The following is a 461373-nucleotide window of genomic DNA, read 5'->3' as shown; positions in this document are numbered from 1 at the left end:
AGCCGCGCGGGTGGGGCGAAGGTCTGCACGAAGGTACGGGGGCGTTCGTCGGACGGCGCGTCGCAGTCGTCGACCCCGATGAGCCCGCTGCGGCCGGTGGTGAGGAGGTCGGCGACGTCGCGGTCGAGACGACGCCAGGCCGGCTGCGACGTCGCCGTGGCGAGGTACCAGTCGGTGTCGTCGGTGAGGGTCGTGGCCCACGAGATCGGTTCGTCGTCGTCGAGTGCGGCGACCATGCGGGTGAGGTGCCGACGGCGCTGGGCGGTCGGGGAAACCCGCTCGACGAGGACCTCGATCTGCCCTCCGCAGGTGAGGCCCGGCGCGGGGTCGTCGGGATCGTCGACGCCGTAGTGTTCGACCACGGCGACGCCGTCGGCCAGGACGTCGCGCGCGGTGTGCACGAGCGCGGATTCGACGCAGCCGCCGGACACCGACCCGATGACGGTGTCGTCCTCGGTCACGATCATCGCGGCGCCCAACTCGCGGGGAGCCGATCCCGTGGTGCCGACGACCCGGCAGAGCGCAACCGGCCGCGCGTCACCGGTGTCGAGGAGTTCGGTCAGGGACCGCAGGACGTCGCGCATGTACTCCAGTGGACCAGAAGATCACCGTCCCGACCAGGTGGCCGTGCTGCGAGTGCCGGCAAACCCACCCCTTTTCCGTAAACCCAGCGCCCGGTGTGGCGGTGAGTTTACGGAAAAGGGGTGGGTTTGCCATGTCGCGGTACGCGGGCTGATGTCTGTGCCCTAGTCGCCCAGCACTCGCCGCAGATAGTCGTTGGCGAACACGCGAGACGGGTCGTACCGGTCCCGCACGGAACGGAATTCGTCGAATCGCGGGTAGACCCCGCGGAGGTACTCGGCGTCGCGGGTGTGCATCTTGCCCCAGTGCGGTCGGCCACCGAAACCGGTGAGGATGGCTTCGACGTCGGCGAGATAAGCGTCGGAGTCGGCGGGGTCGTCGCGGTGGTAGCGGTGGACGGCGATGTAACCGCTGGTGCGGCCGGATGCGGTGGACAGCATCAGGTCGTCGGCGGCCGCGGCGCGGACCTCGATGGGGAAGCTCACCAGATACTCGCGCCGGTCGAGCAGTGCCCGGATCTCGCCCAGGGCCTCGGGAACGGCGTCGAGGTCGATGGCGTACTCCATCTCCCGGAACCGGACGTCACGGTCGGAGACGAACACCCCGGTGGAGGTGTCGGTGAACTCCCGCGCGGAGAGCGCGCGACCGGTGACACCGTTGATGGTCGGTACCAGCCGGGGGACGCGCGCACCGATCTCGCACAGCAGTCGGAGAGCCTTGTTGCTCAGGAGTTCGTCGTCGATGTAGCGCTTGATGCGTGACGGGCCGGTGAGCGGGGCGTCGGGCCCGACGCGGGTGTTCGTCTTGACCAGAGCGCAATTGGTGTGCGGGAAGATGTAGAACTCGTGGTGATCGGTGCTCGCGACGCGTTCGTGGAACGCGGCGATCGCCGCGTCGGCGGTCTCCGGCCCCTCCACGGCGTGCAACCGGAACTCGTCCACGCACTCGATGGTCAGTTCGACGACGACCCCGAGGGCGCCGAGGCCGAGCGCGACCGCCTGTAGGTCGGTGTCGTCGGAGGTCAGCGTGACGATGTCACCGGTGCCGGTGACGACTGTCGCGCCGACGATCTGGGTGCTGATGCCCCCGAAGGCCAGCCCGGTGCCGTGGGTTCCGGTGGAGGTGGCGCCCGCGATGGTCTGCCGGTCGACGTCGCCGAGATTCGTCATCGCGAGACCGAAAGGTGCCAGGAGCCCGGGGATCTCGTGGAGATGGGTACCGGCCCGCACGGTCACGCGATGGGCGTCGACCGACACGAGTCCGCGCAGGCCGGACAGCTCGAGTTGCACATCATCGGCAACGGCGATGGGGGAGAAGCTGTGTCCGGCGCCCACGGTCTTCACCGTGCCCTCGCGCGCCGCTGTCTCCCGGACGATGCCGGCGATCTCCTCGGCGCTCGACGGGCTGACGACGCGGTTCGGCGAGCAACCGGCGGTACCGCCCCAGTTGCGCCAGGCTTGCGTCGAACGCGCAGCGGTACCGCTCACAGGAAGCACTTGCCCTCTCCTCGGTAGGTCGGCACGACCTCGCTCACCGTGGCCCGCCCGGCGTCGTCCCGATCGATGATCGCGACCTCGCGAGCCCGCTCGCACACCTCGCCGGACTTGGTGTGGCGGAACCACACCCGGTCTCCGACGGCGATCCGATCGGCGGCCGCACCCCGCAGTGGGGTCTGCACCTCGCCGGCCGCCTCGGTGCCGACGAAGGCGAGTCCCTGCGGCCACACCGGTGACGGCAGCCGGTCGGCGGCCGGCGGGCCGGAGGCGATCCACCCGCCGCCCGCACAGGTCACGATGCCGGGGGCGGGGCGCCGGACGACGTCGAGCCCGAAGGCCAGTGCGGGCGCGGGCCGGAAGCGCTGATAACCGTCGAACAGGTGACCGCCGAACAGCCCACTGCCGGCCGCGATGTCGGTGACCGCGCGATCGCGTGCGGTCTCCTCGAGGGATCCGGTGCCGCCGCCGTTGACGAACTCCAGGTCCGCGATCTGACGCAGTTCCCCGATCACCTTGCTCCGACGACGGCGCAACTCGGCCATCGAACGATGCTGCATCGCCCGGACGGCGCGGTTCGCCAACGCCTTACCCGGGACGGCGTCGGCCACCCCGGCGACCTGCGCCTCATAGGACATGACTCCGACGAGGTCGAAGCCGGGACGGGCCACGACATCTCGTGCGAGCTCGAGTGCATCTCGACGTGAGTGCACCGGGGAGCGGCGCACGCCGATGTGGACCCGTCCGCCGAGCAAGCGGTACGACGCATCGAGGTCGATGGCGACTCGGATCGGCGGCCGGGCGCCGGCGGACACGACGGAATCGATGACGTCGAGCTGGTCGACGGAGTCCACGAGCACGCTCACCCGGCTCGTCGCGACCTCGTCGGCGATCAGGGCCGCCAGCGCATTCCGCCGCACGCTGGGATAACCCATCAGCACCTCGCCGATTCCCGACTGCGTGGCCAACCAGTGCGCCTCGGCCAGGTCGTAGGCGAGTACGCCGTGGAAACCGGGGCGACCGACGATGTCCTCGACGACCGAGCGGACGCGGACGGATTTGGTGGCCAGCCGGATGGGGGCACCCGCCGACCGTCGGGTGAGGTCGGCGACGTTGTGCTCCAGGGCGGCCCGGTCGAGTGCGAGGACGGGGGCGTCGAGTCCCGCGTCGGTGACCGCCTGATCGATTGCCGCCCAGTGGGATTCGGGGTCACTCAGCCAGGGGGTGGGCGTCGTCCCGCCGGCCGGGGACGCGTCGAGACCCTCACTCGAAGCTGACATAGGTCATGAGCTGGTCGGCGATCGAGCGGATGATCGCGTCGACGACCTTGTCGTCGGCGGTGCTGAGATAGACGAGTGTGATCGAGTTGGTCGCCGCGATGATGAGCGGACCGAGGTCCTCGACCGGCGTGGTCCACACGATGGGCGTCAGGTCGGCCATCGACCGCAGCCCCGCCGAGGCGACCCGGTAGAGCTGCTCGTACATGTACTTGCCGACCTGCTGCAGCTCCGGGTGATTGTGGGCGTAGATGCCGAGCGCGATGGTCGCCTGCATCCGTCCCGGGTCGGCTTTCAACAGGTCGTAGAACGCGTGGAATTGCCGCACCATGCTCGACCGGATCGTCTCCGGCCCGGGCTCCGATCCGTAGTCGGCGGCGGGCAGCACGGCGTGCAGCATGCGCTCGATGTCGGTGGGCACCGCCGTCTCCATCACCGCGCACAACAGTGCGGTGCGGCTCTCGAACGCGTAGTGGAAGCTCGCGAGCGGCATCCCGGCGTGGGCGCAGATGCGACGGGTCGTCGCGCCCTCGACCCCGTGATCGGCGATCACGCGGTACGCCGATTCGATGAGCGCGCTTCGACGTTGGTCGACGGACATCCGTGCCACTGCGGTGACTTCCTGACCGCATGCGCCGGCGCATGCTCGGTGGACAATGCTCGGTGGAGCCTATCAGTGCCGGTGAGGCACACAATGCGCTTCACGCACTACTGTGTGGACGTGACCTCCACGACCGGTAGAAAAGGCACGACCGACCTGCGCCACGATGTCCTCGCGCGCGTGGGTTCGGCAGGAGTGGCGGTGGCCGATGCCGTCGTCGGGCGGCTCGCGGCCGAGGGACTCGGCCCCGCCCGCGCGCTCGGCGCCTCCCGTACGGAGATCGCGCCGCATGTGCTCCACAGTCCGCACCAGCGCGATGGCGCCTTCGACAACCCGGAACCCCCGTCGATCGCCGACCCGAGCCTGCAGGTCCTCACCGACATGGCCCGGCGGCCCGGCCGGCCGCGCCGACCCGTCCTGGTGACGGTCCCGCGCTTCGACGCGCCGGCCGACCTCGCCGTCACCTGGCTCGGTCACGCCACCGCCGTCGTCGACATCGACGGCGCCCGTGTCATCACCGATCCCGTTCTGAGCCGTCGCTGTTCGCCGAGTCAGATCGTCGGTCCCGCACGCATGCACGCCGCGCCTCTGTCGGCGTCGCAGTTGCCGCCGCTCGACGTCGTCCTGATCAGTCACGATCACTACGACCACCTCGACATGGACACCGTCACCACCATCGCCGACACGCAGCCCGATGCGGTCTTCGTCACGACGATCGGGGTCGGTGCGCACCTCGCGTCGTGGGGGATCGCCGAAGACCGTATCCGGCAGGCGGATTGGTGGGAGGAGGTGGTGGTGCCGACCAGGGCGGGCGAGCTGCGCTTCACGTGCGGCCCGGCACGGCACTTCTCCGGGCGCTGGCTGGCACGCAATCTCACACAGTGGGGCAGCTGGGCGATCGCCGGCCGCGACCACAAGGTCTTCTTCTCCGGGGACACCGGACACAGCGAACGATTCGAGGACGTCGGCGCCCGCCTCGGCCCGTTCGACCTCACCCTCATCGCCGTCGGGGCCTACGACGTGATGTGGCCCGACATCCACGTGAACCCGGAGGAGGCCCTCTCGGTCCACCGGATGGTCTCGCCCGGTTCGGGTTCGGACTCGGTGTTCATCCCGATCCACTGGGGGACCTTCAACCTGGCGCGTCATCCGTGGGGCGAGCCCATCGCGCGGCTGCGGGCGGATTCGCGGCCGGACACGCCGACGATCCTGGTGCCGCAGCCCGGTGGCTCGATCGACCTGACCCACCGGACCGGTACCGGTGTGGCACAGCCCGGTTGGTGGGAGGCCTCCGCGTGAGCTCGTCGACGGGGATCGCCAGTCCCGGTCTCACCGCCGCCGAGGTGGCGCAGCGGGTCGCGGCCGGTCAGGTCAACGCCCTGCCCGACCGGTCCGGTCGCAGTGTCTCGGACATCGTGCGCGCGAACGTGTTCACGCGGATCAACGCGATCCTCGGGGTGCTGTTCGCGATCGTCGTGTTCACCGGCTCGCTGATCAACGGGCTGTTCGGGCTGCTGATCATCGCCAACTCGGGCATCGGCATCATCCAGGAGATCCGCGCCAAGTGGACCCTCGACAAGCTCGCGATCGTCGGTCAGACCCGACCACGGGTCCGGCGCGACGGCACGGTGACCGAGGTGCCGCCCGATGAGGTGGTGCTCGACGACATCATCGAGATCGGTGCGGGCGACCAGATCGTCGTCGACGGTGAGGTCGTCGAGGCGACCGCGCTCGACGTCGACGAGTCGCTGCTCACCGGCGAGGCCGACCCGATCGACAAGGACCCGGGAGCCGCCGTGCTGTCGGGCAGTTTCGTGGTGGCCGGCGGGGGCGCGTACCGCGCCACCAAGGTCGGCGCCGACGCGTACGCGGCGCAGCTCGCGGCCGAGGCGTCGAAGTTCACCCTCGTCTCCTCGGAACTGCGCTCCGGGATCGACCAGATCTTGCGGGTGATCACCTGGTTGCTGATCCCGGCCGGCGTGCTGACGATCATCAATCAGCTTTTCATCAGTGACAACGATCTGCGCAAGTCGCTGCTGGGCATGGTCGCCGCGTTGGTGCCGATGGTCCCGGAGGGGCTCGTCCTGATGACCTCGATCGCCTTCGCCGTCGGCGTCGTGCGACTGGGTCAACGGCAGTGTCTGGTGAACGAGCTACCGGCCATCGAGGGACTGGCGCGCGTCAACGTGGTCTGCGCCGACAAGACCGGCACCCTGACCGAGAACGGGATGCGACTGGCCGAGGTGCGAAACCTCGGGTCGGTACCACGCGAGACCGCGGACCAGGTCTTGGCCGCACTCGCCGCCCACGACCCGCGACCCAACGCCAGCATGGTCGCGGTCGCCGAGGCCCACCCGGTCGCGCCGGACTGGACGGTGACGGCCGTCAAACCGTTCACCTCCGCCACCAAGTGGAGCGGGATGTCGTTGCGCGGAAGCGGCTCCGGCCCGGATGCCGGAAGCGACGACGGGCACTGGCTCATCGGTGCGCCCGACGTCCTGCTCGACCCGGCGAGCGACACGGCCCGCCTCGCCTCCGACATCGGCGCCACCGGACTCCGCGTGCTGCTGCTCGCGTGCACCGACATCCCCGTCGACACCGACCCCGCACCGGGTCAGATCGCTCCGGGAACCGTGTCGCCGGTGGCGCTCGTGGTCCTCGAACAACGCGTGCGTTCCGACGCGCGCGACACGATCGACTACTTCGAACAGCAGCATGTCGCGGTGAAGGTCATCTCCGGCGACAACGCCCGGTCGGTGGGCGCGGTCGCCGCGTCGCTCGGCCTCGGGTCGGTCGACACCTCGGTCGACGCGCGCGAGTTACCCGCCGAGACAGGCGAACTCGCCGACGTCGTCGAACGCGGTGTGACGTTCGGCCGGGTGCGGCCCGACCAGAAACGCGCCATGGTGAAGGCGTTGCAGTCGCGGGACAACACCGTTGCCATGACCGGGGACGGCGTCAACGACGTCCTCGCGCTCAAGGACGCCGACATCGGCGTCGCGATGGGCTCGGGCAGCTCCGCGGCCCGGTCGGTGGCCCAGATCGTGTTGCTGGACAACAAGTTCGCCACTCTTCCCTACGTGGTGGGCGAGGGTCGTCGCGTCATCGGCAACATCGAGCGCGTCTCCAACCTGTTCCTCACCAAGACCGTGTACGCGGTGCTGCTGGCGCTGTTCGTCGGTGTGGGCGGACTCCTCGGGGCGGTGTTCGGGTCCGATCCGCTGAGCTATCCGTTCCAGCCGATCCACGTGACGATCTCGGCCTGGTTCACCATCGGCATACCGGCGTTCGTGCTGTCGCTGGCTCCCAACAACGAGCGAGCACGCCGTGGTTTCGTGCGCCGGGTGCTGCTCAGCGCGGTGCCCAACGGCGTCATCGTCGGTCTGTGCACTTTCGTGACCTACCTGATCGTCAACCCGGGCGGCGCCGGTGTCGAGGTGGGCGGGGACGCCGTCGAGCTGTCGCAGCCTCAGACGCAGGCCGCCACCGCGGCGCTGATGACGTTGATCGCGATCGCGGTCTATGTGCTCGCGGTGGTCGCCCGTCCGTACAACTGGTGGAAGGTCGTCCTGCTGGCGGTCTCGGCCGGCGCGTACGTGCTGATCTTCGCGTGGCCGTTCACCCAGGACCTGTTCCGGCTCGACTCCTCGAACTGGGGGATGAACTCGGTGGCCCTGATCTCGGCCGCGGTCGGAATCGTGTGCGTCGAGGTCGTCTCACGCGTGGCGCCGAGGTGGATCGCCACCCACGGGGACGAAGCGCAGCTCAGCGGGGCGCTCGTCTCCGACCGATAGAATCTGCGGCAAGTGGCCGGAAGATGTCCGGCACGTCGATCAGAGGAGACGCCATGGATCTCAAGGGACTCGTCAACAAGGCCAGAGCCACGCTGCAGAAGAACCCGAACCTGATCGAGAAGGGCGGCGACGCCATCGACAAGGTCACGAAGAACAAGTACTCGGGTCAGGTCGACAAGGCACAGGACGCCGTGCGCAAGGCCGTCGGCGCCCCTCACCAGAACCCGCCGCACCAGAACCCGGGGCAGCAGAACCCCGGACACCAGAATCCCGGACCGAACTCCGGGCACCAGAACCCGGGTAACCCCCAGCAGTAGAACGGTTCACGCGCCCGCCCGCGGATGTCGGCGATACGTCGACACCGTCGGGTCGCCGCCGATCCAGAATCGCCAGTCGAGGTCGGCGGCCCGACGGACGCCGACCCGTGGGCCGGCGACCACGCGTTCGCCGGCTCGGGGCGTCCCGGGTTCGAGGAGCACGGGGGTCGACGGGTCGGTGAGGTCGGTGTCGAGGTCGGCCATCGTGATCCCCAGAGCGCGGCACAGATTGCCCGGGCCGCTCGCGAGTCGGTCGTCGGAGACGGGCCCGACGCGGGTGACACCGCGCCGGGCGCGCGCGAGTTCGGTGCCGTCGATCACCTCGCCCGCGCGCAGCAACACGGCGGCCGCAGGACCCGGGCCGGCGACCACGACGTTCGCGCAGTGGTGGCCGTGGATGCGGTAGACGTACAGGCGGCCGGGCGGGCCGTACATGATCTCCGAGCGGGGTGTTCGGGTGTAGGCGTGGGACGCCGGATCGTCGGGACCGGCGTAGGCCTCGACCTCGGTCAGGCGGATCGTCACACCGTGCCCGGTCAGGTGCGAGCCCAGCAGCGAACGTGCCTGTTCGGCGGCGGAGGCGGGGGCACTACTCTCTTGGGTCATGGCGAAGACGAGCGACTCCATCGGCGTTGATCTGTCACCGGAAGATACCTGGGCCGCGGCTTCGGATCTCTCGCGGTACAGCGAATGGCTGGTGATCCACGAGACGTGGCGCAGCCCCCTCCCGGACGCCACCGAGCTGGGCAAGGGGACCGAGATCTCGTCGATCGTGAAGGTCAAGGGCACCCGCGTCCGCTTCGACTGGGTCGTCGAGAAGTTCGAGCCGGTGTCCCACGTACGCCTGAAGGGCAACGGCAAAGGCGGGGTCAAGGCCAAGCTGGATCTGGGCATCGCTCCCACGTCGACCGGATCGGAAGTAACCTTCACTGTTGATCTGGGTGGGCTGCCGCTGATCGGACCCGTGGGCAAGACCGCGGCGATGGCGGTTTCGGGGGATCTGCGTAAGTCGCTGCTGAAGTTCCGTGAGGTGTTCGGCTGAGCCACGCGTGAGCGCGCGGGCCGCGACCGCCGATGCGTCGATGCGTCGTGCGGCGGCCACGCGAGAGGCCGGCCTGCCGGCTGCCGTACGAGGGGAACGGGAAGAAGACAAATGGGGCGTCACAGCTCCGGTGCCGATCGCGCCGGAAACGAGTGGAACGGGAACGACCGGACGGGAGGGGCGGTCCCGCCGCGTGCGCAGTCTCCGTCGAACAGTGCCCGGTCGGACCGCGATGACGACTTCGGTTTCGAGCATCGCAACACCGACGGGGGCCGTCGCGGCGGATGGCTGTGGGCGGGTGCCGTTCTGCTGGTCGTCGTCGCCCTGGTCACCGGCGTCATCATCTGGCAGACCAGTTCGGGCGGCTGCGGTGAACGCACCCGGGTGGCGGTGGCGTCGGACTCGGCGATGACGGGGCCGCTGCGCGAGGTGGCGCGGCAGGCGTCCGCGGATTCGTGTTTCGACTACGACGTGCAGACGGCCGCGGGCGCGGACGTGCCCGGACTCCTCACGCAGGGTGCCGCGGCTCCTGATCTCTGGGTCGCGGACTCGCAGGTGCAGGCCCGCCGCGTGACCACCCAGGTGCGTCGTGAACTCGACCTGGTGTCGCCGTCGATCGCGTCGACCCCGGCCGTCGTCGCCGGTACCGACGTGCCCGAGCTGGGCACCTGGGTGGAGGTCATGAAGCTGCCGGACCTGCGCACCGGCAGCCCCGTGGACACCAGCACCGGGGACGCGCCGATCATCGGCGCTCTCGCGGCGGTCGACTCCGGCGAGCTCGCCGACGAGGACTTGACCGAGGCGATGACCATCCTCGCCATCCAGCAGAACAATGCGCGCCTCGCCAACGACAACGAGGGCACCCGGCTCAACCTCGCCAACACCTCCGGCGTCCCGGTGGTCACCACCGAGCAGCAGTTCGACCTCTTCATGCGTACCCATCCGGGCTCGAAGCTGACGTCGACGATTCCCGCGGCCGGGACCGTGATGCTCGACTACCCGCTGGTCAACACGGCACCCGCGGCACGTCAGCAGGCGTCCGCCGACGCGGGGGCGGCCCTGGTAGCCGCCCTGGGCACCGACGCGGGACGCGCCGCACTGGCCGACTCCGGATACCGGGACGCCGACGGGAACGGCGTCGGCCAGCCGGTGAAGGAGCTCGAACTCCGCGATCCGTCGTCCGTCGAGAAGGCGCTGCGCCAGTGGCAGGTGCTGGGTGTGCCGATCCGCTCGCTGGTCGTGCAGGACACCTCCGGATCGATGGAGACGCCGGCCGGCGGGACCACCCGGGCCGGCCTGCTCATCGACGCCTCCCAGACCGGCCTGAAACTCTTCCCCAACAACACGATGATCGGCGGCTGGGCGTTCAGCGTGAACAAGGGCGGGCCCGGGCAGGACTGGGAGGAACTCGCCCCGATCCGTCGCCTCGACGCCCGCTCGGGGAGCGGTACGCATCGCGACGCGCTCGGCCGGGCCGTCGAAGAGGGGCTGTCGGACCTCGGTGGCGGGACCGGTCTCTACGACACGACCCTCGCGGCGTTCAAGAAGGTGCAGGACACCTACGACCCGAACTACTCCAACAGCGTCATCATCATGACCGACGGGCAGAACGAGGATCCCGACAGCATCACGCTCGACGAACTGCTCGCCGAGTTGAAGCGCCTCGAGGACCCGGCGCGTCCGGTGCTGGTGCTGACGATCGGCATCTCCGACGACGCGGACTCCGACGCACTCAAGCAGATCGCGGAGGCGACGGGCGGCACCACCTACGTCGCGGAGAACGCGGCCGACATCCGCACCGTGTTCGTCGACGCCATCCAGGCGAGGGTCGCGGCCGCCGGACGCTGAGACCGGTTTCGCCGACGCCGCGGGCGTCGTCGGGACGAATGCGCGCGCGATCGGCACAATTGGTACATGACGTACACCCCAGAGACGCCCGAGACCCTCGAACCGCGCAGCACCGCCTCCTCCGAGTCCCCCCGTCCATCCCGGACTCTCCGGGGATCCACCGCCCTTGCTCGCACCGGCGGGGTGGTCGCCGCCATGGCGGCGGTCGGACTCGTCGCGGGCGCGTGCTCGTCCGGGGACTCCGGGTCGGGAGACTCGACCACCGCCACGACGGCGGACAGTTCGGCCGCCACCGAGGCGGCCGACGCCGGCTCCGGCGAATACAAGGACGGCGAGTACACCGCGCGCGGTGAGTACATCTCGCCCGGTGGCCCGCAGAGCGTCGGCGTGACCGTCACGCTGTCGAACTCGGTCATCACCGCGGTGTCGGTGGACACGAGCCAGACCAAGGGGCCGTCGCTGGAGTATCAGGGCAAGTTCGCCGGTGGCATCTCCGATGTCGTGGTGGGCAAGAACATCGACGAGATCGAGGTCGACAAGGTGTCCGGTTCGTCGCTCACCTCCGGTGGCTTCAACGAGGCGATCACCCAGATCAAGGAAGAGGCCCAGGCCTGACCGCACTCGGTGCCGCGCACCACTGGACCTTCGACGCGATCGGGACCCGATGGACGATCAGTACCCCGTCGCCGCTGCCCGTCGACGTGGTCGACGCGGTGGACGCCGAGATCGACCGGATCGATCGCGCGTGGTCCCGGTTCCGGGACGACTCGACGGTCGCGGACATGGCCAGGCAGGCGGGTCGGTACCCGATCGCCGACTCCGACCAGCCGCTCGTCGACTGGTATCGCCGTCTCTACGACCTCACCGGCGGCGCCGTGTCGCCGCTGGTGGGGCAGACGCTCGCCGACGCGGGTTATGACGCCGCCTACAGCCTGCGCGCGTCCACCCGGGTGCCGGCCGCCCCGGCATGGGACTCCGTGATCGGCGAGCACACGGGCGCACTGGAGATCCGCGAACCGGCGTTGCTCGACGTCGGCGCTGCCGGAAAGGGATTCGCGGTGGACCGGGTGGCGGCCATCGTCGGCGCGAGCGTCGACGACTTCGTGGTCGACGCCGGTGGCGACATGGTGGTCTCGCCCCGCTCCCGCGGACTGCGGGTGGCGTTGGAGCATCCGTCCGATACGACGAAGGCGATCGGTGTCGTGTCCGTCGCCGGTGGCGCGATCTGCGCATCGGCGAGCAATCGGCGGGTGTGGGCCGACTGGCATCACATCGTCGACCCGCGCACGGCCTCGCCCGCCCGAGAAGTCCTGGCGACCTGGGTGATCGCGCCGTCGGCGATGGAGGCGGACGGCTTGGCGACGGCGCTGTTCTTCACGCCGGCGGCGTTCCTGCGCGGCGACTTCGACCACCACCGCGAAGGTTTCCACCACGTGACCATCCGACGCAACGGGAGCGTCGAGCACACCGCGATCCCCGGATTGGAGTTGTTCCTGTGACAACGCTTCTGCCGCAGCTGCTCTCGCCGATCGATGCCGCCCGGCGACACCTGACCCCGTATCGGGCGGTGCTGTGCGGGTTGGTGGTGCTGGTCGCGGTGGCCTTCGTCGTGTCCGCGACCGACGCCGATTTCGGGTACGGCCCGGACGACCTCGCGGTGTGGCTGGTGGTCGCGGTCGGGGTGAGCGCGGTCGTCGGTTATGCCTGCGCCGGCGTGTTACGGGTGCCGCCCAACTCGGACTCCTGGCTGATCACCGGACTGATCCTGTTCTTCGTGTTGCCGGGCGGTTCCGAGGACACCGCGGTGGCGACCGTCGCGGTGGGCGCCGCCATCGCCGCGGCGTCGAAATATGTTCTCGCGTGGCGTCGTCGGCTGTTTGTCAATCCCGCGGTCGCGGGCGCGATCGGTTGCTATGCGCTGGCCTATGCCGGTGTCGAGGGCATCAGTTTTCCCTTCTGGTGGGTGGCCGCCGAACCGCTGCTCGTGCCGATGATCGTGGTCGGCGCCGTGGTGGTGACGCTGATCCGCGAGTGGCGGCTGGCCCTGGTGTTCATCGGTGCCTTGCTCGTCACGATCGGGGTCGTCGAGCTGGTGCGGGGTGGGCAGGACCTGTCGACGTGGGTCGTGTCGAGTCCGATGCTGTTCGTCGCGGCCATCATGCTGCCCGAGCCGCTCACGTCACCCGCCACCGAGATCCATCGGCTCGTCTATGCGGCCCTGGTGGGCGTGCTGATGCACTGCCAGTACACGATTGCGATCACCGACGCGTACACGTTGGCATTTGTGCCCGAGGTCGCGTTGCTCGTCGGATGTCTGTACGCCTTCGCGGTCCGCCTGGTGTCGGGGACCGCGCGCCGGGTGCCGCTCGACGTGGTGACCACCCCGGTTGCCGACCGGACCTACGCGGTGCGCGGTGAAGCGGTCGGTGCCCCCGCGTCGTTCCGGGCGGGCCAGTGGTCGAGTGTCAGTGTGCCCCGGTGGTCGGCACCGGTGTGGTCGGGTTCGCGGCGGGTCTTCTCGTTCGTGTCCGCGCCCCGGCAGCAACCGGTGGAGTTCGGTTTCACGGTTGCCGCGAAGCCGTCCGCGTACAAGGCGGCGCTGGTGGAGGGGACCGCGCGACGCGCCTACGTCGACGAGATCGGCGGCGACTTCGTTCTGCCGCGGGCGTTTCCGTCCAACGGTGCGGTGGTCTTGATCGCATCGGGGATCGGCATCACGCCGTTCGTGTCGATGGTTCGGGATCTGGTGCAGTCGGAGCCGGGTCGCGATCTGTCCGGACTGACCGTCGTGCACGTTCTGCGGGACCGACGACGCGCCGTGTACGACGATGACCTCGACAGCGCTCGGGCGGCCGGTGCACGTGTCGTGACCGTCGAAGCGCCGGACATCGCCGATGGGGTCGACGATGCTGACCGGGTCGCCGAAATGATCGGACCCCGAGCCGCGGGCACACATTACTACGTTTCCGGCACAACGGCGTTCGTCGAACGGACCTCGGCGACGATCCGTCGGCTCGACGGTTCCACGAGGACCCGGCCCTGGCGTGTTCACACCGACTCGTTCGCCGGTTACTGAATCCCGGCGAGATGGGGACAGCTTCTCCGAGTCACGAAATCGTTGACTGTGCGTAAGATTTGGTCGACTGTGCGTTGATTGTCGTTGACTATGCGCACCCCGATGTTCGGGTCGCCGCTGCCGGGGAGTTCGGGGTGTTGCGGGTCCATAGGTCGGGTCACCCGGCCAGCGCGCGCAGGAAGAAGCCGAGATTGGCCGGCCGCTCGGCGAGACGGCGGACGAGGTAGCCGTACCACTGTGCGCCGTAGGGGATGTACACGCGGACCCGGGCGCCGGCGTCGGCCAGACGACGCTGCTCGTCGACGCGAATGCCGTAGAGCATCTGGTGTTCCCAGGTGCCCGGGGCCCGTCCGAACTCGTCGGCGAGGATCGTGGCGGCGTCGATCATCGTGGGGTCGTGGGAGGCGACCATCGGGTATCCGCGCCCCTTCATCAGCGTCCGGAGGCAGCGGAGATAGTTGTCGTCGACCTGCCGGCGCTCGGTGAAGGCGACTGCGGCCGGTTCGGCATAGGCGCCCTTGCACAGGCGGATTCGAGCTCCCGACGCCGCGAACTCGGCGCAGTCGTCCTCGGTCCGGCGCAGGCCGGCCTGCAGCACGGTTCCGGTGTCCGGGAAGTCGTCGCGCAACGAGCGTACGATCGCCAGTCGCCGGTCGACGGTGGTGTGACTCTCGGCGTCCACGGTGACCAGGACGCCCCGGCCATCTGCGGCGTCGACGATCGTCCGCGCGTTCTCCTCGGCGATCTTCACGCCGTGCTCCGGCAGGCTCAGGCCGAGTGCGGTGAGCTTCACCGACACCTCGACCGACCCGGCAGGTGCCGACCGGAACATCGACAGTGCCTCGAGGAGTTCGAGATAGGCGCTCACCGTGGCGTCGGCCCGGGATTCGTCGACGGCGTCCTCACCCAGGTGGTCGACCGTGACGGCGAGTCCGTCATCGAGTTCGGCTCCGACGGCGGTCATGGCGTCGGCGAGTGATTCGCCCGGCACGAACCGGCGCACCACTCTCTCGGTCACCGGCCACCGCTCGGACATATCCTTGACGCGTTCGCTACGCGACACCGCGACGATCGCCGGACGCAGCACGGTGTCGAAGACGGTGCCCATCAGATCCCCGTCCAGTCGATGGCCATGTGCGGGTAGGTCGTCGTGGTGGGCGGGCTGAAGGTCTCCTTGATCGTGCGGGTCGACGTCCAGCGCATCAGGTTCTGCTTCGATCCGGCCTTGTCGTTGGTCCCCGACGCCCGGCCCCCGCCGAAGGGCTGCTGTCCGACGACCGCACCGGTCGGTTTGTCGTTGACGTAGAAGTTGCCCGCGGCGTTGCGCAATCGGTCGGACGCCAGTGTGACGGCCGCGACATCGGTGGCCATGATGGACCCGGTCAGTGCGTAGGTCGCCGTCGAATCCACCAGTCCGAGTATGTTCTCGTACTCCGCGTCGTCGTAGACGTGAACGGCGAGGATCGGACCGAAGTACTCGGTGGCGAACGCCTCGTCGGTCGGATCGTCGGACAACAGGACGGTGGGCCGGACGAAGAAACCCTCGGAGTCGTCGCAGTCGCCGCCGACCGCGACGGTGAGCGACGCCGACGACTTCGCGCGGTCGATTGCCGCCACCTGCTTGTCGAACGCGCGCCGATCGATCACCGCGCCACCGAAATTCGTCAGATCGCGAACGTCGCCATAGGTGAGTTCGGCGGCCTCGCCGAGGAACTCGTCGCCCATCCGATCCCACACCGACCGCGGGATGTAGGCGCGTGACGCCGCCGAGCACTTCTGTCCCTGGTACTCGAAGGCCCCGCGCGACAATGCCGTTCGCAGCGCGTGCGGCTCGGCCGAGGAATGCGCGACGATGAAGTCCTTGCCACCGGTCTCGCCGACGAGGCGGGGATAGTTCCGGTATCGCTCGATGTTGGCGCCGACCTCGCGCCAGAGATGCCGGAACGTGCGTGTCGACCCGGTGAAATGGATGCCGGCCAGATCCTGGTCGGCGAGTACGACATCCGAGACGGCCACGCCGTCGCCGTGGACGAGGTTGATCACACCGGGCGGCAAGCCGGCGGCCTCGAGAAGGGCCATGATCAACTGGGCCGAATACGCCTGGGTGGGTGAGGGCTTCCAGACGACGGTGTTGCCCATGAGCACCGGAGCCGTGGGTAGGTTCGCGGCGATCGCGGTGAAGTTGAACGGGGTCACGGCGTAGACGAAGCCGTCCAGCGGACGATGGTCGAGCCGATTCCACACCCCCGGTGACGACTCCGGTTGTTCGGCGAGGATCTCGCGGGCGAAGGCCACGTTGAACCGCCAGAAGTCGACGAGCTCGCACGGTGCGTCGATCTCGGCCTGCTGCACCGACTTCGACTGACCGAGCATCGTTGCGGCCGCGATCCGTTCGCGCCACGGCCCGGCCAGCAGTTCGGCGGCGCGCAGGATGACGGCCGCCCGGTCGTCGAAGCTCGTGTGCGCCCAGTCGTCGGCGGCGGCGCGAGCGGCGTCGACGGCGGCACGGGCGTCGTCGTGGGTGGCGTTGGTGATGAAGCCCAGGACCTCGCGGTGTGCGTGGGGCTGGACGACGTCGATCTCATCGCCGGCACCGAGGCTCAGATGGCCGCCGATGATGTGGGGGAACTCGCGCCGACCGGCGTGGGACTGCCGCGCCAACTCATCGACGATGCGCGCGCGCTCCGGCGAACCGGGGGCATAGCCGTGTACGGGTTCATTGGACGGTCGAGGGGGAGTGGTGATGGCATCCATGAGTCCAGTCCACCGCCCCTCCCGGCGCCGCGATATGGCCGATCGGCAAACATATCCGTCGTAGCCTTGTCCGTATGGACAAGACCGCGGGCATCGCTCTGGGACGGCTGGTCCTGGCCCTGGATCAGACCGTCGCGACCTTGGTCTCGTCCCCGCGCGGGCTCGACGCCCCGGTGTCGACGCTGGCGATGGTCGACACCGACGATCTCCACTACGGGCTCGGGCGTGCGGCGCGATCGGCCGATCTCTTCCTTCTCGTCGGACTCGGCGACGAGATCGGTGTCGAATGGCTCGGTGACCTCGGTGCGCATCGCCCGGTGGCCGTGCTGACCAAGAGCCCGACACCGGCGTTGATCGGGCTCGCCGAGCGGCTGGGGATCGCGGTCATCGCCATCGACCCGCACGCCCGCTGGGAACGGATCTACAACCTCGTCACCCGGGTGCTCGACGCTCGATCCCATCCGGCCGGGGACGGCGAGTCCATGGAGTCCGGGAGCACCGGCGACCTGTTCCAGCTCGCAGCCGAGGTCGCCCGGCGGACCGGAGGCCTGGTGAGCATCGAGGACGAGCATGCGCACGTCCTGGCCTACAGCTCGGCAGGTGACGAGGCCGATGAGTTGCGCCGGCTGTCGATCCTGGGCCGGGAGGGTCCGCCCGAGATGCTCGCCTGGTTGCGGGAGTGGGGCGTGATGGACGCGGTACGGCAGTCGTCCGGGGTCGTGACCGTCGACGCGCGTGCCGATCTGGGGTTGCAGCCGAGACGCGCGGTGGCGATCCGGCCGGCACCCACCGCCCGACCGAGCGGCTCCGGCGACGTCCTGCTGGGGGTCGTCTGGCTGCAGGAGGGATCTCGTCCGCCGGCCCGCGACACCGACGAGGTGCTCGTCGGAGCCGCAGCCGTTGCGGCACGGATCATCTCGCGGCGCCGCTCCGCCGGCTCCGACCACGATGAGCGGGTGCGGCGGCTCCTCGGTGTGGGCGGCGAACCCGTCGACACCGATCGTCTCGCCGCCCAGCTCGGCATCGCGCCGTCGGCGACCGTGACGATCGCCGGGTTCGCCACCCCCGACGGCATCCGCGGGGGACAGGTCTCGGCACTGATGTTGCACGCCAGCGCATTCAGTCCACTCTCGGTGACGGTCACCATCGGCGACCGCGCCTACGCCGTGCTGCCGGGGGTCGCGCTCGACGACGCCGTCACCTGGGCCCGGGTCGCCGTCGGCGCGGCCGACCGGCAGTTCGCGGTGCCGGCCCGCGCCGTGGTCGCCGGTCCCGACAGCATCTCCACCGCAACCGAGCTGCGCCACTCGATCGACCGCGTGCTCGATGCGGCCGGCCGGGAAGCCGACCTGATCGACGATGTCACCACGGTCGAGCGATCCCGCACCGGTGTGCTGCTCGGCGAGATCATCGGATTGCTCTCGGAGAACCCTGATCTCGTCGACGACCGGGTCACCGGCCTCGTCGATCTCGACGCCCGCAGCGGCAGTGCCTTCACCGCGTCACTGCGCGCCTACCTCGATCACTTCGGTGATGTCCGTGGGGCGGCCGCGGCACTGCATGTCCACCCGAACACGTTGCGCTATCGCCTACGTCGGATCCAGGCCCTCACCGGAATGGACTTCGACGATCCGGCGACGCGTCTCGTCGTGGCGCTGTCACTACGTGTCCGGTGAGGGCGGCGCAGCGAAGCCGAGTGTCACCCGCCCGGGACATCCGATGGGTACCGTGGCGCCCATGCCGTCCTCGTCGAAGTCCCTGTCCGACCTCGCCGGCCGGCGGGTGGTCGTCACCGGTGCGACGAACGGCATCGGGATGGCCACCGCCGCGGCGCTCGCCCGGGCCGGAGTGCGGGTGGTGTTGGCCGTCCGCGACACCGAACTCGGCGCACGACGCGCACGAGAATTCGGCGGCGAGTGCGAGGTGCTCCGACTCGATCTCGCCGACCTCGCCTCGGTGCGGGCCTTCGTCGCCGAACTCGACGGTCCGGTCGATGTGCTGGTCAACAACGCCGGGATGTTTCCGCACCAGCGCAGGACGACGCCGGACGGGTTCGAACTGGGCATCGGCACGAACTTCCTCGGCCCGTTCGCCCTGACGAACCTCCTGCTCCCGCGTATCCGACGGCAGGTCGTGTCGGTGGGATCCGAGGGGCACCGCCACGCCCGCATCGACCCCGCCGATCTCGACCACCGACACACCCGGTGGTCGGCACCCCGGGCCTACGCCGCGTCCAAGCTGGCGGTGATGCTGTGGGGCCTCGAACTCGACCGGCGATTGCGCGCGCTCGGGTCACCGGTGACCTCGATGCTCACGGACCCGGGCTGGGCCGCGTCGAACATCTCGAACAATCCGGGCCTGGGAGTCCTGCACCGGGCGGCCCAGGGTCTGGCTGGAGTGCTCGGCAACGATCTCACCGCCGGGGCGGCACCCACGCTGCACTGTCTGACCGAACCCATCCCGCCGGGCAGCTATGTGGGGGTCGACGGACTGTGGGGACTGCGCGGCCGGCCGGTGCTGTCGGGCCGCGCCCGCATCGCATGCGATTACGAACTGGCCGGCAGTCTGTGGAGCGAGGCCGAGAAGCGCACCGGCACCCGGTGGCCGTTGGGGTAGGGCTCGCGTCGCCCTGCCGGGTCACGCCAGATCGGTCAGTCGATCCGACAGCTGGGCGGTGAGTTCGTGCGCATAGTGCAGCTGCCGCTCCAGCTTCTCGCATGCAAGCCGGGCCCGCTGCCGGAACTCCGCGACCGCGTCGAGTGCCGCTCGCCGGTCCTCCGGTGCCGCGTCGCTGTCGTCGAGAACGCTCTCGGCGTGCAGGAGTTCACGCATGTCATCGAGCGTGAACCCGAGTGGTTTCATCCGCCGGATCACGAACAGCCGATCGATGTCGGCACGTGTGTACAACCGGAACCCCCCGGCCGAACGCGCGGACGGGACGACCAGGCCGACCTCGTCGTAGTGGCGGATGGTCTTGATGGACAACCCGGTTTCCGTCGCCACCGCGCCGATCTGCAGATGGCCGGTGGTCTCGGTCCCTCCGTGGGTCACGCCCCGCCCTCTCTACCGGTCAGCCTTCGCCGCCGAGCCGGCCACTGAGACGCCGATGGCGCTCGGCGCTGTGGCTGTCGAGGCCGACGATGGTGGCGGTCTTGCCCTTGGCTGCGTACTTGGTGGTGATCGCATCGAGGGTAGCGACCGTCGACGCGTCCCAGATGTGCGGCTCGCTCATGTCGATCACGACGTCGTCCGGGTCGCCGGCGTAGTCGAACTGGTAGACGAGGTCGTTGCTGGACGCGAAGAACAGTTCGCCCCGCACCGCATAGACCCGGGTTCCGGGTTCGGGGTCGGCGACCTCGACCACCTCGGTGACGTGTGCGACCCGGCGCGCGAACAGCACCATCGCCGTGAGGACACCCACGATCACGCCGTAGGCCAGATTGTGGGTCGCCACGGTGACGACGACGGTCGCGACCATCACCGCGGCCTCGCTCTTCGGCATGCGCCGCAACGTCTTCGGGTTGACGCTGTGCCAGTCCAGAGTGCCCACCGACACCATGATCATGACCGCGACGAGAGCCGCCATGGGGATCAGGGCGACGATGTCGCCCAGCCCGACGACCAGGATGAGCAGGAACAGTCCGGCCAGGAACGTCGAGATCCGGGTGCGCGCCCGGGACTCCTTGACGTTGATCATGGTCTGGCCGATCATCGCGCACCCGCCCATCCCGGCGCAGTGACTCACACACCTCGCCGGATCGTCGGCGGCGATGGCGACCGGGGCCGGCCCTACAGACGCGGAAACTCTACCCTTACGGGAGGGTAGATATCCACACCCGGTCGGTTGCGTGCCTAGAGGATCGTGAGCATCTCGTTGTAGGTCGGCAGGGGCCAGAGGTCGTCGGCGACGATGGATTCGAGGGTGTCGGCAACCTCGCGAACCGTGGCCATGGCCGGGATGAGGGTCTCCAGCGCGTACGTCGACTCGTCGAGTGTGGACTCGCCGTGCATCCCGGCGATTCCGGCATCCAGCGTCACCAACCCCTCGTGCAGCGCGCCGATCAGGCCGGTCAGCTCCTCGAGCAGCGGTGTGGGAGCGTCGATCCCGGCCATCTTGAGCGACGCCGCGGTGCCCGCGAGTTCACCCTGGTAACGGATCGCGGCCGGCATGATCATCGTCTTGGCGATCTCCGCGGTCTCCTTGGCTTCCACGAGGAGGGTCAGCGCGTAGTACTCGAAGATGACGTCTTCCCTGGCCTCGAGTTCGCGGGCCGACAGCACGCCGTACTTCTCGAAGATCTCGATGACCTCCGGCGAGGTGTACTCCGTCACCGCGTCGACCGTCGTCCGCAGGTTCTTGAGGCCGCGGGCGGCCGCCTCCTCCTGCCATTCGTCGGAGTAACCGTTGCCGTTGAAGATGACCGCCCCGTGCGAATTGACGATCTCCTGCAACACCTTCTGGACGGCGTCCGCGAGGTCGAGCCCGTCGGCGAGGAGCTTCTCGAGGTCGGCGGCGATCACATCGATCGAGTCGGCGAGGATCGTGTTGATGGCGACCATCGGGTCCGAGATCGACTGGTTGGAACCCGGTGCGCGGTACTCGAATCGGTTGCCGGTGAACGCGAACGGACTCGTGCGGTTGCGATCTCCCGGATCGGCCGTCAGCGGCGGGAGGGTGTCGACGCCGAGTTCGATGACGCCCGCGGCCTTGGAGCCGGTCGCACCGCCCTTGGCGATCTGCTCGAACACATCCATCAGCTGTTCGCCCAAGAAGATCGAGATGATCGCCGGCGGAGCCTCGTTGGCCCCCAGTCGATGGTCGTTCGAGGCGGACGCGACCGCGGCGCGCAACAGTCCGCCGTAGAGGTGGACCGCGCGGATGATCGCGCCGCAGAAGGTCAGGAACTGCATGTTCTCGTGCGGGGTGTCGCCCGGGTTCAGCAGATTGCCCTGGGTGGAGTTGCCGAGCGAGAAGTTCACGTGCTTGCCCGAACCGTTGACGCCGGAGAACGGCTTCTCGTGCAGCAGACACTTCATGCCGTACTTCTCGGCGACGGCCTTCATCGTGGTCATCATCAGTTGCTGGTGGTCGTGGGCGAGAACCGACCGTTCGAAGACCGGCGCGATCTCGAACTGGCCGGGCGCGACCTCGTTGTGTCGCGTCTTCGCCGGGATCCCCTGCTTGAACAGCTCGCGGTCGAGCTCGATCATGAAGGACAACACGCGCTCGGGGATGGCGCCGAAGTAGTGGTCGTCGAACTCCTGACCCTTCGACGGCGGTGCGCCGAACAGGGTCCGGTTGCAGGTCATGAGATCCGGTCGGGCATAGAAGAAGTGCTCGTCGATCAGGAAATACTCCTGTTCGGCGCCCGCGTACGAGACGACGGTGTCGACGTCGTCGTGACCGAACAACCGGAGCAGCCGCATCGCCTGCTTGCTCATCGCCTGCTGGCTGCGCAGCAGCGGGGTCTTCTTGTCGAGGGCCTCACCGGTCCACGAGATGAAGATCGTCGGGATGCAGAGCGTGTTGCCGTTCGGGTTCTCCAGGAGGTACGCGGGACTGGTGACATCCCAGCCCGTGTAACCGCGGGCCTCGAAGGTCCCGCGCAGGCCGCCGTTGGGGAAGCTCGACGCGTCGGGCTCGCCCTGCATCAGCGTCTTGCCCGCGAACTCGGCGAGAGATGCACCGGTGGAATCGGGTTCGAGGAACGAATCGTGCTTCTCGGCGGTGAAGCCGGTCAGCGGATAGAACACGTGGGCGTAGTGGGTGGCGCCCCTCTCGATGGCCCAGTCCTTCATCGCCACCGCGACGTAGTCGGCGAGGGTGGGGTCGAGCGCACAACCGGTGTCGACGGTCGCGGCGACCGCCTTGAAGACGTGCTTCGGCAGCCGCTTCTTCATCACCGACAGGCTGAACACATTGCGCCCGAACGTGTCTGCCAGCGGTTCGGTGAACCCCGGTGCCGAGCAGTCGTAGGTTGTCACGGCCTCGATCGCCTGTCGGCGGGACATGCTGCCACTCATGGTTACTCCTGGATGATCTCGGCCCCCACGTGCGCGGGGGTCGCACGACGACGTCGCCACGTCGTTGTCGCAGATGCGAGCGACTCGACGCTATGAGCTGGGTGTATGCGCTCGATTGCCCCCGTGTGACGCCGAGGAAAACTACTTGCCCCGGAACCGGTTGAGGCAGTGTCGAACCCGGAACGAGGCCAGGACGGGTCAGCGCAGGGTCGCGTCGTCTCCCATCACGGCACCTTCGCGACGCGGATCGGCGCCGCCGATCCAACCGCCGTCCTGCCGGAGCAACGCGCTGAGACCGCTCGACTGCTCCTCGATCGACACCTCGGCGCCGCGCTCCCGCAGGCCTCGGACCAGGGGATCTCCGGCGCCGTCGTCGGTGGTGTCGACCAGGGGGTGTTCACCGCCGACGTTCGAGGTCGGGGTGTTGGCCGAGCCGAAGTCGATCATCGACACGGCCTGCTGTGGGTCGAGTCCCCAGTCCAGCATCCCGACGATCGTCTTGATCACGAACTGGATGATCACCGACCCGCCGGGTGAGCCGAGGGCTGCGACCACCTCGGCGGGAGCGCCGTCGACGCCCGGTTGCAGGACGAGGGTGGGAGCCATCGACGACCGTGGCCGTTTGCCGGGCGACACCCGGTTGGCGAGCAGCGTGCCGCCGTCGTCGCGGGGCTCCGCGGAGAAGTCGGTCAGCTGATTGTTGAGCAGGAAGCCGTCGACCATGTGGTAGCTCCCGAACGCGGATTCGATCGTCGTCGTCATGGAGGCGACGTTCCCGTAGCGGTCGGCGACGGTGATGTGGCTGGTCCCGTGTTCGGAACCGGCATACGACCCCAGGGGCACCGGCCCGAGGTCGCCCGCCGGGGCCTCGCCGAGCGATGAGTCGGGCTTGATGAGTGCCGCGCGCGATCGGAGATAGGCCGGGTCGAGGATGGTCGCCACCCCTCGTCCGGGGAGGGGGACGAAGTCGGGGTCGGCCACGTATTTGTCGCGATCGGCGTAGCCGAGCCGCTCGGCCTCGGTGACGAGATGCACGGCGGCCGGGTCGGGGCGTCCGCCATCGGCGTCGACGTCGGTCGGGGGCATCGACGGGAGGTCGAAGTTCTCGAGGATGCCCAGCGCCGACGCCACGGCGATCCCGCCCGACGACGGCCCGGGCATGGCCACGATCTGGCGTCCGCGATACGTCGTCACGACCGGGTCCCGGACGAGTGCGCGATACCCGCGGAGATCCTGCACCGTCATCAGACTCGGCGTCATGCCGCCCGCGGTGGACCCGGCCTCGGCGACGATGGCCTCGGCGAGCGGCCCGTCGTACAGGGCCCCGGCGCCGTCGGCGGCCAGCGCGCCGAGCGTCTTCGCGTAGGCCGGGTTGACGAGCCTGGTGCCGGCCGCCTTGGGGGAGCCGTTGGCGGCGAGGAAGTACGCGCGCGCATCCTCGTCGACGGCGAGTTCGGCCGCCGACGCGGCGATCGCGGTCGCGAGCCGCGGGCTGATGTCGAAGCCGTTGTCTGCCAAGCGCACTGCGGGTTCGAACAGGTCACGCCAGGCGTGCCCGCCGAACTCGCCGTGGACCGTCTCCAGCATCCGCATCACGCCCGGCACCCCGATGGACCGGCCTGAGGCGCGGGCACTCGGCACGGGCGGCGCGGGATCGTCGGGGCTGATCCGGGTCAGGTAGGACTCCGTGGCGGCGGCCGGGGCCGTCTCGCGCCCGTCGAAGGCCCGAACACTCTTCGACGCCGCGTCGTAGTAGAGGGCGAAGGCGCCACCACCGATGCCGGACGACTGTGGTTCGACGAGGCCGAGAACCAGCTGCGCGGCGACCAGGGCATCGGCGGCCGTACCGCCGTCACGCAGGACCTCACAGGCGGCGCGGGTGGCGAGCGGATTCGCCGTTGCCGCCGCATATGTCGTGGTGACGACCGGCCTCATCCCGGTCCGGAACCCCGAGGCCACTTCAGGTCTGGTGGCGATGTCGGTCGGTGCGGCGGACACCGACCGGGCGTCGATCATCTCTCCGTTGGGGATCTCGGCGCATGTGATCGGATTCGCTTCCGGCGGGGCCGAATCCGTGCCGCACGCGGTCGCGATCAGGGCGGTGGCCAACGCCGCGGACAGCGCGCGCACGATGACAGGGACTCCGCGACGGGGCGTCATCGACCAAGCGTACTGGCGATCGGCCGTCCGCGAGGAGAACCGGGTCGGGTGGTTCAGGTGAGTCGGGGGGAGCGCATAGGGTCGAGGCGGTAGGGCCGCACCGGCACGGTCGGCCGAACGAGACGAACGGGGAGAATCGTGGGAGTGGTACGGCATCAGGCGCGGATCGACGGGCCGCGTGAGCGGGTGTTCGAGTACGTCGACGGGTATCAGAACGTCAGCGAGTACATGTTCGGGGTGACTCGCTTCGAACCCACCACCGAGCAGACGAGCGGACTGGGCGCGACCTTCGCGGTGACCATCGATGTCGGTCCCAAGGCGCTGAAGTCGATCGTCAAGTGCACCGAATACGTCGAGAACGAACTGATCGCACTGGAGGCGATCGAAGGGTTCGGGGCGAACACCAGGTGGCGATTCGCCGACGCGGACGGTGGGTCGGGAACAGATCTTGACGTCGAATTCTCCTACACACTTCCGGGCGGGATGGCAGGCAAACTCCTCGGCAAGATCATCGGCCCGTTCGCGGCCCAGGCCGTGCGCCACACCGAGGTGACCATCGGCAAGAAGGTCGGCGCCACCGGCTGACCGCCGGTTCAGGCCGCCTCCCGGTCGGCGGGCTCGGGTATCCGGTTCGGCAGGTGTCGCGAGAACAGCAACGCCAGGACGAGGAGACCGAACACGACGAACAGGGCCTGCTGCAGCGCCGCGATCTGCGAGTCCGCGTAGGCCTCGGACACCGCCTGTGCGGACTCCGACGAGCCGCCCGCATCGAGAACGAGGGTGCGGGCCTCGTCGGCGGAGATGATCGGTACGCCCGCGGCGTCGACCGTGCTGACGATCTGCTGCTGATCCGCCGCGGGGAGGTTCTCGGTGTCGTTGACCGCCGACACGAAGCCCGACGAGAGCATGAGGAGAAAGACCGAACCTGCCACCGCGGTGCCGAATGACGACCCCAGGTTCTGGAACGTGCCCTGGAGACCGCCGACCTCCGAGGTGTCCTTCTCCTCGACCGCGGACATGTTGACGTTACCCAGCTGCGAGGCGAGCAGTCCGAATCCCGCGCCCACCACGAACATTCCCGCGGCGAACACGGCGCTGCGCAGGTCGGTTCCCACCGACGCGATGACGAGGAGTGTCCCCAGCGCCATCGTGATCTGCCCGCCCCGGGCGATGAACCGCGCGGAACGTCGTGCGGTGAGCCAGGATCCGAGGATCGAGAACAAGATGAGACCGACCGAGAGCGGCAGGATCTTCACCCCGGTCTGCAGTGCGTCGCGCCCGAGCATCGTCTGCAGGTACACCGGGACCACGAAGAACAGGGCCGCGATCGCGAAGTACTGGGCGAGGAAACCGCCGAGTCCGCTACGCAGAGGGGCGATCCGGAACAACTCGACCCGTAGCAGCGGTTGTCGACCGGAGTCGGCGAGAGTACGTTGCCGCAGGACGAACAGCCAGAGCACGACGACTCCGAGGAGCAGCAGGTAGGCGACCGGCGAGACCCCGAGCGGGGCGATCGCGTCCCCGCCGATCTCCGGCGGGTGCTGCGGTTTCAGCCACCCCCAGGTCTTCGACTGGAGGACGCCGTAGACGATCAACGCCAGACCGCCGGCGGAGGCCACGACACTCAGCGGGTCGATGCGCACGTTCGCGTCCCGGGGGACGTCGCGGATCAGCTTGGCCGCGAACAGGACCGCCACCATCACCACCGTCTCGGCGACGAACACGTAGCGCCACGACAGGTAGGTGGTCATCACGCCACCCAGGAGCGGGCCGATGGCCGCGGCCAGCCCGGTGACCGCGCCCAGGATCGAGAATGCGGTGACACGCGCCTTGCCGGTGTAGTTGATGGCGGCCAGTGATGCGATCGCGGGGATCACCAGAACCGCGCCCAGCCCCTCGACGAGCGACCACCCGATCAGCAGGACGGTCAGGTTGGGACTCAGCGCCGTGGTCAGTGATCCGATGCCGTAGATGACCGCACCGATCTTGAAAGCTCGTGCGCGGCCCATCAAGTCGCCCAGCTTGCCGCCGGTCAACATGAACGCGGCCATCGTGAGCGCGTAGAAGGTGATCGCGGCCTGCATGCCGGTGATCGAGGTCCCCAGGTCGTCGGCCACCACCGAGATCGACACGTTCATCACGGTGCTGTCGAGCACCATGACGAACTGGGAGATGGCCAAGATGATGATCACAGACCAAGAGCGCATCGTCAGTCTCCTCAGATGTGGTGAGCGCTCTGATCTTTACAGGTTCGGGCCGTTATCGCGCGGGATTGAGCATCGGTACGAGGAACTGACGCGCGACGGTGGCGAGCTGCTCGTCGTCGGTGATGTCGACGACACGACTGGGCACGGTGAGGAACGACGCCGACATGCGGACCATCATCTCGGCCACGAGATCGACGTCCAGCTGATCGGAGATGTTGCCCGCCACTTGTTCTCGACGCAGCTGCGCGGCGACGAAATGCTGCACCGTCGCGAGCAGCATGCCGTCCCCGCCGATCATCGACTCGATGAGCATGCTCGGTTCGGCGTCGCTGATCTCGCCGATCAGCGGATTGCCGGAGATGGCGCGGAGTGAACCGACGAAGCCGAACACGACACGGTCGGCGACGGTTTCGGCACGGGGTATCTCCGCGCGGAAGCGGTCGAAGTACCGGCGGAACTCGCGCAGCACCACCTGGTCGACGAGTGCGTCCTTGGTGGCGAACTTCCGATACAGGGTCACCCGCGTGACACCCGCGCTCTTGGCGACCTTCTCCATCGGCGTGCGTTGGACGCCCAGTCGGCAGAACAGTTCGAAGGCCGCGTCGAGGAGGCGCTCGGCGGTCGGGTCGGCCGCTCCCTCGGACGGTGTCGAGGACTCGAGAAACGCGCGCTGGAGTAGTGAACTCGACAGTGAGGCGCCGGTCGGCTGCGTGGTCACCTGGTCACCCCCTTCGTCTCATGATGACCGCCTGGGCTTCCATGATCGCAAAAATCGCGAAACACATGTGTCCTGGACCACCCGGTGGTAACAATGATACAAGGATACGTTGTTTGTCACATTGATACATGGAAGTGATGGGACGGGGTCATGGAAGATCTGAACAGGCGGAATCTCATACGCGCCGGCGGTGTCGTCGGTGCGGCCGGCGCGGTGGCCGCGCTCTCGCAGACGACACCATGGACGTGGTCGCCGGCGAACTCGGTGCCCGGCCGAGGCCGCGGCGCGGATCCGCGGCAGCTGTGGGACGACGAGGCGGATCCGGTGATCGCCAAGGTCATCGACAGCGGACAGGTACACAAGGTCAACCGGCTGCTGCGCACGTGGCATCGTAACTCGCAGCCGCTGCCGGCCGGGCTGCCCTCGGAACTGCGCGACTTCATGGAGTACGCGCGCCAGCTGCCGTCGTGGACCGACCAGGCCAAGCTCGCCGACGCGGTCCGCTTCAACCAGAAACGCGGAACCTACCTCGGCGTCCTGTACGGCTTCGCCAGCGGCATGATGAGCACGGTCATCCCACGCGAGGCCCGGTCGGTGTACTACTCCAAGGGCGGGTGGGACCTCAAGGACCGGATCACCAAGACCGCCAAGCTCGGTTACGACATCGGCTCGTTGAACGCCTATCAGCCCGGCGGCGAGATGGTCGTGACGTGCGTCAAGACGCGCATGGCCCACGCGGGCGTGCGGCATCTCCTGCCGCAGTCGCCGCACTGGGTGCACGGGGCGACGGAGAAGAAGCCGATCAGCCAGGCCGACATCATGGTCACCTGGCACAGTCTGCCCACGACGGTCATGCGCAACTTCGACAAGTGGAACGTCCCCATCGCCGCCGACGAGTCCGCCGGGTTCCTGCACTCGTGGCAGATCAGCGCCTACATGCTGGGAGTGAAGGACGAGTACATCCCCGCCTCGTGGGACGCCGCCGACTCGCAGGCGCGGCAGGTCCTCGATCCGATCCTGGCGCCGACCCCGGAGGGCCGCAAGCTCGCCGACATGCTGCTGGATCTCGGCATGAACCTCGACCTCTCACTGATCTCGCGGGGCGTGCTGGGAGCGCTCACGAGATTCGTGCTCGGCGACCAGGTCGCCAACTGGTACCAGATCCCGCGCGAGCCCGTGTGGAGCCCGCTGCTCGAGACGGCGTGGGGTCCGTACGTGCAGATCCGCGAGGGCCTGCTGAACGTCGGCATGCCGCGGGAGGCGTACTGGCTGTTCGACGAATTCCTCCGCCAGTTCGTGCTCTTCTACATGTCCGAACTCCGGATGCCGATCAACATCGAGATCCCGGTGATCAACAACCCGAAGTACAAGTAGCCCACGCCTAGTCGGCGGACACCTGCGCAGCCCCCGCCGACTCGCCGACTTCCACCGCCCGGTCCTGCTCCTTCTTGTTCCGCTTCGGGAACAGGGGGATGCGGGGTCGGGCGGTCAGCCATTTGCTGAACGGCAGACGCAGGAGGAGGTCGACGAGTACCAGCGATGCCGCCAGCACCAAGGCGATCAAGATGATCGAGCGCAGGACCGCCGAGTGCGGGAACCAGTCGAAGAGCCCGCTGAGGAATCCCACGCGGCCCAGGATGTCGAGGATCAGCGGGTGGACCGCGAAAACCCCGAACGCGCGGAGCGTGGCCTGCGACACCAGCTTTCCGCCGGCCGGGCGGCCGGCGGCGCGTCGGTCATCCCAGACGAGACCGATCAGCCAGAGCAGGACGAAGCCGCCGACGAACCAGGGCAGCGACACCGGGTTCCAGGCCGTGTTGGCCTTCCACGGCACATTGCCCGGTGAGGTCGCCAGCAGGTAGCCGGCGATGGTGAACGCGGCGCAACCGGCCGCCACCAGGACGACCGTGGCCATGTGGTCGCGCAGCCAACGGTCGACGGCCTCGCGGTGCTGCGCGGCCAGGACACCCATCGCGACGAAGAGCGCGTACATCGGGAGCGTCTTCCACAGATGCTGGTACGCGACGTCCCATGCGTGACCGGAGGGTCGGGGGAGGTACTGGTAGACGACGAACACCAGGAGCTGGATCGCGGTCCCGCCGGCGAGCAACAGCCACGGGCGGGTGCGGCCGCGTTCGAAGACCCATGCGATCAGCGGGAAGAACAGGTAGATCTGCATCGAGATCAACAGGAAGTACAGCTGGTACTTGCCCTCGCCCACGAGCAGGTCGTGCGCAAGCCGGGGCAGCATCTCGCCGACGGGCGGGAAGGGGTTGTCGGCCAGGATGAGGTGGTCGGTGATCGTGTAGATCAGCGTCCAGGCGAGGTAGGGGCCGACGACCAGTCCGAAACGACGCCGCCAGAACTGCCACGGCGACATCTCCCGGCCCTGCATGCTCAGCACCAGGACGTACAGCGTGACCGCGACGAAGCCGTAGCGTGTCAGATGGCACAGGGTGCCGACCAGATTCGCGCCGCGGATCTCGTCGACCCCGCCGTTGATGGCATTGACGCTGTGGGCGACGACCACGAAGGTGAACAGCACGACGCGAATGAAATCGGCGGTGTGGGCGCGTCCGCGCGGCTTGGTCGCAGGCGGGCGAGGTGCCGAACCGGCAGGACGTGGTGATGCGGCGGAGTCCGGCGACTCGGCGGTGGTGGCCGTGGTCTCGTCGTCGTCGGCGGTGCGCGCCGATCCTGATGCCGCGTGCACCAACGAAAAGACCTCCCCGGGTGAAACGGTAGAACGTATGCGGTAGGCAGTGTACGGACACAAGCTGGCAGCAACCTCAACGCCGGGGTGTTCCGAGTGGCGACAATCACAACCGGAAATGTCCGTTTCGAGCGATGCCCCGACTATAGCGAGGATGTGCTCGGGAACGTTGGCGGAGAGGGTGCTGCCCGGGTGAGGCGCTGACGTAGACTGCCGGATGGCCGTGCCGCGGAACCGCGGCCACGGCATCGACAACCCCGCCTTCGTAGCTCAGGGGATAGAGCAACCCTCTCCTAAAGGGTAGGTCGCAGGTTCGAATCCTGCCGAGGGCACCACACCGGTTTCGGACGGCAGGTCCATCCGCTGAGCGGTCTCGGGCTATGCATCGGCGCCGGATTTCGCGAACCGCCGACGGTAGACGAGCGGCGAGACGCCGACACTCGCGGCGAAGTGATGGCGCAGCAGCGTCGCCGACGTGAACCCGACCCGCCGCGCCACCTCGTCGACGCTCGCGGTGGTCGACTCCAACAGGTTCTTCGCCGAGAGCACGCGCTGCTCGGTCAGCCAGCGACGAGGCGAGATCCCGACCTCGTCGACGAACCGTCGCGCAAAGGTCCGCCCCGACATGTGCATACGGGTCGCCATGTCGTCGATGCTGATGTCGCGGTCGAGGTTCGCGGTCATCCAGGCGAGCAACGCGCCGAATCCCTCGTCGGCGCACGCCGGCATCGGCGCCTCGACGAACTGGCGTTGGCCGCCGTCGCGATGCGGTGGCACGACCATCCGTCGCGCGATCCGGTTGGCGACCGCCGGCCCCCAGGACTCGCGGACGAGATGCAGTGACGCGTCGATCCCGGCGGCAGTGCCGGCGCTCGTGGTGATGGGGCCGTCGTCGACGAAGAGGACATCGGTGTCGACCTGCGCCTGGGGGAACATGCGCGCCAGATCGTCGCCGTACCGCCAGTGGGTGGTGCACCGGCGACCGTCGAGGAGTCCGGCGGCACCGGCGACGAACGCGCCCGAGCAGACGGTGAGGACGCGTCCGCCGTTGTCGACGACCGCACCGATGGTGTCCAGGATCTCGTCGGGGTAGTCGCCGCTGATGCTTCCGCCGGGGATCACCACGAGATCGACGTCCCGGCACTCCGGCAGGGTGTGTGACACCTGCAGCGAGACCCCGTTGCCCACCCCGAGCGAGGATCCCGGTTCGGGGGACGCGACGCGAAAGTCGAAGGCCGGGACCCCGTCGTCGGTGCGGTCCAGGCCGAACACCTCGTGGACGACCCCGAACTCGAACAGCGCGACGCGTCCGTAGAGGAGGACGCCGACGGATTTCAACACCGCACCAGTATGGCAGATAATTTGCGAACAATGGCTTTGCTGCCACTGTTGGCGGGAAAGCCGTGGGCGAATGATTACTGCCATGACACTCCTCTTCGTTCTCGCCCTTGTCGTCGTCGTCTCGGTCGCCTGCGCGACCGGAGTGCTGGCTCTCGCCGCGCGTCGTACCCCCGCCGGACAGCGGACGCCGGGCCAGCGGATCTCCGACTGGTTCACGCGGAATCCGCGGCGGCCCTATGGCCCCGACACCGAGCGGGTCGCGGCGGAACTCAGCATCCTCACCCGCCGGTACGACAAGCTCATCTGACGCCCGGTCCGCTGCGCTACCGTTGCGGTCGTGACTTCACAGACCGTCCTCGTGACCGGCGCGACCAGTGGCATCGGCGCCGAGGTCGCCCGTCAGTTCGTCGCGCGGGGGCACCGGGTGTACGGCACCACCCGCAACCCCGACTCCGTGCGCAACCCGCTGCCGGGCGTCACCTATGTCCGGCTCGACAACGCCGACTACGCCTCCGCCGAATCGTGCGCGGCCCTCGTCGGCGAGGTCGACATCCTGATCAACAACGCCGGCGAGTCCCAGGCCGGTGCGCTCGAGGACACGTCGATGTCCGCCGTCGAAGATCTGTTCCGGGTCAACGTCTTCGGACCCATCGCGCTGACCAAGGCGGTGTTGCCCGGGATGCGTCTGCGGCGTCGCGGCACGGTCGTGATGGTGGGGTCGATGTTGTCCAGCTTCCCGGTTGCCTTCCGGTCCAACTATGCCGCGACCAAGTCGGCGCTGAAGGCGTTCGCGCTCGCGTCCCGACGCGAGCTGGCGCCCTACGGTATCCGGATGATCAGCGTCGAGCCGGGCACGATCGCGACCGGGATCGGTGATCGCCGGAGCATCCACATCGGCGACGATTCGCCGTACCGCGCCGAGTACGAGACGCTCGCCGCCGCGACGCGTCGCAACGAGGACGCGGGAATCACCGCGGAGAGCATGGCCACCCAGATCGTCGACGCCGCTCTCGCCGACCATCCGAAGCCCTTCTATGCCAAGGGCAATCAGGCGGGCCTGGTCTTCCTCCTCCGACGCCTCGCGCCGAGGCAGCTCATCCTGGATATGACCGCCCGCAAGCACGGACTCCCCAAGGTGACGATCTGACCGTGCGAATCACACTGCGCGTCATCGGGATCGGACCCGGGGGCCCGCGTCAGATCACGCTGCAGGCCATCGACGCGATGGCCGACGTCGACGCCTTCCTCGCACTCGAGAAGGGTACCGCCAAGAGCGGTCTGCTCGACGCCCGCCGCGCGATCCTCGCCGAGCATGCGCGGCAGGGTCATTCGCTGGTGGAGATCCCCGACCCACCGCGCGATCGCGAACCGGAGGACTACGACGCCGAGGTCCGCCGCTGGCATGCTGCGCGCGCCGATCTGATCGCCGCCGCGCTACGCGACGAGGTCGGTGACGGCGGTGTGGCCGCCTTCCTGGTCTGGGGCGACCCCGCACTCTACGACAGCACGCTGCGCATCGTCGACGATCTCGCGGCCCGCGACGACCTCGAACTCGTCGTGGAGGTCATCCCCGGCGTGACCAGCGCGAGCGCGCTCACCGCGGCGCACGGCATCGTCGCCAACCGCGTCGGTGAACCGATCCACACGACGACCGGCCGGCGCCTGGCGGACACGCCCGTGGGCGCCGACGCCAACCAGGTCGTGATGCTCGACGCCGACCTCGCCTTCCGGCACACCGCCGACCCGGACGATCACATCTGGTGGGGTGCCTATGTCGGCACCGACGACGAGATCCTGATCAGCGGCCGGGTCGGCGAGGTCACGGACCGGATCGTCGAAGCGCGCGCCGCGGCCCGGGACCGGATCGGCTGGATCATGGACATCTATCTACTACGGAAAACGAGTCGGTAGTCGTCGTCACAGGTGTTCCCGCGCAACCAGTTCCACGGTGACGACCATGGCGATGGAACTCACCGCCAGCAGGGCGATCAGCACGAACAGCTGCATGGCCGCGGCCGCCCACACCGAGGCGCCGCCGAGGACCATCCCGACGAATGCGCCGGGGATGGTGACGAGGCCGACCGACCGCGTCTGATCGAGGCCGGGTATCAGGGCGGTGGCCGACGCCGGGCCGGCGATCTCCATCCGCGCGTCTCGCCGCTCGAAGCCCAGCGACAGTGCGGCCTCCACCTCACCCCGACGCACGCGCAGCTCGTCGTGTGCCCGTCGACCGGCGAGCGAGGCGGTCACCATGGCGCCGCCGAGCATGATCCCGGCGGTGGGGATCACGGCGATACCGCGACCGGGGAGCACCCCGGCCACGACGAGGGCGGTCACGATCACGATCGTCGGCGCGGCGACCGGCCCGGCGCACCAGATGACGTCGGCGAGTCGGGGACGCGCGGGACGGACACGTCGGGCGGAGGTCCACGCGGCCGCCGAGGCCATCGCCGCGACGAACAGCGCCGAGGCCCAGAGGTGCGGGACGACCGCGGCGAGCACGGCGGCCAGCGCAGCCAGTTGTACGGCGGCACGCAGCGTGGCGACGACGGTCTCCCGAGCCAACCCGCCTCGGCGGTTCACCATCACCGCGACGCCGGCCAGCAGCACGATGACCACCACCAGGGCGGGGCCGATGCGCACCACCGCGTCGCCGATTCCGTTCACCGATCCAGTTCACCAGGGCCGGGCACACACCGGCAGCGGAACGTCCTCTGCCCGCACCGATTCACCAGATCTGCTGCAGCGCGGCGAGCATCTCGTCGCGGATCTCGCTGCGGCAGATGACGAAGTCCGGCATGTACGGATGCCGGTTGTTGTACACGATCTCCGAACCGTCGAGTCGACTGCAGTGCAGGCCAGCCGCCAGCGCGACCCCCACCGGCGCGGCGTTGTCCCACTCGTACTGACCGCCGGCGTGGACGTAGGCGTCGGCATCCCCGCGGACGACGGCCATCGCCTTCGCCCCCGCCGAGCCGACCGGCACCATCTGCAGACCCAGTCGGTTCGCCACATGACTGGTCTCGTAGGAACCGCCCCATCGGGAGGTGACCAGGCGGCGGGTCAGTTCACCGGCGGGGCGCTCGACCGTGTCCGACCGAAACAGTTCACCCGTCGCGGGCAGCGACACCGACGCCTCGGTGACGATCCCGCCCTCGGTCAGGGCGACATGCACGGCCCAGTCCGCCGAACCGGCGGCGAATTCCCTTGTGCCGTCGAGCGGATCGATGATCCACACCCGAGCGGCGGTGGCCCGGTCGCCGACGTCGGCGGCCTCCTCGGACAGCACCGCGTCGCGTGGCCGGTGTTTGCGCAGCACCGTCGAGATCCAGGCCTGCGCAAGCGCATCGCCCACATCGCCGAGCATCGCGCCGCCCAGCAGGTCACCGGACCGGATTCCGAGAAGTACTTCGCCGGCTCCCTGCGCGATCCGGGCGGCCAGGTCGGCGTCGGAAAGTCGGGAGTTCATCCCACAACTAGAGCACACTGGTGGCATGCCTGAGCTCCCAGAGGTGGCCGCCATCGCCGACTACGTCGACGGTCGAGCGGCCGGACTCCCGATCCGTCGGGTCGACGTCGCGTCGCTGTCGGTGCTGAAGACGGCCGATCCGCCCTACACGGCGCTGATGGACCGGATCGTCGAATCCGTCGGACGTGTGGGGAAGTACCTGGTCATCCGGACCGTTCCCGGTTCGGCGGCCACCGCGTCAGAGCCGTTGTTGCAGCTGGTCATCCACCTGTCGCGCGCGGGCTGGGTGCGGTGGAGCGAGGACCTGTCGCCCAAACCCCTGCGGCCGGGCGGCAAGAGCCCGATCGCCCTGCGCGTGCATTGTGGACTACCCGGTGAGGGATTCGACGTCACCGAGGCCGGCACCCAGAAGCGGCTCGCCGTGTGGCTGGTCCGCGAACTCGCCGAGGTCGAACGCATCGCGGGCCTGGGACCCGATGCGCTCGAACTGACGGCCGAGGAATTCGCGGAGATCCTCGCCGGGACGACCGGCCGGATCAAGAACGTGCTCACCGACCAGCACATCATCGCCGGGATCGGCAATGCGTACTCCGACGAGATCCTGCACACCGCACGTCTGTCGCCGTTCGCCTCGTCGAAAACGCTGAAGCCTGACCAGGTCGCCACTCTCTACGACGCCATGCGCGGCGTGCTCACCGACGCGACGGGTCGACTGGAAGGCCAGGCCGTCGCGCGGCTGAAGTCCGAGAAGCGCACCGGCCTGCGCGTACACGCCCGCACCGGCCTGCCGTGCCCGGTGTGCGGCGACATCGTCCGCGAGGTGTCCTTCGCCGACCGGTCCTTCCAGTACTGCGCCACATGCCAGACGGGCGGGAAGGTGCTCGCCGATCGGCGGATGTCGCGATTGCTGAAGTAGCCGTCGCGGCCGGGCGGAGAACCCGGAACTTACCGGCCGGTAGCCTGGCGGTCGTGACGACACGACAGAGAATTCTCATCACGGGGGCCAGTTCGGGGCTGGGGGAGGGCATGGCCCGGCGCTTCGCCGCGCAAGGGCGTTCGCTCGCGCTCGCGGCCCGCCGACGCGACAAACTGGAGGCGCTGGCCGATGAGCTCCGGCCGTCCGCCGAACGTGTCGAGGTCGCGGCGCTCGACGTCACCGACGTCGAGGCCGTTCCCGAGGTCTTCGGGAGACTGGCCGACGGGCTTGGCGGTCTCGACCGGGTCATCGTCAACGCCGGACTCGGCAAGGGGGCGCCCCTCGGTACCGGCAAGGCCGCGGCGAACATCGAGACGGTGCAGACCAATCTGGTCGGCGCGCTCGCCCAGGCCGAGGCCGCACTGGAGATCTTCCGGGCGCAGAACGCCGGCCATCTGGTGCTCGTCAGCTCGATCTCGGGTGTCCGCGGCATGCCGAAGGCGCAGGCCGCGTACTCGGCGTCGAAAGCCGGGCTGACGGCGCTGGGGCAGGGGCTCCAAGCCGAGTTCGCCTCGTCGCCGATCACGGTGTCGGTGGTCGCGCCGGGCTACATCGAGACCGACATCAACCGGGGCGTGAAGACCTCCCTGATGGTCGAGACGGACAAGGGCGTCGATGCGCTGGTCAAGGCGATCGAGGCGGAGAAGGGGTGGGCGCCCGTACCCGCGTGGCCGTGGACGCCGATCGCCGCGGCGCTGAAGTTCCTGCCGGCGTCGGTCAGCCGCCGACTGGTCTGAGCGTTTCCGCCTCGAGCGGAACTCATTCACGCAGTGGACCTTTCATCGTGCACATGGCCGGAGGGGACTAGCGTGGCGGAATGACGCGCAACCGGTGGCGGTCCTGGTGGGTCGTAGTCGCCGCCGTGGTCGGTTGTGCCGGGCTGCTCGGTTGCGTGCCGTCGGCACCGGCCGGCCGGGTCCCGGCATCCTCGTCGGTGCACCCCTCATCGACGTCGCAGCCGACGAAGACGCTGACGACCGGCCCGCGCCGCGACATCGAGCCGGTGGCGGCGCGGTTCCCGGCGCTGGCCGACGCGACCGTCGACGGCTGGGCGGCAGGCACTCTCGGGACGAGCGCGACGGGTCGCGTACCCGGGCCGAGCACCTACTGGTTCGACGCGGTGATGAACGCCGGCGCCGATCAGGTCGCGCGGTGGGCGGCGGAGTACGAGGCGAAACCGGTGCCGGAGCCCCTGTCGCCGGTGAACGAGTTGCGCGAGTTCGTCCCGCCGGGCGAGCTGCTCGGCAGCCCGGAACTCGACCGGGCCTTCTCGTCGGCGCAGTGGCAGGCGCGGGTCTACCTGTCTCCGGCGTCGGGGCGCGTGGTCGTCCTCGGTGTCGACGACTGACCCTGCGTAAGGTGGCCGTCGTGGCGAACAAGCAGGGACAAGTGGTGGCGTCGGGCGCGTTTCAGGCGTTCGGCGCCCGGCAACGGGAGCAGGTCGGCGAACTGCTCGGCGAGATCTTCGACCGCACGGACATCGCGGCCATGGGCTCCGACTGGCGGGGCATCGTCTATTTCACCCTCACCGACGACGAGACGACCTCCGTCGACACGGTTCTGGGCTTCGATCCGTCGAGCGGGACCTCGGGCGAGCTGGCCACCGTCGACGAGGTGGCCGAGGCGATCCGCACCGGCGATGTCGCCGAGGCCGTGGACGTCGCGAGCTTCGATGCCTGGCGGGCGGCGACCGGCACCCGCGCGCTGGACATGGGCGCCTGCGTGCCGCCCACCCTGTACGAGTTCCTCGGCGGCGATCCCGCCGAACGTGACGTGGAGCCAACAGATCTCGTCACCTACGTGGCCACCGCGGCCGCGATCATGGGCCGCATCCAGTCCCTCGGCGTCGAACCCGGGGACGAGATCCCCGACGAGGTCTTCGACGAGGAGTACTGGACCTAACCGCCGGTTGAGCTTGTCGAAACCCCTCAGACCGCGCGGCCGCGGCGTTGCCGGTACCAGGTCACGAGGGCGTCGGTCGACGAATCGTCGTGGGTGTCAGGTGCTTCGGGTTGGACGAGGGTGCCGAGCAGTTCCTTGGCCTGGGTCTTGCCCAGTTCGACGCCCCACTGGTCGAAGGGGTTGATGCCCCAGATGGCGCCTTCGACGAAGACCTGGTGTTCGTAGAGCGCCACGAGCTGGCCGATCACCGACGGGGTGAGCTGGGGGGCGAGGATCGAGGTGGTGGGTCGGTTGCCCGGCATCACCTTGTGGGCCACGACGTGTGCGGGTACGCCCTCGGCGGCGATCTCGTCGGCGGTCTTGCCGAAGGCGAGCACCTTGGTCTGGGCGAAGAAGTTGCTCATCAACAGGTCGTGCATGGAGCCCGTCCCGTCGGCGGAGGTCGGTAGGTCGTCGGTGGGTTCGGCGAAGCCGATGAAGTCCGCGGGCACCATCCGGGTGCCCTGGTGCAGCAGTTGGTAGAAGGCGTGCTGACCGTTGGTTCCCGGTTCGCCCCAGAAGATCTCACCGGTGTCGGTGGTGACGTGGTGGCCGCCGGCGGTGACCGACTTGCCGTTGGACTCCATCGTCAGCTGCTGCAGGTAGGCGGCGAAGCGGGCCATGTCGTTGCTGTAGGGCAGTACCGCACGAACGCCGACGTCCCAGAAGTTGTTGTACCAGAGGCCGATCAGGCCGAGGATCACCGGCGCGTTGCGCTCGAGGGGCTGGGTGCGGAAGTGCTCGTCGACCTGGTGGAAGCCGTCGAGGAACTCGGCGAAGCGTTCCTTGCCGATCGCGGCCATCACCGACAGTCCGATCGCGGAGTCCACCGAGTAGCGGCCGCCGACCCAGTCCCAGAAGCCGAACATGTTGTCGGTGTCGATGCCGAACTCGGCGACTTCGGCGGCGTTGGTGCTGACGGCGACGAAATGCTTTGCCACGGCGTCGGAGTCGGCGCCGAGCGCCTGCAGGAGCCAGGTGCGTGCGGCGGCGGCGTTGGTGAGCGTCTCGAGGGTGGTGAAGGTCTTCGAGGCGATGATGAACAGTGTCGTCTCGGCGTCGAGGTCGGCGAGTGTGCCGACCATGTCGGCGGGGTCGACGTTGGAGACGAAGTGACAGCGGATTCCGGCGTCGACGTAGTGGCGCAGCGCCTGGTAGACCATGACCGGTCCCAGGTCGGAACCGCCGATGCCGATGTTGACCACATCGGTGATGGGTTTGCCGGTGTGTCCCTTCCACTCTCCGCTGCGGAGGCGGTCGGTGAACTCGCCCATCCGGGTCAGGACCTCGTGGACGTCGGCGACGACGTCCTGGCCGTCGACGGTCAGTGTCGCGTCGGCGGGCAGCCGCAGGGCGGTGTGCAGGACCGCGCGGTCCTCGGAGGTGTTGATGTGGGTTCCGGCGAACATGTCGTCGCGGATCTCCTCGAGACCGATCTCGCGGGCCAGGCTCATCAGCAGTTCGAGGGTCTCGCGCAGCACCCGGTGCTTGGAGTAGTCGATGTGCAGATCCCCGACGTCGACGGTCAGCTCGGTGCCGCGCGCGGGATCGATCGCGAACACCTCACGCAGATGCATGGCATACACGTGCGGCTGATGAGCCGCGAGCGCCTGCCAGGACTGCGTCGCGGTGATGTCGCCGTGGTCGGTGCCGGTGAAGTCGCTGCCAGGGGCCTGGGTGCTCATGACCCCTAACCCTATGTGCTCGGCGGCCGGGCCGCGACGGTCGTCACACGCGGCGAGAGCACGTCACCGGATCACCGCGCGGGCGGCGGGGTGCCGAGAGATCAGCGGCCCAGCGGTCCACGCCCCAGGCGCAGCAGCAGCATCGCGAGGGTGTGCCCCTCCTGGCCGAGGTCCTGGAAGCGCTCGAGCACCTTCACCTCGCGGCTGTGGACCAGGCGGGGTCCGCCGGAGGCCATCCGCGCGGCGCCGATCTTCTTCGACACCGCCGACCTGCGCTTGATCGCGGCGAGGATGACGGCGTCGAGCCGATCGATCTCGAGTCGCAGCTGGTCGATGTCGTCGGGCAGGTCGCCGACCTCGGACGAGAGCTGGTACTTGTCGAGGTCGATCGAGTTCTCGAAGGACGTGCCGCCGGACGGGCGGGGGTCCTGAGCGCCGGGGCTGGGGCTGCGATCGGTCACGCGCCCGATTTTGCCACGACGCCCCCCGATGACCCGCACGCGGCCGAGTCACCCGACCCGACCACGACGGCGCTCGGCGCACATGGAAACTGGAGCGCATGCCCAATGCGCGGATGGTGTCCCTCGTCGCCCTGTCCCTCATCGTGGGCCAGCTGATCGTCCGGGGCTGGCTCGTCGCGACCGGCAACTTCTACTGGGACGACCTGGTCCTCGTCGCGCGCGCGTCGTCGAACCCGATCCTGTCCTGGGAGTACCTGGGACACGGTCACGACGGCCACTTCATGCCCGCGGCCTTCCTGCTCGCCGGGGTGGCCACCTGGTTGGCGCCGCTGAACTGGGTGCTGCCGGCACTCATGCTGGTCGTGCTGCAGGGCATCGCCTCGGTGGCGGTGTGGCGGATGGTGCGGACCATCGCGCCGCGCGCCCGCATCGGTGCGCTCGTCGCGCTCGCGTTCTATCTGTTCAGTCCGATGACGGTGCCCGCCTTCGCCTGGTGGGCCGCGGGCCTCAACACCCTGCCCATGCAGGCGGCGATGGCGTGGATCGTCGCCGACGCGGTGCGCCTCGGTTGCGGTGACGTCGACGACGCGCGGCGCAGGCTGGTGTGGGTTCGCTCGACCATCGTCTTCGTGATCGCGCTGGCGTTCTTCGAGAAGTCGCTGTATATCCTGCCGGTCGCCCTGGTGGCCGCCGTCCTCGCGAACGGCGGTGTGCGCGCGACGATGCCGACGCTGCGGGCGGCCCGGGAGTTGTGGATCGCGCTGACCGTCACCGCCGCGCTGTGGATTGCCGTGTACTTCGTCACCACCGATCCGACGTCGGGTGACCATTCGGTGGCGCAGACCGCGCGTCTGGTCTGGCGATCGGTGACCGACGCGATCGTGCCCTCGCTCGTCGGCGGACCGTGGGAGTGGGAACGGTGGACACCGAGCCCCCCGACGGGTTTCCCGCAGATGTGGATGATCGTCGGCGGCTGGCTGGTGCTGGCCGCGGTGACCTGGTGGGCGGTGGCCCGCAGACGCGGTGGCGCGGTGATCGTCGCGTGCGCGGCCCTCTACGCGGTCGCGGCGCAGATCCCGGTGATGTGGAATCGGTCGAGCCCGCAGACCGCGATCGAACTCGCCCAGCACATGCGCTACCTCCCGGACACCGCGCTGGTGTTCAGCATCGCGCTGGCCCTGCTGTGTGCGGCGCCGGCCCGGAACGCCGAGGTGGGCGGGCGGCATGCGCGCACGTCCGACGCGGAGTCCGGGCTCGACGAGGAGCGGTCGGCCTTGCCCGCCTTCGCATCGGTCGTGGGTGCGCTCGTCGCGGTGTCCGCACTGGTCTCGCTGGTCTCGTTCTCGTCGTCGTGGCGGGACAACCCGACCGGCGACTACCTCGAGACGGCGACCGCGTCGCTGCACGATGCCGCGGCGCAGGGGCCGGATGGCCTGACCATGCTCGATCAGTCGGTGCCGCTGGAGATCTTGCAGCCGTTCGTCTACCCCGACAATCAGATCAGCCGCATCTTCGGTCGGGTGGATCCCCGGCCCGACTTCGGGGCGGCCACCGACCGGCTGTTCGTGCTCGACACCGCGGGAAACCTCGTGCCCGGCGGCGTGACCCAGCGACGCATCATCTACGCGGGTTCGGGCACCTGCCGCACCCCGGAGGTCGACGGGCCCTCCCGACTGCGACTCGACGGCCCGCTCTTCTCCTGGCCCTGGACGATCGCGCTGAGTTACTGCGCGACCCGGGACGGCGAGATCGAGATCGCCCTCGAGGACGGGGAAGCGGTCCGGGCGCCGGTCCGCGCGGGACTGGGGTCGGTGTACGTCCGGATCGACGGCGGCGGCGACCACGTGGACATACGTCCCCTGACCCCGGGGCTGCGGTTGCACACCGGCGCCGGTCGGGTGGGCGAGGCCGCCGAGGCGCGCTTCGCCGGCGGCTGAGCGCCCTCAGTCGTAGTAGAAGGCGGAGATGTTGTCGCTCTGGTTCTCCGCGGCGATCAGGGCCCGGAGGGCCGACGCGGTCTCCTCCTCGGCGACGAAGTAGACGACCTTTGCGTCCCCGGCCGCGGTGACCTGTTGCTGCATCTGCTCGCGGAGCACCTCGGTGCCCTCCCAGGACGGATCGAAGGTGCCGCCGACGATGTGCTCCCGATACCCGTCACCGAAGGTGACGTGCATGTTGCCGTCGGTGCCGATGCCGTCGAAGACGTAGTCGCCGCGCTTGATCGCGTAGTAGCTCGGCAGGCCGGTCACGCTGGCACCGAAGCGGGCCTGTTCCGGTTCCTTGTTTCCGGTACGGACATAGACGATCTCGGTGTTGGTCTGCTTCTCGTTGTTGTCGATGAGATCGTTCAGCTCGGTCTCGGTCGAGTCGATGAACGCGAGGTAGGTGAAGCTGTATCGCGACGCGATGTTGGTGTCCGGCGGGAGGTTGGTGGCCGCACACCGGGTGGTGCCGTTGCGACCGAAGTCCACCCGCAGGACCACCTTGCACTCACCGCCGAGCGCTCCGGGTGGTCGGTTGCCGACCGCGAAGTTGAGCGTCAGACCGTAGTTGAAGTGGCCGCGGACGTCGTCGGTGTAAGGGCTGCCCTGCACGGTGTAGTCGAAGGCGCACGACGAGGTGGTGCATGCACCGGTCTGCCGCGAGGACACCACCGGTTGCTTCATCCACAGCCCGGGCGCGGGTACCGACACGAGGTCCGAGACGAGTGCGCGCTGGTTGGCGAACACCTTCTGGGCCTGGTCGGCCGGCTGCAGGCTGACCGCCGCGTCGATGTCGTAGGTGACCGGGCCCTGCACACTCTGACCCTTGACGTTGGTGACGTTCTTCGTCTCCGGATCGAACGTGACCTCCCAGGCCCCGATCTTCACCTTGTCGTCACCGACGAACTCGATCGGCGGGTCGGTGGTCGGCCAGTGGCGGGCGTCGGGCGTGCCCTTGTTGGGTGCCGGGAGTTCGGCCCCCAGCTGCGGCGCGTCGCCGGCCTCGATGTTGCCGATGTCGCCGGCGAGATTGTCCGGGCCGAGGATCGTGCCCAGGCGCGGCATGCTCGTGAAGCGGGTCGAGGCCCACTTGTTGTCCAGGGGCCCGGTGTCGAGGTTCGTCTTCTCCGCGTCGACGAGGAGCTCGGTCCAGAGGGCGCCGGGCGCGCTGATGAACGGACTGTTGCCGATCTGGCGATACTCGCCCTGCTGCGCGCCGAGGGTGATCGTGCCCTCGGCGGTGTTCGACGTGGTGACGATCAGGTCGTCGAACTCGACCGTGCCCTCGCCGCGCTCGTCGTCGTATTTGTAGGTGACCCGGCCGGTGAACTTGGCCGCCGGGCTCGTGGCCATCTTGAACAGCACCTCGTCGAGGCTCTTCTGCGCACGGAAGGCGGGCGTGGGTTCGACGGTGCCCGCGCTGCTGAACGGCACGAACGACAGGACGAGCGCGATGACGAGGGCCAGTGCTCCGACACCGAGTGCGATGGCGGCGGGGACAATGGACGGTCTCTTCATGGGCGCCTCTTCCTGCTCGCCGGGGCGGCGTCGCCGCATGCGAGTTCGTTCGCAGACAGGGCACCCCGAGCCGGTGGTACGGCGTCATATTAGCCGCGGGCGACGACGATCGGGGCCTCAACCCACGGGGCCGGTCGACTGTTCGGTGGACCTCGTACCGGGGCCGAGCGGACCGGCCGACGGGGGTCTGTCGGCAGTGGCGGGTAACCTGGACAACCGATGAACAGCTCTTCTTCTGCCCCTCTTCTCGCCGGTCGCGCGGGCGCCGCCACCTCGGGTGCGGCCGCCGACGATCGGGTCGCGCGCCTGCTCGAAGGTCTCAACCCGCAACAGCGCGCCGCGGTGCTGCATGCCGGCGCACCGCTGTTGATCGTGGCGGGTGCCGGCTCGGGCAAGACGGCGGTGCTGACCCGCCGGATCGCCTACCTGCTGGCCGCGCGGGATGTCACACCCGGGCAGATCCTGGCCATCACGTTCACCAACAAGGCCGCCGCGGAGATGCGCGAGCGCGTCATCGATCTCGTCGGCCCCCGTGCCGCCTACATGTGGGTCTCGACGTTCCACTCCACGTGTGTGCGCATCCTGCGCGCGCAGTCGGGGTTGCTGGAGTCGATGAACTCCAACTTCTCCATCTACGACTCCGACGACTCGAAGCGGTTGTTCGGCATGGTGATCCGCGACCTCGACCTCGACCCCAAGAAGTTCAGCCCGCGCGGGGTGTCGGTGGCCGTCTCGAACTTCAAGAACGAGCTGATCTCGCCCGACGAGGCACTGGCCTCGGCGCCCGAGGACGATCCGACCTCGACGACGATCGCCCGGATCTACGCCGAGTACCAGCGTCGGCTGCGCGCCGCCAACGCCTTCGACTTCGACGACCTGATCGGCGAGACCGTCGCGCTGCTGCACCGGCACCCGCAGGTCGCCGAGTACTACCGGCGTCGGTTCCGTCACGTTCTGGTCGACGAATACCAGGACACCAACCACGCGCAGTACGTGCTCATCCGCGAGCTGGTGGGAGAGCAGACCACCGCGAGCGGTCTGGAACCGTCCGAACTGTGCGTGGTCGGCGATGCCGACCAGTCCATCTATGCGTTCCGCGGTGCCACGATCCGCAACATCGAGGAGTTCGAGCGCGACTTCCCGTCCGCCGAAACCGTTCTCCTCGAACAGAACTACCGGTCGACGCAAACGATCCTGTCGGCCGCCAACGCGGTCATCGCGCGCAACTCGAACCGGCGCGAGAAGCGGCTGTGGACCGACTCCGGCGAGGGTGAACTCATCGTCGGCTATGTCGCCGACTCCGACCGTGACGAGTCGACGTTCATCGCCAAGGAGATCGAGGAGCTCACCGATTACTCGATCGGCGGTTCGTCGAGCCACAAGTACTCCGACGTCGCGGTGTTCTACCGCACCAACACGGGGTCGCGTGCGATCGAGGAAGTGTTCGTCCGGCACGGGATTCCGTACAAGGTCGTCGGCGGTACCAAGTTCTACGAGCGCAAGGAGGTGCGCGACGTGGTGGCCTACCTGCGGGTGGTCGCCAACCCGGACGACTCGGTCAGCCTGCGCCGCATCCTCAACACCCCCCGGCGCGGCATCGGCGACCGCGCCGAGGCCTGCGTCGCCGTGCATTCGGAGAACACCGGCCGGAGCTTCTACGAGTCGCTGATGGACGCGGCCGAGGGCAAGGTCGCCCTGTTGAACACACGGGCCGTCAAGCAGATCGGCGGGTTCGTCGAACTCATCGAGGGCCTGCGTTCGGACTTCCTCACCCACTTCGGCGAGGCGGGCACCGAAGACGCCGACGTGGCCTTCCTCGATGCCACCGAGGAATCGGCGGACATCGGCGAACTCGTCGACGCGATCGTCGAACGCAGCGGCTACCGGGCCGAACTCGAGGCCTCCAACGATCCGCAGGATGGCGCCCGGCTCGACAACATCAACGAACTCGTCGCCGTGGCAAGAGAATTCAGTGCCGACGCGGCACAGGTCGACGCCGATGCCGACGACCCCGACATCGAGGTCGACCGCGAGGGTGAGCCCGAACCCGGTTCGCTCGCAGCGTTTCTCGAGCGCGTCTCGCTGGTCGCCGACGCCGATCAGGTGCCCGACGAGGGCGAGGGTGTGGTCACGATGATGACCCTGCACACCGCCAAGGGGCTGGAGTTCCCGGTCGTCTTCGTGACCGGTTGGGAGGACGGACATTTCCCGCACATGCGGGCGCTGGGCGATCCGGCCGAGTTGAGCGAGGAGCGACGCCTCGCGTACGTGGGCATCACCCGCGCCAAGCAGCGGCTGTATCTCACCCGTTCGGTCACCCGCGCCTCGTGGGGTCAGCCGGTGTCGAACCCGGAATCCCGTTTCCTGCAGGAGATCCCGCAACACCTCATCGACTGGCGTCGCACCGAACCCCGGCGCTCGGCACGGGGGTTCGGCGGGTCTTCGGGCGGAGTGTTCGGCCGCGACGGGGGATTCTCCGGCTCGGGCGGTTCGTCGTCGATGGGTCGCGGACGTTCGTCGTATTCCTCGGATCCGGCACGTGGTCGCAACAAGCAGGTCCTGCTCGACATCGGCGATCGGCACAACCACCCGAAGTACGGGATGGGCAAGGTCGTGGCCAAGGAAGGCAGCGGCGCCACCGAGCGCGTCACGATCGACTACGGCGGCAGCGCGGGTCGAGTCACTCTTCTCACCGCGGGCGGGATTCCCGGGGACAAGCTGTAGGGGTGCGCGGCGGGCCTCGCTCGGATTCGCCGGGCTCACTGATCTGAAAGAAGTGACCCCCACTGCTCCCTGAGGAGGCCGGAGCCAGCGGAGGCCGTCACGAAGGTCCTGGTGAGGTGCGTGGACGCGGAGTGGGACCCTCGCCAGCTCACTCCCCGGTTCGATTGGAAATTCTCGTCCGCCTCACCTTGGTCGAAGGGCAATGTGCCCTTCAATCATGCTGACATGGACGAGAATTCAACGTCAGTTCGCAATCCGGCCAGGTATCAATACCGGATGCGCAGCGTGAGCGCGCTGCAATGGCGCCACCAAGCAACAGGAGGCGACCTGTGGGGCCTTCTGCTAGCCGGTGTAACCGGAGAGCTTCACGCCCTTGGCCGCGAGCCACGGCACGGGATCGATCTTGGTGTTGCCGTTCTTCCACACCTCGAAGTGCAGGTGCGGCCCGAACGAGAAGCCCTCGTTGCCGACCAGGGCGATGACGTCGCCGGCGGTGACGCGCTGGCCTTCCTTGACGAGGACGCCCGAGGAGGCCATGTGGCCGTACATGGTGACCGTTCCGTCGGCCGCCTGGACCTGAACCCAGTGGCCGTATCCCGATGCGGGCTCGGCCTTGATCACGACGCCGTCGGTGGCCGCGTGGATCGGGGTCCCGAGCGGAGCGGCCATGTCGATGCCGCCGTGCATGGTGCCCCAGCGCATCGCGAAGGCCGAGGTGAAGTCGTAGCTGCCGAGCGGGATCGGCGAGGTGAAGAGCGGGCGGCGGGCCAGGGCCTCGCGGCGATCCTGGTCTGCGGCCATCTTGGCGCCGACACCGAGCTGGTTGGTGAAGACGTTCATCTGATCGGTCTGTGCTGTCGCAGCGGCCACTCCGGGGCCGAGTTCGACCGGTGCGGCGCCGGGCGCTGACGCGTCGTTGACGGCGGCGGCGTTCACCGGGGCGGGCGCTTCGTCGCCTGCGCCGACCTGGGCGACGGCGGCGACGGCGGCGCCGGCCGCCATGGCGATGAGGGCGGCGCGTCCGCCCTTGAGGGCGTTCGGGGGCGCAGCGATGCGGTGCTTGCCGCCACGGCGCACGCGCTGTCCGGCCGGATTGGTGCGGAAGGGGCGATTCTCGCCGTCGAGGGCGTCGTTGGCGACGGCGTCGAGTTCGCCTCCGTCGAAGACGTCGAGTTCGGCGCCGTCGACATCGAACGGCTCGTCGTGCTCGTACTGATCGAACTCGTGCTCGGGGATCAGGATGTCCTGAGTGATCTCCGAGCGGGTGGGGCGGTAGTAGCCCTGCCACGACGACGGGGTCCAGCCGGCGTCGGAGGACTCGCGGGTGGCGGCGGAGTCGGCGAAATCGAAGTCGTAGTCGCTGAGGTCGTATCCGGCGGCGTCGTCGGTGTCGACGATGGGGATGATCGTGGTCATCTCTTCCGCTGTGACGTCATCGATCAACCCGCCCGATCGGACGCGGCCCGATCCGCGTGAGACACCGAGTCCCGCCAAATCGTCCACCTCATCTCTTGCTGCCGCATCTCGTCGTTGGCGGATTCGAAGTTACCGTCCGTAATCCTTCTGTGACCAACCGCTGAGAGCCGACGGTAACGAAATGATTGCGGCAAGTCCAACCGTAGAAAGCGACAAACCGGCATAATGTGAGCTGAGTCACATGACTTGTGCGCCACGCTCGAAGTTGACGAATTTGCAGTTCACGATGGTGCATCGAACCTGTGAATCCGGCGAACGGATGTCGGCGCGTGTATGTGCTGCTCATGGACGCTCGGGGTGGGTGTCCCCCTCACTCGGCGCCGCCAATCCTGTGAGGGCCGACCGAGCGAGTGATCTGTCGCACAAGCGCAGGGTGCGCGCGGGGTGGCGATCTCCGACAGGTTTAAAGTCCGATATGGCCCGCATTACACCCTTGCGCGGGCAAATCTACGAGATGGTGAGCTGAATGGATCTCTTCGAATACCAGGCGAAGGAACTGTTCGCCAAGCACGGGGTTCCCACCACACCCGGTCGGGTGACCGATGATGCCGCCGACGCGCGGGCGATCGCCGAGGAAATCGGCAAGCCTGTGATGATCAAGGCGCAGGTCAAGACCGGCGGGCGTGGCAAGGCAGGCGGCGTGAAGTACGCCGCGACCCCGGACGACGCGCAGTCCCACGCTTCCAACATCCTTGGCCTCGACATCAAGGGCCATGTCGTCAAGAAGCTGCTGGTCGCCGAGGCCAGCGACATCGCGGAGGAGTACTACATCTCCTTCCTGCTCGATCGCACCAATCGCTCCTACCTGGCCATGTGCTCGGTCGAGGGCGGCATGGAGATCGAAGAGGTCGCCGCGACCAAGCCCGAGCGCCTCGCGAGGGTCGCCGTCGACGCCGTGAAGGGTGTCGATCTGGAGACCGCGCGCTCGATCGCCGAGCAGGGCCATCTGCCCGCCGAGGTGCTCGACGCCGCAGCGGTCACCATCTCGAAGCTGTGGGAGGTCTTCGTCAAGGAGGACGCCACCCTGGTCGAGGTCAACCCGCTCGTCCGCACTCCGGACGATCAGATCCTCGCCCTCGACGGCAAGGTCACCCTCGATGCCAACGCCGACTTCCGTCAGCCCGGCCACGAGGAGTTCGAGGATCGCGACGCCACCGATCCCCTGGAGCTCAAGGCCAAGGAGAACGACCTCAACTACGTCAAGCTCGACGGTGAGGTCGGCATCATCGGCAACGGTGCGGGCCTGGTCATGTCGACCCTCGACGTGGTCGCCTACGCCGGTGAGAAGCACAACAACGTGAAGCCCGCCAACTTCCTCGACATCGGCGGCGGCGCCTCGGCCGAGGTCATGGCGGCCGGTCTCGACGTCATCCTCGGCGACGAGCAGGTCAAGAGCGTCTTCGTGAACGTCTTCGGTGGCATCACCGCGTGTGACGCCGTCGCCAACGGCATCGTCGGTGCTCTGGAGAAGCTGGGGTCCGACGCCAACAAGCCGCTGGTCGTCCGCCTCGACGGCAACAAGGTCGACGAAGGCCGCAAGATCCTGGCCGATGCGAACCACCCGTTGGTCACGCTCGCCGAAACCATGGACTCGGGCGCCGACAAGGCCGCCGAGCTGGCGAGCAAGTAAGGGAGCCACGGAAATGTCGATCTTTCTGAACAAAGACAACAAGGTCATCGTCCAGGGCATCACCGGCGGTGAGGGCACCAAGCACACCGCCCTGATGCTCAAGGCCGGCACCAACGTCGTCGGCGGTGTCAACGCACGCAAGGCGGGCACCACCGTCTCGCACGTCGACGCCGACGGCAACAACGTCGAACTCCCGGTGTTCGCCTCGGTCGCCGAGGCCATGAAGGAGACCGGGGCCGACACCTCGATCGCCTTCGTGCCGCCGAAGTTCTCCAAGGACGCCATCATCGAGGCCATCGACGCGGAGATCCCGCTGCTCGTGGTCATCACCGAGGGCATCCCGGTGCAGGACTCCGCCTACGCGTGGGCCTACAACGTGGAGAAGGGCGAGAAGACCCGCATCATCGGCCCGAACTGCCCCGGCATCATCACCCCGGGTGAGGCGCTGGTGGGCATCACGCCGAACAACATCACCGGCAAGGGGCCGATCGGTCTGGTCTCCAAGTCGGGCACCCTGACCTACCAGATGATGTACGAGCTGCGCGATCTCGGCTTCTCGACCGCCATCGGCATCGGCGGCGACCCGGTCATCGGGACCACCCACATCGACGCCATCGAGGCGTTCGAGAAGGATCCCGAGACCAAGCTGATCGTCATGATCGGTGAGATCGGCGGCGACGCCGAGGAGAAGGCCGGCGAGTACATCAAGGCCAACGTGACCAAGCCGGTCGTCGGTTATGTCGCGGGCTTCACCGCTCCCGAGGGCAAGACCATGGGCCACGCCGGAGCCATCGTCTCCGACGGTGCGGGCACCGCCCAGGGCAAGAAGGAGGCCCTCGAGGCCGCGGGCGTCAAGGTCGGCAAGACGCCGTCCGAGACCGCCTCGCTGGCACGGGAACTCTACCAGGCCCTGTAAGCCTCGACGCCCACGGAAAAGCCCGAGCGGGAATCCTCCTCGCTCGGGCTTTTTCATGGGTCGACCCGCCACAGTCGCCGCGTGAGATAATCCGTCGGTGAACTCCCAGGCTCGACGCGGCGCGATTCCCCAGCTGGTGGGGGAGTCGGTGCGGTACGCCGGGGTGCTCGTGGGGGTTGCCGAACGGCTTCCGGTGGCGGGCGGGTTGATCGGGTCCGCACGGGCGCGGATCGCCACGATCACCGACGCCGCTGTGACGGTGGCGGTCTCGACGACGAGAGCCGTCCTGGGCGTCGTCATCCGGGAAGTGGTCGACGCGCTGGTCGAGGAGGTCGACCTCACCGACCTCGTCCTCACCCATGTCGACCTCAAGCGCCTCATCAGCGAGGTGCTCGCACTCATCGACATCGACGAGGTGATCACCACCGTGGATCTCGATCGTGCTGTGGCACAGGTGGACCTGAACGCGGCTATCGACCTCGTCGACCTCGACGCGGTGATCGGCAAGGTCGATCTCGATGCCGTCGCCACCGGAATCGACATCGACGCGATCGCCGCGCGGATTGACATCGACGCCATCCTCGGGCGGGTCGATCTGATCGGGCTCGCCGAGGAGATCATCGACGGCGTCGATCTCCCCGACATCATCCGCGAGGCGAGCACATCGGTGACCGCCGATGTGATGACCGATGTGCGCAGCACCAGTGAGCGCGCCGACGACGCGGTGGCCAATGCGGTCAACCGGTTTCTGCGCCGGCGTGGCGCCGCGGCCGTCGAGGCTGCGCCCGACGCCGAGGGGCCTCGATGACCGCTGAACCGAAACCGACCGGGCCGCTGAAGGATTCGACTCCGGCGTCGCCGCCGCCGACGACGCCCGGCCGGTCACCCACGCACAAGGCGCATGCGGTGCAGGACCGGGACAAGAACGCCGGCATCGTGAGTCGGGGTGTCGCCTCGTTCCTCGATCTCCTCGTCGTCTGGACGATCCTCGGCGCCTCCTACGCGGGACTGTCCCTGATGAAGTTCGTCATCTCGGTCGGCGAATTCTCGCTGCCGGAAGTCGATCTGATCTTCACCACGACCGGCTTCGTCCTCGTCGCGGTGCTGTATCTCGCGACGTGCTGGGAGATCTCCGGACGGACGCTCGGGTCGGTCGTGATGGGCCTGCGCGTGGTCAATTCGGAAGGGGCCCGCATCCGGCCGACCATCGCGGTGCTGCGCGCGCTGCTGTGCACCTTCTTCGCGATAGGCCTCGTGTGGGTGGTGATCGACCGGCGTCGTCGGTCGGTGGCCGACGTCCTCCTGCGGACCCGGGTCATCTACTCTCGGTGACCGCCTTGAGTCGGGTCAGCCCCTTCTCGAAGTCCTTGCCCAGCATCTTGTCGAAGATGCCGAAGAGTCCGGCGACGCGGCTGAACAGCGACTGCGGGCCCACCATCGTCCAGGACACCCGCGTGGCCCGACCCTGGGGAACGAGTTCGAAGGTGACGGTGTTGGTGGTCGTCATCGGCTTCTCGAACTCGAGGCGCACCTCGACCTCTCGGGGTTCGTCGACGCGCGTGATCTCCATGGCACCCCGTCCGGCCTTCTTGTTGCCCGACCACGCGTACTCGGCGCCGACACCGTGCTCCGCGCCGGAGTAGTCGCGCGTCATGTCCGGATCGACGCCCTCCCACGGGGACCAGTGCACCCACTGCCGGAAGTCGGTCAGGTACGGCAGTACCGCCTCGGGCGGTGCGTCGACGGTGATGGATCGGGTGATGCGGAACGTGTCGGACATGCGGGGTCTCCTGGCCGTCGGTCGACTGGTTCGAGGTGACGTGAGTATGACACCGGCGGGCAGCCGATACGGTGGCATCCATGGGTGAACGGGCACGGCTGAGCGCACCGGTCCTGCGCGACATGCTCGTCGACGAGGGAGCGTGGGAATCGTGGGACTCCCCGGTCGAGAGTCCGGCGTCCGCCTCGGACGGCGACGACGACGCCTACGCCGAGGAACTGGCGCGGTCCCGCGAGCGCACCGGGTCCGACGAATCGGTGATCACCGGCTCCGGTGTGATCGGCGGCCACCCGGTGGCCATGGTGGTCAGTGAGTTCGGCTTCCTCGGTGGGTCCATCGGACGCGACGCGGGTGCCAGGATCGTGACGGCGGTCCGGCACGCGACGCGTGAGCGGCTTCCGCTGCTGGCCCTCCCGGCTTCGGGGGGCACCCGGATGCAGGAGGGGACCGCGGCGTTCCTGCAGATGGTCGCGATCACCGGTGCCGTCACCGACCACAAGGCCGCGGGACTGCCCTATCTGGTGTACCTGCGCCACCCGACGACCGGCGGTGTGTTCGCCTCGTGGGGGTCGCTCGGGCACATCACCTGGGCGCAACCCGGAGCGCTCATCGGCTTTCTCGGACCGCGTGTGTACGAGGGCCTGCACGGTGAGCCATTCCCCGACGATGTCCAGACCGCCGAGAACCTGGTCCGCACAACGGTTGTCGACGACGTGGTCGCGCCCCTGGACCTCCGCGAGCGCCTATCGGCGGTACTGCGCCTCCTCGCCCGTCGGGGAGATGCGGTGGCGCCGCCCGACTCGATTCGGGTACGTCCGCGACGCACGCGTTCGGGGGAGCCGGACGACACCTGGGCGTGTGTCCGCGCGACCCGGGAGCCCGAGCGCGCGGGACTCGTCGAGTTCCTGGCGCACGGCGACTCCGCGCCGCTGTCGGATGCCGGGCCACTCCGATTCTCGCTGAGCGACTTCGACGGACACGTCGCACTGGTCGTCGGATATGACCGGACGTCACAGGCGGCCGGCGAGTTGCCGGGTCCCCGGCACCTGCGCGAAGCGCGCCGGGCACTCCTGACGGCCGGGGACCTGGGGCTCCCGGTGGTCACCGTGATCGACACCCCGGGCGCGGAATTGTCGGTCGTCGCCGAGGAGGGTGGCCTCGCGGCGCAGATAGCGCGCTGCACAGTCCAGTTGATCAGCGCCCCGGTGCCGACGGTCTCCGTGCTGTTGGGCCAGGGTGCGGGCGGTGCGGCGCTGGCGCTCTTCCCCGCCGACTTCCGCGTCGCGCGCGCCGATGCCTGGCTCTCGCCGTTGCCGCCCGAGGGAGCGAGCCTCATCGTGCACCGGGATCTCGACCACGCCGGTGAAATGGCCTCGCGGCAGGGCATTCTCGCCGGTCGCATGGCGGCTCAGGGGATGATCGACGTCGTCGTCGACGCCGGATCGGATGACGAAGCGATGTCGGCGCTCCGTGACTCGATCGCCCGGTACCTGGCCGCTTCGCCCGTTCCGGACAGCGAGGCGCGCACGCGCGTGCCGACGGCGGACGCCCGATGACCGACCGCGTGGTTGCCGTCGGCGCACTCATCACCGACGAGGACGGCCGAATCCTGTTGATACTGCGCCGCAACGAGCCGTCGGCCGGACACTGGAGCCTCCCCGGCGGCAAGGTCGAGCCCGGGGAATCGCTCGAAGAGGCGGTGGTGCGCGAGGTGGAAGAGGAAACCGGTCTTGCGGTGACGGTCGGTGAACCGGCCATCCAGCTCGAGATACCGGTCGGCGACGGACGGGTGTACGAGGTGCACGACTTCCGGGCCGAGATCCGCTCGGGGAAACTGCGTCCCGGTGACGACGCCGCCGACGCGGCCTTCTTCACACCGGCCCAGGTGCGCACGGCGAAAGTCACCAGCCGGCTGGTGGAGTATCTGGAACAGGCCGGTGCACTGCCACCGGAGTCGCCCTGACCGGTCATCGAGCCGAACCCGCGGACGGCAGTTCGCCGTGTGGGGGTGACGTGGTGCTCGAGAGCGGTTGTGTGCAGGATGGAGACATGACCGAACTACTGCCCCTGGACCCTGACCAACTCCTCACCACCACCCGCTCGGTGCGCAAGCGTCTCGACTTCGATCGTCCCGTGCCGCTCGACGTGGTCAAGGAGGCGCTCGAGGTCGCGTTGCAGGCGCCGACCGGCAGCAACAGTCAGACCTGGCACTGGATCGTGCTCACCGACCCCGAGCTGAAGCAGAAGGTCGCGGACTACTATGCGCAGTCGTTCGCGAAGTACTACTCGGGCCAGGCCCCGCGGGACGAGACCGGTAAGCGGGTCGCGTCCAGCGCCCAGTACCTCGCCGACACGATGGGTCAGGTCCCGGTGCTGGTCATCGGCGCCATCTACACCGGAGGGGACCTGCCGGCGGGTAATCAGGCCGGTGTGTGGGGTTCGTTGCTGCCGGGTGCCTGGAGCCTGCAGCTGGCCCTTCGTGCCCGTGGTCTCGGGTCGGCGTGGACGACGTTGCACATCAACTACGAGAAGGAGATCGCCGAACTCCTCGGCATCCCGGACAACATCCATCAGGGTGTGCTGCTGCCGGTGGCCTACAGCAAGGGCACCGACTTCAAGCCCGCACCGCGGAAGTCCCTCGATTCGGTCCTGCACATCGACGGCTGGTGATCAGGAGGTGCCGGGTCCCACCTGATCCGGCACCTCGCACCGCAGTGCAGCCAGCGCCATCGCGGTCAGAAGTCGACGCAGTCCGTTCTGGTCGAAAGCGGGCAGGCGCGGCGAGGAGTTGAGCAGCCCGAACATCGCGTGCACGCGCACGCGGGCCTCGGCGCGGTCGAGAGCCATGCCGGCCTCGTCGGTGACGGCGAGGAGCACATCCACCCACCGTTCCACGTAGCGGCGCTGCAACAGTCGAACCCGATGATTGGCGGCCGGGGTCATCGACGGCAGGTCGCGATCCTGCACGGTGATGAGGTCGGGGCGGGTGACGAGCACGTCGATGTGAAAGCCGATGAGCGCCACCAGCGTTTCCGACGGGGAGCCACCGCGGTCGGCGACCTCGCTGCCGCCGTCGTGCAGTCGCTGACTGATGTCGATGAGCATCTCGTCGAGCAGCTCGGTCTTGGAGGAGAAATGGCGGTACATCGCCGGTCCGCTCACCCCGACAGCCCGTCCGATGTCTTCCAGCCGTACCCCCGCGAACCCGCGCTCGGCCATCTGACGAGCGGCGGCGGACAGCAATTCGGCACGACGGGCCGCCTTGGCCTGGGTTCGGCGCGTCGGCGGACGATTCGTGGCTTCCGATTCGTCCTCGCGCGGTTCGTGCGTTGCGGACATCGATCCCGCACTCTACGCGTCCGTGCATGCGAACGAGATGCAGCCTGACCGACGTCGGTGGGCGGATCCCGGTGGCGGGTGACCCGGTCGAATGAAAACTGCGCCGGCCACCGCTTCCGGGGCCGGCGAGGGCTTAGTCTTGCGCATGGTCGCGCGCCGGACGGCGGGCGCAGGACAGTCCGGAAGGGCGGCGGGCCGAGTCCCGCATCAGCGACGAGGAGCGGATCGTGAATCCAGGCGAACCCCAGCACCCGGGCGGTCAGTGGTCAGGCGTTCCGCAGGGCCCGCCGCAGACCGGAGGCTTCGCCGGAAACCAGGACCAGACGGCCCACGTTCAGCACCCCGGCACCGGAGGTGTTCCCGGTCAGCAGTGGAACACCGGCGCGCAGTACCCGCCTCCCGGTTGGGGACAGCCGACCCGTGGCCCGCGTGCCGACCTGTCGGTGATCTTCGCGCTGGCCTCCGCGCTCGCCGGGATCGTCACCTACTTCATGGGTTTCCTCAGTTGGGTCTCGGTGTCGGCGGGCGCCGAGGAGGAACTCAACCGGTGGGGCACCGACTTCGAGGAGGGACAGGGTGGGATTCCCGCGTTCTTCTCCTACGAGATCGTCCTGAACCCCGGGAAGTTCTTCATCGCACTCGGGGTCGTGGGCATCGCGGCGACGTTCGTCCTGGTTCCTCGCTATCGCAGGGCGCTGCCGTTCCTGGCGGTCGTCGGGGTGGCCGCGTGGCTGGCGCTGTTCGCCTCGGCCCTCATCACACCGCCGTTCCTCGATCTGGGCGCCGGCGCGATCGTCGGACTGATCCTGGGCTTCCTGCAGGTGGCGCTGCTCGTCGCGGCCGCCTTCTTGTACGGTCTGAAGAAGGATGACGCGCACCACTCCTGACCACGGACCCGACGATCCGATCGTCGGTCTCCTGCGTCGTGCCGGGTGTGTCTTCGCCGAAGAGGAAGCCGCACTGCTTCGCGAGCAGGCCACCGGCGCAACCGAACTCGATGAACTGTGCGTACGCCGCGCGGCGGGGGAGCCGCTCGAACATCTCCTGGGATGGGTCCGCTTCGGCGACCTGCGGTTGTGTGTCGGCCCAGGAGTCTTCGTGCCGCGACAACGCTCACTGTTGCTGGCCCGCACCGCGGTCGCCGCGGCGCGGGCGCGACCGTCCCCGCTGGTGCTCGAGGCGTTCTGCGGCGTGGCACCCATCGCCGCGAGTGTCGCGGCCGCCGTCCCCGGTGTCGGTCTGCACGTCGTCGACACCGACGACACCGCGCTCGGCTTCGCGCGCCGAAACCTGCCGGACGGGACCGGGATTCATCGCGGTGCCGGACTCGACGCACTACCGGCGGCACTGCGCGGCCGTCTGGACGTGATCGCCGCTGTGCCGCCCTACGTACCCGACTCGGCGCTCGGTCTGCTGGCGCCGGAGGCGCGGGATCACGAACCACACCGGGCGCTGCTCGGCGGCCCAGACGGCCTCGACCACATCACGGTGCTGATCGCCGACGCCCGGACATGGCTCGCTGTCGGTGGCGAGTTGCTGATCGAGATGAACACCGCCCAGGCCGAGCAGGTGGTCCGGGGCGGCGGCGCGACTCACGAGTCCGACATCATTCTCGGGGGAGACGGGCAGACTGCTGTCATGTGTATTCGCCGGCCGGAACCCCCTAGATCCCCAGCGCGGCCCGTTGCCGTGCGACCGCCTCCCGGTACCGTTCGACGTTCGCCATCTTGACCCCCTCGTAGCCGCGGACCATGTCCGGCAGTTCCGCGAGGTCGACGACCGCGGGTAGCCGGTCCACACCGATGCGCCCACTGGCGAGCGCATCCAGGACGGCGTCGACGAGCTCCCGGTACTCGACGATCAGCGCACGTTCGGTGCGGCGGATCTCGCTGCGGCCGAACGGGTCCCACCGGGTTCCCCGGAGCCGCTTCATCGTTGCGAGTGCGCTCAGCGGGCGGTCGGCCCACGACCCGAGGGCAAGCTTCTCGCGCATGCCCATACTGCGCAGCGTCGGCGGATGCAGCCGCACTGCGACCTCGGCGTCGGCGCCGAACTCGTCGGCGATCCGCGCGGCGAACGTCGGGTCCTGCGTGAGCCGGGCGACCTCGTACTCGTCCTTGTAGGCCATCAGCTTGTACAGGTTCCGGGCGACGGCATCGGTCAGCGAGGAATCCGGTGCGACGCGCCGCACCCGGTCCACCGTGTCGAGGTACTCACGCGCGTACCGCTCGTCGGAGTGGGCGGTCAGTTCGTCGTACCGGATCGCGATGGTGCGCCGGAGTTCATCGTCGACGCCCTCGAGCCCGGCGACCACCCCGAGGGCATGGGGGCTCGGCTCGATCTCGGCGGCGGGACGGCCGTGCAGACCGTCGATGGTCTCGGATACCGAGCCCGGATCGGCCACGATCTGTCGGCCGCGTCGAAAGGCCTGCACGTTCGCGTCCACTGCGACGCCGTTGAGTTCGATCGCGCGCTCGATCGACGCCGCCGTGATGGCCAGGGAGCCGGCCTGATAGGCGGCACCCACCATCAGCATGTTGGCGAACTGTTCGTCGCCGAACAGTGCGGTCGACATCGCTCCCGAATCGAGGTACACCGCGCGCGTCACCCGGTCGTCGATCGCGGAATGGACGGCGGCGTCGGACGGGAAGCCGACGGAGGTGTCGATGACCATCAGGCCGGTCGGCACCTGCGTCGTCGACACGACCGCGATCGTCTTCTCGGGAGCGGCGACCTTGAGGTTGACCGGGTCGGTGCCGACGAGAGGATCGCACACGAGGTACAGGTCGCAGTCCTCGGACGCCACCTTCGCCGCCTGCTCCAGCGGATGCGGTGCCACCTTGATGTCGCTGACCACCGCGCCGCCCTTCTGGGCGAGTCCGGTCATGTCGACGGTCCGGGCCGAGTGCCCGTCGAGGACGGCCGCGGTGGCGAGGACCTGGGACACGGTCACCACCCCGGTACCGCCGACGCCCGTGACACGCAGCGAGAAGGTGTCGCCGATGGTGGGGACTGCGGGCGCCGGCAACACGGATTCCGCCAGATCTGCTGCGCGGGTGCGAATTCGATCCGTGCCGGGGGTGACGGTGACGAACGACGGGCAGTCACCCTGCAGGCAGGAGAAGTCGAGGTTGCAGGAACTCTGGTCGATCCTCGTCTTGCGTCCGAACTCGGTCTGCACCGGGTGTACCGAGAGGCAGTTCGACTTCTCGCCGCAGTCGCCGCAGCCCTCACAGATGCGTTCGTTGATCACCACCCGACGAGTGGGGGTCGGCATGGTGCCGCGCTTGCGCTTCCGGCGCTTCTCGGCGGCGCAGTGCTGGTCGTGGACGAGGACCGTGACGCCCGGGACGGCTGCGAGTTCGGTCTGCACGTCGGACAGATCATCGCGGTGTCGGACCGCCACCTGTCCGGGAAGGCCGAGTGTGCGAACGTGTTTCGGGTCGTCGGATGTGACCACGATCCGGCTCACGCCCTCGTCGAGCAGCAGCGACGTCAGCCGTGGCAGGGTCATGGCACCCACCGGGTCCTGCCCGCCGGTCATGGCCACGGTGCCGTTGTAGAGCAGCTTGTAGGTGATGTTCTCACCCGACGCGACAGCCGCTCGCAACGCCAGGGATCCAGAGTGCGAGAAGGTTCCGTCGCCGACGTTCTGCACGAAGTGGTTCGCGGAGACGAAGGGGGCCATGCCGATCCACTGCGCACCCTCGCCGCCCATCTGGGTGACGCCGGCGATGTCGCCGACCTGTCTGGGGTCCATCAGCAACACCATGGCGTGACAACCGATACCGGCGCCGACCAGGGTGTTCTCGGCGACCTTCGTCGAGCTGTTGTGCGGACAACCGGAGCAGAAGTACGGCGTGCGCACGGCCAGTGGGAGTTCGATGCGGGTGTGGCGAGCGGCTTTGCGGTCGAGCCAGATCTGTGCGGCGTCGACCCCGTGGCGGGCGAGCCGGTCGGCGAGACCACGGGTCACGGCGTCGACGTCGAGTTCGCCGAAGCGGGAGAAGAGGGTCGAGCCGTCCTCGTGGACCTTGCCGACGATGCGGGGGGCCCGCGGATGGCGGAACAGGATGTCGCGCATCATCGTCTCGATGAAATCGCGCTTCTCCTCGACGACGATGACCTCGTCGAGATCGCCGGTCGCGGTGTCGAACATGAACCGGTCGAGGATGTCCCGCTCGATCGGGTAGACCATGCCGAGTTTGAGGATGCGGATCCCGAGCCGCCGCAGATCGTCGTCGTCGATTCGCATCAGGCGCAATGCCTCCCGCAGGTCGAGGTAGGTCTTGCCTGCGGCCACGATGCCGATGCGGTCGTCGGGACTCGAGACCACGATCCGGTTGATGCCGTTGAGCCGGGCGTACTCCTGCGCGCGCGGAAGTCGGGTGGTGAGCTGATTCTGCTCGAGTTCCATCAGATGGGCGCCGAGCAGCCGTCCGCTGGGCACATGGGGACTCGTCCCGAGCTCGCCGAGGACGGGCACGATCCGGTCGGGGTCGACATGGGCAGTCGACGCGCCGTCGGCGACGTGCGCGGAGATCTTGAGCGAGGTCCAGAGCCCGCTGGTGCGGCTCATGATCGCCGCATGAACGCCGAGGTCCAGGATGTCCTGGGAATCGGCCGGGTAGAGGATCGGGATGTAGAGGTCGGCCAGGGCCATCTCGGACGCGCATGGAACGGTGGAGGACTTGGCGCCCGGGTCATCGCCGACGAGCGCGACGGCGCCGCCGGCGGAATGGGTTCCGATGAGGTTGGCATGGCGCAGCGCGTCCGTCGCGCGGTCGAGACCGGGGGCCTTGCCGTACCAGTATCCGACGACGCCGTCGCGGGGGTGCCCGGCCGCGGACGGTGCCAGGTCGCGACCGCCGCTGACCTGGGCGGCGAGTTGAGAACCCATCACCGATGTCGCGGCGAGCTCTTCGTTGAGGCCGGGCCGGTGGACGATGTCGTACGGGGCGAGATGCTCATGGCGCCGGGCGAGCTCGAGGTCGTATCCGGCGAGGGGAGAGCCCTCGTAGCCGGAGATGAACGAGGCGGTGCGGAGGCCGGATCTGCGGTCGACGCGAGCGCGGTCGCGGACCATGCGGACCAGGGCCTGGATTCCGGTGAGGTAGATGTCGCCGGCGTCGCGTGTGTAGCGGTCGTCGAGCGAGAACCCGGCGACTGCCGCCCCGGGCGGTCGCGTGTCGGGGGTCGGGATGTGCTCGAAGCGGGCACGATCGTCTGCGAGGGTCATGGGGTCACCTGGCCTTCTATGTGCGGTGGCCGATCCGGGGTTCCGGTTCGTCGGCGCATCGGTTGTGGCGGCCCGGGGGTGGTGGGCCTGCCACAACAGTACGAGATGACGTGACGCGCGTCACGTCACGCCGCCTGCGCCGGCCGGCGGGATTCCGGCCCGATCCGGGCGTGACATGGGCCACTGCATCGCGTACGATCACTTCAGTTAATTCCAACTAACTGAAGGGTCGACGGTGACCAGCACGCTCGACGGCTTCCGGGCCGCACACCAGCGCAATCTCGACCTGCTCGGCGAGCGCCTCCGAGACGTCTCCGCCGGCGGTGGGGCGAAGGCGCGCGAGCGTCACGTCGCCCGCGGCAAATTGCTTCCCCGGGACCGGGTCGACGGTCTCCTCGATGTCGGCTCGCCGTTCATCGAGGTCGCGCCGCTCGCGGCCTTCGGGATGTACGGCGACAAGGTGCCCGCCGCGGGGGTCATCGCGGGTGTCGGCCGGGTCGCCGGTCGCGAGTGCATGATCATCGCCAACGACGCCACCGTCTCGGGCGGGACGTACTACCCCGTCACGGTCAAGAAGCACCTGCGCGCGCAGGAGATCGCGGCCGCCAACCGGCTGCCCTGCATCTATCTCGTCGATTCGGGCGGCGCGATGCTGCTTCAGCAGGACGAGGTGTTCCCCGATCGCGATCACTTCGGCCGCATCTTCTACAACCAGGCGACGATGAGCGCGGCGGGAATCCCGCAGATCGCCGCCGTCCTCGGTTCTTCCACCGCCGGCGGGGCCTACGTCCCGGCCATGAGCGACGAGACGGTGATCGTGCGCAATCAGGGCACCATCTTCCTCGCGGGCCCGCCCCTGGTGAAGGCGGCGACCGGTGAGGACGTCTCCGCGGAGGACCTGGGCGGCGGTGCGATGCACTCGTCGGTGTCGGGCGTCACCGATCACCTCGTCGACAACGATCAGCAGGCCCTTGCCAAGGTCCGCGAGATCGTCGCGACCCTCGGACCCCGCGAGGCCGCCCAGTGGGAGACCGTCCCGGTCCGTGAGCCGCTGCGGCCGCAGACCGACATCTACGATGTGGTGCCCACCGACCCGCGAACTCCCTACGATGTCCGGTCGGTCATCGAGATCCTCTGCGACGGAGGCGAATACTCGGAATTCAAGGCGAACTACGGCACCAGCCTGGTGACCGCGTTCGCGCACCTGCATGGTCATCCGGTGGGGATCATCGCCAACAACGGTGTGCTGTTCAGTGAATCAGCCCTCAAGGGCGCTCATTTCATCGAACTGTGTGACCAGCGTCGAATCCCGTTGCTGTTCCTGCAGAACATCACCGGCTTCATGGTCGGCAGGGCCTACGAGCAGGGCGGCATCGCCAAGAACGGGGCCAAGATGGTCAACGCGGTGGCGTGCGCGCGGGTCCCCAAGTTCACCGTCATGGTCGGCGGGTCCTTCGGAGCGGGCAACTATTCGATGTGCGGGCGCGCATACTCGCCGAGGTTCCTGTGGATGTGGCCCAACGCCCGCATCTCGGTCATGGGTGGACCGCAGGCAGCGGACACGCTCGGAACGGTGCGGCGCAACCAGATCGAGCGGTCGGGTGACGAATGGACGGCCGACGACGAGGAAGCGTTCAAGGCCCCGATCCGCGAGCAGTTCGAACGACAGTCCGATGCCTACTACTCGACCGCGCGGCTGTGGGACGACGGCATCGTCGATCCCGCCCAGACCCGGACCCTGCTCGGCCTCGCGCTCGAGACCGCCCGCTACGCACCGCTCGCCGAACCGCGCTACGGCGTCTTCCGGATGTGACCCGACCGTGCCGAAGCCGCTCCCGCCTACCCCGAGGACCCCGACCGTGAGTACCAGAACCATTCGGCCCGCTCGCTCCGCTCCCGGCGCCAGACCCATTCGCAGTGTCCTGGTGGCCAACCGTGGTGAGATCGCCTGCCGCGTGATCGACACCCTGCGCCACATGGGAATCCGCAGCATCGCCGTCTACTCCGACGCCGACGCGCAGGCCCGCCATGTCCGCGAGGCCGACGTCGCCGTCCGCATCGGTCCGGCCGCGGCTGCCCAGAGCTATCTGGACATCGGGGCCGTGGTCGCCGCGGCGCGCGCCACCGGCGCCGACGCCGTCCACCCGGGCTACGGATTCCTCTCGGAGAACCAGAAGTTCGCGGCCGCTCTCGCAGAGGCGGGCATCGTCTTCATCGGGCCGCCCGCCGAGGCGATCGCCACCATGGGCGACAAGATCACGGCCCGCGCCGCGGTCACCGCCCGCGAGGTACCGGTGGTACCGGGTCTGTCGCGGCCCGGGCTCACCGACGACGATCTCATCGCCGCGGCACCCGACATCGGTTTCCCGGTTCTCATCAAGCCCAGCGCGGGTGGCGGCGGCAAGGGTATGCACCGCGTCGGGGAAGCGTCCGAACTGCCTGCGGCACTGCAACGAGCACGACGCGAGGCCGCCGCTGCCTTCGGCGACGATGCGTTGTTCCTCGAGCACTTCGTCGACACCCCGCGCCACATCGAGGTCCAGGTCCTCGCCGATGAGCACGGGAACGTGATCCACCTCGGCGAACGCGAGTGCTCGCTGCAACGGCGGCATCAGAAGGTGATCGAGGAGGCGCCGTCGGCGCTGCTCGATGCCGAGACCCGGGCACGTATCGGGGAGGCGGCCTGCGATGCCGCGCGCAGTGTCGGCTACACCGGCGCGGGGACGGTCGAGTTCATCGTGTCGGCGCACCGGCCGGACGAATTCTTCTTCATGGAGATGAACACCCGCCTACAGGTCGAGCACCCGGTGACCGAACTCGTCACCGGAGTCGACCTCGTGGAACAGCAGATCCGCGTCGCCCGCGGGGAGGTGCTGGGTCTCACGCAGGACGCGATCACCCTGCGCGGACACGCGATCGAGGCGCGCGTGTACGCCGAGGATCCCGCTCGCGGCTTCCTGCCCACCGGCGGCACGATCGAACATCTCGTCCATCCCGACACCTCGCCCGGCAGTGGGATCCGCGTCGACTCGGCCATGCTCGACGGACTGCGCGTCGGCAGCGACTACGACCCCATGCTGGCGAAGGTCATCGCCGTCGGCGCCGACCGCGAGGAGGCCCTCGAACGCCTCGATCAGGCCCTGGCCCACACCCGGGTCCTGGGCGTCGTCACCAACATCGACTTCTGCCGCTTCGTGTTGCGTCAGCAGTCCGTCGTCGACGCGGACCTCGACACCGAACTGCTCGACCGGCTCGTCGTCGACTACGCCGCGCCGGAACCCACCCCCGAGGCCCAGGTGCTCGTCGGACTCGCGCGGATCGGAGCCCGCGATGCGGGGGACGTCTGGTCCTCGGCGATCGGATGGCGTGTCGGACCGCCCGCCCCGGTCATCACCCGGCTGGTCGCAGGCGGACGGCACTCGACGGTCGCCATCCGGGTCGACGCCGCCGACGCGCGATCCCTCTCGGGAACCGCCACCGTCGTCGCCGACGACGACACCGAGGCGTCCTGGACCGGACACGTGGTCTACCAACCGGCGCAGCCCGGTGACGGACGCGAGTCGGACCGGCTGGTCGTCGACGGCGTGACGCAGTCGTGGTCGAGTGTCCGTGTCGGCGAGAGTTGGTGGGTGGCAGGGCCGTCGGGCACATGGATCCTCGAACTCGCGAAGCCCCTGCTCGACGAGGCCGCCGACGAACACGCCGGTGAGATCACCAGCCCGATGCCGGGCACCGTGGTCGCCGTGGCCTCCCGGACCGGCGACGACGTGTCCGCGGGCCAGTCGATCGTCGTCGTCGAGGCGATGAAGATGGAACACGCACTGACCGCCCCGGTCGACGGCACCGTGGACATCTCGGTGGCGGTGGGGGACAAGGTCGATGCGGGACAGATCCTCGCTGTCGTCGCCACCCCCGTAGCAACTGCCGATTCCCAGTAGAAGGATTCACATGGAACTCACCCAGGAGTACACCGACCTCATCGCAACGGTCCGCGACTTCGCGCAGACCGTGGTGGCGCCGGTGGCCGCGAAACACGATGCCGAGCACAGTTTTCCGTACGAGGTCGTCGCCCAGATGGGCAAGATGGGACTGTTCGGTCTCCCGTTCGAGGAAGAATACGGCGGTATGGGCGGCGACTACTTCGCCCTGTCGCTGGCGCTGGAGGAGCTCGGCAAGGTCGACCAGTCCGTCGCCATCACGCTCGAAGCCGGTGTGAGCCTGGGCGCCATGCCGATCTACCGCTTCGGTACCGAGGAGCAGAAGCAGCAGTATCTGCCCGAACTCACCGCCGGCACCGCACTCGCGGGATTCGGTCTCACCGAACCGGGTGCCGGGTCCGACGCCGGTGCCACCGCGACCACGGCTCGCGACGACGGCGACTCGTGGATCATCAACGGCGGCAAGCAGTTCATCACCAACTCCGGCACCGACATCACCTCGCTGGTGACCGTGACCGCGGTGACCGGTGTGAAGGACAACGGCAAGAAGGAGATCTCGACCATCATCGTGCCCACCGGGACACCGGGTTTCACCGCCGAGCCGGCCTACAACAAGGTCGGGTGGAACGCCTCGGACACGCATCCGCTGACCTTCACCGACGTACGCGTCCCCAAGGAGAACCTGCTGGGTGTGCGCGGACGGGGGTACGCCAACTTCCTGTCGATCCTCGACGAGGGGCGCATCGCGATCGCGGCCCTCGCGACCGGCGTAGCGCAGGGATGCGTCGACGAGAGCGTGAAGTACGCCAGGGAACGCCAGTCCTTCGGCAAGGCGATCGGCGAATACCAGTCGGTGTCCTTCGCCATCGCCCGGATGGAGGCCCGGGCCCATGTCGCCCGGACCGCGTACTACGACGCGGCGGCGAAGATGCTGGCGGGCAAGCCGTTCAAGAAGGAGGCCTCGATCGCGAAGATGATCGCCAGTGAGGCGGCGATGGACAACGCCCGGATGGCGACCCAGATCCACGGCGGCTACGGCTTCATGAACGACTATCCCGTCGCCCGGCATTACCGCGATTCGAAGATCCTCGAGATCGGCGAGGGCACCACCGAGGTGCAACTCATGCTGATCGCCCGCGAGCTGGGGTTCGCATGAGCGGCACGGCGGCGTCCGGATCGGACGCAAGCGGTGTCGCCGCGGGTCGTCGAATCGTGCAGCGGGGGCTGTGGTTCGAGGAGTTCGACGAGGGCACGATCTACGAGCACCGTCCCGGGCGCACCGTCACCGAGGCCGACAACGTGTTGTTCACGACGCTGACCATGAACACCCAGGCGCTGCATCTCGACGCCGCCTGGTCGGCGGAGCAGCCGGGTTTCGGCGGGCAGCGCCTGATCAATTCGATGTTCACCCTGTCGACGATCGTCGGCTTGTCGGTCTCGCAGCTCACCCAGGGCACCCTCGTGGCGAACCTGGGGTTCAGCGAGGTCGCGTTCCCGGCACCGCTGTTCGCGGGCGACACGCTCTACGCGGAGACCGAGTGCACCGGTAAACGCGAATCGCGGTCGCGCCCGGGCGAGGGCGTGGTGAACTTGACCCACATCGGACGCAACCAGCACGGCGAGGTCGTCGCCCGCGCCGCACGAGCAACGCTGGTGCGCAGGCAACGGACGGAGTGACGACGATGTTCTTCGAGGATCCACCCGGCGGCCCGGTCGCGGGTTCCGGACTGGCGGGGCAACTCACCAACGCGTGGTTGCCGCCCGGGCCGGCCCTGCTGTTCTGCCCGGCCGACCGTCCGGAGCGATACCAGAAGGCCCTCGACCGCGCCGACGTGGTCATCATCGACCTCGAGGACGCGGTGTCGCCGGCCAACCGCGCGGCAGCCCGGGAGGCACTCGTCGCCCATCCCGTGGACCCGGATCGCACCATCGTGCGGATCAACCCGGCCGGCACCGGCGACTACCGGCGCGATCTCGCGGCCGTGGCGGAGACGAACTACCGGGTGGTGATGCAGGCCAAGGCCGAGGACGTCGCCTCGATCCTGGACACCGCGTTCCAGACGATCGCGTTGATCGAGACGCCGCTCGGCGCGACCCGGGCCCGGGACATCGCGGCGACCTCCAACTGCATCGGACTGATGTGGGGGGCAGAGGATCTCGTCGCCGGCCTGGGCGGAACGTCGAGCCGGTTCGGTCCCGGCGAATCCCGCCCCGGCGAGTACCGGGACGTCGCGAGTTGGGTGCGCTCGATGGTCCGCATCGCGGCCGCCGCGCACGGCAAGTTCGCCGTCGATTCGGTGCACCTCGACATCGAGGACGTCGACGGACTCGTGGCCGAGGTCCGCGATGCGGTGGCACTGGGTTACACCGCCACCGCGTGTATCCACCCGTCTCAGGTCGATCACATCCGGGACGGTTACCGACCGTCCGACGAGGCGGTCGAATGGGCGCGCCGGATTCTCGACGGCGCCGCTGACCACGCGGGCGGGGTGTTCAGCCTCGACGGCCAGATGATCGACGGACCGGTTCTCCGCCAGGCCGAGGTCGTCCTCTCCCGCGTCAGCGATACGCGTCCCGATCCCGCCGGCGAGAACTGACCGAACATCCCCACCCCACCAGGGCAACACGCCCGACGACAGACCGGAGCAGAACATGAGCACCGAGGCTCACCCGAAGCCTGCACACACGCGCGGTGAGGAGACACCGGCACTGCTCGCCGAGACCATCGGCGCCACTCTGGCCCGCACCGTCGAGACCTACGGCGACCGAACCGCCCTGATCGATGCCGCGGCGCGACGGGAATGGCGGTATTCGGAGTTCCACCGAGACGTGCGTGCCGTCGCGGCCGGTCTGCTGCGACTGGGTGTGTCGGTCGGCGACCGAGTCGGACTGTGGTCGCCCAACCGGTTCGAATGGGTTCTGACGCAGTACGCCGCCGCCGAGATCGGTGCGATCCTGGTCAATCTCAACCCCGCCTATCGCCAGAACGAGATCGAGTACGCGCTGCAGCAGTCCGGGACGGGCGTCGTGCTGGCCGCCGAGAGTTTCAAGGACTCGGCGTACGCCTCGATGCTCGAGCAGGCGCGCCCGCGGTGTCCGGAACTGCGCGAGGTCGTGCTCTTCGACTCCCCGGGGTGGGACGCACTGTGCGCCGACGCGAGTGCCGACGAACTCGAACGTGTCGCCGAGATCGCCGCGTCGCTGTCGCCCGACGATCCGATCAACATCCAGTACACCTCGGGTACAACGGGATTCCCGAAGGGTGCGACACTGTCGCACCGAAACATCGGGAACAACGGGTATCTCGTCGGCGAACTGCTGAACTACACCGCCGACGACCGGATCTGTCTCCCCGTGCCCTTCTACCATTGCTTCGGCATGGTGATGGGCAATCTCGCGGCCACGAGTCACGGTGCGGCGATGGTCATCCCGGCGCCGGCATTCGACCCGCGCGCCACCCTCGACGCGGTTGCGGAGTACCGCTGCACCAGTCTCTACGGCGTACCCACCATGTTCATCGCCGAACTCGATCTGCTCGACGACGGGCTCGACATCGACCTGTCGAGCCTGCGTACCGGCATCATGGCGGGGTCGCCGTGCCCGGAGTACGTCATGCGGCAGGTGGTCGACCGCATGCACATGCGCGAGGTGTCGATCTGTTACGGCATGACCGAGACGTCGCCGGTGTCGACGCAGACGCGGGTCGACGATCCGCTGGAGTTGCGCGTCACCACCGTCGGCCGGGTCGGCCCGCACCTGGAGATCAAGATCGTCGACCCCGGCACCGGTGAGACCTCCGGACGCGGCGTGACGGGCGAATTGTGCACGCGCGGTTACTCGGTGATGACCGGATACTGGAACGAACCCGAGAAGACCACCGAGGCCATCGACGCCGACGGCTGGATGCACACCGGCGACCTCGCCGACATGGACGACAATGGATATGTCCGGATCACCGGGCGCATCAAGGACATGGTGATCCGCGGCGGGGAGAACATCTACCCGCGCGAGATCGAGGAGTTCCTCTACACCCATCCCGACATCCTCGACGCCCAGGTCATCGGCGTGCCCGACGAGAAGTACGGCGAAGAGCTGATGGCGTGGGTGCGCCTGCGCGACACCGCAACCGAATTCACCGCGGACGACCTGCGGGAGTTCGCCACCGGCAAGATCGCGCGACACAAGATCCCGCGGTATGTCCATGTGGTCGAGGAGTTCCCGATGACCGTCACCGGAAAGGTCCGCAAGGTGGCGATGCGGGACGAGGCGGTTTCGATTCTCGAGCAGCTGCGATGATGACCACCAGTGAGGCGGTGCGGACCGCGGACACTCAGATGAATCGCTTCGGGCGTTTCGTGCACGAGCGATTCGGGGTCGACACAAGCGAGTACGACACCCAATGGTCGTGGTCGGTGCGGCAACCGGCACAGTTCTGGCGTGCGGTCTGGGAATTCTTCGACCTCGACGCCCTCGCCGCGGAACCCCTCGATCCCGGGGACGAGGCGGTACTCGCCGACGACCGGATGCCCGGGGCCGTCTGGTTTCCGGACGTCCGCCTGAACTACGTCGATCAGATCCTGCGGCACGCCACTCTGCCCGGTGCCGCGATCGTCGGGATCGACGAGGCGGGGGAGCGTTCGGAGATCGCCTGGTCGGAGTTGCCGTCGCAGGTCGCCGGCCTGGCGTCGACACTCCGTGCGCACGGGGTGGGTCCCGGCGATGTGGTCGCCGCGTACCTGCCCGACATCCCCGAAGCCGTCATCGCCTTCCTCGCCACCGCGTCTCTCGGCGCGGTCTGGTCGGGATGCGGTCAGGACTATGCGCCGCAGGGCGCGGCCGGTCGCCTCGGTCAGCTCGCGCCGAAGGTGCTGTTCACCGCGGCCGGCTATCGCTACAACGGCAAGGTGGTCGACAAGCGCTCCGACAGTGCGGAGCTGGCGGGCCTCTTGCCGAACCTCGTCGCGCACATCACGATCGGAGCCATCGATCCGGGGTCGTCGACCGTCGACTACGCGCAGGCATGCAGCGGCGACCCCGGCGACTTCCGGCCGCTACAGGTGCCCTTCGACCATCCGTTGTGGGTGCTCTTCAGTTCCGGCACCACCGGACGGCCCAAGGGGATCGTCCACGGGCACGGCGGAGTTCTCCTCGAGCATCTGAAAGCCGGTGCCCTGCACGGTGATCTGTCTGCGGACGATGTGTTCTTCTGGCAGACGGCGCTCAGCTGGATGATGTGGAACTATCAGGTCGCCGGACTTCTCTGTGGTTCGCGGATCATCTGCTACAGCGGCTCGCCCCTGTACCCCGACGCCGACCGACTCTGGCAGATCGTCGACGACGAGCGGGTCACCTACTTCGGCACGAGTCCAGGTCAGTTGCAGGCGTCGCGAAAGGCGGGACTGGAGCCCGGGCGTCGGCACGATCTGAGCCGGCTGCGGACGCTCGGGAGCACCGGATCATCCCTCGCGGCAGATCTTTTCACCTGGGTCGACGACCACGTCCGGCCCGGCCTGCCCATCTCGTCGATCAGTGGCGGCACCGACATCGTCTCCGCGTTCGCCGGTGGCTCGACCGGCGAGCCGGTGGTGCCCGGTGAACTGTCGGTCCGTTACCTCGGTGTGGCGCTGGAGAGTTGGTCGCCCGCAGCCCGCCCGCTGGTGGGGGAGGTGGGCGAACTCGTCGTCACCGCCCCGATGCCGTCGATGCCGGTGAGCTTCTGGGACGATCCCGACGGTGCGCGATACCGCGCCGCGTACTTCGCCCACGAATGGGAGGGCGGGGCGTCGAAGCCGGTCTGGCGGCACGGCGACTGGGTGACCGTGACCGAACGCGGGTCGCTCGTGATCCACGGTCGTAGCGACGCGACGTTGAACCGTCACGGGATCCGGATGGGATCGGCCGACATCTACGAGGTCGTCGAAGCGCTCGACGAGATCGCGGAGGCGTTCGTGCTCGGTGTCGACGGACCGGGCGGCGCCTACTGGATGCCGCTGTTCGTCACCCTCGTCCCCGGCGCAACGCTCGACGATGACCTGATCGGCCGGATCGCGGCCTCGGTCCGCGACCGGCTCTCCAAACGCCATGTGCCCGACGAGGTCATCGAGGCCCCCGGAATCCCGCACACCCGGACGGGAAAGAAACTCGAGGTTCCGGTCACCGCGATTCTGGCCGGCCGATCCGAGGTCAACATCGACCCCAAGGCGGTCGACGACTATGCGCTGATCGACTGGTACGCCGAGCAGGGGCGCGCACACCGCTGGTGAGCACGGCCCATGGCCCGATGAGGGGGCCGCGTTGTGCAAGGGTCATGGGACCCGGCGGGCATGTGTACTAGCGTGGGGAACAGTTCTGCGCTCGTGGGGGGCGACGGCCGGACGCCGTCACCTCGACGCGACCCGCTGATCCAGACCGACCGACCCGACCCGACCAGGAGATCGCGATGACCTACCCACCCGGCGGCTACGGGCAACAGCAGCCCGAGTCCGGACAGTCCTACGGCCAGTACGGCAATCAATCCGGCTACCCGCAATCCGGCGCCCACAACACGGGTCCGCAGGCGAGCCCCGCGCCCGGCTCCGACCAGTACGGCCAGGCGCAGCAATACGGGGGCCAGCAGGGCTACGGCCAGCAGTACGGGCAGGCCGGCCAGTCCTACGGGCAGGGACAGCCCGGTTACGGACAGAGCCCTGCGCAGGGCTATGGCGACCAGGGTTACGGCCAGCAGGGTTACGGCCAACCCGGGTACGGCCAGCAGGGCCAGCAGGGCTACGGCCAGTACGGGTACTCCCAGCCGCCGGTCAAGCAGCCGAGCCAGGGACTCCCGGCCATCACCCCGGTGCTCCTCGCGGCCGCCATCGGCGCCTTCGGCCTCATCGTGCTCTTCAGCGGATTCCTGTCCGCGGCCGAGACCTATGACTTCGCGCTCAAGTTGTTCCAGACGCAGTACAACGCCCCGTACACGCTGATCAGCGTTGCCGGAATCCTCGCGCTCATCTCGCTGATCCCGGGCATCAAGGTGCCGGCGGCTCCGATCGTGGCGTCACTGGCGATCACCTCGTTCCTGATCACCCTGTTCCAGTTCCTCAACATCGACGACAACGGTGCCGGGGCGATCGTCCTGCTGATCTTCACCCTTCTGTCCGCGGTCCTCGCCGTCGTGTGGTTGCTCACCGATGCCGGCGTCATCAAGGTGGCACCCGCGGTGGGCGATGCCACCGCAGCCGTGGCCCCCGGCTCGTCCGCCGCGACGCAGTCCGACACCGGTGCGCATCAGCAGACGGGCGGATACGGCGACGCGCAGACCACTGCCTACGGCACCGGGAGCGCGCAGGCGCAGTACGGCCAGCAGGCATCGGCCAACTACGACCCGTCGGCCTACTCGCAGTCGTCGGGTGCGTCGACGACCGGTCAGAGCGGATACTCCGCCGGAACGGGGGAGTCGTCGGCGTCGGCCGCCGGTGCGGCCTCCGGACACGGCGAATCGGGCTACGGCGACTACCGCCCCGGCCAGTACGGGGCCGGCGCCTCGGGTGCATCCCCTTCCGCACCCGGCGCCTCCGCGAGCCCCGCGGGCACCGACACCCCGGCCGGAGACCACTCCACCACGGTCTTCCAGAAGCCGGAGCCGCCCACCGGAAGCGGCAACTGACCCCTCGCACTCGGTGCCCCGTCGACCATCGGTCGGCGGGGCACTGTGTTTCGCCGTCGGCCGAGCCGGCCCCGCCGGTCGGGCCGGTGCGAAGCCGCTCGGTGAGCTGCCTCCCTTTCGCGGCTCACTCGGCGCGTCTACGACGGCGTCGGCCGGGACCGTGTCAGGCTCATGACGATGCCTTCCCTCAAGCCGGACCCGACCACGGACAATCTGGCGTCGCAGCTTCGTAACCTGCGGCGATCGCGTCGTGCGCAGCGCACGGCGGCCGAGGGTTCGGCCCGCCAGCTCGCGGTGGTGGCGTTCACCGTTCCCGCGATCGCGCTGGTGACCCTGATCGTCGTCATGCTTGCGGTGCTGCTCTTGGCCGGCAGCGGCCTGACCGGACTCCCGAGCGCGATCGCCTCGGGTTGGTTGGCCATCCACCAGGTGCCGGTGACGATCAGCGGGGTCACCGTCGGCGTGCTGCCGCTGTTGCCGACACTGATCGTCGCCGCCGGTACGGCCCGGCTGACGGCTCGGGCCGTCTCGATCGGCACGAACTCGGCCGAACGCGATCGGCACGATCTGTTCGACCTGGGGGCCGTCGTCTTCTCGGCGGTGATCGGCCCGGTGCTGATCACCGCGATGTCGTTGGCCGTCGTGATGGACGGTGGATCGGTCCTGCCGATCCAGACGCCCAGCGCGCTCGTCGCGTTCCTGTACACGCTGGGCGTGCATGGTGGCGCCGCCCTGGCCGGGATCGTGTGGAGTCGACGCCGGGACTTCGCGGTCCGTGGGCGCGTCTCCCACGCCGATCGTCGAGGCTTCCGATACGGACTGGTCGCGGCACTGATGCTGCTCGTCGCCGGCGCCGTACTCGTGTGCCTGCGCATGCTGATGCGGCACGGGCAGATCGGTGAGCTGATCGAGACCGGTTACGACTTCGACGGATTCCTGGGACTCTGCCTGCTCTCGGTGCTGTATCTCCCGAACGTGATGGTCGCCGCGATGGCGGTGCTCGTCGGTTCCGACGTGCAGCTCGGCGCGATGACGGTCGATCTGTTCACGGTTCGCGGTGGCGCCGTGCCGCCGGTCCCGGTGCTCGCGGTCCTGCCCGACGGGCCGGGCGCCGGAGCCTGGGGATTCGTCGGTCTGCTCGTGCCGGCCGGCGTCGCGGGCTTCGTCGGCTGGCGATGCCGAGACCTCGATCCCATGGCTCATGTGCGTTTGGTGGGAGTCGCCGCGGCGGTGGGGGCCTCGGCGGTCGCCGTCCTGACCGTCGCGGCGGGCGGCACGCTCGGGGAGTTCGGCGACGTCGCCGTCACCGTGTCGGCGGCCGGGGTCTTCACGCTGGGCTGGATCGCGGTCGTCGGCCTGCTGATCGTGCTGGTGTACGCCTTCCTGCCGTCGACCCGCGCAGCCCGCCTCGCCGTCGGCGACGAGTACTTCGACGACCCGCTCGATCCCGGTTACGAGGACGAGTACGTCATCGTCACCGATCTGGACGAGGACGATGAGTACGCGGAGTACTCCGAGTTCGACGACGGTGACTACGAGGATGCCGATCACGACGGTTACGAGTACGACGACGAGCCCCGCGAGGACGAACCTCTCGACGATGCCGATGCACGCGACGACGGTTCCGTGGTCGCCGACTCTCCGTCCGGTTCCGAACCGGCGGCGAACCGCGTGTACGACGACGATCTCGATGAGACCGATCTCGCCGACGATGCGGACTACGACCTCTATCCCGGCTCGCACGGCACGTCCCGGCAACGCTGAGGCGAACCCCGCCGGCAGGGCGCCCCGGTGTGCGGCCGGCCCGACGGCGTCGCACCCGGCTCGGGTGGCGCAACGTGCGGCGATTAGTCTCGACGACGTGACATCCCCGACGGCACCCGGCCGCACCCCGCTGGTGGTGATGGCGTCGGGCACCGGTTCGCTGTTGGAGTCGCTGATCGCGCGCGGTGGCGCCGAGGATTCCCCGTTTCGGGTTGCGGCGATCGTCGTCGACCGTGTGTGCCGCGCGCAAGAGGTCGCGCAGCGCAACGAGATCCCGCTCATCACCTGCCGTGTCGCCGACCACGCCGACCGCGCGACGTGGGATCGTGCGCTGACCGAGCAGGTCGCCGCGATCGGACCGGAGTGGGTGGTGACCGCCGGGTTCATGAAGATCCTCGGCCCGGCCTTTCTCGGACGGTTCGGTGGACGTGTCGTCAACAGTCACCCGGCGCTGCTGCCCGCCTTCCCGGGCGCCCACGGTGTCGCCGAGGCACTCGACTACGGCGTCAAGGTCACCGGCGCGACGGTCCACCTGGTCGACGAGGGCGTGGACACCGGTCCGATCCTCGCCCAGCAGGTGGTCACCGTCGATGACGACGACACCGCCGACACCCTGCACGAGCGAATCAAGACGGTCGAGCGCGTGTTGCTCGCCGACGTGGTGGCCGCACTGGTCACCAGAGGAGTAGTCATCGATGGACGAAAGGCCCGCATCCCGTGAACGCACACAGCCCTGACAGTTCTCGTCGACCGATTCGGCGCGCGCTGGTGAGTGTCTACGACAAGAGCGGTCTCACCGATCTCGCGACGGCGCTCCATGCGGCCGGGGTGGAGATCGTGTCCACCGGATCGACCGCGAAGACCATCGCAGGCGCGGGTGTCCCGGTCGTCGAGGTGTCGACGCTGACCGGCTTCCCCGAATGTCTCGACGGGCGCGTCAAGACCTTGCACCCGAAGGTTCACGCAGGCATCCTCGCCGACACCCGAAAGTCCGATCATGTCGCGCAGCTCGACGAGTTGGGCGTCGCCGCATTCGATCTCGTCGTCGTCAACCTCTACCCGTTCACCGCGACGGTGGCCTCGGGCGCGACGCCGGACGAGTGCATCGAGCAGATCGACATCGGCGGTCCGTCGATGGTGCGCGGCGCAGCCAAGAACCATCCGTCGGTCGCCGTCGTGGTCGATCCCGAGGACTATGCACGGGTGGCCGAGGCCGTTGCCGCGGAGGGCTTCTCCCTCGCCGACCGGAAGAAGCTCGCGGCAAAGGCGTTCCGGCACACTGCCGACTACGACGTCGCGGTGGCGTCGTGGATGTCGAGCGTCGTTGCGCCCGAGGACGACTCGCAGTTCCCGGCGTGGGCCGGGGCGACCTGGACCCGCTCCGCGGTGCTGCGCTACGGCGAGAACCCGCACCAGGCGGCCGCGCTGTATGTCGGAAACGCCGGCGCCGGCGGGGTCGCGACCGCCGAGCAGCTCCACGGCAAGGAGATGAGCTACAACAACTACACCGACGCCGACGCCGCCTGGCGCGCCGCGTACGACTTCGATGCCCCGGCGGTCGCGATCATCAAACATGCGAACCCGTGCGGGATCGCCATCGGTGCCGACATCGCAGAGGCGCATCGGAAGGCGCATGCCTGCGATCCGATCAGCGCCTACGGCGGTGTCATCGCCGCGAATCGCGAGATCACCGTGGAGATGGCCGAGCAGGTCGCCGAGATCTTCACCGAGGTCATCGTCGCGCCCGGTTTCGCCGACGGCGCGCTCTCGGTCCTGACCCGGAAGAAGAACATCCGAGTCCTGGTGGCCACCCCGCCGGCGGCGACCGGGATCGAGACCAAGCCGGTGTCGGGCGGATTGCTGATGCAGCAGCGTGACGTCCTCGACGCCGACGGTGACAATCCGGCCAATTGGAACCTCGTGGCCGGACCGCCGGCCGACAACCAGACTCTCGCCGACCTCGAATTTGCTTGGCGGGCATGTCGTTCGGTCAAGTCCAATGCCATTCTGCTCGCCTCCGACGGTGCGTCGGTCGGGGTGGGCATGGGGCAGGTCAACCGCGTCGACTCCGCGCATCTCGCCGTGCAGCGCGCGGGTGACCGAGCGGCAGGCAGCGTCGGGGCGTCGGATGCGTTCTTCCCCTTCCCGGACGGACTGCAGGTACTGCTGTCGGCCGGGGTGAAAGCCGTTGCCCAGCCCGGTGGATCGATTCGCGACAACGAGGTGATCGAGGCGGCCGACGAGGCGGGCGTGACGCTCTACCTCACCGGGGCGCGCCATTTCGCTCACTGAGCTCGCTCTACTGGTCGTCGCCGGGTTCGGCGCAGGCCTGATCGGCTACATCACCGGGCTGGCCTCGATCGTCAGCTATCCCGCGCTGCTCGCCGTCGGGCTCAGTCCGATCGCCGCCAACGTCACGAACACGGTCGCGCTGGTCGCCGTCGGGGTGGGGAGCACCGCACAGTCGGGACGCTCCCTCCTCGACGGTGACCGGCGGCGTCTGATCATCGGCGCAGTAGCCTCGCTGATCGGTGGCACGGTCGGTGCGGTGCTGCTGCTCTCGACGCCGGCCGAGGCGTTCGAGGCCGTTGTGCCGTTCCTCGTGGCGATTGCCGCGGTCGCGCTACTCGTACAACCCGTCCTGCGACGTTGGGCGACCTCACACGTCGAACGCCCCTGGGTGTTCATCCTGGGATTGACGCTGATCTCGGTGTACGGCGGATACTTCGGCGCGGGGGCCGGGATCATGATCCTCGCGCTGATGCTCGTGGTGACCAGCGAACCACTGTGGCGCGCAGCATTGTCCAAATCGCTGTTCCTCGGCATCGCCAACACGGTCGCCGCCGTCGGATTCATGATCTGGGGACCCGTCGAGTGGTGGGCGGCGCTCGCCATGGCCGTCGGCTGCCTGGCCGGTGGATGGTGTGGTCCGCCCGTGGTGAAACGCCTACCGCCCGGACCACTTCGGATAGTGGTCGGAGTCTGCGGACTCGGCCTCGCGGGGTGGTTGGCGTTCAGCTGAGGCGTCGGCCTGGGGGACGACCGCAGCCGACAACCGCTGCCCCGCTGCTGCCTGATGCGGGAGAACCGCGGACTCGCCGGCACCCGCTGATGCTCCTGGTGGCGAGGACGGAGTAGCGACGAGAATTCGCAGTGCGGCCCGTTCCCGGCCGACGATTCGACCGGGAACGGAGCCGACTGTTGTGTCACTGTGCAGTTGTCAAAGGACGGATGCGGTCCCGAGCAAGCATCGGGTGCGGAAGGTGCTGCGCGAGGGTTCTGGTCGATTGGGAGTGTCAGGCGGCGTTGTCGAGTCGCATGGTGCGTCGGTTGTAGGCGTGGAGTGGTCGGCGTTGTGGGTCGATCGAGGCGGGTGGGATGAGCCATGGATGGCGGTCGTAGCCGATGACGATGTCCCACCCGTGGTGGTGGACTTGGGTGTGGCAGCGTTGGCAGAGCAGGCAGCCGTTGTCGAGGTCGGTGGGTCCGCCGTCGGCCCAGTGCTCGATGTGGTGCACCTGGGTGTGTGACGGTGGTGCACCGCATTTGATGCAGCACTGGTCTCGCACGATCATCGCTCGCCTTAGGTGTGGTGGGAACAGCCGGTGGGTGTGTCCCATCTGCAGGGGTACGCCTTCAGCATCGAGGACGATTTCGGTCAGCGACCCGTCGCATGACAGCTGTTTCGCTGTTGCATGGCTGACGGATCCGGTCCAGGGCAGGGTGGCTGGGTCGGCGCCGGTGGCGGGGATTGTGAGCATGAGTTGTGTCCGTGGGGAACCAACGGTGTCGAGGGTGGCTCCGAGTGCTGCTTGGTCGAGGATCAGCTCGAAGGCGTCGGCGCGGCGTTGTTCCGCGGTGCGTCGATCCTGGGCGCCGTCGGGTTCGGGGCGTGGGCAGGATCGTTCGTCGATCATGGCCAGGAACTTCTCGCCGACGACTTGTGTGAGGTCGGCGCGGATGTCGATGCGTCCGTCGTCGGTGGTGTGGGCGCTGACCGAGTTCAAGGATGAGTCGTCGGCGGTGGGGATGCCGGTGTCGTCGGCGTCGGTGAGGGTGTTGCCGATGGTGCGGGCGTGTTGGAGGACTTGTGTCGGCGTTGCCCCGGAGAGTGCTTGGCCGAGGAGCTCGATTTCGTGCGCCGTCTTGTCTTCGTCGGAAAGAGGTGCCGAGCACCGCTTTTCGATGTGGTTCACTCCGCGGATGATGGCGTCGACGATTTCGGCGGTGAGTCGTCCGTCGGCGGCGTGACGAGCAAGCGTGGGGAGGGTGGGTAGGGCGTCGACGCTGCGCATGACGCGGTGGGCCGAGCTCGGTGCGTGCCCTGATTCGATCAGCATCTTCTTGGTGGTGCTGCCGACCTTTTGTGCGACGCCGAGTTCGTCGAGTTGTGCTGTGTGGGTGACGATCTGGTGGTCGGCGATATTGCGTATGAGTCGAAGTGTGTTCAGTGCGTCGAATGTTGCTGCGCCGGTGGGGTCGTCGGTGGGCGGGGTGGTCTCGATGAGGTGGTCGAGGAGAGTGGCGAGCTCTGGCATGTCTCCACTGTACGGGAACATGCTTTCGATTTCGAGGAAATTCCACAACCGATATTCGCGAAATCATCTACTGTGCACCATATTTCGTCGACTGTGCGTCGTTTCCCGTTGACTATGCGTGGATCGTTCACATGGGTGAACTTCTGTCCCATCCGTCTCGGATTTGGCTCGCTGTCGAACAATTGAGTCCGAGATCTTTGGGCTGAACCCCGTTGCGAACCCTTCGAGGCTCGTCGCTTGCGCTCCTCGCACCTCAGGGGGCGGGGGAGGGCTCGTCGCTTGCGCTCCTCGCACCTCAGGGGGCGGGGGAGGGCTCGTCGCTTGCGTTCCTCGGGGCGCGGAGGTGTCTTGTCGCGCACCTCGGTCGCGAAGGGGGTTTGTCGTTTCGCGCGGCTGAGCGTTTGTGAGACCCTGACCGTTCGGGGGGGTGAATTGATGACGAACACCGAGACAGCTCGGCCGGGCGGAGGCGACGCCCGCGGTGAGACGCGGTTGAGACTCTTCGGTTTCGAGTACGACGGGTCCGGTTACTGCGCGGAGGTCCTCGACTATTCCGGATGCGATGTGACCACGGTGATCTCGGACGCCGATTACTTCTTCACCGATCAAGGGAAGTTGTGGTCGCTGGCTGTCGTCGAAAATCCGTCCGGTGGTGAGCGTCTGGAGTGGCTGTCGGGATACGACTATCGGCAGCCGGCTCGAACACAGGCCGCGCGGAGAAGACGATCCGATATGCAGATGCGATACCTCGCCTCCCGCGCCGCAGGGTCGCGACCGGTGGTGCTCCCCGACGGACTCCGGCTCATCCGCATGTTCCCCGAGTGGGGCGCGGGGCCGCTCTGGGAGAGCTTCACGGAGAACTATCCCGCCGACCCGTCGCGCTTGGGCCTCGACCCCGAGCTGGCAGCGGCGCTGACCCAGTGGAACGGCGCGTGGAACGCCCGACCACACGACGCCGACCTCGACGACGAACCGGCGTGGTCGGCCGCCGGACTGGCACTGCATGCTCGCGTCCAGTCCGCGCTGACCGGCGTTGCCGAGGTGGCCGCGCAGTTCGTGTTCTAGGCGATTCACACGGACGCGACCAGAGAAACCCCACGCCACAAGCACATCGCGCCGGATTTGTATGCATCCGGCGATAGTTTTCCTCTCGACGACGAAAACTCTGTTCGTGAGGGTTTGCGATGTCTAGACATGCACGGTGACCTTGTTTGTGGACATCACCCCGGAAGAAGCGGGTGGTGGGGCGGAGCGCACGTCGCCCGGTGGTTCTTCGCGCGTGCGATCACTGTTGACCCGGGTGGGACTCCCGCTGCTGTCGGTGGTGGTGTTCGCTGCGGTGTGGCAGCTCGTCGCCGTCAGCGGGATCTGGAGCGAGACCTTCGTGCCGCGTCTCGGCACGGTGTGGCGGGCCTTCGTCGACATGTCCACCACGCACGACGGCGTCCGCGGTTACGCCGACTACTACTGGTGGGAACACCTGTACATGACCCTGCGCCGGGTCTTCGCCGGCGTGGCCATCGGTGTGATCCTCGGAGTCCTGCTCGGACTGGCGATGGGAACGGTGGTGTCGCTCCGGCGACTGCTCGAACCGTGGCTGACGTTCCTGCGCGCACTGCCGCCGCTGGCCTACTTCTTCCTGCTGGTCATCTGGCTCGGCATCGACGAGGCTCCCAAGATCACGCTGCTGGCCCTGGCCGCGCTGCCGCCTGCCGCGGTGGCGACCACCGCCGCGGTCAGTGCCGCGCCGGTGGGTCTCATCGAGGCTGCCCGCGCGCTCGGTGCGTCGCGGTCCGAGGTGATCCGCGACGTCGTCGTGCCGTCGGCGCTGCCCGAGACCTTCACCGGTGTAAGGCTTTCGGTCGGCATCGCCTACTCCTCGGTGGTCGCGGCCGAGTTGTTCAACGGCATTCCCGGAATCGGTGGCGTGGTCAAGGACGCCAGCAACTACAACAACACACCCGTCGTACTGGTCGGCATCATCGCCATCGGTCTGTCCGGACTGATCATCGACGGGCTCCTTCGAACAATCGAGCACCGAGTGGTGCCGTGGCGCGGAAAGGTCTGAGGGACATGAGAATCACACGCAGGGGGACCGGCTCGAGCCGGCTCGGGCGATCGAACGGACTGCGCTCGCGGTTCGGTGCGGTGCTCGGGGTGATCGCCGCGATGACGCTGATACTCGCCGGGTGCTCGGTCGACAACTCCGGCGACGACAGCAAGCCGACGATCCGGCTCGCCTACCAGTCCTTCCCGAGCGGCGACCTCATCGTCAAGAACAACGGCTGGCTCGAAGAGGCCCTGCCGGACTACAACATCAAGTGGACCAAGTTCGACTCCGGTGCCGACATCAACACCGCGTTCGTCGCCAAAGAGGTCGACTTCGCCGCCATCGGCTCCAGTCCGGTGGCCCGCGGACTGTCCGCGCCCTTGAACATCCCGTACCAGGTGGCCTTCGTCCTCGATGTCGCGGGCGACAACGAGGCGCTCGTCGCGCGCAACGGAACCGGGATCAACACCGTCGCCGACCTCAAGGGCAAGCGGGTGGCTACGGCATTCGCCTCCACCGCCCACTACAGCCTGCTCGCCGCGCTCGACCAGGCCGGCGTGAACCCGAAAGACGTGGACCTGATCGACCTGCAACCGCAGGCCTCGCTGGCCGCCTGGCAACGCGGCGACATCGACGCGGTCTACACCTGGCTGCCCACCCTCGACGAATTGCGCCAGGACGGAAAGACTCTCATCGCCAGTCGACAGTTGGCCACCGCCGGCAAGCCCACGCTCGACCTCGGGGTGGTCTCCAGTGACTTCGCCGCGGCGAACCCCGACGTCGTGAACACCTGGCGTCAGGTCCAGGCCCGGGCGCTGACCCTCATCAAGGACGACCCGCAGGCCGCGGCCGACGCCATCGCCGCGCAACTGGGTACGACCCCGGAGGATGCGGCCAACCAGCTGAAGCAGGGCACCTACCTCACCGTCGCGGAGCTCACGAGTCCGACGTGGCTGGGCACGCAGGGCAACCCGGGCAATCTGTCCGAGAATCTGCACAGCGCAGCGGTGTTCCTCGCCGAGCAGCAGCAGATCCCCGCGGCCCCGCCGATCGAGACCTTCCGAGATGCCATCTACACAGAGGGATTGCCGGGTGTCCTCGAGCAGCAGTAGCCAGATCGTCGACACCGGACGCTCCGCGGGTGAGCGCGGCGCGATCCGCCTGCACAACGTGTCCCAGCGGTATGGGACGGGTGCGGACGCGGTGACCGCGGTCGGCCCGGTCGATCTCGACGTCCCGCCGGGGGAGTTCCTGGTGCTGGTGGGTGCATCCGGATGCGGCAAGTCCACCCTCCTGCGGCTGATCGCCGGGTTCGAGCCCGCGACGTCGGGTGAGGTGGTGGTCTCGGGCGCTGCCCCGGTGCCCGGGGTGTCCTCGGGTGTCGTGTTCCAGCAACCGCGTCTGTTCCCGTGGAAGACCGTGGGCGGCAACGTCGATCTCGCACTCAAGTATGCGAAGGTCCCGAAATCCGAACGGGCGGCGCGCCGGGACGAACTCCTCGAACGGGTCGGATTGGACGACACCGCCCACCGGCGCATCTGGGAGATCTCCGGCGGTCAGCAGCAGCGCGTCGCGATCGCCCGCGCGCTGGCGGCCGAGACCTCCCTGCTCCTGCTCGATGAGCCGTTCGCGGCGCTGGACGCACTGACGCGAGAACGGTTGCAGGAGGATGTGCGTGCGGTGAGTTCCGACAACGGACGCACCAACGTCTTCGTCACGCACAGCGCCGACGAGGCGGCCTTCCTGGGCAGCAGGATCGTCGTGCTCACCAAGCGTCCCGGACGTGTCGCGCTCGATCTCACCTCGCCGTTGCCGCGCACCGGCGTCGAACCCGAGGAGCTGCGGGGTTCGCCGGAGTACGCCGCGTTGCGCGCCGAGATCGGAGCCGCCGTGAAGGAAGCCGCAGTGGCCTGAGGCCCGCCCTTTTCCTCACCGTGGGCTCAACCCTGTCCGGCGGCGCGGCGGACGGATAGACAGTACGGGTGTCCACCACCACCGTTCCGCGCGCCACGAGGCCCGGTCGCTCATCGAGCGCTCCGGGGTCACATGGGGGTCCGGTCGGCGGTGGGAAGTGCACTCTCCATTCGATGAACTGGGCGGACGGCTCCCACCACGGTTCGCCGCCGGCGCACCCCGCTCCCACCCTCGCCTTCCTCGACCCGGAGAACGATCCTCATGACCACCACCGCACACCCCGTCGCCACCGCTTCCCGTACTGACGCCGGAACCATCTCCAGCGGAGTCGAATTCGACATCGACGAGTTCGGGCCGAGTTTCGGCGCCGAGATCCGCGGCGTCGACGTCGCATCCGCTTCCGATGCGCAGGTCGCCGCGCTTCGGCAGGCGCTGATCGACTACAAGGTCATCGTCCTGCGCGATCAGGATCTCGACGACGCGGCGCATATCCGATTCGGAAATCGATTGGGCGACCTCACCTTCGGGCACCCGGTGTGGAACAGCGGCGACGTCCCCAATGAGGTCTACTCGCTCGACAGCGCCGACAACGGATTCGCCGACGTCTGGCACACGGACGTCACCTTCATGCCGCGTCCGCCGATGGGCTCGATCCTCCGCCCAGTGGTGTTGCCGCGCAACGGTGGTGACACCAATTGGGCGGACGCCGAGCTCGCGTACCGGTCGCTGTCGGAGCCGATCCGCCGGATGATCGACGGACTCAGGGCCGTGCACGACGGCAACCGCGAGTTCGGTTACTACCTCAAGCAACGACGCAACGGCCGCGGTAACACGTGGGACGGCGAAGAGGTCACCGAGCTGGTGCCGGTCACCCACCCGGTGGTGCGCATCCACCCCGAGACCGGACGGAAGTCGTTGTTCGTCAATCCCGGCTTCACCTCGCACATCGACGGTGTCTCCGAGGCGGAGAGCCGCGGCATCCTCGACCTGCTCTACGCGCATCTCACCAAGCCCGAGCACATCGTCCGTCACCGCTGGCGTCTGGGCGACCTCGTGCTGTGGGACAACCGGAACACGCTGCACTACGCGAACCGCGACTACGGCGATGCCCGCAGGGTGATGCATCGGATCACCCTGCGTGGCGAGGCGCCCATCGGGCCCGCCTGACCGCACCCACCCTCGACAACTCCCACCCTCGGCCCACCGGCCGGTGGTGGGAGTTGTCGTTTGCGGGGCCCGGGGTTCTCTCCAAGCCGCCCCGGCGGTTATTCAACCAAGGGGTTGACAACGTCCCCGAAGGGGCGCACGATCGTATTCAACCAAACGGTTGAGGAGTTCGAATGGCAGACGAGTTGTCCAAGGTGTTCGCCGCACTCGCGGACCCCACCCGGCGTGACATGGTCGCGCGGCTGGCGGTCTCGGATGCGACGGTCAGCCGGCTCGCCGAGCCGTACGACGTCAGCATCCAGGCCGTCTCCAAGCATCTGAAGGTGCTCGAGGACGCCGGCATGGTGACCCGCACCCGGGAGGCCCAAACCCGTCCGGTCCATCTGGAAGCCGAGGTGTTCGACCTCATGACCAAGTGGATCGAGCGGTATCGGAAGCGGGCGGAGGAGCGCTACCAGCGTCTCGACGCGCTGCTCGCCGAGATGAACGACGGCCCCGAGGCCGACAATCCGACAGCGCCGGACCTCGAGGTCGAACAACCACTCCACAAGGAAGGAAAGGCGTCATGACCGCAACCCAGACCCGCTATCCCGAGGCCGCCATCGAAGCCGATCAGGAGGTGCCGCTGATCCGGATCACCCGCGACTTCCGCGGGACGCCCGCGCAGCTGATGAAGGCCCACACCGATCCCGAATTGTTCGTCCGGTGGGTAGGGCCGGAGGCGATCAGCAGCCGGATCGTCGAGTGGGACGTCCGTGACGGCGGCAGCTGGAGTTATGTCTCCACCCACGAGGGACAGGAGTTCGGATTCCGCGGCTGCTTCCACACCGTCGGCGAGGACAAGATCGTCCAGACGTTCACGTTCCTCGGCATGCCCGACGCGGTGTCGCTGGAGACCCTGTGGTTCGAGGACCTCGGTGACGGCACGACGCGACTCCACGCCCAATCCCTCTGCGACAGTTTCGAAGCCCGCGACGGCTGGCTCGCCTCCGGGATGGAGGTCGGCGTCAACGAGGGCTACGCCGCCCTCGACCGCATGCTGTCCGACGGCACGGTCTGAGTCCCCGGACATGACCATCGCAGACTTGGACGCCGCTGCGAGCCACCGTGACGTCGCCGCCGGTTTTGCGGACGTCGTCGCCGGCGTCACCGACTGGAACGCCCCGACGCCGGTCGACGGATGGGTGGCGCGCGACGTCGTCGCCCACCTCGTCGACTGGTTCACCGGGTTCCTCGCCGCCGGCGGCGTCGAGCTCCCGGCCGGCCCGACCGTCGCCGACGACCCGGCCGGGGCGTGGTCGGCGCATGCGTCGGGGGTTCAGGCCCTTCTCGACGGACCGTCGGCCGAGGACACATTCACCCACCCGATGGCAGGCGAACACCGCCTCGCCGACGCGGTCGACCAGTTCTACACCGCCGACGTGTTCATGCACACCTGGGATCTCGCGCGATCGCAGGGACTGACACCCGACCTCGACGCGGCATTCGCGCGACGCCTCCTCGACGGCATGGCGTCCATCGACGAGATGTTGCGCAGCTCGGGCCAGTACGGCCCGAAGGTCGAGGTGCCCGACGATGCCGACGTGGTGAGCCGGCTGATGGGCTTCATCGGACGCGACCCGGCCTGGACGCCCGCTCCTGCCGGGTAGGCGACCGCAACGGCGCAGACGCAGATCCCAACTCGGAGTAGCGTGGATCAGGTGCCAGAGGACAACGTCACCACCCATGGTTCTCAATCGACCGAAACCCGCCACCCGTCGCCCCGGACCCTCGGCGAACTCCGTGCCAGCGGCCACGTGCAGCGCAGCATCCGCGACGAGATCCGCAACAACCTGTTGTCGGCGCTCCGCGCGGGCCGCGACCCCTGGCCCGGCATCGTGGGCTTCGAGGCGACCGTCATCCCGCAACTCGAGCGTGCGCTGATCGCAGGCCACGACGTCGTGATGCTCGGCGAGCGCGGCCAGGGCAAAACGCGCATCCTGCGCACGCTCGTCGGCCTCCTCGACGAGTGGACGCCGGTGATCACGGGTTCGGAGCTGGGCGAGCACCCGTATGAGCCGATCACCCCGGGATCGATCCGGAAAGCTGCCAACCTCCTCGACGACCTGCCGATCGAATGGCGGCACCGTTCCCAGCGATACAGCGAGAAGCTGGCGACGCCGGACACCTCGGTCGCCGATCTCGTCGGCGACATCGACCCGATGAAGGTGGCCGAAGGGCGGAGTCTCGGCGACCCGGAGACCATCCACTTCGGGCTCATCCCGCGCGCACATCGCGGCATCGTCGCCATCAACGAGCTGCCCGACCTCGCCGAACGCATCCAGGTGTCCATGCTCAACGTGATGGAGGAGCGCGACATCCAGGTCCGCGGCTACACGCTGCGCCTGCCGCTCGACGTCCTCGTGATGGCCAGCGCCAACCCGGAGGACTACACCAACCGCGGTCGCATCATCACCCCGCTCAAGGACCGCTTCGGCGCCGAGATCCGCACGCACTACCCGCTCGAACTCGACGACGAGGTGTCGGTCATCGAGCAGGAGGCCGACCTCACCGCCAGCGTCCCGACGTTCATCACCGAGATCCTGGCGCGATTCACCCGCTACGCCCGCGATCATCCCTCGATCGACCAGCGCTCGGGGGTCTCGGCCCGATTCTCCATCGCCGGCGCCGAAACCGTTGCCGCGGCCGCACTTCACCGTGCGACCGTCACCGGGGAGGACCAGGCGGTCGCACGCGTCGTCGATCTGGAGTCGGTGATCGAGGTGCTGCGCGGCAAGATCGAGTTCGAGTCCGGTGAAGAGGGTCGTGAACTGGAGATCCTCGAACACCTGATGCGCAAGTCCATCGCCGACGCGGTGCGGGCACATCTGGGCGGAATCGACATGGCGCCGTTGGTCTCCGCGCTCGAAGAGGGCGAACCGGTCGTGACCGGCGATCGCGTGCGTGCGGGCGACCTGCTGGAGTCCATCCCGTCGCCCGACACCACTGCGGCAGTCCTCGACCAGATCGCCGATCGGCTGGAGGCCGACAGCGAGGGGGAGCGGGCCAGCGCTGTCGAATTGGCCCTCGAGGGCCTGTTCCTGGCTCGTCGCATCGGCAAAGAGGCCGACGAGACCGGACAGACGGTCTACGGCTGAACGCGCCGCTAGGACAACGAGGAGAACACATGGCGCGCAAGAGCTTCCATCGTTCGCGCTACCAGCGGTACACCGGCGGGCCCGACCCGCTGGCGCCGCCGGTCGATCTGCGCGAGGCGCTGGAGACGATCGGCGAGGACGTGATGGCCGGCGCGTCGCCGCAGCGTGCCCTGCGAGAGCTGCTGCGTCGCGGGACGCCGGACATGCGAGGACTCGACAAGCTGCGCGAACAGATCAACCGTCGCCGGCAGGAATTGCTGAAGAAGCGGAACCTCGACGGCACCTTCGCCGAGATCCGCGAACTCCTCGACCGCGCGGTTCTCGAAGAACGCAAACAGCTCGCGCGTGACCTCGACGACGACGCCCGGTTCGCCGAGATGCAGATCGGCAGTCTCCCGCCCTCGACCGCACAGGCCGTCGAGGAACTGTCGGAGTACGACTGGCGCAGCCCGCAGGCTCGCGAGGACTACGACAAGATCAAGGACCTGCTCGGCCGGGAACTGCTCGATCAACGTTTCGCGGGCATGAAGGAAGCGCTCGAGGGTGCGAACGAGCAGGATCGGCAACGGATCTCGGAGATGCTCGGGGATCTGAACAAGCTCCTCGAGGCGCACAACCGGGGTGAGGACACCGCGGAGGCGTTCGACGAGTTCATGGGGAAGCACGGCGAGTTCTTCCCGGAGAACCCGCGCAACACCGAAGAACTCATCGATTCGCTCGCCCAGCGGGCGGCCGCGGCGCAACAGTTCTACAACTCGCTGACCCCTGAGCAACGGGCCGAACTCGATCAGCTGGCGCAGCAGGCGTTCGGCTCGCCCGACCTGATGAACCAACTCGCGCAGATGGATTCGCAACTCCGGGCGGCCCGGCCCGGTCTCGACTGGGACAACGCGCAATCCTTCTCCGGCGATCAGCCGATGGGACTGGGTGAGGGCGCCGCCGCCCTGCGTGACATCTCCGAACTCGAAGCGCTCTCCGAGCAGTTGTCGCAGCAGTACGCGGGCGCGCAGATGGACGACATCGACCTGGATGCGCTCGCCCGCCAGCTCGGCGACGATGCGGCGGTCGACGCCCGGATGCTGGCCGAGCTCGAGAAAGCACTGTCCGAACAGGGATTCTTCGACCGCACCGCCGACGGGCAGCTGCGCCTGAGTCCCAAGGCGATGCGTCAGCTCGGTCAGTCGATCTTCCGGGACATCGCCGAACAGCTGTCGGGCCGCCGCGGCGACCGCCAGACCCGCCAGACCGGGCTGCTGGGTGAGCCGACCGGCGCCTCCCGTGAGTGGGAGTTCGGTGACACCGATCCCTGGGATGTCACCCGCACCGTCTCGAATGCGGTGCTGCGCACCGTCTCCGAGACCACCGAGCCGTCCTTGGCGACTTCGGAGATGGCGCGGTCGGGTGTGCGCATCGATGTCCGCGACGTCGAGGTCTCGGAGACCGAGAGCCGGACACAGGCGGCGGTCGTGCTCCTCGTCGACACATCGTTCTCGATGGAGATGGAGGGCCGGTGGACGCCGATGAAGCGCACCGCGATCGCCCTGAACCACCTGATCTCCACCCGTTTCCGCAGCGACGAGCTGCACCTCATCGCGTTCGGCAGGTATGCGCGCTCGATCGACATCGCCGAGCTGACCGGACTGCAGCCGCGCATGGAGCAGGGCACCAACCTGCACCACGCGCTGCTGCTCGCGCAGCGGCACCTCCGACGGTTCCCGAATGCTCAGCCGGTGGTCCTGGTGGTCACCGACGGTGAGCCGACCGCGCATCTCGACCCCAGCGGGGAACCGTTCTTCTTCTATCCACCGCACCCGCAGACCATCGCGTTGACCGTCCGCGAACTCGACCATGTCGCGCGAATCGGCGCCCAGGTCACGTTCTTCCGGCTCGGCGAGGATCCTGGGCTGGCGCATTTCATGGACCAGATCGCGCGCCGGATCGGCGGACGCGTGGTGGCACCGGATGTCGACGGTCTCGGTGCCGCCGTGGTCGGCGACTACCTACGGGCTCGAAAGGGACGCCGCCGCGGCTGACTTCGATCAGCCTCCGCCGCCGCCGCCGCGCGACGACGTACGACGGATGGCGTCGTCAAGCCGTCGTCGGTTTTCGGCCGGCGACGATCCAGAGCACGATGCCCACCAGCGCGAGCAGACCACCGAGTCCACCGCCGAAGACCGCCAGCAGCACACCCCCGACGCCGCTGAAGATGCCGGATGCGTCCAGCGATGCGACGACGGCGGGCGAATCGCATCGGAACGAGTAGGTGCCGGATTCGACGACCTCGAAGGAGTCGAACGATTCGACTCCGGAGCCGTCGAAGGTGAACTCGGTTGTCGTGTTCGTCCCCGGTGCCAGCGCGGCGGGACCGGTGATCTCGCAGGCGGGCACGCCATTCGAGGCGCTGGTGCTGAACAACTGGAACTCGTCGCCGGCGTCGTAGTACTGCTCGGCGGTGGGATCGACCTGGAACGCCTTGTCCGCCTGGTCGACCACGTTCCCGATGCCGGCGACCGCGAGGATCACCCCCACCGCGACGGACAGGACCAGGATCACCACACCGACCAGCGTGAGGATCTTTCCCCATCGTCGCATCCCGGCGCGGTCCTTGCGCGGCGGAGGGGGCGGCGGGTAACCACCGTAGGGGCCGGGTTGCCCGAAGCCCCCCGACGATTCGTATCCGCCGCCAGGGATAGGCGGCTGCTGGGGATATGGGGAGTCGTACGGCGACTGGTGTCCCGAGGGGGTCGGTCCCGGCTGGCCTGCGCCGGGCCGGCCCGGGTCGTGGGGCTGGCTCATCTTCGCCTCCGATGGTCGCCGGCCGGCCGTCCCGCCCGGACCTGACGAATTATGCCGCTCAGCGGGGGCTTTCGTCGGCCGGTTGGGCAGCCGGGTCGTCGTGACGAGAGCGCAGGTGAATCGGCACTCGGGGTCGACTCCGGGAAAGATCAGGGTGGTCGAGCAGGACTCGGCCCACTAGGGTCTGCAGACGTGACCGAACCCGGCGAACTCCCGATTCCCGACGACCGTCGAGCCCGGCTCCGTGCCGCGGACGCGGACCGCGAACTGGTCCACGAGATCCTCTCCGCCGCCATGGCGCACGGCAGTCTCTCACCTGTCGAGTACGAGGAGCGCGCCGGAAAAGCGGTGCTCGCCAAGACCTTCGGTGATCTCGATGCACTGACCGACGATCTGCCGGTCGCGCAGCTCGGCGTCGCCATGCCCGCGGCCAGCTTGTCACCCGGGCCACGGGTGACAGGTGGGAGCTCGGATGCAGCCGTTCGTCACCGACTGGCGATCATGTCCGGAAGCGAGTTGTCGGGGACAGCGGTGGTCGCCGATCAGCTCACCGCCACCGCCATCATGGGCGGGGTCGAACTCGACCTGCGGGAGGTGGAGTTCACCGCTCCGGTACTGACGGTGCAGTGCGTGGCGATCATGGGCGGCGTCGAGATCAAGGTGCCCGACGGGGTCACCGTCGAGATCGGGGGACTCGGCGTCATGGGTGCTTTCAGCGGCAGATCGCAGAAGGCGTCTCGCCCCGGTGCACCGGTCGTGCGGGTGACGGGACTCGCGCTGATGGGCGGCGTCGACGTCAAGTACGTGCCCCGCGACGAGCCGGACGCCTGACCGGTCACGCGAGCAGGAGCGCGACCACCATGATGGTCGGAATCGACGCGAGGGTCGTGATCAGCGCCGTGTCCCGGGCGAGGATCTGCCCGCGCCGGTAACGGGTGGCGTACACCAGGACGTTCTGTGCCGTGGGCAACGCCGCGATGACGACCTGGGCGAACAGGGCCTCGCCCTGCTGTCCGAAGCCCCAGCGGGCGACCACATACACGGTGATCGGCATGACGATCATCTTCAGAACACTCGCCAGCGCGATGTCGCGGCGGGGGCTCTGCCCCTTCTTGAACACCGCGACGCCGGTCAGCGACAACCCGAACGCGAGCAGGGCCGCGGGTACCGAGGCGTCGCCCAGCATCTTCAGCGGCGACATGACCGCGGCCGGCGGCGTCCAACCGATCAGCGAGAGAGCCAGTCCGGCGAGTCCGCCGACGACGATCGGATTGGTGATCGGGGCGACCAGGGAGTCCCGCAGGAGTGAGCGCCCCGAGTCGCGGTCGAGTGCGGTGAGATCGAGTGCGAGCAGTGCCACCGGTGAGTAGATCAGGATCTGGAACAGCAGCAACGGCGCGATGAACGACGCGTCGTCGAGCACGAAGATGGCGATCGGCAGTCCGAGATTCACACTGTTCACGTAGGACGCCGACAGGCCGCCGATCACGAGTTCGGGGACCGCGCGTCGAAGCCAGAGTCTGGCGATCACCACGTAGACGACGCCCATGAGGAATGCGGTGCCACCGGCGATCACGAGCGTCGCCGAGAAGACGACCGACAGGTCGGAGGTGACCATCGAGTGGAACAGGAGTGCCGGGGTGAAGACGAAGAACACCAGGCGGGACAGGACTTCGTGCGCATGGTCGCCGATGACACGCGTGCGCCCGAGGACGTAACCCACCCCGACTACAATGAAGATCACCGTGAAGCCGGAGATGACGCCAGACACCGGTCGAGTCTAGTCGTTAGGCTGGTGAACACATTGTGTCGGATCTACATGGGGGTTGTGCGTGAGTTATCCACCGGGACAGGGTTCGGGCCAGGGCCAGGACGACTGGGGTACGGTGCCGAGTTCGGGGTCCTCGGGCAGTTCCGGCCCCAACCTCAGCAAGGGTGACCAGGGCCAGGGTGCCGCTCCGGAGTACGCGCCGACCGAGTACGGCCAGACCTACCAGCCGGGCCCGTCGTCGGACCCCTACGGCCAGAATGCATACGGCCAGAACCCCTACGGGCAGAACCCGTCCGGCCAGAACGTCTACGGCCAGGACCAGTACGGCCAAAGTGCTTACGGATCGCCGGCCGGCGGCCAGGGGTACGGGACGCCGGGCCAGGACCCCTACACGCAACCGCCCGGCGGAACCTACGGTCAGTACAACGATCCGTACCAGGCAGGCCAGGCGCCCGCCTACGGCAGTGCGTACGGGTCGCAGAACCCGTACGGCGCAGCGCCCTACGGCGGCGGTTACGGATACGCGCCACCGCAGAAGAGCACCAACGGCAAGGCCATCGGGGCGTTGATCTCGGGAATCGTCGGGCTGGTGATGCTCGCCGCGTGCTTCCTCATCTCGTTCCCGGTCGGCATCGCCGCGGTGGTCCTCGGTGTCATGAGCCGACGCGAGGTCGAGCAGGCGGGGGACACGCAGACCGGATCGGGCATGGCACTCGCCGGGATCATCACCGGCGCTCTCGCCATCGTCGGCGCGATCGTGTGGGTCGCCATCATCATCGTGGCCATCGCGGCCGGGAATTCCACGGACTCCGTCTACTACTACTGAACGAATCTTGGGCCGTTCCGGGGTCGTGGTCATCGACTTCGGCCCAGTTCGGAGCCCCTTTTCACTAAGCTGTGCAAGATGCACGGCCGGGTGGGCGTGCACGCATCTCCCCGCGTCGTCCTGCTGCGGCGCGGCATGGTGAAAGGCATCCGATGACCACTCCGACCGAGGGCAGCGATCCGACGGATCCGGCCTCATCACCCAGACCGCCCACGGACTCCTCGGCGACCGACCCGTCGCCGTGGGAACCGACCCAGAAGGCGTCGGTTCCCGACGCCGCGCCGGACTCGGTTCCGGTGACCTCGACACCCGGGGCCGGGCCCGATGACACGGAGATTCCCGAGTCGCACAGTCCGGCCGACGGTGTCACCCAGGTCATCCGCACCGACGGCGTGTCGAATCCGCAGTCTGCGCAGCCGGTTTCGCCGCCACCCACCGCAGGCGGCCCGCCACCCTCCGGCCCGCCCCCGTCCGGTTATGGCTCGACCCGCGTGATCTCGACGCGGCCGCCTTCGGGACCGCCACCGGGACAGCCGCCGCTGCCTCCTCGGCAGGGCCCTGGCCCGGAGCGGGGATTGGGTCCGGAGCAGGGATTCGGCCCGCAGCATGGTCATGTCCAGCAGCCGGGCCACGGTCAGCACCCGGGTCACGGCCAGTCCGGCCGGCCGGGCTACGGCCCCCCGCCGGGTTACGGCCAGGCCCCGCAGGGGCCTGCTCCGGGTCGGCACGGGCAACCGTTCCCCCCGCCCGGCGAGGGCCGCTCTGCCGAACAGGGTCCGGCCGAACCGCGCTCCGCCGATCCGTCTCAGGGCGGCGCAGACGGCTCGTCGACCAACACACTGGCCGTCGGCGCCCTCGTGGCCTCGCTGCTGGGTCTGCTGTGCAGCGGGATCGGCGGCATCGTCGGACTGGTGCTCGGGATCGTCGCACGCAAACAGATCGCGGCGTCGGGCGGAAGGCAGACCGGCGACGGTATCGCGCTCACCGCGATCATCATCGGCGCGTTCATCCTGGTCGTGTGGATCGCGTACTGGCTGGTGATCGCACTGACCGACCTGCAGTCGCCGTGGAGTTACTTCTGAGAAGTGCACGATCGGAGGCCGGTGGGTCCGCCATTTTGGAGCTGGACGTCCTCGCCAGGTAGTCTGGTCCAGTTGTGTGCCGCGGCCGCGTCGGGTCGACGGGCGCACTCAGGGGCCGACCAGTGACGCATGGCGTCGCCATCGACCACGCAGACCACAGTAGGAGAAGGGCTCAACCATGGCTGTACCGAAGCGCCGGATGTCGCGGGCGAACACCCGTAGCCGTCGTTCGCAGTGGAAGGCGGAAAACCCCGCACTGCAAGAAGAGAAGGTGAACGGCGTCCCCGTGCGGATTCCGCGTCGTCTGGTCAAGGCGGCTCGCGCCGGCCTCATCGACCTGGACCGTCGCTAGCCGCGTTCGGTCGCCGTTCCGGCACCGCACTGACATACCGATGACCGCCTCCGGTCCCACCGGGGGCGGTCATTCGTGTGCCGGTGGTCGTCCCTGTTCCTGATCCAGAGGTGATCTCGTGCTGCTCGACGTGCTCAACTTCGCGGGTATCGCGGTGTTCGCGGCGTCGGGTGCGATGCTCGGGGTCCGCAAGGACTTCGACATGTGGGGGATCATCACCGTCGGCGTCCTCACCGGTGTCGGCGGCGGGGTCCTGCGTGACGTACTCCTCGGGATCACCCCGCCCGCATCGATCAACGGATGGGGTCCGATCGTCACCGCGACCATCGCCAGCCTCGTCGTCTTCTTCTTCCATCCCGCGTTCACCGCTCTGCACCGGTCGATCCTGGTGCTCGACGCCTTCGGGATGGGGCTCTTCGCCGCGACCGGGGCGAGCATCGCCCTCGACGTCGGGGCGAGCGCCTTCGCCGCGACGACCGTCGGTCTCCTCACCGCGGTCGGCGGCGGGATGCTCCGCGACGTGATCTCCAATGAGGTCCCACTCCTCCTCCAGCCGTCCGACCTCTACGCCGTGCCGGCGGTTCTCGGTGCCGCCGTCGTCGCCGTCGGTGCCACGTATACTTCTGCGCCGCACTGGATCTGGCTCGTCGTCGGGTCGGTTCTCGCGACCGGTCTCCGGCTGGTGAGTCTGCGGTTCGCGCTGAAGCTCCCGACTGCGCGACGGTAACGCCCCGCAAACCCACCCCTTTCCGTGAACCCACCCGGGCCGAGCGCGGTGACTTTGCGGAAACAGGGTGGGTTTGCCGGTCACTCGAATCCGCCGAGTCGAAGCGCCTTCGTGATCTGCTCGTAGAAGCGGGCCTTGTCGGCGAGGTCCGGCCAGGTCCACCGGACGACGATCTCCACCTGCTGTCGCGGTACCGGTAGGTCGGGGAACTCGAGCATGACTGCACGACTGAGGGACTCGCCGACGCTTTCCGACGACGCGTTCGCGTGCGCCATCGCTCGGCGAAGCATCTCGACCCCCTTGAATCCTCGGCACGAGTCGAGGATCCGTCTCATCCGGTCTGGATCGGCATCGCGTCGAAGGGCGGCATCGAGCACCGCGAGGGCCTGCCGGTTGGTTCCCAGTCGGGCGACATCGCACGCCGTGCGCTCGATGGACGTCACCGTGACCCCGTCGATGACCTCGATGTCCTGGGGGTCGACGGCGGCCTGATGTCTGACGATGTTCCCGGCCCGTTTCCCGACTCTCGGCGACGTCACATGAACCTGCGACAGGTCGGGCCACAGCATCGGCAACCGGTGCATGGCAGCGGCGGAAGCGTGACTCACGACCCGACCGGGTCGTCCCGCCCTGGCCGCAGCGATGACGGTCAAGCGGTATTTCTCGATGGCGTGGAGTTCGCTCACCGCGGTGAAGTCGGCCATCGTACCCGGCCAGAGCCGCGCGAGAGCCTTGGTGCTGACCATGCGCTGCAGCTGTTCATCGCTGATGTGGGTGCCGGCAGTCTCGCTGCGGAGGATCAGGCCGTACGGGTCGGTGGGTAGGTCCATACGTGTCAGACGCACGAACGCCCCGTCCGGACCCAACTTCCGACAAACCCACCCAATTTCCGTGAACCCACCAGGTTCAATGGACTGGTCCCCAGGAGTTGGACTGGTAATTCGGGAGGTTACGCCACGAGGGTCTGAGTCCGGTATTGCACCGGGCTTAGACCCTCGAGGCGTTCGGAGGTGCGGTTGTAGTTGTACCAATGGATGTAGTCATGCAGGGCGGCCTCGAGGGCTTGAGTGTCGAGGTAGGTGACGTGGTGGAAGCATTCCTCCTTCAGGTGTCCGAAGAACGCTTCCATCACGGCATTGTCGTAGCAGTTCCCTTTACGTGACATCGATTGCTGCGCACCGGCTTCGGCGAGTAAACGTCCCCAAGTTTTGTGCTGGTATTGGAAACCTTGATCGGAGTGCACCAACGGGCGCTGGCCGGGTTCGAGGGTGGCAAGTGCGGCCCGCAAAGACGAGTGGGTCAGATCTAGATTCGGCGATCGACTGATCGAGTAGGCAATGATCTCGCGGTTGTACAGGTCCAAGATCGGTGACAAGTACAGCCTGTTCTCGCCGATATGGAACTCGGTCACGTCGGTGACCCACTTCTGGTTGGGCGCCTCGGCGGTGAAGTCGCGGTTAAGTAGGTTGTCGGCGATGACCCCGGTCTGGCCCTGGTACGACACGTAACGACGCCGGCGGACCTGACAGGCCAGACCGAGCTGACGCATCAGCGCCAGCACGGTCTTCTTCGCGATCTGCTCGCCACTGTTGACCAACTCGCGGTGTACTCGCCGGTGGCCGTACCGGCCCTTGTTGGCGTGAAAGATCTCGCTGATCGCGGCCTTGGTCTGTTCCCATGGGTCGGGGCGGGCGAGTCGGGCCTGGTGGTAGAAGAACGTCGAGCGTGCCAGCCCAGCCGCGGCGAGCAGATCGCCCAGTCGATGTTCTGCCTTGAGGGAGACGACGGCGTGAACCTTCAGGACCGTCGGTGCTGCTGCCTCAAGGCCTGCAATTTTCCCAAGTATGCGTTCTCCGCCCGCAACCGCTCGTTGTCCCGACGTAACTGTTCCAGCTCGCTGAGCTCTTCGACCGGCTGGGTGCGAGGGCGGCCACGCGGCTTGGGTTTGAGCCCATCGACGCCGTCACGACGGTAGATTCGCGCCCACGCTTTGAGCTGTTGAGGGGAGGACAGGCCGGCCTCTTGACTGAGCGTGAGCGCGTTCTCGCCGGCCAGGAAACGCTGCACCAGAGCGACTTTAAACTCGAATGAGTACGTGCCCTGGACTCGCTTCTCCACCAATGCACCCCTGCCATGAATTCGCCAACGCTGATACAGCGTCTTCACCGCATCGCGTGACGCGCCTACCTTCCTAGCGACCCAGCGATCAGCGAAACCTTCCTCGAAAAAGGCTACCGCCCGCTCACGCTGCTCCACCGACAACGAACTACGTGGATGCATACAACTCTCCCCGGGTAGTCGAAACTGATTTTCAGTCCAACTCCTGGGGACCAGTCCATCAAGCGCGGTGGGTGTGCGGAAAAGGGGTGGGTTTGCGGGGGTGCGGGACTACTGGGCGATGTACTTGTTGACGGTCCGGTTGAGGAAGTTCGGGATGAACTTGGCGGCGTTCTGGAGGACGAGAGTCTGCGTGCCGACGGAGTAGCTGGTGCGATGCAGCAGCTTGTCCTGGCGGGTCGGGTGCACCGACTCCCAGATCTTGTCGGCGACCTGCTCGGGGGTGATACGGATGCCCAGCGTCTTCGTCGACTTCGCGCCGCCGGTCGCGAGCGCGGTCTTGGCCCAGAGCGGCCAGATGCTGACGACGCGGATGTCGTCGTGCTCCCACTCGAGCTCGAGTGCCTCGGTGAGGCCGGCGACGAAGAACTTGGTGGCCGAGTAGACCGCGATGCCGGGCTGGCCGTAGATGGCCGACGCCGATCCGATGTTCACCAGGTGCGCGCCCGGCGTCTTCTTCAGGTACGGGTGCGCGGCCTGAGCGCCGAGCGCGACGCCGAGGGCGTCGATGTCGATCTGACGCTTGATCTGATCCGGCGAGATGTGGTCGATCTGGCCCTCGTGGAGGATGCCGGCGTTGTTGTCGAGGACGTCGAGTGTGCCGCCGGTGTGCGAGGTGAACTCGGCGAGGGCCTCGGCCCACTGCTCCGGTTCCCGGACGTCGATGGTGCCGGTGATGAAGTCGGGATGGTCTGCCTTCACCTTCGCCAGCGCGTCGACGTCGACGTCGTAGACGCCGACGGTCCATCCTTCGCGGCCGAAACGTTCCGCGGTGGCGAGACCGATTCCGGCGGCGCCGCCGGTGATGAAGATGGAAGGCATGCGAACTCCTAGTCGGTGAACAGAACAGTTGGACGTCGATGACCTGCGACGATTGTGCTCGGTGTCGAACTTACCGGTGAGTATATTCGTCGATTCGTTTACTCGGTCACACGGCGGTGCTATCTTGACAACACGCATTGTCATTACATCGATCATTGTCACGATCGACGACCGGGAAGCGAGTGCTCCATGACCGCCGCGATGGAACGATCCGAGAACGTCATCAGTCTGCGTGACCAGGGAACCGAAGAGGTCTCGGCACGGTTGCTGGCATCGGCCGCCCGGTTGTCACGCAACGCGATGACCGAGATCGACTGGTCCAAGCCGATGGACCCCACCAAGTACGGGTGCAGCCCGGAGTGGTCCTCGCTGTACGGAACCGCGTACTGGGACGAGTTGACCGAGGAGCAGCGCATCTCGGTGACGCGCCACGAGTTCGCGTCGATCATGAACATCGGGATCTGGTTCGAGATGATCCTGCAGGAGATGGTCATCCGCGACCAGTACCTCGGCGACTACCACGGGTCGGAGTTCCAGTTCGCGCTCACCGAGGTCGCCGACGAGTGCCGGCACTCGCTGATGTTCGCCAAGGCGTCGGAGAAGATGGTCGGCGCCTCTTACCACCCGTCGAAGAAGGTCTCGCGCCTCGGCAAGATCTTCATGCAGACCGCGAAGAACGAGGTCGCCTACGCCGGCATCCTGGTCGCCGAAGAGGTCTTGGACGTCTTCCAGCGCGGCTGCATGCGCGACGACCGGGTGCTCGACTTCATCCGCACCGTGAACGAGATCCACGTCCTCGAAGAGTCGCGCCACATGAAGTTCGCGCGCGAAGAGGTCCGTGACTCCCTGGAGGGCGTCAGCTGGGCGCGCCGCCAGTTCAGCGCATTCGCGGTCGCCGTCGGGGCCTACTTCATCGTGACGAGTCTGGTGCAGCCCAAGGCCTTTGCCGACGCCGGACTCGACGTCGACCGTGCTGTCCGGGAGATGCGCAGCAATTCGCACTTCCACTCGATGATCCGCAGCAGCTGCGCCCACCTCATGGAATTCCTCGACGAGGTGGGACTGCTCACCAAGCCGGCCATGCGGTACTACCGGAAAGCGCACATGCTCTGATGTTCGTCATCACCCAATCATGTTGTAGCGACGCGGCATGCGTCGCCGTGTGCCCGGTCAACTGCATCCATCCGACGCCGGAGGAGCGCGGCTTCGGCAGCTCCGACATCCTGCACATCGATCCCGAGGCGTGCATCGACTGCGGCGCCTGCGCCGACGCCTGCCCGGTCGACGCGATCTATCCCGCCGACAAGCTCGGCACCCGGGACAAGGTCTTCATCGACATCAACGCGGACTTCTACAAGAACAACCCGGATGTCCGGTCGGGCTGGGCGCCCATCGGCGAGGACTCGGAGTCGACGGTCACCTATCCGGACGTGCCGAAACTGCCTGCGGGACTCCGCGTCGCGCTGGTCGGTACCGGGCCCTCCGGCGGTTACGCGCTGCGCACGCTGCTCGATCGGACCGAGGCGCGGGTCACCGTGATCGACAAACTCCCGACGCCGGGCGGGCTCGTGCGCGCCGGGGTCGCCCCGGATCACCCGGGCACCAAGGGCGTGCTCCGCGGCTTCGACCTGCTCTACCGCGATCCCCGGGTCACGATGCTCACCAACGTGACCATCGGCGACGGTCGAGACCAGATCACGCCCGCCGAACTGGCCGAGCACTTCGACGCCGTGTTCTACGCGGTTGGCGCGAGTGAGTCACGGCGACTGGGCATTCCGGGCGAGGACCTTCCGGGCTCGACCTCGGCCACCGATCTGGTGGCCTGGTACAACGGGGTGCCCGGCGTCGACGCCGGGCCGCCGTTGCGTCGCGGAACCTCCGACGACCCGGCGATGGGCCGCGCGGTCGTCGTCGGTACCGGCAACGTCGCTCTCGACGTCGCGCGCATCCTGGTGTCGCCGCCGGAGCTGTTGGCCACCACCGACATCGCCGACCGTGCGCTGGACCTGCTGGCCGAGCAGAACGTGCACGAAGTGGTTCTGCTGGGTCGTCGCGATCAGGCCTCGGCGGCCTACACCGCGGCCGAATACCGTGCGCTGTCGGAGATCCCGGGCGTCGAGGTCGAGGTCATCGACGAGGTCGACGGTGCCGACCTCTCCAGGTTCCGTGAGCCGGCCGATCCGAATCGCCGCCGAATCGTGTTCCTGTTCCACAGCAGCCCCGAAGAGATCACCGGTGATTCGCAGGTCGAGTCCGTCACGGTCCGCACCGGCGAGGGACGTCACCACATCGCGACCGATCTCGTGGTGCGCTCGATCGGCTATCGTTCGACCCCGATTCCCGGGCTCACCTTCGACGATGCGCGTGGAGTCTTCAGCAACGTCGACGGCCGCCTCGTCGACGAGACGGGCGCGATCATCCCGGGCGGTTATGTGCTCGGCTGGGCCAAGCGCGGACCCAGCGGCGGGATCGGCGCCAACAAGATGTGTGCCACGCGAACCGTCGAGGACTTCCTCGCCGATGCCGCGGCGGGACGTATCCGACGCACCGATCGCGAACCCGGTGCGTTCGGCGCCCTGGTCCGCAAGCGCGTCGCGACGGTGATCGGCTACCGCGGAATGCGTGCCATCGATCGACGTGAACGGCGTCGGGGCCTCGAGCAGGGGCGGCCGCGGGTGAAGTTCACCCAGGTCGCCGAGATGGTCGGCGCCGCCGGGTGGCGCCGGACCTGAGGTCCATCGTCGGCGCGGAATCCCTCCGCGCCGACGCTCGACCGTGGCACGATCGGGGTTCGGTGCATGTCGAGGGAGGCGCGATGACGACGACCGATACCGACCAGAAGTGGCGCGAGCGATCGTTGCTCGTGGTCTTCGTGGCTGCGCTGGTGACCCAGAACGCCATCGCGATTCCCTACGTGCGAAGTAACGGTCCCGAGTCGGTGAAGGACTTCTTCGTCGGCGACATCCTGAGGACGACTCCGGGCCGGTTCGCGATGGTGGACCTCACCTTCGTCGTCATCGGCTTTCACCTGTGGGCCTTCGCCGAAGCCCGCCGGCTCCGCATCCTGCCGTGGTGGGCCGCGTCGGTGGTGCTGACCTTCGGGGTGGGTATCGCCACCGCGATCCCGTTCTTCTTCCTCGCGCGGGAGCGTGCGCTCGGCGCGCGATAGTCCCGTTGCCCGCGCTCTCCTCGGCGGGCGGGCCCGGTGAGAACCAGACAACGTCGCCGTAACACCGAGGCAAGTCGCATTTCATGCGCCTCGCGGATAGTGGCGACATGTCGAGCACTCCACGTTTTCTGCAGGGTGTCCATGCGTTCGCCGGCTCGGGTCTGTCCAAGCCGGGGCCGATCGACGCGTCACTGACCTTCGTCGTGCCGTCGGGAATGACGGCTCAGCCGTTGTACTTTCGCGGCGGTAACAGCTCCGACGAACTCATCTGCGTGACCCTCGTGCGCGACGGCACCCCGATGCGGATGTTCCCCATGGGGGCGAAGTCGTCGGTCAATGTGCCGTTGCGGGTCGTCGAGGACGTGGAACCCGACAGCACACTGGAACTGCTGCTCGCGGCGCCCGAGGGGGCGAGCGGCGAGGTTGTCGTCGACTTCGGGATGGTCGTCTTCTGATGGGCGGCGAGTACGCGACGCCTGACCGGGAGGCGGTCCGCAGGCTGGTGGTGGTCGGCAACGGCATGGCCGGCGCGCGCACCGTGGAGGAGATCATCTCCCGGGGAGGCCGGGATCAGTTCGACATCACCATGATCGGCGATGAGCCGTACGGCAACTACAACCGGATCATGCTCAGTCACGTGCTGGCCGGTGAGGCCGCGGTCGACGACGACGATCTGATGCTCAACCCGATGGCGTGGTACCGGGAGAACGACGTCACTCTCCACTCCGGTGATCGTGCCGAGTCGATCGACCGGTTCGCCAAGACGGTGACCTGCGCGAGCGGACGGGTCATCGGATTCGACGTGCTGATCGTCGCCACCGGGTCCCACACGTTCTTCCCGAACATGGACGGACTGCGCGAGTCCGACGGCCGGCTCGCGCGCGGGGTGTTCGGCTTCCGCACCATCGAGGACACCAACGGCATGCTGCAGATGGCGGCGTCTCGTGACGACGTGCGCGCGGTGGTGATCGGCGGTGGGTTGCTGGGACTCGAAGCCGCTTATGGCCTTCGGACGCAGGGGCTGGCCGTCGACGTCGTCCACTCGCCCGGGCATCTGATGAACCAGCAACTCGACGAGCGCGGCGGCAAGGTGCTGCGCAACCAGATCGAAGCGCTCGGGGTCGGTGTCCACACCGGCAAGCGGACCACCGCGGTCCTGCGCAACGACGACGGGACCGTTGCCGGTGTCGGTTTCACCGACGGGGATTCGCTGCCCGCCGACATGATCGTCGTGACCGCCGGCATCCGCCCCAATGTTGAGATCGCCCGCGGCGCGGGCCTGGTCGTCGAACGCGGAATCGTCGTCGACGATCAGATGCGTTGCGAGGACGAGGCGTTCATCTACGCGGTCGGCGAATGCGCGCAGCACCGCAGCGAGGTGTACGGTCTGGTCGCGCCGCTGTGGGAGCAGGCGGTGGTGCTAGCCGACGTGCTGACGGGCGCGAATCCGGCTGCGGAGTACCATGGTTCGCGCCTGACCACCAAGCTCAAGGTCGCCGGCGTCGACGTCGCGGCCATGGGTGTCAAGGGCCCCGAACGCGAGGACGACGAGTTCGTCCAGTTCTACGAACCGCGCAACGGCGTCTACAAGAGTGTGGTGGTCCGCGACAACAAGCTCATCGGAGCGATGCTGTTGGGGGACATCTCGAAGGTCAATTTTCTCACCCAGGCATTCGACGACAAGGTCCCGTTGCCGGACGAGCGCATCTCGATGCTGTTCGACCTGGGCACGCCCAGCGCCGAGACCGGGGCGGCCGAACTCGCCGACGACGTGCAGGTGTGCAACTGCAACGGGGTCACCAAAGGTGACATCGTTGCCTGCGTCGCGTCGGGGTGCACGAGCGTGGGGGATGTGTGTGCGAAGACCCGCGCCGGCAAGGGTTGTGGGTCCTGCAAGGGTCTCGTCGCCGACATCGTCGAACTGGCCGCGGGCGACGCGCTCACCGCCGACGCTTCGGCCGACTGGTACGTACCGGCGATCCCGTTGACGAAACCCGAACTCATCGCCGCCATCCGACGGCAGAACCTCCGGTCGGTCAGCGAGGTGTTCGACAAACTCGCACCCGATGGTGAGGACGCGACGGCCAAGATGCCGCTCGCATCGCTGTTGCGGATCATCTGGGGCTCGGACTGGAAGCGCGAACCCGGCGCACTGTTCGTCAACGACCGTGTGCACGCCAACATCCAGCGCGACGGCACGTTCTCGGTGGTGCCCCAGATGAAGGGCGGGGTGACCTCGCCCGATCAGTTGCGCAAGATCGCCGACGTCGCCGAGAAGTACTCGATACCGATGATCAAGGCGACCGGTGGACAACGACTGGACCTGCTCGGCGTGAAGAAGGAAGACCTGCCGAAGGTCTGGGAAGATCTCGGCATGCCGTCGGGGTACGCCTACGGCAAGAGTTTCCGAACCGTGAAAACCTGTGTCGGAACCGATTACTGCCGATTCGGACTCGGCGATTCGACACAACTCGGCATCGACATCGAGACCCGGTACCAGGGGCTGGAGTCGCCGGCGAAGCTCAAACTCGCGGTGACCGGATGCCCACGTAACTGCGCGGAGGCGCTGTGCAAGGACTTCGGCGTCGTCGCGATCGGCGACGGCAAGTGGGAGATCTACGTCGGTGGCGCCGCAGGCGCGCACATCCGCAAGGGTGACCTGCTCGCGACGGTCGACTCGGCCGACGAGGTGATCCGGTTGTGCGGCATCTTCATCCAGTACTACCGCGAGCAGGGCAAGTGGCTGGAGCGCACATACTCATTCGTGCCGCGCATCGGCATCGACGAACTCCGCGCGATCATCGTCGACGACCGTGACGGACTGGTGGCGGGGTTACAGGAGGGGATCGACGCCGCAGTCGAGGCCTACGTCGATCCCTGGCTCGATCGCGCCGAACCGAAGTCGCCCGCACAGTTCACGTCGGCGCTGCCGCTGCTTCCGCTGCCCCAGGTGCCGGTCCGATGACCAGCGTGTCGGTGGACGCCGGCGTCGTCGTCGGTCCCATCGCGGATCTGCAGATCGGCGAGAGTCGGGCATATGCGGTGCAGGACAGACAGGTCGCGGTGTTCCGGCTGACCGACGGGACCCTGCGCGCCACCGACGCCGTCTGCCCTCACCGCGGGGGACCGCTCGCCGATGGCCAGTTCGATCTGGGCAGGGTCGTCTGCCCGTTGCACCAGTACGCCTTCGGGCTCGCCGACGGTCGATGTACCACGGACGGAATCGGTTCCGTCGGCGTCTACCGGGTCGAGGAGCGCGGCGGGGACATCGTGCTCTGGTTGGATAGCGCTCCCTGAGGAGCGATGGCGACCATCGGAATGCTCCTGAGGTGTGATGGTGACCATCGAATGCTCCCTGAGGAGCGAGCTTGCGAGGGCCCCATCCTGCTCCCTGAGGAGCGAGCTTGCGAGCGTCCCATCCTGCTCCCTGAGGAGCGAGCTTGCGAGCGTCACGAAGGGTCTGGGCGACTGCTCACCGAGATGCTCCCCTTGGCGCGACTCGAGAGTTGACGAAGGAGTTCGACGTCTCCGTCGATCAGGGCACGCTTCTTCGCAACGTGACCACCCGTGGATGCGTCGCTCGATCGCGTAAGCGTCCTGCAACTCTAGTTCAGCCGCCCACATGAGCTTCACCGGGCGTCGTCGGGATGTGAACCCGACTTGCGCGGAACTGTGCTGTTGCAGTCGCTTGTCAAGATCGCGCGTGCTCCCGACGTAGAACAAGCTGTCGGCGCACTCGAGTAGATAGACCCATGCCATCCGCCCATCCTCGGGGCACATGTGAACCAATGACGGCATGCGTACAGCTCTGTGTATGGACGAGTCGCTTCATCGATGCTTGTACACACCGCCGGATGAAAGTGTTGTCAGTTCGGATCGTGTGGTTGCGAGGACCCTTCGTGACGGCCCTCCGCAGGCTCCGGGCCTCCTCAGGGAGCGGTAGGGGTTGCGGCTGTCGGGCATTGCGCAGGGAGCGGTGGGAGGTTGTGGGTGTGGTTGCGAGGACCCCTTCGTGACGCTCGCAAGCTCGCTCCTCAGGGAGCAGAGGGGGTCGCTCTTCGCACCTCAGGGAGCGGTGGGGGTCGCTCCTCGCACCTCAGGGAGCATGGGGGTCGCTCCTCGCACCTCAGGGAGCATGGGAATCAGTACACGTCTCGCACGTACCGCTTGTCGGCGGCGAGTGCCTTGACGTAGGATTCCGCACTCGCGGGGGATCGGCGACCGTGCTGCGCGACAATGCCTTTCAGTGTTGCGTCGACGTCCTTGGCCATCTTCGTCGCGTCCCCGCAGACGTACACGTGGGCGCCGTCGTGCAACCACTGGTAGAGCTCCTCGCCGTGCTCGCGCATCCGATCCTGCACGTAGATCTTGCGGTCCTGGTCGCGTGAGAAGGCGACGTCGAGGCGGGTCAACACTCCGTCACCGAGCATCGCCGTCAGCTCGTCGCGGTAGTAGAAGTCGGTGGCCGAGTACTGCTCGCCGAAGAACAACCAGTTCTTTCCGTTGTGCCCCAACGCCTCACGCTCGCGCAGGAACCCGCGGAACGGGGCGATGCCGGTACCGGGACCGATCATGATCATCGGGGTGTCGGGATCGGCCGGCGGACGGAAGTGACTGGTCGACGTCACGAAGACACCGATCTCGTCGTCGGCGCGGTCGGCGAGGAAGGTCGAGCAGACGCCGCCCCGGGGTGTCCCGAACAGGTTGTAGCGCACCGCCGACACCGTCAGCTGGACTTCGTCGGGACTTTCCACGGGGCTCGAGGAGATCGAATACGAACGCGGCGACATCGGTTTGAGGACCTGCATCCACTCCTCGACGTCGGCGGCGACGGGGTGATCGGCCAGGATGTCCACCGACTGACGTCCCCACGCCCACTCGGTGAACGGCTGCTTGTTCCCGGCGGCGATCAGGGTCTTGAGGTCGGCGGAGCCGGCTCGTTCGGCGACGAAGCGGACGAGATCGGGTGTCACACGGGCGAACTCGATCCGCTCCCGCAAGGCGTCGTGCAGGGGCAGGTTCTCGCCGGCCACCGTCACCGACGCGCCGGCGTCGAGACCGGTGCGCTCGAGGAATTCCCCGACGAGTGCGGGATCGTTGCGTGGCCACACCCCCAGCGCGTCACCGGCCTGATAGGACAGGGTGTCGGCGGGGAGATGAAAGCCGAAGTTCCGCACGTCTTTCCGCGACCCGTCGGAGTTGAGTCTGACGTTCCGGACGAGCGAGGTGAGCAGGGGCTTCTTGCGCGAGTAGGCCGGCGCGGATCGCACCGACGGTGCCGCCGCGGAGTCGGCCGGTTCGCTGACCACGGTCACCCGGTCGTCGTCGACCCCGGAGGTGGGCGCCCGGTTCGACATGCTGATCGCCCGGATGACCTCGGTCAACCAGCCGCCGGCCGTCTCCTCGAAGTCGGGTTCGCAGTCGACGCGATCGAGCAGGCGGCGTCCACCCAGTTCGCCGATGCGGGTGTCGAGATTGCGTCCGTGTCCGCAGAAGTCGTCGTACTTGGAGTCGCCGAGCGCCAGCACCGCGTAGTCGACCCCGGTCAGGTCGGGAGCGTCGTCGGAGTTCAGGGCATCCCAGAAGGATGTGCCGTTGTCCGGTGGGTCGCCGTCTCCGGTGGTCGAGGTGACGAACAGGGCGGTGCCCTTCAATTCGCCGACCTCGACGTCGTCCATGGATCGGGCATCCACTCGCAGACCACTGGCCTTCACCCGTTCGGCCGTTTCCACGGCGAGTTCCTCGGCGTTGCCCATCTGCGACGCCCACAGCACGGTCACGGTGTCGGTGTCCGGCACCGTCGACGACGAATCTCCCTGGGCTGCACCCGTATCAGGCGCCACGGTGCCCCGGGAGTACAGGCCCGCGAGCACGCCCGACACCCAGACGCGCAGCTCGGCACCCAGTGGTGCATCGGCCGGAAGGACCGGACTGCCCGCGGGAGATGCACCCACCCCGGCCGCCAATCCGGCCAGATAGAGGCGTTCGGCCGGCGTCATCGGGGGCGGCGCCACCTCGGACACCCCCAGTGCTTCGGTCAGTCTCGTCGACCCGGCGGCGACGACCGGCGTGTCGTCGGCGTCTCCACGCGCAGCCGGTACCCGGATCAAGGTCACCGCGCACACCTTCAGCTCCGGCTGCTGCGAGAGCGGGTCCACCGCGTCGGACGTGACCGCGTTGATCGCGAGATGCTCGCCGAAGACGTCGTTCCAATGGAACGGCACGAAGCAGTTGCCGGGCCGGACGCGGTCGGAGATCCGCGCGGGCAACACCGCCCGGCCCCGCCGGGACGCGACCTCGACCTTGTCCGCGGCTGTGATGCTCAGCCGGTCGGCATCGTCCGGGTGGATCTCGACGAAGGGCTCCGGATTCAGTTTGTTCAGCTTGGCCACCCGTCCGGTCTTGGTCATGGTGTGCCACTGATGCGGCAACCGGCCCGTGTTGAGCAGGAACGGATAGTCGTCGTCGGGCATCTCGGCCGCGTCGAGGTGCGGGCGGGCGAAGAACTGCGCGCGGCGGGTCGGGGTGGCAAAGGCCAGCCGCGGCGTCGACCCGTCGTCGAGGCGGTGCAGGGTTTGGCTGCGACCGTCGTTGAGATACCGGATCGGGTTGCGGGCACCGCTGTCGGCCGGGTCGGCGGCGTCGTCGGAGACCGGTGGACACGGCCACTGCATCGGAGTCCGGCGGAGTCGGTCGTAGGTCACCCCGCGCAGGTCGTACCCGGTGTTCGGGTTCGCGAACCGCGTGATCTCCGCGAACACCTCTTCGGCGCTCGAGTAGTCGAAGGCGTCGGCGAAGCCCATCTCCGAGGCGATCCGCGCGATCATCTGCCAGTCCGGGATCGCCTGTCCGGGTGCGGCGAGCGCGGGTTCGAACAGGGTGAGGTTGCGTTCGGAGTTGACCATGACACCGGTCGACTCCGACCACAGGGTCGCGGGCAGGACGACGTCGGCGTACTGGTTGGTCTCGGTCTCGACGAAGGTGTCCTGGGCGATCACGAGTTCGGCGCGTTCGAGTCCCTCGATGACGGTCTTGCGATTGGCCACCGAGGCAACGGGATTGGTGCAGATGATCCAGCACGCCTTGATCTCACCGTCGGCCATGCGCTGGAACATGTCGATGGTGCCGCCACCGACGTCGGTGCGTAGCGTCCCGGCCGGGACACCCCAGATGTCCTCGACGAAGTCGCGATCCGCCGCGGACACCACCGAGCGCTGGCCGGGCAGGCCCGGACCCATGTAACCCATCTCGCGGCCGCCCATGGCATTCGGCTGCCCGGTCAGCGAGAACGGTCCGCTGCCGAGTCGGCAGATGGCACCGCTGGCGAGGTGGAGGTTGATGAGCGCGTTGGTGTTCCACGTCCCGTGGGTGGACTGGTTGAGACCCATGGTCCAGCAGCTCATCCAGTTGGCTGCGTTCCCGATGAGGTCGGCGGCCGCCCGCAGGTCGGCTGCCGGTATCCCGGTGATCGATTCGACGACCTCCGGCGGGTACTGGGCGGCGAACTCGGGGATCTGGTCGAAGCCGTCGGTGAAGGACTCGATGAACTCGGAGTCGGTGTGGCCGTTCTCGATGAGCAGATGGAGCAGACCGTTGAGGAAGGCGAGGTCGGTCCCGGACCGGATCTGCAGGAACAGATCGGCTTTGTCGGCGGTCGCCGTGCGTCGCGGGTCGACGACGATCAGATTGGCTCCGGCTTTGACGCGGTCCATCATGCGCAGGAACAGGATCGGGTGACAGTCGGCCATGTTGGCGCCGATGACGAGGAAGACGTCGGCGTGGTCGAAGTCCTGATACGACCCGGGCGGCCCGTCCGAGCCGAGTGACAACTTGTACCCGGTCCCGGCGCTGGCCATGCAGAGCCGCGAGTTCGACTCGATCTGGTTGGTGCGCAAGAACCCCTTGGCCAGTTTGTTCGCCAGGTACTGCGCCTCGAGCGACATCTGGCCCGAGACGTACAGGGCCACCGCGTCGGGCCCGTGCTCGTCGATCACGGTGCGAAGCCGGCGAGCCGTGTCGGTGATGACGTCGTCGAGTTCGGCGGGCCGGAGCTGACCGCCGCGATCGTCCCGCACGAGGGGAGTCGACAGGCGTCCGCCGGCCGAGAGCATGTCCGCGGTCGTCGACCCCTTGGTGCACAGGCGGCCGAAATTGGTCGGATGATCGGATCGTCCGATCGTCTTGGTGACCCGGTCGGAGTCGTCGTCGAGCTTCATCTCCATGCCGCAGCCGACGCCGCAGTAGGCGCACAGCGACATCACCGATGGGGACACGACAGAACGAGTCGGGGCAGGGACGGTCACGGGTTCCAGCGTCTTAGGTCGATGTTTCGCGACCCGAAGCCCGGCGTTACGCATCCATCAACTTGACCTCACAGGACTCGGTCCCGGATGTGAAAGGGTGCGAGAACCGCAGGTGAGCGACGAGACCGTCACTCGAACGAGCGGGTTTCGGCGTTGCTCAGCCGGATCTCAGCCGGGGTGGATAAGACTGTATCCATGCGCATCCTCGTGGTCGATGACGATCGGGCCGTCCGGGAGTCGTTGCGACGGTCGCTCACCTTCAACGGCTACAGCGTCGAGACCGCCGGCGACGGCATCGAGGCACTCGAGAAGATCCTGGCCGACCGGCCCGACGTGGTCATCCTCGATGTCATGATGCCCCGTCTCGACGGTCTCGAGGTGTGTCGCCGACTCCGTTCCGCCGGTGACGACCTCCCCATCCTGGTCCTGACCGCCCGTGACTCGGTGTCCGAGCGGGTGTCGGGCCTCGACGCCGGGGCCGATGACTACCTGCCGAAACCGTTCGCCCTCGAAGAACTCCTGGCCCGGTTGCGGGCGCTGCTGCGTCGTGCGTCACCCGACGACGACGCGGACTCGGAAACCCTCACCTTCGCCGATCTCTCGCTCGACCCCGTCACCCGTGACGTCACCCGAGGCGAGCGTCCGATCAGCCTGACCCGCACCGAGTTCGCCCTGCTCGAGATGCTGATGGCCAACCCGCGCCGCGTGTTGTCGCGCAGCCGCATCCTCGAAGAGGTGTGGGGATACGACTTCCCGACGTCGGGCAACGCCCTCGAGGTCTATGTCGGGTATCTGCGGCGCAAGACCGAGGCCGACGGTGAGCCACGACTGATCCACACCGTGCGCGGCGTCGGATATGTACTCCGGGAGACGCCGCCCTAGTGATGGGGAAGTCGTCGAACCCCGCGTCACGTCCGAGGACGCGGGATCTCCTCCGCGACCGGGTCACCCGGGCGATCACGGGGCACAGCGCCGGTGACGGATCCGACGAGAAGGAGATGCGCGCGCCGATGCCGCTGATGCGCGCGGTGTCGCTGCGGACCCGGGTGACGATCCTGTCGGCGACCGTCGTCCTGGTCTCGGTGAGCCTGATGGCGGCCGCCGCGTACTTCGTCGTCTACCGCGCGATGTACAACGACGTCGACCAGCAGCTCGAGAGTCGCGCCGACGGGATGGCCGCGCTCGCCCGAGCGGGGGTGCTGCGCACGCAGCCCGAACAACTGGTGGCGGGCACGGTGTTCTCCACCAACATCTCGATCGCGCTGGTGACCCCCGGCGGCGAGACATATCTGATCGGCCAGGTGCCCTTCGACGACGTCGAGCGCGGCATCGTCCGATCGCCGTCGGTGCCCGGCTCGACGCAGCAGAGCTTGCGCACCACGCGAAACCAGCGAGTCCTGACGCGCAAACTCGACGACGGCAATACCCTCGTGCTCGCGCAGAGCCTGATCCAGACCGACCGGGTACTCAAACGTCTGGCCTGGGTGCTGTTCGTGGTCGGCTGCGGCGGGGTCGCGCTGGCCGCCCTGGCCGGGACGACGGTGGCGCGCGCCGGACTCCGGCCGGTGGCCCGGCTCAACCGGGCTGTGGAGCGGGTCGCCCGAACCAACGACCTCACACCCATCCCGGTCACGGGCAACGACGAATTGGCCAAGCTCACCGCGAGTTTCAATGCGATGCTGCGCGCCCTCGACGAATCACGGGACCGGCAGGCGCGTCTCGTCGCCGACGCCGGCCACGAACTGCGAACCCCCCTGACCTCCTTGCGGACCAACCTGGAGCTGTTGATCGCGGCGAGCCGACCGGGCGCCCGAGCCGTACCCGAGGACGACATGATCGACCTGCGGGCCGACGTGGTGGCGCAGATCGAGGAGTTGTCCACGCTGGTGGGCGATCTCGTCGATCTCGCACGCGAGGACGCCCCCGAGGTGGTGTACGAGGAGGTCGACGTCGCCGAGATCGTCGAACAGGCCCTCGAGCGAGTTCGACGGCGCCGCAACGACGTCGAATTCGAGGTCGATCTCTCGCCGTGGTTCGTCTTCGGCGAGGCGCACGGCCTCTCGCGCGCAGTGCTCAACGTTCTCGACAACGCGGCCAAGTGGAGCCCGCCGGGTCGGACGGTGAGTGTCGGCCTCACCCAGGTCGGGATGTCGAGTGCGCAGCTCACCGTCGCCGACGCCGGCCCCGGAATCCCCGAGGAGGACCGCGGTCTCGTGTTCGAGCGGTTCTATCGGTCCACCCAGTCGCGGTCGATGCCGGGATCGGGCCTGGGACTGGCGATCGTGCGTCAGGTGGTCGAACGACACGGCGGCACCGTGGTGGCCGACACGTCGCCGCTGGGGGGAGCGCTGATCCGGATGACCCTGCCGGGCCGGGCAACTGCCGCGGAACCATCCCCGCAGGTGATTCGTCAGTAGAGGAGAAGCGGTGACATCGGCGCCGACGACTCAGCTGCCGGCGACGGCGAACGGCTCCGTACGCACCCGGTGTGACCTGGTCATCGATAGGGTTGACTGAAGGCGCAGTTCGGGTACACGGCCGAGGAATCGGTCCCGGCCCGTCCATCGGAACAGATCAGCACCGGCTGCACAGACGAGCACGAGCACACGGCCGGACCGACGAGGAAGAGACGAAGATGACGACTGGCGGTTCGCACGGTGACGGTTCCTACGGGGGCGGTCAGCACGGGGATGGTCAACCCGGTGGCGATCAGCACGGTGGCGGTCAACCCGGTGGCGGCCGGCCTGCCGGGGCCCACCACGCGGCGCCCGGGAACGAAGCGTCATCGCCGGGTGGTTCGTTCGGCCCGCCGTCCGGGTCCTTCCCCGCACCGGGCGGCCGGCCCGGTTACCCCGGCAGCAATGCGCCGACGTCGTCGTACGGCCGACCCGGCACGAGTCCGTTCCCGCCTCAGGGCCCCTACGGTCCGGGTCCCGCGTACGGACAGTCGGGGCCGGCGCCCTATGGCGCGCAGCTCGGCTCGCAGCCCGGCATGCCGGGCCAGGGCGCGGACGGCTCGTCGGCCGCGCCCACCAAGAAGAAGGGGGGCGGCGGACGCCTCGTCGCCCTGGGAGTGGGTGCCCTCGTGCTCGCGTTGGTCGCGGGCGGTGCGGGCGGTGTCGCCGGATACAACCTGGCCGATTCCGACGGCGGTTCCAGCACCAGCAGCGGCCCGCTGGGCGGCGATCCCGGCAATGGCAACACGGCCCCGGTGGCCGCGCCGGCCGGTTCCGTCCAAGAGGTCGCGGCCCGGGTCACCCCGTCGGTGGTCTCCATCGAAGTCGCCTCCGGCGGGGCGATGGGCTCCGGCTCGGGGGTGGTGCTCAGCGACGACGGCGTCATCATGACGAACAATCACGTCGTCAGTGCCGGCGGCGACGGCCCGGCATCGCGCGTCGCGGTCAACTTCGCCGACGGTTCGCGATCGCAGGCCCGTGTCCTCGGCGCCGACCCCATCTCCGACATCGCGGTCATCAAGGTCGACCGCGACGACCTGACACCGATCACCGTCGGCAACTCGAACAATCTCGCCGTCGGGCAGGACGTGATCGCGATCGGCTCGCCCCTCGGACTCGCGGGGACCGTCACGACCGGGATCATCAGCGCACTCAATCGGCCGGTGCTGACGTCGCGTGACCCCGGAACCAACACCACCTCGGTCATCGACGCCATCCAGACCGACGCCGCGATCAACCCCGGCAACTCCGGCGGCGCACTCGTGAACGCTCGCGGCGCGCTGATCGGGATCAACACCGCCATCGCCACCCTCGGTGGGGGCGAGGAGCAGGCCGGTGGCAGCATCGGACTCGGGTTCGCGATCCCGATCGACCAGGCCATCCGGGTGGCCCGGGAACTCGAATCGACCGGCAAGGCCACCCACGCCAACATCGGGGTGTCGGTACGGCCGAGTGGAGCGTCCGACGCACCGGGTGCCGTGGTCACCGCGGTGACGCCCGGCGGCCCGGCCGCAAGCGCGGGCATCCCCGACGACGCGGTCATCACCAAGGTCGACGACCGCGTCATCTCTTCCGGGGACGCGCTCGTGGCCGCGGTCCGGTCGCACGCCCCGGGCGACACGGTCAGCGTCACCTACGTGGACAACGGTGCGACCAAGACCGCCCAGGTGAAGCTGGGGACGCTCGAGGTCGGCTGAGGGGGTGATCGTCGGCGGGACCGTCCCCGCCGGCGAGGACAACTGCATCGAGGAGGCTGCGTCGACGACCGCCCAGGGCGGCGGCGCAGCGCAGCACGAAAGACCGTTTCGACGGTCCCACCCATAGAAAGGGCCTGTCATGTCCGACGCTGCTTCGCGCAAGCCGGGTAACACCGTCGTCTCCGCCGAGAACGACATCGACGAGAACTCGCTGGACGTCCGCCTCGCGGGCGGGCCGGGACCGGTCGATCCCGCGGACGTGGTCGCCGCCGATGCCGCGGCGCGTGAATTCGTCGCCCGCCACGAGCAGGCCACCCATCGTCCCCAGGGTGAGGAGATCGGCCGCGCGCTGGTCGTCGTGGTCGACGACGAAGCGGCCCACGGTGAGGATCAACGACTTCTCGGCCCGCTCGTGAGCGAGTTGCTCGCCGAGGCCGGGTTCCACGTGGACGCCGCTGTCGTGGTCTCGGGCGACGAGGTGGAGATCCGCAACGCGCTCAACACCGCGGTGATCGGCGGTGTGGACCTCGTGGTGTCGGTGGGCGGGGTGGGTGTCGGCGCGCGCGATGTGACGCCGGAGGCCACCGAACCGCTCCTGGATCGACGTCTGCGCGGCATCGAAGAGGCCGTTCGCAGCTCGGGCCTCGCCGCAGGAGCCACCGACGGCGGACTTTCGCGCGGCCTGGTCGGAATCAGCGGCCAGACACTCGTGGTGAATCTGGCCAACTCGCGCGCGGCCGTCCGTGACGGGATGGCGACCGCCGCGCCCCTCGCCAAGTACGTGATCGAGTCGATCAGCGAGTTCTGACCGGTTCGCTCTTCGGGCCGTTTCTGGGCTGCGAAATCTGTTCAGCAATGCTAAGAAAACACCTGGTTAACAGGGTGATGACCGCCTCTCGATTGGACGTCTGACCCGGTGGCACACGATCCCACAGACCCGGAGAAATCCGCGATGAGCAGCGATGATGACGCCGCGCAGCACCGGGCTGCGCGGCGTCGTCGCCTCGACTCGGTGTTCGGGGACGACCTCCCTGAACTGACTTCAGACGAGAGTGACCAACATCACACAGGGCATTCTAAGGATTGGTTCGAGGCGCAACGACCGCCTCATCACGGGTGAGCGGGGCGCGCTCGCACGCGGGCACAGCAGGGTGTTTTCCTGTCGTTAACTTTCGACTTTCGATCGCTGGCGAATCCGGTATTCACGATGGTGCGTGGCCTGTTCGTGACACGCTCGAGTCCTCCTGTTGCCCCACTTGAGACCCCTCCGATAACGTTCGGCTCGACGACACGCCGGTCCCCAGAGTCGGGGACCGGGGGTAGTCCTGCGATCTGTCGCGAGTGACAACGCAGCAGTGACCAGGAATTCGATGGATTCTTAACGACAGCTAAGACATGCGTAAGAGCTGGCTTGGTGGTAACTGTGTGGAAGCCCATCGAACGTCGTGGGTCATGACTTGCGGGTGTGAGTGCATTCCGCGGGGTAACAGCCGAATCCTGTGAGAGGGAACGAATGAGCAAGTTCAGCAAGCTTGGGCTGCGCCGCGCCGCGGGCGCGGTCGCGATCGCCTCGGCCGCGGTCGTGGGCCTGGCCGGCATGGGTGCCGGTGAAGCCGCGGCAGTGAAGCTGCCGAATGGTTACAAGAACGCGACCGGCATCGACGGCGAGTCGATCCAGACCTGGCGTACCGCCGAGAGCGCGTACCCGATCCCGACCGTCGCGAACAACCCCGCATCGCGCGGATTCGTGATCTCCGGTACCTACTCCGGCAAGGCGTCAGCGGGCGTCGGCGGCAACCTGGCCGTGAAGTACATCGTCGGCTGCCAGGTCGACGTCAGCGGCATCACGCTTGACCTCGGTGGCGTGATCAGCCTTTCCGCGGCCACGCTGTCCGGATCGCTGAGTCTGCCGCTGGCGCCCGGCCAGGTTGCTGTTGTCAGCATCACCGACAAGGACTACTCCGACTCCGGTGTCGCTGCTGTCCAGCTGTCGCAGCTCTCGTTCAATCTGAACCAGTGCGGCGGCTACGCTTCGGCCCGCTCGGCTGTCAAGACCATCGGTGCCAAGGGTTACAGCACCGATGACGGCAAGCTGAGCGGCGAGGGCACCCTCATCCAGTCCACCCTGTACGGCAAGCCCTTCACCATCGGTTGATTCGGGCGCAGATAACCAGCTCCACCTGACTTGTCTGCCCTGAGCAGATCGATATTCCACGAAGGGGAATCATGAAGAAGAACATCACGCGTCGCGTGGTTGCGGCGGCCGGTATCACCGGTGCCGTCGCGATGGGCCTCACCAGCCTGGGCGCCGGCGGCGCCACCGCCGGCCCGCTCGCGGGTGGCACCATCACCAAGACCCTGGTCGATGGCACGCCCGTCACCGTTCAGCTGTTCGACGAGTACGTGAGCATCCAGCGTCCGATCAGCAATGTCCCCACCACCCGTGAGGGCTGGCTGTCGGGCAAGGTCCGCGTGACCGTCGGTGGCAAGGCCGAGGGTGGCTCGATCAAGGTCGGCTACGACGTCGGCTGCCAGGTCCATTTTGGTGGCGGCGAAGCGAAGGTTCCCGGCGCCGAGGCCGGGGTCGAATACGCCCCGGGTAACGTGACCGCCGGTGGCGGCCTGACACCCATCGACGACGACGACAACCTTTTCGGTGGCGGCGTCTCGCTCGGCCCGGGTGAGGTCAAGCGTCAGTGGCTGATCGACGAGACCTCCGGCGACAACACGGCGTACAAGGACTACAACCTGAGTGCTTACACCTTCAAGGGCCAGAGGGGCGGTGTCGCCTACAGCCAGGAGCAGTTCAAGATCGAGAGTTGCGCTGGTTACGCGTCGGCTCGCGCCTTCATCCAGGTGACCGTCAGCACCGACGCCGTCAAGGGTGTCGTGGCGCTGAACGGCAAGCCGTTCAGCCTCGGCTGATCGACTCTTTCTCTCCACGCCGCGGGGCGGGAATCCGAACGGATTCCCGCCCCGCGGTTTTTGGTTGGCGGCTGCTGCGGTGTCGCTGTGAGTCTCCTGTAACCGGCCTTCTCGCATGGTTTTTCGACGGTCATCGGTCGTAGTGTCGGTCGCGGCGGTCCCGTCCCGCCGGCGAGGAGTGAGAAATCAAGTGTGCACTGCAACCGAATCGAGAGCGGCCGACGGTCGAGCCGTGGCGGAGTCGGCGCCACCGATGCCGGGTCGTGACACCGGGCCGGCGGCGTTGTCCGTGCCGGCCACCGTCCGTCGGTTCGCTCCGCTGCTCGCCGGTCTGCGGTGGCAACTCGCGATCGCGGTGTTGTGCCACCTCGTGCAGGTGGGCACCACGGTCGTCACCGTCGCCCTGTTCGGTCACATCGTCGACGAGGTGCTCGTGTCCGGGGACCTCGGCGCGCTCTGGACACCGATGACGATCTGGGTCGGGGTGTCGATGCTCGGCGCGGGGTCGTCGTACGCCGGCGCGATGCTCACCGGAAACGTCACCGAGACGGTCCTGCTGCGCCTTCGCGATCAGTTGTATGCGCACACCCAGCGGCTCGCACCGCATGCGCGGAGCCGATTCGGAGGTGGAGACCTGGTGTCGCGCAACACCGGTGACGTCGAGGCGGTCGACAGTCTGTTGTCGTCGGGAGTGGTCGCCGGCGTCGTCGCGGCGGTGAGCGTGCTCGTCTACGGGCTCGCGGCATTCGTGACGAACTGGCAGCTGGCGCTGATCGCGGCGATCCTCGCGCCGCTGCTGTGGCTGATCGCCCGTCGATTCGGGACCGCGGTGAAACGCGCCTCGCGTCGGGAACGGGAGGCGGCCGGGCAGATCAGTTCGCTTGTCGCCGAGGGCATCGGCTCCATGGTGGCCTTGCAGGCCGACAATCAGACAGCGCGTCACCGGCACCGGGTCGCCGACCAGAGCCGCCGGTGGCGGGATGCCCGGATGTCGGAGCTACGGGCCGACGCCGCCTTCACCGAGGCCGTGACGGTCGTGGAGGTGCTGTGCATGATCGCCGTCATCGCGTTCGGGGCGTGGCAGATCTCCCGGGGCGAGGCGCAATTGGGCACACTGATCGCCCTGACCGGCTATCTCGGCTACCTCTACCCGCAGATCCAGACGCTGGGCGGTCTGGTCGTCGAGATCACGTCCGCGACCGCGAGTGCCGAACGGGTGGCCCAGGTCCTCGATGCGCCGATGGGTGCTGCCGACGAGCACCTCCTCGATCCCGGCCCCACCGAACCGAGTGTCGCCGCCCGGGCCCCTGCCGGCTCCGTGGTCGCGGACTCCGGCCCCGCGACCTTGTCACTGACCGGCGTGTCGTTCGCGTACCCGGACAGCAGGTCTCAGGTTCTCGAGGACGCCCACCTGGAGATCCGCGCGGGTGAGACGCTGGCGATCACGGGTCCGAGCGGCGCGGGCAAGAGCACCCTGACCTATCTGCTGTTGCGCCTGTACGACCCCGATGCGGGCACGATCCGGTTGAACGGCACCGACATTCGCGACCTCGACGCGGCCGGGTTACGGGCGCACCTGTCGGTGCTGCACCAGCAACCGGCCCTGATGCGCGGCACGATCGCCGAGAACATCCGCTTCGGTCTCGAGACCGCCACAGCGGCCGACATCAGCGCGGCCGCGAAGACCGCGGGCGCAGCCGAGTTCATCTCGAGAATGAGTGGCGGCTTCGACGCCGAGGTCGTCGAGCGAGGGGAGAACCTGTCCGGCGGTCAGCGACAGCGAATCGCGCTGGCGCGCACGGTCCTGCGGAACCGGCCGGTGCTCGTCCTCGACGAACCGACCACCGGTCTCGACGACGAGAGCGTCGGCGAGATCCTCCGGCCACTCGCGGAGATCGCGTCCACCCGGACCACGCTTCTCATCAGCCATGACCCGCGCGTTCTCGAGCTCGCCGACCGGCGAGTCGAGTTGCGCGACGGTCGTTTCCTCGCTGCCGGGCCGATGGGGCCGCGGCGAGCGAGGCGGGGGCTATCCGAGGGCGCGTTCGTAGAACGACCACGAACGGTGCAGCTGGTCCTGCCAGTACAGCCATGAGTGGGTGCCGGTCGGCGGGAGATCCACGGTCGCCGGGATGTTCAGCTCACCGAGACGGTTGAGGAGCTGGACGGTGCATCCGAGGGTGGCGCCCTCGATCACGCCACCGACGACGACCTGGTCGGCGAGGGTGTCCAGATCCTTCACGTACCGGGGATTGTCGTACTGCCCGGGCAGACCACCGGCATTGCTGATGTAGAGCTTCTGGCCGCGGAGTTTGGCGGCGTTGACCACCGGATCGTGGGCGCGCCAACCGGAACCGCCGTAGGGGCCCCACATGTTGGTGGCGTCGCCGTCGCCGCGGGTCTCCACGACGAGGCGGATGTACTCCTGTCCGAACGGATCCGACGTCGTCGGGCAGCCGCTGTAGGAGCCGACGGCCTCGTAGAGATCAGGGTGCTCGATGGCGAGGTTCAGCACCGACGTCGCCGACGACGAGATCCCACCGATGGCGTTGCGGCCCGAGGTGTTGTACGTGGCGTCGACGACCGCGGGCAGCTCCTTGCCCAGGAAGGTCGACCACTTGTGCACGCCGAGAACCGGATCGGGCTTCTGCCAGTCGGTGTAGTAGCTGTACTGTCCGGCGTTCGGGATCACCACGTACAGATTCTTGTTGCGGGTGAACTCGACGATGTCGGTCTTCTCCAGCCAGTTGGCGCGGTCCTCGCCGCCGCCCGCACCGTTGAGCAGGTAGAGCACCCCGCGCGGCTTCGACTCGTCGGCCGGCTTGATCACCGTGAGCGGAACATCGCGATTCATCGCGTCGGAATGCACCACGATGTCGGTGACACGGCCGGGTGAACCGGCGTCGACCAGTCGTGGTGCCGCGCTCGCCCCACCGGTCAGCGGGGCGACGAGCGAGACGCTGAGGGCGACGACTGCCGCCAACCCGAGCCTGCGCAGACTGCTGTACACGTTTCCTCCTGATCGGGAGACGACGGACCGGTGACCCGACCCGCGCTGGCTCCTGCCTTCTGTCACGGGTTCGACCCCGTGTCCGGACCGTTCGGACTGCTGCCGTCCACCCGCTCGTCGTCCCGAGTGGCCTCACCCGGACCGCCCGGCGCCAGTCCGCACCGCCGGGCGTAGATGCCGCCCGCGGCGATCAGTTCCTGGTGGGTCCCGGCCTCGGCAATCACCCTATCCTCGAGCACGACGATCGTGTCGGCCAACGCGGCGGTCGCCATGCGGTGGGTGATCAGCAAGGTGGTGGTCCCCGCCCGCAGGCGGTGCAGGGCGCGTTGGACGAGCAGCTCGGTACGGGGGTCGGCAGCGCTCGTCGCCTCGTCGAGGATCAGGATCTTCGGCGACGACGCGATCGCGCGCGCGACGGTGACCAGCTGTTTCTCGCCCGCGCTGAGGTTCTCGGATTCTTGACCGATGATGGTGTCGATGCCGTTCGGCAGTGCGGCGACGATCTGCGCGACGTGGCTGTCATCGAGTGCGGCGTCCACCGCCCGCCCGTCGTCGATGCCGAAGGCGATGTTCTCGCGGACGGTTCCGGTGAACAGCCACGGCTCCTGGGTGACGACGGCCATGTCGGTGCGAACCTGCTGCGGTCCGAGTTCGGTGAGGTCGACGCCGTCGATGGTGATCGATCCGCGGCTCGGTGTGTAGAACGCCTGCAGGAGGTTGGTGAGGGTGGTCTTGCCCGACCCGGTGGTTCCGACCACGGCGGTGGTCGTGCCGGGCGCCATGCGGAAACTCACCGACCCGAGGACGGGGTTGTCCTCGTCGTACGCGAAAGCCACGTCGTCGAAGACGATCTCGGGTGGGAGCTGGTGCCGGCCGGATGAGGCGGGTATCGGCACGCCGGTGTCGACCCCGACGTCCTCGGGGGCCTCGAGCACCTCGCGGACCTTGCTCGCCGACACCGTTCCGGACTGGACCTTGGTGACGAAGCCGGCGAGCTCGCGGACCGCACTGGTCAGCTGTTGCGCGAACACGACCACGACCTGGGCCGCGCCGAGACTCAGATGGCCGTCGACCACCATGATCCCGCCGAGGACGGCCAGGACGAGGAACACCAGGGCATTGACCGCGGTCAGCACGGAGGGCAGTGAACCGCCGATCCACTGGGCGGAACGGACCGAGGAGAAGAGGCTGTCGTTGAGGTCGCGGAAACGACGTGCCGCAGTCGGTTCGGCGTTGTAGGCCTGCAGCATCCGGCGCGCGCTGAGCTCCTCCTCGACGTGACCGGTCAGGGCGGCGGTGGTCGTCCACCGGGACTCGAGGTGCGGCCGCGCCCGGCGGGCGAGCAGGACCGCGGCCAGCGCCGACACGGGCGCGGCGACGAGAGCGACGCCTGCCAGGACCGGGGAGATGACGAACAGCACGGCGGTGACGACGACGAGCGTCAGGGCATTCGTCGGGACGGTCACCAGCACCGGGGCGATCACGGTGGCGGCGTTGTCGGTGTGCGCCGTCAACTTGCTCACCAGCGCACCGCGTTTGGTGTTCTCGAAGTAGCGCAGCGGCAGCCGGTGGATCTTGTCCTCGATCCGGGCGCGGAGTCCGGCCACCGACCGCTGCACGGCGACGGTCAGCAGCTGGCCCTGGGCGAGGCTGCAGGCCGCGGCGGCCACGAACACCACGATCTGGACGCCGAGCAGGGTCCAGAGCAGCCTCCAGTCCATCGTCGCCTCGCCGACCGTGCCGTCGACGATGACGTTGGTGATCGCGCCGAACAGGATCGGTGCGACCACGCCTGCGACGGCCGCCAGGATGGCGAAGAGGGAGATCGCGGCACCACGACCCCGGCTCAGGTCGAGCTGCCGCACGATCCAACGCAGGGATCCGTCCGGCCCGGTCGTCTTCGGCGACGGAGTCGGTCGCCGGCCCTCGGTGGGTGCGCCCGGCCGCGTCTGCGACCGCTGGTCAAGCATTGGTCACCGCCTGTGCGTAGGCGATCTCCCGGTAGATCTCGCTGCGGTCCCGCAGCACGGAGTCGGTGCCCAGGTCGACGATTCGTCCGGCGTCGAGCACCGCGATGACGTCGGCTCGCTGCACCGATGACACCCGCTGCGCGGCGAGCAGGACCGTCGCGTCCGGATCGGCCCGCCGCAGGCGGTCGATGATCGCGGCCTCGGTGTCGACGTCGAGGGCGCTGAAGGGGTCGTCGAGCACGTACAGCGACGGCCGGCGGAGCACCGCGCGGGCCAGCGCCAGCCGTTGACGCTGACCGCCGGAGAAGTTGCGTCCCTCCTGCGACACCGCGGCCTCGAGAGCGCCGGGACGCGTCGAGACGAAGTCGGTGGCCGCGGCGACCTCGAGGGCGGACCACAGTTCGTCGTCGGTCGCGTCGGGGCGGGCGATCCGCAGGTTGTCGGCGATCGTCCCGGTGATGAGTTCCGCGCCCTGACCGACGAACGCACTTCGTGCCCGAACCCACGCGGGTGCGAGGCCGGTCACGTCGTGCGCGTCCCAGCGGAGGAGCCCCGAGGTCGGGTCGGCGAACCGCAGGGGCAGGGACAGCAGAGTCGATTTGCCGCTCCCGGTGCCGCCGAGGATGCCGGTGACCGTGCCGGGCGCGCAGAACAGCGAGACCTCGTCGACGGTGGGGGCCTCGGCCCCTGGGAAGGAGACGGACACCGCGTCGAAGACGATCGCGGGTGGCGTCGACGATCCATCCGCCTGGGGAGCGCCCGGGTCGAGGGGCTCGGTGTCGAGTACCTCGGTGATGCGTCCCGCGCTGGTGACGGCGCGCGGGATGATCCCGGCGATCATGGTCAGCAACGACACCGCCAGCAGGATCTGCGCGAGGTATCCCACCGTGGCGGTGATCTGGCCGATCTGCATCTCCCCGCGGTCGACGAAGACCGCACCCAACGCGGTCACCGTGACCACGGCGAGGTTCGAGACGACGGTGACCATCGGGAGCATCAGGACCTGCAGACGACCCAGACGCAGGGCCACATGGGTGAGTTCGTCGTTCTCCGCCGCGAACCGAGTGCGCTCGCGGTCCTCGCGACGGAAGGTCCGGATGATCGCGATCCCGCGCAACTGCTCGCGCAGCACCCTGTTGACGACGTCGAGGCGACGCTGCAGCTGGGAGGCCCACGGCACCAGACGTCGTACGAGCACGGCGACCAGGATCACGAGCACCGTCCCCGCGACGACCAGCACCGGTGCCATCCGCCAGCCCTGAACCAGCGAGAGCACCAGTGCGCCGAACAGCATCAACGGTGCGGTCACCACGACGGTCAGGGCGACGAAGAGGAATCCCTGGACCTGGCCGACATCACCGGTGGTACGCGTCAGCAGGCTCGACAGGCCGATGGAGTGGACCTGCGGATCGCTGAACGCACTGATCCGGCTGTGCAGGCGGAGGCGGAGGTCGCGCGCGGCGGTCGCCGAAATGTGTGACGCGAGAAAAGTGGCTCCGATCGACACCACCAGGTTGATCACGGCGACGACGACCATCAGCACACCGACTCGTTTGATCGTGGCCACGTCGCCGCGCAGGATGCCGTCGTCGATGATCGCGGCGTTCAGTGCCGGCTGGGCGAGTGTGGTGAACACCGACGCCAGCTGGAAGACGAGGAAGCCGGCACAGGCCCAGCGGGTGGCCCGGAGCGCGTCGAACAGGAGCGCGAGCAGCGCGCGGACCTCATCCTTGCTCAGCGAGCGGGTGACGGGCATCAGGTGAGGCTACTCCGGGTCGTGGTGACGCTGGCGAACCGCGCGGAACGGAAATTCTGCCCCGACATCGGGCTCGGTGGATGCGCGGTCGTGAGTGTTCCGAAGTCTACATGCGCGCGTTTTGCGCCGGACCGCACCGGATATCCCGGCCGACGATTCATCCGCTCTATCGCAAAATGGGCGCGAAGAATGCTTCGATATAGCGGAAAAACGTCGGGTTTGGAGCCAAAAACCGCCCCGGACCGTAGCCCGGGGCGGTTGGTCTCGGATCGAGATCTACGCGGGAGCGTCTTCCGAACCCGATTCGATCGAACCCGTGACCAGTTCGACGATTGCGTCGGTGATTGCGCCCTGAATGATGTCGGCCATGTGATCTCCTTCGTCGATGTGGACTTCCGCCGTGGGCGTCGAACGCGAGCGAACGACGATCACGACGCAGACAATACGATATTCGACAATGCGCTCCTCAACAGTCCGTGGACTCAGGATGAACCGTTCCACAACACTCGGACGCGCTGACCCGGCAATTCTTTTCGGACGGTGTGGCGCAAAGCAAACCGCCCACGGCGTGGGCCGGGGGCGGTTTGGGGACTCGGTGGATCAGTTCTCGGACTGAGCCTCGTCCGACTGGCTGTCGAGCTGGCGGAAAATCTCGCTCAGGTTGATTTCGATTCCGGTGGCCATGTGCATCTCCTTCTTGGTGAAGCGATTCGGGTTGCGCGGCAGCGTGCTTTGGCCGCTGAAGTCACCTGCTGTTGCAGTCGGTCCCGCGAGCTCGGACCGATGAACAAGATGGCTGACTAGGAGGGATCCTCAGGAACCTCGGGGACCTCGGGATCGGCAGATCCGCTCAGCAACGATGCGATGGCCTGCGCGATGCTTCCTTCGACAATTTCACCCATGTGGTCTTCTCCTTGCTTGGTGTTTCGTTCTAAGTCTCTTCCGCGCGCCGTTTACCGCCGAACGGGTTACGTCGAAGCCGTGAACTATTGAGCCCTCGTAGAAAGCTTGGACGGACGCAGGCGTTCTTCGGCTTGGGACTGGGCTCCCCTGGATGACGAACTAGTCGCCGGTGGTGGGGGGAGGCAGCGGCTCGTCCGAGCCGCCGTCGGAAGCGGTGACCAGTTCCTCGATGTAGAGGCGGATCCAGGAAATATTGATCGCTTCAGCCATGCGAATCTCCTATTAAGTGTCGACGATCTTGTTGTGTAGCCCGGTCGTTCCATCGATAAGACGGCAACGCGGCTGACCATACCGCACGTTTCCAGGGCTGTCCTGACCAGAGAAGGTTGAATTCTCGGTGAACTCATTCGGCTCGGACGCACGGAACGGTCCTGTCGAACACCGACCGATGGTTGGCCGTCGGCCATGTGAATGTGCTGGTATGAACCGATGACGCAACGCGTGGAGGTAGGCGGCACGACGTCCCGGCAATTGGTCGAATCGGATCGGGAGACCGCACTCGACCTGCTCGAACACGGACTGCGTGAGGTCCCGGTCTACCGCTGGCTGATCGGCGCGGACGCGCCCGTCGAGGCATACCGCTGGTACGGGGAGATCCTGTTCATCGAGTATCTGCACGGCCTGCACGGTGTGTTCGACGAGCGGGGCGAGCTGATCGCGCTGATCGCGGTGTCGGCCCCCACCGACGAAGCCGGGCGGATCGACGAGGACCTCAAGACACGCACCAAGCATCAGGTACAGGCCATCGACGGCTTCATCCACCGCTTCACCGAGTTGCAGCGGAAGTCGGAGGAGGCGCAGGTTGCGGAGAACCCGATCCGGGTGATCTTCGCGCTCGTCCGGCCGGATCATCGCCGAGGTGGCACTCTCGCCGGGCTGGTCGACCCGGTCATCGAACGCGGACGACGCGAAGGGCTGGCGGTCACGTGCAGCACGAGCGACGAACAACTCTCGGCGTTGTACGCCCGCAGATGGAATGCGCTGGTACGCAAGGATTTCACGTTGACCGACGGTCCCACCGTGTGGGTCCAGCGCGTCGATCCGCCGGTGTGACGAGTTGTTCCGGCGGTGGGAGCGAAGCGAGCCACGGAGGGTGGTGGGTCACCAGCCCTTCGTGGCTCGTCGCTATCGCTCCTCGCACCTCAGGGACCAGAACGGGTCGCTTCTTTCGGATTAGGGAGCGGAGGGGTGTCAGCTACCGAAGAACCACGGGAACGTCTTGGGGCGGGCCTGCGGACGCGCCTGGTTGCGCTGCTGCGGACGCGCCTGGCGGCGGTTCTGGGGCTGCGGCTGACGGTTCTGCGCGGGCTTGTTGGGCATTCGATCATCCTGTTCTCGTTCGGTCGCACCGGTTTTGGGGTCCGGTGCGGTCGCACGTTCCGGCGACGAATCCCAAAGTAGGGAGCCAACCTTCGGGTTCGGATGGTTCCGCCTGTCAGCTTCCTGCGAGACCGCGGTCCGCGTCAGCGCGAGTGACGGCCCGGCGCGTCCGGGCCCTCGCCCGGGAAGTCGCCCGGGTACTGCTCACCGGGATAACCGGATCCGGGGCCGGGCGGCGGGTAGTTGCCGGCACCCGGGTAGTTGCCGGGCGGCGGGTAGCTGCCCGGAGCGGGTTGCGGCGTCGGATACGGCTGTCCGGTAGGGCCTCCCGGCGGCGGTCCCTGCGGCGGGCGGTTCTGCGGAGGAGCCGACTGGGGCGGAACGGACTGGGGCTGGCCCGATTGCGGGGGAACCGGGTGTGAGGGCGGACCCTGAGGAGACGGGGGAGTCGAGATGCGTTGCGTCGTACCGGCTCCGGCGGGCGCCTCATAGGGGGCAAAGGAACCCGACGGCGGACCGTAGGAGTCGCCGGCAGGCCCGGCCGGATCGGACAGATGCGGCGGCAGGTCGCTCTCGGCTTCCGCCTTGGCTTTCGAGGTGCCCTCGGGGTCGAGCAGATCGCGGATCTCGGACAGCAGCGCGATCTCCGTGACCTCCGCCTTCTTCCCGAAACCGCCCAGTTCGGCCAGCTTGTTGTACGGCAGGATGATGATGAAGTACACCACTGCGGCGATGATCAGGAAGTTGATCACGGCAGTGATGACGCTGCCGAGGTCGACGAATGTCGATGGGTTGTCGGTGATCTGGAAGCCGAGTCCCTGCGCGGCGTCGGAGCCGACGGGGATCGAGTTGATGATCGGCTGGACGATGCCGTCGGTGAAGGCGGTGACGATCGCGGTGAACGCCGCGCCGATGATGACCGCTGTTGCCAGCTCGACGACATTGCCCTTGAGTATGAAGTCCCTGAATCCCTTGAGCACGGTGTGCGGCCTCTTTTCGGTGGTGTCCTGCTCTTGTCCGGCGATTCTGCGCACGATCGGAGCAAATCCGACACGCGCTGTGCGAGCTCGTACTACCCTATCCACGATCGTGAAGGAACCGATCCATTTGAGTTGATTCGCGCCGCTGTGTCGTTGCGGGCGAGGTCGGTATCCGCGGTCAGTGCAGGACCACGGCGAGCGACGTGTCGAGCCCCGCGGCGGCCACCCGGTGAGCAGCCGCGGCGTCCATGGCGAGCAGCACCGGGGCGGCCGCCGCCCGGCTGGGAGCGAGGCCGCCGGACTGCGGCTCGGCGGCATGCAGGGCCACGACTGCCCGGCGTGCCAACACCTCCGCGTCCTCGGTCAGCACGTCCACCACGTCACCCGGGCGGAGGAGTGAGGTCACCGCGTCGTCCGACAACCGGATCGGCACGAGGCGGGCGTCGTCGATCCCGGTCAGGTCGGCGGGCAGATGCGAGGACAGCAACCGCGCGTCGGTGAGGATCTCGCCTCCGCGGACACGTCCGGTGACCGTCCGTCCGACGGCCGGTGCCGCCTCGGTCAGGACGCCGTCGGGAACCGTCCTGCCGGCGACCAGGTGGGATCGTAGGTCGCCTGACTCGACGATCTGACCCGGCAGCAGGTCATGCGCGGCGACCAGGACCTCGACATCGCCGTCGGCGCGCGTTCCGGCGACCCCGATGACCACCGCGGCGACGACCAGGCACGCGGCGGCGACGCGGCGGACCAGGAGGTTGCGTGTCCACCCCGGGCGCAGTGCGGAACTCAACCGGTCGCGGAGTCGAGGCCCGAGGGAGGCGCTGGATGGATGCTTCGACGGGGCAGACATGACGCGAAGGCTAGGTTCGTCGACCGGGACGGGCGGCGCTCCGGACGCGCCTGTGGACAACTCGAAACCTGCCCTCGGTCCCTGTGGACCTCGTCCTCGCGGGCGGGCCGGAATGGCCCGCGGCGTGGCAGTGGGGGAGAATCGGTGATCGGTGTGCCGGGAAGTCTGGTCGGCCGCTGCCCGGCGCGGGTGGCGTGACGATGATCCGTCCGTCCGACCAGAGGAGATCGATGACCGACCAGACACCAGACGAGCTCGCAGGCGACGCCGGCCGGGCGAACCGATTGCGGCGCTGGGCCGCGCTGGACACGACCAGCGGGGCACTGCTTCTCGTGGCCGCCGCCATCGCCGTGGTGTGGGCCAACTCGCCGTGGCGCGCGGCCTACGATTCCCTGCTCGACGTCGAAGTCGGGCCCGAGGCGCTCCACCTGCACCTGTCGCTGGCGCACTGGGCGTCTGACGGGCTGCTGGCGATCTTCTTCTTCGTCGTGGGGGTCGAACTCAAACACGAATTCGTGGCCGGGAGCCTGCGAGACCTGAGACTCGCGGGCGTGCCGATCGCCGCTGCGGTGGGCGGGATGGTCACCCCCGCGCTCTGCTACGTCGCGGTGGTCGCCCTCGGCGACCCCGAAGGGTTACGGGGCTGGGCCATCCCGACCGCCACCGACATCGCATTCGCCCTGGCGGTGCTCGCGATCTTCGGACGCGGACTGCCGCTCGCGCTGCGGACGTTCCTGCTGACGCTCGCCGTCGTCGACGACCTCCTGGGCATCATCGTCATCGCGACCTTCTACACCGAGGAGATCGACTTCGTCATGCTGGCGGCCGCGCTGGTCACGGTGGCCCTCTTCGCCGTGCTGGTGCGGCAGGCGTGGCGGTGGTGGCCGGTCCTCATCCCGGTGGCTGTCGTCGCGTGGGGCCTCATGCACGCTTCCGGCGTCCACGCGACCGTTGCCGGCGTCCTGCTCGGATTCGTCGTGCCCGCCGTTGCCATCCGCGGCGAGGCGCAGCCGCGCACCGAACGACTCGACGACGCGGTTCGCCCGTACTCGGCCGCACTCGCCCTGCCGGTGTTCGCCTTCGCCGCCGCGGGGGTGACCGTCGTCGGCGGGGCCGGGTCGATCGTGCAGCCGGTGTCGATCGGCATCGTCGTCGGATTCGTCGTCGGCAAACTCGTGGGCGTCCTCGGCTCGACGTGGCTGATGACGACGTTCACTCCGCTGCGATTGCCCGACTCGATCGGGCTTCGCGACCTCCTGCCGGTGGGCCTGCTGACCGGCGTCGGATTCACTGTTGCGTTGCTCATCGCCGAACTGAGCTTCGAGGCCGGCTCCGACGATCACGCCGCCGCGGCGAAGGCGGCGATCCTCGTCGGATCAGTGGTCTCGGCGATCCTCGCCGCGATCCTGCTGCGGTGGGACGCCCGGCAGGCGCGCGACCCGGACATGAACCGCGACAACATCCCCGACATCGACAAGGACGTCATCGGGGGATAGGTCCCTACTTCGACAGTGTCGCGGCTTCCCGGGTGTCGTCGGCCCGACCGTAGGACTCCCAGAACGTCGCTCCCACGATGCCCAGGGCGACCGGATCGAAGATCGGGTCCTTGCCTTCCTTCTTCTGCTTCTCGTAGTCGCGCAGCGCCTTGAACGCCGGCTGCTGCAGGATCAGGATGCCGATGATGTTCAGCCACGCCATCAGGCCGACGCCGATGTCGCCCAGCGTCCACGCCTCGCTCGCGGTGGAGACGCAGCCGATGGCCACCGACACCAGGATCAGGGCCTGGAGCAGCATCGTCAGATTGGCGCCGAGCGTGCTGCGAAGCGGACCGATGTAGATCGTGGACGCCTTGCCCATCAGGAACCGCAGGTTGGTCTCGGCCATGTAGTAGTACGCGATGATCGTCGTGAGGCAGAAGAACGCGAGTGATACCGCGACGAAGGTCGACCCGGCGCCGCTCCACATGCTGTCGAAACCGATCTGGACGAAGGTGGGGCCCACATCGGTGCCGCCGGGAAGCAGGCCGCCGTCGGCGATCACCGCGCCGTCGGCGCTCCCACCTTCGAACACCCGGTAGGCGCCGGTCGAGATGATGAGGAAGCCGGTCGCCGAGCAGACGAACAGGGTGTCGACGTACACGGCGAAGGCCTGAACGAACCCCTGCTTGGCGGGATGCGAGACCTCGGCGGCCGCGGCGGCGTGGGGGCCGGTGCCCTGACCTGCCTCGTTGGAGTAGATGCCGCGCTTGACGCCCCACATCACGGCGGCGCCGACGACCGAGCCGAAGACGGAATCGATCCCGAAGGCGCTCGCGAAGATCAGGCGCAGGACCTCGGGGATCTGCGACGCGTTGGTGAAGACGACCACCAGCGCGAACAGGATGTACAGGACGGCCATGAACGGGACCACGATCGTCGCGAAGGTCGCGATGCGCTTGACCCCGCCGGTGATGACGAACGCGAGCACGATGACCACGCCGACCGCGACGGCCCAGTCCGCGATGCCCCAGGCCTGGCTCATCGCGATCGCCATCGAGTTGGATTGCACGCTCGGGAGCAGCAGTCCGCAGGCGAGAACGGTCACAGCGGCGAACACGAGACCGTAGACCTTGAAGAACGGCGCCGCCTTGGTGTGGGCGAGTGCCTTGCTGAAGTAGTAGGCGGGCCCGCCGCGGTACTCGTTGGTCAGCGGGTCGCGGGTCTTGTAGATCTGGCCGAGCGTGCACTCGACGAACGACGTCGATGCCCCGAGAAACGCCATCGCCCACATCCAGAACAGTGCGCCCGGCCCGCCGAAGGCGATCGCCGTCGCCACACCGGCGATGTTGCCGGTCCCGACACGGCCGGCCAGCGAGATCATCAGGGCTTGGAAGGACGAGACACCGTCGGGGGAGCTCTCGCCATGACGCATGACCCGGATCATCTCGGGCACGTGCCGGATCTGCAGGAACCTGGATCGGATCGAGAAATACACCCCCACACCGAGACACAGGTACACCAGCGGATTGCTCCAGATGATGCTGTTGAGGTCGTTCAAGAAATCGGTCATGAGGACTCCAGCGATGGTGGGTGATGCCGTGCGGGCAGCACGTCGCGGACATTGCGCGGTGAACGGATTACTTCGGCTTGGCAAACACTTTGCACGACGCCAGGCGGTGGTGCGCGACAAGCCGGGAATCGAACGACGGAAAATCAGCTCGGAGCCTTGCTTAGCACTCGGAATGACTGAGTGCCAAAGTCGGTTACACTGGTCAGCGTTTACTGACTTTTCGGAGGTTTCGGTGCCCACCTACTCGTATGCCTGCACGGAGTGCGACAACAAGTTCGACATCGTCCAGTCCTTCTCCGACGACTCGTTGACCGAGTGCCCGCAGTGCGCGGGTCGTCTGCGCAAGCTGTTCAACTCGGTCGGCATCGTGTTCAAGGGCAGCGGTTTCTACCGCACGGACTCGCGTCCGGGATCATCGTCGGACACCTCGACGTCGTCGTCCTCGTCAGAGAGCTCGTCGTCCTCGAGTTCCTCGTCGTCGGACAGCTCGTCGAGCAGTTCGAAGTCGGACTCGTCCAGCTCGTCGTCGACGAAGAGCGAGACCAAGGCCGCGACGCCGGCCTGACCGGCGCCACGACAACATCATCGACGCAAACCCGGGCGGCTGTCGCTACGACACCGCCCGGGTTTCGCTGTCCCGCCGATCAGGCGAGTCTGCCGAACCCGTCCTCGGGTGTGAGTGTCCAGCCGACCGGGACGTCGTGGTCGCCGGACGGAAGTGAGTCGACGACCTCGTCGTCGTAGACCACGCCGACGAGGTCGGCCGACAGCCCGTGCAGGGTGCGGTCGTAGTACCCCGCGCCCCGCCCCAGCCGCACCCCGCTCTTGTCGATGGCCAGCGCGGGCACCAGGATCACCGATGCCGCGCGGATCGCGGTCACCCCGACCCGGTCGGTCGTCGGCTCGAGAAGGCCCCAGCGGCCCGGCGCCAACGAGTCCGGCCCCGTGTAGGGAGCCCAGTCCAACGGTGCGGGACCGCCGTCGGGGACCACTGGTACGAGCACCGAAACGCCTCGGTCGACCAGTGCGTCGAGCATCGAATTCGAGCCGGGTTCGTTGCCCACCGGCACGTGGGCGGCAACCGTCACGTCGTACTCCAGACGGAACGGGCAGGCATACATCCACTCGGCGAGGGCGGCTGCGGAACGGTCCCGTTCTGCCTCGGAGCGCCGGGAGCGTCGCTCTTCGATCTCTTGTCGCAGTTGCTGTTTCAGCGTTGGCAAGACCCGACCGTCCTTCGCGTCGTCTCGACACCGGTGGCGTGTGCGTCCCGGCGGTGACAGCCGGGACGCCCGCACTGTATCCGACCGTCGGAATGGGTGTGGTGAGGTCCCCGTGACCGCCGTCTGTCCGGCCGACCACTCACTCCTGTCCTAGGGTGGATTCATGAGTGCGACGGATAAAGCTGGTTTCAGTGAGTACGACGGTGTACCCAACACTCCGCCGATCCCGCGTACCGCGGTCGTCCCGGCAGCCGGGTTGGGCACGAGGTTCCTGCCGGCCACCAAGACGGTTCCCAAGGAATTGCTCCCCGTGGTCGACACCCCGGGCATCGAGCTGGTCGCCGAGGAGGCCAAGGCGGCCGGCGCCGATCGTCTGCTCATCGTCACCTCGCCCGGCAAGGACGGCGTGGTCGCCCACTTCGTCGAGGACCTCGTCCTGGAGAACACACTCGCCACGCGCGGCAAGGAGTCGATGCTGGCGAAGGTGCGCAAGGCGCCCAACCTGCTCGAGGTCGCCTCGGTCGTCCAGGAGAAGCCGCTCGGCCTGGGTCATGCGGTCGGGTGCGTGGAGAGCTACCTCGACGACGACGAGGACGCCGTCGCGGTCCTGTTGCCCGACGATCTGGTCCTGCCCGGCGGTGTCCTGGAGGTCATGGCCCGCACGCGGCAGCGCCGAGGTGGGTCGGTGCTGTGTGCCATCGAGGTCCCCGAAGAACGGATCAGCGCGTACGGCGTCTTCGACGTCGAGCCGCTGCCCGATGCCAACAACCCCAACGTGATGCGGCTCAAGGGCATGGTCGAGAAGCCCGAACCGCAGGACGCGCCGTCGAATCTCGCCGCCGCGGGCCGCTACATCCTGGACCGCAAGATCTTCGACGCGCTGCGGCGCATCGAGCCCGGGGCCGGCGGTGAGCTCCAACTCACCGACGCGATCGCGCTGCTCATCGAGGAGGGCGAGCCGGTTCACGTCGTCGTGCACCACGGCACCCGGCACGATCTCGGCAACCCCGGCGGTTACCTGAAGGCCGCCGTCGACTTCGCCCTCGACCGTGACGATTACGGCCCCGATCTGCGCGAGTGGCTGGAGAAGCGCCTCGCCGACAGCTGAGTCGGCGCCGCGATCGACGGTTGCATCCGCGCGCCTCGCACGCCGAGGCGGGAGTGCTCGATAACGTCTCCGACGTGTTGTATCGAGTGCACGACGCGCCGTGGGCTGTCGTCTGCACGTTCCGGTGCCGACCGGTTGAGACGAGAAGAGCGGTGAGATGCGGTCTGTCGAAGATCATCTGACGCTGGTGACCGCGGCGGCGGTGGCGCCGCGACCGGTGCGCGTCGCGATCTCCGAGGCGCAGGGCCTGATGTGTGCCGAAGAGGTCGTCACCGAGCACCCGATGCCCGGATTCGATCAGGCGGCGATCGACGGCTACGCGGTACGGGCGGTCGACGTGGGACTCGCCGGGGTACTCGCGCCCGAGGACCTCGAGGAGTTCGACGCCAACGGCGCGGAGCTGGTCGATCTCGAACCCGGTGAGCCGATGATCGTGTCGCTGCCCGTGGTCGGAGAGGTCGGCCCGGGTGCTCGCACACCGACGCGACTGCAGCCACGTCAGGCGGTGCGCGTCGAGACCGGGGCCCCGATGCCGACGCTCGCCGACGCAGTGGTCCCGCTGCGCTGGACCGATGGGGGCGATCAGAAGGTCAAGATCGGGCACGGTGTGGAGAGCGGCAACTACGTCCGGCGGGTCGGCGACGACGTACAGCCGGGCGACGTGGCTGTCCGCGCGGGTTCGATCATCGGACCCGCCCAGGTCGGTCTCCTCGCGGCGGTCGGCCAGGCGCGGGTGATGGTCCACCCCAGGCCGCGGTTGTCGGTCATCTCGGTGGGCAGCGAGCTCGTGGACATCGACCGCACACCCGGACCCGGTCAGATCTACGACGTCAACAGCTACGCGCTGGCGGCCGCCGCCCGCGACGCCGGAGCCGATGTGAACCGTGTCGGCATCGCCGAGCGCGAGGCGTCGCGGATGCGCGAAGTCGTGGAGGCGCAGCTGATCCGCTCCGAGATCGTGGTGATCTGCGGTGCCGTCGGGGGCAGTGCGTCGACCGCCGTCGCCGACGCACTCGCCGATCTCGGCGACCTCGAGATCGTGCGTGTGGCGATGCATCCCGGCTCGGTCCAGGGTTTCGGGCGCCTCGGTCGCGACGAGGTGCCGACGTTCCTGCTGCCCGCCAACCCGGTGAGCGCGCTGGTGACCTTCGAGGTGATGGTCCGTCCGCTCATCCGGATCGCGCTCGGGAAGCGGCAGCCGATGCGGCGGATCATCAAGGCCCGCACCATCGGACCGATCGCGTCGGTCCGCGGCCGCAAGGGCTACTTGCGCGGGCAGCTGATGCGCGACGAACGTTCCGGTGACTACCTGGTGCAGGTGCTCGGGGCGTCGCCGACGGGGTCCTCGCACCTGCTCGCCGAACTGGCCGAGGCGAACTGCCTGATCATGGTCGACCCCGACGTCGAGGAGATGGGTACCGGCGACGAGGTGGAGGTGGCCTTCCTCGCGCAACGCGGGTGAGCCGGCGTCGGTAGGGCGGCGCCGAGTCGAAGCCACCCACCCGACGCGAGATGCCGGTCTCATGTCGACACCACTGTGACTGCGCATAAACTTCTCCTCGTGTTCAGGTGGTTGAGCGGCAATCAGGGAAGCCCGGGCTGGCCGGCAACTCTCGGGCCGCTGCGCACCCGGACCGGCACGGTCACCCTGCGGCCGGTGAAGATGCGCGACGCCAAGACCTGGAGTGAGTTGCGGATCCGCAACCAGAACGCCCTCCTGCCGTGGGAGCCGACCGGCGTGGGGAGCTGGGCCGAACGCCATCAGCCGGGGTCGTGGCCGCCCCTGTTCGCGGTGTTGAAGTCCGAGGCCAAGCGTGGGGCGTTGCTCCCGTTCGTCATCGAACTCGACGGCCGCTACGTCGGACAGCTGACCGTGGGGAACATCCAGCGCGGCGCGGTTCGGACCGCGTGGATCGGCTACTGGGTCGACGCGGCCTATGCCGGTAACGGCATCGCGACCGCCGCCGTGGCGCTCGGGGTCGACCACTGCTTCGGTGCCGTCGGCCTGCACCGGCTCGACGCGACGGTGCAGCCGCTCAACGAGGCGTCGCAGAAGGTGTTGACCAACATCGGATTCCGGCAAGAGGGTCTGCTGTTGCGCTACATGGACGTCAACAAGCGCTGGCGTGACCACATGCTGTTCGCGCTCACGGCCGAAGAGGTGGTCGGCAGCGCGGCCGAGGCACTGGTCCGGGCGGGCAGGGCGACGTTCCAGTGAGTCGGGGCGCGGCGTCCCGACCGACATGCACTTGGGAGATCGGTGCGTTTCGGGATCCGAGTATGTACTACTGGGTTTCGGGGCCGACCCAGCCCGACGGCCTCAACGACCTGACAGACATCGGCGGCACGCAGGCCGAGATCTTCTATGAGTCAGTGGGACTGGCGCGATACATCGTGCGCCTGGACCGCCACACGTTCGACCTGGCGTATTCGGCCGACACGTCGCCGGACACCCCCAGCGCGCCCGATGAGGCGGGGCTCGTGATCTCGGCGCTGCTCGACAAGTACGGCTACCGTTAGCCGCCGGTCAGCGGCCGGTTTCGACGGGGAAGTCCCGGGCGCGCATCTCCGATTCGATGGCCCGTCGAGTACGGAGATAGGAACTCGTCCGGATCGCGTCGTCGGCGGTGTACAGCGAGGGCAGGAACGTCGAACCGCGCTGATCCCGGTGCGCGCCATCGGCGCCCGCACGCAGCAAGACGAGGCAGTGATCGATGTTGAGCACATCAGCCGCGGTGAACAGCGGCGTCCGACCGGCGAGTGGCTGCACCGAGTCGAGGTCGGCGCCGCGGTCGATCAACAGACGCAAGGCGTCTCCGCGACGATGGCGGACCGCGGTGTGGACGACGTTGCCGCCGATCCGGTCGGACGCCTCGACCAGCCCCTCGTCGAACCCGATGATGGTGCGGAAGGCGTCGAAACGGTCGAGCAGCACGCTGTAGGCGACGGCGTTGTACCGGCCGGCGCCCGGCAGGTGTGGATCGGCGCCCGCGCGGAGCAGGGCACCCACGGCCGTTGGCGGCCCGAATTCCACCGCCCACTGCAGGGGTGTGATGTCCACGCGGCGGGGGTCGATGTCCGGGTCGCCGCCGAGTTCGTCGAGGTCGGCGCCGGCGGCGATCAGGGATTCGATCTGCGGCTGGTCGTCTCGCCGGGCGGCGTCGAGCAGTCGAACGGTGGGTGCGGTGAAGTAGTCGGCCGCGTCCACGCGCGTCGAGACGACATCGGCGATCCATCCGCATCCCGCGACCATGCACGCCGACATCGCTGCGGCGATCAACCCCACGAGTCTCCTCATCCGCACCAAGTCCTCCGCACCAGGCTGTTCCCTCCACGACCTTCGCCCCGAATGTCCGATTTCGACGATAGTCCGGATCGGCTCGTCGACACATAGGCTCTCGGAATGACCGAGCACATCGACGAACTGGAGATCGTGGTCCGCGGCAACGCTCGCGGGCGGTACCGGCCCGAGCGCGGAATCATTTACCTCGTGGTGCGGGTGGAGGGTGCGGACAAGCCGGCAGTGTACACGCGCGCGGTCGAGGTCCACGCCGAGCTGAGTCACGCGCTGACGGACCACGAGTCGGCCGGGGTGGTGACCCGATGGTCGGCCGACTCGGTGCGGGTGTACTCCTATCGCCCGTACTCGGAGACCGGGGAGCGGCGAGAACTGGTGTACAACACCCGTATTCGCATCGAAGCCGAGTTCGTCGACTTCGAGCGGCTGTCGGAGTTCATCGACCGGTGGGCGTCGGTCGACGCGGTCGAGATCGGGGACGTCGACTGGGATCTGCGCGAGGAGACCCGCCGCGAACACGAACGAGAGTTGCGTCGCGCCGCGGTCGACGACGCGATTCTCAAGGCGCAGGCCTATTCCGATGCGGTGGGTCGGGGACCGGTGACACCTGTGCTGTTGTCCGATCCGGACATGGCCGTGCGCGTGCCGGCGTCACCGCGTCGGGCCACGCCGATGGCGGTCGCCGCCGGTCCACCGTCCTCGCCGTCGCTGGAACTGCGGACCGACGACATCGAGATCGCCGTGGCGGTGGACGCGCGATTCCGGGCGCATTGACCACCTCGGCAACGGTGTTGCTGAGAGGCGCGTGTGAAACCCGTGCCGATTCGCTTGTGACACGGCGCGTCTACCCGGGGCCGACGTCTCGTCGCCCTAGATTGTGGAGTGGCTTCGTGTGACCAGAGTGAATGAAGGGAGAGTCGCATGCCCAACTCCGTACTGTGGGTCTGTCTCGTCGCGGTCTGGCTCTTCGTGCTGGTCCCGATGGTCATCAAGGGACGTCCGCAGATCCTGAAGTCGACCGACGCGGCGCGCAAGACGCGTCTGCTGCACCGTGGTGGGTCGCGTGCCACGACCGCTTCGGGCAATCGCCGCCGGTCGTCGGCCCGGCACCCGCACGACCCGTCCTGGAAGTCCTCGCGCCGCAGCACAACCGCGACGCTCGAGAAGGACGCCGACGTGGAGGCCGCGGACGACGCCGAAGTCGATGAGACCAAGCCCTCGACCCGGATGCGTCGTTCCGGCAACGCCAAGGTCGAGAAGCCGGTGGCCGAATCCGTGGACGACGACACCCAGGTGGCCGAGACCGTACTCGACGAGACCGAGGACGGGCTGGTGGACGGCGACTCGACGGCGGAGACCGGCGACGACATCGAGGCCGAGGCCGACCTCGAACACGATGACACCACCGAGGACGAGGCAGACGCCACGTCCGAGGCCGCCGAAGACGACGACGACTTCGAGGACGTCGACAGCGAGTACGAGGACGCCGAAGACGAACTCGACCACGACACCGACCACGACGACGCCGAATACGAGGACGTCGACTACGACGACGCCGAATACGAGGACGTCGCAGACGAACTCGACGAAGACGAGTACGACGACTACGCCCGTGGGTCTCGGCACACCGACGAGCCGTCCGCGGTCGACGAGGACGAGACCGACGAGACGGACGAGGCCGAGGTCGACGAGGTCGAGGACAGCCGCCCCGCGGCGCGCTCGTCGAGCAGTCGACGGTCCGGACGCAGCATCTACTCCTCGGACAAGGAACGCGAACTCAAGTACCGGGAACGTCAGCGCGTCACTCTGGGGCTGTTCGTACTCGTACTGCTGGCGATCGTGGCCGGGTTCGTCGTCGGGATGCCCGGCTGGGTCGCCACCGGCGTGCTCGGTCTGCTCCTGGTCGGTTACCTCGCGTACCTGCGTCGTGCGGTGAAGACCGAGCAGCAGATCCGGGCGCAACGTCTCGCGCGTGCCAAGCGGTCGGCGCGCGCCGAGGAGGAGCGTCGTCGACGCGCCGCAGCGGTTCCGGAGTTCGCCGCCGCACCTCCGCCTCCGCGACTTCGGCGACCCGGCGGCGCAACGGTTCTCGAGATCGACGACGAGGATCCCGTGTTCGATCACATCCCGCCGTTCCAGCGGCGTCGAATGGACCGCGAGGACCTGCAGTACCGCCGCGTCGGCTGACCCGGCATCGCAGTTCAGCAGTAGGTTTCGCTCGGCGACACCTACTGCCGAACTGCTTGTGGGTTACTTGGTCAATGCCGGCCTGCCATGCGAATCCAGCCACGCCTGACCGGCTTTCGCGGCCCGCGACAGTGCGAACCGTTCGCCGAGGTACGTCGCCGGGGCGCCGATGACGGGGATGTAGGCGAGCATCCGGAACAGCGCCATCGGCTGCGGACGCTTCTCGAATTCGTCGTCGACGGCGCGCAGCAGCTTCGCCGCATCCCAGATCGCGGCGAACAGCGACTTCTCGCGTTCCTTCGGTTCCGACGGCAGGGACTCGCCCGACTCGGCGGTGACATCCGGGTTCGTGAGATCGCGCTTGCACAGCACCGACGCGAGCAGCTGCACCTGCCGCTTGCGATCGGTGACCTCGTACTCGCGGGCGATCGCCACCAGCACCATGGCCTGGTTGGCGAACCCGAGGTAGGGCGTGATCGGCAGACGTTTCGCCCACACGCCGAAGACTCCCGGAAACGCCACGGCGCCGGTGTTCAGGGTGCCGATGCGGGTCACCCACCAGCTCGCCCGCTTGTGCATCGACCGTTCGGACCAGCCCTTCGTGCCGGGCCACTCCGCGACGTCGAGCAGCTTCGACGCCGCATGCTGGGCCTGCTGCAGGCGCGAGTCGGGATGATCGTCATCGTGGAAGGTGTGGCCCTTCAGCCCGAGCGGGTCCCGCTCGGCGAGGGCATCGAGGACGGGGTTGATCACCCCCACGACATTGTCGAGAATTCCGGCCAACTGCTGATCAGACATCCGAGGCACTCGTCCAGCCTAGTGGTGTACCAGCCGTTTGGGAGTCGACGACCCCAGGCTGATAAAGTGGCTCGCGGTTGGTCGCAAGACCTCCCGGGGCTATGGCGCAGTTGGTAGCGCGACTCGTTCGCATCGAGTAGGTCTGGGGTTCGATTCCCCATAGCTCCACCGATAACAGCAGTTCAGACGGCCTCACCCGCGTCCCGGGTGGGGCCGCTTCTCGTTGTCCAACGGGAACCTGCGCGAGGCGATCGAGCAGGCGCCGCGCGTCCCCCTGAGTCCCCGGCTCAGAGTCGGGTCTGCAACCCCCAGCCTCGTCGTCAGTTGCCGGGGCTCGTGACCTCTCCCGGTTCGCGATCGCGTTCCTGACGCGCCGCTCCGACCGCATGCTTGGTGTATTTGCCGGCCAGAACGAGCAGCGCGATGGGCACCATCCAGTTCAGCAGTAGGTCGACAGGGCGGGAACCGTCCGACGGTGCGGACGCCGGCTCGACAAGTCCGGCCACCACATGGCCGACGCCCATGAACAGGACGGCCAGTCCCCAGACAGCACTGACCTTCCGGTTGGTCGCCCGGAACAACGGGCTCGACCATCGCTCTTCGGGTACCGAGTCCTTGGCGTATTGCTCGGTGAAGGGGACGGTGGCCGCGGAGATCAACATGAGTACGGCGAGTAGCAGGGTGGAGCCGCCGCGGGCGAAGTTTGTCAGCCACTCTCCGAGTGAGTCGCCACCGATGAAGCCGGCGACGGCGATGGCGCCGAAGGTCACCACACCTGCCACGTCGAGGAATTTGATTCCACCCCGCCCACGGCTGGTCCATGCCATGACCGCGGCGAGTGCCGCCGCACAGAGTGCGGCGATGGCGACCGAGTCGTCGCCGTGCCGGTGGCTGAGCAGCGAGAACAAGAACCAAGGTGCCAAACCGAGAACAAAGCCGATCGGATTCATGCGATCACCGAAAGTGTCTGGAGTCGAGTCGATGTCATGATCATCCCAGCACGTACGTCGCCTGGGAGTGCGCGCCGAAGCGGTCGATGCGCGCGAAGTTGATCTCACCGTCGGAGGCGCCGGTGTTGCCGAGGGTGGTGAAACCGAGCGCCCAGCTGAGTTCGGACTGGTAGCGCCAGTGCGCCCACCGGTAGCTGTTGGAGTACGTCACCGACGCCGACATGTGCGCCGGGTTCGCTGACCAGGCACGCACGACCTCGACGCCGCCACGCGGAAGGACCGGGGCGGGAGGGTCGATCCACTGTGTGATCGACGAACTTCCTCCCCAGGTGTCGGTGGACGGCCATCCGCTCAGCGACAGGTCCCAGCCCGTCTTGTTGATCATGATCAGGGTCACGGTCGATCCGCCTGGAGGCGTCGGCCGTGCCTGAGCGTGCGGCGACGTGCCGATGCTCAGGCCGAGCGCGAACAGCAGTGCTGACACGAGTGCGATCAGACGGTTGGCGGATCGTGTTGTGTGCATGACGGGGTCCTCACTGATTGTTTCCATGGGGTGATCTGCTCGACGGGCACACTTTCCGAAATGCTTCTCGGTGTGGCAGGTCGACTCGCTGAGATGCGACGATAGCACTTTGAATGTAGTCCAACTACATCAAAATAGAAACGGGATGCTTTCTCCGCGTCCGGCGGGCGATGGGGTCGTCCACCGCCCGGTGAAGGTGGCGGGATGGCCCGCGACCACCACCAGGAAACGGCGGGCCCGCCGTGGGGGTGAACATGCTGGTGGTCGCAACGATCGAGATGTCGTGAATTGCACCGACTTCCGGTCGCGGGCAGCATTGCAGATGCCGCCCTCGGTAGGGGGCGTTCGGTGCGGGCAAGGAGGTTGCGGTGAGTTGGTGCCGTGTAGCAGGTGGTCCCTGGTCAACGGCGCCCGCTCTTGCGATCGTGATCGCCGGCGCTCTGGTGGGCTGCGCCGGCACCACAACCGGCAGTGGCACGCCCGGCGGGTCGTCGACCCGTGGCCTGTCGGTGCCCTCGACAGTCGGGGAGGTTCATCTGGACGTCGGCGACACGTTGGCCGTCGAGTTCGGCACCGTGAACCACAGCGTCGGCGATCAGTGGAGGGTGGCCGATGATCCTGATCCCGAGGTGCTCACACCGTTGCTCGCCGACGGGTCGGGCGGCGAACAGGAGCCGGCCCCGCCCGGGAGTGCAATCGAGCTGACCATGCGGTTCGTCGCAGTGGCGCCCGGCTCGACATCGATCGCTTTCGAGTATTCCTATCGGGGTGGAGCGGGCACCCCACCCGATTCCGGCCCGCGGCGCCGAACCGTGACGGTGACAGTGGAAGGGCAGTCCTAGCGCGCGGCCTCTCGGTCGGGCACGTGCCGGCGGCGACGCAGATCGTGCGCGGGGTCAGCGATCCGCGGTGACCCGTGTACCCGGGAGTCACGCGGATGCGGCGGCGCGATGAGAACCGGGCGTACACTGCGACCAACTGGATCGAACATCCGACAGACCACTGTCGGCGTCACCGGTGTCAGATGACCGCCCACGGGTGGTCGAGTCAGGTGGCAACGGTGAAGGTCGCTACTCGTCCCGTGGGAGTCAGCCCACGGGTCGCCCCGAACAATCGGCTCGACGGATGAAGCCGCTGCTCGGCCCCGCCCGGGTGCGATTCGGCGTCGACCCGGCCGCGGTTGTCGCCGGTGCCTGGTATCCGTACACGGTCCAACTCGCCGACGAACTCCCCGGGATGCTCACGACGGCGCGGTCGTCGGTCGGCGATGTCAGCGGCATCGACGTGAACTGGAGCAGCTTTCGTCGTCTTCCCGGTCTGGACTCGCCGGACTCGCCGGAGAAGCCTCCTCTGATGACTCTCACCGCGTCCGGACGGTCGGTGACCCTGCTGGTCATCCCGCCGCGGACGGCGTCCTCACTCGCGGCGATCCTGCTGCGACAAGCGAGTGGCAGCGTCCTCGCGGACGGCCGGTGCCATTCGCTGGAATTCCGTCGTGCCGAGCGAATCCTGGCGCGTGCCGGCCTCGCGGCCACCCGCGAGACGCGCTGACCGCCTCGGCACCCAGACCGTCACTCCCGCTGACCCGGTCGCTTCCAGGGTCGTGGCCAAGCCCTGCGGTGTAGGTTTTCGCCCATGACCGCCGCGATGCTCACGTTCGCCGGGACGTTGCTCGTCGCGGTGATCGGTGCGGTCATCGCGCGGCTCGACGCCAACGACCGCCACCAGAAGCTCTCGCAAAAGGTCGACATCCTGACCAAGCTGCCGCATGATTCCCCGGCACACGCGCGGATGAGCGGGATCGTCCTCGACGCCATCGACGAACTCGGCGAGTACGAGCACCGGCGTCGAAGTGCGGTCTTCCAGCGGAGGGCCCTCACCATGGCGTTCCTGGCCTGGCTCGTGGTGGTCGGCCTGCGCATCGCTGCCGAACAATTCGACGTCGGGCACTACGAGCAGATCATGCACTATGCCGCAGTGACCCTGCTCGTGCTCGGCTTCGTGCTGGTGTTCGCCTCGGCGGTCGCCACGGTCCGTGACATCCGGCACCGCGACGAGGAACCCGGCTCGGACTGATGGCGGTCTGGCCCGGTGGCGGAGGCGGGCCGCGCGGCAATCTGGTTTTCACAGTGGGTCCTGTGAAACCCACGTCCCGGCCTGAGACGGTTTGTTAGGTTTCGTCCATGAGATCGCCGAAGACCCTGTGGGGCCTGGTCGTCGCCGTGATCGGTGTGCTGGTGATGACCGTGTCACCCGCCCGTGCCGAGACCCTGCCGGTCGCCTACAACTTCCTGGGCGGCATCCCGAACGAACTGGCCGAACCGGGCGGCTCACTTCCCGGTTCGAATGACTGGAACTGCAAACCGTCTGCGCGCCATCCTAATCCGGTCATCCTGGTCCATGGCACAGGCGGGTCGCAGCAGACCAACTGGGGTACCTACGTCCCGCTGCTGAAGAACGAGGGTTATTGCGTGTTCGCGCCGACCTACGGCGCCGTGACGGGGGCGCCGTGGCCGATCAGCGCAATCGGCGGCATGGGCGAGATGTCGACCAGCGCCGCACAGTTCGGTGAGTTCGTGGACAAGGTCCGCCGGACGACCGGCGCGTCCAAGGTCGACATCGTGGGCCACTCGCAGGGGTCGGTGGTGCCCGCGTACTACGCGAAGTATCTCGGCGGACGAGACGCCATCGACAACTACGTGTCGCTGGCCCCGGCGTGGCGGGGCTCCGGGGTCGGTGGGAACGACGTGATCATGCCGATCGTCCGGTCTCTCGGGCTACGACCCGAGCAGGTGCCGTTCTGTCAGGCCTGCGCCCAGCTCGACCCTGGGGCGCCGGTGCTGCGCAAGATCGCCGCCGGCGGTTTCTACCTGCCGTCGGTCCGGTACACCAACATCGCCACGCGGTATGACGAACTCGTCGTGCCCTACACCCTCGGATTGCCGCCGGGCGGTTCGAACGTACGCAACATCGTCGTCCAGGACGGGTGTTCGGTCGACTACACCGAGCATGCCGGGATCGCGGGTTCGCGGCGTGCGGCGTTCTTCGTGCTGAATGCGCTCGATCCGGAGAACCCGCGACCGGTTCCGTGCGACCGCGCCGCACCGATCACGGGGAGCCCGTTCTGAACGCGCTCGGAAGACGTTCCATAGGCGGGGGTTTCAGGCGGAGTCGAGGTCGTGCCGCGGCCACCGCGACGGCCGCGATCCTGGTCGGGATCTGCGCTCTCGGTGGTGTCGGGACGGCGTCGGCGAATGTTCCGTCGCTCGGTCCTGCCTTCGAGTTCGGCGTCGCCCAATCCGGTTTCCAGTCCGAAGGGTACAACCGCGACTCGAACTGGGTGCGATACGGCGATCAGGGCCGGGTTGCCCACCGTGTCGGCAACGCGGTCGACTTCTACCATCGCTACGCCGAGGACATCGCCCGCGCCGAGAGCCTCGGAGTGGGTATCTACCGAACGTCGGTCGAATGGTCGCGGGTGGAACCGTCGCGCGGTCGGGACGATCCGGCCGGGTGGGCGTTCTACGATCGGGTGATCCGCGCGGTCGTGGACGCCGGGATGCGGCCCATGATCACCCTCAACCATTGGGTGCATCCGGGCTGGGCGGTCGACCTCGGCGGCTGGAATCGTCCGCAGATGTCGGCCGACCTCGTACGCTTCGCCGAGCGCGTGGTCGACCGGTATGCGTGGGCCGACCCGCTGTGGATCACCTTCAACGAACCCACCGAATACGTTCGGCGCGAGGTGATGTACGGGGGAGTGGCACCGCAGAACGCGGGGCTCATGGCCGACGGGATCGTGACGGCGCACCGGGCGATCCACCGCCACATCCACCGCGTCCAACCCGGGGCGCAGGTGTCGTCGAACATGGCGTACTACCCGATCGCCGGTGTTCAGACATGGCTCGAATCGGTGTTCCCGCAACGCATGCGGAACACACTCGATTTCGTGGGCGTCGACCACTACTACTCCTTCTCGGTCGGCGACGCTTCCGTCGCCAACGGCGCGTCGGGTGAGTTCTGGAAGAGTTCGCAGGCACCGGAGAGCATCTACTACGTGCTCCGTCATGTCGCGCAACAGTTCCCGGGAAAGCAGATCCGGGTGATCGAGAACGGTCTGGCCACCGACCCCCGAGGCCGGCGGCCGGACGGTTACCGGCGGGCCGACCACCTACGCGACACCGTGTACTGGCTGCAGCGAGCCCGTCAGGACGGCATCGACGTGGCGTCGTACAACTACTGGAGCCTCACCGACAACTACGAGTGGGGTGACTTCGACTCGCGTTTCGGTCTGTACACCGTTGACGCGCAGCATGACCCGAGTCTGGCCCGTCACCCGACCGATGCGGTCGCCGCCTATCGTCAGATCACCCGCGACCACGGAGTTCGCCGCGACTATCGTCCGACGCAGATGCCGGTGGCGTGCTCGCTGGTCGCCGTGCCGGACAGCTGTACGACTCCGGCCGTGGTCCGGTGACGTTGTGCGGTGACGTTGCGTGACGATGACGTCAGGCGACGCCGAGTGCTCGTAATCCCGCGGCGGTGGCGGCGGCGAGGATGACCACGACGGCGAGGGGCGCCTTGAGCAGCGCCGCGATCACGCCGACCGCCACACCAGCGGGCCGCGCCCATCCGGCGAAGTCGTGGTCGATGAAGAACGCGCCCGTCAGCGCCACGGCGACGAGCAGGACGACGGCCGCCCGGTCCATCAGCTTCTCGGTCGCCTCCGACACCGAGATCCGGTTCCGCAGGACAGGTCCGGCGGCGCGCATCGCGTAGGTGCCGACGGCGAGGAGTGCGACGCCGATCGCGAGGGAGGCCCCGGTGTTCACTGCCCGCTCCGAATGGTGTTGTGCCCGACGATGTCACGTGTCGTGACGTCCTCGTCGGCGGCGTCGGAGTCGGACCGATCCGGTGTACGCGGCGGTGCCGCACGGAACCGCCGGGCCGTCTCCAGCGCGGCAAACCCCCCGAGCGCACCGATGATCGGCAACCCGGCCGGCAGAAACGGTGTCGACGCCACGGCGACCGCTGCGCCGATGGTCACGGCCGCCCAGGTGGCGCCGTCGCGAAGGGCCGGGATGGCCAATGCGGCGAGCAGGGCGGGGAACGCGGCGTCGAGCCCGAGGCTCGCGGGGTCGGCGACCACGCCGCCGAGGGCGGCCCCCAGGGCGGCCCCGACGGGCCATGAGACGAGAACACCCAGACCGCACAACAGGAATGCGGCGCGTGCGCGACGTGGGTCGGACTCGGCCGTCGCCAGAGCTGCTGTCTCGTCATTGATGAGGTGTGCGCCGAACAGGATCTCGGGAGTGCTGCGCAGGTGTTTCCCGACGGCGAGGCCGTATCCGAAGTTGCGGGTGTTCACCAACAGGCCCGCCAGTGCAGCCAGGATCGGGAGCCCGCCGGCGGCGAGGATGCCGACGAAGACGAATTCCGACGAGCCGGCGAGCACCACCGTGGCGATCAGGACGATCTGCCACAGCGCGAGACCCGCGGTGTGCGCGGCCACGCCGTACGACGCCCCGATGACGAGCACCGACAGAGACATCACGACGACGGCGCGCAGGGTCGCCGTGTCGAGTGTTCTCCAAGCCGAACGCATGACTATCATAGTGAACAAGAGGAGTGTGTTCGTCAAGATGGACGATCGGACGGTTTGATGAACGATGCACGGTCGGTGAACCCGAAAGAGCTCGTCGCGGCGTCGCTGAAACGGGAACGAACGCGGGCCGGTCTGTCCCTGACCGAACTCGCGCGCCGAGCCGGAATCGGGAAGTCGACCCTGTCCCAGCTCGAATCGGGGGAGGGGAATCCGAGCGTGGAAACCCTCTGGGCCCTCTCGACGGCCTTGGGCGTGCAGTTCTCGGCGCTGCTGGATTCGCCGATGCCGACGGTCGAGGTCATCCGTTTCGGCGAGGGGCCGGTCATCCCGGCCGCGGACGCGGACTATTCGGCCACCCTGCTGTCCACCGCCTCGCCGGGGTCGCGGCGCGACATGTATGTCATCAGGGCCGAACCCGGCAAGCCGAGAATCTCGGCGCCGCATGCGCGCGGGATCATCGAGCATGTCGTGATCAGTTGTGGCCGTGCGCGTCTCGGTCCCACGGACTCCGCCGAAGTCCTCGCGGCGGGTGATTACATCTCGTATCCCGGCGACGTCGAGCACGTCTTCGACGCACTGGAGCCGGGTACCGTCGCGGTGATGCTCAGCGAGGCGTTCTGAGACGGTGGCACAGGTTCCGGCGAAACGCGACGTGCATCACAGCGATTCGCGGTATCGATGACCGACGCGTACTGTTGCTGTCAGTGATGCGCCCGTACCGGCCGCGTCTAGCGTCGTAGAACGCCTCTCTCGCAGGTCTGGAGATTCCGACACAGGTCGGCCACCTGCCATTGACTTCATACGGCGAACGAGCTCGCGCACCCGCGTGTTCGCCACCGGCACCGCCTTGCACGTCAGTCGTGCTGTTCGCGTGCCAAGCACAGGAAGACACCTGCACACCACATGACTGCTGTACTCGAAACCCCGACGACCACCCCTGCCGACGCCGCTGCGTCTGCTCCCGGTGTGTCGTTCGAATCCCTCGGTGTTCCAACCGAACTCGTCAAGGTCCTGGCCTCGCAGGGCAAGACCGACGCCTTCCCGATCCAGCAGGACACCCTGCCCGACACCCTCGACGGCAAAGACGTCCTGGGCCGCGGCAAGACCGGATCGGGCAAGACCCTCGCCTTCTCCATCCCGCTCGTCGCCGGCCTGGCCGAGATGCAGGTCAAGCGCTACGTGGGAGCACCCACCGGCCTGATCCTGGCGCCCACCCGCGAGCTGGCGACCCAGATCGCCGCGGTCGTCGAGCCGCTTGCCGCTTCCGTGGGACTCACCGTCACCACCGTCTTCGGCGGGGTCAAGCAGACCCGCCAGGAGCAGGCGTTCCGCCGCGGCGTCGACATCGTCGTCGCCTGCCCCGGTCGTCTCGAGGACCTGATGCGCCAGGGCATCGTCCGCCTCGACGAGGTCGAGATCACCGTGATCGACGAGGCCGACCACATGGCCGACCTCGGCTTCCTCCCCGTCGTGACCAAGATCCTGGCCGCGACCCCCGCCGACGGACAGCGGATGCTGTTCTCGGCGACGTTGGACAACGGCGTCGACAAGCTCGCCAAGCGCTTCCTCGACAACCCGGTGCTGCATTCGGTGGACTCGGCGGAGTCGCCGGTCGCCGCGATGACCCACCACGTCTTCGAGGTCTCCTCGGCGAACAAGCAGGATCTCGTCGCCGAACTCGCCTCCGGCACCGGGCGCCGCATCCTGTTCATGCGCACCAAGCATCAGGCCAAGAAGCTCGCCAAGAAGCTGACCGAGGCCGGGATCCCCGCCGTCGACCTGCACGGCAACCTCAGCCAGGCGCAGCGCGACCGCAACCTCGCCGCATTCGGTGAGGGAGACGTCCGCGTCCTCGTCGCCACCGACGTCGCCGCCCGCGGCGTGCACGTCGACGGCATCGAGCTCGTCGTTCACGTCGACCCGCCGGCCGAGCACAAGGCGTACCTGCACCGCTCGGGCCGCACCGCCCGGGCCGGGTCGGCCGGCGACGTGGTGACCGTGTGCCTGCACGAGCAGCGTCGTGAGGTCGCGCAGCTGCTGCGCAAGGCGAAGATCAACGTCACCCCCGTCTCCGTCGACGCCTCGTCGGCGGCCGTCGACGAGCTCGTCGGCGAGCGCGCGCCCCGCGTGTCCGCAGCCGCGCGCGCCGCAGCCGAGGCCGCGCGTGGCGGCGGTGCTCAGGGTGGTCGGTCCCAGGGCGGCCGCGCTCAGGGTGGCCGGTCACAGGGGAGTCGCCGCGGCGGTCGTGGCCGAGGCCAGGGCGGTAACGGCAGTGCTCGAGGCGAGAACCGGAGCGCCGGCACCGGCGGTGGCCGGAACGCCGCCGGCGGTGACGCGCGCGGCACCCGCGGCGAGGGCCGCGGACGTCCGGCCCGGAGTGACTCACGGTCGGGCGGTTCGCGCTCGGCCGAGGGTCGCACAGGCGGTCAGGGTCGAGGCGCGGGACACTCGCGGGCCGGCGATCAGCAGCGCGCGGGCAGCCGCGGGCAGGGTCGTCGGGTGAGCCGCCCCGCTGGTTCGCCGACCGGTCGCTGAACCTGATACGTCAGCCGCACAATCGAAGAACGGCGCTCGCCTACGCGAGCGAAGCGAGCCTCGAGGGGCTGGTGACCATGGTCGCCGCCCTTCGAGGCTCGTCGACCTCGACGCGCTCCTTCGTCGCTTGCTCGGCCCGGCGGCTTTCGCTCCTCGCACCTCAGGGGGCAGAGGGGCGGCCCTCTCTCCGGATTACGGGAACCAGGAATCTGGTGCTGCTTTCGGATCAGGGAGCAGCGCGCCCGCTCAGGCAGGTAGGAATCGCTGGGCCAGCCGCGGTGCGAGCCACGGGCGGGCGCCCCAGGCGATCGCCTTGCCGGTGAGGCCGATCCATCCCGGCGACACCCGGCCGTAGCCGGCCAGCAGGGCGGTGGCCGGGTCGACGCTGATGTGTACGTCGGGGCGGCGGGGTTCCGGCGGGTCGATCACGAGCTCGCCGTCGGTGAACTCGTAGACATGGCGTTCGCCGCACCCGCGCAACCGGATGTCGTAGGTGCCGGAATGGCCGGCGGCGTTCACCGGATCGACCCAGCTCGGCAGGATGTGCTGGCGGGCGCGGATGATCATCGACACCACCTCGGGCTCGACCCACCAGCGGGCGCCGACGGCCCGGGCGATGTCGTGGGCGTGCACGACGAACTCACCGATCAGCAGACCCAGTGCGGCGTCCGCGCGGATGAGGCGGTCGCCGTCGAAGTGCATCTTGGGGACCTGGGCGTGGAAGTGCGACACCTCGTCGACGAGTTCGCGCAGGTCGTCGGCCAGCCGACGGCACAGCAGTCGCACGTCCCGGGTGGGCAGGTTGGCGATCTGCTTGGCGTTGAAGTCGGGGACGTCGACCGCCGAACAACACCATTCGCCCTCGCCGCGGGCGAGTCCGAGAAAGCGCGACGGTGCCGACGCGACATGACCCAGGCAGTCGGTCAGCGTCCAGCCGGGGACGTCCGGGAGCCGGGTGTCGGGGTCGTCGACCCCGAGCACGAGATCGGTGAACCGATCCCCGGTCGTGAGCGCGGCGTCGATGTAGTCAAACCTCGAGAACATCCCCGTCGCGCGTGGTTCCTCCCCCCACATGGGGCACGACAGTACCCCGGCGCGTTGCGACGTGCGACACATTCAGTCCCAACACGCCGAACCTGGGGACAGATGTGCAACGTGCGCAACATTATTCACAAACGCGCACGGTGATTCTCAATCGTGTGACGCTGCCGGGGCGGCTTCGCCGAGACGGACGCACACGACGCCGAGCACGATGAGCAGGCCGCCGGCGAGTTGGATCGGTGCCGGCAGTTCGTCGAGAACCAGCCAGGCGAAGACCACCGCGAACAGGACCTCGGACAGGGCGACGAAGGACATCACGCGCGCGCCGAGGAGCCGCCCGCCCGCGATGCCGAAGCCGTAGGCCATGGCGGCCGAGACCACACCGAGCAGGACCAGCGGCACCCACCAGGCCACCTCGAGTGCACCGACCCGGACCGGAACGGTGGTCATGGTCATCGGCAGGAGTCCGGTCAGTCCGGCGCCGACGAGGGCCAGCGCACCGATGAGCAGGCCGCCGGCGGCGAGGCTCAACGGCGGCCAGCCCGTGCGATCGTCGGCCGAGATCACGAAGTAGGCGGCGGCCCCGACCATCGCGGCCAGCGCCCACAGCACCCCGACCGCACTGATCGGCACGTCGCCCGTCAGGTCGAGCACGAGTGCCAGTCCGGCGATCGCGAGGGCCGCGCCGAGGACCGTGACCCGTCCCGGATGCTGACCGTGGCGGAGCCACAGCCACACCAGCACCGCGACCGGCGCGGTGTACTCGATGAGCAGTGCGACCCCGACCTGCAGGTAGGTCACCGCGTAGAAGTAGGCGAGCTGACAGCCTGCCACGGCGAGCAGGCCATAGCTGACGAGCACGGGCCAGGACCGGCGGCCGGGTCGGTCCGGGACGGGCCGTCGGCGATCGCGGAAGGCGAGCAGGCCGGGCACGGCCAACACCAGTCCGCCGAGCGCGATGCGCACCGTGACCGTCGCGCCGGCCGACCACCCCGCCTCGATCATGGCCCGGGCGAGTACGCCGGAGATGCCGAAGCAGGCCGAGGAGATGAGGGCCAGCGTGATGCCGAGGGCAGGTCGGGGGAGGGCGGGAGTGCGGTCCGCGGAGCTCACGGATTCTTCGCGGCGACGATCGCCGTGCGAACGGCTTCGCGGCACTCCGGCCCGGCCGGCTCGCCGGTTCCGAGGTAGAAGCTGCCCGGGCGACCCTCGTCACCGGCGAACCCGGTCACCGAGAATCCGTCCGACTCGGGAACATACGGGGTCGACGACATCGACGCGACAGCCAGCGGACACGACAACGCCGCGACCCCGCGCTTGGCCCCGGACACGACGACGATCAGGTGGGTCGGGTGCAGCACGATCAGCGTCTGGTGCTCGGAGTCGGGGTCGACCGGGTTGCTGCGTCGTCCGAAAACCTTGCCGAGGAACGTCGTCGACGGCGGGTTGATGCTCCGCGTGATCCACGCCGGCAGATCATCGGTGACCGTGAGCTGCTTCGACTCGGCGTGGTCGCGCAGCGTCGCGGCGACGTCGGCGGGAAGGTCGGACAGATCGGCACGCACGGTGGTGCGCTGATACGCGGGCCCCATGGCTGCTCAATCTAGTGCAGTGGCCCCGCCGTCGAGGCCGGCGACGGACTGTGCGACACCCAGACGTCGGCCGAGTAGCCGACGCCGACGCGGCACCGAGACCTCCGGCGCCTTCGCCTCGAGGTCGTCGAGCAACGATGCGACGGTCTGCGCGGAGTCGGTCTTGTTGGTGCCGATGAAGCCCGACGGCCCTCGCTTGATCCACCCCGTCACGTACATGCCCGACACGGGTTCGGTCCCGTCGAGAACGCGGCCGTCGAGGTGGGGGATGACCCCCGCGGCGTCGTCGAACGGCAGGCCGGGTACCGGCACGCCGCGGTAGCCGACCGAGGTGAGGACCAACCCGGTCTCGAGAGTGGTGGTGTCGCCGGTGGGTTCGATGCCCACCGCGGACCCGGCGTCGTCGACGACCGGCCGGTTGCGGCCGACGACCAACGCGCTCGCCCGACCGTGGGGGCCTGCGGTCACCTCGGACGGAGAGCTGAAGAAGGCCAGCCGGATTCGACGGCCCGTCGGCTCGGGGCGCGCGGCGCATTCGGCCAGGATCTCGAGTTTGCCGCGGACGGTGGCGTCGAGATCGGCCGGCGCGGGGAGCGCATCGAGATCGGCGGCATCGACGGTGACCGGGACACCCGAATCGACCAGTCCGATGAGTTCGGGCAGGGTGAACGCCGCGTGCGCGGGTCCGCGACGTCCCATCACGACGACTTCGCGCACCGACGAGGCCCGCAGGGTCGCCAGCGCACTGCGAGAGATGTCGGTGGCCGCGAGCGTGTCCGGGTCGGCGACGAGAATGCGCGCGACATCGAGGGCGACGTTGCCGTTGCCCACGACCACGACACGCTCGGTGTCCAGGTCGACGTCGAGGTCGGTGAAGTCCGGGTGGCCGTTGTACCAGCCCACGAAGGAGGTCGCACTGGACACACCCGGGAGGTCGAATCCGGGCAGTGCGAGTCGCCGGTCGGTGGGGGCGCCGCCCGCCCAGATCACGCCCTGGTGTCGGGCGCGCAGGTCGGCCAAGGTGAGATCCCGCCCGACCTCGGTGTTCAGCAGGATCTCCAGACGCGGGTTGCGCGCGATGTCGTCGAACAGCTCCATCACCTTGCGGGTGTGCAGGTGATCGGGTGCGACGCCGAAGCGTGCCAGCCCGAACGGTCGGTCGAGGCGCTCGTACATGGTGACCGAGACCTGCGGCTGCCGCAGCAGCTCGTCGGCGGCATACATCGCGGAGGGACCCGACCCCACGATGCCGATCGAGATCGAGCGCTCGACGGCCAGCTGCCGCGGCCGGTCGATGGGTGCGAGTGGCAGCCGACGGGCCGGGTCGACGGGGAAGCGAGCGGCCCCGTCGACCGGATCGTGGTACTGCGTCGCGTTGACCTCGACGAACCGCTCCTGGCCCGCGGGCAGGCGGTGACCCGGGACGATGGCGCCGACCGGGCACGCACTGACACACGCGCCGCAGTCGACACAGGTCGCGGGATCGATGTACAGCATCTCGGCGATGCCGAAATCGGGTTCTTCGGGCGTGGGGTGGATGCAGTTGACGGGGCATGCATAGACGCACGACGCGTCGCCGCAGCACGCCTGGGTGACGACGTGGGGCATGGTCTCGGGATCTACCTGCGTTCGGTGCGGCTCAGGCCGCGGTGTATGTGGGCTCGCTGCGGAAACGCGAGGGGCGGCCGCTGATGCCGAGTGCACGCCACAGCAGTCGCGACACCGGGTTCATCAGCCCGCTCTGCTCGCCGAGCATCCGAACGTCGCCGAAGACGTTGCGCAGGAAGCGCTTCGACTCCGCCGACCGCCAGAAGATGTCCTTCATGACCTCGTCGGGGACGTCGAAACGCTTGGCGAATCCACGTGGGGGCACCACGATCGCGCCGCACAGGATGCGCATGGTCAGCGGGAGCATGAGGGACAGGATGAACCGCTGGAAACGGCCACGCTGCGGCACCTGCTCACGGATGAGGTGATGGGCGAACGAGATGTGGCGCGCCTCCTCGGCGACATGGAGCTGCATCACCGCCGCCATCGTGGGATGCAGGCTGGCGCGGGTGCGCAGGAAGTCCTTCTGGATGTGGTCGATCGGCTCCTCGCCGCCGAGGACCCCGAAGAAGAACAGGGTGGGGAAGACGGTCGAGACGAGCGGGACGAACGGAGAGATCAGCCGGTAGCCGATCTTGGCGCCCGGCACGTCCACCCCGGTGCGGTTGATGAACTCCTGGAACATCAGGGTGTGGTTGCACTCCTCCTTGGATTCGTGCGTGGTGTACCGGAATTCGCGCGCGCCGTTGGGGAGCTTGAAGCTGTACTGCATCAGGCCGCGGATGAGGATCGACTCGAACTGCAGTCCGACCTTGGCGACGTTGGCCTGGCGCCACATGCCGATCTCGATCTGCTTCTCCTGAGGGAGCTGCTGGTACCACGGGTGACGCCCGATGGGATCGACCTCGTAGGACAGGATCCAGCGGGGGTCGTTCTCGGTGATCGCCATGTGCGGCGCGTCCCAGTCGATGTCGACGTAGGGGTCGAAGTTGCGGTGCACGGAGGCCGCGGAGAGGTCGTCGAGCACCTGGCCGTAGTCGTGGTCGCCGCCGGACTTGTCGTGCTGCGGCACGTAGCGGGCGGGGGCCTCGTGCTCCCGATCGGTCGGGGTCAGTGCTTTCGTCATCGTCGCATCCCTTCGGCTGGGCGGCTCGGTCGGTGAAACAGACCACAGCGGATGACTCGAACGTATTTCGACGCCGCCTTATTTGTCAACAGTCGATGTCACGTTCGATACCGGCACAATGGGCTGGTGCACCTGTCGGCCGATGTCCGGCTTCGGGGGCTGACCTGGTGAGACGGGTGTAATTCGATCGGGTTATATAACCCGGTCGAGGCGATGGTCGCGGGTTAGAGTTACCACCGTCCGTGCCCGTGTCTGCTCACCTGGAGGAGCGATGTCCCGTCGTGTTCACGCGTCCCAGCGCTTCCGGGCCCCGACGCACTCCACCTGCGCCCGCCGGCACGAAGCGCCCGCGGTCGTGACCCGGGTCCGGAGCCGGTCGTGAATCAGCCGCCGCAGGGTCCGACGCGTGTCGTCCCCCCGCCGGGCGGGCCCCCGCCGGGTATGCCCCATCCGGGCGGTCCCCGCCCGGGTGCGCCGGGTCCCCATCGGCCCGGTCCACCGCCCCCGCCTGCTCCCGGTCCGACGCCGCGGCAGGCCCCGCGGTCGCCGAACCGGGGTGCGCCCGGTCCCGGCGGTGCCCTCGGCGATCTGACCCCGCAACTCATCGACACCGACATCTGGACCGACGCGATGGTCGAGGGAGCGGGCATTCCCGTCGTCGACGTCCCGTTCGTGACGGTCGGGTCGGGCATCGGCTCGTTCGTGACCGTCGACTACTTGCGGATCAGCGGGGTGCCGCTCGATCGGATCGCGGTGCTCGGCCCGCAGGATGTGCCGTGGCACAGCTACGAGTATCTGACGCGGGTGTCGCAGATCCCCCGCGGGGAGCGCCTGCGTTCCGACTCGGCGTCGACCCCGGACAACATCTGGGGTTTCCCGTCGTACGCGGTCCGGGAGGCGTGGGCGGACAAGAAGTTCAAGCCTCTGTGGAACGTGTTGGTGGAACCCGTCTTCGCGAACTTCTACACGCCGAAGGCCGGACAGGCATTCGCCTCGATGGAGAAGGAGTGCGAGCGCATCGGCTACCTGAAGTGCCTGCACCGCGGCCAGGTCCGGATGATCCGGCGCCGCGCCGGTGGCGGGTATTTCACGATTCTCACACCGCCGCAAGGATCTTCGCCCACCAAGCGGGTGGCGTTCCGCAGCCAGTGGGTCCACGTCGCGATCGGTTACCCCGGGATCAAACTGCTGCCCGATCTGCAGGCGTTCCGGGAGACCTACCGCGACGCCAGCAAGGTCGTGAACGCCTACGAATCCCACGAACACATCTATCAGTCGTTGCAGCGCAAGCCCGGCACCGTGGTGATCCGCGGCGCCGGGATCGTCGCCTCCCGGGTTCTCCAGCGACTCATCGACGATCGCGACGCGTACGGACTCCAGACGCAGATCGTGCACCTGTTCCGCACCTACTACGACAAACCGCACGGGCCGCACATCTTCATGCGGCGCAAGGGCAAGGACGGCTGGGCCTATCAGGGGTTCAACTACCCGAAGTCGGTCTGGGGCGGACAGCTCAAGGCCCGGATGCGCAAGCTCGAGGGGCATGAGCGGGCCGAGGCGTACAAGCAGATGGGCGGCACCAACACGCCGGTCCGCGACGACTGGCAGGAGCAGCTGGCGCGTGGGCGGCGCGAGGGCTGGTACCGCGTCGCCGTCGGCAAGGCGGAGAGTCTGGTGCCCGCGGCGGGTGGTCAGGGTGTGGTGACCACGGTGCGGGTCGACCCGCACGCACCGATCCGGCAGGACCACCGGCCCGACGGGACCTTCGAGATCTACGCGGACTACGTGATCGACTGCACCGGACTCGAAGCCGACGTTCGCGAGCACCGCCTGCTGCGCGACCTGCTCGACCACACCGGTGCCGGCATCAACCCCGTCGGCCGCATGGATGTCGAACGTGACTTCGAGCTGAAGGGCACGCGGAGCGGGAACGGCAAGCTCTACGCCTCCGGCAGTGCCACACTCGGGGGCTATTTTCCCGGCGTCGACACGTTCCTCGGCCTGCAGATCGCCGCCCTGGAGATCGTCGACGACCTGGCGCGCCAGGGTTTCTGCAAGCGCCTGACGCCGTGGCGGTCGACCGCTCAGTGGTGGCGCTGGATGAACAACAAGGGAGTCGACTGACATGTTGCCCACCCTGTGGGGGCGAATCCAGACCCGCGTGCTCGTGCTCGGCATCCTCGGTGGTCTGTGGACCGTCGTGCTGGTCCCGTTCCTCTGGCTGATCTCCTCGGGTGATCCGACGATCCTCGACGTCTACCGGGTCGCCTTCACCGTGCTCGTCACCGTCATCGTCCTCGGGGTGTTCTGGGAATTCCTGTACCACTTCCTGCAGCAGTTCCGGTGGGAGAAGGACTGGCCGACGCTGTTCGGGCTCCTCACCGCCATCAACGAGGGAATTCTCGTGTGGGTGGTGATCGACAACACGGGACTCATCCCGGAATCCCTCCGGCCAAATCCCTTCGTGTTCTCGGTCCAGTTCGTCACCACGTGGCTGCTCGTGTGGGTGGCGGTCAACGGGCCACTGCGAGCGGTCTTCCCCCACTGGCGATTCCAGGGAGGTCGTTTCCTGTGACCAGTCCGGGCGACATCCCCAGCGTCACACCGACCGTGACGCTGATCCGCGGGGAGGGGGTCGTGATCCGGACGCCGGCGTTCCTGTGCCTGTTGAACGACACGGTGCCCGCGTCCTTCCTCACCGACCTCCTCGACATCGAATCGGCGGTCTCCGTGCCGGATTCGGCACCCCGACGCGGACGGCACCTGGTGCGGGCGCTGGCGCAACTGGTGGCCACCGCAGCCGACCCGGTCGACATCGCCTTCGCCGCACCCGACAGTGCCGGCATCGCGATCTTCCTCTCGGGCCGGGTGTACGGCGAGACCGACGGCAAGCGTGTCGAGCCGGCCGCCGGCGACACCTACGACCGCGCCGTGCCGTGGCCGTACGAGGGTCTCGGGCTGTATCTCGCCGGCACCGAGCCGGCCGAGGTCGGCGAGGAGCGATTCGACCTGGTCGAGGGCACGGTGCCCGCCGCGGGTGCGTTGCTGCACACTCCACTCGGTCTGCGCGGCACCGAGTTCCACGCGGTGTCCGACAGAGCGGCGCAGCCTCGGCCCGACAGAGCGGCGCAGCCGCGGCCGGACCGGGTGGTCGAACCGCCCCGACCCGACCCGGATGCGGGGCCGCCGACCGAGGCGCTGGGAGGGCTCGACGAGCCGGATCCCGAGATGCTCAGAACTCCGGCACCCGAAGCGGAACCGGAGCCCGACCCGATGGGCACCACCGAACGGATGGCCCCCGGCGCCGGGAGTCTCGGATCGCCCGCGCCGGGCCCGCTGCCGTTCACCTCGACTCCGCTGGGCGGCCCGTTCGAGGCGGAACCGTTGTCGCCGAACGCGCCGCTCCCGTCCGAGCCCGCGCCGCGGGACACCATGCCGCCGGGCGGACGCGCGCCCGTCGAACCCGGAGCCGCGTCGAATCCGTTCGCCGAGCCTCTCGAACCGCGCGCGCCCCTGCCCAAGGCAGAGCATCAGAAGCCCGCGACCGAGGTCGTCAAGATCGAGGCCTCCCGGGCCATGGTCCACGGGATACGTTGCTCGCGGGGCCATCTGAACCACCCGCAGTCGTGGCTGTGCGGAGTCTGCGGAATCCGGATGGATCAGTTGACGACGTTCCTCGTCGAGGGGGAGCGGCCGCCGCTGGGCTGGTTGCTGCTCGACAACGGATTCACCTTCCTGCTCGACGAGGACCTGGTCATCGGTCGAGAGCCGGGATCAGCCGGAGGCGGACCGGCGGGTTCGCCCAAACCGATTCGCGTACAGGACGAAACCGGTCAGCTGTCGCGGCGGCACGTCGAGATCCGGCTGGTGGAGTGGACGGTGCAACTGGTCGACCTCGGGTCCGCCAACGGCACCTTCGTCGCCGATCCCAGCAACGGCAACCGCGAGACCCGCCTGCTGCCGCATCGTGCCCATGTGCTGGTGCCCGGATCGCATGTGCGAATCGGCGGTCGGCACTTCATCTTCGAGTCGCACCACGCCCGCGTCTGAGGGAACCGAGGTCATGGAGAAACACACGATCGCCTTCCTGCTGCTCGACGTCGCGGTCGTCATCGCCGCCGCACGGGTGGGCGGGATGATCGCGCGGGCGTGCCGTCAGCCGGCCGTGGTCGGCGAGATCGCCGCCGGGATCGCGCTGGGCCCCAGCCTGCTCGGACTCCTGCCCGGCGATCCCGACCAGTGGCTGTTCCCCGACGACGTCCGGCCGCTGCTGGGCGCGCTGGCGCAGATCGGTCTCGTGCTGTTCATGTTCATCGTCGGCCTCGAACTGGACATGCGGCTGACCAAGGGGCGTGAACGCGCGGCGGCGAGCATCTCGGCCTTCTCGATCGCCCTGCCGTTCGCTCTCGGTGCCGGGCTCGGAGTGCTGCTCTACCCCTCGCACAACATGGTCGGGGGCATGGAGATCGAACGGCTCGGGATGGTGCTGTTCATGGGCGTCGCGATGTCGATCACCGCCTTCCCGGTACTGGCGCGAATCCTCACCGACCGCGGGATGATGCGGACCGTCCCCGGTGTGTTCAGCCTGGCCGCGGCCGCGATCGACGACATCCTGGCGTGGACGCTGCTGGCCTTCATCATCGCGATCATCCAGGGCGGCAGTCCGCTCGAGGTCGCCAAGATCGTCGGGCTCACGCTCGTGTACGCGGCCGTGATGTTCGGCGTGGTTCGTCCCCTGCTGGCCAAGCTGATCGCGTGGCGCGACACGGCCGGCCGGCTCACCCCGGACATCCTGGCGGTCATCCTGATCGGGCTGTTCCTCTCGGCGGCGGCGACCGACGTCATCGGCATCCACCAGATCTTCGGCGCCTTCGTGTTCGGCGCGGTGATGCCGAAGGTGGGGGCCGAGCAACTGCACCGGGAGATCCTCGAGCGGCTCGAGCAGGCGAGCGTGCTGCTTCTGCTGCCGATGTTCTTCGTCGTGACCGGACTCAACGTCGACCTCACCGAGATCGGGTTCGCGGGGATGGGGCAGTTGCTCCTGGTCCTGCTCGTCGCGATCGCGGGCAAGTTCGTCGGTGCCTATGCCGGCGCGCGGGTGAGTGCGATACCCACCAGGCAGAGTGCGGCCATCGCGGTGTTGATGAACACGCGCGGACTGACCGAGCTGGTGATCCTCGCCGCCGGCCGGGAGCTCGGCGTGCTGAGCGACGAGCTGTTCGCCATGCTCGTCGTGATGGCGCTGGTGACCACGATCCTGACCGAGCCGTTGTTGCGCGTGGTGTACCCGGACCGGGTGGTGGCCAACGACATCGCGGCAGCCGAGCGGCGTGCGCTGGCCACCGCCACCGCACCCCGGGTCCTGGTGCTGATCCGCGATCCCGTCGGGACGGTCGCGGACCTGCGGGCGAGGCACCGGCGAATGCTGGATTGCGCCACCGGATTCGACGTCGTGCTGGCCGGTCTGCTCACTGCTCCGGATCGGTCCGCCCGTCCACTCGAGGTCGGTATCCCGGTGGTGCCGGACTTCGCGGCGATCGCCTCGGCCGTGGAGAAGCTCACCGAGCTGGGCTCGTCGCTGACCGGCGCGGGTTCGGTCTCTGTGCTGTGCCGGTTCAGCGCCGATCCGGCCGCCGACCTCGACGCGATGTCGGAGAACGCGCATGCCGACATCATCGTCGTGGACAGTGTGGACCGATCCCTGGGGGAGTCGCTGCGATCGGCCCCGGTCGCCGTGATCGACGAGGCCGCCGACGCGGCGGTGGCCCCGGGTCGCAGCACCGTCACCTGCTTCGCCGCCGACAGTCGCAGCGGCCGGACCGCTGCGCTGGTGGCCGCGGGTCTGGCGCTCTTCGGATCGCGCTCGCTGACCGTCGTCGCATCCGGGTCCCGGCGACGGTGGCTCGCAGATCTCAACGCTGTTGCGGAACAGGGAGTCTCGGTGTCGGTACAGGATCCGCGGCGGCATCGCGACGATGCGGTGTCGTTCGCCGTCGCCGCACCGGACGAGGGTGGCCCGGGCACACCGGTTCCGGTCACCGTCGTCGACAACACCGGGACAAGCGAGGAATCGCTGGGCGACCGCGTGGCGGCCCTCTATCCGCCGCCGGTGGCGCAACCCACGCCGTCGCGAGCGGCCCCCGACACATCCAGCCCCGACATCGGTTCATCATCGGAGAGGCACTGACATGGCGACAGTCGAGATCCCGCAGCAACTGGCGGATTTCACGGTGCTCGAGAAGCTCGGCATGGGCGGCAACGGGACGTTCTACCTCGCCGTGCCGCCGGCCCGATTGGGTCTGAGCACCGACCGCGTGGTGGTGAAGGTCTTCGGGGGAGTCTGCAGCGACGACGCCTACCGCCGAGGCGTGCGCGAACTGCGGGCATTCGCGGCTGTCGTGTCGCCCTACCTCGCGGGCCTCTACGACGCGGTGCTGCAGGGCCAGTTCATGTACGCGATGGAGTACTTCCCGCTCGGCTCGCTGGGCAGTCCGGCCCGCGAGTTCGGCCGAGACGAGAAGCTGGCCGCCATCGCCGACGCGGCGCGCGGGGTCGACGCACTGCACGAAGCCGGGATCGCGCACGCCAACATCACGCCGTCGAGCATCATGGTCACCGACACCGGTGGCAAGATCTCCGATCTCGGCCTGGCCCGGGTCCTCGCCGCCGACGAACCCATCACGAGCTTCGCCCAGCCCGGCGCGGTGCAGTACATGGATCCGGCACTGCTGGCGGGTGACGTGCCCTCGCGTGCGACCGACATCTGGTCGCTCGGAGCCTGTCTGCACCGTGCCCTCACCGGCGACGGGGTGTACGGGGAGGTCCCGGACGCCCAACCCCTGCTGGCGATCCGGGCGGCGCTGTCGACCCCGCCGGCGCTGTCGGAGAATCTGGACCGCGACGAACGCACCCTGATCGCCAACTGCCTGGCGCTTGCCGGTTCCCGTCCGTCGACCGCCGCGGAGGTCGCCGGCCGGATCGACGCGCTCCGCGGGCGCTGACCCACCACCTCGCACCGGCCGCCGGGCGGGCGACAGTCCGGGCGGTCAGCCCAGCGGCGCGGTTCGCCACCAGTCGTCCAGGATCTCGCGGCCGGTGTGCCCGGGCCACGTCGTCACCAGGGTGTACTCCGCGTGTGGTGAACCGCTGAAATTCGTGACGACCCAGCCGTCCTCCACACTGTCCCGGCTCGTCGAAGCCGGCCCGTCCCGCCAGCTGATCTCATCTCCCGGAAAACCTTTCAGGTCGGCCGTGACAGCGGCACGTGCGGCCGGCGTCGGCGTGCGCCACACCACGAATCCGACGCTCGCGTCGTCAGTACACGAGATGCCGTCGACGCCGTCGCGGAAGACGGCCGCGCAGGCGGCATCGCGCCAGCCGGTCCCCTCGGGTGTGTCGGGGAGGAGTTGCGGAAAGGCCGCGGCGATCGGGGCGACGGTCGACGGCCACGGGGGCCGGGTGGTGCGCGCACCGAGGAGCATCAGCGATCCGACGACGACGGCGACGACCAGCGCCGCGACGAGAAATGGTGCGATGATCCATCGACGGCGTCGTGGCGGCGCCGGCACCGGTGTCGTGGACGGCTGCCCCGTCGCCGCGACCGTCCGGTTCCGGTCGGTGCTGATCTCGGTCGGCCGGTCCGGATGACCTGCGGGCTGGAACACACGTGGGACGTGGTCCGGGCGGGGCGCGTTCGCGACGATGACCTCGGTCGGAGGTTCGCCGCCGGTGTGCGTGAGATGTAGGGCGAGTTCGGCGGCGCGGACGAATTCCGCGCAGGTGCGGTATCGGTGATCGGAACCGGCGTCGAGTGCGCGCGCCAGCACGGCGTAGAAGGCCGGCGACACGGCTCCCGACACCCGATGCCGTGCGACCGAGTCTGTGCCGGTGAGCAATTCGACGAGTGTTCGACCCAGGGAAGCGACATCGTCTGCCGGATGCGGCATCTGGTCACCGTTCGCCGGTGCGGTGAGGCCGAACCCGGTGAGCGTGACGACCCCGGGGGTCGCCGCGGTGGAGGCGGCCAGGTCTGCGGACTCGGCGAGCAGGATGTCGGCGGGGGAGACGTTTCCGTGCACCAGTCCTCGGCGGTGTGCGGCGTCGAGCGCCTCGCCCACGATCGAGACGATGCGCACGGCGAGTTCGTCGCCGATGCCGTCGGGCCGGCGGCGGACGAGCAGTGCGGCGTCGGAAGCAGGCACGGGTGTGACCGCCACCCATGACCGCCCGCCGGCAGAACCATGACCGGCGACGCGTGCGATCGCGGGATGCCGCATCGTGGAAGCCTTTTCGAGCGCGACGGGGAACCAACCGTGGAACCCGGGGTCGGCCGAGGTCCCCCGGTCGACGACGGTGAGCAGAACCTGCTCGGTAGGCGAACCCGGTGTCGGGGGGTCCCCGGCGCCGCCGTGGCGGACGGTCGCGAGATAGTCCGTACCGTGCGGGCGCCCGCGGAGCAGGCGGTCGATGCGATGAGGCCCGACGAGAGTGCCGGGCAGGAGTGGCTCGTCGTGAGCCGGACCGACGGACACGGCGCCCCCTCACCTCAGGTGAGTCCTGACTTTACCGGTCGGACCATGTCCGCCCGGGGTGATCAGTCGTCGGTCGTCGCCGCGCAGATCATTCGAAGAGGAGCGGGGCGGAGTTGAACAGCATCACGATGAAGAAGAACAGCAGGAACCACGCACCGCCCTGCCACACCTGCCAGCGGCCGTTGCGCTTCCAGACCAGGTACGTGCGATACAGCATCGCGCTCGCGCCCACGAGAACCACGACGGGGGAGGCCACGACGAGTACGGTCTGCAGCGAATCCGACGACGCGTGGGCGAGGAACAGCAGGCCGAGTCCGAGGGCGACGGTGATTCCGACGTGGATCAGGATCGCGCGAAAGTCGTTGGTGCCGTGCTGCGGAAGCGGTGACGTCATGGTGTCCACCAGGTTACACGCCGGGCGAATCGTGCAGAAAGCCACCGCGATCAGGACTTCGTACTCATTGCCGCGGCCACGACGTCGGGGCAGGATGGAGGGCGGGGCCGAACCGGGCCGCGCGGGGCGACCCGAACGGCCCGCGGCCGAACCCGAGGACCCCACCCGGGTCTGTCGAGATCAGAGGAGATGAGCCACAACATGAATGCGATACTCGTCGGCGTGGACGGGTCGGACGCGGCCACGGGAGCAGTGCGATGGGCCGCCCGGGCCGCCGCGGCCGAAGGTCTCGATCTCAAAGTGGTCGGTGTGTACGACGCCAGCACGAGTGACTACGCCCCCGGCCTCATCATCCCGCAGGACGTCGTCGACGCCATCCGCCAGGACGCGTCCGACGCCGTGCACGCGGCCGCCGACGCCGCGAAGGAAGTGGCGCCCGGGGTGACGGTCGCCACCTCGATCGTCGACGGCGACGCGACCCGGGTCCTGCTCGAGCTGGGCAAGGACGCGGCGATGATCGTGGTCGGCACGCGCCGTCTCGGCAGCGTGAAGGGACTGTTCCTGGGTTCGGTGAGCACCAGTGTCGCCGCCCACGCGCACGGCCGGGTCGCGGTGGTGGCCGCCGAGGGCAGTGACGCCGGCCCCGTCGTCGTGGGTGTCGACGGTTCGCCGGTCAGTGACGCCGCGGTCGCCGAGGCCTTCCGACAGGCGTCGCTGCGGAACGTTCCACTTCGGGCGGTGCACACATGGACCCCCCTCGACGCGGACGCGCTGCACGGTTACGGCATCGGGGCCGACGAGGTGGCGCGGATGACGCAGGACGCGGTGGAGGTGCTGGCCGAGCGGCTGGCCGGATACGCGCAGGACTACCCGGACGTGACGATCGAACGCTCCGTGCTGCCCGAGGACCCGGCGAAGGCCCTGCTCGACGCGGCGGGCGCCGACGCGTCGCTCCTCGTGGTCGGGAGTCGTGGGCGGGGTGGCTTCCGCGGGCTGCTGCTCGGTTCGACGAGCCAGAAGGTGATGCACCACGCCGAGTGTCCGGTGATGGTGGTCCGCGCCTGACCGGACGAACGCGGCGCGTCGTTCCCGATCGCGGACCGGGGCCGACGCACCGGCGGCGCTTACCATCGACGCATGACGCTGAAGAAGCTGGAGCTCTCGGTCGGGGAGCTCGCCCAGCGGGCCGGTATCGCCCCGTCGGCGGTCCGCTTCTACGAGGACCAGGGCCTCATCTTCAGTCGGCGAACCTCGGGTAACCAGCGCCGCTATCACCGGGCGATGCTGCGGCGCGTGGCCTTCATCCGCGCGTCGCAGGTCGCCGGTATCCCGCTGTCGGTGATCGGTGAGGTGCTCGCCGAACTCGGCGACCATGAATCCCCGCCCAAGTCGATGTGGGAAGCGGCGTCGAAACGCTGGATGGACGACATCAATCACCGCATCGCGCTGCTCGAGAACATGCGGGACATGATCGGCTCGTGCGTGGGTTGCGGTTGCCTCTCGCTCGGGGAGTGTCACCTCCTCAACCCCGGCGACGAACTCAACAAACTCGGTCCGGGGCCGCGCCGACTCCTCACCGATCAGTAGCGAGCTCGACCACAGCGGGTTCGGCCACTTGCGATTCGGGGCGCACAACTGCCGGCGGTACTGTTGCCCCATGGCTCGACCGTCGCGCGTGGCGCTGGCTCTGGGAAGTGGAGGCGCCCGCGGTTACGCGCACATCGGGGTGATCGCCGAACTCGAGGCACGCGGATTCGAGATCGTCACCGTCGCCGGCTCGTCGATGGGTGCGCTCGTCGGCGGCCTCTACTGCGCGGGCAAACTCGACGACTACGTCGACTGGATCTCCGGCCTGTCGCAGCTCGACGTCGTCCGGTTGCTCGACGTCTCACTGACCAAGCCGGGTGTCATCGGCGCCGAGCGCATCCTTCTCCGCGTACGAGAGATCCTCGGCGACACCGTGATCGAAGATCTCCCCGTCCCGTTCACCGCCGTCGCCACCGACCTGAACGCCGGTCGTGCGGTCTGGTTCCAGCGCGGTGTCCTCGCCGACGCCCTGCGCGCGTCGATCGCGATCCCGGGGGTCATCAGCCCGCACGAGCACGGTGGCCGGCTGCTCGCCGACGGCGGCATCCTCGATCCACTGCCGGTGGCGCCCACCTCGACGGTGTCGAGTGACGTGACCATCGGCGTCATCATCGGCTCCGACGGCGGTCCGGAGGCGGGCGCCATCCGCGAGCCGAAGGCCAAGGGACTGCTGCGCCGCAACGTGGCGCCGATCCTCGACAACGAGTTCATCCGCGCGGTCCGGGACCGGCTCGGCCACGAGGTGCCCCCGACCGAGCGCGGCGAGCCGTCGGCGACAGGCGGGGCGGCGACAGGCGGGGCGGCGACAGGCGGGGCGGCGACAGACGGGGCGACGACGGGTGGGGCAGCGACCGCCACCGGCGGTGCCGACATGGTCGACGCGGCGGCCGGGCCGGACTCCGTCCCCACCACCGAGCAGGCCGGGTTCGGCGTCGACGAGCCGGCTCGGATGGGACGCGTGGAAGTGCTCAGCCGGTCCCTTGACATCATGCAGGAGGCCCTGACCCGCTATCAGGTCGCCGGTTATCCGCCCGACGTCCTGATCAGGGTGCCTCGGCGGACGGTTCGCACGCTCGACTTCCACAAGGCCTCCGAGATGATCGAACTCGGCCGGACCCTGACCGCGCGAGCCCTCGACGACCTGCCCGAGCTGCCATGAGGCAGATCCCCCGCGGCATCTGGGTCCTGCTGTCGGCGAACGTCGTCATCGCACTCGGATACGGCTTCATCGCGCCCGCGTTGCCGACCTTCGCCCGCACCTTCAACGTGTCGTTCACGGCCGCGACCGCGGTCGTGTCGGCGTTCGCCGTCATGCGGCTCATGTTCGCGCCCGCGACCGGCCGCCTGGTCACGGTCTTCGGCGAGCGGCGCATCTATCTGACCGGCCTGCTGATCGTCGCGGCGAGCACGCTGGCGTGCGCGTTCGCCCAGACCTACTGGCAGCTGCTCGTCTTCCGCGGCCTCGGCGGAATCGGCTCGACGATGTTCAGCATCTCCGCGATGGCGCTGCTGATCCGGATGGCGCCGAGCGACATTCGCGGGCGGGTGTCGGGCTTCTTCTCGGCCGGGTTCCTCATCGGCAGCATCACCGGGCCGCTCATCGGGGCGGCACTCGTCGGCTTCGGCCTCCGTGTCCCGTTCGTGGTGTACGCGGTTGCGCTGCTGGTCGCGTCGACGGTGGTGGCCACCCAGCTGCGGGAGGTCATCGCCCCCGATCAGGCCGACGGCCCGGCCGGCGCGCTGATCGGTTTCCGGACCGCCCTGCGCGACAGCGCCTATCGGGCGATCCTCGCCTCGAACTTCACCCAGGGCTGGGCGTCCATGGGCGTCCGGGTCGCGGTGGTGCCGTTGTTCATCACCGAGAGTCTCGGTGCCGGAGCGGGAATGGCCGGGATCGTGCTGGCGATCTACGCCGCGGGCAATGTGCTGGCGATCCTGGTCGCGGGCCGGTTGTCGGACCGGTTCGGGCGGCGGCCCATCATGCTGCCCGGTCTCGTCATCACCGTCGTCGCGACCATCGCGCTCGGCTTCTCGCCGAACGTCGGCGTCGCCCTGGCGTTGTCGGTGGTCGCCGGAGTGGGCTCGGGTCTCTTCGCACCCACCCATCAGGCGGCCCTCGCCGACGTCCTCGGCAACCGTCAGCAAGGCGGTTCGGCGTTGGCCGCCTACGGAATGTCGTCGGACCTCGGCGCCGTCACCGGACCCGTGATCGTGGGGTTCGTGGCCGATCGGGTCGGCTTCGGCCCGGCGTTCGTGCTGACCGGGGTGGTGGCGGCGGTTGCGCTGGTCCTGTGGATCTTCGCGCGGGAGACCGCGCCGGCGATCGTGGGCGACGGCCCCACGATGACGCCGACCGACACGAACCCCCGCGGTGCCGATGAGTGATGTGCGCGGGCGGACGACGAATTACGGTTGAGCGATGACCGGTGCAGGGCAGTCGGATCACCCGTCTCGGCGGACCGTCGGACGCGTGGGCCGATGACGTCCGGCAACGGTGGCCGCGCGCCGGGATACGACTACGCGCTCGGGGCCGATTCGGAGGTCGGCGTCCTGCGGGCGGTCATGTTGCACCGTCCCGGCGACGAACTGCGCCGACTCACCCCGCGGAACAGCGATCAGCTCCTCTTTGACGGGCTCCCGTGGGTCGGGCGCGCGCAGGAGGAGCACGATGCGTTCGCGGAGGTGCTGCGCGGCCGGGGAGTCGACGTGTACCTCCTCGGCGACCTGCTCGCCGAGACGATCGCGCACAGCGGTGCGGCCCGAATCCAGGGCATCGCGGCGGCCGTCAGCGCACGCCGGCTGGGAACGCACCTCGCGGAGGATCTCGCCGCCCACTTGCGGGGTCTGTCGCCGGCCGACCTCGCCTACGTGCTGATGGCCGGGATGACGTTCGACGAGCTGCCGATCACCCCGTCGGCAGAGCGGTCGTCACTGGTGCGGCGGATGCACCACGGGCCGGAGTTCGCGATCGAGCCCCTGCCCAATCTGCTGTTCACCCGCGACAGTTCGTTCTGGATCGGTGGACGGTTCGCGATCACCTCGCTCGCGCTGCCCGCACGGGCCCGGGAGACGTCGCTGACTGATCTCATCTACGCCCATCACCCGCGGTTCACCGGCGCCCGACGTGCCTACGAGTCGCAGGTGGCGCCGGTCGAGGGTGGCGACGTGCTGCTGCTCGCCGCCGGTGTGGTGGCCGTCGGGGTCGGTGAGCGCACCACGCCTGCCGGGGCAGAAGCGCTGGCGCGCAGCCTGTTCGACGACCATTTGGCGCACACGGTGCTCGCGGTGCCGATCGAACAGTCGCGGGCCTTCATGCACCTCGACACCGTCTGCACGATGGTCGACACCGACGCCGTGGTGATGTATCCCAACATCCGCGACACGATGTCCGCGTTCACCCTCGTCCACGACGCCGCGACCGATGCGGTCCGGATCACCGGTGAACGGCCCTTCCTCGACGCGGCCGCCGAGGCGATGGGGATCTCCAAGTTGCGTGTCATCGACACCGGCCTCGACCCGGTGACCGCCGAACGGGAGCAGTGGGACGACGGCAACAACACCCTCGCCCTCGCCCCCGGGGTGGTGGTGTCCTACAACCGGAACTCCGAGACCAATCGGCGACTCCGCGATTCCGGCATCGAGGTCATCGAGATCGAGGGTCGCGAGCTGGGCTCGGGCCGCGGCGGGCCGCGGTGCATGTCGTGTCCACTCGCACGTGATTCTCGGGAAGGGGGCGCGTCGTGACCTCGGATTCATCGACCCCCGACGCGGCGAGCGACGCCGCCCCGTCGGCGCTCGCCGCACTGCGGATCGACGCAGACTCCGATCGGCCGCCCTTCGAGCAGGTGCGGGTCGGCGTCATCGACCTCATCGAATCCGGGCAGTTGCTCACGGGCGAACGCCTCCCGACGGTGCGGGCGCTGGCGTCGCGGCTCGGCGTGGCCGCCAACACGGTCGCGCGCAGCTACCGGGAGCTCGAGGCGGCCGGGGTCATCGAGACCCGTGGGCGGCAGGGATCGTTCATCAAGGCCGGTCGCCACGATGCGCTCGACGCCGGCTTCGCAGCCGCCGCCGCATACGTCGAAATCGCCCGTGAGCTGGGCTTCGACGATTCCCTGATCGTTGAGATGCTCAACCGTGTGCTCGGGCGAACTTGAATAGATTCACCGAGATTGATTGGCTTGAACGATGACAAGTGAACAGGATGTGATCACCAGGCGTCCGAAGCAGACATTGGACCCGGTGGTCTTCACCGTGACCGCGGTTCTGGTCATCGCCTTCGTGATCTGGGGGATCGGCGACAAGGAGAGCCTCAACACCACCACGACCGAGGTGCTGAGTTGGATCACCAACAACCTCGGGTGGTTGTTCATCCTCTCGGCCACAGGCTTCGTGATCTTCGCGATCTTCCTGGCCGTGTCCAAATACGGCCGGATTCCGCTGGGCCGGACCGGGGAGAAGCCGCAGTTCCGCACCATCAGCTGGATCGCGATGATGTTCAGCGCCGGCATGGGCATCGGACTGATGTTCTTCGGCGCCTACGAGCCGCTCTACCACTTCGCCAGTCCGCCACCGGAAATCGGTCCCGACGACATCCGCGCGGCCATGGCGACGACGATGTTCCACTGGGGTTTCCACCCGTGGGCGATGTACGCGGTCGTCGGTCTGGCGCTGGCCTACAGCACGTACCGGCTGGGTCGGACGCAGCTGATGAGTGCGGTGTTCGAACGGCTCCTCGGTCCGCGGGTGTCCAACGGGCCGGGCGGCAAGGTCATCGACATCCTCGCGATCTTCGCCACCCTGTTCGGCACCGTGGCCTCCCTGGGACTCGGCGCGCTGCAGATCGGATCGGGTCTCGACACCCTCGGCTGGGTCAACGAGCCCACCAAGATGCTGCTCGTCGCGATCATCGCGCTCCTGACCGCGGCCTTCGTCGCGTCGGCGGTGTCGGGAATCGCGCGCGGTATCCAATGGTTGTCGAACATCAACATGGTGCTCGCCGTGGTGCTGGCGCTGTTCGTCTTCGTCGCCGGTCCGACCATCTTCATCCTGAATCTGCTGCCGACCACTCTCGGGGCCTACGCCACCGACCTGACCACCTTCGCGGCCCGCTCCGACGCCACGGTCACGACCGAGGCGGGTCATCAGTGGCTGGCGGACTGGACGATCTTCTACTGGGCGTGGTGGGTGTCCTGGACCCCGTTCGTCGGTCTGTTCCTCGCGAAGATCAGCCGCGGTCGCACCATCCGCGAGTTCGTGATCGGCGTCATGGTCGTCCCCACGACGGTGTCGCTGGTCTGGTTCTGCATCTTCGGCGGCACCGCGATCCATCAGGACATCGAGGGCACGCTGGCCTTCGATCCGGCGACCGCGGCCAGCGAGAGCACGCTGTTCGATGTTCTGGCCCACATGCCGTGGACCGGGGTGGCCTCGGCCCTGGTGATGATCCTGGTCGGCATCTTCTTCGTGTCCGGCGCCGACTCGGCCTCGCTCGTCATGGGCACTCTCTCGCAGCGGGGCGTCGAACATCCGTCGCGCTCGCTGACCGTGTTCTGGGGTGTGCTGACCGGCGTGGTCGCCGCGCTTCTCCTGGCGATCAGCGGCGACGACGCCCTCGACGGCATCAAGACGATGGCCATCATCGCCGCGCTGCCGTTCGTCGTGGTGATGATCGGCATGTGCCTGTCGCTCTATCTCGACCTCCGGCGTGACCCGCTGATCGTGTCCCGGCACGTCCTGACGGCCCAGGTCGACGAGCACGTCCGTGAGCAGGCGGTCGCCATCGCGACGGGCGAACTCCAGTCGATCGACGCCGACGCGGTACGGCACCTGGAGAAGATCGACCCGGACTTCGTCGAGCAGGCGAACGGTTCGGAGGCCGCCGGATCGACCAACGGGTCGTCGCCCGCCGCGCCGTCTGTCGGTGACGACGGCCGCACCGACGGGAACCGGGACGAGGGCCAGCGCGACACCGATCGCCTGCCCGGACCTGCGGTCTAGCAACCGATCTGCCCCCGATGGGGCGATGACACCCGGTGGGCCGCGCGATGGTGCGCGGCCCACCGGCGTCGGCGGGGCCGTGCCGGGGGTGGGAAGGGCCGAGGGCCGCCTACGGAGCGTCGATCTCCGCGATCGACGCGGCGAGAGCAGCGGTGAACGTCTCGGCAGCCGCCCGGTCGAGCCGGGACGTCGTGACCCGCAGGCCGTTTCGGGGGGTGGCGCTGTCGACGGCGAAGATCGTCCCGGGTTGTACCGCCCAGCCACGCCGGGCGAGCTCGGTGCTCACCTTCTCCGCGGGGACCTCGCGGGGCAGGTCGACCCAGGTGTTGATCCCGTCAGGTGGTCCGAGCGTCGACGCGACGCCCGCGGAGGTGAGTGCATCGATGAGAAATCCTGTGCGACGGGCATATTCGTCGCGAGCCGTGACGATGAGCTCGGTCGTCGCCGGATCGGTGAGAAGGTGCGCCGCGGTGGTCTGCAGCAGGTGGCTGACCCAGGGGCGGCCGGACCGGAGTCGCGCGTCGAGTGCGGCCGCTGTCGTCGGGTCGGCATCGACGAGGGCGACCCGCAGGTCCGGACCCAGGAACTTCGCGACGGACCTGACGACGGCCCAGTGCCGGCTGTTGTCCGGGATCACGCGCCGGTAGTCGTAGACCGACAGCAGCGAGAAGTGGTCGTCTTCGATGACCAGCACCTCGGGGTACCGCTCGAGGAGCGTACGGAGTTCTCCCGCACGGGTCTCGGAGAGGGCGATCCCGCCGGGGTTGTGGCCGCGGCAGGTGACGATGACGGCCCGAGCGCCCTCGTCCAGCGCCCGCGCCAGGTGATCGGGTCGCATGCCGGACCCGTCCAGTTCCACCGGTAGCGCGCGATATCCGTTGACGCGAATCGTGCCGACGCTGGCGAGAAAACACGGATTCTCCACGGCGACACCGTCACCCCGGACGAGGTGGGTGTTCAACAGCCGTTCCATCGCGTCGACGGCGCCGTGGGTCGCGACCAGTTCGCCTTCCTGCGGATGATCGCCGAACAGCACCGGCGCCGCGGCCCGGAGCGCCGGAGCCACCGCGGAAGTGCCGTACATCGTGGGCCGGTACGGTGACGCGGCGATCGCGGCGCGCAGGTCGGGGAGGAGATCGGGGTCCGGGTTGCCGCCGGCGAGGTCGACGGCATCTGCCGGGGCGGCGAGTTCGCTGCCGGGGTGGAGTCGGTCGGCGACCACCGTTCCGCCGCGGCCTCGGGTGTCCGCCGCGCCCAGTACGACGAGCTGCCGGTATGCCGTGGCCACGGTGTTGCGGTTGACGCCCAGCTCGGTTGCGAGTTCACGGATCGGCGGCAACGTGTCACCCGGTCGGAGTCGGCCGGAGACGATCGCGTCCCGAGCGCTCTGAACGATCGCGTTCACTGTCTGCCCGGAGATCACAACGGACACTGTAACCCCCGCTCCCCATTTTTGTCCTAGGACAAATGCTACCCTGGTCGTACACCACCGAGATCAGGAGTGTTCGCCCATGAATCACGAGTCCCCGCGCCCGGCCTGGTGGCGCTATGTCGCGTACTGGTACGGCGGCAGACTGCCTGTCTGGGTGCAGGATTGGGTGATCAACGACCTCGTCGGTCCCGGCGCCTCGGCGCGGATGGTCGCTCGGTGGTCGATACCGTGCATCATCCTCGTGCTGCCGATGCTGTTCGTCCCGGGGCCGTGGGGGGTGCGGATCACCATGACCATGCCGATCCTGCTGTCGTACCTGTTCTTCTCCATCGCGCTGAACCGTGTCTATCGCCGCTACCGGCTGGTCCAGCACGGACTCGATCCGGCACTGATCAACGCGCTCGACCGGGAGAAGAACGCCGACCTCTACGCCGAGTACCACCGGAAGTACCGCAACGAGGCCGCACCGCCGCCGTTCCCCGTCTCACGGTGAGGCCGCGTAGGCCTCACGGGATTCGGTTGTGCGCCAGGAGTGCTCAGCCCCAGCTGGGCAGCCAGATCTGCTGGCGCCAAAGGCCCGGTGATATCGGGGAACCCGTCAGGATGGGCCACAACCAGACGAAGTTCGCGACGACCAGGCCCACGTAGATCGCGACGACCAGGATCGCGAGCGCACGGCGCTCGGGCCGGGCGCGCGCCGTCGCCGCAGCCGAACGCAACAGATCACCGCAACACAGGGCGAGACCCATCACCAGAAACGGCGCGAGGACGGTCGCGTAGAAGAAGTACATCTGCCGGTCGAGCGCGAGGAACCACGGCAGGATGCCGGCGAGGTATCCGACGAGGACAGCCGCGTACCGCCAGTCGCGACGCACGATCCACGACCACAGTCCCCACAGGAGCATCGGCAACGACAGCCACCAGAGCGCGGGCGAGCCGATGAGCATCTGGGCGCGGACGCACTCACCCCCGCCGCACTGGTCGGGCCCGTTCTCGAGCGCGTACAGCATGGGACGCAGGCTCATCGGCCACGTCCACGGCTTGGACTCCCACGGGTGATGGTTGCCCGCGGAATTGGTCAGCCCCGAATGGAACTCGAGGATGCCGGACTCGTAGTACCACAACGATCGCCAGGCACCCGGCACCCACGCGAACGGGCCGTCGGTTCCGATCGTGTTGCCCACCTGGTAGCGGTAGACGGCGGTCTCGCTGGTGAACCAGGGGATGTAGGTCAAGAAGTAGATGACGACCGGCATCACCGCGAGACTCGCGCCGCTCGGGACGACGTCGCGCACCAGGGTGCCGACCCAGGGGCGCGGCACGTGATAGGCGCGGCGGGCGGCCACGTCGAAGCCGATCGCCAGTGCGGTGAAGAAGATGACGTAGTAGATCCCCGACCACTTGGTGCCGCAGTTCAACCCCAGCATCACACCGGCGGTGAACCGGTACCAGCGGAAGCCGAGTCGCGGTCCGAACGGGCTGTCGGCGATACGGCCCTCGAGGTACACGCGGTACATGCGTTCCCGGACCTGGTCGCGATCGGCGACGAGCGCGGCGAACGTGGCCACGATGAAGAGGGTCTGGAAGATGTCGAGCATGCCCATCCGGGATTGCACGAACAGCACGCCGTCGCAGATCGCGAAGATCCCCGCGATGGCGCCCACCAGCGTCGACCGGGTGAGCCGGCGCACCGCGCAGTAGATCAGCACGACGACCAGCACGCCCGAGACGGCCGGTGCGACACGCCAGCCGAGTGGACCGTAGCCGAAGATCGCCTCGGACGCCGCGAGCATCCATTTGCCGACCGGTGGGTGCACGACCAGGCCGTACGCCGGGTTGTCCTCGATCCAGTTGCCGCCGGACAGCACCTGCCAGCCCTGGGGGACGTAGTGCTTCTCGTCGAAGACCGGTGTGCCCTTGTCGGTGGGGTGGGTCAGGGCCCAGAACCGGGTGATGGTGGCCAGCAGTGCGATGACGACTCCGACGAGGAGTCCACGCCCGCGGTCGGGGGCACCGAACAGCGGTGCGGGCACGTCCGGGCCCAGGCGGGGTCGCGGAATCGGAGACCGTGGGTCGCCGCCGGACACCGGGGTGTCGTGCACGGCGGTGATGGTCACCCGATCGATCCTAGTGGTCCCTCGTAAGCTGGCTGTCGATGAACACCGCCCACCCCGGCATGTCCCACGCCGACGACGACGCCTCCGGGCCTCCGGACACCAGTGCTGTCGCCGACCCCGGTCGCGTGTCCCACGGTCTCGGCCGGCTGGTGCTGGCCGCCACGCCGATGGGACAGATCGACGACGCCTCGCCGCGTCTGCGTGCGGCCCTGCAGACCGCGGACATCGTCGCCGCCGAGGACACCCGGCGCGCCCGGTCGCTGGCCGCGGCGCTCGACGTCGAGATCGGCGGGCGGCTGGTCAGTTACTACGACCAGGTGGAGGCCGCGCGTACCCCGGGTCTCGTCAGCGCGATCGCCGAGGGGCAGACGGTACTGCTGATCACCGACGCCGGGATGCCGTCGGTCAGCGATCCCGGGTATCGCGTGGTGGTGGCATGCGCCGACGCGGGACTCCCGGTCACGGCACTGCCCGGGCCGTCGGCGGTGACGACGGCCCTCGCGGTGTCGGCGCTGCCCTCCGAGCGGTTCTGCTTCGAGGGTTTCGCTCCCCGCAAGCCCGGCGCGCGAGCCGCGTGGCTGCGCGAACTGGTCGCCCAGCCCCGGACCGCGGTGTTCTTCGAGTCGCCCCACCGACTCGCCGACACGCTGGTCGCCGCGGCCGAGATCCTCGGTCCGGACCGCCGCGCGGCGGTGTGCCGCGAGATGACCAAGACCTACGAAGAGGTCCGGCGCGGCCCGCTCGCCGAACTCGCCGAGTGGGCGGCTGACGGCGTCCGCGGCGAGATCACCGTGGTGATCGCCGGTGCCGTGGCCGCCGAACCCGACGTCGACGACCTCGCCGATCGGGCCGAAGAACTCGTGGCAGGCGGCATGCGGCTCAAGGACGCGTGCGCCGAGGTCACGCAGGGTTCCGGTGCCTCTCGGCGCGACGTCTACCAACAGGTACTCGAAAGACGTCGAGCTGATCCGGGCTGACGCGCAGTTCCACTCGCGGCGCCAGTCGATACGGCCGGCTCGAGACGAGCGCCCCGACCACCCGGCGCAGTCGGGACAGCTCGGCGCGCACGCTGACGGTGTGGCCGTCGTCGCCGAAGAGCAGCTGGCTCAATCGCTGTGAGGTGAGGCCCTGGTCACCGGCGTCGGCGAGGAGCAACAGGATCTGGGCATGCCTACGGGTCAGCACCGTGCGCCACGGCTCGCCGTCGCCGGTGACCGTGACGGTCGGCTCGCCGTCGAGGGAGAGCTCGGCCAGGACCGGGCCGGACGGGCCCGCCGGACGCACCAGCCACCCCTGCCCGAGGCGTTCGACCACACAGATCCCGAGCCCCGGCACGAACTGCCGCATGTCGTCCGTCGGGGCGGCGACGCGGACGGGCGGCGTGCAGCCGCGCCCTTCGGCGACCCATCCGTCGTCGTCGATGAGCAGCCCCGGCCCGTGCAGCCCGGCCAGCTGCGATTGTCCTGCGAATCGCAGGTCGGCGAGCTCGCGCTGGTGGGCGAGGGTGATCTCGTGTTCGCCGAGGGCGGCCAGCGCGGAGGTGAACGCCGATGCCGCCGGCTGCATCTCCATGGCCGGGCCCGCCAGGCCCGCGATGGCGATCATGTCGCCGGTGCGGTGGTCGTGCACCGGCACCGCGGTGCAGAACAGCCCGTGCAGCGAGCTGTAGTAGTGCTCGGCACCGAACAGCCGGGTCGGGCGCTGGAGGTGCACGGCGAGGCCGACCGCCGTGGTCGCCGTGGAGTTCTCGTCCCATCGGCTGCCCTCGACGAGTTCGAGCCGGTCGGCCTCCGGGAGAACGGACGCCGAGCCGCCGCGCCACAACAGCACGCCGTCCGCGTCGAACACGCCCAGCGTCATCGAGGCATCGTCCGCGGACTGGGCGAACAATCGCTGAAGTGGTTGTACCGCGTCTCTCAGGGGGTGCGTGGCGCGCCGGGTCTCGAGCTCGTCGTCCGAGATGTGGCCTGGGTTGTGCGTGTTGACGGTGGACCGGTGCCTGCCCGCCCGGACACGGCCCCACGATTCGACGACATCCCCCGGGACGTCGGCACGCGGGGTGCCGCCCGACATGAAGGCATCGTGGTCACGGCGCAGATCACGATCGAGCACCGCGAGATCGGTGGACGACCGGATGGGCACAGTCATGGCGGAATCGTACCCAACGAGGGGGTCGATCATGCCCAACCGCGCGACCCGACGATGCTGGCGGCCTTGTCGAGGCATTCCTGCCATTCCCGGGCCGGGTCGGAGTCGATGGTGATCCCGCCGCCGACACCGAGGGCGAGTGCCCCGTCGGGCGTGATCTCCACGGTCCGGATGGCGACGTTGAGGTCGAGTGCCCGCCCGGGGCCGGCCATGCCGATGGCCCCGCAGTACACGCCGCGCGCGTCGGACTCCCAGCCCTCGAGCAGTTCCATCGCCCGCAGCTTCGGGGTGCCGGTGACCGACGCCGGCGGAAACGTCGCCGCCAGGACGGCGTCGTTGCCCGTTCCCGGCGCCAGGATCGCCTCCACCCGCGACACCAGGTGCCAGACGCCGGGGGCGGGTACGACGGTCAGGAGTTCGGGGACCCGCACGCTGCCGGTCACCGCGATCCGGCCCAGATCGTTGCGGACCAGGTCGACGATCATGATGTTCTCGGCGATGTCCTTGGCAGAGGCGGCCAGCGCATCGGGGTCGGCGGAGGCGGGCAGGGTGCCCTTGATCGGCGACGACGAGATGATGTTGCCGGTCCGGCGCAGGTACGACTCCGGCGACAGGCTCGCCACCGCCCCCCAGTCACCTTGCAGGAAAGCGGCTTTCGCCGGCGCGGTGGCGCCGGCGAGTCCGGTGAAGAACTCGACGGGCCGGCCGCTCAGCGTGCCGGTGAAGCGGGTGCACACGCACGCCTGATAGACCTCTCCGGCGCGGATGGCGTCGAGGCACTGTGCGATGGCATCCAGATGTGAACTCCGTTCGGGCGCATGCCATTCCGCCGTCGATGCAGCGGCGGATCCGCGCCGCGTGACGGGGTCCGCCCGGTCTCCGGCGGCGCGCACGGCCGCCTCCGCCCAGTCGGGTACACCGGTGCCGGTGCGACTCCAGCGTCCGTCGCGGAGTACGAGCACGCCGTCGGTGTGTCCGCCGACGTTCGGTGGCAGCGACGCATCGTGCGGCCGCACGGGAAACCCGAGGTACCCGAACCAGAACCGGTCGGGGTCATCCGGGGGCAGGCAGCCGGGTGTCAGTTCGATCGACGGTGCGATGACGGCGTCGGCGTCGTACCAGTCACCGATCAGCGCGGCCGGCGGCGGCAGGCGACGCGCGGCGGTCTCGGCGTGCAGTGCGCGCAGCACATCGAGTGCCGGCGCCACCGCGTCCGGGCCGAGCGAGTCCGACCCCACCCCGTCCCACGCGACCATTCTCGATGTGCGGGTTCAGTTCTCGTACCGGGGGAACACCGGAGTCGGCTTCGGCAGCGCGGTACCGGGTTCCAACCGGGTGGCGGCTGCGGTGAACTGGCGGTCGTCGCCGACGACGAGGAGGTCCAGGATCTTGTTGGACGACTCCGGCATGACCGGCTGGCTCAGCAGCGCGACGATGCGCACCACCTCGGCGCAGACGTAGAGGACCGTGCCGGTGCGGTCGAGGTCGGTCTTGGCGAGCTTCCACGGTTCCTGTGCCGAGATGTACCGGTTGGTCTCGGCCAGCGTCGACCAGAGCGCCTCGAGCGCCAGGTGGATGGCCTGGTTGTCGATGTGGGCGCGCACGATGTCGAGCAGGGAATCCGCACGTGTCAGCAGCGCGGTGTCGGTGTCGGTGAACTCGCCCGGTGCCGGCAGGGTGCCGTCGAAGTACTTGCCGATCATCGACAGGGTGCGCTGCGCCAAGTTGCCGAATTCGTTGGCGAGGTCGGCGTTGATGCGGGACACGATCGCCTCCGCCGAGTACGAACCGTCCTGACCATAGGACACCTCGCGGAGGAAGAAGTAGCGCACCGGGTCGAGACCGAACTCGTCGATCAGGTTCTCCGGGTCGACGACGTTGCCGACCGACTTGCTCATCTTCTCGCCCTTGTTGAACAGGAAACCGTGCGCGAACACGCGCTTGGGCAACTCGACCCCGGCGCTCATCAGGAACGCGGGCCAGTAGACGCAGTGGAATCGGATGATGTCCTTGCCGATGATGTGCAGGTCGGCAGGCCAGAACCGCGCGAAGGTCTCCGGGTCGTCGGCGAAACCGACGCCGGTGAGGTAGTTGGTCAGGGCGTCGACCCACACGTACATGACGTGTTCGGGATGTCCGGGTACCGGGACGCCCCAGTCGAAGGTGGTGCGCGAGACCGACAGGTCGGTGAGGCCGCCCTTGACGAAACTGATGACCTCGTTGCGCCGGACGTCGGGACCGACGAACTCCGGCCGGGACTCGTAGAGCTCCAGCAGTTTGTCCTGATACGCCGAGAGGCGGAAGAAGTAGGTCTCTTCCTCGGTCCAGGTGAGGACATGCCCGGTGTCGGTGGCGACGCGGTCGCCGGACTCGTCGACCCGGGTGTCGGCCTCCGCGTAGAACGTCTCGTCCCGGACGTCGTACCAGCCCGAGTACTTGTCCAGGTAGATGTCGCCGCGGTCGCTCATCCGCTTCCACAGTTCTTCCGAGGCGCGCTTGTGGTCCTCGTCGGAGGTGCGGATGAAGCGCTCGAAGCTGGACCCGAGGCGTTCCTGCAGCGACTGGAAACGGTCGGAGTTCCGCTTCGCGAGTTCGGCGGTGGGGATGCCCTCCGCGGCGGCGGTCTGCTGCATCTTCTGCCCGTGGACGTCGGTGCCGGTGAGGAACCGGACGTCGAACCCGTCGAGCCGCTTGAACCGCGCGAGCGCATCGGCGGAGATGTACTCGTAGGCATGCCCGATGTGCGGAGCGCCGTTGGGGTAGGCGATCGCGGTGGTGATGTAGTACGGGCGTCCGTCGCCGTGGGATGCGCCGGACGGATCGGGGCTGGTCAGATCGGGTGCCATAGTGCCCAACAGACTACCGACCGGCCGGGACGGCACCCAATTGCGGTCCAGACGATTTCTGGTCGGCGCTGTGTTGATCCTGCGCGCGGCGCTGGGTCTGCGGAGGCCGCGGGAGCTGCGGAACGGTCACCACCAGCTCGCTGACCATCGTGCTGGTCCATGAACGGGCTCATGCGCCGACCCAGGTGCAGAACAATGCAGCGTCCGAGGTGGCGAGGGCCAGACCCGCGTGGTGGCGGCACACACGACCGAGACGGTGACGGCTGAGGCGACCGGGACGGCGGCGACTGCCGCGACCAAGACGGCGGCGACTGACGCGACCAAGACCGCGACGACTGATGCGTCAAGTAACGCGTCGAGTAACGCGGATTCGTTGCGGTCCATCTCCCGGAGATCCAGGAGACGGACCGCAACGACGCCCACGCCGTGCTCGGCTTTCACACTGTGGAGTTGTCAAGGAACGCCGCGACGGCCATGCCGTCAGGATCTGTGGTCGTGAGGTGTTGTCGTGTCGGGTGCTCGGTCCCGTCTGAGATGGCTTGTCCGGCAGTGCGTGCGGTGACGCAGGACCTACACGAACACGTCGTCGAGTCGCATCGTGCGTCGGTTGTAGGCGGGCCGCGGGCGGCGCTGTGGGTCGATGTCAGCAGGCGGGATCAGCCAGGGGTGGCGGTCATGTCCCATCGTCACTTCCCAGCCGTGATGATGTACCTGGGTGTGACAGCGCTGGCAGATCAGGCACCCGTTGTCGAGGTCGGTGGGGCCGCCGTCCATCCACGGCACGATGTGATGCACCTGCGTATGTGCAGCGGGCGCACCGCATTTGATGCAACACAGGTCACGGACCGTGATGGCCTTTCGTAAGTGGGACGGGAAGAGCCGCCTACTTGTCCCCATCTGTAAGGGCACGCCTTCCCCGTCCAGGACGATCTCGCTCGCAAGGGCGTCGCACGCGAGTCGCTTGGCGGTGGTCTGCGACACCGGACCGACCCATGGCAGTCGCGCCGGATCTTTCGCATCGGCCGGGATCGTCACCAACAGCTGGGTTCGAGGCGAACCGCTGGTGTCGAGGGTCGCTCCGATCGCCGCCTGATCCATCAACAACTCGAAGCCGTCGGCCCACCGCTGGTCCCGCGTCCGTCGATCCTCGCTGCCGTCGGGTTCGGGTCGCGGGCAGGATCGTTCGTCGATCATGGACAGGAACTTCTCACCGACCACAGCGGTGAGGTCGGCCTTGATCTCCACACGGCCATCGTCGGTGATGCGCGAGTTCACCACGTTCAGCGAGGCGTCCTCGGCAACCGGGATGGCGTCGTCGGCGGTGTCGGCGTTGCGGTGGGCGATGGTGCGTGCGTGGTCGGCGATCTCGGTGGGGGTGGCACCCGAGAAGGCTTGAGCCAGCAGCTCGGACTCATACGCCGCCCGGTCCTCGTCCGAAAGTCCTGTGGGTGTTTGCTTCTCGATGACGGTCAGGCCGCGGACAACCGCGTCGACGCATTCGCTCGCCAGATGCCCGTCGGAGGCGCAGTCGCCGAGCTTCGGCAACGAGTCGATCCGCTCTCCGATCCGTATGCTGCGGTGAGCGACAGCCGGCGCGAAACCCATCTCGATCAGCACCCCGCGTGTGGTCGACCCCACCTTGTCTGCCGCGCCGGTCGCTTCGAACGATGCTGCGTGCACGGCGATCTGATGACCGACGACGTTGTACAGCAACCGAAGTTCGTCCAGTCGGTCGAAAATCTCCCGGCCGGTCGGGTCGGTGGGTGGTTCGAGGGTGATCACGAAGTCTCGCATCTCGGCAATCGGGGTCATGCCACCAAGGTACTCGATAATCCGTTCGAAGACGAGCAGTTTCCACAACCAATGATGCCCAATTGATCTACACGCCAACGTAATTCACTTGTGTCTCCTCAGTGAACAGCAGTACCGCCAGTGAACTGCAGTGAACTGCAGTGAGCCGAGGTGAACAGAAGTCTCATGAGCCCCAACGTTTCACGTCGAGTGAGAATCGACGGCGACATCACGCGCCCCTGCTCTGCGATGTCCCGGATCGGGGAATCGCGCCATTGTGGCTCTGTCGCAACGGATTGAGAGAAGTCGCTCAGTCGTCCGGTCGCTGATCCAGGATGACGAACGCCGTCCGGGCGACCATGCTGTCGGCGTCGCCGATGAACACCTGAAGGGCGGAGGTCGCCGAGGTCCCCGGTATTTCGGCGAGAGCCTGCACCAGGCGCGATCGAACGGACGCGTCGGGGTCGGCACCCAGGCGGTCGACGAGCAGGTCGACGATCCGCTCGCGGTGGGCTTCGTGGCCGGCGAGGACCTCGGCGGCCTCGACATCGCGGTCGCCGGCACCGATGAGCTCGACCAGGGCATCGACCGAGACCGCGGCACCGCGGCGTCCGAGGGTCAGGGCAGCGGTGCGTCGGACGGCGGGATCGGGATCGGCGAGCAGTCCCTCGAGAACCGACGTGACCTGTGTGGTCCCCTCGATCGCGGCGAGCGCGGTGACCGCCCGGCGTCGAACAACCGGATCGGGGTCGGCCGCACCGTCGACGAGGCGGTCGACACCGCCGGGTCTCTGCGCGAGCGCCCACCGAAGGGCACCGGCGACGTTGGGATCGGGCTCCTTCAGGAGTGCGTCCGCCAGCGAGTCCCCGGACACCCTGACCTCGCCGGCCAGCATCGCGGCAGTCTGACGATCGGCCGCGTTGTCGGACTGGACGGCACGGAGCAGTCTGACCACTCCCAGCACCGCGGACCACTCGGTGGGCCCGGCACCCCGCACGTCCTGTAGACGCGCGAGGAGCTGGGCATCGGCAGCCATCCTCGCCTTCGTGTCGTCGATGAGGCGGTCCATGAGCGTGTCCGGTGCGAACCCCGGCTCGTCGAGCGCGCGGCCGACGTCGCGCAGCGAGAGTCCGAGCGATCGGAGGCTCTCGACGTGCATGAGCCGCTCGAGGTCGGCCTCGGAGTACTCCCGGTAGCCGCCGGACGTCCGGCCGGTCGGTCGCACGAGTCCGAGTGAGTCGTAGTGGCGCAGCATCCGGCTGCTCAAACCGGTCTGCCGCGCCACCTCGCCGATCAGCACCGCTACATTCCGTCCCTTGTTTCGACGGCCGAATCGTCGTCGGGGACAGGGCTGGTCGTCGGCGCGACGAAGTCCGACGCAGCGGCGAAGTCACTGTCCGGGTCGTCGATCAGCCGTTCGGTGGCCACGACGTGTGCGCGCACCGCGCCGTTGCCCCGCTGTTTCGCGACGGCAAGCGGTCCGGCCGTGGCGTCGCCGAGTCCGGCCAGGGCACGGCTGAGGCTCCGTCGGACGTCGGTGCTCCCGCGGCCGAGTTCGCCGGCCAGTTCGTTCGCGAGCCAGGCCTCCCGGCCCGCCGGGACCAGGACGACCGCGGTCCGCCAGGCGGCGCGAGCCACCTCGTCGTCCGCATCGTGCAGGAGCGCGGGGGTGATCGACGTCCACGCCGACCGGTCACCGATCTTCGACAGGGTGTGTAGCGCCTGTGCCCGCGCCTGCGGAGACGCGGACGCCAGCTCGGGAATGAGGCCGGGCACCGTCAGTTCGGCGGGCAACCGCGTCAGGGCCCAGGTCAACATGTCCCGCACGAAGAAGTCCGGTTCCACGCCGCAGCGTCGGATCAGCTCCTCGGCATACCCGGGATGCGGGTTGCTGCCCGCCGCCATCGCGGCCCGCAGCCGCATCGACGCGTCATCGGCCGACAATGCTGCCATCAGGGCCGGATCGAGTGGGCGGGTTGTCTGGTCGGTCATGATCGACCACCTCCTTCACCGCCCACCTGACCGCTTGACACCGTGTCAAGGTCAAGCGTCGGGGGCTTTAGATCTCCCGACGATACGGATCACACCCGGGCGGGGCCTTGGGCGGCTCGCGATATTCCAGTTCCGGGATGTGCATGGTCATCGGGGCGGACTCGAGAGTGAACTTCTCGCCGTGATGCGCGAGGTCGATCGGCGGGCCCGACAGCAACCGATAGGTCGCGTTGTCCTTGTCGACGGCCACGACGATCTTCGAGTCACGGATGATCATGCGGAACGACATGTAGGTCAGCCGCTTCGGGAGCCGGGGCGCGAACGTGATGTTCCCGCCGAAGTCGCGCATGCCGCCGAAACCGGCCACGCAGTCGGTCCAGGCACCCGCGAGCGCCGCGATGTGTAGTCCGCTGCTGACGTTGTTGTGCAGGTCGTGCAGGTCGGTGAACACCGACTCGGCGAGCAGATCGTAGGCGAGATCGGGGTAGCCGACCTCGGCGGCGGTGACCGCCTCGCAGCACGCCGACAGGGACGAGTCGCGGACGGTGAGCGGGTAGTAGTAGTCGAAGTTGCGCAGTTTCTGCTCGGGGGTGAAGGCATCGCCGAACAGATAGGTCGCGAAGACCAGGTCGGCCTGCTTGACCACCTGCTTGCGGTAGAGGTCGTAGTACGGATAGTTCAGCAGCAGCGGATACCGCCCGACCGACGACTCGAAATCCCAGGCGCCCAGCAGGGTGAACGACTCGCACTGCTGGTGGACGCCGAGGGCGTCGTCGTAGGGGATCGTCATGTCGTCGGCGCACGCCTCCCAGTGCGCCGCCTCGGCGGTCGTGACCCCGAGATGCTCGGCGAGATCGGGCCGGCGGTGCACGGCGGCCACCGCGTCCCGCAGGTTCTGTTGCGCTGCGAGGTTGGTGAAGGTGTTGTTGTTCACGACCGCGGTGTACTCGTCGGGACCCGTCACCCCGTCGATGCGGAACTTCCCGTTCACATCGTGGTGACCCAGCCCGGCGAACAGTCGCGCGGTCTCCACGAGTAGTTCGACGCCGCACTCGGTTTCGAACTGCTCGTCGTTGGTCGCTCGAAGGTAGCGAGCGGTGGCGTTGGCGATGTCGGCGGACACGTGCACGCCTGCGGTGCCGGCGGGCCAGTAGCCCGAACACTCGTCGCCGTTGATCGACCGCCACGGGAACATCGCCCCGCGCTGGCCGAGTTCGGCGGCGCGGGACTTCGCCTTGTCCATGGTGGAGTGGCGCCACCGTAGTTCCTCGCCGGCGGCGGCGGGGACCGTGTAGGTGAGCATCGGCAGGATGAAACTCTCGGTGTCCCAGAAGGTGTGACCGTCGTAGCCGGGGCCGGTGAGGCCCTTGGCCGGGATGGCGCGGGACTGACCGCGTGCGCCGGCCTGCAACACGTGGAAGAGCGCGAACCGGACGGCCTGCTGCAGCTCCGGATCGCCGTCGAGTTCGACATCGGCGTCGCGCCAGAAGTCCTCGAGGTAGCGGACCTGGTCGGCCTTGAGTGAGTCCCAGCCGGTCTCCATCGCCATCGCGAGGGCCGCGTCGACCTGGGCGCGCAGTGCCGGCACCGAACGCCGCGCCGACCAGCCGTACCCCATGTACTTGGTCAGCGTGAGGCTCTTGCCCTTCGGCACGTTCGCCGCGATGGTGAGCCGGGCGAGGTCGCCGTCGGCGCGGATGAACGTGTCCGCCTTGTCCGGGAAGTAGATTTCGTGATCCATCCCGGCCGCGATGTGCAGGCCGGACTTCTTGGTGTGGTGGACCAGCATGCCCCAGTAGTTGCGGCATGTCGCGAGATCGGAGACGAGGGGTGCGTCGAGCGCGGCCGCCAGGCGCGGGTCGTTCCCGGGGGCGGGCACCGGCTCGTTGGCGAGGAGGTCCGACTGCAGGACGAGCTTCATGTCCTCGTCGACGGGCTCGACCTCATACCGGATCGCGGCGATGGTGCGCTTGGTGAAGGACACGAGCCGCTCGGATTTGATGCGCACCTTGCGGCCCGTGGGTGAGGTCCAGACGGTGTGGCGACGCAGTGTGCCGGTACGGAAGTCGAGGGTCCGCTCGTGTTCTTCGGTACGCCCGTACCGGAGGTCCATCGGCTCGTCCTCGACGAGCAGCCGGATGATCTTGCCGTCGGTCACGTTGACGACGGTCTGTCCCGACTCGGGGTAACCGTAACCGCTCTCCGCGTAGGGCAGGCCGCGCAGTTCGTAGAAGCCGTTGAGATAGGTGCCGGGATGATCGACGGGCTCGCCCTCTTCGAACGACCCGCGTAAACCGATGTGTCCGTTGGACAGTGCGAAGAGTGTCTCGGTCCGGCCGAGCATGTCGAGGTCGACTCCGCCGCGCCACTTTAGCTGCCACGGGTGGATCTCGAAGCCGAAGTCGTGGCCGTGCTCGGCGGTCATGCGGGGAGCAATTCGTCGAGGTCCGTCACGACGACGTTGGCGCCGGCCGCGCGCATCGCCTCGGCCTGCCCACCGCCGACACGGTCGACGCCGACGACGTAGCCGAATTCGCCCGCGCTGCCGGCCCGGATGCCGGAGATGGCGTCTTCGAAGACCGCTGCCGCAGAGGGTTCGACGCCCATCTGCTCGGCGCCCAGGAGGAACGAGTCGGGAGCGGGTTTGCCGTTCAGGCCCTTCGACACGATGTCGAGCCCGTCCACCCGGACCTCGACGAATTTCGACAGATCCGCTGCATCCAGCACTGCTGCTCCGTTCTTCGAGGAGGTCACGACCGCGATCCGGAGGCCCGCATCACGAGCCGCCTCGAGGTACCGCACCGAACCCGGATATGCCTGCCCGCCGTCCTCGGCCAGGGACACCAGGAACATGTCGTTCTTCCCGTTCCCGATGGCGGTCACGGTCTGCGGGTCGACGTCGTCGATGCCGCGGGAGGCGAGGAAGGCTCGCACGCCGTCTTCCCGGGGACGTCCGTCGACGTAGTCGAGGTAGTCCTGGTCGGTGAACTCGACGAAATCGGCATGGTCCTCGCCGCCCGCACGCGCGGCGAGGAAGGCGTCGAACGCCTTCTTCCATGCCTTGCGGTGCAACACCGCGGTCTCGGTGAGAACCCCGTCGAGGTCGAACAGTGCGACGGTGATCGAATCTGGCAATCCCAACACGCTTCGCCACGCTACCCGTCCCGGACGACTCCGGCGCGATTTGCGCGGCCGGGCGAACCGTTTTCCCGCGGTGGTGGTGCTCGCGGCGGCGGGCGACCGCTCGCCGTCCCGGGGTGACGGGCCCGAAAAACCTTTGACCGGGCTGCAACTGAGGGTGAGACGATGAACCGATGACCCGACGTTTCGCCCAGATCGATGTGTTCTCCGCCACCGGAACCGGTGGTAACCCGGTGGCCGTGGTGCTCGATGCCGCCGACATCCCCGACGACCGGATGGCGGCATTCGCCCGCTGGACCAATCTGTCGGAGACGACGTTCGTGCTGCCGCCGACCGACGCCGCAGCCGACTACCGCCTGCGGATCTTCACCCCGGACGGGGAGTTGCCCTTCGCCGGTCACCCCACGCTCGGTTCCGCGCATGCGTGGCTGACGACGGGCGGCCACCCTGCGGGGGAGGACATCGTGCAGGAGTGCGGCGTCGGCCTGGTCCGACTCCGCCGTTCGGGTGCACGGCTGGCCTTCGCGGCACCGCCGTTGCGACGATCCGGCCCCGTCGAGTCCGCGGTCGTCGCCGAGGTCGCCGCCGCACTGGGGATCGTGGCCGGCGAGGTCCTCGCGGCCGAGTGGGTCGACAACGGGCCGGAATGGATGGTGCTGCAACTCGCGTCCGGGGAGCGGGTGCTCGAGGTGACGCCGGACATCCCGGCGCTCGGCGATCACAAGGTCGGATTGTTCGGGATGTACGAGTCGGACGGTGAGGTCTTCGGAGAGGTCCGGGCCTTCGTGCCGGGCATCGGCGTCCCCGAGGACCCGGTGACGGGCAGTCTCAACGCGGGTATCGCGATGTGGCTGCGTGCGAACGGTCACGCCCCGGCGTCGTATGTCGCGGCCCAGGGCGCCGCACTCGGCCGTGCCGGACGCGTTCACGTCCACGACGACGGCGAGAACATCTGGATCGGTGGCGACACGACGACGGTGATCGAGGGCACGGTGACGCTCTGACCCGGATGCCCGGGCGTGAGGGCCGCAACCGGAGGGTGTCGGCGCGCTGTGCCAAGGTGGTGCCATGAGCGACGCCCCTGGCGCCCCGGACAAGAGCGATCCCGAGACGAGCGGCGACGAATCTCTGAGCAACAAGGCCGCCAGGAAGCGGCGTCGACGCGAACCACCGCCCGACCCGGCGCCCCTGCCCGGCCTCGTCGACGCCCACACCCACCTGGCCGCGTGTGGCGGGCGCGATGCCGAGACGGTCCGTGCGATCTGCGACCACGCGCATGCCGTCGGTGTCGACCATGTCGTCACGGTTGCCGACGACATGGTCGACGCGCGCTGGGCGGTCGCCGCCGGGGACTGGGACGACCGGGTGTACGCGGCGGTGGCCCTACACCCGATGCACGCCGGCGATCTGAACGACGAGACTGCCGCCGAACTCGAGCAGATGGTTCGTCATCCGCGCGTCGTCGCCGTGGGCGAGACCGGGCTCGACTACTACTGGCCTGGGAAGTCGGACGAGTGCGCGCCGCCCGAGGTGCAGCACGAGGCCTTCCGCTGGCACATCGACCTCGCGAAGCGTGTGGGCAAACCCCTGATGATCCACAACCGCGAGGCCGACCGCGACCTGCTGGACATCTTGGCCGCGGAGGGGGCACCCGACTCCGTGATCATGCACTGCTTCTCCGGTGACCGAAACGTTGCCCGCGAATGTGTCGACCGTGGCTTCATGCTCAGCTTCGCCGGCACTGTGAGCTTCGCCAACGCCGACGAACTCCGGGTCGCGGCCGAACTCGTGCCCGACGACCAGATCCTCGTCGAGACCGACGCCCCGTTTTTGACCCCGCATCCCTACCGTGGCCAGCCGAATCGGTCCTACTGCCTCCCGTACACGGCGCGAGCGCTCGCCGAGGTGCGCGGCGTGACCGATGTGGAGATGGCGCGTCTTCTCGGAGCCAACGCGCGACGGGTCTACGGCATCCCTTTGCCATAATCTGGCCGGTTCGTTATCGTACTGTGATCCGCCTGGCCGACGTGCTGATCCACTCGGCGGGCGTGGTGCCAGTGTTGCCTATCAGGATGTCGTGCCCTTGTCTTCCTTGCCCAATCCAGAGTCGTCCGAGCCGGTGTCGTCCAAGTCGGTGTTCGCCAAGATCAACGGATCGAACTCGTTGCGTGTCCGCGTCGCGGTCGGCGCCGTCTGCGCCACTGTCGCGGCCGGCGGGATCATGGGCGTCACCATGCACAAGAACGTCGCGATCGACGTCGACGGCGACGTCCGGCACGTGTCCACCATGGCGATGTCCGTCGAGAGCCTCCTCGAGTCCGAGGGGCTGGCGCCCGCCGACGGTGACAAGGTGAGCCCCGCGCCCGACTCCGGCTTCGGCGACGGCCAGACCATCCGGGTGAACAAGCTCAAGCAGCTCACCCTCGACATCGAGGGCAAGCGCGAGACCATCGTCACCAACGCCTCGACCGTGGACCAGCTGATGGCCGAGCGTGGGTTGACCCACGCCGCCGAGGAGACCGCGTTCGGCCAGGAGCTGCCGGTCGGCGGCGGCCAGATCGAGGTCGCACTGCCCAAGCCGGTGAACCTCGTCGACGGGCCGGCCAAGAAGCGTCCGACCGTCGCCGCGCACACCGTCAAGGATCTGCTCGAGTCGCTCGGGACGCCGCTGGGCGCCGAGGACAAGGTCACTCCCGCGGCCGACACCAAGGTCACCCCGAATCTGAAGATCGTCGTCACGCGGATCAAGACCGAGGACGTCACGCTCACCGAGCCGGTCGCGCCGCCGGAGGTCAAGAAGGAAGATCCGACCCTCATCCGCGATCGCAAGGTGGTCGAGAAGAAGGGCACGCCCGGTGAGGCGCGCGTGACGTACAAGGTCACCACCGTCAACGGCCGAGTTGTCAAGCGCGACAAGCTGACCAGTGAAGTGCTCACCGAACCGGTCGCGGCCACCGTCCGCATCGGCACCAAACCGGGCGCGCCGTTCGTGCCGTTCGGGTCCGTCTGGGACGCTCTCGCCGCGTGCGAGGCAACCGGGAACTGGGCCATCAACACGGGCAACGGTTTCTACGGCGGGGTGCAGTTCGATCAGAACACCTGGGAACGCTGGGGCGGTCTCGAGTATGCGCCGCGCGCCGACCTCGCCAGCCGCGAGGAGCAGATCGCCGTCGCCAGCAAGACCCAGGCGGTCCAGGGCTGGGGCGCGTGGCCGTCCTGCTCGTCCAAGCTGGGCCTGCGCTGATCGACGAGACGCCGGCACCTGACGAGACGCCCGCGGGCAAGCCCGACGAGGCTCCCCGTCTGCTCGGTCCCGCACAGATCCGGGAACTCGCGGCCGAGGTCGGCGTCCGGCCGACCAAGACGCTGGGACAGAACTTCGTCCACGACGCGAACACGGTCCGGCGGATCGTCGCGGCGTCGGGTGTCGGTCCCGAGGACACCGTTCTCGAGGTCGGTCCGGGGTTGGGCTCGCTCACCCTCGCGCTCCTCGGAACCGCAGGCAAGGTCGTCGCGATCGAGATCGATCCGGTTCTCGCCCAACGTCTTCCGGCGACGATCGCGGAGTACGCGCCGGGCCGTCAGGACAATTTTCAGGTCATTGTCGCCGATGCGCTGCAGGTGACGCGCGACGACCTCCCCGCGGTGCCCACCGCGCTCGTCGCGAACCTGCCGTACAACGTGTCGGTGCCGGTCCTGTTGCACCTGCTCGGTCTCTTCCCCGAGATCACCACCGCCCTGGTGATGGTGCAGGCGGAGGTCGCCGACCGCCTCGCCGCGGGCCCGGGCAGCCGGACCTACGGCGTGCCGAGCGTCAAGGCGCGTTACCACGGGCGCGTGAGCCGCGCCGGTGCGGTGGGACGCAACGTGTTCTGGCCCGAACCCAAGGTCGAATCGGGGCTCGTCCGTATCGAACGCACCGACGATCACTCCACCGATCCGGTTGAACGCGCGCGGGTGTTCGCGGCGATCGACGCGGCATTCGCCCAGCGCCGCAAGACGATGCGGTCGGCACTGGCCGGATGGGCCGGGTCGGCGGCCGAGGCCGAACGCCGACTGCGCGAAGCAGATATCGATCCCGGCGTGCGCGGCGAGAAACTCGACGTCGACGATTTCGTCCGGCTCGCCCGCACGACCGCTGGTCTCTGAACCAGCCAGGGGCGACGACTCATTCCGCTCGATGCACCAGCGCGAGCGACGTCTCACTCCTCCTGATCCGATAGAAGCGGCCCCTTCTGCTCCCTGAGGAGCGCCCGGAGCGTGCGGAGGGCGCGTCACGAAGGGTCTGCCAAGCATCTCACCAGGACCCTTCGTGACGCTCGCAAGCTCGCTCCTCAGGGGGCGGGGCGACGCTCGCTCCTCAGGGAGCAGGGAATCGCGGGACTCAGTTCGACGCGGCGCGCAGTTTCTCCAGCAGCTCGGGAGCGGCGTCGCGCAGGAACTCCTCCTGGGTGTCGCCGCCGATCTGGACGAGCGCGATGTCGGTGAAACCGGCCTCCCAGAAGGGTTTCACCGCCTCGACGATCTGATCGAGGTCGGGGCCACACGGGATGTTGCCCGCCACGTCGTCCGGCGTCACGAACTGGGTCGCGGCGGCGAATCCCGCGGTGGTGCGCAGGTCGGCGTTGACATCCCAGCCGCCGGCGAACCAGCGGAACTGATCGTGAGCGCGCTCGATCGCCTTGTCGCGATTGCGATCCCAGCTGATCGGGATCTGTCCGATCGCGCGCGAGCCCTGCCCGTCGACGGTCGGGGTCGACGAATGGGCGTTCCAGGCGTTGATGAACTCGGCGTCGGGTTCGACGGCGATCAGGTGGTCGGCGAGGGGACCGAACGTCTCGATACCCGCGTTGCCCGCGACCGCGACACCGATCGGGACCGGCTGATCGGGGAGGTCCCAGATCCGGGCCGCGTCGACCTGGAAGAACTCGCCGCGGAAGTCGACGAGCTCGCCGGTGTGCAGCTTGCGGATGATCTCGATCGCCTCGGCGAGCATGTCCTGACGGTCGGCGACCGACGGCCAGCCCTCGCCGACGACGTGTTCGTTGAGGTTCTCCCCGGAGCCCAGGCCGAGGGTGAAGCGACCGTCGGCGAGGATCTGCAGTGTCGCGGCCTTCTGGGCGATGATCGCCGGGTGATAGCGGATCGTCGGGCATGTCACGTAGGTCATCAGGTCGACCCGCTCGGTCGCGTGGGCCACGGCGCCGAGGACCGTCCACGCGTATGGGGCGTGTCCCTGGGCCGAGAGCCATGGGAAGTAGTGGTCGCTCGACACCTCGAAGTCGAAGCCGGCGTCTTCGGCGCCGACTGCGTACCGCACCAGCTCTTTCGGGCCGGCCTGCTCGGTCATCAAGGTGTAGCCGAATCGGGTTGCCATGGGGTTCTCCTCTGCGAGATCGGTCGCGTCGGTGTAGGCGTTGAGTCGTAGGTCCGAAACCTGGGCGCTCGAGACGGTGGTGCCCGGGCAGGCGGACATTCGACGACGGGGCGCGGTTCTCGACCCCGGAAACGAGGTGCAGATGCCTGACCACAAAGCGGATGGGTCGATCGACACCGTGCTTCTCGATGTCGACGGTACGCTCGTCGACTCCACCTACCTCCACGCGTTGGCGTGGATGCGGGCCTTCGCCGGCCACGACCTGACCCCGCAGTGGTGGCAGGTGCACCGGGCGATCGGCATGGGTGGTGATCGTCTGGTCGGCGAGATCCTCGGCGACGACGTGGAGGAATCGCTGGGGGACACCCTCCGGGACGAGTGGGAGAGCGCGTACCGTGGCCTGCTGCCCGACGTGCGGCCGCTGCCGGGCGCTGCCGACCTGGTCCGCGGGTTGCTCGACGCCGGGTATCGGGTCGCTCTGGCGTCGTCGGGCAAGTCGGAGTTCACCGACGCGGCGCTCGAGTCGATGGGATTGTCCCGGAACGACTTCGCCGCCGTGACCACGTCAGACGACGCCGATTCGTCCAAGCCGGCACCCGACATCCTGTCGGTCGCCCTCGACGAGGCCGGCGGCGGCAAGGCCGTCGTCGTAGGCGACACGGTGTGGGACGTGGCGTCGGCGCACCGACTGCCTGCGGACTGCGTGGCGGTGCGGTCCGGTGGGTTCGCGGAGGGGGAGTTGCGCGATGCGGGCGCGGTGCTCGTCGTCGAGCATGTCGGCGAACTCGTGGACCGCGGCTGGCGCCCCTGACCGACCCCGGCTGGGCCCACGGCCGGTTGCGGCGGTGGGCACGGGGCCGACCCCGGGGCGCTAGGCTGGATCATTGTGTCGCGAACGTCGCTGTCGGTGGTGTCGGACTCCGTCACCGCGCGGGCTCCGTCGAAGGTCAATCTGCACCTCGGGGTGGGTCCGCGCCGCGATGACGGCTACCACGACCTGGTCACCGTCTTCCAGGCGCTGTCCCTGCACGACGACGTCAGGGTGGCCCGTGCCAACGAGATGACCGTCACCGTCCGCGGCGAGGGCGCCGCGTCGGTCCCGGCCGACGAGTCCAACCTCGCGGTTCGGGCGGCCCTGGCACTGGCCGACTGGGCGGACCGTTCCGGCAAGGTCGCCATCGACATCGACAAGACGATCCCGGTTGCCGGCGGCATGGCCGGCGGCAGCGCCGACGCCGCGGGGGCGCTCGTCGCACTGGCCGCGCTGTGGAAACTCGACATCGGCCGGGACGACCTCGCCGCGATCGCCGCGGGTCTGGGCAGTGACGTGCCGTTCGCGCTGCACGGCAACACCGCACTCGGCACCGGACGTGGCGAGCGGCTGATGCAGGTCCTCTCTCGCGGAGAATTCCACTGGGTCCTGGCCCTCGCGCGGGAGGGGCTGTCCACGCCGGCGGTGTATGGCGAGCTGGATCGGTTGCGCGACAGCCGATCTGGCGAGTGCGCCGACGACGCCGGGCGCGATCTGCTGCGTCGTCCCGACGAACTGATGCAGGCGCTGGCGTCGGGTGACCCGCACGCGGTGGCGCCGCTCCTGCACAACGACCTGCAACCCGCCGCGCTCTCACTGCAGCCGACCCTCCGCCGGACCCTGCGCGCTGGGGTCGATGCCGGGGCGCTGGGCGGCATCGTCTCGGGCTCGGGTCCGACGTGTGCCTTCCTCTGCGCCGACGAGACCAGCGCGGTGAACGTTGCCGCGGAACTGTCCGGCGCCGGCGTCGCGCGCTCGGTCCGCACCGCCAGCGGTCCGGCAGCCGGGGCGCGAGTGCTCGGGGCCGACCGAACCTGACCGTTCGTGCCGGCGCCCGCACGTGACCCTTCGACGAGGCGCGGGCAACAGCCAGCCGTCGAGTTCGACGAGGACGGTTATCGTCTGTCGGTCTGCGTCGTGCTGTCCAGTTCGTGGGGCGCAGGTCGGGATTCGCGACCGATCAGTGACCGCAGATGTGCGAGTTCGTCGGCGAGTTCACGCACAGCGGGGTCGGGGGAGTGCGCTGCGCGTGCGGGTGGTGTCGGGGTACGGCGTGCGCGGTGCTCGGCGGTGACCTGATGGTCGAGGTCGGCGAGCTCGCCGGCGAGGACCGAGAGTTCGTCGGCGTCGGGGGTCGTCGCCGGTGGTGTCCGCGCTGCGGATGCGCTTGTGACCCGGTCGGCGACGCGCTCCGTCGCGCTGACCACCGGAATCCAGGCCCAGGCTTCAGCTCCCGCCGGGGGAGGCTCGGAGAGGTTGCGCTGCAACGAGGTTCGCGCATCCGATAGCCGTCGATACACGATCCGGCGATCGGCGGTCACGACGTCTGGTGACGCATTGCCCGCCACGTCTTGGGCGTACCGTGCGAGAACGGTCAGCGTGGCGCCGAATGACTCGACCATGTGCACGCGGCGAGCCCCCGGCCAGACGAGGTAGCCGACGACGATCACGATGACACAGCCGATCACCGTCGTGGCCACCCGCGCTTCACTGAGATGGAGGATCGATGCGTGGGGTACGACCACATCGAGCAGAATCATGATCAGCGGTGTGAGCACCAATGCTTGCCCCAGATATGACCGCGTCATGGCCCAGGGCAAGGTTGCCGCAAGGACCGCGATGACAAGCCCGGAGATGATCGGTTGATGAGGGAGAACACCGACCGCGACGGCGACGCAGGCGCCGCCGACGGTGCCGATGCTACGAAGGACCGCACGACCGAACACCGAACCGAGGTCGGGCTTCATCACCAGCGCGACGGTCAGCGCGATCCAGTACCCATGTGCGACGGGCAGGACGAAGTACATGGCGTAGGCGATTGCTGTGCACAAGGCCAGTCGGCCGGCCGACGCGAGCAAGGCCGGACCCGGCGGGGACGGCGTGGTGCGTTCGGGCGGTGCGGTCGATACCGGCGAGGGCGCGTCGCCGAAGATCGCGTCCTCCAGCATGCCGAGGCGGATCAACGTCCCGTCCGGTGGGCGAGCCCCGGGTCGGCGCCGATGGGTGAGTGCAGCGGCGCATTCGGCCAGCCGCGGCGCCGTCTGTGTGGATAGGTCCCGATCTGCATCGTCGGCGAGCAGGCGGGCCATCAGCTGATCGGCAGCCCGCGAGATGGCCGCTGCCCGGTCGTACTCGGGGGTCGGTCCACCTGCGGTACCGCGCCCGGTGATGGCCATGTGATCGAAGGCGTCGAGCGCACTGATGGCCTGCGCCCGCTCCACGGCGAGATCGGTGTTGCCGGCAGCTTGTGCGCGAGCGAGCACGGACAGTGACCGCAGCAGGGTCACCAATGAGTCTCGCTGGGGCCGAGACCGGCTGATGGCCACCTCGACCGCAAGTCCCGCGGCATAGAGAACCGCCCCGGCGAGGAACAGTACCGCCGGTTCCCAATAGGGTCGAGCTGCTGGGACCCCGATCGCGATCGCCGCGATCACCATCGCCTGCATCGTCGCCACCGACACTGTTCCCGAGTACCCGCTGACGATGCCGGAGACGCCGGCGATCACGGCCATCACGGCCACGGTGACCGGGGCCGGTGCGGTGGACAGGACTCCGAGAAAGTACGCGGCGGCCGCGAGTGGTGTGGTCGTCGCGAACTGTCGGAAGCGGGCCCGGTACGCCACCGACTTCTCGCCGGCCGCGAGCAGCAGCGTTCCCATGCTGATCCACATCCCGACCAAAGGGTGACCGGTCAGCGCACCGAGGGTCACCGGGGCAGCAACGGTCACCGCGCCCCGGATCGACCGGCCCAGCGGCCATGTCGCCGACGGTGTGGCGAGGAGGGCCCGCATCCACACCGTCGGCTGCCAGCCGGGCAGGTCGGTGGTCACGACTGGTGCGACGGATCCTGCAGTGTGGCGAGTTGGGCGAGGAGTGCGAAGGAGAGGAACGTCATCGGACCCTGATCGGCGAACTGTCCGCTGACGTTGCCGGCGATCCCGCCTTCGACCGACAGTTTGCCCTGCAGGTCGAGTTTGAGTTGCGGAGAGCCCTCGGCGAAGTCGAGATCCTCGAGGTCGACCCAGACGATGTTCGGCCGTGTGGTCGACTCGAAGACGAAACGCTTGTTCGTCAGGTCGGTCACCGTCTGCCAGATCGTCTGCGAGGCATCGGGTTTTCCGGGATCGGGCAACCGGAAGGGTTGCGCAGCATTGCGGATGACGCTGAACATCCCGGCGATCGCCTCGACCTTGCTCTTCGGCTGGGGTAGTCGCCCGGAGTAGTACGCCGCGCGCGCGAATCGGTGCTCTGCCTCGGTGTCACCGGGGAGGGGCTGGTCGCCGCCGAGGCCCTCCCAACGCCGGAGAAGCTCGACCTGCTTGTCATAGGTCGGTGAATTCGTCATCACCCGGAAGGAGCTGTCGTGATAGACACGCGGCTTCCCGTCGATGTACTCGATGATCGCCGAGTCGCCGGTTGCATCGTCGAGCGCGAGATGAATGGTCGGCGGGTTCCCGCCGGTCGGATCCGGCATCTGGATGACCTGAACATTGGTGTCCTCGACCCACTGCACGGCATCGGCGACGGTTGCGAAGTTGTCGAGGAAGTACTGCAGCCAGACCGCCTGGCTGAGCGCAGGCCTGGATTTGTCGTGCTCGCCGTATGTGGATTCTGCCAGCCAGAGGACGTGACCGGCGAGTCCTGCTTCGTTGATGCCATCGACCGAGATGATGTCGAACGCAGCAGCGATCACGCTCCCGTACTTCGAGGTCCAGGTCAGCTCTCCCTCGACGCCGTCGTCGCGACTGATCCCACGGGGCTGGGTCCACAGGTTGGTCATCAAGTCCTTGTGGAAATCCATGTTGCGGCCCACGAGCACTGCGCCCGCGGCGTCAGGCCAAATGACTCGGGTGCACATACTTGATCACCACTTTCTTTATAAGACGAGCGAATTGACTCGAAGGAGCTGGCGGTACGCGAAGATGTCAACGGGTGATGTCGCTGAATGGATGCGATCAACCCTGCAAGGTATCGACTTTCGCGAATCCGTGACCATCTCGGTCGATCAGGACATTAATACTCGGGAACCGTCCTGCCGGTGGTTCGAGACCCATCTGGCACAGATTCGCTGCGTTGTGGTCACAGAATGCAGACGCGAATATGTGTCCGGTGTCGACGGTTGGGTTTGGGACATTTCAGGCACGGATTCGTGCCCTGTTTGGGTTGGTCGGGTACGACCGTCGGGGTGCCCGACCGGTGGGCACCCGCCCGATTCCGGTCGCTGCCCGGAGCGCCCGGTTTCGATGCGAAGGCTGTGAAAAGCGCTGTACAACAGCACTTTCTGTCGATATTGGTTTCGGTTCGCCTACCCCGGTTCGGTGTTTCTCGACGACGGGGGATCGTTCGAGGCGACGACCTGACGCCGGCCTGATGTTGATTGATCGATAGCGGACTTCCGCTGTGACGCGACGCAATTCGACGCTAATCTCCGGCCGTGACGAATGCTGAGCCAGGCATGTGGATGTCTCAATCGAAGCGTTGTCCGAACAGGTTCACGTCCCGATGAACGGGCCGAGGATTCTGTGTCGTGTGCCGTCGGGGCCGAACGAGGGGCTGATCTCCGCGTCATTCCATCGCGGAACGCCACTCCTGATGAGAGGTCCATCATGAGCGCGACCGGAGATTCCGGAGAGGGAGGGCCTGGTCCGATCGGCGTCGCGGACGAATTCCGCGACTCGGATGAGTTCCTGATTGTCGCCGAGGAGATTGCGGTACGTGCCTCCTGGGGGCCGATCTTCGGACCCACCGACGTGGCGATCCGCGCGGGCGGGGTCACGGTCCTGCAGGGGTCGGGCGGTCGTGGACGAACGGCACTCCTGCTCACACTGGCCGGGCGGATGGCGCCCACCAGCGGCTCACTCACCGCTTTCGGGAGGACGAACGACGCCCGAAAGCTCTTCAAGAACGCGGCGATCGCCGACATCGACGAGGTCGACGGCATCGACCAGACGATCAGGGTCCGTGACGTCCTGACCGAGCAGATCCGCTGGCAGGCCCCGTGGTTCCGATGGGTGGGGCAGTCGACGGCCGACGATCTGGAGCGGTTGTGCCGACCGGTGTTCGGGCCGCTGACCCTTCCGCACCTCGATGCCTTCGTCGAGGAACTGCCCGAACTGACGGCTGCACTGTTCCGCATCGCGATGGCGAACCTGCGACGACCGCCACTGCTCGTCACCGGCGGCGTCGACCGGATGACGCGGACCAGCAGCGCGCACCGGCTACTCGAGCGGTTGGTCGACCTCGGGCGTGAACAGACGGTCATCACCGCCGACGTCAACGGTGTCCATCCAGGTGTCGGCATACGTGAGGTCCTCCTGGTCGACAACCTGACCGACCACGAGTTCGTGCGAATCGTCTCAGAAGATCGGAACTGAACATGCTTGCCGCATTCTCTCCGGGCAGCGACTTCAAGCGTTACTACCGGGGCCGCATGCCCCGACTCGCGCTGATCGTCATCATCCTCATGCCGCTGATGTACGGCGCGCTCTACCTGTGGGCTTTCTGGAATCCGTTCAACGCCGTCGACAAGATTCCCGTGGCCCTTGTGAACGCAGACAGCGGTGCCGTCGTCCAGGGGGAGCCTCTCAAAGCCGGTGATCAGGTCGCGGCGGGTCTGATCGCTTCCAAGCAACTCGACCTCCACCCCGTCTCGGCAAAGGAGGCCGAGGAAGGCGTCGCGAACGGGACCTACTACTTCTCGATCACCCTGCCCGAGGACTTCAGCGAGGCCCTGGCGTCCCCGACGAGCGGCACGCCGCGATCGGCCGAGCTGATCTTCACTTACAACGACGCGAACAACTACCTGTCGACGGTCATGGGACAGGACGCCGCCCAGCAAGTTGTCAACCAGGTCGGTGCGCAGGTCGGCGCGCAGACCTTCGACATCGTCCTGAACGACGTCAGCCAGATGATCCCGAAGCTGCGACAGGCGCAGGCCGGTGCGAACGAGCTGAACGCCGGGATGAAGACTGCGAACACCGGTGCCGGGGAACTGGCCACCAACCTGGTGACGGCGCGGGACGGCAGTCAGCAGCTGGCCGGCGCCCTCGATGAGCTCGACACGGTCGTCCAGCGCGCGACGACCCCGCTGATCGCCGCACTCGGTCAGGGCCCTGGTTCCGGACCGAGTCCGCAGGAACTCGCGGCGACCGCGTCTCGGCTGGGCGCCACGAGCGGGTCCATCGCCGAGCAGCTCGGAGCAGTGTCCTCACGGCAGTCACAGGCGAGTCGACTGCTGTCCGACGCTGTGAATCGCCTGCGGTCCAGTCCTGACCCCAACGTGCGTGCCATCGCCGACACCATCGCACCAGCCCAATCGCTGCTCGACACCGGCGGATTGAGTCCCGACGCGAACAACCAGCTCACCCAGCTGCGAACCGACGCGCAACTGTTGTCCGGCCAGTTGTCGAACCCGCAGAGCCCGACGCGGATCGCGCTGGGCCTGTTCGCCGACGACGGCCTGCGCAATGACGTTCTCGCCGCGCGCTCGGCGTCCTCGCAACTGAGCTCCGGCGCCGACCAACTGAGTACCGGTCTGGTGGAGCTCAGCAACGGGGCCGACCAGCTCGCGGCGGGTACCGTCCGACTAGCGGCCGGTACCCAGCAACTGGCGACCGGGATCAACGAGGGCGTCGCGGCGATTCCCGCGTGGTCACAACAGCAGAAGGACGAACTGACCGCCACTCTGGCACGCCCGGTCGCGCTCAAGGAGAACACCCTCAACGAGGCCAAGACCTTCGGCACCGGTTTCACCCCGTTCTTCTTCGGGCTCGCGCTCTTCGTCGGCAGCATCATCGCCTGGATGCTGTTCAACCCGTTGCAATCCCGGCCGATCGCGCAGGGTCTCAATTCGTTCCGCGTGGTACTGGCGTCGTTCGCGCCGACTTTCATGGTCGGACTGCTGCAGGCGACCATCCTCTATCTCGTGGTGGTCTTCGCGATCGGTCTGCGACCGGCGTATCCCGTTGCAACGTATGGCTTCATGTTGCTGATGGTCGCCATGTTCCTCGCGATGATCCAGATGTTCAACGCGCTGTTCGGTCCAGCGGTAGGACGAGTGGTGACCTTGGCGTTCCTGATGATCATGCTCACCTCGGCGGGAGGTATCTACCCCGTCCCGACCACCACGAAACCGTTCCAATACATCCACTGGGTGGATCCGATGACGTACACCGTCAACGGCCTGCGGCAACTGACGGTCGGCGGCGTCGATCATCGCCTGTGGATCGCGGTCGGTGTGGTGGCCGGACTCACGGCGGTGTTCCTCGCCGTGTCCACCTGGGCGGCTCGTCGAAACCGTCAGTACAACATGGATCGTCTCTACCCGCCGGTGGAGGTCTAGATAGCCAGGTCACCCACGGACTGCCCGAGTACGTCAATCCGACTGAAACCCCTACTCCCAAGGAGAGAGAGTATGACCACCACCGAGCATTCGAATGCCAGAACAACCACCAACGCAACCGATTCGCTGTTCATCAACCCGGTCTTCGTGCGGCCCGGCGAGGCGACCGAGCTGCCGAAGTTCCAGATCCCGGACGGAATGAGCCTGCCCCAGACGGCGTATCAGATCGTGCACGACGAGGCGATGCTCGACGGCAACGCACGTCTCAACCTCGCCACGTTCGTCACCACCTGGATGGACGACGAGGCGCGACAGCTCTACAGCGAGACCTATGACAAGAACATGATCGACAAGGACGAGTACCCGCAGACCGCGGCGATCGAGGACCGGTGCTGGAAGATCCTCGCCGACCTGTGGCACGTGCCCGACGTGGAGAGTTCGATCGGGACATCGACCATCGGCTCGTCGGAGGCGGCGATGCTCGGGGGCTTGGCACTCAAGCGGCACTGGCAGGCGCGTCGCAAGGCCGAGGGCAAGTCGACCGAATCGCCGAACCTCGTGCTGTCCACCGCGGTTCAGGTCTGCTGGGAGAAGTTCCTCAACTACTTCGAGGTGGAGCCGCGGTGGGTTCCGGTCACCGAGGACCACGTCGTCTTGGACGGTCACGACCTCGAGAAGTACGTCGACGAGAACACGATCGGTGTCGTGGCGATCATGGGTGTCACCTACAACGGGTTGTACGAGCCCGTGAAAGCGATCTCGGAGAAGCTCGACGAGATCCAGGCGTCGACCGGGCTGGACGTGAAGATCCACGTCGACGGCGCGTCGGGCGCGATGATCGCCCCGTTCTGTCAGCCGGAACTGGAATGGGACTTCCGGGTACCGCGGGTGGTGTCGATCAACACCTCCGGGCACAAGTACGGCCTCGTCTACCCGGGCCTCGGCTGGATCATCTGGCGCGACACCGAAGCCCTGCCGGAGAGCATGGTGTTCCACTGCAGCTACCTGGGCGGTGACATGCCCACCCTCGCGCTCAACTTCTCGCGTCCGGGCGCACAGGTTCTGTTGCAGTACTACAACTTCCTGCGCCTCGGGCGGGAGGGGTATCGCCAGATCCAGCAGAGCTCACTGGACGTCGCGCAATACCTGTCCGGGAAGATCGCCGAGATCGGACCGTTCGAGCTGGTGAGTCGAGGCGACACCATCCCGGTCTTCGCGTGGCGACTCAAGTCCGATCACACCGACAACTGGACACTGTTCGACCTGTCCGACCGACTCCGGATGAAGGGCTGGCTCGTACCCGCCTACCCGATGGCGGACAACCTCGCGTCGATGACCCTGCAGCGCATCGTCGTCCGAGCGGGATTGAGCCATGATCTGGCGACCGCGCTGCTGACCGACATCGTGGCCGAGGTCGACTTCCTCGACGGTCTCGACGCTCCGATGCCGCGCGTGTCCGACACCGGTTCGCACTTCCACCACTGATGTCCCGGTGCCGGGGCGCCGTCGACGCCCCGGCACCGGTACGTGTGGTGTCCGACTCCTGAGGACGCACAACACATGAGCATCGCTGTCGAGCCGCGGCACTGGCGCCACCTCCTGCTCGAACCGACCCTCAACAAGCAGTGCTGGGGTTTCGTCATCGGCTCCGCACTGTTCGCACTCGGATCGGCCCCCGGCTTCGGCTCCTGGGCGGGGGCGTCGAACTCCAACCTGTGCTACTTCGTCGGTGCCTGGTTCTTCACCGCGGCCGGACTGGTCCAGCTGCTCCGCAGCGGACCCGCCACCGTCTCCGTCGATTACGGTTCGGGCACGATGGTGCGTGCGGAATGGCTTGCCGCATCGACCCAATCGGCCGGCACTATCATGTTCAACGTGAGTACAGCCTCCGCGCTCACCGCCCATACCGCCGCGGCCGACAAGCATTTCGTCTGGTCTCCCGACGCGGCAGGTTCGGTGGCGTTCCTCATCAGCGGTGTCGCCGCGATCATTGCCTACACCCGCACCGACCGATGGTGGAATCCGCGGAGCGTCGAATGGTGGTCGACCCAGATCAACTGGGTCGGCTGCGTCGCGTTCGCGGTGTCCGCGGTGGGTGCCTACGTCCTCGCCGACGGCAACAGCCTGGACAACACCCTCGCCAACACCGGTACGTTCGTCGGCGCGCTGTGCTTCATGTTCGCGTCGCTCATCGTCGCGCCGGTCTGGAAGCGGGACAGGGGATGACACCTTCTGGGCAGTCACCCGACACGGCTTCGGTATTCGCGGACGATGTCGTCGAGCAGTGGTACGGGGAGATCGGAGCATTCAGCCCGGTGGGCCAGAGCGCGACCCGCCATGTCTACCGGGCTGGTAGGGAAGGTGCCGCGCAGTACCTGCCGGCAGCACTTACGGTCTCCGGACCGGAGGGAGTCGAGAGCTTCGCCGAGATCGTTTTCTGGCGTCCCCTCTCGCTGATCTGTGCCTTCGCCGCGCTGCGTACGCCCTGCACGATGGTCGGCAACGGCCCGCCCGATACGACCGGACGCGAGTCCTATGTCATCGTCGGCACCCAGTCCATGCCTACCACGGGGCTCATCACCCAGGGTCGCCGTTCGACGTCGTATCGAGGAGAGGACTTTCTCGCCGTACTCAATACGTCGCGCAGATTCACGCACACGTCCTTCGACATCAGTGATCCAGTCGGGGTGTGGATACCCTCCGCGCTGCTGGCCGAGGATGCCGGGGAGGATGTACCCCCCATCATCGAGACCCCGCTCGCCCGCTCCGCCGCTGCGTTCGTGCGGAACTTCGCCCACGAGGTCGCGGTACGCGGGGCGGAAACCGACGCGGAGGCAGAGCTCGCCGCGATCGACGTCGTCCGTAGCGCCCTACGCAGTGTGCGGACGGAGACCGCACAGATCGGCAACAACGTCACGAGCACCCAGGAGGCCGCGGTGGCACTTATCGAACAGAACTACCGCGACCCTGAGTTCACCGTCGACTCGATCGTCCGCAGCATGCATGTCAGCCGACGCCATCTGTACCGGATGTTCACCGGGGTCGGTGAGTCACCGGCAGCACTGATCGCCCGGCGTCGGCTCGAGAGGGCCCGGACCCTGTTGGAGACGCAGGGCGACATCACCATCGACAGAGTTGCCGCGGCCTCGGGGTTCACGTCGGCGGCCATCCTGCGCAACAGATTTCGCGCTGAGTTCGGTGTGACTCCGGACCTCTTCCGTCGCAACAGTTGTCAGACCGCAGGAGCGGATGGGTGAAGGTGCGCGGATGAACGGCCGAGGCTACTCCCGCAGGGGCCTTGAACCCGCCGTCGTAGATGCTTGGTACGAGCGGTGGGGGGTGCGGCATCCGGACGAGTTGCCCGAACCCATTCGCCTCCGCGGACGGGCAGGTCTCGCGGCCTATTCGTCGGCGTTCAGTTCGGTCAATGCTGAGTTTCCAGAGGGCTACGAGTCGATCATCTATCACCGCAAGATGTCGATGATGATGGCGCACTGCGAGTTACACACACCAAGAACGACGGAGCTGACCAGGGCGGCGATCCGAGAGATGCCGATCGACCTGGTGATCGTCGCCGCTCATGTTCTCGAGTCCGATCTCCGTATCACCCAGTACGGCACGGAGATGGCGTACGGCGAGGGGCAGTTGGTCGTCCTGGCGTTGGACAGTCCGTTCGTGAACGTCGTCGACTGTGTCGCAGACAGCGCGATGTTGCTCATCCCCAAGCGGTTGCTCGGTCTCAGCAGTGAGTCCGGATCGGCGCCGCGCCTCCCGGTTGCCGCTGACTCACTCGTATCGAGGTCGACGGCGCAGTTCGTGCGTCGGTTCGCCAGTGACGCTGCGATGCTGGGACGGGAGGTCACCACGGAGATGGAGCTCGCGGCGATCCGGATGATCCGGGAGGCGATCGGTATGCACAGCTACCACGAGCGTCATCCCCAGCGCGACAGTGTCATGGTGCGCGAGGCCGCTGCCGAGCTGATCGAACAACACTTCGCAGATCCGCGCTATTCGGCGGACACGATCGCGTCGGCGCTGCACATGAGCCGCCGCCATCTCTATCGGCACTTCGCCGACGCGGACACCTCGCCAGCGATCTTGCTCAAGCGACGTCGACTTGCGCACGCTATGGAGTTGCTCGCCGCCGAGCCGGACCTACCGCTCGACGCGGTCGCCGGACGGTCGGGTTTCCTGTCTGTCGCCGCCCTGCGCGGCCGATTGCGGGCGGAATTCGGGGCGGGGTGGACCGAAATTCGCACTCCGGTTCACCCACCGCTTACGCCGGCACCTCCGAAATCATCGGGACATCACCGCGCGCAAGGACCCACCGGGGGCTGACCCGCTTCTGCAGGTTTCCATGGCCGGTACAGTCGGTCGATGCTCTGCCGACCACCGCGGACCGCGACGCCAATCCTCATCGTCCTGCTGCTCTGGCTCGCGACCGTCGCCGCGACCGGCGCCGCCACGGCCGCCGCCCCCGCCGACGGTTTCGTGTTCACCACCACCGACGTCGTTGCCGACGAACTCCCGTCGGCGGCCGCATCGGGCACCCGGCTCACCTACGCGACGCGCGATCAGAACGGCCGTCCCGCGATGTCGAGCGGCGTGTACTGGGTGCCGAAGGGGACGCCGCCCGCCGGTGGCTGGCCGATCGTCTCCTGGGCGCACGGGACGGTCGGACTGGCCGACGAGTGCGCGCCGACCCTGCACCGACTCGGTGATGGCGTCGAAGCTCCCGTGCGGGCGGCACTCGCAGCCGGTTATGCCGTGACCGCAACCGATTACGCCGGGCTCGGATCGGCGGGGGAGACGGAGTACCTCGGCGGCCGGGCGGCGGCGTATTCGGTGCTCGACATGATCCGCGCGGCCCGGTCGGTCGATCCCTCACTCGGGTCGCGATGGGTGTCGACCGGCCATTCGCAAGGCGGTCACGCCGCGCTGCAGGCGGGCCGCCTCGCCGCGGACCATGCACCCGAGCTGCCGGTGGCCGGCATCGTCGCGATCGCCCCGGTCTCGTCGCTGGAGAACCTGTTCGGATTGTTCGGCCCCCGCGTCCCAGGTCTCGGCGCGCTCAACGTCCTCAGTGCGCCGTTCCTGTTCACCCTCGCCGGACTCGACCACGCCCACCCGGAACTCGGCGTCGCCGACTTCCTGACCTCCGACGGCAAGCGTTTCCTCGACCGCGCGCGAGCCCGGTGCAACGGCGATCTCGTCGATGCGCTGCGGTCGGTGTCCCCGGGCTCGCTCGTCGCGTCGTCGTTCACCGCAGAGCCGGAGTTCCGCAACGCCTTGCGCGAGTATGCCGAGGTCCCCACCTCCGGGTATCCGGCGAAAGTGACTCTCGCGCACGGTCTTCTCGATCCGGTGCTGCCCTATCCGCTGAGCCGGTCGCTGCGGTCGGCGATGCGCGACGCCGGCACCGACGTCGATCTCAAGACCTATGCGCGCGCCGACCACAGCAGTGTCGTCGACGAGTCGCTGCCCGACGTGATGACCGTGATCCGGGAGTCGTTCGGCCGGTAGCGATCACTCGAGGGCTTCGCCGAGTTCCATCCAGCGTTCCTCGACCTCGGCCAGCTCGGCCTCCATGGCGCGGATGCTCTCCGTTTCCGCGGCGAGCCCCTGGTAATCGGATTGATCGTGGTCGGCAAGTGCGGCTCGGGCGGAGTCGATCTTGCTGTGCAGCTTGTCGATCCGACGTTCCAAGGAGGCCAGCTCTTTGTTGGCGGCACGCAACTCGGCGCCACTGAGAGACGGGCTCGAGTTTGCGCCGGCAGGGGTCGACGCGGTCGCCGAGTTTCCCTTCGATTGTGCCGCACGCAGTTTGAGGAACTCGTCGACCCCGTTCGGGAGGTGACGCAGTTTGCCGTCGAGGACGGCGAACTGCTGATCGGTGACGCGTTCGAGGAAGTACCGGTCGTGCGAGACGACGATGAGCGTGCCCGGCCAGGAGTCGAGGAGATCCTCGAGCGCGGCGAGCATGTCGGTGTCGAGGTCGTTGGTCGGCTCGTCGAGGATCAGCACGTTGGGGGCGGCGAGCAGGATGAGGAGCAGCTGCAGCCGACGCTTCTGCCCGCCGGACAGGTCTTTGACCGGGGTGGAGAGCTGGGCGCTGTCGAAGCCCAGTCGTTCGAGGAGTTGCGACGGCGAGAGCTCCTGCGCCTTCGATCCCGAGCCGAAGGTGTAGGTGGTCTGTAGTTCGGCGATCACCTTCCGGACCGGGTCGTCGAGGTACCGGTCGAGATCGTCGAGGCGTTGGGTCAGCGTCGCGACCTTGACGGTCTTGCCACGCTTGACCCGTCCGCCGGTCGGCTCCACGGTGCCGGCGATGAGGCCGAGGAGCGTCGACTTGCCGGCGCCGTTGACGCCGAGGATGCCGGTTCGCTCACCCGGGGCGAGTCGCCACTCGACGCCGTCGAGGACGTCGCGGTCGCCATAGGACACCGACACGTCGAGGAGGTCGACGACGTCTTTGCCCAGACGCGCGGTGGCCAGGGACTGCAGGGCGACCGTGTCGCGCACCGGCGGGACGTCGGCGATCAGCGCGTTGGCGGCGTCGATGCGGAACTTCGGCTTGGAGGTCCGCGCGGGGGCGCCGCGACGCAGCCAGGCGAGTTCCTTGCGGGCGAGGTTCTGCCGACGCGCCTCGACGGCCGCGGCCTGCCGGTCGCGTTCGACGCGCTGCAGGATGTAGGCCGCGTAACCACCCTCGAAGGGTTCGACGATCCGGTCGTGCACCTCCCAGGTGACGGTGCAGACCTCGTCGAGGAACCACCGATCGTGGGTGACGACCATCAACCCGCCGGCGTTGGCCGGCCAGCGCCGTTTGAGGTGCTCGGCGAGCCAGGTGATGGCCTCGACGTCGAGGTGGTTGGTCGGCTCGTCCAGCGCGAGGACGTCGTGCTCGCCGGCGAGCAGCCGGGCCAGCGACACCCGACGGCGCTGACCGCCCGACAGCGAACTGGTGGGCGCCGCCCACTCGACGTCCCCGAGCAGGCCGCCGATGACGTCGCGGACCTTGGCGTCGCCCGCCCATTCGTGTTCGGGGCGGTCGCCGACGACCGCATGCCCGACGGTCTCGTCCTCGTCGAAGACGTCGACCTGGTCCAGGACACCGATCCGCACTCCGCCACGCACGGTGACGCGACCGGAATCCGGCTGCATCCGTCCGGCGAGCATCGCCATCAGGCTCGACTTGCCGTCGCCGTTGCGGCCGACGATGCCGATGCGGTCGCCCTCGTTGACCCCGAGGGACACCGACTCGAAGACCTTGGTGGTCGGGTATTCCAGGCCTAGGGTTTCCGCGCCGAGTAGATGAGCCACCCGTCAGACGCTAGTGGGTGGCCGGTGCCGGGCTAACGGCGGATGGCCCCGTTGACCATGGCCGCGAAGGCGACGGCGCCCGCCTGGTTGACGTGGAAGGGCAGCGCGATGCGATTCGACAGCGAGCTCTCGTACCAGGGGTTGATCAGGTTGCACGCATCGTGGCCCGCCGATCGCCGGTTCGCGTCGATGAAGGTGCCGCCGACCTCGGTCGACGCCCGCCAGAGCGCGCCGTTGGCACGGTTGAAGACCTCGCGCATCCATCGGGCGTCGGGGTCGCTCAGCGGTACGAGCGGCCAGCATCCGCTGAAGCCGATGAAACCACCGAGCCCGACGACGATGATCTGGGCCTTCGGCGCCTTCTGCCGGATCGCACGCAGCGCCGGGGTCACCCGGTTCTCCATCAGGTCGATCCGCCACCGGACCTCGTTCTCGAGGGCGCGGTTGTGGCGACAGCGGCGGTCGGTGAACGCGGGGGTCCGGCACTGGTTCAGGATCGCGTTCCACCGCATGTCGTTGCCGCCGATGCTCACGGTGATCAGTTGCGCATCACGGGGGACCAGGTGCAGCTGGATCGGTTTGGTGCCGCCGCTGGTGTGCTGCGGGGACCGGTACAGGTGTGTCGCCTGCGCGCCCGCACACGAGGCGTCGATGAAACGCCGCGGCAGGGTCGCCCCGGCGACGAGGGTCGGGTAGTTGAACGCCGACCGCTTGCATCCCGCGAAGTACGCCGGGGTCGGGGTGTAGAAACTCCCGGACGCCCGCGAATCGCCGAGCGCGACATAGGTGCCGCCGGTGTAGCGCATGGGGGCGGCCTGCGCGGGCGCGGCCACCGCCGCCATCATCGACACCACGAACGCGGTGACCAACACCGTCGCCGACACCTGGAATCCGCCCCGGACAAACCCCACCACGCACACCACTTCCGCTACCCGCCGATTGCTCAGGAAATCTTAAGACAACGACCCCGGGTCCGGCCGCAGAGTGCGGGATCGGTCTCGGAAGTCGGCACAAATACCGCACTTTGCCGCGGACGTGGAACCTGCACGGTTCGGCGTGCGTCTACCTGTGCATGGCCACTGCACCTGCCTTGCGGGCATTCGCTCTGGCGCGCGACGGCGTTGTCACCGCGGCCGAAGCCGGCGAGCACGGTCTCAGTCGCGGCGCGATCGGACGGCGGGTGAACTCCGGTGAGTGGGTTCGTGCGAGTTCCGGCGTCTATCGGCTGGCCGATCATCCGGTGACCGCGAGGACCCGGACTCGCCTGGCCACTCTGCAGGTCTCCGCAGACGCCGTACTCAGCGGACTGTCGGCCGCATGGTGGCACGGTCTCGTGACCACACGGCCGGCGACGACAACCGTCACCGCTTCGCGGAGTTGGCACGGTTCGCCGGTGAAGGGGACGCTCGTCGTGCGAAGAAACCTCGACGAGTCCGACGTCGTGGTCGAGAAGGGCCTCACGGTGACGGCCGTGCCGCTGTCCGTCCTCGAGGGTGCCATCGAAGGAAAGATCGACGTGCTCGACCGCGCCTTGCAGGACAAGAGGGTCACCGTCGATGCTCTGGTGCAGACGTATCAGCGTCGACGACGCTGCCGAGGTGCACACGAGATGGCGAAGATGCTCGCGCTCCTGGGTTCTGGTGCTCGTTCGGTCGCCGAGCGGCTCGCTGTGGAACTGTTCGGCGAGCACGAGATCACGGGCTGGGTCGCGAATCACCCGGTGTCCGGCTACGAGATCGACTTCGCCTTCATCGGCAGAAAGGTTGCGGTGGAGATCGACGGAATGGCGCATCACCGCGACGCGGCCGCCTTTCAGCCTGACCGCACCCGCCGCAACACGCTCATCGCCCTGGGGTGGACGGTACTCAACTTCACTTGGGCAGATCTGGTCGAGCGGCCCGGTTACGTTGCGGCGCAGGTGCGCCGAGCGATCGCCTGATGGTCCTCACAGAGTGCGGGATTCGTACTGGAAACCGGCACGAATCCCGCACTCCGCTGGCGCTACACCTACAGGCCGAGATCCTTGGCGATGATCGTCTTCATGACCTCGCTGGTGCCACCGTAGATGCGGGTGACACGGGTGTCGGCGTACAGCCGGGCGATCGGGTACTCCAGGACGTAGCCGTACCCGCCGTGCAACTGCAGGCACTTGTCGATGACCTTGCCCGCCGTCTCGGTGGCGAACAGCTTCGCGCGGGCCGCGTCCGGGACGGTGAGCTCGCCCTCGTTGTGGAGTTCGAGTGCCCGGTCGACGAATTGCCGGATGGCCTCCACCTCGGCGGAGCACTCGGCGAGTACGAACTTGGTGTTCTGGAACGCGGCAACGGGTTTGCCGAAGACGTCGCGCTCCTTGGTGTAGGCGATCGCGTGCTGGACGGCGGCGGCCGCGGTGGCCGACGCCCCGATGGCGATGGTCAGCCGTTCCTGCGCGAGGTTGTGCGCCAGGTAGGAGAAGCCCGCGCCCTCCTCGCCGAGCCGATCCTCGACGGGAACCCGGACCGAGCTGAACGAGAGCTCGGCGGTGTCGGAGGCCTTGAGTCCGATCTTCTCGATCTTGCGACCCACCGCGAAACCCTCGGATGCGGTGTCGACGACCAGGATCGACAGCCCCGCACGACGATTCGACTCGTCGAACGCCGCGGTTCGGGCGACCACCAGGATGCGATCGGCCAGCGCTCCACCCGTGATGAACGTCTTCGCGCCGTCGAGTACGTAGTGCGACCCGTCCTCGGACAGCTTGGCCGTGGTCGAGATGTTGGCGAGGTCCGAGCCGGTTCCGGGTTCGGTCATCGCGATGGCGAACATGAGTTCGCCGGAACAGAATCCGGGCAGCCAGCGCTGCTTCTGCTCGGCGGTGGCGTACTCGACGAGGTAGGGGAGGATCAGGTTGGAGTGCACCGAGTAGCTGCCGAAGGTGACACCCGCGGCCGAGGTCTCCTCGGCTATCACCATCGAGTAGGTGAAGTCCGAGACACCTCCGCCGCCGAACTCCTCGGGCGCTTCGATACCCAGGACGCCGAGTTCGCCCAGCCGGTTGTAGAACTCGCGCGGCGGATGCCCCTGCTTCTCCCAGTCGTGGTAGACGGGCGCAACCTCTTTGGCGATGAAGTCCCTGATCGTCTTGCGGAAGGATTCGTGGTCCTCGGTGAAGATGCGGCGCTGCATGTGATCCCTCGAAACTGTTGTGGGCGGGTGGTTCTGACGACGTTCATCGCTGCGGCGGTCATCGCTCCCGATACTCGCGCAGCAGTCCCTTGGAGATGATCTGTTTCTGGATTTCGCTGGTGCCCTCGCCGATCAGCAGGAATGGCGCGTCGCGCATCAGCCGCTCGATCTCGAATTCCTTCGAATAGCCGTAGCCACCGTGGATTCGGAAGCTGGCCTGCGTGACCTCGGCGCAGTACTCGCTGCACAGGTACTTGGCCATCCCGGCGGCGACGTCGTTGCGCTCGCCGGAGTCTTTCAATCGCGCCGCGTTGACCATCATCAGGTGCGCGGCCTCGACCTTGGTCGCCATCTCGGCCAGCGAGAACGCGATGGCCTGATGTTCGGCGATGGGTTTGCCGAACGTGGATCGCTGCTGTGCGTACTTCACGCCGAGTTCGAATGCGCGCTGGGCGATTCCGCAGGCGCGCGCCGACACGTTGACCCGCCCGACCTCGACGCCGTCCATCATGTGCGCGAAACCGCGGCCGGGTTCGCCGCCGAGGATGTCCGTGGCCGGCGCGCGATAACCGTCGAAGATCAGCTCGGTGGTGTCGATGCCCTTGTAGCCCATCTTGTCCAGCTTGCGCGGGATCGTCAGGCCGGGCAGCACCTCGCCGAATCCGGCGGGTTTCTCCACCAGGAACGCCGTGAGGTTCTTGTGCGGCCGTTCGCTGCCCTCGTCGGTACGGACCAGAGCGGCAACGAGAGTCGACGACCCGCCGTTCGTCAGCCACATCTTCTGCCCGCTGATGACGTATGCGTCGGCTCCGTCCCGCTTCGCGATGGTCTTGATCGCCGCCACGTCCGACCCGAGTTCCGGTTCGGACATCGAGAACGCGCCGCGGACCTCACCGGTCGCCATGCGTGGCAGGAACCGTTGCTTCTGGTCGTCGGTCCCGTGCTGGCGGATCATGTACGCCACGATGAAATGGGTGTTGATCACCCCGGACACGCTCATCCACCCGCGAGCGAGTTCTTCGACGCACAGGGCGTAGGTGAGCAGTGACTCGCCCAGCCCGCCGTACTCCTCGGGGATCATCAGGCCGAACAGGCCCATCTCGGCCATGCCGTCGACGATGGCTTGTGGATACTCGTCGGCGTGCTCGAGCTCCTGCGCGGCGGGGATGATCTGTTTGTCGACGAACGAGCGGACGTTGGCCAGGATCTCCGTCTGGATCTCGGTGAGGCCCAGGGTCTGCGCGAGGCGGGTCATGGTGGTGGCTTGTCTCCGAAGTCGGTCGGGGTGCGAACGCACCATCGGCGGCGAAGTGGCGTGCGACTCCACACGGTCCGTCTCACAGCATGCACGCCTCGACCTCGGCGAGGTAGTCGCCGTGAACTAAGGGAGCGATAGCGCGTGCCAATGAAACGAGGGGTGCCGAACGCACCAACGCTAAGTCTCCGATAGGGCCTGCCAATGACCCCAGCTCGCGCCGGCGCGGGCCTGGACACATAGGCAGGCGCAGTCGGATCGTTTGCCGAGCGAACGTTGTCAGTGGTGTTCACGCGCGGTTTGAATCAGGACAGATGTGATCCACCCCACTCGGCGATCGCATCGTCACCCAGACCACTCGTCGGAAGAGGTATCACCATGCCGGTCACGACCACCTCCGGATCAGGACCCGGGAAGAGGCCCGCGTTCGCGGCGCGCGCCTCATCCGGAGAGGCCACGCAGACCACCGACTTCGAAGCGGGCCGGACCCCGCGGGGCCTCGGCCCGCGCGGCGAATCCCGCGCCGGCGCCTGGGGTCTCACGGCTCTGCTGGTGAGCCTCTACGTGATCAACTACGCCGACAAGGCGGTGCTGGGCATCATCGCGCAACCGCTCCGCGAAGAGCTGGGCCTGAGCTCGTCCCAGATCGGTCTCGTCGGCAGCCTGTTCTTCCTGACGTTCACGATCGGCGGCTTCTTCGCGGGACTGCTCAACCGCTGGATGACCCTGCGCTGGTCGCTGGTCCTGCTGGCGCTGTGCTGGGCCGCGGCGATGCTACCGATGGTCATGGTGGCGTCGTTCGCGGTCCTCATCCTCAGCCGGCTGTTCCTCGGTCTCGCCGAAGGTCCGAGTTCGGCGCTCCTGCACACCGCTGCCTACTCCTGGCACCCCCCGGCCCGACGCGCGCTGCCCGGCGCACTCCTCGCCGGGGCGGCGTCGATCTCGAAGATCGCGATCGCTCCGCTGCTCGCCGTGATCACCGTGAGCTTCGGATGGCGTTGGGCGCTGATCTCCCTCGCCGCCGGCGGCCTCGTCTGGTGCGTCGTCTGGCTGTCGACCTGGCGTAACGGCCCGTACATCGCGAGCGGCAAGGCGTCCAAGAAGACGCCCGCCGCGAGCGCCGATGCCGAACCGGCGACGCCGTGGATCTCGATCTTCCGCTCGCGCACCTTCGTCACCGGAGCCCTCGTGGTCATGAGTGTCTACGCGCTGGTCAGCGTCGTGCTGACCTGGCTGCCGTCGTACTTCGAAGAAGGACTGGGCTACAGCCGGCTGCAGTCCGGGTCGATGTTCGCGTTCCCCTCGATCGTCGGCCTGGTCCTGATGGTGCTGAGTTCGATCACGAGTGACCGGATGATCTCGAAGGGGGCGACGTCGCGGATGCTGCGCATCGTCGTGCCGTCGGTCGGGGTCCTCGTCTCGGGCGTCCTGCTGTTCCTGCTGCCCTCGGTCGGCACCCCGATCATCGCGGTAGCGATCCTGTCGATCGGCTATGGCTCCGCGGCCACGGTGTTCCCGCTGTTCAACGCCGCCGTCGCCGAGATCTGCCCGCCCCGGCAGACCGCGGGCACGCTGGGCGTCTTCCTGGCGATCATGGCGATCGGCGGTCTCGTCGCGCCGTACGCCACGGGTGTCATCGTCGACGCGGCCGCCACACCCGCCGAGGGCTACGCCACCGCGTTCCAGGTGCTCGGGATCGTCGCCGCGGTGTGCGCGCTACTCGCCCTGGTGTTCGCCGATCCCGAGCGGGACCGTGCCCGGTTGCGTCCGCACGCGCCGGCCGTCGAAGGCGCCACACCGTGACCTACGCGTCCCATAGGCAGGGCCTCATCGACTGTGAGTGTGAATCGACTTGTCTGCCAAGCGCCCCGGTGGTCGGCTCGTCACAACGGGCGATCGGCGTCCGCCGGCGTCGTGCACGCCGGACACAACCACATCCCTTGCCCTGACCTCGAGGAGTCCCCATGCGTGATGCAGTGATCGTCGACGCGGTCCGCGCGCCCATCGGCCGCCGCCGCGGCGCCCTGTCCGGTATCCATCCCGCCGATTTGTCGGCCCACGTACTCGAGGCGCTCGTCGAGCGGACCGGCCTCGATCCGGCCGTCGTCGACGATGTGGTGTGGGGTTGTGTCAGCCAGGCCGCCGAACAGGCGGGCAATGTCGCGCGGACGGCCGTACTCGCCGCCGGCTGGCCCGAGAGTGTCCCCGGGACCACCGTGACCCGTGCCTGCGGATCGAGCCAGCAGGCGGTCAGCATGGCGGCCGCGGCGGTTGCGTCGGGTCAGCAGGACGTCGTGATCGCCGGCGGTGTCGAGTCGATGAGTCGGGTGCCGATGGGCAGCGCGGCACCGAACGGCGAGCATCAGCCGCCCACGGTCCTCGACCGCTACGGCGTCGACAAGTTCAGCCAGGGGATCGGCGCCGAGATGGTCGCCGCGAAATGGGGATTGGATCGCACCCGTCTCGATGAGTACTCGCTGCGATCGCATGAGCTCGCCGCGCAGGCGGCCGACCGCGGCGCGTTCGACGCCCAGCTGGCCCCGATCCCGGGAGTGCTCGAGGGCGACGAGGGAATCCGGCGCGGTGGCACCCTCGAGTCGCTCGCCAAGCTCAAGCCGGCCTTCAGCGAGGACGGCGTCATCCACGCCGGCAACTCCTCGCAGATCTCCGACGGATCGGCTGCCCTGCTGATCATGTCCGCCGAGACCGCGAAGTCGCACGGTCTCACGCCGATCGCCCGAATCCACACCGCGGTCGTCGCCGCCGACGACCCGGTGATCATGCTGACCGGACCGATCCCGGCCACGGCGAAGGCACTCAAGCGCTCCGGGCTGTCGATCGACGACATCGGGGCCTTCGAGATCAACGAGGCTTTCGCCCCGGTGCCCCTGGCCTGGCAAGCCGAGACCGGCGCCGACATCGAGCGTCTCAACCCACTCGGCGGTGCGATCGCCGTCGGCCATCCCCTCGGCGGATCCGGCGCGATCCTCATGACGCGGCTCGTCCACCACATGCGCGACAACGGCATCCGGTACGGGCTGCAGTCGATGTGCGAAGCCGGCGGCATGGCCAACACCACCATCCTCGAACTGCTCTGACGGCAGAGCCTCCGCTCCGGCGGCGCGAGGAGCGGTGGGCCCCCTTCGCTCCCTGAGGAGCGTCCGGAGCTTGCGGAGGGCGCGCCTGTTCTCGCTCCCTGAGGAGCGTCCGGAGCTTGCGGAGGGCGCGTCACGAAGGGTCTGCCACGCACCTCGCCAGGACCCTTCGTGACGCTCGCAAGCTCGCTCCTCAGGGAGCAGGGTTGGGCTCGCAAGCTCGCTCCTCAGGGAGCAGGGTTGGGCTCGCAAGCTCGCTCCTCAGGGAGCAGGGTTGGGCTCGCTTCGCTCGCTCCTCAGGGAGCACGAAAAATCACATCGAAAGGTACTTAATAACAATGGAACTCAAAGGACGCTCGATCGCGATCACCGGTGGCGCATCCGGTCTCGGTCTCGCAACCGCCCAACGTGTCGTCGACGCCGGTGGGCTGGTCACCCTGATCGATCTGCCGACCTCGGACGGGCAGGCCGTGGCCGACGGACTCGGCACCGCTGCCTCGTTCGCCGCCGCCGACATCACCGATGCCGAACAGTTCGCCGCCGCACTCGATGTCGCCGACAACCGCGGAGGTCTGCGCGGACTCGTGCACTGTGCCGGAGCCGGCCGGCGGATGCGCATCCTCGACAAGGAGGGCAAGGCGGGTTCGGTCGAGGACTTCGAATTCGTCATCAAGCTCAACCTCGTCGGGTCGTTCCATGCGCTCGCGCTCGGCGCGGAACGCATCGCGCGGCAGGAACCGGTCGACGGCGAACGCGGCGCCATCGTCATGACCGCGTCGGTCGCGGCGTTCGAGGGACAGATAGGCCAGATCAACTACGCGGCGTCGAAGGCGGGCATCGTCGGGATGACGCTGGTCGCCGCGCGGGACCTGGCCAGCAAGCTCATCCGTGTCAACACCATCGCGCCGGGCACGATGGACACGCCGCTGCTCGCGCGTCTGCGCGACGACGTGCGCGATGCGCTGGCCGCGAGCATCCCCAACCCCGCACGGCTGGGGCGTCCGGAGGAGTTCGGCCGGCTCGCGGCCTCGATCCTGGAGAACTCCTACCTCAACGGCGAGACCATCCGCCTCGACGGGGCGATCCGGATGGCGCCGAGGTAGCCGGAGCCGGCACGAACGATTCGGCACTCCCACAACGCCTCTCGAGAGGAACATCGCGATGTCTGCCCCGACGCCCACCACTCTCCGCTATCCCGAGACCACGATGGCGGTACTGCCGGCGAGTATGGCGGCCCTGTACGGCGATCGTGCAGCCGTCGTCGACGGCGCGACGACGCTCACGTTCGCCGGGCTCGACGCACGGTCGGCCGCGGTGGCGTCGGCGTTGCGCTCCGCGGGGGTCGCCGATCGCGATGTGGTCCTGCTGTACCTGACCAACAGCGTCGAGTTCGTCGTCGCCTACTACGGGTCGTTGCGCGCGGGCGCATCCGTGACCCTGGTCAATCCGTTGCAGCCCGTACCGGGTCTGCGGCGTCAGATCGCGGAAACCGGTGCGGTGGTGGGTTTCACGCAGGTCGAACAGTCCGGGCGTCTCCTGGAAGCCGCCGCCGGTACGAGGTTGACGACGGTGGTGACGGTGGACGGGGCCGCGGATGCGCGGGACGGCATCGACACCGTCCCCCTCGCGGAGTTCGTCGCCGGGCATGGTGCGGCACCGCAGGTTTCGACCACGAGCGACGACGTCGCGCATCTGGCCTTCACCGGTGGCACCACGGGTGTGTCCAAGGGCGTGCGGGTCCTGCATCGCAACGTCCTCGGCAACGTCACGCAGATGATCGGCTGGCGGGCGGGACATTCCGTCGAGGTGGGTGCCGACGGGCTCCTGACGTTGGCACCCCGGTCGGCGGAGAACCCGGGGGTCGTCCCCGGGCACGCGGCGACGGTCGTGGTGTCCCCGCTGTTCCACGCGCATGCCCTCATCAACATGTCGTTTCTCCTTCTGTGCGGCGCCACGCACGTGTTCGCCGGTCGTTTCGAACCCGGACGGATGCTGGCCCTCATCGAGGAGCACCGGGCGTCGTACGTGACGGGTAGCCCAGCGATGTGGCACGCGCTCGCCGTGCACCCCGACGTCTCCGCGCGGGACCTGACCTCGGTGCGGGTCGTCTCCTCCGGCGCCGCACCGATCGACCATGTGACTCTCGAGCAGCTCCAAAAGGCGTTCCCGGCAGCGGCGATCGTGGAGGGCTACGGCCTCACCGAGGCGACATGCCTGGTGTCCTCGGCGCCCCTGACGTCCGCGGGACGATACCGGCTCGGCAGTGTGGGTCTGCCGACGTTCGACACCGAGATCGAGATCCGCGCCGTCGACGATCCGACCGTCGTCCTCGCGCCGGGGGAGAAGGGGCAGTTGTGGGTGCGTGGACCGCAGGTCACCGACGGCTACCTCGATCACCCCGACAAGACGGCCAAACAGTTCGTCGACGGGTGGCTCGACACCGGTGACATCGCCTACCGCGACGCCGACGGGTACCTCTACATCTGCGACCGCGCGAAGGACATGCTGATCTACAAGGGCTACAACGTGTATCCGCGCGAGCTCGAGGAGATCCTGGTGACGCATCCCGACGTCGAGGCGGCCGCGGTCGTCGCCCGGGAGGCGGGTGCGGTGGGTCAGGAACCGGTCGCCTTTCTCGTCGCCCGGGGCGGTCATGTCATCGACGCCGATGCGGTGTCGGACTTCGTCGCGGCACAGGTGTTGCCGTACAAGAAGATTCGCGATGTGTTCGTCGTCGACGAGCTGCCAACGTCGGCGGCGGGCAAGGTCCAGAAGGTGGCGTTGCGGGAGCGCCTGGCGAAAGCCTGAGGTCCCGGGCGCCGGCGCACGAACGAGGCGCCGGCGCGGCGCACGCCGGCGGGGTCAGCGTTGCGCGCGCTTGACCAGGTTGCGCCCGATGATGAGTCGCTGGATCTCGCTGGTGCCCTCGTACAGGCGGAGCAATCGCACCTCGCGGTAGATGCGCTCGACCGGGACGTCGCGCATGTAGCCGCTGCCGCCGTGGATCTGCACGGCGAGGTCGGCGACCTTGCCGACCATCTCGGTGCAGAACAGTTTGGCAGCCGACGGGGCGATGCGCCGGTCGGTGTCGTCGACCCAGGCACGGGCCGCCTCCCGGACCAGTGCGCGCCCGGCCATGACACCGGATTGCTGATCGGCGAGCATCGCCTGGACCAATTGGAACTCGCCGATGGCGGTACCGCCCTGGGTGGCGGTCGCGGCCCACGAGACAGACTCGTCGAGCGCCCGCTGGGCGGTGCCCACCGAGAGTGCGGCGATATGGACCCGGCCGCGGGCGAGGCTCATCATCGCGGCCTTGTAGCCCACGTCCTCACTGCCGCCGACGAGGGCCGAATCCGGCACGCGGACACCGTCGAAGTGCACGTCGGAGGTCCAGGCGCCCTCCTGGCCCATCTTGCGATCCTTGGCTCCGACGCTGAGCCCCGCGGCATCGGCGGGGACGAGGAACACCGCGATGCCGGTGCCGGCGTCGTCGGCCGGCCGGGTTCGCGCGAACACGACGAACAGATCGGCCAGCGGGGCGTTGGTGATGAACCGCTTCTCGCCGGTGATCACCCAGTCATCGCCGTCGCGGACGGCTTTCGTGCGCAGTCCGGCCGGGTCGGACCCGGCCCCCGGTTCCGTCAGCGCGAACGAGGCGACCACCTCGCCGGACGCGATCTTCTCCAGCCAGGCGGTCTTCTGTTCGTCGGTGCCGAAGTGGACGAGGACCTGGCCGGCGATGCCGTTGTTGGTGCCGAACATCGACCGCAGTGCCAGGGACGTGTAGCCCAGCTCCATCGCGAGTTCGACGTCCTGGGTGAGGTCGAGGCCGAGGCCGCCCCATTCCTGTGGGATGGCGTAGCCGAAAAGGCCCATGTCCTTGGCTGTTTGGCGGATGTCGTCCGGGATCGCGTCGGTGTCGAGGATCTCCTGCTCACGGGGAACCACCGCCTCGCGGACGAACGCACGCGTCGCGGCGAGGATGTCGGCGAAATCCTCTGGGCCCACCTGGGAGGTCGTGGCTGGTTGCATCACACCGGTCATGAAACCACTCTGGCGTGTCCGCCTGCGACCGTCCAATACGAAACCGGGATCGATCCGATAGCCGCTGCGTATGAGCGCGGAGGGGTTCGACGGCGCCGGATCTCGATAGATTGAGGTCACTCAACCGTTCCCGGAAGGACGACACCACACATGGCTCCCAGCACCACCGCCGAGTTGCTGCTCGAAGGACGCACCGCCGTCGTGACCGGCGGCGCGCAGGGCATCGGTCTCGAGATCGCCCGGTCGTTCGTCGGCGCAGGCGCCCGAGTCGTCCTCGGTGATCTCAGCCTCGACGCCGCGCAGGCCGCCGTCGACGAACTCGGCGGCAGCGAGGTGGCCCGGGCGGTGCGGTGCGACGTCGTCGACGCGGGCGAGGTCGACACACTGCTCGCGACGGCGGTCGAGGGCTTCGGATCCCTCGACGTCCTGGTGAACAACGCGGGAATCACCCGGGACGCGACGATGCGGACGATGACCGAAGACGACTTCGACCAGGTCATCTCCGTGCATCTCAAGGGCACCTGGAACGGGACGCGCAAGGCGGCGGCGATCATGCGCGAGGCCAAGCGCGGTGCGATCGTGAACATCTCGTCGTTGTCCGGCAAGGTCGGCATGGTGGGACAGACCAACTACTCGGCGGCCAAGGCGGGCATCGTCGGACTGACCAAGGCCGCAGCCAAGGAGATGGCCCATCACGGTGTGCGGGTCAACGCGATCCAGCCCGGCCTGATCCGGTCGGCGATGACCGAGGCGATGCCGCAGAAGGCGTGGGACCAGAAGATGGCGGAGATCCCGATGCGACGCGCCGGTGAGGTCGGTGAGGTCGCGAGCGTGGCCCTGTTCCTCGCCTCGGACATGTCGTCGTACATGACGGGCACCGTCCTCGAGGTCACCGGCGGTCGCTTCATGTGACGGTCCGCGCCCACCGAACCCCGCACGCTTCTCTTCACCCGAAAGGTCACCCATGCGCGACGTCGTCATCTGCGAACCGGTACGCACCCCCATCGGCCGCTACGGCGGAATGTTCACGAGCCTCACCGCCGTCGACCTCGGGGTCGCCGCGCTGACCGGAATGCTCGACCGCACGGGGCTCGACCCGGAGAAGGTCGAAGACGTCATCCTCGGACATTGCAACGGCAACAGCGAGGCGCCGGCGCTCGGTCGTGTGATAGCACTCGACGCCGGATTGCCGATCACGGTGGGCGGCATGCACATCGATCGACGATGCGGCTCGGGCCTGCAAGCCGTCATCCAGGCCGCCTACCAGGTGTCCGCGGGCGACAACGACCTCGTCGTCGCGGGCGGGGCCGAGTCGATGAGCAATGCGTCGTTCTACTCCGTCGACATGCGGTGGGGTGGGGCCCGCACCGGTATCGCGATGCACGACAGCCTCGTTCGTGCTCGCTCGACCGCCGGCGGCAAGAACTATCCGGTGCCCGGCGGGATGATCGAGACGGCCGAGAACCTGCGCAAGGAGTACGAGATCTCCCGCGCGGAGCAGGACGAGCTGGCTGTGGCATCGCACGAACGAGCGGTCCGCGCCCAGAAGGACGGCATACTGGCCGAGGAGATCATCCCGGTCACGGTGCCCGGCCGCAAAGGCGATCAGGTCATCGACACCGACGAACATCCGCGTCCCGATGTCTCGGTCGAATCGCTGTCGAAACTGAAGCCGATCATGGGCACGACCGATCCGGACGCGACCGTGACGGCGGGCAACGCCAGTGGCCAGAACGACGCCGCGTCGATGGCGATCGTGACCACACCCGAGGTCGCGGAGAAGCTGGGCCTACGTCCACTGGTGAAGCTGGTGTCCTGGGGTCTGGCGGGGGTACCGCCGCGCACCATGGGGATCGGACCGGTACCCGCGACCGAAAAGGCGCTCGCGAAGGCCGGACTGACACTCGCCGACATCGACGTGATCGAGTTGAACGAGGCCTTCGCGGCGCAAGCGCTGGCGGTGACGCGCGAGTGGGGATTCGGCCGGTTCGGCGCCGGTGGCGACTTCGAGCGCACCAACGTCAACGGTTCGGGTATCTCCCTGGGACACCCCGTCGGCGCGACCGGCGGCCGCATGCTGGCCTCGCTGGCCCGCGAACTGCACCGTCGAGATGCGCGCTACGGGCTGGAGACCATGTGTATCGGCGGCGGCCAGGGACTCGCGGCGGTCTTCGAGCGCGTCGCCTGACACCGAGACTCACCGGGCCCCACCTGATCCGCACCGGTGGGGCCCGGTGTTCCACCCGTCATCCCGCCGATTCGCGCACGAGGTCGACGAATGCCTGGCCGACGGCCGACAGAGACGGCGGGTGGAAAGCGATCGCGAAGGGACGCACTACATTCGGCTCGATCTCGCGGATGACGACCGGTTCGTCGGCCGACTCCGCGACCGACCGCTCGAGGAGCGTACCGCCGATCCCGGACTCCACCATGGGAAGCCGTTCCTCGCGGATCTCCGACAGTACGGCCAGCGGTGGCCGGACGCCCGCGACTCGGATGGCCTCCTCGAACTCGTCGGCCACCGAGTAGCCGCGCGGCACGAAGACCATCGGGATCGACGGCAGGTTGTTCAGCGGGATCGGGCCATCGGGCACCTCGGTACCGGGTGGGTAGACCAGCACGTGTTCGTGTTCGCCGATCACGATCACCTCGAGATCGTCACCGGCGATGGGCAGGTGGGCGACGGCGAACTCGCAGTGACCGTCCTCGATGGCCGACGCGGCCCTGGTCTCGTCGCGTAATTCGCCGAGTCGCACCGACACTCGCGGATACGTGGCCCGGAACCGGGCGACGAGATCGACGACGGGCCCGACGGCGGTCGCGGCGAAGGCGAGAATGTCCAGGTGGCCGGTGAGTTCGTCCGCCGACGCGGAGAGCAGATCGTCGACGGCATCCATGTCCCGCACGATCTGCCGTGCGGGACCGACCATCGTGCGCCCGGCCGCCGACAGGACCATCCCGCGACCGATGCGGTGGAACAGCTGAACCCCGAGTTCGCGTTCGAGCGCCCGGAGTGCCTGGGACACAGTGGGTTGGGCGACACCCAGGGCCGATGCCGCACCACCGATGCCCTTGTTCTCGACCACTGCCAGGAAGTATTCGACCTGCCGCAATTCCATGGTGGAACTCACCAATCCCGTGGTTCGGCGGGATCGGGAGCGATCCCGCAGTGGACCTTCGCCGCGGAGATGAAGGCGAGTGCGGCCGGCGAGGGGAGCCCCGATCGCAGGACGAGGCCCCACGGTCGGGTCAGGGGCGGGTCGAGTGCCAGGCGCCGGAGTCCCGCGAGCTGCCGGTCGGCCACGGTACGCGGGAGAACCGTTGCCCCGGTTCCTTTCTTGACCAGACTCCACACCGCGGACGGCAACTGGCAGTCGACCACCACGTTCTTGCCGTCGTCGTCGAGGAGCCCGTCGAGAAGCGCCGCGGTGATCGGGTCGCTGTGATCGATGACGAGAGGTAACGAGCGGACCGCCGCGTGCGGTATCGGATCGGGCAGGCTGTCGGCGAGCGTGGCCGGCGCCGCCACGACCAGCTCCTGCTCGGCCATCGGGATGGCCGTGAACGTCGCGTGCTCGGCGGCCGAGTCCATGATCCCGACCTCGGCGTCGCCCGATCGCAACGCCGACAGCACTCCGGCGGGGCTGTCGGCGGAGACGACCCGAACCGACAAGCGCGGGAAACGTTCCCGGAACAGCCGGACGACGTTGACCACCGGATCCACACTGAACGCCGCGTAGGTCACGACGTCCACGCGGCCGGCGCGCAACTCGCGAACCGCGTCGACCTTGGCCTTGGCTCGGTCGACGTCGGCCAGGATGCGCCGGGCGGCGACGTCGAGTTTGCGACCGGCCTCGGTGAGTTCGAGACGACGGCCGGTGCGGTCGAACAGGGTGACGCCGAGTCGCTTCTCGAGTGTCCGGATGGCCTGGGAGAGCGAGGGTTGTGAGATGTACAGCGACTGGGCGGCCTTCGTGATGCCGCCGTGGTCGACCACGGCGATGAAGTAGGTCACGAGGTGCAGGTCCACCCCGGTCACCTTATCCGGCGCCGGGAGCGGAGCGAGCGGGCCGAGTGGATCCGGCGCCGGGAGCGGAGCGAGCGGGCCGAGTGGATCCGGCGCCGGGAGCGGAGCGAGCGGGCCGAGTTGATACGGCGTCCGGGGAGGTCACTTACCCGTCCATCGCGGCGCCCGCTTCTCGGCGAAGGCGATGGCGCCCTCCTTGGCATCGTCGGAGGCGAACACCGGGCCGAGGAAGTCCCACTGCTTCTTGATCAGTTCGGGATCGGTGTAGCGGATCGCCATCGAGGTGACCTGTTTGGTCGCCCGGACGGCGAGGGGGCCGTTCGCGGCGATGACGGCGGCCAGTTCGCGGGCGCCGGCGAGTGCCTCACCCGGTTCGGTGACCCGGTTGACCAGCCCGAACTGGTGCGCGCGTTCGGCGGTGAGCGGTTCGCCGGTCAAGGCGAGTTCCATCGCGACCTGGTACGGCAGGATCTTCGGCAGGCGGAGCAGCCCACCTGCTGCGGCGGCGAGCCCGCGCTTGACCTCGGGGATACCGAATTTGGAGTTGTTCGCCGCGACGACGAGGTCGGCCGACAACGCGAGTTCGCACCCACCTGCCAGCGCCCAGCCTTCGACGGCGGCGATGAGTGGCTTGGTCGGCGGCGAATCGGCGAGCCCGCCGAATCCGCGGCCTTCCAGCGACACCACTTCGCCGCGCGTGAAGGCCTTCAGGTCCATCCCTGCGCAGAACGTCCCGCCGGCGCCGGTGAGGATGCCGATGGTGAGGTCGTCGCGTGCCTCGAGTTCGTCGATGGCGGCGGCGATGCCCTCGGAGACCTCGCGGTTGACGGCGTTCTTCGCTTCGGGGCGGTTGATCGTGATGACGGCGACGCCGTCGGCGAACTCGGTGAGCACTGCACTCATGGGGACTCCTGGATCGGTGGGTGGAGCGGGATGTCAGGTGTTCTCGGTCATGGAGATCGGTTGCGGCTCAGCCGATGTGGCGCTGTCGGTGAGGAACCAGCGAATCGGGTTCGTGGCAGCCGTGTCGTCGTCGGGAGCGCCGGCGGGCACGCGTGCGTCGAGGATCCCGCGTTCCTGCAGGACGACCAGATGGGCGTGTGTCTCCCGCAGTGCCAGGCGGCTGAGCGTGAGCGACAGCTCCTCGAACGGGCGCGACCAGGTCACCGATCGGGTGATCTCCCACGCCGTGCTCTCCGGATGCCGGGCCACCGTCGCGGTGATCTCACCGAGTCGTTCTTCGTGATGCGTGAGCAGCCCCGTCACCCGGTTGCCGAGGCCGCGGAATCGGTACTCGTGGGACGGCAGCGCCTCGTGGTCGCGCATCTTCTCGGTGTTGGCCAGCGAGATCAGGTAGTCGGCGAGGGGGCTGTCGGTCTGCATGGGATTGGTCGAGATGTTCGGACTGATCCGCGGCAGCAGGTGGTCGCCGGTGAAGATGACGCCGGCGGTGTCGTCGGCGAAGCAGAGGTGTCCCGCGGTGTGGCCGGGGGTCCAGATGGCGCGGAGATCCCAGCCGGGGATGTCGAGCGGGGCGTCGCCGGTCAGCTCGCGGTCGACCGTCCGGCCGTCGGGCATGCGGATGAATCCCACCAGGCCCTCGTCGGCGACCTCGGCCGGTGCGCCGAGCAGCCGGAGTTCCGACCGCGCCTGCTCCAGCTGGCTCTCGACCTCGTCGTCGGAGTGGTGACGCAGATACCGGGCGTCGTCGCGATGCATCCACAGCTCGGCGTCGACGTGTTCGAGCAGGCGCGGCACGAGCCCGAAGTGGTCGGGATGGAGGTGGGTCACACCGATCGAGCGCACGTCGGTGAGGTCGTGGCCGGTGGAGCGGATGCCGGCGACGAGGACATCCCATGACTCGTCGGACGGCCAGCCGGCATCGATGAGCGCGAGACCGCCGTCGGGCAGTCCGAGGGCGTAGACGAGGACGTATCGCAGCGGATTGGGACCCATGGGTACCGGGATCGACCACAGCTGCGGCCGGACCTCCTCGACCGGCGGCAGGACCTTGTCGGCCCAGGCCTGCTTCTGCAGTACGCCGGTGACCTCGATCGGGACCATCCAGCCTCCTCCTCGGGTGCGTCGTTCGCGCCGGGCACCGCGACGAGTGGTGCAGTGAACTGCTGTCATCCGATCACGAGACGACTTCGACGCTCAAACTGGGTGCGGCTCAGACACCCTGAGGTAGGACCTATGTGTCGAGTTCGGCGACGCACACGGGTCGGCCGTCGGCCGGTTCGACGGGGCGGCCTTCGGCCGGGTCGATGGGGCGGCCTTCGGCCGGGTCGCCACCGGCGGCCTCCGCGGACCCACCGAGTGCGGCGGTGTCACACGCCGCCGCGACCTCGCCGATGAGACGACCGGCGAGTTCCGGCTGGATGAGCGGGAAGAGGTGACTCGCACCGGGAATGACGGTGAGCGATCCATTCTGGGCCGCCTCGACGAACCGCTGCTCGTGCATCCGGAACTGGTCCTGGCTCCCGTTGACGAACACCGTGCGACCCGGATAGCGGCGGATCTCACCGAGAGCGTCGAATCGCTTGATCCCGGCGACGACGTCGGCGATCGAACCCAGGGCGAGCCCGCCGATCTCCATGTCCGCCGACACCTGCCGCCCCACGGCGAGGCGGGTGGCCACCTGGCTGATGATCGCGGCCTGACGCGGGAGGAACGCTGTCACCGCCCCGAAAGTCTCGAACGGGGCGGCGAGCAGCGGACTCGGTTGCGTGGTCGCGCACATCGGGACCAGGGCCGCGGCAGCCTCCGGGTGGCGTCCGGCGACCGCCATCGCCACATAACCGCCCATCGACATCCCGGCGACGACCGCGGGTCGGCCCAGTCGGCGGATCTCGGTGAGCACCGTGTCCACCGCACCGGACATCGAGAACGTCTCATCGCGTCGCGCACCGTGGCCGGGGAGGTCCGGGGTGGCGACCTCCCGCCCCGGTGCGGCAGAACCGGCGACCGCCTCGGCGACGCGGTGCAGCGTTGCGCCGCTCACTCGTAAGCCGTGGACGAGGACGACAGGTGTGGGCTCGTCCACCGGGGAATCGACGGTGACGGGTGCGGGCGCGGCCATCGCACGCAGTATGCAGGCGAATCGGCCTCCACGCCGCGCGCGTCATCGACTGTTCGTCAGCGGGCTGCTTCGGAGTCCGTTTGTTCGGTGTCTGTTCGTTCGAGATCTGCTTCCGCGGCGGGCGGGGACACCCGCCGCTCGATCCCGATCCGATCCAGGAACCCGGCGTCGTGGGAGACCACCAGGAGCGCACCGGTCCAGGCCTCCAGAGCGTCGACGAGTTGCGTGACGGTGTCGAGGTCGAGGTTGTTCGTCGGTTCGTCGAGGATCAGGAGCCGCGGTGTGGGGTCGCCGAGCAGGGCGTCGGCCAGGGCGACGCGTAGTCGTTCCCCGCCGGACAGTTCGACGAGTGCGCGATCCGCGCGGGCCCCCCGGAACAGGAACCGCGCGAGGTGCGCCCGCACCTCCTGGGTGGAAATGTCCGGGTGGGTCCGCGCCAGGTGTTCGGCGATCGATCGCGCCGGGTCGGGGAAGGCGATCCGTTGAGGCACCGATGCGTACGGCACGACGACGGATTCGCGCGCGATGACGTCGGCGATCAGCGTGGATTTCCCGGAACCGTTGGGACCTACGAGGGCCACCCGCTCGGGTCCGTCGACGCGCAGACGGTCGTCGGCGATGATCTGGGCGCGCGGGGCCACCTCCGGCGTCGGTACGACGATCCGGGCGGTCCGGTCGGCGCGGATGTCCTCGCGCGCCTCGTCGAGACGTGTTGCCGCGGAGGCGACGTCGTCGCGATGGGCGTTGCGGAGCTTGCCCGCCGACACCTGTGCCTCACTCTTCCGATTGTGCGCGACGATCTTCGGTACCCGCTTCTCGCGTTCGGCGGTGGCGCCGGTCCGGGCCCGCCGGTCGAGTTTGATCAACGCCTCGGACATCTCCCGGCGCTGTTTGCGCAAGTCGCCGGCCGCGGTGGCGACCGCGGCCTCGGCGGCTTCCTGCTCGGCGTCGACGATCTCGCGGTACTGCGAGTACGGGCCGCCGAACAGTCGCACGCGGCCGTGGTACAGCTCCACCGTTGCGTCGACGCGCTCGAGGAGCTCGAGGTCGTGACTCACCACGACCACCGTGCCCGTGAACGCGATGATGGCGTCGAAAAGCCGTGCGCGCGAGTCGGTGTCCAGGTTGTTGGTCGGCTCGTCGAGAAGCAGGATCGTCGGATTGGCGAGAAGCGCGGCGACGATCGCCAGCAGGGTGGCCTCGCCGCCGGACATGGCGCCGACCGGGCGGTCGAGGTCGCGCGGCAGGCCCATCTGCTCGAGGAGTCCGATGGCGCGCTCCTCGACGCCCCAGTCGTCCCCGACGGCGTCGAAGTCCGCCGGATCGACCGAACCGTTCTCGATTCGCGCTATGGCGCAGCGGATCTCGTGGATGCCGAGAGCCTGCGCCACGGTGGACGACGGATCGGATTGCGGGTCCTGTGCGACCACGCCGACCTCGGTTGTCGACGCCCCGCCCGCGAGGGTGACACTGCCGGACGCCGGCCGCAACCGGCCCGCGATCAGGCCCAGGAGCGTCGACTTGCCCGCACCGTTCGCACCGATGAGAGCGTAGGTCTCGGCACCGAGAGCGAGGTCGAGGTGATCGAAGACGACGGTCCCGTCAGGCCAGGCGAACGAGACGTCGGACAGCACGATGGAAGATGGCATGAGCACTCCTGAAGTGGGTCGGGTACACCGACGAGGGCGTCGATGATGTCCGCCGGCTGTGCCGACGGGCCGGGGCCACTTCAGTTCTTCATCGCGGTGGATCACTCCTGACAGGTCTGCGTGCAGTGGTGACCACCGTAGCGGACGAGTCCGGCGTTGCCAACGGAATTACGGCCGGAGTGTTCTGGTCCGGGGTCACCGCTACGGTTGGGGTATGTCTCACCTCCGAACCTCGGTGTCCAACGGCGTCGGCGAGATCGTCCTGGACCGGCCCAGGGCTCTCAATGCGTTGGACCAGAGCATGATCGACGACATGTACGTCACCCTCGGCGAATGGGGCGACGACGACGCGATCGACACGGTCCTGATCACCTCGGCGAGCGACCGCGCATTCTGCGCGGGCGGCGACATCCGCGCGATCCGCGAGCACGCCATCGACGGCGACGCCGCGGCCATCAGCAGGTACTTCGGCAGCGAGTACCGACTCGATCAGCTCGTCGCCGACTACCCGAAGCCCTACATCAGCCTGATCGACGGGGCGGCGATGGGCGGCGGGCTGGGGATCAGCGTGCACGGTGAGATCCGGGTGGTCACGGAGAAGGCGATGATCGCTATGCCCGAGACCGCGATCGGCTTCTTCCCCGACATCGGCTCGACCTACTTCCTCCCGCGACTCCCCGAAGGCGTGGGCATGTGGCTCGGCCTCACCGGCGCCCGGATTCGCGGTGTCGACGCGGTGGCCGTCGGCCTGGCAACGCATTTCGTGTCCTCCGCAGACCTGCCGGCGGTCGCCGACAGCATCCGTTCGGGTGCTCCGCTCGCCGACGCGCTCGCCACCTCCGGGACCGAGGACACGAGCGACGTGCCCCTGCGAAAGATCGGTGAGTACTTCGCCGACGACAACGTCAACGCGATCCTCGGGGGTCTGCGCGGTGCGGTCGGCGACGACTGGGCCCAGGAGATGGTGGGCCTCCTCGAGAGCGCCTCACCCACCAGCCTCTGGGTGACCGCGGCGATGATCAGTGCCGGCGCGAAGTCGGGGATCGACGAGTGCTTCGACCGCGAACTGTATGCGGCAGAACAGATCACGCAGACCCATGACTTCCGCGAAGGCGTGCGGGCGGTACTCGTGGACAAGGACCGCAGCCCCGCGTTCGACCCGGCCACCATCGACGACGTCGACCCCGCCCTTGTGGCGCGGATCGTCGGTGCCGCCGCTGGTTGAGTCGGTCGCCCCCGCTGGTCGAGTCGGCTGCCCCGCTGGTCGAGCCATGTCGAGACCACCTGGCGACACCCGTGTCAGGGCGTGAGTTGGAACCACCCCGACAGTGCGACACTTTCTGTCGAATTGCCCTCGGCGTCCGGTTGTTTCGTCGTCGACGACTCGTCGAGGTCGTAGGCGACGTCATCGTTCGGGGCGAGTGGGTTGGCGTCGACCCGCGTCGCCGTCGGGCAGGAGAACGACCCGGCCGCGAGTGTGCCCGACATCCCGCTGACACTGAGCTGGCAGGTGGACGAGTGGTGATAGACGCCGTTGATCGAGACACCGATCTGGGCGTTGATCGGCCTGGTCAACGGCCCGACGGTGGGGCGGGTCGCGCCAACGGGCGGTAACAGGCCGCCGGTCAGTTCACTGATCAGGAACTCGATCTGTGCGCCGCCGGCACCGGCGTCCTTGAACACGAACAGCAGCGAGTCCGGTGGCACGTCGGGCCGTGCGGGTCCCCACCGGTCGAATTCGTAGCAGCTCGAGTCGGCGGCGCGGCTCGGACCCGCCGCGGGCCCGCGGCCGGAGTCCGCCGGGGTCTTCGTGACCGCGACCTTGATGTCGCCGTGGCGGAATTCGAAGTTCTGGCCGCTGCGGTCGACGCTGCCCTGGGGTGGCTTCTCGGCGCAGATCGCGGAGTCGACCGGTCGTGCGGTGGGCGTCGGGGTCGAGGTGGTGGTCGTCGACTGCGGCGGGGTGTCCGAGCCGCAGGCGGCGATGAGTGCCGACACCGCCGCGCCCATCAGCACGGCAGCGCGTACGGGCCGTCCCCGGGAACCCACCGTCCGGTCAGTCCGCAGCCGCGACAAGGGGTTCGAGAGTGAGGTCGGGGTGTTCCTTCTCGATGTACTGCAGGCGCCACTTGTCACTGAAGAGGGCCAGCACCGCGCCGTCGGTGCGCGTGAAGACCTCCACGCCGCGTTGCCGGTTCAGTTCGGCCGCGCTGTCGGCGTCGGTGCGCCGGGCGAGGGTGTAGCCGAGGGGTTCGATGATCGTGTCGACGTTGTACTCGGCCTTCATCCGGGCCGTCACGACCTCGAACTGCATCGGTCCGACCGCGGCGAGCACCGGCGACGCCTCACCGCGGGTCTCGTTGCGCAACACCTGGACCACGCCCTCGCTCTCGAGCTGGTCCATGCCCTTGCGGAACTGCTTGTACTTGTCGGCCGTGGTGGCGCGCAGCGTCGAGAAGTGTTCGGGTGCAAACGACGGGATGGGCGGGAACTGCACCTTGGGGCCGTCGTAGAGGGTGTCGCCGGGGGCGAGCGCGGTGGCGTTGACCAGGCCGACCACATCGCCCGGATAGGCGGTGTCGACCGTCGAGCGGTCGCGGCCGAACACGGCCTGGGCGTACTTGGTGGCGAACGGTTTTCCGGTCTGGGCGTGGGTGACGACCATGCCGCGTTCGAACTCACCGGACACGATCCGCATGTAGGCCAGGCGATCCCGATGACTCGAGTCCATCCCGGCCTGCACCTTGAAGACCACCGCGCTGAACGGATCCGTCACCGGCCGGTCGGTGCCGTCGACATCGGCTCGGGGGCCGGGCGGGGGAGCGAGCTCCACCAGGACCTCGAGGAGCTGCCGCACACCGAAGTTGAGCATCGCCGAGGCGAAGATCATCGGCGAGGTCTGTCCGGCGAGGAACAGTTCCTGATCGTGGTCCTGGCCCATCTCGGTGAGGAGTTCGCTCTCCTCGAGTGCCGATGTCCACTCGTCGCCTTCGCGAGCCTGCGCGTCGTCGGCGGACATGATCTCCTCGGGCGCGATCTTGGCGCCGCCTGCGGTGCGGGTGAAGTGCACGTATTCGCCGGTGCGTCGATCGAGGAGACCGCGGAAGTCGCCCGCGATGCCGACCGGGAAGAACAGCGGGGTCGGCGTGAGGCCGATGCGCTCGGTGATCTCGTCGATCAACTCGAGCGGACTCTGCCCGGGCCGGTCCCACTTGTTGATGACCGTGATCACCGGGATGCCGCGGTGGCGGCACACCTGGAAGAGTTTCAGGGTCTGCGGCTCGAGTCCCTTGGCGGCGTCGATCAGCATCACCGCCGCATCGACGGCGGTGAGCACCCGATAGGTGTCCTCGGAGAAGTCCGCGTGACCCGGGGTGTCGACGAGGTTGATCACACTCGGGATCTCGGGGTCCGGCTGAGCGGCCGCGGAGTAGTTGAACTGCAGCGCCGTCGAACTCACGGAGATGCCGCGCGCCTTCTCCATCTCCATCCAGTCGGAGACGGTCGACTTGCGGCCCGCCTTGCCGTGGACGGCGCCGGCCTCGCTGATCATCCGCGCGTGCAGCGCCAACGCCTCGGTCATCGTCGATTTACCGGCGTCGGGGTGGGAGATGATGGCAAAGGTACGACGACGCGTCACTTCGCGACTGATCACCTCGGAACTCACGAGGTTCCAGGCTACCGGGCGTGCAGAGGGCGGCCAAACTCGCTCGCGGTCGAGCGCCCGGGGGCAGGTTGTGCCGGTATGCGGCATCTGATGCCCCCGCCAGAAACCGGGAACCCGTCACCCGTGCTGCGCGTCTGATCATCGTGCAGCTTCCCCCGGGCCTTAGGCGCCGCGCTCTCGTCCGTGACGGCGTACTGACCATGGCCGATGCGCTCGACTTCGGCCTCACGCGGTCCGCGGTCCGGCGTCGAGTCGATTGCGGGGACTGGCTGCGGCACTCACGTGGGGTGTATTCGCTCGCCGATCATCCGGCGACGCCGGCCACCCGTGCGCGGCTGGCGGTCGCGACCGTGGGCCGCGGTGCGGCGCTGTCCGGAGCCGGAGCCGCGTGGTGGCACGGGCTGATGGACGAGCCGCCGAAGAAGTTCACGGTCACCGCGCCGCGATCGCGGCATGGCACTCCGGTCGAGGGCGTTCGGGTCCGGCGCCGCCGCCTCACGGACGCGGAGGTGGTGACCCGCAAGGAGCTGCTCGTGACAGCGTTGCCGCTGTCCGTGCTGGAAGCCGCGATCGAGAGCGACAGCGGAGTCCTCGACAACGCTCTGCTCGTTCGCAAGGTCTCGCTGCGTCAGCTACGAGTCGCCGCTGATCGTCGACGCGGTAAGGAGGACGGACCCGCGATCGCGGCCCTTGCCGACGGGGTCGAATCCGGTGCGCGCTCGGTGGCGGAGCGGCTCGCCGTCGACGCGTTGAGCGCCGGGGGCGTGAGCGGTTGGTCGTGCGGTCATCCGGCCGGCGGCTACTTCATCGACCTGGCGTTCCCGGATCGGCTGCTGGCGGTGGAGATCGACGGGATGGCATTCCATCGCGACGCGGAGACGTTCCAGCGAGACCGCCGACGCCGAAACGACCTCATCGCATTGGGTTGGACCGTCCTCAACTTCACATGGAGTGACCTGCGGGAGCGGCCCGACGACGTCGTGGCGCGTGTCCGCCAAGCGCTGGGCCTGCAGCGCGACCGGCCGGCATGACAAATCCGGGGGCACCGTGAACCGCTGAGCGGACCAGATTGCCCCCGGACGCGATACGCCGCCCTACTCGAACGGCACCGGCGGCATGGTGACGACCTGCGCGGCGTAGGAGAGTCCGGCACCGAAGCCGAGGAGAAGCGCGGTCTGCCCGGGCTGCGCCTTGCCGGTGGACAGCAGGTCCTCCATGGCGAGCGGGATCGAGGCGGCGCTGGTGTTGCCGGTGTACTCGATGTCCTTGGCCACCACGGCGTCGTCGCGCAGTTTGAGGTTCTTCGCGAGCAGTTCGTTGATGCGGGCGTTCGCCTGGTGGGGGACGAACACGTCGAGGTCCTCGGAGCCGAGCTTCGCTGCCTCGAGGGCGCGGTGGGCGACCTTGCCCATCTCGAACGCGGCCCAGCGGAACACCGCGGTGCCCTCCATCCGCAGGTACGGGCGCTGGGTGCGGTCGCTGTCGAGGAAGGTGACCCAGTCGAAGTCCTGGCGGATGGCGTTGAACTGGGAGCCGTCGGAGCCCCAGATCACCGGGCCGAGCTGCTGCTGTTCGGTGGGTCCGACGACGACCGCGCCCGCGCCGTCGCCGAAGATGAAGCAGTTGGTGCGGTCGGTCATGTCCATGGTCACCGAGAGCTGTTCGGCTCCGATGACCAGCACGTGCGTGGCACTTCCGCCGCGGATCATGTCGGAGGCGAGGGCCATTCCGTAGCCGAAGCCGGCACAGCCGACGGTCACGTCGAAGGCGGGGACGCCGTTGCAGCCGAGTTCGGTGGCGACCTTGGTCGCGCCGGCCGGGGTCAGCAGCAGGTGGGTGTTGGTGGCGAGGATGACGGCGTCGATGTCGGAGCCCTGCAGCAGCGCGTTGGCGATCGCCTTGCGCCCGGCGTTGACCGACATCTCCATGACGCTCTCGTCGCGACGCGCGAACCGGCGGGTCTTGATCCCCGTTCGGGTGTAGATCCACTCGTCGGACGAGTCGATGTGCTGACAGATCTCCTCGTTGGTGACGACGCGTTCGGGGCGGTACGCGCCGATGCCGAGCATGCCGATGTTGTTGATGCCAGTGGTGTCTGCGATGACCGCCATGGTGAACCCTTCCCGAAAACGTGCCCGGCGAATATGTGACCCGACATACGACGGTACTCACACGGTCTCTTACTGGGAAGTAGCGGGACCCCGCCCGTATTCGTTACGGACTTGCGAAATGCGGACCGAATTCGTCCTCGATGCGGTGGAACCTGGTCGGTAGGTCGATCGACCACCGTCGGGGCGTCGGAAAGTCGCCCCGAGGTCCGACGATCAGCACACGACGACGTGCGTGCACCGCACAGCGCGCCCGTCGACACACCGTTCAGGCATCGAGAAGGGGAGTCCGCATGATCCACGCACGCGGGTTGGTCCAGGTGTTCCACACCGGGAAAGGAAAGAAGAAGCGCGAGGTGAGGGCCGTCGACGGTGTCGACCTCGACATCGCGGAAGGAGAGGTGGTCGGGTTCCTCGGTCCCAACGGCGCGGGCAAGACCACGACGCTGCGAATGCTGACGACCCTGCTGCGGCCGACCGCGGGAACCGCGACGGTCAACGGTTTCGATGTGGTCGCCGACCCGGTCTCCGTCCGGCGCAGCATCGGCTATGTCTCGCAGGCCGGCGGCACCTTCAGTCAGGCGCAGGCCGGCGACGAGATCGTCGATCACGGCATGCTCTACGGGCTGTCTCGTGCCGAGGCGACCCGCCGCGGTCACGACCTGTTCTCCCAGCTCCAGCTCGACGGTCTGTGGGAGCGGCAGCCCAAGAACATGTCCGGCGGCCAGAAGCGCCGGCTCGACATCGTGATGGGGCTGGTCCACGAACCGTCCCTGGTCTTCCTCGACGAGCCCACGACCGGTCTCGACCCGCAGGCGCGCGCGAACCTGTGGGACCACATCCGGCGCCTTCGCACCGAGCGTGGCGCAACGGTCTTCCTCACGACCCACTACCTCGACGAGGCAGACGAGCTGTCCGACCGGATCATCATCATCGACAACGGCCGCATCGTCGCGGCGGACACCGCCGACAACCTGAAGGCACAGGTCTCCGGTGATCTGGTGGCACTCGAGGTCGCCGACTCCGCGGCCGTGCCCACGGCTGCGGAGAAACTGGCCGCGGTCACCGGTGGTGGGGGCGAAGGCCGGATCGAGATCGACGGCCGACATGTCCGAAGCCGTGTGCCACGGGCCGGCCGGGCGGTTCCCGGATTGCTGCGCGACCTCGACGCCGCGTGCATCACCCTGGACTCCATCGAGGTCATCCGGCCGACCCTCGACGACGTGTTCCTCACCCTCACCGGCCGGTCGCTTCGTGACGCCGAAACCGAGCGAGGCGACGACATCGCCTCGCAGACAGCCGAAACCGAATCCGACTCGGCCGCCGCCGCGTCGTCCGAACTCGATCAGCAGGGGGCCAACCGATGACCACGTTCCTCCGCGAGAGCACCATCGTGTTCCGCCGACAGATCCGCATGAACCTGCGGAACCCGGCCTGGGTTCTCATCGGCGTGATGCAGCCGATCCTCTATCTCGTGCTGTTCGGGCCTCTGCTGAAGCCGCTTGTCGCGCAGTTCCCGGGCGGCGCGGACAATCCGTACACGTTCCTGGTGCCCGGTCTGCTCGTGCAGCTGGGCCTGTTCGGTGCGCTGTTCGCCGGCTTCAGCCTGATCGGCGAATGGCGCGAAGGGGTCATCGAGGCCGAACGGGTGACTCCCGCAAGCCGCACGGCCCTGCTCACCGGCCGGCTCATGCGGGACATGCTGCAGCTCCTCGTGCAGGCGCTGATCCTGGTGGTGCTCGGCTACCTGATGGGCATGCGCGGTTCGGTGGTCGGCGTGATCCTCGGCATCATCATCACGATGCTGATCGGTGGCGCGTGCGCCGCGGCGTCGAATGCCCTGGCGCTGACCACCAAGAGCGAGGATGTGATGGCGCCCCTCATCAACATGGTGATGATGCCGGTCCTGTTGCTGTCGGGCATCCTGCTCCCGATGACCCTCGGGCCGTCGTGGCTGCAGAGCCTGAGCGACTTCATGCCGTTCCGGTGGATCGTCGACGCGGTGCGCGACACCTTCTCCGGCGACCTCGCCAGTGCTCAGGTCCTGTGGGGCGTCCTCGCGTCGCTTGTCCTCGCCGGACTCGGAACCCTGTGGGGCACTTCGGTGTTCCGCAAGGAAAACGCCTAGCGCCCGTCGAAACTGGTGATCGCCGGGGCCGGGGGCAGGGTCACGACCGCGCCCGCGTAGCTGAGGCCTGCGCCGAAGCCGAGGAGCAGCGCGGTCTGCCCGCCCCTGGCCTTGCCGGTCGCGAGCATCTCCTCCATGGCGAGGGGGATCGAGGCCGCCGAGGTGTTCCCGGTGTTCTCGATGTCGTTCGCCATCGGCAGGTCGTCGGGGAAGCCGAGGTTCTTCTTCATCAGGTCGTTGATGCGGGCATTGGCCTGGTGGGGCACGAAGACCTCGATGTCCTCGACGCCGACGCCGGAGGTCTCCAGCACGGTGGCGAGGGCCCTGGGCAGGGTGATGGCCGCCCAGCGGAACACCTTGGGTCCCGCCATCGTCACCACCATGCGACCGACCGGGTCGGTCTCGGGGTCTTTGTCCTGATAGGCCTGCGCGCGGTCCATGTACTCGGGGATGTCCCAGTTCTGCCCGATCGCCTCGGCGTTCTCGCCGTCGCTGCCCCAGACGGTCGGGGAGATCCCGTTGTCCTCGCTCGGCCCGACGACGACCGCCCCGGCGCCGTCGCCGAAGATGAACGCGGTGTTGCGGTCGGTGGGGTCCATGACCACCGACATGGTCTCGACGCCGACGAGGAGGACGTACTCGGCGCTGCCGGCACGGATGGTGTCGGCGGCGACCCCGAGTCCGTAGCCGAAGCCGCCGCACCCCGCGGCGACGTCGTAGGCGGGGATTCCGTTCAGCCCGATGTCGGAGGCCACGATCGGCCCGCCGTGCGGGATCTTGGTCTTCCAGCTGTTGGTGGCGAGGATCAGCGCACCGATCTTCTCCTTCGCGATGCCGGAGTTCGCGATGGCCCGCTCGGCGGCCGCGGCGGCCATGGACCGCGCCGACTCGTCGCCGCTGATCCACCGGCGGTTGCGGATGCCGCTGCGCTCGAAGATCCACTCGTCGGAGGAGTCGAGGACCTCGCACACCTCGTCGTTGCTGACCAGGCGTCGCGGACGGTAGGCGCCGATGCCGAGCATCGAGACGTTCTGATGTCCGGTCTTCACCGAGAGGTTGACCACTGTTGCCGATCCCTTCGCATTGCCTGCCGCCGTGATTCTAGAGCCACGGTCTCGACCGTCTCAGCCCGACAGCGGCCAGACGACCGGGATGACCAGAACGGCGATCACGAGCCAGCACATCATCGTGACCGCACCCAGCCGCCAGTAGTCGCCGAATCGGTACCCGCCGGGGTTCATCACGATCATGTTCGCCGGCGTGGCGATGGGGGTCAGCAATGACGCCGCTCCCGCGACGCACACGAGCATGAGGACCGGTCGGGCGTCGACGCCGACGTCGTGCGCCGCGGCCACCGCGATGGGGATGACGATGAGTACGGTCGCCGCGATGAGCACCAGGGTCGGCCAGGACACCGCACGATAGGCCTGTTCCGAGTTGATGACGCCGGACACGACCATCGCCAGGGCCGCGAGCAGACCGGCGACCACGGGCGGGACCACGCCGGTCGCGAGGAGCGCGATCATCGCGACGAGCACGAGTCCCGCCCGCGGTGCGGACCGGGCGAGCCGACCGGTCTGGCGTCGTACCTGTTCGGCGGAGTCGACGACGAGGACGCGCTGGTCGTCGGCGAGTGCGTCGATGGCGCCCCAGGGTCCGTGAACCAGCACCATGTCGCCCTCCTGGAGGTCCACGGTCCGCGCCCCGACGTCAGTGTTGCGCCGCCGGATGGAGAGGACGAGCAGGCCGTCCTCGCGGATCATCCCGGGGAAGGCCGGTGTCCCGACCCAGGCGGATCGCGGTGGCACCACCAGCTCGCAGATGCCGTCATCGCGCCCGATGAGCGACCCCTGCCTGCGGCGCCGACCCGCGACGTCCTCCATCGTCAGTTCGTGGTCGCGGGCCAGCTGTTCGACCATGCGCCCCGCCCCGGAGATCACGAGCACGTCGCCCACCTGAAGTGGCGTGGTGTCGTCGACGATCCGGGCGCCCGGACGTTCGGTGGCGACGAGAACGACGTCTGCGCGCTCGCCCTCGGTGTCGTGTCCGGCGCTCACGAGTTCGGCCGGGGTGGACGAGACCGCGACCGAACCCGGGCCGACGTGCAGCCGGTAGATCCGCCGGTCCAGCTCGTAGTGTTCGGCGACTGCTCCCAGATAGTTGCTGAAATCTCTTGGCAGCGTGGTGGACTCACGCCGGGGGAGTAGCCGGTCGCCGAACAGGACGGCGATGGCCGCGGTCGCGGCGAGCAACGGGAGTCCGACGAGGGCGAAGGAGAAGTATCCGAAACCCGTGCCGGTGTATTCGACCGCGGCTTCGTCGATGATGACGTTGACCGGACTCCCGGACAACGTCAGCAGCGCGCCGGCGCTGCATGCGTAGGCGAGGGGGATCAGTACCCGGGAGGGCATGATGCCGGCGTGCCGGGCGATCGCGACCGTCACCGGCACCAGCGCCGCCGCCGCACCGTTGACGGTGATCAGGGCGCTGAGACCACCGGCGAGACCCATGATCGACAGGACGGCTCGCGCTCGCCCGGTGCCGGCGACGCGGCCGACGGTTCGGCCGATCCACCCCGTGATACCGGACGCCTCGAGTGCCTCGCTGACAACGAACAGCGATGCGATGAAGACGATGACGGTCGCGCCGAGACCGCTGGTCATCGACTCCACGCTGACGAGGCCACACAGATAGAGCGCGAGCGCCGAACCGATGGCGACGACGCCGGCGGGCAACCGATTCCACACGAACAGGACGACGGTCACTGCGAGGATGATCAGACTCGTGGTGGCGTCCGACATCGACCCATCGTCGCATCACCGCCGAGCGCGCGCCGCGATCACGTGGACGATGCGCGTCGGGGGAAATCCCTACCAGGCGTGCACGGTGTTCTGCGCGGACTCCAGATCTTGTCCGAGCAGCAGTTCGACGGCGTCGCAGCCGTTCGCCAGTAGGAGTTCGACCTCGCTGCGGGCGGCGGACGGGAACGGCTTCAGCACGAAGTCGGCCGGGTCCTGACGGCCGGGCGGGCGGCCGATGCCGATGCGCACTCGCAGATAGTCGCGGGTACCCAGTACCTGGCTGATCGACCGCAGGCCGTTGTGGCCGCCCTCGCCGCCGCCCCGTTTCAGGCGGACGGCGCCGAAGTCGATGTCGAGTTCGTCGTGGACGACGATCAGGTCGTCGACGGACACGGAGTAGAACTTCGCGAGCGGTCCGATCTGACGACCGGACTCGTTCATGTAGGTGCGCGGCTTGGCCACGAGCACCGACTGGCCGCCGAGGCGTACCTCGGCGACCTCGGCGCCGGACTTCTTGTGCACCTTCCAGCGCTCGCCGGCCGAGGCGACGAGACCGTCGGCGACCATCGCGCCGACGTTGTGCCTCGTCTTCTCGTACTTGGACCCGGGATTACCGAGTCCGACAACCAGTTTCACCACTGTGGGAGCTTCACTGCCGGGCAGACCCACTCATGGCAACCTCACCACTCGACCGAAGGGCCGAGAGTCGGATCACTCCGACTCCGCGGCGGCTTCCGCGGAGGCCTCGGCGTCGCCCTCACCCTCGGCGTCGGCCGAGCCGTCGGCCTCGGACTCGGTGGCGGCGAGCTGCGCCTCGTTGACGGCGACGATGAGGGTCTCCGGATCGGCGGTGAGGGTCACGCCCTCCGGCAGGTCCAGATCGGCGGCGTGCACGGACAGGCCGACCTCGGCGCCCTCCACGCTGACGACGATCTGCTCGGGGATCGACAGGGCGTCGGCCTCGACCTCGACGACGCTCGCGTCCTGGACGACCAGGGTGCCCGGAGCGGCATCGCCCTCGACGATGATCGCGATCTCGACGGTGACCTTCTCGCCGCGGCGGACGATCAGCAGGTCGGCGTGCTCGATGTAGTTGCGGATCGGGTGGACGTCGACCTGCTTGGTCAGCGCGAGCTGGCTGCTGCCCTCGATGTCGAGATCGATGACGGCGTTGAGGCCGCTGTTACGCAGGATCGCGGCGAACTCGCGAGCCGGGAGGTGCAGGTGCTGGGGATCGGTCCCGTGGCCGTACAGCACGGCGGGGACCTTGCCCTCGCGACGTGCGCGACGCGCCGCGCCCTTGCCCTTCTCGGTGCGGGTGCTGACGGACAGCTTGCTGGTCTGGGTGGCCATGATGGTCTCCTCGCGATCGGTGGGTGTGTTCGGTCGGCGTCGCGACGAGCGACACCGGGCACGAGGACCGACGCGGGCATCCATCCGCCCGTAGGGCGTGCAGAGTGCTGCGATGGCCGCGCCGATCACGGTGACTGGGTCACCCTCGCCGAGACAACGGCGACCAGAGTAGCCGATGACCAGCCGGGATGTCACATCCCCCGCTGCCGACGCCGAGCTCGGGGATACTGCTGACATGACCTCACAGACCCCGATCGAGATCGTGACGACCCTGCTGACCGAGTTCGCGCGGGGCGACGTGCCCGCCGCACTGGAGACCATCGACGACGACATCGCCTACACGAACGTCTCGTTGCCGACGATCCGCGGGAAGCGGAAGGTGGCCGGCGTCCTGGGCGGGGTGGCGCGTAAGAGTTCGGTGGGATTCAACTACCGGATGATCAACGTGAGCGCCGACGACACCGGTGTGGTGCTGACCGAGCGGGTCGACGAACTCCGGTTCGGCCGGCTGCACCTTCAGTTCTGGGTGTGCGGTCGCTTCGAGGTGCGCGAGGGCCGGATCACGGTGTGGCGCGACTACTTCGACTACTTCGACATGACGAAGGCGCTCGTCCGCGGGGTCGCGGCCCTGGCCGTGCCCTCGGTGCAGCGGCCGTTGCCCGCGCCGGTGGTCTCGGCGCGACCCGCACCCGCCTGACCCGGCCGCTGCCGGGCGGTCAGAGGATCTCGTCGAGTTTGTCGATGGGCCGCGGGATGCGAGTGCCCTTGTCGGTCACGACGATCGGGCGTTCCACGAGGATGGGGTGCTCGACCATCGCGTCGAGGATCTGATCGTCGGTGGCCGAGGCGAGATCGAGTTCCTTGTAGAGCGCCTCGCGTGTCCGGACGGCCTGCTTGGGTGTGATCCCGGCGTCGGCGAACAGCTCGACGAGTTGCTCGCGGCTGTACGGCTCGTCGAGGTATTTGACGATGGCCGGCTCGATGCCGGCGTCGCGGAGCGCCTGGAGCGCCTTCCGCGAGGTCGAACACTTCGGGTTGTGATAGATCGTCGCGTCCACGGACCACACGGTACCCGGTTCGCGGCGCGGCCCTTCGTGGCTCGTCGCTAACGCTCCTCGCACCTCAGGGAGCCGAGGTGCGAGGGCGCCACTCGCTGGGGTGCGTGCGGAGCTGCCTTCTGTTCCCTGGGGTGCGAGCGAAGCGGCTGTTCCCTGGGGTGCGAATCGGAGCTGCCTTCTGTTCCCTGGGGTGCGAATCGGAGCTGCCTTCTGTTCCCTGAGGTGCGAGCGAAGCGAGCCTCGAAGGGTCAGGCGATGCCGTCGAACAGGCTTGTGACAGAGCCGTTCTCGAAGACCTCGCGGATCGTCTGCGCGAGCAGGGGAGCGATCGAGAGGACGGTGAGGTTCTCGAACCGCTTCTCCGCCGGGATCGGCAGGGTGTCGGTGGCGATGACTTCCTTGGCGCCGCAGCTCGCGAGACGCTCGGCCGCGGGGTCGGAGAACACGCCGTGGGTGGTGGCGATGATGACGTCGCCGGCACCGGCGTCCTTGAGGACGCGCACCGCGCCGGCGATGGTGCCGCCGGTGTCGATCATGTCGTCGATCAGGATGCAGGTCCGGCCCTCCACCTCGCCGACGACGCGGTTCGACTTGACCTGGTTCGGCACGAGCGGATCACGGGTCTTGTGGATGAACGCGAGCGGGGCGCCACCGAGGGTGTCGGCCCACTTCTCGGCGACACGCACGCGACCGGAGTCGGGGGACACCACGGCGATGTTGTCGGTGCCGTACTTGCCCCGGATGTACTCGGCGAGCTGGCCCTGCGCGTGCATGTGGTCGACGGGGCCGTCGAAGAATCCCTGGATCTGATCGGTGTGCAGGTCGACCGTGATGATCCGGTCGGCGCCCGCGGTCTTGAGCAGGTCGGCGATGAGGCGGGCCGAGATGGGCTCGCGACCGCGGTGCTTCTTGTCCTGGCGGGCGTACGGGTAGAAGGGGAGGATGACGCTGATGCGCTTCGCCGAACCGCGCTTGAGTGCGTCGATCATGATGAGCGCCTCCATGACCCACTGATTCAGCGGGTACGGGCAGCTCTGCAGGACGAACGCGTCCGAGCCGCGCACGGAGTCCTCGAAGCGGACGAACAGCTCACCGTTGGCGAAGTCGCGGGCGGTCTGCGGCGTGACCTTGATGCCCAGTTCGTCGGCGACTGCTTCGGCGAGTTCGGGATGGGCACGACCAGAGAACAGCATCAGGTTCTTCTGGTTGTCAGTGGTCCAGGTCATGAAAACTCTTCTGTTCGTGTCGTTTCGGATCTGCAGGGTCGAGCACGGGTCGGGGTGTCAGGCCGTCCCGGAGTCGTTCTCGCGTGCGTCGAGGGCCGCCCGCGCCGCCGCGGTGTCGGGCCGCTTGCGCACGACCCAGTCCTCGATGACGCGTTGTTCTCCCGCCGAGACCGCGAGGGCCCCCGGCGGTACATCTTGCCGCACGACGGTTCCGGCGCCGGTGTACGCCCCGTCGCCGACGGTGACCGGGGCGACGAACATGTTGTCCGAGCCCGTGCGGCAGTGGTCGCCGATCACCGTGCGGTGCTTGGCGACTCCGTCGTAGTTGACGAAGACGCTCGACGCACCGATGTTGGAGTGCTCGCCGATGGTGGCGTCGCCGACGTAGGTGAGGTGCGGGATCTTCGATCCGTCGCCGATGGTCGCGTTCTTGGTCTCGACGAACGTGCCGATCTTGCCCGCGACCCCGAGCGCCGTCCCGGGACGAAGGTAGGCGAACGGACCGACGGTGGCGTCGGCACCGATGACCGCGTCGCTGCCGTGCGTCCGGATCACCTGCGCACCCGTTCCGACGGTGACGTCGGTGAGAGTCGTGTCGGGTCCGATCACGGTGTCGGCGGAGATGTGTGTACGACCGTGCAGCTGTGTGCCGGGCCGGATCTGCGCATCGGGCTCGATGGTGACGTCGATGTCGATCCACGTGGTCGCCGGGTCGACGACGGTCACCCCGTCGAGCTGATGACGACGGATGATGCGTCGGTTCAGTTCGGCGCCGAGCGCGGAGAGTTGAGCGCGGTCGTTGCACCCGGCCACGAGTACCGGATCGGCGACCGTGTGTCCGCGGACCGCCCGCCCCTCGCCGCGGGCGATCTCGACGATGTCGGTCAGGTAGTACTCGCCCTGCACGTTGTCCGTCGACAGCTTCGACAGACCGACGCGCAGCGCGGCGGCGTCGAAGGCGTACACGCCGGCGTTCACCTCGGTGATCGCCCGCTGCTCGGGGGTCGCGTCCTTGTGTTCGACGATCGCCGCGACGGCGTCCCCGTCGCGGATGATGCGTCCGTATCCGGTCGGGTCGTCGGCAACGAAGCTCGTCAGCGTGACGGCGGCCCCGCCGCCGTCGAGGTGGGTGTCCACGAGGGCGCGCAGGGTGTCGGCGTCGAGCAGGGGGACGTCGGCGGCGGTGACGATGACGGTGCCGCCGAAATCCTCGGGGAGCGCGCTGAGTCCGACCCGGGCGGCGTCGCCGGTTCCGCGCGGCGAGTCCTGCTCGGCGATGCCGACCTCGACACCCAGGAGCGCGGCGATCTCACCGATGGCCGCCGTCACCCGTTCGCGTTCGTGGCTGACGACCGCGACCAGGTGCTCGGGTCCGATGCCTGCCGCTCCGTGCAGCGCGTGGCCCACGAGGGACCGTCCGGCGATGGTGTGGAGGATCTTCGGGGTCTTGGACTTCATGCGGGTACCGGCGCCCGCGGCCAGGACGATCACGGCCACGGATGGCGACGTTCCCGTCATCGAATGCCCACCCTCTTCCTGATCGGTGACTGCCACGATCATGTCTCCTCGACGGCGCCGACGGGGGTCGCTGACCCGGCCCGCGGTCGCACGTCGGGTGCGATCCTACGCATCGGTGCCCCACGGCCGAAATGCAGCGCGCTGTTTGTGCCCGATCCTCCCGACGGGGCCTGATAGAACACATAGGGACCGCGAACGCCGAGCGATCAATCGGTAGATCCTGCTGATGTCCCGTCGACTGTCACCGACGGATCAGGGTGGGTGCGGGAGCGAGAACCAAGCGCGCCGGAGTTGTCCGGTTCGTGAAACGACCACACGGAGGTAATGAATGAGCACGCAGAAGACGGCGATCGTCACCGGGGCCGCACGGGGGATCGGCGCGGCCGTGGCCAAGCGTCTGGCCGACGACGGACTGGCGGTGGCCGTCCTGGACCTCGACGCCGACGCCTGCGCCGACACCGTCAAGGCCATCACCGACGGCGGTGGCAAGGCCATCGCGGTGGGTGCCGACGTCGCCGACGAGGCCTCGGTGAACGCCGCGGTCGAGAAGGTCGTCGCCGAACTCGGCAAGCCGACGGTGGTCGTCAACAACGCGGGCATCACCCGTGACAACCTCCTGTTCAAGATGACTGTCGACGACTGGGACGCGGTCATGGCGGTTCACCTTCGCGGCGCGTTCAACGTCACCAAGGCTGCTCAGAAGTACATGGTCGAGGCGGAGTGGGGACGCATCGTGAACCTGTCGAGCACCTCGGCCCTGGGCAACCGCGGCCAGGTCAACTACTCGGCGGCGAAGGCGGGCATGCAGGGATTCACCAAGACCCTCGCGATCGAGCTCGGCCGGTTCGGCGTGACCGCCAACGCCATCGCACCCGGATTCATCGAGACCGAGATGACCGCGGCGACCGCCGAGCGCGTCGGTGTGCCCTTCGAGGACTTCAAGCGCGCCGCAGCGGGCCAGATCCCGGTCAACCGTGTCGGTGTGCCCGAGGACATCGCGCACACCGCGTCGTTCTTCATCAGTGAGGGTGCGGGCTTCGTGTCCGGCCAGGTCGTCTATGTGGCCGGCGGCCCCAAGGACTGATCGGTCTCAGGCCTCGTTTCGACGACGCGATCCCGACCGGAGGCGCGTCGTCGAAACGAGGTCGCGCCGACGTGAGTGCCGCGGTGCTGTGGCACAATCGTCAGCGCAGTGATCCGCCATGGTGTAATCGGCAACACTCCTGATTTTGGTTCAGGCATTCTAGGTTCGAGTCCTGGTGGCGGAGCAACAATAACCCGCAGGTAGACGCGGGTTTTCCTCATTCTCAGATTCGGGTCGTGCACTAGACGTGCACTCTATGACCTCCGTAGAAAGATCGACCCCGGTCAGCGCGCCAACGCTGAGCCAGGGTCTCGACTACATCGGAGAAGACCCGAATGAGCCGTACCGCAATGGTACTCAGTACTGCGCTGTTCCTCGCAGTCATCTACTTCGTTCCACTTGGCGTGTTTCACGCCTGCTTCGCGTTCGGCTGGTATGCCTCGTGAGCGCCGACGACTTCAACCCTGATGACGACCAATGGACTCGCGGGTACCTCGCCGCTGCCGATCGGGTGGCCGGCATTCCCGGCCCCATCCTCCCCGCGCTGCTGACGCGCATCCTCGACGTCGCACCGGACCCGACCCATGATCCCGACTACGACACCGGCTATCGAGCCGCACTCCAGGACGTCATCAGCGGCCATGCTGATCGTGGCGTAACCGTCGGCGGCGTTCTGCATCTCGTGCCGGCCGTCGACCTCCTGCGCGCTGACGACCTATCAGTGACCGCCCTCTGCGGCGAAAACGGGCGGAAGGCTGCCCGCCCTCGTGCGACGACCCGCTGCACCCGCTGCACCCGCTGCTACCCGACGTAGCCCCGCTCGAAAGCCCCGTCGGTGCAGTGCCGTTCGACTCGGCACCGGGGCACTCGTCGTCATTGCAGAGCCCGACGTAAACCAGCCTGCTCGATGTAGCTCAGTCCCTCACCGTCGATGAGGGCCACCACTTGCGACTTCGCGAATCGAAAGCCGGTGCCACATGGTTACCGCCTTGCCTTCGGGCCAGGTGGCAATCGGTCGTGGCCTGACGCGATAGGTAGGCAAGGTTCGTGGGACGTCCGGGATGGGGTCAAGCTCCTGCCACCCGTGGGTGCCCGTTGGCTGTGCACGAAACTCCTGCGACAGCCCTACCGTGGTCGACGTAGCATCGTCCCATGTCCGACCAGAACGAGAACCGAGCCAACGACACCGAGCACCAGGAGCGGGTGCTGGAGGCCGCCATTCAGACCGCCGAGTGGTCGGCCGAGCTTAACCTACGCCTCCAGTAGCAGACTTTACCTAGAACGGCCACAGCGCAACTATCTGACCGATGATGGTCGCGACGATGCCCAGCAAGGCGATCGTCACATCGCGTGCGCCTACTGTCCTGGCTTCTTCACTCCGTCGCCTCAACTCGTCATCGGTGTAACTCCTTGCCCGCGCCTCCGCTTCGCTAATCTGGCGTCCGAGTTCGGCGTCGCGCAATGAAAGTCGCCAACGTTGGCCGTCTGCTTCCGCCATGCCGTCTCGCAAGTCGCGAACCGCTTCCTCGATCTGGTCGAGCTTGTCTTCGACGGCGCCTCGGAGCCTGAACTGCACTACGACACCCGCGTGACTCTCGAACGTTGCTGTCGCTGATACATCCAGTGTCACGTTCGCGTCGCGCTTTCTCGGGAGGCCGAAGTACTTCGCGATGACCTCCCGCACGTCACGCACGACGAGCCCCAGGCCGACGAGAGTCGCGATCGACCCGAGTATCTGAATCACCGCACCGAAGATCTGCCAGCTGGTCATGTTTGCCATGGACTGAGTATTAACGGCGTATCGCGAGTTTCTTGTCTAAGAGCACCTGAAAACCTCGGCGCGGGGCCGTCACCAGAGTGCTGCGTGCCGGGTGGCGCGACCGGGGCGGGGGGTTCCTCCCCCCTAATGACCTACGGAATCGGTTGCGCGACATACGTTTTCGTGCGTACGGTGTGCACGCCGGCGGTTCTCGCCACGCTCCTCATACTTCTCGCCTGGAGGCGTCATGTCCCTTGCTGCCCGTACCCCTAGCCCCGACGTCATCGCGGCGGCCGAGTCGTCCCTCTCGTACTTCCACGACGTGGCCGAGACCACCGCCGACGACGCCGTGCGCATCGAGCTCGTCGATGCCGTGTGGGGCCTGGAAGACGCCCTGGACTGGTCACCGGAGCTGGTCTTGGAGCGTCTGGCAACGGTCGAATCGCTTGTCGCACAGTTGGTGCAGTGACGTGGCGACAGCATTCGTCGAACGCTGCAAGACGACCTACTACGCGGTCCGTGATGCCCAGATGCAGCGCGCCGACGAGTTCGCAATCGGGTATGACACCGACCGCGCCGCGTACTTCGACAAGATCGAACCGCGTGTTCTGTACCGCGATGTCATGGTCTCGGTGGCGGCCGAGTTGCGCGCCGAGCGTGCGGCCGAGCGCGCCGAGGTGGAGTTCTGGCAGGACGCCGAGCGGGCCCACTATGCGGCGTGGGTCGATGACGCGCTGGCCGAGGAGGTCACCGAAGACATCACGCGGTTGTTCCGTACGCGGTTCCTCGCGCTGGTGTGGTCGGCCGTATGCCGGGCCGCGTCGTGTGGTCGGTGCGCTGGTTACACGCCGGCGGTTCGGCGGGGTCTCGCGCCGAGCAACGGCCTGGCAGATGCACCCGGGCCGGGTGCCCGTCGTGGTCCCGATGTCGCGACCGGCCGGGATCGGTCAGGTGGACGAGGCCCCCCCGGGCAGGTCTCGCCGGTCGACCTACCTACCCCCACCTCTCGCCCCACTTCCCGGAGGTCTCCACCATGTTCCCCGTCATCCTGTTTGCCACCCTCGTCGTGATCCTCGTCGTCTCGGCATCCTCGCCGGAACCGCACCAATCGTCGTGGGAGCGCACCCGAGGAACTCGCCGGCCGCGACTCGGTGAAAGTCTGGCCGCACGCCGCGAAGCCGCTGAGCTGAGCTACATGCATCGGTTCTCGTCGCAGTCGCTGAAGGAGGCCCGCGAGGAGTTGGCCCGGCTCACGGCGCTCTACGACGAGGCCGAGAAGGACGAGGACCCGTACGAGCGGTTCATCCAGATCCGCAATGACCTCGGATCAGCGGTCCGGTTCTACGAGCACTGCATGAGACGGCGGGTGGCGGTCACGGCCATTGCCGCGTGAGCCCCGGCCCACAGTCAGCCACCCAACACCCACTCACTCCCACCATGTTCTGGAGGTCCCCGCCAATGCTCGCCGTCTTCTGTCTCGCATTCCTGCTCGTCCTTCTTGTGATCATGCCGTCATCTCCGACGACGCAACGCTCCCCGTGGGACCGCACCCGCGGCCGAGTAGGCGAGAGCGCCCAGCAGCGCCGGCACCGTGTCGAGCGGGCATACGTCGACATCTTCACCCGCGAGCGGCGCGACCACGCGCTAATCCGAGTCCGAGACCTGGAACGCAAGGTGCGCGAGGCCCTCGGTGACGAGGACGAGTTCGAGCGGCTATGGCCCCTATATAACGAGCTGAAGCAGGCCATCGCCGACTACGAGACGTGCGTCGGCCGGCGGATCGACGTCGTGGCAGCAGCCTGACGTTCAGGCGCGACCGACCATGCGGGCCACCACATCACGTTCGCTACTCGTCGCCGCCGGGCCTCGCAGCTGCGCCCGCCGGGGTCGCCTAGGGCCGCGGCGACCTCGACGGGAATCCTCGGGCACTCTCAATGAGTCGATCAGCTTCGCTGTCGCCTCCCCCAATCTCCGCTGCTCGGTGACGAGGGGGTGTGCCGCGCCGGCCACGATCAGTTCGGCGTCCTGGAGCTCGGCCGCGATCTGGTCGAGTCGGGTGATGGCTCGGCACACCTCGCGTGCGAGCACTACCTTGGACGCGGTCAGGTTTCCGCTCGGGATGGACTCGAACCATGTCTGGGCGTTGGCGGAATAGTCGCGCAGTTCGTCTTCGGTGATCGCCATGTCGCAACCCTCCTTGTGTTTGTAAATCGTTGTCATACAACAGAACCCGCCCACCTGGCATGTCTGACGTGAACAGGTGCGCGGGCTCCATTGATCCCTGAGAGGACCCCCGACCGACGCGGCGGTCGGGGCTATCCGCGTGTGACTGGCACGCGGAAGATTCCGGGGTTACGCGACGTCGATCTTGGCGAGGTGCTCGGCGTTGACGACGCCGAATGCTGCTCGCAGTGTGATCCGGACGGCCACGCTATCGCTGGTGAACAGCGCCGAGGTGTCGGTTTCGAGTTTCGCATCTCGTCGGATGGCGAACACGGTTGCCGTGGGCGCGGTGACGTAGAGCGTGCTCGCCGCGACGTGCTGGGAGACCACGACGGGCAGCCCTGCGACGGCGACGGTTTGGGCGTCGGTCGAGGCGGACTGTCCCAGCAGCGGCACGTTCGAGCCGCTTCCGGTCTTTGCCTTGGCGAGTGTGGCGTAGACCTCGGGCGAGGTCACCACGTGTGCCGGATTGCCGCCTGCTGCGCGAATCAGGGCGATAGCATCCTGCACCGCATCGACGTTCGACAGGTCGGTTTCGCCGGCATTGTGCATCGCGGCGTGCGCGGCCTGGATGCCGGCCCAACCGTTGGCGGGTGCAGCGTTGCCGAAGCTGGCTCGGTCGACGCGGTTGGCGAGCGAGCGTGCCAGGGATCGACCGACGATGTTGAGCACACCGCCACCCGAATTGTGGGCGTCCTCCACGGTCTCCGATGAGATGCCGACGAGGCTGGCGACCTTCGACCACCCGAATACCTTCTCGGTGATCTGTGGGTTGGCGATGTCGAGTTCGGCAGCCTCGGCGGCGAAGGTCACGTGGTCGTCGTCGTCACCGATGACTGGCACGCGGAGTGCCGACCCGCCGACGTTGGTGAGGACGGTCGCGATGGTTGCAATCTTCGCGTCGGCCACGAGGGGTTCGACGACGAGTTCGGAGACGGCTGCGGCGTCGATAGCGCCGGTCGCAGTGTTCTTGGTCAGAGCCATGAGTTATTCCTCTGTGGTGCTTGGGTGTTGGGGAATCCTCACGGCTATGACGCGAGTGAGAGAGTGGGTCAGGCGAGCGATGACGCTTCGAGCCTTACGGTTCTATTGTCTCGCTTGCCCGATCTGCCCAAAAGGCCATTCCTGCGTCGAGTTAGAACACGTCGGCCCACGATTTGCGCTTGCTGATGACTTGGCCGGTGCGGAACTGTCCCTGGTCGGCGTAGCTCCCGGGCGTCGGCCGGCGAAGCTCCGACTTGGCAAGGCCGGGGCGGGCCTCCAGTAGCTCGTCCACGGCGGCTTCAACCTTGGCGGGGTCAATCAGGCCGGCGTCGTCGATGAGGTCGGCCGGCGAGACCGTGCCGTACTCCCAGAGGTCCGCGACGGCGGCCAGCTTGGTCTCCGCAAGTCGTTCAGCTTCGCGCTGGCGTAGTGCCTCAACGAGGGTGAGGGCGGCGTCTCGGGCGGCCTCGGCGTCTTGCGCTCGTGCTCGAAGCCCCGCGGCGCGACCGGTGGTCTTCTCGGTGTCCTCGATGCTGATGGTGTCGTCCAGGGGGTCGACGTCGCTGTCGGTCGTAAGGTCCGGGGTCGACGTGGGGTCGATGTCGGTGGTGTCACTCATGCTGGTTCGCTTTCGGTTCCGGGGGCCGGCGCGGTGCCGGCGATTCGATCGTCTTGCAGTTCCATCCGGCCCGCGCTGAACGTTTGGCAACGGATCGTTCCGCGCCATCGGTTCGTGCATGTGACCGTGCGGGGGTCCTCGGGGTCGAGCATCCGGTGGTGCACGAGCAGGGCCAGTTCAAGCGGGGTAGCTGGCCGCCGCCACCGTCGAGCGCGGTCGTCGGCCTCGCGAGTGGCGATCCACTCGTCCTGATGCCGGCCGTGATGCCGGTGCGCAATCGGCCCGCGTGGATCACCGAGGGGCAGCCGTTCTCCTAGATCGGAGAGGTCGTCAGGTGGGTTGTGGGACATGTCTTTCCTTGGGTTGAGGGGCGAGGATGACGACGTGGTGTGTGGTCAGGCAGCCGTTGCAGACCGATCCGGGCCGGTAGCGATTGGCCTCCGCCGATGCGCAACTGAAGTAGAGCCACGCCGTTCTCGTCTGTGGGCAGAGGACGGCAGCGGAGCCAGCGCGGCGGACGTAGGGCAGGCCGGCGACGTTGAATCCGCCAGTCGCGCAGCACAACCAGCGGGCCACGTTGCGGTGACCCTGCTCGCAGCGGCACGTGGTCCAGATCGGAGAGGTGGTCATCACCGAGCGCCTCCGATGGGACTTGCAACCGCGCAGGTGATGCAGCGGTCGAGGCTCGACATGGATGCCGGCAGGAGAGGGTTCGAGCAGCCCTCGGCGGCGCACGTTCTCGGCGCTGCGGTCGCGGTTGCCGGGGCTGAGCGGTCCCCTGCTGGGCGATTCGGGGGTTTGGCTAATGAAATGTAGTCGGAGATCGGCGGCAACTGCTCGTCAGTCTCGCCGCGTATCCACGACGTGAAGACGCCTCCCCAGTTGCTGCGGTCGTAGAACCCGGGGGTCTCGGCTACGGCGACATGGAAGGCATCGACAGCGCGGTCGTGGTCGAAACCGTAGTTCGCCGCGACCTTGCGCGTCGCGATGTTGCCCTCGAACTCGGGATGCAGGGGCATCGGCGTGTCGGTGCGCTCGCCGTGAATACGCGGGTCCGTCCACGACCGTGGCGCGACGCGGCACGAGTTCTTTACCTGAGTAGTTGTATTGAGTAGTACAGGAGTAGTTGGGGGCTCACTGCTGACCCCCTGAGGGGCTCGTGGGTGACCCCCTAGGGGCTCACTACTGACCCCCTGCTCGACCTGGCCTGTCACCCCGTTCGACCTGGTGTGACACCCCGTGGACTCACGAGCGTCTCGCGAGCCCATCGCGATACCATCGCGAGCACTCGCTGAGTCCTCGTTCAATGCGGCTCGGACATGAGGGCGGGGTGACGCCGCCGCCCACTGCGGGATGAGACATTTGTAGGTGGTGGCCCGATGCCGCTTGCTGCTGCCAATCTCGGTTCGCACGATCCATCCATCGGCCTCAGCGTCGCGAATATGTCTCTTCACTGTCGAGGCGCTTAGTCCGGTGGCCTCGATCAGCGCCGTGCGGTACGCCCATCCTTCGCCGGAGTCGTTGTTGATGTACCGGGCGATTGCAAACAGGACGCCGACGTAGTGCTTGCCGCGTTGGTTGTCGGCGAGCTTGCTCTGCCACTGAAACAGAAAGGCGCGGTCGTCGGTCCCGGATTGCGTGTCCGAGGTGGCCGGTGATGCTATGCTGGTTGACATAGGAATTGGGAGTTCCTTCGATCGTTTCTGAGACCCCCGGCGTGGGCTGGACTGCTCCCCGGGAGTTGGACTGAAAATCAGTTTCGACTACCCGGGGAGAGTTGTATGCATCCACGTAGTTCGTTGTCGGTGGAGCAGCGTGAGCGGGCGGTAGCCTTTTTCGAGGAAGGTTTCGCTGATCGCTGGGTCGCTAGGAAGGTAGGCGCGTCACGCGATGCGGTGAAGACGCTGTATCAGCGTTGGCGAATTCATGGCAGGGGTGCATTGGTGGAGAAGCGAGTCCAGGGCACGTACTCATTCGAGTTCAAAGTCGCTCTGGTGCAGCGTTTCCTGGCCGGCGAGAACGCGCTCACGCTCAGTCAAGAGGCCGGCCTGTCCTCCCCTCAACAGCTCAAAGCGTGGGCGCGAATCTACCGTCGTGACGGCGTCGATGGGCTCAAACCCAAGCCGCGTGGCCGCCCTCGCACCCAGCCGGTCGAAGAGCTCAGCGAGCTGGAACAGTTACGTCGGGACAACGAGCGGTTGCGGGCGGAGAACGCATACTTGGGAAAATTGCAGGCCTTGAGGCAGCAGCACCGACGGTCCTGAAGGTTCACGCCGTCGTCTCCCTCAAGGCAGAACATCGACTGGGCGATCTGCTCGCCGCGGCTGGGCTGGCACGCTCGACGTTCTTCTACCACCAGGCCCGACTCGCCCGCCCCGACCCATGGGAACAGACCAAGGCCGCGATCAGCGAGATCTTTCACGCCAACAAGGGCCGGTACGGCCACCGGCGAGTACACCGCGAGTTGGTCAACAGTGGCGAGCAGATCGCGAAGAAGACCGTGCTGGCGCTGATGCGTCAGCTCGGTCTGGCCTGTCAGGTCCGCCGGCGTCGTTACGTGTCGTACCAGGGCCAGACCGGGGTCATCGCCGACAACCTACTCAACCGCGACTTCACCGCCGAGGCGCCCAACCAGAAGTGGGTCACCGACGTGACCGAGTTCCATATCGGCGAGAACAGGCTGTACTTGTCACCGATCTTGGACCTGTACAACCGCGAGATCATTGCCTACTCGATCAGTCGATCGCCGAATCTAGATCTGACCCACTCGTCTTTGCGGGCCGCACTTGCCACCCTCGAACCCGGCCAGCGCCCGTTGGTGCACTCCGATCAAGGTTTCCAATACCAGCACAAAACTTGGGGACGTTTACTCGCCGAAGCCGGTGCGCAGCAATCGATGTCACGTAAAGGGAACTGCTACGACAATGCCGTGATGGAAGCGTTCTTCGGACACCTGAAGGAGGAATGCTTCCACCACGTCACCTACCTCGACACTCAAGCCCTCGAGGCCGCCCTGCATGACTACATCCATTGGTACAACTACAACCGCACCTCCGAACGCCTCGAGGGTCTAAGCCCGGTGCAATACCGGACTCAGACCCTCGTGGCGTAACCTCCCGAATTACCAGTCCAACTCCTGGGGACCAGTCCAGGGCACGTCGGGGGTTTCCTCTTCTGAGGGGTGAGCTATCTCGCGGAGTCGCCCAGCCGCATGGCGGGCTCGGTCGGGGCCAACGCATCGAGATCGGCGTATGTGCGGCCGTCGCGGGCGATGAACACGTTCACACCGCCCGGTTCCGGGTTGGCCGCGGTGGCGGCCGGCGACAGGATCAGCGCGGCGTCGAGCAGGGCGAAGTGAAACGCCTCCGAGGGGTCGTCCACGTAATCGCATCCGGGATGCTTGCGGAGGGCGAAGTCCCGTCGACGCTGCACCATCTGGCCGCAGCTCGGGCACTCGCCGCGGCCCATCATTCGCTCGCCGGCACTCGGCATTGTTCGACTCCTACTCGGTGGTTGTGTTTGCTGATCTGGTCTCGCGGTGCGCCGCCGCCCACACGATGAGCTTCGATACGCCTTCGTGGACGGTGGCGGTCGAGCCGGCTACGCGGCCGGCAATCTCGCCCGTCCGGATCGCGGCAACGAGGTCCGGGAGCGGGACACGGAGAAGGTGGGCGATCCTGCCCGCGGCAATCTCGCTGCTCATCGGCCGAACACTCGCTCGATGGCGGCGAAGTCGTACCGCTTGGCGGTGACCAAGGTCCGGTGCGGGATTCGATCCGGGTAGCGTCGAATCATCCTGGAGATGGTTTCGCGGCCCACGCCGGTACGACGGGATGCTTCTGAGATCGACACGTATTCCGTTGCAACGGAGGGTTTTTCGGGCATGATGGATTGCTCCGGTCTGCGGGGATCGAGGATGCGGCGGATACACCGCCTACATTCAGAATGAGCCGTTCGTGCAGATACTCAAGGGCTCTCCGGAAGCAACGCGGCAGACAAGGCCGAGCAGGGTGCATGTCCTGCTGGACCCAATCTGCCGCGGGTGGCACCTAGTACGTGCTGGGACCCACGCTGCCCATCATCCGGTCGAGTTCGGCGGTTGGAATGCGGATGAGCCGGGGCCCTGCGCGGTGGGCGGTCAACCGGCCGTCACCTATCCAGCGCCTCACGGTCTTGGGGCTAACCGAGAGGTGATCTGCGGCCTGCTGAATGGACACGAACGGTGACATCGGACTCCTTGCACGACTGTTGAACCCATTGTTGAACAACGGGTCTCAATGACTTCGGGATTACACACCTGGGTCGGCATGTCCATACAAAGGCTATCGTGCGGGTGTCGCTACGAAGGTGATCTGGGGAACCGCTGGTCAACTTTCTTCGGCGAGTTCCGAGAGTCGAGCGGCAATGGCGGCGTCGCGGTCCGCGGCTGCGTGCTGGTACCGCATAGCCATTTCGGGGGTCGTGTGGCCGATCCGGGCCATTAGCTCCTTCGTGGTCGCTCCGGCTTGCGCTGCCAATGTCGCGCCGGTATGTCGCAGGTCATGTATGCGCATCTGCGGCTTGCCGACCTTCGCCACTGCGAGCTTGTAGGTCTTCGTGAACGCTGAGGCGCTGAGCCGCTTGCCCCTCGTGGTTGTGAAGACGAACGACTCGGGACCATGGCCGGTCCATTGCGCCATGTGCTCAGTGAGCAGTTGAGCGACGTGGGGAGGAACATGGATGTCACGAACGCCGGCGTCGGATTTCGGCGGACCGACCACGAGTTCATTGTCCACCAGAGTTGCGGCGCGCCTGATCCTGAGCACGGTTGACGAGTCGCGGCGCACAACGTCTTTGCGCCGCAGTTCGATTAGTTCCCCGAATCGGAGGCCACACCATGCCAAGACCGGGACCGCCACCTGGTACCTCTCCGGCATCGCGGCCGTCACTGTACGCAATTCCGGGAGGGTCAGTAGCTCAATGTCGCGGCGCTTGGGCGGTTTGCCGGCGTTCTTAATCTGGCAGGGATTCTCGGATACGAGCTTGTCCCCGGCCGCGGTCGCGAAGATAGTCTTGGTGAGTTGGTAAGCGTGTGCGGAGCGAGTGGGCGTCTCTTTGCCCAGGCCGGCCCACCATGTTCGGATCAGCGCCGGTGTGATGTCTGAGAGCCGTTCGTCACCAAGAACCGGGAGAATCCGACTGTCGAGCAGACCCCGGTATAGCGCCCGGGTCTTAGGTGCGAGGTCGCGTTCGATGAGCCATTGTTCGGCGAACTCACGGAAGGTGACGAGCTTCGCAGCCCTCGTCTCGACCCTCTCGGCCGGCGGCACCCACTCGCCCAACTGGATAAGTCTCGACTCGGCAGCGAGCCATCCCTCGGCGTCGAGCTTCGCATCATAGGTACGAGGCGCAACATGGCGAAGTTGGTTCCCACCGGGATCGGCGTAGCTCGCCTGATAACGCCCGCTCGGTAGCTGCCTGATCTTGCCAAACCGCCGGCGTTGTCTCGGCTTTCCCCTGGTCGTCATGCACCTATCGTGCCCTACACGCCGACATCTACGGGTAATTGCCTGCCTCTATGTCCACATGTAGTGTGTGGGTGACCAGCGCAGATGCCCTCTATTCTCGCTGGTCAGACAAGTAAATACGCCTGGCTACGGGGTCAGGTTCGAGTCCTGGTGGCGGAGCTCATGAGTCGAGGCGCGCTGGAGCCGTCCTGAGGTGCCCGGCAAGCGACGGGGTCCTGACGAGGCTCAGCCCGCCGGATGCGCCAGCCCCAGATTGTCCCGCAGCGTGGTGCCCTCGTAGTCGGTGCGATACACGCCGAGTTCTTGCAGGACCGGCACCACCTCGTCGACGAACCGGTCGAGCCCGCCGGGCACGATGTGGGGCACGAGGATGAAGCCGTCCGCGACGTCGGCCTGCACGAAGTCGTTGATCGTGTGCGCGACGGTCAGCGGCGAGCCGACGAATGACTGGCGGCCGGTGACCTCGATGATGAGTTCACGCGTCGTCAGGTTCTTCGCCTCGGCGAGGTCGCGCCACTCGCGGGCGACGGCGACCGGGTCGCGGTGCATACGCACGCTCGCTCGTCCCTTCGCGACCGTGTTCTCGCCCGGGACCGGATCCTCCTGCGGGAGCGGGCCGTCGGGGTCGTGGGCGGAGAGATCGCGGTTCCACAACTGCTCCAAGAACTTGATCGCAGTCTGCCCGCTGACCTGCTGCAGGCGCACCTCGTGGGCGAGTTCGGCGGCCTGCGCGTCGGTGTCGCCGACGACGAACGTGGCGGCGGGCAGCACCAGGAGTTCCTCGGGACGCCGGCCGTGGGAGGCGAGCCGCCGCTTGACGTCGGCGTAGAAGGCTCGGCCCGCGTCGTAGGTGGCGTGCCGGGAGAAGATGGCGTCGGCGGTCGCGGCCGCGAACTCCCGTCCCTCATCGGAGTCCCCGGCCTGGAAGATGACCGGCCTACCCTGCGGCGGACGAGGGGTCGGAAAGTGCCCGTGGATGTCGAATTGCGAACTCGTGAAGTCGAATTCGCCGGCATCCTCACGAGCCAGGAATCGGCCGCTCGAGGTGTCGGCGAGCACGTCATCGTCGCGCCACGAGTCCCACAGCGTCGCCGCGGCGGTGAGGAATTCCTTGGCGCGTGCATAGCGCTGGTCCTCGGGCAGATAGCCCCCGCGACGGAAGTTCTCGCCGGTGAACTCGTCCCACGAGGTCACCACATTCCAGGCCGCGCGTCCGGCGGACAGATGGTCGAGGGTGGCGAATTGCCGTGCGACGTCGACGGGTTCGTTGAAGGTCGAGTTGATGGTGCCGGTCAGGCCGAGGTGGGTGGTCACCGCGGCCAGGGCGGACAGGACGGTGAACGTGTCCGGTCGCCCGACCACGTCGAGGTCGTAGATCAGCCCGTTCTGCTCGCGGAGTCGCAGGCCTTCGGCGAGGAAGAAGAAGTCGAACTTCCCGCGCTCGGCGGTCTGGGCGAGATGGACGAATGAGTCGAACTCGATCTGGCTGCCCGACGCCGGGTCGCTCCACACCGTGGTGTTGTTGACCCCGGGGAAGTGTGCGGCGAGATGCACCTGCTTGGTCATGCGACACCGGCCTTTCCAGTGGCGAATCGGTTGGACGGGCGGTCGAGGCCGAGGTGTCCGCGCAGCGTCGACTCGGTGTATCCGGAACGAAAGAGGTTGCGGCGTTGCAGTTCCGGTACGAGCCCTTGCGTGATCGCGCGTAGGTCCTCGGACAAGGCGGCCGGGTGCAGCCGGATACCGCTGATTCCCGCCACCGCCGCCCAGCGTTCGATCTCGTCGGCGAGTCCGGTCGGTGTACCGGTGAACGCAGCACTGTCGGGTGTGAACGGTTCACCGGCCCAGTCGTCCAGTTGAGCCCGACGCCCTTCCGCCTCCTCGTCCGATGCGGCCAGCACCACGGACAGGTCGACGAACAACAGTGCGGGATCGTCGATCTCACGACCGGCGTCCGAATGGGCGGCACCCACGGCGTCCACCGCGCGCACGGCGTCGTCGACATCGCGGGGGCTGATGAACCCGACATCGGCACCCCGCCCGATCACCTGTAGGTCGGTGGGATGTGCGCCGGTCGCGGCGACGACCGGCCGCCCCTGCGGCGGGCGCGGGGTGATGGCGGGGCCCCGCACCGAGAAATGGTCCCCGGCGAAGTCGATGTAGTGCAGCTTGTCTCGGTCGATGAAGCGGCCGGTCGCGACGTCGCGGATCTCGGCGTCGTCCTCCCACGAGTCCCAGAGCAGTCCGAGCACGGTCGCGAAGTCCAGCGCCTCGGACGCGAGGTCGGCGAGCACCGCCGGGTCGTCGGGGAAACTCCGCCTGCCGAACAGAGCGGCCTCGGCTGGGTCCGCGGTGGTGCGCAGGACGACTCCGGCACGGCCGTTGCTGACGTAGTCGAGAGTCGCGATCGCCTTGGAGACGTGGAACGGCTCGGTGTGGGTGACCGTCGCCGTCGGGATCAGCCCGATCGAGCGGGTCGTGGGTGCGAGACGGGAGGCGAGCAGTACCGAGTCGAGTCCACCGGTCGCCCGGTCGGTACGCGGGCGCACGCGGTGCAGGGCAAACGAATCCGCGAAGGTGACGAAGTCGAGCAACCCGGTTTCGGCCTCTGCGATCAGTCGCTGCCAGTATGCCGCCGTCGTCAGGGTGTGTGGCTGGGCCCCGGGCGCGCGCCACGCACCCGGATGCGACCCCGAACCGTCGAGCGCCACGGCAACATGCACGTGTTCGGCCATCGAGTCCTCCCTCAGTCGTGTCGTGGATGTCTGTCCCCGTCTCGAACGGTGGCGGGAAACCGGGGATTCCGGGACCCGGTCATCGGATCGTGGTGGGTCAAACCCTTCCGATCTGCCGCCGACCACGCTTCGGTGATCAGGATGAGGCGTGTTCGGCGGAGGACTCGAGACGGTCAGGAGAGGCATGACAGACAAGGAACCGATACCGCTGTCGGTGCTCGACCTCGCGCCGGTCACCGAGGGGAGTGACGCCGCGACGGCAGTGCGTCGCAGCGTCACGCTGGCCCAGCACGCCGAACGCCTGGGATACCGGCGGTTCTGGCTCGCCGAGCATCACTTCGTCGCGGTCGCCAGTTCGTCGACGACCACCCTCATCGGGCTGATCGCCGGCGCGACCGAGTCCATCCGGGTGGGGTCGGCGGCGGTACAGAGCGGACTGCACACCCCGGTGTCGATCGTGGAGGCATTCGGGACGATCGACGCGTTGTACCCCGGCCGGCTGGACCTCGGCCTCGGCCGGTCCGCTCAACGTCGCACCGAGTTGTCGACCGCTGACCCGCAACCGGCACCCCGCGAGCCGGCACCCCGACAGCCCGACGAGATCATCGACGGCCTGCTCATCCCGACGCCGTTCCCCGTCGAGTCGGTCCTGAACGCACCGCGGGTCGTCGCCGCGTTCGAGGCGTCGCAGTTCGACGGTGCGTCACCGCCGGACTTCGACGACGCCGTCGGCGACGTCCTCGCACTCTTGTCCGGCGACTTCGTTCACCACGACGTTGCACTGACCGCTGTGCCCGGACGCGGCGCGGACGTGGCGATCTGGATCTTCGGGAGCAGCAAGGGGCAGAGTGCCCAGACCGCGGGGGCGCGTGGCCTGCCGTTCGTGGCCAACTATCACGTCAGCCCGAGCACGGTCCTCGAGGCCGTCGAGGCGTATCGCAGCGCCTTCCGCCCGTCGTCGGTCCTGGCCGAACCCTATGTCGTCGTATCCGCGGATGTCGTTGTCGCCGAGGACGAGCCGACCGCACGTCACCGCGCGTCCACCTACGGACACTGGGTGCACGGCATCCGGAGCGGGGCAGGCGCGCAACCGTATCCGGACCCGGATACGGCACGTCCCCTCGACGACGGTGCGCGCGTTCTCGTCGACGATCGGGTACGCACCCAGTTCGTCGGTGATCCCGAGACCGTCGTGGACGGTCTGCGGACACTCGCCCGGGTGACCGGCGCCGACGAGTTGTTGGTCACCAGCGTCACGCACGACTTCGACCATCGATTGATCTCGCACGAATTGCTCGCCACCGCGTGGGGATTGTGAGGGCAGTGACGTGACCGGTTTCGCGACAGCGGGTTTCGGCAGACGCGCGGGCGTGCTGGCGTCGTTGAACGCCGTCTGTGCGGGCATCGGACGCCGTGTCGACGTCGACCTCCTCGCCGCCGGCGCGGCTCTGCATCCCGAGGCGCCGCCACTGGGTCTGCCGCTCCAGACAGCAAGAACGGTCGGCCGCGAACAGCCCTCGTAGCCGGCTTCCGGTGGCACCATGGGGTTCCTCGGCGACGACGGTCGTCGCCGGTGAACGGCCACGAGGAACTCTCACCATGTACGAGACCCCGGACGAACTCCGCGACCTTCAGACGCTTCTCGACGCGTCCCTGTCCCGATCGACCGACCACCTCCGTTCCATCATCAATACCGAGAACACCGTCGACGCAACCCGATTGACCGAGGTCCTGACCGGTATGCGAGTGCTCGCGCTCTCGACGGTGACCGCATCGGGTGAACCGCGGATCAGTGCCGTCGACGGTCATTTCCTCCACGGCAAGTGGGTCTTCGGGACCGCGCGCACCGCCGCGAAGGCCCGGCACCTCCAGACACGCCCGGCCGCCAGCGCCGCGCACATCCAGGGCGAAGAACTCGGCGTGTTCACGCACGGGACGGTCGAGATCCTCAACCCGCTGGACGGTCCTCGCGCCGATGACTGGCCCGAGTTGGTGGCGCACTTCAAGAAGATCTACGGTGACGACGCCTTCGACTGGGACGTCGAAGTCATCTACTTCCGATTGCACCCGCACTGGATGACGGTGTACGCCCCGAACCCGTCTCGTTGACCGTGCGTCGGAAATCGTTGACTGTGCGTCGAAAATCGTTGACTGTGTGCGAGTCGAACGTGGGACGCACAGTCAACGGATATGGACGCACGGTCAACGGATATAGACGCACAGTCGACGGTCAGTCCACCGGGACGATGAACCCCTCGTCCTTGAGCCAGTTGTACGCGACGTCGGACGGGTCGGCCCCGTCGATGTCGATGAGCCCGTTCAGTTCCTGCATGAGCGGATCGGTCAGCTTGGCCGAGACCGGCGCCATGAGTTCGGCGATCTCCGGATTCGCCTCGTTGAGGCCGGTGTTGACGACGACGCACCCGCTGTAGGGGAGGAAGAATTTGCGGTCGTCCTCCAGGACGACGAGATCGAGGTTCTTGATCCGGCCGTCGGTGGAGTACACCATGCCGAAGTTGCAGGGTTCGCTGCGTGCGGTCGAGGTGTAGACGACACCGGAATCCATGGTGGTCACGTTGCCCTTGGGCACGCCGCCCGGGGCGCCGAGCGGGATGTCGTAGGCCTCCAGCATCGGGATGAAACCGTCGGCGCGCGAGAGGAACTCGTCGTTGATGCAGAACGTCCGCTCGGACTCGGGCAGCTTGGCGATGTCGGACATCGTGCGGACGTTCAGCCTCTTGGCGGTGGGCGAGGAAGCCGCGAACGCGTAGGTGTTGTTGAAGTTCGACGGCGGCAGCCACTCGACGCCGTTGGCGCGTTCGGCGTCCCGGACGCGTTCGTAGAGCTGTTGCGGGTCGGAGATCGTCTCGGTCTCGCCGAGGTAGGTCTGCCACGCCGTGCCGGTGTACTCCCAGACGATGTCGGCGTCGCCGTTGAGGACCGCCTGTCGCGACGACATCGAACCAGGCGCGTTGGTCAGGTCGTCGACGTCGGCCCCGGCTGCAGCCAGGTAGGTTGCGGTGATCTTGCCGAGCAGGACCTGCTCGGTGAAGTTCTTCGACGTCACCGCGATCGACGTCCCTTCGAGCGGACGTTCGCCGCCGGGAAGGGAGGCGGGACGGAAGGTTCCGGACGAACTGACCAGCCCGCACGCCGACAGTGTCATCACCAGGGCGGCCGACGCGGCCAGGAGAGTGAGTGCGCGCGAGCGGGACAGGCGTGACCGAGCCATCATGCGATCCCCCGTGGTGTGGCGGCGAGTTCGACGAGGCGACCGAGCCAGTCGATCGTCATGGCGAGCAGGGCGACCAGGATCGCGCCCGACACCAGCAGCTTGGGCAGGAACAGCGTGATGCCGGTGGTGATGAGCGTGCCCAGGCTGTTCGCGCCGATGAACGTGCTGAGGGTGGCGGTACCGACGAGGATGACCAGCGCGGTCCGCACCCCGTTCAGGATGACGGGTACGGCGAGGGGGAGTTCGACCTGGACGAGGGTCCGGACGGCCGACAGGCCGATGCCCCGGGATGCCTCGACCGTCCGCTGGTCGACCTGCCGCAGTCCGACGATGGTGTTCTGCAGGATCGGGAGCACCGCGTAGACGACCAGACCGACGATGGCGGTGGTGAAACCGGTGCCGAGCCAGAAGGTGAAGAGCACCAGCAGGCCGATCGCCGGCGCCGCCTGCCCGATGTTGGCGATGTTGACGGCGATGGGGTTCAGCCACCGGAGGGACGGCCGGGTGAGCGCGATGCCCAGCGGAATGGCGATCAGGACGACGATGATCGTCGCGACGAGCGTCAGCTGGATGTGATCGAGGATGGTGGCGCGCAGCGCGGGCCACGACATCGACGCGCTCTCCGTGGTGGTGAACGTCGTGTTCGCGTACCAGATGACGAAACCGACGCCGACGACCACGATCACCAGCGGCTCGAACCAGACGTCGATCGGGATGCGGGCGAGACGGCGTCGAAATCCCTTCGGGACAGATTCCGGCGCAGGCGGTTTCGCGGTCTCGGTGATCCTCGCCTCTTCGGCGATGAAACCCGTCACCGGTCGGCGCTCGTCTCGGGCGCGCCGACCGCGGCGGTTCCGGTGCCGGGATCGGTGTCCTCGAAGCCGGGTTCGTCGTCGGCGGCGACGACCGGGGTCTCGACGGGTGCCGATCCCTCGGCGTGGTCGAGGTAGCCGCCGTGATCGTCGTCGTCGCGAACGGTCGCGAGCTGTCCGCGGATCGCCTCCATCACCGACGCGATGTTCAGGGCACCGACGACCGCGCCGCGCCCGTCGGTCACGAGCACGCCGCCCTGGCTGGTCGCGAGCATCGAGTCGAGGGCGTCGTTCAGCGTCGAGGACTTGGCGACGACGGGGAGCCGGTGATCGAGGTAGTCCGAGACCTCCGGCTTGGCGCGGATCTCCTCGACCGACGGCCAGGCGCGTGGGCGGCCGTGCTGATCGACCACGGCGACCCAGTCCTCGCCGGCCGCCTTCGCGCGCGACACCACGGCGCCGGAGGCTTCCCCCACCTGGGCGGTGACGACCTCGCGGAAGTCGACGTCGCGGACGCGGGTCAGCGTCAGGTGGGCGAGGGTGGCGCCCGAACCCACGAACTCCTCGACGAAGGGGCTCGCCGGATTGGCGAGGATCTCCTCCGGGGGAGCGAACTGCTCGATGTGGCCGCCCTCGGAGAGGATCAGCACCTTGTCGCCGAGTTTGGTCGCCTCCTCGAAGTCGTGGGTGACGATGACGATGGTCTTGGCCAGCTCGTGCTGGATCGCGATCAGCTTGTCCTGCAGGCGAGCCCGGGTGATCGGGTCGACGGCGCCGAACGGCTCGTCCATCAGGAGGACCGGCGGGTCGGCGGCGAGGGCGCGGGCGACGCCCACGCGCTGTTGCTGGCCGCCGGACATGTCCTTGGGGAGCCGGTCGGCGAAGGTGGCGGCGTCGAGACCGACGAGGTCGAGCAGGTACTCGGTGCGTTCGGCGATACGCTTCTTGTCCCAGTTGAGGATTCGGGGGATGGCGCCGATGTTCTTGCTCACCGACCAGTGTGGGAAGAGGCCCCCGGACTGGATGACGTAGCCGATGGACTGACGCAGCTTGTCCGAATTCTCCGCGGTGACGTCGCGCCCGCCGATGTAGATGCGACCCTCGGTGGGTTCGATGAGCCGGTTGATCATCTTCAGGGTCGTCGTCTTGCCGCATCCGGACGGGCCGACGAAGGCCACGATGTCGCCGGCGTCGATCTCGAGGTCGAGGCGTGCGACGGCCGGGGTTGTGGTGCCGCGGTAGCGCTTCACCACACCGTCGAGCCGGATGGACTCGCCGGTGACGCTGCGGTTGTCGCCGTTCGGCGCGGACGAGGTGGCGGAGTCGGTCATGAGAGTCCCTTGGAGATGGTGAGTCGGCCGAGCAAGACCAGCAGAGCGTCGAAGACGAGGGCGATGATGACGATCAGAATCGTTCCGGCAAGGGCCATTTCGAGAGCATTGGCGCCGCCCAGGCGGGAAAGCCCATTGAAGATGAGCGATCCCAGGCCGGGGCCGAGAACGTAGGCGACGATCGCCGCGACACCGACGATCATCTGCGTCGACACCCGGATACCGGTCAGGATCACCGGCCAGGCGATCGGCAGCTCGATGGTGAGCAGGATCCGCCACCTCGAAAGCCCGATCCCGCGGGCGGATTCGACGACGGACGGCGGCACGGAGCGTAGTCCGACCACCGCGTTGCCGATGACCGGCAGCGTGGCGAAGAACGCGAGCATCAGAAACGACGGCGTCACACCGAGTCCGAAGGGCACGATCAGCAGTGCGAGCAGTGCCAGCGACGGAATGGTCAGCGCCACACGGCTCGACGTCAGCGTGAGCGCGCTCGCCAGGGGGAGCCGGTAGACGACGGCGGCGATGAGGATGGCCACGGCCGTACCCACGAGCACCGTCTGGAACGACAGCGACGCGTGCTGATAGGTCAGAAAAGTGAGTGATCGTGCGTTCTCGCTGAGGTAATCCCACAATTGCACTGTCGGTGTCCCATCCCCGGTGTCTGGCTCGACATTACGCACGGAACAACGAGACTGCCGACATTTGGACCGATCCAGTGTGACTTTCGCGCGTCCAGGGTCGAAGTCCGCCCGAAGCGGTGCCATCCTGGACGGGTGAGTGACAGTGCGCTGACCAGTTCGGAGGCCGGGCCCGACGACGACCGGGCCCACCTGGCCGAGGCCGTGCGTTCGTGGACGCGAATCGTCGCCTGGCTGCTGAGTGTCGGCGGGGCCATCGGGTTCGTCGCCGCGTTCGTGCTGACCGTGGAACGGTTCGAACTGGCCGCCGACCCCGACTACGTGCCGTCCTGCAACTTCAATCCCGTGCTGAGCTGCGGTTCGGTGATGGCCGAGCCGCAGGCGGCGCTCTTCGGCTTCCCGAACCCGTTGCTCGGCATCGCCGGTTTCGCGGTCGCGGTCACGACCGGGATGGCGCTGCTGGCCGGGGCCCGCCTCGCGGGGTGGTACTGGGCGGGGCTGCAGGTCGGGGTCACCGCCGCCATGGTGTTCATCGGGTGGCTCATCTACTCGAGCCTGTACTCGATCGGGGCGTTGTGCCCCTACTGCATGGTGGTGTGGGCGGTCACCCTGCCGATCTTCGTCTTCGTCAGTGTGCGCAATGCGCATGCAAGTGGTCTCACCTCGCGTTCGCGCCTCGCGCTGGTTCTCGCGCGCAATCACGCCCCGATCCTCGTCGTGGGCGTCGGCCTCGTGATCGTGCTGATCGCCGTCCGGTTCTGGTCGTACTGGTCGAGCCTGTACTGATCCCCACTACGCTGGGCCCATGGCTATCGGGCGTCCAGCGGAGGGTTCGGCCGAGGTGCAGCGCGCGCCCCGGGCGAGGATGACGGGCGCGCAGCGGCGATTGCAGCTCATCGAAGTCGCTCGGGGTCTGTTCGCCGAGCGCGGTTTCGAGGGCACGTCGATCGAGGAGATCGCGCAGCGGGCCGGCGTCTCGAAGCCGATCGTGTACGAGCACTTCGGCGGCAAGGAGGGGCTGTATGCGGTCGTCGTGGACCGCGAGATGGAGACCCTGCTCGAGATGGTCACCTCGTCGCTCTCGAAGAACCGTTCGCTCTACCGCATCCAGCAGGTGGCGCTCGCGCTGCTGACGTACATGGAGGAGCGCACGGACGGCTTCCGCATCCTGGTCCGCGGCGACAGCACCGCCAGCACCGACGAGACGGCCACGTATTCGAGTCTCCTGAACGATGCGATCAGCCAGGTCGAGCACATCCTCGCCAACGACTTCGAACGACGCGGTTTCGATCCCACACTCGCCCCGCTCTACGCCCAGGCGCTCGTCGGGATGGTGTCGGTCACCGCGCAGTGGTGGCTCGATGTCCGCGAGCCGTCGAAGGAGGTCGTGGCCGCTCACCTGGTCAACCTGTGCTGGAACGGGCTGACGCGGCTCGACCCGGATCCCACCCTGGTCGGGCCTGACTACGTGGAATCGCTGAAGCGGACGAGGGTCGACGACGCCTGACCGACGCGCAACTATGGTTGATTCACTCTGCGTCCCCCGGCCGGAAGGATCACCCTGATGTCGACCCCAGGTGCCGACCGGCCGAACCCCGCCCTCCGCTGAGACTCCGGAGATGGAGACCGTCGGGATCTACCTGGTCGTCATCTTCGGATGCGGTTTCCTCGCGCGCGCGGCACGTCTCCCGACGCTGGTCGGCTACCTCGCCGCCGGATTCATCTTGCACGCCCCGGGAATCGACGAACTGCCGATCGTCGACACGATGGCCGAACTGGGCGTCACGATCCTGCTGTTCACGATCGGACTCAAGCTCGACGTTCGGATGCTGCTCCGGCGGGAGGTGGTCGTCACCACCGGGGTGAACCTCCTCGTCATCCTCGGTCTCACGACGGGCTTCCTCGGCATCCTGGGTGCGGTCGGGGTGCCCATGCTCGCCGGCGAGGGCTGGGAGACGCTCGCGCTGTTGGGGTTTGCGCTGTCGTTCTCGAGTACGGTGTTCGTCGTCCAGGTGCTCGACGAGCGCTCGGAGTCGCATTCCCTCTACGGCCGGATCGCCATCGGTGTCCTGGTCCTCCAGGACATCGTCGCCGTCGTCTATCTGACCGCGATGCAGGGCGAACCGCCCAGCGCCTGGGCGCTGGCCCTCGTGCTGTTGATACCCGGCGCGTGGATCGTCCGCCGGCTCTGGAACACCCTCGGCCACGGCGAGTTGCAGACGCTGTTCGGGATCGTGATGGCCCTCGTGCCCGGTTACTGGCTCTTCGAATCCGTCGGGGTGAAGGGCGATTTCGGTGCGATGGTCGTCGGCGTCCTGCTGGCGTCGCATCCTCGCGCGGGGGAGTTGTCGCGCACGTTGTTCGGGCTCCGTGAACTGCTCCTGGTCGGCTTCTTCGTGTCGATCGGGCTGCACGTCACCCCCACGACCGAAACGGTTCTGCTCGGCCTGCTCCTGATCGTCCTGCTGCCGTTCGAGGGGGCGGTGTACACACTCGTCCTCGCCCTGTTCGGCCTGCGTCGGCGGACGTCGATCCTGACCGGACTCGCGTTGGCCAACTTCTCGGAGTTCGGGCTGATCGTGATCGCGACCGGGGTGGGAGCGGGGGTCATCGGCGAGGACTGGCTGGTCGTGACATCGGTGGCTGTGGCGGGAAGCTTCGTGTTCTCGTCCCTGCTCAATCGCCGCGGTTCCGGCCTGGTGAACCGGTTGTCGGCGTTCGTCCCGACCACGGCCGCGGCCCGGAGACACCCCGACGACGCGCCGATCGTGCTGGCGCCGGCGCGGGTGCTCGTCCTCGGCATGGGCCGCGTCGGGCACTCGGTGTACGAGCGGCTCGTCGACGAGTACGGCCTTCCGGTGATCGGTGTGGAGAACGATCCGCTGAAGGCGAGCGAACTCGCCGGACGCGGCGTCCGGGTGCTCGACGCCGACGCCACCGAGACCGACTTCTGGGACCGTGCGGTCGGCGTCCACGAGCTCGAACTGCTTGTCCTGGCGATGCCCTTCCACGGCTCGAATCTGGTGGCGCTGGAACGGATCGAGGAACTCGGCGTCACCGGGACGATCGCCGTCGTCGCGCAATACGACGACGAACGCGACGAACTGCTCCTGCGCGGCGCCGACGTGGCGTTCCACATCTACGAGGGCACCGGCGTCGGGCTCGCCGACGCGGCGGCCGAGGCCGCCGGCCTGGACCGGTGACGTCCTTGGCGAACCTCCGCGCCGGTGTTTCCGGTCGTCAGCCGTCCGCGCCGTCGGGAGCGTCGCCGCCCGGCCACAGATCCTTCTGCATGTAGACACAGTCGATCCACTGCTCGGCCTTGTGACCGATGGCGCGTAGACGGCCCACCTCGGTGAATCCGAACCGCCGGTGCAGTGCGATCGACCCGTCACCGCCCGTCGCGGCGATCACCGCGACGATCTGGCGGACGTTGTCCGGATTCGCCCGCTCGAGCAACGCCGCCATGAGCGCGGTTCCGACTCCGCGCCCGCCCTGACCGGGCCGCACGTAGATGGAGTCCTCGGTCGACAGGTCGTAGGCCGGCATCGTCCGGAAGGTCCCGAGGTAGGCGTAGCCGACGACTCGCTCGACCCCGTCGTCGACGGCGCGTGCGACCACGAAGGGCCGTCCCGCGGCCGTGATCGCGGCGTGTTTGGCATGCCACTGGGACAGGGACGGGACCAGATAATCGAAGGTCGCGACGGTGTTCTGCACGTAGTGGGCGTAGATGTCGGCGATGGCGTCGCAGTCGTCGATCGTCGCGTCGGTGACCCGGATGGGGGTCGCGGGTGCCTCGGGTACGCGCTCGCTCATGCCGACGAGGGTAGGACAGCGGCACCGACCGCGAGAACTCCTGCTGACCGGGCGGGGACCGGCGGATCGTCGACCCATAGAATCGACGGAGTGTCGACGCAGTCTGCTCTGTCCGGTCTGGCCGCGCTCGCGTGTGCGGACAAGTCCTTCCGCGAGGTGCACACGCACCGGAACGAGCGTCGGCTGGACATCACCGCACCCGACGCGGCGCGGCCGTTCCTCGTCTCGTGCCTGGTCGCCGGTGCCGAGTCCCCGCTCCTCGTCGTGTCGGCCAACGGCCGGGAGGCCGACGATCTGACCGCCGAGCTCGCCGAACTCCTCGACGACGCCGACGCCGTCGCGCAGTTCCCGTCGTGGGAGACACTGCCGCACGAGCGGTTGTCCCCGAGTGCGGACACCGTGGGCCAGCGGCTCGCCGTGTTGCATCGCCTCGCCAACCCGGGTGACACCCCGTTGCGGGTCGTCGTGACCACCGTTCGCTCTCTGGTCCAGCCGATGGCCCCCGGGCTCGGCGACGTCGCGACGGTGACCTTGCGCGAGGGCATCGAGATCGACTTCGACGCGCTGCTGTCCCAGCTCGTCGAGATGGCCTACGAGCGCGTCGACATGGTCGGGCGCCGCGGCGAATTCGCGGTGCGCGGCGGCATTCTCGACGTGTTCCCGACCACGGCCGACCATCCGGTCCGCGTGGAGTTCTGGGGCGACGAGATCACCGAGATGCGCGCGTTCTCGGTCGCCGACCAGCGCAGTCAGCCGGAGGTCGAGACCAGCGAGGTCCGGATCCACCCCTGCCGTGAGCTGCTCCTGACCGAGAAGGTCCGCACGCGCGCCGGCGATCTGGCGGCGAGCAACGCCGACGACCCGACCCTCGCCGAGATGCTCGGCAAGCTCGCCGAGGGCATTCCGGTCGAGGGGATGGAGGCCCTGATCCCCGCGCTCGTCGACGGTGGCATGCAGTTGCTGACCGAGGTGATCCCGGACGGCACGCGGGTGCTCATCCTGGACCCGGAGAAGGTGCGGACCCGTGCATCGGATCTGTCGAAGACGGGGGCGGAGTTCCTCGAGGCGTCGTGGACCGCGGCCGCCATGGGTGCCGGGGCGCCGATCGACGGCAGGTCGTCGACGGGCCTCGGCATCGATCTGCAGGCCAGTGCGTACCGCCCGCTCGACGAGGTGCGGAAGGCGACGCTCGCCGCCGGCCGTCCCTGGTGGACGCTGAGTCCGCTGGCGACCGGCAGCGGGGACGAACTCGAACTCGATCTCGCGCCCGGTCCCGCGCCGCGCGGTGACGAGCAGGAGATCGCGGCGACGTTCGCGCAGTTGCGCGCACACGTGTCCGACGGCAAGACCGCGGCGATCGTGGTGGCGGGCAAGGGCACTGCCCAGCGCGTCGGGGAGCGGCTGTCCGACGCCGAGGTGCCGCATGTGATCGCCGACCCCGGGCATCGTCCGCAGCCCGGTGAGGTCACCGTGTTCTGCGCCCCGCTGCGCGCCGGGATCGTCTGTCCCGATGCGGGACTCGTGGTCGTGGCCGAGGCCGACCTCACCGGCACGCGGGTCGCCAACGTCCGGGACGGCAGGCGGCTGCCGGCCAAGCGGCGCAACCAGGTCGATCCGCTCGCCCTGGCCGCGGGCGACCTCGTGGTGCACGACCAGCACGGCATCGGCAAGTTCGTCGAGATGATCGAACGGACCGTGTCCGGTGCCCGGCGTGAGTACCTCGTGCTGGAGTACGCCTCGAGCAAACGTGGGCAACCGGCCGACCGGTTGTATGTCCCGATGGATGCGCTCGACCAGCTCTCCCGCTATGTCGGCGGCGAGCAGCCGTCGCTGTCGAAGCTCGGCGGATCGGACTGGCAGAACACGAAGCGCAAGGCGCGCAAGGCCGTTCGTGAGATCGCCGGTGAGCTCGTCCAACTCTATGCCGCCCGCCACGCCGCGCCCGGACACGCGTTCGGTCCCGACACGCCGTGGCAGCAGGAGATGGAGGACGCCTTCGACTTCACCGAGACCGTGGATCAGCTCACGGTCATCGCCGAGGTCAAGGCCGACATGGAGCGTGCGGTCCCGATGGACCGCGTCGTGGTCGGCGACGTCGGCTACGGCAAGACCGAGATCGCGGTCCGCGCCGCGTTCAAGGCGGTGCAGGACGGCAAGCAGGTCGCCGTCCTCGTCCCGACGACGATTCTGGCGCAACAACATCTGCAGACCTTCACCGAACGGATGAGCGGGTTCCCGGTGCGGGTGCGCGGACTGTCGCGGTTCACCGACGCCAAGGAATCCCGCGAGATCACCCAGGCGATGTCGAAGGGCGAGGTGGATGTCGTCATCGGCACCCACCGCCTCCTGCAGACCGGGATCGTCTGGAAAGACCTCGGACTCGTCATCGTCGACGAGGAGCAGCGCTTCGGTGTGGAGCACAAGGAGCACATCAAGTCGCTGCGCACCCACGTCGACGTGCTGACGATGTCGGCGACCCCGATCCCGCGCACACTCGAGATGTCGATGGCCGGCATCCGGGAGATGTCGACGATCCTCACCCCGCCCGAGGAGCGGCATCCGGTCCTGACCTACGTCGGCGCCTACGCGCCCAAACAGGTCGCCGCCGCCATCCGCCGAGAACTGCTGCGCGACGGTCAGGTGTTCTACGTGCACAACCGCGTCTCGACCATCGACAAGATGGCCAAGGACATCGCGGCGATGGTCCCGGAAGCGAGAGTCGTTGTCGCACACGGGCAGATGGGTGAAGATCAGCTCGAGCGAACGGTCTCGGGGTTCTGGAATCGCGAATACGACGTGCTGGTCTGCACGACGATCATCGAGACGGGCCTGGACATCTCGAACGCGAACACCCTGATCGTCGACCGCGCCGAGAACCTCGGTCTCTCGCAGTTGCACCAGCTGCGCGGTCGAGTCGGCCGTAGTCGTGAACGCGGGTACGCGTACCTGCTCTACAGTCCGGACCGGCCGCTGACGGAGACCGCGTACGACCGGCTCGCGACGATCGCGCAGAACAACGAGTTGGGCGCGGGCATGGCGGTGGCACTGAAGGATCTCGAATTGCGCGGCGCCGGGAACGTGCTGGGCGCCGAGCAGTCCGGGCACGTGGCCGGTGTCGGCTTCGATCTCTACGTCCGTCTGGTCGGCGAGGCGGTGGAGGCGTATCGCGCTGCCGCGGACGGGAAGCCGGTCGAATCCCGTGAGAAGGGTGAGGTTCGCATCGATCTGCCCGTCGATGCGCACATCCCGGTCGAGTACGTGGACTCCGACCGCCTGCGTCTCGAGGCGTACCGCAAACTCGCGTCGGCAACCGACGACGCCGCAGTCGATTCGGTCCTCGTCGAACTCAACGACCGCTACGGTCCGCCGCCGGTCGAGACCACGCGCCTCGCGTCGATCGCCCGGCTGCGGTTGCGGTGCCGGGAGCGGGGGATCGCCGAGATCGGTCTCGCCGGTCAGGGCGTCAAGATCTCGCCGCTCTCGCTCCTCGACAGCGAGCAGGTGCGCCTGCGTCGTCTCTACTCGTCGGCCACCTACCGCGCGACGACATCCGTGGTCAACCTGCCGATCCCGCGCACCGGTGGCGTCGGGTCGGCGCGTCTGCGCGACGACGAACTGATCGAGTACCTGACGACGTTCCTCACGCAGCTCCGGCCGGAGCCGGTCGCGTGACGGTGGTGCTGCTGGACCCGGCACGGCCAGACCTGATCCCCATCCGGGCGCGTAAGAGTCTCGCCGGACCGGTGCGGGTCACCGAGGACGTGCCCGCGGCGATGCTGTGGGAGTTCGACCATGTCGAGCCGGTCTTCGACGACTCGCCGGACGAATCGGAGTCGGTACTCGTCAGCACCGACCCCGACCATCCACTGGTGCGGTCCCGGATCGCGCGCGGGGAGGAGGTCGTCGCCGCGCAGACGGTCGCCGGCATGGCACTGCTCGAGTCCGTGGCGCTGATGGACACCCTGAGGCGGAACGGGCCATGGGAGAGCACACAGACGCACCACTCGCTGCGCCGCTACCTGCTCGAAGAGGTCTACGAACTCCTCGACGCGATCGAAGCCGGCGATCCCGTCGAGCTCCGCGAAGAACTCGGAGACCTGTTGCTGCAGGTGCTGTTCCACGCGCGGATCGCCGCCGACGATCCCGACGCCCCGTTCGACATCGACGACGTCGCCCGCAGTTTCACCGCCAAGGTCTCGGGCCGCACCCCCGGCGTGCTGTCCGGGGCGCACTCGGATCTCGAGACGCAGATCCGGGAGTGGGAAGAACGCAAGGCCGCCGAGAAGCGGCGCGGATCAGTGCTCGACGGGGTGGCGACCACCCAACCCGCGCTCGCGCTGCTGCAGAAGGTGCTCGAACGTCTCACCGCGGCGCACTATCCCGTCGACACCATCCCGGCGGAGACCCTCACCGTGACGGTGACCGCAGGCGACGACAGCGTCGAGGCCCAGGCGCGAGATCGCGCGCTCGCGTTGATGTCCGATGTCCGGGCAGCCGAGAAGCGCGCAGCCGAGCGGGGCATGACTCTCGACTCGCCGGAGGCGTGGGCGGCCGTGCTCGACGAGAACCCGGCCTGAGCGGGGGCCGAGACGCTGCGAGCGAGGAACGGTGAGCGCACAGTCGACGAAATCTGGTGCTCAGTCGACGGAATTCGCTGCACAGTCGACGTCGGGTCAGCTCTCGCTTCAGATGGCGAGCGCGGCCAGCTGCTCGGTGAACCCGGCCTCGTCGATCCGGGTGTTGCGTCCGTCCTCGACGAGGATCTCGCCGCCGACCATCACCGTGTCGACGATGGACCGCGAGCCGGTGGTGAGCAGCGATGCGCCGGGATCCCGGACGGGCAGTGTGGCGTAATCGCGGTCGAAGCGCAGCAGCGTGAGGTCCGCGGGGGCCCCGACCGTCACGCCACCGGCAACCGGCGGCAGGCCGAGTGCGGAGTTCGCACCGCCGCAGGCGATGTCGAGCATCCCGACGTACCCGAGGAGGTCGGCGCGCCGATGGACGGCCCGCTGGAGGTAGGCGGCGATACGCAGGGTCGCCAGCATGTCCTGGGTGTCGTTGCTCGCGGCGCCGTCGACACCCAGCCCGACGGCCAGTCCGCGCTCCAGCATCGCTGGTATCGGGGCCACCCCGCTTCCCAGCCGCATGTTCGACAACGGGTTGTGCGACACCGCCACGCCTCGGGCCGCGAGGGTTCGCCGGCCGGCGTCGTCGAGCTCGACGCAGTGGACGGCGAGGACCCGATCCCACAGGAAGCCGTTCTGGTCGAGGTGATCGACGGCTCCGAATCCGGTGTGCTGCAGACACATCTGCTCGTCGGTGAGTGTCTCGAGAAGATGGATGGACACCGGCAGGCCGCGGTCTCGGGCGAATTCGCGGATCGTCCCCATCCCGGCCTCGGTGACCGAGCGTGGATTGGGTACCGCCAGGGCCATCGAGATCCGGGACCCGGCGACCTCGTTGCGGAGGTGGTCGACGTGCTCGAGAACGTCGCCGAGCGGTTGCATCAGCCGCGGCTCGAATCCCCACTTGCGAGTCGGATCGGCCCGGTCCGCGACTCCGCGGCCGAGGATCGCGCGGATTCCGGTGTCGCGCAGTGCTCGAACGACGGCGTCGTGGACCTCGCCCGAGGGGTGGGGCCACATGTGTTCGACGACGGTCGTCGTGCCCGACCGCAACAGTTCCAGGCACCCCGACACGGCGGCCAGGTAGGCGCGCTCGGGGGTGATCGCGACCGATTCCTCGCCGACCGCAAGCAACCACTCGAGCAGGGGCGTGCATTCGGCGACGCCGCGCATGAGGGTCTGTTGGAGGTGGGTGTGGGTGTTCACGAAGCCGGGGATCACGAATCCGCCGGTGCCCCCGGCTCCCCGGGTGGTCGACTCGATCGAGGTGACGACCCCCTCGGTGACGTGGATGTCGCAATGGGGTTGCCATCGACCCGCGGTGTACACGGTGACGTCGCGGAAGGCCGGGGCCGCCGTCGGATCGGCGGCCCCGGGGAGGTGTGCGTCCGTCACTTCGCGAAGTTCGCGGCGATGCGCTGGGCGAGATAGTCGGCAGCGGTGATCGGCGGGTAGGTGCCGCCGGCGCTCTCGATCAGCACGTCGGAGTTCGCCTGTGCGAAGTACGCGAGCGTGTAGCGCGGACCGGTGTACTCGCCTCGTCGTGGGGCCCGGACCCGGTGGAAGTTCGACGGCAACCGGTCGTCGGACCAGCGCATGAGCATGTCGCCGATGTTGCAGGTGATGGCGTCGTCGGATGGCTCGACCGACGTCCACGCCTGGCCGTCGGCCTCCGCTCCGGGAAGCACCTGGAGGCCGCCCTGGCCGGACCGCTGGAAGAGTAGGGTCAGCGCGTCGAAATCGGTGTGTGCGCCTGCGCGCCAGCTGTTCTCGGAATCGATCAACTCGTCCGGGAAGGCATAGTAGTGCAGAAGCCGCAGCGTGCTCTGATAGGTGTCCGCCGACGGGTCGTGCGCCCGGGTGAAGAAGTCGTGGGCAAGCTCGAGGCGCTCGGCGAAGCAGCTGAGCAGGGTCATGGCCAGCGACCAGCACCGGTGCTCGAACTCCTCGATGGTGGCGCGGAATCCGGCCAGCTCGTCCTCACTCGGCCACAGACCCTCCATGCGCGGGCGGGTGAACTGGTAGGACTCCTTCTGGTCCGGGGTTCCGATCGACGGGCGGACCTGGGTGCGGTACTCCCAGCCGGCGTTCTGACCCTTCTTGAGCGGGTACTGCTCCTTCACCTCACGGGGGAGTGCGAAGAACCGGGCGGACATGTCGAACGCGTGGTCCACCGCGGCCAGGTCGATGCCGTGGTCGACGACCTGGAAGAAGCCGATGTCGGTTGCGGCCGTCCAGAGTTGATCGGCGATCTCGTCGCGGCGGTTGTCGAGGTCGGCAAGGCTGATGCGGCGGATCTCGCGGGCGGTGGTCTCGGTGCCCAGCCCGCCCATCCGGCGTTCGCGGTCGAGCTCGGCCATGTCGGCCGGTGAGTGCAGTGGGGTGGTCTCGGTCATCGTGGATCTCTCTGTGGTCGAAGACGGCGGAGCGGACGCCGGGTCAGCGGATCTGCTCGCTGATGAACTGGGTCGTGAACAGCTGATCGGCGGGCAGCGACGGCGGGAGGTCGGCGCCGCCGGCGTTCAGGATCGGCACGAGGTCGTTGATCACGTTCTGTGCCTTGACCATGTCGTAACTGCCGTACACACCGTCGGTGCCCGGGGCGATGACCGCGCGATCCTTGAGCAGCCCCGCCGAGTACGCCGCCTCGCCGGCCGAATAGGGGGTGAAAGAGACGTCCTGGGACACCCAGTCGACGATGGTCGCGTTGATCGATTCCGGCGCGGCCGCATAGTCCTTGCCGGTCTGCTGGATCATCGGGACCAGCTTCGCCAGGCACGGCGACATCTCCGCGACGTCATCCGCGCGTACCGAGACGTTCGACGCATACACGTCGTACCCGGCGTCTTTCACCATCGCGTAGGCGACCGGCTTGTTCCACGACGGGGTCTCGTTCTCGTAGGTGTAGGGCTCGGAGTTGGCGAATCCCTGCTGGGTGATGGACGGGTCGCCGACGAAGCGGGCCGGGGCGCCGTCGTAGCTGGTGTCGAGCTGACTCTGCTCGAGCAGCCCCTTCGCCACCAGCCACTGCGGGAAGATCTGATCCTTGGAGACCACCACGCTGGCGTCGGATCTGCCGATGTCGGCGATCGTCGTGACGTCCGGGTGGGATGCGGGGTCCCACATGATGATCGACGGGTTGTACTGCAGCAACGGCGTCACTCCGACGACACGTTGATCTCTGGCCGCGGAGATCATCTGGTCGCCGTGGACGAGGCCGAGGTGGATGGAGTCGTCGGAGTACATCGCGGAGGGGACCGACTGGAATCCGATCGCGGGACCGCCTGCGCGCAAGGTGATGTCGACACCGGTGTCCATGCCGTCGAAGGCGAGCGGCCCGGAGACCGACTTGTTGTCGGTGTCGACGGTGTACCCCGGGCCGAGGAGTCCGATGACCCCGGCCATGTCGGACTGCGGTTGCCACTGCAGTTGGATCACGACGTTGTCAGGACAGGTTCCGGCAAGGGAGTATTCGGCGGGCGCCGGCGGCAGGCTCGACGCCGCGGTGTCGTCGGACCCCGAGCTCGAGCATCCGGCCAGAACGGCCGCGCAGAGGGTCGCCGCCGTGGCCACGGCCAGACGCGAGGCGTTGGTACGGGACGGTGGGTGAGAAGTCATGGGATCTCCTGGACTCAGGCCGGACGTTCGCGACACATTCGCGATCTACATGTGAAGCTAGGCGGCCGATTCGGATTCCGCCAGCCGGGACGAGGCGCGGTCTCATCGACATGAATCCGTCGGTAAATGCCTCTGAACTGAACTTATGTCGTTGGAGAGATTCGGTGATGGGGTTGGTTCCCCGTTGCCGGTGACGCAGTTTTTACACGATGTCATCGGGCTGAAATACATGTAACCAATCATGAACAGGCAGACATTGGCTGTTGCCTACATGTAGCGAAGACGGGAAGGCCGCATGAGACTCTACGACACGGTGAACGACGTGGATGCGCGACATCTCACCAAGGATGTCGTCGCCTCCGTCTCCGGGGTGACGAAGCGATTCCATTCGGGGACCCGTGCGCTGGACCGGGTGGACCTCGACGTGCGCACCGGCGACTTCGTGGCGGTCGTGGGACCGTCGGGATGCGGCAAGTCCACCCTGCTCCGGATGGTCGCGGGACTCGAGAAGCCTACGGACGGAAGCGTGGCGCTCGCCACGGAGTCGGTCGGGTTCATCTTCCAGGAGCCCACCCTCCTGGCCTGGCGCAGCGTGCGGGGCAATGTCGAACTCTGCGCCGAGATCGCACGACTGCCGCGGGGCGAACGCCGGCGCCGGGCGCAGGCCGCGATCGATGCGGTTGGTCTCACCGGATTCGAGTCGCAGCTGCCGCGCATGCTGTCGGGCGGCATGAAGATGCGTGCCTCACTGGCCCGGGCACTGACCTCCGAGCCCGAACTGCTGCTCCTCGACGAGCCCTTCGGTGCTCTTGACGAGATGACCCGACTCGACATGCAATCCGAGTTGCAACGGCTCTACGCCGAACGCCGATTCACCGCGATGTTCATCACGCACTCGGTGTCCGAAGCGGTGTTCCTCGCCAACCGGGTGATCGTGATGTCCGCACGTCCCGGGCGAATCGTCGCCGACATCGGCATCGACTTCGCTCACCCCCGCCACCCGGATCTGCGTCATGACAGCCGCTTCACCGACCGTGTCGCCGAGATCTCCGAAACCCTCCGAGGTGCACGATGACCACTGCCGCCCGATCCCGCCCCGTCACCGGCGTGCAACCCGATCAGACGCCGGCGTCCGCAGGGGGACCGTCGGGGTCATCGCGGCGCGGTACCGCGCGCCGCGCGGCGCTGGGCGTGCTCCGATACGGGGCCCCACCGGTACTGTCCCTCGCCGTCGCGATCGGCGCCTGGTATGCGGTCAGCTATCTGATCCTCGCTCCCGCACGGCGTTTTCTGCTCCCACCCCCGCACGCCGTGCTGTTCGACTCGCTGCTCGAACCGGATCACGTGGGCCCCATGCTCGACGCGCTCTGGGTCACCGCCAAGGTGTGCCTCGTCGGCTTCGTCGTCGCCGCGCTCATCGGGGTGTCCATCGGGGTCCTGATGAGCCGAGGGTCCTTTCTCGAACGCGCGATCTACCCCTGGGCCGTTGTGCTCCAGGTGATCCCGGTGCTGGCGATCGTGCCGTTGATCGGTCTGTGGTTCGGTTACGGGATGGTCGCCCGCACCATCGTGTGCGTGATCATCGCCATCTTCCCGATCATCGCCAACACACACTTCGGTCTCGTCTCGGTCGACAAGTCCTCGCAGGAGCTGTTCACGCTGTGCAAGGCGACGCCGGTGCAACGCCTGCTGATGCTCGAGTTCCCGTCGGCGCTGCCGTCGATGATGACGGGTTTCCGGACCGCCTCGGGGCTCGTCGTGGTCGGCGCCATCATCGGAGACATGTTCTTCGCCAAGGGCGAACCGGGAATCGGCACGCTGCTCGACATCTACCGGGCCCGCCTGCAGTCCGACGACCTGATCGCCGCGATCGTCCTGGCATCGGTCTTCGGCATCCTCGTCTTCGGCATCTTCGGCATCCTCAACGCCGCCGTCAACCGCCGACGCTGACGACACGTCGCATCCACGCTCGCACCACTCCACTTTCGTCTCGACTCCACCCGGAGGACACATGTTCACCGTTCCCACGATCGACATCTCGGCCTACCGCGACCCGCACGGCACGCCCGCGGAGCGGAGCCGAGTGGCGCGCGCCCTCGACGACGCCTGCAGCGGAGTCGGTTTCGTCCAGATCGTCGGTCACGGCATCGCACCGGCCGTCATCGATGCCCTGACCGCGGCGCTCGACGAGTTCTACGCGCTACCGCTCGAGGAGAAGAAGCGATATGCCCGGCCGGGTCAGAACCGTGGCTACAGCCCCCCGAAGAGCGAATCGCTGAGCATGAGTCTCGGTGTCGCGGCGGCCAACCAGATGAACGACTTCTACGAGGCGTTCACCGTCGGCTCGGAGGGTGCCTGGTTCCCGGACCTGGACCTACCGGAGTCCAGCTACCCGACGAACACGTGGCCGGACGCGGCCCCGGGCTTCCGCGGTGCCGTAGAGGACTGGTTCGGCGCCGCGCGCGACCTCTCCCGAGTTCTGCTCACCGCGTTCACCGATGCGCTCGGTCTGCCTGCGGGCTACTTCGACTCGATGACCGACCACTCCATCGATGCGCTGAAGTTGAACAACTACACCCTCCCCGAAGGGGAGATCGAACTCGCCGGGGACTTGACCGGGATGGGTGCGCACACCGACTTCGGCATCCTCACCGTGCTGTGGGCCGACCAGGTACCCGGGCTCCAGGTGCTCGATCACGAGGGCCGATGGCACGACGTGGCGCCCGCCGACGGCGCATTGCTGGTCAACCTCGGGGATGCCATGGCGCGGTGGACGAACGACCGGTGGCGTTCGACCGTGCACCGCGTCGACCCGCCGGTCGTCGACGGCCGGATCCTCCGTCGCCGGTCGGCGGCGTTCTTCTTCGACGGCAACGCCGAGGCCCTCATCGAGACGCTGCCCGGGTGCGCCCGCACCGATCACCCCGGATATCCACCGATCACCGTCGCCGAGAACATCAACGCGAAACTGGCCGGGATGAAGAACGGCGTCGCACCCGCCGGAGCCGATCGCGAGGCGCAGCGCGTGATGGCCGCGGGATGATGCCGTCGGCGATGATGCCGTCTGGGCCGCGGCCTTCTACGCTGGGACGGTCATGACTGGAAACGGAGACGACGGCGCCCTGCTCACGCAGTCGGTCCTGCGCCGCATACGCGACGAGATCTTCGACGGCACCCTCGAACCCGGTGCGTCGCTCTCGGTTCCGGGGTTGGCCGCTCGACTGGACGTCTCGCGGAGTCCGGTTCGGGAGGCGGTCCAGCAACTCGTCATGGACGGGCTGGCCGTCTACACCCCGCGAGTCGGGGCGAAGGTCGCGGTGCTCGACGACGCGATGCTGCGGCACGTCTTCGAGGTCCGCGAGGTGCTCGACGGTCTCGCCGCCCGCCAGGCCACGGTGCGGGTGACGCGCGCGGAGCTGGCGGGTCTGTGGAAGCGGGTCCGAGAACAGGAGCGGTTGCTGGACACCGATCCCGATCACCGACGCGACGCCGAACTCGACCTCGACTTCCACACCGCGGTCCGGTCGTTGTCGGGCAATGCGCCGCTGTGCGATGCCCTGCTGAAGCTCGACACCCAGTCACATCTGTACCGGTCCGACATGTGGTCGCACGAGGACAACCGCCGGCATGCCGTGACCGAACACCGCCGGATCGTCGCGGCGCTGGAGGCCGGCGACGCCGACGGGGCCGACCGGGCCGCACGGGCGCACGCCGCCGGCGTCCTCGTGCGCCTGCTCCGGACCTGAGGCCCTCTCGTCGGGGCGCGACTCAGGCGAAGAGGTGTTGTCCCCACCACTCGCCGGGAGCGAGCCCGGGGGGTATGGCGAAGACGGACGACCCGTTGGGGATGAGGTATTCGGTCATCGCGTCTCTGCGGGAGAGCGCGTGTTGCATCGGGACGAACTGCCGTCCGGTGTCTCGGTTGAACGCGATGAAGAACAGGCCTGCGTCCAGGTGGCCGAAGCCGTCCGAGCCGTCGGTGAAGTTGTACCCGCGCCGCAGGATTCGGACGCCGCCGAGGTTGTCCGGGTGCGCGAGCCGGATGTGGGCGTCGCGGGGGATGACCGGCGTGCGGCCGGAGGTGACCGCGAAGTCGGGTGTGTCGAATTCGTCGGTCTGTCCCAGCGGTGCGCCGGCCGCCTTCGTGCGACCGACGATCTGTTCCTGTTCGAGCAGGTGGGCGCGGTCCCACGGCTCGATGTCCATGCGGATGCGTCGGGCGACGAGGTAGGTGCCGCCGGTCATCCAGCGGGCGGCCGGCGGGTTGTCCTCGGCGCCGACCCACACCCAGCGGTCGAGCAGCTCGGTGTCCTCAGCCCGGAGGTTGTTGGTCCCGTCCTTGAACCCGAACAGGTTTCGTGGTGTCGACTGCGACTGGGTGGTCGACGAGGTGCGGCCGAAGCCGAGCTGGGACCAGCGCACCGCGGCCACGCCGAAGGCCATGCGGGCCAGGTTGCGGATCGCGTGGACCGCGACCTGCGGATCGTCGGCACATGCCTGGATGCAGATGTCGCCGTAGGACCGTGCGGGTTCGATCTTCTCCGCCGCGAAACCGGGAAGGTCCTGCAGGGCAGCGGGTTTGCGGTCACCGATGCCGAACCGGTCGGGGCGGGTGGGGTCGGCGGCGCAGGGACCGAACAGTCCCGGGCCGAAACCGATGGTGAGAGTGAGGTTCGCGGCGCCGAGTCCGAGCGCTTCGCCGGTGTCGGCCGGTGGTGTGTAGTCACCGAGTCCGGTCGCGCCGTCGTCGACGGTCTCCTCGCCGCGAGTCATCCGTTCGGCCGCCGCGGTCCAGCGTTGCAGCATGGCGATGAGTTCGGCGCGGGAGTCGGTGACGACGTCGAAGCTGGCGAAGTGCAACCGGTCCTGGGCTGCGGTGGTGATGCCTGCCTGGTGCTCGCCGCGGAACTCGACGATCTGACCGGGTGGCGACTGCGACGACGCCGAGGCCCGCCCGAGGGCGACCCCGCCCGCGGCGACGACGAGTCCGGCGCCGGCGCCGCCGATCACCGCGCGACGGGAGAACCCGCGCCGTGGGGACCGGGGTGCGGCATCGGATTCGCCGTCGCGCGGGTCGGAGGTCGGATCACTCACTGGGCCAGCACGATTCCGGGAACCTGCGACAGTGTCGCCGACAGCGCGTCGATCTGGTTGGACATCTCCTTGCGCTGGTCCGCGGAGACCTCGGTGTAGGACACGTACCCGTCGCCGGAGCGATAGGTGTTCACCGAGTCGCGCACGGTGGCGAACTGGGCGGTGATGGTGTCCATCAGCTTCGGGTCCTTCGCCGAGATGATCGGCTGCAGTGTCGCGATCGCGGTCTCCGAGCCGTCGAGATTGCCGGCGAAATCCCACAGGTCGGTGTGCGAGTACCGGTCTTCCTCGCCGTCGATCTTGGTGGCGGCGACCTCGTCGATGAGCGCCTGGGGGCCCTTCACGAACGACCCGGTCTCGAACTCGAACCCGGGTGCGTTGACCTCGTCGCGGAGCTTGGTCACGTCGGCGAGGAGCTGATCGGCGACCGGCGCGATGGTCTGCGGGTTGTCGGTGGCGGCCGCGTTCTGCGCGTCGGCCGGGGTGATCTGGCCGGGTGCGTCGCCGATCTCGGCCGGCTGCGGCGGCCACAGGAAACGTTCGATGCGGTGGAAGCCGGTGAACGGCTGGGCGCCGTCCTCGGTGTCGTCCCACCGCATGTCGATGGCGGGGTCGAGGTCGGGGAAGGATTCGGCGACGGGCTCGATGCGTTCGTACGGTGTGCGTGCGAGTCCGAACTGGGCGCGCGCGGCGTCGCGGTCGCCTGCCTTGACGCTGCCGACGAAGGCGGTCACCTGTGCGTGCAGGGTGTTGAGCTGGTTGCGGACGTACTCGAGGTACTGGCCCTTGGCGGCGGTCACGTCCGCGGGCACGTCGGCCTTTTCCTTGCGATCGCCGCCGACGGTGAGTTCGGTGCGGATGCCGGTTCCGACCATGCCCGGTTTGCAGGCCACCGTGTAGGTGCCGGGTTCGACGATCTCCACGCTGAGGTTGCCCGACAGTCCGGGACCGATGTTCTCGACCTCGCCGAGTACGCGGTTGTTGGTGCCGTACACGTAGAACTCGGTGACCTTGTCGCCGGAGTTGGTGACGGCGAAATCGACGTTGCCCGTGGTCGCCTCCGTGCTCGCGAGGTCGCATGCATCGTTGGTGGACGTGACCGTGATCGCACCGTCCGAGGTGGCCTTCTGGGTACAGCCGGCCAGCAGCACGGGTGACACGAGTGCCACGACCGCGCCGGCGGCCATCACGGTTCTGCGATTCACTGAGGGTTCCTTTCGGTTGCGGCTTCCGCGGATGCGGGGTTCTGCGTGGTCGTCGAGCCCGGAGCGGAGGCGGCGGGGGAGACCTGGGGAGCCGGGCTCAGTTGCCGCCGGCAGAAGATCGTCAGTACGACGGCCACGTAGGTGACCCACGCGACGACCTGAAGGACGGTGGGGTCGGGCCGGAAGTTGAAGATGCCGCCGAGCACGGTGCCGTACCAGGACGACGCGTCGTATCCCCCGGAGACGTCGAAGGCCACCGCCCCGTGCCCGGGTAGCCACCCGACGGTCTGCAGGGCGCCGACGCCGTAGGTGAGGATCCCGGCCGCCACGAAGATCAGGAAGATGCCGGTGTAGATGAAGAACAACCGCAGATCCAGTCGGATCGCGCCGAGGTAGATCAGCACGGTCAGTGCGACCGCGGCCACGACCCCGAGCAGCAGGCCGATCAACGGCCACACTCCGCCGGAAACGCTCTCGGCATAACCGACCATCAGCAACGCGGTCTCGAACCCCTCGCGCCCGACGGCGAGGAACGCCAGTCCCATCACCGAGGCCCGACCGGCGACGAGCGCCCGCGACATCCCGCTCTTGAGATCGGCGGAGATGTGCCGGGCGGCCTTGCTCATCCACAGCACCATGAACGTCACGATCCCGACCGCGACCAGCGAGGCGACCCCGGCGATGGTCTCGGCCGCGAGCGGGGTCATGGTGGACGTGCCGAAGTGGATCACCAGGAACACCACGACGACCATCGCCACCGCGGCGGCCACACCCGACCAGATCCACTTGAGCGCGTCTCGTCGTCCGGTCTTCACCACGTAGGCGACGAGAACCATGACCACGATGCCGGTTTCGAGCCCTTCGCGTAATCCGATCAAACCGCTGCCGAACATCTGCGTGAACGTCGAGGGCGCGTCGCTCGCTGCTGCGAACAGGCCGCCGTCCGATACGACCAGTGTCACGAAGCCTTCCCTCCCGGTTCGGTGGCGCCGCAGGTTCGCTGAGGCTAACCACACCGAAGGTTAGACCCGAAAGGGTCTCCGGCATAGGGCATATCGGCTCACACGGCCGCCCGCACACCCGGATTCGGTCCCGGCCAGGACTTTTGCGCACGGTGATTTGATGTCGTCTGGCTGTGCGGTGGGCGGATTGTCGGAATCGGCCCGCGTGGGTGGGGCCCGGGACGGGAATCGTCTGCGTCATCATGGGTGGATGCTCTCCTCACCCGATGCCGCGCGCCGCGACAACGTGATCCTGGTGCACTGGCACGATCTCGGTCGCCATCTGCGGTGTTACGGCGCCGACGGCGTCGAGAGTCCCGTGCTCGACGACCTCGCCGCGTCCGGTATCCGGTTCGCCGACGCGCACGCGACGGCGCCCCTCTGCTCGCCCGCCCGCGGTTCCCTGTTCACCGGGCGCTATCCGCACGGCAACGGTCTCGTCGGCCTCGCACACCACGGCTTCGAGTACTTCCCGGACGTGCAGACCCTCCCGGCGCTCCTCGGTGGCGCCGGGTATCGATCGGCGCTCTTCGGGATGCAGCACGAGAGCGCCGACCCGGGCCGGCTCGGCTTCGACTCGGTGGACGTGTCGGATTCGCGATGCGACTACGTGGTCGACCGCTCCCAGGACTGGTTGCGGCGTCATGCCCACGACGATCGGCCGTTCTTCCTGACCGCGGGCTTCTTCGAGACGCATCGGCCCTACCCGGCCGACGAGTACAAACCTGCCGACACCAGCACCATCGCCGTACCCGGCTTCCTGCCGGACACCGACGACGTCCGCGATGACCTGGCGGGTCTGCACGGGTCGATCACCAAGGCCGACGCCGCCGTGGGCCGGCTTCTCGACACCGTGGCCGAACTGGGCCTCGATGACTCCACCTGGATCGTGTTCGTCACCGACCACGGCCTGGCCTTTCCGCGCGCCAAGTCGACGCTGTATGCCGAGGGCACCGGGGTGGCGCTGATCATGCGGCCGCCCGCGCGGCTCGGCATCGCACCGACGGTCTACGACGACCTGTTCTCCGGAGTGGACCTCACCCCGACACTGCTGGAGTTGGTGGGTCTGGACATCCCGGAGGCAGTCGACGGAGACTCGCACGCCGCGGCGCTCGCGGGCGCGGCAGACGCCGCGGTCCGGACCGAGGTGTTCACCGAGAAGACGTACCACGATGCCTTCGATCCGATCCGGGCCGTGCGCACGAAGGAGTTCAGCTACATCGAGAACTACGCGGCGCGACCGGCGCTGCTGCTCCCGCTCGACATCGCCGACAGCCTGTCCGCGCGATCGCTGGATCAGCAAGAAGTGCAACGGGATCGGCCCCGCGCCGAACTCTACGACCTGCGTTCCGATCCCCATGAGCGCAACAATGTCGCCGACGACCCGTCCTACGCCCGGATCCGGTCCGATCTCGCGCGAGCACTGGTGGACTGGCGGGCGCGCACCGGTGACGAGCTACCCGACGACGCCACCGGAACGGCGATCGCACAGGCCTTCATGGACGCATTCCACGCCAAGGCGGCGCAGGTCGCGAGTGAGGAGGAGGCGTTGCCGTCGCGGCGTCCGCTGGGCGCGCGGCGCGAGCTGGCCGGCGACATCACGTCGGGCGAGGGCTGAGCGGCGCGCCGCGAGAACTCCTCGACTCGGACACCGCGGTCCTGACCCTGCACAGCGGCGTTCCGGTGTCAATGGTTTCGACCCTCTTGCGCGTAAAAGGCCAGCTTGCGGTGGGTTTCCGGCTCGCTAGACTCATCGTTCATGTCACTGACGTCCTCAGCGGGACCGGCAAACTATCTGGTGTGCGCGAGCCAGCGCAGCGGCAGCACGCTGCTGGTGGAGTCGCTCGCCGCCACCGGCGTCGCGGGTCGTCCGGAGGAGTTCTTCCAGTACTTTCCCGACTCGTCTCAGGCGCCGCAGCCGCGTGAATGGTTCGCCGGAGTCGCCGATCCGGCCATCGTCGAGCTGCTCGATCCACTCGACCCCGGGGTGATCGACACCCGCGATTCGGCGACGTGGCGCGCGGACGTCCGGGCCGCGGGGCGCACCCCCAACGGGGTGTGGGGTGGCAAGCTGATGTGGAACCAGACGCCGCTGCTGATCTCGCGCAGCCGCATCGCCTCGGGCGCGCTGCGCGAAGCCGTCCGGTGGTTGTTCGACGGGGCCGACCCGCTCTACGTCCATGTCCATCGTGATGATGTTGTGCCGCAGGCGGTCTCGATGTGGCGTGCGGTGCAGACCCGCGTGTGGCGCCACGACGGCTCCGACGCCGACGAGCACGACGACGCGGTGTATCACGCAGGCGGTATCGCGCACCTTGCCGGCATCCTCGTCGACCAGGAACGACAGTGGCGCAACTGGTTTGCCGCCGAGGGGATCGAACCGCTGGAGATCGAGTTCCGCGACCTGGTCAACGATCCCACGAAGGCGACCGCGCGGGTGCTGGAGAAGATCGGGCAGGACCCGGAGCTGGCGCCCCCGCCGCCGCTGAAGCCACAGTCCAATTCGCGGTCCAAGGAGTGGGCCCGACGCTATCGAGACGACGCCGAACGGAACGGATACCCACTGTGACCGCTGTAGACGAGGGCTCGCTCCATCGGGCGACCGCCGGCCGGGACCGTCCCGGCGACGACGTCGACCATGTGACCGCCATCCGGGTGCTGGAGGCCGAGGCGGTCCACATCATCCGCGAGGTCGTCGCCGAACTGGAACGGCCGGTGCTGCTGTTCTCCGGCGGCAAGGATTCCATCGTCCTGCTCCGGCTGGCCGAGAAGGCTTTTCGGCCCGCGCCGCTGCCCTTCCCGATCATGCACGTCGACACCGGGCACAATTTCGACGAGGTGATCGAGTTCCGTGACCGTCGGGTCGCGCCGACCGCGGAGAACCCCGAGGGCATCGACCTCATCGTGGCCTCGGTCCAGGAGTCCATCGACTCGGGACGAGTCGCCGAGTCCACCGACCCGTCGGGTTCGCGGAACCGCCTGCAGACGCGCACCCTGCTCGACGCACTCGAGAAGGGCGGATTCGACGCCGCCTTCGGCGGTGCCCGTCGCGACGAGGAGCGCGCCCGCGCGAAAGAGCGCATCTTCAGCTTCCGCGACGAGTTCGGCCAATGGGATCCCCGCGCGCAGCGCCCCGAGCCGTGGTCGTTGTACAACGGGCGGATCCGTCGCGGAGAATCGGTCCGAGTGTTCCCCCTCTCGAACTGGACCGAGACCGACATCTGGCGCTACATCGAACTCGAGGGCCTCGAACTCCCGTCGATCTACTTCGCCGCCGAGCGCGAGGTGTTCGACCGGGACGGCATCCTGCTCTCGGTCTCGGAGCATTCTCGCCCCCGCGAGGGCGACGAGGTACGGACCGAGTGGGTGCGGTACCGCACGGTCGGCGATCTCACGATCACCGGCGCCGTCCGGTCCACCGCGACCACCATCTCCGAGATCATCGCCGAGATCAGTGAATCCACCGTCTCCGAGCGCGGCGAGACCCGTGCCGACGACCGCACGTCCAGCGCCGCCATGGAAGACCGTAAGCGCGAAGGGTATTTCTGATGACTCTCACCTCTCCGCAGCCGGTCGTATCCGGTGGCGACCAGACCGGCACGGCCGCACGGCAATTCCTGCGCATCGCCACCGCGGGCAGCGTCGATGACGGCAAGTCGACACTGATCGGCCGGATCCTGCACGACACCGGAAGTCTGCCGACCGACCACCTCGCCGCGGTCACCGACGGCGACGGTGACATCGACCTGGCCGCCCTCTCCGACGGCCTGCGTGCCGAACGCGAGCAGGGCATCACGATCGACGTGGCCTACCGCTTCTTCTCCACGCCCACACGCAGTTACGTCCTCGCCGACACACCCGGACACGAGCGGTACACCCGCAACATGTTCACCGGGGCGTCCAATGCGCATGTCGCGATCCTGCTCGTCGACGCGCGGCACGGGTTGCTCCGGCAGACCCGCAGGCACGCGCGGATCGCGACGCTCGTCGGTGTGCCCCACGTGATCGCGGCGGTCAACAAGATCGACCTCGTCGACTACTCCGAGCACCGTTTCGACGAGATCCGCGCCGATCTCGCCGAACTCGCGGTGCAACTCGGGATCGGGGAGATCCCGGCGATCCCGGTGGCCGCCAAACACGGGGACAACGTCGTGCACCGCTCGTCGAACACGCCGTGGTACCCCGGGGCAACCCTGTTGGAGTACCTCGAGGACGTCGAACTGCACGCGCCCGCGCCGGTGACCGAGGAACTGCGCCTCCCGATCCAGTGGGTGTCGCGTCCCAGCGAGTCGAACCGGCGCACCTACACCGGCCGGCTCGCCTCCGGAACACTGCGTGTCGGTGACGAGATCGTCGTGCTGCCGTCTGGCAGTCGGTCGACCGTGACCGCACTGGACACCCTGGATCCCACGAGAGACGTTGCGGTGGCACCGCTCTCGGTCGGAATCCAGATCGACGACGACATCGACATCGGCCGCGGCGACATCATCGTCAGCGGCGCACCGGGAGCGCACGTGCCGGTCCTCGCGCGAGAGATCGACGCACACGTGTGCTGGCTGTCGAACTCGCCGCTGCGCGCCGGTGACCGCGTCGCGCTCAAACACGGTCCGTCGACGGTGCGTGCGACCGTCCAGTCGCTCGAGCGGCGCCTCGACCCGGACACCCTCATCGAACATGTCGCCCCGGGTGAACTCGTGCTCAACGACATCGGCACCGTCACGCTGCGGACGTCGTCGGTGGTGCCGGCGGATCCCTATGCGAGCAACCGGGACACGGGCGCGTTCATCCTCATCGACGAGGCGTCCAACGACACGGTCGGCGCGGGGACGATCCTCGAACCGCGCGAGGTCGTCCCCGGCAAGGCGACCCGCAACGACATCAAGTGGCATCCGAGTTCGCTGGCCCGGGCCGAACGATGGGCGCACACCGAACAGCGCGGCGCCACGGTGTGGCTCACCGGTCTGCCGGCGTCGGGCAAGTCCACGGTCGCCGTGGCACTCGAACGGGCCGTCGTCAGCCGCGGTCGCGTCGCCTATCTGCTCGACGGCGACAACATCCGGCACGGGATCTCCGACGACCTCGGCTTCTCGGCCGGTGACCGCGCGGAGAACATCCGGCGCGTCGGACACGTCGCCCGACTCTTCGCCGACGCGGGGGTCATCGCCATCGCGTCGATGGTCTCGCCGCTGCGCTCGGATCGTGAGATCGCCCGCGAACTCCACCGTGCCGCCGACCTCGACTTCATCGAGGTCCACGTGTCCACACCGGTCACCGAGTGCGAACGCCGCGACCCCAAGGGGCTCTACGAGCGTGCCCGTCGCGGCGAACTGCGCGGGCTCACCGGCATCGACGCGCCCTACGAGAGTCCCGAGAACCCCGATCTGCGATTCGACACCACCGGCGCGGACATCGACCGGCTGGCGTCGCTGATCCTCGGCGCCCTGATGGATCGCGGCATCATGGCGGGGTGAGTTGCTGTCATCCCCGAGGACCCGCGCGCGACGGCGCGGATGAGTCACCGACGGTCGAGCAGAACGGGATCCTCGGGTCCGGCCCGCACCTCGTCGAGACCGTGAGTGTCCCGGCCGGAGTCTTCGACATGGGCGATGCCTTCGGCGAGGGTTACCGCACCGACGGCGAGACGCCGGTCCACGAGGTCGAGCTCAACGCCTTCTCGATCGACACCACCGCGGTGACCAACGCCGCGTTCGCGTCCTTCGTGGCGGCGACCGGTCACCGGACCGACGCCGAGACCTTCGGCGGATCCGCGGTCTTCCACACCTACGCGACCGCCCCTGGACAGGCGGTGCCGGGCACCCCGTGGTGGCTGGCGGTCGACGGAGCATCGTGGCGACACCCGGCCGGTCCGGGCAGCACCCTCGACGGCCTGGCCGATCACCCCGTCGTCCACGTCAGCCACCGCGATGCCCAGGCCTACTGCGACTGGGCCGGACGTGCCCTGCCCACCGAGGCGCAGTGGGAGTACGCGGCCCGGGGCGGACGGCGCGGGGCACGGTACCCCTGGGGCGACGAGCCGCCCACCGCGGACGATCCGCGCTGCACCATCTTCCGCGGCGACTTCCCGAACGAGCCGACCGGCCCGGTCGGCACCACACCCGTCCGGACCTTCGAGCCCAACGGCCACGGCCTGTACCAATGCGCCGGCAACGTGTGGGAATGGTGTGCCGACAGGTTCAGCGCCCGGTACTACCGGGTGTCCGACCGCACCGATCCGTCGGGGCCGGCCCGGGGGAGCGCACGGGTTCTCCGCGGCGGCAGCCACCTGTGCCACGACTCGTACTGTCACCGCTACCGCGTCGCCGCGCGATCGCACAACACGCCGGAGTCGACGGCGAGCAACATCGGGTTCCGGACCGTGGGTCCCCGGGAAACCCGACGGGAACCGATCTCCACCGCGGTCAGTTGAGTCACCAGACTGTGTGTTGATCTTCGGGCGACCCGATCGGTTGTGCGATCGTGGTCCACCGGGCGGTTCCGCCCGGGAAAGCACCCCCGACCGGGACAGGAGTACGGCAGGAATGCGTGTGGTGGGCCGGGATGCGTCGCGTCGGGAATCGAGGCGGCGGCTCTCGTGGAAGAATGGCCTCGTGGCCTCGACGGTGGCCATCGCGTCGTCGGTGCTGCTGGCCGGTTGCATCGACCTGCCGTCGCTGAGCAGGCCGGACATCCCCGAAGGCATCCCGCCGGGGGCGGGCGTGCCCCAGCCCTACATCGACATCAACGCGCCCGGGCGGACCGCGAACAAGATGCATGATTGGGCGGTGCCGATCTCGGAGTCCACCGGTATCCCGATCATCTCCCTGCAGGCATACGGCAACGCCGCCGAGATCCAGCGTCAGCAGCACCCCGAGTGTGGCATCGCCTGGACGACGCTGGCCGGTATCGCCGGCGTCGAGAGCAAACACGGCCAGTACCGGGGATCGGAGGTGGCCGAGAACGGAGACGTCAGCCCACCCATCCGCGGCGCCAAGCTCGACGGCACGCGCGGGAACATGGAGATCCGTGACACCGACGGCGGCAAGCTCGACGGGGACCCCACCCACGACCGCGCGATGGGACCGTTCCAGTTCATCCCCGAGACGTGGAAGCGCTACGGAGTCGACGCCAGCGGCGACGGCGTCCCCGACCCGGACAACATCGACGACGCCGCCTTGTCGGCGGCCCGCTATCTCTGTGTGTCCTCCGGCAACGACATGACGAATCCGGAGGGGTGGGAGAAGGCCGTCCGGACCTACAACAACTCGATGGCCTACGTCCTCGACGTGCGCGATCACGCGAACGCCTACTCGATCAACGTCCGCTTCTGACCGCCGTCGGCGACGGCCGCGCCGGTTGCGCCGACCTTGTCACGTGCGGCTTCGGCGCAGCCACTAGGCTCTTGCGTATCGGCCGGCACCAGAACCGGTCGTCGTCGGCGTAGGCGGCCCCGCGGAGGCCTCGCCCCCTGGGATATCGCCGACGAACTCGTCCACCGAGATTGGGGTGCAACCGTGGCAATCATCGAGCAGGTAGGTGCGCGTGAGATTCTCGATTCGCGGGGCAACCCGACGGTCGAGGTCGAGGTCGTCCTGGACGACGGCACCTTCACCCGTGCCGCAGTGCCGTCCGGTGCGTCGACCGGCGAACACGAGGCCGTCGAGCTGCGCGACGGTGGCGAACGGTACCTGGGCAAGGGCGTCACCAAGGCCGTCGAAGGTGTCCTCGGCGACCTGGCCCCGGCCGTGATCGGTATCGAGGCCGAGGAACAGCGCCTCGTCGATCAGGCGCTGCTCGACTGCGATGGCACCCCCGACAAGAGCCGCATCGGCGCCAACGCGCTGCTCGGTGTCTCTCTCGCGGTCGCCAAGGGCGCCGCCGAATCGGCCGGGCTGCCGCTGTTCCGCTACATCGGCGGACCGAATGCCCACATCCTGCCGGTGCCGATGATGAACATCATCAACGGCGGTGAGCACGCCGACAACGGCATCGACTTCCAGGAATTCATGATCGCCCCGGTCGGCGCGCCGACCTTCAAGGAAGCACTCCGTTGCGGCGCCGAGGTGTACCACGCTCTCAAGGGTGTCCTGGGCAAGCAGGGCATGAGCACCGCCCTCGGTGACGAGGGCGGCTTCGCCCCCGACCTGCCGAACACCGAGGCGGCCATCGCGGTCATCGGCGAGGCGGTCGGCAAGGCCGGCTACAACTTCGGCCGTGACGTCGTCATCGCGCTCGACGCCGCGGCGACCGAGTTCTTCTCCAACGCTGCCTACAAGCTCGAGGGCAAGGAACTGGGCGCCGATGAGATGGTCTCGTTCTACGAGAAACTGATCAGCGACTTCCCGATCGTCTCGATCGAGGACGGACTGTCCGAGGACGACTGGGACGGCTGGGCCAAGCTGACCGAGTCGATCGGCGATCGCGTGCAGCTCGTCGGCGACGACCTGTTCGTGACCAACCCCGAGCGTCTCGAGGAGGGCATCTCCAAGGGCATCGCGAACGCGCTGCTGGTGAAGGTCAATCAGATCGGCACGCTGACCGAGACCCTCGACGCCGTCGCGCTCGCGCACAACAACGGCTACAAGACGATGATGAGCCACCGGTCGGGCGAGACCGAGGACACCACCATCGCCGACCTCGCGGTCGCCTGCAGCTGCGGTCAGATCAAGACCGGTGCGCCCGCTCGTTCCGAGCGGGTCGCCAAGTACAACCAGCTGCTGCGCATCGAGGAAGGACTGGGTGACGCGGCACGGTACGCGGGCGACCTCGCCTTCCCGCGTTTCTCGTTTGGTTCGTGATTAGCTGTCTGCATGGCTTCGCAGCGACGTCACCGCGGTGACGGGCGTCAGCGTGGGCGCGATCGTCGGGTAGACGCGCGCTCACGCGAACGCGCCCGTCGCACGCGGCGGCACGCTCGCCCGACCCAGCCCGTGTCGTCCGACGACATGGTCGAGGCCGTCGAGCAGGAGGTCCACGCCGACCCTGCCCCGCCGACCGCCGACGACGCCTTGGATGCCGACACCTCGGACGCCGGCACCCCTCGTGTCGCACGGGAGCGTTCGCCGCGGAACCGGCGCCGCCCCGCCCGCAACGGACTCGGTGCTCGCCTGCGGGGAATCGCGATGACCCCCGCGAGCCTCGCGACACTCGTGATCACCGTCGTCGTGGTGTGCGTCGTGGCGTTGACCCTGGCGATGCCGCTGCGGACGTACTTCAGCCAGCGGTCGGAGTTCCGTCAGCTGACCGCGTCGAACGAACAGTTGCGACGCGAGGTCGCGGACTACCAGCAGAAGGTCAACGAGCAGAACGATCCCGCCTACATCGAGGCCCAGGCGCGGACACGTCTGCAGTTCGTCAAACCAGGAGAGATCCCGCTCGTGATGTTGTTCCCCGCCGACGAGGCGCGGCGCGAGGCCGCCGAACGTGCCGAGGAGCGTGCTCGCGCACCGTGGTACGGAAATCTCTGGGACACCTTGTCGACCCCACCCGGCGTGCAGTGAGCATCTCCGCGTGACCAATCCTCACCCCGACGTCTCCGCGGAGGACCTCGCGACGGTGGCCGCCCAGCTCGGGCGCGAGCCGCGGGGGGTCCTCGAGATCAGCTATCGCACACCCGACGGCAGGCCCGCCGTGGTGAAGACCGCGCCCCGGCTGCCTGACGGCACGCCGTTCCCGACCCTGTACTACCTGACCGATCCGCGTCTGACCGCCGAGGCCAGCCGCCAGGAGTCGGCCGGTGTGATGAAGGAGATGACCGCGCGCCTGCACGACGACGCGGAGCTCGCCGCCGCATACCGGAGTGCGCACGAGGACTACCTCGCCGAACGCGACGCGATCGAGCCGCTCGGGACCGACTTCACCGGCGGGGGCATGCCGGATCGGGTGAAGTGCCTCCACGTCCTGATCGCGCACTCACTGGCCAAGGGCCCGGGGCTGAACCCGTTCGGCGACGAGGCGGTGGCGCTCGCAGCCGCGAACGGGTTGCGCGGCACCGCGATCCCGGCAGACTGGCCCGAGCCGGCCGACCCCGCAGGGGACGGCGGGTGAGCGTCGTCGGCGCCGTGGACTGCGGCACCAACTCGATCCGATTGCTGGTGGCGAAGCCGGGACCGGACGGGACTCTGATCGATCTCCATCGTGAGATGCGGGTCGTCCGACTGGGTTACGGCGTGGACGCGACCGGGATGTTCGCCGCCGAGTCGATCGAACGGACGCGGGTCGCACTGAGTGACTACGTCGACACGATGGAATCGCTCGGCGTCGAGCGGGTACGGATGGTCGCGACGTCGGCGACCCGCGATGCGTCGAACCGCGACGAGTTCTTCGCGATGACCGCCGATCTGCTCGGCTGCGTGTCCACGGGCGCCATCGCCGAGGTCATCACCGGTGACGAGGAAGCGCGGCTGTCGTTCCGCGGCGCCGTCGGCGAATTGGATTCGGCAGCTGGGCCTTTCGTGGTCACCGATCTCGGTGGCGGCTCGACGGAGGTGGTGCTCGGCGATGCCGACGGAGTGACCGCGGCGCACTCGGCCGACATCGGATGTGTCCGTCTGACCGAGCGGGCGCTGCCCTCGGATCCGCCGACTCCCGAGGAGTTGGCGGAGGCGACCGAATTCGCGCGCACACGTCTGGCCGAGGCCTTTGCCGCGGTACCGGTGGAGTCGGCGCGCACGTGGGTCGGCGTCGCCGGGACGATGACGACGCTGGCCGCGCTCGGCGCCGGCCTCCCCGAATACGACTCCGACAAGATCCATCTGTCGAGGATCTCGCTGCCCGAACTCGATCGGGTCTGCCGGAACCTGATCGGGATGACACGCGCCGACCGCGCAGCGTTGGGGCCCATGCACCCCGGCCGCGTCGACGTGATCGGCGGGGGTGCTCTGGTGACCCTCGAGCTCGCGAGAGTGCTGTCCGCGCGGGCCGGCATCACCGAATTGGTCGTGAGCGAGCACGACATCCTCGACGGAATCGCGATGGGAATCCTCGACTGAGTACCCAGCAACCCGGTTACCATGCGACACATGGCATATAACCTGCGTTGCCCCTGTGGCGAGTCCATCACGGCTCTCGAGACCGACTTCGTGCCGGCTGTCCAGGCCCACCTCGCGGCCGAACACCCCGGTCGCGACTACAGCGAGACCGAGATCATGATGATGGCCATGACGGTTCCGGACCGCTCGGTGAAGTCGGACGGCTGAACCGGCCACCTGAAACGACGAACGGCCGTGCCCACCACCTCGCGGGTGGTGGGCACGGCCGTTGGTGATGAATGGCGCTAGACGGCGGCCGGATTGCGGAGCGAGATGTTGTTGCACGCCTCGCAGACGGACTCGGGGATGACGCCGCGGCGCTGCAGGAATCCGAAGATGGTGCATCCCAGGCAGAAGCCGAAGACGGCCTCGAGGGTCGCGGCTGCGATCAGGACGCCCGTGGTGATCTGAGCGGCCAACCCGTAGCCGAGCAGGCTCAGCACGAATGCGGTGGCGCTGACGACGAGTCCGATGGTCTGTGCGAACCGTTTGGGCGGCCCCGGTACCAGTTTCTCCTTACGGATGACCTTGGGCACGAGCACGCGCACCGAGAGCTGTCCGAATGGCGAGAGGGTGGGCCCCGACGCCACGCGCAGGACGAATCCGAGGGCCAGGATTCCGTACAGCACGGGGGTGTCCACCGCGACCGCGACGATGGCGAGGACGACGACGAGACCCGCGGTGGACCGCGCGGCATAGTCGTTGACCGGGTTCGGGAACGTGAGTACAGAGCGCACCGACATCGGGCGACAACCTCCGGAAGAGCAGGGACAACCGCCGACCAAGGTACGTGCGGTCGTCGCTGCGGGCAACGATTGTGCCCAGGGTGATCCGATCAGCCGGGGTCAGGACCCCGCGGTCGGATCCATCCGCGGCTCCGAGGCCGCGACATCGCGCGGATCGTCGACGTCCGGTTCGTCCTTGTCGGTCGCACCGCCGTCGGAGGCGAGATCGGCCTCCCGTGAGATTTCACCCTCCTGATCGATCCCGGCCTGCTCGCCGACGTCGATGCGGTCGGGGAGTTCGTCCATGTCCAGTCCGGTCACCTCTCTCGCCTGTTCGGATTCGGCATACGGATCCGTCGGGTCGACCTCGGTCGATGCGTCCGCGAACTCGGCATCGATGATGCCGAAGGTCTCGTCCGACCGCTCGTCGGCCTTGGCCTTGCGGGCGGCCTCGCGCATCTCGAACCCGTCGGTCACGATCTCACCGATCTCGCGGGTCACGCCTGCTACGGCGCCGGTGATGATCGTTGCGATCCGGCCGACGTGCGTGGCCGTGGACTCGATCAATTCCTGGAACAGATCCTTGTTGCGTTCGATGCTGTCGACCATCGCTGTGGGAATCCCCCTGGAGGAGTTGGTTGCGGCACAAAGCCTCGATCGGTGTGTCCCGAGGCTACCCCCGGGACACACCGATCAAACAGGCTCAGGCGACCGACGCGGGCTTCTCACGCTCGACGATCACCGTCAGATCATCGTCGTCGCGGGTCATCCAGTTGGGCAGCGACAGCTTGGCGATCTTCTTCCAGGTCGACGCGAGCTGGTGGCTCAGGGACCCGGTGTTGTAGGGCAGCCCGTAGCGCTCGCAGATCTCCCGGACCTCTGCGGACATCTCGGGGTAGCGGCTGGCCGGGATGTCGGGGAACAGGTGGTGCTCGATCTGGTGGGACAGGTTGCCGCTCATGATGTGGAACAGCTGACTCCCGGTGATGTTCGCCGAACCGAGCATCTGCCGCAGGTACCACTGGCCGCGCGTCTCGTTCTGGCATTCCTCCGACGTGAATGTCTGGGCGCCGGTCGGGAAGTGGCCGCAGAAGATGATCGAGTAGGTCCACACGTTGCGCACGAGATTCGCGGTCGCGTTACCGACGAGGGTCGGGACGAACAACGGGCCGGTGAGCGCCGGGAACACCACGTAGTCCTTCAGGACCTGGCGACCGGCCTTGCGCCACATGCCTTTCACGAGGCCCTTGATGTCGCTCCACTTGCGCTTGCCGGTGATGACGTTCTCGGCTTCGAGGTCGTGCAGCATGACGCCCCACTCGAACAGCAGCATCAGTGCGGTCGCGTACCCGAGGTTCCCCAGGTAGTAGGGGTTCCACTTCTGATCGCGGGCCATGCGCAGGATGCCGTAGCCGATGTCGCGGTCCTCACCGAGGATGTTGGTGAAGGTGTGGTGTAGGTAGTTGTGACTGTGCTTCCACTGGTCGGCCGGACAGACGGTGTCCCACTCGAATTCGCGGGAGTTGTAGGTGTCCTCGCGCATCCAGTCGTACTGGCCGTGCATGACGTTGTGGCCGATCTCCATGTTGTCGAGGATCTTCGACACGGAGAGCGCGCCGACCGCGGCGATCCAGGCCGGCGGGAAGAACCCGAGATACATGAGTGCGCGCCCGCCGATCTCGAAGCCGCGCTGGGCGCGGATCACCGAGTACAGGTAGTCGCGGTCTTTCTGGCCGAGGTCGGCGACGATGCGGGCACGCAGGGCGTCGAGGTCCTTCCCGAGCGCTTCGACCTGCTCGTAGGACAGCACGACGGTGTTCGGGTCGTTCGCGACGGTGTCGTCGGCGCCGACTCGGTGCAGCGCGGGCAGGTTGTCACCGATGGTGGTCTCGAGGTCACGGCTGATGTCGATGGTCATGGCAATGCCTCCTTCTGGGAGAGGAGATGTGGCTGGGGAGGGTGGATCTGTGGGGGTGTCAGCTCGCGGACATCAGATCTCGATGTCGACGGAGCCGACCGGGGCGCTGATGCACAGCTGGATCTGGGTGTCGGATTCGTCGTCGACCTCGCCGGTCAGGACGTTGCGGGTGCATCCGGACTTCTTCGTCGCGACACAGGAGAAGCAGATGCCCATCCGGCACCCGGACTCGGGCGTGAGTCCGGCGGACTCGGCCTGGTCGAGGATCGGACGGCCGTCGTTGGCCGCCGATGTCCCCGATGTGGAGAACGTGACCTCGCCCTCGACGGAGTCTGGGTCGACGGCCGGGACGATTGGAGCGAAGGCCTCGCTGTGCAGCGGCTGCGAGATCTCGAGTTCCGCGTGTGCCCGGGCGACCTCGTCCATCAGCGTGGCCGGGCCGCAGACGAAGACGTCGGCGTCGGAGAGTCCGGGGATTCCGTCGAGGTGCGCGGCGGTGAAGTGTCCGTCGGCCTCGTCGCGCGTGTGGTGCAGGCGCAGATCGAACCGTGGATGCGCGGCGGCGAGCTCACGGAGTTCCGTGCCGTAGGCGACGTCGGCCGGGGTGCGCGCGTAGTGCACGAACGTGATCGGTCCGGCGTACTGTCGGGCGACGAGTGTTCTCGCCATTGAGAGTACAGGTGTAATCCCACTGCCGCCGCTGACGAAGACCGCCGAGGTCGGATCGGTCTCCGGCAGCACGAAGTCACCGCTCGCGGCGGACAGTCCGACGACGTCGCCGGCGCGGGCGTGCTCGCGCAGGTGAGTGGACACGAAGCCGTCGTCGTGGGCGGTGATCGTCAGTTCGATGTCGCCGTCCGGGCCCGCGGCGGCATTGGCCGGCGAGAAACAGCGCGTGTGGCGGACGCCGTCGATGACGACCTTGAGCTGCACGAACTGGCCCGCTTCATGGCCTTGCCACTGCCGGGTGGGACGAATGGTGAGTCGGACGGTGCGCGACGTGGGCCGCTCGACGCGGGTGATCTCGCCGCGCAGGTCGCGCCAGGTGATCATCGGGTCGAGAAGTTCGAGATAGCGGTCGACCGGATGCGGCGAGAGTGCGGCTTCGACGATCGAACCGACCAGACGGCTCCACCGGCCGGGCGTGGCGTCGGCGTCGGCGCGGGTCTGGTCCTGGGGTGTGCGGATGCTCATGGGCTGGGCTCCGTTCGGTTCATTTCGGTGTACATGTGTACACCGGCAAGTGTGACATGCGGTGGTCGGTGATCGTCAAGGGTTCACCGTTGTGACTGCCGTCACCCCGGCTCTCGGCCGGTTCGCGGCGGTCCTCGGCAGGACGCATAGACTCGGGTGCGTGACACGCACGCGAGAGCCGGGTCGACGCGATGCTCAGACGCGTGCGGACCGCAAGAACCAGACGCGCCAGGCGCTGCTGGACACCACGCGGTCACTGGTCGGTGAGCGCAGCTTCGGCAGCATCAGCCTCCGCGAGGTCGCCCGCGGCGCCGGGATCGTGCCGACTGCCTTCTATCGCCACTTCGCGTCGATGGAAGATCTCGGGGTCACCGTCGTCGAGGACTCGATGCGCGTCCTACGCCGGGCGCTGCGTGACGGTCGACGCGACCTGGCGGCGCGCGAGGCCCTGCCGACCGCGCAGAACTCGCTCGCGATCCTGCTGCGACATGTGCGCGAGAACGAATCGCAGTTCCGGTTCCTGGTGCGGGAACAGCACGGCGGCATCGCCGAGATCCGGCGCGCGATCGACACCGAACTCCGGCTGTTCTCCAAAGAGCTCGCGATCGATCTCGCGCGTATCCCCGACCTGTCGCGCTGGCAGCCCGACGACCTCGAACTCGCGGCGGAACTGATCGTCGTCATCATGCTCACCGCCGTGGCCGATCTGCTCGACGGGGAGTACCGCGGCCGTGGCGCGGAGCAGGAGATCGTCGAACGCACCGAGCGGCAGCTCGTGATGGTCTTTCTCGGCATGGGCCAGTGGCGCCCGTCGACCGACTGACCTGCGAGAACACATCGTCTAGCTGGCCGGACCCGCGGTTGTCGATTTGCCCTCAGGGCGATTTCAACTGTGGTCCGTCGTCGTGATGGTGCCCGACACTGGGCCGAGACACCGTGGCGGCCCTCTCTGAGAACGAGAATCGTGGCGGTGTCGTGCTCGCTCTCTGCCGTCTCGACCGAAAGGTGCCCTCGCGGTGTCTCTGCATTTTCACTGGTTCCTGCCCACCTACGGCGACTCGCGCAACCTGATCGCCGGCGGACACGGCAGCCAGATGACGGGGGACCGCCCGGCCGATCTGCGATACGTCAAGCAACTCGCCGGTGCCGCCGAGGCCAACGGCTTCGAGGCGGTCCTGACCCCGGCCGGGCTGTGGTGTGAGGACGCCTGGCTGACCACGGCCGCACTGATCGACGCCACCGAGAGCCTCAAGTTCCTGGTGGCGTTCCGGCCCGGACTCATCTCGCCGACACTGGCAGCGCAGATGGCCGCCACGTTCCAATGGCATTCGCAGGGCCGTCTGCTGGTCAACGTCGTGACCGGTGGCGAGTCGAGTGAGCAGCGCGCCTTCGGCGACTTCCTGGCGAAGAACGCGCGGTACGAGCGCTGCGACGAGTACCTGGAGATCATCCGGCGGCTCTGGACCGAGGACGCGCCCGTCGACGTGGTGGGGAAGTACCTCCGCGTCGAAGGTGCGCAGCTCGGCCGCCGCCCCGATCCGACGCCGGAGATCTTCTTCGGCGGGTCCTCGCCGGCCGCCGGCGACGTCGCGGCCAAACACGCCGACACCTACCTCACCTGGGGTGAGCGTCCGGACGCGGTCGCCGAGAAGATCGCCTGGGTCAACGGCCTCGCCGCCGCGCAGGGCCGCGAGCTCTCCCACGGCATCCGGTTCCACGTGATCGCCCGCGAGACGTCCGAGCAGGCCTGGGCCGAGGCGGCTCGTCTGCTCGGTGCGCTCGACCCCGCGCAGGTCGCCACCGCTCAGCAGAATCTGGCGCGCTCGGAGTCCGAGGGGCAGCGGCGTATGTCCGAACTCCACGGTCGTGGAACCGGTTTCGCCGACCACAACGATCCGCACTCGCTGGAGATCCACCCCGGCGTGTGGGCCGGGGTCGGGCTGGTCCGTGGTGGTGCCGGTACCGCTCTGGTCGGTTCGTACGACGAGGTGGCCGCACTCATCGCCGAATACGCCGCGCTCGGACTCGACCATTTCATCCTGTCCGGCTATCCGCACCTCGAAGAGGCATACCACTTCGGCGACGGGGTCCGGCCCGCTCTCGCCCGGCTGGGCCTGCTCGACCCGGCGTCGGCCGGCCCGTCCGAGGCCGTGCGGACCGCATTCCTGCCGCGCCTGCAGGCCGCATCATCCTGAGCGACAACCTGTTTCACTCTCACCACGTCCCTTCTCGCCCATTTCACCGACACCTCGCGGAGGTAGCCATGTCCACCGAGTCCATCGCGGATCAGATCAAATTCGCCTACTGGGTGCCCAATGTCAGCGGCGGGCTGGTCACCAGCACCATCGAGCAGCGCACCGGCTGGGACTACGACTACAACGTCAAACTCGCGCAGACCGCCGAGAACAACGGGTTCGAATACGCGCTGTCACAGGTGCGGTACGAGGCGAGCTACGGAGCCGAATACCAGCACGAGAGCACCAGTTTCAGCCTCGCCCTGCTACTCGCCACCCAGCGATTGAAGGTCATCGCGGCGGTGCACCCGGGACTCTGGCATCCGGCCGTGCTGGCCAAGCTCGGCGCGACCGCCGACCATCTGTCCAAGGGCCGCTTCGCGATCAACGTCGTCAGCGGCTGGTTCAAGGACGAGTTCACCCATCTCGGCGAGCCGTGGCTCGAGCACGACGAGCGGTATCGGCGCAGCGGCGAGTTCCTCGAGGTGATCCGCAAGATCTGGACCGAGGACGAGGTCGACTACCGCGGTGACTTCTACCGGATCCACGACTTCACGCTGAAGCCCAAGCCGCTCAACACCCCTGAGCGTCCGAACCCGGAGTTGTTCCAGGGCGGGAACTCGTCGGCCGCCCGCAACAACGGCGGTCGCTACGCGGACTGGTACTTCTCCAACGGCAAGGACTTCGACGGCGTCACCGAACAACTCGACGACCTCCGCGCCGTCGCACGCGCTCACGAGCGCGAGGTGAAGTTCGGGCTCAACGGCTTCATCATCGCGCGCGACACCGAGAAGGAGGCCCGCGACACCCTGCGCGAGATCGTCGAGAAGGCGAATCGTCCGGCGGTGGAGGGCTTCCGGGACGCCGTGCAGCAGGCCGGCAACTCCACCGGCGACAAGAAGGGCATGTGGGCCGACTCCTCGTTCGAGGACCTCGTCCAGTACAACGACGGCTTCCGCACGCAACTGATCGGTACCCCGGAGCAGGTGGCCGAGCGCATCGTCGCCTACAAGCGTCTGGGCGTCGACCTCATCCTCGGCGGCTTCCTGCACTTCCAGAAGGAGATCGAGTACTTCGGGGAAAAGGTCCTTCCCCTGGTCCGTGAGATCGAGGGCGCCCAGAGCGAGTCATCTCGGACTGCTGCGGGAGTGGCGTGACCGCAGTGAGCCAGGGCCGACGGTCCGCGACGCGAATCGGGACCGACGCCGAGGCGTTGTCCGTGGCCCGCGAACTGGCCGCAGAGTTCGCGGTCGGGGCGGCCGAACGGGACCGCGAGCGGCGGTTGCCCCATGCCGAGATCGATCGGCTCTCGGAGTCCGGTCTGCTGGCGCTCACCGTCCCCGCCCGTTTCGGGGGTCTCGACGTGCGGCCCAGCGTGCTGGCGGAGGTGGTGTCGATCCTGGCCGCGGCGGACGCGAGCATCGCGCAGATCCCGCACAGCCACTTCGTCTACCTCAACCTCGTCCGGCTGTCGGCAGGACCGGCGTTGCAGGAGCGGATCTTCACCGACGTGCTCGGCGGCGGGCGGGTGGCCAATGCCCAGTCCGAGCGGGGCGGCAAGACCATCGCCGACATCTCGACGCGGTTGAGCCCGGTGGGGGAGGGCTCCCCGACGCGATTCGTCCTCGACGGTGAGAAGTTCTATTGCACCGGATCACTTTTCGCAGACACCCTGGCCGTCCTCGCGAAATCGGACGTCGCCGTCGGCGACCTCGTGCCCGGGGAGTACGTCGCGTTCATCCCGGCCGACGCCGCCGGCGTGGAGATCGTCGATGACTGGGATGCCGTGGGGCAGCGCACGACCGGTTCGGGGACCGTCCGCTTCACCGGGGTGACAGTGGGGGTCGAAGATCTGGTGGCGCGCGCACCGGCCACGTCCACACCCACCGGGTACGGCGCGTTCGCCCAGTTGCTGCATGTGGCGATCGACGTCGGGATCGCGCGGGGTGCGCTGCGGGAGGCGGCCGAGTTCGTGCGCACCAAGTCACGGCCGTGGTTCGAGGCCGAGGTCGATCGCGCCGTCGACGATCCGCTCGTGGTCCAGCGATTCGGCGAGCTGGAGGTCGATGTGGCGACCGCCGAGGCGACTCTTGCGGCCGCCGGCCGTCGGGTCGACACGGCCGTGGGTGCGGCGTCGGGGGAGTCGGGTCGCGCCGGCGTCGACGCGTCGCTTGCCGTCGCCGAGGCGTCGATCGCCGTCGCCACGGCCAAGGCGGTCGCCGATCGGGTTGCCACGCCGGTGGCCTCGGCGCTGTTCGAGGTGAGCGGAACCCGCAGTGCCGCAGCCGGGAGCGGTCTCGACCGCTACTGGCGTGACGCCCGCACTCACACGCTCCACGATCCGGTCCGCTGGAAGTACCAGCACATCGGCCGTTGGGTGCTGCGCGGCGAGGAGCCGCCCCTGCACGGCGTGATCTGATCGATCGGTCTCAGAGGTATGTGCCGACGTGCGATATGGCCTTCTTCGGTGTCTTCGCGTTGAAACCGTCGCCGATCGCCCGGAGCTTCCATTCGCCGCCGTCGCGGGAGATGACAGCCATCGCGACGGCGGTGAACGGCATACCGCCCTTGAGGGTGTAGCGGGCCAGCTCGGCCGAGGTCGTCTCGTCGACGAGACGGCAGTAGGCGTTCTCGATCTTCTCGAATGTGTGGCCCCGGTAGGACGTGACGATGAACATCAACGCGTCGATCTGGGGTGGGACCGATTGCAGCGCAACGCGGATGACCTCGTCGTCGCCCTCGCCCTCGCCGGTGAGGTTGTCCCCGGAATGTAGGATCGAACGGTTCTTGCTGTTGAGATGGCCGTAGTAGACGGTCTCCACGCACTTCCCACCCGAGAACATGAGCACCGAGGCGTCGAGATCGATCGAGCCGCCCCGGCCGAATCCGCCGCGTACCGGGTCCCATCCCAACCCCATCTGGATGTCGGTGAGCGCCACGCCGCCTTCTTTGCGGAGGGTCACCCGCTGCCCTTTGGTCAGGCTGACGGGCGCGCCCTTGCGGAGACTGATCTCCGGGGACGACGGCGGGGCCGGGGGTTGCGGCACCGCGGCGGGCTGCGGCGGGGTGGCCGGGGGTGCCGGGGGCGGCGTGGGCGCAGCCGGACGTGAGTAGCTGACCGGCGCCGGCGGGGCGGGTGCAGCGTGCGGTTCGTCGTCGACGCTCACGCCGTGGTCACGGACGAGGTCGGCGAAACCACCGGCGTATCCCTGCCCGACCGCACGAACCTTCCAGTCGTCGTGTCGGCGGTACACCTCGAGCGCGACGACAACGGACTCACTGGTGAGACCGGTGATGGTGAAGTCATACAGAGGGCGGCCGGCGGCGTCGGTGACCCGCGCAACCGGCGGTGCGAACCGGCCGAAGGTCGACGACGCGTCGTCGAGGGTGATCACCGCGCGCACCGCATCGATGTCCGCTGGAATCCCGGTCGTCGAGACGTACAGTTGCGCACCACCTCCCGGAGCCTGCTGCAACCGGACGCCCGGTCCCGAGGGCTGGTTGTAGAAGACGAAGTCGTCGTCGGTGCGTACGACGCCACGGTCGGTCACCAGCAGCGCCGATAGGTCGGCGGCGGTCGCGAGATCCACGGAGACGATGACATCGGGGGTCGGCAACGGGCCGTTCTGGCCTTTGGTCAGAGCAGACATGTCCGGGCGGTTCCTCACATGAGTCGGGGCGCCTGGCGCCGGGAGCGGAGCGAGCGGGCCGGTTCCGCCTCGCGCCGGGAGCGGAGCGAGCGGGCCGAATACGGACAGCGTAGTCATGTGAGGCGGCCATGCGAGGCCACGCCTTCGGGCGCCCGACGCGATGTCCCGGCGGGGAAGTTGCAATCGAGCGGCCGACAGACGGTGTCCGATTGGGGGCATATGCTCCTGCGTATGGCTGGGAGTCGGGTCAACACACAGTTCGGGCCGTACCGCCTCGACGAGTTGCTGGGCCGCGGTGGGATGGGCGAGGTCTACCGCGCATACGACACGACCAAGGATCGGGTCGTCGCGCTCAAGCTGCTCAATCCCGGACTGGCCCACGATCCGATGTACCAGGAGCGGTTTCGCCGCGAATCGCATGCCGCGGCACGGCTCGGGGAGCCCCACGTCATCCCGATTCACGACTGGGGTGAGATCGACGGGGTGCTGTTCATCGACATGCGCCTGGTCGCGGGCGAGGATCTGCGCGCGCTTCTGACGCAGAACACCCGGCTCGCCCCTGAACGCGCGGTGTCGATCGTCGAGCAGGTGGCCGCAGCGCTCGACGCCGCGCATTCCGAGGGGCTCGTGCACCGCGACATCAAGCCGGAGAACATCCTGGTCGGCGCCAACGACTTCGCCTACCTCGTCGATTTCGGTATCGCGCACGCTGCCGAGGACACCCACCTCACCCAGACCGGTACGGCGGTCGGGTCGATCGCCTACATGGCGCCGGAGCTCTTCGACGCCGCGCAGGTCAGCGCTGCCAGCGACATCTACGCCCTGGCATGTGTCCTCTTCGAGTGTCTGACCGGCCGCGTGCCGCACCCGGCGAAGACGGTGAGCGCGGCCATCAAGGCGGCGGTGCTGTCACCGCCGCCATCACCCAGTGCGGTCAACGCCGACGTACCGCCCGCGATGGACGAGGTGATCCGCACGGCCCTGGCCGCCGACCCCGCGGTGCGCCACGGCTCCGCGCTCGCGCTCGCCCGGGCGGCCCGCGCCGCTCTCGCCGGGGGCGTGGACGATGTCCGGTCGGGGCCGATCCTCGTCAAGCCGGCGCCCGCAGCGCCGGAGGCGCCGACCGGTGTCGTGCGTGCGCCGGACACGGTCATCGCGCCCACCGACCCGGTGTACGAACCGACCCTCGTACGGCACACGACGGGTCCTGAGGCGGGAGCCGGGACCACGCAGCTCTCCGGCCCGCAGCAGCTCTCCGGCCCGCAGCAGCTCTCCGGCCCGCAGCAGTTCTCGGGCCCGCACGGTTACGCGCCGCCGCAGCACTATTCGGGTGCCCAGTACCTCGGGGGTCGGGATCAGGGGTATCCGCCAGGCTTCTCGGGTCCGCACGAGGGGGCCTCGGCGTACGGACCACCCGGGTATCCGCCCGCATACCCGCCGGCCCAGCGCCGCTCGGTCGCGATTCCGGTGCTGATCGCCTTGATCGCGGTGGCGCTCGTCGGGCTCGCCGTCCTCGGCGGCGTCCTGATCGCGGGCTCGGGCGACGACACCACCACGCGGGCCGACGACGAACCGACCACGCCGACGGTGACCGAGACGGTCGCACCTCCGCCGACCGTCCAGAACGCCCCGCCGGCACCCCCGGCCCCGGCAGCGCCGCCTCCTGGCTCGAGCCCGTGCGATGCGACGGTCGGGATCGGTACCTCGGTGACCAGTTGCCCGTTCGCGTTCGCAGTCCGCGACGCCTACGCGGTGTCGGGGGCTGCGCGGTCCCCGCGCGTCGTGGTTGCGATCAGCCCGGTCACCGGCCAGGCCTATGCGATGAACTGCGTGCCCGAGGGCGCGATCGTCGCCTGCCGCGGAGGCAACGACGCCGTGGTGCACATCTACTGATGGGGATCACCGAACAGCAGTCCCGGCGTACGTCGAGTCCGAAGCCCCGGATGACAGGTGCGATCGCACTGGGCATGGCCGCGCTTCTCGCGGGATGCGCGGGCGGACCCGAGCCGGAGCCCGTCGAACCGGTCACGGTCACGGTGACCGCGGACCCCTCCGCATCGACACCCGCGCCCGGTCCGAACGCGCCGACCGCGTCGTCGACTGTTCCTCCTGCCGCGTTCGGGGGCCTGGCAGCCAGTTTCCGCAAGGTCGCGGCGTCGACCGGCCTGACGGTCGGCATGGCGATCGCGCCCGTCGGGGGGTCGGCCGTCCCGGCACTGACGCTCGGTGACGACGCGCCGAGGGTGGCGTGGTCGACGATCAAGGTGCCGCTGGCGGTCGCCGCGGAACGCGCCAACGGCCCGAGTCCTTCGGCGCGCGCCGCGATCGTCGATTCCGACAACGCCGCCGCGGAGAGTCTCTGGTCCTCGCTCGGCGGTGGACAATCGGCGGCCGGTGCGGTGACCGCGGTGTTGCGCGACGGTGGCGACACCACGACGGTCGTCCCGGCGACACAGCGTCGCGCCGGCTTCACGGTCTTCGGACAGACGGTGTGGTCGTTGCCCGACGCGGCGACGTTCACTGCCGGTTTGCCCTGCCTGGAAGGTGCGCGCAATGTGGTCGCGCTCATGGGGCAGGTGGCCGGCAACCAACAGTGGGGCATCGAGATCATGCCGGCACCGCGTGCCACCGCCGTCAAGGGCGGCTGGGGCCCGGGTGTCACGGACGGATACCTGGTCCGGCAGATCGGAATCCTCACCTTCCGCGACGGTCAACGGGCTGCGGTGGCGATGAGCGCGGTCGGGGGCTCGATGTCGGGTGGTGTCGCGGCATTGAACTCGGTGGCGAACTGGCTCAACAGCAACCTGGCCCGTCTACCGCGTGGTCGCTGTTCCGCCTGATCACTTCTCGGGCAGGTGTGACACCGGTCCCAGCTAGGTCCCGATTGGGTATACAGCCTGGTTCGAGAACTCGAACCGCCATAGTCTCATGTGTCTGGAGTGACTCAGGAGACAATTGTGAAAGTTGTGACAAGGATCGGCGTGGTGTTCTGCGCGGTCGTGATGTCGGTGGTGATCGGCGCGGGCTCGGCGACGGCGATACCGCTCCCCGTGCTGCCGCCGCTGCCGGAGCCCTTCGCGACGTGGTTCAAACCACCCGAGCCGCTCGACAAGAAACTGGCGAAAAGCTATGCCGCACTGACGAAGTCGATGCGGAAGTCGTTGCCCGGCCAGCTCGGGATCGCGATCGTGCCGGTCGGCGGCGACGAGGTCATCTCACTCGGATCGCTCAAGTCCGGGCGTGCGTGGTCGACGATGAAGGTACCGGTGTCACTTGCCGCGCAACGCGAGCGTGGGCCGGCGGTCGCCGCGATGGAGGACAAGGCGATCACGTTCTCCGACAACGACGCGGCCGGTGAACTGTGGGGAGTCCTCGGCGGTGGGCACGCCTCCGTCGATGCCGTCAGCGCGGTCTTGCGTGAGGGGCACGATGTCCGGACGCACGTGTCCTCCGAGGTCGACAACCCGCCGTCGTATCCCGGGTACACCGCGTGGGCGTTGCGCGATCAGGCGATCTTCGGCGCCCATCTGCCGTGTCTCCCCGACAGCGAGCACATCGTCCGGCTGATGAGTGCCGTTGCCCCGAACCAGCAGTGGGGAATCGCGAAGGTGGGACGCAGTCAGGGTGCGGTGACCGCGGTCAAGGGCGGCTGGGGTCCGGCGACGTCGAGATCCTCGGCGCATCTCGTCCGGCAACTGGGCATCATCAGCACCACCGGTGGTCAGGTCGCGGTGTCGATGGCCGCCATACCGCGTAGCGGATCGTTCACCGACGGCACCAAGATGCTGACGCGACTGGGCAACTGGCTCGGCAAGAACCTGGCCGACCTGCCGAAGGGACGGTGCTGAGCGCCGTCAGGCCGCGGCGTGCGCGGCGACCGTCTTTTCCGGCGCCGGCCGGGGTGGTGAGCGCGGCGGCTATCGCTGTCGTGAGCGGAACCGACAGCGCGATCGCGATACCGCCGACGAACGAGCGGGCCAGCTCAACCGCCACGACATCGGTCGTGAGCAGTCCGCCCAGCGGTTGCTGGGCCACCGAGAACAGCAGCATCAGCGGCAGAGCGCTGCCCGCGTAGGCGAAGACGAGTGTGTAGACGGTGCTCGCGATGTGGTCACGGCCGACACGCATCGCGGCGCGGAACGTGGCCAGCCGTGAGGGTTCGCCGGCCGCGGCCAGTTCGAAGGCCGCCGAGGCCTGGGTGATCGTGACGTCGTTCAGGACGCCGAGGGTGCCGATGATGAACCCGGCGAGCAGGAGACCACTGACCGAGATGTTGCCCTGGTACACCTGCAGATTGGTGGTCTGATCACCCGAGAGTCCGGTGAGGTTCATCGTCCGGATCGCGAGCCAGCTGAGGAATCCCGCGAGCAGCAGAGAGGTCAACGTCCCGAGGAGAGCCGAACTGGTCCGCAGGCTCACCCCGTGGGCGAGGTAGAGGACGACGAACAGGATCGCCGCCGACGAGACCACCGCCACCGCGACCGGGGACGCGCCGTCGAGGATGGCGGGCAGGGTGAACACGGTGAGAATCCCGAAGGCGATCGCCAGCCCGATGATCGAGCGGAAGCCGCGCCAGGCGGCGACCAGCACGATCGCGGCGATGAACAGCACCGCCCAGAAGATGATCGCCGGCCCACGCTGGAAGTCGAAGAAGGTGTAGCGGTTGCCGTCGGGGCCGGGCACGGTCGAGAGCCGGATGCCGTCCCCGACGTTCAACGTCGGCTGGCCTGCCTGCGGGTCGTCGAGGGTGCCGGCCGCCGGCGCCACGGTGTCGGGCCCCGACCCGGCCTGCGCCCGGTTGGTGGGGATCTCCAGAACGGTGTACTGGCCGGCCACGTCGCCGGAGGAGAACCGGACCGCGTTGAGGATGCACGGGCCGCCGGGGACCGGGTTCACCGGGATGTCCGCGGTCTCGAGCACCGATCCCGCCACCGAGTTGAGGCAGTTCGCATGGAACTGGTCCACGATCTCGCCGTCGACCGTGGTGATCGGCCCGCCGTCGGCGGAACGGAACTGGGTGGGGATCGGGTGCTCGGATTCCGACGGCCACAGGACGACCATCCCGACGGCGACCGCGACCGCGGTGACGGCGAGCGTGCCGATGACGAACCATCGGGCGAACGGCGAGAGCGTGTGGCTGATGTCGGACAGCGAGTGCGCGTGACCGTGCCCGTGATGTGTGCGGCTCACGCGGTGAGCCTATGCGCCCCGCACCCGGGACGCGATGGGCGACCCGGGTGCGTTGACGAGGCGTGCGCCGGCGCTCCCGCTGCTCACAGCGGCAGCAGGATGCCCTTCACCCGAGGATCGGTACGCAGGAACTCCTGCACGGCAGGATCCTTGAACGCGGCAACCAGGTTCGTGATGTTCTCGGTGTCCTTCCACTGCGTCCCGATGGTCAGCTGCCCGGCGAACTCGTCGGGAGCGGGCGGGGCGTAGATCTGCTTGGCGATGTCGATGTTCGCGGCGAGGTAGTACTCGGTGTAGCCGACGGTCGCGTCGAGGTCGGCGAGTGAGCGCGACTGGGCGGCGAAATCGAGCAGCACGAACTGCAGATTGCGCGGGTTGGTGGCGATGTCCTTCTGCGTCGCCTTCCACTTGTCCACGCCCGGCTTGAGCGTGATGAGTCCGGCGCGTTCGAGCAGCCAGAGTCCCTGCGCCTCGTTCGCGGGATCGGAATACAGGGAGACGCGCGCGTTCTGCGGCAGGTCGGCGACGTCGCGATACTTGTCCGACCAGATGCCGAAGCCCCAGCGGAAGACCGGGGTCGCGGCTTCCTCCTGGAAGTCCGGGTTCGCCTCGAGGACCTGCGACAGCCACAGCTTGTGCTGATAGACGGTGCCGGCGACCTCACCGTCGCTGACCGCGCGGTTGAGCGTCGTGGAGTCGGACAGGCCCTTGAACGCGACCTTGATGTCGTACCGGGGTGCGACCTCGTCGGCGACGAACTCGACGAGTGCCTGCTCGGAGGCATTGCCCTCGGCGGTCACGACGGTCAGCGTCGCACCGGCGGTCTCGTTGGGTGACGTCGAGTCGGAGCCGAGGAATCGCCAGCCGATCACCGCGGCGATGACGGCGACCACGACCAGCGCACCGACGATCAGCGGCCAGCGTCGTCGGGCCGAGATCTCGATGCCGGAATCTCCCGGTGGCGAGGGGGAATCGGGTGAGGTCTCGGTGGTCGAACCGGTGTCCTGTGTCATGAGTGGCCTTTCGGGGGTGGGTTGGTGGCTGCCGGGGACAGGGCGGCAGTGGGTCGGCGACTCCCCGAACAGGGAGCAGCAGACTTCGGGCTTGTGAGGTTCAGCGGTTGACCCGGCGGGACGTGACCGGGTTGAGACTGCGGGCGAGAGCGTCGCCGGCGACCTGGATGATCGCCACCGTCACGATGAGCACGATGATGGTCGCGACCATGACTCCCTGGTCGAAGCGCTGATATCCATAGGTGACCGCGACGTAGCCGAGTCCGCCGGCTCCGATGGTGCCGGCGATGGTGGAGTACTCGATCATCGCGATCGTGTTGATCGTCAGTCCGCCCACGATGCTCGGCAGTGCCTCGGGAACCTGTGCCTTCCAGATGATCTGCGCGTTGGAACCCCCGGAGGCGCGTGCGACGTCGATGGTCGACGCCGGGACCGACCGCAGGGAGTTCTCCACGATCCGTGTGAAGAAGGCGATTCCGGCGATCGACATCGGGACCACCGCCGCGGCTATGCCGATGTTGGTGCCGGTGATCAGGCGGGTGAACGGGATGATCGCCGTCATCAACACCAGGAAGGGCAGCGAACGACCGATACTGATCACCCACGACAGCGGAGTGTGCAGCGATCGTCTCGCGAAAAGACCACCGGGAGCGAGGTTGTGGATGAGCGCGCCCAGCGGGACACCCACCACCAGGACGACGACCATCACGATGCTCACCATCAGGACCGTGTCGATCGCCGCCGGGATGAGCAGGTCGGGGATCTCGTCGAGCGGCACCGTGATGTTCGCCGAGTACGTGGTACTCATGCGGCCACCCCCGGGCTCTTCGTGGCGGAGCCATCGGTTGTGGTGGTGGCGGAGTCACCCGATGCCGGGGTGTCGGTGAGAAGGCGTGCGGCCAGCCCGAGTTCGCCTGCGGCCCCGATGAATGCCGACGCGTGCCCGGTCGGCACCGACACGGTGAGGTCGCCGAAGACGGTCCCGTCGATGGTCTGGACGTTGGCGCCGAGCACCGAGATGGGGAGATCGAGCCGTTTGCCCAGACGCGTCAGCCAGTCCGCGGGGACGGTCGAGGAGTTGTAGACGACGGAGACCGGAGTCTCGGCGGATGCCGCTTCGGCGCTCGGACCACGCGGTCGAAGTGCGCGCCCCAGAACCGAATCCGGGTCGAGGACAAGCCGATCCAGGCGGCCGTGCTCGACGATGCGGCCATGGTCGAGTCGGCCGACCGTGTCGGCGACCCGCACGATGGTGTCCATCTCATGGGTGATGAACACCACCGCGAGACCCAGTTCGTCCCGCACGTCGGTGAGGAGTCGGAGAAATGTGTCCGTGGCAGCTGGATCCAGGCCCGACGTCGCCTCGTCGGACAGGAGGACCGACGGTTTGAGCGCCAGAGCCCGTGCGATCCCGACGCGCTGTCGCTGACCCCCGGACAGCTGATGCGGGTACCGGTCGGCCTTGTCGGCGAGACCGACCAGGTCGAGCAGTTCACCGACGCGCGACGCGGTCGATCGCTGTGTGGCACCGAGATATTCGAGTGGAAGAGCGACATTCTGCGCCGCGGTGCGGCGGGACAGCAGACTTGCCGACTGGAACACGGTCCCGATCCGGCGCCGGGCATCGCGCAGGCCCGAGGTGCCCAGCGCGGTGAGATCCTCGCCGTTCACGACGACCTTCCCGGAGGTCGGACGTTCCAACAGGTTCAGACAGCGGGCGAGCGTGCTCTTGCCGGCACCCGACGGCCCGACGACGGCGAAGATCTCACCGGCATCGACGGTGAAATCGACGTCGTCGAGGACCGTCGTCGGATTCGGTGACCCGACCCCGAAGACCTTGGTCAGGCCCGCCACCTCGATCACCGGAGATCGCCTTTCGCGCCGGCGAGCTGTGTGGTCTTCCTGATCGAATCGTCGATGGTCGAGTTGGCCCCACCGACCCGATACGTCGACCCCCGGTGGTTCTCGGGCAACTGGTCACCGCGGCCGAAGAGCTTGTGGCGCAGGGTACCCGGGACGTAGGCGCGGTCGTAGAGTCCGCGCCGCTCCAGGGCGGGCACCACGTGGGTGATGATGTCCTCGAAAGATCCGGGTGTCACCGCGTACGCGACGTTGAAACCGTCGACGTCGGTCTCGGTCACCCAGTCCTGCAGGGCTTCTGCCACCTCGTCGCCGGAGCCGATCAGGACCGGGCCCATTCCGCCGATGCCGCCCCACGCGGCGATGTCCCGCACACGCCATTCCTCGCCGGTGTCGCCGGCCTGCTGGAATGCCGCCACCGCGGACTGGATCGCGTTGCTGTGCACGTTGCCGATCGGTTCGTCGATCTCGTAGCTCGCGAGGTCGATGCCCATCCAGCCCGACATGAAGACCAGCGCGCCTTCGCTGCTGGCATAGGACTGGTACTCCGCGGCCTTCGCGCGGGCGGCCTCCGGAGTCGAATCGGTGATGATCGTCAGCAGCGTGTAGATCTTCGCGTCGTATGGGTCGCGCCCGGCGAGGACGAGCTCATCGCGCACCTTGCTCACGACATCGCGCAGGATGGCCTTGGTCGGTGCGGCGACGAAGATGGCCTCCGCGTTCTCCGCGGCGAAGCGGCGTCCCCGGGGCGAGGCGCCGGCCTGATAGATGACCGGCGATCCCTGCGGCGACGGCTCGGCCAGGTGGATTCCCGGCACGGTGAAGTGGGTGCCGTGATGGCCGATGTGATGGACCCGGGCCGGGTCGGCGAAGATGCCCGCCTCGCGATCACGGAGGACCGCGTCGCGTTCCCAGGAACCCTCCCACAGCTTGTACAGCACGGTCAGGTACTCGTCGGCCTGGTTGTAGCGCTCGTCGTGCTCGAGCTGGTCGTCGGCGCCCATGTTGCGGGCCGCGGCCGGGAGGTAGCCCGTGACCACGTTCCAGCCGATGCGGCCGCGGGTGAGGTGGTCGAGTGTCGACAGTCGCCGCGCAAACGGGTAGGGATGCTCGAAGCCGGTACCGGTGGTGACGCCGAAGCCGAGGTGCTCGGTGGCGTGCGCCATCGCGGAGACGAGTAGCAGGGGGTCGTTCACGGGGACCTGTGCACCCTGGCGGATGGCGGCTTCGTCGTTGCCGGCGAACACGTCATAGGTACCGAGGACGTCGGCGATGAACAGGCCGTCGAATCCGCCGGTCTCCAGTAATCGTGCGAGGTCGACCCAGTAGTCGATGGTGTTGTAGTTCCACGACCGGTCGTCGGGGTGACGCCACAGTCCGGGCGATTGGTGCGCAACGCAATTCATGTCGAAGGCGTTGAAGCGGATCTTCCGCGGGGTGTTCGGTTCTGACACCGGAGGAATGATGCTGTCGGATCGGTGGAGTCGCCATCGTTGTGCCCACGGCGAACCTAAACTTGCACCATGCGATCTTCCGAGGTGTTGCTCGACGGTCTGGGGCGAGTGGCCGAGAACGTTCACGCTGTACTCGACGGGGCCACGCCGGAGCTCTTGAACACCGCGCCCGCGCCCAGTACCAACACCATCGCATGGCTCGTCTGGCATCTGACGCGCGTGCAGGATTCCCACATCGCCGATGTCGCCGGCACCGAGGAGGTCTGGGCGGCCGGTGGATGGGCCGACCGCTTCGATCTCCCGTTCTCCCCGGGCGAGATCGGGTACGGGCAATCGGCCGACGAGGCCGCACGCGCGATCGTGGACGACGCCGGACTGCTTCGGGACTACTACGACGCCACTCACGCCGTCAGCGCCGACTACATCGGCGGGCTGACGGATTCAGATCTCGACCGCATCGTCGACCACAACTGGGATCCGCCGGTCACGCTGGGCGTGCGGCTGATCAGCGTGATCGACGACGACACCCAGCACATCGGCCAGGCGGCGTACGTGCGGGGTCTGTTGTCCTGACGCGCTGGTCCCCACCGGGATGTCGTAGCGAAAGACGCTGTATTGGTGCGCATTTCGCCACCGGATCCCGGTGGGGTGCGGGGCGGTCAGGACAGGCAACCCTTGAAGGTCTGGAAGTCGCCCGCGAAAGCCGGTCCCTTGCAGGTCGGCCCGTTCTTGCCGTCGACGACGACCTCACCGCCGGGCCCCGCGATGCCGATGGCCAGACCGGGGCGTACTCCGTCCATGGTGACCGTCGCGCCGGGGCCGAGTGCGATCGCCGCGGGCCCGGCGAAGTTGTCGGCGGTCGAGGTGGCGACACCGCCGTTGTCGGTGATGGCCAGTGCCAGTCCGGAGGGTCCGGATTCCGCACTGCACGAGGCCTGGGATGAGGACTGGCCGGGGAGTGCCGGGCATACTGCGGGGGCGGCGCCGGCGGACGGTGCGGCGGCGAGGGATACCGCGGTCGCACCTGCGGCCGCGACGACGAATCCGAGGGCTGTGCGCGTGACCGTCTTCATGGTGAACTCCTTTGTCGAGGAACGGTGTCGTGCGTGGAGCGATTCGGAATGGCCGTCGGGCCGGATGGGGTCCGATCGCACGCCGCCTCGCCGTCGGTGGGGTGCCCAGCGGGCGTAGGTTGAAAACGTGCAGCTGCGAATTTTCACCGAGCCCCAGCAGGGTGCGACCTACGATGACCTGCTCACCGTCGCCAAGGCGACCGAGGAACTGGGCTACGACGCCTTCTTCCGTTCCGATCACTTCACCGGCATGGGTGGCGACGGTCTGCCCGGACCCACCGATGCGTGGATCACGCTGGCCGGGCTGGCCCGCGAGACCTCACGCATCCGGTTGGGGACCCTGGTGTCGTCGGCGACTTTCCGCCTTCCCGGGCCGTTCTCGATCGCAGTCGCCCAGGTCGACCAGATGAGCGGTGGCCGTGTCGAATTGGGTATCGGTACGGGCTGGCACGAGCGCGAGCACGAGGCGTACGGGATTCCCTTCCCGCCGCTGAAGGAGCGCTTCGAACGCCTCGAGGAGAACCTCGAGATCATCACCGGGCTGTGGCAGACCCCGCTCGGTGATGAATTCGACCACGAGGGCAAGCACTTTCGCCTCTCGAAGTCGCCGGCCCTGCCCAAACCCGTGCAGAGCCCGCGCCCGCCGATCATCATCGGCGGCAGTGGCAAGAAGCGGACGCCCGCGCTCGCGGCGCGTTTCGCCGACGAGTTCAACGTCGTCTTCCAACCGCTCGACGTCGCCGGCGATCTCATCGGACGCGTTCGCACGGCGTGCGTCGACGCCGGTCGCGATCCGGAGTCCCTCACCTACTCGGCCGCGCTCGTATTGTGTTGCGGCCGCGACGAAGCGGAGTTCCGGCGCCGGGCCGAGGCCATCGGCCGAGAGCCGGCGGAGTTGCGTGAGAACGGCGCGGCGGGAACGCCCGACGAGGTGGCCGCGAAGATCGCGACCTACGGTGAGCTGGGCGTCACGCGCATGTATCTGCAGACCCTGGACCTGTCGGATCGCGACCACCTCGAACTCGTCGCCTCGAAGGTCGCCCCGCAGCTGGCGTGAGCGGTGCGGGGCGCCTGCGCTCCCCGAGCCTCGAATGGTTCGCCCGACCCCGCACCCGGCCCGGCCGGAATGGGTCATAATCCACCTCATGGCCGACAGGGGCGAGCACACATCATCGAGACCGCCGGAACGTCAGCGCATCAAGAAGCTGGCACAAGCCGCACTGAACGCCGACGTGACCGTCGAACAACTCGAGGGCATCCTCGCCGACATGGGGGAGACCCTCGACGGGCTCGGGCCCACGATGGACGGGCTGAACTCGACCATCGCGAAGCTCGACTCGACGCTCGTGCGCCTGTCGGGGACCCTGGACCAGGTCGACGCCACCGTCGACCGCATGTCCGACGTCGTGGGACGGCTCGAGCGGGTCGTCGGACGGGTCGAGACGCTCGTCGGCATCGGCGAGGCCGCGCTCCGGCCGCTGGGCGCCCTGGAGTCGGCGGGCAGGTCCGTGGTCGCGCGACTGGGCTGGCACTGAACACCGAAACGAGATCAGGGAATGACACCGGAAGAGCACAGTTTTCGCGGTCGGCACGGGCACACCATCGTCTATGACGTCTACCGTCCCCGAGAGAGTCCGCGCGGCGTCGTCGTGGTGGTGCACGGCCTCGCCGAGCACGGACGCCGGTACCTGCATGTGGCCGATCGTCTCGTCGCCGAGGGCTACCTCGTGGCGATCCCCGACCATGTCGGTCATGGCCGATCGGGCGGCAAGCGCCTCCGGTTGCGCCGGTTCGCCGACTTCACCGACGACCTCGACACCGTCCTCGCCCACGTCGCCGACGGGAGCATCCCGACGTTCCTCATCGGGCACAGCATGGGCGGGTGCATCGCCCTCGACTACGCGCTCGACCACCAGGACAGGCTCGACGGGCTGATCCTCTCGGGGGCGGCCGTGCTGCCCGGTGACGACCTGCCCGACCTGGCCGTCCGATTCGCGCCGCTGATCGGCCGGATCGCACCGGGGTTGCCCACCACCGAGCTGAGTTCGTCGAGCATCTCCCGGGACCCGGCCGTCGTCGCCGCCTACGACGCCGATCCGCTGGTGACGCGCGGCAAGATCCCGGCCGGACTCGGCGGGGCGATGATCGGCACCATGCGGTCGTTCCCCGAACGCCTGCCGTCGCTGCAGTTGCCCATCCTGGTGATGCACGGCAGCGAGGACGCGCTCACCGACCCGCGCGGCAGCGAGCTCGTGGAGAGGCTGGCCGGGTCCGCGGACAAGACACTCGTCATCTACGACGACCTGTTCCACGAGATCTTCAACGAGCCCGAGCAAGGGGTGGTGCTCGACGCCGTCACGACCTGGCTGCGCGGGCACACCGGGGATCGGTGAGATCCCGGTCGGCTCTCAGGCCAACCGCACCAGCACCCCGGCCACCAGTACCAGTACGCCGCCGATCTCACCCACGATGAGCGCGAGCATGAACAGGTACGTGCCGGGAGTCGGGTCGACGAACTGATTCGTGGTGTCCCGCAGGGCCCCGTGGATGCAGTACGCGGCGATTGCGGCGACGAAGAAGACGATCGGGACCGCCGCTGCGATCACGTTGACGGTCGTCGGGAAGGCGCTCAGTTCGACCAGCGCCGCCAGCACGAGAGTGGCGAACGAGTACATCAGCGCCGCACGGTGGGCGATGTCCACGTAGATGTGAGCCGTCCGGTCCGGCGAGGTGCGGATGCCGTGGTATTTCCAGACGCCCAGGGCGAGTCCCCAGACGAGGATCACTCCGGAGGCGACGACCACGAGGGTCGTGTCGAGGCCGACGAGATCGGCGAGATCAGGGTCGGCGGTCATGGCTGAACGCTAGCAGCAGGCGCGGCCGGCGGATTCGTTCGCTCGCGTACTCCGCTCCCGCTCACACGATTCTGGTGAGCGGGAACGGAAACCGTGAGGGGGCGGGGCCGTTCAGCGGGACGGAACCGGGGTGCTGCTCGAGGTCGCGGGCGTGGACGAGGCCGGACCCTTCGGGGCGAGCCGGGGCGCGCTCGGCGCGCTCGACTCCGCGCTGGTGGCCGACTCCGGGACGGAGGCATCCACCGATTCCGACCCCGACACCGCGGACGGTGCGAGTCCGGCCGAGGGGGATTCGGATGCCGACGACTCGGATGCCGACGACTCGGATGTCGAGGACGCCGACTCCGAAGCGGATTCGCTCGCCGACGAGCCGCGCGCCGACAGGCCCGAGAGGTCGAGGGCCGGCGATTCCTCGGCCGCCTTCTTGGCCGCGAGGGTCACCTTCGCGGGGCCCTCGGGATCAGGGTTGCCCGAGGCGGAGACGACGGTGGTCTTCGCGGTCACCGGCGGGTTGTTGCGCAGCGTGGTCAGCACGTGCTCCTTGCCGTCGCCGAGGGCGCGTCCCCAGTTCTCCCAGGTGTGGCCGCCGTAGTTCGGCAAGGAGATCACCGATACGCCGGCCTGCTTCGCCTGCAGCTGCATGAGCACGGTCGACACCGCCGACAGGATCTCGAGTGCCATCGCACTGAGCTGATCCTGCGGCGACAACTTGGCCATCTCCGACGGGGTCAGGAAGCCGTTACCCGAGGAGATGATCAGGACCTGGCCGTTGTCGGCGAGCTGAGTGAGGTTCTTCGACGGATCGTTGTCGGTCCAGCGGGTGCTTCCCGGCGCACCCCACATGTTCACGACACCGTTGACGTAGTTCGACACCATCGTCTGAGTGGCCATGACGCCGAGGGCGCCGACCGGGTTGTCGGTCTGGTAGTAACCGGACATCGCCTGGACCACCTTGAACTGCTCCGGGTGGCGCTCGGCGAGGGTGACCGCCGGACCGCCGGACATCGACAGTCCGATGATCGCGTTGTTGTTGCGCGCCACGCCGAACTCGCTCTCGAGATAGCCCGGCAGCTCCGAGGTCAGGAACGTCTCCTGCTTGATGACCGTGTTCTTGTCGCCGGCGCCGCCATCCCAGTCGGTGTAGAACGACGACGCGCCGCCGACCGGCATGACCAGGGTGGTGTCGGCCTTGGCGTCGTAGACCTTGGCGGCCTGGACGTCGGTGGTCCACGCCGAGCGGGCCTCGCTGGCCCGCATGCCGTCGAGCAGGTAGACGCCGCTGTCGCTGCCGCTGGACGCGCGGATCTGGACGATCACCTCGCGTTGCTGCGACTCCGACCACACCTTGCAGTTCTGGACGTAGTTGCCCGAAGAGTCCCAGGTACAGCCCTTGCGCAAGACCTCGGGGTGTCCGCGCAGAGCATTCGCGGTGTTCGACGTGTTGAGCAGGGTGCTCGCCCCGAACAGGCCGAGCGTGAGGATCGCGACCACCGAGATCCCGGTGAGGATGCGGCGTCGGGGTGAGAATCTGCGTGGCGACTCGGGCGTCTGGCCCGCGGGGGTGGAGGGGACGGGCGGTTCGCTGTGCGAGTGCGACATGGAGCTCCTGACATACGCGGCCACCCGATCACACGGTGCCGATGTCAGGGATGTCGTTCGGAGAGGGGACCGGCGTTACCGCCCGAGCGCATTTTTTCGGATGACCTCGGCGGTCTCCTCGGGACGTTCCCACCAGAACATGTGCCCGACGCCGGTCCATCGTTCCAGGGTCGCCTGCGGGATCAGGTCGGCGAGGCGCTCACCCTCGGCGACCGCGATCACCTCGTCGACGTCTCCGTGGATGACCGCGGTGGGCATGGTGAGTGTCCCTATCCGGTCGCGGGTGTCGTGTCCCGCGCAGGCACCCGCCTGCCACGCGACGACCGCCGAGGGCACGCGCCGCTGCGTCGACATCGACACGAAGTGGTCGAACGCGCCGGCGCCGGCGGTGTACGCGGCTGACAGGTTGACCTCGAATGCCGTGCGCGCGACGCGCGCCGCGTCGCGGGAGGAGATCGCCTCGACGAGGCGGACCGCGCCGGGTGCACCGATCGCCCCGGGGCCGCCCGCGGTCGTGCACCCGAGGACGAGACTGCGCACGCGGTCCGGTGCGGCGAGAGCGAGTTCCTGCGCGATCATGCCGCCCATGGAGGTGCCCAGAACATGGGCGGCGTCCCAGCCGAGGCCGTCCAGGATGCCGCGGGCGTCGGCGGCCAGGTCGGCGATGGTGAACGGACCGTCGGCGCGACTGCTCGTCCCGATGCCGCGGTGGTCGTAGACGGCCACCGAGAAATACGGCGTCAGCGCGTCGAGGAGTTCGTCGGTCCACATCCCGCGGTGTGCGGACATGCCGCCGATGAGCAGGAGCGGTTCGCCCTCGCCGACGACCTCGGCGTCGAGGACCGGGCCGGCGTCGGACGCGACGGGGATCTGCATGCGCCAGATCCTAACGGCGACCCGGTCGGAAGAAGTGAGGGATGCGTATCGGAGTCCGATACGCATCCCTCACCCGGAAACCCGGTCGGTCAGGCGCCGAAGCCGAGCAGCGACTTCACCTCGAGGAACTCGTCGAAGGCGTAGTCGCTCCACTCACGGCCGTTGCCACTCTTCTTGTAACCGCCGAACGGTGCGCTCGGGTCGAGCTGCGCGCCGTTGAGCGAGATCGAGCCGGCGCGGATCTGCGAACCGATGCGGCGCACCTCGTCGACGTCCTGGCCCGACACGTAGCCGGCGAGGCCGTACTCGGTGTCGTTGGCGACCTTGATCGCTTCGTCGATCGAGTCGTAGCCGATCACGACGAGGACCGGGCCGAACACCTCGGTGCGGGCGATCTCCATGTCGTTGGTGACGTTGGTGAACACGGTCGGCTTCACGTAGTAACCGGTCTCGAGGCCCTCGGGACGGCCGGCGCCGCCGACGGCCGCGGTGGCACCGTCGGCGAGGGCGCGCTCGATGAGGCCCTGGATCTTGTCGAACTGCGCCTCGGAAACCACCGGACCCAGCTTCACGTCGGTGGTCGGGTCGCCGACGGTGAGCTCGACGGCGACGCCCTTGGCGATCTCGGCGACCTCGTCGACGCGACCCGCCGGGACCAGCATCCGGCTCGGGGCGTTGCAGGACTGGCCCGAGTTCATCATCATCGTCGCGATGCCGCCCGCGACGTTCTTCGCGAAGTCCTCGTCGTCGAGGATGATGTTCGGGCTCTTGCCGCCCAGTTCCTGGGCGACGCGCTTGACGGTGGGCGCCGCGCTCTTGGCGACCTCGATGCCGGCCCGGGTGGAACCGGTGAACGAGATCATGTCGATGCCCTCATGGCTCGACAGCGCGGCACCGACGCCGGGGCCGTCACCGTTGACGAGGTTGAAGACACCGGCGGGAACGCCCGCGGCGTCGAAGATCTCGGCGACGATCGCGGCCGAGAACGGTGCGACCTCCGACGGCTTGAGGACCATGGTGCAGCCGGTGGCCAGAGCCGGGGCGACCTTGCACATCACCTGGTTGAGCGGCCAGTTCCACGGAGTGATGAAGCCGCACACGCCGATCGGCTCCTTGGCGATGCGCGAGCTGCCCCGGTCCTCGACGAACGTGAAGTCGGGGAGTTGCGCGGCGGCGGTCATCAGGTGGCCGAGTCCGATGGGTACCTGGGCGGCGTTGGTGAGACCGACGGGCGAACCCATCTCCTCGGTGACCGCGGCGGCGAGATCGCCCATGCGGTTCTGGTACTCGGCGATGATCCGGTTGAGGACCTCGAGGCGTTCTTCGACGGTGGTCTGACCCCAGGTGACGAATGCGCGACGAGCGGCGTCGACCGCTGCGTCGACGTCGGCGGCACTGCCGATCGCGACCTGACCGGCCGACTTCTCGGTGGCCGGGTTGATGACGTCGATGAGATTGAGCTCGGCGGGCTCGACCCACTGGCCGTCGATGTAGAACTTCGTGATGTCCGGCATGGTGCCTCCATTGCAGCCTGAAGTGAGGACAATTGTTGTCTGTTTCACACTCTATGCCCTGCCGCGATCGGGGTCTCGTGAATCCCGCCTTCCGGGTGGAACACTTCGTGACACATTCTGGGACAGCCGTCCCGGTCGCATTCTGCGACGCTTCGTCCTCACGCGGAGTACTAGGGTCGAGTCATGATCCTCATCGTCGTGAAGTTCCCGATCAAGCCCGAGTACGCCGACGAGTGGCCCGAGCTGTCACGTGAGTTCACCGAGGCGACGCGCGCCGAACCCGGCAACAAGTGGTTCGACTGGTCGCGGTCGCTGGCGGACCCGAACACCTACGTGCTGGTCGAGGCCTTCGACGACGACGCCGCCGAGGCGCACGTCACCGCTCCGCACTTCAAGCAGGCCCAGCAGGAACTCCCCAAGTACCTGCAGCGCACCCCCGACGTCATCAACACGACGATCGACGGGGACAGCTGGTCCGAACTCGGGGAGTTCCGGGTCGACTGATCTGCCTCAGCGGCCGGCGCGGACCTCGGCGTCCGCGTCGGCCCCCGTCGCCGAGCCGGCGGGGGCGTTGCCGAGTCCCAGCTTCTCGCCCTCGATGTCGACCTCGGGCAGGATGCGATCCAGCCAGCGCGGCAGCCACCAGGCCTTGTCACCCAGGACGGTGAGCACCGCGGGCATCAGCGTCATCCGGACGACGAAGGCGTCGAAGAACACCGCGGCCGCGAGCGCGAAGCCCATCACCATGATGAACGCCATGTCCTGCAGCATGAACGCGGCGAACACCGAGATCATGATGGCCGCGGCGGCCGCCACCACGCGGGCGCTGTGCCGGTACCCCTCGACCACCGCCGTCTTGGCGTCGGCGCCGTGCACGTACGCCTCCCGCATCCGGGTCACCAGGAACACCTGGTAGTCCATCGCGAGCCCGAACACGATGCCCACCAACATGATCGGCAGGAACGACACCAGCGGTTGCGGGTTGTCGACGATTCCCAGATCGCCATCGGTGAACAGGGCCACCGTCACACCGAAGGTCGCGGCGACGCTCAGCAGGAAGCCGAGTGCCGCGGTCAGCGGGACGAGGATCGAGCGGAACACGATGATCAGCAGGATGAACGCGAGACCCACCACGACCAGGAGGTAGGGGATCAGTGAACTCGACAGGCGGTCGGAGATGTCGAGTTCGATCGCGGTCTGGCCGGTCACACCGTACGAGATGCCCGTCGCGCCCTGCGCCTGGGACTCCATCTCACGGAGCGCTTCGACCAGTGCGGGAGTCGCCTCGTCCGACGGCGCGGTCGACGGGATGATCGTGATCTTCGCGGTGTCCTGGGCCTCGTTGAGACCACCCGCGCCGATCTGGGCAACCGCGACGTCGTCGATACGACCGAGGTCGTCGACGAGGGTGTCGAAGGCGCGCAGACGCTCGCCGGTGTCCTCGATGGCCCGACCGTCCGCGACGACGACAAGCGGTCCGTTGAAGCCGGGGCCGTAGCCCTCGGCGACCATGTCGTAGGCGCGGCGCTGTGTTTCGGACGGATCCGCGGTCCCGTCGTTGGGCAGCGCGAGCTTGAGCCCGGCCATCGGGATCGCGAGGACGATCATGATGCCCACGATCGCGACCGTCACGGTGCGCGGCCGGGCCACGACGCGCTGGACCCAACGTTGGCCGTTGTGGACGCGGTCGGCGTCATGCGGTCCGACATCGGGTGCGTTGAGGCGCGGCACCCGTCCGGCGAAGGCCTTGCCGCCGAAGAGGCCGAGGATCGCCGGCAGGAGTGTGAGGGCGACCAGCACGGCTGCGACGACGGTGCCCGCGGCGGCGATACCCATGGCGGTCAGGAACGGGATGTTCACGATCGCGAGTGCGGCCAGCGCGATGACCACGGTGCTGCCGGCGAAGACGACCGCGGAACCGGCGGTGCCGACCGCTCTGCCCGCCGCGTCGGCCCGGCTCGTCGATCGATGGATCTCGTGGCGATAGCGGGAGACGATGAACAGTGCGTAGTCGATGCCGACCGCGAGGCCGATCATCGTCGCGAGGATGGGGGTCTCGTTGCTGAGATCGAAGAAGTGGGTGCCCATCTGGACGCCGAGCATCCCGATCGCGACGCCGACGATCGCGGTGATGATCGGCATGCCCCACGCGACGAGGGAGGCGAACGTGAGGATGAGGATCAGCGCGCCCACGCCGATGCCGATCAGCTCAGAGGTGATCCCGAGCTCGAATTGCTGGGTGGCCGAGCCCTTCATCTCGACGGTGAGCCCCGCAGCGCGCGCGTCGTCGGCGATCTTGTCCATCTGTTCGCGCATCGTCTCGGTGACGTCCGACGACGCCTCGACATTCAAGGAGGCGCCGAGCTGCGCGACGGTGCCCGCCGCGTTGATCGGTGACGTGGCCTGCGCGTCGGCGGCCGCCTCCTCGGCGTTCTTGCCGAAGGTCTTCTCCTGGAAGGCCGCCGACAGTTCGCGGAGCTGACCCGGTGACTGCTCGGTGCCGTAGGAGACGAACGGGTTGGTGATCGAGTCGGGGCTCTTGACGTCCTCGACCGACTTCAGTCCGGCGACCATCGAGTCGATGGCCTCCTGGAACCGCGGCTCGGTCAGCGTCGAACCCTCCGGTGCGCGAACGACATACGTGACGCCGATGTCGGAACCGAAAGTCGCCTCACCGGGGAAGCGCTCGACCATCAGGTCCTGCGCCTTCTCCGACGGGATGCCCGGGATCGAGAACGATTCCGAGGTCGGTTTGGCGAGAAGGCTCGCGCCGATGCCCAGTCCGATGAGGACCAGAACCCAGATCGCGATGGTCTTGAGGCGGTTCTCGAACGCCCATCGCCCTAGTCGGTACAGGTGTGTTGCCACGTCAAAGCTCCTCGGGGGATGGGACGGCGAGATCGTTCATGGGTGGGATCGGTTGCGACAGGCCGGATGCCAGCTGATCGAAGGCGGACTCCAGGACCGAGGCCAGGTCAGCCGGCTCGTCTGCGGTGTCGTCGTGATGCGTCACCCAGAATTCGAGGGCGACGCGGATGGTGGTGATCGCGTTGTGCAGGACCAGTCGCGGGTACAGGGTGTGTGCCGGCTGGCCGCGCTGTGCGCACAACTCGGCGAGTCGGGCCTCGACGGTGTCGCCCAACTCCATGTCCCGGGACCTGGCCGTCAACCCGGGATCGGTGTCGAGAAGGCGTAGCAGCGCGACGATCTCGGCGGGGTCGCCGACATCGGGCGAGGTGGCGGCATCGATGAGAGCCGTGCGGACCGAGCAGAAGAAACTCTCGTCCGTCGGCCGGGCCTCGATTCGTTCCACGATCGTGTCGAACAGCGACGACACGAAATACAGCAGCGCGTCCTCTTTGCCGCTGAAGTAGTTGTGGAACGTCCGGACCGAGACGTTGGCCTCGGCCGCGACGGCGTCGATCGTCACATGGTCGATGCCGGCCCGGGTGGACAACCGGAGCACGGCGCGGGCGAGCGCCGAGCGGGTGGCCGCTTTCTTCGCTTCGCGGAGGCCGGTGGAGTGCACGACTTCCACCGTACGGAACTTGCAGAAGTCTGCAATGTTGCAGAGTCATGCACTATTTAGGAGAGTCCTCACACCGCGTACCCGGCGATGACGCGCATCACACCGGCGATCACCCCAGGGTCGACGCCCGGGCGACGAGTTCGGGCTGGAACACCAGGTTCGCCGGCTCGTGGCGTTCCGCGGGATCGTTTGCCGCGCTGATCAGCAGGTCGACCGCGGTGACGCCGATCCGGGTGGTCGGCTGGCGGATCGACGACAACGGAACAACCGCCGACCTGGCGAAGTCGATGTCGTCGTAGCCGATGATCGCGATGTCGTCCGGAACCGCGACGGCGCCACCCAGCATCGTGAAGGCCTGGAGCACGCCGATGGCGAGGAGGTCGTTGGCGCAGAAGACGGCGTCCGGGCGCTCGCCGGGCGCCCGGCCCAGCAGTGCCGTGCCCGCCTCACGCCCGGCGAGCACGCTGAGAGTGGACGTGTGCACGACCTCCAGCGACGCACCGTCGACGCCGTCGACCGCGGCCTGGGCGCCGCGCCGGCGGTCGGCGACCTGCCGTAGTCCCGGTGGGCCGCCGACGAAGGCGATCCGGCGTCGCCCTGTCTCACACAGGTGCGACACCGCGAGCAGACCGCCCGCGATGTCGTCCACGGCAACCGAATCGAACGGGGATCCCCCGGCATCCCGGTCGACCAGGATCACCGGGGTGCCGCGACGGCGCAGCGAGTCGAATCGCCGAAGGTCGTCGCCGATCGGCGAGACGAGAAGGCCGAAGACCCGCTGTTCGTCGAAGGTGTCGAGGTAGGCCTGTTCGCGCGATTCGTCGTCGTCGGACGTGCCGAGCAGCACCGTCAGGTCGTGGTCGGCGGCCCGCTGCTCGGCGGCGCGGGCGATGTCGGTGAAGAAGGGGTTGCCCACGTCGAGGACCACCATGCCGACACAACGTGAGCGCCCGGCCCGCAGTTGCCGCGCGGCGTCGTTGCGAACGAAGCCCAGCTGATCAATCGCCGCCTGCACCCGCGCGACGGTCGAGGGGGAGACCTTGCCGGGCGCGTTGAGGACGTTCGAGACCGTTCCCACCGACACCGAGGCCGCTGCCGCGACGTCCCGCATGCTCACACCCATGTGTTCATCTCACCAGACGCCGTACCGCAACACGCGTCACGCAGAGTCGGGAGGGTCGCCCATCTCCCGGGCTGATTGACTACGAACAGCGCGGTACCCCCGAATGAAAGGCGGCTCGATGTCGACTCCGGCCAGCCCGTTCTCCGCGGACTATCAACCAGACCCGCGACGCTGGAAGGCGCTTGCCGTGTGCCTGGTCGTCGGCTTCATGACGCTCCTCGACGTCTCGATCGTCAATGTCGCGCTGCCGTCGATCGAATCCGGTCTCGGGGCCGACTCGGCCGATCTCTCGTGGGTCGTCTCCGGCTACGCACTCGCCTTCGGACTCGTGCTGGTGCCGGCCGGTCGCGTCGGTGACGCCCGCGGCCGCAAGGTGACCTTCCTCGTCGGCTTGTCCCTGTTCGTACTCTCCTCCGCGGCATGTGGTTTCGCGCAGGGGCCCACGCAGCTCGTCGTGTTCCGGCTGATCCAGGGAGTCGCCGGCGGCATTCTCGCGCCGCAGGTCTCCGGCCTCATCCAGCTGCTGTTCCGCGGGGCCGAGCGCGGCAAGGCCTTCGGCATGTTCGCCGCGACCATCGGCATCTCGACCGCGGTCGGGCCGCTCCTCGGCGGCGTCCTCATCCAACTGGGTGGGTCTGCCGAGGGCTGGCGCTGGATCTTCTTCGTCAACGTGCCGATCGGCATCGCCGCCTTCGTCGCCGCCATCCGGCTCATCCCGGCCCGGCCGTCGGAGACCAAGCAGCCGCTGCGAGGGAGTTTCGACCCGCTGGGTGTGCTGCTGCTGGGTGCCGGTGTGTTCGCATTGATGCTGCCGATGGTGCAGGAGCAGGAGTGGCCCGGCGCGCAGAAGTGGCTGCTGCTGATCGTGGCCGCGGTGCTGCTGGGTGCCTTCGTGCTGTGGGAGCGGCGTCAGGGCCGGGTCGGGCATCAGCAACTCGTCGACCTCTCGCTCTTCTCGATGCGGTCGTACTCGCTCGGGTGCATCATCGCCATGGTCTACTTCGCCGGATTCACCACGGTCTTCTTCATCTACACCCTGTTCGTCCAGCAGGGTCTGGGCTACTCGGCGCTGCAGGCGGGGCTGGCGGTCACGCCGTTCGCCCTGGGGTCCGCGGTGTCGGCAGCAGTCGGAGGCAACATCGTCAACCGGGTGGGTCGGTCGCTGGTGCTGCTCGGCCTGGGGCTCGTCGTCCTCGGGATGATCACGACGATCCTCGCCGTCCAGTTCGTGCCGGGCCACAACGTCGGGTACGCCGCGGCGTTGCCGCTGCTCGTCGCCGGTGTCGGCTCGGGTCTGGTGATCTCGCCGAACCTCACGCTGAGTCTCGACCAGGTCCCGGTCACCAAGGCCGGCATCGCCGGCGGCGTCCTGCAGACCGGCCAGCGCATCGGGGCCGCGGCCGGTATCGCGCTCGTCGGTGCGGTGTTCTTCGCCCAGGTCGCCAACAGCGGCGGCGATTGGGCCCGTGCCTTCCAGATCGGGCTCGCCACTGCCGCCGGCCTGGTCCTCATCGCGCTGCTGGTGGGATTGGTGGACCACTTCGCGCATCGCCGGGAACAGTCTCCGGACGTCGGGGCGCGATCCGCCTGAACAGACGCGGAAGGGCCCGATCGCACGAATCGGGCCCTTCTGCGACAGCGTGCGCGTCAGGAACGTGCCCGGGGCACCAGACGCTCGAGCTGGGTCACATGCGCGGGGGTCAGCTCCTCCAGGGATGCGACCCCGAGCAGGCGCATGGTGCGCGCGATCTGCTCGCCCAGGATCTCGATCATCCGGTCGACTCCGGCCTCGCCCCCGGCCATCAGGCCGTACAGGTAGGCGCGTCCGACGAGCGTGAACCGGGCGCCGAGTGCGACCGATGCCACGATGTCGGCGCCGCTCATGATGCCGGTGTCCAGCATGACCTCGGTGTCCGCCCCGACCTCCCGGGCGACGTCGGGCAGGAGGTGGAACGGGATGGGTGCCCGATCCAGCTGTCGGCCACCGTGATTCGACAGGACGATGCCATCGGCGCCGAGTCCGGTGACGGCCTTGGCGTCGTCGACGGTCTGGATGCCCTTGACCACCAGCTTGCCCGGCCACTGCGACTTGATCCAGGCCAGGTCGTCGAAGGTGACGGTCGGGTCGAACATGGTGTCCAGCAGCTCGGCCACGGTGCCCGACCATCGGTCGAGGGACGCGAAGGCGAGGGGTTCGGTGGTCAGGAAGTCGATCCACCACTGCGGCCGCGGGATCGCGTTGACCACCGTCTTGGCGGTGAGGGCGGGCGGGATCGACATGCCGTTGCGCTTGTCACGCAGGCGTGCCCCGGCGACCGGGACGTCGACCGTCACGAGAAGCGTGTCGTAACCGGCCTTCGCGGCTCGGTCGACCAGGGCCATCGACCGCTCGCGGTCCTTCCACATGTACAGCTGGAACCAGTTGCGCCCGTGCGGGTTCGCGTCCTTGACGTCTTCGATCGACGCGGTGCCCATCGTCGACAGCGAGAACGGGATGCCTGCGCGTCCGGCGGCACGCGCACCCGCGTACTCGCCCTCGGTCTGCATCATCCGGGTGAACCCGGTCGGCGCGATGCCGAACGGCAGTTCCGAGCGTCCGCCGAGGATGGTCGACGAGGTGTCGACCTTCGAGACGTCGCGCAGGATCGACGGATGGAACTCGATGTCGGAGAACGCCTGACGTGCGCGTTCGATGGACAGCTCCGCCTCGGCGGACCCGTCGGTGTAGTCGAAGGCCGCCTTGGGGGTGCGCCGCTTGGCGATCTTGCGGAGGTCCTCGATGGTGAGCGCGGCGTCGAGGCGGCGCTTCTTGGCATCGAACTGCGGCTTCTTGAACTGCATCAGCGGCGCGAGGTCGCGCGGCTTGGGTACGCGGCGCTTCATAGCGGAACCGGTGTCCATGGTCATGCCTTTCCGGCCCCGACCGCGGCGCGCGTACGCGTGCCGCGACTGCGTCGGGGTGCATAGTGTTGCGGCGGGAACCTGTCGGCGACGATAGTCCGCATCGCCTCGAGATCGCCATCGATCAATTCATGGGCGCGTGCCGTGAGGAGGACGTTGCCGAGTGCGGTCGCCTCCACGGGCCCGGCCTGGACGGGCAGGCCCAGGCGGTCGGCGGTGAGCTGGCACAGCAGCCGGTTCTGCGACCCGCCGCCGACGAGGTGCACCGTCTCCACCGGGATCCCCGACAGCGCGGTGGCCTTCTCGACGCCGTCGGCGAATGCGGATGCGAGACTCTCGACGATCGCGCGCACCATCTCGGCGCGGGTCATCGGCGGTCGCATGCCGCGCTCGTCGTACCACCCGCGGATGCGTGCCGGCATGTCACCCGGCGGGAGGAAGCGCGCGTCGTCGGTGTCGAAGACATCGACGGTCGGCGTCACCTCCGCGGCCTGGGCCAGCAGCTCGCCGAGGTCGGCCCGGTAGCCCTCGCGCTGGTACTGACGCACCGTCTCGCTGAGCAGCCAGAGTCCCATCACGTTGTGCAGGTAGCGGATTCGGCCGTCGGCGCCGACCTCGTTGGTGAAGTTGGCCTTCCATCCGTCGCGGGACAGGACCGGTTCGGTCAGTTCCACACCGACGAGACCCCACGTGCCGCAGGAGATGTAGGCCGCCCGCGCGGGGTCCATCGGGATCGCCGCCACGGCCGAGGCCGTGTCGTGCGAGGCGACGGCGGTGACGCGGGTGGACGCCGACAGACCGAGCCGGTCGGCGACATCGGGGAGCAGTGGTCCCTGGTCGGACCCGGTCTCGACGATCTCGGGGAAGAGTCCGACGGGCAGCCCGAGGCGTTCCATCATCGCGGTGTCCCACTGGCCGTTGACGGCGAGCAGGCCGGTGGTCGAGGCGTTGGTGCGCTCGGTGCCCCGCCTGCCGGTCAGCCAGTAGGTGATCAGGTCGGGGATCAGCAGGGCGCTGTCGGCCTGATCGAGCAGACCGTCGGCCTTCTCCGCGGCCAGCTGGTACACCGTGGTGAACGGCAGGAACTGCAGGCCGTTGCGCAGGTACAGGTCCACCGGCCCGAGTTCGGCGTGCACGGCGTCGACGCCCGCGGCCGTGCGGTCGTCCCGGTAGTGGTGCGGCAGACCCAGCATCCGGCCGTCGCGGAGCAACGCGTAGTCCACCGCCCACGAGTCGACGCCGATGCCGACGAGGTCGTCGGACTGCCGGGCAGCCTCGGCCAGGCCCGCCGAGGCCGCCCGGAACAGGCCGGGCACGTCCCAGTGCAGCGCCGACCGTCGACCGTTCCACACGTGCACGGGATCGTTGGCGAACCGGGCGACCTGCTCGAGCTTGAGTCGTCCCTGCGACACGTCGGCGAGCATCACCCGGCCGCTGGTCGCGCCCAGGTCGATCGCGGCGACCTGGGCGGACCGAGTGGAGCGACTCATCGCAGGAACGCGGCGGCGACGCCGGCATCCACCGGCACGTGCAGACCGGTGGTGTGCGAGAAGTCCGAGGTGCACAGGGCGAACGCGGCGTTGGCGATGTTCTCCGGCAGCACCTCGCGCTTGAGCAGGGTGCGCTGGGCGTAGAACTTGCCCAGGTCCTTCTCCTCGACGCCGTAGACCGCGGCGCGCTTGGCGCCCCAGCCGCCGGCGAAGATCCCCGAACCGCGCACCACACCATCGGGATTGATGCCGTTGACCTTGACCCCGTGCTCGCCGAGTTCGGCCGCGAGCAACCGGACCTGATGGGCCTGGTCGGCCTTGGTGGCGGAGTAGGCGATGTTGTTGGGGCCGGCGAAGACCGAGTTCTTGGACGAGATGTAGAGGATGTCGCCGCCCAGCTTCTGGTCGATCAGGGCCCGCGCCGCTGCCTTGCTGACGAGGAACGAGCCGCGGGCCATCACGTTGTGCTGCAGGTCCCAGTCGGCAGCGGTGGTGTCCAGCAAGGACTTCGACAGCGACAGGCCGGCATTGTTGACCACGAGGTCGATGCCGCCGAAGGCGAGCACGGTCGCGTCGACCGCCGCCTGCACGGCTGCCTCGTCGGTGACGTCGGCAGCCACGCCGATGGCGACGTCGGTCGAACCGATCTCCTCGGCGGCGGCGCGTGCCTTCTCGGCGTCGAGGTCGGCGATCACGACGCACGCACCTTCGGCGGCGAGGCGGGCCGCGATGGCCTTGCCGATGCCCGACGCCGCGCCGGTGACCAGTGCGATGCGGGTGGCGAGCGGCTTGGGCTTCGGCATCCGCGCGAGCTTGGCCTCCTCGAGCAGCCAGTACTCGATCCGGAACTTCTCCGATTCGTCGATCGGTGCGTAGGTGGAGATGGCCTCGGCACCCCGCATCACGTTGATCGCGTTCAGGTAGAACTCGCCGGCGACGCGTGCGGTCTGCTTGTCCTTGCCGAAGCTGAACATGCCGACGCCCGGGACGAGCACGATGGCCGGGTCCGCGCCGCGCATCGCCGGGCTGTCCGCGGTCGCGTGGCGGTCGTAGTAGGCGCGGTAGTCCTGGCGATAGGCCTCGTGCAGGGCGGACAGGCGTTCCTTGCACTCGTCGACCGATGCCGACGCCGGGAGGTCGAGGACGAGCGGCTTGACCTTGGTGCGCAGGAAGTGGTCCGGGCAGCTGGTTCCGAGAGCTGCCAGTCGCGGGTGCTCCTGTGCGGCAAGGAAGTCGAGAACCGGTTCGACGTCGGTGAAGTGGCCGACCTGGGGCTTGTCCATCGAGGCGAGACCGCGGATGAACGGCGCGAGGGCCGCGGCCTTGGCACGACGTTCGGCGGCCGGGAGTGCGCCGTACCCGTCCAGCGGTGCGCCGAACGGCTGCGAGCGGCCGTTGGCGGCGATGTACTTCTCGGCGGTGTCGATGATCTCGAGCGAGTGGGCTTCGGCCTCGTCGGACGTGTCACCCCAGGCGGTGATCCCGTGTCCGCCCAGGATGCAGCCGATCGCCTGCGGGTTGTTCTTCTTGATCTCGGAGATGTCCAGACCGAGCTGGAAGCCCGGGCGGCGCCAGGGCACCCACACGACGCGGTCGCCGAAGATCTTCTGGGTCAGCACCTCTCCGTCGGCGGAGGTCGCGATCGCGATGCCCGAGTCGGGGTGGAGATGATCGACGTGCGCGGCGTCGACGAGGCCGTGCATGGCGGTGTCGATGGACGGCGCCGCCCCGCCCTTGCCGTGCAGGCAGTAGTCGAAGGCGGCGACCATCTCGTCTTCGCGGTCGAGGCCGGGGTAGACATCGACGAGCGCGCGCATGCGGTCGAGACGAAGAACGGCGAGGCCCTTCTCGGTCAGGGTGCCCAGGTCGCCGCCGGAACCCTTGACCCACAGCAGTTCGACGTCCTCGCCGGTGACGGGGTCGGTGTCGGTGCCCTTCGCGGAGGTGTTGCCGCCGGCGTAGTTGGTGTTCTTCGGATCGGAGCCGAGCCGGTTGGAGCGCGCGATGAGCGCGGCGACTGCGGGATTGGTCATGGCGAGAGATCTCCTGAAGATCGGGAAAGCGGGCAGTTCGAGAAAGCAGGGAGCAGGTGTGAGGAGCGCTCAGGCGCCCCAGGACGACTGGGTGCCACCGACGCGTTCGGCGACGATGCGCTCGCGGTGGCCGGAGCCGGCGTAGGCGGCCATCGGGTCGGCGGGGAGTCCGCGCCGGGTACGACGCTCGGCCAACATCGGACGCACGTCGGTGTAGAAGGCGTCCATCAGGATTCCGTTCGCGCCCAACACGTCTCCGGATTCCTGCGCCGCGGTCAACGCGTCGGTGTCGACGAGCAGCGCGCGGGCGGTCATCTCCTCGACGTTGAGCACCGAACGGATCTGCCCGGGGATCTTCTCCTCGACGTTGTGGCACTGGTCGAGCATCAGGGCGACCGGGGACCCGGCGTCGAGGCCGCCGCCGCGGATGACCTCGAAGAGGATGCGGAACAGCTGGAACGGGTCGGCCGCACCGACGATCAGGTCGTCGTCGGCGTAGAAACGCGAGTTGAAGTCGAACGACCCGAGCTTTCCGAGGCGCAGCAGCTGGGCGACGATGAACTCGATGTTGGTGCCCGGCGCGTGATGGCCGGTGTCGAGGCAGACCATCGCCCGCTCACCGAGAGCGGTCACGTGGGCGTAGGAGGTCCCCCAGTCGGGGACGTCGGTGACGTATGTCGCCGGCTCGAAGAACTTGTACTCCAACACGAGTCGCTGGTCATCGCCGATGTGCTGGTAGATGGTCGCCAGCGATTCGGCGAGACGATCCTGGCGTCCGCGGATGTCTCCCTGACCCGGGTAGTTGGTGCCGTCGGCGAGCCAGATCTTGAGATCCCGCGAACCGGTCGCGTTCATCACGTCGATGCACGCGATGTGGTGGTCGATGGCCTTCTGGCGCACGGTCTTGTCGGTGTGGGTCAGGCTGCCGAACTTGTAGTCGTCGTCCTGGAAGGTGTTGGAGTTGACCGTCCCGAGATCGACGCCGAGATCCTGCGCATATGCGGCGAGCGCGCGGTAGTCGTCGACGGTGTCCCAGGGGATGTGCAGGGCGACCGTCGGGGCGAGTCCGGTCAGCTGGTTGACGGTGGCCGCGTCGGCGATCTTCTCGTGGATGGTGCGGGGGGTGCCCGGGGTGCCGAACACCTTGAACCGGGTGCCGGAGTTGCCGAACGCCCAGGAGGGGAGCTCGATCTCGAGATTGTCGAGGATCGTCTCGTCAAAGGTGGTCATCAGTGTTCTTTCGGTTGGGTTTCCCCGCCGCCGGCGTCGGGGAACAGCCGGCGGCGGGGAAGTCGATGGACTAATACGTTTCAACCGAGCGGGACGGCCCGGTCGAGACGACTCAGACGGCGGTCTTGCTGGTGGACTCTGCGGTGGGTGCGTCGCCCACGACCGGGCTGTTCGTCGATACCGGGTGCTCGATGAGTTCCGGCGACAGCGGTGCGCCGTAGCGCTCGACCTCGATCTCCTGCAGGGTCTTGCCCTGGGTGTCCGGAGCCGCGATGGCGCCGATGATCAGAGCGATCGTGAGCAGTGCGACCAGCAGGATGCCGACCGTCGTGAGCCCGGTGGCCGCGAGCATCGTGGGGAAGAAGTAGCTCAGGAGACCCGTTGCGGTGCGGACGGCGAAGAACATGACGCCCTGGGCGCTCGCACGGTAGGGCGTCGCGAACATCTCGCTGGCCCAGAGGCTGTAGAACGCCTGCGCGCCGATACCCGAGGAGATGCCCCACAGGACCGCGAAGACGAGCATCGTGGCGACACCGCTGTCGGTGAACGCAACCAGCACTATCCAGGCGACGATGCCCAAGGCGGCGCCGAAGACGTACAGCGCGCGCTGCGAGACCCGATCTGCGTATCGCATGAAGCCGAAGTAGGTCGCGAGGACGGTGCAGCCCCAGACGAGCACCTGCAGCAGGTTCTGCTGGACGGCGCTCTCGACGCCCGCCGTCTCGTAGACACGGGGCATGAAGATGCCGGCCTGGCCGGCGACGGTGTTCCAGAACAGGTAGATGCCACCGAGCAGGAGCAGGGCCGTGATGTTGACCTTCTTGGAGAACAGGCCCTTGATGCCGCGGGCGCCGACCGATGCGGTGAGCTCGCGCGTCTCGTTGACCGCCTCGTCGGACCAGATCTTCGACTCCGCGAGTCCCTGGCGAATCCACCAGACGACCGCCGCGACGACGAAGAGGTGCAGGAAGATGATCCGCGAACCGAGGAGGCCCATCGGAGCGAGTGCCGCGGCGAGCGCGAAGCCGATCAGGGGTCCGACGGACCAGGCGAGCTGCGCGGTGCCGACATGCTTGGCGCGTTCGACCGACGGTGCCTCTTCGGCGATGTATGTCCACGAGGCCGGTACGCCCGCGCCGACCGCGAGGCCGGTGATGATGAAGGCGGCGAGCAGCATGGTGAAGTTGAACGCGAAGGCCGCGATCAGTACGCCGACCATGTAGACGAGCAAGTCGTAGGTGTAGATCGCCTTGCGGCCGTAGCGGTCACACAGCGGGCCGCCGATCGCGGCGCCGACTGCGGCACCGAACGCGTTGGCGCTCAGCGCGGCCAGGAGGCCGACCGCGAAGTTGCTGATGCCGAACTCGTCCTGCCAGAAGGTGAGGCTGGTGGCGATCGCGATGATCGAGCCGGCCTCGATGTAGTTCGACATGGCGACCGAGATGGTCGCCCGCCAGCCGGTGGTGGAGCGCGCTCCTACTTTCATGGTGATTCCTTGCGTCGGAGATCAGTACAGAGGGTCGGGATCGGAGAGGTCAAACCGGAGTTCGTTGATGTCGGTGCGCCCGTCGGTACGTGTCGTGTGCTGCGTGGTGCGAGGTCAGTCGAGGTGGAAGTACTCGAGGAGTTCGGTGCGGATCGTGTCGGGGTTCGCGCCCCCGGCGCCGCCGCCCCCATCGCCGCTGCCCACCGCGGGGAGGAAGTACTCGGACATGTGCGCCTGCCAGCGGGTGTTGACGTCGGTCGCCTCCATGGCGGCGCTGGTCGTCGCGAAGTCGTCGGTCTCCAGGTAGCCGACGACCATGCCGTCGTCCTTCCGGAGGAACAGGGAGTAGTTGCGCCAGCCGGTCTCGCGCAGGGCGTCGAGCATCTCCGGCCAGACCTCGGTGTGTGCCTCGAGGTAGTCCTCGACGCGTTCCGGGCGGAGGTGGAGCACGAAGCAGACGCGCTGGGGGTCGGACATGGCGGCTCCTGACAGACGACGGACGGGGAAACGCAGATCGTCGGGAGGGGACCGTCTCGGCGAATTAAAACGTTTCAATTTGTGATTGCAGCAACATTAAGAGGGGGCTGTGAGGATGTCAAGGCCCGGTCCGGGCAAAGCGGCGCCGCTCGGGTCGAGATCGGTCATGCTCGTCTGAGCCCGCCCGCGGTGACCGTCGTCATCGCCGGCCGTGGGACACGGACTGCAATCGACAGGGGGGTTGACGTGTTCGGATGTCGGCGGACGAGGGGTGGACCGGACCTCGCGGGCAAGGTGGCGATCGTGACCGGGGGCGGCTCCGGCATCGGGGCTGCGCTCACCCGTGCGCTGGCCGCCGAGGGGGCGCAGGTCATCTGCGCCGACATCGACCTCGCCGCGGCCGAACAGGTGGCGTCGTCGCTGTCCGGCGGGCCGGGCGCGGTTCGGGCCGTGCACCTCGACGTGACGGACCGCGCGGCGGTCCAGCGCGTGGTCGACGACGTCGTCGCGGAGGCGGGACGACTCGACCTCATGTTCAACAACGCCGGGATCACGTGGGGTGGCCCCACCGAGATGCTGACGCCGGACCAGTGGGACGCCATCATCGATGTCAACATCCGCGGCGTCGTCCACGGGGTGGCGGCCGCCTATCCGGTGATGATCGGTCAGCGGTCGGGGCACATCGTCAACACGGCATCCATGGCCGGCCTCGTTGCGGCCGGCCTGATCACCAGTTACGTCATGACCAAGCACGCGGTCGTCGGGATGTCGCTGGCGCTGCGCACCGAGGCGGTCGGGCATGGCGTCAAGGTGACGGCCGTCTGCCCGTCCGCAGTCGAGACACCGATCCTGGACAAGGGCTCGGTCGGCGGATTCGTCGGCCGCTCTTTCTATCTGGCGAGTCAGGGTTCCGCGACGGCCTACGACGCGGATCGGCTGGCGCAGGACACCCTGGCCGCGATCGCCGCGAACCGATCGCTACTCGTCGTACCGCGACGTTCCAGGATCTCGTGGCGCATGCAGAGATTGGCGCCCGGACTCACCAATCGCCTTGCCGCGCACTTCATCGCACGGCAACGTGCGGAGTTGCGCCCGGAGGGCTAACCGCCTGCAGTACTGCTCAGAATCGCGACGATGACACCGGCCACGGTCAGTACCCCGACCACCCACGCCATCGCGACGGCAACGCGTCGTCGACCGAAGCGGGCGGCGTTGATGCCGATGCCGATGCAGACCAGGATCGCGATCGAGTACACGGAGATACCGAGGGTGAGAAGGGCGACCGAGGAGTCGGCGAGGAAGACAACCCGAGTGGACATGCCACCGAGTACAGCACGCCCCTGCCGGGATCGTGGAAACCCGTCCACGCAGTCGCGTGGACGGGCCTCGTGTAGTCGCTCCGGCATGGCGCCTCTCCGGCGCCGCGCTAGGAACCGACGGCCACCTGCTCGAACGTGAGCCGTTCCGGCGCTTCGCGCCCGGCGAAGACCTGCCGGTTCGGGAAGCCCCCCGTCCAGAAGTCGTACAGGTACGAGACCAGCCCGCCGGAGTGGTAGTCGCACACCATCACTCCGTCGGTGATGAGCACCGGCCACTCGTCGGGGTCGTCGCCCGTCCGGTGCCAATAACCCGAGTCGCCGTCGGTGGAACGCCCCCATCCGAAGAAGGAGCCGCCGGCCAGATCGACGGCCGTGTCGGTGCCATCGTCGTGAGCCCAGGTCACGATGCTCAGGTCCTCGAGGAGTGGCTCGAGTTCGGCCACCGCGCGGCGGCCCGCCTCCTCGACCGGCGCGTCGGGCCAGGGGAGTCCGGTCCACACGAGGAAGTCGTCGCAGAAGACCCCGGGCCCGTAGGTGTCGGCCAGCGCCTTGTAATCGGTCGGCAGCCGGAATCCCAGTCGCCGTTCGGTGGGCCCCCAGTCGATCGTCGCCGGCTGCGCCGCCGGTGGTGGGATCAGCGCGATCAGATCATCGATGGTGTGCTTCGGCATGGTGGTCACCTCACGTTCGGGATGATCTCGAAATGAGCGATACCGCCCCGGACGCCGAATGCGCCGACGGCGATGTCGGTGGGCGGACGGCTGTACCCGTTCCCGTAGATCGGGGTCACACTGTAATGGACGGCTTCGCCCCTCGCGACGACACGAGCGATGCGATTCTCGAGGACCCGCATGCGGGTGTTGGCCGCATTGCTCAGGGCCACGATGTTCCGGGCGTCGCCGCCGAGACCGCCGAGCCGGTTGGCGAGCAGGTGCCCGCGTTCCAGGCCCGGCCGGTACCCCGGCGGAGTGACGGAGCGCGTACTCGGAGTGCCGGTCCGCAGCATGTTCGGAGTGATGGCGGCGTTCATGCCGGTCGCCGCGCGACCCTGCATCCGTGTCAGGTTGACTTCGCCGCCGTCCCGGAATCGGGTGGTCCGCGTGAGGGTCGTCCGGTCGGTGCGGTCGCTCGAGATCTTGTCGTTGTACGGGTAGCGCTGTGGCGCTGGGTAACCCGGCGTCGGATTGGTGACCGACGGAGCCGGGGTGCCCGGCCGCTGCGGGGGCGGGGGAGTGCTCGGCCGGTGTGGACCGCCGGAGCCGGGGCCCATTCCCTGCAGGTGTACGCGGCACCCGTTGGCCCAGGCGACGAGGGCCGCACGTTCGGTGTTCAGTCGATTGGCCTCGGCCTGGTAGGCGGTGGCCTGTAGTTGCTGCTCCGGAATCCGGAACTGTCTCGGCTTGGAGTTGTGCGCCGCGATGCGAGCGTTCAGTGACCGGGCCTCGGCATTTCCCTGCGCGATGTCGCGGTCACTGCACCCGGTCGGTACGGCATTCGCCGCATGGACCGGCGTGACAAGTGCGACGACGAGAAAGAGGGCGATCATCGCCCCACGCATCAATATCTTCATCTGTTCCCCGACGGGTCGTCCTGAGTGGTCTCGATGGGCCGCAACGGACTCGGAAGGTCCCGAGAGTCGTTCGGTACCACCGGCAGTCATGTAACCGTGGGGATCGGAGCGGTGTCCACGCACGTATTCGGCTGAACGGCCATGCGTTTGATCGACGCGGATCGGGTCGACGAACGTGGACGAGCGCCGGAAACGGCGACTCGAGACAGCGAAAACGCCCGGCCGTGAGTGCCCCCAGTCGGACTCGAACCGACACTGTGCCGATTTTAAGTCGGCTGCCTCTGCCAATTGGGCTATGGGGGCGCAGGGTCCGCGCGACGACGGTGCCCCTGGTGAGCATAGTCAGCCGGCGCCGTGGCGGCTGCCCTGTGGTCCGGCGTCGCCACCGCCAGACCTCAACTCGACCGCCAGACTTCGATCGACGTCTGCCGGTCGAGTCGAAGTCTGGGAGTCGAAGCATCCTTGACCGGCCTCGAAGCCGGGGCCATCATGGGGCATGGACGCGGCAGCAGTGACCGGGGCACGTAATTGGGAAGCCGTCCGAGAACGGCATCCCGCCATCGTCGAGCGTCTCGAGGCGGGTCTGATACAGGGCGACCCGCTTGCCGACGCGGTGATCGCCGAGGCCAGGGAGCGGGGCATCTCGTTCTCCACCCTGGTCACGCTGCTGGAAGAGCGCGACGCCGACACGGCGTCCGATCCCGACCATCTCGAGATGCCGAGCTCGATGGTGCATCTGCTGCAGGTCGCGAGCACCCCACCGCCGTGGTTCGATGCCGCCTGGGCCGAGGCCGGCGCCCGCGCGTGGTGGCGCTTCGGGACCCTGCAGTCGTCGACGTTGTACCAGTCGCTGATCTACGGGTTCAAGGCCCAGGGTTTCGTCCGTCCGCTCGTCGCCACGGGCCGACTGGGATCGGGGACTCGAGATCGGGTCGAGTCGACGGCGCGCTGGGTCGCCGAGGCGACGGCTCCCGGTTCGATGCTCCCGGGTCGTCCCGGTTGGGTTGCGACACTGCGTATTCGGCTCCTCCACGCCTACATCCGCGACGTTCTGCGGCGCCCACCCGGGGGAGGATTGTCAGAAGAGGACGGCCGGGGCTGGGACGAAGACGAGTGGGGCGCGCCGATCAACCAGACGTACTCGGTGATGACCATCTCGTGCGGCTTCCTGGCCCTACCCCTCGTCGTCGCACGGGATTTCGGCATCCACTACAGCAGCGCCGAGCGGGAGGCGATCACTCATCTCTGGCGCTGGATCGGCTGGGTCATCGGCGTCGATGACGACCTGCTGCCGCCGACGCATGACGCGGCCACTGAGTTGTTCGCTGTGGCAGGAGAATTCGAACTGCGGCCCGACGATTCGGCCAAGGTCCTGATCAAAGCGTTGCTCCGCGAGGGCTACGACCTCCCGCGCGTCGTGCACGGTGCCGCCCCCATACCGGTCCCCGGGCTCCTGGTCTCCGCGGTGGATGCACTCACCAGGCCCCTGCTGATGTCGTCGTTCTCGGCCATCAGCACCCGGTGGGTCGAGCGGCCGGTCGCCCGGCGGATGGGTCTGCGCCGGACGCCGCTGCATCATCTCGTCGATGTCGCGCGTCCCGCCGTCCGGCTACGCGAGATCGTGCGGGCGACCGGACTGCTCGGATCGGAGTCGACGGTGATCGAACGCGAACTGCGCACCGTCCGACGCGGACTGGGAATGCCGCAACCAGCCGAAGCGACCTTGACCGCCTAAATTACTGCTGATAACTTAACGCCGTAAAGTCGACCGACGCGACAGGGGTCCGCATGCTGGTCAGAGCGACACGGCTGGTCATATCCATGCCCAAACGAGTGCTGCTGGGTGCGCTCATCCTGCTGGTGGTGTGCGGGGCGTACGGCGCCACCGCGGCCGAACACCTGCTCGCGGGCGGTTACAGCGACCCGAATTCGGGGTCGGCCCGAGCCGAGAAGGTCCTCGACGAGACGTTCAACCGGGGCGGGGTCCAGGTCGTCCTCAAGCTCGACGGGCCGGATGGCGTCGACATCTCGCGCGACCCGACGGCCCGAGCGGTCGGCGACGACATCGTCGCCGTCCTGAACCGCAACCAGTACGTGCAGGACCAGATCCTGTCGGTGTGGGCCAATCCGGCGCTCGACTCCGCGCTGGTCAGTCGCGACCGGACGTCGACATTGATCATCGCGTCGCTCGACGGAGGCGAGGACTCGGCACCAGCCCACGCCGAGGAGATCGAAGACGCCTTGGCCGGTGTCCGGGATGGGATCACCGTGCAGGTCGGTGGCCAGGGACTCGTCTTCGCGCAGGTCAACGAGCAGACCGCCGCGGACCTGCTCATCGCCGAGGCGATCGCGATCCCGATCACGTTCATCGTGTTGATCTTCATCTTCGGCGGGGTGCTCGCCGCGGCTGTCCCCGTCGGCATCGGCATCGTCTCGATCATCCTGACCTTCGCGCTCCTCCGGGTGATCGGATCGGTCACCGACGTTTCCGTGTTCGCCCTGAACCTCACCACCGCACTGGGTCTCGCGCTCGCGATCGACTACACGCTGCTGATCCTCACGCGATACCGGGAAGAGGTCGAGCACGGCCTGAGCCGGCCCGACGCGATCGTCCGGACCCTGGCCACGGCCGGGCGGACCGTCGCCTTCTCCGCGGTGACCGTCGCCCTGTCGCTGAGCGCGCTCGTGCTGTTCCCGCAGTACTTCCTGCGGTCCTTCGCGTTCGCGGGCCTCGGCGTCGTGGTCGTGGCCGCGGTGTCGGCGCTCGTACTGACGCCGGCCGTGCTCATGCTCCTCGGTGATCGCATCGACGCCCTCGACGCCCGGAAGCCACTCCGACGCCTGCTGCGACTGCCGCCGGCTCGGCCCGTCGAACCCGAGGACACCTGGTGGTACCGGCTCGTGCAGTGGGTGCTGCGCCACGCACTGCCGGTCGCCGCGGTCGTGACGGTCTTCCTGCTGGTTCTCGGCGCGCCGTTCCTGTCGATGAAGCTGGGGTTCCCCGACGACCGGGTGTTGCCCGAGTCGGCGAGTGCGCACGCGATCCAGCAGGAGATCCGCGACGACTTCGAGGACGATCTGTCCGCAGCGGTCACCGTCGTCGTGCGCGGGCCCGTGGACGACGCGACCCTGGCCGCCTACACCCGCGCCCTGTCGACGGTCGGCGACGTGAACTCCGCAGGGTCGTCGGCCGGCACCTTCGTCCGGGGTGCGCAGGCCGCCCCCGGCAGTCCGGACGACAGCCGCGGCGACGTCCATGTCCTGCAGGTCTCGACCGACCGCGACCCGATGAGCGAGTCGGGGATCGCCCAGCTCGACGAGCTGCGGGCGGTGCCACAGCCGACGGGGACGGAGACCTTGTTCAGCGGGCTCGCCGCCGCCACCGACGACACCGTCGGGTCGATCTACGCGCATCTGCCGTGGGTGCTCGGCCTGATCGCGATCGCGACGTTCGTGCTGCTGTTTCTCTTCACCGGGAGCGTCGTTCTTCCCCTGAAGGCGCTCGTCCTCAACATCCTGTCGCTGTCGGCGACGTTCGGCGCGATGGTCTGGTTCTTCCAGGAGGGGCACCTCGGCGGACTGGGGACCACCGCCACCGGCACCCTCAGTGCGACCATGCCGGTGCTGCTGTTCTGCGTCGCGTTCGGCTTGTCGATGGATTACGAGGTGTTCCTCCTGGGACGGATTCGCGAGGAGTGGTTGCGATCGGACCGGACCCGCGCGGCCAGCGACCACGCGGTGGCCCTGGGCTTGGCGCGCACCGGGCGGGTCATCACGGCCGCGGCACTGCTGATGAGCATCGTCTTCGCCGCCATCGCGGCGTCGGAGGTGTCGTTCATGCGGATGTTCGGGGTCGGCCTGACCCTGGCCGTCCTGATGGACGCGACGATCATCCGGATGTTCCTCGTCCCCGCGTTCATGCGTCTGGCCGGGCGGGCGAACTGGTGGGCGCCTGGTCCGCTGAGACGGCTGCACGATCGGATCGGATTGACCGAGGAAGCCCCGGAGGTCGGGCATCCCGCCGAGAAACCGGCGCGCGACACCGCGCCGACGAGGGCCTGACACCGAATACCCCACAGAGGCGGATGAACGGCGGCAGGACAGGTTCAGGAGTGCAGTGACGACACGCAGACGAGCGAGATCACCACGCGGTTCGGGGGAGATCCTCGCCGAGGAGATCATCGAGGCCGCCGGTGAGTTGCTGGTGGAGAACGGCGACGACACCGCGATGTCGATCCGCGCGGTCGCCAACCGTGTGGGGGTCACGCCGCCGTCGATCTATCTGCACTTCGCCGACAAGGAGGCGCTTCTCGACGCGGTGTGCGCCCGGTATTTCGAGCGCCTCGACGACGAGATGGCCGCCGCGTCGGAGGGCATCGACGACGCCTTCGAACGAGCGCTGAACCAGGGGATGGCGTACGTACGATTCGCCGTCGCCACGCCGGTTCTCTATCGCGTGGCGTTCGGCAAACCCACTCCCGAAGGGCATCCGTCGAAGGTCGACGAGGTGCTCGCCGCCAGTGCCTACTCCCGGTTCGTCGCCACGGTGACCGAGCTGGCCGACCTCGACGTGTTCGACCCCGCGGAGATCGCGGACATCGTCCTCGAGTTCTGGGCCGCGGCCCACGGGATCGCCTCGCTGATGCTCGCGAAACCGGGCCTCGCATGGGGCGACGACTTCGCGCGGGCGGAGTCCATGCTGACCGCGATGTTCCTCGGCCGGGCCGCACTCGGGACCGGGGAGGGCTTGGATCAGGCCGCTGTCCGCAGCCGGTTGCGGACGCTGCGCGAAGGCGTGGAGTGACTCCACGACGGGTCTTCGACGACAGAAGAGTCAAGAGTCGGTAAAGTCGACGTCGACTCGGTCGTTCCGCGTTCTCGTCAGGGAACTCACAGGAAAGGCCCGACGTTGAGACGGTATACATCCGTACCGATTAAGGAGCGCTTCGTGCGAGAAAGCAGCAATCCGGTGATGCGCGGCGTGGTCCGCGACAATCAGTCCGGGTACGCGGGTTTCGGGGCCGGCATGGCCGGCGCCGGCGCCGCGGTCAATCAATACGGTCAGGCCACTGACCCCTACACCCAGCCGGCACCGCCGGCCACCCGTCAGCTCACGATCGACGACGTCGTCACGAAGACCGCCATCACCCTCGGGGTGCTGACGGTGGCTGCCGTGGCCACCTACTTCGCGATCAGCAGCCGCGCGACCGAGGCCGCCCAGGCAGCTCTCGCCACGCCGCTCATGCTGGTCGGTGCCATCGCCGGTCTCGTCCTCGTCCTGGTGGCGAGCTTCGGGCGCAAGCAGGACAACCCGGCCATCGTGCTGGCCTATGCCGCGTTCGAGGGCCTGTTCGTCGGTGCCATCTCGTTCGTCTTCGCGAACTGGGCCGTCGCCGGTGACACCTCGGCGGGAGCCCTGATCGGACAGGCTGTCCTCGGCACCTTCGGCGTGTTCTTCGGCATGCTGTTCGTGTACAAGGTCGGCGCGATCCGCGTGACGCCGCGCTTCACCCGCATGTTGTTCGCCGGCATGATCGGCGTCCTGGTCCTGATGCTCGGCAACCTGGTCATCGGCCTGTTCACCGGCGAGGCCGGGGTGCTCCGCGACGGCGGCCCGATCGCGATCATCTTCTCGCTGGTCTGCATCGCTCTCGCCGCGTTCAGCTTTCTGCTGGACTTCGACGCCGCCGATCGTCTGATCCGCGCCGGCGCACCCGACCGCGCCGCCTGGGGCGTCGCTCTCGGCCTGACCGTCACCCTGGTCTGGCTCTACGTCGAGATCCTGCGCCTGCTGACCTACTTCAACTCCGACTAGTCGTCCGACGCCCGCGGCCCCGCACCTCTGAGGTGCGGGGCCGCCGGCGTGTCCGGGCCGGATGGCGACAAACTGTGCCGCCCGATCGCGGTTGCGGGGGCCAACCCGCCGCAGCGGTTCTACCGTGCGGACATGGTGTTCTTTCTGATTCAGCTGGCGCTGATGATCATCGGCGCCGTGGTGCACATACTGGTGGACCGATCGGTGCGGCGACGCACTCTCGGCCGCGCAGCCGAACTCGTGCTGCTCTGGATTCTCGTACCCGGAGGTGCGTTCGGCATCCTCGCCGGCATCGGGCACGTCGGACCGAACGCGCCCGAGATCGCCGAAGGCATCGGACCGGATTTCATTCCGTCGATGTTCCAGTGGGAACTCGGGTGGAACGACATCGCCGTGGGCGTCCTCGGCGTGCTCTGCTTCCGCGTGGCCAACCGTGGCGGATGGCTCGACGCCGCTGTCTGGGCGCTGGCGATCAGCTACGGCGGAGACCTCGCCGGGCACATCTCGCAGTACTACATCCACGACAACACCGCGACGAACAACGTCTGGGCGATTCCCGCCGAGATCTACATCGTCGGCGCGGTCGTCATCGCATGGTTCGTCTACCGACGAACAACCCCCCGCAGCGTCGCGGTCCGAGGACCTGACGCGGCGAGGGGTGTCGACGAGACGGAGACGACCTCGATCAGCTGAGGCGCTCCAGCACTGCTCAGCTGAGGCGCTCCAGCACTGCTCAGCTGAGGTGCTCCAGCACTGCTCAGCTGAGGCGCTCCAGCACCATGGCCATACCCTGACCGCCGCCCACGCACATCGATTCGATGCCGAAGGTCTTGTCGTGGGTACGAAGGTTGTTGAGCAGAGTGGTCGTGATGCGGGCGCCGGTCATTCCGAACGGGTGCCCGAGCGCGATCGCACCGCCGGAGACGTTCAGCTTGTCGTGGTCGATGCCGAGTTCGGCGGCCGACCCGAGGACCTGAACGGCGAACGCCTCGTTGATCTCGACGAGGTCGATGTCCGACAGCGACATCCCGGAGACCTTGAGCACCTTGCGGATCGCCTCGATCGGGCCGAGGCCCATGATCTCCGGTGACAGGCCGGTCGCCGCGGTGGCGACCACGCGGGCGAGCGGCGTCAGGCCCAGTTCTTTCGCCTTGATGTCGCTCATGATGACCAGCGCCGCGGCGCCGTCGTTGAGCGGGCACGCATTGCCCGCGGTGATGGTGCCGTCGGGACGGAAGACCGGCTTGAGCTGTGAGATCTTCTCGTAGGTCGTGCCGGCGCGGGGGCCGTCGTCGGTGGTGACGAGGGAGCCGTCGGGAAGCGTGACCGGGTCGATCTCGCGCTCGAAGAAGCCGGACTTGATGGCGTCCTCGGCGCGGTTCTGGCTCAGCACGCCCCACCGGTCCTGGTCTTCGCGGGAGATGCCGGTGAACGACGCGACGTTCTCCGCGGTCTGGCCCATCGCGATGTACACGTCGGGGATGAGCTCGTCCTTGCGGGGATCGTGCCAGATCCCGGCATCGCCGGCAGCGGCCTTCTCGGTCCGGGCCATGGCATCGTCGAAGAGCGGGTTCTTCGAGTTCGGCGCGCCGTCGGCGCCACCGGAGATCCCGAAGCTCGACACGCTCTCGACGCCGCCGGAGATGAGGACGTCGGCCTCGCCGGCCTTGATCGCGTGCAGTGCCATCCGGGTGGTCTGCAACGACGACGAGCAGTAGCGGTTCACCGTGACACCGGGGATGTGGTCGTGACCGAGCTCGACCGCGATGACCCGGGCGATGTTGTAGCCGCCCTGTCCGCCGGGCTGACCGATGCCCCAGTGGATGTCCTCGATCAGGGCGGGGTCGAGCTCGGGCACCTTGGCGAGAGCGGCTTCGACCATCTGGCGCGACAGTTCGTCGGGCCGGACGTCTTTGAGGGATCCCTTGGCGGCGCGGCCGATCGGGGAACGGGCATGGGCGACGATGACAGCTTCAGGCATACCTCAAAACTACCGCACCAAGCATCTGCTTGGTCGCACGGTCGACGTGCGCAGAAAGGCGCTGGTCAGGAGCTTGCGAACAGCTTCCTGACACGTGTGACGAGTCGTGTTTCTTCGACGGCCTCGGACACCTTGGGCGGTTCGGGCAGCGGCGTCGGTCCCCATTCGCCGATCGCGGCGAGGACCTCGGGCACGAGGATGTCGGCGGCCAGCTCGTACCCCGCGGCCGACGGATGGAAGCGGTCGGGCGACAGCATGTGTTCGGGGCGCGCGAGGAACTCCTCGGTCAGCAGGTCGGCGAGTGGCACGGGACGGCCCCCGGCGGCACGGACCGCCGACCGCTGCGCCGCGGCCAGCGTGAGTCCCCAGCGTCGCAACACCATTCGCAGCGGCTGGGGGATCGCGGTGACCACCCCGAAGTCCGGGCAGGTACCCACGACCACCTTCGCGCCCTCGTCGACGAGTGCGTGGACCGCCTCACCGAGCCTGCGTGCCGACGGAAGCGGACTGTTGCGGGCGGTGACGTCGTTTGCGCCGACGAGGATGACGGCGACGTCGGGTCGCTCGTGGTGGACGAACATGGCCTCGATCTGGGCGGCGAGCCCTTTCGACGTCGCTCCCACGATGGCCTTGTTGGCGTAGCGGACCACCTGATCGGTCTCCGCGGCGACCCGGCGGGCGATCTGTACCCCCGGCGTCTCCTCGGCCGTCTCGGCACCCAGCCCGGCGGCTGTCGAATCGCCGAACACCACGAGGTACAGGTCGTAGACGGTGTCGCGGGTGAAGCGCTCGCTGGTGCCGTCCGGCCGGTACACGCCGTCACCGTCCGGGGCGTTGTCGGTGCGGTGCGGGATCACCACTCGGGCCTCGGCCGCCTGACTGTTCAGCAGGTTGTAGGCCGCCCATCCGGCACCCGCAGCGCCGGCGGTCGCAGCAGCCGTGGCTCCCACGTCCCGGATGATTCTCTCGGCGGTCATCTTGCGGCTCGAACCGGACACGGGTGCCAGTTTAGAGGCTCGGGCGCGGCCGCCCGGTCCGCTCGTCGGCCGGGTGTCGGGGTCCGCGGCGACTCTCCGGGACCGACTCTGGGACCATGGACACATGCGCATCGCCAATCACGTCGTCGACCTGGTGGGCAACACCCCGCTGGTCAAACTGAACTCGGTGACCTCACCCGGATCGGGCCTGGTCGCCGCCAAGGTCGAGTACCTCAATCCCGGTGGTAGCAGCAAGGACCGTATCGCCGTGCGGATGATCGACGCCGCCGAGGCGTCGGGTGAGCTGAAGCCGGGTGGGACCATCGTGGAACCGACGTCGGGCAACACCGGCGTCGGTCTGGCACTCGTCGCGCAGCAGCGCGGGTACAAGTGCGTGTTCGTCTGCCCGGACAAGGTGGGCGAGGACAAGCGCAACGTCTTGCGTGCCTACGGCGCCGAGGTCGTGGTCTGCCCGACCGCGGTCGAGCCGTCCCACCCGGACAGCTACTACAGCGTCTCCGACCGCCTGGTCACCGAGATCGACGGCGCGTGGAAGCCCAATCAGTACGCCAACCCGGCCGGTCCGCAGAGTCATTACGAGACCACCGGTCCCGAGATCTGGGCCGACACCGACGGCAAGGTCACGCACTTCGTGGCGGGCGTCGGCACGGGCGGCACGATCACCGGCACCGGCCGGTACCTCAAGGAGATCTCCGACGGCGCGGTGAAGGTCGTCGGCGTCGATCCCGAGGGGTCGGTGTACTCCGGCGGGACCGGTCGGCCGTACCTGGTCGAGGGCGTCGGTGAGGACTTCTGGCCCTCGGCCTACGACCCGGCCATCCCCGACGAGATCATCGCCGTCTCCGACGCCGACTCGTTCGACATGACGCGGCGACTGGCACGCGAAGAGGGACTGCTGGTCGGCGGTTCGTGCGGGATGGCGGTCGTCGCGGCCCTTCGGGTCGCCGAGCGTGAGGGTCCCGACGCCGTGGTCGTCGTCCTGCTTCCCGACGGCGGTCGCGGCTACATGGCGAAGATCTTCAACGACCAGTGGATGAGCAGCTACGGGTTCCTGCGCACCCCGCTCGACTCCAACACCAAGGAATCGCTCGTCGGGGATGTGTTGCGCGGCAAGACGGGCGCGTTGCCCGACCTCGTGCACACCCACCCGCAGGAGACGCTGCGCGATGCGATCGAGATCCTCCGCGAGTACGGCGTGTCCCAGATGCCGGTCGTCGGTGCCGAGCCGCCCGTGATGGCCGGCGAGGTCGCGGGCGCGGTCACCGAACGTGATCTGCTCAGCGCGGTCTTCGAAGGTCGCGCCAGCCTCGCCGACCCCGTGTCGGCACACATGGGGGAGCCGTTCCCGCTCATCGGTTCCGGCGAACCGGTGTCGGCGGCCACCAAGGCGCTCGGCGACTGCGACGCGCTCATGGTCGTCGAAGACGGCAAGCCCATCGGCGTGATCACGCGCCACGACCTGCTCGCCTTCGTGTCGAGCCACCCGATCGTCGGATAGGAGCACCACCGTGAGTGAACGACGCAGCGCAGCGGACTCGGTTCGCTGGCAAGGCTTCTCGACCCGCGCCATCCACGCCGGTTACGACCCGGATCCCCAGACGGGCGCGGTGAACGTCCCGATCTACGCGAGTTCGACGTTCGCCCAGGACGGTGTCGGCGGATTGCGCGACGGGTTCGAGTACGCACGCACCGGCAACCCGACCCGACGCGCCCTCGAGGCCAACCTCGCCGCTCTCGAGAGCGGCACCTACGGACGGGCTTTCGCCTCCGGTATGGCGGCCACCGACTGCCTGCTGCGGTCGACGCTGCGGCCGGGCGATCATCTGGTGATCCCGAACGACGCCTACGGCGGGACGTTCCGGCTGATCGACAAGGTCTTCAGCCAGTGGGGCATCACCTACTCGGTGGCCCCGGTGTCCGACGTCGCCGCGGTGCGCGACGCCATCCGGCCGGAGACCAAGCTGGTCTGGACCGAGACGCCTACCAACCCGCTGCTCAACGTCGGCGACATCGAGACTCTCGCCGCCGTCGCGCACGAGGCCGGCGCGAAGCTCGTCGTCGACAACACCTTCGCCTCGCCGTACCTGCAGCAGCCACTCGTGCTGGGTGCCGACGTCGTCTTGCATTCCACGACCAAGTACCTGGGCGGGCACTCGGATGTCGTCGGTGGCGCACTGGTCACCGACAGCGAGGAGCTCGACGAGGCGTTCGCGTTCCTGCAGAACGGTGCCGGTGCGGTTCCCGGACCGTTCGACGGATTCCTGACGCTGCGCGGCATCAAGACCCTCGGGGTGCGGATGGATCGGCACTGCGACAACGCGGAGAGGGTGGTCGAGTTCCTGAACGGCCACGCCAAGATCGACGCCGTCCTGTACCCGGGTCTGGAGAACCATCCGGGACACGAGGTCGCGGGTAAGCAGATGAAGCGCTACGGCGGAATGGTCTCGGTGCTGGTCAAGGGCGGCCTCGACGACGCCAAGGATTTCTGCGCGCGCACCGAGGTGTTCACGCTCGCCGAATCGCTCGGCGGCATCGAGTCGCTGATCGAACACCCCGGCGCGATGACGCACGCCTCGACCGCCGGATCGCTGCTCGAGGTGCCGGCCAACCTCGTCCGCCTCTCGGTGGGCATCGAGGACATCGACGACATCCTCGGCGATCTGGAGAACGCGCTGCGCTGACCCGGGGCGGATACTGGTGCCCATGTTGCTGACTGCCGCCGACGTCGACCGGGCCGTTGCGGAACTGTCGGGGGTGATCCGGCGGACGCCGACGATCGCCTCGCGGGTGGTGTCCGAGCGCAGTGGGGCCCAGGTGTGGCTCAAGTGCGAGAATCTGCAGCGCACCGGGTCTTTCAAGCCGCGCGGCGCGTACCTGCGCATCTCCCGGTTGTCGGCGGCGGAACGCGCGCGCGGGGTGGTCGCGGCCAGTGCGGGCAATCACGCGCAGGGAGTCGCCTGGGCGGCATCGGATCTCGGCATCGCGTCGCGGGTCTACATGCCCACCGGTGCCGCGCTGCCGAAGATCGCCGCCACCAAAGCCTATGGCGCCGAGGTGGTGCTGGCGGGATCGACGGTCGACGAGTCGCTCGTCGAGGCACAGAGACATGCCGAGGCCACGGGCGCGGCCCTGATCCATCCGTTCGACCATCTCGACATCGTGGCCGGACAGTCGACGGTGGGGGTGGAGATCCTGGAGCAGATCCCGGATGTCGCCACGATCGTGGTGCCGCTCGGCGGCGGTGGACTGCTGGCCGGCGTCGCCGCCGCGGTGCGTCTGCGACGTCCCGAGGTCGAGGTGATCGGCGTGCAGGCCGCTCAGGCAGCCGCCTGGCCGACATCGCTCGCCGAGGAACGGCCGATGCCGGTCGCGGCGATGAACACGATGGCCGACGGCATCGCCGTCGCGACCCCGGGGGCGGTCCCGTTCGCGCATGTCACCGAGTTCGTGGACCGGGTCGTCACGGTCAGCGAGGAGGAGTTGAGCACCGCGCTGCTGCTGATGCTCGAGCGGGCCAAGCTGGTGGTCGAGCCGGCCGGGGCCGCGGCGGTGGCGGCGGCCGTGAGCGGGCGGCTCGCCCTGTCGGGGACCGTGTGCGTCGTGCTGTCCGGCGGCAACATCGATCCGCTGCTGCTGCGCCATGTCACGACGCACGGCCTGACCGCCGCCGGACGTTTCCTCACCGTGACGGCGACCGTCTCCGACCGCCCGGGTGGTCTTGTCACGCTCCTCGAACTGCTCCGCGATCTGGGGGCGAGCGTGCTCGACGTCGTGCACTCGCGCGTCGCCGACGACCTCTATCTCGGGGAGGTGCAGGTGACGGTGAGCGTCGAGACCCGCGGACACGATCATCAGCACGACGTCCGGCGGGCCCTCGCCGACGCCGGGTTCCTGCGCGACTGAGCACGGACGGCGGCGCTAACCTGTCCTGGTGGTCGGTCAGCGTCTCACTTGGCGGGTTCGAGGCGTGCGAAATGCTTGAGGGTGTCGGCCTCGATGGTCTTGTAGACCGTCGACGACGCCGGACCGGAGAAGGCGGTGACCACCCGCGAGGACGTGGGGAGCTCCAGTGCGAAGGTCCACTTGAGCCGGCATCCCACGTCGGCGGGCAGGATCTCGGTCGCCTCGCCGAAGCGTCGAATGCCCGGGACGTTCGCCCGCAGAACCCGAAAGCCGTTGCGGTAGTGACCGGTCTCGGGATCTTCGGTCCAGTCGAAGAAGTCTTCCTCGAGGGTGACGTAACCGGGACCGAGGACCGCCCGGCGCTGGGTCCCCACACCGTATGGCGGCGGAGACACGAATTCGATCTTCTTGATCGCGCGGCACCAGTCCAGCGTGTTCTGACGGGTGAACTCGGTCCACGCGCGTTCCGGCGTGACCGGCAGACGCACGTCGATGACGTGCCGGACCGGCGCATCGTCGAAGAAGTCGATATCAAAGGACTCAAGCTCATGGGAACGTGCCATGGGTCACATTGAAGCACGTGGCCCTGACCGATGCCTCGGTCGTTCGGTTGCGACGAGCCCGCCGGGTCGGTCGAGCGTACCGACTGCAAAGATTCGTCTGTTCGGATGACACTGTGCGGCAAAGGTTTTGTCGGACCCCGGTGCGACAGTGCGTGCAGATGCGGGACCGCTTCCCAGGTGCCGCACAGCAGAGAAGGACGATCGATGACCGACCCCCAGAATCCGAACCCCGCTCCCGGACCCGACCCGGGCCAGCAGCCGCCTTACGGCCAGCCGTACCAAGGGCAGCAGTACGGACAGCCGCCGCAGCCCGGGGCGCCGCAATACGGCGCTCCTCAGTACGGTGCTCCCCAGTACGGTGCTCCCCAGTACGGTGCTCCACCGCAGCCGTACCCGAATCCACCTGCGAAGAAGAAGAAAAAGTGGCCCTGGATCCTGGGGTCCATCGTGGTCTTGTTGATCATCATCCTCGCGGCGACCTCCGGCGGAGGGTCGGATGACACGGACAGCACCGCTGGTTCGGGTGCTTCCACCGCGACCGAGCCGGGTGAGCAGCGTGATTCGGGTGACGCGAACGGCGAGGACGCGGCGCCGGGCCTGAATACACCGGTACGCGACGGCAAGTTCGAGTTCGTGGTGACCGGCGTCGAACCCGGCTTGACGTCGGTGGGTGACAATCCGTACCTCACCGAGGAAGCCCAGGGGCAGTTCGTGATCGTCACCATGACTGTGAAGAACACGTCCGACCAGCCGCAGAGCTTCTCACCGACGGGACAGAAACTGCTCGACGCCGAGGACCGCAGCTTCGAGCCGGACACCTCGGCCCAGATCGCGCTCGGCGGGTCGGACATCCCCGTGTGGGACAACATCAATCCCGGAAATGCCGTGACCGTCAAGCTCGTCTACGACATGCCGGCAGGGGCGACACCGGCCTCCATCGAGCTCCATGACTCGATGTTCTCCGGTGGCGTGACGGTGGCTCTGTCCTAGTTGCGGGCGACGCGACCGGCGAACCTCAACTCGACTCCTGGACTTCGATCGAAGTCCATCAGTCGAGTTGAGGTCTGCCGGTCGACTACCGCGGGTCATCAGGCCTGCCGAGAAACTCATCCGAACGGATGACACTGTGTGGCAACGGTTTTGTCAGACCTCGATGTCAGTCTGTCTTCAGATGCGGTACCGCTTCCCAGGACCCGCACATCACGAAGGATCAGGACGATGACCGAAGCCGATAATGTCCGACCCCACCGTTCCTCCGGCGCAGCGCCGGCCGGAGCACGACCGCAAGTCCCAGACCGTATGTGGCCGTTGTTCATCGCCGGCCTGGTCGCGGTGTGCGGATTTGCGTTGGCGCTCTTCCCGATCGTTGTGCACAACGACACCGACACCGCGACTTTCGGTGATACGGCGGCGCAGGTGTACGGCGAACCCTCGACACCCGCGACGACGACAGATGCAGAATCGCTCGCGACGTGGGAGCAGTCGAGCGCCGTGGCGAAAGCCAAGGACTACCTGTCGCTCATGGCGTTCTCGAAGCCGGGTCTGATCGATCAGCTGGAGTACGAGGGGTTCTCGACGACCGACGCGACCTACGCGGTGACCGAGATCGAAGCCACGGGCGCCGTCGACTGGAACGCGCAGGCGGTGAAAAAGGCCCGTGACTATCGGTCGATGATGGCGTTCTCGCGGCAGGGCCTGATCGAGCAGCTCGAGTACGACGGCTTCGCGCCGGCGCAGGCGGTCTACGGGGTCGACAACGCCTAGGGCTCACCGATGCCTGTCGGACGGCCGCGTCGCCGGCAAGTACAGCCCAGAGCACTGAGCCCTAAAACACGAAGCCCGGGACGACATGTCGTCCCGGGCTCTGGTCCAGTGTCGATCAGCCGTGGTAGGGCTCCGCGCTGACCAGGGTCACCTTGATGGTGGCACCGCTGGGCACGGAGTACTCGCGGGTCTCGCCGACCTTGGCGTCGATGAGGGCGGCACCGAGCGGCGAGCTGGGGGAGTAGGTCTCCAGTCCGCCCTGGCCGCTCTCCTCGCGGGTGGCGATGAGGAAGGTCTCGGTGTCTTTCTCGTCACCGTCGTAGTAGACGGTCACGACGGAACCGGGCAGCGCGACGCCGGACTGGGTCGGCGCCTCGCCGACCTTCGCGTTGTTCAGCAGTTCCTGCAGCTGGCGGATGCGCGCTTCCTGCTGGCCCTGCTCTTCGCGAGCGGCGTGGTAGCCGCCGTTCTCCTTGAGGTCGCCCTCTTCGCGACGCTCGTTGATCTCGGCAGCGATGACCGGACGGTTGGCGATCAACGAGTCGAGCTCGCTCTTGAGGCGGTCGTGCGACTCTTGGGTCAGCCAGGTCACCTGGGTGTCGGTCATCGGTCACTCCTTTGTGTTGTCCGCGGCCCCGGGCGACCGTTTACACCAGGGGCATATGGACTGCTATAAATGCAGCAACACGACCCCTCGCGGAGCCGTGTATCCGATCAGAGTACCAGGTGCTGAGACCTATGGCACATCGGTTGTGCCGCGCGAGGCCGCCCGGAGCGCGTCTTGATAGGTCGGTTCCGCCCGCTTCAGCCATCCCACAACGAAATACGTCAGCGGCATGATGACGATTTCGACGAGCGTCTTCCACACGAAACCGACGATCGTGTAGTTGATGAAGTCTCCCCAGGTCGAGATGCCCAGCGCGGTGGCCGCGATCGAGCAGAACACGAGGGTGTCGGCGAATTCGCCGACAATCGTCGAACCCAGCAGGCGCGCCCACAGATGACGTTCGCCGGCTCGTTCCTTCATTTTGACGAGAACGAAGGAATTGAGGAATTCGCCTACGACATATCCGGCCAACCCGGCGAGCAGGAATTGTGGGACGACTCCGGCGACGGTCTCGAAAGACTCCTGCCCCTCGTAGAAATCTGCAGCCGGCAGATGAATGGTGAGCCAGAAACACAACGACGCGAGGATGAGCACCGCGAAACCGGCGAGAATGGTCCGGCGCATCGCCCGGAACCCGTAGACCTCACTGATCACGTCGCCCAGGACGTAGGCCAGCGGGAACAGGAAGAAGGCGCCGTCGGTCACGAGTCCGTTCATCTGGATCGGGCCCAGATCGATGTGGAGCCAGTCGTCGAACAGCACTACGCCCTTGGTCCCGGTGACGTTGCTGATCAGCATGACGCCGACGAAGAGCGCGACCAGGAGCGGGAAGTAGCGGCTGCCGATCGAGGCGAAGGCGGCGCGCGGCGCCTGCGATTCGTCGCGTCCGGCCAGGGGAGCGGTCACTGATCCGACGGTTTCAGGTAGGCGGGCACGTCGAGCGTGCAGCCGAACACCTCACCGATGACCGGCGGCCTCGACGTCGTGATCTCGGTGCGGACGCCGATGCGTTCCGCGGGGTCGGCGGGGATGAGGATCTCGCGCCGGCCGGTCTCGCCGCCGTCGCGGGAACGTCCGCGCACCACGCAGGCCGCGGGCCGGCTCGGATCGGAACGTTCGACGGTGAACTGCACGGCGACGGTCGAGTCGTCGAGGATCTCGTAGCCGGTGGCCTCGCCCGTCACGTCGGCCGAGGAGAACTTGCTGTAACCGATGACCGCGAGTGCGACGCCCGCGACGACGACGAGTACCGACAGGGCGACGAACCAGCGCCGACGACCCCGGGCGGTCTCCGAATGCTCCGGGTAGGTGGCGCGCGGTCCGCTGTGCGGTCGTGCCGTGTCAGGCGTCGTGCGTGGTGCGTCACCGGCGTCTGCGGCGCCCCCGTCCGAACTGTTCACGCGTCAATACCTACCATGGGAGGAGTAGCGATCCGAAGGTGAGGAACTGTGACCGAATCCCACGTCGGCGACCCCAAGTCGGGGGTGTTCCGTCTGATGGCGGTGCATGCGCACCCAGACGACGAGTCGAGCAAGGGTGCGGCGACGACCGCGAAATATGCGGCCGAAGGCAACGAAGTGCTCGTGGTCACACTCACCGGCGGTGAGCGTGGCGACATCCTGAATCCGGCGATGGACCGGCCGGGCATCAAGGAGCGGATGACCGAGGTCCGCCGCGAGGAGATGGCGAAGGCCGCCGAGTCGCTCGGCGTCCGGCAGACGTGGCTCGGCTTCGTCGACTCCGGGCTGCCCGAGGGCGACCCGCTGCCGCCGCTGCCGGAGGGGTCGTTCGCGACGGTGCCCCTCGAGGAGGCCACCGAGGCGCTGGTGCGCGTGGTTCGCGAATTCCGCCCGCACGTGATCATCACCTACGACGAGCACGGCGGCTATCCGCATCCCGACCACATCCGATGCCACGAGGTGTCGGTGGCCGCCTACGAACAATCCGGCGATCCCGACGCGTTCCCCGGGACCGGCGAGGCGTGGACGGTGTCGAAGCTCTACTACACCCACGGTTTCATCCGCGACCGGATGGTGCTCTTCTCCGACGAGTTCGCGCGACACGGCCAGGAGAGCCCGTTCGCCGAGTGGCTCAGCAAGTGGGACCCGAGTCGCGGCGACCTGATGGGCCGCGTCACCACCCAGGTCGAGTGCTCGAAGTACTTCCCCCAGCGTGACGACGCCCTGCGTGCGCACGCCACGCAGATCGACCCGAACGGGGTGTTCTTCGCGGTGCCGCTGGAATGGCAGCAGCGTCTGTGGCCGACCGAGGAGTTCGAGCTCGCCCGGACCCGGGTCAAGACCGCCTTGCCCGAGACCGACCTGTTCGCCGGGATCGAGGCGTGATGAACAGCACCGTCGTGAACACCGTGATGATCCTCGCGGAGGAGCCGCAGGGGCCGGAGTTCGGCAAGGCCTCACCGCTGGGCCTGCTCGTGATCCTGCTGCTGCTCGTCGGCACGGCGTTCCTCATCTGGTCGATGAGCCGACAGCTGAAGAAGCTGCCCGCCTCCTTCGACACCGAGCACCCCGAACCCGACCAGGCCTTCGACGAGGGCACCGACTCGCCCGGTCCGGCCGAGTCGGGCACCGCGACTCCGGATGTACCCGGCTCCCCGGATGCCACGACGGCCGCCGGCACCACCGACGACCGACGGCCCGCCGACACCTGAGTCGAGGGGTACAAGTGGAGTCATGCGCATCTCCACCCTGATCGGGACGTCACTCGCGACCGCAGCCGCAGCGGCCATCGGCAGCGTGGTGACCAAACCGGCGGTCGAGACCTGGTACCCCAAGCTGGCGAAGCCGTCGTTCGTGCCGCCCGACTGGGCCTTCCCGGTCGCGTGGACCGCGCTTTACGCCGACATCGCCGTGACGTCCGCCGTCACGCTGGATCAACTGGACGAGAACGGCGATCACACACAGCGGCAGAGGTATCTCGCAGCGCTCGGGGCCAACCTCGTGCTCAACGGCGGCTGGAGCTGGATCTACTTCGGCCGGGGTGCGCTCGGAACCGCGTCGGTCGCGGCGGCGGCGCTCACCGTGAGCAGTGCCGATCTCGCGCGGCGTACCGCACAGACCAACCCGGCGGCAGGTGCCGCGCTCGCGCCCTACCCGGCGTGGTGCGCATTCGCAACCGTGCTCTCGACGAGCACCTGGTGGCTCAACCGTGGCCGGCGGTCACCGGCGGTCTCGTAGGGTCGCGGCGAATCGTTCCATCGCCCAGTCGATCTCGGACTCGGTGACGACCAGCGGCGGCGCCAGCCGCAACGTCGACCCATGGGTGTCCTTCGCCAGCACACCGCGTTCGGAGAGCTGCCGGCAGAAGTCCTCACCGGTGCCGATCGCGGGGTCGAGGTCGATGCCCGCCCACAGTCCGATACCGCGGACCGTCACCACACCGTCCCCGACGAAGTCGTGTAGCCGCCCGTGCAGGTGTTCACCGAGGTCGGCCGCCCGACGCTGCCACGTCCCTTCGGCGAGCATGTCGACGACGGTGTGACCGACTGCGGCGGCGAGCGGGTTGCCGCCGAAGGTCGATCCGTGTTCACCGGGGTGCAGGACGTCGAGAACGTTGCGGTCGGCCACCACCGCCGACACGGGCAGCAATCCGCCGCCCAGCGCCTTTCCCAGTAGGTAGACGTCGGGTTCGACGCCCCAGTGCTCCACCGCGAACGTCCGGCCGGTGCGGCCGAGGCCCGACTGGATCTCATCGACGATCAGCAGCGCGCCACGCTCGGTGCAGAGGGTCCGCGCGCCGGGGAGATAGTCATCGGGCGGGACGATGACGCCGGCCTCACCTTGGATGGGTTCGAGGAGGACGGCCACGGTGTTCTCGTCGACGGCGGCCTCCAGCGCGGCCAGATCGCCGAACGGGACGCGGACGAATCCCGGTGTGTACGGACCGAATCCGGCATAGGCCGCCGGATCGTCGCTGAACGAGATGATCGTCGTCGTGCGGCCGTGGAAGTTGCCGCCGGCCACGACGATCGTGGCACGGCCGTCGGGTACACCCTTGACGTCGTAGCCCCATTTGCGGGCGACCTTGATGCCGGACTCCACCGCTTCGGCGCCGGTGTTCATCGGCAGGACCATGTCCTTGCCGCACAGGGAAGCCAGTGCGGCGCAGAACGGTTCGAGTCGATCGGACCGGAAAGCGCGGCTGGTGAGGGTGACCCGCGTGAGCTGATCCAGGGCCGCGGCGACGATGCGGGGATGGCGGTGACCGAAGTTGACCGCGGAATAGGCGCCGAGGCAATCGAGGTGACGGCGCCCGTCGACATCGGTGATCCAGGCGCCCTCGGCGGTGGCGGCGATCACCGGCAGTGGCGAATAGTTGTGCGCTACATGGGGTTCGAGCAGATCAGCGAGGGCCGGACGGGCGACCGGGACAGGCGCGCCGGAACGTCCGGGCGTACCGGCTGCCGGGCTCGTCATGGTCATGGATCGAGCGTATCTTTGGACTTCGGTGCAAACAATCGACGTTTCTTGCGTGATCGCGCAACGGATCGTCGAGAATTGTTGGCAGAGGAGGCTTCTGTTGCGACCACTGGACGATCTCGACGAGCAGGTACTCGCCTGCCTCACCCGTGATGCCCGGGCCACCTACCAGCAGATCGGGGAGCGGATCGGACTGTCCGCTCCCGCCGTCAAACGGCGCGTCGACCGACTGGTTGCCGACGGGGTCATCCGGGGTTTCACCGCCGTCGTCGACCCTCAGGCGATGCAGTGGACCACCGAGGCCTACGTGCTCGTGTACTGCCGGGGCAACATCTCGCCCGAACAGCTCGAAGCCGCCTGGGACCCCATCCCCGAGGTCGTGAGCGCCGCGACCGTGACCGGTCAGGCCGATGCCATCCTGCGCGTCATGGCCCGCGACGTACGGCACCTCGAGCAGGCGCTCGAACGCATCCGGCAGGCGGGCCCGGTGGATCGGTCGGAGTCCATCCTCGTGCTCAGCGAGCTGATCGACCGGGGACACCCGTGAGACCGGGAACGCGAAACGCCTGTGCTAGTGTGGTCGCCGTGATCAGCACCGTGCGCGCGTATTGGCGCTTTATCGAGGCTCCGGGTGGGGCCACGATGATGCGTTTGATCTGACGCGCGTACGACACACCCGGAGCCCGAGCAGCGACCAGACGGTCGCTGCTCTTGTCGTTTGAGCGGGGCTCCGACCACACCCAGGGCATGCCTCGTCACCACATCGACACGGGCATGACCTCGAAAGGCACACACCGTGACCACCTTGCCGGACCTTCCGATCCGATCCGACGACAACGCCGAATCGACCTCTGACCGCCGGATCCGGGCCTTCCGTCCGATCCCCTCGCCCGACACCGTCCGCAGCGAACTGCCGCTGTCCGCACGACGCGCCGTCGCCGTCCAGCGCGACCGGGACGAGATCGCCGACATCCTCGCCGGGCGGGACGACCGCCTGCTCGTCATCGTCGGACCCTGCTCTGTCCACGACCCGATCGCGGCCATCGACTACGCACGACGCCTCGCGCCGCTGGCCGATGCCTACGCCGAGCGTCTGAAGATCGTCATGCGCGTCTACTTCGAGAAGCCGCGCACCACGATCGGGTGGAAGGGGCTGATCAACGACCCCGGGATGGACAACACCTTCGACGTCGAGCGTGGTCTGCGCACCGCCCGGTCGTTGCTGCTCGACATCATCGACCTCGGTCTGCCCGTCGGCTGCGAGTTCCTCGAACCGACCAGCCCGCAGTACATCGCCGACGCGGTCGCGTGGGGTGCCATCGGCGCCCGTACCACCGAGTCCCAGGTCCATCGTCAGCTGGCGTCGGGGCTGTCGATGCCGATCGGATTCAAGAACGGCACCGACGGCAATGTCCAGGTCGCGATCGACGGCGTGAAAGCCGCTGCGGCCGAACATGTCTTCTTCGGAGTCGACGACTTCGGCAATGGCGCCGTGGTGGAGACCGCGGGCAACGAGGACTGCCACATCATCCTGCGCGGCGGCACGCGTGGCCCCAACTTCGACGCGGAGTCGGTGTCGGCGGCGGCCGAGGCGCTCGCCGCGGCCGGGTTGCCGGCGCGGGTCATGATCGACTGCTCGCACGCCAACTCCGGCAAGGATCATGTCCGCCAGGCGGAGGTCGCCACCGAGATCGCCACCCGCCTCCGGGCGGCCCGCGAGGCCGGTGAGCCGTCGACCGTCAGCGGCGTCATGCTGGAGAGCTTCCTCGAGCCCGGCGCGCAGTCGACCGAGGCCACCCCGCTGGTCTACGGCAAGTCCGTCACCGACAAGTGCATGGGCTGGGAGGCCAGCGCTCAGGTGCTGGCGGCGCTGGCGCGGGGCTGATCCCGAAAGAACCGGGGGTCAGACCACGTCGACCTCGGCGGTGGAGTCCGGGATCGTGATCAGTGCTCGACGCTGAAGCGTTCCGCGTGGCGACCGTACGGACGGCGCCACGCGGAACTCGGCCTCCCACCGGTCGGCGTGAATCCGATTCAGCAGGTAGCCGCGCTGTGAGTTGCCGAACCGGACGTGGGGCGAGGCCTCTTTCAGGCGGCGGTCGCCGTCGTCGCTGTCCTCTCCGTCGCCGCCGGAGGTGATCGACGTTGCGGCCAGTTCCACTCCGCGCGTGGCAGATTCAGCGGTGTACGAGGTACGTAGGTCGGCGACCACGCTGCGGTGGATGTCGCCGGCGAGGGACACCAGATTGCGTACCCCACGGTCCGCTGCGCCGTCGAGCACGCGGGCGCGCGAGGCCTCGTAGCCACTCCACCCGTCCATGCTGACCGCTCGGGTCGAGCCGACGGTCCGGGCGAGGTCGGCCATCGGAACCTGCTGGGCGAGAACGTCCCAGCGGTGTCGGGAGGACGCGAAACCGTCGAGCAACCATCGTTCCTGCTCGGCGCCGAGGATCGTCCGAGACGGGTCCGCGGTGGACGCGTTCTGACCGGTGTCGTTGTCTCCGTTGGCCTGATCGCTGCGGTGACTGCGGGTGTCGAGGAGGGTGAGGTCGACGAGATCGCCGAAACCCAGCCGCCGGTGCGCACGGATGACGGTTCCGCTCGGCCGGGCGGCGATCCGCACCGGGGTGTTCTCCCACCAGGCGCGCAGGGCGCGTGCGCGGCGCAGCGCGAACGCGGTCAGCGGTGCGTGGTCCTCGGCAACCGCACCCGCCCAGTTGTTGTCCACCTCGTGGTCGTCGAAGGTGATCACGAACGGTGCCGTCGCGTGGGCGAGTTGCAGGTCCGGGTCGGACTTGTACAGCGCGTACCGTTCCCGGTAGTCCTCGAGGTCGACTGCCTCCCGGGTCGCCGAGAGCGGAAGAGCGGCAGCGTTTCTCGCGCCGCCCCGGGCGGGGATCGGCTTCTCGTAGATGTAGTCGCCGAGGTGCAGGACGACATCGGGCGCGTGGGCGGCGAGGTCGGCGTAGGCGTGGTAGTAGCCGTCGGCCCAGTTCTGGCAGGACGCCACGGCCAGCGTGAGCGTGTCGACGCGTGCGTACGGGGCAGGCGCCGTCCGGGTTCGTCCGACGGTGGAGATCTCGCCGAGGGCGCGGAACCGGTAGAAGTAGTCGGCGGCGGGCGCGAGTCCGCGGACGTCGACGTGCACGCTGTGTCCCCATTCCGAAGTTGCGTGCACGGATCCGCGACGCACGATCCGGGTCATCGACTCGTCGGCGGCGACCTCCCAGTCGACCCGGACCGGTCCCGTCCCCATCCCGCCGCCCGGGGCGAAAGGGTTGCGCGACAAGCGCGTCCACAGCACAACCCCGTCGGGGAGCGGATCCCCGGACGCGATGCCGAGGCCGAACACGCCGCCGGAATGGGCCAGAGCGGGTACTGCCGGTGACGTGCCGCCGAGCAGGCCCGGGGTGAACGCCAGGCCTGTCACGAGCGCCGACCAGCCGAGGAATCGACGTCGCGATGTGCCCATGGGCACACCCGACCAGGACCACCTGACCTCGATTCCACCTGCAGGCGGCGGGGACATGATGGGGAGGTGAAGTCTGCGCCCCCCGGTGGAGTCCCCGCCGACCAGGCGCAGCGCTACGTCGAGGAGGCGGATCGGCCGCGGCGCTCGCGTAGTCCGAGCGCGACGTCGACCGCGAGGAAGGCCAGAAGGCTGAGTCCGAGCAGCGGCACGAACCAGCCCACCGCGGCCGCCACCACACCGACCGCGACGGCCGCGGGCACGGGCACCCGGCGCAGTGCGCCACGAGCCGGGGGGCGGCCCACGGCGAGCGCCCCGGAGCGTCGTGGCCGTCGTTGCCACCACATCTGGTAGCCGCGCACGATGAGCATCACCAGCGCAACCGCCAGCACCAGGAGTGCGAGCTGGCTCACCCAGCCGAACAGGATTCCCATGTGCAGGGCGATGCCCCAGGTGGTGAGTTTCGCAGCGAGCGGCCAGTCGGCGAACCGCGAGATGTCCACGACCCCACCGGTCGCACCGTTCACCGCGATCGAGTCCTGGCCGAACTGCCAGGGTTGCCTGGTCTGCGCGACGGTGAACGCCGTGTCCGCGGTGGCGGGAATGGTCACCTCGACCCTGCCGTCCACTCCCGCGACCCGCGCGGTGTCGAGGACGCGGTCGAGTTGCGCCACCGACTCACCGGACGAGCTCGGCAGATCCGGCACCTGACCCTCGTGTGCGCCGTGGTCCCCGTGGCCGGCGGGCGCCGACGGCGTCTCCGACAACGCGGTCTCGACGCCGGGCGTCGTCCAGCTCAGGGCGGTGCGGAGTTCGGAGACGTTCTCGCCCGCGTACTTCGACCACGTGAGGCCGGTCGCGGACAGGAAGACGAGCCCCACCGCGATCCACACGCCGATGACCCCGTGGCGGTTCCGGGTGCGGTTGCGTCCGGTCGCCGACCGGTCGACGGTGACCAGCTCGGCGAGCCGTCGCTGCCACCGAGCTCGGAATGCCGTGAGCCACAGGGCGAGACCGCCGAGGGCGATGACCCACAGCCAGGAGGCGGCGAGTTCGCTGTAGATGCGGCCCGGTTCGCCGAGATGGAGATTGCGGTGCAGCTCGCTGAGCCAGGTGCGCAGCGGCAGTGATGCACTGCTGCCGTATGACACCAGCTCGCCGGTCGACTCGAGCGTCACCGGGTCGATGAACACCGCCAGGCGCTTGGACGCCCCGAGCGCTGGGTCGTCGAAGAGGACGCGGGTGGTGTCGCCGGGCTCGGTCGACGGACGGACTGCGGACAGCGTGAGGTCGGGACGGAGCCGGACCGCCGCATCGACCTGTTCGGACACCGGGCGGGCATCGCCGGTGCTCTCGGTGTGGAGCTGGTCGCGGTAGACGACCTGCTCGAGTGTCGGCGCGATCGCGTAGAGCCCGCCGGTGATGGCCGCGACGACCAGGAACGGCGCGATGAAGATGCCGGCGTAGAAGTGCAGTCGTCGGAGCAACGGTTGCCAGGTGGCAGGTGGGGACCGGCGGGCGCGGGGATCGCCGTCCGGTGGGGTGCCGGGCGGGTTCTCGGGTGGATTGTCGGAACGGGACAGATTGGGCAGGGACACGTGTTGGCCTCTCATGCGGAAGACGGCACGCGGCATCGACCACGGTCAGGTGGGATGGCAGACGCGCACCGACCGGCCCGTCGGGGTGACGGGTCGGCGGAGGAAGGGATCAGCGCGTGAGGGCGGGCGGTCCGCGGGTGTCGAGGGCGGCGATGGCGCGCAGACGGGGCCGCGCGTCGTCGTGTGTCGGGCGGGGGACGAGCCCGGTGACATCGTCGGCGGGCGGATCGAGAACAGCCCGGATGAGCGCGACGATCGCGGTCAGGACGCACAGGAGCGCCGGCTCGGCGACCCGGATCGCGGCCGCGGTCAGCAGTGTCGCGACCCCGTGCACCAGCAGCATCGACTGGCTGGGGGCGTGCGTGAGCGACGCCGCGGCGGCGTGGTGGCCCGACGAGGCGTCGAGCGCGGTGAGGGAGATATGCGCGAGCAGTTGCCCGGCGGCGAGGAGCCCCATCGTGGCGACAAACCCCGGACGTCGCCGGGACATCGCGCCGATCGCCCAGCCGAGCGCGGTACAGGCGGCGGTCATGATCACGAGTGACGTCGTGGCGGGCAGGGAACCGGCCGCGAGTCCGTGTGCGGCCACCGCGGTGCTCGCCGACAGCGCGCCGACGACACCACCGCGAAGGCGGTGGAGGGCGCGCATGTCCGGGTTCACGGGAGGAGCATAGCGATGGCCACCCGTTCCGGACTGCATCCGGTCATCGAAAGGGCAGGTCAGCTGAGCACGAGCAGCCAGGCGGCGACGTAGTGCAGCAGGGCGGCGACCGCGGTGCAGGCGTGGAACACCTCGTGATGGCCGAAGGTGCCCGGCCACGGATCGGGCCAACGGGCCGCGTAGAGGATGCCGCCCACGCTGTAGAAGACGCCGCCCAGCGCGAGCAGGACCATGACGAGCACACCGGTCTCACCGATGAGCGCAGGCGCGACGACGACGATCACCCAACCGAGCACGATGTAGAGGGTGACGCCCAGCCACCGGGGTGCGCCGGGCCACAGGATCTTGAGGGTCGCACCGGCGGTCGCGCCCGCCCAGACGATGCCGAGCACCCACCAACTGGTCGGCGAGGGCAGGCCCAGCGCGCAGAACGGTGTGTACGTGCCGGCGATGAACAGGAAGATCATCGCGTGATCGGCGCGCTTCATCCGGGTGCGTGCACGTGCGGTCTTCCACGGGATCCGGTGGTAGCCGGCGCTGATCGCGAAGAGTCCGAGAACGGTGACCGCATAGACGGCGCACGGCACCACGGCGACGGGATCGCCGACCGTGGCCGCGCCGATGACCAGGGCGAGGCCGGCGACCGCTGCCACGTAGGCCGAGTAGTGGTGGATGACTCCGCGCAGGCGTGGGCGGACGTCGGCCGGTTGGTTCAGCAACGTGCTCACCGAACCTACGGTACCGTAACTTGACGCATCGACGGCATGTCGGCGGCTCCGCGCCGGCACGCAGGGCCGCAACGCCGGTGGCCGGCGAGATGCGTCTCGGCGCGTAAGGTGTCCTGCGTGACACGAGGCCGAGACGACGCCGGAACGATCCGACGATGAAGCTGCTGCCGGATCGGCTTCGACGCCCCGTCCTCTCGGTCTACGAACGCCGGCTCATCCAGCTCCTCGACACCGAGCGTCTGCCGCGGCATGTCGCGATCATCTGCGACGGCAACCGGAGGTGGGCGCGCGAAGCGGGTTTCGAGGACGTCAGCCACGGACACCGGGTGGGCGCACAGCGGATCGCGGACATGCTCGGCTGGTGTGCGGGGCTGGGTATCGAGGCCGTCACCATCTACCTGCTCTCGACCGAGAACCTCAACCGATCCTCCGACGAGCTGGACGCGCTCCTCGAGATCGTGCCGGACATCGTCGACGAGATCTCCTCGCCCGACGGTGAGTGGCGCATCCGCATCGTCGGCACCTTGGACTCACTGCCCGAGCCGGTGGCCGGGCGATTGCGGGCGGCCGCCGACCGGACCGCCGAACGGCGCGGGATGAACGTCAATGTCGCTGTCGGGTACGGCGGACGGCAGGAGATCGTGGACGCGGTTCGCGCGTTGCTCGAGGAAAAGGTGGCCGCCGGGGCGACTGCGACCGAGATGGTGGACGCGGTGACCGTGGAGGCGATCGACGCCAACCTCTACACCAAGGGTCAGCCCGACCCCGACCTCGTGATCCGTACGTCCGGAGAGCAGCGGTTGTCGGGATTCCTGTTGTGGCAGAGCGCCTATTCGGAGATCTGGTTCACCGACGCCTATTGGCCGGAGTTCCGCCGGGTGGACTTCCTGCGCGCCCTGCGCGACTATTCCGCGCGGAGTCGGCGGTTCGGCAAGTAGCCCCTCCGGTGTCGACCCGTACCGGGGTCAGTGTGCGACGGAGTCGGCCAGCAACCCGGTCAGCGCGCGGAGATCGCTGCTGAAGGTCGACGCCGCGGGAGTCCCGAAGCCGACACCTATCCCACCGGTGGGGAGCGGATCGGCGTCGGGATGCCGGAACAGGGACTGCCCGGTCACCGCGACCCCACGTTCGTAGGCCCGATGTACTATCGCCCCTTCCTCGGCGTGCGCGACCGGGATGAGCGCGTGCAGGCCCGCGGCGACGCCGGGCACTTCCAGACCGGCGCCGGCCAGGGCTGTCACCAGCGCGTCACGCCGGGTGCGGTAGGCCTGACGGCTGCGGCGGATGTGCCGGTCGTAGGCGCCCGAGCCGATCAGCTCGGCCAGCGTCAGCTGATCGACGATACTTGCGTCGGCTTCGCGGAATCCCTTGCCGCCCAGGATCGGTTCGACCAGATGTGCGGGAGCGGCCAGCCACCCGGCGCGGACGGCCGGCGACAGGCTCTTGCTCAGCGAACCGGTGTGGATGACGACGTCGGGTCCGAGGGCCTGCAGGGCGCCGACGGGTTCGCGGTCGTAGCGGAACTCGCCGTCGTAGTCGTCTTCGACGATGACGGCGCCGGTCCGTCGCGCCCAGTCGACGACCTGCATGCGCCGGGCCGGGGAGAGGGCGACACCGGTGGGGAACTGGTGGCTGGGGGTCAGCAGCACCGCGGCCGCGCCGGTGTGTTCGAGCTCGTCGATCACCATGCCGTCGGAGTCGATCCGCACCGGCACGACCCGGGCCCCGCCGCGCTCCAGGGCGTGCCGGTGGAACGGCAGTCCGTGGCTCTCCACCGCGATGACGCCGTCGATCACCGTGCGCGCCAACAACTCCAGCGCCGAGAGGACCGAGGTGCCGAGGATGATCTGGTCCGGGCCGATGCGGACCCCCCGTGTGCGGGCCAGGTAACCGGTGAGCACGCTCCGCAGCTCGGTGCGACCGCGGGGATGAGCCGGGCCGAAGGCCTCGTCCGAGGTGTCGGTGAGGGCGCGACGGGTGGCGCGGATCCAGTCGTTGCGGGGGAACATGCCGGCACACGGCCGTCCCAGCGAGAAGTCGTGGCGGAGTGCGGGCACAACGGTGGAGGCGCCGGGATCGTCGACGGCCGGTGGACGTGCGGCGCCGTCGGCGACCCGGGTGGCCGATCCCTGCCGAGCGGTCAGCCATCCCTCCGCGATGAGCTCGGAGTACACCGCCGACACGGTGCCGCGCGCCAGGCCGAGGTCCGCGGCGAGGGACCGGTAGGGCGGCAGGGCGGTTCCCGCGGGTAGCCGATTCTCGAGGATCGCCGAGCGCAGGGCCTCGGTGAGGGCCCGGCGCCGGGTGGCGCCCCGTCCGCGGGCACCGGCGGCGGGATCGGGCTGCAGGTCCAGGAAGAGGTCCGCGCCGAGCCGCTCGGCGACTTCGGCCCACGGATCGGGGAGCGTCGAATTGACCCGTTTTTCTGCCATCGGATTGGACCACTTTCTTGAGCTAATCGCGGCCTAGCCTAAACCCAGAACATCCAGTTGTCCGTCCTTGAGGAGGAACGAGATGAAGATCGTGATCGTGGGAGCCAGCGGCGCGCTGGGCAGTCGGGTCGCCGACCTGCTCGTCGAGCGCGGGCACGAGGTGGTGCGTGCCCACCGTGCGAGCGGCGTCGACGCCTACACCGGAAGCGGTCTGGCGGCGGCGTTCGACGGAGCCGACGCCGTCGTCGACTGCCTCAGTCTCCAGACGTTGAAGGCCGCGGCCGCGATCGACTTCTTCGAGACCACGGCGACCCACATCGGGCGCGCCGCCACCTCCGCGGGCGTCGCACACGTCGTCGTGGTGTCGATCGCCAATGCCGACGATCCCGCGGTGAATGCCAAATTCGGTTATTACCAAGGGAAGGCCGCGCAGGAAGCGGCCTATGCGAAGGTCGTGGACCCCGCCGCGCTCACCATCGTCGCCTCGGTGCAGTGGTTCGAACTCGCCGAGCAGATGATGTCCACGATGCGATTCGGCCCGATCGCCGCGGTGCCCCGGATGCGGTGTGCGCCGGCGGCTGTGGCCGACGTGGCGGTGGCGGTCGCCGACGAGGCGACGGTGATTCCGGCCGAAAAGCGGGGTCCGTCGGGCGGGCGGAAGGTCGAGGTGAGCGGACCGGTGACCATGGACCTGGTCGATGTCGCGAAAGCGATTGCCGCACAGACCGGCTCGCCGCGCTGGGTACTGGGCGTGCGGTTCGGCGGGCCGGCGATCCGGGGCGGCGGGTTGGTGCCCGCCCATCCGGATGTGGTCACCACGACGACGCTCGACGGGTGGCTGGCCGGTCGCGAGCGCGCCGGGGCGGGGGACCGGCGGTGAGCGCCGACACCCGGCCGGCGACGAGAATGTGGATACCGCAGGACAATCCGTCGGTCTACAAGGCTCTGGTCGCACTGCAACGGGCGGCGTCGGCGGGCGTCGACCCGGTGATCGCCGAACTCATCGTGATCCGCGCGTCGCAGCTGAACGGGTGTGCATACTGTCTGCACATGCACACCTCCGACGCACTGGCCAAGGACATCGATCCGCACAAACTGATGCTGATCGCCGCGTGGCGCGAGGCCGGCCCGGCGTTCACGCCGGCCGAGCGGGCCGCGCTCGCCCTCACCGAGAGTGTCACGCGGATCGGGGAGAACGGCGTACCCGACGACGTGTTCGATTCGGTGCGCGCGCATTTCGACGCCGCCGAGATGGGTCAGCTGGTCGCCTCGATCGTGATGATCAACGCCTGGAACCGCATCGCACTCGCCGGCGGCTACCCGGCCGGACTCGACGAACGCCGAGCCGCATCATCGGTCAGAGCTTCCGCAGGCGCACCCGGTTGATCGAGTGGTCGTAGTCCTTGCGCAACACCAGTGACGCCCGCGGCCGGGTGGGCAGGATGTTCTCGATCAGGTTCGGGCGGTTGATCGAGGTCCACAGATCCCGTGCCGCGGCCGTCGCCTGGTTGTCGGTCAGCGACGCGTACGCGTGGAAGTGCGAGTCCGGGTTGGCGAACGACGTCGTCCGCATCTGCAGGAAACGCGAGATGTACCAGGACTCGATGTCGTCGATCTTGGCGTCGACATAGATGGAGAAGTCGAAGAGGTCCGACACCATCAGCGTCTCGCCGGTCTGCAGAACGTTGAGGCCCTCGAGGATGAGGATGTCGGGCTGGCGCACATAGTGATAGACGTCGGGCACGATGTCGTAGGCGAGGTGGGAGTACACCGGCGCGGCGACCTCGCGCGCACCCGACTTCACCTCGGTGACGAAGCGGAGCAGCGCCCGGCGATCGTAGGACTCGGGGAACCCCTTGCGGTGCAGTATGCCCCGGCGCTGCATCTCGGCGGTGCGGAGCAGGAATCCGTCGGTGGTGACCAGGTCGACCTTCGGATGCGACTCCCAGCGGGCGAGCAGGGCGGCGAGAACGCGTGCGGTCGTCGACTTCCCGACCGCGACGCTGCCGGCGATCCCGATGACGAAGGGCACCTGACGATTTGTCTGTCGCTCGCCGAGGAAGGTGGAGGTCGCCGCGAACAACCGTTGCCGCGCAGCGACTTGCAGGTGGATCAGACGGGACAGGGGTAAATAGACGTCGGCCACCTCGTCAAGGTCGATCTGCTCACCGAGGCCGACGAGCTCGGCCAGTTCGTCCTCGTTGAGGACCAGGGGCATGGACTCACGCAGTTCACGCCACTGCCTCCGGTCGAGCTCCAGGTACAGACTCGGATCCCGATCGGTGGCGTTGCGGGCCATCAGGGCAGCTCCGCCGATGTCGGATCCGCCGCTCCCGGAGTGATCATGCGTACAGCTTAGGGCGACGTGTGACGGCCCCGATCGGTAGCCTGCCGATATGCCGTCCTCGCCCGTCGCCGACGCCACCCGCGCCCGAAACCCGCTGGTGACCGAATACCTCCGACTCGGACTCGCCTTCGATCGCCTCGAACGGGGCTTCGTCGACGCCTACACCGGCGATCCCGCACTGCGAGCGGAGGTCGAGAACGGGCCCGTTCCCGATCCCGTCCGGCTCGCCGAACGTGCGCGCGGTCTGCTCGACGACCTGCCCGGTGCACTCGATGCGGCGCGCGCCGAATTCGTCGGTGCGCACCTTCGCGCGCTGGAGTGCTCGGCCCGGAAGTTCGCCGGCGACGACGTCGGGTTCGTCGACGAGGTCCGGGCCTACTTCGACGTCGACATCGCGATGGCCGACCCGGACCGCTACCGCCAGGCACATTCCGAGCTCGCGGAGGCGCTCGGCGTCCCGGGCGCCACGGGCGACGATCTCCGGAACGCCTATGCCGCGCACCGGCGTGCCGACGAGATCCCGCCGGAACGGGTGGACGAATGCGTCCGCGCGTTCAGCGGCGCCCTCCGCGAACGGGTTCGATCGACATACCCGTTGCCGGACAACGAGATCGTCGAGTTCGAGGTCGTCACCGACAAGCCGTGGTCGGGATTCAACTACTACCTCGGGGACTACCGCTCGCGCGTGGCCATCAACGCCGACCTCACGCAGTACATGTCCTCCCTGCCGGCCCTCATCGCGCACGAGGCCTACCCCGGGCACCACACCGAACACTGCCGCAAGGAGCAACTCCTCCTCGGCGCCGGACACGACGAGCAGTCGATCTTCCTGGTCAACACGCCGCAGTGCCTGATGGCCGAGGGCCTCGCCGATCACGCCCTCGCCGCGATCGCCGGCACCGACTGGGGCGCGTGGGCGCAGGAGATCTACGCCGACCTCGGCCTCCGCTTCGACGCCGAGCGCGCCATGCGCGTCGGACGTGCCACGGCCGGGCTCCTGTCCGTCCGGCAGGACGCCGCACTCATGCTGCACGACCGCCATGCCGACGCCGACACGGTCACCGAACACCTCCGCCGCTGGCTCCTCGCTCCCGAGGAACGGGCCCGGCAGATGCTGCGCTTCCTCACCTCACCGCTGTGGCGCGCGTACATCAGCACCTACGTCGAGGGTTATCGGTTGCTCGGGCAGTGGCTCGACACCGCCGACGACCGCGCCGCCGCCTTCGGACGCCTGCTCGACGAGCCACTCATCCCGGCGAGTCTGCGGCGGGAACTGGCACACCCTTCGTGACGTCCCTCCGCAGGCTCCGGGACTCCTCAGGGAGCGGGCGGGGAGTCTGCGGCGCGAACTCGAGTAGTCACTCGGCCCGCTCGCTTCGCTCCCGGCGCCTGGTACCTAGAATCGGGGCATGACCGCGAACCCGTCATCCGTGAACTCGATGTCCCTGGCCGAGCTCGACCCCGATGTCGCCGCCGCCATGAACGGCGAACTCAGCCGCCAGCGCGACACCCTCGAGATGATCGCCTCGGAGAACTTCGTGCCGCGCGCGGTCCTGCAGGCGCAGGGCAGCGTGCTCACCAACAAATACGCCGAGGGATATCCGGGACGCCGGTACTACGGCGGCTGCGAGTACGTCGACGTCGTCGAGGACATCGCACGCAACCGTGCGAAGGAACTGTTCGGTGCCGACTTCGCGAACGTGCAGCCGCACTCGGGTGCCCAGGCCAACGCCGCGGTGCTGCAGGCGCTCATGGAGCCGGGGGAGACCATGCTCGGTCTCGACCTCGCCCACGGCGGTCACCTCACCCACGGCATGCGCCTGAACTTCTCCGGCAAGCTCTACGAGAACGCCTTCTACGGCGTCAGCAAAGAGGATTTCCGCATCGACATGGACGAGGTGCGCAAGATCGCCCTCGACGTGAAGCCGAAGGTCATCGTGGCCGGCTGGTCGGCCTACCCCCGGACGCTCGACTTCGAGGCGTTCCGGTCCATCGCCGACGAGGTCGGCGCCCACCTCTGGGTCGACATGGCGCACTTCGCCGGCCTCGTCGCCGCCGGACTCCACCCGTCGCCGGTGCCGCACGCCGACGTCGTGTCCTCGACCGTGCACAAGACGCTCGGCGGTCCTCGTTCGGGAATCATCCTGGCCAAGCAGGAGTGGGCCAAGAAGCTGAACTCCGCGGTCTTCCCCGGGCAGCAGGGCGGTCCGCTCATGCATGCCATCGCGGGCAAGGCCGTCGCCCTGAAGATCGCCGCCACCGAGGAATTCGCTGAGCGCCAGCGCCGCACCCTGTCCGGTGCCCGGGCTCTCGCCGAGCGACTCACGGGCTCCGACGTCGCCAAGGCCGGGGTCTCGGTGCTCACCGGTGGTACCGACGTCCACCTCGTCCTGGTCGACCTGCGCGACAGCGCGCTCGACGGCCAGCAGGCCGAGGACCTGCTCCACCAGGTCGGTATCACCGTCAACCGCAACGCGGTGCCCTTCGATCCGCGTCCGCCCATGGTCACCTCGGGCCTGCGTATCGGTACTCCCGCGCTGGCCACGCGCGGCTTCGGCGACGAGCAGTTCACCGAGGTCGCCGACATCATCGCGACCGCGCTCGCCGCCGGTGAGTCCGCCGACGTCACCGCCCTGCGCGGGCGCGTGTCCAAGCTCGCGCTCGACTTCCCGCTCTACGAAGGTCTCGAGGAGTGGGGCCTCATGAGCCGGATCTGACCTCGATTGCCCGGCCGGGCATCGCGTCAGTATCCTTTCACCGATGAACGCCCTCACTGAAGACGACCTGATCATCGCACTCGAGAAGGCTCTTCCCGAGATCGCGGAAGACCACCAGTCGGCTGCGAGCCCCTGGAATCCGCACGACTGGGTGCCGTGGGACGACGGACGCAACTTCGGGTTCCTCGGCGGTTCGGACTTCGATCCGTCGGAGGCCTTCCTGTCCGACGAGGCACGCGCCGGGCTCCTCGCGCTCCTGCTGACCAAGGACAACCTGCCGTCGTATCACCGGGTGCTGGCCAAGCACTTCCCGGCGTTCTCCGACTGGCGGCAGCTCGTGGGCGTGTGGACCGCCGAGGACAACCGGCACGCCATCGTGCTGCGCGACTACCTCGTCGTCCGGCGCGCCATCGATCCGGTGGACGCCGAGGAGCGTCGCCGCATCCACGTCACGCAGGGTTACCGGCAGATCCCGGAGCAGGTCGACCCGCTCGGCCCGCTCGACGTACTCGCGCTGATGGCCGTGCACGAGAACCAGTGCGTGCACTTCATCAAGCGCCTGACGGCGGTTGCCGGCGACGAGACACTCGTCGAGATCCTGACGAAGATCGCCAATGACGACCAGGGGCAGGCAACCACCTTCGGCGCGTTCCTCAACGCCGGGATCATCGCCGACCAGGACGCCACCGTCCTCGCCATCGACAGCGCGCTGGCCCTCGACGAACCCATCGGCCACGACATCGCCGATTTCGACGCCGAGCGCGCTCTCATCGCCGACTACGAGGACGACGACGTGAAGGCGGCCATCGCCGCGGCACTGGCCGACGCGGTCAAGCTCGACACCGTCTCGGGACTCGGCACGGAGGCGGAGGCCGCGCGCACCCGCATCCTCGCGCGCGCCGGCCGCTGACTCCTCGGCCCACCGCGACGGCATCGCGGACATGAACACGGCGCCACCGGGACGACAAAAGTCCTGGTGGCGCCGTGTTGCGTCTCCGCTCCTCACGATACGGCGGTTTACCCACAATTCACGCCGACACACCCGATTCCGGCGCGCCGCCTGAGGTTTTCGCGCGTACGTTGGCGAGTGACGGACCGCGGGGAAGCGGTTCGTTCGGGAGGTTCAATTCGTGGTTTGTGCGAACAACGCGAGGGGGCCGGCCCCGGTCCTCGTCCACCTCGGCTGACGCCGGGACAGCGGACAATTGGACCGCCGGTCGACCAACACCGGTTTGTGCGGGTGCCGCACGAATGTAGGAGCCCCACGTGACCACACGCACCTACGTCCTCGATACCTCCGTGCTGCTGTCCGACCCCTGGGCGGTCATGCGCTTCGCCGAACACCACGTCGTGCTGCCACTGGTGGTCATCAGCGAACTCGAGGGCAAACGTCACCACCACGAACTCGGCTGGTTCGCACGTGAGGCGTTGCGCATGCTCGACGACATGCGACTCGAACACGGTCGGCTCGACCTGCCGCTCGAGATCGGCGATGACGGCGGCACCCTCCAGGTGGAGCTCAACCACACCGACCCCGCGGTTCTGCCCGCCGGATTCCGCACCGACTCCAACGACTCCCGCATCCTCGCGTGTGCCCTGAACCTGCGCGCCGAGGGCAAGGACGTGACCCTGGTGTCCAAGGACACGCCGCTGCGTGTGAAGGCCGGCGCGGTGGGGCTGGCCGCCGACGAGTACCACGCCCAGGACGTCGTCGTGTCGGGGTGGTCGGGCATGACCGAACTCGACGTCGAGACCGCCGCGATCAACACGCTGTTCGCCGAGGGCGTCGTGGACATCGACGAGGCCCGGGAGCTCCCGTGCCACACCGGAATCCGATTGCTCAGCGCCACGTCGAGTGCGTTGGGCCGGGTGAATGCCGACAAGCGGGTGCAGTTGGTACGTGGCGACCGCGAGGCCTTCGGACTCCACGGACGGTCGGCCGAGCAGCGGGTCGCGCTCGATCTGCTCCTCGACGACAGCGTCGGGATCGTGTCGCTCGGCGGCAAGGCGGGCACCGGCAAATCGGCGTTGGCGCTCTGCGCGGGACTCGAAGCCGTCCTGGAGAAGCGCACGCAGCGCAAGGTTGTCGTGTTCCGTCCGCTGTACGCGGTCGGTGGGCAGCAATTGGGCTACCTGCCCGGTAGTGAGTCGGACAAGATGGGTCCGTGGGCGCAGGCGGTGTTCGACACCCTCGAAGGACTCGCGTCACCGGAGGTCATCGACGAGGTTCTCAGCCGCGGGATGCTGGAGGTGCTGCCGCTGACGCACATCCGTGGACGTTCACTGCACGACTCGTTCGTCATCGTCGACGAGGCGCAGTCGCTGGAACGCAACGTGTTGCTCACCGTTCTCTCCCGGTTGGGTTCGGGGTCGCGGGTGGTGCTGACGCACGACGTCGCCCAGCGCGACAACCTCCGGGTGGGCCGTCACGACGGTGTGGCCGCAGTCATCGAGAAGCTCAAGGGGCACCCGCTCTTCGCACACATCACGCTCACCCGCAGCGAGCGTTCGCCGATCGCCGCACTGGTGACCGAGATGCTCGAGGAGTTCGCACCGTAGTCGGCGGCTCATCGGCCCGGGGTGCGTGATCTTCGGCCACACAACAGGTTCGGCCCGTAACGCGAAGGCCGCGTCGACTTCCCGAGGGGCGGGAGTCGACGCGGCCTTCGGTGTCGGATCAGGCGGTCGGCGGTTCGATCGGGGTGAAGTCGCCCAGCGCATTCAACAGGTCGACGATGGCGGTGAGCAGTTCGACGTTCTCCAAGGATGTCATTTGTTCTTCCTTTGATCGACTGGCTATCCGGTGTGACGAACGCCTTCTCGAGGCGACGTCGTTTGCGACAGTAATGATTTAATAACAAACGCGCAAACACGATCCTGGCTATTTCTATAAATAGACGAGAATGGTTTCTGGGAATCACGGGTTGTCCTGCATCGCAAATCATGACAATTCACAGTTTTTCTATCGAGAACCGCATTTCACGGGCGGCGCGCGAGTGGTCTGAGGGGTACCGGCCGACACCCGATCCGAACCGCACCGTGACCAGGACGTGACTCATCGACTCTTGCGCACTGTCACACTGGTGTGGTGCAGAAGTTACTGATGAGGCAAATGAGACTGCTGGGACTACTGGTGATCGCGGTGCTGGCCGCGACTGTCGGCGGTGCCGGCCAGTCGCTCGCCGCCCCAGAGACAACTACACCCGGGACGACGACGCCGGAGACCTCCACGACGCCGGGTCCCGGCGCGACGCCCGGATCGGAGATTCCGCTGCTCGACGGCATCCTCGACCAGTTGGCGGGGACCGGATCGGCCGATGGCGCCGACGCACCCGGAACGGGCGGGGCGACCAGCCAGATGATCGTCGTCACGGCGCCGAAGGCGTCCGACACCACCGCCACCCTGACGGCGTTCGACAAGGGCGCCGACGGTGGGTGGAAACCGGTCATCGGCCCGACGAAGGCATCGCTCGGATCGCTGGGCATGGGGGAGCCGAAGGACAACGTCCACCGGACGCCGGCGGGCACCTTCGCGCTCGACCAGGCGTTCGGCCGCGCGGCGAACCCCGGCACCAAGATGCCCTACCTCAAGGTCGACCAACAGGACTGGTGGGACTCGAACATGAAGTCGCCGACCTACAACACGCACGTACGGCAGCCGCAGAGCCCGGGCGGGGACAGTGAGAACCTGTACAACTCCGGGCCGGTCTACGACTATGCGGTCAACATCGCGCACAATCCGCAGCGCACCCCGGGCCGGGCCTCGGCGATGTTCCTCCACGTCACCAACGGTCAACCGACCATGGGCTGTGTCGCCATCGAGCGTGAACTGATGAAGCAGATCCTCGTGTGGCTCGATCCGGCGAAGAACCCGAAAATCACCATCGGGGTCAATCAGGGGGCACCGGCCGGCGAAGCGCCCGGAGCAACCCCTCAAACCGCTCCGGGCACGACGCCTCCGGGGACGACACCGCCCGCCACGTCGGGTGTCCCGGGTGCCGATGTCCTAACCGGACTGCTCTCGCAGCTGGTCGGTGTGGTTCCCTCGCTGTTCGGACTCGCCGGTCAGGCGGGCTGACGGCGAGCCGCACCCGGACTAGGACGTCGAGAGGCTCATCCGGGCGCATCGGCACCCCGGGCACCACGTGGTGTCGGTGCCGATGTGCCAGCCGTTGACCCGGGCGAGGTCATCCAGATCGGACCGACGGAGGCGAATGCGGACGGTGAAGCTGCGTCCGCAACTGTCGCAGTTCCGGTCGAAGGGGGACCCTTCGGTTTCCACGAGCGCGGAAACAACTGTCATCTCGGTGGACCTTCTGTCGTTCGGGGACGTATCGGGTCGTGGTCGTCCGAGGGCCCTCCCACACTCGGACGAGCGACCACTTCAGTCTCAGCGTATGTGATATAGATCTCAAGGGTCCAATGACACATCGTTCGACGGACGGCGCCGGCGTCGGGTCATCGACCGAACGGGACGACCATGACCGGGCATCGGGCTCCCTGCAGGACAGCGCGGGCGGTCGAACCCAGCAGCATGTGGTCGAAGCCGCCGCGCCCGCGGGCGCCGACCACCACCAGCTGCGCGGCCTGTGCGTGATCGAGGAGTGCTCGCGCCGGACGATCCCGAACGACGGAGCGCCGAACCCGGACCGTCGGGTGGTCTGCGCGCAGCGAACGGAGTTCGTCGTCGAGCCAGCCCGTCGCAACCCGGGTGCGCAGGTTCCGCCAGGCGATCAGGTCGTGCTCTGGTGACAGTGTCGTCGGATCACGGTCGGACCCGTCCGAGTCGCTCCAGGCGTGGACAACCGTGAGGGCGACACCGCGGACCGCTGCCTCGGCGAAAGCGGCGGTCGCGGCCCGGCGACTCGCGCGCGACCCGTCCACGCCGACCACAACCGCAGCCGACAACGATTCACGAGCGACCGGACCCGGGTCACGGACCACGGTCAACGGACTCCGGCAGTGTTCGGCGAGTGCAACCGCGACCGATCCCAGCGGAACGCGGTCGGCTGCGCGATGACCTCGGTTGCCGACGACCAGCATCCGTGCCGCCGCCGAGGCGTCGAGCAGAGTGGGTATGGGCGGTGCGCACTCGATCCGGCTGGTGATCCAGTCGATCTGAGCGGTCGCCTGACCCGATTCCGCGATCGCCCGGCGCGAGTCCGACAGCGCCCGCTCGGCGCGCCTCCGCAGTGGCTCGAGGGCCTGCGGGCTCTCGGCGACGAGGCCGGCCGACGGGCAGGCCGCGGACACGAGCTGGAGCGGTGAATCGTGCAACCGGGCATCGCGTGCCGCCCAGCACGCCGCCGTGCGGGCGGTGGCCGAACCGTCGATCCCGACGATTGTGGACGCAGTCAACGCGGTTGCCCCCTCTGCAGGCCGCACACCGGTGACCCCCGTGGGGTCCGTGCCTTCCAGTACACGACCCCGCGTCACGGCGCGCATGCGACGAAGATCCCCCATCGTGGGGACCAAGGACCCTGTCGGGGAGGGCTCAGCGTCGTCGATCGCGGTTCGCGGCCTTGGCCGCATACACGGCCGCCTGCGTGCGCCGTTCCATCCCGAGCCGGCTGAGAAGTCGCGAGACGTAGTTCTTGACGGTTTTCTCCGCGAGATGCATGCGAGCGGCGATCTGACGGTTCGTCAGACCCTCTCCGAGGAGGGCGAGCAGTGTGCGGTCCTGTTCGCTGAGACCGTCGTCCACGGGCTTCTCGGCGTCCTGTCGCGCGCGCAATCGGTCCATCAGGGCCGCGGCGGCGCGGTTGTCGAGCAGCGATCGACCGGCGCCGACCTCCGTGATGGCCCGTGCCAGCTCCATACCGGTGATGTCCTTGATGACATAGCCGCTGGCCCCGGCCAGGATGGCGTCCATCATCGCCTCGTCGTCGGTCAGCGAGGTCAGCATGAGACAGCGGAGGCCGTCCACCCTGCTCAGGAGGTCGCGGCACAGTTCGATGCCGTTGCCGTCAGGCAGCCGGACATCGAGTACGGCGACGTCCGGCGACACCGCGGGAATCCGCGCCAGCGCCTGCGCGACGGACGCGGCTTCGCCGACCACCTCAACGTCGGCTACGGAGTCGAGGAGTTCGACAAGACCCCGGCGGACGATTTCGTGGTCGTCGACCAGGAAAACCCGGATCATGCCGTCTCCCTCCGGCAACGGACGCACAGATTGTACGGCGCGGCGAACGATATCGCCGAATGTGCGCACGGCGAACAAACGATTTCCCCGGATTCCGCGGTCCGAAACCTCGTTCGACCGAAGCACGGCGGTTGAATTCGTCTCTGACTATGATCTGAATATGGTTTCCGAATTCTCGGAACTCGACCCGAGATCGCTCGAAATGCAGAAAGCGCTGTCGCAGATGCGATTGCGCGAGTTGCTCGACGAGGTCTCCGACCGGATCGGTCAGATCGCCGACGTGCGCGATCAGACCGACGGACTTCTCCAGGCGATGCTCGTCGTCAGCTCCGGGCTCGACCTGGAAACCACGCTCGAATCGATCGTCGCGTCGGCGATCCGGCTGGTCGACGCCGAGTACGGCGCGCTCGGTGTGCTCGGGAGCGGCCACCACCTGTCCGCATTCCTCTCGCAGGGCATCGACGACGACACCCGCGTGCTGATCGGCAACCTGCCCACCGGGGGCGGCGTCCTCGGCCAGCTCATCGATCAGCCCGAACTCCTGCGACTGTCCGACCTGTCCGAGCACCCCGAATCGGTGGGATTCCCCGCCAATCATCCGCCGATGACCAGTTTCCTCGGCACCCCGATCCGGGTTCGGGACGAGATCTTCGGCAATCTCTACCTGACCGAGAAGAAGAACGGCGGGGTGTTCACCGAGGACGACGAGGTGGTGATCCAGGCGCTGGCCTCGGCGGCCGGGATCGCCATCGACAACGCCCGGCTCTACGAGCAGGCACAGAATCAGCTGGCCTGGATCGAGGCCAACCGCGACGTGATGACCGAATTGCTGACCGGCGCAGACCATCAGGATGTCCTCGAACAGATCGCACGGAAGGTGCTGAACCTCGCCGATGCCGACCTCGTCTTCATCGCCGAACCCCACGACACCGAGGAGCCCGTCGAACTGATCGACGAACTCGTCATCACGGTGGCCGAAGGAGCCGACGGGCACGTGTTCCGCGGGCAGAGCATCCCCATCACCGGGTCGACATCGGGAACCGCGTTCGTCCAGCGGACCCCGGTACTCCGTAATCACCTGGAATACGACGTCGGCGATTCGACGCGCTACGGGCCGGTCATGGCCGCCCCGCTGCGCACGGCGGATTCCACCAGGGGCGTGCTGATCGCGATGCGGGCCGACGGACGAGAACCGTTCGCGCGGGATCTCCTCGGGCTCAGCGCGGACTTCGCCGACCAGGCCGCACTGGCACTGCAAATGGCCACCGCGACGATGCAGACCCACCAGATGCGGGTCCTCGAAGATCGGGAACGCATCGCCCGCGATCTACACGATCACGTGATCCAGCGGATCTTCGCCGAAGGTCTCAGTCTGCAAGCGACGCTGCAGCGCACTCATTCACCCGACATCCGCTCGCGACTCACCCGCTCCATCAACAACCTGCAGGACATCGTCCAGGAGGTCCGGACGACCATCTTCGATCTGCAGGCCGAGGACATGACGGTGACCCGTCTGCGGCAGCGTGTGCAGGAGGTCATCGACCAGCAGATCGACGACCTGCCGATACAGATGCACGTCCGGACCTCGGGCCCGCTGTCGGTGGTCGAGCCACCGCTGGCCGAGCACGTCGTCGCCGTGACGCGCGAGGCGGTCAGCAACGTCGTCAAGCACGCCCGGGCGACGACGGTGACGGTGTCGATCGCGGTCGCCGACGAACTCGTGGTCGAGGTCATCGACGACGGCATCGGCCTGCCGTCGGACGTGACCCCCAGCGGCCTGCGCAATCTCGCACTCCGCGCGGAGAAGGTCGGCGGCGAGTTCACGCTGACCACTCCGCCGGACGGCGGTGGTCTCGCGCTGCGGTGGTCAGCGCAGCTCTAGCGGGGACGGGTCGGTCTCGGCGGGCAGCCGCCAGGCCGATGTCCGCTCGGTCAGCCAGGCCACTGAGTGCAGCCCGGTCAGCACGCCGAAGAGCACCAGCAGCCACACCGACAACCCGATGATCGCGCAAGCGACGAAGGCGGCGAACAGAACGACGAGAACGGCCGTGAAGGTGATGACGGTCCCCCTGGGAGAGGCTGGCTCCGACGGTGTGCGGAGAAACGGACCCCCACACCATCCACCGGTGGCGCACCCGGCGGGAGGGGCCGAAGGTCACCGACGGGAGGGCCAATGACCAAGCGGACGTCAGCTCCGGCGGCCTCGCTTCAGCTCGAAGCCGGCCACGTGGCCGCGGGGGTCGTCGTCCCGCGGCGCCGTCGCCATCTCGATCTGTGTCCGCGCCTGATCGAGCACGGGAGTGTCCGGGTCGAGGACCGAGAGGTATCGGTCGTGCGCGGCCAGAGCATGCACGGCCGTGTCGATCTGATCCTCGACCTCGACGACGTGGGTCGCCGCCGGGCCGTTCTCGAACAACCACGACGGTGGCGACTCCAGGGCGTCGTAGGTGTCGAGCACCGCCGCCGCGAACTCCATGTGGTCGCGCTGGTTCGGCATCCCCGGCGCCCATTCGGGGCCGCCGAACAGCGACACGATGACCTGCGGGCGGACGCGGTCGACGGTCTCGGCGATCTTGGCCCGCAACTCGGGGACATTGCGGATATCGCTGTCCGGAAAGCCCCAGAACTCGACCTCGTCGACGCCGACGATCGACGCCGACGCGCGCTGCTCGGCTTCCCGCAGCGGGCCGCATTCGGCCGGTGCCAGACCCTCGATGCCCCGCTCGCCGCTCGAGGCCAACGCGTACACCACGCGTCGGCCCTCGCCGGTCCAGCGGGCGACGGCCGCCGCCATCCCGTATTCGGGATCATCCGGGTGGGCGACGAGCACGAGCGCGGTCTGCCAGTCGGTGGGGAAGGGAAGCAGTTGCGCCGCCACGGTTCTCAGCGCTCCCGGTCGAGATTGGCCATCTTCAGCACGTCCAGTCGGGCGTCGAGCTCGTCCTCGGTCAGTTTCTCGCCGACCAGGCCGCGGTCGAGGACCGTCTCCCGGATCGTCTTGCCGTCCTTGAGGGCCTGCTTGGCCACGGCTGCCGCTTCCTCGTACCCGATGGCGCTGTTGAGCGGGGTGACGATCGAGGGCGAACTCTCCGCGAGGGTGCGCAACCGCTCGGTGTTGGCCCGCAGGCCGGCGATGCACCGATCGGCGAACAACCGGGAGACGTTGGCGAGCAGCTTCTCCGACTCGAGGACGTTGCGCGCCATCATCGGGATGTAGACGTTGAGCTCGAACGCTCCGTTGCCACCTCCCCAGGTGACCGCGGCGTCGTTCCCGATGACCTGCGCCGCGACCTGTGTGACCGCTTCGGGCAGAACGGGATTGACCTTGCCCGGCATGATGGAGCTGCCCGGCTGCAGGTCCGGGAGGAGGATCTCACCGAGTCCGGTGAGAGGACCCGAGCCCATCCAGCGGACGTCGTTGGCGATCTTGGTGAGTGACACCGCGATCGTCTTCAGTTGACCGGAGAGTTCGACGAGCCCGTCGCGGGCCGCCTGTGCCTCGAAGTTGTCCTTCGCGAGGGTGAGGGACTCGACACCGGTGCGTCGTACGAGTTCGGCGACGACCTTGGTGCCGAAACCGGCCGGGGCGTTGAGGCCGGTGCCGACGGCGGTGCCGCCGATGGGCAGTTCGCCGACGCGGGGGAGGGTCGCAGTGATCCGCTCGATACCCGCCTCGACCTGGCGCGCGTAGCCGCCGAACTCCTGACCGAGCGTGACCGGTACGGCGTCCATCAGGTGCGTGCGACCGCTCTTGACAACCTCACGCCACTCGGTTGCCTTGTCGCCAAGCGCCTTCTGCAGGTGCTCGAGCGCCGGGATCAGATCGGTGACGGCAGCTTCGGTCGCGGCGACGTGCGTCGCCGTCGGGAACGTGTCGTTCGACGACTGGGACATGTTGACATGGTCGTTGGGGTGGACGTCCACGCCGCGTGACTTCGCGATCGACGCGATGACCTCGTTGGTGTTCATGTTCGAGCTGGTGCCCGAACCGGTCTGGAACACATCGATCGGGAACTGGTCGTCGTGGAGACCGTCGGCGATCTCGGTCGCCGCGGCGACGATCGCCTCGGCCTTCTCTGTGTCGAGGAGGCCGAGGTCGGAGTTGACCGTGGCGCAGGCCGCCTTCAGCAGTCCCATCGCGCGGATCTGCGTGCGCTCGAGCGGGCGTCCGCTGATCGGGAAGTTCTCGACCGCGCGCTGCGTCTGGGCCCGCCACAGGGCGTCGACGGGCACCCGGACCTCGCCCATGGTGTCGTGCTCGATGCGGTACTGCTCGTCTGCCTCGGTCATCGGTGACTACTCCTTCGATCGAATCCTTATGCCGCTCAGCGGAACGTTCACGGCCCCGCTCGGGTCGGTGAAAAAGTCGTTGCCCTTGTCGTCAACAACGATGAATGCGGGAAAATTCTCGACCTCGATCTTCCACACGGCCTCCATGCCGAGTTCGGGGTACTCGATGATCTCCTGGCTCTTGATGCAGTCGAGCGCCAGACGTGCCGCGGGCCCGCCGATCGAGCCCAGATAGAAACCGCCGTGCGAGCCGCAGGCCTCGGTGACCTGTTTGGATCGATTTCCCTTGGCCAGCATGACCATCGAGCCACCCGCGGCCTGGAACTGCTCGACGTAGCTGTCCATCCGGCCGGCCGTGGTCGGCCCGAACGATCCCGACGCCATGCCCTCGGGGGTCTTCGCCGGTCCCGCGTAGTAGACGGGGTGGTCGCGCAGGTAGTCGGGCATCGGCTCGCCTGCGTCGAGACGCTCCTTGATCTTGGCGTGGGCGATGTCGCGCGCGACGACCAGCGGCCCGGTCAGCGACAGACGCGTCTTGACCGGATACTCCGAGAGCTGCGCGAGGATCTCGGCCATCGGCCGGTTGAGGTCCACCTCGACGACTTCGCCGCCCGAGATGTCTTCGGCCACACCGGCTGCGGGCATGTAGCGGGCCGGATCGGTCTCGAGCTGCTCGAGGAAGACCCCGTCGGCGGTGATCTTGCCGAGGGCCTGCCGGTCGGCCGAACACGACACCGCGATCGCCACCGGGCACGACGCGCCGTGGCGGGGCAGGCGGACGACGCGCACGTCGTGGCAGAAGTACTTGCCGCCGAACTGTGCTCCGATGCCGAAGGACTGGGTCAGTTCGAAGACCTTGTCCTCGAGCTCGAGGTCACGGAACCCGTGGGCCGACATCGAACCCTCCGTGGGCAGGTTGTCGAGATAGTGGGCCGACGCGTATTTGGCGGTCTTGAGCGCGAATTCGGCTGAGGTACCGCCGATCACGACGGCGAGGTGATACGGCGGGCACGCCGCCGTGCCCAGTGAGCGGATCTTCTCGTCGAGGAACGTGAGGATGCTCGTCGGGTTCAGGATCGCCTTGGTCTCCTGGAACAGGAACGACTTGTTGGCGCTGCCACCGCCCTTGGCCATGAACAGGAACTTGTATTCCGGACCCTTGGGTCCCTGCTCGGTCGCGTAGATCTCGACCTGCGCGGGCAGGTTGGAGCCGGTGTTCTTCTCCTCGTAGGTCGTCAGCGGGGCCAGCTGCGAGTACCGCAGGTTCAGCTGGGTGTAGGCGTCGTAGACACCCCGGGAGATGGCTTCGGCGTCGTCGGTGCCGGTCAGGACCCCTTCGCTCTTCTTGCCCATCACGATCGCGGTGCCGGTGTCCTGGCACATGGGCAGCACGCCGCCGGCGGAGATGTTGACGTTCTTGAGCAGGTCGAGGGCGACGAAACGGTCGTTGCCCGACGCCTCCGGGTCGTCGATGATCTTGCGCAGCTGCGCGAGGTGAGCCGGGCGCAGGTAGTGGCTGATGTCGTGCATGGCCTCGGCGGTGAGCCTCCGGATGGCCTCCGGATCGACCTGCAGGAAGGTCCGACCGCCCGCGGAGAACGTGGACACACCGTCGGTCGTGATCAACCGGTACGGGGTCTCGTCGGCGCCGGTGGGGAGCAGATCGGAGTAGAGAAACTCGGGGGCTGAGGCTGGTTTACTCACGGACCGCATCGTATCGCCCGACGAGAACGGCCCCACGCCAGAGGTTCGCTCGTCGTCGAGCCTCGTGGACATGGGGCCGGTGGGGGCCCGGGATCGGAAGTCACCGCATTCGGTGCGATCTCAGAGATCGAGACGCGAGTACCCGCGGAGCTTGGCCGGCTTGTGCACGGCCTCGATACGACGGACGGTGCCGGACTTCGACCGCATCACCAGCGACCGGGTGGTGGCACCGTTCGGTCGGTAGGTGACGCCGCGCAGCATGTCGCCGTTGGTGACACCGGTGGCGCAGAAGAAGGCGTTCTCGCCGCTGACGAGGATGTCGTTGGTCAGGACGCGGTCGAGGTCGTGGCCGGCGTCGAGGGCCTTCTGGCGCTCCTGGTCGGTCTGGGGCCACAGCTTGCCCTGGATCTCGCCGCCCATGCACTTCATCGCCACCGCGGTGATGATGCCCTCGGGGGTGCCGCCGACGCCCATCAGCATGTCGACGGTGGAGTAGTCGTCGGCCGCGGCAACGGCACCGGCGACGTCGCCGTCGGAGATGAGGCGGATCTTGGCGCCGGCCTGACGGATCTCGCCGATGAGATCGGCATGGCGCGGACGGTCGAGGACGATGACCGTCAGGTCCGCGACGTCGATCCCCTTCGCCTTGGCGACCGAGTTGATGTTCCACTCGACGGACTCGTTGATGTTGATGGCGCCCTTGGCGTCCGGCCCGACGGCGATCTTGTCCATGTAGAACACCGCTGACGGGTCGTACATGGTGCCGCGCTCGCTGACGGCGAGCACCGAGATCGAGTTGGGGCGGCCCTCTGCCATCAGCGTGGTGCCGTCGATGGGGTCGACGGCGACATCGCAGTCGGGGCCCTCGCCGTTGCCGACCTCCTCGCCGTTGTAGAGCATCGGCGCCTCGTCCTTCTCGCCTTCGCCGATGACCACGACACCGCGCATCGACACCGACGAGAGAAGTTCGCGCATCGCGTCGACGGCGGCGCCGTCACCGCCGTTCTTGTCACCCCGGCCGACCCATCGCCCGGCCGCGAGAGCAGCCGACTCGGTCACGCGGACCAACTCCATCGCGAGGTTGCGGTCCGGGGCCTGATGGGTGCTGGCGGTCATGGGCAATCGACTCCTCTGTTCGGCGCTGATCGGGGAGCGCCGAGTGATTGTGGCGGTGGTCTCAGAGACCATCCTTGCATGTCACACCGGGCATTCGGTCAGTGACCCTGCTGGTGGGATACTCGGCGCCATGGCAGACAAACCCCGCATTCTGATCAACGGCAAGGACATGTTCTGGTCGTTGGTGCCGTTGCTCGCCCTGTGCGCGCTGGTGCTGATCGCGTCGGGGAACTGCTCGGTCGGGGCGTCGAAAGACGTGGCCGACAGCAAGCTGCCGCCGTTCGACGTGGTCAGCGCTTTGAATGCCGACGCGAGTCAGCTCCCGTTCCCGATCCGCCGCCCGCCGACGCCGGCGGGGTGGCGGCCCAACTCCGGTTCGTCGGACGCGATCGAGGGGCACCGGATCAGCACGGTGGGGTGGCTGAGCAGCGGTGGCGCGTATGTCCAGCTCAGCCAGACCGATGCGCCGGAGGACGTGTTCGTGCCGTATCTGGGCGGGAGTCGGGGTGATTTCGGCGACATCGCCGGCACCGGCACTCGGCAGGCAGGTGGGCGCCAGTGGGTGACCTACGAGACGGCGGAGGGCAAGAAGTTCTGGATCACCGATCTCGGCGCCGTTCGCATCGCGGTGCTGTCGCGGGGCAGCGATGCCGACATCGAGACGATCGCGTCGTCGGTCGTCGCCCAGGCCCCGCTGCGAATGGGGTAGCGCACTACTCGTGAGGACCCGGGTCGGAGTCCATAGCGTCGTCTCCAGGAGGCGCTCATGGATGGGGGATCCGGGTTCGGGCCACACTTCGTGTGGACGCGACTCGTAGTGGCCGCGGTCCTGGTGATGCTGGTGGTGGTCGTTCCGGGGCAACGTGCGGGCGCGATCGTCGTGCACGCCGTACCGCCCGCCGCAGTGGCGGCGACCGCGCCCGGTCCGGGTCTGGGGCCATCCTCCGAAACCGTGGTGGGGCGGCCGCTTTCCTCCCGATCGAGGGGCCGGGAGGATCGTCGGCCGGTCCTCGCCCGAGCCGCTGCGCGACCGTCCGCCGAACATGCTCGCATCAGCGCTCTCGACCGTGAGGTGCTCGCGCGGTTCGACTGATCAGTCGTCGTCCTCGTCGTCGCGGTCGGTGCTCTTCTCGGAGATGACCGCCTCGATGCGTTCCCGTGCTCCGCGCAGGTGCTCCTCGCAGCGCGTGGCGAGGGCCTCGCCGCGTTCCCACAGTGCCAGCGAGGCGTCGAGATCGAGCCCGCCGTGCTCGAGCGTGGTGACGATCTCGGCGAGCTCGTCCCGTGCCTCCTCGTATCCGAGTTCGTCGATGGGGGTGAATGTCTCGTCGGTGCTCACGCGTCTCCTCCGTCTGTCTGCGCGTTCGTCGGTCTCGTGGCGGATCGGGCGCGGGAGCGTCGTGGGGCTGGTCCGTCGACCCGTGCGGTCGCGGCGCCGTCGGCGACCCGGATGCGCAGGGACGCGCCCGGTGGCAGGTCCGCGAGGGCGCCGACCACATGCGGCGGGTCGGTGTCGGTGCGCTGGACCACCGCGTAGCCGCGCGCCAGCGTCTGTGCGGGACCGAGGGTGGACAGTCGCGCGGCGAGATGGTCGCCGCGACGTTCCTCGGAGTCGATGTGGCGCAACACATCCCGACGCAGCGCGCGGACCAGCTCGGCCACCCGCGCGGCTTCGGAGTCCACCAGCACCCCGGGACGGGCCAGTACCGGACGGGCCCGGAACGACCCCACGACGCCGGACTCCCGGCGCACCCAGTTGCGCAGCGCCTGCGCACTCCGGCGACGCAGGTCGGCGATCCCGGCGAGTTCGGCCTCGACGTCGGGGACCACGCGTTTGGCGGCATCGGTCGGGGTCGCCGCGCGCAGGTCCGCGACGAAATCGAGCAACGGATTGTCCGGTTCGTGTCCGATCGCGCTGACCACCGGTGTCCGGCATCGTGCGACCGCGCGCAACAACGCCTCGTCGGAGAAGGGGAGCAGGTCTTCGACGCTGCCCCCGCCCCGCGCGATGATGATGACCTCGACATCTGGATGTGCGTCGAGTTCGGCGAGATGGGTGAGGATGCGGGCGACGGCCGTCGGACCCTGCACGGGCGCTTCCCGGATGTCGAACCGTACGTCCGACCAGCGTGCCGTCGCCACGCTCACCACATCGTGCTGGGCGGCGCTCGCGCGTCCGCTGATGAGCCCGACGGCCCGCGGGAGGAAGGGCAGCGGCCGCTTGAGGCGCGCGTCGAAGAGTCCCTCGGCGGCCATGAGCTGCCGCAGTCGTTCGATGCGCAGCAACAGCTCGCCGATGCCCACCGCGCGTATCTCGCTGACCCGCAGGGAGACCGTGCCGCGGCCGGTGTAGTAGCTCGGCCGGCCCAGGACCACCACGGAACTGCCGTCGGTGAGCGGGACCTCGGTGCGCGCCAAGAGGTCCGGGCTGCACGTCACCGAGATCGAGATGTCTGCGGCGGGGTCGCGGAGGGTGAGGAATGCGGTCCGGGTACCCGGGCGCCGGCTGATCTGGGTGACCTGACCCTCCACCCAGATCTGTCCGAGCCGATGGATCCAGTCGGCGATCTTGGTGTTCACCGTCCGGACCGGCCACGGGTGTTCGGCCGAGTTCGGCGACGAGGAACGTCGCGGTGTGTCGCTCGTGTCGGCCCCGGTCACGCTTCGGTGGAGCGCTTGTTCTGCGCGGCTATCCGGTTCTCCAGCATCGTCACGAACGGAGCGCGGTTGCGGGCGGTCTTCTCGTAGTCGACGAGCGCCATCAGATCGTCGATGGCCACCGAGCGGAGTCGGGCGCGCAGTTGAGCGAGGGTCAAGGAGTCGTAGTCGATGAGTTCGACGATCTCGGGACCCGAGCCGTTGGAGGCGCCCACCGCCTCGGCGCCCGGCACCTCGGCCGCGACGACGTCGTCGGGGGTCGAGCTGTACAGCGCGAAGCGTCCGGCGTCGGCTCGCGGCGGAGCGGCGAGATCGGCGTCGGTGGCGGCCTCCTCGACCTCGTCGTCGATGCTGGTCGGTGCGGGGGTCTTGGCTGCCGGCTCGCGATCCGGGGTCGGTGTGGCGCGAGCGGGCGTCGAGTCCGGCTCGGGGGCCTCCGCCTCGTCCTCGTCGAAGCGCGCCCACTCGGGCTGTTCGTCGGGTCGGTCGAAGAACATCTCGAGAGCGGCGTCGCCCTTGATGGCCAGTTCGGCGATGTTCTGCTGCGCCCGCATGCCGGCCTGCAGTGTCTGGCTGACCGCGGTCATCGGCAAGGTGATGAGGAGCGCCGGGAGCTTCCGTGTCTCCTCGAGGGCGGTGACGATCAGACCTGCGGCTATCCGGGCCGGGTATGGTGCGCGATCCATGCCAACACTCTGCCATCACGGGCAACGCCGCGTAACCCGTACCCTGGGAAGCATGTCTGAGACGAAGCGTGTCCTGCTCGCCGAACCCCGGGGCTACTGCGCTGGTGTCGACCGTGCGGTGGAGACCGTCGAGCGTGCGCTCGACAAGCACGGCGCTCCCGTCTACGTGCGCAAGGAGATCGTCCACAACAGGCACGTCGTGGAGACCCTCGCCGAGCGCGGTGCGATCTTCGTGGGCGAGACCGACGAGGTGCCCGAGGGTGCGATCGTCGTCTTCTCGGCGCACGGGGTCTCCCCGCTGGTCCACCAGACCGCCGCCGAACGCAACCTGCGGACGATCGACGCGACCTGTCCGCTGGTCACCAAGGTCCACCAGGAGGCCAAGCGGTTCGCGCGCGACGACTACGACATCCTGCTGATCGGTCACGAGGGCCACGAGGAGGTCGAGGGCACGGCCGGCGAGGCCCCCGAACACATCCAGCTGGTCGACGGCCCCGACAGTGTGGACTCGGTCACGGTGCGCGACGAGTCCAAGCTCGTGTGGCTGTCGCAGACCACCCTCTCCGTCGACGAGACCATGGAGACCGTCCGGCGCCTGCGGGAGAAGTTCCCGCTGCTCAACGACCCGCCCAGCGACGACATCTGCTACGCCACCCAGAACCGCCAGGTGGCGGTCAAGGCGATGGCGCCCGAGTGCGATCTGGTGATCGTCGTCGGGTCGCAGAACTCGTCGAACTCGGTACGCCTCGTGGAAGTGGCGCTGCAAGCGGGTGCCCGGGCCGGCCACCTGGTCGACTACGCACGGGAGATCGACGAGACCTGGCTCGAGGGTGTCACCACCGTCGGCGTCACCTCCGGCGCATCGGTGCCCGAGGTCTTGGTCCGCGGCGTCCTCGACTACCTGGCCGAGCGCGGCTACGGCACGGTCGAGACGGTCAACACGGCCAACGAGACGCTGACCTTCGCGCTTCCGCGCGAGCTGCGTCCCGCGCGTTCGTCCAGCTGACGACGCCGCGAGCGGTGTGGCCGGTCGCGGCGCGAGGTCAGAACTCGTCCGGGTCGAGCTTGCGCACCCGTCGATGAGGTAGGGCGATCGCGAGCACCGCTGCGATGACGATCGCCGCGACCGCACTGCCGACGATCGCCACGGTGCGGGCGCTGTGATCGGGTGGCTGGGCCACCGGCGGGGCGGCGATCGGCGCCGACGCACGGTCCGGCCGTTGATCGGTCGGCAACTCGGCGGTGAGGGCGGCGACCGGGTCGACGACCCCGTGCCCGATCCGTTGATCGTGTCCATCGCCCGGCGAGTGGGCGGTGGCGATGATGCGCTCCATCACCTCGCGCGCGGACAGCTCCGGAAACCGCGACCGGATCAGTGCGGCGGTACCCGCGACGTACGGTGCGGCGAAACTGGTGCCGATCAGGGGGATCGGTCCACCGTCGCTCTCCTGCGCCGACGCCAGCCGCCGGGAACCGCGTCGACTGTCCAGGCTCACGATGTCGGTGCCCGGAGCCGCGACGCTCACCCACGGCCCGTGCAGGCTGAAGTCGCTGGGAGAACCGGTGTCGGCATCCACGGAACCCACGGTCAGTACGTACGGCGCATACCACGCGGGGCTTGCGATGGTGGAGACCGACCGCCAGCCTCCCGGATCGTCGGCGGCGGGGGCCGGATTCTGGTTCTGGCAGGCGCCGTCGCGGGTCAGGTTGCCCGCGGCGACGATCACCACGACGTCGCGGTCGTAGGCGTGCCGGATGGCCGCGCCGAGGGCGCGATCGTCGACCGAGTCCGACGCCGGAGCACATGCGACCTCGGAGATGTTGATGACGGTGGCGCGCAGGTCGACCGCGCGCACGATCGCATGCGCAAGGGTCCGGACCGACCCGTACCCCGACCCGACCGACGGCGCCGCGTCGTCCCGGGCGCGATCGTCCTTCTTCTGGAACGCGCTGCTCGACTGGCGGATGGCGATGATCGACGCCGCGGGTGCCACACCTGCGAACGCGTCGGCGGTGCTGGGCCGTGCGGCGATGATGCCGGCCACCAGGGTGCCATGGGCGTCGCAGTCGTCGAGTCCACTACCGCCCGAGACGTAGTCGCCACCGGCGACGACACGGCCGAGCCGCGGATGCGGTGTCACCCCGGTGTCGATGACCGCGACCCGCTGGCCCTGTCCACGGCTGAACCGCCACGCCTCGGGGAGGTTCATCATCGACTGCGCCGCAGTCGATTTCGATACATTGCGCGTCAATTCCGTGGTGTTGCACAGATGGCGCTGCTCGGTCGGTTCGGGCGGGGCGACCGGGGCCGACCGGATCAGGGCGCCGGGATCGATGCGCGGTGGGTTCACCGCCGCGGCCGGCGACGTCGACGTCGCGATCAGCGCAGCGACCAGAGCCGACCCGAGCAGCCCGGCGCCGCGGATGCGCATGCGGCGCATCAGATCTCGCGGACCATGCGATACAGATCGAGCAACCAGAGCAGCAGCGGCACGATGAGCGCGACGAGGATGTACTCGCCGATCTCCGCCCAGCGGCGCATGACAGGGGAGAAGTCCTGGTTCGGGGCGACGACCCCGAAGACGAATGCGGCGATCACCGCGAGGACGCCGAGCGCGAAGCCGATGACCGGCCATCGGTCGTCGCCGAAGGCGAGCCCGGTGATCAGCGTGATCACCACGAGCGACCCGGCGACGATGAGGATACCGGCCTGGAACAGATCGCTGTGGGATCGGCCTCGTAGGCACAGCACGACGCCGATGATCGCGGCGTAGACGGCGTTGCGCCATTCGAATCCGGCGAGCGGGGCCGCGGTGAGGACCGCCGCGATCGCGGTGATGAGGGTCAGGCCGCCGACGATGCCGGTCAGATAGGCGTTGGCCAGATAGGAACGACGCTCCAGCGCATCGGCTTTCGGCAGCGCGGTCGCGCCGATCGCCCCGATGCCCTCGATGGCCGGGCGCGGTTCGATGTCCTTGACGTCGATGGCGGCGCCGGCCGTCGGAACCGGGGGCAACGGGAGTTTGGCGAGCAGGATGGTGGTGCGGGGCGCGAGTCCGATGAGGAGGAGGCCGACCGCGGCGATGACGGCGGCGACATCGGGCACCGGTGCATCGATGAGGAGCCGGGCCCCGGAGCCGGCCGCACCGAGCAGAGCGGCGCTGGTCACGGCGCTGTGCGCGGTCGGGCCGGCGGCGGTCATGCGGTAGCTGACGACCGCGGCGACGAGTGTCACCGCGAAGCCCAGCGTCAGGTGCGCGGCCCCGAACGACCCGGGCGTGAGGACCATGCCGGTCACGAACGCCATGGGTGCGGCGCACAGCGACAGGATGGTCGACGTCTGCTCGTCGCGGTAGTACCGGGACACGATCGTCGATGCGGTGACGAACCCGACGACAGCCAGGCCCGACAGGCCGGCGGACCACAGGGCACCGGTGTCGGACCGGATCGCGGCCAGGGATGCCGCCGCCGCGACCGCGGCGACGAGAGCGAGCGCGTAACCCACGCGTCGGGCGGCGGCGGCGGTCCAGTCGACGAACTGGGATTCGTTCAATCGGGCGACGGCGTCGACCACGTCGTCGAACAGCACCGGGGACTCCCCGGTGCGCGTCGAGGTCAACAGGAGCAGGTCGCCGTCGCGGATGCCCGACTCGGACAGCGACCGGTGCAGGGGGAGCGGTTCCTGCCCGACGAGGGCGAGCGTCCACTTGTTCTGGCGGTCGTGCGGGCGTCCGGGATTGCGCGCGTCGGCGTCGGGATCGTCGGGGTCCGACCGTGAGGGGTTGCGCGACTCGATCTGGGCGACGAGGTCGCCGATGAGTCCCGCGATGGGGATGCCTGCGGGGAGGCCGACGTCGAGCTGGGTGTTGCCGCCCAGCACCGACACCCGGACGAGCTGGGGCTCGACGGCCGCCTCACCCCGCCGGCGGTCCCCGATGTCCGCGTCGGCGGCGGTCGTCGGGTACCCCGGTGCGAATCCGTCCACAGACGACATCAGGTCAATCCTCCCCCTGGGTTCAGCAGCTAACATAGCCAACCTCAGCGGGTTCGCCCGCCCGGGGATACACAGGCGCGACATGTCAGGGGGGACGTGTGGTCACGACGACCGAGGGTTTTGTGCGTCGGCCGCGCATCACGCCGCCACGCACACCCGGCGGCGAGGTCAACATCCAGGCGCCGCCGGACGTACCGCGGGTGGTGCCGGGCAATCTCCTGATGAGGCTGCTCCCGGTGGTGATGGTCGTCGCGGTGGTCGGCATGGTGTCGCTGATGGTCGTCACCGGCGGACGCAACATCCTGTCCAACCCGCTGTTCATGATGTTCCCGCTGATGATGCTGATGTCGATGTTCGGCATGTTCGCCGCGGGCGGGCGCGGCGGCGGCAAGCGGGCGGGCGAACTCAACGAGGAGCGCAAGGACTACTTCCGCTATCTGGGCCAGCTGCGCAGCCAGGTGTTCGAGACGGTCGACAACCAGCGTGCGGCGCGCACCTGGAGTCATCCGGACCCGCGTGCGCTGCTCGACGTGATCGGCAGCAGGCGGATGTGGGAACGCCGCCCCAATGATGCCGACTTCGCCCATGTGCGAGTGGGTGTCGGCGTCCAGCGCCTGGCCACGCGACTGATGCCACCGGAGACCGGGCCGCTGGAGGACATCGAACCGGTGTCGATGGTGGCCCTGCGTCGCTTCGTGCGCACCCACTCGGCCGTGTACCGCCTGCCGACCTCGATCTCGTTGCGCGGCTTCCCGGCGGTCAACATCGAGGGCGCCCGGCAGGAGACCCGCGACCTCGTCCGGTCGATGGTCGTGGAGTTGTGTGCCTTTCACGGTCCCGATCACCTGCACATCGGCATCGTCACCGGTGATCCCGCGGGAGAGGCCTGGGACTGGGCGAAATGGCTTCCGCACGTGGGGCATCCGACGCTGCGAGACGGCGTCGGCGCGATGCGGATGATCTATCCGACCCTGGCGGACCTGGAGAACTCGATGGCCGCCGACCTCCTCGAGCGCGGCCGCTTCAGCCGTTCGGCACCGCCGAACGCCCATCGGGCGCACCTGGTGGTGATCATCGACGACGGGTACGTCGCCGGGGACGAACGGATCATCAACGACGCGGGCATGGAGGGGGTCACGATCCTCGACCTGACGGCGCCGCCGGACGGTCTCGCGGTGCGGCGCGGATTGCAGCTCGTCGTCCGTGGCGGCAAGGTCTCGGCACGCAGCGCGGCCGGCGTCGAGGAGTTCGCCGACATGGACTCGCTCACCATTCCCGAGGCCGAGGCGATCGCCCGCCGCATGGCGCGCTACCGACTGGCCACCGCGGCGACACTGGCCCACCTCGAGTCCGAGGCGACCTCGGCCGACCCGGGCCTGCCCGCGCTGCTCGGCATCGACGACGCGGCGCGGTTCGATCCATCCACCGCCTGGCGCGGGCGCACCGGCCGGGAGCGCCTGCGCGTGCCGATCGGTTACACGCCCACCGGCGCGCCCGTCGAGATCGACATCAAGGAGAGCGCGCACGGCGGCATGGGTCCGCACGGGTTGTGCATCGGCGCCACCGGGTCGGGCAAATCGGAGTTCCTGCGCACACTCGTGCTGGCCATGCTGGCGACCCACTCGCCGTCCGAGCTGAATCTCGTGCTCGTCGACTTCAAGGGCGGTGCGACGTTCCTCGGCCTGGAGTCCGCGCCCCACGTGGCGGCGATCATCACGAACCTCGAGCAGGAACTGTCGATGGTCGACCGCATGAAGGACGCGCTCTCCGGTGAGATGAACCGGCGCCAAGAGGTGCTGCGGGCCGCGGGCAATTACGCCAACGTCGCCGACTACGAGCGCGCCCGCGCCTCCGGAGTGCGGCTCGATCCGCTGCCCGCACTGTTCATCGTCGTCGACGAGTTCTCCGAACTGCTCTCGCAGAAGCCGGATTTCGCCGAACTGTTCGTCGCGATCGGACGACTCGGCCGCTCGCTGCACATCCACCTGTTGCTCGCATCGCAACGCCTCGAGGAGGGCAAGCTCCGGGGTCTGGACTCGCACCTGTCCTACCGGATCGGTCTGAAGACCTTCTCCGCCAACGAGTCCCGGTCGGTTCTCGGTGTGCCCGACGCCTATCACCTGCCGAGCGTTCCCGGTTCGGCCTACCTCAAGTGCGACTCGGCCGACCCGATCCGGTTCAACACGTCCTACGTGTCGGGTGCCTACCACTCGCCGACGGTCGTCGAGTCGTCCGATCCGAGCACCACAGCGTCGCTGCGGCGCGGCAACCTGAAGGTGTTCACCGCGTTGCCGGTCCCGTTGGACGAGGGCGCGTCACGGTCCCTGCTCGATCAGGCCGAGAGTCTGCTCGACGAGGAACCGCCCGCCCCCGAGGAACCCGCCGATTTCGAACCGGTCTCGGCGCCGGTGCCCACACTCATGGAGACGATCGTCGACCGCATGGGAGACGCCGGTCCGCCGGCCCACCGCGTGTGGCTGCCGCCGCTGGACGAGTCCCCGACCGTGGAACACCTTCTCGGCGAACGGGACTGGTCACGACCCGCGGTCCCCGGCGACCTCACCGTCCCGGTCGGTGTGGTCGACCGGCCCTACGATCAGCGACGCGACCCCCTCGTCATCGACCTCGCGGGTGCCGCGGGCAACGTGGCGGTGGTCGGCGGTCCGCAGTCGGGCAAATCGACGACGCTGCGCACGATCATCATGTCGGCGGCGGCATCCCACACGCCCGAGCAGGTGCAGTTCTACTGTCTCGACTTCGGCGGCGGCAGTCTGACCGGACTCGCCGGACTCCCGCATGTCGGTTCGGTCGCCTCGCGGGGCGACATGGACGCGGTCCGACGTACGGTTGCCGAGGTCGCGGCCGTGGTCCGGTCCCGCGAGCTGCTGTTCGCCCGCCTGGGCATCGAATCGATGCGCGACTACCGGGCCCGCCGTGCGTCGTGGTTCCGGTCCGGGGTCACCTCGCCGGCGACCGACCCGCTGGCCCAGGACCGGTTCGGCGACGTGTTCCTCGTCCTCGACGGCATGAACGTGCTGCGGACGGAACTGGAGTCGCTCGAGGAACAGATCACCGCAATCGTGGCCCAGGGCCTGAGCTATGGCGTGCACGTCATGGTCACCGCGTCCCGGTGGGCCGAAGTGCGCCCGGCGGTCCGCGATCTCATGGGTACGCGTATCGAGCTGCGCCTCGGCGACCCGATGGACTCAGACATGGGGCGTCGCGCCGCCGCTCTGGTCCCGCAGAACCGTCCCGGACGCGGCCTGACCGGGCAGGAGCTGCACATGCTGATCGCGCTGCCTCGCCTCGACCCGGTCAGCAGTGCCGAATCGCTCCCCGCCGGTGTCGCGCAGTCCGTGGAGAGGCTCACCGCCGCCTATCCGGGCCGTGGGGCGATGGCCGTGCGCAAACTGAGCACCGAGATCGACCACGCGTCGGTACAGCGCGCGGTCGCCGACGCCGGGCTCACCCTCGCGCCCAACCAGGTCGCGATCGGTGTGGGGGAGCTCGAGCTCGCGCCGGTGGTGCTCGACTTCACCGCCCAGCCGCACTTCATGGCCTTCGCCGATGTCGAGCACGGCAAGACCAACCTGCTCCGCACCATCGTCACCGGGCTCGTCGCGGGCGCCACACCCGAGCAGGTCCGGATCGTCTTCGTCGACTACCGCCGCACCATGCTGGGGATCATCGACGGCGACCATCTGGCCGGGTACGCGAGTTCGCCCGACCGCGCGGCGTCGATGATGACGGAGCTGGCGGCCTACCTGAAGAACCGGATGCCGCCGGAGGACGTGACCGTTCAACAGCTGCGGGACCGCACCTGGCTCGAGGGTCAGCCGGAGGTGTACGTCGTGGTCGACGACTACGACATGGTGGTGACGTCGACGGGCAATCCGATGCTGCCGATCGTCGAGCTGGCCTCCCATGCCCGCGACATCGGCCTGCACATTGTGCTCGCCCGGCGGTCCGGTGGACTGGGACGGGCGATGTTCGACCCGCTCATAGCCCGCCTCAAGGACCTGTCGTCGGACATCCTGCTGATGAGTGGCGACCGCGACGAGGGCTTCATCACCGGTCGGTCACGGCTGCAGTCGCTGATACCCGGCCGCGGTGAGCTCGTGTCGCGGGTCCGGCCACCGGAGATGATCCAGGTCGCTCATCTCGCGGTCGGCGACTAGGCCGGATCCGCAGATGACGCGAGCGGGCGGGACGCCGGCCTCGGACGTGGGGCCGGTGCACCGGGCAGGACGGCGGCACCCCCGCCCGGCCGTGGTCGATCTCGCGTTCGGGACGCCGCTGGTCTGGGAGCCGGAGGGCGGCCTGCGCCGGGTGGATCGCGACGTGCGGATGTTGCTCGAGTCGGTGGATCACATGAGCGTCGTGGTCGACGGCCGGCGCGAGCATCCACGCCAGGCGTGGCGGCGGGTCTTCGCCGACCTCGCTCTGTCCGCGGGACGGCCGCTGATCGTCGGGCACCCGAGTACCTGGGGACCGCGTCGTGTGTCGACCCTTGCCGACCTCGGCGACGCCGGCGAACCGGTGTCGTTGCTGCCGCGGGCGGTTCTCGTCGCCCGCAGTCACGCCGACCTCACCGTGCAGCGCTGCGCTGTCGTCGAGACCACCCACCTGCCGCATCCGCCGACCGACCCCGCCCACCCGCGACCCTCGTGGTGGGACGTGCAGATCGTGGGCCGGGGTCCCGACGGCTGGACGGTCGAACGCTCCGGGATCATCCGTCCGGGAGCCGGTCTCGCGTCGTCGGCCCCGGCCGACGGCGAGGGGATCGACGGCGCGGGGATCGACGTCATCGACGACTCGGTCGAGGCGGTGTTCGTCGACGGGGCGGCGGGGGACGACGTGTCCGCGGCGATCGAGGTCATCTCCGCGCACGCGGTCGCGGGACGGGTCGTCGCCGTAGACCGTGACCTGGTCGTCCGGCTCGGACACCGCACGGGCGGCGCCGCCGACGACGCGGCGGACCCCGGGCGTGACCCTCGCCCGCCGGACTCGTTGCCGGTCGGCAGCACGAGACGGCGGTCGCGCTCGCTGCTCGTGGCCGCGGCGGTGGCGGTCCTCGTCGTGAGCGGTGCGGTCGGGGTGGGCCTCTGGCAGCGCGAACCCGCATCAGGCGCGTCGTCGGCGGACGTCCGCCTGGGGCGCGCGACGTTGACCGTCCCGGGGGATTGGCGGCAGGCCGACCAGGACACCCCGAGCGACGCCGCCGACGACCCGTCCACCACTCGCGCGGTGTTCGTCGACCCCGACGACGGTCGGCGCATCATCGCCGTGCTCACCGAGGTGCGCGAGGGTTCCACCCTGGCCTCGGTCGCCGGCAGCCTGCGCAACCGGATCGAACAGCGCGGCGACGACGTCGTCACGGAGTTCTCCGCCGCCACCCGGTTCGCCGGCCGCGATGTGATCGGTTACCGCGAGTCGCCGGCATCCGGGGGTGCGATTCGCTGGTACGTCGTCGTCGATGACGGTCTACAGGTCTCGATCGGCTGTCAGGCGGGTACCGCGGCCGAGCCGGCCGAGGCCGAATGCGCGGAGGCGGTCCGGACGATCCGGGTGCTGCCGTCGTAGAGCGGGCCGATGTCGGACGCCGGCGCCCGTTGTGACCCCGGCCGGAGGCCGGCGCCCGTTTTGACCCCGGCCGGAGGCCGGCGCCCGTTTTGACCCTGACCAGCGCGGTCGCGTAAGCTGGATCGCTGGTGCTCGGCACCTGGTGCACATCTGTGTGTCCAGGTCAGCGGAGACCCGGGTCCCCACTGGTCGCCGGGAACAACCTCTGCCGTGCACCCGACCAGCACCCACAAGACAAGAGTTGAGGACAACTGTGCCTACCTACACCCCGAAGGCCGGTGACATCACGCGTACGTGGCATGTCATCGACGCCGAGAACGTGGTGCTCGGCCGGCTGGCCGTGCAGGTCGCGAACCTGCTCCGCGGCAAGCACAAGCCGACCTACGCCCCGCACATGGACGGCGGCGACTTCGTCGTCATCATCAATGCGGAGAAGATCGCGCTGACCAGCAACAAGGCCGATCGCAAGCTGAACTACACGCACTCGGGGCATCCCGGTGGCCTGAAGTCCCGCACCACGACCGAGCTGCTCGCCACCTACCCGGAGCGCGTCATCGAGAAGGCCGTCAAGGGCATGCTGCCGTCGACCAAGCTCGGCCGCGCGATGGCGTCGAAGCTGAAGGTCTACGCCGGCCCGAATCATCCGCACGCGGCCCAGCGCCCCGTCCCCTTCGAGATCAAGCAGGTGGCCCAGTGAGCAACGAGAACATCAACGAGGCCGTCGAGGCCGTCGAAGAGGCCGCTGTCGCCGAGGCTGCTGTCGAGGTCGTGGAGGCCGTCGAGGTCGCCGCTGACGACTACGAGACCGCTGCTGTCGAAGACGTCCGCGAGCCGATCGTCATCGATCGTCCGATCCAGACCGTCGGCCGCCGCAAGGAAGCCGTCGTCCGCGTCCGTCTGATGCCGGGCGCCGGTGGGTTCACCCTCAACGGCCGCTCGCTGGAGGAGTACTTCCCCAACAAGGTGCACCAGCAGCTCATCAAGGCGCCGCTGGTCCTCGTCGAGCGCACCGAGTCGTTCGACATCTTCGCCAAGCTCGTCGGCGGCGGCCCCTCGGGCCAGGCCGGCGCGCTGCGTCTCGCCATCGCGCGTGCGCTCATCGAGGTCACCCCGGAGGATCGTCCCGCCCTGAAGAAGGCCGGCTTCCTCACCCGTGACCCGCGTGCGGTCGAGCGCAAGAAGTACGGCCTCAAGAAGGCCCGCAAGGCGTCGCAGTACTCCAAGCGCTGATCTTGGCACGCCTTTTCGGAACCGACGGCGTCCGAGGCCTGGCCAACGCCGAGCTCACCCCAGAGCTCGCGTTGCGCCTGGCCTCGGCCGCCGCGGTCGTTTTCGCAGAGAGTTCCACGACGAACTCCCACCGGCGCCCGCGTGCGGTCGTCGGACGTGATCCGCGTGCGTCCGGCGAGATGCTGGAGGCAGCGGTGTGTGCCGGTCTCGCCGCCACCGGAGTCGACGCCATCTGCGTCGGCACCGTGCCGACCCCGGCGGTCGCATTCCTGACCGCGGACTACCACGCCGACTTCGGTGTGATGATCTCCGCATCGCACAACCCCATGCCCGACAACGGGATCAAGTTCTTCTCCGCCGGCGGGCACAAGCTCGACGACGACGTCGAGGACCGCATCGAGGCGGCCATGGACGACGAGGTCGTCCGGCCGATCGGTGCCGCGGTGGGACGCATCGTCGCCGCGCCCGACGCCGGCGACCGTTACCGGCATCACCTCACCCAGGCCATCGACACGCGACTGGACGGGCTGACCGTCGTCGTCGACTGTGCGCATGGTGCGGCGTCGGAGCTCGCGCCGCTGGCCTACGCCGACGCCGGGGCGACCGTCATCGCGATCCACGCCGAGCCGGACGGCCTGAACATCAACGCCGACTGCGGGTCCACGCACATGGACAAGTTGCAGGCTGCGGTGCTCGAACACGGCGCCGACCTCGGACTGGCGCACGACGGTGACGCAGACCGTTGTCTCGCAGTCGATTCCACCGGTCAGATCGTCGACGGCGACGCCATCATGGCGGTGCTCGCGACGTCCCTGAAAGATCAGGGCAAGCTCCGCGACGACGTGCTCGTGGCCACCGTCATGAGCAATCTCGGCCTGCACATCGCGATGCGCGAGGCCGGGATCACCGTGCACACCACCGCGGTCGGGGACCGATATGTCCTCGAGGAACTGCGCCGGGGCGGTTACGCGATCGGCGGCGAACAGTCGGGCCACATCGTCGTCCCGGGTTCGGGCACGACCGGTGACGGCATCCTGACCGGGCTGATGCTCATGGCACGGATGGCTGCCACCTCGGCGCGGCTGGCCGACCTCGCCGGCATCGTCACCGTGCTGCCCCAGGAACTGATCAACGTCCGGGTCGCCGACAAACATGCGGTGTCGCAGTCGCAGTCGGTCCGGGAGGCGGTCGCGGCCGCCGAGACCGAACTGGGCGAGACGGGCCGAGTCCTGTTGCGGCCGTCGGGAACCGAGCAGCTCGTCCGCGTCATGGTGGAGGCCGCGACGGCCGACCAGGCGTTGTCGGTGGCCGGCCGGCTGGCCGATGTCGTCCAAGGCGTCGGGGCATGACCGGTCCGGCGCCCCGGGCGGTCCTGTTCGACTTCTCCGGCACGCTGTTCCGCTTCGAGGCCCGCGACGAGTGGTTCGCCGACCTGCGCGACGACACCGGCGCCGAGTTCGACCGTGACCGGCAGGCGGACATCATCCGGCGCATGGTCGCACCTGTCGGGCTGCCCGACGGCATCGTCGGGGACGACCGACATGCCTGGGAGTCCCGGGATCTCGACCCGACGCTGCATCGCACCGGCTATCTGGCGCTGCTGCGCGCGGCCGGGATGAGCAACGCCGAGCACGCGAACGCGCTCTACAACCGAGTACTCGATCCGTCCTCCTGGGTCCCGTTCACCGACACCGTCACCGTGTTGCAGAAGCTCGGCGCCGCACAGGTTCCGGTCGGCATCGTCAGCAACATCGCCTTCGACCTGCGCAAGGTCCTGGCTCTGCACGGTGTCGAGGATCTCGTCGCCGCGTTCGCGCTGTCCTACGAGGTGGGGGCGATCAAACCCGACCCCCGGATCTTCCATGCCGCTCTCGACCCGCTGGGTGTTCCGGCAGACGAGGTGCTCATGGTCGGGGACAGCGAGACCGCCGACGGCGGAGCGCGCGAACTCGGTTGTTCCTTCGCGCTGGTGCACGACGTCCCGGCCGTCGACCGGCCCACCGCGCTTCTCGATGCCGTGACCTCACACGGCATCGAACTGGGTGACTGATCAGAAGTTGCCCTTCGCGGCCCAACCTCCGTCCACCGGGTAGATCTCGCCGGTGAGGAAGTCTCCCTCGCGCATGAGGTAGGCGACCATCGAGGCGATCTCCGACGGGAGTCCGAGTCGTCTGACGATGTGCGCGTTGGCATTCGCCTGCCGCATCTCCTCGGTGATGTCGGCGAGGATGGGTGTGTCGATGGTGCCCGGGGCGATCGCGTTGATCAGGATGTTGTGCGGGCCGTATTCGTAGGCTGCCTGCTTGGTGAGCCCGACGACACCTCCCTTGGCGGCCGAATACGACGCCAGATTGGGCAGACCCCGAAGCGCCGCCATGGACGAGATGTTGACGATGCGACCCCCACCGTTGTCGATCATGTTCGGGATGGCCGCCCGCATCCCCAGCCAGACGCCCTTGAGGTCGGTGCCCACCACGACGTCCCACGCCTCCTCGGTGAGGCCGACGACGGTGTCCTCACTGATCATGTTGACCACCCCCGCCACGTTGGCGAGACAGTCGATCGCGCCGCGGGACGCGATCACCTTCTCGACCGCTCCCGACCATTCATCCGCGACCCGGACGTCGAGTCGGATGTACTCCGCTGAGCCGCCGGCCTCGGCGATCTCCTTGAGGGTGACCCCGCAGTCCTGGATGTCGGCGGCGATGACATGGGCGCCGTCGGCGGCGAGACGTGCGGCCGTCGCCTGGCCGATGCCCTGTGCGGCGCCGGTGACGATTACGGTTTTTCCGTTGAGGGACACGGGTGTTCGCTTTCTCTGGTAGGTGAACGCCACTGGTGGGTGGAGGTGCGGTCAGGGCTGCTCGGCAAGGAGGTCGGCGAACTTGCGCCGAGCGGCTTCACGACGGGTGGGGATGTGCTCGGTCGGCCGGTCGTCGGCCGGGCGTGTGTACCCCTTCAGGTATTGCCGGGCGACGCTGTCGCGATGCACCTCATCCGGTCCGTCGTACAGACGTGCGGCGCGGGCTGCGCGATACATCGATTCGAGCGGGAGGTCGGCACTGTAACCGAGCGAGCCATGGACCTGCAGAGCACGGTCGATGACATCGTGCAGGATCTTGGCGCCGAAGAACTTGATGAGGGCGATGTCCTTGCGGGCGGCCGCGGTTCCCTCTTCGTCGATACGCCATGCGGCGTGCAGGGTCATCAGACGCAGGGCTTGGATCTCGGCGGCCGAGTCGGCGATGAAGGTGCGGATCGTCTGCTTGTCGGCGAGGACCGAGCCGTGGGCGTAGCGGTACGTGGCGCGCTCGCACATCATGTCGAACGCGCGGCTCGCCTGACCGATCCAGCGCATGCAGTGGTGGATGCGACCGGGGCCGAGGCGCTTCTGGGCGATGAGAAAGCCGTCGCCCGGATTCCCGAGGAGGGCGGTGTCGTCCACCCGCACGTTGCGCAGAAGCACCTCGCAGTGCGATCCGTAGGTGTGCGGACGCGGACGCGGGTTCTCCACGGACCCGATGTCGCGGACGACGTCCAGCCCGGGGGCGTCGATGGGGATGATGAACTGCGAAGTGCGCCGGTGACGTTCCGCGTCGGGGTCGGTGACGGCGACGACGATCATGAAGTCGGCGGTGGCAGCGTTGCTGATGAACCACTTGTGTCCGTTCAGGATCCACTCGCCCCCATCGCGAACAGCGGTCGTGGTGAGGTTGGTGGGATCGGCGCCGGCGTTGTCGGGTTCGGTCAGGGCGAAGGACGAGTAGTATTCGCCGGCAAGCAACGGCTCGAGCCATCGGCGCTTCTGCTCCGGGGTACCCACCGCGGCGAGGATCTCGCAGTTCCCGGAATCAGGTGCCTGGCAACCGAACACGAGCGGTCCGTACGGCGTCGACCCCAGGATCTCCTGCATCAGACCGAGTTTCACCTGACCGTATCCCTGCCCGCCCAGTTCGGGATCGAGATGTGCCGCCCACAGATCGTTCGCCCTGACCTCGTCCTGCAGCGGTGCGATCGCCGTGCGCAACTGATCCCAGTCGAGGTCGAGTGTCTCGAGGGGAAAGACCTCGGTGCGGACGAAGTCCCGCATCCAGTCCAGCTTCTTCTGGAACTCGGGTTCGGTGGAGAAATCCCAGGCCATCGGTGGTGCTCCGTTTCTGTGGGGGATCGTGACAGGTATGACGGGAGGGTGCGTCTGACAGTCAGGCGCTCGCTACGATGCGGCGGGCCCGGACGAAGAGGCCGTCGGCGTAGCGGTGGAGTCGCTCGCCGACGTCGCGGGGTGCCTTGCCCTCGCAGGACCGGGCATACGTGCCCTCGAGGATGATGCCCAGTTTGAAGCCGGCGAGTACGGTGTACCAGTCCAGCGCATCGAGGTTCCGATCGGAACGTTCGGCGTAGCGGGCGATGATCGAGGATCGGCTCGGCAGGTCGCCGGCCAGCCCGAGGGCGCTCTCGTAGAGATCGGGGTGCCGCGGGCCGTCCGGCCAGATCGCCAGCAGCACGCCGAGATCGAGAAGCGGGTCGCCGACCGTCGCCATCTCCCAGTCGACTATCGCCGCGACCGCAGGGGTGCGGTGATCGTAGAGGACGTTGGCCACATGGTAGTCGCCGTGCAGCAGGCCGGGCCGGAAGTCGGCGGGGCGATTGTCCTCGATCCAGCGGGCGATGCGTTCGAGATCGGGGAATGTACCACCCTGGTATCCCGTTGTGGCGGAGTAACGTTCGTGTTCCGCGAGCCACCGGGGCACCTGCCGTTCGAGGAAGCCGTCCGGACTGCCGAAGCCGTCGAGGCCGATCGCGGAATGATCGACGCCCGCCAGTCCGGCGAGCGCATCGACGAGGGCATAGCCCATCGCTGCGCGCCCGTCGGCGGTTCGGGCGTAGGAGGCCGGCAGGCTGTCGGCGGCGTTGAACCCGTCCACCGGCTCCATCAGGAAGAAGGAAGCGCCCAGGATGTCGGTATCGGCGCTGCCGGCGACGAACCGGGGATGAGCCACATCGGTGGAGCCCAGCGCCGACAGCAGCGTCATCTCACGCGCGATCGCGGCGTTGGATCGTGGTCGCAGGTGCCGGGGGCCCCGCCGGAGTACGTAGTCGTGCCCGCCCCGGCTGACGACGACCATGACGTTCTGGGTGCCGCCGGTCAGTGGCCGGAGGTCGATGGGGCCCCCGCCGGGCAGGCCCTGCTCGTCCATCCATGTCGCGAGCGCACCGATGTCCACCGGGATCGGGTTCGCGGGGAGGTCGGGGGTCGTGCTTCGGGCCATGAAACGAACCTATGGCGTGACCGCCGGATGGAGAACCGTCGTCGTGCGGACCTGTTGGAGGAATCTCCAACTCGTGCCTCCGTGGGTCACTGACCTGCGAGATCGAGGACCTGAAAGGCCATCTTGGCCGACAGCAGGCAGTCCAGCGACGTCGGGTCACGTCGCGCGATCTCCTTGATCCGCCCCAGCCGGTACCGGATGGTGTTCTCGTGGACCTCCAGTGCAGACGCGGTGGCCTGGACCTTGCCGTCGGCGGTCACGAACGCGCGCCACGTGGCCAACAGGGTGCCGTCGTCGTGTTGCCGTACCGGCGCGACGAAGGAGTGGGCGAAGTGCAGGGCCTCCTTGACGTGGCCGCTGGAGACTATCACCCGGAACAGGCCGAGTTCGTCGAGCGTCATCACCCGCTTGTCCCAGCCGAAAGACTCTGCCACGGAGCCCGTCTCACGAAGGGCGCGATGGGCATGCGGGTAGTCGACCGGTGTGCGGCAGATCCCCGAGATCAGAGTCGCGCCGAGCGAGAGGTCGTCGGAGAGCCGATCTCGGATGGTCGACACGTGGTCGCGGACGCGCCCGACCTCGTCGAGGTCGTCGGACTCCAGGCGGACCATCACGACCACCGCCCCGGGCAGTCGGACGGCCGGCGGCGGGGAGATGGAGATGACCGAGGCGAACGTGCGCGTGACCAGGGACTGGATCGCCGACGCCGTCAGTCTGTCAGTGGCATCGTCGACGGTGAAGCGAACGAGGACATGGGGATTGGTCAGGTCGATCCCGAACTGCGGACCCCGCCTGACCAAGTGTTCCTTGTCGCGGCTGTTGCGCAACAGATCCGACAGGTAGTCGTCGCGCGCCTGTCCCTCGGTTTCGATCTGCCGACGTTCGGAGAGCATCTGGAGCGCCAGGACGGTGGCGCCGCGTTCGGCGATGTTCGCGTCGAGGGCCTCCAGGCTCCGACCGACCTCGACGATGCCGAGAAAGCCGGTCTGCTTTCCCTCGATCACCATGCGGCACATGAGATGCCGGCGACCGAGGCCGACCGCGAGCTGCGCGGGGACGATGGCCGACGGCGTGCTCACCGACAGTTCGGCCAGTGCTTGTCGTACCGAGGCGGTGGCGCGCACCTTCTCGCTCATCACCGGGGGAGTGCCCAGTTTCAGCGCCTCCGGTGCGGCCCAGGCGAGTACGTCGAAGGAGTTGTTGTAGAGAATCACCGGCTTCGCCGACAGCTCCGACAGCAGCTCGACCACGCGATGTATGTTGGCGCCCTCGAGCACCGCACTCGTCAGTCGATGGTGGACGTCGGCAAGATAGGCCAAAGTGGCGTTGTTCCGGGCGATCTCGGCGGCCTGACCGCGTAGGCGGGTGTTGAGCATCGCCTGGCTGATGAACAGGGCGGACAGCCGGGCGAAGAGCTCGGCGACCTCGATGTCCCCGGGCGTGAACTCGTGCTCGCGACCGCGGCTGTCGACGAAGATCAGGCCGATCACCGCATCGTCGAAGGTGAGGGGGACACCGAGCATCGCCCGGACGTCCCAGTGCGCCATCGTCCGGCGATGGGGCCGCGGATCGTTGAGCGCGTCGGCGATCACCACCGGAGCTCGGGTGGTGATGACCTCCTGGCTGAACAGGTCGCCGTCGAAACCCGAGACCTGCCTCTTGACCGCCTCGGTGATGTCACCGGCCTCCTGGCAGAAGCCCGCGGCGCCGCGATAGCTGCCGTTGGAGTGCCGCAGGTACACCGAGCAGCGGGTGACGCCGAGAAGTGCACACAGCTTCTGACCGACCAGGCTCAGCAGGTCTGGAAGTCGGCTGTCGGTGATGGCCTCGGTGGTGATCTCCGCGAACGCAGAGATGACAGCGCGCTCCCGACTCGGGGTGACCATCGGGTCGGTGTCCGAGGTGGGGTCGGCGCCGGTCGACTGCGCGGTGGATGTCATCCGCACGGCCTCCTCACCACCACGAGCTCATGGTGGCCTTCACAGTACCAACCGGATGTGATCCCGATCATGCCCCAGAGGTGCCGGCCACGGCGCCGTCGTCCAGTACATGACCCATCCGCTCCCGCTTGGTGCGCAGGTAGCGCACGTTCTGCGGTGTCGGCACGGTCGGCAGTCCGACGCGTCCCACGATCTCGAGGCCGTGACCGCCGAGTCCGCCGTACTTCGCCGGGTTGTTGGTGATGAGTCGCAGACGTCGGATGCCGAGGTCGGACAGGATCGCCGCCCCCGTTCCGTAGGTGCGGGAGTCCACCGGCAGGCCGAGCACGGTGTTGGCATCGACCGTGTCGTAGCCCTGTTCCTGCAGGGCGTAGGCACGGATCTTGTGACCCAGCCCGATCCCACGACCCTCGTGACCGCGCAGGTAGACGATGGCACCGCAGCCTTCCTCGGCGATCGCCGCAAGGGCCTGCTCGAACTGCGCACCGCAGTCGCAGCGCAGGGAACCGACGATGTCGCCGGTGAGGCACTCGCTGTGGACGCGGACCAGCGCGCCGTCGTCGCCGGCACCGGCTTCGGCGACATTGCCCATGATGAGTGCGAGGTGTTCGATGCCATCGATGTCGGACCGGTACGCGACCGCCCGGAACTCGCCGAAGACGGTGGGCATCGCCGCGCCGGCGATCTGACGGACGAAGGAGCCCGACGCCCTCCGGTGGGCCACGAGGTCGGCGATGCGCAGCATCGGCAGTCCGTGATGTCGGGCGAACTCGCGGAGGTCCTCGCCGCGTCGCATCGTCCCGTCATCGGCGATGATCTCGCCGATGACCCCCACCTCACCGACGCCGGCCATGGTGACCAGGTCGACGGCAGCCTCGGTGTGTCCGGCGCGGGTGAGGACGCCCCCATCGCGTGCCTGCAGCGGGAAGACGTGCCCGGGGCGCCGCAGATCGCCGGCCGGGGTGTCGTCGGACGCGAGTGCGCGGATGGTGAGGGCGCGGTCGTGCGCCGAGACCCCGGTACCGGCGTCGCGGTGGTCGACGCTGACGGTGAAGGCGGTGCCGTGCGCGTCCCGGTTGTCCTCGACCATCTGCGGCAAGTCGAGCCGTCGGGCGCGGTCGGCCGACATGGGGGCGCAGATGATGCCGGTGGTGTGCCGGATCAGGAACGCCATCTGCTCGTCGGTGATCGAGGCGGCCGACCCGATCAGGTCGCCTTCGTTCTCCCGGTCGTCGTCGTCGACGACGACCAGACCGCCGTCGGCAACAGCCGCGACGGCGCGGGCGACGGCCTGGGTCGATGCCTCGGTCGCGATGGGTGTCGGGGTGTCGGCGGTCGTGTTCACGAGGCGACCTCGAATGCTCGGTGGGTGCCGAACACCCGGTCGTGGTAGGTGAGGGGTGGTGCGGGGGTGGTGCCGGTCGCGACGACGTTGCCCAGTGCGACAACATGATCACCGCCGTCGACCAGGGCTTCGGTCGTACACGCGAGCCAGCCGGAGGCGCCGTCGATGCGGGGGAGCCCGGCCGAATCCGACCAGCAGACCCCGTCGAATTTGTCGTCGCCCTTACGCGCGAACCGCAGCGCGACCTCGGCCTGGTCGTGGGCCAGCACGTTGACGCCGAATCGTCCGGTGCGGCGGACGATCGCGAGCAGGTCGGAGCCGCGATCGAGGGACACCAGGATCATCGGTGGTCCCATCGACAACGACGTGAATGCGCTGACCGTGGTGCCGTGCGCTCGTGGACCGTCGAAGGCGGTGACGACCGCGACGGGCGTGCAGACCCGGGCCATCACCTCACGAAACTCGAGGGCCACCTGGTCGATGACGTTCTCGCTCATCGATTCTCCTTCGATGCTGTGGGGATTGGGGTCGCTGCGGCGCCGGGGATCGGTCGGCGCGCCGGCGCCGCAGCGATGTTCGGAAGGGCTCAGACGGTCGCGGGCGTCTTTGCCTTCATCTTGTGGACCTCGGGGACGACCTTCTCGCCGAACAGCTTCAGACTGTGCTCGGCGGTGTCGAAGGGCAACCCGCCGAAGGCGAAGGCCGCGTTGGGCAGGAAGTCGCCGATGAGCTGGTGACGGTATGCGTACTTCTCGACGCACTGCTCGGGGGTGCCGTAGATGTTCGCCTCGACATAGGCATCGGCCGCGGCCTCCATACCCGCCTCGCGGATCATGTCCGCCCCGGCCTGGTAGGTCTCGTAGCCCTTGGTCTCCCGCCAGTGCTTACCGGCGAAGTCGTAGTGCTTGATGACCGACAGGAAGTAGCGGTTGATGTGCTCGTAGGCGAGGCGACGGGCCTCCTCCTCGTCCTCGTGACAGATGACGAAGTCCTGGATGACCGGCGGGCCGGGCTCGGTGCCCTGCGCGTCGCGGAACATCTGCTTCCACCCGTTGATGGCCTCGGCGTGCTTCTCGAACGGGAACTGCATGAAGGTCATCATCTGGACCCCGAGGTCGGCGACCACCGGGACCGAGTCGGGTGACATCGCCGCCGCGAAGAGCCGTCCGTCCCAGGAAGCGTTGGGATTCGGGGCCGGCCGCAACGCGATCTCGGGTTGTGGGTACATCGGGCCGTCACCGGAGACGACACCGGTGCGCAGGCCGCGCAAGACCATCTCGGCGGCTTCGTTGAATCGGGCCCGGGCCTCGTCCATCGGGATCCCGAAGGCTTCGTACTCCATTTTCGCGAGACCGCGCCCCATGCCGAGAAGCACACGGCCGCCCGACATCTGGTCGAGCATGATGGCCTTCTCCACGACGCGCAGCGGATCATTCCACGGCAGGATCGTTGCGCCGATACCCAGCTTGACCTTCGAGGTCCGGCCGGCGAGATAGGACAGGATCGCGAAGTTGTCCGGACACATCGAGTAGTCGTCGAAGTGGTGTTCGGCCGACCAGACCGAGTCGAAACCGGACTTCTCGGCCAGGACGCCGAGTTCGAGGTCACGGAGGAAGACCTCTTCGTCGCTGATGTTGTCGTGGTAGTTCTGGAAGACGAGCAGTACGCCGACATCCATGGCATTGACTCCTTGTTCAGAAAGCTTGGGGTACTGGGTGTTCAGAGGGAATGGGCCGGGGTCCTCAGCCGAGGAAGACCGCGCGGGTGTGTTCGGTGTCGAGGAACTCCTTGACCTCGTCGATCTTTCCGTCGCGGACGACGAAGACGAAGTGGTAGAGGTTGTTGTAGATCTTGCCGTTGTTCATCTCGGAGTACGATTCGGTCTCGACGGCCACGCGTTCGCCCTCGGCGGTCCACGCCAGCGGCTTCAGTGCAATGGCACCGGATTTCGTGGTGGCGGAGAGCCCGGCCAGCATCGCGCCGAACTCCTCTTTGTTCTTGGTTCCGGAGATGCCCTCGATCCCGCCGCCCACCCACCAGGTGGCCGTCGGAGCCAGGTAGGACAGGATGGCGTCCACGTCGCCGCGGGAGAACACCTCCATGAATTCCGCGACCAGAGCCCTGTTCTGCTGCTCCGTGCTGACGCTTGCTGTACTGGTTGACACCGATCGGCCTCCTTGTGACTCCCCACCCGGCGGGGCAGGCGAAAAACTGTGTGCAACAACGACGTTATGGGTCGATGTGGTGTGAGTCACCCTTGCGTTCTGCGCCGGTTGTGGGTTGCCACAACCGGGTGAGGCGTCGTGGGGCCGCGTCATCGTCCACCGCCGTTGAAGGTGTTCATGAGCCCGCCGTCGACGGGGACGATGGCGCCGTACATGTAGGTGGACAACGCGACATCGACGACGACCTGCGCGATCTCCTCCGGTCGTCCCGTCCGCCCGGCCGGGATGGACGAGACGATGCGTGCCCTGGCCCGGTCGCTGAGTCCGGAGGTCATGTCGGTATCCACAAAACCGGGGATGACCAGGTTGACCCGGATGTCGCGCGGGGCGAGTTCGGCGGCGAGGACTTGTGTCATCCCGCTGAGGCCGGCCTTCGCCGAACCGTATGCCACGTCGCCGGGAAATCCGCGAAACCCCACCACGGCACCGACATTGACGATCGACGAGCCGGGTTCGAGGATCGGGACCGTGGCCTTGCACATCTCGAAGGCGCCCGTGAGGTTGGTGGTGAGCACGAGATCCCAGTCCGCGCGACTCAGGTCGTCGACGCGTCCACCGCGGTGCACGCCTGCGACATTGATCAGCCCGTGTGCGCTGCCGTGCTGCTCCTCGACGGTGGCCAGCGCGCGGGCCACCGACGACGAGTCGGTGATGTCGGTCTTCAGTTCGAGGACCTGAGCAGCTCTGGTGAACGGAGTGGTCGACACGCCGCGGGCGAGCGATACGACGGAATCGCCTCGCCCGATGAGGTTCTCGGCGACCGCCCGGCCGATGCCGCGCGATCCGCCGGTGACGATCCAGACCCGTGGACGGGTGTTCATGACGTCAGGAAGCCGGTCAGTTCGGCGAGGTACCGGTCGCGGTCCTCGAGGAACGGCGCATGTCCGCACCCGTCGAATGCCACCAGGCGCGCATGGGGATTCAGGCCGGCGGCGGCCTCGGCACCGGCGAAGGGAACGAACGCGTCGTCGCGACCGTGGAGCAACAGGATGGGGATGTCGAGCTCGCCGAGTTCCTTGCGCAGATCGGTTCGGGCGAGGTCGCGAAGTGTCTCGTCGCCGATCGGTCCCATCTCCATGAACATGCCCCAGATCCAATCGAGTACATCGGAACTCGGCGCCGTCGCGAACACTGCGGCGGCGACGCCACGGAATGTGTCGGCACGATTGGCGGCGGCTCCGGCCAGGACGCCGTCGACATCATCGGAGGTGCCGCCGAAAGGCCAGCCATCGGTCGCGGTGTACCGCGGCGATGCACCACCGGTGAGGACCAGCCCCCCGGCACGCGAACCGAGTGCGGCCGCCGCGGCGGTGGCGACCGCGCCGCCCAGCGACCAGCCGTTGATGACCGGAGCGGACAGTTCGAGGTGATCGACCACCTGCACGACGTCGTCGGCCAGCGTCGCGATCGAGACATCCTCGAAGTCGTTGTCGGAGCGGCCACATGCGCGCAGATCGACGAGTACGACCTCGTGTCCCGCGGTTGCGAGCGCGGGAGCGGTGGTGTCCCAGCAGCGGGTGTTGGCGCCCCAGCCGTGGATCAGCACGACGGGTCGTCCTCCTCCGCGGTGGTGCTCGAAGTAGATCCGGCGATCGTTCTCAACCGCGAGATAGCTCATGGACTTCTCCTTCTTCGTCGAACTCGATGTCGAAAAACCTGTCGGTCTGGGTGGCGGGTTCCTCGTGGCGCAGGGCGCGGGGAACCAGCGCCGGGGCGTCCGCGAAATGTGGCATGACATGTTCGGCGAGCAGCTCCATGGACCGCACGACGTCCTCGTGGGCCATACCGCCGAATCGCATCCAGCAGATGAGATGATCGAGACCCGTTTCCTCGCGCAGGATCTCGATCTCGCGGATGAGTCCGTCCGGGTCGCCGACGTAGCAGATCCCGCCCTCGCGCAGGCCGGTCAAGGACATCGCCCCTTCGGCGGCCGCTTCGGCCAACGCCGCGTATCGCTCATAGCCCGCGGGTGTCGCGTCACCCTGCGGGACCGCGGACATGACGTTGTCGAAGTACCACTCGAGGCTCGGCCGTGCCTCCCGGACGGCTTGTGCGTCGTTCTCGGCGAGATGGATCTGCCAGTTCATCGGGAAGTCGAGCGACAGCGGATCGCGGCCCCGGTCCATCAGCGTGCGTTTGGCGCCGACGACGAACGCGTTGAGCTCGGGCAGGGTCATCAGCGTCGGTGTCACCAGCATGTTGTGTCCGTGGTCGGCGACCAGGTCGAAGGTCTCGGGACTGATCGATGCCACATAGATCGGTGGTGTCGGCCGCTGCATCGGCGTCGGCCGGCAGTCCACGCCGTCGATGTGGAAGTGCCTGCCGTGGAACGTGTACGGCTCTCCGACGGCCTTGGTCCACAGGCCGGTGACGATCTGGAACGCCTCGTCGAAGACCTCACGGCTGACGCCTTGTTTGTCGGCGACGCCCATCGCGCGGAACTCGTGCGGTTGGTAACCGCGTCCGACGCCGAAGTCGAGCCGACCGTCGGAGATGACATCGACCATCGCGAAATCCTCGGCGATCCGAACCGGCCACGCGAGTGTCAGGTTGCTGACCGCGATCCCGATGCGCATCCGGGAGGTCCGGGCGGCGATCGCGGCCGCCGCCACCTGTGGCGAGGGCATCGATCCGTAGGCGCTGCCGTGGTGCTCGGCGAGCCACACCCCGTCGAACCCGAGGCGCTCGGCGATCTCGACCTGCGACAGCATCTCCGCATAGGCCCGGCGGAAGTCGCCATCCGGACTCTCCAACACGTAGAACAGGCTGAACTTCACACTGTCGACGTTAGGAATCGCCGTGCGTCACCGGAACGGGAGAATCCGCGGCGGTTGTGGGTTCCCACAAGTCGGGCGTCCCGGCGGCCTGCTCACGGAGCGCCCGTTTGTCGAGTTTCCCGACGCTCGTCCGCGGGAGACGGTCGACGGCGACGATCAGGTCGGGCACCCACCAGCGCGGGACCCGCGCGGCCAGCTCCGCCCGGACCTCGTCCACGTCGAGGCCGTCCTCGCCGACGATGTAGGCAACCGGTCGTTCCTGCCAGCGCGGATGCGGAACGGAGACCACCGCGGCCTCCTGGATCGACGGATGCTCGAGCAGTGCTTCTTCCAGGGCGACGGAGCTGATCCATTCGCCGCCGCTCTTGATGAGGTCCTTGGTTCGATCGACGATCGAGAGACAACCGTGTTCGTCGATGATCCCGATGTCACCGGTGCGCAGCCAACCGTCGTCGAACCTGTCCGGATGGTCCGCACGGTAGTAACCGGTGGCGACCCAGGGGCCGCGGATCAGGATCTCACCGCGGCTGATCCCGTCGTGGGGCATGACCTGGCCGGCGTCGTCGACGAGTTTCCACTGCAGGCCGGGCAGGAGCCGACCTTGCTTGCGGATGTACGTCCAGCGCGATTCCGGGTCGTCATCGGTCGAGGCAGGAGGGCGTGAGAAGGTCGCCATCGGCGAGATCTCGGTCATGCCCCATCCCTGGAAGACGGGCACGCCGAGATCCTCGAGGTCGCGGATGAGGCCGAGCGTCGGCGTCGACCCGCCCAGGACGAGCGCTCGGAGGCTGCTCAGGTCGGTGCCGGCCTGTCGCGCGTGGACGAGCAGGTCCACCGCCACGGTCGGCACCATGCCGGTGTAGGTCACCCGCTGGGCGGCGATGATGCCGGCGATCTGCGCGGGTGTGGGGTGCGGGCCGGGCAGGATCTGCGACGCACCGGACATCAACGCGGCGAACGGGACCCCCCACGCGTTGGCGTGGAACATCGGGACCACGAGGAGCGCGCGGTCGCGTTCGGAGATCGCGTGGCCGTCCGCGAGGCACGCCGCCATCGTGTGCAGATACAGCGACTTGTGGGAATACCCAACCCCCTTCGGGGCCCCGGTCGTGCCCGAGGTGTAGCAGAGCACCGCGAGGTCGTCGTCGGCGCGGGCGATGGGCGACGCAAGCGGCTCGGCCGATCCGACCATCGAGTCCAGCGACGGTCGTCCGACGCCCCCGTCGCCGGTGCAGTTGCCGTCGCCGTCCTCGTCGATCGACACGATCGAGATGTCCGGGCGCTGCGCCCGCACGTCGTCGAGCAGGTACTCCAACGACCGGTCGGCGAAGATCATCGTGTCGTCGGCATGGTCGACGATGTAGGCGATCTCCGGTGGCGAGAGTCGGATGTTGATCGTGTGCAACACGGCGCCGGCCAATGGCACGGCGAGGTAGAGCTCGAGGTGACGACGGTGATTCCAGGCGAGTGTGCCGACCCGGTCGCCCGGGCGTACGCCGCTCGCGATGAGGGCGGCCGCGAGCCGCATCACCCGATCGGCGTACTCGCGATAGGTGTATCGGAAGACCTCCGCACCGTCGATGTGATCCACGATCGCCTTGTCGCCGAACATGTCTCGGGCACGGAAGAGGAAGTCGGTGATCACGAGTGGGTGGGCCGCGGGAGTGGGTACCTCGGCCCCGATCACGCGGGCACCTCGACCGCCGCCGCGGCGGCGAGTCTGGCCCGGACCTCGGGGATGACCGCGGTGGCCAGCAATTCGATGCGTGCGCTGCCGCTGTCGACGTCTTCGCCGGGCAACTGCGCCCAGAAGTGGACATCCTCGATCTGCGGGGTCTGCGTCAGGAGCGTCGTGAGTTCGTCGACGGCGGTTGCGGGATCCCACAATGTGACGGAGCCGGCGTCGACGAGCTGGTCGGGTTCGGTGAACTGCGGAACGGGTCCGAACGCGCCCATCTCGATGTACTTGTTGATCTGGTAGAGCGCATGGCCGCCGATCCGCGACCATTCCCGCTCCGGGTCGTCGGCGATGATCGTCCACTGTCCCGCGAAGATACGTCCCTCCGAGCGGGGCCGTCCGAGGCGTTCGAGTGCGTCGAGGTACGAGGCGTGATGGGCGTTCTGGGTGCTGAGGAACCCGTCACCGATCCGCGCAGCACGCTCGATCGCCGGGTCGGCCATCGCCCCGACGAGAAGGTCCGGGGTGATCTCGGGGGTGGGGGTCACCGGTAGGGCCGGTTTGTGAAGGCGTTTGCCGTCGAACGGGTCGGCAGAGCCCGACCAGCATCGGCGCACGATCTCCACACCCTCCTCGAGCAGGCTCGGCCGGTTGATGAGACGCCGATCGAAGGCGGCGAACTCGGGTGCCCAATATCCCTGGCCCACGCCGAGCGAGAATCGTCCTCCGGTGAGCAGCGAGAGGGTGGCCGCGTCCTCGGCGAGCCGGATGGGATTGTGCAGCGGCGACACCACGAGGTTGGTGCCGATGCGCATGGTCGTCGTCCGATCACCGATCGCGGATGCGAGGAGGAACGGTGACGGGGTGTAACCGTCGTCCATGAAATGGTGCTCGGTCAGCCACGCCGAGTCGATCCCGATGGACTCGGCCCACGCGATCTGGTCGAGTGTCGCGCGATAGAAATCCCCGAAACCCCTGGTGGCGCCGTCACTCGCGGGGTTGCGGAAGTCGTACCAGAGTCCGAAGCTCGCGCTCGACGTTCTCATTGCATGTCCTCTCGACGCCTGTGTGGTCGATGTCACTCTCGATGATCGTCGTCGGTGACGGAAGGTCACGCGGTCGTGGCCCTTGTCGGAAATCCCAACCGCGGAGATTCGGGGCGATGGAACCGGAGGGCGGCCGCGTGCGTCCAAGGTTCATGTCGTGGCGGTCCGCGTCGGGGTGGGTACGATCACGGCACGTCGTCGAGGGGGTGGGGACATGAACGACACCGGCACGCAGCGGATCGCGATGGATGTCGGCCAGGTGTCGGCGGTCGCGTCGTACTACCGCAGGTCCTCACTGGTGCTGTCGGCGGTCGCCGACGATCTGGCCGCGCACGACTTCGGGGCCTGGGCTCGACAATCCACGGTGCGGGACGCCGACTCCGTCACCTTCGGACCATCGGCGGCGACCTACGCAGACATGAGCACGACCCTGTCGCGCCGGTTGCGCGTACAGGCCGCCGCAGCCGCGGCGCTCGCCGACACCCTGCGCAACAGTGCGCTGACCATGGCCGACGGCGACGGCCGCGCGGCGGTGGAGATCTCGCGAGCGCTACCCGCGGCGGAGGTGGACGGCCGGTGAGGCGCGGCGCGGACTCGCTGTCGGTGCTGAGATCTGATGCCCGGGAAGGCGTCGAGGCGCTGATCGAGCTCGTGTCGGTGGGGCGCCTGATGGGGATCGGTGCGCCCGACGAGTCCACCATCCGCAACGGAGTGGGTGCCGTCGACGGCTTCGACATCGCGGCACTGTCCGCGGACAGTCGAGCCCTGGTGTCGGCGCATCGCGCCGTGTCCGAACAGCTCCACCATCTCCCCGAGCAGCAGGTCCGGCTCGACGACGGCTGGAACAGCGAGTCCGCGACCGTCGCGATCGCCACGGTCATCGATCATCAGCGTCGTGCCGAGTCGGATCTGCACATCCTGCGCACCCTCACCGAGGCCACCTCGGCCGCAGCGTCGGGTATCGACCGGTTGTTACGCACCTTCTATCTGACGCTCGCCCGGTTGTCGGCGCCGGCCGCTGCCGGTGTGCCGCCGGCAGAGCTGCCGCAGGCGGTGCTCACCGGTCGGGTGCCGATGGGGGTGGCGGTCGAGGACATCTCGTCGAGGCTCGCCCTGTTCACCACGTCGCTGGAGACCACGACCCGGGGTGTCGCCGGGATTCTCGACCTCCTGAACCGGTCCGTCGACGGCATCGATGACGAGGCGTATCCGGTCGACGCCGAGCGCTCGGGCCGCGTTCCGTCCGCGATGCCCGATCCGCCGCCTGCGACACCGGACCCACCGGTCGCGTCGGCGCCCGTGCACACCGTCGCCGCGCCCTCGCCGGTCACCCAGACGTGGCTCGCCGAATCGACCACCGAGGACCGAACCCACGAGATCGGTGCCGCGAGTGCATCCGCCGTGTCCGCTTCGGCACCCGACGAGGTCGAGGCAGCCCGCGCCGTCCCCGAACCCGATGACGGAATCGACATCCCTTTTCGGCTCGGCGGCACCGAGGGACTCGACGCACCCGTGGCCACCGTCGAGGAGGCAACCGCCGAAACCGGGCCCGCCGAAACCGAACCCGCCGAAACTGGATCCGCTGACACCGAACCCGCCGGACCTGATTCACCTGGGCCGACACCGGACGCATCGTCCGACCGGTCCTCGGGTGACCTCGCCCTGGCAGGCGACCAGTGAACCTCGCCGATCAGATCGAGGCGATGGCCCGCACCGCGACCGCCGGTGTCGCCGAGGCATCGCACCTGTTCTCCGCGCAGCAGCGTGACCTCGAACTCGCGATGGCCGACCATCGTCGCAACGCGGTGCGGTCCGAGACACAGCGGCTGCGCGACGATCTCGAGAACGACGCCGATGCCGCGGACGCCACCCCGGGCATTCTGCTGCCGGCCGACGTGGCCGACGCCAGTCCCCATCTGCCGCCGCCGAACACATAGGCTGTCTGCTGTGCCAGGCAAGAAGCAGAAGCCGCAGTCGCCCGCGAAGCTGATGTCCGCGCTCGCCCGACGCGGCCCCCATCGTGTGTTGCGCGGCGACCTCGGGATCGTCGGAACCCCGGGCGTCGTCTTCACTCCCGCCGAGGGCGAACGACTCCCAGCCGTCGCGTTCGGCCACGGATGGATGACCTCGGTCGAGCGGTACCGCGACCTGTGTCACCACCTCGCGTCGTGGGGCATCGTCGTCGCCGTCCCCGCGGGTCAGCGCAGCCTGCTGGTGTCCGATGACGCGATGGCCGCCCAGCTCCGCTCGGCACTGTCGATCGTGACGAGGGTCCCGCTCGGCTTCGGCGAGATCACCGTCGACCCGCGCAAGATCGGGTTCGCCGGTCACGGCTTCGGTGCCGCCGCCGCGGTACTGGCCGCATCGGAGGGCGTGCTGCACGGCCAGCCGCAACCGCAGGCCCGCGGGGTGGTCGCGCTGTTCCCGGCACCGACGACCTCCGCGCTGCTGCCCGCGGCCCGTCGGTTGAGTGCTCCGGGCCTCATCGTCTCGGCCATCGGCGAACTCGACACCATCGACGGCAACGCGCTCCCGCTTGCGCAGGCGTACGGGTCGGAGTCGTCGGCCGACCCCCGGCCGGCCGCGGTGCTGCGCACCCCGCCGGGCGCCACCTCGCGCGGACTGATCGAACACCGGTCCATCAAGTCGTTGCTCGGCGGCAACGGCGCCGACAAGAAGACCCACACCGCGGTACGGGCGATGACCACCGGATTCCTGCTGCACACCCTCGACGGCGACGACCGCTACGAGGCCTTCGTCGACGCCGACACGGTGCTCGGGAAGGTGCCTGCGGTGGATCTCGACGATCCTCCGGAGATGCAGGACAAGATCGCCAAGTTGCTGGGCGCGAAGGAACGCAAGCGCCGCCGCGCGGCGAGCCCGGTGCCGTCCGGTGCGCCGAACGCGGTGGTGCCCGACACCATCGAGTGACGGCGGTGCGGAATCACCCGATCGGGGCCCGTTGTGACCCCGGCTCGGGACGCGACGCGGCGCGCTGCCACTCCCGCGTCCGCAGGTACCCTGACTAGCTATGTGTGGAATCGTGGGATACGTGGGGCGGCGCGATGCCCTGGACATCGTCGTCGACGCGCTGCGACGGATGGAATACCGCGGATACGACTCGGCGGGCGTCGCGATCCTCGACGGCGAGGGAAGCACCGCCATCCAGAAGAAGGCGCTCCGACTGGAGAACCTGGAGAAGCAGATCGCCACCGTCGGTCGCGAATCCCTGTCGGGGACCACCGGAATCGGACACACCCGCTGGGCGACGCACGGCAAGCCGACCGATCGCAACGCGCACCCGCACGCCAGTGACGACGGCAAGCTCGCCGTCGTGCACAACGGCATCATCGAGAACTACGCGGAACTGCGCGCCGAACTCGAGGAGGACGGGGTCGAGTTCACGTCCGAGACCGACACCGAGACCGCCGTGCACCTGGTGTCGAAGTACTACGCGCTGGGTCCGACCGCCGGCGACTTCGTGGCCAGCGCCTACGCGGCGCTCCGTCGTCTCGAGGGGGCCTTCACCCTCGTGTTCACCCACGCCGACCACGCGGACACCATCGTCGCGGCGCGACGGTCGACACCGCTCGTGGTGGGCGTCGGGAAGGGTGAGATGTTCCTCGCGTCGGACGTGACCGCATTCATCGAACACACCCGGGACGCAGTCGAACTCGGCCAGGACGAGGTCGTGGTGATCACCGCCGACTCGTACACGGTCAGCGACTTCGACCAGAACGTCCGCGAGGGCAAGCCGTTCCACATCGACTGGGATCTCGCCGCCGCGGAAAAGGGTGGCTACGACTTCTTCATGCTCAAGGAGATCGCCGAGCAGCCGCGCGCGATCGCCGACACCCTCCTGGGGCATCTGCAGAACGGCCGCATCGTGCTCGACGAACAGCGCCTGACCGACGACGACCTACGCGACGTCGACAAGGTGTTCGTGGTCGCCTGTGGAACCGCCTACCACGCGGGTCTGCTCGCCAAGTACGCGATCGAGCACTGGACCCGACTCCCGGTCGAGATCGAACTCGCCAGCGAGTTCCGCTACCGCGACCCGGTGCTCGACCGGTCGACGCTGGTCGTCGCGATCTCGCAGTCCGGTGAGACAGCCGACACGCTCGAAGCCGTCCGGCACGCGAAGGACCAGAAGGCTCGCGTCCTGGCCATCTGCAACACCAACGGCGCACAGATCCCGCGGGAATCCGACGCGGTCCTCTACACCCACGCCGGCCCCGAGATCGGCGTCGCGTCGACCAAGTGCTTCCTCGCGCAGATCGTCGCCGCCTACCTGGTGGGCCTCGCGCTGGCGCAGGCCCGGGGCACCAAGTACGCCGACGAGGTCGCCCGCGAGTTCGCGGCCATCGAGGCGATGGCCGATTCCGTCGCCCAGGTGCTCGACACCATGGAACCGGTGCGCGAACTCGCGCGCTCGCTGGCGCATCACAACACGGTGCTGTTCATCGGCCGCCACGTCGGATATCCGGTCGCGCTCGAAGGTGCCCTCAAGCTCAAAGAACTCGCGTACATGCACGCCGAGGGGTTCGCGGCGGGTGAGCTCAAGCACGGGCCGATCGCCCTGATCGAGGACGGGCTGCCGGTGATCACGGTCATGCCGTCCCCGGACGGACGCGCCGTGCTGCATTCCAAGATGGTCAGCAACATCCGCGAGATCCAGGCCCGTGGCGCGCGCACGATCGTCATCGCCGAGCCCGACGACGTGGCCGCCCGTGCGGTCGCCGACGAGTTCATCCCGATCCCGAAGACGCCGACACTGCTGCAGCCCCTGGTCTCGACGGTCCCGCTGCAGGTGTTCGCCGCCAGCGTCGCCCAGGCGCGCGGCTACGACGTCGACAAACCGCGGAACCTGGCCAAATCGGTGACCGTCGAATAGTCGATCCGCATGCCGATCCGCTATCTGACGGCTGACGAGGTCCGCGACGCCGAGCGGGCCTCGGGGGACCTGCTCACCGGCGGCGTCCTGATGCGCCGGGCGGCGCATGGGGTCGCCCAGGTGATCGCGGCGGAGCTGAACCGGACCGGCGGCTGCTACGGACGGGCGGTCGGCGTCGTCGTCGGTGCCGGGGACAACGGTGGCGACGCGCTGTTCGCCGGCGCCGAACTGTGCCGCCGCGGAGTGCGGGTCGAGGCGGTCCTCCTCGCTCCGGACAAGGCCCACGCCGCCGGTCTGGCGGCCTTCCGCGCCGCCGGCGGACGGACCGGTGAGCGACTCCCCGACGGACTCGACGTGATCGTCGACGGCGTGGTCGGTCTCGGCGGCCGGGGTCCGTTGCGGACGAACGCCGCCGAGGTCTTCGCGGGTGTCGATCCGGACACCACGGTCGTCGCGGTGGATCTGCCGTCGGGTGTCGACGCCGACACCGGTGAGGTCCACGATCCGGCGGTTCGTGCCGACATCACGGTCACCTTCGGGGTCCGGCGTCGTGCGCATCTGCTCGCCGCTCCGCACTGTGGGGCGGTCGTCCTGGTCGACATCGGCCTCGACGATGTCCTGCCCGCGACGAGCCGACTCGCCACACCGACGCTCAGCGCGCTCGTCGACGACGAGATCGACTGGCCCACACCGGGTCCCGGAGATGACAAGTACACCCAAGGGGTCGTCGGGGTCATCGCCGGGTCGCATCGGTACCCCGGCGCCGCGGTCCTCGCCACCGGCGCGGCGGTGACCGCGACCTCGGGGATGACGCGCTTCGTCGGGTCCGCGCACGCCGAGGTGGTGGCGCGGTGGCCGGAGGTCGTCGCGACGCCCGATCTCGCCGACGCCGGTCGCGTCCAGGCGTGGGTCCTCGGCCCCGGGATGGGTACCGACGACGCCGCCGCGGCGACCCTGCGGACGGTCCTGGCCACCGACCTGCCGGTCCTCGCCGACGCCGACGCACTGACCCTGATCGCCCGCGACCCCGGTCTCGTCGACGGACGGACGTCGCCGACCCTGCTGACACCCCACGCCGGCGAGTTCGCCCGGCTGACCGGCACCGAGCTGGGCGCCGACCGTCTCACCGCTGTCGCCGACCTCGCCGCGAGGTGGGGCGTCACGGTGCTGCTCAAGGGGCGCGTCACGCTGGTCGCCGACCCGACGGGTCACGTCCTCGGCAACGACGCCGGGTCGTCGTGGGCCGCGACCGCCGGGGCCGGGGACGTCCTGTCGGGGGTGGCCGGGGCCCTTCTTGCCGCCGGGACACCGCCTCGGATCGCCGGTGCGGCGGCCGCGCGCGTCCACGCCCGGGCGGCGGAGCTCGCGAGTGGCGGCGCGCCGATCGGGGCGTCGGCCCTGCTGTCGGCGCTGCGTCCGGCGATCCGCGAGTTCACCACGCGCCGAGCACGAACACGAGTGGGTACAGCGCCGTCAGCGCGGTGAACGCGGTGACCGACGACAGCACGATCGCATCGGCGATGATGCCCGCGCGCCGCAGCGCGCCGTGCCGGATGCGCTGGGTGACCGAGATGGCCAGCGCCGCGCAGGCGGCGACCGCCGCGACGACCCCGACGCCGAAGGCGACCAGGGCCGCGACCCCGTAGGCGTCGGCGGGTTCGCCGGCCATCGCGTGGCCGAGGGCGAGCAGGAAGAGCACCCCGGCCGTGATGAACGCCACCCAGGCGATCGCATTGGCGGCCCAGGAGGTCAGCGATGCGCTCAGGCCCGGACGGGCGGGGCCGGCGGGCGGGATGATCGGATCGACGGGGGAGAAGGCGGCGAGGTCCTGGCCGTACGGCGGGGGCGCGAGGCGGGCGGGGGCGAACACGGCGGTGGCCTGCGGATTCGGATTGTTGTACATGGTGACTCCGTGGGTGCGGCGACGGTCGGGACTGCAGTGGGGTCCACTCAACCGCCCGGAGCACGCCGGTGCATCGGTGTGACTACTCAGACCCCGTCGGTAGATCGTCGCCCTCCTCTCGCTGCGGGCAGCCGGGGTCGGCCCGACCCGGCGATCTGGGACAATGAACGACGATGACTTCCCCTGCTCTGACCGCGACCGTCGATCTCGGCGCGATCGCCCACAACGTCGGTGTGCTGCGTGCCGTCTCGGGTTCCGACGTGATGGCGGTCGTGAAGGCCGACGCCTACGGCCACGGCGCGCTGCCGGTGGCGCGTGCCGTGCTCGCCGCGGGTGCCACCGAACTCGGTGTCGCGCACCTCACCGAGGCCGCCGCGCTGCGGGCAGCCGGCATCGACGCCCCGATCACGGCATGGCTGCACACGCCGGGTGCCGACTTCGCCGGTGCGATCACCGACCGCATCGACATCGCGCTCTCGTCGATCGCGCAGCTCGACGCGGTGGTCGCCGCCGCGCGGCGCGTCGGTCGACCCGCCCTGGTGACCGCCAAGGTCGACACCGGCCTCAATCGCAGCGGCGTCGCGGTGGACGAGTGGGCCGACTTCGCCGAGCGGGTCGCGAAGGCACACGCGGACGGATCGGTGATCCTGCGCGCGGCGATGTGCCATCTCGCGCGCGGAGACGAGCCCGAGCACCCGTTGAACGACGCCCAGGCGCAACGGCTCGACCTCGCGGTGGCCGACCTGGTCCGGCTGGGGGCGACGCCGCAGAGGGTGCACATCGCCAATTCGCCGGCGGCGCTGACCCGCCCGGATCTGGCCCGTGACCTCGTCCGTCCCGGGATCGCCGTGTACGGCCGCACCCCGGTGCCCGCACAGGGCGACTTCGGGCTGATCCCGGCCATGACGCTGACCGCGCGCATCGCGCTCGTGAAGAAGGTGGCCGCGGGGCAGGGCGTGTCCTACAGCGAGACATGGATCGCGCCGCGCGACACGGTGGTCGCCGTGGTCGCCGCGGGATACGCCGACGGCGTACCGCGACTGTTGTCGGGCCGCATCCGGGTCCGGATCGGTGATCGGATGTTCGACGGCGTGGGCCGGATCTGCATGGATCAGCTGGTCGTCGACCTCGGACCGGACGGGGCCGGTGTCCGCGAAGGGGACGAGGCCGAACTGTTCGGCACCGGAGCCGCCGGCGGCCCGACCGCGAAGGACTGGGCGGACGCGATCGGCACCATCGACTACGAGATCGTCTCGCAGGTCGGGACGCGGGTGGTCCGTAGGTACGTCGGCGAGAGGGTCGCCGGGGTAGATTCCGAGGACACGGTGACACCCGAGAACGCGGGGACCGGACAGTGAGCGGGGCACCACTGGTGGACGATTCCGAACGCGTCGGATTGCTGGCCGGGGTGGCGGGGATCGCCGCCCTGGGCGGTATGGCGGCCGTGGGGGCGGCACGAAACATCGCTCGCAAGAGTGTGGTCGGCCGGGCGGACCCACACGCCGACGTCGACCTCACCGCGCTCTACGGCGAGCGGGCGACCACGGTCACCACCGATGACGGCCTCGAGCTGGCGGTGCGGATCGTCGACCTCGGGACGGTGACGGCCGACTCGGCGCCCGACCTGACGATCGTGTTCGTGCACGGCTTCAGTCTTCGGTTGTCGAGCTGGCACTTCCAGTGCGAGCAACTCGCCGCGGAGTGGTCCGACCGCAACTACCGTCTGGTGTTCTTCGACCATCGGGGTCACGGGGAGAGCGACCCGGCTCCGACCGAGACGTGCACGATCGCCCAGCTCGCCGACGACGCGGCAGCCGTGGTCCGGGCCACCGTCCCGGTCGGACCCGTTGTCCTCGTAGGTCATTCGATGGGGGGCATGACCCTGATGGGCCTCGCTCGCCGCCACCCGGCACTGTTCTCGACCCACGGTCCGGTGGCCGGTGTGGGTCTCGTGGCGACGGCATCGCGCGGTATCACCGACGCCGGACTCGGTGAGGGACTGCGCAATCCGGTGGTGGACGCCTTCCGGATGAGTGTCCGCCGCGCCCCGCGCCTCGTACAGGCCGGCCGCGGACTGACCCGCTCGGCTCTCGAACCGGTGCTGGTCGCAGCGAGTTTCGGACCGACGTTCTACAGTCCGGCGCTCGGTGCGGCGGTGGACAAGATGATCCAGAGCACGCCGATCGAGACCATCGTGAACTTCTTGCACGCGTTGGAGATCCACGACGAATCCACCGCCCTGCCGGTGATCGCGCAGGTCCCGACCACGGTTGTGTGCGGCGATCGGGACCGACTGACGCCGCTGCGCAACTCGGTGCGGATGTACTCCCAACTCGGCGCCGACTCGCGACTGGTGGTCGCCAAGGGCGCCGGTCACATGGTCCAGATGGAGGAGCCGCGTCTGGTGAGCGACGCGATCGTCGAACTGGTCGACCGCGCGCGGGTCGCGCTGCCTGCTCCCCGCCGGCGCTGGTGGAAGCGAGGCCGGGGATGAGCCGACCGGGTCCCGGCGGTGCGCGTGAACTTCCCGACGTCGCCGACACCGAGGCCTTCGGTGCCGAGCTGGCGTCGACCCTGACCGCGGGGGACGTGGTCATCCTCGACGGACCGCTGGGTGCGGGGAAGACGGCGCTGGCCCGCGGGATCGGAGCCGGGCTCGGCGTCGTGGGCCGGGTGACGTCGCCGACCTTCATCATCGCGCGCGAGCACCGACCGGGCCGCCCAGACCGACCGGGGATGGTCCACGTCGATGCGTACCGGCTCGGCGGCACCGGGAACGGTTCCGGCGTCCTCGACGAGCTGGACGCCCTCGATCTGGACTCCGACCTCGACGAGGCGGTCGTCGTCGTGGAGTGGGGTGAGGGCGTGGCCGAGCGGCTGGCCGATCGGCATCTCGTCGTGCGGCTGCGCCGGGACGCCGACAGCGATGTGCGACATGTGGAGTGGGAATGGGTGAGCGCCGAATGAGCGAGGGTCTGGTGCTGGCGGTCGACACCGCCACCGACTCGGTGGTGGCCGGAGTGGCCGCCCTGCACGACGGCGAGGTGCGGGTCCTGGCCGAGCGTGTGGTCGCCGACCATCGGCGGCACGCGGAACTGCTCACCAGCCTCATCGCCGAGAGTCTCGCCGAATCCGGCGCCGCCCGAACCGATCTGACCGCGGTCGTCGTCGGCTGCGGGCCCGGGCCGTTCACCGGGCTCCGGGTCGGGATGGCGACCGGCGCCGCCTTCGCCGATGCGCTCGGGATCCCGGCGTACGGTGTGTGCTCCTTGGATGCACTTGCCGCCGAAGCCGATCCGGGCGCCGCCGATGCCTCGTCTCGGATTCTCGTGGTGACCGACGCGCGCCGGCGTGAGGTGTATTGGGCGCTGTACGGGGGCGGCCGCCGGCTGCGCGGGCCCGAGGTGGCCGCGCCCGGGGTGGTCGCCGATGAACTCGCCGCCGACCGGTCCGCAGGACGGATCGGGGCTGCTGCCGGTTCTGCCGCCCATCTGGAGCTCACCGGCTGGACCGGCGGCGCACCCGCGATCGCGGTACCGACCGTCCGCGGGCTCATCGCGGCCGCGGCCGCCGACATCATCGCCGGACGGGAGCCCGCACCCCTTGTCCCGCTGTATCTCCGACGCCCCGACGCCGTCGAGCAGAAGGACCGCCGGGCGGGTGCGGCGCGATGACCACACCCGAATTGATGATCGACGCCCTCACCTACGGCGACATCCCGCGCTGTGCCGCGCTGGAACGGCAGATGTTCGCCGACGATTCCCCCTGGCCGGCAGCGGCTTTCCGGGCCGAACTCAACGCGCCCTACAACACCTATTTCGCGGCGCGGGAACGCGCCGGGGCCGACGTCATCGGGTATGCGGGCGTCTCCCTGCTCGGACAGCCGGACGCCTGGGAGTGCGAGATCCACACCATCGCCGTCGATCCGGACCATCGGGGCCGGGGAGTGGGCAAGGCCCTGCTCGAGGCCATGCTCGTCGTCGCCGACGAGAACGACGCCCCGGTGTTCCTCGAGGTGCGCACCGACAACGACGTGGCGATCGCGCTGTACTCGCGGCACGGGTTCAGCACCGCGGGTCTTCGCCGCAACTACTATCAGCCGTCCGGCGCGGATGCCTACACGATGTTGCGGCTACCGGTCTCGGGCCGGCCGCTCGAACCGGAGGAGGGCCCCGCGTGATCGTCATGGGTATCGAGAGTTCCTGCGACGAAACGGGTGTCGGCATCGTCCGGTGGACGCCGGGCGACGGTGACGCCCCCGGATACGCGACGATGCTCGCCGACGAGGTGGCGTCGAGCGTGGACGAACATGCGCGGTTCGGCGGCGTGGTCCCCGAGATCGCATCGCGTGCGCATCTGGAGGCGATCGTCCCCACGATGCGCCGGGCGCGGGAGACGGCCGGGATCGACCGTCCCGACGCCATCGCCGTCACCATCGGCCCGGGCCTGGCCGGTGCGCTGCTCGTCGGGGTCGCCGCGGCGAAGGCCTACGCACTCGCCTGGGATGTGCCGCTGTATGCGATGAACCATCTCGGCGGCCACGTCGCGGTGGACACCCTCGAGCACGGACCCATGCCGGAGTGCGTCGCACTGCTCGTGTCCGGCGGGCACACCCACCTCCTGCACGTCACCGATCTCGCCGAGCCCATCGTCGAACTCGGCACCACGGTCGACGACGCGGCGGGGGAGGCCTTCGACAAGGTCGCCCGTCTGCTGGACCTCGGCTTCCCGGGCGGTCCGGCACTCGACAGCGCCGCCCGCGCGGGCGACCCGGGCGCGATCGCCTTTCCGCGCGGGATGACCGGTCCCCGCGACTCGCGGCACGACTTCTCGTTCAGCGGAGTGAAGACTGCTGTCGCACGGTATGTGGAGAAATGTGAGCGAGACGGCGCGGAGGTGCCCGTCGCGGACGTGGCGGCCTCGTTCCAGGAGGCGGTCGCCGACGTGCTGACCATGAAGGCGGTCCGTGCGTGCCGTGACCTCGGCGTGGACACCCTGGTCCTCGGGGGCGGCGCGACCGCCAATTCACGCATCCGGTCGCTCGCCCAGGAGCGCTGCGCGGCGGCCGGGATCGACCTGCGGGTGCCCAAGCCGCGGCTGTGTACCGACAACGGGGTCATGATCGCGACCCTCGGTGCCCATGTGATCGCGGGGGGAGCGCGGCCGTCACCGCTGACCGTGGCGTCGGACCCGGCGATGTCGGTGCGAGTCAGCCAGCTGTAGTCGAGGGTCGTCGACGGATTCGCGGGCAGCGAACACGTCCGGGTTTTTGCAGCCACCACCCTTGAGTGCTGGCACTCGCATGTATAGAGTGCTAGTTGGCGCTGAGCGAAGCCTCGGATACCCGCGACGACGGGGTTTCACAGGGCCGTGAACGTGCAGATTCTTTCTCAGTACGAAAGTTGAGGACTCACATCGTGGCGAGCGTGAACATCAAGCCGCTTGAGGACAAGATCCTGGTGCAGGCCGTCGAGGCCGAGACGACCACCGCCTCGGGCCTGGTCATCCCGGACTCCGCCAAGGAGAAGCCGCAGGAAGGCACCGTCATCGCTGTCGGCGAGGGTCGGGTCACCGAGCAGGGCAACCGCGTCCCCGTGGACGTCAAAGAAGGCGACACCGTCATCTACAGCAAGTACGGCGGCACCGAGATCAAGTACGCCGGCGAGGAGTACCTGATCCTCTCGGCACGCGACGTCCTCGCCGTCATCGGCAAGTAGGACCGGCCGAGTTAGACCCCGCGAGCCGTTTTCGCGTCTCACATCGCCCCGGCGCCCCGTGCAGGGGTACCGGGGCGATGTGCGTTGCGGCGATCGGCTCCTGCTGAAGAAAGTGATTCATGGCCAAGCAGATTGAATTCAACGAAACCGCGCGACGGGCGCTCGAGCGAGGCATCGACCAGCTCGCCGACACCGTCAAGGTCACCCTCGGCCCCCGCGGACGGCATGTCGTCCTCGCCAAGGCCTTCGGCGGACCGAGCGTCACCAACGACGGCGTCACCATCGCCCGCGACATCGAACTCGACGATCCGTTCGAGAACCTCGGCGCGCAGCTGGTGAAGTCCGTCGCCACCAAGACCAACGACGTCGCGGGCGACGGCACCACCACCGCAACGGTTCTCGCGCAGGCGATGGTCAAGGCAGGTCTCCGGAACGTGGCGGCCGGGTCCAACCCGATCGCCCTCGGGCAGGGGATCAGCAAGGCTGCCGATGCGCTCAGCGAGGCCCTGCTCGCCGCGGCCACCCCCGTCTCGGGCGAGAAGGCCATCGCACAGATCGCCACCGTGTCCTCCCGGGACGAGGAGATCGGCGAGATGGTCGGCAAGGCGATGACCGCGGTCGGCGCCGACGGTGTCGTCACCGTCGAGGAGAGTTCCGGACTGAGCACCGACCTCGAGATCACCGAGGGCGTCCAGTTCGACAAGGGCTTCCTCTCGCCGTACTTCGTCACCGACGTCGACAGCCAGGAAGCGGTCCTCGAAGACGCGCTCGTGCTGCTCTACCGCGACAAGATCAGCTCCCTGCCGGAGTTCCTGCCGCTGCTGGAGAAGGTCGTCGAGGCGGGCAAGTCGCTGCTGATCGTCGCCGAGGACGTCGAGGGCGAGCCGCTGTCGACCCTCGTCGTCAACTCGATCCGCAAGACGATCCGCGCCGTCGCGGTCAAGGCGCCGTTCTTCGGCGACCGCCGCAAGGCCTTCCTCGAAGATCTCGCGGTCGTCACCGGCGGAACCGTGGTCTCCTCCGACATCGGTCTGAGCCTGTCGACCGTCGGCCTCGAGGTGCTCGGCTCGGTCCGCCGCGTCGTCGTCACCAAGGACGCGACCACCCTGGTCGAGGGTGCCGGGACCAAGGACGCGATCGCGGACCGTTCGGCCCAGCTCCGGCGCGAGATCGAGCAGTCCGACTCCGACTGGGACAAGGAGAAGCTCGCCGAGCGTCTGGCCAAGCTCTCCGGTGGTGTCGCCGTCATCCGTGTCGGCGCGGCCACCGAGACCGCCCTCAAGGAGCGCAAGCACCGCGTCGAGGACGCCGTCGCCGCGGCCAAGGCCGCGGTCGAGGAGGGCATCATCCCCGGCGGTGGCTCGGCCATCGTGCAGGCGTCGAAGAAGCTCGACGCACTCGCCGAGTCGCTGACCGGCGACGAGGCCCTGGGCGTGCGGGTCGTACGCGACTCCGCGCGTGCACCGCTGTACTGGATCGCCGCGAACGCGGGCCTCGACGGTGCGGTCGTGGTCGACAAGGTCGCAGGCGCGGCCGACGGCTCGGGATTCAATGCCGCCAGCCTCACCTACGGCGACCTGGTCGGCGAGGGCATCATCGATCCGGTGAAGGTGACCCGTTCAGCAGTCGTCAACGCGGCATCGGTGGCCCGGATGGTGTTGACCACCGAGACCGCCATCACCGACCAGCCGGCCGACGAGCCCGCCGGTCACGCCGGTCACGGGCACGCGCACTGACGTAGAACCTCGCCGGTCGCACACCGACGAACACGAGAGCCGGGTATCCCCGCAGGGATACCCGGCTCTCGCCGTCGTCAGATGGGCTCGTCGCCCCGGGCCTCAGCTGGCCATCCGGCGGCCGACGCCGCGCTTCATCAGGATGCTGCGCTCGGATTCGGAGAGGCCGCCCCAGATGCCGTACGGCTCCGCCACCGCGAGGGCGTGCTCCCGGCACTGCGCGATGACCGGGCACTGGTGGCACATCTCCTTCGCGCGGCGCTCACGTTGCGCTCGGGCCCGGCCGCGCTCGCCGTCCGGATGGAAGAACATGGCCGAGTCGACGCCGCGGCAGAGTCCTGACATCTGCCAGTCCCAGATGTCAGCGTTGGGGCCGGGGAGATGATTGGGCTGAGGCATGACAGCTACTCCTTGTCGTGGGCCGCACCGAGGTGCTCGGTGAGAAACGTCGATTTCCTGCAACGCTGAACTCACATTAAGCGGGCCTGAGAAATGGCGTCAATAGGCCCGAAATGGGACGTGATTGCCGCGAAAGTCTCAGAAATGTTAACGGCGGGTTAGGTGATGTCGGTCGGATAGCACAGCAGTGGCGAGGGTTTCATGCGGCCCCTGGATCGGATGGTCTCACCCCATGTGACCAGCGAATACAGCGAACCTCGCGTAGTCTTTGTCCAGCGTGACGTGCGCCGGGGTGTGGTGACGTCGAGCGAACCGATTTACACGTCGGAAATCCTCCGATGATGCACCCGTGATCTGTCCAGAGAATTAACGTTGGGAATCGTTCGTTAAATTCATGCAAACCAAAAAAGTCGGAGTGACCAAGAACACCTGGGCGGCGCTCGAGAACGCCGTTGAGCTGCGTCGACACCCGTCCACCGCGTCGGTGGTGGCACCGCTTCTGCGCGCTTGGGCCGACGCGGTCTCCGCCGGTGGACGCGGGGACTACGCGGGCGCGCTGACGACGCTCATCGATCTCGAGCGGGTCGTCGGTCCGCAGACCGGCCCGTCGACGCCTCCGGGACCGCGAACCGCACTGCTGTCGCTCTGCCAGAGCACCCGCGCATCGCTGGTGCGTCAGGCCGGGCGTCATCGGATCGCACATGGGATCGACGGCCGGTCCCTCGCGACCGTGGGTCTCTCGGATGGGATGGGATCGCCGGGCCCGGCCGAGGTCTCCCTGACGCGTGCCGCGGTCGCGGACGGACTCATCGGGCTCGCGGCCGACAATCTGGGCCTGCTGAGATTCGGTGCCTCTCGCCGGCTGCTCGATCGGGCGAGGTCGGTTCTCGACCCGTCTCCCGGACCGGCCCGGGGTGAATGGTCCTGGCAGGCGCCGGACGCCGATTGGGCCACGGCGACCCGCTGTCGGTTGCGCTGGGAGTGGGTGAGCGCCGAACTCGGTCTCTATCGTGGCGACGTCTCGACCGGGCTCGGCCATGCCCGGGCGGGGGCCTTGTTGATCCGGGAGATACAGGAGGCGGGAACCCCGGTTCCGGCTCGGCATCGCATCAAGACCGATCTCATCGCCGCAGCCGCCACCGCGGGTGGTGGGGATCGCGGCGCCGCGGCGACGGCTGCGCGGGGTGTCGCCGACGACGCTCGCGACGAGGGTCTCCTCCCGCTGGAGTGGGCCGCGATCAGTCTGCTGCTGGGCACCGGGTCCGCCTCTGACGACGACGCCGCACGCCACCGCGAGCTCCGCGCCACGCTGATCGGCAAGGGCATGGCGCTGATGCCCGGGGGTTGATCGCTAAGGTGTGTTGGGGTCTGCCACGCCGTCGCCGCCGGGGACGTCGGGGAACGCTGCTCACCAGCCGCGGTCCACGACGGTCGCCACCGGCGGCGTCACCGTGTCGGGGCCCGTACCAGGACTGGCGGCGAGGCCGGTTGGCCGATCTGTAACACGGGGATTCCTACGCGCGATGAAGTTGACAGGTGGTGAGTTGAACGACGCCGTCCGGGCCGCGGGCCAAGGCGATCGTGCCGCTCTCACGTCAGTTCTCGAAAGCGTGCAGGAACCGATCCTGCGCTACTGCCGAGGACGCATCGGGGTCGGGGAACGCCATCTGTTCTCCGCCGACGACATCGCGCAGGAGGCATTGATGGCGGTGATGACCGCACTGCCCCGTTATCGGGACCAGGGCAAACCGTTCATGGCCTTCGTCTACGGCATCGCGTCGCACAAGGTTGCCGACGCCATGCGGGTGGCGGCGCGGGTGAAATCGGACCCGGTCGACGAGATCCCCGAGGTCTCGCACGTCGCCGGCGGTCCGGAGCAGTTCGCCATCGACGCCGACGGCAGCAGACGGATGCGAGCCCTGCTGGGCATCCTGCCGGAGAAACAGCGCGAGGTCCTGGTACTGCGGTTGATCGTCGGCATGTCGGCGGAGGAGACCGCGCAGGCCATCGGCAGCACTGCCGGGGCGGTGCGAGTCGCCCAGCACCGGGCGCTGGCGAAATTGAAAGACGAGTTGAGACGGACAGGAGGTCACGATGAGCGGACAGTCTGATTGGCGTAGACGCCGTGTCGTCGGTGGTGACCAGCCGAACCGACCCGGCCAGCCACCGGCGCATCGCCGTGCGCCGGGTGCGAGTGGCCCGTCGCCGGCCGGTCCCGGACCCCGACCGCTGGACTCGGCTCCGTCAGGCGTCGATCCCGCCTCGGTCGAGGACGACGCCCTCGACCTCTCCGAGGTCAATTTCGACGAGAACTTCCTCGACGCGCTCACCCGCGACGTGCCGGTGCCGACCCGCGACGCGGCCGAATACCAACTGGCCGAGATGCTGTCGGGCTGGAAGTCCGAGATCATGTCCACCCCGGAGCCGGAGCTGGTGTCCGTCGACGATGTCGAACGGGCGATCGGCACCACCGAGCGGGCCAGTCGCGGGCGCCGGATGGTCCGTCACCTCCGCGTCGTGTCGGGTGCGGCCGCGATCGTCATCGTCGCGGCGGCCGGTCTGACCGTGCTCTCCGAGGGCTCGCAACCCGGTGACCCGCTGTGGGGCATCAAGCAGGTCGTGTTCGCCGAGGCGGCGTCGCAGACGCAGGCCGCGCACGATGTCCGCAACAATCTCGAGCGAGCCGAGGCCGCGATCGCGGCGGGCGACCCGGGCGCGGCGGCCGGCCTGCTGGCCGAGGCGCAGGAACGCATGGGACCGATGGACAGCGAGATGCGCGACGAGATGACCGAGTGGATGAACCGCATCCGCGACGGCGCCGGTCTGCCGACCGAACTCACCGTTCCCGCGCCGTCGACCGGCGCGGAACAGCCGGCCACGACCGAGCCGACCCGACCGGATCTGACCAGCCGCGAGGACGAGCCCTCGTCGCCCGGCGAGTCGACCCCGCCCGGTGGCGGTACCGATGAGCCGACCACGCCGTCCGAGCAGACGAGCGAACCGCAGGTGCCGTCGACGGTCCCCTCGTCGAGTGCTCCGACACAACCCTCGACGCCGTCCTCGAGCACCAAGGTCACGCGTTACCCGGCCGAATTCCCCGAGATCCCGTGGACCCCGCCGCCCGGTGTGGATGCATCGGGTCGGCCGATCGGCTGACGACCCCGGCACCACGTTCAACGAGTGAGGCCCTGCACCGAAGCGGTGCAGGGCCTCACTCGTATGGTCTGGCCGACGACTCGGTCACCGGACCGGCGAGCCGATGCGGGCTGTCCGCGTTCGTCTGCGGCAGTCAGCGTTCGTCGTCGAGATGGCTGCGCGCGTCTGCGTACCCGCGGCAGTAGTCCCACGTGACGTAGGCATCCGGGCGTGGATCCACCGCCGGCTCATGGGGCCGGACGGTGCCATCGATGAGAAGCTGGATCAGGTTGGCGCGCAACATGTCCCAGTCGTGGTAGTGGTCTTCGTGGCAGTCTTCGCAGACCACGACGAGGCCGCGCACGCCGCGATTGGCCAGCAACGCCTCGTAGAGTGCGAGATCGGCGAGATCCTCCTCGACCGCGAGCCGTTCGTTCTCGTCCAGCGGGATACCCGGTTCCACGCTGTCCAAGGCGGATGCGGGATCGCTGGGATCGTCGGCGAACGGGTCCGGCGGGAGGCCGGGTGGCAGGTGGTCACGCACCTCACCACCGTAGCCGATCCCCAGCCGCCCGCGCCGCAAGCATTCACCGGTCCCGGCGGCCGTGACCGGAGTCGATCAGGCGGTCTCACCGGCACGAAGACGCCTGTGTGACGATCGCCGCACCAGGGGAGTCGATACGATGGTCCGATGACTGCTGTTCGTACCGGTGGAGACGATCCCGGCAAGGTCGCGATGCTCGGCCTGACCTTCGACGACGTCCTGTTGCTGCCCTCGGCGTCGGACGTGATCCCCAGCGAGGTCGACACCTCGTCGCGGGTGACCAAGAACGTGACGTTGCGGGTCCCGCTGGTGAGTTCGGCGATGGACACCGTGACCGAGTCCCGGATGGCGATCGCCATGGCCCGTGCCGGCGGTATGGGTGTCCTGCACCGCAATCTGTCGATCGAGGAACAGGCCGGTCAGGTCGAGACGGTCAAGCGGTCCGAGGCCGGGATGGTCACCGATCCGGTCACCTGCACGCCCTCCCACACGCTCGCCGAGGTGGATGCGATGTGTGCGCGCTACCGCATCTCGGGCCTGCCCGTCGTCGACGACAAGGGTGAGCTCGTCGGCATCATCACCAACCGCGACATGCGCTTCGAGGTCGACCAGAGCCGACCGGTCGCCGAGGTCATGACCAAGGCGCCGCTGATCACCGCCCAGGAAGGGGTCTCCGCGGAGGCCGCGCTGGGACTGCTGCGCCGGCACAAGATCGAGAAGCTGCCGATCGTCGACGGCAACGGCCGGCTGACCGGACTCATCACCGTCAAGGACTTCGTCAAGACCGAGCAGCATCCGCTGGCGACCAAGGACTCCGACGGACGGTTGCTCGTGGGCGCAGCCGTCGGCACCGGCGACCCGCAGTGGGACCGTGCGATGGCACTCGCCGACGCCGGCGCGGACGTGATCATCGTGGACACCGCCCACGCGCACAACCGGCTCGTGCTCGACATGGTGGCCAAGCTGAAGGCCGAGGTCGGCGACCGCGTGGACGTGGTCGGCGGCAATGTGGCGACCCGTGAGGCCGCGCAGGCGCTCGTCGATGCCGGTGCCGATGCGGTGAAGGTCGGCGTCGGCCCGGGCTCGATCTGCACCACCCGCGTCGTCGCGGGCGTCGGCGCCCCCCAGATCACCGCGATCCTCGAAGCGGTGGCGGTCTGCCAGAAGGCCGGTGTGCCCGTGATCGCCGACGGCGGTCTGCAGTACTCCGGCGACATCGCCAAGGCACTCGCCGCCGGCGCGTCGACCGCGATGCTCGGTTCGCTGCTCGCGGGCACCGCCGAGGCGCCCGGCGAGCTGGTCCTCGTCAACGGCAAGCAGTTCAAGAGCTACCGGGGCATGGGCTCGCTCGGTGCGATGCAGGGGCGTGGGCAGGCGAAGTCGTACTCGAAGGACCGCTACTTCCAGGACGACGTCCTGAAGGAGGAGAAGCTGGTTCCCGAGGGCATCGAGGGACGCGTGCCGTTCCGGGGCCCACTGTCGCAGGTGATCCACCAGCTGGTCGGCGGCCTGCGTGCCGCCATGGGCTACACCGGCGCGTCGACGATCCCGGATCTGCAGACCGCGCGGTTCGTCCAGATCACCGCGGCGGGACTGAAGGAATCCCATCCGCACGACATCACTCTGACCGCCGAGGCGCCCAACTACTATTCCCGCTGAACTCCCCGAGGCCGTTCCCGCCGGACTCGTCCGGCGGGCCAGGCCGTAGGGTCGTTGTGCAGCTGAACTCCGCAGAAAGGCGCAGTGGTGCGTGACCTCGTCGAAATCGGCATGGGCCGGACAGCCCGACGGACCTACGAACTGGGGGACATCAGCATCGTCCCGTCCCGTCGGACCCGTTCGTCCAAGGACGTCTCCACGGCGTGGCAGATCGATGCCTACCGGTTCTCCTCGCCGATCCTGAGTCATCCGACCGATGCCCTGGTGTCGCCGTCGGTCGCGATCGAACTCGGCAAGCTCGGTGCGCTGGGGGTCCTGAACGGCGAGGGGCTGTGGGCCCGTCATCGCGACGTCGAGGCCAAGATCGCCGAACTCGTCGCGATCGCGGCGGAGGATCCGGATCCCTATGCGGCGGTTCGGCATCTGCAGAAGCTGCATGCGGCTCCGCTCGACAGCGGCCTGCTGGGCGAGGCCGTGGCGCAGGTCCGCGATGCCGGCGTCACCACGGCCGTGCGGGTCAGCCCTCAGCATGCGCCGGAACTGACCCCGGCGCTGCTGGCCGCCGGGGTCGAGATCCTGGTGGTGCACGGCACGATCATCTCGGCCGAGCACGTGGCACAGGTCGACGCCGACGGCGCCGCGCGCGAACCGCTCAACCTCAAGACCTTCATCGCCGACCTCGACGTGCCCGTCATCGCGGGCGGCGTGCACGATCACCGCACCGCCCTGCACCTGATGCGGACGGGCGCCGCGGGCGTCATCGTCGGCTACGGCTCGGCCGCGGGGGCCACCACGACCGGCGAGGTCCTCGGCATCGGTGTGCCGATGGCGACCGCCATCGCCGACGCCGCCGCCGCGCGTCGCGACTACCTGGACGAGACGGGCGGTCGCTACGTCCACGTCATCGCCGACGGCGACATCCACAGCTCGGGCGACCTGGTCAAGGCGATCGCCTGCGGCGCCGACGCCGCGGTTCTCGGAACCTCGCTCGCCGCAACGAGTTCGGCGCCCGGCAACGGCTGGTACTGGCCGTCGGCCGCGGCGCACCCGGACACCCCGCGCGGCGCGCTCCTGCAGGTCGCCGCGGGCGAGGACCGCCCGAGTCTGGAGCGTGTCCTCAACGGGCCGTCCGATGATCCCTACGGCGAACTGAACGTCGTCGGGGCGCTGCGTCGTGCCATGGCGAAGGCCGGGTACTGCGACCTGAAGGAGTTCCAGCGCGTGGGGCTGTCCGTCCACGCCTGAGTGCCCCTCACCAATGAGGTGCGAGGGGCGGTAGCCGTCCCCGCGCTGCCTGAGGAGCGCCCGGAGCCTGCGGAGGGCGTGTCACGAAGGGTTAGGGTGACCTGGGTCTCCTTATGTGACAATGCGCGTTAGTATGTTCGCCATGGGATTGGACAGGTCGACCGAACACGCCACCGACTTCGACGTTCTGATCGTCGGCTCCGGGTTCGGCGGGAGCGTGAGTGCGCTGCGGCTCGTGGAGAAGGGGTATCGCGTCGGCGTGGTCGAGGCGGGTCGTCGTTTCGAGGACGAGGACTTCGCCAAGACCAGCTGGCGCCTGAACCGGTGGCTGTGGGCGCCGAAGCTGGGCCTGTACGGCATCCAGCGCATCCACGCACTCAAGGACGTGATGATCCTGGCCGGGGCTGGGGTCGGCGGCGGGTCCCTCAACTACGCCAACACCCTGTACAAGCCGCCGACGCCGTTCTTCACCGATCCGCAGTGGAACCACATCACCGACTGGGAGGACGAGCTCGGTCCGTATTACGACCAGGCCCGCCGGATGCTCGGCGTGGTGACCAACCCGACGGTCACCGCCTCGGATCGTGTCGTTGCCGAGGTCGCGGCGGAGATGGGTGTCGGCGACACGGTGACACCGACGCCGGTCGGTGTGTTCTTCGGTGCGAAGACGGGCTTGTCCGGGGCGCCCGGCGAGACCGTCGCCGACCCGTATTTCGGTGGCGCGGGTCCGGATCGGACCGCCTGTACCGAATGCGGCGCGTGCATGACCGGTTGCCGGGTGGGTGCCAAGAACACCCTGTTGAAGAACTACCTCGGTCTCGCGGAACGCAACGGCGCCACCATCATCGACCGCACCACGGTGGACTCGCTGCGCCGGCGCGCCGACGGTGTGTGGGAGGTGGGCACCCATCACTCGTCGTCGTGGGGGCCGCTGGGGCGTCGCCGGCGGACGATCACCGCGGGGCAGGTGATCCTCGCGGCCGGCACGTTCAACACCCAGCGACTCCTGCATCACGCGAAACTCGGTACGCTGCCGCAAATCTCGGACGCGATGGGCAGGCTCACGCGGACCAACTCGGAGTCGATCCTGGGCGCGATGGGTTCCCGGATCGACCCGGAGAACGACTACTCGCGCGGGGTCGCGATCACCTCGTCGTTCTATCCGGAACCGAACACGCACATCGAGCCGGTGCGATACGGCAAGGGCTCCAACGCGATCGCGTACCTGCAGACCCTGCTGACCGACGGCGGGAGCCGCCGCAACCGGTTCGGCCAGTTCCTCCGCCAGGTCGCCCGCAATCCGTTGCTGCTGGTGCGGCTGGTCGTGGTGCGACAGTGGAGCGAGCGGACCGTGATCGCACTGGTCATGCAGAACAACAACAATTCACTGACCACCTTCGTCCGCAAGCGCGGACCGCTTCGCTATGTCACCAGCAAGCAGGGCCACGGGGAACCGAACCCCACCTGGATTCCCAAGGGCAACGAGGCGACTCGGCGGATCGCGGCGAAGCTGAACGGCGGTGTCGCAGGCGGAACGTGGGGCGACATCGTCAACATGCCGCTGACGGCGCATTATCTCGGCGGGTGCGCGATCTCCGACGACCCGGAGAACGGTGTCATCGATCCGTACCAGCGCGTGTGGAACTACCCGACGCTGCACATCGCCGACGGTGCGTCGGTGTCGGCGAACCTCGGTGTCAATCCGTCGCTGACGATCTGCGCGCAGGCGGAACGCGCAGCGGCGCTGTGGCCGAACAAGGGGGAACAGGATCAGCGCCCCGCACAGGGTGACCCGTACCGCCGCATCGAGCCGACGACGCCGAGGTCGCCGGTGGTCCCGGCCGACGCGCCGGGCGCCCTCCGGTTGCCGATCATCCCCGTCGTACCGGTCACGGCCCAGCGGATCTCGTAGCAACCGTGCGCGGACAGCGCGCATTGTGAGTGGGGGATCCCGTTCGGCGTCGTCGCCGGGGTAGGGTCGGCGTGCACGGCCGAACGGGGGAGCGCATGTCGGGCACAGAGTCGCCGACCGTGGTGTTGGCGGGCGGAAGTGGTTCGCTGGGAACGCATCTGGCGACCGATCTCGCCGCGCGCGGACACCATCCGGTCATCCTCACGCGGCGGATCGATCCGTCGTCGCCCTTCGAGCAGGTGATCTGGGACGGCAAGACCCAGGGCGACTGGGTCGAAGTGCTGGCCGCGGATCGGCCGACGGCGGTGGTGAACCTCGCGGGCAAGCTCGTGGACTGTCGTCCCACCGAGGCCAACATCGCCGCGCTGCGGAGCAGTCGGGTGGATGCGACTCGCGCTCTCGTCGTCGCCTCCCGGGCGCGGTCGACCCCGATCTCGTACTGGTTGCAGTCCAGCACGACGGCGATCTGGAGCGACGCAGGTGACCAGTGGTGCACGGAGTCGACGCCGGTCCCCCTCGGCCTGCCACAGATGACCGGCGTCGCGCAGCCGTGGGAGGACGCGGTGGACGGCGCGAACACCGATCACCTGACCGTGCTGCGGACGTCGATCGTCCTCGACGCGGATGCCCCGGCCATGCGCCGTCTCGCCGGCCTGACGAGATTCGGTCTCGGCGGGCGGGTCGGCGACGGCCGGCAGTGGTTCAGCTGGATTCACATCGACGACTGGCTCGCGATCGCCCGCGCGGCACTGCGCGTCGACGACGCGGTGTCTCTTCCCGACGGTGTCGTCGTGGCGGCCAGTCCGTATCCGGTGCGCAACACCGAGCTCATGGCGATGCTGCGCGCGGAGATCGGACGCCCGCCGGCGCCGCCGACGCCGGCCTGGTTGCTGAAACTCGGTGCGGAGGTGCTGCGTACGGATCCGGCGCTCGGGCTCACGGGACGCCGTGCGCGATCGGATGTCCTGGCCGACGTCGGGTTCGAGTTCCGCTTTCCCCGGCTCGAGGACGCACTCTCGGATCTGCTCTGAGTCGTCGTCCGTCGGCGGCAGCGGGGAGTCAGTCCAGGCCGCGCGCGGTGAGGGTGTCGGCGAAGCCGTCGGCGGTGCGCAGCGCGGCGAGCACGACCGGGGCGACGAGGATGCGTGGCCCGGGACGCAACCCGCGGGCCTTGCGCGCCTCGTCGACCTCGCGCACCACCTCGACCATCAGCGGGATCGCCCGGATCGTGAGCGCCAACGCGATCGCGATGAGGTCCACGCGCACACCGAAGCGGGCCAGCGGCCCCAGTGCTCGGACGATCGTGTCGAGCATGTCCGTGGTGCGGGTGGTCAGCGAGACGACGGCGGCGAGTGCGACCGACAGCGCGAGGACCCCGCAGATCACCACGGCCCGTCGCCAATCGGTGAACACGACCTGGAACGCGAAGATGAACAGCAGCAGCCACAGCAGCGGGCGCAGCTGCCGCCATGCCTCGCGGGGGCCGATCCCGGCCAGTGCGTAGATCACTGCGACGCCGAGGGTTGCGATCCCGAGAGCCGGCAGCGACCGCACGGTCAGCGACACCACGAGGATGAGCACGCCCATCGCGAGGAACTTGAACCCGGCGGGCAGGCGGTGCACGAGGGTGTTGCCGGGCCGGTAGACGCCGAGCACGTTCACGACATGAGCCTGCGGTACGCCGCGAGCGCGGGCCCGGGGGAGTCGTCGGCGACGACGCGCCCCTCGTCGATGGCGATCACCCGGTCGAAGCCGGCGAGGATGTCGAGGTCGTGACTGACGACGACGAGCTGTTCGTCCAGGGTGTCGAAGACCCGGGTGAGCATGCGGGTGTTGCGCAGGTCGAGCAGGGTGGTGGGCTCGTCGGCGACGATGATCGCCGGGTCGGTCACGAAGATCGACGCGAGGGCGAGGAGTTGCTTCTGTCCACCGGACAGTCGCTGGGCGGGATGGTCGGCGTGGTCGCCGAGTCCGAACCGGGCGAGTACCGCACGAGCGCGATCGGCGCGCGCCGCCTTGTCGAGATCGGTCCGGCGGAGGGACAGCTCGATGTCCTCCAGCACCGTCGGCATGATGATCTGGCGGTCGGGGTCGGAGAAGATGAACCCCACCCGTCGGCGGACCTCACGCTTGTTCTTCGCGACCGGCAGGCCGTCGACGGTGACCGTCCCCGAGTCGGGCACGACGAGCGCGTTGATCATCCGCGCCAACGTCGACTTACCGCTGCCGTTGGCCCCGACGATCCCGATGCGGTTCTCCGACAACGTGAGCGAGACGTCGCGCAGCACGACACGACCGTCGTAGGCGTGCGAGACGTTCTCGAACTCGATCATCCGGCTCGGGCCACCGCCGCGTCAGCTGTCGGCGACGCCGGCACGCCGCGACAGTCGCATCGGTGCGATGAGTCCGGGCCGCCCGCGATGGACCTGGGCGGCGACCAGCGCGGCGACCACGGCCTTCGCGATGTCACCGGGGATGAACGGGCCGTTGGCCGACAGCGCCGCCCACACCGTCAGGTCGGTGCGCAGGAGCATGCCGACGATCCCGAACACGTAGAGCACGACGATCCCGCCGAGCACGTTGATGCCGATGCCCCAGATCACGCGGTAGCGCGGGGTGGTGCCGACACCGAGCATCATCGCGGTCAGCACGCCGATCACGATGACGGCGGGCAGGAACCCGATGAAGAAGCCCGCGGTGGGCGAGGAGAGCGAGGTGTACCCGTTGCGGCCGCCGGCGAGGATCGGCAGCCCGGCGATCGCGAGCACCATGAAGAGCACGACCGCGAGGGTTCCCTTCTTGGGTCCGAGAACCGCACCGGCGAGGATGACGCCGAGCGACTGGAGGGTGATCGGCACACCGCTGGAGCCGATGTTGATGGTCCCGGGCAGTCCGAGCGCGGCGATCAGCGCGGCGAACACGGCGGCCTGGGTGAGGTCGCCGATGCTCAGCGACCAGCGATGGGGGGTTTCCGGCGATGCAGTCATGTCGATTCCGGAGTATTTCACGCGGGTATCGCGGGCCCGCATCCGCCGGGCGGGGTGACCAGGGACGGGCGCCGGTCCGCCCACTAGACTCGGCCCGGTGACAGACTCTTCTGCGACAGATTCTCCTGCGAACTCCCCCGAGGATTTCCTCGAGGGTCCGCGGCCGGTGCTCGTCGTCGACTTCGGCGCGCAGTACGCGCAACTGATCGCCCGCCGGGTGCGCGAGGCACGCATCTACTCCGAGGTGATCTCCCACGACGCTCCGATCGAGAAGATCCAGGAGAAGGATCCGGTTGCGATCATTCTGTCGGGTGGTCCCTCGTCGGTGTACGCCGAGGACGCGCCCGATCTCGATCCGGCCCTCTTCGACCTCGACGTCCCGGTGTTCGGCATCTGCTACGGATTCCAGGCGATGGCCGACAAGCTCGGTGGCGAGGTCGCCAACACCGGCGGCCGCGAGTTCGGGCGCACCACGCTGACCGTCAACGGCGAAGGTGTTCTGCATCAGGGCCTGTCGGACACCCAGCCGGTGTGGATGAGCCACAACGACGCCGTGCAGAGTCCGCCCGAGGGATTCACCGTCACCGGGTCGACGCCCGGTGCGCCGGTCGCGTCGTTCGAGAACCTCAAGCGCCGGATGGCCGGGGTGCAGTATCACCCCGAGGTGCTGCACACGCCGCACGGCCAGCAGATCCTCACGCGCTTCCTCTACGAGATCGCGGGCCTCGAGGCCACCTGGACCGCCGCGAACATCGCCGACGCGCTCATCGACGCGGTCGCCGACCAGATCGGCGACGGACGGGCCATCTGCGGACTGTCCGGTGGAGTCGATTCCGCGGTGGCGGCCGCGCTCGTGCAGCGGGCCATCGGGGATCGGCTGACCTGTGTCTTCGTCGACCACGGACTACTGCGCGCGGGTGAACGCGAACAGGTGCAGCACGATTTCGTGGGCGCGACCGGCGCCAAACTCGTCACCGTCGACGCCGCGGACGTGTTCCTGCGCGAGTTGACCGGCGTGAGCGATCCGGAGACCAAGCGCAAGATCATCGGCCGGGAGTTCATCCGGTCGTTCGAGGGTGCGGTCAGCGAGGTCCTCGGCGAGGAGGCAGAGGCGGGGGAGAAGGTCGACTTCCTCGTGCAGGGCACGCTGTATCCCGACGTCGTCGAGTCCGGCGGCGGCAGCGGGACGGCGAACATCAAGAGCCACCACAACGTGGGCGGCCTACCCGACGACCTCGAGTTCAGCCTGGTGGAGCCGCTGCGGCTGCTCTTCAAGGACGAGGTGCGCGCGGTCGGCCGCGAACTCGGGCTGCCCGAAGAGATCGTCGCACGTCAGCCGTTCCCCGGACCGGGTCTGGCGATCCGGATCGTCGGCGAGGTCACCGGCGACCGCCTGGAGATGCTCCGCAAGGCCGATCTGATCGCGCGCGAGGAACTCACCGCCGCGGGACTCGACGCACAGATCTGGCAGTGCCCGGTGGTGCTGCTGGCCGATGTGCGCAGCGTCGGTGTCCAGGGAGACGGCCGGACCTACGGACACCCGATCGTCCTGCGCCCGGTGTCGAGCGAGGACGCGATGACCGCCGACTGGACGCGCGTGCCCTACGAGGTGCTCGAGATCATCTCGACCCGCATCACCAACGAGGTGGCCGAGGTCAACCGCGTGGTGCTCGACGTGACGAGCAAGCCGCCGGGCACCATCGAATGGGAATGAGGCGATGAGAAGCGGCCGGTGGCAGATGCCACCGGCCGCTTCTCTGTCTCCGCCGGGAATCGGGACCGTTGTCGCGGTCAGCGCCGGGAACGAGTCCCGGACACGATCAGCACGAGCCCGATCAGCAGGCCGATCCCGACCGCGACCCACCCGAGGTCGGCGGCCTCGGGCAGTGCCGGCCCGTCGGCGAGTCCCCATCCGGCCACCGCGAGGGCCGCGATCCCGAGGAGTCCGAGCCCCGGTGCGCGATGGGTGGACCCGCATCCCCGGTCGTCGCTGGTGGCCGCCGGGTCGTCTCCGTAGGTGTTGTCGGGTGCGTTCATCGCAGGACCTGAACCTCTCCCATGCCGGTGCGGGCGTCGATCTGCAGGACCGGGCCATCGGTGCCGTCGCGGCCGCCGTCGAGCCCGGTGGGGCAGGTGTAGTCACCGATGCCGGTCTGGCAGTTGGCACGCACGTTCATCGTGTCGGGGACGTGGACCCGGATCGTCCCGACGCCGTTCTCCAGGCGCACCGTCCGGTCGGTGGTGAGATCCACCGCGCGCAGGTCCAGGGTCATCTCGCCGACGCCGAGCGAGTATTCGGCCTGGATGTCGTTCTCGGTCAACGGCTTCCATTCGCGCTCGCCCGCCCCTCCGGCGGGTAGCGGTCCGGACAGCCCGCTCACTCCGGAGATCACGGTGGTGACCACGACGGCGGCTCCCAGGACGATCGCGATGGGCACGAGGCCGGTGCTGTGTTCCCCGGTCCGGCGCCGGACGACGGCGGCGACCAGCAGTCCCGCGCCGATGACGGCCAGTGAGAGCGAAAGGATGTGCGGCACGGTGAACCAGTCGACGCCGATCTGGTGCAGGCCCGTGCCGACGGCGCCCGCGATGATCGCGAGACCGATCACGATCAGCGTCAGAGGTGAGCGTCGGCGCATGCGGGCGGGCGGCTCCGCCGGGCTGGCCGGCTCGGGCAGATCCCACGCGAACCGCGCCGCCCCCAGCGGATCCCACGCGGGCGGACTCACGTCGAGGTCGACGTCGTCGCGCGCCCCACTGGTCCCCGAGGTGTGCGGAGCGTCGGCGACCGCCCCTCCGCTCCCTGAGGTGTGCGGAGCGTCGGCGACCGCCCCTCCGCTCCCTGAGGTGTGCGGAGCGTCGGCGACCGCCCCTCCGCTCCCTGAGGTGTGCGGAGCGTCGGCGACCGCCCCTCCGCTCCCTGAGGTGTGCGGAGCGTTAGCGACGAGCCTCGAAGGGTCCTTTTCCAACTCGACCCGGGGCGCAGGCGTCACCGGATGGGTACCGGCCGGACTGCTCATCCCACGCGGTACCCAGCGCTCGAACTGACCGGCCGCCGGCGGCGGGACGACGATGTCGGTGACCGCCGCGGTGTCGATGCTCGTGCCTACCGGTGGAGTCGGGGTGCGCAGATACAACAGGAACCAGCCGCCGAGCATCAGGATCGCGCCGACGAGTCCACCGGAACCCCATGTCCGGTTGGGTCCGACAGACGTGACGATGACGATCGCGAGCACGACCAGGAGGATGACCTGGGGGTTGCCGAGTCCGTGCAGCGAGCCGTGCGAGCTGTGGCCGGCTCGCGCGGATTCGACCCGGAGCGCATCGGCGCGTGCGCGGCCGGCGCCCGGGAACGCGACCCAGGCCGCGAGGTAGAGGATGAGTCCGCTGCCACCGAAGAACGCCGCCACCACGAACGCGACCTTCACCAGCGTCGGGTCCACGCGGTAGCGCGCGGCGATGCCGGTGCAGACGCCGGCGATCGTCCGATCGTCGGGCCGATACGGGCGGGTCGACCACATGCCCTGGATCTGCTGCTGGAACTCCTTGGTCTCCATGCCGATCATCGTGCCGCCCACCGGGCCACGAACACATCGGGTGATCCCCTGAATTGTCCCCCGGAGAAATCCGGTGTGCAGGGGTGGTGGAGCGACACACCCTGAGATCGACACGCACGAACCGGGGTTGACCCCGATGTCGCGGAGCCGATCGCATGGGACGATCGAGGAGTGAGTCGAATGGAGGTCGAACCGGTCCCGAGGCTGGTGCGCCGCGACGGCGGGCGCGTGGTCGCCGGCGTCGCCGGTGGACTGGCCGACCATCTCGGTGTCGATGTGTTCCGCGTGCGGATCGTGTTCGTGGTGCTGGCCGCGCTGGCCGGGGCCGGTGTTGCCGCGTACGGTCTGCTCTGGTTCTTCTGCCCCCAGGGGAGCGACACCGCGCCACCGGCGCCGGGTGTGCGCCGTCAGTCGCTCGGACTGGCGATGATCGGGCTGGTGGCGATGGCCGTGGTGGGGTTCGCGGCCTCGGGGACCCCGGCGTCTTACCTCGTCCCGTTCGTGTTCATCGCCCTCGGCGCAAGCCTGGTGTGGCGCGAGTTCGACACGTCCCATCGGGCACCGCGTACCCCGTTGCTCACCTGGACCCGGCTGATCGGCGGCGTCGCGCTCGTCGTCGGCGGTCTGGTCGTCGTGGTGGTCGCGGGCGACCGCAGCTTCGGCGGACTCAACTCGACGATCCTCGCGGTCGGCGCGACCCTCATCGGCGTCGTGTTGCTGACCGTGCCCCTGTGGATGCGCCTGCTGCGCACCCTCAACGAGGAGCGCTCCGCCCGGATCCGGAATGCCGAGCGCGAGGAGATCGCCTCGCACCTCCACGACTCGGTTCTGCAGACCCTGGCGCTGATCCAGAAGAAGGCGGGTCGGCCCGACGAGGTGGCACGGCTGGCCCGGAGCCAGGAACGCGAGCTGCGGGCGTGGCTGTTCGGTGATCCGGCGACCGAACGCGGTTCCCTGGCGGCGGCGCTGCGCAGTGTGGGCGCCGAGGTCGAGGACGCCTACGGTATCGAGGTCGAGATCATCACCGTCGGTGATCTGCGCCCGAACAACACCCGCGACGCCAAACGATGGTCCGCTCTCGTCGGCGCGACGCGCGAAGCCCTGGTCAACGCCGCCAAGCACTCCGGCGAGCGCACGGTGGACGTATACGGCGAGATCACCGACGACGAGGTCGAGGTGTACGTGCGCGACCGTGGCCTCGGCTTCGACCCCGAGACGGTCGACGACGACCGGCAGGGGATCTCCCGGTCGATCCGCGCTCGCGTGGAACGGATGGGCGGGCGCGTGCGGATCACCTCGACGCCCGGACGCGGAACCAACGTGGGCCTCATGATGCCGCGCGGTGACGGGGGTTCGGTGGAGGAGAGATCCGACCCGGAGAGATCTGACCCGGAGAGATCTGACCCGGAGAGGTCCGAGCCACCCGCGCGGACCGGCGAGATGAGCATGGATGCGGTCGCCCCGGCCGACAACAGGAAGGCACGATGACAGCGAGTCCGACGAGCCCCGACCCCTCCGGTCCGGTGACCGTGTACCTGGTCGACGACCACGCCGTCTTCCGTTCCGGGGTCCGTGCCGAACTGGCCGACGAGCCGGGTCTGCGTGTCGTCGGCGAAGCGGGTGCCGTGGCCGACGCGATCGACGGGATCGTCTCGACGGCGCCGGATGTGGTCCTCCTCGACGTGCACATGCCGGCCGGTGGCGGGGTGGCCGTGCTGCGCGGCGTGCTCGATCGGATCGGTTCGGCCGCACCGGGTTCGGTTCCACCGGTGTTCCTCGCGCTGAGCGTGTCCGACGCCGCCGAGGACGTCATCGCGACCATTCGCGCCGGCGCCCGCGGTTACGTGACGAAGACGATCGCAGGTCCGGAACTCGCCGACGCGGTCCGTCGGGTGGCCGACGGCGACGCGGTCTTCAGTCCGCGTCTGGCGGGTTTCGTCCTCGACTCGTTCACCGGCAAGTCCTCGGCCCCCGAGCCGCCGCTCGACCCCGAACTCGACTCGCTGACCAGGCGAGAACTGGAGGTGTTGCGTCTGCTCGCGCGGGGGTACACCTACCGCGAGATCGCCGAGGAGCTGTTCATCTCGATCAAGACGGTCGAGACCCACGCGTCGAATGTCTTGCGCAAGACGCAGCAGTCCAACCGCAACGCCCTCACCCGGTGGGCGGCCACCCGCCACATCGGCTGAGCGCCCGCCGCGGACGACCGCTCAGCGCACCAGCGCGATCGCGAGTACGACGACCACGGCGAGCACCGCGAAGAACACGAAGATCGACACCGCGAGCGCGGTGCTCGACGTGCCCGACGGTTGCGCGGGCGGACCGTACGACGGCCGGCGTCCATCGGACGGATGGTGCTGTGCCGTGGGCGGTCTCGGCGTCGACGAGTGTGGTTGCGACGTCGACATCATCGTGGGGGACATGCCCTGTCGGGTGCGCGGCAGGTCGCGGGAGCCGCGATCGGCCGACATCGTCGGGGCGTACGGGGGCAGGGTGGCGCCGGCGGGGCGGTGCGGACCGGTGGTGGACGATCGGTTGGTCCGCTGCGACCAGACCGGCGTACCCGCTCCCGGGCGGGTGATCAGGCCGGTCAGGACCTGATCACGGGTGCCGCGGGAGCCGGCCGCGAACGAGGTGAGGAGATCTCGAGCCTGGCTCATCGTCGGGCGTTTGGTCGGGCTGGGTTCGAGGAGACGCAGCAGGACCGGCTCGAGTTCGGCGGCATTCTGCATGGGATTGATGCGGGCCCGTGCGACCCTGTGCAGCAAGGCGATCGAGTTGTCGTCGACGCCGAACGGCGGCTGGCCCTCGACCATCGTGTAGATCGTCGCGCCCAGTGAGTACACGTCCGACGCCTCTTGTGGATCGGCTCCGCGGGCGACCTCGGGGGCGAAATATGCCGGCGTGCCGGTGATCACGCCGGTCTGGGTGAGGGTGACATCGTCCTTGGCTCGTGAGATCCCGAAGTCGGTGATCTTGACCAGGCCCGTGTGGCGGCCGCCCTCGGCGATGAGGATGTTGCCCGGCTTGATGTCGCGGTGCACGATCCCCGCGGCGTGGGCCTCGACCATCGCATCGGCCACCTGCGCGCCGATCTGGGCGGCTTCGGCAGGTGCGAGTGTCTTTGTGGCATGGAGGATCTGGGCGACGCTGCGCGACGGCAGGTACTCCATGACCAACCAGGGTTCGCCCCGGTCGAGGGCCACGTCGTGCATGGCGATCGCGTTGCGGTGGGAGAGTTTGGCGGCGATGCGGCCCTCTCGCATGGCCCGCTGGCGAACATTGTCCGCGGAGTCCTCGGTGAGGCCCTCGGTGGAGACGACCTGCTTGACGGCGACGTCACGGTCGAGGAGCTGGTCGCGGGCGAGCCAGACGGTGCCCATGCCGCCCCCGCCGATCCGCGACTTCAGGCGGTATCGTCCGGCCACCAGATACTGGGGACCCGGGGCATGGTGGGGTCCGGCGGTCGTCGACATACGGAGATGATAGCGGCGCGGCCCGCACGGCGGGCACGCACTTGACAGTCGAGTCGTACGTATGTTCGACTCGGATCATGCGATGGTCCGATCAGGCGGTGGAGGTCGACGACGGGTCGCTCCCCGGGCTGAGCCGTTCGGGTCTGGTCCGGTCCGTTCGCACGCCCGAGTTCGAGGGTGTCACATTCCACGAGGTGCTGGCCAAGAGTGCGCTCAACCGCGTCCCGGAGGCCTCGCAGCTCCCGTTCCAGTTCACGGTCAACACCTTTCGCGGGTGCACGCATGCCTGCCGCTACTGTTTCGCCCGTCCGACGCACGAATACCTGGACCTCGACGCGGGGACGGACTTCGACACCCAGGTGGTCGTGAAGCTCAACGTGGCGGCGGTGTTGCGCAAGGAACTCAAGCGCCGATCGTGGAGCCGGGAGACGGTGGCACTGGGCACCAACACCGACCCCTACCAGCGGGCCGAGGGGCGATACCGGCTCATGCCGGGTGTGATCTCCGCGCTCGCCGAGTCCCGGACGCCGTTCTCCATCCTCACCAAGGGCACCTTGATCCGTCGTGATCTGTCGCTGTTGCGTCAGGCCGCGGGGGAGGTGTCGGTCAGCGTCGGGATCTCGCTGGCGATCCTCGATCCGGATCTGCAGAAGAAGATCGAGCCCGGGACACCGTCACCGCAGGCACGGCTCTCGCTGATCCGCGACCTCGCCGACGCCGGGATCGCGCCGCATGTGATGGTGGCCCCCGTCATCCCGTTTCTCACCGACTCCTCCGCGCATCTCGACTCCTTGCTCGAGGCCCTCGCCGACGCCGGTGCGTCGGGCGTGACCGCGTTCCCGATGCATCTGCGGTCCTCGACGAAGCCGTGGTTCCTGGAGTGGCTGGCGGAAGAGCATCCGGCTCTCATCCGCCGCTACCGAGGGCTGTACGGGCGTGGCGCCTATGTCACCCCGGAGTACTCGTCGTGGCTCCGTGACCGGATGAAGCCGCTCGTGCACCGACACGGCCTCGCGGGGTCCGGTGGTCTCCGGCAGGCGGGTCGGGACACGTCGACGACGGTGGCCGCGCCCGAGTTGCAGCACGCCCTCACCCTGTTCTGACCCCTGCTCTTCCGAGTCGGCGCAGTCCTGATCTGCGCCGATTCGACGTGTTCGAGTACATGTGCTGTCGCGCAACGGATTTCGATGTCATTTGACGCTTGTCGGTGGTTGGTTCTACTCTCGAAACATCGAAAAAGTGTTCGAATGATCTGCGGCCGGGGGTACCCCTCGGGATCACTCGGAAGGCTGTTCGAGACCCTGGTGGCGCGCACCTTCCCGGCTCGCTCGAGTACCTCATGTCGACTGGAGGGTGTCCGGAGATGGATGTGTCAGCTGGTGTTGCCGTGACCGATGTCGCGGCCCGTGGACGCGCCGACGAACTGGCGGGATTGCGTCGGCGGATGGCGGCCATGTCCGGTCGGCCCGATCAGCGGGTGGTCGAGGTCCGCGATCGGGCGGTGGGTGTACTCCCGATGCCGGATTCGTTGTCGGAGGTGATGCCGCACAACGGGATTCCGCGGGGTACGGTGGTCGGTCTCGATGGTGCCCGCTCGGTGCTGGTCGCGATGATCGCAGCGGTGACCCGTGCCGGTGGGCAGGTGGGGATCGTCGGTCTGCCACGGTTGAGCTTGTTGTCGGCGGCGGAGATGGGTGCCGACCTGTCCCGTATCGCCACCATCCCCGATCCCGGCCCCGATCCGGTCGAGGTGGCGGCGGTCCTGCTCGACGGTATGGACCTGGTGATCCTGGACCTGGCGGGCGACGGCGTGGGGACTCGCCCACGGACCGAGGTGGTGGCCCCGTCACGTGCCCGGGTGGTCATGGGTCGGGTACGCAAGCAGTCGTCGGTGTTGCTGGTGACCGGTGGCACCTGGCCGGGCGCGCAGCTGGCCATCGAGGCCCGTGTCCTCACCTACCGGCACAGCCCGCACCTTCCGGGCCGAACCGCTTCCCGCGCAGCCGGTCTCGACTCCGCGCGCAGTGGCTACGGCCGCATCGGCGGGATGCGGTTGCAGGTCACGGTGTCCGGCCGCGGCCGGCAGTCCGCGAGCACCGAGGTCGAGCTCCTGGCGGCGGGTCACGGCGCCGACCGCACGGTCGAGATGGTCGCGGCGACGAGTACCTCCCCGGTGCTCGCGGTGGCGAACTGATGCCCCCCGAGGAGACGGGGGCCCGGCGGATTCTCGCGCTCTGGTGCCCGGACTGGCCGGCGATGGCGGCCTCGGCCGAAGCGGACCTGCCCCCACTGCATCCGGTGGCGGTGCTGTCGGCGAATCGGGTGGTGGCCTGCTCGGCGTCGGCCCGGGCGGCGGGTGTCCGCCGTGGGATGCGCAAACGCCAGGCGCAGGCGGCGTGTACGGAGATGACCGTGGTCACCGCCGACGAGAACCGGGACGGGCGGTTGTTCGAACCGGTGGTCGCCGCGGTCGCCGAGGTGATACCAGCTCTCGAAGTGCTCCGGCCGGGTCTCCTGGTGATCGCCGGCGACCGCGCGGCCCGCTATTTCGGGGGGATGGAGGCCCTCGCGGAGGAACTCGTCGACGTGGTGTCGGCATGTGGCATCGAGTCGCAGGTCGGCATCGCCGACGAGATCTTCACCGCTGTCCTCGCCGCCCGGAACGGGCATCAGGTGGAGCCCGGAGGTGACCGGGAATATCTCGCCGGGCGGCCCGTCGCCGATCTCGCCGTCGAACCCAGCATGAGCGATCCGTCCCGGGCTGATCTCGTGGAGTTGCTGCGCCGGCTGGGGATCGGCACGATCGGCGCCTTCGCCGACATGTCCGTCACCGACGTCGCCACCCGGTTCGCCCGGGATGCGGTGGTCGCGCATCGGCTCGCCAACGCGTTGCCGGGGCGCGTCCCCTCGTCCCGCGGTGTGCCCGCCGAACTCGACGTCGACCACACCTGCGACCCGCCGGTCGACCGCATCGACGTCGCGGCGTTCATCGGCCGTACCCTCGCCGACGCGCTGCACCGACGCCTGCGCGATGCCGCGGTGGCCTGTACGCGACTCACGATCACCGCGACCACCGAACGCGGACAACAGCATTCGCGAACCTGGCGGTGCGCCCAACCGCTGACGCCGGAGACGACCGCGGATCGTATCCGATGGCAACTCGAGGGGTGGCTGACCGGCGCGGCACGACGTACCTCCCCGCTCGAAGCCCCCTACGGGAGCACAGCCCAGGGGAGAGGTGCGCAGCGCGTCACGGTGCGGGACACCCGGCCCGACTCACCGATCGTCCGCTTGCGGCTCGAGCCGGTCGAGGTCGTCGAGGCCGGTGCGCTGCACTACCAGCTCACCGACGATCTCGCCCGTGGCGGACTGGCCGGTGAGCCCGACGTGGAGGAGCGCGCCCGGCGTTCGCTGGTGCGGATACAGGGCTTGCTGGGTGGTGACGCCGTGCGCATCCCCGTGTTGAGCGGTGGTCGCGGACCCGCCGAACGGATCACGATGGTCTCCCTGGGCGACGAGCCTGCTCCGCACCGGGACCCATTGGCGCCGTGGCCCGGGCGCCTGCCACAACCCAGCCCGACGGTGCTGGTGGAGACCGCGATCCATGTGCTCGACGCCGTGGGGCAACCGGTGAAGGTGACCGAACGCGGGGCCTTCACCGCCGAACCGGTGACCGTCGCCTTGGCATCATCCCGGGCACGCCGATCGAGCTGGGGGCTGTGTTGGTGGGCCGGGCCCTGGCCGGTCGGGAGCACCGACCGGCCCACCGGGCCACCGGGGCCGGCCGGAACCACCGAGACCGGACTCATCGCCCGGGCACAGGTGTTGCTCGACGATTCGCGTGCCCTGCTGCTGTGCTACCGCGCAGGCGAGTGGATCGTCGAGGGGGTCTATGAGTGACTAACGAAACGCCCGAGTACGAAACGGTGCGTCTTCGCCTCCAAGATGTCACTCTCGACGCATGGCGCGCACATGGTTGTCGGTGACCGTGGAACTGCTCGGTGGTCGAGGTACGGAACTGTGGCCCTGGCCGGGCAGGGTTTTCGCGGTCGGACCGGCGCACACGTTCAAGGATCTGGCGACCGCCGTCGATGACGCGTTCGCTCGATGGGATCGTTCCCATCTGTCACTTTTCACCCTGGACGACGGCAGGGTGGTCGCCGACGCCGCGCTCGGTGCCGACCTGGCCGGTGGTATCGCCGGCCCGATCTCCGAGCCCGTGGACATCGCCACGGCCAAGGTCGCCGCGTTCGCAGCGACAGGCTCCGAGTTCCAGTACACCTTCGATCTCGGCGACGAGTGGACCCATCGGTGTGTCGTGGGAGATCTGAAGGTTGACCCGTTGGACGTGTTGGGCATCAAGCCGAAAACGCCGCTGGCGTACTTCGGCTGGGGCGACATCCCGGATCAGTACGGTCGACGGACGGCCGATGGGGACGACGAGACGCCACCACGCCCCACCGTTCCGCATCCGATGCTCGTCGGGCAGTGGCCCGCGCAGAAGGAGATACGCGAACTCGATCTGGGCGAGGTACGCGGGTCGATCGCGTCGTCGGATGCCGATCGTTTCCTGGATGCCGTCATCGGATGCGATCTGCACGACGTACTCCAGCAGGTCGGCCCCGGGGTGCCGATGGCACTGCAGAAGCGCCGCGAGCGAGCCGAACCGGTGGCCGTGTCGATCGTCGAACAACTCAACCGACGGGGGGAGTCCGGCGACGCCGAACTCGCCGAGGACCTGCTCGCGAGTCTGCGCGGTGAACCCGCACCGGGACGGCCGGTCACGGTGGATCTCGAGATGCTCAGCGACCAGATGGAAGGCGATCCGAGCCGATCGACCGGTGGCTACGTCGACCTGACCACCGGTTTCGCCTACGACGACGAGAGTCTCGAGCCGGGGGTATTTGATGAGGAGATCGATGTCGAGGAGGACCCGGATCGCTGGCTGCGCTTCGACTGCGTCGGTTCGCGCGACAGCTGGCGGGACATGGCGGACTTCGCCACGCGCATCTCCGATCCCGATCTGAGGAATCGTCTGGAACGTGCGATCGAGGGGCGAGGCGCGTTCCGCAGGTTCCGGGACGTCGTCCACGAAGCGGGCGTGAATCAGCGCTGGTACGCGTTCTCCACCGATCGCAAGTTCGGACGGGCGCGCGAGTTCCTGGTCCGGCAAGGATTCCGACCGACCTGACCTGCGCACTCTGACATCTGTCACGGGTCGCCGCACCGGAATGTCACGACATTCTGATGATCGGCGACACTACAGGCCACGCCTCGTCGCGGGCAGGGTCGAATGCATGACGACGACACGAGAACACACCGCACCAGGACTCATCCCGCTCGAGGACTTCTTCAGCCCGCCGCAGCGCACCGGCGCGACGATCTCGCCCGACGGCACGCGGATCGCGTTCCTCGCCCCGTGGCGTAACCGACTCAACGTCTGGGTCGAGGATCTCGAGCCCGGCAGTGAGCCACGTTGTGTCACCGCGGATGCGACGCGCAGCGTTCGCAACTTCCGGTGGACCGATGATCCGCGGTGGCTGGTCTACCTCCAGGACACCGGCGGTGACGAGAACTGGCATCTGTTCCGCGTCGACCTCGATGCCGACGATGCCGGTTCGGTCGACCTGACCCCGTTCCCCGGGGCACGAGTCGTCGGAGCCGAGACGGTCGCCGGCCGGTCGGGCACGATCTCCTTCCTGATGAACGCGCGCGACGTGAGCGAGTTCGACCTGCACGAGATCGACATCGCCACCGGGGAGATCACCCTGGTGGCGCAGAGCCCGGGCGTGGCCATGTCCTGGATGCGCGGACCCGGGGACGACATGATCCGCCTCTCGCAGACCGACGGGGGAGGTCACGAGATCGCCCGCCTCGACTCGGCCACCGGTGACCTCAGTCCGGTCGTCACCTTCGACGGGGACGATTATCCGTTGGGAGTGGCCCCGCTGGAATCCACTCCCGACCGCACCGGGATCTGGGCGGGTTCGAGCGATGGTGCAGACCTGACACGTCTGGTGCGCATCGATGTACGGACGGGCGAGATCACCGAGGTCGACGCGCATCCGACGCTGGAGATCGACGGTGCCCGGCGTGCGGTGGCCGAGATGTCGTCGGCGCTGCTCCGTGACCGTGGCACCGGCGAACTCATCGGCGTCCGCTATCTCGGCGAACGGCAGGTCATCCACGCGCTGACAACGGAGTTCGCAGAGGTGCTGAAGAACCTCGAAGTCCTGTCCGACGGCGATGTCGGCGAACTGTCCTCGGACGAGAGCGGACAGAAGTGGATCGTCAGCTTCACCCACGACCGCGACCCGGGTGCGACCTGGTTCTACGATCACTCCACCGGCGAGAGCCGTCGGCTCTATCGTCCGTTCCCGCATCTGCATCCCGAGGCGTTGGCACCGATGACCCCGGTCACGATCACCGCCCGCGACGGCCTCGAGCTGCCGTCGTACCTGACCCTGCCCGTCGGCACCGATCCGACCGGACTGCCCCTCGTGGTGCTGGTCCACGGCGGTCCGTGGTACCGCGATTCGTGGGGATACCAGCCGACGGTGCAGTTGCTCGCCAATCGCGGATATGCCGTGCTGCAGGTCAACTTTCGCGGTTCCGTCGGATATGGGCCGACGCACACCCGCGCGGGGATCGGTGAGCTCGCCGGCAAGATGCACACCGATCTGCTGGACGCCGTCGACTGGGCCGTGGCACAGGGGTACGCCGACCGTGACCGCGTCGCCATCATGGGTGGTTCCTACGGCGGGTACGCGGCACTCGTGGGTGCGGCGTTCACCCCGGACGTGTTCGCCGCCGCCGTCGACTACGTCGGCATCTCCGACCTCGAGAACTTCATGCGCACGCAACCGTCGTTCCTCGGCAAGGAGTCCCTTGCCAACAACTGGCACCTCTACGTCGGCGATCCCGACGACCCGCAGCAGGTCGCCGAGATCCGTGCTCGCTCACCGATCAGCCGGGTCGACGACATCCGGCGTCCGCTGTTGATCGCGCAGGGAGCGAACGACGCCCGCGTCGTCAAGGCCGAGTCCGACACCATCGTCGAGGCGCTGCGGCACCGCAAGATCGACGTCGAGTACCTCGTCTTCGACGACGAAGGCCACGGGTTCGTCAATCCGGAGAATCAGATGACCTTCTATCGCGCCGTCGAGCGCTTTCTCGCACGGCATCTCGGTGGGCGGGAACAGTCATGACCCATGCCGCCGAATGCACGCGCAACCAGATGTTCGACACCCGAGGACGATCGGAGGGCACCACCGTGGACGAGACCACCCAGAAGGAGACCCGGCAGAAGAACGACGCGGCCGATTCTCGGCCGAAGACCACCGACGCTCAACAGGTCTTGATGGATCAGCTCGGCGGTGTGTCGGGGATGATCTACTCCGCGATCCCGGTCGTGGTGTTCGTCGCGGCCGATGCGGTGGCGACACTGCCGATCGCCATCGGCGCCGCGATCGCCGTCGCCGTCCTCACCGCGGGCATACGTCTCGCCCGGGGTGAGCCCGTGGTGCAGGCGTCGGGCGGCATCATCGGAGTGGCCGCCGCCGGTGCGGTCGCCGCCGCCACCGGGTCGGCGGACGGGTACTTCCTGCTCGGGATCTGGGCCAACGGGATCGAGGCGGTCATCGTGCTGGCGACCGTGCTGATGCGTAGGCCGCTGACGGGAATGCTGTGGAACCTGCTGCACGGCAACAAATATTCGTGGCGTCAGGACCGAGTCGTGCTGCGCGCGCATGACATCGCCACACTCGTCCTGACCGCGGTCCTCGCGTCGCGATTCGGTGTCCAGCTGTGGTTCTACGAGACGCATGCCACCGGGATGCTCGCGACCGCGAAGATCGCGATGGGATTCCCGTTGTTCGCCGCCTTCATCGGTGTTGCGGTGTGGGCGTTCCGACGGTCGACTCGACGACTCGTCGGGTGACGCCAGGGTGTCAGATCCAGCCGAGTTCGCGAGCCTTGAGGGCGGCCTCGTAGCGGTTCGACGCGTCGAGCTTGGACATCGCCGACGACAGGTAGTTGCGTGTCGTCCCCGACGAGAGGTGGGCACGGCGGGCGATCTCCTCCACGGACGCCCCGTCGAGGGCGAACTCGAGGACGTCCGCCTCGCGGGCGGTCAACACCGAGTCGCCGGTGCTGATCGCCTCGGTGGCGAGCTCGGGATCGATGTACCGACCACCGGCATGGACCGTCGAGATCACCTGCGCCAGTGTGGTGGCGGGGGTGGTCTTCGGCAGAAAGCCCCGGACACCCGCGGCCAGCGCACGTTTGAGGTAACCGGGCCGTCCGTGGCTGGTCACGATGAGAACCCCGGCGTCCGGTGTGAGGGTGAGGAGCTCCATGGCGGTGTCGATGCCGTCCATGCCGGTCATCTGGAGATCCAGGACGGCCACCGCCACGGGTTCGCCGGCGTCGACCCGTGCTCGCCACTCCTCGAGGAGTTGCTCGCCCGACTCGACGTGCGCGACCACCTCGATGTCGGCCTCGAGATCGAGCATCGTCGCCATCGCTGTCCGTACGAGAGTCTCGTCGTCGGCCATCAGGACCGGGATCATGGCTTCGCCCAACCGATCTGTAGAAGAAACTCATCGTCGCGCACGCTGGTGTCGAGAGTCGCGCCCACGGGCTCGAGTCGCTCGGCGAGGCCACGGAGGCCTGACCGCGGTGACGGTGTGTGCATGTCACCCACCCCGACCCCGTTGTTGCGCAACGACATACCGTCCGGCTGCAACGTCAGTCGCGCCGACGACGCGGCCGAGTGCTTGACGATGTTGGTCGTACCCTCGCGGACCACCCACGCGGCCACCTCACGGTAGCGATCAGGTACCTCGGCCGGCTCACCGTCCACGACGAGTAGGCAACCGGCGGCCGACAACAGCGATCGGGCGCCGGCGACCTCACCCGTCAGGTCGACGTCGCGGTAGCCGCGGACCAGCGAACGCATCTGTTCCATCGACCGGACGGCGAGCGACTTGATCTCGTCGATCTCGGTCGCCGCCCGGGCGGTCACGGTCTCGCGATCCGCGGTGGGGGACTCCGCGGCACGGAGCAGGGAACCGGCCAACTCGCTCTTGACGGCGATCGCGGAGAACCCGCGTCCGACGACGTCGTGGAGGTCGCGCGAGAAGCGCAGTCTCTCCTCGGCGACGCGGAGTCGTGCCTCGACCGCCTTGGCGCGCTCGAGGTCGTCGATCACGTGCAGGCCCCACTGGGTGGCGAGGGTGGTGGCGACCATGACGAGCCCGATGACGAAGACGTAGACCGTGAGTCGGACCGCGCCCGGCACCGAACCCGACAGCAGCGCACCCGATCCGAGACTCAGTGCGGCCAGCACCCACCAGCGGTGGCGGAGGAACGGCAGTACCGACAAGGCGACGAGGAAGGCGACGTACATGCCGAGCGTGCGTGCCGCGTCGATGTCGGAGCCCGCGACGCCGGAATCCTCGGCGGCGGTGTGCGAGGCGATCACCGCGGCCACCCAGACCGCTGCCATCACGAGCACAGCACCGATGAGCAGGCCCCGACGCCAGCGGGCGGTCGGCCCGACGGCGAAGTCGGGCTGTGCCTCGAGGGCGACGACGGCGGCCGCACCGCCGAGGAGGATCCCGGCGATCGACCATCCGGTACCGGCGGAGACGCTCAAGACGATCGAGATGGCGACGATGACGGCTTGGAGGGTGCATCGGGTGTAGAGCCGGTACCGCTGCGGTCCCGAGAGTTCCCGCCACCGGGCCGCCGTGCGCGTCACCACCGACCGTCGTCCCCGCCCTTCCGGAGACGCCGAAGCCGAGCGGGCGACGCGATCACCGGAGCGGTCCATCCGTCCAGTGTCGCAGGCCCGGCAACCAGATCAGGTGTTGCGTCCTCGCGCGATGACCGGCCACCGGCTGTCCGAGCCGTCGATCGCCACCAGTTCGTCGACGAGGTTGACCGCGTTGCAGACGTGGTTCGGTACCACCCTGAGGACATCGCCCGGCCGGGGGACCGACGTCGACTCCGTCGGGAACTCGACGACGGCGTGGTGTTCCGACAACTGCACGACGCGAGCCTCGGGGTGGTCGAGGAGCCGCCCGTGACCGGTGGCCCAGGCGGCGCGGTCGGCGCCGAGGATCTTGCTGCCGGCGTCGACGACAACTCGGCCGGCGTCGCTCCGCACCACGGTCGTCACCGCGGTCAGCGCGACGTCGTCGAATCCGCAGGCGCCCATCTCGATCTGCTGGGCATCGTTGAAGGGGTACACGCCCGGACGGATCTCGGTGAGCACACCCGCGTGCGACGGGTCGCCGACGAATTCGATGGTGGGCGTGGACCCGCCGCTGCGTACCCGCGGATCGATCCCCTGCGCTCGCAGACCGTCCGCCGCCGTACGGAGCGCCGCCACCTCCTGGTCCGCGGCCCGCCGCCGGGTGTCGCCGACGCCGTAGCCGTGACCGGGGAAGGTGAACACGCCGACGACGTCGAGTCCGGCTGCCACTGCTGCCGCCGCGACCTCACCGGCCCCCGCGGGCGCGGTTCCGGTGCGGTGCTGTCCGGAGTCGACCTCGACCAGGGCCTCGATCCGCTGCTCGCCGAGCAGCGCTGCGAGATGCCGTGCGCCCTCGACGGAGTCGATACCCACCCGCAGCGACACCCGGTCCGCGAGGGCCCGCAACCGGGCGGCCTTCGCCGGTGTCGGCCAGATCGGGTAGGCGATGAAGATGTCTGTGCACGCGGTGATCTCGGCGGCGTCGGCGAAGGCCTCGGCCTCGCCGATGGTCGCCACCGCCAGACCCGCGGCACCGAGATCGAGCTGCATGCGGGCGATCTCGGCGCACTTGTGGGTCTTGGCGTGCGGACGCACCGCCACGCCGATCGATCGCGCACGGTCGGCGAGGAACGTGAGGTTACGCGTCATGCGGTCGACGTCGACCTCGAGATAAGGGGTGTCGATCACGAATTCTGCCCGCCGGCATCACGATCCGACCGACCGAGCGCCGCTGCCGATTCGCCGAACACGAGGAACTCCTGGTGCAGGATGCGGGTGGTCAGGCCGGGGGTCACCCGGTGCCCGATCTCGGCGACGAGCCCGACGAGCGAGTCGACGCGTTTGGGCCGGTCGACGATGGCGTGCAGGACGCGCGCCGCGGCGCGGTCCACATTCCAGGTCCCGGGCTGGTTGTCGTAGGCCTCGGTGGGCGCGATCATTCGCGTCTTCACCAGGGGGAGGCGAACATTGGAGAAGGTGACATGGTCGGAGACGGTCTCGGTGCCGGTGACGTCGCTGAAGGCCTCCAGTGCGGCCTTCGACGCCGCGTACGCGCCGAAACGGGGCCCGCGCGACTGCACCGCGACCGACGTCACGTTCACCACGTGGCCTGCCTGCCGGGCGACCATGTGCGGCAGCAATCCGAGGACGAGGTTCACCGCGCCGAAGTAGTTGACCGCCATCACCCGGTGGTAGTCGTGCGACCGGTCCACCGAGTTGACGGTGGCACGACGGATCGACCGCCCGGCGTTGTTGACCAGGATGTCCACGTGACCGTGTGCGGCCAGGACGGTCTTGACGAGGGCATTGACCGATTCCTCGTCGGTGATGTCGCACTGATACGAGGTCACCTGGCCGGGCGGGATGCCCTTCTTGCTCGTCGTCGAGTTCAGTTCCGCTGTCGCCGAGGCGAGTTCCTCGGCATTGCGGGCGACGATGAGGACGTTGGCGC

The 461373-nt window shown here is 68.3% G+C and carries 420 protein-coding genes, 4 tRNA genes and 4 pseudogenes (2 of these 428 running past the window's edge); 237 read left to right on the top strand and 191 right to left on the bottom strand.

The features are described from left to right. From AB4Z55_RS21250 to AB4Z55_RS21235, 4 genes are all read right to left on the bottom strand, one after another. Positions 1 to 584, bottom strand: the 5' portion of a protein-coding gene (locus tag AB4Z55_RS21250; RefSeq protein WP_239402862.1) for an XdhC family protein. 511 nt of this gene lie to the left of the window's left edge; the window shows 584 of its 1095 coding nt (coding positions 1-584); it begins with the start codon at positions 582 to 584; its stop codon lies beyond the left edge, outside the window. A 162-nt stretch (positions 585 to 746) separates the two neighbouring features. After that, entirely contained in the window at positions 747 to 2078 is a 1332-nt protein-coding gene (locus AB4Z55_RS21245) for a D-arabinono-1,4-lactone oxidase (RefSeq protein ID WP_239402863.1), read from the bottom strand. After that, entirely contained in the window at positions 2066 to 3355 is a 1290-nt protein-coding gene (locus tag AB4Z55_RS21240) for an alanine racemase (protein WP_248644895.1), read from the bottom strand. The genes AB4Z55_RS21245 and AB4Z55_RS21240 overlap by 13 nt, the downstream gene beginning before the upstream one ends. After that, positions 3339 to 3962, bottom strand: coding sequence for a TetR/AcrR family transcriptional regulator (locus AB4Z55_RS21235; RefSeq protein ID WP_239402865.1), 624 nt, complete (start codon positions 3960 to 3962; stop codon positions 3339 to 3341). Before AB4Z55_RS21235 ends, AB4Z55_RS21240 begins: the two co-directional genes overlap by 17 nt. Before the next feature lie 105 nt (positions 3963 to 4067). Between AB4Z55_RS21235 and AB4Z55_RS21230 the strand changes: the two genes are divergently transcribed. From AB4Z55_RS21230 to AB4Z55_RS21220, 3 genes are read left to right on the top strand one after another with little or no spacing between them, the layout of a single operon-like run. Next, positions 4068 to 5252: an MBL fold metallo-hydrolase gene (locus AB4Z55_RS21230; protein WP_369520461.1), complete on the top strand. Its 1185-nt coding sequence runs from the start codon at positions 4068 to 4070 to the stop codon at positions 5250 to 5252. Beyond that, on the top strand, positions 5249 to 7747 hold the full coding sequence (locus tag AB4Z55_RS21225; protein WP_369520460.1) for an HAD-IC family P-type ATPase: 2499 nt from the start codon (positions 5249 to 5251) through the stop codon (positions 7745 to 7747). The genes AB4Z55_RS21230 and AB4Z55_RS21225 overlap by 4 nt, the downstream gene beginning before the upstream one ends. 53 nt (positions 7748 to 7800) lie before the next feature. Next, entirely contained in the window at positions 7801 to 8064 is a 264-nt protein-coding gene (locus tag AB4Z55_RS21220) for an antitoxin (protein ID WP_369520459.1), read from the top strand. Positions 8065 to 8070: 6 nt separating this feature from the next. Here the strand turns inward: AB4Z55_RS21220 and AB4Z55_RS21215 are convergent, their stop codons facing one another. Continuing rightward, positions 8071 to 8691: a DNA-3-methyladenine glycosylase gene (locus tag AB4Z55_RS21215; protein WP_004020141.1), complete on the bottom strand. Its 621-nt coding sequence runs from the start codon at positions 8689 to 8691 to the stop codon at positions 8071 to 8073. On the opposite strand from AB4Z55_RS21215, the gene AB4Z55_RS21210 reads away from it, so the two are divergent. The 5 genes from AB4Z55_RS21210 (at position 8669) to AB4Z55_RS21190 (ending at position 14030) form a co-directional block, all read left to right on the top strand. After that, complete coding sequence (locus AB4Z55_RS21210) at positions 8669 to 9106, top strand: SRPBCC family protein (protein WP_004020140.1); 438 nt, start codon at positions 8669 to 8671, stop codon at positions 9104 to 9106. The two genes, AB4Z55_RS21215 and AB4Z55_RS21210, sit on opposite strands and share 23 nt — an antisense overlap. Before the next feature lie 111 nt (positions 9107 to 9217). After that, positions 9218 to 10954, top strand: coding sequence for a substrate-binding domain-containing protein (locus tag AB4Z55_RS21205; protein WP_101820320.1), 1737 nt, complete (start codon positions 9218 to 9220; stop codon positions 10952 to 10954). A gap of 66 nt (positions 10955 to 11020) precedes the next feature. Further along, entirely contained in the window at positions 11021 to 11569 is a 549-nt protein-coding gene (locus tag AB4Z55_RS21200) for an FMN-binding protein (RefSeq protein WP_101820321.1), read from the top strand. Further along, the gene (locus AB4Z55_RS21195) at positions 11566 to 12453 is read left to right on the top strand and encodes an FAD:protein FMN transferase (protein WP_239402922.1); all 888 of its coding nucleotides are present in this window, start codon (positions 11566 to 11568) and stop codon (positions 12451 to 12453) included. The genes AB4Z55_RS21200 and AB4Z55_RS21195 overlap by 4 nt, the downstream gene beginning before the upstream one ends. Beyond that, positions 12450 to 14030 (top strand): FAD-dependent oxidoreductase, encoded by a 1581-nt coding sequence (locus AB4Z55_RS21190; RefSeq protein WP_369520458.1) that lies wholly within the window; start codon positions 12450 to 12452, stop codon positions 14028 to 14030. The genes AB4Z55_RS21195 and AB4Z55_RS21190 overlap by 4 nt, the downstream gene beginning before the upstream one ends. A gap of 157 nt (positions 14031 to 14187) precedes the next feature. On the opposite strand, the gene AB4Z55_RS21185 is transcribed toward AB4Z55_RS21190, so the two are convergent. Beyond that, positions 14188 to 15138, bottom strand: a complete 951-nt coding sequence (locus AB4Z55_RS21185) for a proline dehydrogenase family protein (protein WP_369520457.1) — start codon at positions 15136 to 15138, stop codon at positions 14188 to 14190. Continuing rightward, positions 15138 to 16784 (bottom strand): L-glutamate gamma-semialdehyde dehydrogenase, encoded by a 1647-nt coding sequence (gene pruA, locus AB4Z55_RS21180; protein WP_369520456.1) that lies wholly within the window; start codon positions 16782 to 16784, stop codon positions 15138 to 15140. Before pruA ends, AB4Z55_RS21185 begins: the two co-directional genes overlap by 1 nt. 74 nt (positions 16785 to 16858) lie before the next feature. On the opposite strand from pruA, the gene AB4Z55_RS21175 reads away from it, so the two are divergent. After that, the gene (locus AB4Z55_RS21175; protein ID WP_369520455.1) at positions 16859 to 18460 is read left to right on the top strand and encodes a PucR family transcriptional regulator; all 1602 of its coding nucleotides are present in this window, start codon (positions 16859 to 16861) and stop codon (positions 18458 to 18460) included. A gap of 43 nt (positions 18461 to 18503) precedes the next feature. Beyond that, positions 18504 to 19400 carry an SDR family NAD(P)-dependent oxidoreductase gene (locus AB4Z55_RS21170; protein WP_369520454.1) on the top strand — a complete coding sequence of 299 codons (897 nt, stop codon included), beginning with the start codon at positions 18504 to 18506 and terminating at the stop codon, positions 19398 to 19400. Between the two features lie 21 nt (positions 19401 to 19421). Here the strand turns inward: AB4Z55_RS21170 and AB4Z55_RS21165 are convergent, their stop codons facing one another. The 4 genes and pseudogenes from AB4Z55_RS21165 to AB4Z55_RS21150 form a co-directional block, all read right to left on the bottom strand. Next, complete coding sequence (locus tag AB4Z55_RS21165; RefSeq protein WP_101820326.1) at positions 19422 to 19835, bottom strand: MerR family transcriptional regulator; 414 nt, start codon at positions 19833 to 19835, stop codon at positions 19422 to 19424. 19 nt (positions 19836 to 19854) lie between these two features. Then, positions 19855 to 20514: pseudogene (locus AB4Z55_RS21160) on the bottom strand (SulP family inorganic anion transporter); the annotation flags it as partial. Positions 20515 to 20636: 122 nt separating this feature from the next. Next, a complete protein-coding gene (locus AB4Z55_RS21155) occupies positions 20637 to 22808 on the bottom strand; it encodes a glutamine synthetase III (RefSeq protein ID WP_354563244.1) in 2172 nt (723 codons plus the stop codon). Positions 22809 to 23006: 198 nt separating this feature from the next. Then, entirely contained in the window at positions 23007 to 24968 is a 1962-nt protein-coding gene (locus tag AB4Z55_RS21150; RefSeq protein ID WP_369520453.1) for a gamma-glutamyltransferase family protein, read from the bottom strand. A gap of 138 nt (positions 24969 to 25106) precedes the next feature. Between AB4Z55_RS21150 and AB4Z55_RS21145 the strand changes: the two genes are divergently transcribed. Beyond that, on the top strand, positions 25107 to 25553 hold the full coding sequence (locus AB4Z55_RS21145) for an SRPBCC family protein (protein WP_004020126.1): 447 nt from the start codon (positions 25107 to 25109) through the stop codon (positions 25551 to 25553). An 8-nt stretch (positions 25554 to 25561) separates the two neighbouring features. Here AB4Z55_RS21145 and AB4Z55_RS21140 read toward each other — a convergent pair whose 3' ends face one another. Together AB4Z55_RS21140 and AB4Z55_RS21135 are read right to left on the bottom strand one after the other, a co-directional pair. After that, positions 25562 to 27175: an MFS transporter gene (locus AB4Z55_RS21140; RefSeq protein WP_239402876.1), complete on the bottom strand. Its 1614-nt coding sequence runs from the start codon at positions 27173 to 27175 to the stop codon at positions 25562 to 25564. A 52-nt stretch (positions 27176 to 27227) separates the two neighbouring features. Continuing rightward, positions 27228 to 27893: a TetR/AcrR family transcriptional regulator gene (locus AB4Z55_RS21135; protein ID WP_369520452.1), complete on the bottom strand. Its 666-nt coding sequence runs from the start codon at positions 27891 to 27893 to the stop codon at positions 27228 to 27230. Between the two features lie 150 nt (positions 27894 to 28043). Here AB4Z55_RS21135 and AB4Z55_RS21130 point away from each other — a divergent pair, with 150 nt between their 5' ends. Continuing rightward, a complete protein-coding gene (locus AB4Z55_RS21130; RefSeq protein ID WP_004020123.1) occupies positions 28044 to 29267 on the top strand; it encodes an oxygenase MpaB family protein in 1224 nt (407 codons plus the stop codon). A 7-nt stretch (positions 29268 to 29274) separates the two neighbouring features. Here AB4Z55_RS21130 and AB4Z55_RS21125 read toward each other — a convergent pair whose 3' ends face one another. Further along, positions 29275 to 30606, bottom strand: a complete 1332-nt coding sequence (locus AB4Z55_RS21125) for an acyltransferase (RefSeq protein ID WP_248644907.1) — start codon at positions 30604 to 30606, stop codon at positions 29275 to 29277. Positions 30607 to 30865: 259 nt separating this feature from the next. Here AB4Z55_RS21125 and AB4Z55_RS21120 point away from each other — a divergent pair. Further along, positions 30866 to 30941, top strand: a tRNA-Arg gene (locus AB4Z55_RS21120). A 43-nt stretch (positions 30942 to 30984) separates the two neighbouring features. On the opposite strand, the gene AB4Z55_RS21115 is transcribed toward AB4Z55_RS21120, so the two are convergent. Further along, complete coding sequence (locus AB4Z55_RS21115; protein ID WP_033203698.1) at positions 30985 to 31947, bottom strand: GlxA family transcriptional regulator; 963 nt, start codon at positions 31945 to 31947, stop codon at positions 30985 to 30987. Positions 31948 to 32029: 82 nt separating this feature from the next. On the opposite strand from AB4Z55_RS21115, the gene AB4Z55_RS21110 reads away from it, so the two are divergent. Genes AB4Z55_RS21110 through cobF form a run of 3 tightly spaced genes read left to right on the top strand, consistent with a single transcriptional unit; the run spans position 32030 to position 33858 of the window. Beyond that, positions 32030 to 32254 (top strand): hypothetical protein, encoded by a 225-nt coding sequence (locus AB4Z55_RS21110; RefSeq protein ID WP_004020120.1) that lies wholly within the window; start codon positions 32030 to 32032, stop codon positions 32252 to 32254. Positions 32255 to 32284: 30 nt separating this feature from the next. Beyond that, the gene (locus AB4Z55_RS21105; RefSeq protein ID WP_101820334.1) at positions 32285 to 33094 is read left to right on the top strand and encodes an SDR family oxidoreductase; all 810 of its coding nucleotides are present in this window, start codon (positions 32285 to 32287) and stop codon (positions 33092 to 33094) included. Between the two features lie 2 nt (positions 33095 to 33096). Beyond that, on the top strand, positions 33097 to 33858 hold the full coding sequence (gene cobF / locus AB4Z55_RS21100) for a precorrin-6A synthase (deacetylating) (RefSeq protein ID WP_248644909.1): 762 nt from the start codon (positions 33097 to 33099) through the stop codon (positions 33856 to 33858). A 6-nt stretch (positions 33859 to 33864) separates the two neighbouring features. On the opposite strand, the gene AB4Z55_RS21095 is transcribed toward cobF, so the two are convergent. Beyond that, positions 33865 to 34614, bottom strand: a complete 750-nt coding sequence (locus tag AB4Z55_RS21095; RefSeq protein WP_369520451.1) for an ABC transporter permease — start codon at positions 34612 to 34614, stop codon at positions 33865 to 33867. Between the two features lie 61 nt (positions 34615 to 34675). Further along, positions 34676 to 35416, bottom strand: coding sequence for a 3'(2'),5'-bisphosphate nucleotidase CysQ (locus AB4Z55_RS21090; RefSeq protein ID WP_004020114.1), 741 nt, complete (start codon positions 35414 to 35416; stop codon positions 34676 to 34678). Between the two features lie 25 nt (positions 35417 to 35441). Between AB4Z55_RS21090 and AB4Z55_RS21085 the strand changes: the two genes are divergently transcribed. From AB4Z55_RS21085 to AB4Z55_RS21070, 4 genes are all read left to right on the top strand, one after another. Continuing rightward, complete coding sequence (locus AB4Z55_RS21085; RefSeq protein WP_101820338.1) at positions 35442 to 36332, top strand: DNA-formamidopyrimidine glycosylase family protein; 891 nt, start codon at positions 35442 to 35444, stop codon at positions 36330 to 36332. A gap of 53 nt (positions 36333 to 36385) precedes the next feature. Continuing rightward, entirely contained in the window at positions 36386 to 37129 is a 744-nt protein-coding gene (locus AB4Z55_RS21080) for an SDR family oxidoreductase (protein ID WP_004020112.1), read from the top strand. A gap of 80 nt (positions 37130 to 37209) precedes the next feature. Beyond that, entirely contained in the window at positions 37210 to 37740 is a 531-nt protein-coding gene (locus AB4Z55_RS21075; protein ID WP_369520450.1) for a hypothetical protein, read from the top strand. A gap of 20 nt (positions 37741 to 37760) precedes the next feature. Next, positions 37761 to 38294, top strand: coding sequence for a hypothetical protein (locus tag AB4Z55_RS21070; protein ID WP_248644914.1), 534 nt, complete (start codon positions 37761 to 37763; stop codon positions 38292 to 38294). A 26-nt stretch (positions 38295 to 38320) separates the two neighbouring features. On the opposite strand, the gene pgi is transcribed toward AB4Z55_RS21070, so the two are convergent. Together pgi and AB4Z55_RS21060 are read right to left on the bottom strand one after the other, a co-directional pair. Continuing rightward, positions 38321 to 40018, bottom strand: a complete 1698-nt coding sequence (gene pgi, locus AB4Z55_RS21065) for a glucose-6-phosphate isomerase (protein WP_064571231.1) — start codon at positions 40016 to 40018, stop codon at positions 38321 to 38323. 101 nt (positions 40019 to 40119) lie between these two features. After that, entirely contained in the window at positions 40120 to 40479 is a 360-nt protein-coding gene (locus tag AB4Z55_RS21060; RefSeq protein WP_064571230.1) for a chorismate mutase, read from the bottom strand. A 98-nt stretch (positions 40480 to 40577) separates the two neighbouring features. Between AB4Z55_RS21060 and AB4Z55_RS21055 the strand changes: the two genes are divergently transcribed. Beyond that, positions 40578 to 42416 carry a hypothetical protein gene (locus AB4Z55_RS21055; RefSeq protein WP_239402887.1) on the top strand — a complete coding sequence of 613 codons (1839 nt, stop codon included), beginning with the start codon at positions 40578 to 40580 and terminating at the stop codon, positions 42414 to 42416. Between the two features lie 6 nt (positions 42417 to 42422). On the opposite strand, the gene AB4Z55_RS21050 is transcribed toward AB4Z55_RS21055, so the two are convergent. Beyond that, positions 42423 to 43979, bottom strand: coding sequence for a hypothetical protein (locus tag AB4Z55_RS21050; RefSeq protein ID WP_239402888.1), 1557 nt, complete (start codon positions 43977 to 43979; stop codon positions 42423 to 42425). Positions 43980 to 44198: 219 nt separating this feature from the next. On the opposite strand from AB4Z55_RS21050, the gene AB4Z55_RS21045 reads away from it, so the two are divergent. After that, complete coding sequence (locus AB4Z55_RS21045) at positions 44199 to 46703, top strand: UvrD-helicase domain-containing protein (protein ID WP_369520449.1); 2505 nt, start codon at positions 44199 to 44201, stop codon at positions 46701 to 46703. A 342-nt stretch (positions 46704 to 47045) separates the two neighbouring features. On the opposite strand, the gene AB4Z55_RS21040 is transcribed toward AB4Z55_RS21045, so the two are convergent. Next, positions 47046 to 48206 (bottom strand): M23 family metallopeptidase, encoded by a 1161-nt coding sequence (locus AB4Z55_RS21040; protein WP_369520448.1) that lies wholly within the window; start codon positions 48204 to 48206, stop codon positions 47046 to 47048. A gap of 439 nt (positions 48207 to 48645) precedes the next feature. On the opposite strand from AB4Z55_RS21040, the gene sucC reads away from it, so the two are divergent. The 4 genes from sucC to AB4Z55_RS21020 all read left to right on the top strand — a co-directional run bounded on the left by sucC (position 48646) and on the right by AB4Z55_RS21020 (position 52057). Beyond that, positions 48646 to 49809, top strand: coding sequence for an ADP-forming succinate--CoA ligase subunit beta (gene sucC / locus AB4Z55_RS21035; RefSeq protein WP_004020101.1), 1164 nt, complete (start codon positions 48646 to 48648; stop codon positions 49807 to 49809). Positions 49810 to 49822: 13 nt separating this feature from the next. Next, complete coding sequence (gene sucD / locus AB4Z55_RS21030; protein WP_004020100.1) at positions 49823 to 50725, top strand: succinate--CoA ligase subunit alpha; 903 nt, start codon at positions 49823 to 49825, stop codon at positions 50723 to 50725. A 97-nt stretch (positions 50726 to 50822) separates the two neighbouring features. Next, positions 50823 to 51533, top strand: a complete 711-nt coding sequence (locus tag AB4Z55_RS21025) for a hypothetical protein (protein WP_239402891.1) — start codon at positions 50823 to 50825, stop codon at positions 51531 to 51533. Then, positions 51530 to 52057, top strand: a complete 528-nt coding sequence (locus tag AB4Z55_RS21020) for an RDD family protein (RefSeq protein WP_239402892.1) — start codon at positions 51530 to 51532, stop codon at positions 52055 to 52057. Before AB4Z55_RS21025 ends, AB4Z55_RS21020 begins: the two co-directional genes overlap by 4 nt. Here the strand turns inward: AB4Z55_RS21020 and AB4Z55_RS21015 are convergent. Next, complete coding sequence (locus AB4Z55_RS21015) at positions 52041 to 52505, bottom strand: SRPBCC family protein (protein WP_239402893.1); 465 nt, start codon at positions 52503 to 52505, stop codon at positions 52041 to 52043. The two genes, AB4Z55_RS21020 and AB4Z55_RS21015, sit on opposite strands and share 17 nt — an antisense overlap. 80 nt (positions 52506 to 52585) lie before the next feature. On the opposite strand from AB4Z55_RS21015, the gene AB4Z55_RS21010 reads away from it, so the two are divergent. The 3 genes from AB4Z55_RS21010 (at position 52586) to AB4Z55_RS21000 (ending at position 55175) form a co-directional block, all read left to right on the top strand. Further along, positions 52586 to 54061 carry a carboxyl transferase domain-containing protein gene (locus AB4Z55_RS21010; RefSeq protein WP_369520447.1) on the top strand — a complete coding sequence of 492 codons (1476 nt, stop codon included), beginning with the start codon at positions 52586 to 52588 and terminating at the stop codon, positions 54059 to 54061. Next, positions 54058 to 54468 carry an NUDIX domain-containing protein gene (locus AB4Z55_RS21005; RefSeq protein WP_354563261.1) on the top strand — a complete coding sequence of 137 codons (411 nt, stop codon included), beginning with the start codon at positions 54058 to 54060 and terminating at the stop codon, positions 54466 to 54468. The genes AB4Z55_RS21010 and AB4Z55_RS21005 overlap by 4 nt, the downstream gene beginning before the upstream one ends. Before the next feature lie 86 nt (positions 54469 to 54554). Beyond that, the gene (locus tag AB4Z55_RS21000; protein ID WP_239402896.1) at positions 54555 to 55175 is read left to right on the top strand and encodes a nitroreductase family protein; all 621 of its coding nucleotides are present in this window, start codon (positions 54555 to 54557) and stop codon (positions 55173 to 55175) included. On the opposite strand, the gene AB4Z55_RS20995 is transcribed toward AB4Z55_RS21000, so the two are convergent. After that, positions 55176 to 55844: a TetR/AcrR family transcriptional regulator gene (locus tag AB4Z55_RS20995; RefSeq protein WP_004020093.1), complete on the bottom strand. Its 669-nt coding sequence runs from the start codon at positions 55842 to 55844 to the stop codon at positions 55176 to 55178. Positions 55845 to 56071: 227 nt separating this feature from the next. Between AB4Z55_RS20995 and AB4Z55_RS20990 the strand changes: the two genes are divergently transcribed. After that, a complete protein-coding gene (locus AB4Z55_RS20990) occupies positions 56072 to 56731 on the top strand; it encodes a DUF5336 domain-containing protein (RefSeq protein WP_239402897.1) in 660 nt (219 codons plus the stop codon). Beyond that, the gene (locus tag AB4Z55_RS20985) at positions 56712 to 57575 is read left to right on the top strand and encodes an SAM-dependent methyltransferase (protein ID WP_369520446.1); all 864 of its coding nucleotides are present in this window, start codon (positions 56712 to 56714) and stop codon (positions 57573 to 57575) included. The genes AB4Z55_RS20990 and AB4Z55_RS20985 overlap by 20 nt, the downstream gene beginning before the upstream one ends. Here the strand turns inward: AB4Z55_RS20985 and AB4Z55_RS20980 are convergent. Continuing rightward, positions 57508 to 61083, bottom strand: coding sequence for an indolepyruvate ferredoxin oxidoreductase family protein (locus tag AB4Z55_RS20980; RefSeq protein ID WP_369520445.1), 3576 nt, complete (start codon positions 61081 to 61083; stop codon positions 57508 to 57510). The genes AB4Z55_RS20985 and AB4Z55_RS20980 overlap by 68 nt on opposite strands. A 235-nt stretch (positions 61084 to 61318) precedes the next feature. Between AB4Z55_RS20980 and AB4Z55_RS20975 the strand changes: the two genes are divergently transcribed. The 12 genes from AB4Z55_RS20975 (at position 61319) to AB4Z55_RS20920 (ending at position 77455) form a co-directional block, all read left to right on the top strand. Continuing rightward, a complete protein-coding gene (locus tag AB4Z55_RS20975; protein WP_004020089.1) occupies positions 61319 to 62896 on the top strand; it encodes a carboxyl transferase domain-containing protein in 1578 nt (525 codons plus the stop codon). Positions 62897 to 62942: 46 nt separating this feature from the next. Then, positions 62943 to 65021 carry a biotin carboxylase N-terminal domain-containing protein gene (locus AB4Z55_RS20970; protein WP_369520444.1) on the top strand — a complete coding sequence of 693 codons (2079 nt, stop codon included), beginning with the start codon at positions 62943 to 62945 and terminating at the stop codon, positions 65019 to 65021. A 10-nt stretch (positions 65022 to 65031) separates the two neighbouring features. After that, positions 65032 to 66177 carry an acyl-CoA dehydrogenase family protein gene (locus AB4Z55_RS20965; RefSeq protein ID WP_369520443.1) on the top strand — a complete coding sequence of 382 codons (1146 nt, stop codon included), beginning with the start codon at positions 65032 to 65034 and terminating at the stop codon, positions 66175 to 66177. After that, positions 66174 to 66698, top strand: a complete 525-nt coding sequence (locus tag AB4Z55_RS20960; protein ID WP_369520442.1) for a MaoC family dehydratase — start codon at positions 66174 to 66176, stop codon at positions 66696 to 66698. The genes AB4Z55_RS20965 and AB4Z55_RS20960 overlap by 4 nt, the downstream gene beginning before the upstream one ends. 5 nt (positions 66699 to 66703) lie before the next feature. After that, positions 66704 to 67618 carry a CoA ester lyase gene (locus AB4Z55_RS20955; protein ID WP_004020085.1) on the top strand — a complete coding sequence of 305 codons (915 nt, stop codon included), beginning with the start codon at positions 66704 to 66706 and terminating at the stop codon, positions 67616 to 67618. A 55-nt stretch (positions 67619 to 67673) separates the two neighbouring features. Next, positions 67674 to 69317: an AMP-binding protein gene (locus AB4Z55_RS20950; RefSeq protein WP_369520441.1), complete on the top strand. Its 1644-nt coding sequence runs from the start codon at positions 67674 to 67676 to the stop codon at positions 69315 to 69317. Beyond that, a complete protein-coding gene (locus AB4Z55_RS20945) occupies positions 69317 to 71284 on the top strand; it encodes an acetoacetate--CoA ligase (protein WP_239402923.1) in 1968 nt (655 codons plus the stop codon). Before AB4Z55_RS20950 ends, AB4Z55_RS20945 begins: the two co-directional genes overlap by 1 nt. 176 nt (positions 71285 to 71460) lie before the next feature. Then, positions 71461 to 72669: a DUF5336 domain-containing protein gene (locus tag AB4Z55_RS20940; protein ID WP_369520440.1), complete on the top strand. Its 1209-nt coding sequence runs from the start codon at positions 71461 to 71463 to the stop codon at positions 72667 to 72669. Between the two features lie 177 nt (positions 72670 to 72846). Next, positions 72847 to 74433, top strand: coding sequence for a DUF6350 family protein (locus AB4Z55_RS20935; RefSeq protein ID WP_369520439.1), 1587 nt, complete (start codon positions 72847 to 72849; stop codon positions 74431 to 74433). Positions 74434 to 74530: 97 nt separating this feature from the next. Next, complete coding sequence (purN, locus tag AB4Z55_RS20930) at positions 74531 to 75154, top strand: phosphoribosylglycinamide formyltransferase (RefSeq protein ID WP_064571217.1); 624 nt, start codon at positions 74531 to 74533, stop codon at positions 75152 to 75154. Beyond that, positions 75151 to 76725 (top strand): bifunctional phosphoribosylaminoimidazolecarboxamide formyltransferase/IMP cyclohydrolase, encoded by a 1575-nt coding sequence (purH, locus tag AB4Z55_RS20925; RefSeq protein ID WP_101820355.1) that lies wholly within the window; start codon positions 75151 to 75153, stop codon positions 76723 to 76725. The genes purN and purH overlap by 4 nt, the downstream gene beginning before the upstream one ends. Further along, positions 76712 to 77455 (top strand): sulfite exporter TauE/SafE family protein, encoded by a 744-nt coding sequence (locus AB4Z55_RS20920; protein WP_081486988.1) that lies wholly within the window; start codon positions 76712 to 76714, stop codon positions 77453 to 77455. The genes purH and AB4Z55_RS20920 overlap by 14 nt, the downstream gene beginning before the upstream one ends. Before the next feature lie 274 nt (positions 77456 to 77729). Here the strand turns inward: AB4Z55_RS20920 and AB4Z55_RS20915 are convergent, their stop codons facing one another. After that, complete coding sequence (locus AB4Z55_RS20915; RefSeq protein WP_369520438.1) at positions 77730 to 78992, bottom strand: DUF222 domain-containing protein; 1263 nt, start codon at positions 78990 to 78992, stop codon at positions 77730 to 77732. Between the two features lie 414 nt (positions 78993 to 79406). Here AB4Z55_RS20915 and AB4Z55_RS20910 point away from each other — a divergent pair, with 414 nt between their 5' ends. The 10 genes from AB4Z55_RS20910 to AB4Z55_RS20865 all read left to right on the top strand — a co-directional run bounded on the left by AB4Z55_RS20910 (position 79407) and on the right by AB4Z55_RS20865 (position 89272). Further along, on the top strand, positions 79407 to 80036 hold the full coding sequence (locus AB4Z55_RS20910; RefSeq protein WP_369520437.1) for a hypothetical protein: 630 nt from the start codon (positions 79407 to 79409) through the stop codon (positions 80034 to 80036). 136 nt (positions 80037 to 80172) lie between these two features. After that, positions 80173 to 81039 carry an ABC transporter permease gene (locus AB4Z55_RS20905; RefSeq protein WP_369520436.1) on the top strand — a complete coding sequence of 289 codons (867 nt, stop codon included), beginning with the start codon at positions 80173 to 80175 and terminating at the stop codon, positions 81037 to 81039. Between the two features lie 101 nt (positions 81040 to 81140). Then, the gene (locus AB4Z55_RS20900) at positions 81141 to 82133 is read left to right on the top strand and encodes an ABC transporter substrate-binding protein (protein WP_248645551.1); all 993 of its coding nucleotides are present in this window, start codon (positions 81141 to 81143) and stop codon (positions 82131 to 82133) included. After that, positions 82114 to 82935: an ABC transporter ATP-binding protein gene (locus AB4Z55_RS20895; RefSeq protein ID WP_369520435.1), complete on the top strand. Its 822-nt coding sequence runs from the start codon at positions 82114 to 82116 to the stop codon at positions 82933 to 82935. Before AB4Z55_RS20900 ends, AB4Z55_RS20895 begins: the two co-directional genes overlap by 20 nt. 261 nt (positions 82936 to 83196) lie before the next feature. Then, a complete protein-coding gene (locus AB4Z55_RS20890; RefSeq protein WP_354563284.1) occupies positions 83197 to 84102 on the top strand; it encodes a TauD/TfdA family dioxygenase in 906 nt (301 codons plus the stop codon). A 173-nt stretch (positions 84103 to 84275) separates the two neighbouring features. Continuing rightward, on the top strand, positions 84276 to 84671 hold the full coding sequence (locus AB4Z55_RS20885; RefSeq protein ID WP_369520434.1) for an ArsR/SmtB family transcription factor: 396 nt from the start codon (positions 84276 to 84278) through the stop codon (positions 84669 to 84671). Continuing rightward, a complete protein-coding gene (locus tag AB4Z55_RS20880) occupies positions 84668 to 85162 on the top strand; it encodes an SRPBCC domain-containing protein (RefSeq protein ID WP_004020069.1) in 495 nt (164 codons plus the stop codon). The genes AB4Z55_RS20885 and AB4Z55_RS20880 overlap by 4 nt, the downstream gene beginning before the upstream one ends. 10 nt (positions 85163 to 85172) lie before the next feature. Continuing rightward, positions 85173 to 85751, top strand: a complete 579-nt coding sequence (locus tag AB4Z55_RS20875; RefSeq protein WP_248644934.1) for a maleylpyruvate isomerase family mycothiol-dependent enzyme — start codon at positions 85173 to 85175, stop codon at positions 85749 to 85751. A gap of 42 nt (positions 85752 to 85793) precedes the next feature. Then, a complete protein-coding gene (locus AB4Z55_RS20870) occupies positions 85794 to 87239 on the top strand; it encodes a sigma 54-interacting transcriptional regulator (protein WP_369520433.1) in 1446 nt (481 codons plus the stop codon). A 29-nt stretch (positions 87240 to 87268) separates the two neighbouring features. After that, a complete protein-coding gene (locus AB4Z55_RS20865; RefSeq protein ID WP_004020066.1) occupies positions 87269 to 89272 on the top strand; it encodes a VWA domain-containing protein in 2004 nt (667 codons plus the stop codon). Between the two features lie 55 nt (positions 89273 to 89327). Here the strand turns inward: AB4Z55_RS20865 and AB4Z55_RS20860 are convergent, their stop codons facing one another. Continuing rightward, entirely contained in the window at positions 89328 to 89831 is a 504-nt protein-coding gene (locus AB4Z55_RS20860) for a hypothetical protein (RefSeq protein WP_369520432.1), read from the bottom strand. A gap of 396 nt (positions 89832 to 90227) precedes the next feature. Between AB4Z55_RS20860 and AB4Z55_RS20855 the strand changes: the two genes are divergently transcribed. Next, the gene (locus AB4Z55_RS20855; RefSeq protein WP_004020064.1) at positions 90228 to 90866 is read left to right on the top strand and encodes a DUF1707 domain-containing protein; all 639 of its coding nucleotides are present in this window, start codon (positions 90228 to 90230) and stop codon (positions 90864 to 90866) included. A gap of 4 nt (positions 90867 to 90870) precedes the next feature. On the opposite strand, the gene AB4Z55_RS20850 is transcribed toward AB4Z55_RS20855, so the two are convergent. Then, a complete protein-coding gene (locus AB4Z55_RS20850) occupies positions 90871 to 91806 on the bottom strand; it encodes an AEC family transporter (protein WP_033203689.1) in 936 nt (311 codons plus the stop codon). A 61-nt stretch (positions 91807 to 91867) separates the two neighbouring features. On the opposite strand from AB4Z55_RS20850, the gene AB4Z55_RS20845 reads away from it, so the two are divergent. The 4 genes from AB4Z55_RS20845 (at position 91868) to AB4Z55_RS20830 (ending at position 94793) form a co-directional block, all read left to right on the top strand. Further along, entirely contained in the window at positions 91868 to 92632 is a 765-nt protein-coding gene (locus AB4Z55_RS20845) for a DUF4190 domain-containing protein (RefSeq protein WP_354563289.1), read from the top strand. 152 nt (positions 92633 to 92784) lie between these two features. Further along, positions 92785 to 93714: a DUF4190 domain-containing protein gene (locus tag AB4Z55_RS20840; RefSeq protein WP_369520431.1), complete on the top strand. Its 930-nt coding sequence runs from the start codon at positions 92785 to 92787 to the stop codon at positions 93712 to 93714. A gap of 178 nt (positions 93715 to 93892) precedes the next feature. Beyond that, complete coding sequence (gene rpmF, locus AB4Z55_RS20835; protein WP_004020060.1) at positions 93893 to 94066, top strand: 50S ribosomal protein L32; 174 nt, start codon at positions 93893 to 93895, stop codon at positions 94064 to 94066. Positions 94067 to 94184: 118 nt separating this feature from the next. After that, entirely contained in the window at positions 94185 to 94793 is a 609-nt protein-coding gene (locus AB4Z55_RS20830) for a trimeric intracellular cation channel family protein (RefSeq protein ID WP_101820370.1), read from the top strand. 80 nt (positions 94794 to 94873) lie between these two features. On the opposite strand, the gene AB4Z55_RS20825 is transcribed toward AB4Z55_RS20830, so the two are convergent. The 4 genes from AB4Z55_RS20825 to AB4Z55_RS20810 all read right to left on the bottom strand — a co-directional run bounded on the left by AB4Z55_RS20825 (position 94874) and on the right by AB4Z55_RS20810 (position 97952). Further along, positions 94874 to 95623 carry a hypothetical protein gene (locus AB4Z55_RS20825; protein WP_369521041.1) on the bottom strand — a complete coding sequence of 250 codons (750 nt, stop codon included), beginning with the start codon at positions 95621 to 95623 and terminating at the stop codon, positions 94874 to 94876. A 119-nt stretch (positions 95624 to 95742) separates the two neighbouring features. Then, the gene (locus tag AB4Z55_RS20820) at positions 95743 to 96594 is read right to left on the bottom strand and encodes an IS3 family transposase (RefSeq protein ID WP_239402670.1); all 852 of its coding nucleotides are present in this window, start codon (positions 96592 to 96594) and stop codon (positions 95743 to 95745) included. After that, entirely contained in the window at positions 96591 to 97073 is a 483-nt protein-coding gene (locus tag AB4Z55_RS20815) for a helix-turn-helix domain-containing protein (protein WP_239402528.1), read from the bottom strand. Before AB4Z55_RS20815 ends, AB4Z55_RS20820 begins: the two co-directional genes overlap by 4 nt. Positions 97074 to 97181: 108 nt before the next feature. Further along, positions 97182 to 97952, bottom strand: coding sequence for an SDR family oxidoreductase (locus tag AB4Z55_RS20810; protein WP_004020057.1), 771 nt, complete (start codon positions 97950 to 97952; stop codon positions 97182 to 97184). A 189-nt stretch (positions 97953 to 98141) separates the two neighbouring features. On the opposite strand from AB4Z55_RS20810, the gene AB4Z55_RS20805 reads away from it, so the two are divergent. The 6 genes from AB4Z55_RS20805 to AB4Z55_RS20780 all read left to right on the top strand — a co-directional run bounded on the left by AB4Z55_RS20805 (position 98142) and on the right by AB4Z55_RS20780 (position 104418). After that, on the top strand, positions 98142 to 99065 hold the full coding sequence (locus AB4Z55_RS20805) for a diiron oxygenase (RefSeq protein ID WP_004020056.1): 924 nt from the start codon (positions 98142 to 98144) through the stop codon (positions 99063 to 99065). After that, positions 99065 to 100684, top strand: coding sequence for an FAD-dependent oxidoreductase (locus AB4Z55_RS20800; RefSeq protein WP_369520430.1), 1620 nt, complete (start codon positions 99065 to 99067; stop codon positions 100682 to 100684). The genes AB4Z55_RS20805 and AB4Z55_RS20800 overlap by 1 nt, the downstream gene beginning before the upstream one ends. Positions 100685 to 100767: 83 nt before the next feature. Further along, a complete protein-coding gene (locus tag AB4Z55_RS20795) occupies positions 100768 to 101121 on the top strand; it encodes a DUF2834 domain-containing protein (RefSeq protein ID WP_064569369.1) in 354 nt (117 codons plus the stop codon). A gap of 107 nt (positions 101122 to 101228) precedes the next feature. Beyond that, positions 101229 to 101576 (top strand): hypothetical protein, encoded by a 348-nt coding sequence (locus AB4Z55_RS20790; RefSeq protein ID WP_033203836.1) that lies wholly within the window; start codon positions 101229 to 101231, stop codon positions 101574 to 101576. After that, a complete protein-coding gene (gene nirB / locus AB4Z55_RS20785; RefSeq protein ID WP_369520429.1) occupies positions 101576 to 104086 on the top strand; it encodes a nitrite reductase large subunit NirB in 2511 nt (836 codons plus the stop codon). The genes AB4Z55_RS20790 and nirB overlap by 1 nt, the downstream gene beginning before the upstream one ends. Further along, the gene (locus AB4Z55_RS20780) at positions 104083 to 104418 is read left to right on the top strand and encodes a Rieske (2Fe-2S) protein (RefSeq protein WP_354559868.1); all 336 of its coding nucleotides are present in this window, start codon (positions 104083 to 104085) and stop codon (positions 104416 to 104418) included. The genes nirB and AB4Z55_RS20780 overlap by 4 nt, the downstream gene beginning before the upstream one ends. A 152-nt stretch (positions 104419 to 104570) precedes the next feature. On the opposite strand, the pseudogene AB4Z55_RS20775 reads toward AB4Z55_RS20780, so the two are convergent. Further along, a pseudogene (locus tag AB4Z55_RS20775) lies at positions 104571 to 104880 on the bottom strand (GIY-YIG nuclease family protein). Between the two features lie 383 nt (positions 104881 to 105263). Continuing rightward, entirely contained in the window at positions 105264 to 109379 is a 4116-nt protein-coding gene (locus AB4Z55_RS20770) for a molybdopterin-dependent oxidoreductase (protein WP_369521040.1), read from the bottom strand. Between the two features lie 240 nt (positions 109380 to 109619). Between AB4Z55_RS20770 and AB4Z55_RS20765 the strand changes: the two genes are divergently transcribed. From AB4Z55_RS20765 to AB4Z55_RS20735, 7 genes are all read left to right on the top strand, one after another. After that, complete coding sequence (locus AB4Z55_RS20765) at positions 109620 to 110306, top strand: response regulator transcription factor (RefSeq protein ID WP_004020048.1); 687 nt, start codon at positions 109620 to 109622, stop codon at positions 110304 to 110306. A 2-nt stretch (positions 110307 to 110308) separates the two neighbouring features. Then, entirely contained in the window at positions 110309 to 111841 is a 1533-nt protein-coding gene (locus AB4Z55_RS20760; protein ID WP_239403748.1) for a HAMP domain-containing sensor histidine kinase, read from the top strand. A gap of 218 nt (positions 111842 to 112059) precedes the next feature. Next, positions 112060 to 113577, top strand: coding sequence for a trypsin-like peptidase domain-containing protein (locus AB4Z55_RS20755; RefSeq protein ID WP_239403747.1), 1518 nt, complete (start codon positions 112060 to 112062; stop codon positions 113575 to 113577). 139 nt (positions 113578 to 113716) lie between these two features. Next, positions 113717 to 114385, top strand: coding sequence for a molybdenum cofactor biosynthesis protein B (locus AB4Z55_RS20750; RefSeq protein ID WP_004020045.1), 669 nt, complete (start codon positions 113717 to 113719; stop codon positions 114383 to 114385). Positions 114386 to 115090: 705 nt separating this feature from the next. Further along, entirely contained in the window at positions 115091 to 115732 is a 642-nt protein-coding gene (locus tag AB4Z55_RS20745) for an MspA family porin (protein ID WP_248644946.1), read from the top strand. Positions 115733 to 115803: 71 nt separating this feature from the next. Then, positions 115804 to 116502, top strand: a complete 699-nt coding sequence (locus AB4Z55_RS20740; protein ID WP_248644947.1) for an MspA family porin — start codon at positions 115804 to 115806, stop codon at positions 116500 to 116502. Positions 116503 to 116734: 232 nt separating this feature from the next. Beyond that, positions 116735 to 118597, top strand: a complete 1863-nt coding sequence (locus tag AB4Z55_RS20735) for an ABC transporter ATP-binding protein (RefSeq protein ID WP_248644948.1) — start codon at positions 116735 to 116737, stop codon at positions 118595 to 118597. On the opposite strand, the gene AB4Z55_RS20730 is transcribed toward AB4Z55_RS20735, so the two are convergent. From AB4Z55_RS20730 to AB4Z55_RS20720, 3 genes are all read right to left on the bottom strand, one after another. Further along, the gene (locus AB4Z55_RS20730) at positions 118532 to 119512 is read right to left on the bottom strand and encodes an alpha/beta hydrolase family protein (RefSeq protein ID WP_064569298.1); all 981 of its coding nucleotides are present in this window, start codon (positions 119510 to 119512) and stop codon (positions 118532 to 118534) included. The two genes, AB4Z55_RS20735 and AB4Z55_RS20730, sit on opposite strands and share 66 nt — an antisense overlap. A gap of 62 nt (positions 119513 to 119574) precedes the next feature. Beyond that, positions 119575 to 121482, bottom strand: coding sequence for an ABC transporter ATP-binding protein (locus AB4Z55_RS20725; RefSeq protein WP_369520428.1), 1908 nt, complete (start codon positions 121480 to 121482; stop codon positions 119575 to 119577). Then, the gene (locus tag AB4Z55_RS20720; RefSeq protein ID WP_248644950.1) at positions 121475 to 123238 is read right to left on the bottom strand and encodes an ABC transporter ATP-binding protein; all 1764 of its coding nucleotides are present in this window, start codon (positions 123236 to 123238) and stop codon (positions 121475 to 121477) included. Before AB4Z55_RS20720 ends, AB4Z55_RS20725 begins: the two co-directional genes overlap by 8 nt. A 1392-nt stretch (positions 123239 to 124630) precedes the next feature. On the opposite strand from AB4Z55_RS20720, the gene AB4Z55_RS20715 reads away from it, so the two are divergent. Beyond that, entirely contained in the window at positions 124631 to 125254 is a 624-nt protein-coding gene (locus AB4Z55_RS20715) for a hypothetical protein (protein ID WP_369520427.1), read from the top strand. Positions 125255 to 125392: 138 nt separating this feature from the next. On the opposite strand, the gene AB4Z55_RS20710 is transcribed toward AB4Z55_RS20715, so the two are convergent. The 3 genes from AB4Z55_RS20710 to AB4Z55_RS20700 form a co-directional block, all read right to left on the bottom strand. Then, positions 125393 to 125521: a hypothetical protein gene (locus tag AB4Z55_RS20710; RefSeq protein ID WP_255220176.1), complete on the bottom strand. Its 129-nt coding sequence runs from the start codon at positions 125519 to 125521 to the stop codon at positions 125393 to 125395. 143 nt (positions 125522 to 125664) lie between these two features. After that, the gene (gene mscL / locus AB4Z55_RS20705) at positions 125665 to 126501 is read right to left on the bottom strand and encodes a large conductance mechanosensitive channel protein MscL (protein ID WP_239403752.1); all 837 of its coding nucleotides are present in this window, start codon (positions 126499 to 126501) and stop codon (positions 125665 to 125667) included. A gap of 178 nt (positions 126502 to 126679) precedes the next feature. Further along, positions 126680 to 127351 (bottom strand): SAF domain-containing protein, encoded by a 672-nt coding sequence (locus AB4Z55_RS20700; protein ID WP_369520426.1) that lies wholly within the window; start codon positions 127349 to 127351, stop codon positions 126680 to 126682. A gap of 230 nt (positions 127352 to 127581) precedes the next feature. Here AB4Z55_RS20700 and nhaA point away from each other — a divergent pair, with 230 nt between their 5' ends. Then, a complete protein-coding gene (gene nhaA / locus AB4Z55_RS20695; RefSeq protein WP_369520425.1) occupies positions 127582 to 128847 on the top strand; it encodes a Na+/H+ antiporter NhaA in 1266 nt (421 codons plus the stop codon). Between the two features lie 4 nt (positions 128848 to 128851). Here the strand turns inward: nhaA and AB4Z55_RS20690 are convergent, their stop codons facing one another. After that, positions 128852 to 130399 carry an alanine/glycine:cation symporter family protein gene (locus AB4Z55_RS20690; RefSeq protein WP_369520424.1) on the bottom strand — a complete coding sequence of 516 codons (1548 nt, stop codon included), beginning with the start codon at positions 130397 to 130399 and terminating at the stop codon, positions 128852 to 128854. Positions 130400 to 130631: 232 nt separating this feature from the next. Between AB4Z55_RS20690 and AB4Z55_RS20685 the strand changes: the two genes are divergently transcribed. Further along, on the top strand, positions 130632 to 130964 hold the full coding sequence (locus tag AB4Z55_RS20685) for an FmdB family zinc ribbon protein (RefSeq protein WP_208617924.1): 333 nt from the start codon (positions 130632 to 130634) through the stop codon (positions 130962 to 130964). A gap of 79 nt (positions 130965 to 131043) precedes the next feature. On the opposite strand, the gene AB4Z55_RS20680 is transcribed toward AB4Z55_RS20685, so the two are convergent. Then, positions 131044 to 131622, bottom strand: a complete 579-nt coding sequence (locus tag AB4Z55_RS20680) for a 5-formyltetrahydrofolate cyclo-ligase (RefSeq protein WP_004020031.1) — start codon at positions 131620 to 131622, stop codon at positions 131044 to 131046. A gap of 163 nt (positions 131623 to 131785) precedes the next feature. Here AB4Z55_RS20680 and AB4Z55_RS20675 point away from each other — a divergent pair, with 163 nt between their 5' ends. The 4 genes from AB4Z55_RS20675 to AB4Z55_RS20660 all read left to right on the top strand — a co-directional run bounded on the left by AB4Z55_RS20675 (position 131786) and on the right by AB4Z55_RS20660 (position 135250). Then, positions 131786 to 132730 carry a UTP--glucose-1-phosphate uridylyltransferase gene (locus tag AB4Z55_RS20675; RefSeq protein ID WP_004020030.1) on the top strand — a complete coding sequence of 315 codons (945 nt, stop codon included), beginning with the start codon at positions 131786 to 131788 and terminating at the stop codon, positions 132728 to 132730. Positions 132731 to 132887: 157 nt separating this feature from the next. Then, on the top strand, positions 132888 to 134192 hold the full coding sequence (gene glp, locus AB4Z55_RS20670; protein ID WP_004020029.1) for a gephyrin-like molybdotransferase Glp: 1305 nt from the start codon (positions 132888 to 132890) through the stop codon (positions 134190 to 134192). Between the two features lie 99 nt (positions 134193 to 134291). Beyond that, entirely contained in the window at positions 134292 to 134948 is a 657-nt protein-coding gene (locus tag AB4Z55_RS20665; RefSeq protein ID WP_239403735.1) for a GNAT family N-acetyltransferase, read from the top strand. A 62-nt stretch (positions 134949 to 135010) separates the two neighbouring features. Further along, the gene (locus tag AB4Z55_RS20660) at positions 135011 to 135250 is read left to right on the top strand and encodes a hypothetical protein (RefSeq protein WP_369520423.1); all 240 of its coding nucleotides are present in this window, start codon (positions 135011 to 135013) and stop codon (positions 135248 to 135250) included. A gap of 7 nt (positions 135251 to 135257) precedes the next feature. Here the strand turns inward: AB4Z55_RS20660 and AB4Z55_RS20655 are convergent, their stop codons facing one another. Further along, positions 135258 to 136028 carry an ankyrin repeat domain-containing protein gene (locus tag AB4Z55_RS20655; protein WP_369520422.1) on the bottom strand — a complete coding sequence of 257 codons (771 nt, stop codon included), beginning with the start codon at positions 136026 to 136028 and terminating at the stop codon, positions 135258 to 135260. Positions 136029 to 136133: 105 nt separating this feature from the next. Here AB4Z55_RS20655 and AB4Z55_RS20650 point away from each other — a divergent pair, with 105 nt between their 5' ends. Then, positions 136134 to 136802 carry an SIMPL domain-containing protein gene (locus AB4Z55_RS20650; RefSeq protein WP_369520421.1) on the top strand — a complete coding sequence of 223 codons (669 nt, stop codon included), beginning with the start codon at positions 136134 to 136136 and terminating at the stop codon, positions 136800 to 136802. 147 nt (positions 136803 to 136949) lie between these two features. Next, complete coding sequence (gene glpR, locus AB4Z55_RS20645) at positions 136950 to 138215, top strand: gephyrin-like molybdotransferase receptor GlpR (RefSeq protein ID WP_369520420.1); 1266 nt, start codon at positions 136950 to 136952, stop codon at positions 138213 to 138215. Positions 138216 to 138278: 63 nt separating this feature from the next. Here the strand turns inward: glpR and AB4Z55_RS20640 are convergent, their stop codons facing one another. Beyond that, the gene (locus AB4Z55_RS20640; RefSeq protein WP_369520419.1) at positions 138279 to 139022 is read right to left on the bottom strand and encodes a hypothetical protein; all 744 of its coding nucleotides are present in this window, start codon (positions 139020 to 139022) and stop codon (positions 138279 to 138281) included. 86 nt (positions 139023 to 139108) lie between these two features. Between AB4Z55_RS20640 and AB4Z55_RS20635 the strand changes: the two genes are divergently transcribed. Then, positions 139109 to 139181 (top strand) — tRNA-Ala (locus AB4Z55_RS20635). 152 nt (positions 139182 to 139333) lie between these two features. Here AB4Z55_RS20635 and AB4Z55_RS20630 read toward each other — a convergent pair. Together AB4Z55_RS20630 and AB4Z55_RS20625 are read right to left on the bottom strand one after the other, a co-directional pair. After that, complete coding sequence (locus AB4Z55_RS20630) at positions 139334 to 139963, bottom strand: hypothetical protein (RefSeq protein WP_101821942.1); 630 nt, start codon at positions 139961 to 139963, stop codon at positions 139334 to 139336. A gap of 40 nt (positions 139964 to 140003) precedes the next feature. After that, positions 140004 to 140486: a hypothetical protein gene (locus tag AB4Z55_RS20625; RefSeq protein WP_231895799.1), complete on the bottom strand. Its 483-nt coding sequence runs from the start codon at positions 140484 to 140486 to the stop codon at positions 140004 to 140006. Between the two features lie 425 nt (positions 140487 to 140911). Between AB4Z55_RS20625 and AB4Z55_RS20620 the strand changes: the two genes are divergently transcribed. From AB4Z55_RS20620 to AB4Z55_RS20600, 5 genes are all read left to right on the top strand, one after another. Beyond that, entirely contained in the window at positions 140912 to 141328 is a 417-nt protein-coding gene (locus AB4Z55_RS20620) for a hypothetical protein (RefSeq protein WP_369520418.1), read from the top strand. A 283-nt stretch (positions 141329 to 141611) separates the two neighbouring features. After that, positions 141612 to 142037 carry a DUF5994 family protein gene (locus AB4Z55_RS20615; protein ID WP_101821940.1) on the top strand — a complete coding sequence of 142 codons (426 nt, stop codon included), beginning with the start codon at positions 141612 to 141614 and terminating at the stop codon, positions 142035 to 142037. An 84-nt stretch (positions 142038 to 142121) separates the two neighbouring features. Then, positions 142122 to 142562 carry a hypothetical protein gene (locus tag AB4Z55_RS20610; protein WP_101821938.1) on the top strand — a complete coding sequence of 147 codons (441 nt, stop codon included), beginning with the start codon at positions 142122 to 142124 and terminating at the stop codon, positions 142560 to 142562. 107 nt (positions 142563 to 142669) lie between these two features. Next, a complete protein-coding gene (locus AB4Z55_RS20605; RefSeq protein WP_369520417.1) occupies positions 142670 to 143614 on the top strand; it encodes an esterase/lipase family protein in 945 nt (314 codons plus the stop codon). Positions 143615 to 143691: 77 nt separating this feature from the next. Beyond that, positions 143692 to 144963 carry a family 1 glycosylhydrolase gene (locus AB4Z55_RS20600; protein ID WP_369521039.1) on the top strand — a complete coding sequence of 424 codons (1272 nt, stop codon included), beginning with the start codon at positions 143692 to 143694 and terminating at the stop codon, positions 144961 to 144963. Between the two features lie 31 nt (positions 144964 to 144994). On the opposite strand, the gene AB4Z55_RS20595 is transcribed toward AB4Z55_RS20600, so the two are convergent. Both AB4Z55_RS20595 and AB4Z55_RS20590 read right to left on the bottom strand, forming a co-directional pair. Next, positions 144995 to 145318, bottom strand: a complete 324-nt coding sequence (locus AB4Z55_RS20595; protein WP_239403727.1) for an AzlD domain-containing protein — start codon at positions 145316 to 145318, stop codon at positions 144995 to 144997. Next, positions 145315 to 146091: an AzlC family ABC transporter permease gene (locus AB4Z55_RS20590; protein WP_369520416.1), complete on the bottom strand. Its 777-nt coding sequence runs from the start codon at positions 146089 to 146091 to the stop codon at positions 145315 to 145317. Before AB4Z55_RS20590 ends, AB4Z55_RS20595 begins: the two co-directional genes overlap by 4 nt. 57 nt (positions 146092 to 146148) lie before the next feature. Between AB4Z55_RS20590 and AB4Z55_RS20585 the strand changes: the two genes are divergently transcribed. Both AB4Z55_RS20585 and AB4Z55_RS20580 read left to right on the top strand, forming a co-directional pair. Next, complete coding sequence (locus AB4Z55_RS20585) at positions 146149 to 146712, top strand: helix-turn-helix domain-containing protein (RefSeq protein WP_369520415.1); 564 nt, start codon at positions 146149 to 146151, stop codon at positions 146710 to 146712. A gap of 282 nt (positions 146713 to 146994) precedes the next feature. Further along, positions 146995 to 148626, top strand: a complete 1632-nt coding sequence (locus tag AB4Z55_RS20580) for a DEAD/DEAH box helicase (RefSeq protein WP_101821926.1) — start codon at positions 146995 to 146997, stop codon at positions 148624 to 148626. A gap of 246 nt (positions 148627 to 148872) precedes the next feature. Here the strand turns inward: AB4Z55_RS20580 and AB4Z55_RS20575 are convergent, their stop codons facing one another. The 5 genes from AB4Z55_RS20575 to AB4Z55_RS20555 all read right to left on the bottom strand — a co-directional run bounded on the left by AB4Z55_RS20575 (position 148873) and on the right by AB4Z55_RS20555 (position 153933). Further along, positions 148873 to 149670, bottom strand: a complete 798-nt coding sequence (locus AB4Z55_RS20575; protein ID WP_354559899.1) for a maleylpyruvate isomerase family mycothiol-dependent enzyme — start codon at positions 149668 to 149670, stop codon at positions 148873 to 148875. A 147-nt stretch (positions 149671 to 149817) separates the two neighbouring features. Further along, positions 149818 to 150780: a DMT family transporter gene (locus AB4Z55_RS20570; protein WP_369520414.1), complete on the bottom strand. Its 963-nt coding sequence runs from the start codon at positions 150778 to 150780 to the stop codon at positions 149818 to 149820. Continuing rightward, on the bottom strand, positions 150777 to 151259 hold the full coding sequence (locus tag AB4Z55_RS20565) for a hypothetical protein (protein ID WP_248644969.1): 483 nt from the start codon (positions 151257 to 151259) through the stop codon (positions 150777 to 150779). Before AB4Z55_RS20565 ends, AB4Z55_RS20570 begins: the two co-directional genes overlap by 4 nt. Positions 151260 to 151265: 6 nt before the next feature. Beyond that, positions 151266 to 152867, bottom strand: coding sequence for a 4Fe-4S binding protein (locus tag AB4Z55_RS20560; RefSeq protein ID WP_369520413.1), 1602 nt, complete (start codon positions 152865 to 152867; stop codon positions 151266 to 151268). 31 nt (positions 152868 to 152898) lie between these two features. Next, complete coding sequence (locus AB4Z55_RS20555; protein WP_101821918.1) at positions 152899 to 153933, bottom strand: diiron oxygenase; 1035 nt, start codon at positions 153931 to 153933, stop codon at positions 152899 to 152901. A 441-nt stretch (positions 153934 to 154374) separates the two neighbouring features. Here AB4Z55_RS20555 and AB4Z55_RS20550 point away from each other — a divergent pair, with 441 nt between their 5' ends. From AB4Z55_RS20550 to AB4Z55_RS20530, 5 genes are read left to right on the top strand one after another with little or no spacing between them, the layout of a single operon-like run. Further along, on the top strand, positions 154375 to 156057 hold the full coding sequence (locus tag AB4Z55_RS20550; protein WP_276521986.1) for a hypothetical protein: 1683 nt from the start codon (positions 154375 to 154377) through the stop codon (positions 156055 to 156057). A gap of 1 nt (position 156058) precedes the next feature. Next, on the top strand, positions 156059 to 156508 hold the full coding sequence (locus tag AB4Z55_RS20545) for a hypothetical protein (protein ID WP_354559906.1): 450 nt from the start codon (positions 156059 to 156061) through the stop codon (positions 156506 to 156508). Further along, positions 156505 to 157983, top strand: coding sequence for an FHA domain-containing protein (locus AB4Z55_RS20540; RefSeq protein ID WP_369520412.1), 1479 nt, complete (start codon positions 156505 to 156507; stop codon positions 157981 to 157983). The genes AB4Z55_RS20545 and AB4Z55_RS20540 overlap by 4 nt, the downstream gene beginning before the upstream one ends. 13 nt (positions 157984 to 157996) lie before the next feature. Further along, on the top strand, positions 157997 to 160120 hold the full coding sequence (locus AB4Z55_RS20535; RefSeq protein ID WP_101821907.1) for a cation:proton antiporter: 2124 nt from the start codon (positions 157997 to 157999) through the stop codon (positions 160118 to 160120). Position 160121: 1 nt separating this feature from the next. After that, positions 160122 to 160934 (top strand): protein kinase, encoded by an 813-nt coding sequence (locus AB4Z55_RS20530; RefSeq protein WP_101821905.1) that lies wholly within the window; start codon positions 160122 to 160124, stop codon positions 160932 to 160934. A 45-nt stretch (positions 160935 to 160979) separates the two neighbouring features. On the opposite strand, the gene AB4Z55_RS20525 is transcribed toward AB4Z55_RS20530, so the two are convergent. Together AB4Z55_RS20525 and AB4Z55_RS20520 are read right to left on the bottom strand one after the other, a co-directional pair. After that, positions 160980 to 162464, bottom strand: a complete 1485-nt coding sequence (locus tag AB4Z55_RS20525) for a serine/threonine protein kinase (protein ID WP_369520411.1) — start codon at positions 162462 to 162464, stop codon at positions 160980 to 160982. Between the two features lie 88 nt (positions 162465 to 162552). Further along, positions 162553 to 162858 carry a hypothetical protein gene (locus AB4Z55_RS20520; RefSeq protein WP_248644974.1) on the bottom strand — a complete coding sequence of 102 codons (306 nt, stop codon included), beginning with the start codon at positions 162856 to 162858 and terminating at the stop codon, positions 162553 to 162555. 201 nt (positions 162859 to 163059) lie between these two features. On the opposite strand from AB4Z55_RS20520, the gene AB4Z55_RS20515 reads away from it, so the two are divergent. The 7 genes from AB4Z55_RS20515 (at position 163060) to AB4Z55_RS20485 (ending at position 170445) form a co-directional block, all read left to right on the top strand. Beyond that, complete coding sequence (locus AB4Z55_RS20515; RefSeq protein ID WP_033203817.1) at positions 163060 to 163923, top strand: universal stress protein; 864 nt, start codon at positions 163060 to 163062, stop codon at positions 163921 to 163923. Between the two features lie 72 nt (positions 163924 to 163995). After that, positions 163996 to 164445, top strand: coding sequence for a redox-sensitive transcriptional activator SoxR (soxR, locus tag AB4Z55_RS20510; RefSeq protein WP_004019988.1), 450 nt, complete (start codon positions 163996 to 163998; stop codon positions 164443 to 164445). Between the two features lie 70 nt (positions 164446 to 164515). Next, entirely contained in the window at positions 164516 to 165604 is a 1089-nt protein-coding gene (locus AB4Z55_RS20505; protein WP_354559914.1) for a patatin-like phospholipase family protein, read from the top strand. Further along, the gene (locus AB4Z55_RS20500; protein ID WP_004019986.1) at positions 165601 to 166830 is read left to right on the top strand and encodes an MFS transporter; all 1230 of its coding nucleotides are present in this window, start codon (positions 165601 to 165603) and stop codon (positions 166828 to 166830) included. Before AB4Z55_RS20505 ends, AB4Z55_RS20500 begins: the two co-directional genes overlap by 4 nt. 93 nt (positions 166831 to 166923) lie before the next feature. Beyond that, the gene (locus AB4Z55_RS20495; RefSeq protein ID WP_033203667.1) at positions 166924 to 168189 is read left to right on the top strand and encodes an arginine deiminase; all 1266 of its coding nucleotides are present in this window, start codon (positions 166924 to 166926) and stop codon (positions 168187 to 168189) included. Continuing rightward, entirely contained in the window at positions 168186 to 168602 is a 417-nt protein-coding gene (locus tag AB4Z55_RS20490; RefSeq protein WP_354559915.1) for a GntR family transcriptional regulator, read from the top strand. The genes AB4Z55_RS20495 and AB4Z55_RS20490 overlap by 4 nt, the downstream gene beginning before the upstream one ends. Positions 168603 to 168633: 31 nt before the next feature. Next, positions 168634 to 170445, top strand: coding sequence for a BCCT family transporter (locus AB4Z55_RS20485; protein WP_239403713.1), 1812 nt, complete (start codon positions 168634 to 168636; stop codon positions 170443 to 170445). A 109-nt stretch (positions 170446 to 170554) separates the two neighbouring features. On the opposite strand, the gene AB4Z55_RS20480 is transcribed toward AB4Z55_RS20485, so the two are convergent. Beyond that, complete coding sequence (locus tag AB4Z55_RS20480) at positions 170555 to 171868, bottom strand: aminotransferase class I/II-fold pyridoxal phosphate-dependent enzyme (protein WP_369520410.1); 1314 nt, start codon at positions 171866 to 171868, stop codon at positions 170555 to 170557. Positions 171869 to 171956: 88 nt separating this feature from the next. On the opposite strand from AB4Z55_RS20480, the gene AB4Z55_RS20475 reads away from it, so the two are divergent. Next, on the top strand, positions 171957 to 172370 hold the full coding sequence (locus AB4Z55_RS20475; protein ID WP_354559919.1) for a DUF5313 family protein: 414 nt from the start codon (positions 171957 to 171959) through the stop codon (positions 172368 to 172370). A gap of 43 nt (positions 172371 to 172413) precedes the next feature. On the opposite strand, the gene AB4Z55_RS20470 is transcribed toward AB4Z55_RS20475, so the two are convergent. Next, positions 172414 to 173994, bottom strand: coding sequence for a glycosyltransferase family 39 protein (locus AB4Z55_RS20470; RefSeq protein ID WP_354559921.1), 1581 nt, complete (start codon positions 173992 to 173994; stop codon positions 172414 to 172416). Between the two features lie 38 nt (positions 173995 to 174032). Here AB4Z55_RS20470 and rsmI point away from each other — a divergent pair, with 38 nt between their 5' ends. Next, entirely contained in the window at positions 174033 to 174971 is a 939-nt protein-coding gene (gene rsmI / locus AB4Z55_RS20465) for a 16S rRNA (cytidine(1402)-2'-O)-methyltransferase (RefSeq protein ID WP_101821891.1), read from the top strand. Here the strand turns inward: rsmI and AB4Z55_RS20460 are convergent. The 8 genes from AB4Z55_RS20460 to AB4Z55_RS20425 all read right to left on the bottom strand — a co-directional run bounded on the left by AB4Z55_RS20460 (position 174895) and on the right by AB4Z55_RS20425 (position 185915). Next, complete coding sequence (locus AB4Z55_RS20460) at positions 174895 to 176142, bottom strand: transcriptional regulator (protein ID WP_354559922.1); 1248 nt, start codon at positions 176140 to 176142, stop codon at positions 174895 to 174897. The genes rsmI and AB4Z55_RS20460 overlap by 77 nt on opposite strands. Positions 176143 to 176171: 29 nt before the next feature. Next, positions 176172 to 177398, bottom strand: coding sequence for an aminodeoxychorismate synthase component I (locus AB4Z55_RS20455; protein WP_354559923.1), 1227 nt, complete (start codon positions 177396 to 177398; stop codon positions 176172 to 176174). A 15-nt stretch (positions 177399 to 177413) separates the two neighbouring features. After that, the gene (gene metG / locus AB4Z55_RS20450; RefSeq protein ID WP_248644978.1) at positions 177414 to 178988 is read right to left on the bottom strand and encodes a methionine--tRNA ligase; all 1575 of its coding nucleotides are present in this window, start codon (positions 178986 to 178988) and stop codon (positions 177414 to 177416) included. A gap of 570 nt (positions 178989 to 179558) precedes the next feature. Continuing rightward, positions 179559 to 180800, bottom strand: a complete 1242-nt coding sequence (locus tag AB4Z55_RS20445; protein ID WP_369520409.1) for a DUF222 domain-containing protein — start codon at positions 180798 to 180800, stop codon at positions 179559 to 179561. A 289-nt stretch (positions 180801 to 181089) separates the two neighbouring features. Next, complete coding sequence (locus tag AB4Z55_RS20440) at positions 181090 to 182079, bottom strand: HEAT repeat domain-containing protein (RefSeq protein WP_369520408.1); 990 nt, start codon at positions 182077 to 182079, stop codon at positions 181090 to 181092. Positions 182080 to 182081: 2 nt separating this feature from the next. After that, the gene (locus tag AB4Z55_RS20435; protein ID WP_101821881.1) at positions 182082 to 182771 is read right to left on the bottom strand and encodes a HEAT repeat domain-containing protein; all 690 of its coding nucleotides are present in this window, start codon (positions 182769 to 182771) and stop codon (positions 182082 to 182084) included. A gap of 67 nt (positions 182772 to 182838) precedes the next feature. After that, entirely contained in the window at positions 182839 to 185196 is a 2358-nt protein-coding gene (locus AB4Z55_RS20430; protein ID WP_004019672.1) for a glycoside hydrolase family 65 protein, read from the bottom strand. Continuing rightward, a complete protein-coding gene (locus tag AB4Z55_RS20425) occupies positions 185193 to 185915 on the bottom strand; it encodes a beta-phosphoglucomutase family hydrolase (RefSeq protein ID WP_369520407.1) in 723 nt (240 codons plus the stop codon). Before AB4Z55_RS20425 ends, AB4Z55_RS20430 begins: the two co-directional genes overlap by 4 nt. A 170-nt stretch (positions 185916 to 186085) precedes the next feature. Here AB4Z55_RS20425 and AB4Z55_RS20420 point away from each other — a divergent pair, with 170 nt between their 5' ends. From AB4Z55_RS20420 to rsmA, 4 genes are all read left to right on the top strand, one after another. Beyond that, positions 186086 to 186916 (top strand): PhzF family phenazine biosynthesis protein, encoded by an 831-nt coding sequence (locus tag AB4Z55_RS20420; protein ID WP_354559932.1) that lies wholly within the window; start codon positions 186086 to 186088, stop codon positions 186914 to 186916. 64 nt (positions 186917 to 186980) lie between these two features. Beyond that, entirely contained in the window at positions 186981 to 187898 is a 918-nt protein-coding gene (locus AB4Z55_RS20415) for a TatD family hydrolase (RefSeq protein ID WP_354559934.1), read from the top strand. A 133-nt stretch (positions 187899 to 188031) separates the two neighbouring features. After that, complete coding sequence (locus tag AB4Z55_RS20410; RefSeq protein ID WP_064569339.1) at positions 188032 to 189156, top strand: resuscitation-promoting factor; 1125 nt, start codon at positions 188032 to 188034, stop codon at positions 189154 to 189156. After that, the gene (rsmA, locus tag AB4Z55_RS20405) at positions 189120 to 190061 is read left to right on the top strand and encodes a 16S rRNA (adenine(1518)-N(6)/adenine(1519)-N(6))-dimethyltransferase RsmA (protein ID WP_354559936.1); all 942 of its coding nucleotides are present in this window, start codon (positions 189120 to 189122) and stop codon (positions 190059 to 190061) included. The genes AB4Z55_RS20410 and rsmA overlap by 37 nt, the downstream gene beginning before the upstream one ends. A gap of 235 nt (positions 190062 to 190296) precedes the next feature. Here rsmA and AB4Z55_RS20400 read toward each other — a convergent pair whose 3' ends face one another. Beyond that, complete coding sequence (locus AB4Z55_RS20400; protein ID WP_239400791.1) at positions 190297 to 191289, bottom strand: LLM class F420-dependent oxidoreductase; 993 nt, start codon at positions 191287 to 191289, stop codon at positions 190297 to 190299. 142 nt (positions 191290 to 191431) lie between these two features. On the opposite strand from AB4Z55_RS20400, the gene AB4Z55_RS20395 reads away from it, so the two are divergent. Both AB4Z55_RS20395 and AB4Z55_RS20390 read left to right on the top strand, forming a co-directional pair. Next, positions 191432 to 192100, top strand: a complete 669-nt coding sequence (locus AB4Z55_RS20395; RefSeq protein WP_239400789.1) for an HAD family hydrolase — start codon at positions 191432 to 191434, stop codon at positions 192098 to 192100. Positions 192101 to 192175: 75 nt separating this feature from the next. Next, positions 192176 to 193138 (top strand): 4-(cytidine 5'-diphospho)-2-C-methyl-D-erythritol kinase, encoded by a 963-nt coding sequence (locus tag AB4Z55_RS20390; protein ID WP_004019662.1) that lies wholly within the window; start codon positions 192176 to 192178, stop codon positions 193136 to 193138. A gap of 77 nt (positions 193139 to 193215) precedes the next feature. Here AB4Z55_RS20390 and AB4Z55_RS20385 read toward each other — a convergent pair whose 3' ends face one another. Together AB4Z55_RS20385 and AB4Z55_RS20380 are read right to left on the bottom strand one after the other, a co-directional pair. Next, positions 193216 to 195150, bottom strand: coding sequence for an FUSC family protein (locus AB4Z55_RS20385; protein WP_369520406.1), 1935 nt, complete (start codon positions 195148 to 195150; stop codon positions 193216 to 193218). Further along, on the bottom strand, positions 195147 to 196178 hold the full coding sequence (locus tag AB4Z55_RS20380; RefSeq protein ID WP_354559940.1) for a linear amide C-N hydrolase: 1032 nt from the start codon (positions 196176 to 196178) through the stop codon (positions 195147 to 195149). The genes AB4Z55_RS20385 and AB4Z55_RS20380 overlap by 4 nt, the downstream gene beginning before the upstream one ends. 748 nt (positions 196179 to 196926) lie before the next feature. Between AB4Z55_RS20380 and AB4Z55_RS20375 the strand changes: the two genes are divergently transcribed. From AB4Z55_RS20375 to AB4Z55_RS20345, 7 genes are all read left to right on the top strand, one after another. Next, complete coding sequence (locus AB4Z55_RS20375) at positions 196927 to 197694, top strand: hypothetical protein (protein ID WP_369520405.1); 768 nt, start codon at positions 196927 to 196929, stop codon at positions 197692 to 197694. 2 nt (positions 197695 to 197696) lie between these two features. Continuing rightward, positions 197697 to 199661: a YhgE/Pip domain-containing protein gene (locus AB4Z55_RS20370; protein WP_354559943.1), complete on the top strand. Its 1965-nt coding sequence runs from the start codon at positions 197697 to 197699 to the stop codon at positions 199659 to 199661. Between the two features lie 72 nt (positions 199662 to 199733). Then, positions 199734 to 201146, top strand: a complete 1413-nt coding sequence (locus AB4Z55_RS20365; protein WP_369520404.1) for a glutamate decarboxylase — start codon at positions 199734 to 199736, stop codon at positions 201144 to 201146. A gap of 75 nt (positions 201147 to 201221) precedes the next feature. Continuing rightward, complete coding sequence (locus AB4Z55_RS20360; protein ID WP_369520403.1) at positions 201222 to 201887, top strand: hypothetical protein; 666 nt, start codon at positions 201222 to 201224, stop codon at positions 201885 to 201887. After that, positions 201884 to 202918, top strand: a complete 1035-nt coding sequence (locus AB4Z55_RS20355; protein ID WP_369520402.1) for a helix-turn-helix domain-containing protein — start codon at positions 201884 to 201886, stop codon at positions 202916 to 202918. Before AB4Z55_RS20360 ends, AB4Z55_RS20355 begins: the two co-directional genes overlap by 4 nt. Positions 202919 to 202928: 10 nt before the next feature. Then, the gene (locus tag AB4Z55_RS20350; protein WP_369520401.1) at positions 202929 to 203999 is read left to right on the top strand and encodes a helix-turn-helix domain-containing protein; all 1071 of its coding nucleotides are present in this window, start codon (positions 202929 to 202931) and stop codon (positions 203997 to 203999) included. A 39-nt stretch (positions 204000 to 204038) separates the two neighbouring features. Then, positions 204039 to 205184, top strand: coding sequence for a lipase family protein (locus tag AB4Z55_RS20345; RefSeq protein WP_369520400.1), 1146 nt, complete (start codon positions 204039 to 204041; stop codon positions 205182 to 205184). A 3-nt stretch (positions 205185 to 205187) separates the two neighbouring features. Here AB4Z55_RS20345 and AB4Z55_RS20340 read toward each other — a convergent pair whose 3' ends face one another. Continuing rightward, complete coding sequence (locus tag AB4Z55_RS20340) at positions 205188 to 206984, bottom strand: ABC-F family ATP-binding cassette domain-containing protein (protein ID WP_369520399.1); 1797 nt, start codon at positions 206982 to 206984, stop codon at positions 205188 to 205190. 32 nt (positions 206985 to 207016) lie between these two features. Further along, positions 207017 to 207898, bottom strand: a complete 882-nt coding sequence (locus tag AB4Z55_RS20335) for an SGNH/GDSL hydrolase family protein (RefSeq protein WP_369520398.1) — start codon at positions 207896 to 207898, stop codon at positions 207017 to 207019. 158 nt (positions 207899 to 208056) lie between these two features. Between AB4Z55_RS20335 and AB4Z55_RS20330 the strand changes: the two genes are divergently transcribed. After that, entirely contained in the window at positions 208057 to 208923 is an 867-nt protein-coding gene (locus tag AB4Z55_RS20330) for a DUF559 domain-containing protein (protein ID WP_369520397.1), read from the top strand. A gap of 68 nt (positions 208924 to 208991) precedes the next feature. Here the strand turns inward: AB4Z55_RS20330 and AB4Z55_RS20325 are convergent, their stop codons facing one another. Together AB4Z55_RS20325 and AB4Z55_RS20320 are read right to left on the bottom strand one after the other, a co-directional pair. Then, a complete protein-coding gene (locus AB4Z55_RS20325; RefSeq protein WP_354559955.1) occupies positions 208992 to 210149 on the bottom strand; it encodes an acyl-CoA dehydrogenase family protein in 1158 nt (385 codons plus the stop codon). A gap of 58 nt (positions 210150 to 210207) precedes the next feature. Then, positions 210208 to 211404 (bottom strand): acyl-CoA dehydrogenase family protein, encoded by a 1197-nt coding sequence (locus tag AB4Z55_RS20320; RefSeq protein WP_064569346.1) that lies wholly within the window; start codon positions 211402 to 211404, stop codon positions 210208 to 210210. A 378-nt stretch (positions 211405 to 211782) separates the two neighbouring features. Here AB4Z55_RS20320 and AB4Z55_RS20315 point away from each other — a divergent pair, with 378 nt between their 5' ends. The 4 genes from AB4Z55_RS20315 (at position 211783) to AB4Z55_RS20300 (ending at position 217307) form a co-directional block, all read left to right on the top strand. Next, the gene (locus tag AB4Z55_RS20315; RefSeq protein WP_354559956.1) at positions 211783 to 213207 is read left to right on the top strand and encodes an MFS transporter; all 1425 of its coding nucleotides are present in this window, start codon (positions 211783 to 211785) and stop codon (positions 213205 to 213207) included. Positions 213208 to 213368: 161 nt separating this feature from the next. Then, a complete protein-coding gene (locus tag AB4Z55_RS20310) occupies positions 213369 to 214502 on the top strand; it encodes a thiolase family protein (protein ID WP_354559958.1) in 1134 nt (377 codons plus the stop codon). A 335-nt stretch (positions 214503 to 214837) separates the two neighbouring features. Then, on the top strand, positions 214838 to 215602 hold the full coding sequence (locus tag AB4Z55_RS20305; protein ID WP_354559960.1) for an SDR family NAD(P)-dependent oxidoreductase: 765 nt from the start codon (positions 214838 to 214840) through the stop codon (positions 215600 to 215602). Positions 215603 to 215660: 58 nt separating this feature from the next. After that, complete coding sequence (locus AB4Z55_RS20300) at positions 215661 to 217307, top strand: class I adenylate-forming enzyme family protein (protein ID WP_354559961.1); 1647 nt, start codon at positions 215661 to 215663, stop codon at positions 217305 to 217307. 54 nt (positions 217308 to 217361) lie between these two features. Here the strand turns inward: AB4Z55_RS20300 and AB4Z55_RS20295 are convergent, their stop codons facing one another. Beyond that, on the bottom strand, positions 217362 to 218546 hold the full coding sequence (locus AB4Z55_RS20295) for an acyl-CoA dehydrogenase family protein (RefSeq protein WP_064569379.1): 1185 nt from the start codon (positions 218544 to 218546) through the stop codon (positions 217362 to 217364). Positions 218547 to 218696: 150 nt separating this feature from the next. Between AB4Z55_RS20295 and fabG (AB4Z55_RS20290) the strand changes: the two genes are divergently transcribed. Both fabG (AB4Z55_RS20290) and AB4Z55_RS20285 read left to right on the top strand, forming a co-directional pair. Next, positions 218697 to 219458 carry a 3-oxoacyl-ACP reductase FabG gene (fabG, locus tag AB4Z55_RS20290; protein WP_064569351.1) on the top strand — a complete coding sequence of 254 codons (762 nt, stop codon included), beginning with the start codon at positions 218697 to 218699 and terminating at the stop codon, positions 219456 to 219458. A 52-nt stretch (positions 219459 to 219510) separates the two neighbouring features. Beyond that, positions 219511 to 220734 carry an acetyl-CoA C-acetyltransferase gene (locus AB4Z55_RS20285; RefSeq protein WP_354559963.1) on the top strand — a complete coding sequence of 408 codons (1224 nt, stop codon included), beginning with the start codon at positions 219511 to 219513 and terminating at the stop codon, positions 220732 to 220734. A 58-nt stretch (positions 220735 to 220792) separates the two neighbouring features. Here the strand turns inward: AB4Z55_RS20285 and AB4Z55_RS20280 are convergent, their stop codons facing one another. The 6 genes from AB4Z55_RS20280 to AB4Z55_RS20255 form a co-directional block, all read right to left on the bottom strand. Then, complete coding sequence (locus AB4Z55_RS20280; RefSeq protein WP_239400825.1) at positions 220793 to 221665, bottom strand: LysR family transcriptional regulator; 873 nt, start codon at positions 221663 to 221665, stop codon at positions 220793 to 220795. Between the two features lie 8 nt (positions 221666 to 221673). Then, positions 221674 to 222576, bottom strand: a complete 903-nt coding sequence (locus tag AB4Z55_RS20275) for a LysR family transcriptional regulator (RefSeq protein ID WP_354559965.1) — start codon at positions 222574 to 222576, stop codon at positions 221674 to 221676. A gap of 138 nt (positions 222577 to 222714) precedes the next feature. Continuing rightward, positions 222715 to 223476, bottom strand: coding sequence for a crotonase/enoyl-CoA hydratase family protein (locus AB4Z55_RS20270; protein WP_004022627.1), 762 nt, complete (start codon positions 223474 to 223476; stop codon positions 222715 to 222717). A gap of 33 nt (positions 223477 to 223509) precedes the next feature. Next, complete coding sequence (locus AB4Z55_RS20265; RefSeq protein WP_369520396.1) at positions 223510 to 224637, bottom strand: MBL fold metallo-hydrolase; 1128 nt, start codon at positions 224635 to 224637, stop codon at positions 223510 to 223512. A 130-nt stretch (positions 224638 to 224767) separates the two neighbouring features. Beyond that, complete coding sequence (locus AB4Z55_RS20260; protein ID WP_369520395.1) at positions 224768 to 225655, bottom strand: alpha/beta fold hydrolase; 888 nt, start codon at positions 225653 to 225655, stop codon at positions 224768 to 224770. 56 nt (positions 225656 to 225711) lie between these two features. Continuing rightward, on the bottom strand, positions 225712 to 227304 hold the full coding sequence (locus AB4Z55_RS20255; protein ID WP_369520394.1) for an ABC-F family ATP-binding cassette domain-containing protein: 1593 nt from the start codon (positions 227302 to 227304) through the stop codon (positions 225712 to 225714). Positions 227305 to 227518: 214 nt separating this feature from the next. Between AB4Z55_RS20255 and AB4Z55_RS20250 the strand changes: the two genes are divergently transcribed. Then, positions 227519 to 228529, top strand: a complete 1011-nt coding sequence (locus tag AB4Z55_RS20250) for an enoyl-CoA hydratase/isomerase family protein (protein WP_064569355.1) — start codon at positions 227519 to 227521, stop codon at positions 228527 to 228529. A gap of 74 nt (positions 228530 to 228603) precedes the next feature. Here the strand turns inward: AB4Z55_RS20250 and AB4Z55_RS20245 are convergent, their stop codons facing one another. Next, the gene (locus AB4Z55_RS20245; RefSeq protein ID WP_369520393.1) at positions 228604 to 229353 is read right to left on the bottom strand and encodes a hypothetical protein; all 750 of its coding nucleotides are present in this window, start codon (positions 229351 to 229353) and stop codon (positions 228604 to 228606) included. Positions 229354 to 229360: 7 nt separating this feature from the next. Beyond that, complete coding sequence (locus tag AB4Z55_RS20240) at positions 229361 to 230971, bottom strand: peptide chain release factor 3 (protein WP_101819224.1); 1611 nt, start codon at positions 230969 to 230971, stop codon at positions 229361 to 229363. Positions 230972 to 231114: 143 nt separating this feature from the next. On the opposite strand from AB4Z55_RS20240, the gene AB4Z55_RS20235 reads away from it, so the two are divergent. Continuing rightward, positions 231115 to 232002 (top strand): DUF559 domain-containing protein, encoded by an 888-nt coding sequence (locus AB4Z55_RS20235; protein WP_369520392.1) that lies wholly within the window; start codon positions 231115 to 231117, stop codon positions 232000 to 232002. A 63-nt stretch (positions 232003 to 232065) separates the two neighbouring features. Here AB4Z55_RS20235 and AB4Z55_RS20230 read toward each other — a convergent pair whose 3' ends face one another. Continuing rightward, on the bottom strand, positions 232066 to 233082 hold the full coding sequence (locus tag AB4Z55_RS20230; protein ID WP_004022635.1) for a beta-ketoacyl-ACP synthase III: 1017 nt from the start codon (positions 233080 to 233082) through the stop codon (positions 232066 to 232068). A 290-nt stretch (positions 233083 to 233372) separates the two neighbouring features. Here AB4Z55_RS20230 and AB4Z55_RS20225 point away from each other — a divergent pair, with 290 nt between their 5' ends. Both AB4Z55_RS20225 and AB4Z55_RS20220 read left to right on the top strand, forming a co-directional pair. Further along, on the top strand, positions 233373 to 234446 hold the full coding sequence (locus tag AB4Z55_RS20225) for an ATP-binding cassette domain-containing protein (RefSeq protein WP_369520391.1): 1074 nt from the start codon (positions 233373 to 233375) through the stop codon (positions 234444 to 234446). Next, positions 234443 to 235207 carry an ABC transporter permease gene (locus AB4Z55_RS20220; protein WP_004022637.1) on the top strand — a complete coding sequence of 255 codons (765 nt, stop codon included), beginning with the start codon at positions 234443 to 234445 and terminating at the stop codon, positions 235205 to 235207. Before AB4Z55_RS20225 ends, AB4Z55_RS20220 begins: the two co-directional genes overlap by 4 nt. Here the strand turns inward: AB4Z55_RS20220 and AB4Z55_RS20215 are convergent. From AB4Z55_RS20215 to AB4Z55_RS20200, 4 genes are all read right to left on the bottom strand, one after another. Continuing rightward, entirely contained in the window at positions 235204 to 236229 is a 1026-nt protein-coding gene (locus AB4Z55_RS20215) for a beta-ketoacyl-ACP synthase 3 (RefSeq protein WP_239400821.1), read from the bottom strand. The genes AB4Z55_RS20220 and AB4Z55_RS20215 overlap by 4 nt on opposite strands. 102 nt (positions 236230 to 236331) lie before the next feature. Beyond that, a complete protein-coding gene (locus AB4Z55_RS20210; protein WP_369520390.1) occupies positions 236332 to 238008 on the bottom strand; it encodes an SLC13 family permease in 1677 nt (558 codons plus the stop codon). A gap of 69 nt (positions 238009 to 238077) precedes the next feature. Then, complete coding sequence (gene pth / locus AB4Z55_RS20205; RefSeq protein ID WP_101819221.1) at positions 238078 to 238644, bottom strand: aminoacyl-tRNA hydrolase; 567 nt, start codon at positions 238642 to 238644, stop codon at positions 238078 to 238080. 75 nt (positions 238645 to 238719) lie between these two features. Then, a complete protein-coding gene (locus tag AB4Z55_RS20200; protein ID WP_354559978.1) occupies positions 238720 to 239361 on the bottom strand; it encodes a 50S ribosomal protein L25/general stress protein Ctc in 642 nt (213 codons plus the stop codon). A gap of 235 nt (positions 239362 to 239596) precedes the next feature. Here AB4Z55_RS20200 and AB4Z55_RS20195 point away from each other — a divergent pair, with 235 nt between their 5' ends. Further along, complete coding sequence (locus AB4Z55_RS20195) at positions 239597 to 240058, top strand: limonene-1,2-epoxide hydrolase family protein (RefSeq protein WP_354559980.1); 462 nt, start codon at positions 239597 to 239599, stop codon at positions 240056 to 240058. 19 nt (positions 240059 to 240077) lie between these two features. Here the strand turns inward: AB4Z55_RS20195 and arsC are convergent, their stop codons facing one another. The 3 genes from arsC to glmU form a co-directional block, all read right to left on the bottom strand. Continuing rightward, positions 240078 to 240419: an arsenate reductase (glutaredoxin) gene (gene arsC, locus AB4Z55_RS20190; protein WP_354559981.1), complete on the bottom strand. Its 342-nt coding sequence runs from the start codon at positions 240417 to 240419 to the stop codon at positions 240078 to 240080. A gap of 248 nt (positions 240420 to 240667) precedes the next feature. Next, entirely contained in the window at positions 240668 to 241645 is a 978-nt protein-coding gene (locus AB4Z55_RS20185) for a ribose-phosphate diphosphokinase (protein WP_004022643.1), read from the bottom strand. A gap of 57 nt (positions 241646 to 241702) precedes the next feature. Further along, entirely contained in the window at positions 241703 to 243163 is a 1461-nt protein-coding gene (gene glmU / locus AB4Z55_RS20180; RefSeq protein WP_248645557.1) for a bifunctional UDP-N-acetylglucosamine diphosphorylase/glucosamine-1-phosphate N-acetyltransferase GlmU, read from the bottom strand. Positions 243164 to 243491: 328 nt separating this feature from the next. On the opposite strand from glmU, the gene fabG (AB4Z55_RS20175) reads away from it, so the two are divergent. The 3 genes from fabG (AB4Z55_RS20175) (at position 243492) to AB4Z55_RS20165 (ending at position 245061) form a co-directional block, all read left to right on the top strand. Next, entirely contained in the window at positions 243492 to 244247 is a 756-nt protein-coding gene (gene fabG / locus AB4Z55_RS20175) for a 3-oxoacyl-ACP reductase FabG (protein WP_101819216.1), read from the top strand. A 112-nt stretch (positions 244248 to 244359) separates the two neighbouring features. Continuing rightward, a tRNA-Gln gene (locus AB4Z55_RS20170) sits at positions 244360 to 244431 on the top strand. Between the two features lie 258 nt (positions 244432 to 244689). Next, the gene (locus AB4Z55_RS20165) at positions 244690 to 245061 is read left to right on the top strand and encodes a hypothetical protein (protein WP_369520389.1); all 372 of its coding nucleotides are present in this window, start codon (positions 244690 to 244692) and stop codon (positions 245059 to 245061) included. Positions 245062 to 245523: 462 nt separating this feature from the next. Here AB4Z55_RS20165 and AB4Z55_RS20160 read toward each other — a convergent pair whose 3' ends face one another. Continuing rightward, complete coding sequence (locus AB4Z55_RS20160; RefSeq protein ID WP_369520388.1) at positions 245524 to 246027, bottom strand: hypothetical protein; 504 nt, start codon at positions 246025 to 246027, stop codon at positions 245524 to 245526. Positions 246028 to 246253: 226 nt separating this feature from the next. On the opposite strand from AB4Z55_RS20160, the gene AB4Z55_RS20155 reads away from it, so the two are divergent. From AB4Z55_RS20155 to AB4Z55_RS20140, 4 genes are all read left to right on the top strand, one after another. Further along, a complete protein-coding gene (locus AB4Z55_RS20155) occupies positions 246254 to 246475 on the top strand; it encodes a hypothetical protein (RefSeq protein ID WP_369520387.1) in 222 nt (73 codons plus the stop codon). Between the two features lies 1 nt (position 246476). Further along, entirely contained in the window at positions 246477 to 247076 is a 600-nt protein-coding gene (locus AB4Z55_RS20150) for a hypothetical protein (protein ID WP_369520386.1), read from the top strand. After that, positions 247040 to 247399: a hypothetical protein gene (locus tag AB4Z55_RS20145; RefSeq protein WP_369520385.1), complete on the top strand. Its 360-nt coding sequence runs from the start codon at positions 247040 to 247042 to the stop codon at positions 247397 to 247399. The genes AB4Z55_RS20150 and AB4Z55_RS20145 overlap by 37 nt, the downstream gene beginning before the upstream one ends. A gap of 65 nt (positions 247400 to 247464) precedes the next feature. Next, the gene (locus AB4Z55_RS20140) at positions 247465 to 247809 is read left to right on the top strand and encodes a hypothetical protein (RefSeq protein ID WP_369520384.1); all 345 of its coding nucleotides are present in this window, start codon (positions 247465 to 247467) and stop codon (positions 247807 to 247809) included. Positions 247810 to 247812: 3 nt separating this feature from the next. Here AB4Z55_RS20140 and AB4Z55_RS20135 read toward each other — a convergent pair whose 3' ends face one another. From AB4Z55_RS20135 to AB4Z55_RS20125, 3 genes are all read right to left on the bottom strand, one after another. Continuing rightward, the gene (locus tag AB4Z55_RS20135) at positions 247813 to 248190 is read right to left on the bottom strand and encodes a hypothetical protein (protein ID WP_369520383.1); all 378 of its coding nucleotides are present in this window, start codon (positions 248188 to 248190) and stop codon (positions 247813 to 247815) included. Between the two features lie 168 nt (positions 248191 to 248358). Continuing rightward, positions 248359 to 249213, bottom strand: a complete 855-nt coding sequence (locus AB4Z55_RS20130; protein WP_369520382.1) for a phage major capsid protein — start codon at positions 249211 to 249213, stop codon at positions 248359 to 248361. 151 nt (positions 249214 to 249364) lie between these two features. Next, entirely contained in the window at positions 249365 to 249832 is a 468-nt protein-coding gene (locus AB4Z55_RS20125) for a hypothetical protein (RefSeq protein WP_369520381.1), read from the bottom strand. 158 nt (positions 249833 to 249990) lie between these two features. Between AB4Z55_RS20125 and AB4Z55_RS20120 the strand changes: the two genes are divergently transcribed. Next, positions 249991 to 250149, top strand: coding sequence for a hypothetical protein (locus AB4Z55_RS20120; RefSeq protein ID WP_369520380.1), 159 nt, complete (start codon positions 249991 to 249993; stop codon positions 250147 to 250149). Positions 250150 to 250162: 13 nt separating this feature from the next. Here the strand turns inward: AB4Z55_RS20120 and AB4Z55_RS20115 are convergent, their stop codons facing one another. Together AB4Z55_RS20115 and AB4Z55_RS20110 are read right to left on the bottom strand one after the other, a co-directional pair. Then, positions 250163 to 250462, bottom strand: a complete 300-nt coding sequence (locus AB4Z55_RS20115; protein WP_143707972.1) for a hypothetical protein — start codon at positions 250460 to 250462, stop codon at positions 250163 to 250165. After that, positions 250462 to 250851 carry a hypothetical protein gene (locus AB4Z55_RS20110; RefSeq protein WP_369520379.1) on the bottom strand — a complete coding sequence of 130 codons (390 nt, stop codon included), beginning with the start codon at positions 250849 to 250851 and terminating at the stop codon, positions 250462 to 250464. The genes AB4Z55_RS20115 and AB4Z55_RS20110 overlap by 1 nt, the downstream gene beginning before the upstream one ends. A 762-nt stretch (positions 250852 to 251613) precedes the next feature. Between AB4Z55_RS20110 and AB4Z55_RS20105 the strand changes: the two genes are divergently transcribed. Beyond that, entirely contained in the window at positions 251614 to 252096 is a 483-nt protein-coding gene (locus tag AB4Z55_RS20105; protein WP_239402528.1) for a helix-turn-helix domain-containing protein, read from the top strand. Next, on the top strand, positions 252048 to 252944 hold the full coding sequence (locus AB4Z55_RS20100; RefSeq protein ID WP_369521038.1) for an IS3 family transposase: 897 nt from the start codon (positions 252048 to 252050) through the stop codon (positions 252942 to 252944). The genes AB4Z55_RS20105 and AB4Z55_RS20100 overlap by 49 nt, the downstream gene beginning before the upstream one ends. A 74-nt stretch (positions 252945 to 253018) precedes the next feature. Here AB4Z55_RS20100 and AB4Z55_RS20095 read toward each other — a convergent pair whose 3' ends face one another. The 6 genes from AB4Z55_RS20095 to AB4Z55_RS20070 all read right to left on the bottom strand — a co-directional run bounded on the left by AB4Z55_RS20095 (position 253019) and on the right by AB4Z55_RS20070 (position 258074). Then, positions 253019 to 253324, bottom strand: a complete 306-nt coding sequence (locus AB4Z55_RS20095; RefSeq protein ID WP_369520378.1) for a hypothetical protein — start codon at positions 253322 to 253324, stop codon at positions 253019 to 253021. Between the two features lie 10 nt (positions 253325 to 253334). After that, a complete protein-coding gene (locus AB4Z55_RS20090) occupies positions 253335 to 253535 on the bottom strand; it encodes a hypothetical protein (protein ID WP_369520377.1) in 201 nt (66 codons plus the stop codon). A 346-nt stretch (positions 253536 to 253881) separates the two neighbouring features. Then, positions 253882 to 254061, bottom strand: coding sequence for a helix-turn-helix domain-containing protein (locus AB4Z55_RS20085; protein ID WP_369520376.1), 180 nt, complete (start codon positions 254059 to 254061; stop codon positions 253882 to 253884). Positions 254062 to 254199: 138 nt separating this feature from the next. Next, positions 254200 to 255339, bottom strand: coding sequence for a tyrosine-type recombinase/integrase (locus AB4Z55_RS20080; RefSeq protein WP_369520375.1), 1140 nt, complete (start codon positions 255337 to 255339; stop codon positions 254200 to 254202). 225 nt (positions 255340 to 255564) lie between these two features. Next, positions 255565 to 256905, bottom strand: a complete 1341-nt coding sequence (locus AB4Z55_RS20075; RefSeq protein WP_354559982.1) for an NtaA/DmoA family FMN-dependent monooxygenase — start codon at positions 256903 to 256905, stop codon at positions 255565 to 255567. Next, positions 256902 to 258074 (bottom strand): LLM class flavin-dependent oxidoreductase, encoded by a 1173-nt coding sequence (locus AB4Z55_RS20070; RefSeq protein ID WP_369520374.1) that lies wholly within the window; start codon positions 258072 to 258074, stop codon positions 256902 to 256904. Before AB4Z55_RS20070 ends, AB4Z55_RS20075 begins: the two co-directional genes overlap by 4 nt. A 184-nt stretch (positions 258075 to 258258) precedes the next feature. On the opposite strand from AB4Z55_RS20070, the gene AB4Z55_RS20065 reads away from it, so the two are divergent. The 3 genes from AB4Z55_RS20065 to AB4Z55_RS20055 all read left to right on the top strand — a co-directional run bounded on the left by AB4Z55_RS20065 (position 258259) and on the right by AB4Z55_RS20055 (position 260183). After that, a complete protein-coding gene (locus AB4Z55_RS20065; protein WP_248645011.1) occupies positions 258259 to 259392 on the top strand; it encodes an LLM class flavin-dependent oxidoreductase in 1134 nt (377 codons plus the stop codon). Positions 259393 to 259402: 10 nt separating this feature from the next. Then, a complete protein-coding gene (locus tag AB4Z55_RS20060; protein WP_033203652.1) occupies positions 259403 to 259597 on the top strand; it encodes a hypothetical protein in 195 nt (64 codons plus the stop codon). A 76-nt stretch (positions 259598 to 259673) separates the two neighbouring features. Then, positions 259674 to 260183, top strand: a complete 510-nt coding sequence (locus AB4Z55_RS20055) for a pyridoxamine 5'-phosphate oxidase family protein (RefSeq protein ID WP_239400721.1) — start codon at positions 259674 to 259676, stop codon at positions 260181 to 260183. 121 nt (positions 260184 to 260304) lie between these two features. Here AB4Z55_RS20055 and AB4Z55_RS20050 read toward each other — a convergent pair whose 3' ends face one another. From AB4Z55_RS20050 to AB4Z55_RS20035, 4 genes are read right to left on the bottom strand one after another with little or no spacing between them, the layout of a single operon-like run. Further along, positions 260305 to 261309, bottom strand: a complete 1005-nt coding sequence (locus AB4Z55_RS20050) for a glycine betaine ABC transporter substrate-binding protein (protein ID WP_033203646.1) — start codon at positions 261307 to 261309, stop codon at positions 260305 to 260307. Beyond that, positions 261306 to 262124, bottom strand: a complete 819-nt coding sequence (locus AB4Z55_RS20045; protein WP_004022651.1) for an ABC transporter permease — start codon at positions 262122 to 262124, stop codon at positions 261306 to 261308. The genes AB4Z55_RS20050 and AB4Z55_RS20045 overlap by 4 nt, the downstream gene beginning before the upstream one ends. Next, the gene (locus AB4Z55_RS20040; RefSeq protein ID WP_248645014.1) at positions 262121 to 263452 is read right to left on the bottom strand and encodes an ATP-binding cassette domain-containing protein; all 1332 of its coding nucleotides are present in this window, start codon (positions 263450 to 263452) and stop codon (positions 262121 to 262123) included. The genes AB4Z55_RS20045 and AB4Z55_RS20040 overlap by 4 nt, the downstream gene beginning before the upstream one ends. After that, on the bottom strand, positions 263449 to 264093 hold the full coding sequence (locus AB4Z55_RS20035; protein WP_369520373.1) for an ABC transporter permease: 645 nt from the start codon (positions 264091 to 264093) through the stop codon (positions 263449 to 263451). Before AB4Z55_RS20035 ends, AB4Z55_RS20040 begins: the two co-directional genes overlap by 4 nt. Positions 264094 to 264228: 135 nt before the next feature. Here AB4Z55_RS20035 and AB4Z55_RS20030 point away from each other — a divergent pair, with 135 nt between their 5' ends. The 3 genes from AB4Z55_RS20030 (at position 264229) to AB4Z55_RS20020 (ending at position 267296) form a co-directional block, all read left to right on the top strand. Next, positions 264229 to 264879 carry a vitamin K epoxide reductase family protein gene (locus AB4Z55_RS20030; protein ID WP_004022654.1) on the top strand — a complete coding sequence of 217 codons (651 nt, stop codon included), beginning with the start codon at positions 264229 to 264231 and terminating at the stop codon, positions 264877 to 264879. A 19-nt stretch (positions 264880 to 264898) separates the two neighbouring features. Continuing rightward, entirely contained in the window at positions 264899 to 265600 is a 702-nt protein-coding gene (locus AB4Z55_RS20025; RefSeq protein ID WP_101819207.1) for a TetR/AcrR family transcriptional regulator, read from the top strand. 112 nt (positions 265601 to 265712) lie between these two features. After that, positions 265713 to 267296: a cation:proton antiporter family protein gene (locus AB4Z55_RS20020; RefSeq protein WP_248645015.1), complete on the top strand. Its 1584-nt coding sequence runs from the start codon at positions 265713 to 265715 to the stop codon at positions 267294 to 267296. 37 nt (positions 267297 to 267333) lie between these two features. Here the strand turns inward: AB4Z55_RS20020 and AB4Z55_RS20015 are convergent, their stop codons facing one another. Continuing rightward, a complete protein-coding gene (locus tag AB4Z55_RS20015; RefSeq protein ID WP_248645016.1) occupies positions 267334 to 267909 on the bottom strand; it encodes a GNAT family N-acetyltransferase in 576 nt (191 codons plus the stop codon). Between the two features lie 90 nt (positions 267910 to 267999). Here AB4Z55_RS20015 and mfd point away from each other — a divergent pair, with 90 nt between their 5' ends. Together mfd and AB4Z55_RS20005 are read left to right on the top strand one after the other, a co-directional pair. Beyond that, complete coding sequence (gene mfd / locus AB4Z55_RS20010) at positions 268000 to 271581, top strand: transcription-repair coupling factor (RefSeq protein WP_354559995.1); 3582 nt, start codon at positions 268000 to 268002, stop codon at positions 271579 to 271581. After that, a complete protein-coding gene (locus tag AB4Z55_RS20005) occupies positions 271578 to 272486 on the top strand; it encodes a MazG family protein (protein ID WP_369520372.1) in 909 nt (302 codons plus the stop codon). The genes mfd and AB4Z55_RS20005 overlap by 4 nt, the downstream gene beginning before the upstream one ends. A gap of 108 nt (positions 272487 to 272594) precedes the next feature. Here the strand turns inward: AB4Z55_RS20005 and AB4Z55_RS20000 are convergent, their stop codons facing one another. The 3 genes from AB4Z55_RS20000 to AB4Z55_RS19990 are packed head-to-tail and all read right to left on the bottom strand — an operon-like array spanning position 272595 to position 276152. Continuing rightward, on the bottom strand, positions 272595 to 273929 hold the full coding sequence (locus AB4Z55_RS20000; protein ID WP_369520371.1) for an amidohydrolase family protein: 1335 nt from the start codon (positions 273927 to 273929) through the stop codon (positions 272595 to 272597). After that, positions 273926 to 274930: an isopenicillin N synthase family dioxygenase gene (locus tag AB4Z55_RS19995; RefSeq protein WP_369520370.1), complete on the bottom strand. Its 1005-nt coding sequence runs from the start codon at positions 274928 to 274930 to the stop codon at positions 273926 to 273928. The genes AB4Z55_RS20000 and AB4Z55_RS19995 overlap by 4 nt, the downstream gene beginning before the upstream one ends. A gap of 43 nt (positions 274931 to 274973) precedes the next feature. Next, positions 274974 to 276152, bottom strand: a complete 1179-nt coding sequence (locus AB4Z55_RS19990; RefSeq protein WP_369520369.1) for a nitrate ABC transporter substrate-binding protein — start codon at positions 276150 to 276152, stop codon at positions 274974 to 274976. A gap of 295 nt (positions 276153 to 276447) precedes the next feature. On the opposite strand from AB4Z55_RS19990, the gene AB4Z55_RS19985 reads away from it, so the two are divergent. The 4 genes from AB4Z55_RS19985 (at position 276448) to AB4Z55_RS19970 (ending at position 279898) form a co-directional block, all read left to right on the top strand. Beyond that, positions 276448 to 277227 carry an ABC transporter ATP-binding protein gene (locus tag AB4Z55_RS19985; protein ID WP_064569365.1) on the top strand — a complete coding sequence of 260 codons (780 nt, stop codon included), beginning with the start codon at positions 276448 to 276450 and terminating at the stop codon, positions 277225 to 277227. Continuing rightward, positions 277224 to 278102 (top strand): ABC transporter permease, encoded by an 879-nt coding sequence (locus AB4Z55_RS19980; protein WP_369520368.1) that lies wholly within the window; start codon positions 277224 to 277226, stop codon positions 278100 to 278102. The genes AB4Z55_RS19985 and AB4Z55_RS19980 overlap by 4 nt, the downstream gene beginning before the upstream one ends. A 61-nt stretch (positions 278103 to 278163) precedes the next feature. Continuing rightward, complete coding sequence (locus tag AB4Z55_RS19975; RefSeq protein ID WP_369520367.1) at positions 278164 to 279195, top strand: isopenicillin N synthase family dioxygenase; 1032 nt, start codon at positions 278164 to 278166, stop codon at positions 279193 to 279195. A 52-nt stretch (positions 279196 to 279247) separates the two neighbouring features. Beyond that, positions 279248 to 279898, top strand: coding sequence for a GntR family transcriptional regulator (locus tag AB4Z55_RS19970; protein WP_369520366.1), 651 nt, complete (start codon positions 279248 to 279250; stop codon positions 279896 to 279898). Between the two features lie 22 nt (positions 279899 to 279920). Here the strand turns inward: AB4Z55_RS19970 and efeB are convergent, their stop codons facing one another. Genes efeB through efeU form a run of 3 tightly spaced genes read right to left on the bottom strand, consistent with a single transcriptional unit; the run spans position 279921 to position 283344 of the window. Beyond that, positions 279921 to 281246: an iron uptake transporter deferrochelatase/peroxidase subunit gene (efeB, locus tag AB4Z55_RS19965; RefSeq protein WP_369520365.1), complete on the bottom strand. Its 1326-nt coding sequence runs from the start codon at positions 281244 to 281246 to the stop codon at positions 279921 to 279923. Beyond that, positions 281243 to 282451 (bottom strand): iron uptake system protein EfeO, encoded by a 1209-nt coding sequence (gene efeO / locus AB4Z55_RS19960; RefSeq protein WP_369520364.1) that lies wholly within the window; start codon positions 282449 to 282451, stop codon positions 281243 to 281245. The genes efeB and efeO overlap by 4 nt, the downstream gene beginning before the upstream one ends. Beyond that, the gene (gene efeU / locus AB4Z55_RS19955) at positions 282448 to 283344 is read right to left on the bottom strand and encodes an iron uptake transporter permease EfeU (RefSeq protein ID WP_248645558.1); all 897 of its coding nucleotides are present in this window, start codon (positions 283342 to 283344) and stop codon (positions 282448 to 282450) included. Before efeU ends, efeO begins: the two co-directional genes overlap by 4 nt. Before the next feature lie 319 nt (positions 283345 to 283663). On the opposite strand from efeU, the gene AB4Z55_RS19950 reads away from it, so the two are divergent. From AB4Z55_RS19950 to AB4Z55_RS19900, 11 genes are all read left to right on the top strand, one after another. Further along, complete coding sequence (locus AB4Z55_RS19950) at positions 283664 to 285070, top strand: sulfatase (RefSeq protein ID WP_369520363.1); 1407 nt, start codon at positions 283664 to 283666, stop codon at positions 285068 to 285070. 141 nt (positions 285071 to 285211) lie between these two features. Then, positions 285212 to 286021, top strand: coding sequence for a Stf0 family sulfotransferase (locus AB4Z55_RS19945; protein WP_248645024.1), 810 nt, complete (start codon positions 285212 to 285214; stop codon positions 286019 to 286021). Next, on the top strand, positions 286018 to 287001 hold the full coding sequence (gene cysD / locus AB4Z55_RS19940) for a sulfate adenylyltransferase subunit CysD (RefSeq protein WP_248645025.1): 984 nt from the start codon (positions 286018 to 286020) through the stop codon (positions 286999 to 287001). Before AB4Z55_RS19945 ends, cysD begins: the two co-directional genes overlap by 4 nt. After that, complete coding sequence (gene cysC / locus AB4Z55_RS19935) at positions 287001 to 288923, top strand: adenylyl-sulfate kinase (protein WP_004022673.1); 1923 nt, start codon at positions 287001 to 287003, stop codon at positions 288921 to 288923. The genes cysD and cysC overlap by 1 nt, the downstream gene beginning before the upstream one ends. Positions 288924 to 289024: 101 nt before the next feature. Continuing rightward, a complete protein-coding gene (locus AB4Z55_RS19930; protein WP_369521037.1) occupies positions 289025 to 289879 on the top strand; it encodes a formylglycine-generating enzyme family protein in 855 nt (284 codons plus the stop codon). 112 nt (positions 289880 to 289991) lie between these two features. After that, a complete protein-coding gene (locus tag AB4Z55_RS19925) occupies positions 289992 to 290780 on the top strand; it encodes a lytic transglycosylase domain-containing protein (RefSeq protein WP_369520362.1) in 789 nt (262 codons plus the stop codon). Positions 290781 to 290963: 183 nt separating this feature from the next. Further along, positions 290964 to 292247: a phosphopyruvate hydratase gene (gene eno, locus AB4Z55_RS19920; RefSeq protein WP_369520361.1), complete on the top strand. Its 1284-nt coding sequence runs from the start codon at positions 290964 to 290966 to the stop codon at positions 292245 to 292247. A 12-nt stretch (positions 292248 to 292259) separates the two neighbouring features. Next, a complete protein-coding gene (locus tag AB4Z55_RS19915; protein WP_101819195.1) occupies positions 292260 to 292949 on the top strand; it encodes a septum formation initiator family protein in 690 nt (229 codons plus the stop codon). A 10-nt stretch (positions 292950 to 292959) separates the two neighbouring features. Further along, positions 292960 to 293496 (top strand): DUF501 domain-containing protein, encoded by a 537-nt coding sequence (locus AB4Z55_RS19910; protein ID WP_004022678.1) that lies wholly within the window; start codon positions 292960 to 292962, stop codon positions 293494 to 293496. Beyond that, positions 293493 to 294440 carry a Ppx/GppA phosphatase family protein gene (locus tag AB4Z55_RS19905; protein WP_004022679.1) on the top strand — a complete coding sequence of 316 codons (948 nt, stop codon included), beginning with the start codon at positions 293493 to 293495 and terminating at the stop codon, positions 294438 to 294440. Before AB4Z55_RS19910 ends, AB4Z55_RS19905 begins: the two co-directional genes overlap by 4 nt. A gap of 30 nt (positions 294441 to 294470) precedes the next feature. After that, complete coding sequence (locus AB4Z55_RS19900; protein ID WP_167550895.1) at positions 294471 to 294647, top strand: hypothetical protein; 177 nt, start codon at positions 294471 to 294473, stop codon at positions 294645 to 294647. A gap of 77 nt (positions 294648 to 294724) precedes the next feature. Here the strand turns inward: AB4Z55_RS19900 and AB4Z55_RS19895 are convergent, their stop codons facing one another. The 4 genes from AB4Z55_RS19895 to AB4Z55_RS19880 all read right to left on the bottom strand — a co-directional run bounded on the left by AB4Z55_RS19895 (position 294725) and on the right by AB4Z55_RS19880 (position 298316). Then, a complete protein-coding gene (locus AB4Z55_RS19895) occupies positions 294725 to 295222 on the bottom strand; it encodes a DUF4395 domain-containing protein (protein WP_004022681.1) in 498 nt (165 codons plus the stop codon). A 102-nt stretch (positions 295223 to 295324) separates the two neighbouring features. After that, the gene (locus tag AB4Z55_RS19890) at positions 295325 to 295813 is read right to left on the bottom strand and encodes a hypothetical protein (RefSeq protein ID WP_369520360.1); all 489 of its coding nucleotides are present in this window, start codon (positions 295811 to 295813) and stop codon (positions 295325 to 295327) included. Between the two features lie 94 nt (positions 295814 to 295907). Continuing rightward, a complete protein-coding gene (locus tag AB4Z55_RS19885) occupies positions 295908 to 297122 on the bottom strand; it encodes a fatty acid desaturase (RefSeq protein ID WP_369520359.1) in 1215 nt (404 codons plus the stop codon). Positions 297123 to 297194: 72 nt separating this feature from the next. Beyond that, complete coding sequence (locus AB4Z55_RS19880; protein WP_369520358.1) at positions 297195 to 298316, bottom strand: ferredoxin reductase; 1122 nt, start codon at positions 298314 to 298316, stop codon at positions 297195 to 297197. 160 nt (positions 298317 to 298476) lie between these two features. Between AB4Z55_RS19880 and AB4Z55_RS19875 the strand changes: the two genes are divergently transcribed. The 4 genes from AB4Z55_RS19875 to AB4Z55_RS19860 all read left to right on the top strand — a co-directional run bounded on the left by AB4Z55_RS19875 (position 298477) and on the right by AB4Z55_RS19860 (position 302969). Next, entirely contained in the window at positions 298477 to 299139 is a 663-nt protein-coding gene (locus tag AB4Z55_RS19875) for a TetR family transcriptional regulator (RefSeq protein ID WP_004022685.1), read from the top strand. A 193-nt stretch (positions 299140 to 299332) separates the two neighbouring features. After that, the gene (locus tag AB4Z55_RS19870) at positions 299333 to 300511 is read left to right on the top strand and encodes an LLM class flavin-dependent oxidoreductase (RefSeq protein ID WP_369520357.1); all 1179 of its coding nucleotides are present in this window, start codon (positions 299333 to 299335) and stop codon (positions 300509 to 300511) included. Between the two features lie 68 nt (positions 300512 to 300579). Further along, positions 300580 to 301707: a dimethylsulfone monooxygenase SfnG gene (gene sfnG / locus AB4Z55_RS19865; RefSeq protein ID WP_369520356.1), complete on the top strand. Its 1128-nt coding sequence runs from the start codon at positions 300580 to 300582 to the stop codon at positions 301705 to 301707. After that, a complete protein-coding gene (locus AB4Z55_RS19860) occupies positions 301704 to 302969 on the top strand; it encodes an SfnB family sulfur acquisition oxidoreductase (RefSeq protein WP_064569256.1) in 1266 nt (421 codons plus the stop codon). The genes sfnG and AB4Z55_RS19860 overlap by 4 nt, the downstream gene beginning before the upstream one ends. A 10-nt stretch (positions 302970 to 302979) precedes the next feature. Here AB4Z55_RS19860 and AB4Z55_RS19855 read toward each other — a convergent pair whose 3' ends face one another. Further along, positions 302980 to 304200 carry a TerD family protein gene (locus AB4Z55_RS19855; RefSeq protein ID WP_369520355.1) on the bottom strand — a complete coding sequence of 407 codons (1221 nt, stop codon included), beginning with the start codon at positions 304198 to 304200 and terminating at the stop codon, positions 302980 to 302982. Positions 304201 to 304431: 231 nt separating this feature from the next. On the opposite strand from AB4Z55_RS19855, the gene AB4Z55_RS19850 reads away from it, so the two are divergent. The 3 genes from AB4Z55_RS19850 to AB4Z55_RS19840 all read left to right on the top strand — a co-directional run bounded on the left by AB4Z55_RS19850 (position 304432) and on the right by AB4Z55_RS19840 (position 308048). Continuing rightward, entirely contained in the window at positions 304432 to 306093 is a 1662-nt protein-coding gene (locus AB4Z55_RS19850; RefSeq protein WP_369520354.1) for a serine/threonine-protein kinase, read from the top strand. After that, the gene (locus AB4Z55_RS19845; RefSeq protein ID WP_248645032.1) at positions 306093 to 307040 is read left to right on the top strand and encodes a hypothetical protein; all 948 of its coding nucleotides are present in this window, start codon (positions 306093 to 306095) and stop codon (positions 307038 to 307040) included. The genes AB4Z55_RS19850 and AB4Z55_RS19845 overlap by 1 nt, the downstream gene beginning before the upstream one ends. Positions 307041 to 307202: 162 nt before the next feature. Beyond that, entirely contained in the window at positions 307203 to 308048 is an 846-nt protein-coding gene (locus tag AB4Z55_RS19840; RefSeq protein ID WP_369521036.1) for a hypothetical protein, read from the top strand. Here AB4Z55_RS19840 and AB4Z55_RS19835 read toward each other — a convergent pair. The 5 genes from AB4Z55_RS19835 to AB4Z55_RS19815 form a co-directional block, all read right to left on the bottom strand. Then, positions 307966 to 309390, bottom strand: a complete 1425-nt coding sequence (locus AB4Z55_RS19835; RefSeq protein ID WP_369520353.1) for a YibE/F family protein — start codon at positions 309388 to 309390, stop codon at positions 307966 to 307968. The genes AB4Z55_RS19840 and AB4Z55_RS19835 overlap by 83 nt on opposite strands. An 83-nt stretch (positions 309391 to 309473) precedes the next feature. Beyond that, positions 309474 to 310403, bottom strand: a complete 930-nt coding sequence (locus AB4Z55_RS19830; protein WP_369520352.1) for a MetQ/NlpA family ABC transporter substrate-binding protein — start codon at positions 310401 to 310403, stop codon at positions 309474 to 309476. A gap of 100 nt (positions 310404 to 310503) precedes the next feature. Further along, a complete protein-coding gene (locus AB4Z55_RS19825; RefSeq protein ID WP_354560025.1) occupies positions 310504 to 311211 on the bottom strand; it encodes a methionine ABC transporter permease in 708 nt (235 codons plus the stop codon). Next, positions 311208 to 312266, bottom strand: a complete 1059-nt coding sequence (locus AB4Z55_RS19820; RefSeq protein WP_369520351.1) for a methionine ABC transporter ATP-binding protein — start codon at positions 312264 to 312266, stop codon at positions 311208 to 311210. Before AB4Z55_RS19820 ends, AB4Z55_RS19825 begins: the two co-directional genes overlap by 4 nt. Further along, positions 312263 to 313717, bottom strand: a complete 1455-nt coding sequence (locus AB4Z55_RS19815) for an LLM class flavin-dependent oxidoreductase (RefSeq protein ID WP_369520350.1) — start codon at positions 313715 to 313717, stop codon at positions 312263 to 312265. Before AB4Z55_RS19815 ends, AB4Z55_RS19820 begins: the two co-directional genes overlap by 4 nt. Positions 313718 to 313786: 69 nt before the next feature. Here AB4Z55_RS19815 and AB4Z55_RS19810 point away from each other — a divergent pair, with 69 nt between their 5' ends. Continuing rightward, positions 313787 to 314290, top strand: a complete 504-nt coding sequence (locus tag AB4Z55_RS19810) for a DUF664 domain-containing protein (protein ID WP_369520349.1) — start codon at positions 313787 to 313789, stop codon at positions 314288 to 314290. 86 nt (positions 314291 to 314376) lie between these two features. On the opposite strand, the gene AB4Z55_RS19805 is transcribed toward AB4Z55_RS19810, so the two are convergent. Then, positions 314377 to 314790, bottom strand: coding sequence for a DUF6764 family protein (locus tag AB4Z55_RS19805; RefSeq protein WP_004020276.1), 414 nt, complete (start codon positions 314788 to 314790; stop codon positions 314377 to 314379). Positions 314791 to 314917: 127 nt separating this feature from the next. Between AB4Z55_RS19805 and AB4Z55_RS19800 the strand changes: the two genes are divergently transcribed. From AB4Z55_RS19800 to AB4Z55_RS19790, 3 genes are all read left to right on the top strand, one after another. Then, positions 314918 to 315847, top strand: coding sequence for an LLM class F420-dependent oxidoreductase (locus AB4Z55_RS19800; protein WP_369520348.1), 930 nt, complete (start codon positions 314918 to 314920; stop codon positions 315845 to 315847). Positions 315848 to 315935: 88 nt separating this feature from the next. Then, positions 315936 to 316325 carry a hypothetical protein gene (locus AB4Z55_RS19795; RefSeq protein ID WP_033203633.1) on the top strand — a complete coding sequence of 130 codons (390 nt, stop codon included), beginning with the start codon at positions 315936 to 315938 and terminating at the stop codon, positions 316323 to 316325. Positions 316326 to 316346: 21 nt separating this feature from the next. After that, positions 316347 to 317183, top strand: a complete 837-nt coding sequence (locus AB4Z55_RS19790; RefSeq protein WP_004020280.1) for an alpha/beta hydrolase — start codon at positions 316347 to 316349, stop codon at positions 317181 to 317183. A 15-nt stretch (positions 317184 to 317198) separates the two neighbouring features. Here the strand turns inward: AB4Z55_RS19790 and AB4Z55_RS19785 are convergent, their stop codons facing one another. The 4 genes from AB4Z55_RS19785 to AB4Z55_RS19770 form a co-directional block, all read right to left on the bottom strand. Continuing rightward, a complete protein-coding gene (locus tag AB4Z55_RS19785; RefSeq protein ID WP_101819181.1) occupies positions 317199 to 317645 on the bottom strand; it encodes a hypothetical protein in 447 nt (148 codons plus the stop codon). A 111-nt stretch (positions 317646 to 317756) separates the two neighbouring features. Then, positions 317757 to 319244 carry an alpha/beta hydrolase family protein gene (locus tag AB4Z55_RS19780; protein ID WP_239400655.1) on the bottom strand — a complete coding sequence of 496 codons (1488 nt, stop codon included), beginning with the start codon at positions 319242 to 319244 and terminating at the stop codon, positions 317757 to 317759. Between the two features lie 75 nt (positions 319245 to 319319). Then, on the bottom strand, positions 319320 to 320120 hold the full coding sequence (locus AB4Z55_RS19775; RefSeq protein WP_004020285.1) for an alpha/beta fold hydrolase: 801 nt from the start codon (positions 320118 to 320120) through the stop codon (positions 319320 to 319322). Between the two features lie 89 nt (positions 320121 to 320209). Then, positions 320210 to 321634: an aldehyde dehydrogenase family protein gene (locus tag AB4Z55_RS19770; protein ID WP_239400653.1), complete on the bottom strand. Its 1425-nt coding sequence runs from the start codon at positions 321632 to 321634 to the stop codon at positions 320210 to 320212. Positions 321635 to 321817: 183 nt separating this feature from the next. Between AB4Z55_RS19770 and AB4Z55_RS19765 the strand changes: the two genes are divergently transcribed. After that, entirely contained in the window at positions 321818 to 322138 is a 321-nt protein-coding gene (locus AB4Z55_RS19765) for a putative quinol monooxygenase (RefSeq protein WP_064569264.1), read from the top strand. A 6-nt stretch (positions 322139 to 322144) separates the two neighbouring features. On the opposite strand, the gene AB4Z55_RS19760 is transcribed toward AB4Z55_RS19765, so the two are convergent. The 3 genes from AB4Z55_RS19760 to AB4Z55_RS19750 form a co-directional block, all read right to left on the bottom strand. After that, on the bottom strand, positions 322145 to 324502 hold the full coding sequence (locus tag AB4Z55_RS19760) for an MMPL family transporter (protein WP_354560040.1): 2358 nt from the start codon (positions 324500 to 324502) through the stop codon (positions 322145 to 322147). A 1-nt stretch (position 324503) separates the two neighbouring features. Continuing rightward, positions 324504 to 325172, bottom strand: coding sequence for a TetR/AcrR family transcriptional regulator (locus tag AB4Z55_RS19755; RefSeq protein ID WP_180819300.1), 669 nt, complete (start codon positions 325170 to 325172; stop codon positions 324504 to 324506). A gap of 100 nt (positions 325173 to 325272) precedes the next feature. Then, positions 325273 to 326286: a LacI family DNA-binding transcriptional regulator gene (locus AB4Z55_RS19750; RefSeq protein WP_369520347.1), complete on the bottom strand. Its 1014-nt coding sequence runs from the start codon at positions 326284 to 326286 to the stop codon at positions 325273 to 325275. Positions 326287 to 326404: 118 nt separating this feature from the next. Between AB4Z55_RS19750 and AB4Z55_RS19745 the strand changes: the two genes are divergently transcribed. Further along, on the top strand, positions 326405 to 327877 hold the full coding sequence (locus AB4Z55_RS19745) for an MFS transporter (RefSeq protein ID WP_248645041.1): 1473 nt from the start codon (positions 326405 to 326407) through the stop codon (positions 327875 to 327877). 56 nt (positions 327878 to 327933) lie between these two features. Here the strand turns inward: AB4Z55_RS19745 and AB4Z55_RS19740 are convergent, their stop codons facing one another. The 6 genes from AB4Z55_RS19740 to AB4Z55_RS19715 all read right to left on the bottom strand — a co-directional run bounded on the left by AB4Z55_RS19740 (position 327934) and on the right by AB4Z55_RS19715 (position 335903). Next, the gene (locus tag AB4Z55_RS19740) at positions 327934 to 329169 is read right to left on the bottom strand and encodes an alpha-hydroxy-acid oxidizing protein (protein ID WP_369521035.1); all 1236 of its coding nucleotides are present in this window, start codon (positions 329167 to 329169) and stop codon (positions 327934 to 327936) included. 20 nt (positions 329170 to 329189) lie between these two features. Then, positions 329190 to 330677 carry a rhamnulokinase family protein gene (locus AB4Z55_RS19735; RefSeq protein WP_369520346.1) on the bottom strand — a complete coding sequence of 496 codons (1488 nt, stop codon included), beginning with the start codon at positions 330675 to 330677 and terminating at the stop codon, positions 329190 to 329192. After that, the gene (locus tag AB4Z55_RS19730; protein ID WP_354560046.1) at positions 330674 to 332710 is read right to left on the bottom strand and encodes a bifunctional aldolase/short-chain dehydrogenase; all 2037 of its coding nucleotides are present in this window, start codon (positions 332708 to 332710) and stop codon (positions 330674 to 330676) included. The genes AB4Z55_RS19735 and AB4Z55_RS19730 overlap by 4 nt, the downstream gene beginning before the upstream one ends. A 69-nt stretch (positions 332711 to 332779) precedes the next feature. After that, positions 332780 to 333940, bottom strand: coding sequence for an L-rhamnose isomerase (rhaI, locus tag AB4Z55_RS19725; protein WP_354560047.1), 1161 nt, complete (start codon positions 333938 to 333940; stop codon positions 332780 to 332782). A gap of 112 nt (positions 333941 to 334052) precedes the next feature. Continuing rightward, the gene (locus AB4Z55_RS19720; RefSeq protein WP_101819172.1) at positions 334053 to 335426 is read right to left on the bottom strand and encodes an MFS transporter; all 1374 of its coding nucleotides are present in this window, start codon (positions 335424 to 335426) and stop codon (positions 334053 to 334055) included. 114 nt (positions 335427 to 335540) lie between these two features. Next, a complete protein-coding gene (locus AB4Z55_RS19715; RefSeq protein ID WP_248645046.1) occupies positions 335541 to 335903 on the bottom strand; it encodes an L-rhamnose mutarotase in 363 nt (120 codons plus the stop codon). 246 nt (positions 335904 to 336149) lie between these two features. Between AB4Z55_RS19715 and AB4Z55_RS19710 the strand changes: the two genes are divergently transcribed. Then, positions 336150 to 337007 carry an SDR family NAD(P)-dependent oxidoreductase gene (locus AB4Z55_RS19710; protein WP_369520345.1) on the top strand — a complete coding sequence of 286 codons (858 nt, stop codon included), beginning with the start codon at positions 336150 to 336152 and terminating at the stop codon, positions 337005 to 337007. On the opposite strand, the gene AB4Z55_RS19705 is transcribed toward AB4Z55_RS19710, so the two are convergent. From AB4Z55_RS19705 to AB4Z55_RS19690, 4 genes are all read right to left on the bottom strand, one after another. Continuing rightward, positions 337004 to 337222 (bottom strand): hypothetical protein, encoded by a 219-nt coding sequence (locus AB4Z55_RS19705; protein ID WP_064569269.1) that lies wholly within the window; start codon positions 337220 to 337222, stop codon positions 337004 to 337006. The two genes, AB4Z55_RS19710 and AB4Z55_RS19705, sit on opposite strands and share 4 nt — an antisense overlap. Before the next feature lie 107 nt (positions 337223 to 337329). Further along, entirely contained in the window at positions 337330 to 337893 is a 564-nt protein-coding gene (locus AB4Z55_RS19700; RefSeq protein ID WP_369520344.1) for a hypothetical protein, read from the bottom strand. A gap of 5 nt (positions 337894 to 337898) precedes the next feature. Then, positions 337899 to 338792, bottom strand: coding sequence for a DNA/RNA non-specific endonuclease (locus tag AB4Z55_RS19695; RefSeq protein ID WP_354560054.1), 894 nt, complete (start codon positions 338790 to 338792; stop codon positions 337899 to 337901). 229 nt (positions 338793 to 339021) lie between these two features. Then, a tRNA-Leu gene (locus AB4Z55_RS19690) sits at positions 339022 to 339095 on the bottom strand. Positions 339096 to 339288: 193 nt separating this feature from the next. Here AB4Z55_RS19690 and AB4Z55_RS19685 point away from each other — a divergent pair. The 5 genes from AB4Z55_RS19685 to AB4Z55_RS19665 all read left to right on the top strand — a co-directional run bounded on the left by AB4Z55_RS19685 (position 339289) and on the right by AB4Z55_RS19665 (position 345300). Next, positions 339289 to 340527, top strand: a complete 1239-nt coding sequence (locus tag AB4Z55_RS19685) for an oxygenase MpaB family protein (protein ID WP_369520343.1) — start codon at positions 339289 to 339291, stop codon at positions 340525 to 340527. Between the two features lie 53 nt (positions 340528 to 340580). Then, positions 340581 to 342854: an MMPL family transporter gene (locus AB4Z55_RS19680; RefSeq protein ID WP_369520342.1), complete on the top strand. Its 2274-nt coding sequence runs from the start codon at positions 340581 to 340583 to the stop codon at positions 342852 to 342854. 55 nt (positions 342855 to 342909) lie between these two features. After that, on the top strand, positions 342910 to 343596 hold the full coding sequence (locus AB4Z55_RS19675) for a TetR/AcrR family transcriptional regulator (protein WP_239400625.1): 687 nt from the start codon (positions 342910 to 342912) through the stop codon (positions 343594 to 343596). A 144-nt stretch (positions 343597 to 343740) separates the two neighbouring features. Next, complete coding sequence (locus tag AB4Z55_RS19670; RefSeq protein ID WP_004020932.1) at positions 343741 to 344607, top strand: Bax inhibitor-1/YccA family protein; 867 nt, start codon at positions 343741 to 343743, stop codon at positions 344605 to 344607. Positions 344608 to 344739: 132 nt separating this feature from the next. Continuing rightward, positions 344740 to 345300, top strand: coding sequence for a DUF6790 family protein (locus tag AB4Z55_RS19665; RefSeq protein WP_033203765.1), 561 nt, complete (start codon positions 344740 to 344742; stop codon positions 345298 to 345300). A 64-nt stretch (positions 345301 to 345364) separates the two neighbouring features. Here AB4Z55_RS19665 and AB4Z55_RS19660 read toward each other — a convergent pair whose 3' ends face one another. Together AB4Z55_RS19660 and AB4Z55_RS19655 are read right to left on the bottom strand one after the other, a co-directional pair. Next, positions 345365 to 346588, bottom strand: coding sequence for an acetyl-CoA C-acetyltransferase (locus AB4Z55_RS19660; RefSeq protein WP_369520341.1), 1224 nt, complete (start codon positions 346586 to 346588; stop codon positions 345365 to 345367). Between the two features lie 65 nt (positions 346589 to 346653). Beyond that, complete coding sequence (locus AB4Z55_RS19655) at positions 346654 to 347565, bottom strand: SGNH/GDSL hydrolase family protein (RefSeq protein WP_197505545.1); 912 nt, start codon at positions 347563 to 347565, stop codon at positions 346654 to 346656. Between the two features lie 124 nt (positions 347566 to 347689). On the opposite strand from AB4Z55_RS19655, the gene AB4Z55_RS19650 reads away from it, so the two are divergent. The 3 genes from AB4Z55_RS19650 to ilvA are packed head-to-tail and all read left to right on the top strand — an operon-like array spanning position 347690 to position 351489. After that, positions 347690 to 349084 carry a cystathionine beta-synthase gene (locus AB4Z55_RS19650; RefSeq protein ID WP_004020936.1) on the top strand — a complete coding sequence of 465 codons (1395 nt, stop codon included), beginning with the start codon at positions 347690 to 347692 and terminating at the stop codon, positions 349082 to 349084. 10 nt (positions 349085 to 349094) lie between these two features. Then, positions 349095 to 350267 (top strand): cystathionine gamma-synthase, encoded by a 1173-nt coding sequence (locus AB4Z55_RS19645; RefSeq protein WP_239400623.1) that lies wholly within the window; start codon positions 349095 to 349097, stop codon positions 350265 to 350267. Between the two features lie 22 nt (positions 350268 to 350289). After that, entirely contained in the window at positions 350290 to 351489 is a 1200-nt protein-coding gene (ilvA, locus tag AB4Z55_RS19640; RefSeq protein WP_101819165.1) for a threonine ammonia-lyase, read from the top strand. Between the two features lie 44 nt (positions 351490 to 351533). Here the strand turns inward: ilvA and AB4Z55_RS19635 are convergent, their stop codons facing one another. Continuing rightward, entirely contained in the window at positions 351534 to 352052 is a 519-nt protein-coding gene (locus AB4Z55_RS19635; RefSeq protein WP_369520340.1) for an SRPBCC family protein, read from the bottom strand. A gap of 204 nt (positions 352053 to 352256) precedes the next feature. Between AB4Z55_RS19635 and AB4Z55_RS19630 the strand changes: the two genes are divergently transcribed. Then, a complete protein-coding gene (locus tag AB4Z55_RS19630; protein WP_369520339.1) occupies positions 352257 to 353042 on the top strand; it encodes a DUF4352 domain-containing protein in 786 nt (261 codons plus the stop codon). A 228-nt stretch (positions 353043 to 353270) separates the two neighbouring features. Further along, positions 353271 to 353816, top strand: coding sequence for an Ltp family lipoprotein (locus AB4Z55_RS19625; RefSeq protein ID WP_369520338.1), 546 nt, complete (start codon positions 353271 to 353273; stop codon positions 353814 to 353816). 115 nt (positions 353817 to 353931) lie between these two features. On the opposite strand, the gene greA is transcribed toward AB4Z55_RS19625, so the two are convergent. The 3 genes from greA to AB4Z55_RS19610 form a co-directional block, all read right to left on the bottom strand. Further along, positions 353932 to 354423 (bottom strand): transcription elongation factor GreA, encoded by a 492-nt coding sequence (greA, locus tag AB4Z55_RS19620; RefSeq protein WP_004020945.1) that lies wholly within the window; start codon positions 354421 to 354423, stop codon positions 353932 to 353934. A 129-nt stretch (positions 354424 to 354552) separates the two neighbouring features. Then, positions 354553 to 355329, bottom strand: coding sequence for a queuosine precursor transporter (locus AB4Z55_RS19615; RefSeq protein WP_004020946.1), 777 nt, complete (start codon positions 355327 to 355329; stop codon positions 354553 to 354555). Continuing rightward, on the bottom strand, positions 355326 to 355823 hold the full coding sequence (locus tag AB4Z55_RS19610) for a DUF4307 domain-containing protein (protein WP_101819160.1): 498 nt from the start codon (positions 355821 to 355823) through the stop codon (positions 355326 to 355328). The genes AB4Z55_RS19615 and AB4Z55_RS19610 overlap by 4 nt, the downstream gene beginning before the upstream one ends. Positions 355824 to 355871: 48 nt before the next feature. Here AB4Z55_RS19610 and mca point away from each other — a divergent pair, with 48 nt between their 5' ends. From mca to AB4Z55_RS19595, 3 genes are read left to right on the top strand one after another with little or no spacing between them, the layout of a single operon-like run. After that, entirely contained in the window at positions 355872 to 356768 is an 897-nt protein-coding gene (gene mca, locus AB4Z55_RS19605) for a mycothiol conjugate amidase Mca (RefSeq protein WP_004019380.1), read from the top strand. After that, complete coding sequence (locus AB4Z55_RS19600; RefSeq protein WP_004019379.1) at positions 356768 to 357094, top strand: hypothetical protein; 327 nt, start codon at positions 356768 to 356770, stop codon at positions 357092 to 357094. The genes mca and AB4Z55_RS19600 overlap by 1 nt, the downstream gene beginning before the upstream one ends. A gap of 22 nt (positions 357095 to 357116) precedes the next feature. Then, positions 357117 to 357620, top strand: coding sequence for a TspO/MBR family protein (locus AB4Z55_RS19595; protein ID WP_101819158.1), 504 nt, complete (start codon positions 357117 to 357119; stop codon positions 357618 to 357620). Here the strand turns inward: AB4Z55_RS19595 and rocD are convergent. Continuing rightward, positions 357603 to 358865 (bottom strand): ornithine--oxo-acid transaminase, encoded by a 1263-nt coding sequence (gene rocD / locus AB4Z55_RS19590; protein WP_369520337.1) that lies wholly within the window; start codon positions 358863 to 358865, stop codon positions 357603 to 357605. The genes AB4Z55_RS19595 and rocD overlap by 18 nt on opposite strands. A gap of 97 nt (positions 358866 to 358962) precedes the next feature. Here rocD and AB4Z55_RS19585 point away from each other — a divergent pair, with 97 nt between their 5' ends. Together AB4Z55_RS19585 and AB4Z55_RS19580 are read left to right on the top strand one after the other, a co-directional pair. After that, positions 358963 to 359409 (top strand): Lrp/AsnC family transcriptional regulator, encoded by a 447-nt coding sequence (locus AB4Z55_RS19585; protein WP_369520336.1) that lies wholly within the window; start codon positions 358963 to 358965, stop codon positions 359407 to 359409. A gap of 249 nt (positions 359410 to 359658) precedes the next feature. Next, positions 359659 to 360747, top strand: coding sequence for a 3-deoxy-7-phosphoheptulonate synthase (locus AB4Z55_RS19580; RefSeq protein WP_004019374.1), 1089 nt, complete (start codon positions 359659 to 359661; stop codon positions 360745 to 360747). Positions 360748 to 360765: 18 nt separating this feature from the next. On the opposite strand, the gene AB4Z55_RS19575 is transcribed toward AB4Z55_RS19580, so the two are convergent. The 4 genes from AB4Z55_RS19575 to AB4Z55_RS19560 all read right to left on the bottom strand — a co-directional run bounded on the left by AB4Z55_RS19575 (position 360766) and on the right by AB4Z55_RS19560 (position 365318). After that, entirely contained in the window at positions 360766 to 362334 is a 1569-nt protein-coding gene (locus AB4Z55_RS19575) for an alkaline phosphatase (RefSeq protein WP_369520335.1), read from the bottom strand. Between the two features lie 113 nt (positions 362335 to 362447). After that, on the bottom strand, positions 362448 to 363944 hold the full coding sequence (locus AB4Z55_RS19570) for a PepSY-associated TM helix domain-containing protein (RefSeq protein WP_369520334.1): 1497 nt from the start codon (positions 363942 to 363944) through the stop codon (positions 362448 to 362450). Positions 363945 to 364038: 94 nt separating this feature from the next. Further along, on the bottom strand, positions 364039 to 364590 hold the full coding sequence (locus tag AB4Z55_RS19565) for a hypothetical protein (protein WP_369520333.1): 552 nt from the start codon (positions 364588 to 364590) through the stop codon (positions 364039 to 364041). Between the two features lie 59 nt (positions 364591 to 364649). Then, positions 364650 to 365318, bottom strand: a complete 669-nt coding sequence (locus AB4Z55_RS19560) for a hemolysin III family protein (protein ID WP_369520332.1) — start codon at positions 365316 to 365318, stop codon at positions 364650 to 364652. A 155-nt stretch (positions 365319 to 365473) separates the two neighbouring features. Here AB4Z55_RS19560 and AB4Z55_RS19555 point away from each other — a divergent pair, with 155 nt between their 5' ends. Then, positions 365474 to 366256 (top strand): isoprenyl transferase, encoded by a 783-nt coding sequence (locus AB4Z55_RS19555; protein WP_004019366.1) that lies wholly within the window; start codon positions 365474 to 365476, stop codon positions 366254 to 366256. 27 nt (positions 366257 to 366283) lie between these two features. Here the strand turns inward: AB4Z55_RS19555 and AB4Z55_RS19550 are convergent, their stop codons facing one another. Further along, positions 366284 to 367750 (bottom strand): PLP-dependent aminotransferase family protein, encoded by a 1467-nt coding sequence (locus AB4Z55_RS19550; RefSeq protein ID WP_369520331.1) that lies wholly within the window; start codon positions 367748 to 367750, stop codon positions 366284 to 366286. A gap of 82 nt (positions 367751 to 367832) precedes the next feature. On the opposite strand from AB4Z55_RS19550, the gene AB4Z55_RS19545 reads away from it, so the two are divergent. Then, entirely contained in the window at positions 367833 to 368630 is a 798-nt protein-coding gene (locus AB4Z55_RS19545) for an SDR family oxidoreductase (RefSeq protein WP_248645070.1), read from the top strand. Between the two features lie 26 nt (positions 368631 to 368656). Next, positions 368657 to 369136, top strand: coding sequence for a carboxymuconolactone decarboxylase family protein (locus AB4Z55_RS19540; protein WP_064571999.1), 480 nt, complete (start codon positions 368657 to 368659; stop codon positions 369134 to 369136). Here AB4Z55_RS19540 and coaA read toward each other — a convergent pair. Next, a complete protein-coding gene (coaA, locus tag AB4Z55_RS19535) occupies positions 369108 to 370049 on the bottom strand; it encodes a type I pantothenate kinase (RefSeq protein ID WP_004019361.1) in 942 nt (313 codons plus the stop codon). The two genes, AB4Z55_RS19540 and coaA, sit on opposite strands and share 29 nt — an antisense overlap. Before the next feature lie 97 nt (positions 370050 to 370146). Between coaA and AB4Z55_RS19530 the strand changes: the two genes are divergently transcribed. The 5 genes from AB4Z55_RS19530 to AB4Z55_RS19510 all read left to right on the top strand — a co-directional run bounded on the left by AB4Z55_RS19530 (position 370147) and on the right by AB4Z55_RS19510 (position 376892). Further along, positions 370147 to 371388, top strand: a complete 1242-nt coding sequence (locus tag AB4Z55_RS19530) for a DUF885 domain-containing protein (protein ID WP_369520330.1) — start codon at positions 370147 to 370149, stop codon at positions 371386 to 371388. A 118-nt stretch (positions 371389 to 371506) separates the two neighbouring features. Beyond that, entirely contained in the window at positions 371507 to 372814 is a 1308-nt protein-coding gene (gene glyA / locus AB4Z55_RS19525; protein ID WP_101819148.1) for a serine hydroxymethyltransferase, read from the top strand. 43 nt (positions 372815 to 372857) lie between these two features. Next, positions 372858 to 373724, top strand: coding sequence for an acyl-ACP desaturase (locus AB4Z55_RS19520; RefSeq protein ID WP_239400589.1), 867 nt, complete (start codon positions 372858 to 372860; stop codon positions 373722 to 373724). Between the two features lie 356 nt (positions 373725 to 374080). Continuing rightward, positions 374081 to 375373 carry a PhoH family protein gene (locus AB4Z55_RS19515; protein ID WP_004019356.1) on the top strand — a complete coding sequence of 431 codons (1293 nt, stop codon included), beginning with the start codon at positions 374081 to 374083 and terminating at the stop codon, positions 375371 to 375373. Positions 375374 to 375926: 553 nt separating this feature from the next. After that, the gene (locus AB4Z55_RS19510) at positions 375927 to 376892 is read left to right on the top strand and encodes a L,D-transpeptidase family protein (RefSeq protein WP_354560332.1); all 966 of its coding nucleotides are present in this window, start codon (positions 375927 to 375929) and stop codon (positions 376890 to 376892) included. 18 nt (positions 376893 to 376910) lie between these two features. On the opposite strand, the gene AB4Z55_RS19505 is transcribed toward AB4Z55_RS19510, so the two are convergent. The 3 genes from AB4Z55_RS19505 to AB4Z55_RS19495 all read right to left on the bottom strand — a co-directional run bounded on the left by AB4Z55_RS19505 (position 376911) and on the right by AB4Z55_RS19495 (position 378956). Next, positions 376911 to 377117 (bottom strand): hypothetical protein, encoded by a 207-nt coding sequence (locus tag AB4Z55_RS19505; protein WP_354560087.1) that lies wholly within the window; start codon positions 377115 to 377117, stop codon positions 376911 to 376913. Positions 377118 to 377272: 155 nt separating this feature from the next. Then, entirely contained in the window at positions 377273 to 378172 is a 900-nt protein-coding gene (locus tag AB4Z55_RS19500; protein WP_354560089.1) for a universal stress protein, read from the bottom strand. 136 nt (positions 378173 to 378308) lie between these two features. Next, on the bottom strand, positions 378309 to 378956 hold the full coding sequence (locus tag AB4Z55_RS19495; protein ID WP_033203760.1) for a response regulator transcription factor: 648 nt from the start codon (positions 378954 to 378956) through the stop codon (positions 378309 to 378311). A 160-nt stretch (positions 378957 to 379116) separates the two neighbouring features. On the opposite strand from AB4Z55_RS19495, the gene AB4Z55_RS19490 reads away from it, so the two are divergent. After that, positions 379117 to 380838 carry a GAF domain-containing protein gene (locus tag AB4Z55_RS19490; RefSeq protein ID WP_354560091.1) on the top strand — a complete coding sequence of 574 codons (1722 nt, stop codon included), beginning with the start codon at positions 379117 to 379119 and terminating at the stop codon, positions 380836 to 380838. A 306-nt stretch (positions 380839 to 381144) separates the two neighbouring features. Here the strand turns inward: AB4Z55_RS19490 and AB4Z55_RS19485 are convergent, their stop codons facing one another. From AB4Z55_RS19485 to glpX, 4 genes are all read right to left on the bottom strand, one after another. Beyond that, positions 381145 to 381834: a PIG-L deacetylase family protein gene (locus tag AB4Z55_RS19485; RefSeq protein WP_004019350.1), complete on the bottom strand. Its 690-nt coding sequence runs from the start codon at positions 381832 to 381834 to the stop codon at positions 381145 to 381147. A gap of 5 nt (positions 381835 to 381839) precedes the next feature. After that, a complete protein-coding gene (locus AB4Z55_RS19480) occupies positions 381840 to 383246 on the bottom strand; it encodes a class II fumarate hydratase (RefSeq protein ID WP_354560092.1) in 1407 nt (468 codons plus the stop codon). A 6-nt stretch (positions 383247 to 383252) separates the two neighbouring features. After that, a complete protein-coding gene (locus AB4Z55_RS19475; RefSeq protein WP_101819276.1) occupies positions 383253 to 384950 on the bottom strand; it encodes a fumarate hydratase in 1698 nt (565 codons plus the stop codon). A gap of 120 nt (positions 384951 to 385070) precedes the next feature. Next, a complete protein-coding gene (gene glpX / locus AB4Z55_RS19470; RefSeq protein ID WP_004019347.1) occupies positions 385071 to 386066 on the bottom strand; it encodes a class II fructose-bisphosphatase in 996 nt (331 codons plus the stop codon). 130 nt (positions 386067 to 386196) lie between these two features. Here glpX and AB4Z55_RS19465 point away from each other — a divergent pair, with 130 nt between their 5' ends. Together AB4Z55_RS19465 and AB4Z55_RS19460 are read left to right on the top strand one after the other, a co-directional pair. Beyond that, positions 386197 to 386775 carry a DUF4245 domain-containing protein gene (locus AB4Z55_RS19465; RefSeq protein ID WP_033203614.1) on the top strand — a complete coding sequence of 193 codons (579 nt, stop codon included), beginning with the start codon at positions 386197 to 386199 and terminating at the stop codon, positions 386773 to 386775. A gap of 57 nt (positions 386776 to 386832) precedes the next feature. After that, on the top strand, positions 386833 to 387159 hold the full coding sequence (locus AB4Z55_RS19460) for a hypothetical protein (RefSeq protein WP_354560094.1): 327 nt from the start codon (positions 386833 to 386835) through the stop codon (positions 387157 to 387159). Here the strand turns inward: AB4Z55_RS19460 and AB4Z55_RS19455 are convergent, their stop codons facing one another. The 3 genes from AB4Z55_RS19455 to AB4Z55_RS19445 are packed head-to-tail and all read right to left on the bottom strand — an operon-like array spanning position 387160 to position 389410. Next, entirely contained in the window at positions 387160 to 387405 is a 246-nt protein-coding gene (locus AB4Z55_RS19455) for an exodeoxyribonuclease VII small subunit (protein WP_354560096.1), read from the bottom strand. Further along, positions 387402 to 388727 carry an exodeoxyribonuclease VII large subunit gene (gene xseA / locus AB4Z55_RS19450; protein WP_354560098.1) on the bottom strand — a complete coding sequence of 442 codons (1326 nt, stop codon included), beginning with the start codon at positions 388725 to 388727 and terminating at the stop codon, positions 387402 to 387404. Before xseA ends, AB4Z55_RS19455 begins: the two co-directional genes overlap by 4 nt. Next, positions 388724 to 389410, bottom strand: coding sequence for a lipid droplet-associated protein (locus AB4Z55_RS19445; protein WP_248645078.1), 687 nt, complete (start codon positions 389408 to 389410; stop codon positions 388724 to 388726). Before AB4Z55_RS19445 ends, xseA begins: the two co-directional genes overlap by 4 nt. 52 nt (positions 389411 to 389462) lie before the next feature. Between AB4Z55_RS19445 and AB4Z55_RS19440 the strand changes: the two genes are divergently transcribed. Then, positions 389463 to 390416: a 4-hydroxy-3-methylbut-2-enyl diphosphate reductase gene (locus AB4Z55_RS19440; protein WP_004019341.1), complete on the top strand. Its 954-nt coding sequence runs from the start codon at positions 389463 to 389465 to the stop codon at positions 390414 to 390416. A 37-nt stretch (positions 390417 to 390453) separates the two neighbouring features. On the opposite strand, the gene mycP is transcribed toward AB4Z55_RS19440, so the two are convergent. Further along, the gene (gene mycP, locus AB4Z55_RS19435; RefSeq protein WP_248645079.1) at positions 390454 to 391851 is read right to left on the bottom strand and encodes a type VII secretion-associated serine protease mycosin; all 1398 of its coding nucleotides are present in this window, start codon (positions 391849 to 391851) and stop codon (positions 390454 to 390456) included. Then, positions 391851 to 393404 carry a type VII secretion integral membrane protein EccD gene (eccD, locus tag AB4Z55_RS19430; RefSeq protein ID WP_248645080.1) on the bottom strand — a complete coding sequence of 518 codons (1554 nt, stop codon included), beginning with the start codon at positions 393402 to 393404 and terminating at the stop codon, positions 391851 to 391853. The genes mycP and eccD overlap by 1 nt, the downstream gene beginning before the upstream one ends. Before the next feature lie 98 nt (positions 393405 to 393502). Here eccD and eccCa point away from each other — a divergent pair, with 98 nt between their 5' ends. The 6 genes from eccCa (at position 393503) to AB4Z55_RS19400 (ending at position 402267) form a co-directional block, all read left to right on the top strand. Continuing rightward, the gene (gene eccCa / locus AB4Z55_RS19425) at positions 393503 to 397582 is read left to right on the top strand and encodes a type VII secretion protein EccCa (protein WP_369520329.1); all 4080 of its coding nucleotides are present in this window, start codon (positions 393503 to 393505) and stop codon (positions 397580 to 397582) included. A gap of 13 nt (positions 397583 to 397595) precedes the next feature. Next, positions 397596 to 398987, top strand: coding sequence for a type VII secretion-associated protein (locus AB4Z55_RS19420; RefSeq protein WP_369520328.1), 1392 nt, complete (start codon positions 397596 to 397598; stop codon positions 398985 to 398987). 253 nt (positions 398988 to 399240) lie between these two features. Then, positions 399241 to 399684 (top strand): 50S ribosomal protein L13, encoded by a 444-nt coding sequence (gene rplM, locus AB4Z55_RS19415; protein WP_004019336.1) that lies wholly within the window; start codon positions 399241 to 399243, stop codon positions 399682 to 399684. Next, positions 399681 to 400217: a 30S ribosomal protein S9 gene (gene rpsI, locus AB4Z55_RS19410; protein WP_101819133.1), complete on the top strand. Its 537-nt coding sequence runs from the start codon at positions 399681 to 399683 to the stop codon at positions 400215 to 400217. The genes rplM and rpsI overlap by 4 nt, the downstream gene beginning before the upstream one ends. Positions 400218 to 400219: 2 nt before the next feature. Beyond that, complete coding sequence (gene glmM, locus AB4Z55_RS19405) at positions 400220 to 401566, top strand: phosphoglucosamine mutase (RefSeq protein WP_369520327.1); 1347 nt, start codon at positions 400220 to 400222, stop codon at positions 401564 to 401566. Next, entirely contained in the window at positions 401563 to 402267 is a 705-nt protein-coding gene (locus tag AB4Z55_RS19400; RefSeq protein WP_369520326.1) for an HAD family hydrolase, read from the top strand. Before glmM ends, AB4Z55_RS19400 begins: the two co-directional genes overlap by 4 nt. Here AB4Z55_RS19400 and AB4Z55_RS19395 read toward each other — a convergent pair whose 3' ends face one another. The 13 genes from AB4Z55_RS19395 to AB4Z55_RS19335 form a co-directional block, all read right to left on the bottom strand. After that, on the bottom strand, positions 402268 to 403020 hold the full coding sequence (locus AB4Z55_RS19395; protein WP_369520325.1) for an SDR family NAD(P)-dependent oxidoreductase: 753 nt from the start codon (positions 403018 to 403020) through the stop codon (positions 402268 to 402270). Positions 403021 to 403071: 51 nt separating this feature from the next. Then, the gene (locus tag AB4Z55_RS19390) at positions 403072 to 404358 is read right to left on the bottom strand and encodes an acyl-CoA dehydrogenase family protein (RefSeq protein WP_239400553.1); all 1287 of its coding nucleotides are present in this window, start codon (positions 404356 to 404358) and stop codon (positions 403072 to 403074) included. 61 nt (positions 404359 to 404419) lie between these two features. Continuing rightward, positions 404420 to 405487 (bottom strand): phosphotransferase family protein, encoded by a 1068-nt coding sequence (locus AB4Z55_RS19385; RefSeq protein ID WP_369520324.1) that lies wholly within the window; start codon positions 405485 to 405487, stop codon positions 404420 to 404422. Between the two features lie 86 nt (positions 405488 to 405573). Then, positions 405574 to 407373: a GAF domain-containing protein gene (locus AB4Z55_RS19380; RefSeq protein WP_369521034.1), complete on the bottom strand. Its 1800-nt coding sequence runs from the start codon at positions 407371 to 407373 to the stop codon at positions 405574 to 405576. A gap of 121 nt (positions 407374 to 407494) precedes the next feature. After that, a complete protein-coding gene (locus AB4Z55_RS19375; protein ID WP_369520323.1) occupies positions 407495 to 408772 on the bottom strand; it encodes a bifunctional 3,4-dihydroxy-2-butanone-4-phosphate synthase/GTP cyclohydrolase II in 1278 nt (425 codons plus the stop codon). Beyond that, positions 408769 to 409269, bottom strand: coding sequence for a flavin reductase family protein (locus AB4Z55_RS19370; protein ID WP_369520322.1), 501 nt, complete (start codon positions 409267 to 409269; stop codon positions 408769 to 408771). Before AB4Z55_RS19370 ends, AB4Z55_RS19375 begins: the two co-directional genes overlap by 4 nt. Positions 409270 to 409358: 89 nt before the next feature. Further along, positions 409359 to 410450, bottom strand: coding sequence for an LLM class flavin-dependent oxidoreductase (locus AB4Z55_RS19365; protein WP_004019325.1), 1092 nt, complete (start codon positions 410448 to 410450; stop codon positions 409359 to 409361). A gap of 64 nt (positions 410451 to 410514) precedes the next feature. Then, on the bottom strand, positions 410515 to 410937 hold the full coding sequence (locus AB4Z55_RS19360; RefSeq protein WP_004019324.1) for a nuclear transport factor 2 family protein: 423 nt from the start codon (positions 410935 to 410937) through the stop codon (positions 410515 to 410517). Positions 410938 to 411086: 149 nt separating this feature from the next. After that, complete coding sequence (locus AB4Z55_RS19355) at positions 411087 to 411818, bottom strand: SDR family oxidoreductase (RefSeq protein ID WP_369520321.1); 732 nt, start codon at positions 411816 to 411818, stop codon at positions 411087 to 411089. Beyond that, entirely contained in the window at positions 411815 to 412615 is an 801-nt protein-coding gene (locus tag AB4Z55_RS19350; protein ID WP_064571976.1) for an alpha/beta fold hydrolase, read from the bottom strand. Before AB4Z55_RS19350 ends, AB4Z55_RS19355 begins: the two co-directional genes overlap by 4 nt. Beyond that, positions 412596 to 413774 (bottom strand): LLM class flavin-dependent oxidoreductase, encoded by a 1179-nt coding sequence (locus tag AB4Z55_RS19345; RefSeq protein ID WP_369520320.1) that lies wholly within the window; start codon positions 413772 to 413774, stop codon positions 412596 to 412598. Before AB4Z55_RS19345 ends, AB4Z55_RS19350 begins: the two co-directional genes overlap by 20 nt. A gap of 10 nt (positions 413775 to 413784) precedes the next feature. Beyond that, on the bottom strand, positions 413785 to 415461 hold the full coding sequence (locus AB4Z55_RS19340) for a long-chain fatty acid--CoA ligase (protein WP_369520319.1): 1677 nt from the start codon (positions 415459 to 415461) through the stop codon (positions 413785 to 413787). Then, positions 415458 to 416498, bottom strand: coding sequence for an LLM class flavin-dependent oxidoreductase (locus tag AB4Z55_RS19335; protein ID WP_369520318.1), 1041 nt, complete (start codon positions 416496 to 416498; stop codon positions 415458 to 415460). The genes AB4Z55_RS19340 and AB4Z55_RS19335 overlap by 4 nt, the downstream gene beginning before the upstream one ends. A 214-nt stretch (positions 416499 to 416712) precedes the next feature. On the opposite strand from AB4Z55_RS19335, the gene AB4Z55_RS19330 reads away from it, so the two are divergent. The 6 genes from AB4Z55_RS19330 (at position 416713) to AB4Z55_RS19305 (ending at position 422877) form a co-directional block, all read left to right on the top strand. Further along, the gene (locus tag AB4Z55_RS19330) at positions 416713 to 417078 is read left to right on the top strand and encodes a hypothetical protein (RefSeq protein ID WP_369520317.1); all 366 of its coding nucleotides are present in this window, start codon (positions 416713 to 416715) and stop codon (positions 417076 to 417078) included. Further along, positions 417075 to 418178 carry a hypothetical protein gene (locus tag AB4Z55_RS19325; protein ID WP_369520316.1) on the top strand — a complete coding sequence of 368 codons (1104 nt, stop codon included), beginning with the start codon at positions 417075 to 417077 and terminating at the stop codon, positions 418176 to 418178. Before AB4Z55_RS19330 ends, AB4Z55_RS19325 begins: the two co-directional genes overlap by 4 nt. Then, positions 418175 to 418435: a hypothetical protein gene (locus AB4Z55_RS19320; RefSeq protein WP_101819128.1), complete on the top strand. Its 261-nt coding sequence runs from the start codon at positions 418175 to 418177 to the stop codon at positions 418433 to 418435. The genes AB4Z55_RS19325 and AB4Z55_RS19320 overlap by 4 nt, the downstream gene beginning before the upstream one ends. A 10-nt stretch (positions 418436 to 418445) precedes the next feature. Continuing rightward, positions 418446 to 419429: a dienelactone hydrolase family protein gene (locus tag AB4Z55_RS19315; RefSeq protein WP_369520315.1), complete on the top strand. Its 984-nt coding sequence runs from the start codon at positions 418446 to 418448 to the stop codon at positions 419427 to 419429. A gap of 100 nt (positions 419430 to 419529) precedes the next feature. After that, positions 419530 to 421392 (top strand): glutamine--fructose-6-phosphate transaminase (isomerizing), encoded by a 1863-nt coding sequence (gene glmS / locus AB4Z55_RS19310; RefSeq protein WP_004019175.1) that lies wholly within the window; start codon positions 419530 to 419532, stop codon positions 421390 to 421392. 9 nt (positions 421393 to 421401) lie between these two features. Beyond that, positions 421402 to 422877, top strand: coding sequence for an NAD(P)H-hydrate dehydratase (locus AB4Z55_RS19305; protein WP_369520314.1), 1476 nt, complete (start codon positions 421402 to 421404; stop codon positions 422875 to 422877). On the opposite strand, the gene AB4Z55_RS19300 is transcribed toward AB4Z55_RS19305, so the two are convergent. Then, entirely contained in the window at positions 422825 to 423295 is a 471-nt protein-coding gene (locus tag AB4Z55_RS19300) for a hypothetical protein (protein ID WP_239400532.1), read from the bottom strand. The two genes, AB4Z55_RS19305 and AB4Z55_RS19300, sit on opposite strands and share 53 nt — an antisense overlap. Positions 423296 to 423468: 173 nt before the next feature. Between AB4Z55_RS19300 and alr the strand changes: the two genes are divergently transcribed. The 8 genes from alr to groL all read left to right on the top strand — a co-directional run bounded on the left by alr (position 423469) and on the right by groL (position 430748). Continuing rightward, complete coding sequence (alr, locus tag AB4Z55_RS19295) at positions 423469 to 424653, top strand: alanine racemase (protein ID WP_354560115.1); 1185 nt, start codon at positions 423469 to 423471, stop codon at positions 424651 to 424653. Continuing rightward, the gene (locus AB4Z55_RS19290; protein WP_239400529.1) at positions 424650 to 425789 is read left to right on the top strand and encodes an alpha/beta fold hydrolase; all 1140 of its coding nucleotides are present in this window, start codon (positions 424650 to 424652) and stop codon (positions 425787 to 425789) included. The genes alr and AB4Z55_RS19290 overlap by 4 nt, the downstream gene beginning before the upstream one ends. Next, on the top strand, positions 425786 to 426262 hold the full coding sequence (gene tsaE / locus AB4Z55_RS19285; RefSeq protein WP_004019181.1) for a tRNA (adenosine(37)-N6)-threonylcarbamoyltransferase complex ATPase subunit type 1 TsaE: 477 nt from the start codon (positions 425786 to 425788) through the stop codon (positions 426260 to 426262). The genes AB4Z55_RS19290 and tsaE overlap by 4 nt, the downstream gene beginning before the upstream one ends. Further along, complete coding sequence (tsaB, locus tag AB4Z55_RS19280) at positions 426259 to 426969, top strand: tRNA (adenosine(37)-N6)-threonylcarbamoyltransferase complex dimerization subunit type 1 TsaB (protein ID WP_064571652.1); 711 nt, start codon at positions 426259 to 426261, stop codon at positions 426967 to 426969. The genes tsaE and tsaB overlap by 4 nt, the downstream gene beginning before the upstream one ends. Continuing rightward, positions 426966 to 427475 carry a ribosomal protein S18-alanine N-acetyltransferase gene (gene rimI, locus AB4Z55_RS19275; RefSeq protein ID WP_064571634.1) on the top strand — a complete coding sequence of 170 codons (510 nt, stop codon included), beginning with the start codon at positions 426966 to 426968 and terminating at the stop codon, positions 427473 to 427475. The genes tsaB and rimI overlap by 4 nt, the downstream gene beginning before the upstream one ends. Further along, the gene (gene tsaD, locus AB4Z55_RS19270) at positions 427472 to 428518 is read left to right on the top strand and encodes a tRNA (adenosine(37)-N6)-threonylcarbamoyltransferase complex transferase subunit TsaD (protein WP_354560117.1); all 1047 of its coding nucleotides are present in this window, start codon (positions 427472 to 427474) and stop codon (positions 428516 to 428518) included. The genes rimI and tsaD overlap by 4 nt, the downstream gene beginning before the upstream one ends. Before the next feature lie 194 nt (positions 428519 to 428712). Next, the gene (gene groES / locus AB4Z55_RS19265) at positions 428713 to 429012 is read left to right on the top strand and encodes a co-chaperone GroES (RefSeq protein ID WP_004019185.1); all 300 of its coding nucleotides are present in this window, start codon (positions 428713 to 428715) and stop codon (positions 429010 to 429012) included. A gap of 119 nt (positions 429013 to 429131) precedes the next feature. Beyond that, entirely contained in the window at positions 429132 to 430748 is a 1617-nt protein-coding gene (groL, locus tag AB4Z55_RS19260) for a chaperonin GroEL (protein ID WP_064571632.1), read from the top strand. 102 nt (positions 430749 to 430850) lie between these two features. Here groL and AB4Z55_RS19255 read toward each other — a convergent pair whose 3' ends face one another. Next, a complete protein-coding gene (locus tag AB4Z55_RS19255) occupies positions 430851 to 431147 on the bottom strand; it encodes a WhiB family transcriptional regulator (protein WP_004019187.1) in 297 nt (98 codons plus the stop codon). A 415-nt stretch (positions 431148 to 431562) separates the two neighbouring features. Between AB4Z55_RS19255 and AB4Z55_RS19250 the strand changes: the two genes are divergently transcribed. The 3 genes from AB4Z55_RS19250 (at position 431563) to AB4Z55_RS19240 (ending at position 434303) form a co-directional block, all read left to right on the top strand. Continuing rightward, on the top strand, positions 431563 to 432495 hold the full coding sequence (locus AB4Z55_RS19250) for a hypothetical protein (protein ID WP_354560119.1): 933 nt from the start codon (positions 431563 to 431565) through the stop codon (positions 432493 to 432495). A 175-nt stretch (positions 432496 to 432670) separates the two neighbouring features. Further along, positions 432671 to 433258, top strand: a complete 588-nt coding sequence (locus tag AB4Z55_RS19245; RefSeq protein ID WP_033203601.1) for a sigma-70 family RNA polymerase sigma factor — start codon at positions 432671 to 432673, stop codon at positions 433256 to 433258. Then, a complete protein-coding gene (locus tag AB4Z55_RS19240; protein WP_004019190.1) occupies positions 433242 to 434303 on the top strand; it encodes an anti-sigma-D factor RsdA in 1062 nt (353 codons plus the stop codon). The genes AB4Z55_RS19245 and AB4Z55_RS19240 overlap by 17 nt, the downstream gene beginning before the upstream one ends. A gap of 133 nt (positions 434304 to 434436) precedes the next feature. Here the strand turns inward: AB4Z55_RS19240 and AB4Z55_RS19235 are convergent, their stop codons facing one another. Beyond that, a complete protein-coding gene (locus AB4Z55_RS19235) occupies positions 434437 to 434826 on the bottom strand; it encodes a DUF5319 domain-containing protein (RefSeq protein WP_064571630.1) in 390 nt (129 codons plus the stop codon). Positions 434827 to 434973: 147 nt separating this feature from the next. On the opposite strand from AB4Z55_RS19235, the gene guaB reads away from it, so the two are divergent. The 4 genes from guaB (at position 434974) to AB4Z55_RS19215 (ending at position 440673) form a co-directional block, all read left to right on the top strand. Continuing rightward, complete coding sequence (gene guaB / locus AB4Z55_RS19230; protein WP_064571629.1) at positions 434974 to 436485, top strand: IMP dehydrogenase; 1512 nt, start codon at positions 434974 to 434976, stop codon at positions 436483 to 436485. A gap of 87 nt (positions 436486 to 436572) precedes the next feature. After that, complete coding sequence (locus AB4Z55_RS19225) at positions 436573 to 437730, top strand: GuaB3 family IMP dehydrogenase-related protein (RefSeq protein WP_033203751.1); 1158 nt, start codon at positions 436573 to 436575, stop codon at positions 437728 to 437730. A gap of 142 nt (positions 437731 to 437872) precedes the next feature. After that, positions 437873 to 439642 carry an FAD-dependent oxidoreductase gene (locus AB4Z55_RS19220; RefSeq protein ID WP_369520313.1) on the top strand — a complete coding sequence of 590 codons (1770 nt, stop codon included), beginning with the start codon at positions 437873 to 437875 and terminating at the stop codon, positions 439640 to 439642. 95 nt (positions 439643 to 439737) lie between these two features. Beyond that, positions 439738 to 440673 carry a DUF1731 domain-containing protein gene (locus tag AB4Z55_RS19215; RefSeq protein ID WP_354560123.1) on the top strand — a complete coding sequence of 312 codons (936 nt, stop codon included), beginning with the start codon at positions 439738 to 439740 and terminating at the stop codon, positions 440671 to 440673. Positions 440674 to 440701: 28 nt separating this feature from the next. On the opposite strand, the gene AB4Z55_RS19210 is transcribed toward AB4Z55_RS19215, so the two are convergent. The 3 genes from AB4Z55_RS19210 to AB4Z55_RS19200 are packed head-to-tail and all read right to left on the bottom strand — an operon-like array spanning position 440702 to position 442629. Then, complete coding sequence (locus tag AB4Z55_RS19210; protein ID WP_369520312.1) at positions 440702 to 441304, bottom strand: energy-coupling factor transporter transmembrane protein EcfT; 603 nt, start codon at positions 441302 to 441304, stop codon at positions 440702 to 440704. Continuing rightward, positions 441301 to 441975, bottom strand: coding sequence for an energy-coupling factor ABC transporter ATP-binding protein (locus tag AB4Z55_RS19205; RefSeq protein WP_239400517.1), 675 nt, complete (start codon positions 441973 to 441975; stop codon positions 441301 to 441303). The genes AB4Z55_RS19210 and AB4Z55_RS19205 overlap by 4 nt, the downstream gene beginning before the upstream one ends. Before the next feature lie 21 nt (positions 441976 to 441996). Further along, entirely contained in the window at positions 441997 to 442629 is a 633-nt protein-coding gene (locus tag AB4Z55_RS19200; protein WP_101819270.1) for a biotin transporter BioY, read from the bottom strand. A gap of 166 nt (positions 442630 to 442795) precedes the next feature. Between AB4Z55_RS19200 and guaA the strand changes: the two genes are divergently transcribed. Then, complete coding sequence (gene guaA / locus AB4Z55_RS19195) at positions 442796 to 444343, top strand: glutamine-hydrolyzing GMP synthase (protein ID WP_354560334.1); 1548 nt, start codon at positions 442796 to 442798, stop codon at positions 444341 to 444343. Between the two features lie 77 nt (positions 444344 to 444420). Here the strand turns inward: guaA and AB4Z55_RS19190 are convergent, their stop codons facing one another. Both AB4Z55_RS19190 and AB4Z55_RS19185 read right to left on the bottom strand, forming a co-directional pair. Further along, complete coding sequence (locus AB4Z55_RS19190) at positions 444421 to 444666, bottom strand: hypothetical protein (RefSeq protein WP_101819109.1); 246 nt, start codon at positions 444664 to 444666, stop codon at positions 444421 to 444423. After that, positions 444663 to 446195, bottom strand: a complete 1533-nt coding sequence (locus AB4Z55_RS19185) for a PspC domain-containing protein (RefSeq protein WP_369521033.1) — start codon at positions 446193 to 446195, stop codon at positions 444663 to 444665. Before AB4Z55_RS19185 ends, AB4Z55_RS19190 begins: the two co-directional genes overlap by 4 nt. 171 nt (positions 446196 to 446366) lie before the next feature. On the opposite strand from AB4Z55_RS19185, the pseudogene AB4Z55_RS19180 reads away from it, so the two are divergent. After that, positions 446367 to 447533 (top strand): annotated as a pseudogene (locus AB4Z55_RS19180) (PspC domain-containing protein); the annotation flags it as partial. 41 nt (positions 447534 to 447574) lie between these two features. Here AB4Z55_RS19180 and AB4Z55_RS19175 read toward each other — a convergent pair. After that, a pseudogene (locus AB4Z55_RS19175) lies at positions 447575 to 447634 on the bottom strand (hypothetical protein); the annotation flags it as partial. A 36-nt stretch (positions 447635 to 447670) separates the two neighbouring features. Here AB4Z55_RS19175 and AB4Z55_RS19170 point away from each other — a divergent pair. Continuing rightward, on the top strand, positions 447671 to 448375 hold the full coding sequence (locus tag AB4Z55_RS19170; RefSeq protein WP_101819107.1) for a response regulator transcription factor: 705 nt from the start codon (positions 447671 to 447673) through the stop codon (positions 448373 to 448375). A gap of 21 nt (positions 448376 to 448396) precedes the next feature. Here the strand turns inward: AB4Z55_RS19170 and AB4Z55_RS19165 are convergent, their stop codons facing one another. Next, a complete protein-coding gene (locus AB4Z55_RS19165; RefSeq protein ID WP_354560128.1) occupies positions 448397 to 449662 on the bottom strand; it encodes a protein kinase in 1266 nt (421 codons plus the stop codon). Between the two features lie 77 nt (positions 449663 to 449739). Between AB4Z55_RS19165 and AB4Z55_RS19160 the strand changes: the two genes are divergently transcribed. The 6 genes from AB4Z55_RS19160 (at position 449740) to AB4Z55_RS19135 (ending at position 457601) form a co-directional block, all read left to right on the top strand. Next, complete coding sequence (locus tag AB4Z55_RS19160) at positions 449740 to 450765, top strand: Rv2578c family radical SAM protein (RefSeq protein ID WP_354560130.1); 1026 nt, start codon at positions 449740 to 449742, stop codon at positions 450763 to 450765. A gap of 260 nt (positions 450766 to 451025) precedes the next feature. Then, positions 451026 to 451856 (top strand): hypothetical protein, encoded by an 831-nt coding sequence (locus tag AB4Z55_RS19155; protein WP_354560132.1) that lies wholly within the window; start codon positions 451026 to 451028, stop codon positions 451854 to 451856. Further along, the gene (locus AB4Z55_RS19150; protein ID WP_354560134.1) at positions 451856 to 453562 is read left to right on the top strand and encodes a DNA polymerase Y family protein; all 1707 of its coding nucleotides are present in this window, start codon (positions 451856 to 451858) and stop codon (positions 453560 to 453562) included. The genes AB4Z55_RS19155 and AB4Z55_RS19150 overlap by 1 nt, the downstream gene beginning before the upstream one ends. Before the next feature lie 61 nt (positions 453563 to 453623). Further along, positions 453624 to 454853: a UPF0158 family protein gene (locus AB4Z55_RS19145; protein ID WP_354560136.1), complete on the top strand. Its 1230-nt coding sequence runs from the start codon at positions 453624 to 453626 to the stop codon at positions 454851 to 454853. 106 nt (positions 454854 to 454959) lie between these two features. Further along, positions 454960 to 456870, top strand: coding sequence for a S9 family peptidase (locus AB4Z55_RS19140; RefSeq protein ID WP_354560138.1), 1911 nt, complete (start codon positions 454960 to 454962; stop codon positions 456868 to 456870). Further along, positions 456867 to 457601 carry a DUF3159 domain-containing protein gene (locus tag AB4Z55_RS19135; RefSeq protein WP_354560139.1) on the top strand — a complete coding sequence of 245 codons (735 nt, stop codon included), beginning with the start codon at positions 456867 to 456869 and terminating at the stop codon, positions 457599 to 457601. Before AB4Z55_RS19140 ends, AB4Z55_RS19135 begins: the two co-directional genes overlap by 4 nt. Positions 457602 to 457611: 10 nt before the next feature. Here AB4Z55_RS19135 and AB4Z55_RS19130 read toward each other — a convergent pair whose 3' ends face one another. The 4 genes in view from AB4Z55_RS19130 to AB4Z55_RS19115 are tightly spaced (at most 30 nt apart) and all read right to left on the bottom strand, a layout consistent with a single transcriptional unit that may run on beyond the window. Then, a complete protein-coding gene (locus tag AB4Z55_RS19130) occupies positions 457612 to 458232 on the bottom strand; it encodes a DNA-binding response regulator (RefSeq protein WP_248645103.1) in 621 nt (206 codons plus the stop codon). Beyond that, positions 458229 to 459497, bottom strand: coding sequence for a sensor histidine kinase (locus AB4Z55_RS19125; RefSeq protein WP_248645104.1), 1269 nt, complete (start codon positions 459495 to 459497; stop codon positions 458229 to 458231). Before AB4Z55_RS19125 ends, AB4Z55_RS19130 begins: the two co-directional genes overlap by 4 nt. Positions 459498 to 459527: 30 nt before the next feature. Continuing rightward, a complete protein-coding gene (locus AB4Z55_RS19120) occupies positions 459528 to 460610 on the bottom strand; it encodes an alanine racemase (protein WP_239400495.1) in 1083 nt (360 codons plus the stop codon). Further along, a protein-coding gene (locus AB4Z55_RS19115) for an SDR family oxidoreductase (protein ID WP_369520311.1) crosses the window boundary here: on the bottom strand, positions 460607 to 461373 show its end. It continues 1177 nt past the right edge of the window; the window shows 767 of its 1944 coding nt (coding positions 1178-1944); its start codon lies beyond the right edge, outside the window; its stop codon occupies positions 460607 to 460609. Before AB4Z55_RS19115 ends, AB4Z55_RS19120 begins: the two co-directional genes overlap by 4 nt.

The sequence above is a fragment of the Gordonia sp. ABKF26 genome (assembly GCF_041103195.1).
Classification (GTDB): domain Bacteria; phylum Actinomycetota; class Actinomycetes; order Mycobacteriales; family Mycobacteriaceae; genus Gordonia; species Gordonia terrae.
The sequence above is the reverse complement of the archived record's forward strand: the minus strand, read 5'-3'. Positions and strand labels throughout refer to the sequence as shown.

Bases quoted from the DNA above. Each gene is read 5' to 3' on its own strand.
- AB4Z55_RS21240 (WP_248644895.1), bottom strand. From the start codon at position 3,355: ATGTCAGCTTCGAGTGAGGGTCTCGACGCGTCCCCGGCCGGCGGGACG.
- AB4Z55_RS21220 (WP_369520459.1), top strand. From the start codon at position 7,801: ATGGATCTCAAGGGACTCGTCAACAAGGCCAGAGCCACGCTGCAGAAG.
- AB4Z55_RS21210 (WP_004020140.1), top strand. From the start codon at position 8,669: ATGGCGAAGACGAGCGACTCCATCGGCGTTGATCTGTCACCGGAAGAT.
- AB4Z55_RS21215 (WP_004020141.1), bottom strand. From the start codon at position 8,691: ATGGAGTCGCTCGTCTTCGCCATGACCCAAGAGAGTAGTGCCCCCGCC.
- AB4Z55_RS21205 (WP_101820320.1), top strand. From the start codon at position 9,218: ATGGGGCGTCACAGCTCCGGTGCCGATCGCGCCGGAAACGAGTGGAAC.
- AB4Z55_RS21200 (WP_101820321.1), top strand. From the start codon at position 11,021: ATGACGTACACCCCAGAGACGCCCGAGACCCTCGAACCGCGCAGCACC.
- AB4Z55_RS21185 (WP_369520457.1), bottom strand. From the start codon at position 15,138: ATGGGCACCGTCTTCGACACCGTGCTGCGTCCGGCGATCGTCGCGGTG.
- pruA (WP_369520456.1), bottom strand. From the start codon at position 16,784: ATGGATGCCATCACCACTCCCCCTCGACCGTCCAATGAACCCGTACAC.
- AB4Z55_RS21175 (WP_369520455.1), top strand. From the start codon at position 16,859: ATGGACAAGACCGCGGGCATCGCTCTGGGACGGCTGGTCCTGGCCCTG.
- AB4Z55_RS21170 (WP_369520454.1), top strand. From the start codon at position 18,504: ATGGGTACCGTGGCGCCCATGCCGTCCTCGTCGAAGTCCCTGTCCGAC.
- AB4Z55_RS21155 (WP_354563244.1), bottom strand. From the start codon at position 22,808: ATGAGTGGCAGCATGTCCCGCCGACAGGCGATCGAGGCCGTGACAACC.
- AB4Z55_RS21150 (WP_369520453.1), bottom strand. From the start codon at position 24,968: ATGACGCCCCGTCGCGGAGTCCCTGTCATCGTGCGCGCGCTGTCCGCG.
- AB4Z55_RS21140 (WP_239402876.1), bottom strand. From the start codon at position 27,175: ATGCGCTCTTGGTCTGTGATCATCATCTTGGCCATCTCCCAGTTCGTC.
- AB4Z55_RS21130 (WP_004020123.1), top strand. From the start codon at position 28,044: ATGGAAGATCTGAACAGGCGGAATCTCATACGCGCCGGCGGTGTCGTC.
- AB4Z55_RS21110 (WP_004020120.1), top strand. From the start codon at position 32,030: ATGACACTCCTCTTCGTTCTCGCCCTTGTCGTCGTCGTCTCGGTCGCC.
- AB4Z55_RS21090 (WP_004020114.1), bottom strand. From the start codon at position 35,416: ATGAACTCCCGACTTTCCGACGCCGACCTGGCCGCCCGGATCGCGCAG.
- AB4Z55_RS21085 (WP_101820338.1), top strand. From the start codon at position 35,442: ATGCCTGAGCTCCCAGAGGTGGCCGCCATCGCCGACTACGTCGACGGT.
- AB4Z55_RS21075 (WP_369520450.1), top strand. From the start codon at position 37,210: ATGACGCGCAACCGGTGGCGGTCCTGGTGGGTCGTAGTCGCCGCCGTG.
- pgi (WP_064571231.1), bottom strand. From the start codon at position 40,018: ATGAGCACCCAGGCCCCTGGCAGCGACTTCACCGGCACCGACCACGGC.
- AB4Z55_RS21055 (WP_239402887.1), top strand. From the start codon at position 40,578: ATGCCCAATGCGCGGATGGTGTCCCTCGTCGCCCTGTCCCTCATCGTG.
- AB4Z55_RS21050 (WP_239402888.1), bottom strand. From the start codon at position 43,979: ATGAAGAGACCGTCCATTGTCCCCGCCGCCATCGCACTCGGTGTCGGA.
- AB4Z55_RS21045 (WP_369520449.1), top strand. From the start codon at position 44,199: ATGAACAGCTCTTCTTCTGCCCCTCTTCTCGCCGGTCGCGCGGGCGCC.
- sucC (WP_004020101.1), top strand. From the start codon at position 48,646: ATGGATCTCTTCGAATACCAGGCGAAGGAACTGTTCGCCAAGCACGGG.
- sucD (WP_004020100.1), top strand. From the start codon at position 49,823: ATGTCGATCTTTCTGAACAAAGACAACAAGGTCATCGTCCAGGGCATC.
- AB4Z55_RS21020 (WP_239402892.1), top strand. From the start codon at position 51,530: ATGACCGCTGAACCGAAACCGACCGGGCCGCTGAAGGATTCGACTCCG.
- AB4Z55_RS21015 (WP_239402893.1), bottom strand. From the start codon at position 52,505: ATGTCCGACACGTTCCGCATCACCCGATCCATCACCGTCGACGCACCG.
- AB4Z55_RS21010 (WP_369520447.1), top strand. From the start codon at position 52,586: ATGGGTGAACGGGCACGGCTGAGCGCACCGGTCCTGCGCGACATGCTC.
- AB4Z55_RS21005 (WP_354563261.1), top strand. From the start codon at position 54,058: ATGACCGACCGCGTGGTTGCCGTCGGCGCACTCATCACCGACGAGGAC.
- AB4Z55_RS21000 (WP_239402896.1), top strand. From the start codon at position 54,555: ATGACCGAACTACTGCCCCTGGACCCTGACCAACTCCTCACCACCACC.
- AB4Z55_RS20995 (WP_004020093.1), bottom strand. From the start codon at position 55,844: ATGTCCGCAACGCACGAACCGCGCGAGGACGAATCGGAAGCCACGAAT.
- AB4Z55_RS20985 (WP_369520446.1), top strand. From the start codon at position 56,712: ATGACGCGCACCACTCCTGACCACGGACCCGACGATCCGATCGTCGGT.
- AB4Z55_RS20980 (WP_369520445.1), bottom strand. From the start codon at position 61,083: ATGACCCTCGCAGACGATCGTGCCCGCTTCGAGCACATCCCGACCCCC.
- AB4Z55_RS20965 (WP_369520443.1), top strand. From the start codon at position 65,032: ATGGAACTCACCCAGGAGTACACCGACCTCATCGCAACGGTCCGCGAC.
- AB4Z55_RS20960 (WP_369520442.1), top strand. From the start codon at position 66,174: ATGAGCGGCACGGCGGCGTCCGGATCGGACGCAAGCGGTGTCGCCGCG.
- AB4Z55_RS20955 (WP_004020085.1), top strand. From the start codon at position 66,704: ATGTTCTTCGAGGATCCACCCGGCGGCCCGGTCGCGGGTTCCGGACTG.
- AB4Z55_RS20950 (WP_369520441.1), top strand. From the start codon at position 67,674: ATGAGCACCGAGGCTCACCCGAAGCCTGCACACACGCGCGGTGAGGAG.
- AB4Z55_RS20945 (WP_239402923.1), top strand. From the start codon at position 69,317: ATGACCACCAGTGAGGCGGTGCGGACCGCGGACACTCAGATGAATCGC.
- AB4Z55_RS20940 (WP_369520440.1), top strand. From the start codon at position 71,461: ATGACCTACCCACCCGGCGGCTACGGGCAACAGCAGCCCGAGTCCGGA.
- AB4Z55_RS20935 (WP_369520439.1), top strand. From the start codon at position 72,847: ATGCCTTCCCTCAAGCCGGACCCGACCACGGACAATCTGGCGTCGCAG.
- AB4Z55_RS20915 (WP_369520438.1), bottom strand. From the start codon at position 78,992: ATGTTCCCGTACAGTGGAGACATGCCAGAGCTCGCCACTCTCCTCGAC.
- AB4Z55_RS20910 (WP_369520437.1), top strand. From the start codon at position 79,407: ATGACGAACACCGAGACAGCTCGGCCGGGCGGAGGCGACGCCCGCGGT.
- AB4Z55_RS20900 (WP_248645551.1), top strand. From the start codon at position 81,141: ATGACGCTGATACTCGCCGGGTGCTCGGTCGACAACTCCGGCGACGAC.
- AB4Z55_RS20890 (WP_354563284.1), top strand. From the start codon at position 83,197: ATGACCACCACCGCACACCCCGTCGCCACCGCTTCCCGTACTGACGCC.
- AB4Z55_RS20885 (WP_369520434.1), top strand. From the start codon at position 84,276: ATGGCAGACGAGTTGTCCAAGGTGTTCGCCGCACTCGCGGACCCCACC.
- AB4Z55_RS20880 (WP_004020069.1), top strand. From the start codon at position 84,668: ATGACCGCAACCCAGACCCGCTATCCCGAGGCCGCCATCGAAGCCGAT.
- AB4Z55_RS20875 (WP_248644934.1), top strand. From the start codon at position 85,173: ATGACCATCGCAGACTTGGACGCCGCTGCGAGCCACCGTGACGTCGCC.
- AB4Z55_RS20865 (WP_004020066.1), top strand. From the start codon at position 87,269: ATGGCGCGCAAGAGCTTCCATCGTTCGCGCTACCAGCGGTACACCGGC.
- AB4Z55_RS20860 (WP_369520432.1), bottom strand. From the start codon at position 89,831: ATGCGACGATGGGGAAAGATCCTCACGCTGGTCGGTGTGGTGATCCTG.
- AB4Z55_RS20840 (WP_369520431.1), top strand. From the start codon at position 92,785: ATGACCACTCCGACCGAGGGCAGCGATCCGACGGATCCGGCCTCATCA.
- rpmF (WP_004020060.1), top strand. From the start codon at position 93,893: ATGGCTGTACCGAAGCGCCGGATGTCGCGGGCGAACACCCGTAGCCGT.
- AB4Z55_RS20825 (WP_369521041.1), bottom strand. From the start codon at position 95,623: ATGGACCTACCCACCGACCCGTACGGCCTGATCCTCCGCAGCGAGACT.
- AB4Z55_RS20815 (WP_239402528.1), bottom strand. From the start codon at position 97,073: ATGCATCCACGTAGTTCGTTGTCGGTGGAGCAGCGTGAGCGGGCGGTA.
- AB4Z55_RS20810 (WP_004020057.1), bottom strand. From the start codon at position 97,952: ATGCCTTCCATCTTCATCACCGGCGGCGCCGCCGGAATCGGTCTCGCC.
- AB4Z55_RS20805 (WP_004020056.1), top strand. From the start codon at position 98,142: ATGACCGCCGCGATGGAACGATCCGAGAACGTCATCAGTCTGCGTGAC.
- AB4Z55_RS20800 (WP_369520430.1), top strand. From the start codon at position 99,065: ATGTTCGTCATCACCCAATCATGTTGTAGCGACGCGGCATGCGTCGCC.
- AB4Z55_RS20795 (WP_064569369.1), top strand. From the start codon at position 100,768: ATGACGACGACCGATACCGACCAGAAGTGGCGCGAGCGATCGTTGCTC.
- AB4Z55_RS20790 (WP_033203836.1), top strand. From the start codon at position 101,229: ATGTCGAGCACTCCACGTTTTCTGCAGGGTGTCCATGCGTTCGCCGGC.
- nirB (WP_369520429.1), top strand. From the start codon at position 101,576: ATGGGCGGCGAGTACGCGACGCCTGACCGGGAGGCGGTCCGCAGGCTG.
- AB4Z55_RS20780 (WP_354559868.1), top strand. From the start codon at position 104,083: ATGACCAGCGTGTCGGTGGACGCCGGCGTCGTCGTCGGTCCCATCGCG.
- AB4Z55_RS20770 (WP_369521040.1), bottom strand. From the start codon at position 109,379: ATGTCGCTGTGCGCCTACTGCGGCGTCGGCTGCGGCATGGAGATGAAG.
- AB4Z55_RS20765 (WP_004020048.1), top strand. From the start codon at position 109,620: ATGCGCATCCTCGTGGTCGATGACGATCGGGCCGTCCGGGAGTCGTTG.
- AB4Z55_RS20760 (WP_239403748.1), top strand. From the start codon at position 110,309: ATGGGGAAGTCGTCGAACCCCGCGTCACGTCCGAGGACGCGGGATCTC.
- AB4Z55_RS20755 (WP_239403747.1), top strand. From the start codon at position 112,060: ATGACGACTGGCGGTTCGCACGGTGACGGTTCCTACGGGGGCGGTCAG.
- AB4Z55_RS20750 (WP_004020045.1), top strand. From the start codon at position 113,717: ATGTCCGACGCTGCTTCGCGCAAGCCGGGTAACACCGTCGTCTCCGCC.
- AB4Z55_RS20745 (WP_248644946.1), top strand. From the start codon at position 115,091: ATGAGCAAGTTCAGCAAGCTTGGGCTGCGCCGCGCCGCGGGCGCGGTC.
- AB4Z55_RS20740 (WP_248644947.1), top strand. From the start codon at position 115,804: ATGAAGAAGAACATCACGCGTCGCGTGGTTGCGGCGGCCGGTATCACC.
- AB4Z55_RS20725 (WP_369520428.1), bottom strand. From the start codon at position 121,482: ATGCTTGACCAGCGGTCGCAGACGCGGCCGGGCGCACCCACCGAGGGC.
- AB4Z55_RS20720 (WP_248644950.1), bottom strand. From the start codon at position 123,238: ATGCCCGTCACCCGCTCGCTGAGCAAGGATGAGGTCCGCGCGCTGCTC.
- AB4Z55_RS20715 (WP_369520427.1), top strand. From the start codon at position 124,631: ATGACGCAACGCGTGGAGGTAGGCGGCACGACGTCCCGGCAATTGGTC.
- AB4Z55_RS20710 (WP_255220176.1), bottom strand. From the start codon at position 125,521: ATGCCCAACAAGCCCGCGCAGAACCGTCAGCCGCAGCCCCAGAACCGC.
- AB4Z55_RS20700 (WP_369520426.1), bottom strand. From the start codon at position 127,351: ATGTCTGCCCCGTCGAAGCATCCATCCAGCGCCTCCCTCGGGCCTCGA.
- nhaA (WP_369520425.1), top strand. From the start codon at position 127,582: ATGACCGACCAGACACCAGACGAGCTCGCAGGCGACGCCGGCCGGGCG.
- AB4Z55_RS20690 (WP_369520424.1), bottom strand. From the start codon at position 130,399: ATGACCGATTTCTTGAACGACCTCAACAGCATCATCTGGAGCAATCCG.
- AB4Z55_RS20675 (WP_004020030.1), top strand. From the start codon at position 131,786: ATGAGTGCGACGGATAAAGCTGGTTTCAGTGAGTACGACGGTGTACCC.
- glp (WP_004020029.1), top strand. From the start codon at position 132,888: ATGCGGTCTGTCGAAGATCATCTGACGCTGGTGACCGCGGCGGCGGTG.
- AB4Z55_RS20660 (WP_369520423.1), top strand. From the start codon at position 135,011: ATGTACTACTGGGTTTCGGGGCCGACCCAGCCCGACGGCCTCAACGAC.
- AB4Z55_RS20655 (WP_369520422.1), bottom strand. From the start codon at position 136,028: ATGAGGAGACTCGTGGGGTTGATCGCCGCAGCGATGTCGGCGTGCATG.
- AB4Z55_RS20650 (WP_369520421.1), top strand. From the start codon at position 136,134: ATGACCGAGCACATCGACGAACTGGAGATCGTGGTCCGCGGCAACGCT.
- glpR (WP_369520420.1), top strand. From the start codon at position 136,950: ATGCCCAACTCCGTACTGTGGGTCTGTCTCGTCGCGGTCTGGCTCTTC.
- AB4Z55_RS20630 (WP_101821942.1), bottom strand. From the start codon at position 139,963: ATGAATCCGATCGGCTTTGTTCTCGGTTTGGCACCTTGGTTCTTGTTC.
- AB4Z55_RS20625 (WP_231895799.1), bottom strand. From the start codon at position 140,486: ATGCACACAACACGATCCGCCAACCGTCTGATCGCACTCGTGTCAGCA.
- AB4Z55_RS20615 (WP_101821940.1), top strand. From the start codon at position 141,612: ATGAAGCCGCTGCTCGGCCCCGCCCGGGTGCGATTCGGCGTCGACCCG.
- AB4Z55_RS20610 (WP_101821938.1), top strand. From the start codon at position 142,122: ATGACCGCCGCGATGCTCACGTTCGCCGGGACGTTGCTCGTCGCGGTG.
- AB4Z55_RS20605 (WP_369520417.1), top strand. From the start codon at position 142,670: ATGAGATCGCCGAAGACCCTGTGGGGCCTGGTCGTCGCCGTGATCGGT.
- AB4Z55_RS20590 (WP_369520416.1), bottom strand. From the start codon at position 146,091: ATGCGTTCGGCTTGGAGAACACTCGACACGGCGACCCTGCGCGCCGTC.
- AB4Z55_RS20585 (WP_369520415.1), top strand. From the start codon at position 146,149: ATGAACGATGCACGGTCGGTGAACCCGAAAGAGCTCGTCGCGGCGTCG.
- AB4Z55_RS20580 (WP_101821926.1), top strand. From the start codon at position 146,995: ATGACTGCTGTACTCGAAACCCCGACGACCACCCCTGCCGACGCCGCT.
- AB4Z55_RS20575 (WP_354559899.1), bottom strand. From the start codon at position 149,670: ATGTTCTCGAGGTTTGACTACATCGACGCCGCGCTCACGACCGGGGAT.
- AB4Z55_RS20565 (WP_248644969.1), bottom strand. From the start codon at position 151,259: ATGGGGCCCGCGTATCAGCGCACCACCGTGCGTGCCGATCTGTCCGAC.
- AB4Z55_RS20560 (WP_369520413.1), bottom strand. From the start codon at position 152,867: ATGCCCCACGTCGTCACCCAGGCGTGCTGCGGCGACGCGTCGTGCGTC.
- AB4Z55_RS20555 (WP_101821918.1), bottom strand. From the start codon at position 153,933: ATGACGAAAGCACTGACCCCGACCGATCGGGAGCACGAGGCCCCCGCC.
- AB4Z55_RS20550 (WP_276521986.1), top strand. From the start codon at position 154,375: ATGCCCCATCCGGGCGGTCCCCGCCCGGGTGCGCCGGGTCCCCATCGG.
- AB4Z55_RS20545 (WP_354559906.1), top strand. From the start codon at position 156,059: ATGTTGCCCACCCTGTGGGGGCGAATCCAGACCCGCGTGCTCGTGCTC.
- AB4Z55_RS20535 (WP_101821907.1), top strand. From the start codon at position 157,997: ATGGAGAAACACACGATCGCCTTCCTGCTGCTCGACGTCGCGGTCGTC.
- AB4Z55_RS20530 (WP_101821905.1), top strand. From the start codon at position 160,122: ATGGCGACAGTCGAGATCCCGCAGCAACTGGCGGATTTCACGGTGCTC.
- AB4Z55_RS20520 (WP_248644974.1), bottom strand. From the start codon at position 162,858: ATGACGTCACCGCTTCCGCAGCACGGCACCAACGACTTTCGCGCGATC.
- AB4Z55_RS20515 (WP_033203817.1), top strand. From the start codon at position 163,060: ATGAATGCGATACTCGTCGGCGTGGACGGGTCGGACGCGGCCACGGGA.
- soxR (WP_004019988.1), top strand. From the start codon at position 163,996: ATGACGCTGAAGAAGCTGGAGCTCTCGGTCGGGGAGCTCGCCCAGCGG.
- AB4Z55_RS20505 (WP_354559914.1), top strand. From the start codon at position 164,516: ATGGCTCGACCGTCGCGCGTGGCGCTGGCTCTGGGAAGTGGAGGCGCC.
- AB4Z55_RS20500 (WP_004019986.1), top strand. From the start codon at position 165,601: ATGAGGCAGATCCCCCGCGGCATCTGGGTCCTGCTGTCGGCGAACGTC.
- AB4Z55_RS20495 (WP_033203667.1), top strand. From the start codon at position 166,924: ATGACGTCCGGCAACGGTGGCCGCGCGCCGGGATACGACTACGCGCTC.
- AB4Z55_RS20485 (WP_239403713.1), top strand. From the start codon at position 168,634: ATGACAAGTGAACAGGATGTGATCACCAGGCGTCCGAAGCAGACATTG.
- AB4Z55_RS20475 (WP_354559919.1), top strand. From the start codon at position 171,957: ATGAATCACGAGTCCCCGCGCCCGGCCTGGTGGCGCTATGTCGCGTAC.
- rsmI (WP_101821891.1), top strand. From the start codon at position 174,033: ATGAACACCGCCCACCCCGGCATGTCCCACGCCGACGACGACGCCTCC.
- AB4Z55_RS20460 (WP_354559922.1), bottom strand. From the start codon at position 176,142: ATGACTGTGCCCATCCGGTCGTCCACCGATCTCGCGGTGCTCGATCGT.
- AB4Z55_RS20455 (WP_354559923.1), bottom strand. From the start codon at position 177,398: ATGGTCGCGTGGGACGGGGTGGGGTCGGACTCGCTCGGCCCGGACGCG.
- metG (WP_248644978.1), bottom strand. From the start codon at position 178,988: ATGGCACCCGATCTGACCAGCCCCGATCCGTCCGGCGCATCCCACGGC.
- AB4Z55_RS20445 (WP_369520409.1), bottom strand. From the start codon at position 180,800: ATGACCCCGATTGCCGAGATGCGAGACTTCGTGATCACCCTCGAACCA.
- AB4Z55_RS20435 (WP_101821881.1), bottom strand. From the start codon at position 182,771: ATGACCGACCAGACAACCCGCCCACTCGATCCGGCCCTGATGGCAGCA.
- AB4Z55_RS20430 (WP_004019672.1), bottom strand. From the start codon at position 185,196: ATGACCGCCGAGCACGGCCACGACTTCGGCTTCGAGATCCACCCGTGG.
- AB4Z55_RS20420 (WP_354559932.1), top strand. From the start codon at position 186,086: ATGACCCGACGTTTCGCCCAGATCGATGTGTTCTCCGCCACCGGAACC.
- AB4Z55_RS20415 (WP_354559934.1), top strand. From the start codon at position 186,981: ATGAGCGACGCCCCTGGCGCCCCGGACAAGAGCGATCCCGAGACGAGC.
- AB4Z55_RS20400 (WP_239400791.1), bottom strand. From the start codon at position 191,289: ATGGCAACCCGATTCGGCTACACCTTGATGACCGAGCAGGCCGGCCCG.
- AB4Z55_RS20395 (WP_239400789.1), top strand. From the start codon at position 191,432: ATGCCTGACCACAAAGCGGATGGGTCGATCGACACCGTGCTTCTCGAT.
- AB4Z55_RS20380 (WP_354559940.1), bottom strand. From the start codon at position 196,178: ATGTGCACCCGAGTCATTTGGCCTGACGCCGCGGGCGCAGTGCTCGTG.
- AB4Z55_RS20375 (WP_369520405.1), top strand. From the start codon at position 196,927: ATGAGCGCGACCGGAGATTCCGGAGAGGGAGGGCCTGGTCCGATCGGC.
- AB4Z55_RS20370 (WP_354559943.1), top strand. From the start codon at position 197,697: ATGCTTGCCGCATTCTCTCCGGGCAGCGACTTCAAGCGTTACTACCGG.
- AB4Z55_RS20365 (WP_369520404.1), top strand. From the start codon at position 199,734: ATGACCACCACCGAGCATTCGAATGCCAGAACAACCACCAACGCAACC.
- AB4Z55_RS20360 (WP_369520403.1), top strand. From the start codon at position 201,222: ATGAGCATCGCTGTCGAGCCGCGGCACTGGCGCCACCTCCTGCTCGAA.
- AB4Z55_RS20355 (WP_369520402.1), top strand. From the start codon at position 201,884: ATGACACCTTCTGGGCAGTCACCCGACACGGCTTCGGTATTCGCGGAC.
- AB4Z55_RS20350 (WP_369520401.1), top strand. From the start codon at position 202,929: ATGAACGGCCGAGGCTACTCCCGCAGGGGCCTTGAACCCGCCGTCGTA.
- AB4Z55_RS20345 (WP_369520400.1), top strand. From the start codon at position 204,039: ATGCTCTGCCGACCACCGCGGACCGCGACGCCAATCCTCATCGTCCTG.
- AB4Z55_RS20330 (WP_369520397.1), top strand. From the start codon at position 208,057: ATGGCCACTGCACCTGCCTTGCGGGCATTCGCTCTGGCGCGCGACGGC.
- AB4Z55_RS20325 (WP_354559955.1), bottom strand. From the start codon at position 210,149: ATGCAGCGCCGCATCTTCACCGAGGACCACGAATCCTTCCGCAAGACG.
- AB4Z55_RS20320 (WP_064569346.1), bottom strand. From the start codon at position 211,404: ATGACCCGCCTCGCGCAGACCCTGGGCCTCACCGAGATCCAGACGGAG.
- AB4Z55_RS20315 (WP_354559956.1), top strand. From the start codon at position 211,783: ATGCCGGTCACGACCACCTCCGGATCAGGACCCGGGAAGAGGCCCGCG.
- AB4Z55_RS20310 (WP_354559958.1), top strand. From the start codon at position 213,369: ATGCGTGATGCAGTGATCGTCGACGCGGTCCGCGCGCCCATCGGCCGC.
- AB4Z55_RS20305 (WP_354559960.1), top strand. From the start codon at position 214,838: ATGGAACTCAAAGGACGCTCGATCGCGATCACCGGTGGCGCATCCGGT.
- AB4Z55_RS20300 (WP_354559961.1), top strand. From the start codon at position 215,661: ATGTCTGCCCCGACGCCCACCACTCTCCGCTATCCCGAGACCACGATG.
- AB4Z55_RS20295 (WP_064569379.1), bottom strand. From the start codon at position 218,546: ATGACCGGTGTGATGCAACCAGCCACGACCTCCCAGGTGGGCCCAGAG.
- fabG (WP_064569351.1), top strand. From the start codon at position 218,697: ATGGCTCCCAGCACCACCGCCGAGTTGCTGCTCGAAGGACGCACCGCC.
- AB4Z55_RS20285 (WP_354559963.1), top strand. From the start codon at position 219,511: ATGCGCGACGTCGTCATCTGCGAACCGGTACGCACCCCCATCGGCCGC.
- AB4Z55_RS20280 (WP_239400825.1), bottom strand. From the start codon at position 221,665: ATGGAATTGCGGCAGGTCGAATACTTCCTGGCAGTGGTCGAGAACAAG.
- AB4Z55_RS20270 (WP_004022627.1), bottom strand. From the start codon at position 223,476: ATGAGTGCAGTGCTCACCGAGTTCGCCGACGGCGTCGCCGTCATCACG.
- AB4Z55_RS20265 (WP_369520396.1), bottom strand. From the start codon at position 224,637: ATGGTCCCGATCGAGGTCACCGGCGTACTGCAGAAGCAGGCCTGGGCC.
- AB4Z55_RS20260 (WP_369520395.1), bottom strand. From the start codon at position 225,655: ATGGCCGCGCCCGCACCCGTCACCGTCGATTCCCCGGTGGACGAGCCC.
- AB4Z55_RS20255 (WP_369520394.1), bottom strand. From the start codon at position 227,304: ATGCCATCTTCCATCGTGCTGTCCGACGTCTCGTTCGCCTGGCCTGAC.
- AB4Z55_RS20250 (WP_064569355.1), top strand. From the start codon at position 227,519: ATGTCTCACCTCCGAACCTCGGTGTCCAACGGCGTCGGCGAGATCGTC.
- AB4Z55_RS20230 (WP_004022635.1), bottom strand. From the start codon at position 233,082: ATGGCGGTCATCGCAGACACCACTGGCATCAACAACATCGGCATGCTC.
- AB4Z55_RS20225 (WP_369520391.1), top strand. From the start codon at position 233,373: ATGATCCACGCACGCGGGTTGGTCCAGGTGTTCCACACCGGGAAAGGA.
- AB4Z55_RS20220 (WP_004022637.1), top strand. From the start codon at position 234,443: ATGACCACGTTCCTCCGCGAGAGCACCATCGTGTTCCGCCGACAGATC.
- AB4Z55_RS20215 (WP_239400821.1), bottom strand. From the start codon at position 236,229: ATGCTCGGCATCGGCGCCTACCGTCCGCGACGCCTGGTCAGCAACGAC.
- AB4Z55_RS20210 (WP_369520390.1), bottom strand. From the start codon at position 238,008: ATGTCGGACGCCACCACGAGTCTGATCATCCTCGCAGTGACCGTCGTC.
- AB4Z55_RS20200 (WP_354559978.1), bottom strand. From the start codon at position 239,361: ATGGCCACCCAGACCAGCAAGCTGTCCGTCAGCACCCGCACCGAGAAG.
- AB4Z55_RS20195 (WP_354559980.1), top strand. From the start codon at position 239,597: ATGACCTCACAGACCCCGATCGAGATCGTGACGACCCTGCTGACCGAG.
- AB4Z55_RS20185 (WP_004022643.1), bottom strand. From the start codon at position 241,645: ATGACCTGGACCACTGACAACCAGAAGAACCTGATGCTGTTCTCTGGT.
- glmU (WP_248645557.1), bottom strand. From the start codon at position 243,163: ATGACGGGAACGTCGCCATCCGTGGCCGTGATCGTCCTGGCCGCGGGC.
- fabG (WP_101819216.1), top strand. From the start codon at position 243,492: ATGAGCACGCAGAAGACGGCGATCGTCACCGGGGCCGCACGGGGGATC.
- AB4Z55_RS20160 (WP_369520388.1), bottom strand. From the start codon at position 246,027: ATGGCAAACATGACCAGCTGGCAGATCTTCGGTGCGGTGATTCAGATA.
- AB4Z55_RS20155 (WP_369520387.1), top strand. From the start codon at position 246,254: ATGTCCCTTGCTGCCCGTACCCCTAGCCCCGACGTCATCGCGGCGGCC.
- AB4Z55_RS20145 (WP_369520385.1), top strand. From the start codon at position 247,040: ATGTTCCCCGTCATCCTGTTTGCCACCCTCGTCGTGATCCTCGTCGTC.
- AB4Z55_RS20140 (WP_369520384.1), top strand. From the start codon at position 247,465: ATGCTCGCCGTCTTCTGTCTCGCATTCCTGCTCGTCCTTCTTGTGATC.
- AB4Z55_RS20135 (WP_369520383.1), bottom strand. From the start codon at position 248,190: ATGGCGATCACCGAAGACGAACTGCGCGACTATTCCGCCAACGCCCAG.
- AB4Z55_RS20130 (WP_369520382.1), bottom strand. From the start codon at position 249,213: ATGGCTCTGACCAAGAACACTGCGACCGGCGCTATCGACGCCGCAGCC.
- AB4Z55_RS20125 (WP_369520381.1), bottom strand. From the start codon at position 249,832: ATGAGTGACACCACCGACATCGACCCCACGTCGACCCCGGACCTTACG.
- AB4Z55_RS20115 (WP_143707972.1), bottom strand. From the start codon at position 250,462: ATGACCACCTCTCCGATCTGGACCACGTGCCGCTGCGAGCAGGGTCAC.
- AB4Z55_RS20110 (WP_369520379.1), bottom strand. From the start codon at position 250,851: ATGCCCCTGCATCCCGAGTTCGAGGGCAACATCGCGACGCGCAAGGTC.
- AB4Z55_RS20105 (WP_239402528.1), top strand. From the start codon at position 251,614: ATGCATCCACGTAGTTCGTTGTCGGTGGAGCAGCGTGAGCGGGCGGTA.
- AB4Z55_RS20095 (WP_369520378.1), bottom strand. From the start codon at position 253,324: ATGCCGAGTGCCGGCGAGCGAATGATGGGCCGCGGCGAGTGCCCGAGC.
- AB4Z55_RS20090 (WP_369520377.1), bottom strand. From the start codon at position 253,535: ATGAGCAGCGAGATTGCCGCGGGCAGGATCGCCCACCTTCTCCGTGTC.
- AB4Z55_RS20085 (WP_369520376.1), bottom strand. From the start codon at position 254,061: ATGTCACCGTTCGTGTCCATTCAGCAGGCCGCAGATCACCTCTCGGTT.
- AB4Z55_RS20080 (WP_369520375.1), bottom strand. From the start codon at position 255,339: ATGACGACCAGGGGAAAGCCGAGACAACGCCGGCGGTTTGGCAAGATC.
- AB4Z55_RS20075 (WP_354559982.1), bottom strand. From the start codon at position 256,905: ATGACCAAGCAGGTGCATCTCGCCGCACACTTCCCCGGGGTCAACAAC.
- AB4Z55_RS20070 (WP_369520374.1), bottom strand. From the start codon at position 258,074: ATGGCCGAACACGTGCATGTTGCCGTGGCGCTCGACGGTTCGGGGTCG.
- AB4Z55_RS20065 (WP_248645011.1), top strand. From the start codon at position 258,259: ATGACAGACAAGGAACCGATACCGCTGTCGGTGCTCGACCTCGCGCCG.
- AB4Z55_RS20055 (WP_239400721.1), top strand. From the start codon at position 259,674: ATGTACGAGACCCCGGACGAACTCCGCGACCTTCAGACGCTTCTCGAC.
- AB4Z55_RS20050 (WP_033203646.1), bottom strand. From the start codon at position 261,309: ATGATGGCTCGGTCACGCCTGTCCCGCTCGCGCGCACTCACTCTCCTG.
- AB4Z55_RS20040 (WP_248645014.1), bottom strand. From the start codon at position 263,452: ATGACCGACTCCGCCACCTCGTCCGCGCCGAACGGCGACAACCGCAGC.
- AB4Z55_RS20025 (WP_101819207.1), top strand. From the start codon at position 264,899: ATGGCTATCGGGCGTCCAGCGGAGGGTTCGGCCGAGGTGCAGCGCGCG.
- AB4Z55_RS20020 (WP_248645015.1), top strand. From the start codon at position 265,713: ATGGAGACCGTCGGGATCTACCTGGTCGTCATCTTCGGATGCGGTTTC.
- AB4Z55_RS20015 (WP_248645016.1), bottom strand. From the start codon at position 267,909: ATGAGCGAGCGCGTACCCGAGGCACCCGCGACCCCCATCCGGGTCACC.
- AB4Z55_RS19995 (WP_369520370.1), bottom strand. From the start codon at position 274,930: ATGACCGAGACCACCCCACTGCACTCACCGGCCGACATGGCCGAGCTC.
- AB4Z55_RS19990 (WP_369520369.1), bottom strand. From the start codon at position 276,152: ATGACTTCTCACCCACCGTCCCGTACCAACGCCTCGCGTCTGGCCGTG.
- AB4Z55_RS19985 (WP_064569365.1), top strand. From the start codon at position 276,448: ATGAGACTCTACGACACGGTGAACGACGTGGATGCGCGACATCTCACC.
- AB4Z55_RS19980 (WP_369520368.1), top strand. From the start codon at position 277,224: ATGACCACTGCCGCCCGATCCCGCCCCGTCACCGGCGTGCAACCCGAT.
- AB4Z55_RS19975 (WP_369520367.1), top strand. From the start codon at position 278,164: ATGTTCACCGTTCCCACGATCGACATCTCGGCCTACCGCGACCCGCAC.
- AB4Z55_RS19970 (WP_369520366.1), top strand. From the start codon at position 279,248: ATGACTGGAAACGGAGACGACGGCGCCCTGCTCACGCAGTCGGTCCTG.
- efeU (WP_248645558.1), bottom strand. From the start codon at position 283,344: ATGTTCGGCAGCGGTTTGATCGGATTACGCGAAGGGCTCGAAACCGGC.
- AB4Z55_RS19950 (WP_369520363.1), top strand. From the start codon at position 283,664: ATGCTCTCCTCACCCGATGCCGCGCGCCGCGACAACGTGATCCTGGTG.
- AB4Z55_RS19945 (WP_248645024.1), top strand. From the start codon at position 285,212: ATGTCACTGACGTCCTCAGCGGGACCGGCAAACTATCTGGTGTGCGCG.
- cysC (WP_004022673.1), top strand. From the start codon at position 287,001: ATGACTCTCACCTCTCCGCAGCCGGTCGTATCCGGTGGCGACCAGACC.
- AB4Z55_RS19925 (WP_369520362.1), top strand. From the start codon at position 289,992: ATGCGTGTGGTGGGCCGGGATGCGTCGCGTCGGGAATCGAGGCGGCGG.
- AB4Z55_RS19915 (WP_101819195.1), top strand. From the start codon at position 292,260: ATGGCTTCGCAGCGACGTCACCGCGGTGACGGGCGTCAGCGTGGGCGC.
- AB4Z55_RS19900 (WP_167550895.1), top strand. From the start codon at position 294,471: ATGGCATATAACCTGCGTTGCCCCTGTGGCGAGTCCATCACGGCTCTC.
- AB4Z55_RS19895 (WP_004022681.1), bottom strand. From the start codon at position 295,222: ATGTCGGTGCGCTCTGTACTCACGTTCCCGAACCCGGTCAACGACTAT.
- AB4Z55_RS19890 (WP_369520360.1), bottom strand. From the start codon at position 295,813: ATGGTCGACAGCATCGAACGCAACAAGGATCTGTTCCAGGAATTGATC.
- AB4Z55_RS19885 (WP_369520359.1), bottom strand. From the start codon at position 297,122: ATGACCATCGACATCAGCCGTGACCTCGAGACCACCATCGGTGACAAC.
- AB4Z55_RS19880 (WP_369520358.1), bottom strand. From the start codon at position 298,316: ATGAGCATCCGCACACCCCAGGACCAGACCCGCGCCGACGCCGACGCC.
- sfnG (WP_369520356.1), top strand. From the start codon at position 300,580: ATGTCCACCGAGTCCATCGCGGATCAGATCAAATTCGCCTACTGGGTG.
- AB4Z55_RS19855 (WP_369520355.1), bottom strand. From the start codon at position 304,200: ATGTCTGCTCTGACCAAAGGCCAGAACGGCCCGTTGCCGACCCCCGAT.
- AB4Z55_RS19850 (WP_369520354.1), top strand. From the start codon at position 304,432: ATGGCTGGGAGTCGGGTCAACACACAGTTCGGGCCGTACCGCCTCGAC.
- AB4Z55_RS19845 (WP_248645032.1), top strand. From the start codon at position 306,093: ATGGGGATCACCGAACAGCAGTCCCGGCGTACGTCGAGTCCGAAGCCC.
- AB4Z55_RS19840 (WP_369521036.1), top strand. From the start codon at position 307,203: ATGTCGGTGGTGATCGGCGCGGGCTCGGCGACGGCGATACCGCTCCCC.
- AB4Z55_RS19830 (WP_369520352.1), bottom strand. From the start codon at position 310,403: ATGACACAGGACACCGGTTCGACCACCGAGACCTCACCCGATTCCCCC.
- AB4Z55_RS19825 (WP_354560025.1), bottom strand. From the start codon at position 311,211: ATGAGTACCACGTACTCGGCGAACATCACGGTGCCGCTCGACGAGATC.
- AB4Z55_RS19810 (WP_369520349.1), top strand. From the start codon at position 313,787: ATGCGATCTTCCGAGGTGTTGCTCGACGGTCTGGGGCGAGTGGCCGAG.
- AB4Z55_RS19805 (WP_004020276.1), bottom strand. From the start codon at position 314,790: ATGAAGACGGTCACGCGCACAGCCCTCGGATTCGTCGTCGCGGCCGCA.
- AB4Z55_RS19795 (WP_033203633.1), top strand. From the start codon at position 315,936: ATGGCCGACAGGGGCGAGCACACATCATCGAGACCGCCGGAACGTCAG.
- AB4Z55_RS19790 (WP_004020280.1), top strand. From the start codon at position 316,347: ATGACACCGGAAGAGCACAGTTTTCGCGGTCGGCACGGGCACACCATC.
- AB4Z55_RS19785 (WP_101819181.1), bottom strand. From the start codon at position 317,645: ATGACCGCCGACCCTGATCTCGCCGATCTCGTCGGCCTCGACACGACC.
- AB4Z55_RS19780 (WP_239400655.1), bottom strand. From the start codon at position 319,244: ATGTCGCACTCGCACAGCGAACCGCCCGTCCCCTCCACCCCCGCGGGC.
- AB4Z55_RS19775 (WP_004020285.1), bottom strand. From the start codon at position 320,120: ATGCAGATCCCCGTCGCGTCCGACGCCGGCCCGGTCCTCGACGCCGAG.
- AB4Z55_RS19770 (WP_239400653.1), bottom strand. From the start codon at position 321,634: ATGCCGGACATCACGAAGTTCTACATCGACGGCCAGTGGGTCGAGCCC.
- AB4Z55_RS19765 (WP_064569264.1), top strand. From the start codon at position 321,818: ATGATCCTCATCGTCGTGAAGTTCCCGATCAAGCCCGAGTACGCCGAC.
- AB4Z55_RS19750 (WP_369520347.1), bottom strand. From the start codon at position 326,286: ATGGGTGTGAGCATGCGGGACGTCGCGGCAGCGGCCTCGGTGTCGGTG.
- AB4Z55_RS19745 (WP_248645041.1), top strand. From the start codon at position 326,405: ATGTCGACTCCGGCCAGCCCGTTCTCCGCGGACTATCAACCAGACCCG.
- AB4Z55_RS19740 (WP_369521035.1), bottom strand. From the start codon at position 329,169: ATGAAGCGCCGCGTACCCAAGCCGCGCGACCTCGCGCCGCTGATGCAG.
- AB4Z55_RS19735 (WP_369520346.1), bottom strand. From the start codon at position 330,677: ATGAGTCGCTCCACTCGGTCCGCCCAGGTCGCCGCGATCGACCTGGGC.
- AB4Z55_RS19730 (WP_354560046.1), bottom strand. From the start codon at position 332,710: ATGACCAATCCCGCAGTCGCCGCGCTCATCGCGCGCTCCAACCGGCTC.
- rhaI (WP_354560047.1), bottom strand. From the start codon at position 333,940: ATGACCACCTTTGACGAGACGATCCTCGACAATCTCGAGATCGAGCTC.
- AB4Z55_RS19720 (WP_101819172.1), bottom strand. From the start codon at position 335,426: ATGAAAGTAGGAGCGCGCTCCACCACCGGCTGGCGGGCGACCATCTCG.
- AB4Z55_RS19715 (WP_248645046.1), bottom strand. From the start codon at position 335,903: ATGTCCGACCCCCAGCGCGTCTGCTTCGTGCTCCACCTCCGCCCGGAA.
- AB4Z55_RS19705 (WP_064569269.1), bottom strand. From the start codon at position 337,222: ATGTCCACTCGGGTTGTCTTCCTCGCCGACTCCTCGGTCGCCCTTCTC.
- AB4Z55_RS19700 (WP_369520344.1), bottom strand. From the start codon at position 337,893: ATGCCGAAGCACACCATCGATGATCTGATCGCGCTGATCCCACCACCG.
- AB4Z55_RS19695 (WP_354560054.1), bottom strand. From the start codon at position 338,792: ATGAAGATATTGATGCGTGGGGCGATGATCGCCCTCTTTCTCGTCGTC.
- AB4Z55_RS19685 (WP_369520343.1), top strand. From the start codon at position 339,289: ATGGACGCGGCAGCAGTGACCGGGGCACGTAATTGGGAAGCCGTCCGA.
- AB4Z55_RS19680 (WP_369520342.1), top strand. From the start codon at position 340,581: ATGCTGGTCAGAGCGACACGGCTGGTCATATCCATGCCCAAACGAGTG.
- AB4Z55_RS19665 (WP_033203765.1), top strand. From the start codon at position 344,740: ATGGTGTTCTTTCTGATTCAGCTGGCGCTGATGATCATCGGCGCCGTG.
- AB4Z55_RS19660 (WP_369520341.1), bottom strand. From the start codon at position 346,588: ATGCCTGAAGCTGTCATCGTCGCCCATGCCCGTTCCCCGATCGGCCGC.
- AB4Z55_RS19655 (WP_197505545.1), bottom strand. From the start codon at position 347,565: ATGACCGCCGAGAGAATCATCCGGGACGTGGGAGCCACGGCTGCTGCG.
- AB4Z55_RS19650 (WP_004020936.1), top strand. From the start codon at position 347,690: ATGCGCATCGCCAATCACGTCGTCGACCTGGTGGGCAACACCCCGCTG.
- ilvA (WP_101819165.1), top strand. From the start codon at position 350,290: ATGTTGCTGACTGCCGCCGACGTCGACCGGGCCGTTGCGGAACTGTCG.
- AB4Z55_RS19635 (WP_369520340.1), bottom strand. From the start codon at position 352,052: ATGGCACGTTCCCATGAGCTTGAGTCCTTTGATATCGACTTCTTCGAC.
- AB4Z55_RS19630 (WP_369520339.1), top strand. From the start codon at position 352,257: ATGACCGACCCCCAGAATCCGAACCCCGCTCCCGGACCCGACCCGGGC.
- AB4Z55_RS19625 (WP_369520338.1), top strand. From the start codon at position 353,271: ATGACCGAAGCCGATAATGTCCGACCCCACCGTTCCTCCGGCGCAGCG.
- greA (WP_004020945.1), bottom strand. From the start codon at position 354,423: ATGACCGACACCCAGGTGACCTGGCTGACCCAAGAGTCGCACGACCGC.
- AB4Z55_RS19600 (WP_004019379.1), top strand. From the start codon at position 356,768: ATGAACAGCACCGTCGTGAACACCGTGATGATCCTCGCGGAGGAGCCG.
- AB4Z55_RS19595 (WP_101819158.1), top strand. From the start codon at position 357,117: ATGCGCATCTCCACCCTGATCGGGACGTCACTCGCGACCGCAGCCGCA.
- rocD (WP_369520337.1), bottom strand. From the start codon at position 358,865: ATGACCATGACGAGCCCGGCAGCCGGTACGCCCGGACGTTCCGGCGCG.
- AB4Z55_RS19575 (WP_369520335.1), bottom strand. From the start codon at position 362,334: ATGGGCACATCGCGACGTCGATTCCTCGGCTGGTCGGCGCTCGTGACA.
- AB4Z55_RS19570 (WP_369520334.1), bottom strand. From the start codon at position 363,944: ATGAGAGGCCAACACGTGTCCCTGCCCAATCTGTCCCGTTCCGACAAT.
- AB4Z55_RS19555 (WP_004019366.1), top strand. From the start codon at position 365,474: ATGAAGCTGCTGCCGGATCGGCTTCGACGCCCCGTCCTCTCGGTCTAC.
- AB4Z55_RS19550 (WP_369520331.1), bottom strand. From the start codon at position 367,750: ATGGCAGAAAAACGGGTCAATTCGACGCTCCCCGATCCGTGGGCCGAA.
- AB4Z55_RS19545 (WP_248645070.1), top strand. From the start codon at position 367,833: ATGAAGATCGTGATCGTGGGAGCCAGCGGCGCGCTGGGCAGTCGGGTC.
- AB4Z55_RS19540 (WP_064571999.1), top strand. From the start codon at position 368,657: ATGTGGATACCGCAGGACAATCCGTCGGTCTACAAGGCTCTGGTCGCA.
- coaA (WP_004019361.1), bottom strand. From the start codon at position 370,049: ATGGCCCGCAACGCCACCGATCGGGATCCGAGTCTGTACCTGGAGCTC.
- AB4Z55_RS19530 (WP_369520330.1), top strand. From the start codon at position 370,147: ATGCCGTCCTCGCCCGTCGCCGACGCCACCCGCGCCCGAAACCCGCTG.
- glyA (WP_101819148.1), top strand. From the start codon at position 371,507: ATGACCGCGAACCCGTCATCCGTGAACTCGATGTCCCTGGCCGAGCTC.
- AB4Z55_RS19520 (WP_239400589.1), top strand. From the start codon at position 372,858: ATGAACGCCCTCACTGAAGACGACCTGATCATCGCACTCGAGAAGGCT.
- AB4Z55_RS19510 (WP_354560332.1), top strand. From the start codon at position 375,927: ATGAGACTGCTGGGACTACTGGTGATCGCGGTGCTGGCCGCGACTGTC.
- AB4Z55_RS19505 (WP_354560087.1), bottom strand. From the start codon at position 377,117: ATGACAGTTGTTTCCGCGCTCGTGGAAACCGAAGGGTCCCCCTTCGAC.
- AB4Z55_RS19495 (WP_033203760.1), bottom strand. From the start codon at position 378,956: ATGATCCGGGTTTTCCTGGTCGACGACCACGAAATCGTCCGCCGGGGT.
- AB4Z55_RS19490 (WP_354560091.1), top strand. From the start codon at position 379,117: ATGGTTTCCGAATTCTCGGAACTCGACCCGAGATCGCTCGAAATGCAG.
- AB4Z55_RS19480 (WP_354560092.1), bottom strand. From the start codon at position 383,246: ATGACCGAGGCAGACGAGCAGTACCGCATCGAGCACGACACCATGGGC.
- glpX (WP_004019347.1), bottom strand. From the start codon at position 386,066: ATGACCGCCAGCACCCATCAGGCCCCGGACCGCAACCTCGCGATGGAG.
- AB4Z55_RS19465 (WP_033203614.1), top strand. From the start codon at position 386,197: ATGGCAGACAAACCCCGCATTCTGATCAACGGCAAGGACATGTTCTGG.
- AB4Z55_RS19460 (WP_354560094.1), top strand. From the start codon at position 386,833: ATGGATGGGGGATCCGGGTTCGGGCCACACTTCGTGTGGACGCGACTC.
- AB4Z55_RS19445 (WP_248645078.1), bottom strand. From the start codon at position 389,410: ATGGATCGCGCACCATACCCGGCCCGGATAGCCGCAGGTCTGATCGTC.
- AB4Z55_RS19440 (WP_004019341.1), top strand. From the start codon at position 389,463: ATGTCTGAGACGAAGCGTGTCCTGCTCGCCGAACCCCGGGGCTACTGC.
- mycP (WP_248645079.1), bottom strand. From the start codon at position 391,851: ATGCGCCGCATGCGCATCCGCGGCGCCGGGCTGCTCGGGTCGGCTCTG.
- eccD (WP_248645080.1), bottom strand. From the start codon at position 393,404: ATGTCGTCTGTGGACGGATTCGCACCGGGGTACCCGACGACCGCCGCC.
- AB4Z55_RS19420 (WP_369520328.1), top strand. From the start codon at position 397,596: ATGACGCGAGCGGGCGGGACGCCGGCCTCGGACGTGGGGCCGGTGCAC.
- AB4Z55_RS19400 (WP_369520326.1), top strand. From the start codon at position 401,563: ATGACCGGTCCGGCGCCCCGGGCGGTCCTGTTCGACTTCTCCGGCACG.
- AB4Z55_RS19390 (WP_239400553.1), bottom strand. From the start codon at position 404,358: ATGGCCTGGGATTTCTCCACCGAACCCGAGTTCCAGAAGAAGCTGGAC.
- AB4Z55_RS19385 (WP_369520324.1), bottom strand. From the start codon at position 405,487: ATGGCCCGAAGCACGACCCCCGACCTCCCCGCGAACCCGATCCCGGTG.
- AB4Z55_RS19380 (WP_369521034.1), bottom strand. From the start codon at position 407,373: ATGGTCACCCCGAGTCGGGAGCGCGCTGTCATCTCTGCGTTCGCGGAG.
- AB4Z55_RS19370 (WP_369520322.1), bottom strand. From the start codon at position 409,269: ATGAGCGAGAACGTCATCGACCAGGTGGCCCTCGAGTTTCGTGAGGTG.
- AB4Z55_RS19365 (WP_004019325.1), bottom strand. From the start codon at position 410,450: ATGGATGTCGGCGTACTGCTCGTCTTCCAGAACTACCACGACAACATC.
- AB4Z55_RS19355 (WP_369520321.1), bottom strand. From the start codon at position 411,818: ATGAACACCCGTCCACGGGTCTGGATCGTCACCGGCGGATCGCGCGGC.
- AB4Z55_RS19350 (WP_064571976.1), bottom strand. From the start codon at position 412,615: ATGAGCTATCTCGCGGTTGAGAACGATCGCCGGATCTACTTCGAGCAC.
- AB4Z55_RS19335 (WP_369520318.1), bottom strand. From the start codon at position 416,498: ATGAGAACGTCGAGCGCGAGCTTCGGACTCTGGTACGACTTCCGCAAC.
- AB4Z55_RS19330 (WP_369520317.1), top strand. From the start codon at position 416,713: ATGAACGACACCGGCACGCAGCGGATCGCGATGGATGTCGGCCAGGTG.
- glmS (WP_004019175.1), top strand. From the start codon at position 419,530: ATGTGTGGAATCGTGGGATACGTGGGGCGGCGCGATGCCCTGGACATC.
- AB4Z55_RS19305 (WP_369520314.1), top strand. From the start codon at position 421,402: ATGCCGATCCGCTATCTGACGGCTGACGAGGTCCGCGACGCCGAGCGG.
- AB4Z55_RS19300 (WP_239400532.1), bottom strand. From the start codon at position 423,295: ATGTACAACAATCCGAATCCGCAGGCCACCGCCGTGTTCGCCCCCGCC.
- alr (WP_354560115.1), top strand. From the start codon at position 423,469: ATGACTTCCCCTGCTCTGACCGCGACCGTCGATCTCGGCGCGATCGCC.
- tsaE (WP_004019181.1), top strand. From the start codon at position 425,786: ATGAGCCGACCGGGTCCCGGCGGTGCGCGTGAACTTCCCGACGTCGCC.
- tsaB (WP_064571652.1), top strand. From the start codon at position 426,259: ATGAGCGAGGGTCTGGTGCTGGCGGTCGACACCGCCACCGACTCGGTG.
- rimI (WP_064571634.1), top strand. From the start codon at position 426,966: ATGACCACACCCGAATTGATGATCGACGCCCTCACCTACGGCGACATC.
- groL (WP_064571632.1), top strand. From the start codon at position 429,132: ATGGCCAAGCAGATTGAATTCAACGAAACCGCGCGACGGGCGCTCGAG.
- AB4Z55_RS19255 (WP_004019187.1), bottom strand. From the start codon at position 431,147: ATGCCTCAGCCCAATCATCTCCCCGGCCCCAACGCTGACATCTGGGAC.
- AB4Z55_RS19245 (WP_033203601.1), top strand. From the start codon at position 432,671: ATGAAGTTGACAGGTGGTGAGTTGAACGACGCCGTCCGGGCCGCGGGC.
- AB4Z55_RS19240 (WP_004019190.1), top strand. From the start codon at position 433,242: ATGAGCGGACAGTCTGATTGGCGTAGACGCCGTGTCGTCGGTGGTGAC.
- guaB (WP_064571629.1), top strand. From the start codon at position 434,974: ATGACTGCTGTTCGTACCGGTGGAGACGATCCCGGCAAGGTCGCGATG.
- AB4Z55_RS19220 (WP_369520313.1), top strand. From the start codon at position 437,873: ATGGGATTGGACAGGTCGACCGAACACGCCACCGACTTCGACGTTCTG.
- AB4Z55_RS19215 (WP_354560123.1), top strand. From the start codon at position 439,738: ATGTCGGGCACAGAGTCGCCGACCGTGGTGTTGGCGGGCGGAAGTGGT.
- AB4Z55_RS19205 (WP_239400517.1), bottom strand. From the start codon at position 441,975: ATGATCGAGTTCGAGAACGTCTCGCACGCCTACGACGGTCGTGTCGTG.
- AB4Z55_RS19200 (WP_101819270.1), bottom strand. From the start codon at position 442,629: ATGACTGCATCGCCGGAAACCCCCCATCGCTGGTCGCTGAGCATCGGC.
- AB4Z55_RS19190 (WP_101819109.1), bottom strand. From the start codon at position 444,666: ATGAACGCACCCGACAACACCTACGGAGACGACCCGGCGGCCACCAGC.
- AB4Z55_RS19185 (WP_369521033.1), bottom strand. From the start codon at position 446,195: ATGATCGGCATGGAGACCAAGGAGTTCCAGCAGCAGATCCAGGGCATG.
- AB4Z55_RS19170 (WP_101819107.1), top strand. From the start codon at position 447,671: ATGACAGCGAGTCCGACGAGCCCCGACCCCTCCGGTCCGGTGACCGTG.
- AB4Z55_RS19165 (WP_354560128.1), bottom strand. From the start codon at position 449,662: ATGTCGACGACCGCCGGACCCCACCATGCCCCGGGTCCCCAGTATCTG.
- AB4Z55_RS19160 (WP_354560130.1), top strand. From the start codon at position 449,740: ATGCGATGGTCCGATCAGGCGGTGGAGGTCGACGACGGGTCGCTCCCC.
- AB4Z55_RS19155 (WP_354560132.1), top strand. From the start codon at position 451,026: ATGGATGTGTCAGCTGGTGTTGCCGTGACCGATGTCGCGGCCCGTGGA.
- AB4Z55_RS19150 (WP_354560134.1), top strand. From the start codon at position 451,856: ATGCCCCCCGAGGAGACGGGGGCCCGGCGGATTCTCGCGCTCTGGTGC.
- AB4Z55_RS19145 (WP_354560136.1), top strand. From the start codon at position 453,624: ATGGCGCGCACATGGTTGTCGGTGACCGTGGAACTGCTCGGTGGTCGA.
- AB4Z55_RS19140 (WP_354560138.1), top strand. From the start codon at position 454,960: ATGACGACGACACGAGAACACACCGCACCAGGACTCATCCCGCTCGAG.
- AB4Z55_RS19135 (WP_354560139.1), top strand. From the start codon at position 456,867: ATGACCCATGCCGCCGAATGCACGCGCAACCAGATGTTCGACACCCGA.
- AB4Z55_RS19130 (WP_248645103.1), bottom strand. From the start codon at position 458,232: ATGATCCCGGTCCTGATGGCCGACGACGAGACTCTCGTACGGACAGCG.
- AB4Z55_RS19125 (WP_248645104.1), bottom strand. From the start codon at position 459,497: ATGGACCGCTCCGGTGATCGCGTCGCCCGCTCGGCTTCGGCGTCTCCG.